This window comes from Bacillus sp. GM2, from assembly GCF_056155945.1.
Window position 1 is genome coordinate 2,297,674 of sequence record NZ_JBRKSZ010000007.1, and the last position, 389,123, is coordinate 2,686,796.

General features: G+C 45.7%; 395 protein-coding genes, 2 tRNA genes, 10 pseudogenes, 3 riboswitches and 1 other annotated feature. Of the genes and pseudogenes, 128 read left to right on the plus strand and 279 right to left on the minus strand.

Annotated elements, in window-relative coordinates:
- Positions 1-112 precede the first annotated feature (112 nt).
- A complete protein-coding gene (locus ACVC9U_RS12755) occupies positions 113-280 on the plus strand; it encodes a hypothetical protein (RefSeq protein WP_023856663.1) in 168 nt (55 codons plus the stop codon).
- 57 nt (positions 281-337) lie between these two features.
- Here the strand turns inward: ACVC9U_RS12755 and pepF are convergent, their stop codons facing one another.
- Positions 338-2,167 carry an oligoendopeptidase F gene (gene pepF / locus ACVC9U_RS12760; RefSeq protein ID WP_441391109.1) on the minus strand — a complete coding sequence of 610 codons (1,830 nt, stop codon included), beginning with the start codon at positions 2,165-2,167 and terminating at the stop codon, positions 338-340.
- A 212-nt stretch (positions 2,168-2,379) separates the two neighbouring features.
- The gene (locus tag ACVC9U_RS12765; protein ID WP_075753402.1) at positions 2,380-3,528 is read right to left on the minus strand and encodes a competence protein CoiA family protein; all 1,149 of its coding nucleotides are present in this window, start codon (positions 3,526-3,528) and stop codon (positions 2,380-2,382) included.
- A gap of 170 nt (positions 3,529-3,698) precedes the next feature.
- Between ACVC9U_RS12765 and ACVC9U_RS12770 the strand changes: the two genes are divergently transcribed.
- Together ACVC9U_RS12770 and ACVC9U_RS12775 are read left to right on the plus strand one after the other, a co-directional pair.
- Positions 3,699-5,243: an ATP-binding protein gene (locus ACVC9U_RS12770; protein WP_154495634.1), complete on the plus strand. Its 1,545-nt coding sequence runs from the start codon at positions 3,699-3,701 to the stop codon at positions 5,241-5,243.
- 22 nt (positions 5,244-5,265) lie between these two features.
- Positions 5,266-5,985: a response regulator gene (locus ACVC9U_RS12775; protein WP_075753406.1), complete on the plus strand. Its 720-nt coding sequence runs from the start codon at positions 5,266-5,268 to the stop codon at positions 5,983-5,985.
- 19 nt (positions 5,986-6,004) lie between these two features.
- On the opposite strand, the gene ACVC9U_RS12780 is transcribed toward ACVC9U_RS12775, so the two are convergent.
- The 5 genes and pseudogenes from ACVC9U_RS12780 to ACVC9U_RS12800 form a co-directional block, all read right to left on the minus strand.
- Positions 6,005-7,510 carry a tripartite tricarboxylate transporter permease gene (locus ACVC9U_RS12780; RefSeq protein ID WP_441391112.1) on the minus strand — a complete coding sequence of 502 codons (1,506 nt, stop codon included), beginning with the start codon at positions 7,508-7,510 and terminating at the stop codon, positions 6,005-6,007.
- Between the two features lie 22 nt (positions 7,511-7,532).
- Positions 7,533-7,988, minus strand: coding sequence for a tripartite tricarboxylate transporter TctB family protein (locus tag ACVC9U_RS12785; protein WP_075753410.1), 456 nt, complete (start codon positions 7,986-7,988; stop codon positions 7,533-7,535).
- A gap of 100 nt (positions 7,989-8,088) precedes the next feature.
- Complete coding sequence (locus ACVC9U_RS12790; RefSeq protein WP_075753480.1) at positions 8,089-9,105, minus strand: tripartite tricarboxylate transporter substrate binding protein; 1,017 nt, start codon at positions 9,103-9,105, stop codon at positions 8,089-8,091.
- A 157-nt stretch (positions 9,106-9,262) separates the two neighbouring features.
- Positions 9,263-9,901 (minus strand): adaptor protein MecA, encoded by a 639-nt coding sequence (mecA, locus tag ACVC9U_RS12795; protein WP_441391114.1) that lies wholly within the window; start codon positions 9,899-9,901, stop codon positions 9,263-9,265.
- A pseudogene (locus ACVC9U_RS12800) lies at positions 9,883-10,008 on the minus strand (hypothetical protein). The gene mecA and the pseudogene ACVC9U_RS12800 overlap by 19 nt, the downstream one beginning before the upstream one ends.
- Positions 10,009-10,187: 179 nt before the next feature.
- Here ACVC9U_RS12800 and ACVC9U_RS12805 point away from each other — a divergent pair.
- The gene (locus ACVC9U_RS12805) at positions 10,188-10,850 is read left to right on the plus strand and encodes a TerC family protein (protein WP_075753414.1); all 663 of its coding nucleotides are present in this window, start codon (positions 10,188-10,190) and stop codon (positions 10,848-10,850) included.
- 30 nt (positions 10,851-10,880) lie between these two features.
- Here ACVC9U_RS12805 and spxA read toward each other — a convergent pair whose 3' ends face one another.
- The 7 genes from spxA to ACVC9U_RS12840 form a co-directional block, all read right to left on the minus strand.
- Positions 10,881-11,276, minus strand: a complete 396-nt coding sequence (gene spxA, locus ACVC9U_RS12810; RefSeq protein ID WP_003180621.1) for a transcriptional regulator SpxA — start codon at positions 11,274-11,276, stop codon at positions 10,881-10,883.
- 177 nt (positions 11,277-11,453) lie between these two features.
- Entirely contained in the window at positions 11,454-12,032 is a 579-nt protein-coding gene (locus ACVC9U_RS12815; protein ID WP_075753416.1) for a GNAT family N-acetyltransferase, read from the minus strand.
- Positions 12,033-12,262: 230 nt separating this feature from the next.
- Positions 12,263-13,186 carry an ABC transporter ATP-binding protein gene (locus ACVC9U_RS12820; protein WP_075753418.1) on the minus strand — a complete coding sequence of 308 codons (924 nt, stop codon included), beginning with the start codon at positions 13,184-13,186 and terminating at the stop codon, positions 12,263-12,265.
- A gap of 1 nt (position 13,187) precedes the next feature.
- Positions 13,188-14,255 (minus strand): ABC transporter ATP-binding protein, encoded by a 1,068-nt coding sequence (locus tag ACVC9U_RS12825; protein WP_075753420.1) that lies wholly within the window; start codon positions 14,253-14,255, stop codon positions 13,188-13,190.
- A gap of 13 nt (positions 14,256-14,268) precedes the next feature.
- Positions 14,269-15,186: an ABC transporter permease gene (locus ACVC9U_RS12830; RefSeq protein WP_075753422.1), complete on the minus strand. Its 918-nt coding sequence runs from the start codon at positions 15,184-15,186 to the stop codon at positions 14,269-14,271.
- 4 nt (positions 15,187-15,190) lie between these two features.
- The gene (locus ACVC9U_RS12835) at positions 15,191-16,126 is read right to left on the minus strand and encodes an ABC transporter permease (protein ID WP_075753424.1); all 936 of its coding nucleotides are present in this window, start codon (positions 16,124-16,126) and stop codon (positions 15,191-15,193) included.
- A gap of 95 nt (positions 16,127-16,221) precedes the next feature.
- The gene (locus tag ACVC9U_RS12840; RefSeq protein WP_145653403.1) at positions 16,222-17,847 is read right to left on the minus strand and encodes a peptide ABC transporter substrate-binding protein; all 1,626 of its coding nucleotides are present in this window, start codon (positions 17,845-17,847) and stop codon (positions 16,222-16,224) included.
- A gap of 457 nt (positions 17,848-18,304) precedes the next feature.
- Positions 18,305-18,527 (plus strand) — a binding site (T-box leader).
- Between the two features lie 52 nt (positions 18,528-18,579).
- On the opposite strand from ACVC9U_RS12840, the gene trpS reads away from it, so the two are divergent.
- Positions 18,580-19,572, plus strand: a complete 993-nt coding sequence (gene trpS, locus ACVC9U_RS12845) for a tryptophan--tRNA ligase (RefSeq protein ID WP_075753428.1) — start codon at positions 18,580-18,582, stop codon at positions 19,570-19,572.
- A gap of 244 nt (positions 19,573-19,816) precedes the next feature.
- Here the strand turns inward: trpS and ACVC9U_RS12850 are convergent, their stop codons facing one another.
- The 10 genes from ACVC9U_RS12850 to ACVC9U_RS12895 all read right to left on the minus strand — a co-directional run bounded on the left by ACVC9U_RS12850 (position 19,817) and on the right by ACVC9U_RS12895 (position 31,268).
- Complete coding sequence (locus tag ACVC9U_RS12850; RefSeq protein WP_043925616.1) at positions 19,817-20,569, minus strand: YjbA family protein; 753 nt, start codon at positions 20,567-20,569, stop codon at positions 19,817-19,819.
- A 214-nt stretch (positions 20,570-20,783) separates the two neighbouring features.
- Positions 20,784-22,049 carry an MFS transporter gene (locus tag ACVC9U_RS12855; RefSeq protein WP_009328836.1) on the minus strand — a complete coding sequence of 422 codons (1,266 nt, stop codon included), beginning with the start codon at positions 22,047-22,049 and terminating at the stop codon, positions 20,784-20,786.
- 236 nt (positions 22,050-22,285) lie between these two features.
- On the minus strand, positions 22,286-23,200 hold the full coding sequence (gene opp4C / locus ACVC9U_RS12860; protein ID WP_075753432.1) for an oligopeptide ABC transporter permease: 915 nt from the start codon (positions 23,198-23,200) through the stop codon (positions 22,286-22,288).
- A gap of 19 nt (positions 23,201-23,219) precedes the next feature.
- Entirely contained in the window at positions 23,220-24,170 is a 951-nt protein-coding gene (locus ACVC9U_RS12865; RefSeq protein WP_075753434.1) for an ABC transporter permease, read from the minus strand.
- A gap of 78 nt (positions 24,171-24,248) precedes the next feature.
- On the minus strand, positions 24,249-25,892 hold the full coding sequence (locus ACVC9U_RS12870) for a peptide-binding protein (protein ID WP_075753436.1): 1,644 nt from the start codon (positions 25,890-25,892) through the stop codon (positions 24,249-24,251).
- A 111-nt stretch (positions 25,893-26,003) separates the two neighbouring features.
- Positions 26,004-26,987: an ABC transporter ATP-binding protein gene (locus ACVC9U_RS12875; protein ID WP_178388312.1), complete on the minus strand. Its 984-nt coding sequence runs from the start codon at positions 26,985-26,987 to the stop codon at positions 26,004-26,006.
- A 42-nt stretch (positions 26,988-27,029) separates the two neighbouring features.
- On the minus strand, positions 27,030-28,004 hold the full coding sequence (locus ACVC9U_RS12880) for an ABC transporter ATP-binding protein (protein ID WP_075753440.1): 975 nt from the start codon (positions 28,002-28,004) through the stop codon (positions 27,030-27,032).
- A 191-nt stretch (positions 28,005-28,195) separates the two neighbouring features.
- A complete protein-coding gene (locus ACVC9U_RS12885) occupies positions 28,196-28,984 on the minus strand; it encodes a DUF2268 domain-containing putative Zn-dependent protease (RefSeq protein WP_075754996.1) in 789 nt (262 codons plus the stop codon).
- A gap of 85 nt (positions 28,985-29,069) precedes the next feature.
- Positions 29,070-30,308 (minus strand): beta-ketoacyl-ACP synthase II, encoded by a 1,239-nt coding sequence (fabF, locus tag ACVC9U_RS12890; protein WP_065643384.1) that lies wholly within the window; start codon positions 30,306-30,308, stop codon positions 29,070-29,072.
- Positions 30,309-30,329: 21 nt separating this feature from the next.
- Positions 30,330-31,268 (minus strand): beta-ketoacyl-ACP synthase III, encoded by a 939-nt coding sequence (locus ACVC9U_RS12895; RefSeq protein WP_075754994.1) that lies wholly within the window; start codon positions 31,266-31,268, stop codon positions 30,330-30,332.
- A 168-nt stretch (positions 31,269-31,436) separates the two neighbouring features.
- On the opposite strand from ACVC9U_RS12895, the gene ACVC9U_RS12900 reads away from it, so the two are divergent.
- Positions 31,437-31,685, plus strand: coding sequence for a hypothetical protein (locus tag ACVC9U_RS12900; RefSeq protein ID WP_441391125.1), 249 nt, complete (start codon positions 31,437-31,439; stop codon positions 31,683-31,685).
- 52 nt (positions 31,686-31,737) lie between these two features.
- On the opposite strand, the gene ACVC9U_RS12905 is transcribed toward ACVC9U_RS12900, so the two are convergent.
- The 4 genes from ACVC9U_RS12905 to ACVC9U_RS12920 all read right to left on the minus strand — a co-directional run bounded on the left by ACVC9U_RS12905 (position 31,738) and on the right by ACVC9U_RS12920 (position 34,370).
- On the minus strand, positions 31,738-31,923 hold the full coding sequence (locus ACVC9U_RS12905; protein ID WP_011197761.1) for a ComZ family protein: 186 nt from the start codon (positions 31,921-31,923) through the stop codon (positions 31,738-31,740).
- 10 nt (positions 31,924-31,933) lie between these two features.
- Positions 31,934-32,887, minus strand: a complete 954-nt coding sequence (locus ACVC9U_RS12910) for a BMP family ABC transporter substrate-binding protein (protein ID WP_441391128.1) — start codon at positions 32,885-32,887, stop codon at positions 31,934-31,936.
- Positions 32,888-32,973: 86 nt separating this feature from the next.
- Positions 32,974-33,549 (minus strand): hypothetical protein, encoded by a 576-nt coding sequence (locus ACVC9U_RS12915; protein WP_441391130.1) that lies wholly within the window; start codon positions 33,547-33,549, stop codon positions 32,974-32,976.
- Positions 33,550-33,635: 86 nt separating this feature from the next.
- On the minus strand, positions 33,636-34,370 hold the full coding sequence (locus tag ACVC9U_RS12920; RefSeq protein WP_441391222.1) for a hypothetical protein: 735 nt from the start codon (positions 34,368-34,370) through the stop codon (positions 33,636-33,638).
- Between the two features lie 231 nt (positions 34,371-34,601).
- Between ACVC9U_RS12920 and ACVC9U_RS12925 the strand changes: the two genes are divergently transcribed.
- Entirely contained in the window at positions 34,602-34,796 is a 195-nt protein-coding gene (locus ACVC9U_RS12925) for a YjzD family protein (protein WP_009328851.1), read from the plus strand.
- 68 nt (positions 34,797-34,864) lie between these two features.
- On the opposite strand, the gene ACVC9U_RS12930 is transcribed toward ACVC9U_RS12925, so the two are convergent.
- Positions 34,865-35,044: a YjzC family protein gene (locus ACVC9U_RS12930; protein WP_003180573.1), complete on the minus strand. Its 180-nt coding sequence runs from the start codon at positions 35,042-35,044 to the stop codon at positions 34,865-34,867.
- Positions 35,045-35,225: 181 nt separating this feature from the next.
- Here ACVC9U_RS12930 and ACVC9U_RS12935 point away from each other — a divergent pair, with 181 nt between their 5' ends.
- Positions 35,226-36,038: an undecaprenyl-diphosphate phosphatase gene (locus tag ACVC9U_RS12935; RefSeq protein WP_075754984.1), complete on the plus strand. Its 813-nt coding sequence runs from the start codon at positions 35,226-35,228 to the stop codon at positions 36,036-36,038.
- A gap of 38 nt (positions 36,039-36,076) precedes the next feature.
- Here ACVC9U_RS12935 and argF read toward each other — a convergent pair whose 3' ends face one another.
- The 9 genes from argF to ACVC9U_RS12980 form a co-directional block, all read right to left on the minus strand.
- Complete coding sequence (argF, locus tag ACVC9U_RS12940) at positions 36,077-37,027, minus strand: ornithine carbamoyltransferase (RefSeq protein ID WP_075754982.1); 951 nt, start codon at positions 37,025-37,027, stop codon at positions 36,077-36,079.
- Positions 37,015-40,104 (minus strand): carbamoyl phosphate synthase large subunit, encoded by a 3,090-nt coding sequence (locus tag ACVC9U_RS12945; RefSeq protein ID WP_441391134.1) that lies wholly within the window; start codon positions 40,102-40,104, stop codon positions 37,015-37,017. The genes argF and ACVC9U_RS12945 overlap by 13 nt, the downstream gene beginning before the upstream one ends.
- Positions 40,097-41,161: a carbamoyl phosphate synthase small subunit gene (locus tag ACVC9U_RS12950; protein ID WP_441391136.1), complete on the minus strand. Its 1,065-nt coding sequence runs from the start codon at positions 41,159-41,161 to the stop codon at positions 40,097-40,099. Before ACVC9U_RS12950 ends, ACVC9U_RS12945 begins: the two co-directional genes overlap by 8 nt.
- 68 nt (positions 41,162-41,229) lie before the next feature.
- A complete protein-coding gene (locus tag ACVC9U_RS12955) occupies positions 41,230-42,387 on the minus strand; it encodes an acetylornithine transaminase (protein ID WP_441391138.1) in 1,158 nt (385 codons plus the stop codon).
- Positions 42,384-43,160: an acetylglutamate kinase gene (gene argB, locus ACVC9U_RS12960; RefSeq protein WP_145653429.1), complete on the minus strand. Its 777-nt coding sequence runs from the start codon at positions 43,158-43,160 to the stop codon at positions 42,384-42,386. Before argB ends, ACVC9U_RS12955 begins: the two co-directional genes overlap by 4 nt.
- 13 nt (positions 43,161-43,173) lie before the next feature.
- Positions 43,174-44,394, minus strand: coding sequence for a bifunctional ornithine acetyltransferase/N-acetylglutamate synthase (gene argJ, locus ACVC9U_RS12965; RefSeq protein WP_441391140.1), 1,221 nt, complete (start codon positions 44,392-44,394; stop codon positions 43,174-43,176).
- A 19-nt stretch (positions 44,395-44,413) separates the two neighbouring features.
- A complete protein-coding gene (gene argC, locus ACVC9U_RS12970) occupies positions 44,414-45,451 on the minus strand; it encodes an N-acetyl-gamma-glutamyl-phosphate reductase (RefSeq protein ID WP_441391142.1) in 1,038 nt (345 codons plus the stop codon).
- 356 nt (positions 45,452-45,807) lie between these two features.
- The gene (locus ACVC9U_RS12975; RefSeq protein ID WP_075754968.1) at positions 45,808-46,116 is read right to left on the minus strand and encodes a metal-sulfur cluster assembly factor; all 309 of its coding nucleotides are present in this window, start codon (positions 46,114-46,116) and stop codon (positions 45,808-45,810) included.
- 62 nt (positions 46,117-46,178) lie between these two features.
- Entirely contained in the window at positions 46,179-46,946 is a 768-nt protein-coding gene (locus tag ACVC9U_RS12980) for a prolyl oligopeptidase family serine peptidase (protein WP_441391144.1), read from the minus strand.
- 122 nt (positions 46,947-47,068) lie between these two features.
- Between ACVC9U_RS12980 and ACVC9U_RS12985 the strand changes: the two genes are divergently transcribed.
- The 4 genes from ACVC9U_RS12985 (at position 47,069) to guaC (ending at position 49,469) form a co-directional block, all read left to right on the plus strand.
- On the plus strand, positions 47,069-47,881 hold the full coding sequence (locus ACVC9U_RS12985; RefSeq protein WP_441391146.1) for a Cof-type HAD-IIB family hydrolase: 813 nt from the start codon (positions 47,069-47,071) through the stop codon (positions 47,879-47,881).
- Positions 47,882-47,979: 98 nt separating this feature from the next.
- On the plus strand, positions 47,980-48,120 hold the full coding sequence (locus tag ACVC9U_RS12990; protein ID WP_165426648.1) for a hypothetical protein: 141 nt from the start codon (positions 47,980-47,982) through the stop codon (positions 48,118-48,120).
- Between the two features lies 1 nt (position 48,121).
- Positions 48,122-48,310: a DUF3813 domain-containing protein gene (locus ACVC9U_RS12995; protein WP_075754966.1), complete on the plus strand. Its 189-nt coding sequence runs from the start codon at positions 48,122-48,124 to the stop codon at positions 48,308-48,310.
- A 178-nt stretch (positions 48,311-48,488) separates the two neighbouring features.
- Positions 48,489-49,469 carry a GMP reductase gene (guaC, locus tag ACVC9U_RS13000; RefSeq protein WP_441391149.1) on the plus strand — a complete coding sequence of 327 codons (981 nt, stop codon included), beginning with the start codon at positions 48,489-48,491 and terminating at the stop codon, positions 49,467-49,469.
- Between the two features lie 91 nt (positions 49,470-49,560).
- Here guaC and ACVC9U_RS13005 read toward each other — a convergent pair whose 3' ends face one another.
- Together ACVC9U_RS13005 and ACVC9U_RS13010 are read right to left on the minus strand one after the other, a co-directional pair.
- Positions 49,561-50,013, minus strand: a complete 453-nt coding sequence (locus tag ACVC9U_RS13005; protein ID WP_075754962.1) for a BsuPI-related putative proteinase inhibitor — start codon at positions 50,011-50,013, stop codon at positions 49,561-49,563.
- Between the two features lie 15 nt (positions 50,014-50,028).
- Complete coding sequence (locus ACVC9U_RS13010) at positions 50,029-50,871, minus strand: YitT family protein (protein ID WP_154495632.1); 843 nt, start codon at positions 50,869-50,871, stop codon at positions 50,029-50,031.
- 163 nt (positions 50,872-51,034) lie between these two features.
- Here ACVC9U_RS13010 and ACVC9U_RS13015 point away from each other — a divergent pair, with 163 nt between their 5' ends.
- Complete coding sequence (locus ACVC9U_RS13015) at positions 51,035-51,895, plus strand: DegV family protein (protein ID WP_075754958.1); 861 nt, start codon at positions 51,035-51,037, stop codon at positions 51,893-51,895.
- A 41-nt stretch (positions 51,896-51,936) separates the two neighbouring features.
- Here ACVC9U_RS13015 and ACVC9U_RS13020 read toward each other — a convergent pair whose 3' ends face one another.
- Complete coding sequence (locus ACVC9U_RS13020) at positions 51,937-52,143, minus strand: spore germination protein (RefSeq protein ID WP_075754956.1); 207 nt, start codon at positions 52,141-52,143, stop codon at positions 51,937-51,939.
- Positions 52,144-52,297: 154 nt separating this feature from the next.
- Here ACVC9U_RS13020 and ACVC9U_RS13025 point away from each other — a divergent pair, with 154 nt between their 5' ends.
- On the plus strand, positions 52,298-52,420 hold the full coding sequence (locus tag ACVC9U_RS13025) for a DUF3941 domain-containing protein (RefSeq protein ID WP_075754954.1): 123 nt from the start codon (positions 52,298-52,300) through the stop codon (positions 52,418-52,420).
- 38 nt (positions 52,421-52,458) lie between these two features.
- Here the strand turns inward: ACVC9U_RS13025 and ACVC9U_RS13030 are convergent.
- Positions 52,459-53,327: pseudogene (locus tag ACVC9U_RS13030) on the minus strand (CvfB family protein).
- A 141-nt stretch (positions 53,328-53,468) separates the two neighbouring features.
- On the opposite strand from ACVC9U_RS13030, the gene ACVC9U_RS13035 reads away from it, so the two are divergent.
- The 3 genes from ACVC9U_RS13035 (at position 53,469) to metH (ending at position 59,467) form a co-directional block, all read left to right on the plus strand.
- On the plus strand, positions 53,469-53,960 hold the full coding sequence (locus ACVC9U_RS13035; protein ID WP_003180528.1) for a YajQ family cyclic di-GMP-binding protein: 492 nt from the start codon (positions 53,469-53,471) through the stop codon (positions 53,958-53,960).
- 77 nt (positions 53,961-54,037) lie between these two features.
- Positions 54,038-54,149: riboswitch (SAM riboswitch) on the plus strand.
- Between the two features lie 79 nt (positions 54,150-54,228).
- Positions 54,229-56,058, plus strand: a complete 1,830-nt coding sequence (locus ACVC9U_RS13040) for a bifunctional homocysteine S-methyltransferase/methylenetetrahydrofolate reductase (RefSeq protein ID WP_075754950.1) — start codon at positions 54,229-54,231, stop codon at positions 56,056-56,058.
- Positions 56,051-59,467, plus strand: a complete 3,417-nt coding sequence (gene metH / locus ACVC9U_RS13045) for a methionine synthase (protein WP_441391151.1) — start codon at positions 56,051-56,053, stop codon at positions 59,465-59,467. The genes ACVC9U_RS13040 and metH overlap by 8 nt, the downstream gene beginning before the upstream one ends.
- 72 nt (positions 59,468-59,539) lie before the next feature.
- Here metH and ACVC9U_RS13050 read toward each other — a convergent pair whose 3' ends face one another.
- Entirely contained in the window at positions 59,540-60,502 is a 963-nt protein-coding gene (locus ACVC9U_RS13050) for a helix-turn-helix transcriptional regulator (RefSeq protein ID WP_075754948.1), read from the minus strand.
- Positions 60,503-60,613: 111 nt separating this feature from the next.
- Between ACVC9U_RS13050 and ACVC9U_RS13055 the strand changes: the two genes are divergently transcribed.
- Both ACVC9U_RS13055 and ACVC9U_RS13060 read left to right on the plus strand, forming a co-directional pair.
- The gene (locus tag ACVC9U_RS13055) at positions 60,614-61,447 is read left to right on the plus strand and encodes a dehydrogenase/reductase SDR family member 1 (protein ID WP_075754946.1); all 834 of its coding nucleotides are present in this window, start codon (positions 60,614-60,616) and stop codon (positions 61,445-61,447) included.
- Positions 61,448-61,606: 159 nt separating this feature from the next.
- Positions 61,607-62,047 carry a GNAT family N-acetyltransferase gene (locus ACVC9U_RS13060; protein ID WP_075754944.1) on the plus strand — a complete coding sequence of 147 codons (441 nt, stop codon included), beginning with the start codon at positions 61,607-61,609 and terminating at the stop codon, positions 62,045-62,047.
- A 41-nt stretch (positions 62,048-62,088) separates the two neighbouring features.
- On the opposite strand, the gene ACVC9U_RS13065 is transcribed toward ACVC9U_RS13060, so the two are convergent.
- From ACVC9U_RS13065 to ACVC9U_RS13095, 7 genes are all read right to left on the minus strand, one after another.
- Complete coding sequence (locus ACVC9U_RS13065) at positions 62,089-63,903, minus strand: IucA/IucC family protein (RefSeq protein ID WP_441391152.1); 1,815 nt, start codon at positions 63,901-63,903, stop codon at positions 62,089-62,091.
- A 16-nt stretch (positions 63,904-63,919) separates the two neighbouring features.
- On the minus strand, positions 63,920-65,263 hold the full coding sequence (locus tag ACVC9U_RS13070; protein WP_075754940.1) for a lysine N(6)-hydroxylase/L-ornithine N(5)-oxygenase family protein: 1,344 nt from the start codon (positions 65,261-65,263) through the stop codon (positions 63,920-63,922).
- The gene (locus tag ACVC9U_RS13075; RefSeq protein WP_441391153.1) at positions 65,238-65,792 is read right to left on the minus strand and encodes a GNAT family N-acetyltransferase; all 555 of its coding nucleotides are present in this window, start codon (positions 65,790-65,792) and stop codon (positions 65,238-65,240) included. The genes ACVC9U_RS13070 and ACVC9U_RS13075 overlap by 26 nt, the downstream gene beginning before the upstream one ends.
- Positions 65,789-67,552 carry an IucA/IucC family protein gene (locus tag ACVC9U_RS13080; protein WP_075754936.1) on the minus strand — a complete coding sequence of 588 codons (1,764 nt, stop codon included), beginning with the start codon at positions 67,550-67,552 and terminating at the stop codon, positions 65,789-65,791. Before ACVC9U_RS13080 ends, ACVC9U_RS13075 begins: the two co-directional genes overlap by 4 nt.
- Positions 67,549-69,060, minus strand: coding sequence for a pyridoxal phosphate-dependent decarboxylase family protein (locus ACVC9U_RS13085; RefSeq protein WP_075754934.1), 1,512 nt, complete (start codon positions 69,058-69,060; stop codon positions 67,549-67,551). The genes ACVC9U_RS13080 and ACVC9U_RS13085 overlap by 4 nt, the downstream gene beginning before the upstream one ends.
- Entirely contained in the window at positions 69,044-70,390 is a 1,347-nt protein-coding gene (locus ACVC9U_RS13090; RefSeq protein ID WP_441391154.1) for an aspartate aminotransferase family protein, read from the minus strand. Before ACVC9U_RS13090 ends, ACVC9U_RS13085 begins: the two co-directional genes overlap by 17 nt.
- Positions 70,391-70,673: 283 nt before the next feature.
- On the minus strand, positions 70,674-72,146 hold the full coding sequence (locus tag ACVC9U_RS13095) for an aminotransferase-like domain-containing protein (RefSeq protein ID WP_441391223.1): 1,473 nt from the start codon (positions 72,144-72,146) through the stop codon (positions 70,674-70,676).
- Positions 72,147-72,244: 98 nt separating this feature from the next.
- Here ACVC9U_RS13095 and ACVC9U_RS13100 point away from each other — a divergent pair, with 98 nt between their 5' ends.
- The 5 genes and pseudogenes from ACVC9U_RS13100 (at position 72,245) to ACVC9U_RS13120 (ending at position 76,625) form a co-directional block, all read left to right on the plus strand.
- The gene (locus ACVC9U_RS13100; protein ID WP_075754930.1) at positions 72,245-72,850 is read left to right on the plus strand and encodes a LysE/ArgO family amino acid transporter; all 606 of its coding nucleotides are present in this window, start codon (positions 72,245-72,247) and stop codon (positions 72,848-72,850) included.
- 103 nt (positions 72,851-72,953) lie between these two features.
- Positions 72,954-74,422 (plus strand): annotated as a pseudogene (locus ACVC9U_RS13105) (spore germination protein).
- A gap of 6 nt (positions 74,423-74,428) precedes the next feature.
- Positions 74,429-74,959, plus strand: a complete 531-nt coding sequence (locus ACVC9U_RS13110) for a hypothetical protein (protein ID WP_237562657.1) — start codon at positions 74,429-74,431, stop codon at positions 74,957-74,959.
- Between the two features lie 44 nt (positions 74,960-75,003).
- Entirely contained in the window at positions 75,004-75,540 is a 537-nt protein-coding gene (locus ACVC9U_RS13115) for a GerAB/ArcD/ProY family transporter (protein ID WP_237562656.1), read from the plus strand.
- Entirely contained in the window at positions 75,537-76,625 is a 1,089-nt protein-coding gene (locus tag ACVC9U_RS13120; protein WP_075754928.1) for a Ger(x)C family spore germination protein, read from the plus strand. The genes ACVC9U_RS13115 and ACVC9U_RS13120 overlap by 4 nt, the downstream gene beginning before the upstream one ends.
- Positions 76,626-76,760: 135 nt before the next feature.
- Here the strand turns inward: ACVC9U_RS13120 and iolX are convergent, their stop codons facing one another.
- The 4 genes from iolX to ACVC9U_RS13140 all read right to left on the minus strand — a co-directional run bounded on the left by iolX (position 76,761) and on the right by ACVC9U_RS13140 (position 80,505).
- Positions 76,761-77,789 carry a scyllo-inositol 2-dehydrogenase gene (iolX, locus tag ACVC9U_RS13125; RefSeq protein ID WP_075754926.1) on the minus strand — a complete coding sequence of 343 codons (1,029 nt, stop codon included), beginning with the start codon at positions 77,787-77,789 and terminating at the stop codon, positions 76,761-76,763.
- A gap of 166 nt (positions 77,790-77,955) precedes the next feature.
- Entirely contained in the window at positions 77,956-78,999 is a 1,044-nt protein-coding gene (locus ACVC9U_RS13130) for a LacI family DNA-binding transcriptional regulator (RefSeq protein WP_075754924.1), read from the minus strand.
- A 56-nt stretch (positions 79,000-79,055) separates the two neighbouring features.
- Complete coding sequence (locus tag ACVC9U_RS13135; protein WP_020450889.1) at positions 79,056-79,613, minus strand: GNAT family N-acetyltransferase; 558 nt, start codon at positions 79,611-79,613, stop codon at positions 79,056-79,058.
- A gap of 28 nt (positions 79,614-79,641) precedes the next feature.
- Positions 79,642-80,505, minus strand: coding sequence for a helix-turn-helix transcriptional regulator (locus ACVC9U_RS13140; RefSeq protein WP_075754922.1), 864 nt, complete (start codon positions 80,503-80,505; stop codon positions 79,642-79,644).
- Positions 80,506-80,626: 121 nt separating this feature from the next.
- Here ACVC9U_RS13140 and ACVC9U_RS13145 point away from each other — a divergent pair, with 121 nt between their 5' ends.
- From ACVC9U_RS13145 to ACVC9U_RS13155, 3 genes are all read left to right on the plus strand, one after another.
- The gene (locus tag ACVC9U_RS13145; RefSeq protein WP_145651407.1) at positions 80,627-81,967 is read left to right on the plus strand and encodes an MATE family efflux transporter; all 1,341 of its coding nucleotides are present in this window, start codon (positions 80,627-80,629) and stop codon (positions 81,965-81,967) included.
- Between the two features lie 202 nt (positions 81,968-82,169).
- Complete coding sequence (locus ACVC9U_RS13150; RefSeq protein WP_075754920.1) at positions 82,170-82,511, plus strand: P-II family nitrogen regulator; 342 nt, start codon at positions 82,170-82,172, stop codon at positions 82,509-82,511.
- A 56-nt stretch (positions 82,512-82,567) separates the two neighbouring features.
- Entirely contained in the window at positions 82,568-83,947 is a 1,380-nt protein-coding gene (locus tag ACVC9U_RS13155) for an ammonium transporter (protein WP_075754918.1), read from the plus strand.
- A 225-nt stretch (positions 83,948-84,172) separates the two neighbouring features.
- Here ACVC9U_RS13155 and asnB read toward each other — a convergent pair whose 3' ends face one another.
- A complete protein-coding gene (asnB, locus tag ACVC9U_RS13160; RefSeq protein ID WP_075754916.1) occupies positions 84,173-86,014 on the minus strand; it encodes an asparagine synthase (glutamine-hydrolyzing) in 1,842 nt (613 codons plus the stop codon).
- 164 nt (positions 86,015-86,178) lie between these two features.
- On the opposite strand from asnB, the gene ACVC9U_RS13165 reads away from it, so the two are divergent.
- Positions 86,179-86,745 carry a DUF2777 domain-containing protein gene (locus tag ACVC9U_RS13165; RefSeq protein WP_020450883.1) on the plus strand — a complete coding sequence of 189 codons (567 nt, stop codon included), beginning with the start codon at positions 86,179-86,181 and terminating at the stop codon, positions 86,743-86,745.
- Between the two features lie 38 nt (positions 86,746-86,783).
- On the opposite strand, the gene ACVC9U_RS13170 is transcribed toward ACVC9U_RS13165, so the two are convergent.
- From ACVC9U_RS13170 to ACVC9U_RS13190, 5 genes are all read right to left on the minus strand, one after another.
- Positions 86,784-87,140: a YisL family protein gene (locus ACVC9U_RS13170; RefSeq protein WP_011197750.1), complete on the minus strand. Its 357-nt coding sequence runs from the start codon at positions 87,138-87,140 to the stop codon at positions 86,784-86,786.
- A gap of 134 nt (positions 87,141-87,274) precedes the next feature.
- Entirely contained in the window at positions 87,275-88,327 is a 1,053-nt protein-coding gene (rsgA, locus tag ACVC9U_RS13175; RefSeq protein ID WP_075754914.1) for a ribosome small subunit-dependent GTPase A, read from the minus strand.
- Positions 88,328-88,627: 300 nt separating this feature from the next.
- A complete protein-coding gene (locus ACVC9U_RS13180; protein WP_441391155.1) occupies positions 88,628-88,837 on the minus strand; it encodes a hypothetical protein in 210 nt (69 codons plus the stop codon).
- 139 nt (positions 88,838-88,976) lie between these two features.
- Entirely contained in the window at positions 88,977-89,882 is a 906-nt protein-coding gene (locus tag ACVC9U_RS13185) for a fumarylacetoacetate hydrolase family protein (RefSeq protein ID WP_075754912.1), read from the minus strand.
- A gap of 151 nt (positions 89,883-90,033) precedes the next feature.
- Positions 90,034-90,645 carry a CotG/ExsB N-terminal domain-containing protein gene (locus ACVC9U_RS13190; protein WP_075754910.1) on the minus strand — a complete coding sequence of 204 codons (612 nt, stop codon included), beginning with the start codon at positions 90,643-90,645 and terminating at the stop codon, positions 90,034-90,036.
- Positions 90,646-90,810: 165 nt separating this feature from the next.
- Here ACVC9U_RS13190 and ACVC9U_RS13195 point away from each other — a divergent pair, with 165 nt between their 5' ends.
- Both ACVC9U_RS13195 and ACVC9U_RS13200 read left to right on the plus strand, forming a co-directional pair.
- Complete coding sequence (locus tag ACVC9U_RS13195) at positions 90,811-91,893, plus strand: CotH kinase family protein (RefSeq protein ID WP_441391156.1); 1,083 nt, start codon at positions 90,811-90,813, stop codon at positions 91,891-91,893.
- 166 nt (positions 91,894-92,059) lie between these two features.
- Positions 92,060-92,239 (plus strand): aspartyl-phosphate phosphatase Spo0E family protein, encoded by a 180-nt coding sequence (locus tag ACVC9U_RS13200; protein WP_011197747.1) that lies wholly within the window; start codon positions 92,060-92,062, stop codon positions 92,237-92,239.
- 81 nt (positions 92,240-92,320) lie between these two features.
- On the opposite strand, the gene ACVC9U_RS13205 is transcribed toward ACVC9U_RS13200, so the two are convergent.
- On the minus strand, positions 92,321-92,614 hold the full coding sequence (locus ACVC9U_RS13205) for a DUF3784 domain-containing protein (RefSeq protein ID WP_009328891.1): 294 nt from the start codon (positions 92,612-92,614) through the stop codon (positions 92,321-92,323).
- Positions 92,615-92,795: 181 nt separating this feature from the next.
- Between ACVC9U_RS13205 and ACVC9U_RS13210 the strand changes: the two genes are divergently transcribed.
- The 6 genes from ACVC9U_RS13210 to ACVC9U_RS13235 are packed head-to-tail and all read left to right on the plus strand — an operon-like array spanning position 92,796 to position 94,730.
- The gene (locus tag ACVC9U_RS13210; RefSeq protein ID WP_003180445.1) at positions 92,796-93,017 is read left to right on the plus strand and encodes a spore germination protein; all 222 of its coding nucleotides are present in this window, start codon (positions 92,796-92,798) and stop codon (positions 93,015-93,017) included.
- 11 nt (positions 93,018-93,028) lie between these two features.
- Positions 93,029-93,271: a spore germination protein GerPB gene (locus ACVC9U_RS13215; protein WP_003180443.1), complete on the plus strand. Its 243-nt coding sequence runs from the start codon at positions 93,029-93,031 to the stop codon at positions 93,269-93,271.
- A 20-nt stretch (positions 93,272-93,291) separates the two neighbouring features.
- Entirely contained in the window at positions 93,292-93,897 is a 606-nt protein-coding gene (gene gerPC, locus ACVC9U_RS13220; protein ID WP_075223530.1) for a spore germination protein GerPC, read from the plus strand.
- On the plus strand, positions 93,894-94,073 hold the full coding sequence (locus ACVC9U_RS13225) for a spore gernimation protein GerPD (protein ID WP_441391157.1): 180 nt from the start codon (positions 93,894-93,896) through the stop codon (positions 94,071-94,073). Before gerPC ends, ACVC9U_RS13225 begins: the two co-directional genes overlap by 4 nt.
- The gene (locus tag ACVC9U_RS13230; protein WP_009328894.1) at positions 94,070-94,456 is read left to right on the plus strand and encodes a spore germination protein GerPE; all 387 of its coding nucleotides are present in this window, start codon (positions 94,070-94,072) and stop codon (positions 94,454-94,456) included. The genes ACVC9U_RS13225 and ACVC9U_RS13230 overlap by 4 nt, the downstream gene beginning before the upstream one ends.
- Positions 94,457-94,511: 55 nt before the next feature.
- The gene (locus ACVC9U_RS13235) at positions 94,512-94,730 is read left to right on the plus strand and encodes a spore germination protein (protein ID WP_009328895.1); all 219 of its coding nucleotides are present in this window, start codon (positions 94,512-94,514) and stop codon (positions 94,728-94,730) included.
- 43 nt (positions 94,731-94,773) lie between these two features.
- Here the strand turns inward: ACVC9U_RS13235 and sbcC are convergent, their stop codons facing one another.
- The 6 genes from sbcC to modA form a co-directional block, all read right to left on the minus strand.
- Complete coding sequence (gene sbcC, locus ACVC9U_RS13240; protein ID WP_441391158.1) at positions 94,774-98,166, minus strand: exonuclease subunit SbcC; 3,393 nt, start codon at positions 98,164-98,166, stop codon at positions 94,774-94,776.
- Positions 98,163-99,344, minus strand: a complete 1,182-nt coding sequence (gene sbcD, locus ACVC9U_RS13245; protein WP_073426309.1) for an exonuclease subunit SbcD — start codon at positions 99,342-99,344, stop codon at positions 98,163-98,165. Before sbcD ends, sbcC begins: the two co-directional genes overlap by 4 nt.
- Positions 99,345-99,408: 64 nt before the next feature.
- Entirely contained in the window at positions 99,409-103,101 is a 3,693-nt protein-coding gene (addA, locus tag ACVC9U_RS13250; protein ID WP_011197743.1) for a helicase-exonuclease AddAB subunit AddA, read from the minus strand.
- The gene (gene addB / locus ACVC9U_RS13255) at positions 103,088-106,588 is read right to left on the minus strand and encodes a helicase-exonuclease AddAB subunit AddB (protein WP_009328899.1); all 3,501 of its coding nucleotides are present in this window, start codon (positions 106,586-106,588) and stop codon (positions 103,088-103,090) included. The genes addA and addB overlap by 14 nt, the downstream gene beginning before the upstream one ends.
- Before the next feature lie 109 nt (positions 106,589-106,697).
- Positions 106,698-107,354, minus strand: coding sequence for a molybdate ABC transporter permease subunit (modB, locus tag ACVC9U_RS13260; protein ID WP_009328900.1), 657 nt, complete (start codon positions 107,352-107,354; stop codon positions 106,698-106,700).
- An 8-nt stretch (positions 107,355-107,362) separates the two neighbouring features.
- Positions 107,363-108,121 (minus strand): molybdate ABC transporter substrate-binding protein, encoded by a 759-nt coding sequence (modA, locus tag ACVC9U_RS13265; protein ID WP_048350708.1) that lies wholly within the window; start codon positions 108,119-108,121, stop codon positions 107,363-107,365.
- 240 nt (positions 108,122-108,361) lie between these two features.
- Between modA and ACVC9U_RS13270 the strand changes: the two genes are divergently transcribed.
- The 4 genes from ACVC9U_RS13270 to ACVC9U_RS13285 all read left to right on the plus strand — a co-directional run bounded on the left by ACVC9U_RS13270 (position 108,362) and on the right by ACVC9U_RS13285 (position 112,256).
- Positions 108,362-108,802, plus strand: coding sequence for a ferritin-like domain-containing protein (locus ACVC9U_RS13270; protein WP_048350704.1), 441 nt, complete (start codon positions 108,362-108,364; stop codon positions 108,800-108,802).
- A gap of 123 nt (positions 108,803-108,925) precedes the next feature.
- Positions 108,926-109,567, plus strand: a complete 642-nt coding sequence (locus ACVC9U_RS13275) for a response regulator transcription factor (protein ID WP_048350709.1) — start codon at positions 108,926-108,928, stop codon at positions 109,565-109,567.
- Entirely contained in the window at positions 109,564-110,931 is a 1,368-nt protein-coding gene (locus ACVC9U_RS13280; RefSeq protein WP_048350705.1) for a HAMP domain-containing sensor histidine kinase, read from the plus strand. Before ACVC9U_RS13275 ends, ACVC9U_RS13280 begins: the two co-directional genes overlap by 4 nt.
- Positions 110,932-111,014: 83 nt before the next feature.
- Entirely contained in the window at positions 111,015-112,256 is a 1,242-nt protein-coding gene (locus ACVC9U_RS13285) for a cell wall-binding repeat-containing protein (RefSeq protein ID WP_057957832.1), read from the plus strand.
- 100 nt (positions 112,257-112,356) lie between these two features.
- Here the strand turns inward: ACVC9U_RS13285 and ACVC9U_RS13290 are convergent, their stop codons facing one another.
- A complete protein-coding gene (locus tag ACVC9U_RS13290; RefSeq protein ID WP_053073136.1) occupies positions 112,357-114,039 on the minus strand; it encodes an ABC transporter substrate-binding protein in 1,683 nt (560 codons plus the stop codon).
- A gap of 115 nt (positions 114,040-114,154) precedes the next feature.
- On the opposite strand from ACVC9U_RS13290, the gene ACVC9U_RS13295 reads away from it, so the two are divergent.
- Both ACVC9U_RS13295 and ACVC9U_RS13300 read left to right on the plus strand, forming a co-directional pair.
- Positions 114,155-115,357, plus strand: coding sequence for an MDR family MFS transporter (locus ACVC9U_RS13295; protein ID WP_048350706.1), 1,203 nt, complete (start codon positions 114,155-114,157; stop codon positions 115,355-115,357).
- 74 nt (positions 115,358-115,431) lie between these two features.
- Positions 115,432-117,051, plus strand: a complete 1,620-nt coding sequence (locus ACVC9U_RS13300) for an AMP-binding protein (protein WP_057957833.1) — start codon at positions 115,432-115,434, stop codon at positions 117,049-117,051.
- Between the two features lie 44 nt (positions 117,052-117,095).
- Here ACVC9U_RS13300 and ACVC9U_RS13305 read toward each other — a convergent pair whose 3' ends face one another.
- The 3 genes from ACVC9U_RS13305 to ACVC9U_RS13315 are packed head-to-tail and all read right to left on the minus strand — an operon-like array spanning position 117,096 to position 118,189.
- Complete coding sequence (locus ACVC9U_RS13305) at positions 117,096-117,665, minus strand: manganese catalase family protein (RefSeq protein ID WP_023856600.1); 570 nt, start codon at positions 117,663-117,665, stop codon at positions 117,096-117,098.
- A 21-nt stretch (positions 117,666-117,686) separates the two neighbouring features.
- Positions 117,687-117,950 carry a spore coat protein CotJB gene (locus ACVC9U_RS13310; protein WP_020450859.1) on the minus strand — a complete coding sequence of 88 codons (264 nt, stop codon included), beginning with the start codon at positions 117,948-117,950 and terminating at the stop codon, positions 117,687-117,689.
- Positions 117,951-117,955: 5 nt separating this feature from the next.
- Positions 117,956-118,189, minus strand: coding sequence for a spore coat associated protein CotJA (locus ACVC9U_RS13315; protein ID WP_020450858.1), 234 nt, complete (start codon positions 118,187-118,189; stop codon positions 117,956-117,958).
- A gap of 208 nt (positions 118,190-118,397) precedes the next feature.
- Between ACVC9U_RS13315 and ACVC9U_RS13320 the strand changes: the two genes are divergently transcribed.
- Complete coding sequence (locus ACVC9U_RS13320; protein ID WP_075754877.1) at positions 118,398-119,552, plus strand: AbrB family transcriptional regulator; 1,155 nt, start codon at positions 118,398-118,400, stop codon at positions 119,550-119,552.
- 24 nt (positions 119,553-119,576) lie between these two features.
- Here the strand turns inward: ACVC9U_RS13320 and melA are convergent, their stop codons facing one another.
- The 18 genes and pseudogenes from melA to allB all read right to left on the minus strand — a co-directional run bounded on the left by melA (position 119,577) and on the right by allB (position 139,490).
- On the minus strand, positions 119,577-120,875 hold the full coding sequence (melA, locus tag ACVC9U_RS13325) for an alpha-galactosidase MelA (RefSeq protein ID WP_048350670.1): 1,299 nt from the start codon (positions 120,873-120,875) through the stop codon (positions 119,577-119,579).
- A 30-nt stretch (positions 120,876-120,905) separates the two neighbouring features.
- Complete coding sequence (locus tag ACVC9U_RS13330; RefSeq protein WP_048350669.1) at positions 120,906-121,736, minus strand: carbohydrate ABC transporter permease; 831 nt, start codon at positions 121,734-121,736, stop codon at positions 120,906-120,908.
- Positions 121,737-122,660 (minus strand): carbohydrate ABC transporter permease, encoded by a 924-nt coding sequence (locus ACVC9U_RS13335; protein ID WP_075754875.1) that lies wholly within the window; start codon positions 122,658-122,660, stop codon positions 121,737-121,739.
- 42 nt (positions 122,661-122,702) lie between these two features.
- A complete protein-coding gene (locus ACVC9U_RS13340; protein ID WP_048350667.1) occupies positions 122,703-123,956 on the minus strand; it encodes an ABC transporter substrate-binding protein in 1,254 nt (417 codons plus the stop codon).
- Positions 123,957-124,069: 113 nt separating this feature from the next.
- Positions 124,070-125,107 carry a LacI family DNA-binding transcriptional regulator gene (locus ACVC9U_RS13345; protein ID WP_048350666.1) on the minus strand — a complete coding sequence of 346 codons (1,038 nt, stop codon included), beginning with the start codon at positions 125,105-125,107 and terminating at the stop codon, positions 124,070-124,072.
- Positions 125,108-125,281: 174 nt separating this feature from the next.
- Positions 125,282-125,398, minus strand: a complete 117-nt coding sequence (locus ACVC9U_RS13350) for a hypothetical protein (RefSeq protein ID WP_020450851.1) — start codon at positions 125,396-125,398, stop codon at positions 125,282-125,284.
- On the minus strand, positions 125,398-126,495 hold the full coding sequence (locus ACVC9U_RS13355; RefSeq protein ID WP_048350665.1) for a Rap family tetratricopeptide repeat protein: 1,098 nt from the start codon (positions 126,493-126,495) through the stop codon (positions 125,398-125,400). The genes ACVC9U_RS13350 and ACVC9U_RS13355 overlap by 1 nt, the downstream gene beginning before the upstream one ends.
- 253 nt (positions 126,496-126,748) lie before the next feature.
- Positions 126,749-127,081 carry a DUF2690 domain-containing protein gene (locus ACVC9U_RS13360; protein ID WP_338399916.1) on the minus strand — a complete coding sequence of 111 codons (333 nt, stop codon included), beginning with the start codon at positions 127,079-127,081 and terminating at the stop codon, positions 126,749-126,751.
- A gap of 30 nt (positions 127,082-127,111) precedes the next feature.
- On the minus strand, positions 127,112-128,365 hold the full coding sequence (locus tag ACVC9U_RS13365; RefSeq protein ID WP_434174061.1) for an MFS transporter: 1,254 nt from the start codon (positions 128,363-128,365) through the stop codon (positions 127,112-127,114).
- A 207-nt stretch (positions 128,366-128,572) separates the two neighbouring features.
- Positions 128,573-129,501, minus strand: a pseudogene (gene arcC, locus ACVC9U_RS13370) (carbamate kinase).
- A gap of 5 nt (positions 129,502-129,506) precedes the next feature.
- The gene (locus tag ACVC9U_RS13375; protein WP_075754870.1) at positions 129,507-130,277 is read right to left on the minus strand and encodes an oxamate carbamoyltransferase subunit AllH family protein; all 771 of its coding nucleotides are present in this window, start codon (positions 130,275-130,277) and stop codon (positions 129,507-129,509) included.
- Positions 130,274-131,539, minus strand: a complete 1,266-nt coding sequence (locus ACVC9U_RS13380) for a YlbE family protein (protein WP_075754868.1) — start codon at positions 131,537-131,539, stop codon at positions 130,274-130,276. Before ACVC9U_RS13380 ends, ACVC9U_RS13375 begins: the two co-directional genes overlap by 4 nt.
- A complete protein-coding gene (locus ACVC9U_RS13385) occupies positions 131,539-133,296 on the minus strand; it encodes an acyl-CoA synthetase FdrA (RefSeq protein ID WP_075754866.1) in 1,758 nt (585 codons plus the stop codon). Before ACVC9U_RS13385 ends, ACVC9U_RS13380 begins: the two co-directional genes overlap by 1 nt.
- Before the next feature lie 17 nt (positions 133,297-133,313).
- Complete coding sequence (gene allD, locus ACVC9U_RS13390) at positions 133,314-134,363, minus strand: ureidoglycolate dehydrogenase (protein ID WP_441391159.1); 1,050 nt, start codon at positions 134,361-134,363, stop codon at positions 133,314-133,316.
- Between the two features lie 25 nt (positions 134,364-134,388).
- Positions 134,389-135,417 (minus strand): ureidoglycolate dehydrogenase, encoded by a 1,029-nt coding sequence (allD, locus tag ACVC9U_RS13395; protein ID WP_441391160.1) that lies wholly within the window; start codon positions 135,415-135,417, stop codon positions 134,389-134,391.
- Positions 135,418-135,432: 15 nt separating this feature from the next.
- Positions 135,433-136,221 (minus strand): (S)-ureidoglycine aminohydrolase, encoded by a 789-nt coding sequence (gene allE / locus ACVC9U_RS13400; protein ID WP_145653630.1) that lies wholly within the window; start codon positions 136,219-136,221, stop codon positions 135,433-135,435.
- A 23-nt stretch (positions 136,222-136,244) separates the two neighbouring features.
- Positions 136,245-137,474, minus strand: coding sequence for an allantoate deiminase (gene allC / locus ACVC9U_RS13405; RefSeq protein WP_252606654.1), 1,230 nt, complete (start codon positions 137,472-137,474; stop codon positions 136,245-136,247).
- Positions 137,475-138,125: 651 nt separating this feature from the next.
- Complete coding sequence (gene allB, locus ACVC9U_RS13410) at positions 138,126-139,490, minus strand: allantoinase AllB (RefSeq protein ID WP_441391161.1); 1,365 nt, start codon at positions 139,488-139,490, stop codon at positions 138,126-138,128.
- Positions 139,491-140,222: 732 nt separating this feature from the next.
- Between allB and ACVC9U_RS13415 the strand changes: the two are divergent.
- A pseudogene (locus ACVC9U_RS13415) lies at positions 140,223-141,836 on the plus strand (PucR family transcriptional regulator).
- 40 nt (positions 141,837-141,876) lie between these two features.
- On the opposite strand, the gene ACVC9U_RS13420 reads toward ACVC9U_RS13415, so the two are convergent.
- Positions 141,877-143,118: an MFS transporter gene (locus tag ACVC9U_RS13420; protein ID WP_145653627.1), complete on the minus strand. Its 1,242-nt coding sequence runs from the start codon at positions 143,116-143,118 to the stop codon at positions 141,877-141,879.
- Between the two features lie 473 nt (positions 143,119-143,591).
- On the opposite strand from ACVC9U_RS13420, the gene ACVC9U_RS13425 reads away from it, so the two are divergent.
- Complete coding sequence (locus ACVC9U_RS13425; RefSeq protein ID WP_441391162.1) at positions 143,592-145,367, plus strand: S8 family peptidase; 1,776 nt, start codon at positions 143,592-143,594, stop codon at positions 145,365-145,367.
- A 143-nt stretch (positions 145,368-145,510) separates the two neighbouring features.
- Here the strand turns inward: ACVC9U_RS13425 and lepB are convergent, their stop codons facing one another.
- Entirely contained in the window at positions 145,511-146,029 is a 519-nt protein-coding gene (lepB, locus tag ACVC9U_RS13430) for a signal peptidase I (protein ID WP_075754858.1), read from the minus strand.
- A gap of 12 nt (positions 146,030-146,041) precedes the next feature.
- Entirely contained in the window at positions 146,042-146,653 is a 612-nt protein-coding gene (locus ACVC9U_RS13435; RefSeq protein ID WP_043927307.1) for a TVP38/TMEM64 family protein, read from the minus strand.
- 207 nt (positions 146,654-146,860) lie between these two features.
- Here ACVC9U_RS13435 and ACVC9U_RS13440 point away from each other — a divergent pair, with 207 nt between their 5' ends.
- The gene (locus ACVC9U_RS13440; RefSeq protein ID WP_075754856.1) at positions 146,861-147,226 is read left to right on the plus strand and encodes a YhjD family protein; all 366 of its coding nucleotides are present in this window, start codon (positions 146,861-146,863) and stop codon (positions 147,224-147,226) included.
- On the opposite strand, the gene ACVC9U_RS13445 is transcribed toward ACVC9U_RS13440, so the two are convergent.
- Positions 147,220-147,798: a competence protein ComK gene (locus tag ACVC9U_RS13445; RefSeq protein ID WP_026579946.1), complete on the minus strand. Its 579-nt coding sequence runs from the start codon at positions 147,796-147,798 to the stop codon at positions 147,220-147,222. The two genes, ACVC9U_RS13440 and ACVC9U_RS13445, sit on opposite strands and share 7 nt — an antisense overlap.
- 272 nt (positions 147,799-148,070) lie before the next feature.
- On the opposite strand from ACVC9U_RS13445, the gene ACVC9U_RS13450 reads away from it, so the two are divergent.
- Positions 148,071-148,304: an IDEAL domain-containing protein gene (locus ACVC9U_RS13450; RefSeq protein WP_020450828.1), complete on the plus strand. Its 234-nt coding sequence runs from the start codon at positions 148,071-148,073 to the stop codon at positions 148,302-148,304.
- Positions 148,305-148,371: 67 nt separating this feature from the next.
- On the opposite strand, the gene ACVC9U_RS13455 is transcribed toward ACVC9U_RS13450, so the two are convergent.
- On the minus strand, positions 148,372-149,229 hold the full coding sequence (locus ACVC9U_RS13455) for an SDR family oxidoreductase (RefSeq protein ID WP_075754854.1): 858 nt from the start codon (positions 149,227-149,229) through the stop codon (positions 148,372-148,374).
- Positions 149,230-149,349: 120 nt separating this feature from the next.
- On the opposite strand from ACVC9U_RS13455, the gene ACVC9U_RS13460 reads away from it, so the two are divergent.
- From ACVC9U_RS13460 to ACVC9U_RS13475, 4 genes and pseudogenes are all read left to right on the plus strand, one after another.
- A complete protein-coding gene (locus ACVC9U_RS13460; RefSeq protein ID WP_075754852.1) occupies positions 149,350-150,900 on the plus strand; it encodes an FAD-dependent oxidoreductase in 1,551 nt (516 codons plus the stop codon).
- A gap of 106 nt (positions 150,901-151,006) precedes the next feature.
- Positions 151,007-151,540 (plus strand): annotated as a pseudogene (locus tag ACVC9U_RS13465) (protoglobin family protein); the annotation flags it as partial.
- 264 nt (positions 151,541-151,804) lie between these two features.
- The gene (locus ACVC9U_RS13470) at positions 151,805-152,299 is read left to right on the plus strand and encodes a methyl-accepting chemotaxis protein (protein WP_237562672.1); all 495 of its coding nucleotides are present in this window, start codon (positions 151,805-151,807) and stop codon (positions 152,297-152,299) included.
- A gap of 302 nt (positions 152,300-152,601) precedes the next feature.
- Complete coding sequence (locus ACVC9U_RS13475) at positions 152,602-153,174, plus strand: histidine phosphatase family protein (protein ID WP_075754848.1); 573 nt, start codon at positions 152,602-152,604, stop codon at positions 153,172-153,174.
- Here the strand turns inward: ACVC9U_RS13475 and ACVC9U_RS13480 are convergent.
- The 4 genes and pseudogenes from ACVC9U_RS13480 to ACVC9U_RS13495 form a co-directional block, all read right to left on the minus strand.
- Positions 153,171-154,196 carry a FecCD family ABC transporter permease gene (locus ACVC9U_RS13480; RefSeq protein ID WP_075754846.1) on the minus strand — a complete coding sequence of 342 codons (1,026 nt, stop codon included), beginning with the start codon at positions 154,194-154,196 and terminating at the stop codon, positions 153,171-153,173. The two genes, ACVC9U_RS13475 and ACVC9U_RS13480, sit on opposite strands and share 4 nt — an antisense overlap.
- The gene (locus ACVC9U_RS13485) at positions 154,196-155,194 is read right to left on the minus strand and encodes a FecCD family ABC transporter permease (protein ID WP_075754844.1); all 999 of its coding nucleotides are present in this window, start codon (positions 155,192-155,194) and stop codon (positions 154,196-154,198) included. The genes ACVC9U_RS13480 and ACVC9U_RS13485 overlap by 1 nt, the downstream gene beginning before the upstream one ends.
- Positions 155,195-155,538: 344 nt before the next feature.
- Positions 155,539-156,516: pseudogene (locus ACVC9U_RS13490) on the minus strand (ABC transporter substrate-binding protein).
- A 109-nt stretch (positions 156,517-156,625) separates the two neighbouring features.
- Positions 156,626-157,555, minus strand: a complete 930-nt coding sequence (locus ACVC9U_RS13495) for a DMT family transporter (RefSeq protein ID WP_075754840.1) — start codon at positions 157,553-157,555, stop codon at positions 156,626-156,628.
- A 383-nt stretch (positions 157,556-157,938) separates the two neighbouring features.
- Between ACVC9U_RS13495 and ACVC9U_RS13500 the strand changes: the two genes are divergently transcribed.
- The gene (locus ACVC9U_RS13500) at positions 157,939-159,075 is read left to right on the plus strand and encodes a S8 family peptidase (protein WP_075755004.1); all 1,137 of its coding nucleotides are present in this window, start codon (positions 157,939-157,941) and stop codon (positions 159,073-159,075) included.
- A gap of 57 nt (positions 159,076-159,132) precedes the next feature.
- Here ACVC9U_RS13500 and ACVC9U_RS13505 read toward each other — a convergent pair whose 3' ends face one another.
- The 4 genes from ACVC9U_RS13505 to ACVC9U_RS13520 form a co-directional block, all read right to left on the minus strand.
- On the minus strand, positions 159,133-160,389 hold the full coding sequence (locus ACVC9U_RS13505; RefSeq protein WP_075754838.1) for a M48 family metallopeptidase: 1,257 nt from the start codon (positions 160,387-160,389) through the stop codon (positions 159,133-159,135).
- A 71-nt stretch (positions 160,390-160,460) separates the two neighbouring features.
- Positions 160,461-160,772 carry an AzlD domain-containing protein gene (locus ACVC9U_RS13510; protein ID WP_075754836.1) on the minus strand — a complete coding sequence of 104 codons (312 nt, stop codon included), beginning with the start codon at positions 160,770-160,772 and terminating at the stop codon, positions 160,461-160,463.
- Entirely contained in the window at positions 160,765-161,481 is a 717-nt protein-coding gene (locus tag ACVC9U_RS13515) for an AzlC family ABC transporter permease (protein ID WP_025808261.1), read from the minus strand. Before ACVC9U_RS13515 ends, ACVC9U_RS13510 begins: the two co-directional genes overlap by 8 nt.
- Before the next feature lie 12 nt (positions 161,482-161,493).
- Entirely contained in the window at positions 161,494-162,045 is a 552-nt protein-coding gene (locus ACVC9U_RS13520) for a helix-turn-helix domain-containing protein (protein WP_075754834.1), read from the minus strand.
- 96 nt (positions 162,046-162,141) lie between these two features.
- On the opposite strand from ACVC9U_RS13520, the gene ACVC9U_RS13525 reads away from it, so the two are divergent.
- Complete coding sequence (locus tag ACVC9U_RS13525) at positions 162,142-162,618, plus strand: YhfM domain-containing protein (RefSeq protein ID WP_237562654.1); 477 nt, start codon at positions 162,142-162,144, stop codon at positions 162,616-162,618.
- Here the strand turns inward: ACVC9U_RS13525 and ACVC9U_RS13530 are convergent.
- The 3 genes from ACVC9U_RS13530 to ACVC9U_RS13540 all read right to left on the minus strand — a co-directional run bounded on the left by ACVC9U_RS13530 (position 162,589) and on the right by ACVC9U_RS13540 (position 166,032).
- Positions 162,589-164,130 (minus strand): fatty acid--CoA ligase family protein, encoded by a 1,542-nt coding sequence (locus ACVC9U_RS13530; protein ID WP_075754832.1) that lies wholly within the window; start codon positions 164,128-164,130, stop codon positions 162,589-162,591. The two genes, ACVC9U_RS13525 and ACVC9U_RS13530, sit on opposite strands and share 30 nt — an antisense overlap.
- A 159-nt stretch (positions 164,131-164,289) precedes the next feature.
- Positions 164,290-165,279, minus strand: coding sequence for a lipoate--protein ligase LplJ (gene lplJ, locus ACVC9U_RS13535; RefSeq protein ID WP_075754830.1), 990 nt, complete (start codon positions 165,277-165,279; stop codon positions 164,290-164,292).
- A gap of 18 nt (positions 165,280-165,297) precedes the next feature.
- Positions 165,298-166,032, minus strand: a complete 735-nt coding sequence (locus ACVC9U_RS13540) for an MBL fold metallo-hydrolase (protein WP_075754828.1) — start codon at positions 166,030-166,032, stop codon at positions 165,298-165,300.
- A 156-nt stretch (positions 166,033-166,188) separates the two neighbouring features.
- Here ACVC9U_RS13540 and yhfH point away from each other — a divergent pair, with 156 nt between their 5' ends.
- The 4 genes from yhfH (at position 166,189) to ACVC9U_RS13560 (ending at position 169,822) form a co-directional block, all read left to right on the plus strand.
- On the plus strand, positions 166,189-166,323 hold the full coding sequence (yhfH, locus tag ACVC9U_RS13545) for a protein YhfH (protein ID WP_003180302.1): 135 nt from the start codon (positions 166,189-166,191) through the stop codon (positions 166,321-166,323).
- Between the two features lie 132 nt (positions 166,324-166,455).
- Positions 166,456-167,886 (plus strand): IS1182 family transposase, encoded by a 1,431-nt coding sequence (locus ACVC9U_RS13550; protein WP_016886315.1) that lies wholly within the window; start codon positions 166,456-166,458, stop codon positions 167,884-167,886.
- Positions 167,887-168,182: 296 nt separating this feature from the next.
- Positions 168,183-169,469, plus strand: a complete 1,287-nt coding sequence (locus tag ACVC9U_RS13555) for a cation:dicarboxylate symporter family transporter (RefSeq protein ID WP_075754826.1) — start codon at positions 168,183-168,185, stop codon at positions 169,467-169,469.
- Between the two features lie 155 nt (positions 169,470-169,624).
- Entirely contained in the window at positions 169,625-169,822 is a 198-nt protein-coding gene (locus ACVC9U_RS13560) for a hypothetical protein (RefSeq protein ID WP_003180298.1), read from the plus strand.
- Positions 169,823-169,900: 78 nt separating this feature from the next.
- On the opposite strand, the gene ACVC9U_RS13565 is transcribed toward ACVC9U_RS13560, so the two are convergent.
- Positions 169,901-170,929 (minus strand): M42 family metallopeptidase, encoded by a 1,029-nt coding sequence (locus ACVC9U_RS13565; RefSeq protein WP_441391163.1) that lies wholly within the window; start codon positions 170,927-170,929, stop codon positions 169,901-169,903.
- Positions 170,930-171,035: 106 nt separating this feature from the next.
- On the opposite strand from ACVC9U_RS13565, the gene ACVC9U_RS13570 reads away from it, so the two are divergent.
- Complete coding sequence (locus tag ACVC9U_RS13570) at positions 171,036-172,031, plus strand: ketoacyl-ACP synthase III (protein ID WP_011197721.1); 996 nt, start codon at positions 171,036-171,038, stop codon at positions 172,029-172,031.
- A gap of 55 nt (positions 172,032-172,086) precedes the next feature.
- Here ACVC9U_RS13570 and ACVC9U_RS13575 read toward each other — a convergent pair whose 3' ends face one another.
- The 6 genes from ACVC9U_RS13575 to ACVC9U_RS13600 all read right to left on the minus strand — a co-directional run bounded on the left by ACVC9U_RS13575 (position 172,087) and on the right by ACVC9U_RS13600 (position 180,857).
- Positions 172,087-174,249 carry a YhgE/Pip family protein gene (locus ACVC9U_RS13575; protein ID WP_441391164.1) on the minus strand — a complete coding sequence of 721 codons (2,163 nt, stop codon included), beginning with the start codon at positions 174,247-174,249 and terminating at the stop codon, positions 172,087-172,089.
- A 73-nt stretch (positions 174,250-174,322) separates the two neighbouring features.
- Positions 174,323-174,895: a TetR/AcrR family transcriptional regulator gene (locus tag ACVC9U_RS13580; RefSeq protein ID WP_009328938.1), complete on the minus strand. Its 573-nt coding sequence runs from the start codon at positions 174,893-174,895 to the stop codon at positions 174,323-174,325.
- A 196-nt stretch (positions 174,896-175,091) separates the two neighbouring features.
- Positions 175,092-176,504: a protoporphyrinogen oxidase gene (hemY, locus tag ACVC9U_RS13585; RefSeq protein ID WP_441391165.1), complete on the minus strand. Its 1,413-nt coding sequence runs from the start codon at positions 176,502-176,504 to the stop codon at positions 175,092-175,094.
- A 15-nt stretch (positions 176,505-176,519) separates the two neighbouring features.
- Complete coding sequence (gene hemH, locus ACVC9U_RS13590; protein WP_009328940.1) at positions 176,520-177,458, minus strand: ferrochelatase; 939 nt, start codon at positions 177,456-177,458, stop codon at positions 176,520-176,522.
- A 73-nt stretch (positions 177,459-177,531) separates the two neighbouring features.
- Positions 177,532-178,593 carry a uroporphyrinogen decarboxylase gene (gene hemE / locus ACVC9U_RS13595; RefSeq protein WP_011197719.1) on the minus strand — a complete coding sequence of 354 codons (1,062 nt, stop codon included), beginning with the start codon at positions 178,591-178,593 and terminating at the stop codon, positions 177,532-177,534.
- Positions 178,594-178,718: 125 nt separating this feature from the next.
- Positions 178,719-180,857: a transglycosylase domain-containing protein gene (locus ACVC9U_RS13600; protein ID WP_011197718.1), complete on the minus strand. Its 2,139-nt coding sequence runs from the start codon at positions 180,855-180,857 to the stop codon at positions 178,719-178,721.
- A gap of 132 nt (positions 180,858-180,989) precedes the next feature.
- On the opposite strand from ACVC9U_RS13600, the gene ACVC9U_RS13605 reads away from it, so the two are divergent.
- From ACVC9U_RS13605 to ACVC9U_RS13615, 3 genes are all read left to right on the plus strand, one after another.
- Positions 180,990-181,493, plus strand: coding sequence for an antibiotic biosynthesis monooxygenase family protein (locus tag ACVC9U_RS13605; RefSeq protein ID WP_441391166.1), 504 nt, complete (start codon positions 180,990-180,992; stop codon positions 181,491-181,493).
- Between the two features lie 108 nt (positions 181,494-181,601).
- Positions 181,602-182,975 (plus strand): hypothetical protein, encoded by a 1,374-nt coding sequence (locus ACVC9U_RS13610; protein WP_011197716.1) that lies wholly within the window; start codon positions 181,602-181,604, stop codon positions 182,973-182,975.
- A 141-nt stretch (positions 182,976-183,116) separates the two neighbouring features.
- On the plus strand, positions 183,117-184,289 hold the full coding sequence (locus ACVC9U_RS13615) for a M20 family metallopeptidase (RefSeq protein ID WP_162840067.1): 1,173 nt from the start codon (positions 183,117-183,119) through the stop codon (positions 184,287-184,289).
- Positions 184,290-184,309: 20 nt separating this feature from the next.
- Here the strand turns inward: ACVC9U_RS13615 and ACVC9U_RS13620 are convergent, their stop codons facing one another.
- The 3 genes from ACVC9U_RS13620 to ACVC9U_RS13630 are packed head-to-tail and all read right to left on the minus strand — an operon-like array spanning position 184,310 to position 187,029.
- Positions 184,310-185,020 (minus strand): EcsC family protein, encoded by a 711-nt coding sequence (locus tag ACVC9U_RS13620; RefSeq protein WP_441391167.1) that lies wholly within the window; start codon positions 185,018-185,020, stop codon positions 184,310-184,312.
- Positions 185,021-185,072: 52 nt separating this feature from the next.
- Positions 185,073-186,296 (minus strand): ABC transporter permease, encoded by a 1,224-nt coding sequence (locus tag ACVC9U_RS13625; RefSeq protein ID WP_011197713.1) that lies wholly within the window; start codon positions 186,294-186,296, stop codon positions 185,073-185,075.
- Positions 186,289-187,029: an ABC transporter ATP-binding protein gene (locus tag ACVC9U_RS13630; RefSeq protein ID WP_009328947.1), complete on the minus strand. Its 741-nt coding sequence runs from the start codon at positions 187,027-187,029 to the stop codon at positions 186,289-186,291. The genes ACVC9U_RS13625 and ACVC9U_RS13630 overlap by 8 nt, the downstream gene beginning before the upstream one ends.
- A 531-nt stretch (positions 187,030-187,560) precedes the next feature.
- Here ACVC9U_RS13630 and ACVC9U_RS13635 point away from each other — a divergent pair.
- The 3 genes from ACVC9U_RS13635 to ACVC9U_RS13645 all read left to right on the plus strand — a co-directional run bounded on the left by ACVC9U_RS13635 (position 187,561) and on the right by ACVC9U_RS13645 (position 189,922).
- Positions 187,561-187,980: an HIT family protein gene (locus ACVC9U_RS13635; protein WP_009328949.1), complete on the plus strand. Its 420-nt coding sequence runs from the start codon at positions 187,561-187,563 to the stop codon at positions 187,978-187,980.
- Positions 187,981-188,178: 198 nt separating this feature from the next.
- Entirely contained in the window at positions 188,179-189,252 is a 1,074-nt protein-coding gene (gene serC / locus ACVC9U_RS13640) for a 3-phosphoserine/phosphohydroxythreonine transaminase (protein WP_003180262.1), read from the plus strand.
- A gap of 142 nt (positions 189,253-189,394) precedes the next feature.
- On the plus strand, positions 189,395-189,922 hold the full coding sequence (locus tag ACVC9U_RS13645; protein ID WP_003180260.1) for a tryptophan transporter: 528 nt from the start codon (positions 189,395-189,397) through the stop codon (positions 189,920-189,922).
- Positions 189,923-190,012: 90 nt separating this feature from the next.
- Here ACVC9U_RS13645 and yhzF read toward each other — a convergent pair whose 3' ends face one another.
- Positions 190,013-190,204: a membrane protein YhzF gene (gene yhzF / locus ACVC9U_RS13650; RefSeq protein WP_003180258.1), complete on the minus strand. Its 192-nt coding sequence runs from the start codon at positions 190,202-190,204 to the stop codon at positions 190,013-190,015.
- Positions 190,205-190,365: 161 nt separating this feature from the next.
- Here yhzF and ACVC9U_RS13655 point away from each other — a divergent pair, with 161 nt between their 5' ends.
- Complete coding sequence (locus tag ACVC9U_RS13655) at positions 190,366-190,722, plus strand: YtxH domain-containing protein (protein WP_003180256.1); 357 nt, start codon at positions 190,366-190,368, stop codon at positions 190,720-190,722.
- 193 nt (positions 190,723-190,915) lie between these two features.
- Entirely contained in the window at positions 190,916-191,536 is a 621-nt protein-coding gene (locus ACVC9U_RS13660; RefSeq protein ID WP_003180254.1) for an HTH-type transcriptional regulator Hpr, read from the plus strand.
- Here the strand turns inward: ACVC9U_RS13660 and ACVC9U_RS13665 are convergent.
- Positions 191,533-191,880 carry a YhaI family protein gene (locus ACVC9U_RS13665; protein WP_003180252.1) on the minus strand — a complete coding sequence of 116 codons (348 nt, stop codon included), beginning with the start codon at positions 191,878-191,880 and terminating at the stop codon, positions 191,533-191,535. The two genes, ACVC9U_RS13660 and ACVC9U_RS13665, sit on opposite strands and share 4 nt — an antisense overlap.
- 213 nt (positions 191,881-192,093) lie before the next feature.
- Between ACVC9U_RS13665 and ACVC9U_RS13670 the strand changes: the two genes are divergently transcribed.
- A complete protein-coding gene (locus ACVC9U_RS13670; RefSeq protein WP_003180250.1) occupies positions 192,094-192,609 on the plus strand; it encodes a DUF3267 domain-containing protein in 516 nt (171 codons plus the stop codon).
- 78 nt (positions 192,610-192,687) lie between these two features.
- Positions 192,688-192,903, plus strand: a complete 216-nt coding sequence (locus tag ACVC9U_RS13675) for a hypothetical protein (protein ID WP_003180249.1) — start codon at positions 192,688-192,690, stop codon at positions 192,901-192,903.
- Positions 192,904-192,955: 52 nt separating this feature from the next.
- Here ACVC9U_RS13675 and ACVC9U_RS13680 read toward each other — a convergent pair whose 3' ends face one another.
- Both ACVC9U_RS13680 and ACVC9U_RS13685 read right to left on the minus strand, forming a co-directional pair.
- Positions 192,956-193,054, minus strand: a complete 99-nt coding sequence (locus ACVC9U_RS13680; protein WP_003180247.1) for a YjcZ family sporulation protein — start codon at positions 193,052-193,054, stop codon at positions 192,956-192,958.
- Between the two features lie 127 nt (positions 193,055-193,181).
- Positions 193,182-193,268, minus strand: coding sequence for a YjcZ family sporulation protein (locus ACVC9U_RS13685; protein ID WP_003180245.1), 87 nt, complete (start codon positions 193,266-193,268; stop codon positions 193,182-193,184).
- A 163-nt stretch (positions 193,269-193,431) separates the two neighbouring features.
- Between ACVC9U_RS13685 and ACVC9U_RS13690 the strand changes: the two genes are divergently transcribed.
- Positions 193,432-194,292, plus strand: coding sequence for a peptidylprolyl isomerase (locus ACVC9U_RS13690; protein ID WP_441391168.1), 861 nt, complete (start codon positions 193,432-193,434; stop codon positions 194,290-194,292).
- A 45-nt stretch (positions 194,293-194,337) separates the two neighbouring features.
- Here the strand turns inward: ACVC9U_RS13690 and ACVC9U_RS13695 are convergent, their stop codons facing one another.
- The 6 genes from ACVC9U_RS13695 to ACVC9U_RS13720 form a co-directional block, all read right to left on the minus strand.
- Positions 194,338-194,571, minus strand: a complete 234-nt coding sequence (locus ACVC9U_RS13695; RefSeq protein ID WP_003180242.1) for a sporulation YhaL family protein — start codon at positions 194,569-194,571, stop codon at positions 194,338-194,340.
- A 68-nt stretch (positions 194,572-194,639) separates the two neighbouring features.
- The gene (gene yhaM, locus ACVC9U_RS13700; protein ID WP_003180239.1) at positions 194,640-195,584 is read right to left on the minus strand and encodes a 3'-5' exoribonuclease YhaM; all 945 of its coding nucleotides are present in this window, start codon (positions 195,582-195,584) and stop codon (positions 194,640-194,642) included.
- 49 nt (positions 195,585-195,633) lie between these two features.
- Positions 195,634-198,600: an ATP-binding protein gene (locus ACVC9U_RS13705; RefSeq protein ID WP_048350507.1), complete on the minus strand. Its 2,967-nt coding sequence runs from the start codon at positions 198,598-198,600 to the stop codon at positions 195,634-195,636.
- 13 nt (positions 198,601-198,613) lie between these two features.
- Entirely contained in the window at positions 198,614-199,840 is a 1,227-nt protein-coding gene (locus tag ACVC9U_RS13710; RefSeq protein ID WP_173636675.1) for a metallophosphoesterase family protein, read from the minus strand.
- 119 nt (positions 199,841-199,959) lie between these two features.
- The gene (locus ACVC9U_RS13715; RefSeq protein WP_048350505.1) at positions 199,960-201,228 is read right to left on the minus strand and encodes an ABC transporter permease; all 1,269 of its coding nucleotides are present in this window, start codon (positions 201,226-201,228) and stop codon (positions 199,960-199,962) included.
- Positions 201,221-202,117 carry an ABC transporter ATP-binding protein gene (locus tag ACVC9U_RS13720; protein WP_048350504.1) on the minus strand — a complete coding sequence of 299 codons (897 nt, stop codon included), beginning with the start codon at positions 202,115-202,117 and terminating at the stop codon, positions 201,221-201,223. The genes ACVC9U_RS13715 and ACVC9U_RS13720 overlap by 8 nt, the downstream gene beginning before the upstream one ends.
- A 117-nt stretch (positions 202,118-202,234) precedes the next feature.
- Here ACVC9U_RS13720 and ACVC9U_RS13725 point away from each other — a divergent pair, with 117 nt between their 5' ends.
- Complete coding sequence (locus ACVC9U_RS13725) at positions 202,235-202,420, plus strand: YhzD family protein (RefSeq protein ID WP_048350503.1); 186 nt, start codon at positions 202,235-202,237, stop codon at positions 202,418-202,420.
- Positions 202,421-202,492: 72 nt separating this feature from the next.
- On the opposite strand, the gene ACVC9U_RS13730 is transcribed toward ACVC9U_RS13725, so the two are convergent.
- The 5 genes from ACVC9U_RS13730 to ACVC9U_RS13750 form a co-directional block, all read right to left on the minus strand.
- Positions 202,493-202,771: a hypothetical protein gene (locus ACVC9U_RS13730; protein WP_048350502.1), complete on the minus strand. Its 279-nt coding sequence runs from the start codon at positions 202,769-202,771 to the stop codon at positions 202,493-202,495.
- 4 nt (positions 202,772-202,775) lie between these two features.
- Positions 202,776-202,913 (minus strand): hypothetical protein, encoded by a 138-nt coding sequence (locus ACVC9U_RS13735; RefSeq protein WP_167564567.1) that lies wholly within the window; start codon positions 202,911-202,913, stop codon positions 202,776-202,778.
- Between the two features lie 105 nt (positions 202,914-203,018).
- Complete coding sequence (locus ACVC9U_RS13740) at positions 203,019-203,630, minus strand: tetratricopeptide repeat protein (protein ID WP_241494247.1); 612 nt, start codon at positions 203,628-203,630, stop codon at positions 203,019-203,021.
- Positions 203,631-203,841: 211 nt separating this feature from the next.
- Positions 203,842-203,985, minus strand: coding sequence for a response regulator aspartate phosphatase (locus ACVC9U_RS13745; protein ID WP_225315851.1), 144 nt, complete (start codon positions 203,983-203,985; stop codon positions 203,842-203,844).
- Positions 203,986-204,111: 126 nt separating this feature from the next.
- A complete protein-coding gene (locus ACVC9U_RS13750) occupies positions 204,112-204,888 on the minus strand; it encodes an enoyl-CoA hydratase (RefSeq protein WP_016886160.1) in 777 nt (258 codons plus the stop codon).
- Between the two features lie 200 nt (positions 204,889-205,088).
- Here ACVC9U_RS13750 and ACVC9U_RS13755 point away from each other — a divergent pair, with 200 nt between their 5' ends.
- The 3 genes and pseudogenes from ACVC9U_RS13755 to ACVC9U_RS13765 all read left to right on the plus strand — a co-directional run bounded on the left by ACVC9U_RS13755 (position 205,089) and on the right by ACVC9U_RS13765 (position 207,198).
- A complete protein-coding gene (locus ACVC9U_RS13755) occupies positions 205,089-205,418 on the plus strand; it encodes a hypothetical protein (RefSeq protein WP_016886161.1) in 330 nt (109 codons plus the stop codon).
- Positions 205,419-205,482: 64 nt separating this feature from the next.
- Entirely contained in the window at positions 205,483-205,980 is a 498-nt protein-coding gene (locus ACVC9U_RS13760) for a cation:proton antiporter regulatory subunit (RefSeq protein WP_003180220.1), read from the plus strand.
- Positions 205,981-205,986: 6 nt separating this feature from the next.
- Positions 205,987-207,198 (plus strand): annotated as a pseudogene (locus ACVC9U_RS13765) (cation:proton antiporter).
- 81 nt (positions 207,199-207,279) lie between these two features.
- Here the strand turns inward: ACVC9U_RS13765 and ACVC9U_RS13770 are convergent.
- From ACVC9U_RS13770 to ACVC9U_RS13785, 4 genes are all read right to left on the minus strand, one after another.
- Positions 207,280-208,785 carry a coproporphyrinogen III oxidase gene (locus tag ACVC9U_RS13770; protein WP_048350513.1) on the minus strand — a complete coding sequence of 502 codons (1,506 nt, stop codon included), beginning with the start codon at positions 208,783-208,785 and terminating at the stop codon, positions 207,280-207,282.
- 142 nt (positions 208,786-208,927) lie between these two features.
- Entirely contained in the window at positions 208,928-209,791 is an 864-nt protein-coding gene (locus tag ACVC9U_RS13775) for a Cof-type HAD-IIB family hydrolase (RefSeq protein WP_011197705.1), read from the minus strand.
- 446 nt (positions 209,792-210,237) lie between these two features.
- Positions 210,238-210,591 carry a YlbF/YmcA family competence regulator gene (locus tag ACVC9U_RS13780; RefSeq protein ID WP_003180211.1) on the minus strand — a complete coding sequence of 118 codons (354 nt, stop codon included), beginning with the start codon at positions 210,589-210,591 and terminating at the stop codon, positions 210,238-210,240.
- 122 nt (positions 210,592-210,713) lie between these two features.
- Entirely contained in the window at positions 210,714-211,844 is a 1,131-nt protein-coding gene (locus ACVC9U_RS13785) for a DUF445 domain-containing protein (protein ID WP_441391169.1), read from the minus strand.
- Between the two features lie 329 nt (positions 211,845-212,173).
- Here ACVC9U_RS13785 and ACVC9U_RS13790 point away from each other — a divergent pair, with 329 nt between their 5' ends.
- The 5 genes from ACVC9U_RS13790 (at position 212,174) to ACVC9U_RS13810 (ending at position 217,098) form a co-directional block, all read left to right on the plus strand.
- On the plus strand, positions 212,174-213,259 hold the full coding sequence (locus tag ACVC9U_RS13790; protein ID WP_071583510.1) for a YheC/YheD family endospore coat-associated protein: 1,086 nt from the start codon (positions 212,174-212,176) through the stop codon (positions 213,257-213,259).
- Positions 213,256-214,614 (plus strand): YheC/YheD family endospore coat-associated protein, encoded by a 1,359-nt coding sequence (locus ACVC9U_RS13795; RefSeq protein WP_003180205.1) that lies wholly within the window; start codon positions 213,256-213,258, stop codon positions 214,612-214,614. Before ACVC9U_RS13790 ends, ACVC9U_RS13795 begins: the two co-directional genes overlap by 4 nt.
- Before the next feature lie 143 nt (positions 214,615-214,757).
- Positions 214,758-214,976, plus strand: a complete 219-nt coding sequence (locus ACVC9U_RS13800; RefSeq protein WP_170865385.1) for a YheE family protein — start codon at positions 214,758-214,760, stop codon at positions 214,974-214,976.
- A gap of 18 nt (positions 214,977-214,994) precedes the next feature.
- A complete protein-coding gene (locus tag ACVC9U_RS13805) occupies positions 214,995-215,876 on the plus strand; it encodes a helix-turn-helix domain-containing protein (protein ID WP_003180200.1) in 882 nt (293 codons plus the stop codon).
- Between the two features lie 115 nt (positions 215,877-215,991).
- A complete protein-coding gene (locus ACVC9U_RS13810; RefSeq protein ID WP_003180198.1) occupies positions 215,992-217,098 on the plus strand; it encodes an ABC transporter ATP-binding protein in 1,107 nt (368 codons plus the stop codon).
- A 45-nt stretch (positions 217,099-217,143) separates the two neighbouring features.
- Here the strand turns inward: ACVC9U_RS13810 and ACVC9U_RS13815 are convergent, their stop codons facing one another.
- Positions 217,144-217,368, minus strand: coding sequence for a hypothetical protein (locus ACVC9U_RS13815; protein WP_003180197.1), 225 nt, complete (start codon positions 217,366-217,368; stop codon positions 217,144-217,146).
- A gap of 235 nt (positions 217,369-217,603) precedes the next feature.
- Here ACVC9U_RS13815 and ACVC9U_RS13820 point away from each other — a divergent pair, with 235 nt between their 5' ends.
- The 3 genes from ACVC9U_RS13820 to ACVC9U_RS13830 all read left to right on the plus strand — a co-directional run bounded on the left by ACVC9U_RS13820 (position 217,604) and on the right by ACVC9U_RS13830 (position 218,765).
- On the plus strand, positions 217,604-217,807 hold the full coding sequence (locus ACVC9U_RS13820) for an alpha/beta-type small acid-soluble spore protein (RefSeq protein WP_003180196.1): 204 nt from the start codon (positions 217,604-217,606) through the stop codon (positions 217,805-217,807).
- Between the two features lie 179 nt (positions 217,808-217,986).
- Entirely contained in the window at positions 217,987-218,121 is a 135-nt protein-coding gene (locus ACVC9U_RS13825) for a hypothetical protein (protein ID WP_441391170.1), read from the plus strand.
- A gap of 20 nt (positions 218,122-218,141) precedes the next feature.
- Positions 218,142-218,765, plus strand: coding sequence for an NAD(P)-dependent oxidoreductase (locus ACVC9U_RS13830; RefSeq protein WP_441391224.1), 624 nt, complete (start codon positions 218,142-218,144; stop codon positions 218,763-218,765).
- 19 nt (positions 218,766-218,784) lie between these two features.
- Here ACVC9U_RS13830 and bmrD read toward each other — a convergent pair whose 3' ends face one another.
- Positions 218,785-220,803: a multidrug resistance ABC transporter ATP-binding protein/permease BmrD gene (bmrD, locus tag ACVC9U_RS13835; protein ID WP_071583509.1), complete on the minus strand. Its 2,019-nt coding sequence runs from the start codon at positions 220,801-220,803 to the stop codon at positions 218,785-218,787.
- Complete coding sequence (gene bmrC, locus ACVC9U_RS13840) at positions 220,800-222,554, minus strand: multidrug ABC transporter ATP-binding protein BmrC (protein ID WP_144573390.1); 1,755 nt, start codon at positions 222,552-222,554, stop codon at positions 220,800-220,802. Before bmrC ends, bmrD begins: the two co-directional genes overlap by 4 nt.
- A 520-nt stretch (positions 222,555-223,074) precedes the next feature.
- Between bmrC and ACVC9U_RS13845 the strand changes: the two genes are divergently transcribed.
- The 5 genes from ACVC9U_RS13845 to ACVC9U_RS13865 all read left to right on the plus strand — a co-directional run bounded on the left by ACVC9U_RS13845 (position 223,075) and on the right by ACVC9U_RS13865 (position 229,145).
- Positions 223,075-223,575, plus strand: coding sequence for a universal stress protein (locus ACVC9U_RS13845; RefSeq protein ID WP_011197701.1), 501 nt, complete (start codon positions 223,075-223,077; stop codon positions 223,573-223,575).
- A gap of 852 nt (positions 223,576-224,427) precedes the next feature.
- Positions 224,428-224,682 carry a hypothetical protein gene (locus ACVC9U_RS13850; RefSeq protein ID WP_367304927.1) on the plus strand — a complete coding sequence of 85 codons (255 nt, stop codon included), beginning with the start codon at positions 224,428-224,430 and terminating at the stop codon, positions 224,680-224,682.
- 125 nt (positions 224,683-224,807) lie between these two features.
- Positions 224,808-226,661 (plus strand): putative thiazole-containing bacteriocin maturation protein, encoded by a 1,854-nt coding sequence (locus ACVC9U_RS13855; protein WP_441391171.1) that lies wholly within the window; start codon positions 224,808-224,810, stop codon positions 226,659-226,661.
- Positions 226,661-228,595, plus strand: coding sequence for a TOMM precursor leader peptide-binding protein (locus ACVC9U_RS13860; RefSeq protein WP_441391172.1), 1,935 nt, complete (start codon positions 226,661-226,663; stop codon positions 228,593-228,595). Before ACVC9U_RS13855 ends, ACVC9U_RS13860 begins: the two co-directional genes overlap by 1 nt.
- A gap of 73 nt (positions 228,596-228,668) precedes the next feature.
- Complete coding sequence (locus ACVC9U_RS13865) at positions 228,669-229,145, plus strand: YdhH/YoaO family protein (protein WP_003180175.1); 477 nt, start codon at positions 228,669-228,671, stop codon at positions 229,143-229,145.
- 15 nt (positions 229,146-229,160) lie between these two features.
- Here ACVC9U_RS13865 and ACVC9U_RS13870 read toward each other — a convergent pair whose 3' ends face one another.
- A complete protein-coding gene (locus tag ACVC9U_RS13870) occupies positions 229,161-230,141 on the minus strand; it encodes an aldose 1-epimerase (protein WP_441391173.1) in 981 nt (326 codons plus the stop codon).
- Between the two features lie 235 nt (positions 230,142-230,376).
- On the opposite strand from ACVC9U_RS13870, the gene nhaC reads away from it, so the two are divergent.
- Positions 230,377-231,735, plus strand: a complete 1,359-nt coding sequence (gene nhaC / locus ACVC9U_RS13875; RefSeq protein ID WP_003180170.1) for a Na+/H+ antiporter NhaC — start codon at positions 230,377-230,379, stop codon at positions 231,733-231,735.
- 38 nt (positions 231,736-231,773) lie between these two features.
- Here nhaC and dat read toward each other — a convergent pair whose 3' ends face one another.
- Positions 231,774-232,625 carry a D-amino-acid transaminase gene (gene dat, locus ACVC9U_RS13880; RefSeq protein ID WP_003180168.1) on the minus strand — a complete coding sequence of 284 codons (852 nt, stop codon included), beginning with the start codon at positions 232,623-232,625 and terminating at the stop codon, positions 231,774-231,776.
- Positions 232,626-232,922: 297 nt separating this feature from the next.
- On the opposite strand from dat, the gene ACVC9U_RS13885 reads away from it, so the two are divergent.
- Both ACVC9U_RS13885 and ACVC9U_RS13890 read left to right on the plus strand, forming a co-directional pair.
- Positions 232,923-233,834, plus strand: coding sequence for a polysaccharide deacetylase family protein (locus ACVC9U_RS13885; protein ID WP_003180166.1), 912 nt, complete (start codon positions 232,923-232,925; stop codon positions 233,832-233,834).
- A 134-nt stretch (positions 233,835-233,968) separates the two neighbouring features.
- Positions 233,969-234,463, plus strand: coding sequence for a GNAT family N-acetyltransferase (locus ACVC9U_RS13890; protein ID WP_003180165.1), 495 nt, complete (start codon positions 233,969-233,971; stop codon positions 234,461-234,463).
- A gap of 35 nt (positions 234,464-234,498) precedes the next feature.
- On the opposite strand, the gene ACVC9U_RS13895 is transcribed toward ACVC9U_RS13890, so the two are convergent.
- The 4 genes from ACVC9U_RS13895 to ACVC9U_RS13910 form a co-directional block, all read right to left on the minus strand.
- On the minus strand, positions 234,499-235,929 hold the full coding sequence (locus ACVC9U_RS13895) for an IS1182 family transposase (protein WP_016886315.1): 1,431 nt from the start codon (positions 235,927-235,929) through the stop codon (positions 234,499-234,501).
- Positions 235,930-236,049: 120 nt separating this feature from the next.
- On the minus strand, positions 236,050-236,799 hold the full coding sequence (locus tag ACVC9U_RS13900; RefSeq protein ID WP_003180163.1) for an NAD-dependent protein deacylase: 750 nt from the start codon (positions 236,797-236,799) through the stop codon (positions 236,050-236,052).
- Between the two features lie 28 nt (positions 236,800-236,827).
- Complete coding sequence (locus tag ACVC9U_RS13905; protein WP_003180161.1) at positions 236,828-237,904, minus strand: mechanosensitive ion channel family protein; 1,077 nt, start codon at positions 237,902-237,904, stop codon at positions 236,828-236,830.
- 183 nt (positions 237,905-238,087) lie between these two features.
- Positions 238,088-238,195 carry a YhdX family protein gene (locus ACVC9U_RS13910; protein WP_003180159.1) on the minus strand — a complete coding sequence of 36 codons (108 nt, stop codon included), beginning with the start codon at positions 238,193-238,195 and terminating at the stop codon, positions 238,088-238,090.
- A 191-nt stretch (positions 238,196-238,386) separates the two neighbouring features.
- Here ACVC9U_RS13910 and ACVC9U_RS13915 point away from each other — a divergent pair, with 191 nt between their 5' ends.
- Genes ACVC9U_RS13915 through crcB form a run of 3 tightly spaced genes read left to right on the plus strand, consistent with a single transcriptional unit; the run spans position 238,387 to position 239,858 of the window.
- Positions 238,387-239,091, plus strand: a complete 705-nt coding sequence (locus ACVC9U_RS13915; protein ID WP_011197699.1) for a glycerophosphodiester phosphodiesterase — start codon at positions 238,387-238,389, stop codon at positions 239,089-239,091.
- Positions 239,092-239,106: 15 nt separating this feature from the next.
- Entirely contained in the window at positions 239,107-239,505 is a 399-nt protein-coding gene (locus tag ACVC9U_RS13920) for a fluoride efflux transporter FluC (RefSeq protein ID WP_003180155.1), read from the plus strand.
- On the plus strand, positions 239,502-239,858 hold the full coding sequence (gene crcB, locus ACVC9U_RS13925; RefSeq protein ID WP_003180153.1) for a fluoride efflux transporter CrcB: 357 nt from the start codon (positions 239,502-239,504) through the stop codon (positions 239,856-239,858). Before ACVC9U_RS13920 ends, crcB begins: the two co-directional genes overlap by 4 nt.
- 168 nt (positions 239,859-240,026) lie before the next feature.
- On the opposite strand, the gene ACVC9U_RS13930 is transcribed toward crcB, so the two are convergent.
- The 4 genes from ACVC9U_RS13930 to ACVC9U_RS13945 form a co-directional block, all read right to left on the minus strand.
- Positions 240,027-240,704 (minus strand): N-acetylmuramoyl-L-alanine amidase family protein, encoded by a 678-nt coding sequence (locus ACVC9U_RS13930; RefSeq protein ID WP_009328972.1) that lies wholly within the window; start codon positions 240,702-240,704, stop codon positions 240,027-240,029.
- The gene (locus ACVC9U_RS13935; RefSeq protein WP_003180149.1) at positions 240,667-240,954 is read right to left on the minus strand and encodes a hypothetical protein; all 288 of its coding nucleotides are present in this window, start codon (positions 240,952-240,954) and stop codon (positions 240,667-240,669) included. The genes ACVC9U_RS13930 and ACVC9U_RS13935 overlap by 38 nt, the downstream gene beginning before the upstream one ends.
- Before the next feature lie 208 nt (positions 240,955-241,162).
- Positions 241,163-241,564: a hypothetical protein gene (locus tag ACVC9U_RS13940; RefSeq protein WP_003180147.1), complete on the minus strand. Its 402-nt coding sequence runs from the start codon at positions 241,562-241,564 to the stop codon at positions 241,163-241,165.
- Between the two features lie 97 nt (positions 241,565-241,661).
- Positions 241,662-243,035 (minus strand): hemolysin family protein, encoded by a 1,374-nt coding sequence (locus ACVC9U_RS13945; protein WP_003180145.1) that lies wholly within the window; start codon positions 243,033-243,035, stop codon positions 241,662-241,664.
- A gap of 314 nt (positions 243,036-243,349) precedes the next feature.
- On the opposite strand from ACVC9U_RS13945, the gene ACVC9U_RS13950 reads away from it, so the two are divergent.
- The 4 genes from ACVC9U_RS13950 (at position 243,350) to ACVC9U_RS13965 (ending at position 247,157) form a co-directional block, all read left to right on the plus strand.
- The gene (locus tag ACVC9U_RS13950; protein WP_043925061.1) at positions 243,350-243,775 is read left to right on the plus strand and encodes a MerR family transcriptional regulator; all 426 of its coding nucleotides are present in this window, start codon (positions 243,350-243,352) and stop codon (positions 243,773-243,775) included.
- Positions 243,776-243,835: 60 nt separating this feature from the next.
- The gene (locus ACVC9U_RS13955) at positions 243,836-245,155 is read left to right on the plus strand and encodes a hemolysin family protein (RefSeq protein ID WP_441391174.1); all 1,320 of its coding nucleotides are present in this window, start codon (positions 243,836-243,838) and stop codon (positions 245,153-245,155) included.
- 131 nt (positions 245,156-245,286) lie between these two features.
- Positions 245,287-245,883 carry a TetR/AcrR family transcriptional regulator gene (locus ACVC9U_RS13960; protein ID WP_441391175.1) on the plus strand — a complete coding sequence of 199 codons (597 nt, stop codon included), beginning with the start codon at positions 245,287-245,289 and terminating at the stop codon, positions 245,881-245,883.
- Positions 245,880-247,157, plus strand: a complete 1,278-nt coding sequence (locus ACVC9U_RS13965) for an acyl-CoA thioesterase/bile acid-CoA:amino acid N-acyltransferase family protein (RefSeq protein WP_095289900.1) — start codon at positions 245,880-245,882, stop codon at positions 247,155-247,157. Before ACVC9U_RS13960 ends, ACVC9U_RS13965 begins: the two co-directional genes overlap by 4 nt.
- Before the next feature lie 29 nt (positions 247,158-247,186).
- On the opposite strand, the gene ACVC9U_RS13970 is transcribed toward ACVC9U_RS13965, so the two are convergent.
- The 3 genes from ACVC9U_RS13970 to ACVC9U_RS13980 form a co-directional block, all read right to left on the minus strand.
- A complete protein-coding gene (locus ACVC9U_RS13970) occupies positions 247,187-247,552 on the minus strand; it encodes a DUF805 domain-containing protein (RefSeq protein WP_020450741.1) in 366 nt (121 codons plus the stop codon).
- Between the two features lie 146 nt (positions 247,553-247,698).
- Entirely contained in the window at positions 247,699-248,298 is a 600-nt protein-coding gene (locus tag ACVC9U_RS13975) for a lysophospholipid acyltransferase family protein (RefSeq protein ID WP_059232064.1), read from the minus strand.
- A 65-nt stretch (positions 248,299-248,363) separates the two neighbouring features.
- Positions 248,364-248,750: an aldo/keto reductase gene (locus ACVC9U_RS13980; RefSeq protein ID WP_441391176.1), complete on the minus strand. Its 387-nt coding sequence runs from the start codon at positions 248,748-248,750 to the stop codon at positions 248,364-248,366.
- Between the two features lie 154 nt (positions 248,751-248,904).
- On the opposite strand from ACVC9U_RS13980, the gene ACVC9U_RS13985 reads away from it, so the two are divergent.
- The 4 genes from ACVC9U_RS13985 (at position 248,905) to ACVC9U_RS14000 (ending at position 251,558) form a co-directional block, all read left to right on the plus strand.
- Positions 248,905-249,447 carry a cupin domain-containing protein gene (locus ACVC9U_RS13985; protein ID WP_441391177.1) on the plus strand — a complete coding sequence of 181 codons (543 nt, stop codon included), beginning with the start codon at positions 248,905-248,907 and terminating at the stop codon, positions 249,445-249,447.
- A 278-nt stretch (positions 249,448-249,725) separates the two neighbouring features.
- Complete coding sequence (sigM, locus tag ACVC9U_RS13990; RefSeq protein ID WP_011197692.1) at positions 249,726-250,217, plus strand: RNA polymerase sigma factor SigM; 492 nt, start codon at positions 249,726-249,728, stop codon at positions 250,215-250,217.
- Positions 250,210-251,280, plus strand: a complete 1,071-nt coding sequence (locus tag ACVC9U_RS13995) for an anti-sigma factor (protein WP_441391178.1) — start codon at positions 250,210-250,212, stop codon at positions 251,278-251,280. Before sigM ends, ACVC9U_RS13995 begins: the two co-directional genes overlap by 8 nt.
- Positions 251,268-251,558: a hypothetical protein gene (locus ACVC9U_RS14000; RefSeq protein WP_003180123.1), complete on the plus strand. Its 291-nt coding sequence runs from the start codon at positions 251,268-251,270 to the stop codon at positions 251,556-251,558. Before ACVC9U_RS13995 ends, ACVC9U_RS14000 begins: the two co-directional genes overlap by 13 nt.
- A gap of 28 nt (positions 251,559-251,586) precedes the next feature.
- Here the strand turns inward: ACVC9U_RS14000 and ACVC9U_RS14005 are convergent, their stop codons facing one another.
- Positions 251,587-252,021, minus strand: a complete 435-nt coding sequence (locus ACVC9U_RS14005; RefSeq protein ID WP_145651519.1) for a GNAT family N-acetyltransferase — start codon at positions 252,019-252,021, stop codon at positions 251,587-251,589.
- Positions 252,022-252,133: 112 nt separating this feature from the next.
- Here ACVC9U_RS14005 and pdxR point away from each other — a divergent pair, with 112 nt between their 5' ends.
- From pdxR to ACVC9U_RS14025, 4 genes are all read left to right on the plus strand, one after another.
- Entirely contained in the window at positions 252,134-253,546 is a 1,413-nt protein-coding gene (gene pdxR, locus ACVC9U_RS14010; RefSeq protein ID WP_441391179.1) for a MocR-like pyridoxine biosynthesis transcription factor PdxR, read from the plus strand.
- A 77-nt stretch (positions 253,547-253,623) separates the two neighbouring features.
- Positions 253,624-254,511 carry an AraC family transcriptional regulator gene (locus tag ACVC9U_RS14015; RefSeq protein ID WP_441391180.1) on the plus strand — a complete coding sequence of 296 codons (888 nt, stop codon included), beginning with the start codon at positions 253,624-253,626 and terminating at the stop codon, positions 254,509-254,511.
- 716 nt (positions 254,512-255,227) lie between these two features.
- Positions 255,228-256,817 carry a ribonuclease YeeF family protein gene (locus ACVC9U_RS14020; RefSeq protein WP_342409928.1) on the plus strand — a complete coding sequence of 530 codons (1,590 nt, stop codon included), beginning with the start codon at positions 255,228-255,230 and terminating at the stop codon, positions 256,815-256,817.
- Between the two features lie 7 nt (positions 256,818-256,824).
- A complete protein-coding gene (locus ACVC9U_RS14025; protein ID WP_075755480.1) occupies positions 256,825-257,238 on the plus strand; it encodes a hypothetical protein in 414 nt (137 codons plus the stop codon).
- 120 nt (positions 257,239-257,358) lie between these two features.
- On the opposite strand, the gene ACVC9U_RS14030 is transcribed toward ACVC9U_RS14025, so the two are convergent.
- The 6 genes from ACVC9U_RS14030 to ACVC9U_RS14055 form a co-directional block, all read right to left on the minus strand.
- Positions 257,359-257,583 (minus strand): hypothetical protein, encoded by a 225-nt coding sequence (locus tag ACVC9U_RS14030; RefSeq protein ID WP_370510589.1) that lies wholly within the window; start codon positions 257,581-257,583, stop codon positions 257,359-257,361.
- 25 nt (positions 257,584-257,608) lie between these two features.
- A complete protein-coding gene (locus ACVC9U_RS14035) occupies positions 257,609-259,237 on the minus strand; it encodes a pyridoxal phosphate-dependent decarboxylase family protein (RefSeq protein WP_081379962.1) in 1,629 nt (542 codons plus the stop codon).
- 21 nt (positions 259,238-259,258) lie between these two features.
- On the minus strand, positions 259,259-260,617 hold the full coding sequence (locus ACVC9U_RS14040; RefSeq protein ID WP_441391181.1) for a sodium-dependent transporter: 1,359 nt from the start codon (positions 260,615-260,617) through the stop codon (positions 259,259-259,261).
- 135 nt (positions 260,618-260,752) lie between these two features.
- Positions 260,753-261,634: an SDR family oxidoreductase gene (locus tag ACVC9U_RS14045; protein ID WP_145699692.1), complete on the minus strand. Its 882-nt coding sequence runs from the start codon at positions 261,632-261,634 to the stop codon at positions 260,753-260,755.
- Complete coding sequence (locus tag ACVC9U_RS14050) at positions 261,555-262,628, minus strand: PQQ-dependent sugar dehydrogenase (RefSeq protein ID WP_075755472.1); 1,074 nt, start codon at positions 262,626-262,628, stop codon at positions 261,555-261,557. The genes ACVC9U_RS14045 and ACVC9U_RS14050 overlap by 80 nt, the downstream gene beginning before the upstream one ends.
- Before the next feature lie 121 nt (positions 262,629-262,749).
- Complete coding sequence (locus ACVC9U_RS14055) at positions 262,750-263,841, minus strand: citrate synthase/methylcitrate synthase (RefSeq protein WP_075755470.1); 1,092 nt, start codon at positions 263,839-263,841, stop codon at positions 262,750-262,752.
- A gap of 110 nt (positions 263,842-263,951) precedes the next feature.
- Here ACVC9U_RS14055 and ACVC9U_RS14060 point away from each other — a divergent pair, with 110 nt between their 5' ends.
- The gene (locus tag ACVC9U_RS14060; RefSeq protein WP_075755468.1) at positions 263,952-264,830 is read left to right on the plus strand and encodes a LysR family transcriptional regulator; all 879 of its coding nucleotides are present in this window, start codon (positions 263,952-263,954) and stop codon (positions 264,828-264,830) included.
- 48 nt (positions 264,831-264,878) lie between these two features.
- Here ACVC9U_RS14060 and ACVC9U_RS14065 read toward each other — a convergent pair whose 3' ends face one another.
- From ACVC9U_RS14065 to hmpA, 3 genes are all read right to left on the minus strand, one after another.
- Entirely contained in the window at positions 264,879-265,706 is an 828-nt protein-coding gene (locus ACVC9U_RS14065; RefSeq protein ID WP_020450723.1) for a C40 family peptidase, read from the minus strand.
- A 405-nt stretch (positions 265,707-266,111) separates the two neighbouring features.
- Positions 266,112-267,521, minus strand: coding sequence for a SpoVR family protein (locus tag ACVC9U_RS14070; RefSeq protein ID WP_075755466.1), 1,410 nt, complete (start codon positions 267,519-267,521; stop codon positions 266,112-266,114).
- Between the two features lie 95 nt (positions 267,522-267,616).
- Entirely contained in the window at positions 267,617-268,831 is a 1,215-nt protein-coding gene (gene hmpA, locus ACVC9U_RS14075) for an NO-inducible flavohemoprotein (RefSeq protein ID WP_441391182.1), read from the minus strand.
- 257 nt (positions 268,832-269,088) lie between these two features.
- Between hmpA and nsrR the strand changes: the two genes are divergently transcribed.
- Positions 269,089-269,520 carry a nitric oxide-sensing transcriptional repressor NsrR gene (gene nsrR, locus ACVC9U_RS14080; protein WP_059230655.1) on the plus strand — a complete coding sequence of 144 codons (432 nt, stop codon included), beginning with the start codon at positions 269,089-269,091 and terminating at the stop codon, positions 269,518-269,520.
- A gap of 30 nt (positions 269,521-269,550) precedes the next feature.
- Here the strand turns inward: nsrR and ACVC9U_RS14085 are convergent, their stop codons facing one another.
- Entirely contained in the window at positions 269,551-269,877 is a 327-nt protein-coding gene (locus ACVC9U_RS14085; RefSeq protein ID WP_370510588.1) for a YqzG/YhdC family protein, read from the minus strand.
- 197 nt (positions 269,878-270,074) lie between these two features.
- On the opposite strand from ACVC9U_RS14085, the gene ACVC9U_RS14090 reads away from it, so the two are divergent.
- Positions 270,075-270,323 carry a YhdB family protein gene (locus ACVC9U_RS14090; protein ID WP_023856510.1) on the plus strand — a complete coding sequence of 83 codons (249 nt, stop codon included), beginning with the start codon at positions 270,075-270,077 and terminating at the stop codon, positions 270,321-270,323.
- Between the two features lie 30 nt (positions 270,324-270,353).
- Here the strand turns inward: ACVC9U_RS14090 and ACVC9U_RS14095 are convergent, their stop codons facing one another.
- From ACVC9U_RS14095 to ACVC9U_RS14140, 10 genes are all read right to left on the minus strand, one after another.
- Complete coding sequence (locus tag ACVC9U_RS14095) at positions 270,354-270,872, minus strand: NADPH-dependent FMN reductase (protein WP_075755460.1); 519 nt, start codon at positions 270,870-270,872, stop codon at positions 270,354-270,356.
- A gap of 4 nt (positions 270,873-270,876) precedes the next feature.
- Positions 270,877-271,527 carry a response regulator transcription factor gene (locus ACVC9U_RS14100; RefSeq protein WP_441391183.1) on the minus strand — a complete coding sequence of 217 codons (651 nt, stop codon included), beginning with the start codon at positions 271,525-271,527 and terminating at the stop codon, positions 270,877-270,879.
- Positions 271,515-272,663 carry a GAF domain-containing sensor histidine kinase gene (locus ACVC9U_RS14105; RefSeq protein WP_081379960.1) on the minus strand — a complete coding sequence of 383 codons (1,149 nt, stop codon included), beginning with the start codon at positions 272,661-272,663 and terminating at the stop codon, positions 271,515-271,517. Before ACVC9U_RS14105 ends, ACVC9U_RS14100 begins: the two co-directional genes overlap by 13 nt.
- 118 nt (positions 272,664-272,781) lie before the next feature.
- The gene (locus ACVC9U_RS14110) at positions 272,782-272,979 is read right to left on the minus strand and encodes a helix-turn-helix transcriptional regulator (RefSeq protein ID WP_025811818.1); all 198 of its coding nucleotides are present in this window, start codon (positions 272,977-272,979) and stop codon (positions 272,782-272,784) included.
- Between the two features lie 21 nt (positions 272,980-273,000).
- Complete coding sequence (locus ACVC9U_RS14115; protein ID WP_025811820.1) at positions 273,001-273,459, minus strand: DUF6773 family protein; 459 nt, start codon at positions 273,457-273,459, stop codon at positions 273,001-273,003.
- 130 nt (positions 273,460-273,589) lie between these two features.
- A complete protein-coding gene (locus tag ACVC9U_RS14120) occupies positions 273,590-275,335 on the minus strand; it encodes a phospho-sugar mutase (protein WP_075755454.1) in 1,746 nt (581 codons plus the stop codon).
- 184 nt (positions 275,336-275,519) lie between these two features.
- On the minus strand, positions 275,520-277,187 hold the full coding sequence (gene glpD, locus ACVC9U_RS14125) for a glycerol-3-phosphate dehydrogenase (RefSeq protein WP_023856505.1): 1,668 nt from the start codon (positions 277,185-277,187) through the stop codon (positions 275,520-275,522).
- 146 nt (positions 277,188-277,333) lie between these two features.
- Complete coding sequence (glpK, locus tag ACVC9U_RS14130) at positions 277,334-278,824, minus strand: glycerol kinase GlpK (protein WP_075755452.1); 1,491 nt, start codon at positions 278,822-278,824, stop codon at positions 277,334-277,336.
- Between the two features lie 43 nt (positions 278,825-278,867).
- Positions 278,868-279,683 (minus strand): MIP/aquaporin family protein, encoded by an 816-nt coding sequence (locus ACVC9U_RS14135; protein ID WP_075755450.1) that lies wholly within the window; start codon positions 279,681-279,683, stop codon positions 278,868-278,870.
- Positions 279,684-279,911: 228 nt separating this feature from the next.
- Entirely contained in the window at positions 279,912-280,469 is a 558-nt protein-coding gene (locus ACVC9U_RS14140; protein ID WP_075755448.1) for a glycerol-3-phosphate responsive antiterminator, read from the minus strand.
- 173 nt (positions 280,470-280,642) lie between these two features.
- Between ACVC9U_RS14140 and ACVC9U_RS14145 the strand changes: the two genes are divergently transcribed.
- The gene (locus tag ACVC9U_RS14145) at positions 280,643-281,635 is read left to right on the plus strand and encodes a quinone oxidoreductase family protein (RefSeq protein ID WP_075755446.1); all 993 of its coding nucleotides are present in this window, start codon (positions 280,643-280,645) and stop codon (positions 281,633-281,635) included.
- A 93-nt stretch (positions 281,636-281,728) separates the two neighbouring features.
- On the opposite strand, the gene ACVC9U_RS14150 is transcribed toward ACVC9U_RS14145, so the two are convergent.
- The 9 genes and pseudogenes from ACVC9U_RS14150 to ACVC9U_RS14190 form a co-directional block, all read right to left on the minus strand.
- Positions 281,729-282,640 (minus strand): AEC family transporter, encoded by a 912-nt coding sequence (locus tag ACVC9U_RS14150; protein ID WP_075755444.1) that lies wholly within the window; start codon positions 282,638-282,640, stop codon positions 281,729-281,731.
- 14 nt (positions 282,641-282,654) lie between these two features.
- Positions 282,655-282,834: a hypothetical protein gene (locus tag ACVC9U_RS14155; RefSeq protein WP_075755442.1), complete on the minus strand. Its 180-nt coding sequence runs from the start codon at positions 282,832-282,834 to the stop codon at positions 282,655-282,657.
- A complete protein-coding gene (locus ACVC9U_RS14160) occupies positions 282,827-283,021 on the minus strand; it encodes a hypothetical protein (RefSeq protein ID WP_154495915.1) in 195 nt (64 codons plus the stop codon). The genes ACVC9U_RS14155 and ACVC9U_RS14160 overlap by 8 nt, the downstream gene beginning before the upstream one ends.
- Positions 283,022-283,394: 373 nt before the next feature.
- Positions 283,395-284,195 (minus strand): formate/nitrite transporter family protein, encoded by an 801-nt coding sequence (locus ACVC9U_RS14165; protein ID WP_075755438.1) that lies wholly within the window; start codon positions 284,193-284,195, stop codon positions 283,395-283,397.
- A 245-nt stretch (positions 284,196-284,440) separates the two neighbouring features.
- Positions 284,441-286,068: pseudogene (gene abc-f, locus ACVC9U_RS14170) on the minus strand (ribosomal protection-like ABC-F family protein).
- A gap of 335 nt (positions 286,069-286,403) precedes the next feature.
- The gene (locus tag ACVC9U_RS14175) at positions 286,404-287,942 is read right to left on the minus strand and encodes a bifunctional GNAT family N-acetyltransferase/carbon-nitrogen hydrolase family protein (RefSeq protein WP_020450701.1); all 1,539 of its coding nucleotides are present in this window, start codon (positions 287,940-287,942) and stop codon (positions 286,404-286,406) included.
- A 23-nt stretch (positions 287,943-287,965) separates the two neighbouring features.
- The gene (locus tag ACVC9U_RS14180) at positions 287,966-288,628 is read right to left on the minus strand and encodes an HAD family hydrolase (protein ID WP_059230677.1); all 663 of its coding nucleotides are present in this window, start codon (positions 288,626-288,628) and stop codon (positions 287,966-287,968) included.
- 138 nt (positions 288,629-288,766) lie between these two features.
- Positions 288,767-289,171: a CBS domain-containing protein gene (locus tag ACVC9U_RS14185; protein WP_411802123.1), complete on the minus strand. Its 405-nt coding sequence runs from the start codon at positions 289,169-289,171 to the stop codon at positions 288,767-288,769.
- Between the two features lie 190 nt (positions 289,172-289,361).
- On the minus strand, positions 289,362-289,730 hold the full coding sequence (locus tag ACVC9U_RS14190) for a YhcU family protein (protein ID WP_020450698.1): 369 nt from the start codon (positions 289,728-289,730) through the stop codon (positions 289,362-289,364).
- A 112-nt stretch (positions 289,731-289,842) separates the two neighbouring features.
- Between ACVC9U_RS14190 and ACVC9U_RS14195 the strand changes: the two genes are divergently transcribed.
- Positions 289,843-290,760 carry an RluA family pseudouridine synthase gene (locus tag ACVC9U_RS14195; RefSeq protein WP_441391184.1) on the plus strand — a complete coding sequence of 306 codons (918 nt, stop codon included), beginning with the start codon at positions 289,843-289,845 and terminating at the stop codon, positions 290,758-290,760.
- A 37-nt stretch (positions 290,761-290,797) separates the two neighbouring features.
- Here ACVC9U_RS14195 and ACVC9U_RS14200 read toward each other — a convergent pair.
- The 3 genes and pseudogenes from ACVC9U_RS14200 to ACVC9U_RS14210 all read right to left on the minus strand — a co-directional run.
- Positions 290,798-291,373 (minus strand): annotated as a pseudogene (locus tag ACVC9U_RS14200) (class D sortase); the annotation flags it as partial.
- On the minus strand, positions 291,370-294,990 hold the full coding sequence (locus ACVC9U_RS14205; protein WP_441391185.1) for a DUF6359 domain-containing protein: 3,621 nt from the start codon (positions 294,988-294,990) through the stop codon (positions 291,370-291,372). The gene ACVC9U_RS14205 and the pseudogene ACVC9U_RS14200, both read right to left, overlap by 4 nt.
- A 112-nt stretch (positions 294,991-295,102) precedes the next feature.
- On the minus strand, positions 295,103-297,124 hold the full coding sequence (locus ACVC9U_RS14210) for an ATP-binding protein (protein ID WP_441391186.1): 2,022 nt from the start codon (positions 297,122-297,124) through the stop codon (positions 295,103-295,105).
- 689 nt (positions 297,125-297,813) lie between these two features.
- Between ACVC9U_RS14210 and ACVC9U_RS14215 the strand changes: the two genes are divergently transcribed.
- Positions 297,814-298,461 carry a spore coat protein gene (locus ACVC9U_RS14215; protein WP_020450692.1) on the plus strand — a complete coding sequence of 216 codons (648 nt, stop codon included), beginning with the start codon at positions 297,814-297,816 and terminating at the stop codon, positions 298,459-298,461.
- Here the strand turns inward: ACVC9U_RS14215 and ACVC9U_RS14220 are convergent.
- Positions 298,393-299,349 (minus strand): hypothetical protein, encoded by a 957-nt coding sequence (locus ACVC9U_RS14220; RefSeq protein ID WP_237562733.1) that lies wholly within the window; start codon positions 299,347-299,349, stop codon positions 298,393-298,395. The two genes, ACVC9U_RS14215 and ACVC9U_RS14220, sit on opposite strands and share 69 nt — an antisense overlap.
- 116 nt (positions 299,350-299,465) lie before the next feature.
- Entirely contained in the window at positions 299,466-300,044 is a 579-nt protein-coding gene (locus tag ACVC9U_RS14225; protein ID WP_441391187.1) for a YhcN/YlaJ family sporulation lipoprotein, read from the minus strand.
- A 145-nt stretch (positions 300,045-300,189) separates the two neighbouring features.
- On the opposite strand from ACVC9U_RS14225, the gene ACVC9U_RS14230 reads away from it, so the two are divergent.
- On the plus strand, positions 300,190-301,959 hold the full coding sequence (locus tag ACVC9U_RS14230) for a S9 family peptidase (protein WP_441391188.1): 1,770 nt from the start codon (positions 300,190-300,192) through the stop codon (positions 301,957-301,959).
- Positions 301,960-302,006: 47 nt separating this feature from the next.
- On the plus strand, positions 302,007-302,348 hold the full coding sequence (locus tag ACVC9U_RS14235) for a hypothetical protein (protein ID WP_441391189.1): 342 nt from the start codon (positions 302,007-302,009) through the stop codon (positions 302,346-302,348).
- Positions 302,349-302,393: 45 nt separating this feature from the next.
- On the opposite strand, the gene ACVC9U_RS14240 is transcribed toward ACVC9U_RS14235, so the two are convergent.
- The 4 genes from ACVC9U_RS14240 to ACVC9U_RS14255 all read right to left on the minus strand — a co-directional run bounded on the left by ACVC9U_RS14240 (position 302,394) and on the right by ACVC9U_RS14255 (position 306,400).
- A complete protein-coding gene (locus tag ACVC9U_RS14240) occupies positions 302,394-303,782 on the minus strand; it encodes an L-cystine transporter (RefSeq protein WP_145645900.1) in 1,389 nt (462 codons plus the stop codon).
- Positions 303,783-303,905: 123 nt separating this feature from the next.
- Positions 303,906-304,724, minus strand: a complete 819-nt coding sequence (locus ACVC9U_RS14245) for a MetQ/NlpA family ABC transporter substrate-binding protein (protein WP_441391190.1) — start codon at positions 304,722-304,724, stop codon at positions 303,906-303,908.
- Between the two features lie 21 nt (positions 304,725-304,745).
- Positions 304,746-305,396, minus strand: a complete 651-nt coding sequence (locus tag ACVC9U_RS14250; protein WP_145645902.1) for a methionine ABC transporter permease — start codon at positions 305,394-305,396, stop codon at positions 304,746-304,748.
- A 2-nt stretch (positions 305,397-305,398) separates the two neighbouring features.
- Positions 305,399-306,400 carry a methionine ABC transporter ATP-binding protein gene (locus ACVC9U_RS14255; protein WP_043926464.1) on the minus strand — a complete coding sequence of 334 codons (1,002 nt, stop codon included), beginning with the start codon at positions 306,398-306,400 and terminating at the stop codon, positions 305,399-305,401.
- A gap of 100 nt (positions 306,401-306,500) precedes the next feature.
- Positions 306,501-306,614: riboswitch (SAM riboswitch) on the minus strand.
- 303 nt (positions 306,615-306,917) lie between these two features.
- Between ACVC9U_RS14255 and cspB the strand changes: the two genes are divergently transcribed.
- The gene (gene cspB / locus ACVC9U_RS14260; protein ID WP_003155376.1) at positions 306,918-307,118 is read left to right on the plus strand and encodes a cold shock-like protein CspB; all 201 of its coding nucleotides are present in this window, start codon (positions 306,918-306,920) and stop codon (positions 307,116-307,118) included.
- 118 nt (positions 307,119-307,236) lie between these two features.
- Here cspB and ACVC9U_RS14265 read toward each other — a convergent pair whose 3' ends face one another.
- The 17 genes from ACVC9U_RS14265 to queG form a co-directional block, all read right to left on the minus strand.
- Positions 307,237-308,178, minus strand: coding sequence for an ABC transporter permease (locus ACVC9U_RS14265; RefSeq protein WP_441391191.1), 942 nt, complete (start codon positions 308,176-308,178; stop codon positions 307,237-307,239).
- A complete protein-coding gene (locus tag ACVC9U_RS14270; RefSeq protein ID WP_441391192.1) occupies positions 308,171-309,094 on the minus strand; it encodes an ABC transporter ATP-binding protein in 924 nt (307 codons plus the stop codon). Before ACVC9U_RS14270 ends, ACVC9U_RS14265 begins: the two co-directional genes overlap by 8 nt.
- Before the next feature lie 19 nt (positions 309,095-309,113).
- Positions 309,114-309,815, minus strand: coding sequence for an ABC transporter ATP-binding protein (locus ACVC9U_RS14275; protein WP_075755426.1), 702 nt, complete (start codon positions 309,813-309,815; stop codon positions 309,114-309,116).
- On the minus strand, positions 309,805-310,185 hold the full coding sequence (locus ACVC9U_RS14280) for a GntR family transcriptional regulator (protein WP_075755424.1): 381 nt from the start codon (positions 310,183-310,185) through the stop codon (positions 309,805-309,807). The genes ACVC9U_RS14275 and ACVC9U_RS14280 overlap by 11 nt, the downstream gene beginning before the upstream one ends.
- Positions 310,186-310,188: 3 nt before the next feature.
- On the minus strand, positions 310,189-310,956 hold the full coding sequence (locus ACVC9U_RS14285; RefSeq protein ID WP_075755422.1) for a hypothetical protein: 768 nt from the start codon (positions 310,954-310,956) through the stop codon (positions 310,189-310,191).
- Positions 310,957-311,088: 132 nt separating this feature from the next.
- Positions 311,089-311,421 carry a hypothetical protein gene (locus ACVC9U_RS14290; RefSeq protein WP_075755420.1) on the minus strand — a complete coding sequence of 111 codons (333 nt, stop codon included), beginning with the start codon at positions 311,419-311,421 and terminating at the stop codon, positions 311,089-311,091.
- A 13-nt stretch (positions 311,422-311,434) separates the two neighbouring features.
- On the minus strand, positions 311,435-311,965 hold the full coding sequence (locus ACVC9U_RS14295; protein ID WP_075755418.1) for an NAD(P)H-dependent oxidoreductase: 531 nt from the start codon (positions 311,963-311,965) through the stop codon (positions 311,435-311,437).
- Positions 311,966-311,982: 17 nt separating this feature from the next.
- Positions 311,983-313,548, minus strand: coding sequence for a DHA2 family efflux MFS transporter permease subunit (locus ACVC9U_RS14300; RefSeq protein ID WP_154495929.1), 1,566 nt, complete (start codon positions 313,546-313,548; stop codon positions 311,983-311,985).
- A gap of 63 nt (positions 313,549-313,611) precedes the next feature.
- The gene (locus ACVC9U_RS14305; protein ID WP_043927260.1) at positions 313,612-314,244 is read right to left on the minus strand and encodes an HlyD family secretion protein; all 633 of its coding nucleotides are present in this window, start codon (positions 314,242-314,244) and stop codon (positions 313,612-313,614) included.
- Between the two features lie 307 nt (positions 314,245-314,551).
- A complete protein-coding gene (yhbH, locus tag ACVC9U_RS14310) occupies positions 314,552-315,718 on the minus strand; it encodes a sporulation protein YhbH (protein WP_020450675.1) in 1,167 nt (388 codons plus the stop codon).
- 167 nt (positions 315,719-315,885) lie between these two features.
- Positions 315,886-317,781, minus strand: a complete 1,896-nt coding sequence (prkA, locus tag ACVC9U_RS14315; RefSeq protein ID WP_441391193.1) for a serine/threonine protein kinase PrkA — start codon at positions 317,779-317,781, stop codon at positions 315,886-315,888.
- A 395-nt stretch (positions 317,782-318,176) separates the two neighbouring features.
- On the minus strand, positions 318,177-318,878 hold the full coding sequence (locus tag ACVC9U_RS14320) for a hypothetical protein (RefSeq protein ID WP_075755412.1): 702 nt from the start codon (positions 318,876-318,878) through the stop codon (positions 318,177-318,179).
- A 14-nt stretch (positions 318,879-318,892) separates the two neighbouring features.
- A complete protein-coding gene (locus ACVC9U_RS14325; protein ID WP_075755410.1) occupies positions 318,893-319,603 on the minus strand; it encodes a polymer-forming cytoskeletal protein in 711 nt (236 codons plus the stop codon).
- A 14-nt stretch (positions 319,604-319,617) separates the two neighbouring features.
- On the minus strand, positions 319,618-320,232 hold the full coding sequence (locus ACVC9U_RS14330; protein WP_441391194.1) for a YhbD family protein: 615 nt from the start codon (positions 320,230-320,232) through the stop codon (positions 319,618-319,620).
- Positions 320,233-320,331: 99 nt separating this feature from the next.
- The gene (gene trmL / locus ACVC9U_RS14335) at positions 320,332-320,805 is read right to left on the minus strand and encodes a tRNA (uridine(34)/cytosine(34)/5-carboxymethylaminomethyluridine(34)-2'-O)-methyltransferase TrmL (RefSeq protein WP_059231801.1); all 474 of its coding nucleotides are present in this window, start codon (positions 320,803-320,805) and stop codon (positions 320,332-320,334) included.
- 47 nt (positions 320,806-320,852) lie between these two features.
- The gene (locus tag ACVC9U_RS14340) at positions 320,853-321,755 is read right to left on the minus strand and encodes an amidase domain-containing protein (RefSeq protein WP_075755406.1); all 903 of its coding nucleotides are present in this window, start codon (positions 321,753-321,755) and stop codon (positions 320,853-320,855) included.
- A gap of 63 nt (positions 321,756-321,818) precedes the next feature.
- Positions 321,819-322,967 (minus strand): tRNA epoxyqueuosine(34) reductase QueG, encoded by a 1,149-nt coding sequence (gene queG / locus ACVC9U_RS14345; protein ID WP_075755404.1) that lies wholly within the window; start codon positions 322,965-322,967, stop codon positions 321,819-321,821.
- An 80-nt stretch (positions 322,968-323,047) separates the two neighbouring features.
- Here queG and ACVC9U_RS14350 point away from each other — a divergent pair, with 80 nt between their 5' ends.
- A complete protein-coding gene (locus tag ACVC9U_RS14350; RefSeq protein ID WP_441391195.1) occupies positions 323,048-323,677 on the plus strand; it encodes a hypothetical protein in 630 nt (209 codons plus the stop codon).
- A gap of 109 nt (positions 323,678-323,786) precedes the next feature.
- Here the strand turns inward: ACVC9U_RS14350 and ACVC9U_RS14355 are convergent.
- The 7 genes from ACVC9U_RS14355 to ACVC9U_RS14385 form a co-directional block, all read right to left on the minus strand.
- A tRNA-Gly gene (locus ACVC9U_RS14355) sits at positions 323,787-323,860 on the minus strand.
- Positions 323,861-324,003: 143 nt separating this feature from the next.
- The gene (gene rpsN, locus ACVC9U_RS14360; RefSeq protein WP_023856470.1) at positions 324,004-324,273 is read right to left on the minus strand and encodes a 30S ribosomal protein S14; all 270 of its coding nucleotides are present in this window, start codon (positions 324,271-324,273) and stop codon (positions 324,004-324,006) included.
- A 103-nt stretch (positions 324,274-324,376) separates the two neighbouring features.
- Positions 324,377-324,661 carry a hypothetical protein gene (locus ACVC9U_RS14365; RefSeq protein ID WP_065643533.1) on the minus strand — a complete coding sequence of 95 codons (285 nt, stop codon included), beginning with the start codon at positions 324,659-324,661 and terminating at the stop codon, positions 324,377-324,379.
- Positions 324,658-325,566: a PqqD family protein gene (locus tag ACVC9U_RS14370; RefSeq protein ID WP_065643534.1), complete on the minus strand. Its 909-nt coding sequence runs from the start codon at positions 325,564-325,566 to the stop codon at positions 324,658-324,660. The genes ACVC9U_RS14365 and ACVC9U_RS14370 overlap by 4 nt, the downstream gene beginning before the upstream one ends.
- The gene (locus ACVC9U_RS14375; RefSeq protein WP_441391196.1) at positions 325,556-327,025 is read right to left on the minus strand and encodes a hypothetical protein; all 1,470 of its coding nucleotides are present in this window, start codon (positions 327,023-327,025) and stop codon (positions 325,556-325,558) included. Before ACVC9U_RS14375 ends, ACVC9U_RS14370 begins: the two co-directional genes overlap by 11 nt.
- Positions 326,991-327,737, minus strand: coding sequence for an ABC transporter ATP-binding protein (locus ACVC9U_RS14380; protein WP_165426467.1), 747 nt, complete (start codon positions 327,735-327,737; stop codon positions 326,991-326,993). The genes ACVC9U_RS14375 and ACVC9U_RS14380 overlap by 35 nt, the downstream gene beginning before the upstream one ends.
- A 107-nt stretch (positions 327,738-327,844) precedes the next feature.
- The gene (locus ACVC9U_RS14385) at positions 327,845-328,057 is read right to left on the minus strand and encodes a hypothetical protein (protein ID WP_020450662.1); all 213 of its coding nucleotides are present in this window, start codon (positions 328,055-328,057) and stop codon (positions 327,845-327,847) included.
- A gap of 549 nt (positions 328,058-328,606) precedes the next feature.
- Here ACVC9U_RS14385 and ACVC9U_RS14390 point away from each other — a divergent pair.
- Together ACVC9U_RS14390 and ACVC9U_RS14395 are read left to right on the plus strand one after the other, a co-directional pair.
- Positions 328,607-328,813, plus strand: a complete 207-nt coding sequence (locus ACVC9U_RS14390) for a helix-turn-helix transcriptional regulator (RefSeq protein ID WP_441391197.1) — start codon at positions 328,607-328,609, stop codon at positions 328,811-328,813.
- Entirely contained in the window at positions 328,810-329,268 is a 459-nt protein-coding gene (locus ACVC9U_RS14395; RefSeq protein ID WP_441391198.1) for a hypothetical protein, read from the plus strand. The genes ACVC9U_RS14390 and ACVC9U_RS14395 overlap by 4 nt, the downstream gene beginning before the upstream one ends.
- A 29-nt stretch (positions 329,269-329,297) precedes the next feature.
- Here ACVC9U_RS14395 and ssuD read toward each other — a convergent pair whose 3' ends face one another.
- From ssuD to ACVC9U_RS14430, 7 genes are all read right to left on the minus strand, one after another.
- On the minus strand, positions 329,298-330,428 hold the full coding sequence (ssuD, locus tag ACVC9U_RS14400) for an FMNH2-dependent alkanesulfonate monooxygenase (RefSeq protein WP_441391199.1): 1,131 nt from the start codon (positions 330,426-330,428) through the stop codon (positions 329,298-329,300).
- 14 nt (positions 330,429-330,442) lie between these two features.
- Positions 330,443-331,279, minus strand: a complete 837-nt coding sequence (locus tag ACVC9U_RS14405; RefSeq protein WP_165426465.1) for an ABC transporter permease — start codon at positions 331,277-331,279, stop codon at positions 330,443-330,445.
- Positions 331,276-332,265: an aliphatic sulfonate ABC transporter substrate-binding protein gene (locus ACVC9U_RS14410; protein WP_441391200.1), complete on the minus strand. Its 990-nt coding sequence runs from the start codon at positions 332,263-332,265 to the stop codon at positions 331,276-331,278. Before ACVC9U_RS14410 ends, ACVC9U_RS14405 begins: the two co-directional genes overlap by 4 nt.
- 20 nt (positions 332,266-332,285) lie before the next feature.
- Positions 332,286-333,053, minus strand: a complete 768-nt coding sequence (locus ACVC9U_RS14415) for an ABC transporter ATP-binding protein (RefSeq protein ID WP_165426463.1) — start codon at positions 333,051-333,053, stop codon at positions 332,286-332,288.
- A 402-nt stretch (positions 333,054-333,455) separates the two neighbouring features.
- A complete protein-coding gene (gene thiC / locus ACVC9U_RS14420; protein WP_441391201.1) occupies positions 333,456-335,231 on the minus strand; it encodes a phosphomethylpyrimidine synthase ThiC in 1,776 nt (591 codons plus the stop codon).
- Between the two features lie 148 nt (positions 335,232-335,379).
- Positions 335,380-335,488, minus strand: a riboswitch (TPP riboswitch).
- A gap of 106 nt (positions 335,489-335,594) precedes the next feature.
- A complete protein-coding gene (gene aroD, locus ACVC9U_RS14425) occupies positions 335,595-336,359 on the minus strand; it encodes a type I 3-dehydroquinate dehydratase (protein WP_441391202.1) in 765 nt (254 codons plus the stop codon).
- Positions 336,360-336,486: 127 nt separating this feature from the next.
- Positions 336,487-337,056 carry a TetR/AcrR family transcriptional regulator gene (locus ACVC9U_RS14430; RefSeq protein ID WP_441391203.1) on the minus strand — a complete coding sequence of 190 codons (570 nt, stop codon included), beginning with the start codon at positions 337,054-337,056 and terminating at the stop codon, positions 336,487-336,489.
- A gap of 109 nt (positions 337,057-337,165) precedes the next feature.
- Here ACVC9U_RS14430 and ACVC9U_RS14435 point away from each other — a divergent pair, with 109 nt between their 5' ends.
- Positions 337,166-337,681: an HXXEE domain-containing protein gene (locus ACVC9U_RS14435; RefSeq protein WP_075755384.1), complete on the plus strand. Its 516-nt coding sequence runs from the start codon at positions 337,166-337,168 to the stop codon at positions 337,679-337,681.
- Between the two features lie 225 nt (positions 337,682-337,906).
- Here ACVC9U_RS14435 and ACVC9U_RS14440 read toward each other — a convergent pair whose 3' ends face one another.
- Together ACVC9U_RS14440 and ACVC9U_RS14445 are read right to left on the minus strand one after the other, a co-directional pair.
- Positions 337,907-340,714, minus strand: coding sequence for a M14 family metallopeptidase (locus tag ACVC9U_RS14440; protein WP_318602253.1), 2,808 nt, complete (start codon positions 340,712-340,714; stop codon positions 337,907-337,909).
- Between the two features lie 221 nt (positions 340,715-340,935).
- Positions 340,936-342,261 (minus strand): TGS domain-containing protein, encoded by a 1,326-nt coding sequence (locus ACVC9U_RS14445; protein ID WP_025811885.1) that lies wholly within the window; start codon positions 342,259-342,261, stop codon positions 340,936-340,938.
- Between the two features lie 750 nt (positions 342,262-343,011).
- Between ACVC9U_RS14445 and ACVC9U_RS14450 the strand changes: the two genes are divergently transcribed.
- On the plus strand, positions 343,012-343,326 hold the full coding sequence (locus ACVC9U_RS14450) for a DUF1827 family protein (protein ID WP_075213783.1): 315 nt from the start codon (positions 343,012-343,014) through the stop codon (positions 343,324-343,326).
- Positions 343,327-343,350: 24 nt separating this feature from the next.
- Here ACVC9U_RS14450 and ACVC9U_RS14455 read toward each other — a convergent pair whose 3' ends face one another.
- A complete protein-coding gene (locus tag ACVC9U_RS14455) occupies positions 343,351-343,569 on the minus strand; it encodes a LexA family protein (protein ID WP_031305060.1) in 219 nt (72 codons plus the stop codon).
- A 220-nt stretch (positions 343,570-343,789) separates the two neighbouring features.
- Here ACVC9U_RS14455 and ACVC9U_RS14460 point away from each other — a divergent pair, with 220 nt between their 5' ends.
- Together ACVC9U_RS14460 and ACVC9U_RS14465 are read left to right on the plus strand one after the other, a co-directional pair.
- A complete protein-coding gene (locus ACVC9U_RS14460; RefSeq protein WP_075213440.1) occupies positions 343,790-344,602 on the plus strand; it encodes a hypothetical protein in 813 nt (270 codons plus the stop codon).
- An 89-nt stretch (positions 344,603-344,691) separates the two neighbouring features.
- Complete coding sequence (locus ACVC9U_RS14465; protein ID WP_080618531.1) at positions 344,692-345,060, plus strand: YolD-like family protein; 369 nt, start codon at positions 344,692-344,694, stop codon at positions 345,058-345,060.
- A 222-nt stretch (positions 345,061-345,282) separates the two neighbouring features.
- Here the strand turns inward: ACVC9U_RS14465 and ACVC9U_RS14470 are convergent, their stop codons facing one another.
- Positions 345,283-346,404, minus strand: a complete 1,122-nt coding sequence (locus tag ACVC9U_RS14470) for a Rap family tetratricopeptide repeat protein (RefSeq protein WP_071583847.1) — start codon at positions 346,402-346,404, stop codon at positions 345,283-345,285.
- Between the two features lie 255 nt (positions 346,405-346,659).
- Here ACVC9U_RS14470 and ACVC9U_RS14475 point away from each other — a divergent pair, with 255 nt between their 5' ends.
- Together ACVC9U_RS14475 and ACVC9U_RS14480 are read left to right on the plus strand one after the other, a co-directional pair.
- On the plus strand, positions 346,660-348,183 hold the full coding sequence (locus ACVC9U_RS14475; RefSeq protein WP_065644214.1) for a T7SS effector LXG polymorphic toxin: 1,524 nt from the start codon (positions 346,660-346,662) through the stop codon (positions 348,181-348,183).
- Positions 348,184-348,200: 17 nt separating this feature from the next.
- The gene (locus ACVC9U_RS14480; protein WP_016886588.1) at positions 348,201-348,536 is read left to right on the plus strand and encodes a hypothetical protein; all 336 of its coding nucleotides are present in this window, start codon (positions 348,201-348,203) and stop codon (positions 348,534-348,536) included.
- A gap of 100 nt (positions 348,537-348,636) precedes the next feature.
- Here ACVC9U_RS14480 and ACVC9U_RS14485 read toward each other — a convergent pair whose 3' ends face one another.
- Genes ACVC9U_RS14485 through ACVC9U_RS14495 form a run of 3 tightly spaced genes read right to left on the minus strand, consistent with a single transcriptional unit; the run spans position 348,637 to position 350,186 of the window.
- Complete coding sequence (locus ACVC9U_RS14485; protein ID WP_065644215.1) at positions 348,637-349,590, minus strand: glycoside hydrolase family 25 protein; 954 nt, start codon at positions 349,588-349,590, stop codon at positions 348,637-348,639.
- 47 nt (positions 349,591-349,637) lie between these two features.
- Positions 349,638-349,901, minus strand: coding sequence for a phage holin (locus ACVC9U_RS14490; protein WP_003185319.1), 264 nt, complete (start codon positions 349,899-349,901; stop codon positions 349,638-349,640).
- Positions 349,902-349,916: 15 nt separating this feature from the next.
- On the minus strand, positions 349,917-350,186 hold the full coding sequence (locus ACVC9U_RS14495; protein WP_075213459.1) for a hemolysin XhlA family protein: 270 nt from the start codon (positions 350,184-350,186) through the stop codon (positions 349,917-349,919).
- Positions 350,187-350,470: 284 nt separating this feature from the next.
- Here ACVC9U_RS14495 and ACVC9U_RS14500 point away from each other — a divergent pair, with 284 nt between their 5' ends.
- Positions 350,471-351,682 carry an IS110 family RNA-guided transposase gene (locus ACVC9U_RS14500; RefSeq protein WP_441390077.1) on the plus strand — a complete coding sequence of 404 codons (1,212 nt, stop codon included), beginning with the start codon at positions 350,471-350,473 and terminating at the stop codon, positions 351,680-351,682.
- Between the two features lie 147 nt (positions 351,683-351,829).
- Here the strand turns inward: ACVC9U_RS14500 and ACVC9U_RS14505 are convergent, their stop codons facing one another.
- From ACVC9U_RS14505 to ACVC9U_RS14725, 45 genes are all read right to left on the minus strand, one after another.
- Positions 351,830-352,012, minus strand: coding sequence for an XkdX family protein (locus tag ACVC9U_RS14505; protein WP_075213438.1), 183 nt, complete (start codon positions 352,010-352,012; stop codon positions 351,830-351,832).
- Positions 352,009-352,332 (minus strand): hypothetical protein, encoded by a 324-nt coding sequence (locus tag ACVC9U_RS14510; protein ID WP_075213437.1) that lies wholly within the window; start codon positions 352,330-352,332, stop codon positions 352,009-352,011. Before ACVC9U_RS14510 ends, ACVC9U_RS14505 begins: the two co-directional genes overlap by 4 nt.
- Before the next feature lie 12 nt (positions 352,333-352,344).
- On the minus strand, positions 352,345-353,661 hold the full coding sequence (locus tag ACVC9U_RS14515) for a phage baseplate upper protein (RefSeq protein WP_207185282.1): 1,317 nt from the start codon (positions 353,659-353,661) through the stop codon (positions 352,345-352,347).
- A gap of 13 nt (positions 353,662-353,674) precedes the next feature.
- Complete coding sequence (locus tag ACVC9U_RS14520; RefSeq protein WP_441391204.1) at positions 353,675-356,320, minus strand: peptidase G2 autoproteolytic cleavage domain-containing protein; 2,646 nt, start codon at positions 356,318-356,320, stop codon at positions 353,675-353,677.
- A 36-nt stretch (positions 356,321-356,356) separates the two neighbouring features.
- Positions 356,357-358,069 (minus strand): phage tail protein, encoded by a 1,713-nt coding sequence (locus ACVC9U_RS14525; protein ID WP_441391205.1) that lies wholly within the window; start codon positions 358,067-358,069, stop codon positions 356,357-356,359.
- A 12-nt stretch (positions 358,070-358,081) separates the two neighbouring features.
- Complete coding sequence (locus ACVC9U_RS14530) at positions 358,082-358,918, minus strand: phage tail family protein (RefSeq protein WP_075213433.1); 837 nt, start codon at positions 358,916-358,918, stop codon at positions 358,082-358,084.
- A complete protein-coding gene (locus ACVC9U_RS14535) occupies positions 358,918-363,387 on the minus strand; it encodes a phage tail tape measure protein (RefSeq protein WP_441391206.1) in 4,470 nt (1,489 codons plus the stop codon). The genes ACVC9U_RS14530 and ACVC9U_RS14535 overlap by 1 nt, the downstream gene beginning before the upstream one ends.
- Before the next feature lie 208 nt (positions 363,388-363,595).
- Positions 363,596-363,961 carry a phage tail assembly chaperone G gene (gene gpG / locus ACVC9U_RS14540; RefSeq protein WP_441391207.1) on the minus strand — a complete coding sequence of 122 codons (366 nt, stop codon included), beginning with the start codon at positions 363,959-363,961 and terminating at the stop codon, positions 363,596-363,598.
- Between the two features lie 53 nt (positions 363,962-364,014).
- The gene (locus ACVC9U_RS14545; RefSeq protein WP_043054228.1) at positions 364,015-364,632 is read right to left on the minus strand and encodes a major tail protein; all 618 of its coding nucleotides are present in this window, start codon (positions 364,630-364,632) and stop codon (positions 364,015-364,017) included.
- A 14-nt stretch (positions 364,633-364,646) separates the two neighbouring features.
- On the minus strand, positions 364,647-365,030 hold the full coding sequence (gene gp17 / locus ACVC9U_RS14550; protein ID WP_043054227.1) for a tail completion protein gp17: 384 nt from the start codon (positions 365,028-365,030) through the stop codon (positions 364,647-364,649).
- Positions 365,027-365,425 carry an HK97-gp10 family putative phage morphogenesis protein gene (locus ACVC9U_RS14555; RefSeq protein WP_043054226.1) on the minus strand — a complete coding sequence of 133 codons (399 nt, stop codon included), beginning with the start codon at positions 365,423-365,425 and terminating at the stop codon, positions 365,027-365,029. The genes gp17 and ACVC9U_RS14555 overlap by 4 nt, the downstream gene beginning before the upstream one ends.
- Positions 365,425-365,733, minus strand: coding sequence for a phage head closure protein (locus ACVC9U_RS14560; RefSeq protein ID WP_441391208.1), 309 nt, complete (start codon positions 365,731-365,733; stop codon positions 365,425-365,427). The genes ACVC9U_RS14555 and ACVC9U_RS14560 overlap by 1 nt, the downstream gene beginning before the upstream one ends.
- Positions 365,723-366,025 carry a head-tail connector protein gene (locus ACVC9U_RS14565; protein ID WP_043054224.1) on the minus strand — a complete coding sequence of 101 codons (303 nt, stop codon included), beginning with the start codon at positions 366,023-366,025 and terminating at the stop codon, positions 365,723-365,725. The genes ACVC9U_RS14560 and ACVC9U_RS14565 overlap by 11 nt, the downstream gene beginning before the upstream one ends.
- Positions 366,026-366,039: 14 nt before the next feature.
- Positions 366,040-366,483 (minus strand): hypothetical protein, encoded by a 444-nt coding sequence (locus ACVC9U_RS14570; protein WP_052500260.1) that lies wholly within the window; start codon positions 366,481-366,483, stop codon positions 366,040-366,042.
- A gap of 23 nt (positions 366,484-366,506) precedes the next feature.
- Complete coding sequence (locus ACVC9U_RS14575) at positions 366,507-367,787, minus strand: phage major capsid protein (RefSeq protein WP_441391209.1); 1,281 nt, start codon at positions 367,785-367,787, stop codon at positions 366,507-366,509.
- A 39-nt stretch (positions 367,788-367,826) separates the two neighbouring features.
- A complete protein-coding gene (locus ACVC9U_RS14580) occupies positions 367,827-368,558 on the minus strand; it encodes a head maturation protease, ClpP-related (RefSeq protein ID WP_035338281.1) in 732 nt (243 codons plus the stop codon).
- A complete protein-coding gene (locus ACVC9U_RS14585; RefSeq protein WP_043054222.1) occupies positions 368,503-369,813 on the minus strand; it encodes a phage portal protein in 1,311 nt (436 codons plus the stop codon). Before ACVC9U_RS14585 ends, ACVC9U_RS14580 begins: the two co-directional genes overlap by 56 nt.
- Positions 369,814-370,008, minus strand: a complete 195-nt coding sequence (locus ACVC9U_RS14590; RefSeq protein ID WP_016886545.1) for a DUF1056 family protein — start codon at positions 370,006-370,008, stop codon at positions 369,814-369,816.
- Positions 370,009-370,017: 9 nt separating this feature from the next.
- Positions 370,018-371,727 (minus strand): terminase large subunit, encoded by a 1,710-nt coding sequence (locus ACVC9U_RS14595; RefSeq protein WP_043054221.1) that lies wholly within the window; start codon positions 371,725-371,727, stop codon positions 370,018-370,020.
- Positions 371,724-372,239 (minus strand): phage terminase small subunit P27 family, encoded by a 516-nt coding sequence (locus ACVC9U_RS14600; RefSeq protein WP_043054220.1) that lies wholly within the window; start codon positions 372,237-372,239, stop codon positions 371,724-371,726. Before ACVC9U_RS14600 ends, ACVC9U_RS14595 begins: the two co-directional genes overlap by 4 nt.
- A gap of 230 nt (positions 372,240-372,469) precedes the next feature.
- On the minus strand, positions 372,470-372,844 hold the full coding sequence (locus tag ACVC9U_RS14605; RefSeq protein ID WP_043054219.1) for an HNH endonuclease: 375 nt from the start codon (positions 372,842-372,844) through the stop codon (positions 372,470-372,472).
- A gap of 26 nt (positions 372,845-372,870) precedes the next feature.
- Positions 372,871-373,179: a hypothetical protein gene (locus ACVC9U_RS14610; RefSeq protein WP_080624192.1), complete on the minus strand. Its 309-nt coding sequence runs from the start codon at positions 373,177-373,179 to the stop codon at positions 372,871-372,873.
- Between the two features lie 75 nt (positions 373,180-373,254).
- Complete coding sequence (locus tag ACVC9U_RS14615) at positions 373,255-373,923, minus strand: hypothetical protein (RefSeq protein ID WP_043054218.1); 669 nt, start codon at positions 373,921-373,923, stop codon at positions 373,255-373,257.
- 253 nt (positions 373,924-374,176) lie between these two features.
- Entirely contained in the window at positions 374,177-374,401 is a 225-nt protein-coding gene (gene cotD, locus ACVC9U_RS14620) for a spore coat protein CotD (RefSeq protein ID WP_075213432.1), read from the minus strand.
- 407 nt (positions 374,402-374,808) lie between these two features.
- Positions 374,809-375,000: a hypothetical protein gene (locus ACVC9U_RS14625; RefSeq protein WP_043054217.1), complete on the minus strand. Its 192-nt coding sequence runs from the start codon at positions 374,998-375,000 to the stop codon at positions 374,809-374,811.
- A 233-nt stretch (positions 375,001-375,233) separates the two neighbouring features.
- Positions 375,234-375,776, minus strand: a complete 543-nt coding sequence (locus ACVC9U_RS14630; protein WP_043054216.1) for a site-specific integrase — start codon at positions 375,774-375,776, stop codon at positions 375,234-375,236.
- On the minus strand, positions 375,776-376,216 hold the full coding sequence (locus ACVC9U_RS14635) for an ArpU family phage packaging/lysis transcriptional regulator (protein ID WP_043054215.1): 441 nt from the start codon (positions 376,214-376,216) through the stop codon (positions 375,776-375,778). The genes ACVC9U_RS14630 and ACVC9U_RS14635 overlap by 1 nt, the downstream gene beginning before the upstream one ends.
- A 15-nt stretch (positions 376,217-376,231) precedes the next feature.
- On the minus strand, positions 376,232-376,360 hold the full coding sequence (locus ACVC9U_RS14640) for a hypothetical protein (protein ID WP_095325395.1): 129 nt from the start codon (positions 376,358-376,360) through the stop codon (positions 376,232-376,234).
- A gap of 141 nt (positions 376,361-376,501) precedes the next feature.
- A complete protein-coding gene (locus ACVC9U_RS14645; RefSeq protein ID WP_043054214.1) occupies positions 376,502-376,768 on the minus strand; it encodes a hypothetical protein in 267 nt (88 codons plus the stop codon).
- 17 nt (positions 376,769-376,785) lie between these two features.
- Positions 376,786-376,920, minus strand: a complete 135-nt coding sequence (locus ACVC9U_RS14650) for a hypothetical protein (protein WP_256220715.1) — start codon at positions 376,918-376,920, stop codon at positions 376,786-376,788.
- A 29-nt stretch (positions 376,921-376,949) separates the two neighbouring features.
- The gene (locus tag ACVC9U_RS14655; RefSeq protein ID WP_043054213.1) at positions 376,950-377,132 is read right to left on the minus strand and encodes a hypothetical protein; all 183 of its coding nucleotides are present in this window, start codon (positions 377,130-377,132) and stop codon (positions 376,950-376,952) included.
- On the minus strand, positions 377,129-377,341 hold the full coding sequence (locus ACVC9U_RS14660) for a hypothetical protein (protein WP_043054212.1): 213 nt from the start codon (positions 377,339-377,341) through the stop codon (positions 377,129-377,131). Before ACVC9U_RS14660 ends, ACVC9U_RS14655 begins: the two co-directional genes overlap by 4 nt.
- Positions 377,342-377,372: 31 nt before the next feature.
- Positions 377,373-377,684 carry a hypothetical protein gene (locus ACVC9U_RS14665; RefSeq protein ID WP_043054211.1) on the minus strand — a complete coding sequence of 104 codons (312 nt, stop codon included), beginning with the start codon at positions 377,682-377,684 and terminating at the stop codon, positions 377,373-377,375.
- Between the two features lie 39 nt (positions 377,685-377,723).
- Positions 377,724-377,972 carry a hypothetical protein gene (locus tag ACVC9U_RS14670; protein WP_043054210.1) on the minus strand — a complete coding sequence of 83 codons (249 nt, stop codon included), beginning with the start codon at positions 377,970-377,972 and terminating at the stop codon, positions 377,724-377,726.
- Positions 377,969-378,283, minus strand: a complete 315-nt coding sequence (locus tag ACVC9U_RS14675; RefSeq protein WP_043054209.1) for a hypothetical protein — start codon at positions 378,281-378,283, stop codon at positions 377,969-377,971. The genes ACVC9U_RS14670 and ACVC9U_RS14675 overlap by 4 nt, the downstream gene beginning before the upstream one ends.
- Positions 378,284-378,323: 40 nt before the next feature.
- Positions 378,324-378,461, minus strand: coding sequence for a hypothetical protein (locus ACVC9U_RS14680; protein WP_155392280.1), 138 nt, complete (start codon positions 378,459-378,461; stop codon positions 378,324-378,326).
- Between the two features lie 211 nt (positions 378,462-378,672).
- Positions 378,673-378,906, minus strand: coding sequence for a hypothetical protein (locus tag ACVC9U_RS14685; RefSeq protein ID WP_043054207.1), 234 nt, complete (start codon positions 378,904-378,906; stop codon positions 378,673-378,675).
- Positions 378,907-378,941: 35 nt separating this feature from the next.
- A complete protein-coding gene (locus tag ACVC9U_RS14690) occupies positions 378,942-379,142 on the minus strand; it encodes an XtrA/YqaO family protein (protein WP_043054206.1) in 201 nt (66 codons plus the stop codon).
- 71 nt (positions 379,143-379,213) lie between these two features.
- On the minus strand, positions 379,214-379,363 hold the full coding sequence (locus tag ACVC9U_RS14695; protein ID WP_113742868.1) for a BH0509 family protein: 150 nt from the start codon (positions 379,361-379,363) through the stop codon (positions 379,214-379,216).
- Between the two features lie 104 nt (positions 379,364-379,467).
- Positions 379,468-380,010 (minus strand): hypothetical protein, encoded by a 543-nt coding sequence (locus ACVC9U_RS14700; RefSeq protein ID WP_043054564.1) that lies wholly within the window; start codon positions 380,008-380,010, stop codon positions 379,468-379,470.
- Between the two features lie 2 nt (positions 380,011-380,012).
- Positions 380,013-380,171, minus strand: a complete 159-nt coding sequence (locus tag ACVC9U_RS14705; protein ID WP_161513247.1) for a DUF6906 family protein — start codon at positions 380,169-380,171, stop codon at positions 380,013-380,015.
- On the minus strand, positions 380,168-380,326 hold the full coding sequence (locus tag ACVC9U_RS14710) for a hypothetical protein (protein ID WP_441391210.1): 159 nt from the start codon (positions 380,324-380,326) through the stop codon (positions 380,168-380,170). Before ACVC9U_RS14710 ends, ACVC9U_RS14705 begins: the two co-directional genes overlap by 4 nt.
- Positions 380,316-381,164: an ATP-binding protein gene (locus ACVC9U_RS14715; RefSeq protein WP_043054205.1), complete on the minus strand. Its 849-nt coding sequence runs from the start codon at positions 381,162-381,164 to the stop codon at positions 380,316-380,318. Before ACVC9U_RS14715 ends, ACVC9U_RS14710 begins: the two co-directional genes overlap by 11 nt.
- Complete coding sequence (locus ACVC9U_RS14720; RefSeq protein ID WP_043054204.1) at positions 381,124-381,966, minus strand: phage replisome organizer N-terminal domain-containing protein; 843 nt, start codon at positions 381,964-381,966, stop codon at positions 381,124-381,126. The genes ACVC9U_RS14715 and ACVC9U_RS14720 overlap by 41 nt, the downstream gene beginning before the upstream one ends.
- Positions 381,959-382,177 carry a hypothetical protein gene (locus ACVC9U_RS14725; protein WP_043054203.1) on the minus strand — a complete coding sequence of 73 codons (219 nt, stop codon included), beginning with the start codon at positions 382,175-382,177 and terminating at the stop codon, positions 381,959-381,961. The genes ACVC9U_RS14720 and ACVC9U_RS14725 overlap by 8 nt, the downstream gene beginning before the upstream one ends.
- A gap of 57 nt (positions 382,178-382,234) precedes the next feature.
- Between ACVC9U_RS14725 and ACVC9U_RS14730 the strand changes: the two genes are divergently transcribed.
- Entirely contained in the window at positions 382,235-382,786 is a 552-nt protein-coding gene (locus tag ACVC9U_RS14730; RefSeq protein ID WP_043054202.1) for a hypothetical protein, read from the plus strand.
- A gap of 195 nt (positions 382,787-382,981) precedes the next feature.
- Here ACVC9U_RS14730 and ACVC9U_RS14735 read toward each other — a convergent pair whose 3' ends face one another.
- From ACVC9U_RS14735 to ACVC9U_RS14745, 3 genes are read right to left on the minus strand one after another with little or no spacing between them, the layout of a single operon-like run.
- Positions 382,982-383,683: a Rha family transcriptional regulator gene (locus tag ACVC9U_RS14735; protein WP_043054201.1), complete on the minus strand. Its 702-nt coding sequence runs from the start codon at positions 383,681-383,683 to the stop codon at positions 382,982-382,984.
- Positions 383,684-383,701: 18 nt separating this feature from the next.
- Entirely contained in the window at positions 383,702-384,022 is a 321-nt protein-coding gene (locus ACVC9U_RS14740; RefSeq protein ID WP_043054200.1) for a DUF771 domain-containing protein, read from the minus strand.
- Between the two features lie 16 nt (positions 384,023-384,038).
- Positions 384,039-384,290 carry a helix-turn-helix domain-containing protein gene (locus ACVC9U_RS14745; protein ID WP_052500258.1) on the minus strand — a complete coding sequence of 84 codons (252 nt, stop codon included), beginning with the start codon at positions 384,288-384,290 and terminating at the stop codon, positions 384,039-384,041.
- 168 nt (positions 384,291-384,458) lie between these two features.
- Here ACVC9U_RS14745 and ACVC9U_RS14750 point away from each other — a divergent pair, with 168 nt between their 5' ends.
- The 3 genes from ACVC9U_RS14750 to ACVC9U_RS14760 are packed head-to-tail and all read left to right on the plus strand — an operon-like array spanning position 384,459 to position 386,383.
- Complete coding sequence (locus tag ACVC9U_RS14750; RefSeq protein ID WP_043054199.1) at positions 384,459-384,800, plus strand: helix-turn-helix domain-containing protein; 342 nt, start codon at positions 384,459-384,461, stop codon at positions 384,798-384,800.
- 3 nt (positions 384,801-384,803) lie between these two features.
- Complete coding sequence (locus tag ACVC9U_RS14755) at positions 384,804-385,250, plus strand: ImmA/IrrE family metallo-endopeptidase (RefSeq protein WP_043054198.1); 447 nt, start codon at positions 384,804-384,806, stop codon at positions 385,248-385,250.
- A 14-nt stretch (positions 385,251-385,264) separates the two neighbouring features.
- Positions 385,265-386,383 carry a tyrosine-type recombinase/integrase gene (locus tag ACVC9U_RS14760; RefSeq protein ID WP_043054197.1) on the plus strand — a complete coding sequence of 373 codons (1,119 nt, stop codon included), beginning with the start codon at positions 385,265-385,267 and terminating at the stop codon, positions 386,381-386,383.
- Positions 386,384-386,543: 160 nt separating this feature from the next.
- Here the strand turns inward: ACVC9U_RS14760 and ACVC9U_RS14765 are convergent.
- The 3 genes from ACVC9U_RS14765 to ACVC9U_RS14775 form a co-directional block, all read right to left on the minus strand.
- Positions 386,544-386,625 (minus strand) — tRNA-Leu (locus ACVC9U_RS14765).
- Between the two features lie 307 nt (positions 386,626-386,932).
- Entirely contained in the window at positions 386,933-387,262 is a 330-nt protein-coding gene (locus tag ACVC9U_RS14770; RefSeq protein WP_144573397.1) for a YolD-like family protein, read from the minus strand.
- 72 nt (positions 387,263-387,334) lie between these two features.
- Positions 387,335-388,117: a helix-turn-helix domain-containing protein gene (locus ACVC9U_RS14775; RefSeq protein WP_441391211.1), complete on the minus strand. Its 783-nt coding sequence runs from the start codon at positions 388,115-388,117 to the stop codon at positions 387,335-387,337.
- A gap of 130 nt (positions 388,118-388,247) precedes the next feature.
- Here ACVC9U_RS14775 and ACVC9U_RS14780 point away from each other — a divergent pair, with 130 nt between their 5' ends.
- Entirely contained in the window at positions 388,248-388,451 is a 204-nt protein-coding gene (locus tag ACVC9U_RS14780) for a helix-turn-helix domain-containing protein (RefSeq protein ID WP_011197927.1), read from the plus strand.
- A 51-nt stretch (positions 388,452-388,502) separates the two neighbouring features.
- Here ACVC9U_RS14780 and ACVC9U_RS14785 read toward each other — a convergent pair whose 3' ends face one another.
- Entirely contained in the window at positions 388,503-389,057 is a 555-nt protein-coding gene (locus ACVC9U_RS14785) for a hypothetical protein (RefSeq protein WP_011197926.1), read from the minus strand.
- Positions 389,058-389,123 lie beyond the last annotated feature (66 nt).

Consider the following 389,123-nt stretch of genomic DNA (forward strand, 5'->3'; position numbering starts at 1 on the left):
AGCCCGCCGCGCGCCGCCAAACCGCGATTTATACGGACTGGCGTCCGGTTTTGCTGCCTTTTTGCGCCTCGTCTCCCCCTGTGAAATTTTATCAGTCCTTAGGAGGGTTTTTATGCTTCAGATCATTTTAGGACTTGCATCAATATTATTTTTTTTCGTCTTGAATATTTTAGGTTTGATGAATATGTTTCCCCTTTATATTACGTCTCCCCTCTTATTTATATCAATCCTTTTTACGCTCAGCCGCCTCAACCACCGCAAAACATTTAAAGGTTTTTGACCTCATCGCGAACAAGGCTGCCGGTATGACCGGCAGCCTCTTCCATATATTCGCCTATTATGAATGATCGACTTTTTGCAAAAGTTCTTCCATTTCGTTCAGCTGCTCTTCAAACTTTTTGCACGCAGCTTCGATCGGCTCTGAAGATGTCATATCGACGCCGGCTTTTTTCAGCACTTCAATCGGATAATCCGAGCTTCCCGCTTTCAAGAACTCAATATAGCGGTCAACAGCCGATTTGCCTTCTTTTAAAATCTGCTGACTGAGCGCCTGAGCTGCACTGAAGCCTGTCGCATACTGATACACATAATAATTGTAATAGAAATGCGGAATTCTTGACCACTCAAGACCGATTTCCTTATCAATCTCAATATTGTCACCGAAATATTTTTTATTCAAATCATAGTAGATGCTCGTTAACAGCTCAGGAGTCAGCGGTTCACCTTCCTGGGCTTTGACATGGATCTCATGTTCAAATTCGGCAAACATCGTCTGTCTGAAAACCGTTCCCTTGAAGCCTTCAAGCATATGATTCAAAATATAGAGCCGCTGTTTTTCATCGTCGATTGTATTCAGCAAGTATTCTCCCAAAAGCGCTTCGTTCGTCGTAGAAGCTACTTCGGCTACGAAAATGCTGTAGTTTCCGTACGGGTAAGGCTGATATTTTCTCGTATAGTAGCTGTGCACGGAATGGCCGAATTCATGGACGAGCGTAAACAAATTATTGACGTTGTCCTGCCAGTTCATCAAAATATACGGATTTGTTCCGTAAGTTCCTGAAGAATAAGCGCCGCTTCGTTTTCCTTTGTTTTCATACACATCGACCCAGCGGTTGTTCAATCCTTCTTTCAGGATGGATGAATATTCTTCCCCTAAAGGCGTCAGACCTTTCAGCATATAGTCCTTTGCCTGCTCGTAGGTAACTTTCATTCCAGAGTCCTTTACAAGCGGAGTATACAGGTCATACATGTGCACCTCATCAAGCTCAAGCACTTTTTTTCTAAGCTCAACATAGCGGTGAAGAAGCGGGAGATGCTTGTTGATCGTGCTGACAAGATTGTCGTAGACTTCTTCAGGAATGCTGTTTCGCGATAAAGCAGCTTCCCGCGCCGATTTATAATGTTTAACCTTCGCATAAAAGTTGTCTTTTTTCACAGCTCCGCTGAGCGTGGAAGCGAGCGTGTTTTTAAAGCGGCCGTATGTTTCGTAAACCGCCTTGAATGCCGCGCGGCGGACATCACGGTTCTCGCTTTCCAAAAAGGTGACATAATTGCCGTGTGTGAGCTGCACCTTTTCTCCATTTTCATCGGTGATCTCCGGAAATTCCATATCGGCGTTATTCAGCATGCCGAACGTATTGGAAGAAGCTGAAAGAACATCAGACGCTTCGGCCAAAATCCCTTCCTCCTCCTCGCTCAGGACGTGAGGACGCTCTTTATTGATTTCTTCGAGAGCATGCGAGTAAAGCTTTAACTCCTCTTTTTCCAGCAGGAACTGCTGAAGCTTTTCTTCCTGAATCGATAGTATTTCCGGCACCATGTAGGCCGTCGCGCTCGCAGCCTGGGTATAGAGGTTGGCCGCTTTATCATTGAGACCTTGGTAAAAAGAATTTCCAGTATCCTGATCATAGCGCATGTGAGCGTACGTATACAGCTTCCCGAGACGCTCCATCACCTTATCCTGATAAGTCAGCGCTTCATATAATTCATCGGCGGAATGGCCGAGCCTGCCCTTGAATTCGGAAAGCTTGGGCAGCAGTTCTTTAACGGCTTGAAATTCCTCGTTCCAAGCGTCATCTGACGGGAAGATATCCTCAAGTCTCCACGTGTCTTCTTGCTTCACCTCTTCTCTTGAAGGCAGTTTCTTCGATTTTTTTTCTTCAACCACTGTCAATCCCCTCGCTTTCTTTACTCCAAGTCCATTGTTGTCCAATAAACTTGTATTGTGTTTATCTTCTGTTTTTTCACCGTCTTTTGTCAAATCATATGCGAAAAAAAAGACGCAAAATCCCGCCGTTAAAAAATAAAATACATATCTTTTGATCTGAAACAGCCCGGACACCACCTTCCTTTCTTTAGGTTGAACGAAAGGCTTGATAATCATTCGGAAAAATAATGTTCATCTCTTTTTAAGAGCGCCTCCAGCCGCGGCTCCGGAACAACAGAACCCGCGGAATAATAAAATTCCTCTTTCCTCTCCAAAAATCCTTTTTTATGCAAAAAACAAATGTATTCGCAAACGGCATCAGCAGCCGTTTGCTGCCCGCTCCATCTCAGCTTCAGCCTTTTGCCCTTGACGAGCCAGTCCATATAATGAACCACAGACTGCAGGCGAAACGTATCATGCTTCGTTATAAATAAGAAAAGGTACCCTTGCCACACATAAACCGGATGGGCAAAAATATAGCCTGACGACACCGGGAGAAAGACTTCTGAGGGGAAAAACGGGAGCGGGAGCCGGTACTTTTCATAAAAGAGCGCGGCAATCTGCTTCGCTTCTTTTGATAAAAAACGCACGGCTGACATCCGAAAACTGAGGACATTTCTTTTCCAATCTTTAAGCTGGAGAGGCGAACAGTTTTCCCGCGCGGTTACATCATGCCAGCTTGCTTCAGCAAGTGGGAGAAAACGCAAGGATGCGGATGTTTTGTTTGTTTGAAAGGGAATCAAGTGTTCGAGGATGATGAAAGCCTTTTGTTCGGGGCAAAAAAACAGGAGCTTAGGAGGCTTTTCCCTTTTCTGAGCGAACTGCCAGTGAAACCTTGAAAGCTGAAAAAAACTCCCCGTCAAGCGTCTTACCCGGTTACCGCCCAGAATCCACAACGGCTCGATTCCCAGTTTGAGAAAGCCTTCCGTTCTTTTTCGGTACGCTGCAGCATCGAGATTCGCACATTGAAATTCAACCGCAACCTGGCGGGTTCCGAGTTTCAGAAGCAAATCGGGCCTTTGTCTGATCTCTTGCAAATACGGTTCAAGCACCGGACTGAGTCCTTGTCTGCCGAGCCATTCGTACAACAGCCGTTTTCCTTTCAGGTGATAGGAGCTCTCCGGTTCATGGGGCACCGGACATGCTGCACCCGGCTTATGAGCGAAGTGCGGGAGCTTGACGGGACCGACTTTCAGGTCGAGTTCACACCGGCAAACCGGACAGTAAAATAAATGTCGATTTCTCAATCGCTTGAGATCTTCGGTTTTGTATCCGTCGGCAAGACAGATGATCTCTTCTTGATCGATCATTGCACTGAACATTTTGTCTCTCTCCTTCCTGTTTGATCAAGTATTCAACATGCGCAGAAGCTTTCCTTTTTTTGAAAACGCTTCAAATTCAGGCCGATTTTATATAAAGTAGTATTATAGAACTCGAAATTTTTAGAAAAGGAGTTTTTGACATCAAACGGAAGCTGACCACCAAGCTCACATTGCTGATTCTCACCCTGCTATTGATCTTGCTTTCTGTTATGAGCGGCCTCTATTTAATCATTTTAGAAAATTCGTTAAAAATACAAATTCAAGCCAGAGCGCTCGATATGGCGAAAACGCTCGCCCAGATGCCTTCCGTCCAGGAAGCCTTTGAAACGGACGATCCGTCCCGAATCCTTCAGACAATTGCAGAAAACGCGAGAAAGCAGTCCGGTGCGCAATACATCGTGATCGGCTCGGCGGATGCGATCCGCTATGCTCATCCGGACCCAGGAAAAATCGGCAAACCGATGGTCGGCGGAGACAATCAGCGCGCTCTTGAAAAAGGAGAAGCATACATTTCGGAAGCCGTCGGCACGCTTGGCCCGGCCATCAGGGGCAAAGCCCCGATCCTTAATGAAAACGGCAAAATCGTCGGAATCATCTCAGTCGGTTTTTTAAAAGAAAATATTCAGGATATCGTCTCTCAATATCAGACAAAATTCATATTTTTATTGGGATTTGTCGTGCTGATGGGGGTTTTGGGAGCCGTCTATATTTCCCGCAATGTCAAAAAGTCCATTTTCGGTCTTGAACCTTATGAAATTAATCAATTATATACTGAAAAACAGGCAATTACAGAATCTGTGCATGAGGCCTTGATCGCCATCAACAAACATGAAGAAATCACGCTCTTGAATAGAAAAGCGTGTGAGCTCCTTCGCGTCGAAAGCGAAGATCAGTGGCTCGGCAAACCGATTTCCGAGCTTCTTCCGGATACGCTGCTCCCCGAAGTGCTGAAAACGAAAACGGCGCAAAAAGATCAGGAATTAACGATCGGTAACGAAGAATTAATCGTCAACAGAGTGCCGATTTTCGAAAACGAAAAAATCCGCGGGGCCGTCGCAAGCTTCAGGAGAAAGACGGACATTGACGAACTCTCCAAAAAGCTGGCGCAAACTTCGCAATATGCGGAAGGTCTGAGAGCCCAGACCCACGAATATTCAAACAAGCTGAACACAATCGCGGGACTGATCCAGCTGGAAAGCTATTCTGAAGCGCTCGAATTAATCCAAAAAGAGAACAAAAGCCATCAGGAAATGCTGCGATTTCTCATCCATTCGATTCCTGATCCGCTTCTTTCCGGGTTGCTGCTGGGAAAGGTCAACCGTGCAAAAGAGCTGCACATCAACCTGGAAATCGATGAAAGCTCAAAATTGGACGCTTTGCCGAACGAAATGGATAAAGGCAAATTCATTACGATTTTGGGAAATTTGATTGAGAATGCCTTTGATGCCGTTTCCCACAAAAAAGACCGCAGCATCCTTGTCTTTTTGTCAGACGGGGGAGATCACATCTTAATTGAAGTCGAAGACTCGGGAGACGGTATTCCCGAAGGGGAACAGGAGCGGATCTTTCAAAAGTTTTATTCGACAAAAGCGGCGAATCACCGCGGTCTCGGCCTCTTTTTAGTCAAAGAAGCCGTCAATGCGTTAAATGGACAAATCAAAGCGGATAAAAGCGACCTTGGCGGAGCATTGTTTACTGTCGTGATACCAAAATAGAGAAACGCTGGGGGACTGACCTATGAAAGCATTACAAGTGTTTATCGTGGAGGATGACATCAGGAACGCTGACATTCATCAAAAACTGATCAGCAAAATTGAAGGATTTTCTGTCATTGGAATCGCAGAAAATTTCCAAGATGCAAGGGATTTGCTTCCGGACGTGAAGCCCGACCTTGTCCTGCTCGACATTTTTCTGCCGGACGGCTCAGGGATGGAGCTTCTCTGGCTGACCAGACAAAAGCTCAGGCATACAGACGTCATGATGATTACGGCGGCAAAAGAAGTTGAATATGTCGAGCAGGCGATTCGCGCTGGAGCCGTCGATTATTTGATCAAGCCGATTATGTTTTCCAGGCTGAAAGAAACGCTGTTAAACTATCGGTCCTACCGGCTCAAGGTAAATGAAATGTCTTCAATCGATCAGACAGACGTTGACAGCTTGATGGCAAAAAGGCGAAGCATCATGAAAGAAAAACAAACCGCTGAAGCCGATTATCCGAAAGGAATCGACGGCCTGACGCTGAAAAAAGTAGCCGGCGTTTTAAACAAAAGCGAAAACAGCGCTGGCATCACCGCCGAAAATCTCGGGCGCACCATCGGTGTCAGCCGGACGACCGCAAGGCGCTATTTAGAATTTTTAGCTGCGGAAAAGCATGTAAAAACAGAACTTTTCTATGGAACCGTCGGACGTCCCGAACGGCGCTACAAGCCTGTGAAAAATGAAAGTCCGGAAACGTAGCGTTCCGGACATCAAAAGCTCAGCCTTCCAAATCGATCGACTTTTTATTTCTGTTCTTCATTGCCCGGGAAATCGGCGGCACGATGAGCGACAAAAGCGCCGTAATCAATAAACCGATTGTGACGGGACTTTCAAAAAACACGGACAGGCTTCCTGATGACAGCGTCATCGCTTGTCTGAATGATTCTTCCATCAAACTTCCGAGAATAAAAGCTAAAATAAACGGAGCCGCCGGAAAAGACAGCACTCTCATAAAATACCCGAGGATGCCGAAGAACACCAGAATATAAAGATGTACGACATTAAATGTCACAGCATAGACGCCGATCAGGCAGAAAACAAATATGAGCGAAATCAAAAGCTGCTTCGGAATCAGAAGAATTTTTGACAAGAAAGGAATTAACGGCAAATTTAAAATTAGCAGAAATAAATTGCCGATATACATGCTTGCGATCACGCCCCAGAACACGTCGGGATGATCCGTCAGCATGAGCGGCCCCGGCTGAACGCCGACGACCAAAAGGGCGCCGAGCAGGACGGCCGTTGTCCCTGATCCGGGAATCCCGAGTGTCAGAAGGGGGACGAATGCGCCGCTCGTTGCCGCATTGTTTGAAGTCTCAGGTGCTGCGACCCCTTTAATATTTCCCTTGCCAAACGTTTCAGGATGTTTTGAGATTCTTTTCTCTGTAATATAAGAAATAAATGATGCAATCGTCGCCCCTGCACCGGGCAGGATGCCGAGCAAAAATCCGATGACCGAATGCCTTGCGATCGGTCCCGAAATCTCTTTCATTTCGCCTTTCGTCACCTTCAGGCTGCCGACCTGAGACGCTCCCTCCGTCATCGGCTTGTTCCGCGTCTTGATTAAGAACGCAACTTCAGCAAGTGCAAACAAACCGAGAGCCACGATCAGAAAATCGATGCCTTCCAGAAGGCTTGCCGCACCGAATGTAAACCGTTCGGTCCCCGTCTGCGGATCAATTCCGATGGTAGCTGTCATAAAACCAAATGTCGCAGAAATCAGCGCCTTGACTGTCGATCCTTCGGAAAGGCTCGAAATTGCTACCAGGCCGAGCATCATCAATGCAAAATATTCTGTCGGTCCAAATGTCACCGCAATGTTTGCCATTGCTGGCGCGACGAGCATCAGCGCAACTACGGTGATCGTTCCGCCTGCGAAAGAGCAGATTGCAGCGATAGCAAGGGCTTTTCCCGCTTTCCCATGCTTTGCCATCGGATAGCCGTCAAACGATGTCGCGACAGTGCCTGCTACTCCGGGGGCATTTAACAGAATCGATGACGTCGAACCGCCAAAGACCGCTCCGTAATAGACGCCCGCCATCAAAATTAACGCGGAGGCCGGGTCCATTCCATAACTTAACGGGATCATAATGGCAATCGCGGTAATCGGCCCGAGCCCGGGCAGCATCCCGATAACTGTCCCGATCAGCACCCCGATAAAAGCGAACATGATATTCTGCGGAGTCAGCGCCACCTGAAACCCGTATAATATACTATCTAACATGCACTTCCCTCCTTATGTTCGATTAAAAAGGCATAACCCCCTGCGGAAGCATGATGTTGAGCACATAATTGAATGAAAAATAAATTGTGCTGCTGAAAACCAGTGAAATGATCGCAGCCGTTTTCCAATTCCGATATCCCAACACCGCAGGCAAAACGACCAGCAGCAATACCGTAGAAAGCAAAAATCCGATGAATTCCAAAATCGAAATGTAGATCAACAGAGAAGCAACACAGAGCATCATGACCTTGACATCTTTTTTCTTCAGCTGAAACAGCTTTTTCACCGTTGTATCTTTTTGATCTTTTTCAAAAAACAGAAATATACCCAAAATGAGAAGCAATATGCCTAAACTTTTCGGCAGCACGTCCGCATCGATCACCGCGTACGGATAGCTGTCTAAATTAAAGCTGAGCGCCAGGTAAATGGCTGCCACAGCCAAAATGATGACAGAAACGGCCCGGTTTGTGATTCTCATGGTTTACACCAGCCTTTCTCGATTTCAGCTTGCCGGTCGCCGGCTGTGCCGGGCAAAGCTTTTAAGGCTTTCCCGTACCGGCAACCGCGCGGAGACCATTTTATTTGCCACCCAATCCGATATCATCAAGGAGCGCTTCCATTTCTTTATATTGAGCGTCAAGATAGTCTTTGAATTCTTGATGGCCCATAAAGTTATCCGTCCATCCATAGCTGTCCCGAATCGATTTCCAGCTGTCTTTTTCCATCATCTCTTTGATTTTTTCCTCATAGTATTTTACGGCGGACTCGCTCATTCCCGGAGGTCCCATAAATCCTCTCCAGACCGTAAATTCATCATCGATTCCCTGCTCTTTTAAGGTCGGAAAATCTTTGACGGTATCTCCTTTCATGCGCTCGGGAGCGGTGATGGCCAGCACTCTGACTTTTCCGGCGCGCGCCTGTTCGGCCGCTTCACCGACACCTGTCGAGTAGACGTCGGCTTTTTTACCGAGCAGCATGCTCATCCCGGCGCCGTCTTGCGCCGTAATGTATTTCAGCTCTTTCGCATCAACGCCAGCCTTTTGAACAGCGCTGACAAATTGCATATGGTCCATGCTTCCCGGAGAAGATGTCCCTACAATAGAGGCTTTTTTCGGATCTTTTTTCAGCGCATCCACAAGGTCTGTCATCGACTGATAAGGCGAATCTTTATGAACGACAAACGCTCCGTAATCGGCAATCACGCTTGCAATTGGCGTAAAATCGTTGTGGCCGTACTGGGATTGTCCGTTTAAAGGCACGAACAAAATCGGCGGTGATGTAACAAACAATGTATGGTTATCACCTTTTTTGCGGTGGACATACGACCATCCGGACGCTCCACCGCCGCCCGGTTTGTTGACGACAGCCATCTTTTCAATCAATTTTTCTTCACCTAAGATTTTCGAGATCGTTCTGGCCGTTGTATCCCATCCCCCGCCGGCTCCGGCAGGCGCAACGACCTCGATTGCTTTCGAAGGTTTAAAGTCTTTTTCGTTCGCGGCTTTATTTGAAGCTGTGTTTCCGCCGCATCCTCCCAAAATCAGCGCAAACACAAGTAAAATTGTAAAGCCGTAACATCTACCCCTCTTTGTCATGTTGTGCTCCCCCTTCATTGTAATCGCTTTCATCATAGCTTCCTCGACTTTTCGTGCACAGTTTAACTGCATAATATTCTTTTTGTTCATAAAGTTCACAAAAAACCTTCCCCGTAACGGAGAAGGTTAAAGCCGGCTTCAAAAGAAACCGGCTTTTTTATGCGAAGTGCTTTTTTATTGTATGAAGAGCATGATCCGCTGCAATCAGTGTTCCATACTCTTTCAGCATATGAATCGTCGTCTTTGATTCTGAGGCATACTCCAGCAGAATGCTCAGCTGGTTTTCCACCTCTTCATCAGGCAGTTCATTGAAATCCACGAATAAATAATAGCGGTTTTCATGAGAGTACAATGTCGTTTGGCAACCGCTGACAGACATTTTTGACAGTGAGATTAAATCCTCAAAATCGTCAAATTTTAAAACAAACTGCAGTTTCTGCTCTTCTGCCTGCTCTTCTTTTTGAAAGTCGTCAAGCAAAGCATCAAGGCTTTCTTCTGCTACATGCTGTTTTTTATCTTCAGGAATCGGCAGTTCCAGCTTTTGTCCGTCTTTGGACAGCTGAGCTCTTGTCACAATGATTTCCAATCCCTTATCAAGGGCCTGCACTTGAATCCAAAGGGGGCCTTCAACGGCAAACTCTTCTTCTTCGTGCACTTCGTCCATCATTTCCCAAAAAAGCTCTTCACTGCGTTCTCGATTGTACCAAATTTCTTCTCTGTCAAACCCGCGGTCTTCGATATCCCCGTAGGAAATATAAAACTTAACCGTGTGTTCGTTTATTCTTTCGATTTCCATTTGCCAACCTTCCCTTCTTTGTAAGATGTTGAAGGGATAACTAAGCTCCCAATTAATTGTACTTTACTACACTTTACCCATTACGTCCACTTCTTAACCTTATCCATGATCAATCTTTATTTTCTATTTTATGATAAAAAAGGCGGAAAAGAAATAAAAACGCCTCCAAGGTCAAGCTAACATATTTTCCGGCCTGCTTCATATATTAGTTGTACAAGCAGCAGCTGTAGATGCGGGCGCCTTTTTAGGCAAGTCCCGATGCAAAGGCAAAGCGAGGTGCCAGTTGATGGAACACGATATACTGATGTCGTTCCTTGTGATCATCGGAATCGATCTCATACTTGGCGGCGACAACGCTGTTGTGATTGCAATGGCAAGCCGTCATTTGCCTCCCCGGCAAAGGCAAAAAGCGATCATCATCGGCACATTGATCGCCATCATGATGAGAATCGCGCTAACAATGGCAGCAGTGTACCTGCTCGCGGTTCCTTATCTGCAATTTATCGGAGGAATCTTCCTGTTGTACTTAGGATATCAGCTTTTGATTGAGAAAAAAGATGCCCAGCATGTCAAAGGCGGGACATCTTTATTTAAGGCGATCCGCATCATCGTGATTGCCGATTTGTTCATGTCGCTTGATAATGTGATTGCGGTCGCTGGAGCTTCGCACGGACGCCTGATGCTAGTCGTTGTCGGCCTGATGGTCTCCGTCCCGGTCATTATTTGGGGCAGCAGGCTGATTCAAGCGGCCCTTGCAAAGTTTCCGCTCTTCATATACGCGGGAAGCGGACTGCTCGCTTATACCGGCGGCGAAATGATCGTCAGGGAGCGGGAGTTGTCTTCCTTTATGGCGCAGCACAGCACCCTCGAAATGCTGCTGCCCGTCCTGACGGTGATTTTTGTGATTTTAGCCAGTATTTATTATGAACAGACGAGTGAAAAGCATTAAAAAAAGAAGGCTGAAAAATTCAGCCTTCTTTTAGTTTGCGAGACGCTGCGCTTCACGAAGCTGGAATGTGCGCACTTTGCGCGGCAGGAAGCGGCGGATTTCGTCTTCGTTGTATCCAACCTGCAGGCGCTTTTCGTCAATGATGATCGGACGGCGCAAAAGCCCCGGATGTTCATTGATGAGCTGGTACAGCTCTTGAAGCGGCATTGTTTCAAGGTTGACGTTCAGTTTTTGGAACACTTTGGAACGGGTTGAAATAATTTCGTCTGTTCCATCCTCCGTCATTCGTAAAATCTCTTTTATTTCATCAATTGATAAAGGCTCTGAAAAAATATTTCTTTCCGTATACGGAATATCGTGTTCTTCTAACCATGCGCGCGCCTTTCTGCAAGACGTGCAGCTTGGGGATGTATATAATGTAACCATATTGCTTCACTCCTTAAAAAGTAGAATGAAATTAGCGTATTCTTAAATTGAAATAAATCTAAAAAAGTAATCTTTATTGAGTATTATACTATAAAAAAGTAAGTGTGAACAGTCTGTAACAGAAATTTTTTGACAATCCAGCGACTTTTGCTTTTTTATGCCATCTGTTATTCTCATTTAGCTCAATTCATCGAAAATGTTCTTTTGTTTATGATCGTCAACAATCTTAAGGACGTCATCCACATCTTCATAAGATTCTCCATACCACTTCTCATCTTTGTATGTATGGATTTTTTCGTACGTTTCTTTCATCGCGTCAAACACTTCTTTCTCCGTGTTTGATTTTGGAGACCAATACAAAATCTCCATTTTGTTCACTTTGCCGGTTGCGAGTGACCGGCGGCGGTAACCAATCGACTCAGCGTGTTTAAAGTTTTCTTTTTGATAAAATTTAAGACGCTTCGCCGTATCAGCATCATCTTCATCCACGGGCTCGACTTCGAGGAGGATCGGTTTGTTTTTCTTTTTCAGCTTTTCAATCAGCTTGGAACCCAGTCCCTGTCCTCGCGCGTCTTTAGAAACGAATAAATAGTCGATGAAAATAAAAGAGTCGAATTCGGCGTACATCAACACATGATGACGGCCTTCTTCTTTATGGTAAATATCGTTTTGTTCCTTTAACAATGCTTCCATGTGCTCTTTTGATTTCATTTCTTCTATTGGGAAATACTCGCTAAGCTTCTCATACCAGTTCATTGATTTGCTCCTTATGGATGTTCTAATTTCACACTTTAGATATACCCGCTTTCTTTTTAGTTTAAACAAAATCTTTTTTAGAAAGGAGCTTCAGTGAAGCTGAGCATGTTACCTACATATACTAAGACGGTTGTCTACCGCGAAGGTTTCAAATTTTTTCTCAAAAAATTGCCGGCGGTTGTTCGGCATTAAAAAAAGACAGCCTTGTGACGGCTGTCTTCCTGCTTTTTTTATTTGGATTGATAGACTTTAAATTCTTCCTCTGTGCACATGACGAAATGGCCGGGCTTTACTTCGCGGAGCTCCATCTGTTCGTCGCCTTTCAGCTGATGGACGCTTGGATCATACGTCTTCCGCACGCGCGTGCGCTCATAATCCGGATCAGGCAGCGGAATGGCGGAAAGCAATGATTGTGTATACGGATGAAGCGGATTTTCATACAGTTCATCTGCCGGCGCCAATTCAACAAGCTTCCCGAAATACATGACGCCGATCCTGTCGCTGATATATTTGACCATCGACAGATCGTGAGCGATGAAAAGGTATGTAAGCCCTCTTTCCTTTTGCAAATCCTTCATTAAATTGACGACTTGCGCTTGAATGGACACGTCCAGAGCGGAGATCGGTTCATCGGCAATGATGAATTCCGGCTCGACCGCAAGCGCCCTTGCGATTCCGATCCGCTGGCGCTGTCCGCCGGAAAATTCGTGCGGATAGCGGTTCGCGTGCTCTTTATTTAAGCCGACGAGTTTGAGGAGTTCATGAACGCGCTCAAGCCGCTCTTTTTTCGTTTTGGCCAAACCGTGGATGTCAATTCCTTCTGCGATGATGTCGGCAACCGTCATCCGCGGGTTCAAGGAAGCATACGGGTCCTGAAAAATCATCTGCATCTTCCGGTTGAATTCGAGAAGGTCCTTGGCAGATTTTTTGTCGTGGACATTCTTTCCCTTAAACAAGACTTCTCCGGAAGTCGCTTGATACAAACGAATAATCGAACGGCCGGTCGTCGACTTTCCGCAGCCGGATTCACCGACAAGACCGAGCGTTTCTCCTTTGTAAATGTCAAAAGAGATTCCGTCAACAGCTTTCACAATCCCTTTCGGTGTTGAAAAGTGCTGTTTTAAATTCTTGATTTCGAGCAGTTTTTCTGCCACATCATTCACCTTCTTTCACTTGAACCGGTTTTTCATACTGATTTTTAAACTCCTTCATCTTGCTTTTGACAGCCGCCGGCGGCTCGACTTTTGGAGCGTCCGGGTGCAAAAGCCATGACTTCACGTAATGTGTATCAGATATTTTAAACATCGGCGGTTCTTGTTCAAAATCGATTTTCATTGCGTACGGGCTTCTTAATGCAAAGGCATCGCCCTTCGGCGGATTGGTCAAATCAGGCGGAGATCCCGGTATCGCCATTAATTCTTCATCACCGTCGTTGTCAAGGCTCGGCATTGATGCCAACAGCCCCCATGTATACGGATGCTTCGGATTGTAGAAAATCTCGTCGACCGTACCGATCTCCACAATTTGTCCCGCGTACATGACGGCGACTCTGTCTGCGACATTCGCGACAACACCGAGATCGTGCGTAATAAAAATGATGGATGTCTCGATCTTTTTCTGCAGTTCTTTCATCAGCTCTAAAATCTGCGCCTGAATCGTCACATCAAGAGCCGTCGTCGGTTCGTCCGCGATTAAAAGCTTTGGATTGGCCGCAAGCGCCATCGCGATGACGACGCGCTGCCGCATCCCGCCGCTGAATTCGTGCGGATACTGGTTGACGCGGCGTTCAGGCATCGGAATTCCAACCAGGCTGAGAAGCTCTACTGCCCGCTTATTGGCCTCTTCTTTTGAGATCTTTTCATGCTTAAACAGCACTTCTGTGATTTGACGGCCGACTTTCATCGTCGGGTTCAAAGAAGTCATCGGATCCTGAAAGATCATGCCGATCTCTTTTCCCCTGATTGACTGCATTTCTTTTTCCGTTTTCGGAACCAGGTCTTGTCCGTCAAATAAAATTTGTCCGTTTTTGAAATAGCCCGGCGGCATCGGAATCAGTTTCATAATCGCCTGCGAAGTGACGCTTTTACCTGATCCTGATTCTCCGACGATCGCAAGCGTCTCTCCTTTGTCAACATGAAAGTTGACGCCGCGGATCGCCTGTACTTCTCCGGCGTATGTTTTAAAAGAAATGGCTAAATCTTTCACTTCAAGTAAGTGTTTCATCTTTCTCACTCCTTTATTTACGCAGCTTCGGATCTAAAGCGTCGCGCAGTCCGTCGCCGATAACGTTGAATGCAAACATGGTCAGACAGATAAAAGTAGCCGGGAAGAACAGGCGCCACGGATAATACTCCAATCCCTGCACACCGTCTGTAGCCATCGTTCCCCAGCTTGCAAGCGGCTGCGGAACCCCGAGGCCGAGGTAGCTTAAAAACGCTTCATAGAAAATAGCCGTAGGCACGGTTAATGTCATGGTGACCAAGATCGGGCTCATGATGTTGGGCAGCAAGTGCTTTCTGATGATGCGCGAGTTTTTCGCTCCCAAAGTTCTTGAGGCGAGCACAAACTCCTGATTTTTAAGCTGGAGTACTTGTCCACGGACGATTCTCGCCATGTTGATCCATCCCGTAATAACCATCGCCACGATCATCGTGATCAAGCCTTTTCCCATCACTACGAGCAGCAGGATCGTCATTAATAAGGAAGGAATCGCCCATAAAATATCTGCAATTCTCATCATAATTTCATCTGTACGTCCGCCTCTGATGCCGGAAACCGCACCCCATATCACACCGATCAAAACGTCGATCAGCGCGGCAGCCAGTCCGATTGTCAGCGAGATTCGTGCGCCGACCCATGTACGGACGAATACGTCCCTTCCAAGGTCATCTGTTCCAAACCAGTGCTCACCGCTCGGCGGCTGGTTCGCATTCGTTAAATCAGTTTCTTCATATTGAAAGCTTGAGAATACCGGCGCAAAGATAGCCATCAGAGCGATCAGGATCAGAACCACCAGTCCAAACAGCGCCAGCTTATTTTCTTTAAATCTCAAGAATACGTCTGTCCAAAAAGAAAGGTTTTTCTTTGAGATCTTTTCGGCTTCGCTATGGTCAACAGCTGCAGGTTCAAACATGTCTTTTGGTATTTGCTGCATCCTATTACTCCCCTTTCTTAGCGCCAAACAGTTTAATGCGCGGATCAATTAAGCCGTATAAAAGATCGACAATCAAGACGCAAAGCAAAAGAATTGCCCCGAAGAAGACGGTAACACCCATGATCACCGTATAGTCTCGGTTCGTAATGCTGGTGACAAAGTGCATGCCGAGTCCCGGTATACCGAATACTTTTTCGACGACAAACGTTCCTGTCAAAATGGACGCCGCCATTGGCCCCATATATGTAACAACCGGCATGATGGCATTTCGTATCGCATGCTTAAACGTAACGGCCGATGTGCTCAAACCTTTTGCACGCGCCGTGCGGATATAGTCGCTGCTCAGCACTTCAAGCATGCTCGAACGCGTCAAACGGGCGATAAACGCCATCGGCATCGAGGAAACAGCGATTGCAGGAAGGACAGTGTGTCCCCATGACTCCCATTGTGCGACAGGGAACACGCCCAGCTTCATTGCCAGCACGTATTGGAGAAGTGCGGCCATGATGAAGTTCGGCACAGAGATCCCGACAACCGCAATGATCATCGCTGTGTAGTCCTGCCACTTGTTTCGCTTCAGCGCGGCGATCACACCGAACAAAACTCCAAATGCCAAGGCGAGGCAGATCGCTTCCAATCCGAGTGTAAAAGAAATCGGAAAACCTGAGCTGATCAAGTCGTTCACAGTTTGTCCCTTATATTTAAATGACGGCCCGAAATCCCACTTTGCTACCGATACTAAATAATCGAGATATTGTTTAAAAAGAGGCTGGTCTAAACCATAGTAGGAATTGAGACTGGCTTCAATTGCAGGGGGAAGTTTCCTCTCGCCTGAAAAGGGTCCGCCCGGTATCGCTCTCATCAGGAAGAAAGTAGCTGTGACGATAACCCAGAGAGAAATTAACATATAAACAAGACGACGGCCTAAAAATTTAATCAATTTTACACACCTCCGAATATTCAGTCTATTAACTTCTTTTCATAAATAAAAGTATATGGGGGGAAAGTCTAAGCCCCATATACTTTCATGCAATTTTATTCAAAATGCGCGGTTTTGAAATAGATCTCACCAGTACCAGTCAGAACAAAGTCTTTTAAGCTTTCATCATGAAGATACGGCATTGTGTAGAAGTAGATCGGTGCGACCGGCAGCTCATCCATGATGATGCTTTCTGCTTCTTTCATCAGCTCGATGCGTTTCGCTGAATCAGTTTCTCTCGATGCTTTATTCAGCAGCTCTTTATACTTTGCGTTTTCCCAGTTCGTATCATTGTTTCCGCCTTCTTTGTCGCGGTATGTTTCAAGGAAGTTCATCCCGTCGTTAAAGTCTGCGGTCCAGCCTAAACGGCCGATTTGATAGTTTCCGGCATGGAGCTTATCGATGTATACATTCCATTCTTCATTGCCTAATTCGACATCTACGCCCAGTTCCTTGTTCCACATTTCCTGAACGGCTTGAGCGACTTTTTGGTGCGCTTCATCCGTGTTGAAGGAAAGCGTGATCTTTGGAAGGTCTGATGCTTTTTTCAAACCGAGCTCTTTCAAGCCTTTTTCCAAGTATTCTTTCGCCTTATCGACATCATGGTCTTTGAAATAGCCTTTATTTGACTCAAAGCCGTGGACTGCCGGCGGCACTAATCCCATCGCAGGCAGCTGTTCCGCTTGCGTGATGTTTTTGACGATCGCTTCGCGGTTGATCGCGTATGTCAGCGCCTTACGGATGTTGACATTGTTCAGCGGAGCCGCTTCAGTGTTGAATTTGTACAGGTAAACCGATGCGAACGGATCAATGTTCAGGCCTTCTTTTTTCAGGCTTGGAATCGCATCCGTTGAAATCTGGTCAAGCGGCTGTCCTACAAAGTCAAGCTCGCCTTTTTTGTACATGTTCAGACCCGTGTTCGGATCGTTGACCATCGCCATATTGATTTTCTTCAGCTTAACAGCGTCTTTATCCCAGTACTGGTCGTTTTTCTCCAGTACGATGTTTCCGCCGTGCTTCCATTTCGCCATTTTGAAAGGTCCGTTAGATACGTAGTTTTCGTCTGCGTTTGTGTACCATTTCGCATTCTTCTCTGCTACCTTTTTATTGACTGGCATATATGTGTAGAATGCTGTCAGTTCAGTAAAATACGGTGTCGGTTTTTCAAGCTCGACTTTTAAAGTCTTATCATTAACAGCTTTAACGCCGACATCTTCAATTTTCCCTTTGCCGGTGTTCGCTGCTTCCCCGCCTTTTAAGTAGTAAAGCTGATACGCATATTGCGATTCGTTTTTAGGGTCGAGCGCCCATTTCCATGCGTATTCAAAATCCTCTGCTGTCACAGGATCTCCATTTGACCATTTCGCGTCGCGGAGCGTGAATGTGTATGTTTTTTGGTCGTCGCTGACTTCGATTTTTTCGGCTGCCGCTTCAACCGGCTTTCCATCTTTACCGATTGTCGTCAATCCTTCAAAAGTCTGACGAAGCACGTTTGCAGACACCGAATCGTTTGCGAGTCCCGGATGTAGTGAAAACGGTTCTGTTTTAATGTTGACATTTAATGTGTCTTTCCCTTTGCTGTCTTTTTTACCGCCGTCACCGGAGCTTGAGCCGAAGCCGCAGGCGCTGAGGACGAGTGTGAAAATGAGCATTAAACTGATAAATGACAAACGCTTCTTCAAAGAGAAACCCCCCCAATTTCTTGTTTTTTTAGTTCCTTACTCCTGAACATTCAGATTTATCATAAAAAAGTAATAGGCCCACTTGCCATACTTTTTCCTCTGTTTCGTCTTTTCTGAATATTTGTTATGTAAGAAACCTGTAACACCGAGGTGAACAAATTCATTATAATTAATAGAATAATTTATTGCAATATTAATTTTCAATTATTTTTTTATTCAAACTATTTATGATTGTCAGGTTTTCTGCCAAATGTACAAATACACTTCTCTGTTTTAAAGCGTAACCACAAAGGAAAGTTTATGTTTTACAGGTTAAAACGTTTTACACGTATAACATTAACCATTCTTTATATCGAACCGCACGATGCCGCGCCAACTTTATTCAGCCCGGTATTCGTTTTCTTTTCCCCGACGCTGTCGACTTTCATTTAAAATTTATATATAATAAAATTATGAATAACATGCGATGAAGAAGAAGAGTACACATTTCTCCCCATTTAAAGAGAGTCCGCGGTGCTGGGAGCGGATAATGGCGAATGTGGAATGGGCTTCGGAGCAGCTGACCGAACACGGTTTAAGTAGGCTCAGCCGGAGAAGACTCCGTTACAAACGTCTAGAGCGATTTCATTTTGACCATAATGAAATAATCAGGGTGGTACCACGGTTCATTCGTCCCTTTTCTTTTAAGGGAAGAATGGGCCTTTTTATTTTGAAATGGAAAGAGGGATTCACATGAAAAAAACGATTTTTTCCGGTATCCAGCCGAGCGGCTCTGTCACCCTCGGCAACTATATCGGAGCGATGAAGCAGTTTGTCGACTTGCAGGATGACTACAACTGTTACTTCTGCATCGTCGATCAGCACGCGATCACAGTCCCGCAGGACCGGTTCGCGCTGAGAAAGAACATCCGGAACCTTGCCGCACTGTATTTGGCGATCGGCCTCGATCCGAAAAAAGCGACGCTGTTTATCCAATCGGAAGTGCCTGCACACGCCCAGGCGGGATGGATGCTTCAGTGTGTCTCCTACATCGGCGAGCTTGAGCGGATGACGCAGTACAAAGATAAATCAGCCGGAAAAGAAGCCGTCGTCTCCGGGCTTTTGACATATCCTCCATTAATGGCGGCGGACATTCTGCTTTACGGAACAGACGTCGTCCCTGTCGGAGAAGATCAGAAGCAGCATCTTGAATTAACCCGGAACTTGGCGGAGCGTTTCAATAAGAAATATAATGACATTTTCACGGTTCCGGAGGTTAAAATACCGAAGGTCGGCGCCCGCATTATGTCGCTTGCCGATCCGCTCAAAAAAATGAGCAAATCCGATCCGAACCAAAAAGCGTTCATCACCCTGCTCGACGAACCAAAACAGCTTGAGAAAAAAATCAAAAGCGCTGTCACGGATTCCGACGGAATCGTCAAATATGATAAAGAAAACAAACCCGGTGTATCCAACCTTCTAACGATCTATTCGATTCTCGGACAAGTCTCAATCGAAGAGCTTGAAGCAAAATACGAAGGCAAAGGCTACGGCATATTTAAATCAGACCTTGCTGAAGTCGTCATCGGCGCGCTGAAGCCGATTCAAGACCGTTACCACGAATTGATCGAATCTGAAGAACTGGACCGGATTTTGGACGAAGGCGCCGAACGCGCAAATCAAACAGCAAACAAGATGCTGAAAAAAATGGAAAACGCGATGGGGCTCGGCCGAAAAAGACGCTGATCCAAAAACACCTTCTGATTGTACGATAATCGGAAGGTGTTTTTCATAGAGAACAGCCGCAGCTCCGCATTCACTTGCCTCCGGATCACGATATTTCTATAATAAATGATTCAAAACACATGTCTCCAGTCCTTCATTGACCGCTTTGTCAGAAAGACAGCTCATATTTTTTATTTTTCAATATAGAATTTTTGCTTTTGCAAATAAAAAGACCGCCGCACTTCCGGCAGTCTTGATTCTTAATTTAGTTGACTTTAGACTCATTCTCAATTTCCCAAAGCTTTTCAAAAAACGGCTGTCCTTTAATCAAATTTTCACAAAAGTCCCTGTGTTTGTCTGACCATCCGTCGATTGTCTCATTGAAAAGCATGTCCCAAATTTCTTCAAATGTCATGCGCTTGATCTGTTCATACATATACGGATTCCATTCGGTGTACCAATAGGCGATCTCGGCCCGGTTTTGGAGCCCTTTGAGCTGATCGAGCGCCATGAACAGCAGCTGTTTGAGCTGGCGTTCTTTTCTCGTTAATCCTCTGACATGCTCCGGTGATAAAGATAAAATGTGGTATTCTTTGGAAGATTGCAGCTTCTCTGGTGCAAACTCGTAAGTTTCCGCTTCAACGTCCTTCACCATTTCATAAACGAGCTGCTCCTGTCTCGGGATGAGGCGGCTTTTTCTTACCGGTATTGTGTAACCGGCCGTATCGACCGCGAGAATACCGATGCCGTCCGTTACGACGAAACAATGATCAAGCTGTGTCCGCTCATGATTTTTGCGAATATATGCTTTTTGATGAACATCGTTCAATAATTCGGCCGGAAGCTCTGACAAATCATTTTCTATGTAGTGAAACAAAACAGACGACACCCTTAACAAGGGCACCTGGTCAAGCAATTCAACACTGTCTTCCTTCCGCCATTCATGAAAGTGGCAGACGTTGTAGCCATTTTCTTCTCCCTCAAACCAATTCACCCACACATCATGAAGAAACAACATTTCTAACCCCTCACTTTTAATAAAAACTGTTGTCCACAGTATAGGCAAGGGGGAAGGAATTTATTCCAAGCGGATGAGATTATGGCAATCGCCGTTAAAAAAAAGCCAAGGGCGGCAATCCCTCAGCTTTTTATTTCATATTCTTCGGATCAAGCGCATCGCGGAGTCCAGACAATGGGCAAAATCATGATGACTGAATGAAGCAATTCACACATTATTTATTCAACACGTTTGTAAAAAAGCTGTATTCTTTAGCGTTTATTTTTTCTGATGAAGGAATTGATCTTAAAGAAGACTGAAACACCCAATAAACAGATACAAACAGCATGGCAATTCCTCCTATAAAGAAAACCTTATCGCTGCCGATCAATGACGCGGTAAACCCTCCCAGCAAAGATCCAAAAGGAGCTGCTATGCTTGTCAAACTTGCGATAAAAGAAAAAACTCTCCCTATAAACTCTTCCGGCAGTATGCTTTGCAAAATGGACATGAAAATGACGTTTGTCACGCCGATGGATATTTGAGACAAACCAAATAAAATAATCGATATGTATGAAGAGGTGGCGATCGCCGAAATACTCCATAAAACCCCTGAAATGAAAAATCCGTATATCGTAAGTGATCCTATCGAGAATCGGCCAAACACTGTTGCGAATATTGAACCTAACAGTAAACCGCATGACATGGAAGCCAAATAATATCCATAGTATTCTTCTCCTCCTCTAATCGAAGAGAAGCTTGGCAAAATCACAATCGTCGCACTAAGCATGAAATTGGAAATCATCGAGCCCAAGAGGATTTTTGGAATGAGGGAATGACGAATGAGTGTAAATCCCTCTTTTATATCCGTTGTATAATTGTGTATGACTTTTTTGAAGTGGAATCGGGGCTTATGTTCTATCTCATTTTTTTGTTCTAATTTTACGCACTTAAAAAACAGCGCCGCTAACAAAAAAGTGAAAGAGTCAACTAAGTATATGCTTATAGCTCCTGCCGAAGCAATCACAATACCTGCAATACCAGTAAATATAATATCTGTACCCTGATATGAAAATGACATAATTGAGTTTGCTTTAACCAGATCTTGACTTTTGATGATTTTAGGCAGTGCGGCAGATTGCGCAGGATAAGTAAATTGCTCAATGAATACGATAAGAGGCATAATCATCATGATGATCCAAATGTTCAAATATCCACTGAAATAAAAAAACGGAATAATCAACACCAGAATAGCTTGAATGAGTTGACTCCAAACCAAAACTTTATTTAATCTGACTTTATCAACAATCGGACCTGTTAAAAATTGCAAAACAGTTGGGAACATCGTCAAAAAACCAGCTAATCCGGAATAAAATGTACTTTTTGATAAATCAAACACAAGCCACATTGCCGCAACTGTATACATACTGTCCCCAATATTGGTTACCAAACGCCCCAATATCAAGAATAAAAAGTTTTTATTTTTCAATACGCTTAACATCGTTAATACCTCTATTCATTTAACAAAGCGATTTATTTTTTTGCTACGGCGCCCATTTCCTCATCTAACAGTTCCGAGTTGGAAGACCTGCGAACAAAGTGAGAAGCCAAAGATTTACGAATGATGATTACCTTTGGTACATCACTCATCATTAACAGAAAGGGAAGATTCATTGAAAGCTAAATTTATAACCTTCCCTTTTGTTTAAATATTGCCCCTATAATACACTGCACAGATCATTTAATATTCTTCGGATCAAGCGCATCGCGGAGTCCGTCGCCTAAGAAGTTGAAGCACAGCACAGTGAGCAGAATCATCAGGCCCGGGAACAGCGGGTACCACCACGCCTGGATCATGATCGTAAAGTTCTGTGCATCCTGAAGCATATTGCCCCAGCTTGCCATCGGCGGCTGAACCCCGAATCCAAGATAGCTTAATGCCGATTCCGCAAGGATTACGGTACCGACGGAAAGCGTCGCAGCAACGATAATCGGCCCCATCGCATTCGGAAGGATGTGAGAAAAAATGATTTTGTAATTTCTTGTGCCGATCGTTTTCGCCGCCAAGACGAACTCCCTCGACCTCAAGGACAAAAATTCACTCCGCACAAGGCGCGCCGTCGTCGTCCATCTCGTCAAGGCGAATATTAAAATCAGTTTATCTATGCCCGGCTGGAAGATGGTGACCAGTGTGATTAACAGAAAGATGTCGGGTATGGATAATACAATATCCACCAGCCTCATCATAATGGCATCGATTATTCCGCCAAAGTAGCCGGCGATTGCGCCGACCACCGTACCTATCGTAATCGATCCAAGTACAGAGGCAAAGCCTACAAGTAAAGAAACCCGAGCCCCATAAAGTAAACGGCTGAAAATATCTCGGCCAAACTTGTCTGTTCCCATTAGATGTTCACCACTTGGCGGTTTTAGCTTATTCAGCAGGTTTTGCTGTTCCGGCGGGTATGGAGCGATCACCGGAGCAAAAATCGCTGATAGGATAATAATAGATAATAAAACTCCTCCAATTACCGCCAGCTTGTTTTTATAAAACTTTTCAAAAAAGATTTTTGTCATTGTCTCGGGCTTTGGTGCGACATTTTCCTGCAATGTGATCTCCGGCGAAGGTGTCGATGGATTTGGCTGTGTCATGAATCAATTCCCTCCTTCATTAATACTCAATCCGCGGATCGACCATTGCATAAAGAATATCCGCAACTAAATTCCCAATGACAACAAGCGTGGCTGAAATAACCGTCATTGCCATAATGACAGGATAGTCCCTCTGGAAAGCAGAGTCGACAAACAGCTTGCCAAGTCCTGGCCAACTGAAAATCTGTTCAGTAACGACAGCTCCGCCGATGAAAGAAGGAATCATCAGACCAAAGATCGTAATAACCGGAAGCAAACCATTTCGAAGCCCATGCTTGTACACGACACGATTTTCTTTAAAACCCTTTGCCCTCGCCGTCCGCATGTAGTCTTGTCTGAGCACATCAAGCATGCTCGATCTCGTGTAGCGGGTGAGTCCCGCCATATCTGCGGTCGCCAGAACGAATGCAGGCAAAATTAAATGATGAATGCGATCCCATAAACTAAAATCAGCATTTAGAGTCATAACGCCTCCGGTTGGAAACCATCCTAAATTGACAGCAAGAAACATGATTAGAATCAGTCCAAGCCAAAAATTTGGGACGGCAAGACCGATAAATGATGTGAATGTGATGCCATAATCCAATTTAGAATATGGCCGCCTAGCTGAAAGCACTCCAAGCGGGATCGAGATGAGGAGAGCCAAAATGGTTGAAACGAGCATTAACAATAACGTATTCGGCAGTCTCGCCATAATCAAATCGGTCACTGGCGTTCCTTTTCTGACGATTGAAGTACCGAAGTCGCCTTGAACCATATTTCCGAGCCACTTTAAATATTGAACGGGTTCAGGTTCATCCAACCCGTATTTTTCAATGAATTTTTCGCGGTCTCCCGCGCTGATGGTCGGATCCATCATCAATGCCATTGGATCTCCCGGCGCTGCTTTCATAATCGCAAATGACAAAATCGTAATGCCAAATAATATTGGAATCGACATGAGCGTCCTTCGAATGATATATGTAATCATTTTTTATCCCCTTTTTTAAAAGTCATTAAGAATGAAGGGAAGGAAGCTGCAAGCTACACTTCCCTCAAGGGATTCTCGTTATTTTTGATCCAGCCACCAGTCTTCGGCTTTATAGAAATCTTCTTTCGGATGGAATACGTAACCTTTCATATTTTTTGGCATCGCTCTATGGTAATTCGTATAATACAAGAATGTATACGGCTGATCTTCCGCCAGAATTTCGTAAATATCTTCATACGCCTTTTTATATTCTTCACGGTCCTTCAACGTTTTAGCTTCATCCAGAAGTTTATCAAGCTTTTTATTTTGATACCAAACATAGTTTAGTCCTTTTTCAGCTTCTTTCGAATGGAAAATGTTGCTCTGATCAGGGAACGTAGCAAGGCTCCAGCCCATGATCATCGCATCAAAATCCCAATTCGGCGGGTTCATTTGTTCAATTAAAGCGCTCCATTCAACAATCTGCGGTTTTGCTTGAATACCAATTTCTTTTAATTGCTGCTGAACAACAACCGCGAGGTCTTCACGTGTTTTGTTTCCTTGGTTCGTTTTAATAACGAAAGAAAACTTTTTGCCGTCCTTATCTAAAATCCCATCACCATCTGAGTCTGTCCATCCGGCTTCTTTGAGCAGTTTTTTTGCTTTCTCTGGATCGTATTCAAACGTTTTAAACTTATCTTTGTTATCCGGATAGTTCCATGAAAGCGGGCTTTCCGGGATGTTTGCGATTTCCCCATCTCCATCAAGAACTTGGTCAACGAGCGCCTGGCGGTCAAGCGCATGTGTTAATGCTTGGCGAACCTTTTTATCTTTAAACAGCTCATTTCTTTCGTTCCAGCCGATATACGTATAATTCAGACCTAAATCGGTTTCCATCTTCACATTGTTAAATTTCTCGGTCGTTTTATAGTCTGGTCCTGGCGTAACGACCAAGTAATCGACATCTCCAGCTTGAAGCTGTGACAGCGCTGCATTTGAATCCGGGATAATTTTATACGTGATCGAATCTAAATGAGGACGTCCGGCATAATAATCATCAAAAGCCTCTACCTTGACATATTGTCCTTCTTTCCATTCTTTAAATTTAAACGGTCCCGTTCCAACCGGATTCTTTCGATTAAATTCGTGTTCGCCAAGCTCGCTGATCGGTACATCTTTTAAAATGTGCTTAGGCAGAATACCGTAACTGGCAAGTGTAACATTGTAAAAATACGGATCCGGCTTCTTTAATTTAAACTGTACTTCATATTTACCTTTTTTCGTGACAGACTCTATCATTTTAAAGTTCGAGCCGCGTTCTCCGACGTAGTCATCACTCATCGGAATGCTGTAAGTAAATACGACATCATCAGCTGTCATTTCTTCACCGTCATGAAACTTGACGCCTTTCTTGAGCTTAACATCAAATGTTAAACCATCCTCCGATTCTTTTACTTCCTCAGCAAGCTGGTTCTCCACTTCAAGTTTCTCATTAACGTCTAACAAAGTGTTGTAGACCAGTCTTTCAATATCTGAACTTGCTGTATCAGTTGAATACAGTGAATTAAACAGCGTCGGTTCACCTGTGGATCCAGCAATCAGATCTCCGCCCTGCTGCGGCTTTCCGTCAGATTTGCCTTCTTTTTCGTCCCCTCCGACTTCGCCGCTGTTGCAGGCCGTTAGAAAGATCGATAAGATCAGCAACAAGCTTAAAATTGAAAATCCTGTTTTGCGTTTGCTCATTTTATGAATTCCCCCTTATTAAACTGTTGTCCTTCTTTCCACCCGATTGACCCCCGTTTTTTAAGAAGACATTCCCCCTCTCAAGGATTTAATATGTGACGCCCTTCCCCTTTATTCGTAAAGGTGGCACGCCGCGAAATGGTTTGTTTTCACTTCCTTGAAAGCGGGTTCGGCTTCCGCGCAAATCGCTTTTGCGGCCGGACACCTCGTATGAAAGACACAGCCTTTCGGAGGGTTGGCGGGGCTCGGCAGCTCGCCCTTTAAAACGATTCGCTCCCGCTTTGTCCCGCCTTTCTTCCTAGTGACGGGAACGGCGGACAGAAGCGCCTGCGTGTATGGATGTAGCGGGTTGTCGTACAGCTCATGCTTGTCTGTCAGCTCCATCATTTTGCCGAGATACATGACGCCGACCCTGTCGCTGATATGGCGGACGACGCTCAAATCATGGGAAATGAACAAATATGTCAGATTGAATTCTTCCTGAAGCTCTTCCATCAGGTTGATCACTTGAGCCTGGATCGACACGTCCAATGCGGATACCGGTTCATCGGCGATAATAAGCTCCGGATTTAAAGCCAGCGCCCGCGCGATTCCGATCCGCTGGCGCTGCCCTCCGGAAAATTCGTGGGGGTAGCGGTTCGCAAACGACGGGTGCAGCCCCACCTTAGCTAAAAGCTCTTCGGCTTTTTCGTTGCGCTCTTTGAAATTGTACATATGATGCGTGTTGAAGGGTTCTTTGATGATGGAACGTAGCGTTTTTCTCGGGTTCAGTGAGGCAAACGGATCTTGGAAAACCATCTGGATGTTTTTGCGGACGCTCTTTCTCAACGCTTCTTCCGACAAACTTGAAATGTCGCGGCCTTTGTAAAAGATCTGCCCTGCCGTCGGTTTATAAAGGCGGATCATCGTCCGTCCGGCGGTCGACTTTCCGCAGCCCGATTCACCGACAATGCCGAGCGTTTCGCCGCGTTTAAGCGAAAAGCTGATGCCGTCCACCGCTTTGACGTCGCCGATTTTTTTCTGAAATATCCCTGAGCGGATCGGAAAGTACTTTTTGACATCTTTCAGCTCCAGAAGGGATTCTTGCGGGCTCATTTCCTGTCCGGGCTGTAATCGTTCAGCTGATGAAGTCATCCCTTATTCTCCCTCCTCATATAAAAAACATCTGACAGATCGGCCGTCCGGACGCGTCTTCAAGCCCGGCTGCGCTCCCCAGCATTTGTCGACCGCGCTCGGACACCTCGGAGCAAACCGGCAGCCGGCCGGAAGATTGTCAGGCGTCGGCACATTTCCTTTAATGGCTGTTAATTTTTCAATGGAGCCTTCAATAACAGGGATGGAGTTTAACAGTCCTTTTGTATAGGGATGCAGGGGTTCGTCGAATAGTTCGTCTACTGTGGCATTTTCAACAACTTGTCCGCAATACATGACGATCACGCGGTCCGCAATTTCGGACACAACGCCGAGATCGTGGGTAATGAGAAGTATGGAGGTATCGAATTTGTCGCATAGGTCTTTCATCAGTTCCAGCACTTGGGCTTGAATGGTGACGTCAAGCGCTGTTGTCGGTTCATCCGCGATGAGCAGCTTCGGATTGCAGCTTAAGGCAATGGCGATCATCACCCTCTGCCTCATGCCGCCCGACAGGCGGTGCGGATATTCCTTCATCAGCTCGCCTGCCCTCGAAAAGCCGACAAGCTTTAATAATTCTACCGCTTTTTTGGCGGCTTCTTTTTTCGATAGCTTTTTATGATAGATCAGCACCTCTGTGATTTGTTCGCCGATCGTCAAAACCGGATTGAGCGAGGTCATCGGCTCCTGAAAAATCATCGAGATTTCATTTCCGCGGATCTTGCATAAATCTTGTTCTTTGTATGTAACGAGATCCCGTCCTTCGAGCTTGATGGAACCGTTCATGATCTTTCCGCCCGAGCCCTCGACGAGTCCCATGATTGACAGAGACGTGATGCTTTTACCGGATCCCGATTCACCGACCAGCGCCACGGTTTCTCCTTTTTTAATTGAAAAATCGACGCCGTCCACTGCGGGTATCGGCTGTTTTTTTCTGAAAAAATAAGTTTTTAAATCATTGACTTCCAGCAATGCGCTCATCCAGATTCCCCTTCCATAGACCAGAAGTTAAATATTACGAAAAACTAATATATTACTTTTTTAGTATTTTCTTAATATGACTGAATTGTCTTAAAATTTTATAGTTGTATATTATTACATAATCATTACAAAAGCAAGGAGTTTTTTGATTTTTTGTAATAATATTAATTTAATCCCATAATTTTAGTATTTTAAAGCGATAGCTTTATAAAGTCTTCTGACGGAAAGGATAAAACGTCGGCAACCTTCAAATTTCGAGCCGATAAATATTTTTTTACAATACTGTAACCGACAGCATATCCGAGCATGTCGGGGTAGTGCCCTTTTCCAAATAAAATATTGGAGAATAGTCGGCTATCATGTCGGCGCAGCTCGAAATGAGGCTTTACGAACCGGTCCTGGAAATGACGAAGCTGTTTTTCGGAGTAATATGACGTCCATGCAGCTGTTTCGGCTTCCCCCAACCGTTCGAAAACGGCATATTCCGCGATGCCTTCGAGAATGATTGTATCAAGCAGCGTCATCTTTTTTTCTTCTTTCGGCATATTTTCTAACCGGCAAACGTGATTATATTCGTGCGTCATGATCGCAGAAATCGATGACCGGGGAAGATCGGCTGATAAAAACAAAAATAATTTGTCGCTGAACGCGAGGCCTGATTTCGAGCCGAATTCGACGCGGATTTTGCGGTTTCTTTCATCGACCGGCAGGATGAAAATCGGAACATCCGGCCCGTTCCATCTTTTGCAGAGCAGCTGTTCTTCCCGTCTGACATGCTGAAATACGCCGTTTTTCTTAAGCTGCTTCATCGTACGCTCGCCGTCCGTCCACGAACGGAACATACCGTGGGTCTGCAGGTGGCTGACAATCGCCGCCGCATCCGCTTTTGAAGCGCCTTTAAAATACGGCAGGAGAAAGCTTGACAATTCCCGCACGGATGAAGCCTGTTCAAGCCATTCATACGTGCTTGCTATGCTCATTTTAGATCACACTCCTTTTTCATCTGTATGGTATGCACGCTAAAAAAAACGGCCACCATCTAAATGGCAGCCGTTTATATTGCGGTTATTCATATTTTTTGAAAATCAGCGTTGCGTTGTGTCCGCCGAAACCGAGCGAGTTGCTGAGTACAACATTTACGTCCTGGCGGCGGGCTTGATCCGGTACATAGTCCAGATCGCAATCTTCATCAGGCGTTTCGATATTGATTGTCGGAGGAATGATGCCTTCCTTAATGGCAAGGACGGAGAAAATCGCTTCGATGCCTCCGGCAGCCCCGAGCAAGTGCCCTGTCATCGATTTTGTCGAGCTGACGGCAAGCTTGTAGGCATGCTCTCCGAACACTTCTTTAATGGCGATCGTTTCAAATTTATCATTGTACGGCGTGCTTGTTCCGTGCGCATTGATATAATCAATGCTCTCAGGAGACAGACCCGCATCTTTGATCGCTTCTTTCATGGCTCTGACGCCGCCTTCCCCATTTGGCGCAGGAGCCGTGATATGATAGGCGTCTCCCGTTGATCCGTAACCGACCACTTCCGCGTAGATTGTCGCTCCGCGGTTTAACGCGTGCTCAAGCTCCTCAAGAACGACGATTCCCGCTCCTTCTCCCATGACGAAGCCGTCGCGGTTTTTGTCAAACGGACGGCTTGCCGTTTTCGGATCCGGATTAGTGGAGAGCGCTTTATTGGCGGAAAAGCCGGCAAACGACATTCTTGTAAGCGGGGCTTCCGTTCCTCCGGAGATCATGACATCTGCATCGCCGCGCTGAATAACTTTAAAGGCGTCGCCGATTGAGTTCGTACCCGTCGCGCAAGCCGTCACCGTACAAGAGTTGACCCCTTTTGCACCGAGAGAGATCGAAATCTGGCCGGTCGCCATGTCAGGAATCATCATCGGTACAAAGAACGGGCTGACGCGCCGCGGTCCTTTTGTTAAAAATGTTTCGAACTGCTGTTCAAGCGTTTCAAGGCCGCCGATCCCGGAACCGACCCAGACGCCGACCCGGTCTGCGTTGCTCTCGTTAATGTCGAGCCCCGCGTCTTCCACGGCCATTTTCGCCGACACAACGGCATATTGTGTGAAGCGGTCCATTTTTCTCGCGTCTTTTTTATCCATGTAATCTTCTATCTTAAAATCTTTCAGTTCCGCGGCTACTTTAGCTGGATACTCGTCCGCGTTCACCCTTGTGATCGGGCCGATTCCGGAAACTCCGTTGACCGCGTTGTTCCAGCTCGTTTTGACGTCATTACCAAGAGGTGATAAAGCTCCTAATCCGGTAATGACTACTCTTTTACTATTCATAAGTTGCACCTCACCTTTCTTTTAGCGGCCCCAGCGCATGGCGATGGCTCCCCATGTCAAACCTCCGCCGAAGCCGACCATCACAATGACGTCACCGTCTTTTATTTTACCAGCTTCAAGCTCTTCCACAAGAGAAATCGGAATAGAAGCAGCTGATGTGTTTCCGTATTTATGAACCGTTTTAGACATTTTTTCGACTGGAAGCTCCAAACGTTCGCGCGCCGCTTCCATGATCCGGATGTTGGCTTGATGCGGCACCAAAAAGTCGACATCCTCTTTGGATAATCCGGCTTTTTCAATGACATTCACACTGGATTCACCCATTTGGCGGACGGCAAACTTGAACACTTCTCTGCCATTCATGATTGTATGATCTTTTTCATCCAAGTACAAGTGCTTTCCGCCTCTGCCGTCTGCACCGAGCTCAAAGGACAAAATCCCTTTATCGTCGCTGACAGGCCCCACAACTGCGGCGCCCGCACCGTCTCCGAACAGAACAGCGGTATTGCGGTCATCCCAGTCCGTAATGCTTGAGAGCTTTTCAACTCCGATGACAAGCACATGCTTATACGTTCCGGCTTCGATAAACTGTTTTCCAGTGACTAAACCGTACATAAAACCGGCGCACGCTGCGCTGATATCCATCGCACAGGCATTGAATGCACCGAGCTTTTCTTGAATCATGCAGGACACTGTCGGGAATGCCTGATCAGGAGTAACGGTGGCGACGAGAATCATATCAAGATCTTCCGCCTCGATCTTTGCGTCTTCCATCGCTCTTCTAGCGGCGGCCACAGCCATGTCGGATGTTTTCTCATCTTCAGCTGCGATTCTTCTTTCTTCTATGCCTGTTCTTGTACGAATCCACTCGTCAGAAGTTTCAACCATTTTTTCCAAGTCGAAATTGGTCAGCACCTTTTCAGGGATGTACCGGCCGATTCCAATAATTCCAGCTTTCATAGGAAAGACTCCTTTATACATGATTTTTTCCAACTAATGTTATGGGTTATTATTAGTATCTGGTACTAATCCTACCCTATTTTTTTTTAGTTGGCAATATATTCGTCTAATCTAGCAGACCAAAACATTCATATAGTAGTGATATATATGAAAAAGGAGGGATGAAGAGTGGCGAACGACGATTTTTTCACAAAAATGATGTTTGGCGCAAACGCACCCGGCAGGCATGAAGAAACGGAGACGGATGCGGATGCGGAAGCGGAAACTGCCGAAGACGCTGAAGTTCCCCAGGAAGCCGATTACATGCACGTGTTGAATCAGGTTGGAGAAATCATGGATTCGATCGATGAGCTGAAGCCTGTGTTTAAAGAAATCGGCTCAATGGTCAGCGCTTTGAAAAATAAGATTTCCATATAAAAAAGCCACTTCTTCTGAAAAGTGGCTTTTTAAGCGTTTGCAGGCGTTTAAGTCAGGCGTCTGAACCGGCTTCCGCTTTACCGAGCTCGTAAGCCTCGGCCATCACTTTCGTAAACAAGTTCATGAACGGCTCAAGCATTTCCGGGGAAAGTTCGATTCCCGCTTTCTCCATCTCTGCTTTCGCTTCCGGAACGTACTTCATGGCAATTTGCAAAAATTCCATCGATTTTTCGTGCATCTTGATCACCTCAATGTTCGTTTGGCAGTTTGTTTGTTTTTTTGTATTCGTCAATCAGCCGATTCATCTTTTCTTGAAATGACTGATCGACAACAGGGCTGAATTCTCCCATTTCGATGACGCCGTCTTGAATGTCAAATGAGCGCTTGCCGCCTTTAAGCGTTCCTTTATTAAACTCATCGGCGGTGAGTTCATAAGCGTCGTCTACATGCTGTATGGTGCTTGTCAAAACGACATTCTCACCCAATTCCGACTGGTCGCTAACATAGCCGATAGCGTACAGCCCGTCCTTTTTGATTTGTTCAATGACAGGGACATTATACCCGTCCCCGGCCGGATACACAACATCCGCGCCTGCCTTCTTCATTTTTTCATACAGTTTGACGGCATTTTCGCTGTCGTCCCACTGGCCGACATATTCTGTCATTACCTCAATGTCCGGATCGAGGTATTTTGCCCCTTCGGCAAACCCTTCTACTTCAGGCTGCCATTTATACGTTGCGAGGACGCCAATTTTCTTTGTTTTTGACTGATGGGCCGCCGTCATTCCGCCGAAAAACCCCATCGCTTCACCTTCAAGCGATATGCTTGTCACATTTTGGTGGTCGGCTTTCGAGTTCATTAAAACAAAATGAATATCAGGATAATCTTTGCATATCTCATTAAAGGCTTTTTCATATTCGCTTCCGTGCCCGTAGATGAGGTTGACGCCTTTTTTATGAAAATCTTCTACAGCCATTTTAATGGCAGCGTCATTATCGATTCCCTCTTTATAATAGACGTCGACATTATAGACGGATTGTATTCTTAATAATCCTTTATATCCTTTGGTTCCCCATACTTGGTCATTTATCGTATCAGGGACAAGCAAACCGACTTTTTCAATTTTCCCTTTCAGCGGCGATTGTCCGCAGCCGCTTAGCGCCAGGAGAATGAAAAAAATCGCGACAAGCCTGTACACCATGCCATGTTCAACTCCCTTTCGAAAAAAACAGCAATTCAAATCTATCTTTATTGTATCCTTTCAAGTGTAAATTAGGAAGATCTTTCTTATTTTTTGTCGAAAAATGTAGACATTTGTCTGCTCCATTCTTCAATGATCTCATCGGCTTTATCGGCTGGCGTCTCCTGTACAAACTGCAAATCTGAAAAATCTTTTTCAACAGCACAGGCAGCGGCTTGTGCGGCCGCGTCGTTCACAAAAAGCGCTCCGTCCCTGTTTTGTTTATCCTCTGCCCTGACGTCCCACGGACCGAACAGATCCGGAAGCACGATCAGTTCAACGCCCTTTTCCTCCATGCCGGCGCGTAAATCCTCTTCGAATTGTTCTTGATAGACAAACAGAATAACAGGCTTGTTTTCAACGCCGGCAGCCAGCGCTTCTTCCGGCACTGAGCCTGTGTATTGGATGAAGACTTGTTCGTACGGGGCTTCAAGCTCTTTTTCGATGAGACGGAAATGCTGGTTTCTTCCAAGCCACATCAGCCGCTCTTCGAGGTACATCAGCTTTTTTTCGTCGCTTGTCTGTTCCAGCTTTACATCGATGTCAACACCCTCTTCAAGTAGATGTTCACAAAATGAAAGGCCGAAGAACTCATCTGCTCCATATACAAGTGCCGGCTTCATTCGATGGACCACCTTTCGTTTCAGCTTTTTTAACCAAGCAAAAAACAGCCCTTTTCACCATTTTCGGGCTGCTATTATTCTATTCTCTATAAGACTTTTTCATGCGTTTTGAAAAAGTTCGCGATTGCTGAATGAATGCGCTGAGGATGTTCAGGCAGGTGCAGGGTAAGCCCCACGCTGTGACGACCTTTAATCTGGCGCTCCTCAAACGTTTTGGCATGAATCATATACGGATACGGTGAGCCGTTCAGTCTTTGCCAAATATGAACGGGTACGAGATTGTGATAAGGGGAGATGCTTTTGAACGGATAATCGGCAGCCTCCCGCTCCGTAATTCCGTAGCTTTCGGCAATTTCTTTAATAAACTGTTTGTAGAAAAACTTGTTTTCTTTTTCTCGTTTATGATGAGCCTGAAGATCGAGGCAAGGATTAATCATCGCTGCAGAACGTATTTGGTTCGGGATCGAGCGAAGGAGCTCATCTGCAATGAGGGCGCCTGTGCCTTCCGCCAATAGATGAATTTTTTCATTTAAAATCTCTTGTTTGAACACGTAATGAATCAGCTGTTTAGCGTATGCAACCGCTTTTTCGGAGCCCCAGTGCCTGCCGAACAAATTGCTGTTTACCAGGGTGTAGCCTTTGTTGCTCAGGCTCGTTAGAAGCTGATTTCTCCCGTAATGCTGAAGCCAGAAGCTCGAATCTTCCCCGACGTAATGGTTCCGGTCGCCGAAAATGAACACCAGAAAACCGTTCGGCTTGTACGGAAGATGAACCACGTTCCATTCTGAATCCACTTGAAAAAAACGTTCGGTTATTTTCATCACTTGCCTGCCTCCTTCCTGCCGTAATCTGCTCATTATTTTATGTCGTACGTGCAGCAAACGAATAAGGAAAAGTCCCAGTCTTCATGATGAAAAATGAACTTTAATGAAATGTCCTTTCTGATATTTCTGAAAACAGAGTTGAAAGCCCTGTCTTGTTCACTAAAATGTCTTTTCCAGCTGGCTATGTATATGGTATGATAAGTTTTAGAATTGAATGAGAAGGACGAGGTGGGAAACGTGCGATTTGTGGTCGCTTTTTTCTGGACATTTCTTTTGACGCAGATGGCCTGCTATATTGTCGGCGCCATGAACGGTGCTGGGTATGACCTTCAAACCAGTGTCATTATGGGCTTTATCATCACCGCAGCCGTTATTGTTCTTGGAGAAATTATGCCTGTTAAACAGGATGCAAGTCAACATTAAAACCCCGGCTTTTGAAAGCGGGGTTTTTTGCTTTAGACAGCCAGCCGTCCGAAAAAGACGGCTGTTTTTTAAGGCTTTCTTTTATATGTCCAGAGCCGGTTATGGTTGGAGGTTTCAGGGAAGAACTCGCCGGCGCTCAATTTTATTTGCTGAGGGTTCTGAACCATGCTTCCCGTTTCGCCGATCTCCACATACACTCCATTATTGGGCGCTTTTTGGCCCGGCCGGAATTGACGCTGCTGTCCCATTTGCTTCACTCCCTTTTATGATTAGATTGCCCCACTCTCCCAAAAAACATGTCGATTTTATCTTTACATCTGTTTGCTTTGTGTAGTTTAATGAGAAAAGTATTCCGAAAATTGAAACGAACCGCCCGTTCATTCCGTCTTTTAAAAGGGCGTCACAACTTGTGGGAAACGGAGGAGTATCATGGATTTTTTAATGTTGATCAAGTATATCCTTTTAGGGTTGCTTCAGGGGTTCACAGAACCGATCCCTGTTTCTTCAAGCGGCCACTTGGTGCTGGCACAGCACTTTTTAGGCCTGAACATTGAAGGCTTCAGTTTTGAGCTTTTGATGAATGCCGGTTCTTTAATTGCCGTATTGCTCGTTTATAAAAACGATATTTTCAGGCTGGCGGTAAACGGACTGTCTTATGTCACATCAAAAAATGAAAAAGGAAAAGCGGACTTCAGGTTTATCATCTATCTGATCATCGCCACGATTCCTGCCGGTGTCATCGGCGTTTTATTTGATGATGAGATTTCGGCTTTCTTTAAAGACGGCGTCCGGATTACCGCGGTTACTTTGCTGATCACGGGTCTGGCATTGTTTCTCATTCGCAATTTGCGCGGCCGCAAAAACGACGGCGAAATCAGGCTGAGAGACGCCGTGATCATCGGCTTGTCGCAAATGGTGGCACTTGTTCCCGGCATCAGCCGTTCGGGAGCGACGATCGTGCCTGCGATGGCGCTCGGCCTCAAATCTGAAACCGCGCTCAGGTTTTCATTTTTACTGTACATACCGGTCAGTCTTGGCGGGACCATTTTAAGCATTACCGATATTTTTCATGATCCGCGTTTAGGGGTGCTTTTCCTTCCTTATTTGTTTGCGTTCATCGCATCGATTATCGCTACATACTTTTCATTGCGCTGGTTCATGAATATTATGGCGAAAGGAAACTTGGTTTATTTCTCGATTTACTGCTTTGTCATCGGCATCGCCGTTTTGATATTCGCCTAGAAAAACAGCTGATCAATTGTGATCAGCTGTTTTTTATTTTAAGATAACAGTGCTTTTAATAAAGCTTTTTGGACGTGCAGGCGGTTTTCAGCCTGCTGGAATACCGCTGAATTCGGGCCGTCGATGATCTCTGCGGTGACCTCTTCTTCCCTGTGGGCAGGAAGGCAGTGCAGAAAGACGTAATCCGGTTTGGCATGGGAGACAAGCGTTCCGTTGACCTGGTAAGGAGCAAAGATATTCATCCGTTCTTCGGCTTCCTTCTCCTGGCCCATGCTTGTAAACACATCAGAATAGATGACATCCGCATGTTGAACGGCTGACACGGGGTCATTTGTGATTGTGACGGCCGCTCCGGACTCTTCGGCGAATCCCTCGGCCAGTTTTACCACTTCCTGATTCGGCTCATACCCTTCAGGCGAAGCGACCGTAATGTCGCATCCCACTTTCGCGCAGCCGATTAACAGCGAATGCGCGACATTGTTTCCGTCTCCAACATAAACGGCTTTCAGCCCTTTTAATGTTCCTTTCATCTCTTGAATCGTCAAGAGGTCACTAAGCGCCTGACACGGATGAAAAAGATCGGTCAATCCGTTGATCACGGGAATCTCGGCATGCTTGGCAAGCTCTTCGACTTTTTCGTGCTCGAATGTGCGGATCATAATCGCGTCGACATAGCCCGAAAGCACTTTCGCGGTATCTGCGATCGTTTCCCCTCTGCCCAGCTGCATGTCTTTACTGCTTAAAAACAGGGCGTTTCCGCCGAGCTGCGCCATTCCGGCTTCAAATGATACGCGTGTTCTCGTCGACGACTTTTCAAAGATCATCGCCAATGTTTTTCCTTTAAAGATGTCTTGAATTTTATTTTGCTTCATCTCTGCTGCCTCTTTCAGCAAATAAACGATCTCTTCTTTTGAAAAGTCTTTCAGGCTTAAAAAATCGTTGCCCGACAGATTGATTTCCCGGGTCGCCCCGATGTTTACAGTAGACATGTCTCCACTTCCTTTATATATAAATCTTTAAGGGACACGGCTTTAGTCGTTCCATGCCCGCTCGTCAAAAATGCCCGCACCGTCTCTTCCTCCGTCATCACCGCCACACCGTGGGTGACGGCTTCCATTCGCTGCTTGCTCGCTTCTTTTGATTCGGCTAAATGGATGTGCAGCGCTTTGTCTTTCCGTTTGATCCAGCCCGGAAAATCGTCCGACTGTACGGTGAAGCCCGCCTGTTCTGCGAGAGAACGAAGCTCGTCGGCCCCTTCCATGTAAATGCAGCCTTTCGTTTGCCAGATTCCCGCAAAGATTTTCTTCAGGGCGCTTTCCGGATTGAAGCCGACATACATGCCTTCTCCGGTCGATTTCATTTCCGGCCCAAGCTTCAAATCGACATCCTGGATAGCGTGCGATGAAAAGACCGGAAACTTCACGGCAACGCCGCGTGAATTTTTGGCGGCGGGCTTCAATTCTTTGAGTGACGAACCGGCCAACAGCTGCGCCGCAAGCGGGATCATCGGAACACCCATCACCTTGCTGACAACCGGAACCGTCCGGCTCGCCCTCGGATTGACTTCAAGGATGAGCAATTCATCCGCATCCGCTATAAATTGAATGTTCATAATGCCCTTAAATCCGAGCTTGCGGACGATTTTTGCGGCAGCATCCCGCGCGGCGCTTTTCATCTCCGGAGTGACCGAAGGCCCCGGCAAAATCGCGTAGCTGTCACCTGAATGCACGCCCGCTTTTTCAATGTGCTCGATATAAGTCGGGATATAAAGATCGTCGCCATCGCTGACAAGGTCGATTTCAAACTCTTTTCCCGATACGTATTGATCGATCAGAATCGGGTAAGGCATTTGCGATGCTCCGCCCAGCAGCTCTCTGAGCTCCGCCTCGGAGTGAACGATCATCATGCCCATGCCGCCGATCACATATGACGGCCTGATCAGCACAGGATAGCCGATTTCGTTCGCTTTCTGCACCGCTTCCGCTTTTGATGAAGCCGTTTCTCCTTTGGCATGGGAGATGCCGAGCTCGTCAAGAAGCTGATAAAATTGATCGCGGTCTTCAAGTATGTCAAGGGTTTCCGATGATGTACCAAGCAGGGTGATGCCCGCTTTTTCAATCGCTTCAGCCACATTGATGGCGGATTGGCCGCCGAATTGAACAATCGCAAAGTCGATGTCTTCCGCTTCAGCGACATTGAGAATATGCTCGGGTGTAATCGGTTCAAAGTACAGACGGTCTGCCATTTCATAATCCGTGCTGACGGTTTCCGGGTTGTTGTTCAGCATGATCGTTTCAAACCCGAGATTTTTCAGCGTCATGACGCCGTGCACGGCGCTGTAGTCAAACTCGACTCCCTGGCCGATCCGTATCGGGCCGGAACCGATAATCAGTGCGCGCTTATTCGTTTTTTGAGAAATGTCTCCGTCGCTTTTCCCGAAATACGTCGAGTAAAAATAGTTTGTCTTCGCATCAAATTCAGCTGCGCATGTATCGACGATTTTAAAGGATGCGGCAATGCCCATTTTCTTGCGGAGCGCGCGCACTTCTTCTTCCGTCTTTCCGGTGAGGGAAGCGATCGTAAAGTCGGTAAATCCCTTTTCTTTCACCTTTTTCAAAAGGCTGACGGACAGCGCGTCTCCCTGTTCCATCAACATGTTTTCCAGCTGAATGATGTTAGAAAACACATGAAGGAAATAGTTATCGATTTTCGTTTTCTCGTGTATCTCGCTGATGGAAGCCCCCCTGCTCAGCAGCTCCATGACCGCAAAGAAACGGCGGTCATCAGGGGTCTCAAGCAGCTTCCACAACACTTCTGAAGATACGCCGCCAAGTTCGGGCAAGTGGGTTCCTGACGTTTTCAGCTCAAGGGATGCGACCGCTTTTTGCAGGGCCGCTTCAAGATTGCGGTCAATCGCCATGACTTCTCCCGTCGCTTTCATTTTCGTGCCGAGCTTACGGTCGGCTTGTTTGAATTTGTCGAACGGCCAGCGCGGAAATTTGACGACGACATAGTCAAGCGCAGGCTCGAAGCTGGCGTATGTCGAATCTGTGAGCGGATTTTTCAGCTCGGCAAGCGTGTAGCCGACAGCCAGTTTAGCCGTCATTTTTGCGATCGGATAGCCGGTCGCTTTTGAGGCGAGCGCCGATGAACGGCTTACTCTCGGATTCACCTCGATGACATAGTAATTTTTGCTTTCCGGGTCCAGGGCGAATTGAATGTTGCAGCCGCCGACAACATCGAGCGCGGAAATGATCTTTAAGCTGGCAGAACGAAGCATTTGATAATCCGCATCCGTTAATGTCTGCGACGGGGCGACAACGATCGAATCCCCCGTATGGACGCCGACCGGATCGATGTTTTCCATATTGCAGACGGTGATGCATGTATTGTTTCTGTCACGCATGACTTCGTATTCGATTTCTTTAAAACCGGCAATGCTTTTTTCGACAAGGCATTGATGAATCGGGCTTGCGAGGAGGGCGCTTTCGATTAAAGGCAGGAACTCCTCTTTCGTCGCCGCGATGCCGCCTCCTTTTCCGCCCAGTGTATAGGCCGGCCGCACGATAATCGGAAAACCGATTGAGAGCGCAAAACGAAGCGCATCATCTTGATTGTCAACGATTTCTGAATCCGGCACAGGTTCGTTCAGCTCCTTCATCAAGGCGCGGAACTTTTCCCTGTCTTCGCCCTTTTCGATCGTATCGACAGATGTTCCAAGCAGCTTTACCCCGTATGTTTTAAGAATGCCGGCCTTTTCGAGCTCGACAGCCAAATTCAGCGCTGTCTGTCCCCCCAGATTGGCGAGCAGTCCGTCCGGTTTTTCGCGCTTGATGATTTGTGTGAGGCTTTCCACTGTCAAGGGCTCAAAATAGATTTCATCTGCAAAAGATTCATCGGTCATGATGGTCGCCGGGTTGCTGTTGACGAGAATCACCCGGTAGCCTTCGCTTTTCAGCGCCATGCAGCCCTGGGTTCCGGAGTAGTCGAATTCAGCGGCCTGCCCGATGATAATCGGCCCCGATCCGATAACGAGAATGCTTTTGATGGTTTGATCTTTAGGCATGGGCGATCTCTCTCCTTGCTTCGTTCAATTTCTGCAAATATTCGCCGAATATCCACTCGCTTTCAGCCGGTCCCGGATGGGCTTCCGGATGAAACTGAACGGATATGACAGGCAGTGTTTTATGCATCAGCCCTTCTACTGAACCGTCGTTGACATGATGAAACCTGACGGAAAATTCATTTTCGCTGATGGTGTCCCGATCGACGACATAGCTGTGGTTTTGGCTTGTCATGAACACGCGTCCGGTCTCTTTGTCCATGACCGGATGATTGGCTCCCCTGTGGCCGAACGGAAGCTTATACGTATCGCTTCCGAATGCGAGCGCGATCAGCTGGTGTCCGAGGCAGATGCCGAGAGTCGGATAGGAAGAGATGATATCCCGGAGCGCATCCAGATATGGAAGGATCGCTTTCGGATCGCCCGGCCCGTTTGAAAGGACGATCCCGTCCGGATTCAGCTTTGAAATGCCGTCCATCTCTTGATAGGGAACGACCGTTACTTTGCAGTCCCGGTTTGCAAGCGATGAAGCGATCGACTTTTTATAGCCGAAATCGATCACCGCAATATGCGTATTGCCTTCCCCGAAGGCGCCGTTTTCGTTTTGTCCGGCAACCTGTGCCGCATAGTTTTCCAGCTGGCGCGGAGCCGGAATGCCGTCCTTTTGTTTCGTCAGTCTGGCATTCAGCGTCCCCTTTGCCCTGATATGCTGGACAACCGCTCTTGTGTCCACGTGCGATAAAAGCGGAACATCCCACTTCGCCAAGTATTCCCGAAGGCTTTCTGTCGCCTGATGATGGGAAAACCTGTCACACGCTTCATAGACGACAACCCCTTTTACCTGAGGCCGTTTGCTCTCCTCATCGCTTTTATTTATTCCGTAGTTGCCGATCAGCGGGTACGTAAAGACAATAATCTGGCCTTTATAAGAAGGGTCTGTCAAAACCTCCTGATAGCCGGTCATGCCCGTAAAAAAGACGACTTCACCGGTGCAGCCGTCAAGACCGTCCAGTTCACCGCTGAAGGATGTACCATCTTCAAGAACTAAATATCCTTCCATTTTATGCCCACCTTTGATGAATAAATAATGATATTCATGAATTTTTATACTGATCTATCGAAAAAAAATTACTGTTTTACAGCTGAATGATCTGCCATGACAGCTTTCAGCTTTTCCACGGCCGCTTTGATTTCGCTTTTCGCAACCGTCAATGGCGGCAGTAGTCTGATCACGTTCGGACCCGCGGGAAGAACGAGCAAGCCTTCCTTTTGAAGCGCTTCGATCAGCGGCTGCACAGGTTCTTTGCACTCGATTCCGGCGATCAGCCCTTTCCCGCGGATATCTTTTACAAACGGAAATTGAAGCTTATCTTTCAGCTGTTGATGCAAAAATGCTCCTTTGGCGCTCACTTCTTCAAGAAAGCTGCTTTCAAAAATGGTCTCCAACGTGGCGTGTGCCGCAGCCATCGCCAGCATGTTCCCTCCGAATGTCGTGCCGTGGGAACCCGGAGAGAACGCTTCTGAAAGCTCTTTTTTCCCGATGACGGCTCCGACCGGAAAACCGCTGCCCAGCCCTTTCGCGACGGTGATGATATCAGGTGACAGCCCTTCGTGTTCATATCCGAAAGCTTTACCGGTGCGGCCGATTCCGGTTTGAACTTCGTCAATGATAAGAAGAGCCTGCTTTTCGCGGCAAAAATCTTGAACGCTCTGCAGAAATTCCCTGCTCGCCGGGATGACGCCGCCTTCGCCTTGAATCGGCTCGAGCATCACCGCCGCGATATCTTCTTCATCCTGCAATTCGGCAAATGCTTTCGGCTCGTTGTAAGGTAAGTAGTGGAATCCTTCAAGCATCGGTCCGAATCCGAGCTTGATCTTTTCCTGTCCGGTTGCGGCCATTCCCGCATACGTGCGTCCGTGGAACGATTGCTGAAACGTTACGATTTTTGTTTTTTGCGTGTGTTTTCGCGCGAGCTTCACCGCCCCTTCATTCGCTTCCGCCCCGCTGTTGCAAAAGAAGACGAGATCGCCTGCACAGTTTTTGGTAAGAAGCTGTGCAACCTTTTCTTGAAGTTCATTTTGAAACAGATTGGAAACATGCCAGACATCATCAAGCTGTTTTTTGACAGCAGCTGTCACTGAATCAGGGCAATGCCCGAGATTGCAGACCGCGATTCCCTGGACGAAATCGAGATAGGCGTTCCCCTTCTCATCCTGAACGATCGTGCCTTTCGCTTTTTTAATATTGATATTCCAGCGGCTGTACGTCTGAAATAAATGACTCACAATACGGCCTCCTTTTGTTTAATGATTTTCGTGCCGATGAAATCGTCTTTCGTGAGGAAAGATCCTTTTCCGCTCACGATCATCACTTCATCCACTTCATCTGTGAGGGCTTCCTTTGCAGAATCCACTTTTGGTATCATGCCTCCCGAGATCACGCCTTCAGCAATCAGGCTTTCGATGTCTGCTGGCGTCAGCTCTTTCAGCATTTCTTCGTTTTTCATAATCCCGTTGACGTCTGTCACAAAGATTAATTTTTCAGCGCGCAAGGCTGCCGCAACAGCCGATGCTGCTAAATCGGCGTTCACATTCAAAGTCTCACAGTCATCCGTCATCGAGAGGGGGGCGATAACCGGAATAAACCCTTTTTCCATGAGCGCTTCGGCCATTCCGACGTTCACTTTTTTAATGCGCCCGACCTGACCGTATTCTTTTTCATTTAAATAGTCGGCAAGGAGCAGTCCCCCGTCTTTTCCTGATACGCCGACAGCCGGAAGGCCGTGCTTTGTCAGCTCGGCAACGAAAAATTTGTTGATCGAACCGGACAAGACCATTTCAGCGACTTCAAGAACCGCTTTTGTCGTCTTGCGCTGTCCGTTGACGAATTCGGTTCGAATATTGAGTTTCTTCAGCATCTTTGTAATATCGGGCCCGCCCCCGTGGACGAGTGCGATTTTCCAGCCGCTTTCAGTCAGCTCTTTCAGATTTTGAAAAAATTCGTCCGATAGTTCGCGGATGACGCTTCCGCCGCATTTAAAAACGATTGTTTTATCCATTGTGATCCCCTTTTTACGTACGATAGCTCGCATTGATTTTGACGTATTCATAAGTTAAATCGCAGCCCCACGCCGTACCCTTTCCTTCACCTTCCTGCAAGTGAACCTCGATTTTCACTTCGCTGTTTTCTAAATATGTTTTGGCCAGTTCTTCTGAAAAAGGCTGCGGTTCGTTGTTTTTAAAAAGGCATTGGCCGCCTAGGCGGATTTCCACCTTCTCCGGTGTCACGGCAGCCATGCTGTCCCCGATTGCGACAACGATTCTGCCCCAGTTCGCATCCGTGCCGTAAACCGCGGTTTTTACAAGGTTTGAGCCGACGATTTTTTTGGCGATGATTTGCGCTTCAAGATTGCTTTTCGCGCCGTTCACTTCAACCTCGATCAGCTTTGTCGCCCCTTCCCCGTCTCTCGCGATTTGTTTGGCGAGGTCTGTACAAACAAGCTGCAGGCCTTTTTTGAAAATCGGCCAATCTTCGTGTTCTTCATGGAGGCGCTCATTTCCGGCGCATCCGTTCGCCATAACGAGCACCATATCGTTAGTCGATGTGTCGCCGTCGACCGTTATCTGGTTGAATGAAACGTCCGTAATTTCCCTCAAAGCCCTTTGCAGCGCACTTTCTTCGATGGATGCATCTGTTGTGACAAAGCCGAGCATCGTCGCCATATTCGGGTGGATCATCCCCGACCCTTTTGCCGCTCCGCCGATCGTCACTCTTTGACCGCCGATCATCAGTTCATAGCACGTTTGTTTGATCACCGTGTCTGTCGTTAAGATCGCTTCTTCGAAATCGCCTTCGGCAGGCTCAGTCTCGGCGAGAAGGCTGATGCCTTTTGTAATGCTCTCCATATTGAGGTATTCGCCGATGACGCCGGTTGAGGACACGGCCACCAGTTCCGGCTCGATCCCAAGCATATCAGCGCTTTTACGGCGCATCTCATATGCATCTTTTAAGCCCTGCTCTCCCGTGCATGCGTTGGCATTGGCACTGTTGACGATGACGGCTTGCAAATGCGCGCTTTTTTTGAGACTTTCCTGCGTCACCTTGATCGGCGCAGCCTGAAAGTGGCTTTGCGTATAAACGGCGGCGCTCACCGCCGGTTTTGAGCTGATGATGATTCCAAGATCTTTTTTTGAATAGCGGAGGCCGCAGTGGACCCCTTTTGCCAGATAGCCTTTAGGCGAAGCGACGCTTCCGTCTGTTTTTTTTATGCTGTCTTGACTCACCTGAATCATAAGTTTGTTCTCTCCTGTCTTATGGATAAATAGGCGTAAATTCAAGCCCGGCGGTTTCGCTCCAGCCGTTCATAATGTTGAAGTTTTGAACAGCCTGACCCGCGGCTCCCTTCATCAAGTTATCGATCACTGACACAATTGTCACTCTGTTCGTCCGTTCATCAACGGTAATGCCGATATCGCAAAAATTGCTGCCGTACACCTCTTTAGTCGCAGGGAATGCACCGGGTTCTCTCACCCTGACAAAGTGCGAATCTTTATAAAATTTAGAAAAAATAAGTTGCAGCTGTTCGGCATCCTTGCTGTCTTTCAGCTCTGTGTAGATGGTCGCCATAATGCCCCTTGTCATCGGAACTAAATGCGTGCTGAATGTGATCGGTTTAAATGCGGAGTCCCACTGTTTAACAGTCTGCTCGATTTCAGGCGTATGCTGGTGTTCGTTTACCTTGTATATTTTGAAATTGTCATTGACCTCTGAAAAATGAGTGCCCATCGACGCCTTTCTGCCTGCTCCCGATACCCCTGTTTTCGCATCGATGATGACAAAAGATTCGTTGATGCTGCCGCTTTTGACGAGCGGCGCCAAGCCGAGAAGAACCGCTGTCGGGAAACATCCTGGATTGGCTATGTACTGCGCCGTTTTAATGTCTTCCAGATTCAGCTCAGACAGTCCGTATACCGCTTTTTGAAGCACGTGTTCTGGCGCGGCTTCCCTTTTGTACCACTTTTCATAGACGCTCGGGTTCTGCAGCCTGAGATCGCCGGACAGGTCAATGATCGGTATGTCATATGCATCAAACTGTGGCGTCAGCCGGCTGGATACCCCCGGAGGCGCAGCCATAAATAAAAAATCGATTTCATTCGCAATCTTCTTTACCTCGATTGGTTGCAGGTGTTGATCTGTCAGTTTCATAAGGTGCGGGTATGCGGCATCATAGCGGGCTCCCTCATCGCTCGATGAATACAATATGCATTCATCTGCATAAGGGTGAGACTTCATAATCCTCATAATCTCTGCCCCTCCATAGCCAGTAGAACCTATAATACCTATTTTCAAAACAAGTTCACCTTCTTGGTCTTTGTGAAATTATTTAACATTATAACATGAATAAAAATTAATTCAATTGTATATTTAATATTTTTTCATTCACCTTTCATATTGGTTCTTTCCTCCCGCCGGCGGTCCTTTCGGCGGCTTGGTCGTGCTTCGTTCCCATCTTCCCGGATTCTCCGTTTTTCAAACCTGAGAATGTGCCGACTGGCGTTTTTGCAATAAAAAAAGAACGCCTTATATAAGCGTTCTATTTATAACAGGAGTGGCGATCTGCCAGGATACGCCCGCGTATCTATTTCGGCGGCTCCCTTTTCGAAAAAGAAAGAGCCTGTCAACGAATGAGCAGGCTCTGAAAATGTTTATTGGATGCCAAGTGCGATTTTCGCATATCGCGACATTTTGTCCCGTGTCCAAGGTGGATTCCAGACGATTTGAACATCAACTTCCTTGACTTCTGGAATATCTGCGAGCGCTTTTTTGACTTCATCTACGATGATCGGCGCCAGCGGACAGCCCATTGAAGTTAAAGTCATGGTCACGTCTGTTTTGCCGTTCTCATCCATATCCACGTCATATACAAGGCCGAGATTGACGATATCGACACCCAGTTCAGGGTCAACGACCTGTTCAAGGGCGCCCATGATGTTCTCTTTTAATGCTTCATCCACTCTTCCTCACTCCTTTTTTCATCAGTATAACGCACTTCGTTCATTTTCTAAAACGATAGCACTTAAAGGTGCGCTTCAAACCATTCGACTGTTTTCAAAAGGCCTTCTCTCGATACTTTATGTCCGGCCCGCTCATCTTCGATAAAATGCAGCAGATCAGGCTGAGCTTCATACAGCGGAATCGTCGATTCATAGAAGCGGCGCGCCAAAGCAAACGGAACGGTGCCATCCTGTTTGCCGTGCCAAAATAAAAGCGGCCTCATTTTCAATTTGTCCGGCTGCAGACTCAAGTCAAAACGCTTCAGTTTATTGCGCTGCTGTTCGATTTGTTCTTCTGTGAAAGGAAGTTCAATTTTCTTTTCACGCATAAAAGCGAGCTGTTGATCAAAAAATTCTACATAGGCGGGACTGCCCATTAAACTGACGGCAGTTGTAATCCATTCGTATTGGGTCAAAGCGCCGAGCGTGACAATGCCGCCCATCGAAGTTCCGGCGGCGCCGATACGGCCCTTTTCAATCAGGTTTTCCTGTTCAAAGTGGTTTTTCAGCACTTCGAACTCTTTGATTTCATTCGTGACGATCTCCCAAAACCTCGGGGCGAGCTCTTCCTGAGTGAGCTGTTCATCCCTCTCCCCGTGACAAAGAGCCTCAGGCAGGATCACGCGCATTCCTTTTTCGGCAAGCAGATATGCGAAGTGAAGGTTATGCTCTTTTGCGCTTGTAAAACCATGTATGAAGAAAACAAGAGGAAGAGCTTTCTCTTTTTTCTCCTCTTTTACAATATGCAAAAGAGGAATGTTTGAAATATGTTGCTTCTCGATAATGATCACGACTGTTTCTTCCTCCTTTTAGGATGTCCATCATCATAAGTTTAACATGTAGACAATAAAGAAGGTAAAAAGATACACTATAGGTAAGCCAGAACTTTCAAATTCACAACAAAGGAGCATTTATGGAGACAAAACCATATTTAATTGCATTGGACTTAGACGGTACATTATTAAAAGACGACAAGACCATCTCGGAAAGCTCCAGCGACGTCATCCGCAAGCTGCGGGAAGATGGACATTACGTGTGCATTTCTACGGGAAGACCGTTCCGAGCAAGCTCCGTGTATTATGATCAGCTCCAGCTTGATACGCCGATCGTCAATTTCAACGGGGCGTTTGTCCATCATCCTAAAGATCAAAGCTGGGGACGCTTCCATACATCTCTTGATCTCGAGGTGGTCAAACAGATCATTGAAGTCAGCGAGACATACAACGTACATAATATCCTTGCTGAAATTGTCGATGATGTTTATTTTCATTATCATGACGAAAAACTGATTGATGTCTTTACGATGGGCAGCCCGAATATTACGGTCGGAGATTTAAGGACAAACCTCGGCCAAGATGTGACAAGCGTACTGATCCACGCAAAAGAAGAGGATGTTCCGGCGATCCGCTCCTACCTGTCAGACGTTCACGCAGAGATGGTCGACCATAGAAGATGGGCGGCTCCGTGGCATGTGATCGAACTGATTAAAAGCGGCATCAATAAAGCGGTCGGCTTAGAGAAAATCACGGACCATTACGGGATACCGCCTGAGCGGGTGATTGCCTTCGGCGATGAAGACAACGACCTTGAAATGCTCGAGTTCGCGGGCTGCGGCGTAGCGATGGGCAACGGCATCGAAGGGGTCAAAAGCGTTGCAAACAAGGTTACAAAATCGAACGAAGAAGACGGTATCGCAGTCTTTTTAAAGGATTACTTCGCTTTATAATTTTATAATTTGCCATTCATAAACGGCTTTTCAAAACGGCAATACTATGAGAAGACGGCCGTACCGGACCGTCACTCGTGTTAAGGGGGAATTTCAAGATGGGTAAACGCAGCAAATCAAAACGGTTTATTCAGCAAGGCAAGGATTCGCTTAAACAGCATGCCTCCAGGTTCCCTTATCGCTCCACATTAGAAGAGGCTGAACAAAAGAGCGGCCCGACGGAATGCGGAGGGCTGTAACATGAGAAACGAACTGTTTCAAATGGCCAAAGCAGCCGTTCATGAAGCTGAAGCTTCGACGGATTCAGGTGAAAAGGCGAAAGCTGTTGCAAGAGCCAAAAACGCACTTTCCTCAGCATTTGCCAATTCAACTGATGCCGAACGGCGCCAGCTTCACAATCTTCAGGAGCAGCTAGATCAACTATCATAAACACCCACCGGCTTTTTTCACAGCCGGAAAGGAGTCTGTGCCATCGGCACGGCTCCTTTTTTATGTTTCTAATTTCAAAACATAAAAATTTGACATCGGAAGCAAAAGGAAGTACATTATAAAAGGTGAACATTTTATATTACAAACAAATAAATATTCGTTTTTGGGGGTTTTTATATTGGAAAACGTGTTTGATTACGAGGATATTCAACTAATTCCTGCAAAGTGCATCGTCAAGAGCCGCTCTGAATGTGATCCGTCCGTGCAGTTCGGCGGAAGAACATTTAAACTGCCTGTGGTGCCCGCCAATATGCAGACCATTATAGATGAAAAGCTGGCTGTTTCATTAGCGGAAAACGGTTACTTTTATGTGATGCACCGCTTTGAGCCGGAAACACGGATCGATTTTGTGCAAGACATGAAGGCGCGCGGTTTGTTTTCTTCAATCAGCGTCGGAGTCAAAGATGACGAATACGCGTTTATCGAAGAGCTGGTAAAAGAGAATCTCACGCCTGATTACATCACGATCGATATCGCCCACGGTCACTCGAACGCCGTCATCAATATGATTCAGCACATTAAAAAACATCTTCCGAACAGCTTCGTGATCGCAGGAAATGTCGGAACGCCCGAAGCTGTGAGAGAACTTGAAAACGCCGGCGCCGACGCTACAAAAGTCGGCATCGGTCCCGGAAAAGTCTGCATTACAAAAATCAAAACCGGTTTTGGAACGGGCGGCTGGCAGCTGGCTGCGCTGCGCTGGTGTGCAAAAGCGGCGAGCAAGCCGATCATTGCAGACGGCGGCATCCGCACCCACGGGGACATTGCCAAATCGGTCAGATTCGGGGCGACGATGGTCATGATCGGTTCGCTGTTTGCCGGACACGAAGAATCGCCCGGGGCAACGATCGAAAAAGACGGCAGGCTCTACAAAGAATATTTTGGTTCCGCTTCTGAGTACCAAAAAGGTGAAAAGAAAAATGTCGAAGGCAAAAAAATGTACGTGGAGCATAAAGGCGCGATCATGGATACGCTGACAGAAATGGAACAGGATCTGCAGTCATCCATTTCTTACGCGGGAGGAAACAAGCTCGATGCGATCCGCAACGTAGATTACGTTATCGTTAAAAATTCTATTTTCAATGGGGATCAATATTAACGGTCACAGGGTGGTGTTCAGGCAGCCGCCGTCCCTTCCTGCCTGACAGCATACAAAAAAGGCATCCTTCCCGGGATGCCTTTTTTGACGGCTATTTCACTTCAAATGTTTTGCCGGCCCTCAAAGTTGCAAACTGTTCCGATCTTCCCAAAAATGTCACGTTTACTTCATACGTGCCGGGTTCAGGCACCTCTTTCCATACATCAGTAAAATCGTAAGACTCTTTCGGATTAAGCGTCATCGTCTGGAACGCCTGCGTAAACATTTTTCCTTTCGAATAGCGGTACCTTTCATTCCCTTCTTTGTCGCTGACGATCAGCTCAAATTTCTGTCCGCTGCTGAATTCAAACTCTGCCACGTCATCCGTATGGTTGACAACCGACATCCGAAATTCGATTTCTCCCTGCTTCTGGACGGGTTCAACCGTCAATGTCACACTCCCGTTATCCACTTCCCCTGATACCTCCTTATCGGGGACTTGATCCCCGTTTTGCCCGCATCCACCGACAAACAGCAACATTACAATCATGGAAATCAGCCGCATTCATTCACCCTTTCATTAATCTTTGCGGAAAAACCCTAAAACCTGCGTTGTCTGGACGACGTTTGTGAAAGCATTTGGATCCACTTCATTAATGATTTTTTCCAAGTCGTATAATTCGTACCTTGTGATGACAATGATCATCATTTCTTTCTGTTCATTCGTAAAGGCGCCTTTCGCTGGAACTGTTGTAATGCCGCGGACCATCTTTCCGTAAATCGCTTCTTTGATCTCCTCCGCTTTCTTTGTGACAATCATAACGGTGAGCTTGGCGTGGCGGGTGTGGATGGCATCAATCACCCTGGTTGTCACATATAGTGTAACGAGCGTATATAATGCTTTCTCCCACCCGTTCAATAATCCTGCTGTTAAAATGATCGCACCGTTTAAAATAAAGAAATAGGTACCGACCGGTTTGTCTTTCCACTTCGCCAGGATCATCGCGATAATATCCAAACCGCCCGTTGAAGCCCCGTATTTAAGGGTCAGGCCGATTCCGACCGCAGAGATCACTCCGCCAAAAACGGCATTCAGCAAAATATCGTTTGAAAGGCTTGTTTCCGGCAGCATGCCAAGGAACACCGTTGTCAGCGCAACACTTAAAACACTGTAAACCGTAAAAGAACGCCCGACCTTCAGCCACCCCAAAATGCCGACGGGAATGTTTAAAATAAACAATAGCGTCCCCGTTGAAAAATAAATCGGGCTGTACTGGTCAAGCGCACTCGATAAAAGCTGCGCCACCCCCGTAAAGCCGCTGGCGTAAACATCGGCGGGAATCAGAAACAGATTCAATCCGATGGCATTTAACAAGGCGCCGATGATGACAATGAACAATTTTTTTGCTTCAGCTATGACCATATTTAGTTCCTCCGCTACTTTCGTATATATTTGGTTTACCCTTAAAACAATATTTTGAAAACGTCAATGTGAAAATATATGATATAGTTGACCTAAAAAACGAAGTATACCGAAGGACAGCTTGGCGTCCTTTTCAACCATTTTTTAGAAAGAAGGGGTTCAAATGAACGTTCACCTTTTAGCAGACAGTGCGGCAGATTTGCCGAAATCTTTTTATGATGAACATCACATCTCATTTATTCCGTTAAGGGTGCTGCTTGATGAAAAAGAGTACGATGACCTTCTGACGATTCAGCCTCTGGATGTTTATGAAGCGATGCGCGAAGGCAAAGCGCCGAAAACGTCCCAGCCGTCCATGATGCGGTTCAAAAATGCATTCAGCGAGCTGGCCGGCGAAAACAAACCCGCTCTCTATATCGCCTTTTCTTCAGAGCTTTCCGGAACATACCAGACGGCTGTGATGGCGGCAAACGAAGTCAAGGAAGAGTTCCCTGATTTCGATTTGCGGATCATCGACTCAAAATGCGCTTCATTAGGCTATGGGCTCGCAGTCAAGCACGCCCTTAAACTCGCAACTAACGGCAATACAATACAAGAAATTGAATCGTCTGTAAAGGACTTTTGCGAACATCTTGAACATATTTTTACCGTTGATGACCTGACTTATTTGGCAAGAGGCGGAAGAATCAGCAAAGCATCGGCATTTGTCGGCGGTTTGCTGAATATTAAACCGCTCCTGCATGTTGAAGACGGCAAGCTTGTCCCCTTGGAAAAAATCCGGGGCAAAAAGAAGCTGCTCAAACGGATGATCGAATTGATGAAAGAAAGAAGCGTCGATTTGAGCGGACAGACGGTCGGCATCAGCCACGGAGATGACGAAGAGACGGCCGAAGAGGTCAAACGGATGATCGAAGCCGAATTTCAGCCGGGGGAAATCGTCATCAACATGGTCGGTTCAGCGGTCGGCGCCCATTCCGGACCCGGAACATTGGCGGTCTTTTTTCCGGGGAAAGACAAAAGATAAGGTAAAACAGAGGCCTGCTTGATAAAAGCAGGCCTTCTTCGTCAGCTGTCTTCGGTGACTGTTTCTCCATCAGCGGCAGGTGTAAGCGCTCCACCAAGAAAGCCGGCAGCCGCTGTCGCGACATCAGGACCTCCAGACCCTTCGACCACTTTTTCCATTGTGATCGGACAAATTTTGAACGCACCGCCGAAATTGACGACTCCTCCTGCCGAGACACGTTGAATGTTAACTGAACAGCAATGTTTCATACCAAGTCTCCTTTTTTGAGTCTTATGATATGTGTATGCTGGCGGTACAAGAAGGCATAAACTTCCCGGCAAAAAACATCGCGGCTGGGAGAGTACATAGTTTCGCCGACAGTGTGCAAGCTAAAAGCGACATTTTGACAGGAGGTGCTTCCTCATGAAAGATGATGATAAAAAGCCGGTTGACAATAACGCCGTCAACCAGCAGAAAAACCGGCTCGCCGAAAAGAACAGACAAGCCGGTAAACACCAGGAATCAAAGAAGACTGATCACCTGTAAAAAACCGGCGGCGTCCTCATCGGAACGCCGCCTTATATTTATTTTTTCTCGTATGTCCAGCCCTCTTCCTGATAGATTTTATCCTGTTTCATCAGATGGCCGAGCGCCCTTTTAAATGCTGCTTTGCTCATGTTGAAGCGCTCTTTGATATCCTCCGGGTCGCTTTTATCCCAAAACGGCATCGCGCCGTTTCTCGTTCTCATATAAGTCAAAATTTGTTCTGCATCAACCGACAAGGCATCCTGCTTTCTTGGCAGAAGCGACAGATTAACAGAACCGTCTTCTTTTACTTTGATCACCCTTGCGGTCAGCTTTTCGCCGAGCCTCGGCTCTTCCTTTCGCTCAGAAGAATGGATAAAGCCTCTGATGCCGGTTTCGGAAATCATAAAAGAGCCTGATGCGATCAAGCGGTAGATCGTCCCGGTGAGCTCTTTATTCATCAAACCGGGTGAAGCTTCAGTAAACAGCTCGCTGATCTTATCCTCCGGCGCCGGTTTGGCAAACATCCTTCCGTGCCCCGTGATTTTCAGCATACAGTACAGCCTGTCCCCTTTTTGCGGCCATACTGATTCATACGGCGGGAGATGCTCTGTCGCAACGAGGGCGTCCTTGGAGAGCCCGACATCGACGAAAACCCCCATGCCGCTGACGGCATCAACGACTTCCACCCAGCCGTACTGTTCAGCGCTGATGATCGGCTTTCTCATCGTAGCTGCCAGGCGATCTTCATGATCGACATATAAAAAGACATCGACCTCCTCTCTGTCTTCAATATCCTCGGTGATCTCGCTCTGATGCAGAAGGACCGCCGTTTCGCCGTCCGTCAAAAAGTAACCGTAATCGGCTTTATGATCTATTTTCAATGTTAGCTGCTGTCCTGGTTTCATACTGTTTCTTCCTTTCTTATCCGCCTGTTTTTCTTTTTCTTATTATTCCTCCAATGTTCAAATTATTGCCGGATCGCGGCCAGACAAACCGCTCGATATTGGAAGTTTCACCTTATTCTACTATAATTGACTCATAAGTAAAATGGATGGAGGTTTTTCACATGGCGAAAGAAAGCTCATTTGATATCGTCTCAAAGGTTGAACTGCCTGAAGTTCAAAACGCAATCCAGACCGCTCTTAAGGAAATCGGCACACGCTATGATTTCAAAGGGTCAAAAAGCAGCATCACACTCGAAGGAGACGAGCTCGTTCTTGTATCGGACGACGAATTTAAAATGAACCAGCTGAAAGACGTGCTTGTCGGCAAACTGATCAAGCGGAACGTCCCGACGAAAAACATCGAATACTCAAAGCTTGAGAACGCTTCGGGCGGTACGGTCAGACAGCGCGGAAAACTAGTTCAGGGCATCGACAAAGAAAACGCAAAAAAAATCAATAACCTGATAAAAAAATCGGGTCTGAAAGTTAAATCGCAAGTGCAGGACGATCAAGTCCGCGTAACCGGAAAAAATAAAGACGACCTTCAGCAAATCATTGCGATGGTGAGAGAAGCCGACCTGCCGATTGATGTTCAATTTATAAATTTTCGATAAATTCTTAATTTACTGTTGATTATTCCTCCGATTTTCGGTAAATTGAGTAAAAGTAATCAATAGAAACTGAATAGCTGTTCTTATCAAGAGAGGCAGAGGGACTGGCCCGATGAAGCCTCAGCAACCGGTGAATGAATATTCATGACCAAGGTGCTAAATCCAGCAAGCAGTCTGCTTGGAAGATAAGAAGACGGACAAATGTCGATGAAAAGTCTTCTGCTTCACAGAAGACTTTTTTGTTTATCAAAAATGCTTAAGGGGGAAAACGATGGGTTTTTTGGAGGATATAAAAAGCAAAACGTTAATTGCGGACGGCGCAATGGGCACACTTCTGTATTCCTACGGGATCGACAGGTGTTTTGAGGAACTGAACATCTCCAAGCCCGAAGAAGTGAGACGCGTCCACGAAGCGTATGTACAGGCCGGCGCCGATATCATTCAAACGAATACGTACGGCGCAAACTTCATCAAGCTGTCCAGATACGGACTCGAAGACGAAACAAAACAAATCAACGAAAAAGCGGTCCGTCTCGCCCGCTCCGCCGCCGGTTCTGCTTATGTTCTCGGTACGCTCGGCGGAATCCGGACGTTCAACAAAAACTCGTATTCTCTCGAGGACATTAAAAGAAGCTTCCGCGAACAGCTCTATCTTCTGTTAAATGAGCAGCCGGATGGACTTCTGCTCGAAACCTATTACGATTTAGAAGAAGCGCGCGAAGTTTTAAAGATTGCCAGAAAGGAAACCGAGCTGCCGGTCATTTTGAATGTCTCAATGCACGAAGAAGGCGTTCTTCAGGACGGGACCCCGCTTGCGAACGGCCTGAAGCAGCTGGCATCCCTCGGCGCAGACGTCGTTGGCATCAACTGCCGCCTCGGCCCTTATCATATGATCAGAGCGCTTGAAGAAGTCCCGCTTTTAGAAGACGCCTATCTTTCCGTCTATCCGAACAGCAGCCTCCCGTCCCTTGTCGAAGGCAGGCTTGTTTATGAGACGGATGATGAATATTTCAGGGAAAGCGCGGAGGAATTCCGCAATCAAGGCGCACGGATCATCGGCGGCTGCTGCGGAACGACGCCGAACCACATCAGGGCGATGGCTGAGGCGGTCAAAGGGCTTCCTCCAGTCACCGAAAAGCGCGTGAAAATTAGAAAGAAAGCGGCGCTTGCCGTTCAAAATGAAAGGACAGAGCCCGTTCTTGACGATCTGGCCAAGCAGAAACGGTCCATTATCGTCGAGCTCGATCCTCCAAAACAATTAAACTTTGATAAATTTTTGCACGCCGCTGAGGAACTTCAATCAGCCGGAATCGATGCACTGACATTGGCGGACAACTCGCTTGCCACACCGAGGATCAGCAATGTCGCCTGCGGCGCGCTCTTAAAACAGCGCCTCGATATGAGGTCGCTGATCCATATCACATGCAGAGACCGCAACCTGATCGGCCTGCAGTCCCATCTAATGGGGCTCGATACACTCGGGCTGTCAGACGTGCTGGCGATTACCGGCGATCCGTCGAAAATCGGCGACTTTCCGGGAGCGACTTCCGTCTATGACCTGACATCGTTCGATTTGATTAGCCTGATCAAACAGTTTAACGAAGGCTTGTCATATTCGGGTAAACCGCTCGGCAAGAAAACAAATTTCTCAGTGGCGGCCGCCTTCAATCCGAATGTCAGACACATTGACAAAGCGGTGAAACGGCTTGAGAAAAAAATCGCCTGCGGCGCAGACTATTTCATTTCCCAGCCTGTCTATTCAGAGGAGCAGCTCATCAAAATCCACGAGGAAACAAAGCATCTTGAAACACCGATCTATATCGGCGTCATGCCGCTGACCAGCAGCCGCAACGCGGAATTCATCCACAACGAAATCCCCGGTATCAAGCTGTCCGATTCAATCCGCGAAAAGATGGCGCTGGCTGGAAATGACAAACAAAAACAGGCCGAGGAAGGGCTCGCGATCGCCCGCTCCCTGCTTGATGCGGCGTGCGACCTGTTCAACGGCATTTATCTGATCACACCGTTTTTGCGGTCTGATTTAACCGTCGAGCTGACGGCATATATCCACCAGAAAGAAAAGGAGAAAACAAATGTCTAACATCAATGACCAGCTGAAGAAAAAAATCCTCGTCCTTGACGGTGCGATGGGAACGATGATCCAGAATGCCGGTTTGTCCGCCGCTGACTTCGGCGGCGAGGCCTATGAAGGGTGCAATGAATTTCTAAGCATCACGGCACCCCATATCATTCAGAGCATCCACGAAGCCTATCTGGCCGCTAAAGCCGATATCATCGAAACCAATACATTCGGAGCCACCCGGCTTGTTCTGGACGAGTACGACCTCGGGCAGCGCGCCTATGAAGTCAACCTCGCTTCAGTCAAACTCGCCAAAGCGGCTGCCGAAAAGTTTTCAACACCTGAATGGCCAAGGTTTGTCGCCGGCGCGATGGGTCCGACGACAAAAACCCTTTCCGTCACCGGCGGCACGACCTTTGACGAGCTGATCGATAACTATGAGGAACAGGCAAGAGCGCTGATCACAGGGGGAGCCGACCTCTTGCTGCTCGAAACGAGCCAGGATATGCTGAACGTTAAAGCGGGCTTTATCGGCATCAGACAAGCCTTTGAAAAAACCGAAAAAACCCTTCCCCTCATGGTATCAGGCACGATCGAACCGATGGGCACGACACTGGCCGGCCAGGATATCGAATCGTTCTATATCTCACTCGAGCATATGAAGCCGGTCAGCGTCGGTTTAAATTGCGCGACGGGCCCGGAATTTATGACAGATCACATCAGAACCCTTTCTTCCCTTGCGAGGACGGCCGTCAGCTGCTATCCGAATGCCGGCCTCCCCGATGAGGAGGGACAATACCATGAATCACCGCAATCGCTGGCGAAAAAAATCAAGGCGTTTGCAGAAGAAGGCTGGCTGAACATTGTCGGCGGCTGCTGCGGAACGACGCCCGCCCATATTGAAGCTTTGGCCGATGAAGTAGCCTCGCTGCCGCCGAGGACGGTCCCTTCGGAAAAAAAGCCGCACACCGTCTCAGGGATCGACGGACTAATTTATGAAGAAACGATGCGTCCCCTTTTTGTCGGGGAGCGGACAAATGTCATCGGATCGAGAAAATTCAAGCGGCTGATCGCCGAACAGAAATTTGAGGAAGCATCCGAAATCGCGAGAGCCCAAGTGAAAAACGGCGCCCATGTCATCGACATCTGCCTTGCAGACCCGGACCGCGATGAAGCGGAAGATATGGAAGGCTTCTTAAAAGAAGCGATGAAAAAAGTAAAAGCCCCGTTTGTCATCGACTCGACGGACAAAACGGTGATCGAAAAGGCGCTGAAATACTCACAGGGAAAAGCGATCATCAATTCGATCAACCTTGAAGACGGCGAAGAACGGTTCGCTGACATCCTTCCGCTCGTCAAACGGTTCGGAGGCGCACTCGTCGTCGGCACGATCGATGAAGAGGGAATGGCGGTCACCGCGGAAAAGAAGCTGGCCGTCGCCGTCAGGTCGCATCAGCTTCTCACCGAAAAGTACGGAATACCGGCCAGCGATATCATCTTCGATCCGCTCGTCTTCCCGGTCGGAACAGGTGATGAACAATACATCGGCTCAGCTAAAGAAACGATTGAAGGCATCCGCCTCATCAAAGAGCGGCTCCCTGAATGTTTAACGATTCTCGGCGTCAGCAATGTCTCATTCGGTCTTCCGCCAGTCGGCCGGGAAATCTTAAATGCTGTATTCTTGTACCACGCAACACAGGCCGGGCTCGATTACGCGATCGTCAATACGGAAAAGCTTGAGCGGTTCGCTTCTATTCCTAAAGAAGAAGTCGAAATGGCTGAAAAACTTCTGTTTCACACTGATGACAAAACGCTCGCATCCTTCACTGACTTCTACCGCGGAAAGAAAAAAGCGGACAAACAGCCGAAAACATCTCTTTCCCTGGAAGAGCGCTTGGCTGAGTACGTCATCGAGGGTACGAAAGAAGGCTTGATTCCCGATCTCGAACAAGCGTTGAAAAAATTCGCCGCCCCGCTCGACGTGATCAACGGTCCGCTCATGGACGGCATGGCGGAGGTCGGACGGCTGTTTAACAACAATGAGCTGATCGTCGCTGAAGTGCTCCAGTCGGCAGAAGTCATGAAAGCTGCCGTTTCCTTTCTCGAACAGTATATGGAAAAGAAAGACGACAGCGGCAAAGGAAAGATCATTTTGGCAACCGTTAAAGGCGATGTCCATGATATCGGCAAAAACTTAGTCGACATCATTTTAAGCAACAACGGCTACAAGGTTGTCGATCTTGGGATTAAAGTGACACCACAGGAATTAATCGAAGCGGTCCGTAAAGAGAATCCCGATATCATCGGTCTGTCCGGCCTGCTCGTCAAATCGGCGCAGCAAATGGTCGTTACAGCGCAAGATCTCGACAAAGCGGATATTTCCATCCCGATTATGGTCGGCGGAGCCGCGCTTTCAAGAAAGTTCACGAACATGAAAATTTCGCCTGAATATAAAGGGCCGGTTTTATACGCGAAGGACGCCATGGACGGCTTATCGCTCGCCAATCAGCTGCGGACGGACCCGTCGCAGTTTCTCGAGAAAAAAGAAGCCGCTGCACCCGCCGCCGTCGCGGAAAAAAAGCAGACGAAAGCCGTGATTGAAATGCTTGAAAAACGGGCGCACGTTCCGCAGGCGCCGGTCTTTCAGCCGGAAGACTTGAAGCGGCACTATTTGAAAAACATCGATCTTTCTTATATCGTGCCGTATGTCAATGAACAAATGCTGCTCGGCCATCACCTCGGCTTGAAAGGAAAAGTGAAAAAACTCCTGGCTGAACAGCATCCGAAAGCACTGGAGCTGAAAGAGCTGATTGACGAGTTGCTGAGAGACGGGAAAGAGCACGGCTGGTTCGATCCCGCGGTCGTCTATCAGTTTTTCCCTGCGTACAGCGACGGGGATTCGCTCCATATTTTAGACCCCGGGAACAAAGACAGCATCCTTGAAACGTTTGTTTTTCCTAGGCAGGGAAAGCTTCCGTACCGCTGTATTTCCGATTATGTCCGACCGAAAGGAGAGCTTGATTATGTCTCGTTCTTTGCCGTGACAGCGGGCAGACATGTAAGAGCAGCCGCCAACCGCTTTAAGGAAGAAGGCGACTACTTGAAAAGCCATGCGGTACAAGCGCTCGCTCTTGAGCTGGTCGAAGGAATCGCCGAACGGACGCACCAGGTTATCCGCGACCGCTGGGGCTTCCCTGATGCACCAGACTTCACGATGGAACAGCGTTTTCAGGCGAAATACCAAGGACAGCGCTATTCCTTCGGATACCCGGCCTGTCCGAATCTCGAAGATCAGGAAAAACTCTTCAGACTCATCCAGCCCGAAGGAATCGGCGTTCATTTAACAGACGGCTTTATGATGGAGCCCGAAGCTTCCGTATCAGCGATCGTTGTCTCCCATCCGGAAGCGAGATATTTCAATGTTCATTAACCCGAAGACCCTGCCTGCCGTTTGCGGCCTGCAGGGTCTTCTTGTATGTTCGTAACATATGCCGCGAATATTTCAGGATTTATAATGAGCAACAATGGATTCAGCCATGTTGAGTATCTTCCCGTGCAGTTCTTTAGGTTCAATGATCCTTATATGCTCTGCGAATCCGAGTATATACCTTTTCGCTTCTTCTTCCGTATCAAAAGATAATGTAACGGGTATCCATCCCTCCTGATCGACCTCATTTGTTTCGATGATCCGCACAAAATAATTGGTAAACGACAGCCTCGGCAAGATGGCCTGCGCCGCCTTCACCCGCACTTCATACGTCGGCAGCCTTTCGATAAATTCCTTTGTTGAAGACTGCCATACGTGAGCAATATCAAAGTTTTCGGGCCTTTCAAATGTTTCGCGAACAGGAATGGCAGATTGAATGCGTGAAGCCCTGTAATTTCGAATCTCCCCATTTTCTTTAGATGCAATCAGATACCAGTTTGACCCTTTAGCTACCAGTCCAAGCGGTGCTACAATTCGATCAGCCGTTTGTCCATCCGCCCGCTGATAAACGATTTTTAATTTTTGATCTTTCCATATGGCGTCTTTCAGCACTTCAAAGGATGCTGCTTTTTCTTTCTTATGGCGCCATGCACGGGTATCAATATATATTCGGTTCCATACGTCTTTCGCGTTTTGACGATATACCGAAGGCAGCGAGGCTATCAGTTTATTTCGGGCTTCTTCGGATATGCGGGTTAATCCGAGATCGTCCAGCAATTGTTCAGAAAGCGGGACAAATAATGCGCGTATTTCCGATTCTTTTAAACCGGTTAAAGTGGTTTGGTAATCATCAAGCAATGACCAGCCTCCGTTTATCCCGCGTTCAGCCACAACGGGAATCCCCGCTCCGCTTAACGCTTCCATATCCCTGTAAATCGTCCGCTCCGAGACTTCCAGCCTTTCCGCTAATTCTTTCGCCGTCATTTGTCCCTGTGCCTGAAGCATTAAAAGAATAGATATCAGTCGATCTCCTCTCATATGACCACCTTTTTTATCAATGGATGAACTTATTTAATAAAATATGACAATGGTTGTCAAGATTCAGCTTTTATAATGAGCATATCTTTTATGATGAAAGGAATGGGATGAATGAAACCGCTGAAAGGAAAAACCGCTCTCGTAACAGGCGGAAGCAGAGGCGCCGGCCGCGCCATCGCTGTCGAACTTGGAAAAGCCGGTGCAACCGTGTATATTACAGGGCGCAGCATCAGGGGGGCTTCCACGAATCAATGGCCCGGTACAATTGATGACACCGTGTCACAAATTGAAGCTTCCGGCGGAAAGGGTATTGCTGTAAGATGTGATCATACGAACGATTCAGAAACAGAGGCTGTCATCGCTAAAATTCGCGAAGAACAAGGAAAACTGGATATCTTGATCAACAATGTATGGGGTGCGCACGATCTGGGTGTCGAGGCAAAGCCTTTTTGGGAATTGTCATTAAAAAATTGGGATACGATGTTCACCGCAGGGGTGCGTGCCCAGCTGGCGACGAACCACTTCGCCGTGCCGCTCCTTCGCGAAAATAAACAAGCTCTTATCATTCATACGACCTTTTGGGATGAGAACAAATACACCGGACAGTTTTATTACGATTTAGCCAAGAACGCAATCGTCCGCATGGCGTACGGTCTCTCATTGGAATTAAAACGGGACAACATTGCCGTTCTTGCCGTTTCGCCGGGATTTATGAGAACCGAACTTGTGCTGAAGCACCATGAATCAGATGAGGCGCATTGGCAGGAGTCAGAAGATTTAAGGAAAACCGAAACGCCTTATTATGTCGGACGCGGAATCACAGCATTGGCCAAAGATCCGGATGTGATGGAGAAAAGCGGACGTGCGTTAAGAGTTGGTGATTTAGCCAAAGAATATCAGTTTACAGATGTGGATGGACGATATATTCCGCCATTTACGATATAGGGATTAGGGATCGCCTCCCGGGGGAAATGATTCTTTAAAGGCAGATCAGATGAAGGTGTTCATCCTGCTTTGATCGTTTCCGCCAGCGTTATATAATGGAATGACAGTCATGATTTCAACAGCACGCCTCATCTGAACTGCAACTGAAGGAGGAATCATATGATTGAAGTCAAACCAATAAACGCGGAAGATACGTATGAGATCAGGCACCGCATTCTCCGGCCGAATCAGCCGCTGGAAGCATGCATGTATGAAACCGATTTGCTCGGGGGCACGTTTCACCTCGGCGGATATTATCGGGACAGGCTGATCAGCATCGCCTCCTTTCATAAAGCCGAACATTCAGAGCTTGAAGGCCAAAAACAGTATCAGCTGAGAGGGATGGCGACACTTGAAGGGTACCGCGAGCAAAAAGCGGGCAGTACGCTTATCCGCCATGCCGAAGAGCTTCTTCGGAAAAAAGGCGCAGACCTTTTGTGGTGCAACGCCAGGACATCTGTGAGCGGGTACTATAAAAAGCTCGGCTTCAGCGAACAAGGCGGGGTCTACGATATACCGCCGATCGGACCTCATATTTTGATGTATAAGAAATTGACATAAAAAACCCCGCCGGAAGCGGGGCATTCTCGGCCGCATGAGCATTACAGCTTTGCGGCCTCTTTTTTAAATTGCGCAAGCGCGTTTGTCACTTTTCCGAATTCGGAGGCGTGCGGACGGTCATCGCCGTCCTTATAGCCGTAGTCGACCATCCGGTTTCTGTTGAGGCAGAGCTTCGTCAATTCCGGCTTGAATAAGTCGAACAATTCGAAGCGCTCATGCAGTTCAGGGAATCTCTGCTGATAATCCAAAATCGCATCAGCCAAAGCTTTCCACAGGCGCTTTTCAGGAAGCAGACCGTCATTTTCCAAAATGTTGGCCACATAGCGCAAATGGCAAATGAAAAGCCCTGTAAAGATAAACTGCACAAGCCCTTCCGGCGGCTCGCTTCTGAGAACGGCTTTTAAATCTTCTGTCAAACCGCTCAGTTCAGGAAGCGGCTGGTCGCTGATATTGACGTCATCTACAAAATCTTTAATCGCCAGCCTGTGCGGCTGATGATCTTTTAAGACAAGAATCGTATTTTGTCCGTGCGGCGAAAATACGGTTCCGTAGCGGTACATGAAATGCAGAAGCGGCTGCATCACGATGTTAAACAGCTTTCCGATCCACTCCTCCGCTGACAGCCCCGACTTTTCGATCAGGCGCCTGATAAACGGCACGCCGTCTTGATCAATGTATGTTAAAGAAGCGAGCGTAACAGGCTGCTCTCCATCTTCCAAATACGTATAAATGCTTTCTCTGAAAATAGCGCCGAGCATTTCCAAATATTGATACGGGGCTTTTTCAAGAGCATGATAGTATTGGTGATCAACGTTCAGACTGGCATTTTCGCCCGGCAGGATCACCCTGCATTCGTCTTTTAGAAATGTGTCTTTTTTGGCGATCCCTTTAATATGCTCAGTAATTCTCGGCGCGATCACCGTCCGCTCCGCCGGCAGTCCTCTGTATACAAGCGTATTTAAAATGCTCATCGGCAGTTTAATATGATGCTTGTGTTTGTTTGTGATGTTTGTAAAGGTCCTGATCGACTGCTGCGGCAGGTAGTCGTCTCCGCCTTCCCCTAAAGGAATGATCGCTTTTGAAGCAATTTCTTCCGGAAACTGCTGAATGATCGTATTTGTCCACTGCCATTCGTGGACGGGCAGATAATAATAGTCTTCACTGGCTGCGCCCTGCTTTTCTATCACTTTAGCGAACTGCCTTAAAGTCAGCTCATCAAGCTCCTTATGAATCAGCGTTTCATAATCGAGTCCTTCAACCGAGTGGAATGACGCGGTCTCTTTGTGTACAGCGATCCACAGCAGCCGTTCGGCCCTCTGATTTTCCGGTGCAAACCGGAGGTAGTCATCATAGCCAAAACCGATTCTTCCTTTGTTGTAGACGATCCACGGATGGCCTGTCATCTCGCCTTCAATGACGGCATAATCGGCTTCAGTCAGCTCGTCAGCCGTAAGCGCATCCTTTGCCAAAAGGTGAGCATCCGCCAGCATCGTATGGTTGAACTCCTTGATCAAATGCCCCGCTGTTTCCGGACTCATCGGGATATGCGGCTGGATATCGAGGAGAAATTCAATCGCGCTCACTTGTTTTGTCCATTGTCCGCTCTTGAAGACTTCAATCGTCTCCGGCACCGCGTCAAAACTGTCAAACATGCGGGGTTTGGCGGCAAACCGGTACACCTTATCCTCCGCCGTTCTCAGCTCATACCGGTTGATCCCGTCTTCAGTTTCAATGAAATCGGGCTTGATGATATCCTCATACATATATTCAGAAAGCATCTTCGCCAGCAATCGCCGATTGACTTCTGTCCACCTGTCCGGATTGAGGACCCTCTTTAATTCATCTTGAAACAACATGAAAATGCCTCCTTTATTAGCCGTTTGGCACCGCCGTTTTTTCCGCGATTCCTGTTCCGAATGTCTGAAAAACCGTTTTGTGGCTGACGTTGTATATTTCTCTCCCGGCTAGCTGATTGATGATCACCGAGTTCCGGTAAGCGCCGAGTCCCAGGTCAGGCGCTCCGACACCGTGCGTGTGCAGCTCTCCGTTTTGAACGAAAATATGGTTTTTTGATGTTGCAGCTGTCATCAGTCTATAGTCGCGCGTAATGACATAGCGGCCGCCCGCGTCCTTTTCAATCAGGCTGTCAACAGGTGCCAGACACTCCGGCAGCCTCTCTTTATAGCCCGTCGCCAAGACGACCGCATCTGCCTGCCGCTCAAACCGTTCTTCATTCACCCGGTTTGCGCAGTGCAGAATCAGCGTTTCCCCATGCTGTTCGATCTGCTCGACTTCTGTCATGGACTGAAGATCAAAAGCCGCTTCCCGCCCTCCGCAGGTCCGCTCATACAGAAGATGATAAATATCGCTGATCGTCTTCGCGCTGATTCCTTTATAAAGCAGACCCTGCTGTGTTAGCAATTCATCTTTTTTCCACTGCGGAAGCTGATAGAAAAAATCGATATAGTCAGGCGAAAAATATTCGAGCCCGAGGTTCGAATATTCCATCGGGAAGAAGCCTTTTGAGCGGGTGAGCCAGCTGACATGCTCCGCTTCATCTTCACCGACCAGGTCATAAAACACCTCGGCCGCGCTTTGACCGGAGCCGACGACGGCCACCCTTTTCCCTTTAAATCCGCCGGGCTTTCTCATTAAATACTCAGCTGAATGGAACACCGAGCCCCCCAAAGCGTCTGAGAGCGTTTCGGGAACGTGCGGGCCCGTCCCAATGCCAAGCGCAATATGCTTCGCGTAATATACGGCTTCCCCGCCGTTTTCCCGATTCGCGGCCCGCACTTTAAAAAGTGCCTCCGGATTCGATTCAATGAGCGATATGCTTTCAACATTCATCCCGAAGCGGCACGAGTCGAGCTGTTCTGCCACCCAGCGGCAGTAGTGGTTGTATTCCTTTCTCGGAATATGAAAGTCTTCCAGAAAATAAAATGAATACAGACGGTTATGCTGCTGGAGATAGTTTAAAAAGCTGTATTCGCTTGTCACATCGGCCATGCTCACCAAGTCGGCCAAAAACGGCACCTGCAGTGTCGTCCCTTCAATCAGCATGCCGGGATGCCAGTTAAAGCTTTCATTCCGTTCAAAAAACAGCGCATTAATTTCAGACACGGAATCGGCTAATGCGGCAAGACCGAGGTTAAACGGCCCGATGCCGACGCCGATGACATCATATACATCAGTGGGTCTCTTTGTAGAGTTCATTTTTTTTCTCCTTTTCAAAAAAACGTTCTCGTTCGCAAAACATCAATAATCCGGTTTTATCAGGGAGATTCACAGGTTTAATCGGGCGGAACCCACATTTTTCAAAAACATGAATCATTTTTTTGTTGCGGATATTCGGCTCTGCGATGACCTTTTTTGTCTTAGGCTCGGCAAATTGCATGCAGACCATCACTTTTAAAAGCGGAAGGGCTAGCCCTTTTCCCAAGTACTCTTTTTCTCCGATCAACAGGTGGATGCCCTGGTCAAAAGGTTCATTGTCATAGTGGTGTTCAATGACGTCCCCCTTGACCCAGTACGACTCCCAGTAGCTCATCGGCACACCGTCGATAGAGCCGATGTACAGCGTTTGGTGGGGGTCTGTGATGGCCTTGTGAAAATGGGCTTCAAATTTTGCAAACGGCATGTTTAAATGCCAAAACGGGATGACATGCTCCTCCTGCATCCAGCGGTAGACGAGCGATACGTCTCTTGCATAGTCCGCTTTTTGAAATGTGATCCGGTCAATCATTGGACGGCCGCCGCCTCCTTTAACAGCGGATTGCCGACAGACGTATAGCGAGACTGGGTTTCAAGCGAGCCCGTCAGCTCATCCATGTCGTAAAATCTCGTCAGCAGATTGGCCTTACACGGAAGCTCCGAAAACCGAAGCAGGCTGTCCGTCAACTCAGTGATGCCGTAAATTTGTTCCGCTTTTTCAAGCCGCTCTCTGATCATGGACAGGAGCGTTTCTTCCCGGATCAGCCCTTCGCAGCCAAAGCCGTTCACCAGCCCAAACAGATGGTTGAAGAAGAAATAATAGCGCAATCTCTCAACAGCCACGCCGTCCGAGCAGATCGTCTCGCTCCTTTCGCTTAAGCCTTCGATCAGCTTGGAAAGAATCCCGGCTTTTGATTCGCTGTAGTAATAGCCTTGGTTATCCCTGTAGTAAAACGTCTCCGGATAGCCGTTTTTTAAGCGGATAACGGCGTTTTGCTGGTGCGCTTCAATCGCCAGCCCGTATGTTTCAAACAGCCATAAAACAGGCTCAAGCGAAATGGATAAATATTTGTCAAACCAATCGATGCTCACTTCTTCCGTCGTCCGCCCTTCTTTTAATGCAAGCCCGCGGATAACAGAGGACAGCCGTGACTCTTTCCCAAAGGCGTGATCTTGACAAAGCCCGGCGACCAGACTGGCAGAACGGTCATCTTCATAAAACGGATTCTCCCTGATCACGACTTCAAAGCCGGACTCCCCGTTCTCCCCCCGAATCGAGATGTAGGCAGGATCTGTGATAACGCGAAAGCCCGGAAACTCCTGTTTTAACCTTTGACCGAGTTCTGTCTGAAGCAGCCGGGCCATTTCAACACCTCTGTCCAATTCTTTCTGCTTGTTCACACGAAGCGAATTCGTGATTTTGATCGGGACCGAGAATTTGTACATATAGCGCGAGTGCTTACTGTAAACCGTGCGGACGGAGGATGTCGCCGTGAACGTCCGGCCCTTTGCACCGAGATATGTAAGGAGGCCTTGATCGATCAATTTTTGAACATACGGCTCCTCCAGCAGGGCTCTCGCCTGGAGCGGGTGTGCGGGAAGAAGCGCAAAATCCGGATCGGCCGTTTGCTCGTCCAGCCACGCGTTATCAATCATCGAATCGTTCTTCAATTCCTCTTGGATGACTAGCGGCGCTTTTGTTCCTGTACTTGAATCGTGCAGAACGAGCGAGGCATGCGCCTTAAAGTAATGAAGCTGAAACTCCCCTTTCAATTCAGGTGAGAAAATGTTTTCCTCTTCAGGTTTCATGCCCTGCCTGCTTTTTGGCGTCGGGTGCATCAGATGGCCGAGCAAGAGCGACTGCTCCGCTTCGATAAACGTAAAATCAGCGCGGCTAAGCTCATTTTGATCACCGGCCCGTTCTTCAACATAACGGCTGATATTGCGGCAGCTCAAAATGACTCTGAGCATGAATTCATCCTCGGCACCCCCGCGGTTTTGCTGAAGAAGCAATTCTTTTGAAGCGAGGGAGACGAGCGTGACATAGTCGAGCGGAAGCGGCTTGTTTTGGGTTGTTTGATAGTAAAGCGGAAATGAGAAAAGGTGCCTTCCCGTCTTCGACCAGTACTTGATCGGAACGATCAGCTCGATTTGCTGGCGTTTTAGCGGGACAATCAGCGTTTTTTGAGAGCCGTCCGCGATCTCACGGGTTTTGATGCCGGTTTCACGCAAATAGCAATTTAAAAAACTTTGAATCGTAGCGTTTTCTGCTATTTCTTTAAATGAACTCATCTTGTTACCCTCCTGCTATTCGTATAAAGACTTGCCAGCTCTTGAATCCTGCCGAGAATGTCGTCAAGATCCGAAAGCGTCGTCCGCGGATTCAGCAGCGTGAATTTTAAATACGTTTTCCCGGCTGCTGCCGTCTTGGCGATCACCGCCTGTCCCGTTCTGAACAATTCTCTGTGGATACATTTATTCAAACGGTCGTTCTCTGCGTCCTCTTCTGAGGCGAGGCAGCGGAAGACGACAGCGTTCAGTTCAGGGTGCGGATTCAGCAGTTCGAACCGATCGCTTGCGGAGATTTTTTCCGCTGCCGCTTCGGCCAATGCGAATGTCCAGTCAATCATCTCGGCGAATGTATCTTCTCCAAGCACACGCAGCGAGACAAACAGCTTTAAAGCGTCAAAACGCCTCGTCGTCTGAATCGATTTATTGACGAGATGAACGATTCCCTCCGCTTCATCCTCTTCAGGATTTAAATAATCGGCATGATAACCAATCAAGCGGAAATGCCTTCTGTCTTTGACAAGAAAAGCGCCGCAGCTGACCGGCTGATAAAACTGCTTGTGGAAGTCGACGCTGATGGAGTCGGCCCTGTCGATCCCGGCCAATTTATAGCGGCGGGTTCTGCTCAAAATCAACGCCCCGCCATACGCGGCATCAACGTGAAGCCAAAGCCCGCCGGCATGCGCGGCATCCGCAAGATCGGAAAGCGGATCAATGCTTCCGAAGTCTGTCGTACCGCATGTGGCAACAATCGCAAATGGATGTAAGCCCGATTTCTCCAGTAGCGCTGTTTTTCGCTTTAAATCGTAAAGGCTCATCCGCTTTTCATCATCTGTATCGACGAGTACGACGGCGCGCTCTCCGAGTCCGAGCTGGGAAGCCGACTTTTTCACGGTAAAATGAGCATCCTTTGAACAGAGGATCCGCAGCCTGTTCGCTTCCGGCGGCAGTCCGTCCTTCTGTACGTTCCAGTTCCACTGCTTTTCACAGAAAGCATCGCGAGCCAACAGAAGCCCCATGTAATTAGACTGTGTGCCTCCGCTCGTAAATGTTCCGTCAGCATCCTTTCCGTACTCGAACTTTCGGCAAAGCCACTGCACCATTTCTTCCTCGATCAATGAAGCCGCTCCGCTTTGATCAAACGAATCCATCGACTGATTCAGCACACTGATCAGCATCTCTGCAGCGAGTGCCGGGATGAGCGGCGGACAGTGCAGGTGTGCGGCGCATTTTGGATCTTCAACATGAATCCGGTGCGGCAAATAGGCTTCTTTCAGATCCTTAAGAACATCCGAAAGCGGTTCCCCAGCTTCCTTAAACGAAAACAAGTTTTTAATTTCGTGCTTTAATTCATTCGGCATCTTCCCGCTGTAGGGCTTCGATTTATTCTTCCAATCGGCCCACAGCGTCTCTATAGCGGCCTCGGCCGCGTCACGGTATGCTTTGATCCCCTGTTCACCGTTGTGCATAAACAGGGAATCAAAGTTTTTCTGTTTACTTGACTGCTTCATAGACGGCCTCTCTGAAGATCGTGATGATATCGTCGATTTGCGCCTCTGTTACGATGAGCGGCGGCAAGAAGCGGATCACGCTTCCGTGGCGGCCTCCCGTTTCAACGATCAGTCCTTTTTCAAAGCATTTTCTTTGAATCACGCTTGCAAGCTCCGCATCAGCCGGATAGCTGCCGTTAGCGTTTCGTTTTTTATGCGGTGCGACAATTTCGGCGCCGATCATCAGCCCCCGTCCCCGGACATCGCCGATTTCAGGAACGTGTTCCTGAATGTCTTGCAATTCCTGCATGAGCTTCGCGCCGACTTTTTCTACATGTGATAGTACATCGTGCTCTTTTATATATTTTAACGTTGCACTTCCGGCCGCCATCGCCATCTGGTTCCCTCTGAATGTACCGATGTGCGCTCCCGGTCCCCACTGATCAAGGTCTTGATCATAGATGACGACAGACAGAGGAAGGCTTCCGCCGATCGCTTTTGAAAGGACGATGACATCCGGTATAATGCCGGCGTACTCGAACGCAAACATTTTTCCGGTTCTGCCGATGCCGGTCTGCACTTCATCAATGATCAGAGGGATTCCGCGTTCTTTTGTGATTCTTCTCATTTCTTTTATCCATTCAGCCCGAGCCGGAACTGAGCCTCCTTCTCCTTGTACGGCTTCAAAGATCATCCCTGCCGGCTGTAAAACTCCGCTTTCCGGATCATCCAGCATATTTTCGATATATGCGCTCGACAGCTTGTGGCTCGCCTCTCCTCCTCTTCCAAACGGGCAGCGGTATTCATACGGATATGGCAGGAAATGCACATCAGGCATGAGTCCCTGGACATTTTCCTTTGGTGATAAATTACCGCTCAGCGCCATCGTTCCGTGAGTTGCTCCATGATAGGCGCCGTGAAACGACAAGATGGTTCTTCTCCCCGTTGCCGTTTTGACAAGCTTGAGAGCGGCTTCGATCGCATCACCGCCGGTCGGACCGCAAAACTGGATCTTCGCCCGTTTGGCAAACTCCTCAGGAAGGCTTGCAAATACTTCGCTGACAAACTCTTCTTTGATTTCCGAAGTGATATCAAGGGTGTGCAGCGGGCGTTTTTCATCAATCATTTTTTGAATCGCTTCAATCACAACTGGATGATTATGACCAAGCGCAAGCGTCCCCGCTCCTGCCAGGCAGTCATAATATTGCTTTCCATCCGCATCAGTCACCAAGACGCCTTCCGCGGTTTGCATGGCGAGCGGAAATCTTCTCGGATATGAACGCGCATTAGACTCTCTTCTATTTTGCTGCTCCAAAAACACTTGATTTTTAGAACTCGTTTGTACAGGCATAGAAAGCATTCCTCCAATTGATAAAGATTATCATTTTCAATGACAAAAAAAGTGTATATTTTGTGACACCGGCATGTCAATAAGATTCAGAAAAATAGGACGTTTCTCACAATGAGGCAACATGAAGATTTTCTCTGCCGCAAATTCATCTGCTAATATGAATCAATAGTTTCTTGAATGATATGTTAATGGAATTTTTTGGACTGTTTTTAAATAACCCGAGGCCTGAAATAAAGCGGGGCGGCTGCTGAACGTCGGTTTCAGCAGCCGGTACAGCCGGAACTCACATGAGCTTCCCAGCGAGTTCTGCGATCGTTTGAATGCCGTAGCGAAGCTCTGGCAAAGAGGCGTACGAATAGGACAATCTGATGCTGTATTTGGCTTCTTTATCGTAGAGGGTGCCGGGATTGATGAGGATGTTTTTCTGTAATGCTTGTTCGAACAAAACGCTGAGCGAGAGCGGCTTTAGAAATGTGACCCAAATGTAAAACCCGCCTGAAGGCTTTTCCCAGCGGGCGATTCCTCTGCAATAGGTCTCAAGACACCGGAGCGCCTCATCCCGCCTTTGTCTCAGTTCGCCTTTGATCCGGCTGAGATTTTCATCATAAAGTCCGCTTGAAAGCCATTTTGCAGCCGCCCATTGCGACAATGAACTTGATCCGTAGTCAGTCTGCATTTTAATATCGGCCAGCCTCTCGATGACGGGCTCCGGGCCTGCGACCCAGCCGATGCGAAGGCCGGGGCTGACGGTTTTCGATAGTGTACTGACATAAAGAATGCTGCCTTCTCTGTCCATGGCCTTCAGCGGCGATGACGGCGGACCGTCAAGCCGCAAGTCGCCGTATGCGTCATCTTCAATAACCGGGAGCGACAGCCGCTTGCTCATTTGAATCAGCTCGCGCTTCCGGTTTTCCGACATCAGTTTGCCCGTCGGATTGTGAAATGACGGAATCGTGTACAGCAAATCGGCGCCATGCCGTTTTTTTTCCGCCGGAATGACGGACGGGTCTAATCCCCCGGCATCCATGGGAAGCCCGCAAAGCCGCATGTCCATCGATTGAAAAACGTGCAGCGAGTATAGGTATGACGGCTTTTCCGTCAACACGACGGCTCTCCGCTTCAAAAGGCTGATCGATATGAGCTGCAGCGCCTGGAGCGCTCCGGAGACAATCAGAATCGAGTCGGCCGACACACGCACACCCTTCCGGCCCAGATGCTCCGCCAGCACCTCTCTTGTATAGCGGCTTCCTTTCGGTTCTTCATACCCGAGCATCAGCCTATCAGATGCAGCGCCGTGAAGAATCTCTTCCATCTGTTGATAGGGCAGCAGTTCAGGCGCCAATTCACCTGTGCCGAGCCTGATGATCCCTTCTGTAAACTCCTGCCTGTTAATTTCCTGAACCGTCATTGAATTGGGACGGTGAATCCCCGAACGTACATAACTCGTCCAGTCAAGCGGCGGCCCCGCCGTCAATTGTGACCATGTTTGATTGGCCACCTTTGTGCCTCCGCCCCGGTTGCCTTCAAGAAATCCTTGGGCTGTCAGCTCGTCCAGAGCCGCGGTAACCGTGCTTCTATTCACTTGAAAGATGGAGGCCAGCTTGCGTTGTGAAGGGATTTTCGTCCCGGCCGGCCATTCGCCCTGTAAAATCTTCTCTTTTATGATCTGTTCGATTTGCTGGTATAACGGAACGTCTGAATGTCTGTTCAGCTGTCTGCGCACTTCATGTTCAGCTCCTTTTTTAAAAGATAGCATTTGGCTGGGCAATTAGACCAGCCAAATGGCCGGAGACATTCCCCGCTTCTTGCTCTACAATAAAACGGATGTTTTGAATGAAAGGGGTTTTTGCAGTAATGAACGCAGCTATTCACGGAATGATTCTCGCTTTTGGACTGATCTTGCCGCTCGGCGCGCAAAATGTCCTGATTTTTCAGCAAGGGGCCGCATCATCGAGCATTTGGCGTGTCATGCCGCTTGTGATCTCCGCCTCGTTGTGCGATTCTCTCCTGATTATACTGGCAGTCACAGGTATTTCCGCGGCTGTCGCCGGCCTTCCCGAAGTTAAATTTGTCCTTTTGACCGGAGGATTTCTGTTTCTCATTTATATGGGATGGATCACATGGAGGAGCAAACCGGCGGTAGGAAACGCGTCCGAAGCTATGCCGGCCAAAAAGCAAATCGCTTTTGCTGCGGCCGTATCGCTCTTAAATCCGCACGCCTTGCTCGATATCGTCGGCGTGATTGGCACGAACTCTTTAGCGTATGAAGGAGCGGATCTTTGGCTGTTCACCTGTGCATGCATGATCGTTTCGTGGCTATGGTTCCTGGGACTTGCCGCAGCGGGAAGACTTCTCAAACAGCTCGATTCGCAAGGGTTCGTAATGACCTTGTTCAATAAAGGATCGGCGGCTGTCATGTGGGGGCTTGCCGCCTACCTCGGCGCCTCGCTGTTTACCTGATCCTGTGGGAACGCGGCTTCTGTCCGCATAAACCTGAGAAGCAGCGAGCACAATAAGGACATCCGGTAACCCGGCATTGATCAATCGCTGATGAGGGATGTCCATGTTTCGAAAATATAAAAGAAAGGGAGCCGGATTGCGAAGCGCTCCCATTACGAAAGATGCCCTTCTTAACGCCACCGCCGGTATGGCTGATGCGGTGATCGAAGAGCATGAAACAAAAGGCGGACAAAAAGCAGTATTTTACTATTTACATACCATCATTGATCGGGTCATGCTGCAGCAATCGATCATCAGGCCTCTGATCATGAGCGCCGAAGAAGAGTCAATATATCGCTGTTTAAAAACCTTTGTTTTGCACGTTGAACCGATCGTATCTTTAGAAAGCGCAAAAGAGTGGCTGATGTCCGGTTCGATCATCATCCATGATCCGGACAGGCAGCAGTGGTTTGCAATCCCGCTTGAAAATCGGGTCGGCCGGCAGATCGAACCGTCTCAAACCGAAACGGTGATGTACGGTCCGAAAGACAGTTTTACCGAACAGCTCGACGTCAATCTTTCTTTGCTGCGGCGCAGGCTGCCTTTAACCAATTTAAAAGCGGAAAGGCTGACGGTCGGTTCGCTCAGCAAAACATCTGTTGTTATCGTTTATATTGCCGGATTAACCAATCCGGAATTGATTGAGGAAGCCAGAAAAAAAATCGCGGAAACCGATTTTGACATGATCTTCGATTCCGCACAGCTCACTGAATTGATTGAAGATCATCATCATTCGATTTTCCCGCAGTTCCAGCAGACCGAGCGTCCCGACATTTCCGCATACAATTTAAGCATTGGCAAAGTCGCCATTTTGGTCGATCAGACCCCGTTTGTATTACATGCGCCGATCACGTTTTTTCACCTTTTTCACTCCGCTGAAGATTATACGACGCGCTGGCCGGTTGCCAGCTTTTTTAGAATGCTGCGCTACGCCAGTTTTTTTCTGTCTATTTTGCTAATTCCTTTTTATGTGGCTTTGTCGACTCATCATTATCATATGTTTCCGCTCCAGATCCTTTATGTGCTGATCGAATCAAGGAGCAAAGTGCCGTTCACCCCGTTTTGGGAAGCGGTCCTTATGCTGCTCTCATTGAAATTATTAAGGAAGCCAGCGTGCGGATGCCGACAAAATCAAGTTCAACATTGGGGGTTATCTCGGGGATAGTGATTGGAGAAGCGGCGGTGCAGGCCGGCTTTGTCAGCAAAGTACTGATCGTTTTGGTCGGTATCTCAACGGTCGCGTCATTTTTGGTGCCCAACTACATCGTAGCTAAAGGGCACACTTTGATTCATTTTACGATGCTCGTGTTCTCCGCCTGCCTCGGTTTTTTCGGATTGATCTTCGGCATGATTGGGCTGTTTGTTCATTTGAACGGGCTCACTTCTCTCAAGCAGCCTTATTTTGCGCCGATTACTCCGTTATATTGGCGCGATTGGCTCGATCTTTTTATACGAAGTCCTTTGATCTGGCTGAAAAAGCGCCCCGAATATCTGCATCCCCTGCAAAAGTGGCGGTACGTTAAAAGGAGATGAAACGGCTTGAGTTCTTTTCAATTATTTCACAAGACACGGCCTCTCGGCGGAATTTACATCACCCTTATCGCCAATCGTATGCAAGTCCTTTTTTTCATCTTGGTTCTGCCGATGTATCTCGTTCATCCTTACATGATGTTCGTTATGCTCGCTGTCGGAATGCTGTCACAGTTCAACTTGTACCTGTTGTCCAAATGGATGTCTTCTCCAGCGGCCGCAAAAGGCTATGAAGGCTTCGCCGCTCTCTTCGGCGAACGCAAGCTGCGCTTTTTTATCCTGATCGGCTTAATTCAGCTCGCGTTAAAGATCGCGATCATGATCACAAGCTACGCCGAAACGGTGAGACACTTCATCTTTCCCGCCATCAATATCAACTGGCTTGTGATCTTGATTCTGGTGATCAGCGGATATGCGGCCTCCCGCGGCATGGAAAATACGATGCGCTTTGTCATCATTGCCTTTATGTCATCATTTTGGATCGTGTTCATTTTTATCAGGTTTTACATACCCCCGATCGCTTCCTTTTATATCCGTTGATTCCTTTTGACTGGACTGAACATTCTTGGAAGGCGCTGCTCGTCATGTGGTCTTCTTTTTCCAGTCCCGAGTATTTGATTTGTCTGGCTCCGTGGTTCAGCAAGGAAGCTAATGTGCTGAAATGTTTATCGGTCGGTAATGCGATTTCACTCTTCGAATATTTGTTTTTGTTTATCGGTGCATTATTTTTCTACGGCTCCTCTTATTTGCGGGAAACCGTTTTTCCGGTGATAAACATGCTCCGCTATTTGCAGTCGCCGATTTTGGAGCGGATCGATACGTTTCTTCTGTCTGCCCATATGTTTCATTTTGCGTTTGTGATCGCGATTTTTTTGCTCTGCTTTTATGGAGGCCTCCGCATTTTGTTTAAAAGGATGGCCAAGCCTGTGACGCGAAGAGGATTTCTGTTCAGCTTTATATTTCTCATGGGATGTTCGCTCGTGTTAAGCACCTGGTTTTGGCAATCCGGAAAGCAGCAAGATATGTGGTTTTTGATCGAAGTATCCATCGGAGCCGTCACTTACGCATTGATTCCGGCTATTCTTGTCATCGCCGGAAAACGAAAGGGGCGCATGCAATGATCAGCGGAAAACGCCTCATATTAAACTGCTGTATCGCACTTGTAATTTTCATGACGATTGAGGGCTGCTCTCCATTTGTTGAAAACAATGAGATTGAAGAAATCTCACCGGTTACCTTTTGGTACATCAAAGAAGGAAAAAAAGGAAAGATCTCAATGAGCACCACCGTCCCTCCGGTGGACCTTGAAAAAAAGCGGCTGTTCAGCACCGAAGTCGATATGATCAAACAAGTCGGCAAGCGGTTTAATTTAAATTATTACAACGAGCTGAAAAACGGGCAGCTGAGAATGGTGATGATCGAAGAAAATCTCGCCGACAAAGGCATACTTCCGATTATCAACACGCTTCTGTCAGACCCGAAAATCGGCCCCCGCCTTTATCTCATCGTCGTCAACGGCGATTTTGACAAATATATACTGAGCGAATTGAAGCAAAGCGAGAATTTTGACTTTTATCTTTATCAGACGTTAAGGCATTTTGAAAGAGCCAACCAGGGTGAAATGAGCATCGTCAACCTGCATCAATTCAAAAACCAGCTGTACACCCACTATTCAGATCCTTACGTACCTGTTTTCAGAACCGATGGTAACCAGTTCACATATGAAGGAACAGGACTTTTCCGAAACGACAAATTCGTGAAGACACTGACCGGCATAGACGATCAAATTTTTCAGCTGATCAACAATAACAGGTATCTGAAGTTCCTCACGATTCCCAGCTTGTCAATCGTAATCGGCCAAGCCCGCTCAACCGTCACATTTGACTTGAATCAAAACAATACAGCTTTATCAATGAAAGTCAGCATAAACGCGGGCCTTGAAGAATACACAGGCGACAAAAACCTGCAGGATCAAAGCGAGTTCAGCGCACTTGTCCATGATGTGGAATCCGAATTGGAAAAGAAAACAGCGGACATGATAAAGGACATGCAAAACATTCGGGTTGATCCGCTTGAAGTCGGCGGTGAAGCGCTGTTTCCGTTTACAAAGCCGATAAGCGACAAAGCGTGGCTGAATCGTTGGGAGAAGATGGATGTCGAGGTGGACTATCAGGTGAATCTGAGACCGAATGTGAATGTGCAATAAGGGCGCGCGGTTGATTGAAAACGCTGAGAGAAAGGCGGCATCGGGCGGAGAAACACTTCCTTCCGCCCTTCTTTCTGTTGATCCTATTGACCACAGGATGATCTCCGGCATACTTTGTCTTTATCACAGCCCGTTTCATACCGTAAGCTGTTTCGTCTGATACTGAATCTTGACGGTCTTGCCTGTTGACCAGGATTCTGTGGCCGCAAGCGCGATTTCCAGATTGACTGCCGCATCCACTTCAGTCACAATCGGTTTCGTTTTGTTGCGAACACACTCGGCAAAGTGCTGCAGCTCTAAGCAGTACGCTTCATGGAACCTCGCCTGGAAATCCGGAATGATATTATAGCTGCTCCCCTGTCCGGTCCGCACGGTAACCGCCGGGTTCCGCAGCGTCCCGATGAAGATGCTGCCGTCCGTCCCGATAATTTCGGCGCGTATATCGTGGCCGTAAGACGAATTGCGGCTTGCTTCCGCATCACCCGTCGCCCCCGAATCAAACTCCATATAGGTGAGCGCTTGATCGACATCATGGCATCCCGGCATGAACGCGTGCTTCAAAACCTTTCCGTGGCCGGAAACCGCAGTAATTTCAGCCCCCATTAAATAACGCGCGATATCATAATCGTGAATCGAACAATCGACGAAAATACCGCCGCTTTTTTTAATGAATTCGGCCGGAGGAGAGCCAAAATCGCGCGTGAACCCTTTATAATAGATCGGTTTGCCGATCTCTCCGGCATCGATCCTCCTTTTGGCATCCGCATAAGCAGGATCAAACCGCCTCATAAACCCTACCTGGCAAATCACGCCCGTTTCTTTGACTTTAGAAATGACTTCAATCGATTCTTCAAGATTTAATGTCAGCGGCTTCTCGACGAAAATCTGTTTGCCGCATTCGGCCGCCTGTTTGATCACTTCGGCATGGGTAGATGTCGGCGTCACGATGACGACGGCATCAATTTCTGGATCGCGGAGACATTCAAACGGATCTTCAAACCACTTTTCAACACCCAGTTCAGCGGCAATCTCCCTCGCCCTTCCCTCTGCCGGATCGGCCACAGCGGCGAGCAGGGCCCCGGGCACCTCGGTTTTGAGGTTTTTTGCGTGGTAATAGCCGAGCCTTCCGAGCCCCAATACGGCGCATCTCACTCGTTCTGTCATTTTCTTCTCCCCCTTTGCATCTCATGAAAGCGCTTTATTAATTAGAGAAAGCGCTTGCTCATTTCAATTCTGATTTTACCCTTTATTTATTTTATCTGCAATATTTTTTAGGTTTTCATCAGGTCAAGCGCTTGCTCTTTATAAACGAAAAAAGAGCGTTTTTCTATTAAAACCCGCTCTTTTCGGCATATGCTTCTTTTTTAAATGGAGGGCCCGTCGACTGTCTGACGACAAGTTCAGGCATGAGAATGATTTTGCTTTTCGAGCTTTTCTTACCGCTAATTTCTTCGGCCAGCAGCTCGGCCGCACGGCGGCCCATTTCTTCAATCGGCTGCGACACTGTCGTAAGCGGCGGATCGGTCATTTCGGCTAAAAACGTATTATCAAAGCCGATGACAGATAAATCAGTTGGAACTTGGAGCCCCCATTCCCTTGCAGTCTGAATGACTCCGCACGCGAGCACATCATTCATGGCGAAAACGGCGGTCGGAATGTTGCTTTCGAAAATCTGAGCGGCTGCTTTTTTGCCGCATTCCAAGGAAAAACCGGTTCCGGCGATGAGCGATTCATCCACTTTGATGCCGGCTTCATCCATCGCTTTTTGGAAGCCTTTCAGCCTGTCTTTTTCTCCGGTTGTCGATCCGTCGCCGGCGATGCAGGCGATTGTCTTATGGCCGAGGGAAATTAAATGCCGCGTCGCTAAGTATCCGCCCATAAAATCGTCAATGACCACGACATCCAGCGGAACAAGGGCGCGATCCTGAGAAATCATCACGAGTGGTATGCCCTCTTTTGCAATATCCTCGAGCGCATCCATGCTCTCCTGATTTTCGATGCCAGTCGCAAAAATGATGCCGTCGACGCTTTTTTGCTTGAGCACCGAGAAATACGTTGTCTCCTTTTTCGGATCGCGGTCGGTACTGCATATCATCATGCTGAAGCCAAGTTCGCCCGCCCGCTCTTCAACGCTTTTGGCAAGCTCTCCGAAAAAAGGGTTTGCAATATCGGGCGTCAACAGGCCGATAATGTTCGTGCGCTTTCCGGTAAGCGCAGAAGCGTGAACATTCGGCTGATAATCGAGTTCTTTCATGACGGCATGCACTCTTTGCCTTGTCGACCTGCTGATTCTCCCGGTATTGTTGATTACCCGGGAAACCGTGGAAATCGAAACGCCTGCCGCTTCCGCTACATCATAAATGGTTTTTTTCATTTTGGTCCCCTCTAGTCCGCTGATGAAAGATATCTAATATTACATTATAGAGCGTGTCAGCTACCGCCGCAAATCAGCTCCCACTCCTCCCGCAATATTCCGTATCTGATTGAATCATAATAGACTCCGTCATAATATCTGACTTTGCGAATCCGGCCTTCCATCTTAAACCCGGCTTTTTCGGCGCACCTCATCATCCGCCTGTTGCCGGACCACGTCGTCATTCCGATTCTCGGCACATCGACGTTTTCAAATAGGAAGCCGACCCATAATTCTACGGCTTCCGTGCCGTAACCTCCGTTCCAGAACCGCGGATCATAGATGCCGATCCCGCATTCCAGCCAGCGTGTCGGCCGGCACTCCCAATAGTAAGAAACTGTTCCTTTCAGCTCTCCTTCGATCTCAATCGCCAAATAGCGCGGCGGTTTTTCTTTTAAAGCCGGCACAAAAGAGTCGAGAAAATATTGAAACGGTTCGGGCTGAAGCGGAAAATAAGGGGCATCCCATTTTTTCCATTCAGGGTTTCGGGTTCCGTAAATCATTCTCCATAATCCGGGCAGGTCATCCATTGTGATCGTGCGCAGCTTTACTTTTTCACCATTGATGGATGCCAAACTTTTCTCCTCCTATGCTTTGAAAATATCACTCAATATTTCTCTTCATCATCTTTCTATACTCAACAGGCGAAATCCCTTCTATTTGTTTAAACAGCTTTGAGAAATAAGTCGGATCATCGATTCCGACTTGTTCGGCAATCGATGACATTTTGTCGTTTGTCGAAGAAAGGAGCCGCTTCGCTTCAAAAACCTTCGCCTTATTGGCGTATTGGCCCGGTGTGATGCCGAACGCCTTTTGCATGCAGCGGGTAATGTAGTCCTGGTGATAGTGAAGGGCAGCCGCAAGCTGCTCCATGCTGAGCTTCTCCTTATAGTGGCGGTCGATGTAATGCTGCGCTTCGGATGCCACACGCTCACTCGCCGAAGGAATGTGGAACGCCTCCTTCTGCAGGTGAATCAGCAGCTCTTCGAACAAGAGCTGCTTCCGAAGAGGCAGGTCGGAATTTTGGGCGGAATCGTCAATCAAACGCCTAAACTGCTGTTCAATAAACGCTTTTTGGTCGATCTTTCCCTTTCTCGGAATCTTTAAATGATATAATGTCGGCGTTTCAAACGTCCCCTTCTTCAGCTTGAGCTCGGTCCAGTTCTCACCTCCCTGCTGTGCGAAGCCATAAGACGGCTCCTGAAAGTGCAGCCAAAAATAGCGGGTATCGTCTTGACAGCCTTTGTGTCCATAATGCTCAAGCCCCGGTACAAGGATGATGTATTCCCCTTCCCGGATCTGATGGGGGTCGCCGTCCTCAGTCAAAAATAGTTCCCCCTGTATTACATATAAGAGATCAAACACGGAATATTCACGCCTCACATGCTTTTCCCCTTTTTTGAACAGCCCTTCTCCGCCGGTAATCAACACAGGGAGCGGCGGAATTGTAAAGATGATATGTTCCATGTTCTCTCCCCTTTTCATCAAGTCGGATTTCTCCAAGAAGTATCGGTTTCGTCTCTTCTTATTATAAGAAAATGGCGTTACACTATAAAACGGATTTTTTAAAAGAAAGGGGTCAAACGCCATGAAAAAAACAGCACCTCAAAACCTCTCTTTATTCGCATTGACCTGGCCTATATTTATCGAGGTTTCATTATATATGTTAATGGGCAACGCAGATACCCTGATGCTCAGCCAATATTCCGACGACAGCGTGGCAGCCGTCGGCGTCAGCAACCAAATGCTGAACTTGATCATTGTGATGTTCGGTTTTATCGCAACAGGAACAACCGTTATTATTTCTCAATTTTTAGGGGCGCGGCAAAAAGCCGAAGCGATGGAAGTCGGCTATGTTTCCATCAGCGCCAATTTTATCATCAGTCTATTCATCAGTGCGGTGATTTATATATTTGCCAAACCGCTTTTGTTGATGATGGGCCTGTCCGCCAACCTGCTTACCGAGGCGGGCATCTTTCTCCAGATCGTCGGCGGACTGTCCTTTATTCAAGCGCTCATTATGACGTTCAGCGCCATTTTGAAAAGCTACGGGCATACAAAGGACACAATGGTTGTAACCATCGGCATGAATATCCTGAACATCGCCGGCAACTATCTTGTCATATTCGGACCGTTCGGCTTTCCGGTTTTAGGCGTGGCCGGCGTAGCAATGTCCACTTCAATCGCGCGCATCATCGGCCTTTTGGCGATCGCTCTGCTCGTCAAAAAGCGCGTCGGCATGCCGCTGTTGTCCAAACGGCTGTTTGTCTTAAAGAAAAGTCATCTGAAAAAACTGCTGAAAATCGGGATTCCTTCAGCAGGGGAGCAGCTTTCGTATAACGCGTCACAGATGATTGTCACCTATTTTATCACGCTGATGGGCGCGCAGGCGCTGACGACAAAGGTCTATACCCAAAATTTGATGATGTTCATCATGCTTTTCGGCACAGCGATCAGCCAGGGAACGCAAATCTTAATCGGACGCCATATCGGCGCGAAACAATTTGATGAAGCATACAGCCGCTGCCTGAAGAGCCTCTGGTGGGCTCTGGCCATTACAACATTTACTTCCGTTCTCTTCGCTGTGTTTTCCAAACAGCTGATCGGCATTTTCAGCAGCAATCCCGATATTATCGCAACGGCCAGTATACTGATCCTTTTGACGATTATCCTGGAGCCGGGCCGCTCGTTTAATGTGGTCATCATTAATTCTCTCAGAGCTGCTGGAGACGCGAAATATCCGGTTTATATGGCAATTGTCTCAATGTGGGGAATCGGCCTTCCGATCGCTTATATTTTCGGTATTCAGCTCGGATTCGGCCTGGCTGGAATATGGTTTTCCTTCATCGCCGACGAGTGGGTCAGGGGAATTTTGATGTACAGAAGATGGAGATCTAAAATGTGGCTACAAAAAGGCTTTGCGGCATAACCTGCTTTCAACTGAAAGCAGGTTTTTTCATGTTAAAAAACATCACAAGAATTTCATTCTATGAACACAAGCCTTTCAAAGAATAGGTCTAATAGATTAATTTTTTTGAAAATTCGTATTGATTTTCAATTTGATATTACGTATGATAATAAACATAACAATACACGTAATAAAACCTTACACCAAAAGGAGGATATACATTGTGAAAAAAATCGAAACGATTATACGCCCTGAACAGTTTCCCCGCCTCCGCAAAAAGCTTGAAGAGGTTGGCATAAACGGATTAACGGTCTCAGAGGTTGCCGGCTGCGGGCAGCAGCGCGGGAAACAGGCTTTGTTTCGCGGCACCTCCTACGAAATCAGGCTGCTGCCTAAAGTGAAAGTCGAAATGGTGATTGAATCGGAGAGCGTTGATGAAATTATCCAAATCATCGAAAGCACATGTTCGACAAATACGGTAGGCGACGGAAAAATCTTTGTGCTCCCGATTGAAAATGCGATTCGAATCCGGACAGGGGAATCCGGAAAGGAAGCGATTGTGTAAAACGACCGGCTCCATCCCGCCTCTTTTAGCCGATACTTTAAGAAAGGGTGATTCTTATGAAAACCAAGGTATCTGCCGTCCTGCTCCTCAGTTTTTTCTTCACAGCATCAGCTCTGGCCGCCGAACCGACGGCGCAATCGGTCAATGACTCGGTCAACATGACATGGGTAGCCATCGGCACTCTGCTCGTCTTTTTTATGCACGCCGGTTTCGCGATGGTTGAATCAGGCTTTACGAGAGCTAAAAACACGTTAAACATTTTAATGAAAAACTTCCTGACGGTCTCTATCGGCTCCATCCTTTATTTCTTCGCCGGATACGCATTCATGTTCGGAGACAGCGCCGGCGGGTTCATCGGCACAAGCGGTTTTGCTTTAGCGGGTGATCAGGATGTCGGATTTTTCGTCTTTCAGGCCGTGTTTGCCGCTACGTGCGCCACCATTATTTCCGGCGCTGTCGCTGAACGGATGAAGCTTGGCAGCTACATGATCTTGACGCTGTTTATGACCGGTCTCATCTATCCGGTTGTCGGCCATTGGACTTGGGGGGAAGGCTGGCTGTACGACCTCGGATTTGTCGATTTTGCCGGATCTTCAATCGTTCACTTGACAGGCGCTGCGGGCGCAGTTGCGGCTGTCATGTTTCTCGGGCCGCGGATCGGAAAATATACAAACGGCAAGGTCAACGCCATTCCAGGGCACAGCATTCCGCTGGGCGCTCTCGGCGTCTTTATCCTGTGGTTCGGCTGGTTTGGGTTCAACGGCGGAAGCACGCTTGCAGCTGATCCCGCCGCCGTCCCGCACGTCATCACCACAACCCTTTTAGCGGCATCGGGCGGAGTCGTCAGCTCGGCGCTGTTCACTTATTTCCGCTACGGCAGGATCGACCCTTCCCTGACGCTGAACGGCGCGCTTGGCGGCCTTGTCGGAATTACCGCGGGCGCGGACGGCGTTTCATTTACAGGCTCGATTTTAATCGGATTCATCGCCGGTGTCATTTTAGTTGTCGGCGTTCAGTTTATCGATCAGGTGCTGAAGCTTGACGATCCCGTCGGCGCCATTGCCGTTCACGGTATTTGCGGTGTTTGGGGGACGCTTGCAGTCGGGCTTTTCAATACATCGAGCGGTCTCTTTTACGGAGGAGGAGCCGCACAGCTCGGCGTTCAAGCCGTCGGCATTTTGGCGATCGCAGCCTGGACCCTCGCTGCCACATCGGCTGTCACTGCGGTAATGAAAGCTATCACTCCGATCCGGGTATCAAAAGAAGAGGAAATATCCGGACTCGATTATGCCGAACACGGTTCTTCGGCGTACGAGTATAAAGAAAGCTACATCGATCAGGGCGATGTTGACGTCAGCACCGCTTTCGGAACGGATCTTGTCTCACGGCTCAACAATTTAAAGCCGGGACCGTCTTCCAAAACAGAACAGGTTTGACTCTCATCCATCCGGCTCGCCGGCCGATCATTGAAATCAGCGGCGGTGTTTAAAAAACGCAGCCGTTTCTTTTTGTTTTCAGCGTGTCGACAAACCCTCATATCCGTTGTCAGACCTGCAAGGGTTTCGGGTCACGCAGAAGGAATGACAAAATCGCAAAACAAAAAGCCGTTTTGCGATTTTGCCAACAATCTGGAACACCCGGCTTATGCCGGGTGTTTTATGTTATTCCTCGATATCAATTCGATAATTCTCAAACCAAGTATGGATTTGGGCAAGGTGCGCGATCAGCTGCGGTCCCTTCATCAATTGTCCGTACCAGGGAACTTGAAATGATGCGCCCTCCGTCTCAATCAGCCGCTTCAGTTTTTTCTTGTCTAAGAAAACATAAAGCGCCGAGTCTTTTTGTTCCAGCAATGACTCCAGCCAACGAATGACGGTTTTCGTATAGGCCGGGTGGTGCGTTTTCGGATATGGACTTTTTTTGCGGTACAGCACTTCATCAGGCAAAATGCCTTCAAGCGCCTTGCGGAAGATGCCTTTTTCACGGCTGCCATGCATTTTGACATCCCACGGAATATTCCAGACATACTCGACAAGCCTGTGATCCGCAAACGGAACCCTGACTTCGAGGCTCGCCCCCATGCTCATTCTGTCTTTTCGATCCAAGAGCGTTGTCATAAACCAGAGCATATTTAAGTAAAACAGCTCTCTCCTTCGTTTCTCCGCACCCGTTTCTCCTTCAAGCAGCGGTGTTTCTTTAACCGTTTCCTCGTATTTCGCCTTCACATATTCGCCGAGGTTCAGTTTTTTCTGCCAGCCGTCCTGCAGAAGTCCGATCCGTTCTTCCATTGATCTCATCCATGGGAAACCTTTCACATCTTCTGCCGAATGGAACCAAGGGTAGCCGCCGAAAATTTCGTCCGCGCATTCCCCGGAAAGGCTTACGACAAAATCCTTTTTAATCTCACGGCAAAACCACAGCAGAGAAGAATCGACATCAGCCATCCCCGGCAAATCCCGGACCAGTACGGCTTCTTCCAAATAAGCGGCCAGCTCCTCCTGGGAAATCACGCAGTTGTGGTGAACCGTTGCGAATGCATCGGACATTTTTTTAATCCACGGGCCGTCGGCGTTAGGCTGAAATGAGCTTGACGTAAAATATTGTTCATTGTCTTCATAATCGATCGAAAACGTATGAAGCGGCCCCTTCCCTTCTTCCTCAAAATGCTTGGCGGCCGTTGCGGTAATGGCGCTCGAATCAACCCCGCCAGATAAAAACGTGCATACCGGCACATCAGACACAAGCTGCCTTGTGACGGCGTCCTGAAACAGCGACCGCACATTTTCCACCGTTTCCTCAAAGCTGTCCGTATGCTTCTCGCTTTTCACATTCCAGTAGCGCCAAACCGTTAAACCGTCTTTTGAGAAAATCATCGCATGCCCCGGGCGGATCTCTTTTATTCCTTTAAAAACACCGCTCCCCGGAGATCGCGACGGACCGAGGCCGAAAATTTCGGCCAGCCCTGAACGGTCGACCTTTGCTTTCACTTCAGGGTGAGCGAGAATCGCTTTGATTTCAGATCCGAACAAAAATGATGAGCCCTGTTCCGTATAAAAGAACGGTTTAACGCCGAGCCTGTCGCGTGCCGCAAAAAGAAGATCGCGCTTTTCATCCCATACCGTAAATGCAAAAATTCCGTTCAGCCTGTCGATGCATTCCTCTTTCCATTCCATGTATGAATGAAGCAAAACCTCTGTATCTGAGTGGCTCTTGAATTGATGCCCCCGCTGCCTAAGCTCTTTCCGCAAATCCTCCGTATTATAGAGCTCGCCGTTATAGCAAATCGTATAATCGTATCCTTGGTGTGTGCGGGTCATCGGCTGTCTGCCGCCTTCCAGATCCACAACTGCCAAGCGTTTATGTCCGAATAAAACATGGCGCTTTCCCCAAATATTCGTATCATCAGGTCCTCTGTTCGAAAGCGTCTCAGTCATTTTCTCCATGATGGACTGCTCCCGGACAAGCGGCTTCTTAAAATCGACCCACCCCGTTATTCCACACATTGTCGATCAGCTCCAATTCTAATGTTCTTCCTCTGCTTTAGGCTTCACTTCCTTTGTCACTTTACCTATTTTATGCACCTTAAAATAATAGTTGAATTGTCCAACAGAGTCTTGTATGAGACAAGCCCGTTTTGGAAAAAACGAAATAAGAAAGGAGACCGCCTATGGACACCGAACGCCAAAAACGAATTTACGCGGAAAAGCGCAAATGGATTTACGGCAAAATTTTAATGGAAGACGGGATCTGCCTGATTGAAAACGAAGAAGGAGATTTATTTTTGGTTGAAAGCCTGAACAGTCCCGGAGTTTTCATCAGCATAGACGGAGAATGGCAAAAAGCCGAACTGTTTGATCAATTCGCCGTCACGGAAAAGCCGGAGACCGTGAAGCTGACAGGCGGAGAATCGATCCGTTATCTAAAAACGGTAAAACAGGCATTTCTCGAATTTTTGAACGATCTGGAAGACGGACAGTTCTATTCTTTTTTGGATCAGCTGAACAGTCTCGGCTTTTCCGTCTTTGACTGCGTCTTCGCCTATAACGGCTTGAGCTTTTGGCCCGGGAAAAAGGATGTGAAGGGCGTTTCGTTTTATCAGTTTTCTCATGATATGAAACAATGCGCCCTGCAGCATCATTACGAACGAAAAGAGGAATGGAAGGACAGATTCGAATGGACTGCTTCAGACGGGGAACGAATCGTGATGATTTCAACCTTCAAGCCGCCGACATAAAAAGACACCAGTTCTCATCAAGAACCGATGTCTTTTAATTAAAACACTTTAAAGCCGAGTGGAAGCCGGAGTCCAAGCACAACCGTCAAGAGCAGAACGACAATAAAGCCGATCCAGATCCCGGTGGCCGCTTTTCCGTTTTTCCTGCGAATTAAAAGCATTTCCATGAATCCGATGGTGATGAGGCCGAGCAAGGCCTTCGCTATGTATTCTCCGTTCCATGCCGTGAACTTTAAAAATAACTGCGCCCCGGTAATGATAACGATAATATAGAATAAGCGGAGAATCATATGTGTAATTTTTGCGCCTTTGCTGTTTCCAGATGAGTAAAGTCCGTAAGCAACGAACACTAAAATGAGCGCGATCACCCAAGACGTGATATGCATATGCGTCATCTTCATTTTTCCCCCTATCAAATCAGGTATCGTTCTTATCTTATCATGAACCGGTCCATTAAACAAAACAATGTGAACGCTGTCATTTTCGCAGCAAAAAAGACGCTGAAACCATTCATCAGCGCCTTTTTCATTTATTTGTGTTTGTTCTTTTTCATGCTTTTCGTTATCTGTTTCCACCGCTTTTTTTCCTGCTGTGCCGCCCGTTTATCCGTTTTTCTTTCGAGGTATTCAAGCTCTTTTTTTAATTTCAGGTAGCTTTGGAACCGGCCGGCATCGAGTCTGCCGTCAGCCAGCGCCTCCTGCACGGAGCAGCCGGGTTCTGTTTGATGCAGGCAGTCTGAAAATCGGCAGTTTTTCGCAAGCTGGTCAATATCGCTGAAGCTCTGTCTGAATCCTTCTTCCGATTCCCAAAGCTCCAAGGCCCGCATCCCCGGCGTATCGATTAAAAGTCCGCCTTCAGGCAGCAAAAACATTTCCCTGTGTGTCGTCGTATGCCGTCCTTTGTCGTCATCTTCACGAACGGACTGCACCGCCTGCCTGTCTTCGTTTAGAAAAAAGTTGATGATCGTTGATTTGCCGACGCCTGACGACCCTAAAAGGGCGACGGTTTCTCCTTGTTTCACATACGCTTTCAACTCATCCATCCCATTGCCTTCGTGAGCGCTGATGACATGAATCGGCACCCCGAATGCCACGGATTCCGCCTGGCGCACCTTTTCTTCAATCCGATCAGCGATGTCGGCTTTGCTCAAGACGATGACGGGATTGGCTCCGCTTTCCCACGCCAGCAGCAAATAGCGTTCGATTCTTCTCACATTAAAATCCAGACCGAGCGCATTGACGAGAAAGATCGTGTTGACGTTTGCTGCGGTGATCTGTTCCTCCGCAGGCTCCCCCGCCGCTTTGCGCGAAAATTTGCTGAATCGGGGAACGATCTCCGTGATCATTCCCTTCTTTTCGCCGCCGCGGGGACGCATATACACCCAATCGCCGACAGCGGGGTAGTCTCCGCGGCTTTCCGCTTCAAACCGCAGCCTGCCTGAGATTTCTGCCAGCCATTCTCCATCTTCCGTCCATACCCGGTACAACCTTTTATGCTCAAGGGCGATCCTTCCTAAAATCAGACCTTCCTCGTCCTTTAAAGCTTCCATGATATATTTGATACCTAATGCAGATAAATTCAATGTGGTTTCCTCCTAAAGATCTGATGATTTTTCAAACAAAAAAAGAGCCGCAAATACACGGCTCTCTCAACATATAAACACTCCATGAGCCGCTTCGACAGCCCATGGATATATCACCAGATCCATTTGAAGAATACCAGTCGAAATATTACATGGGCTGTGTAATGATCGTTTGTTGGGCAAAAAAGACAATATCCATTCTCATCACACATCCCTCATTTCTAAAAAGTTTGACAGCTTCATTATATGCTAAAGCCAATCTTTTGACAATCCTTTATTTAACTGGATTGGTTGATTGTTTTAATTAATGATTTTATTGAATATGAAATCACTGGTAAAAAATACGATTAAACCAACCATTAAAATCAAAAATGAAATATTAAATCCTGATTCTATAAAAAATGAATATGCGGAACTTACCGATAAAGCAATCATATAAAAAACAAATCCTACTTTAGTCGCTTTTTCAGTACTCTTCTTTTCTTCTTCCGTCATTTTTCTAAAGAACAATTTCTTTCCTCCCAAACATCAATCATTATTGATAAACAATCTGCGAGCAGCCATAACACATATCGAAAGCGGGCTGTGTACTTGCCGTTGATTCGAAAAACAACCCCCTGACAATCTCGCGTATTTTCATAAAAGTTTTTTATTTAACTGGGTTGGAAAGCGTTCCGATCGGTTCGATCGTAATGTCGACTTGATCGCCTTTTCGGAGGAACTTCGGCGGATTGAAGCCTTTGCCGACTCCTGACGGCGTACCGGTTGCGATAATATCCCCCGCTTCAAGCGTCATTCCTTTGGACAGCGTTTCGATCATTTCCGCAATCGGAAAAATCATATCCTTTGTGCTGCCCGACTGGCGGAGTTCGCCGTTCACTCTCGTCTCCACCCTCAAGTCGCCTGCGTCTTCAATCATTGATTTATGTACAAGAAACGGCCCCATCGGGCAAGTCGCATCAAGGCTTTTGCCGATAAAAAACTGCTTGTGCCTCTTTTGCAGGTCGCGCGCCGTCACATCGTTAATGATCGTATAGCCGAACACATAGTCGAGCGCTTCAGCTTTCGGGATGTTCTTTCCCGTTTTGCCGATGACAACCGCGAGCTCGCCTTCATAATCGAGCGCCTCTGTCACGCCTTCGTGGGCATCAATCCCTTCCATGTGGCCGATAACCGAAGTCGGCGCTTTTGTAAACACCATGATATGTTCGGGAATATCTGCTTCACTACCCATTTCAATCGCATGATCCCGATAATTTTTTCCGATGCAGATCACGTTTTTCCGCGGTTCGGGAATCGGCGCAAGCAAATCAACGTCTGACAGCGGATAAATATACGAACCGCTCTCTTCGCTGTTTTTCTTTTTTGACCATTCCACTAGCTGTTCGACATGGCGGACAAACTTCTCTCCCTCGCTTACGCATTCGATAAGCGTTCCAGGTATCGTTTCAAGCTCAAACAGCTTTTTTTCCGCCTTTTGCAAATCCATTATCTTCTCACCCATGACAAGCCCTACAAATGTACGGCTGTGTAGCTTTGCTGTCGCAAACTTCATAAATATTCCCCCGCAGTATGATTTAAACTATTCTACATATTCTCTAAAAAAACGAAAATTCCTTTTCGCTTTCTGCAAACAGCTTCGAAAGTCCCGGGCGTTCCTTCCCGGAAAAGAAAATGGCGGCTCACCATGCAGTAAGCCGCTTCTCTTATTTTTTCCGGTAGATGACTTCGGTCAGATTTCCGTCAGACCATTTTGTAATGGTTTCATAGCCGCCTCGTTTGTGATGGTGAGTTTTCTTGCAGCGATGATGGTCGGGGCGTTTGCTGCCGCATTTATCCCGTTTTTTGCAATCGTGAGGCTTTTTGCTTTTATCCGGTTTTTTACAGTCGTCGGGTTTCTTGCTTTTGTCAGGCTTTTTACAGTCATCGGGTTTTTTGCTTTTATCAGGCTTTTTGCAGTCATCGGGTTTTTTGCTTTTGTCGGGCTTTTTGCAGTCATCGGGTTTTTTGCTTTTGTCAGGCTTTTTGCAGTCATCGGGTTTTTTGCTTTTGTCAGGCTTTTTGCTTTTGTCAGGTTTTTTGCTTTTGTCAGGCTTGCTTTTATCCGGTTTTTCATGATCGTCATGCTTCTTGCTTTTATGATGTTTTTTGCTTCTGTCCGGCTCGATCCCCCACCAAAGATCCCAAATGTTATGCGGACGCCGCTCTTTTCCCGAGCCGGCGGATTCTTCGGGTTCCCGGTCTAAATAATGGTCTCTGCCTTCGCTCTTCAGCTGATCTACCGCCTCTTTAATGTCATGATCATGGACACCACTCATCTTGTAACCTCCTGTTCTTCCTTTTTTATGTCCTGATTTATCATACGCACCGTAAAGACGAGTGTACTGAGGCAAATGACTGTTTTTGTTCAAACTTAGGCGGTCCGCTTCCGGGACTAGCTGTTTTCACATATGATATGTCAGCTGAAAAAGGAGGAAATGATGATGAGTGCCACTGCCTTGCCGGCCTTCAGGCTGCACATTCATCCGAAGCATCTGCTTGAGTTGAAAAAAGACGTCTGGAGTGATGAAGCTGTTCCTGGCTTGCTCTTGACCGGTTCAGCAAAGACGCCTGTCGCAGTGTCATACAGAGGGGCCCATACCCGCAAACTGACAAAAAAGTCCTATTTCATTCAATATCCGGACAGAAAAGAAAAGGCTGAAGAGGCTGCGCTTCATTTGAACGCGGAATATCACGACCCGTCTTTCATCAGAAACAGGCTGTCCTTTCATTTTTTTGAACAAATCGGCGTTCTTGCGCCGGCAGCATCGCACGTTTTCCTTTATATCAATGAAAAAAAAGAAGGCATCTATTTAAAAATCGAATCTGTTGACGATCATTTCTTAAAGAGGAGAAATTTAGAAAGGGGGGCCATTTATTATGCCGTTGATGACGATGCTAATTTTTCTCTGCTGAGTTCCTTCAATAAAAAGGCTAAGCAAAATCTCATGCAGGGATACGAAAGAAAAACGGGTTCAAGCCGCCACGATGACTACCTCCAGGAGTTTATCTACTTTATCAATACCGCCAAAGACGACATATTTGAAAAAGAAATCAAACGCTATCTCGATGTCAAACAATATTTGCTGTGGCTCATCGGCGCCGTCTGCACCCAAAATTTCGACGGCTTTGTCCATAATTACGCGCTTTATTTAAACGGTCGCACAAAAACGTTTCAAATCATTCCATGGGATTATGACGCGACATGGGGACGGAATATTCACGGGGAAGAAATGGAGCACAACCGGATTCCGGCGAAAGGCTATAATACGCTGTCTGCAAGGCTGCTCGACATCCCGGCTTTTCAATCCCAATACTTTAATTTAATGAAAAATGTCTTGCACCGCCAATTTACAATCAGCCGGCTTTCGCGGTATGCGGTAAACTGGCACGAGACAATCGCGCCTTTTCTTGAACATGATCCTTATACAACCGTCACATACAGCCGGCTCGAAGATGAGCAAAAACAAATTTTTCATTTTATCGATCAGAGGAAGCGGTTCCTGCTTTTCGAGCTTTCCCGATAATAGACTGTCGCTGTCCTCCGAAAAAAATGTCACATTTTTTGTCATATTGGCGAAAAAAATCCCTTTTACACAAAATAAGGTATACTAGCAATATCAAGGACATCAATGCGCTGAATACCTGAAATTACCGACTCAAAATACAAATCGAAAGTTGGAGACTGCCATGATGAACAATAAAATTGAAGCAAAAAGACTGGCCTTATTTGAAGCTGCCGAAAAGTTCGGCATCAACTCCAAAGAGGCCATTCGATGCAGTCAGGAATTGGACAACTTGCTGAATCAAAGAATGCAAAAGGATGATAACTGCGTGCATGCGGAAGAAAGAAAAGGCCGCCACACGTCATGACCTCCGACTGCAAGCTGCGCCTGATGCCGGCCTCCTTCCTCCTCCATTTCATCATCCGTTGATTTCGGGTCGCAGCTTGGGCTATTCGGCCATTGTTTTTTGAACATAAATCATCGTGCAAATACCGTAGGCAAGAATGGCTGAAGGTGTAAAAGACTCTTGATACGGGATGTAAACAACCCCATTTAAAAATAACAAAAATCCGCTGTTCAAAAAGAAATACCCAGCGATTTTCGCCAGCTTATCCTGATCCCTTACCCTTTCCCGGCGAAACCCCCGCAATATCCAGGTTTGCTTTTTTATTCCGACTGCATATGCGGCCGCAAAGAACAGCAGGGCTGCAGCGATTGATATCGGATTCAATTGAAAATACATACGTCTCTCCCCTTATCGCACGTTTTCCTTCTTCATACGTTTTCTCATCTTATTAGTTTCACCAGTATGTGATCTGCACTCACGGAAGAACCTCATTTTTAATCACAAAAGCGCCTAATCAACATAGGATATGGTGTATAGCCCATAAAAAAATGTTTGATCAATTAAAGGGTGTGCCATCATGCCAGCTATTGTCGGAGCTTTTAAAGTAAATGCCGTCGGTACGAGCGGCGTTGTTCATGTCGGAGACTGCATCACGATTTCTCCTTATGCAGAAGTTAAAACATTTGCGGGTGCCGGCAGCTTCAATACCGGAGACGGACTCAGAGTATACAACCAGAACAGCATCACCAACACATATGACAACGATGTAATCGATCAGCCGGTCGCAGGCAACCTGTAGGGAGTGAAGGCATGAACTTTTATATCAATCAAACAATACAAATCAATTATTTAAGAGTTGAAGGAATCAGCAACTCTTCCGTATTGCAGATTGGAAGCGCCGGTTCAATCAAAACACTTGCCAACCTGTACAATACCGGAAGCTACACAGAACCCGCACCTCCGGTAACCGGCGAAGTCTTTGACGACGCTTTTGGAGATGGGACTCAACCGACTCTCGTTCCTCTTCACGCTCCTTCTGTTACAGTACCATAGATATACGGGGGTGTAATCTCATGAAACAAAGCAATCCACAGAACTGGTATGTGTATTTGCAGCAGCAGGCTGCGCAAATCCAGAGGCTCGAAAGTCAGATTGCCGTATTGCATTCGGAGTTGAACCAGCTGAAAGAAAATCCCGGCACCCGGATCGACCGGATCGAATACAAATTTGATCAACTAAAAATTGAACGCTTGGAAGGAACGCTAAATATCGGACTCAATCCTGCGGACCCGGATAATGTCGAAAACTTTGAAATCAGCCAACAGCCGCCGGGTATCGGAATGCTTCAGCAGGAGCTTGACAGCCAGCTGATGCAGCAAACGAGACAGCTTGTCGATGCCTATTTAAACGAAGAGACCCCTCGTTTGCTGGAACAGCTTGAAGACCGGTATGACAGCAAACTGGACGATACAAACCGCCACCACATTATCGAAGACATCAGAAAGCAAATCGACAGCCGTATCCGCTACTACGTCAAACATGTAAAGCCTGACGGAAACATCCAGCCCCGCGAGCATGCAGAACGGCTGGCCGACTATGTCAAACGAGATATCGCACGGGCAATCGAGCACTTTCTCAAATCAATACCTGACGAAATGAAAGGAAATGAAAACGAATGAATTTTACCGTTGTGAACCGCTGTTTTGATGTAGGCAATATTGTGATCACCGGTGTGTCCACTTCTTCTGTTTTTCTGGTCGGTGATACGGATTGCATTTCTCTGTCATCGATTTTTGATACACCGCCTGAATCTCTCAGTGTCGGGCCGTTTGTCCCGCTGGCGCCGGAATCATGATTCTCAGAACGTCCAAAGTGAAGTTTTTAAAAGTACACTCTGTCGGAATAAGCAGCACGCTGCAAATCGGAGACACGGAAGAGCAGTTTCTCAAGTCAAAAGTTCTCGCCGTTCAAAGATACCTTTCTCTTTTTTACGGAAATGAAGGGTCATTTAAACAGGATGATTTTCAGCTTTTCAGGCAGCCGATCCCGCAACTTCTCCCAGAAACCGGCGTATGCTCGGCTTTTTTCCATGAGATCCCCTTCATCCGTGTAAGGGCGATTAAAATCAACGGTGTATCATCATCCTCCGTTGCTCAGGTCGGCTCAACGCGCCGCATCAATGCCGACTCGAGAGTCAAACATATCAGAAAGCTTCCTCCCGCAAGGAACTCACAATAGCAGCCCGGCCGACATATACTGGTTCAGAGACTTCTACAAAGGATGTCGATCAATCATGCCAGCCATTGTCGGACCCATTAAAATCAATGAAATCTCAGGAGGAGTAGTGAATTTCGGCGATTCTTTTTATCTATCTCCAAAAAGCACTTCAAAGTCTGCGCTCGGTTCTGGTGCTGGTAACACTGGAGATTTCCTTATCGTCAATAATGGTATAAACGCGACAAATTATATAGACCCGGATGTAAGCGACCAGAATGTTGTCGGAAATGCATAAAGCAGCCTCTTCCTTAGAAGCAGGCTGCTTTTTGGTTATAAGATTAAATCATTTCAAGCGATACGGCTGTACCTTTGCCGCTTGGTTCAGCCGGATGCACAATCAGCTTTTTCGGCAGCCTTGCCCGAAGTTCCTGAACATGGCTGATCACACCGACCGACAGATTGTCAGACTGAAGCTTCTCCAACGCAGTCACGACCGTATCCAGCAAATCCTGATCCAGCGTGCCAAATCCTTCGTCCAAAAAGAAGAATTGGAGCGGATACTCTCCGCGAAGCTGAATCTGCGCCGAGAGTGCAAGCGCCAGCGCAAGCGAAGTCAGAAATGTCTCCCCGCCTGACAGACTCGTAACAGGGCGCTTGACTCCGCCGTTGGCATCGTCCCTCATCACAAAGCCGCCTTCTGAGTCGACTTCAATTGCATACCGCTGCCTTGTCAGTTCTCCGAGTCTTGCAGATGCGTCTCTTGTGACGCTTTCAAGCTGCTCTTCTGCCAAGTATTCAACAAAGCTGTTTCCTTTAAAGACGGCTTGGAGCTTATCAAGGCGGTCGATGTATGTCTGCCATTCAGCCAACGATGTTTCAAGCTCCTTAAACCTTTTATGGTTCTCGCGGATGACGGCGAGAGCTTTGCCGGCCGCTCCCCTTTCCTCTAGAGCTTTGCTGAATGCCTCCTCCGCCTGGTCCTTCGTGACTGCGGCTTTTTCCCAATTCTCTTCAGAAACAGATCTGCCGTCAAGCTTTTCCGTAATTCGCTTGATATTGGACTCGCACTGCTTTGTGTGATCCCAATACAGTTGAATGTCTTCTTTCAGCCGGGAAAGCTCATCGCGGTCCAAAATGCTCGCTTTCACTTCAGAGGCCTTTTCGAACGGTGTGCCTCCGGCTTTTTCCTGCCAGATGTCCGCCGCTTTCGCAAGCCTTGCTTCCGCTTCGCGCAAAGCGAGCTCACACCCTTTAGTCTGTCCTCTTAAACGGCTGACTTCGGATTCGGTCTCCTTGAGCCGTCCGTAAAGCGTCTGTTCCTGCTCATGCAGCTTGGCCAATTGCGTTTTCACGTCTTGAAGCTTTTCGTCGATCGCAGCTGTATCGGGATAGCCCGTCAGCTCTTTTTGATAATCGTTTATGTCTTTTTTGAGGCTTTCGACCGCATAATGAAGGTCAAGCTTTTCTTTATCAAGCGCAAACAAGCGCTCGGTGAGCTTCTCTTTTTGCTGTTCATGTTCCGTGAGAAATTCGACGCTCGTTTCGATTCGCTTTTCGAATTCCTCTGCGGCCAGATCTTTTTCTTCAATCGTTTTTTGCCATTTTTCAGCCTGTTCATAAGAGAGGCCGCCGAATTGTTCGCCGAAGCTTTTTTGGCGTTCATTTAACTCGTCATTCAATTCGCGGACGCGGTTTTGAAGCCTGTTTTGCTCTTTTTCTTCATGGCTGAGGCGTTCGCTGATTTGGTCGCGTTTTTTGCAGAGCTCTTTATATGTGTGAAGGAGCTTTGACATCCGGCTTTTTGTCTCGGCGAGATCCTGTCTGATTCCTTTCCATTCAAAGCTGATGCGGCTGAACCGTTCGGGAATGGTGCCTTCTTCTAGCGATGCAGCAGTTTCAGGCAGTTCGTGTTTGCTTTTGACTAAAAACGGGCATTCGCTCATCAGGTGGCCGGACTGCTGTTCGAGCGCCACTTTGGCTGAGAGAAACTCCTGAGCCAGCGCGCCGGCTTCTGCGATGATGGCTTCCGTTTTCTCCAGTTCGGATTCCGTCTCTTTAAAGGACGGGCTTTCCGTACCGACACCCGCGGGCATTTCATGATGTACAGACCCGCAGACCGGACAAGGCTCACCCTCTTTGAGCTGCTTTGCCAGTTCGATTGCCAGCTGATCACGGTTTGCCTGTTCCCGTTTTGCGACAATCTCTTCTTTCTTTTGAGTCGCGAGACGGACGGTCTCAGAGAGCGATCTGTCCGTTTCGCAAACGAGCGCATACGCTCGTTCGACAGCGGCAAACAATGCCTGGATGCGTTCGGTTTCATCCTTCACCTTCTGATCCACCGCTTGCTGTTCTTGCCGGAGCTCTTTGATCAGCGCCTCCTGCTGATCGAGCCGTTTTTTTTCTAAAGCGGCATCGCTGTTAAGCTGCTGAATGTGAAAAGCAAGCTGATTGGCCTTCCGGCAGTTTTTGCGCTCTTCGCTGGATACCTGGAAAGATTTCAGCTCCGCTTTCAGCTGATTTTGCTTGGCTGTCCCGCGTTCAAGCAGGCTTTTCACCTTGGCCAGTTCGTCTGCCGCATGCTTGATTTCCTCTTCTTTCAAGCGCTGTTCCCGCTGCTTTTTCTCAGCTTCTGCCTGTGCGGCAAGCCGCTTGTTTTCAATTTCCTTCAAAGCGGTGAGCTGTTCTTCTTGCTTGAGAAGCTCCGGTTCTTTTTCATTTTTATGACGCCTGAAATTCTCGTACTCGCACTCTGTTTTTTTATGAAGCTCTTCGTATTGTTCTAATTGTTCCCGCGCTTGTTTTTCTTCCCGAAGTGCGCGCTCGGCATCTTCCCGCGCTGCCAGAAAGGCGTCTGCATAAGGCTTGAGCGTATTTGCCGTTTCAGCGAGATGCAGGCGGCTTTCTTTTTCCCGGATCTGTTCCTTTTTCTTTAAAAGCTCCGCCTCTTTTTTTAGATAGCTTTCTTTTTCTTGCTGCAGATTCCAAATTTCCTGGTACTCCGCAAAGCGCTGCGCTTCCGCATCTCGTTCGCGCCTCTTGCTTTGCAAAAGGGTTTCGGCTTCTTCGAGATGCTGTTCCGCCAGCTTCAGCGCCTCTTCCCCCGCATCGCCCAATCCAGCCTGCTCGGCAAGCATCTTGTTTTTTCTGGACTGAGCTGTTTGCGCCTGTTTCTTTAGTTTTTTGACGAGCCTGTCCCCGTATTGTTCAAGGTTGAACAGGCGCTGAAGCATCTGCCTTCGCTCCGCTCCTTTCAAGGAAAGAAATTCGGCGAATTTTCCTTGCGGCAGGACGACTGCCCTTGTAAAATCGTCGATCGTCAAGCCCAGCAGCTCTTCGATTTTTCGGTTTACTTCATTCGCTTTATCGGCCAGGACGATTTGTTCCTCTTTCATTTCAATAAAGCGGCATATCGACGTTTTGACCTTGACGGCGTCTGTCCGCTTAAAGACCCGTTCCACTTTATAAGCCGTCTCATGGCCTGTCTGCAGCTTAAACGTAAACGATACGGCAAGCTCATCTTCGGCATGGTTCAAAATGCCGTGCGTATTATTGGCGGCCCGCTCCACTTTCCCGTACAAAGCAAGAGTCATCGCATCAAGAATCGACGACTTGCCGCTTCCGGTCGGCCCGAAGATGCCGAATACACCGGCATCGCACAGGCGCTCAAAATCGATCACCTGCTCCTGCCTGAAACTGTGCAGGCCCTTAATAGACAGAGAAATCGGCTTCATGTTTCATCCCCCTCTTCCTGTTCCGATCCTGAGGCGAGTTCCAGAAACAGCTTGACGGTTTCCTCATCGGGAACCGCTCCGCCGGTTTGTCTTTCATAAAACGCTTTAAACCGTTCTTCAATCGGAACGTTTCTGGACCGGGTCTTCTCTTCAGCCGATGCGGCTTCCTCAAAAACCGGACGTATATGGATGATGCCTTGACGCGCTTTTCTCAATCGGTGAATCTCTTCAATCGACAGCTGGTCTGTCAGATGGATTTCAAGATCGATCCACGCGTTTTTATCCCGCTCTTCCTCCAGCCAGCTGTACACTTGGGACATCCCTTTTTCCGCCTTCCATTTGACGAGCGGTTTTCCACTCGTCAAATGGACCTCTTCCCATGATGCCGTTTGACCGGGTGCGGCTTCGACAATGGTGACTGATTTTGCGTATCCCGCTTCGGAAAAGCTGTAGGCAAGCGGTGAGCCTGAATATCTGGCAAGCGTGCGGGCCCTTTTGATCGTCTGCGGGCGATGAAGATGCCCGAGCGCCACATATGCGGCGTTTTCCGGCAGGCTTTCCGCAGCGACCGTATATGCGCCTCCGACTTCGATCGGCCGCTCGGAATCCGTCTGGCTGCCGCCGGCCACATAGATATGGCTTGCCGCAATCTGCACCGCGTCCTTTCTCGCCTTGCTGCACATACGCTGAAAGGTCTGCTTGATTTTCTCATCATACTGGTCGCGCAGCAGCTTTTCATCAAATGTCTCCGACAGCACTTCATTCAGTCTGGACTCGGAAGGATAGGCGAGCGCCGCGACTGACAAGATCTCCCCACTAGAAGCGACTTCTATGTCAACCGGCGCAGTCCTCGGGTACCCGATCAAGTGGATGCCGTGGTCTGTCGTTAACGGAGAGGCCGCGGAAAGGCGGTCCGGATTGTCATGATTGCCGGCAATCACGACGACCGGACGGTTTCCTTTGTCAGACAAGGCTGAGAGGCTTTCATAAAAAAGCTGTTCAGCCAGTGCAGGCGGGTTCACTGTGTCAAAAGCGTCTCCGGCCATGATAACAGCGTCGATCTTTTCATCTTTTACGATCCTTGCGAGCTCTTCAAGAAAATCCTCCTGTTCTTTCAGTCGGCTTCTCCCTTCAAGCGTTTTTCCCAAATGCCAGTCCGCTGTATGTAAAATTCGCATGTGCGCCTCACCTCTCTTTTCATTAAAGCTCCCCCCGAAATCGTCAGGGGGAAGCTGCTTCATATTAAAATAAGAGCACGTGTCCTCCGTCAAAAAAGTACAGCGCGCGCCCTTTGAGCGGCATTTTAATCATCGTTTCAACGGCTCGTGCGTAAAGCTGAATTTGTGTTTCGTAACGTTTTCTTAAAATCGGCTCGGCCCCTTCGAAGCCGTTCCGGTACTTTCCGTGTATCCGGTCGGTTTTGTAATCTAGAAGGTAAAAACCGTCCTCCGTCTCGAATAGGCAGTCGATAATTCCCTGTATCAAAACAGGTTCATCGGCTGACTCAAGATCCGGATAAACCTCTTTAGCGGACAGCGTCATGTTAAAGGGAACCTCCCGTTCGACGCGGCGGGCGCCGAAAAGCTTTTGTCCGATTTCCGTATCAAAGAATGCAAGAATGTCGTCTTCTTCAATCGCTGCCCGCTGGTCTTCTGTTAACAGCTCTTTCTCAACAAGCCTGTCTAGAAGGCGGCTGAGCTCATTCTTTTCAGGCGTACGGGTCAGCGGAATATGCTGCATGACGGTGTGCATCGCCGTCCCCCGTTCGGCTGCGGTCAGGCCTTTTGCCATCATAAAGGACGGCCGTTTAAACAGGAGAGCCTCCTGTGATGGACGAATAAGCGAGCGGTCGCCGTATTCATCCTCGTATTCCTTCTGCCGTTTCATTTCTGAGACAGATTGTTTTGTTCTGACTTTGGCGGCGTCCTTGTATGGATATGACCATGCCAGTCGTTCTCTGACTTGCTGCTCATATTCAAAGGCGCCTTCAATCGCATGGCCCATTTGAATTTGGACGAGCCGGTCGTGTCTTTCTTCACCGGCCTGATCGACAGCCTCAGCTTGTAGATCCGCGGCGGACAGCCAGCTGACCTGAAAGCGCGCCGGATGTTCGCGGATCTCATCAATCACAGGCGGCGCCCCGGATTCATCCATATCTCTGTGCCTCATCAAAGCAGGTCCGATGAAATCCAGATATGATTTTGCCTGAAACCGTTCATAATCCGGGAGCAGCCACTCGGACCCGGCCGCTTGTGTCCGCCAGTCGGCAAGCAGCTTTTCTTTATCCTTCGCCGTCCCGACCAGGTACAGCTTTTCCTTGGCCCGGGTAAGGGCGACATACAAGACGCGCAGCTCCTCTGATAAAAGCTCGCGGCGGAGTTTTTTCTTCATCGCGATAAGCGGCAGCGTCGGATAGCTGATCCGCCACTTCGGATGGATAAACTTCGTTCCAAAACCGAGCTCTTTATCCAGCAGATAAGATTTGTTCAAGTCCATCATATTAAAATTCCGTCCGAGACCGGCGGTAAATACGACAGGAAATTCAAGCCCTTTGCTTGAGTGGATCGTCATCAGCCGAACAACGTCTTCCTGTTCGCTTAGAGCCCTTGCCGTTCCGAGGTCATCGCCCCGCTCCTGCATCCGCTCAATAAATCTTAAAAAGCGGAACAAGCCGCGGAATGATGTCGCTTCATAGGATCTCGCCCTGTCGTAAAGCGCGCGCAAATTGGCCTGCCGCTGTTTTCCGCCCGGCATTCCGCCGACATAATCCAAATACTTCGTATCCCGGTAGATTTCCCAGATCAGCTCTGCTACAGAGTGGTTTTTCGCATAAGCTCTCCACTTCTTGAGCAGACCGTCAAAGCGGCGAAGCTTTTCGCTGAGCCTCTCATCGCCGTCTGCTGCAGCAAGGTACGCTTTCATGGCTTCGTAAAACGGCGCTTTTTTATCTTTGATTCTGATCAAGGAAAGCTCATTCTCATCAAGACCCACAACAGGCGATCTGAGAACGGACGCAAGCGGGATGTCCTGATAGGCATTATCGATGATTTTTAATAAAGACAGTGTGACCGATACTTCTGTCGCCTCAAAATAACCAGTTGAGAGGTTCGCGTATACGGGTATTCCCTGCTGTTTAAACTCGTCCATAATTTGAGGCGCCCAAGGCATCGACCGCAAAAGCACCACGATATCACGGTACTGGATGTTTCGCGACGCTTTCGCTTTGGCATCATATACTTGAAATTTTTCTGTAATCAGCCTGCGGATTTGCCCGGCCATCGCTCTTGCTTCAAGCTGGACCGCCTCAAGCTCTTCAGCCTCTTCACCCGGCGCGCCGCTCGGGGTTTCGATGAGCAGAAGCTCCGTTTTTGTCGCTTCGTTCGGCGGATAAGAGGCGCCGAGCTTCAATTCGGCTTGTTCGTCATACTCGACTTCCCCGACTTTTTCTCCCATGAGCTGTTTGAATAAAAAGTTCGTGCTGTCCAAAATATCTGAACGGCTTCTGAAGTTTTTATTTAAATCGATTTTCTGGCCGGAACCCGAGCCATCGTCTGTAAAGCGTTTATATTTCGAGAGGAACAAAAGCGGCTCAGCCAGGCGGAACCGGTAAATCGACTGCTTGACATCGCCCACCATAAACAGGTTCCCCTCATGCTCCTCTTTGGCGACGAGCTTTAAAATCGCTTCCTGGACCAGGTTCGTATCCTGGTATTCATCAACAAGCACTTCGTGGAACTGATGGCGGTAAAACTTCGCCGCTTCGCTCGGCACGGCCTCGCCCGCCGGATTTTTCACGGATAAAATCGCAAGGCAGTCGTGTTCAAGGTCTGAAAAATCGACGATCGCCTTTTCCTTTTTCGCTTCCGCAAACCGCCTGCCATACTCCAGCACGAGCTGGACAAGCGTCTGAATGACAGGCTTCATTTCCCTCAGGCTCTCAAGGTGCTGCTCCGGAGTTCGCGAAAAATAATCGCTTTTCAGCTTTTCAAGCTGCTTTTTCGCACTGTTGCGGAGGTCTGCCGCCTCATCAACCAATCTGGGATCGTACTCATCACCTTTGCATGGCTTCAATCGTTGAAACGAAACGGTCGGTACAAGCTCATGCAGGGCCGAAAAATCATCCTGCTGCTGAATCAGCCTGTCGATCTGCGCTAAATCATCGAGAAAATTTTCGGCGCGCGGAGCAGGCCCCCCGGGCTGCTTCGTCAAATCAAGCGCGCGCGTCAGCTTTTGCCGCATACCTTCCAGAACGAGTGCGATGTCTTCTTTAATGTAAGAATAAAACGGCAGAGCCTCAACCTTCGTATCCGAAGCCGCGTCATACAGTTCAGCCAATGAGTGAAGCCAGCCCTCCGGATCGGGATGCGAACGGGAAAATTCGTAGACCCGCTTGACAAGATGCTGCAGGTCGAGGTCATGACGGTCTGTCGTATATCTGTCTACAAGTTCAAAAAAGGCAGGATTGCCTTTTTTGTATTCTTCTTCAAACAGTTCATCCAGCACCTCATCGCCGAGCAGCTCGCCTTCCGTCTGATCGGCGATCCGGAAAGCCGGATCGACATCGATCAAATAGTAATATTTGCGGATGACTTGAAGACAGAATGAATGCAATGTTGATATGCTCGCTTTGTTTAATAAAGCAAGCTGTCGGCGCAAATGAAGCGATCCCGGGTTTTCGGCAAGCTCTTTTTCGAGCGCTTCGCCGATCCTGTGCTTCATTTCAGCCGCAGATGCATTTGTAAAGGTGACGACGAGCAGCCTGTCGACATCTACCGGTCGTTCCTGATCCGTTATTTTCCGAATGATCCGTTCAACCAGCACGGCCGTTTTTCCGGAACCGGCCGCTGCCGCAACTAAAATGTCCCGGCCGGATGAGACAATCGCCTTCCATTGGTCATCAGTCCAGGTGCTGCCCTTCGGTTTAGAAATCTCCATCTGCCTCATCCTCCTTTTTCAGCCGCTCCAATATCACGCTGTCTTTTTCAGGTTTTAATATTCGGTATTCGTTTTCCTCAAGCGATTCGTCAAACTGGCAGAATGACCGGTATGAACAATATGTGCACGGTGTCCGGTCTTTTAGCTTGTAAGGCTCGATCGACACTTTGCCGTCTGTGATCTCCTCGCCGGCCTGCTGAAATGTCCGGCGGATATGACGCCTCAATACATGAAAATCCTCTTCTGCAACAACGTCAGAATCCGAACGGAGCGAGCCGTCTTTTTTCAAACCGGCGCTGATAATATTCGACCTGCCTTGTTCCAGGGTGGTGTCCATCAGCTTGACCGCTTCCTGGTCTCCCAGGAGCAGCCCTTTCATCTTGAACTTTTTGAAAATCTCTTTTTCTATTTCATCAAGGCCGAGCGGCACTGAAGCCTGGATCATTGGATCGTGCACATGAAAATAGAGCACGCCTGCCGGGGATGCTTTCATGCCGAGCCAATCGGTTGAATGCGTGATCGACAAATCGAGATATGTCAGCATTTGCAGGGCAAGCCCGTAATACACCTCGGCCAAATCGAGGCCTTTATCGCTTGATTTATAATCAACAATCCTAAGCAGCAGCCCTTTTGAGCTCTCCGCTTTATCCACTCTGTCGATCCGGCCGACAAGCTCCATCGTGCAGCCGTTCTTCAAGGTGAAACGCATTGGAGGAAGCGGACCTTTCCCTCCGAATCCGAGCTCTATGCCGACGGGGGCAAAGCCGCTTGCTTTTGCATGCTCACTTAAAATGCCCGATACCCTGGCAATGATTTTTTGCAGCTTCTGCTTCACATAATGATGACGGTTCGAACTGAGCAGAATCTCCTTTTGCAGTTTAGGCGCAAGCCGTTCAACTGCATCGCTTGACAAAGTCTCGCACTGGGCTTTCGTTAAGTCGCGCCAATCCAGTTTAAGCTCGTGAAGCCGGTCTGAAATCAGCTTCAGCGCAGAGTGGAACAGCTGACCGATATCCGGAGCTTCAAGCTTGAAAAATTGGCGTTCCTTCAGCTTTAAGCCGTGCGAAGCAAAATGGGAAAACGGACAGGCCTTGAACGTCTCCATCCGCGACACGCTTCCCTGAATGTGCTCCCCGTATAAATCGCGGCTCACATGCCGGTTTAGGTTTTCGACCTTGTTTCTGAAAAACAGGCTGGACAGGATGTTTTGAGAAAAGATGCGGTCAGGCTCATTCATTAAAAAGTTGTATGTACTCCACCATACATCGCTGATCGCATACTGCCTCGTCCAGATGCCGAGCTGCCCTGCCAAATGGCTCAAGGCGATGCCTTTATTCACGAGAAATTCAAGCTGGGCTTCATCGTCCAGCTGCTCGGGTTCATGAATCAGCATCTTTTCTTCGCTGTCCGGGAACAGTTCATTCAGCCGTTTCACCACTGTTGAAGGAAGCAGCGTCTTCCCTTCCGAATCAGCGATCGGATAGGAGACATAAAGCTTTTCAGACGGGCTTGAAAGCGTCATATAGATCAGAAAATTCTCGTCCAATAGCTGCTCTCGCCCTGTTGCCGCCAGCTGTGCGCCGTTTCGTTTCAGCCACTCCCTGTCCTCGTCTGAAAGCACGCCGTCATCCGCAGGCCTCGCCGGAAGTATGCCGTCGTTTACACCGATGAGAAATGTACATTTCGTGCCGTACATCCTTGAAAGGTCCATATTGCCGATAAACACTTGATCAAGTGCGGGCGGAATCAGCGCGAATTTCAAAGACTCCAATCCGGTTTCGATCATTTGCTGAAATAACGCAAACGAAATCCGCTCTGTGCCCATCATTTCAACAAACTCGTCCAACAGTTGAATAACGGCATCCCATACTTGCTCATGCTGGCGCGACTCGGCAATCCTTCCGCCTTCTTCGGCTAGCCGCCTTTCCTGTTCAAGCTTCATCGGAACATCGGCTTCTTCAAGATAAAGGTAGACGGCTTCGGCCATTTCCCTTACTGTTTCAGCTTTTTTCAAGCGCTTCTGCAGCCTGTGAATCGGCGGAACGATCCAGCCCTTTAGTTCATTGAGCATATTTTCCGTTTCAATCTCTTTGTCTGTCTTGGCAAAATCCTCATCCAGTGAAGCGTATCTTCTGTAAACAAACGGATCTTTGCTTGTCCATCTGTCTCCTTTAATGCCATAAGCAATACAGTAGTTTTCAAGCTGGTCAATCTGTTCGCGCAGCCGTTCCTTCGGCTGTCCTTCCGGGAATAAAAGCTCCGTTTTGACACAGCGGAACACGGCTTCATACCGCCAATTTCCTTTAATGATATCAAGCGTCGAACGGATCAGCTCAATAAGCGGATGATTTTGCATCGATTCCTTGCCGTCTATGAAAAAAGGAAGTTCGCAGTCTTTAAAAACTTCTTTTATCGTATCTTTATAATCTTCAACATTGCGGGCGATGACAGCAATATCCCTAAGCCGGAACCGGCCCTGGCGGATTAAAGAATGAATCTCGCGCGCAATTCCTTCAATCTCGGTTCTTCTGTTCGACGCCTGCATGATGCGGAGCGATTCCGTCTGTCCGGGATACGGTTTTGCAGGACGTTCATCAAAATAGCGTTCAAGATGCTGAAGCTCTGGATGATGCCGGTGCCGTTTCGTTTCTTCCAGCCGCACTTCAGACGGATCAAGGCCGAGTTCCTTCGCCTTTTGGTAAAGGTCATAGTACGCCTTCCCGGTCATCCTGAACAGATGGAGATCATTCGGGCTGTTTGCCGTAAACGGCTTATCCGCCGTCAGCGAAAACGTGATCTCTTCGGCATGTACCATCAGCTGTTCTAGTACGCTCATCTCCTGAGGCGTGAATTGGTGAAATCCGTCAACGTAAACGGCAGCGTTTCTAATCTCTTCCGCATACGGAATCTGTTCGGCTAAAAGGGTCAAATAATCTTCAGATTGAACATATTGATTCTCCAGATTTTCCTCAAGCTTGCTGTACAAAATATATAAGTCGTGCAATTTATCGGAAAGAATCCGTTCATCTTCGTATTCCGACTTGCCTGTCCCTTCCATCATATCCCGGATGCTTTGAGGCGGCAGACAGTGCCGTTTAAATTCGGTCAGCATCCGTTCCACCTGCTCCGTAAATCCGCTTTTATCGCTTGCGTTTTGATAGACTTTAAACTCGCCCTTATGCTCTTCAATCAGTCTCCGCAGCAGCATCTGAATGCCCGTTCCCGTCAAGAACGGCCGGTTCATGCCTCCGGTGTGTTGGAGCACTCGCCAGGCAAGCCGTGAAAAACTGTACACTTGGGCGCGGATGGTGCCGCCCAAATCTGGTGTTTTGCTAAGCTCGTATTCCATTAAAAACGTCATTTGATCCGGGACTAGAAAAATGATCGGTTTTCCGAGCGGTTCATCGCGAAGTTTTTCTCTGATTTCATTCAGGATAAAGGTCGTTTTCCCACTCCCGGATCTGCCTGATAAAAATACTGCTCCCACTAAGCCCGTCTCCTTTCTGTTTCTTACTCTTTATTCTATCGAAACATCCGCAAAATAACCATTCTCCAAAACTGTGAAAAAACCGTATGAGCACTTGCACCCCATACGGCTATTTTTGCTTGAACTGCACAAAAAACAGCATCAAAAACGAGATGATCGCGATAGAGGCGACCCACATCCATGCCAGCGTCATATTGCCCGAATCGATCGCCAAGTATATCGCCGTCGGCACCGTCTGCGTCACCCCCGGGATAATGCCCGCAAACATCAGCGTTGCGCCAAACTCGCCAAGCGCCCTCGCAAAGCTGAGCACAATCCCCGTCATGATTCCATTGGATGCAAGGGGAACGGTGACAAAGAGGAACACCCTCCATTCGTTTGCTCCGTCAACCCTCGCTGCATCCTCGATGTCGCGGTCGACAGCCAGAAATCCGGATTTTGCAGACTGATACATTAACGGGAACGCGACAACCGCCGCGGCGATCACAGCTGCCCACCAGGTAAAAATAACCGGCGCTTGAAACACGTTTTCAATCAAGCGTCCGATCACGCTCTGCCTTCCGAAGATCACAATTAAAAAAAATCCGACAACGGTCGGCGGCAGAACGAGCGGCAGCATCATCACCGTCTCGATAATGGACTTGCCTTTAAAGTTTCTGTTCGCCAGGAGCCTCGCTGCAGCAGTTCCAAGCAAAACGGCGATGATGCCCGCTGCGGCTGATACTTGGATGGAAATTTCAATTGGGGATAAGAACTCCTCAAGCATAACGGCGGTCAGCCCTTCTTAAATCCGTACTTTTCCATCGCCTTGACGGCTTGGTCGCTTTGCAGGAATTGATAAAATTCCTCAGACTGTTCCCTGTGCTTTGTATTTTTCACAATTCCGAGCGGATAGACAATCGGTGTATGCAGATCGCTTTTCGCCGTCTCTACGGTCTCGACCTGATCTGATGAAAGGGCGTCCGTCCGGTAAACGATTCCGGCATCCGCGTTGCCTGTTTCGATATAAGAAAGGACCTGCCTTACATCTTTGCTGTAGACGACTTTAGATTGCACTTTAGACCATACGTCAAGGTTCGTCAACGTTTCTTTTGCGTATTTTCCGGCTGGCACTGATTCAGGTTTGCCGATCGCAATTTTTTCGACTTTGTCATCCGCCAAATCCTTGAAGCTGTTGACATGCTGACTTTTTCCTTTCGGCACGATCAGCGCCAGACTGTTTTCGACCAGCTTGACAGAGTCTTTTTTGTCAATTAAACCTTGATCAACTACTCTATTAAATTTGTCTTCAGCAGCAGAAAAAAACAAATCAGCAGGAGCGCCCTGTTCGATCTGCTGCTGCAATGCACCCGATGAACCAAAATTAAACTTTATGGAGACATTCGGATGATCTTTCTCATATACGGAGGAAAGTTCCGCTAATACATCTTTGAGACTCGCAGCCGCGGAAACCGTAATTTGAACTTTTTCAGACTTCCCCTTGGCTGATCCCCCTTTTTCCGCCTGGCAGCCGGCGAACAACACAACCGACATCAAGACGGCCACGGCCGTCAATATTACCTTTTTCAATAGTCTCACTCCATTTTGATATGTATATCACCAATTCGGCACTAACAACCATTTTACGTCAAACTTCATTTTTTTAAAATAGATTGTACTCACCGCACATCATTTTGACACATGTTCGAGGCTCAAACTTTACCATAGGCACATGCAAGCCATCACATACATATAATGGCAGGACGTCAAATATAAAGTGTTGAGGTGAAAAACATGTGGTATGTTCAGCCGTATCTTCCCGCATATCCCGCCAGGCAAAACGACAGGCTGGTCAAAGATCTTGAAAAAGCGATAAACGGAGAGCACAGCGCGGTCGTCTGCTACCAAAAAATCGCCCAAAAGGCGCCGGATTCCGAAACAAAAAAGCAGATTTTAGAAATCAGAGAAGATGAAATCCGCCACTTTAATGTGTTCCTAACATTTTATACGTCTCTTACCGGCCGAAAGCCTGACATTTCCATTACGGAACCTTGTCCGGAACAGTATCGAAACGCGCTGGAGTCCGCATTTAAAGACGAACAAGAAACGGTTGATTTTTATTTGGACATCGCAGACTATGTGAAAGACCGGGCGATACGGGAGGCGTTCAAGCGCGCGGCAGCTGACGAACAAAACCATGCAGTCTGGTTTTTATACTTCTTGTCAAAGAGGTGATCCCGTTCCTCCCGCCTTGATCAATATACCCTTATAGGGTATATTTTTTAAGTAGCGGACTTTTATTTTGACTAAAGAGGTGCTAAAACATTGAACGTGCTGCTTGTAGATGATGAAATCCGGATGCTCGATCTGCTGGAGCTTTATTTAGAACATTATTCATGCACAAAAGCCGCCACCGGAAAAGAAGCCCTGGATTTAATAAAAATGAGCCATTTTGATCTTGTTATTCTCGATATTATGATGCCTGAGATGGACGGATGGATGATTTGCCAAGAGATCCGAAGATTGACAAGCGTTCCGATTATCATGCTCACCGCTAAAAACGGGCAGGATGACATTGTGCGCGGACTGAACTGCGGCGCAGACGATTATTTAACAAAACCGTTCAGCGAAAAAGTGCTGCTTGCCAGAATAGAAGCCGTCCTGCGCAGAACCCGCCGGTTTCATGAAATCCGGTTCCGCGGTTTAATCTGGAATAAACAGCATCATACCTTGCATGTCAATCAACGGGAAATCGGCATTACGCCAAGTGAATTCGATCTGCTCGGAACGCTCTTAAACCACACGGATCAAGCGCTTTCGAGAGACCAATTGATTGAGAACATCTGGGGGTTCAACTCTGATATCGAGGCCCGAACCATCGATTCGCACATGAGAAATTTGCGAAACCGATTGAAAAAAGCGGGCTTTCCGGTTGAAGATCATCTCCGGACCGTCTACGGCGTCGGCTACAAATGGACAAGCAAAGTAACCGGCGCATGAAAAAGATTTCATTTAAGCTCGCAGGTTCATTTTTCATTTTAATCCTTTTCATCGAAGCCATCCTTTTTGCGGCGCTGTATACAACGATTATCAACACAAGAATAAACGAAGAAATCCGCGCGCTCCAACTAAGGGGCAACAGCCACAGAGACGTCCTCGAAAAACATTTTGACAAAAGGACGATAGACCACGTCACCCTGATGGAAACCGAAGCCCGGACAAACGTGATCATAACGGACCAAAATAGACGCGTATTGGCGCAGTCTGCCCCGGGAGACATGACGGAACACCTTCATTTCGAAGAAAAAAACATCCCGAGGAAAGGGACCGCTTTATCGTCCCATTGGAATACATCAAAGTACATTTGTACGATCAGTCCGATCATGAACGGGCGGAAAACGGCCGGCTACGTCTTCATGTATTTGGAGACCTCCTCGATAAAATCCTTGGTGACAAGCATTACGAAGCGGTTTTTCCTCAGCTTCGGCTTAACCGGCGTCTTAACGGCCGCAGCTATTCTTTGGTTCAGCCGTGTATTAGCGAAGCCGATTATTAAACTGAAGGAGGCAACCGAAGGCATCAAAAACGGTCAAGCTTCGATTCCGCTTGATATCAAAAGGAACGATGAACTCGGCGAGCTCGCCGCATCGATCGAAAGCCTTTCTTCAAATCTCAGCAGGCTTCAAAAAGAACGAAACGATTTTCTGTCAAGCGTCGCTCATGAGCTGCGGACTCCGATCACATATATAAAAGGTTACACAGATGTCGCGATGAGAGATAAACTCGATCCACAAGCCAGAAATCAGTATTTGTCGATCATCAAAGAGGAAGCGGACAATTTAAACACCCTTGTTGACGATTTATTTTTGCTGACAAAACTGAAACAGCCGGGATTTCAAATCAGTAAGAAACAGGTTCACCTGCACACATTCATAAAAAAAGAAGTTCAGAAAGCGGCGGTCGCTTTTTCAGAAAAACGAATCAGCCTTTCATTCGACATCCCGACGGCTCTTTATGTCTCAGTCGATGAAGTCCGTTTTTCACAAGTGGTCTCAAATTTGCTGAACAACGCCCGCCAATACTCCGATCCTGATTCAACAGCGGTCGTCACCGCAGCAAAAGCAGAGGACCAGGTCAAGATTACGGTAGCGGACGAAGGCTGCGGCATTCCGGAAGAAGAACGGGATTATATTTTTGAGCGCTTTTACCGGGTCGATAAGTCGAGATCCAGACAAACCGGCGGTACCGGGCTGGGCCTGGCCATCGTGAAAGAAATCATCGAGCTTCACGGCGGGCAGATTGCAGTGAAAAACAGAACCCCGAAAGGAAGCGAATTTATCATCACGCTGCCTTCTAATGTGTAACAAATGTCGAGATGTCTGCACCAGTTTTGCACATTTCCCGGGTATACTACTCAGTAATCTGAACCAAAAAGGAGGAAAACACCATGAAATTGAAATCCGGTTTACTTTTTGTCATGCTTGTTTTCGCGCTTCCGCTCGCAGCATGCCAAAATTCCGGCTCGGGAAACACGGGCGGACATGAGGAGCATCATACGAAGAATCATTCGGAGATGAAAGAAAAAGACGCCGCTTCTCTTCCGAATGATTTCAATAAGCGGGCGGAAGAAGGGCTTCTGGTGAAAAACACAAAGAACACGACAAGACTTGACGCAAATACACCGGAAGAAATGAGCATCAAAACCTCTCAAACGATATGGCCGGCCACTCATAAACAAAACAGGCCGGGCGCAGTGATTTTAGTTTCGGGCGGATCATGGCAGGCAACTCTTGCATCAGCTGATCTGATCCATCACCCGAATAACGGACCTGTTTTAATCGCAGAAAAAGGGAAAATCTCCGGGCAGATTCAGAATGAAATCAAGCGCTTGAACCCGACGGGCACTTCAGACGGAACGCAAATCATGGCTGTCGGAGAGTTCGAGTCAAAAGCGCTTCAAGCTTTGAACTCTTTTAAAATAAAAGAGCTGAAAGGGAAGAACGAGGCTGATCTGGCAAAAGAGATTGACAAAGAATACGCGGATGCAGCCGATGAGTATCCGAAAAGCGTTATCATCGGATCATCTGAGGAAGATGCGGAACTTTATTCGCTCCCGGCTGTAAACTGGATCGCCCACATGCCTGAGCCGATCCTGTACGTGAACAAAAAAGGCATTCCCGAAGAGACGGCCGCAGCATTAAAGAAAAGGGACGGCAAAGCAAACATCTATATTCTCGGCCCTAAAAAAGCCGTTTCAGAAAAAACGGAGGATGCATTAAAGGAATATGGAACAGTCAAAAGAATTTCCGGAGATACGCCTGTCGCAAATTCGATTGCGTTTGCGAAATTCAGCGATAAAAACACCGGTTTTGGGTGGGGAATCACAGATCCGGGACACGGACTGTCGTTCGCATCAACGGCCGCGCCCGAGCTGGCGCTTGCCGGAGCGCCATTTTCCCATTTGGGAAAACACGCTCCTCTGCTTTTACTCAAAAATGGACAGGCAGACAGTACTATGTACAGCTATTTATCCGAGATCGAGCCTTCTTTTCGGGACAGACCGCAGGACGGCCCTTATAACCATGCATTCATTCTCGGATCAGAAAATGAGATTTCATTTCGAACGCAAGGCGTTCTTGATGACATATTGGAAATTAAGTCAGTGGATGGAGGACATTCCGGTCATTAAGAAACACAATGGAGGGGCTCTTACAGAAGAGCCTCTTTTTTGTACCAGATGCCGTAAAAATCAATCCATCCTTCTTCGTTAAGCACAATGCCTTGAATGGCTACCCCGCTTTAACGCGAATATTGTTTTGATATAGCGGAATCGTGTAAACCTCTTCTGCCAAGGCGCGGTCCGCCTCACACAGAAGGCTGATCCGCTTGGAATGCTCATCAATGAAACGAAGCTGATCCCTCATCAAGGCGGACTTCCTCTGCCATTCCCCCGGCATATGGACGTGTAAAAAGCTGTTTTCCGTTAAAAGGAGGTGAAGCCAGCTCATTTCTTCCGAACGTCCGAATGTCGCACTGTCGTGAATCAAATCGGCTTTTGCGATCACTTCTTCCTTCATGAGCTCATCCGCTTTCATATAACAAACCTCTAGTGCGATGCCGTACCGCCTGCACCTCTTTTGGATCCATGACGCATCCTCCCGGTGATCCGGTTCGGAAAACGTATAAAGCCGAAGCGGATCGCCTTTGTAATGGCCTTCCATAAGCAGCTTGCCGATGTCGTCGTCCCCGTATTCAGGCGGAAGATCCCGGTTTAGAAAGCCTCCCGCCGGAGCCGTCCGTTGTCCGGCTAATTCACTGACCATATGTGAAGGGGAAATGATTTGCCGCAAAGCCTTCCTGAACGCCTTATGCTTGAGAGGCCCCGATTTGTTTGCATTCACCGAGATGTACTGAACATTCCTTTCCTCGTGCCATTCATCGAAAACCTGACTTTGTTCTTCTTTTTCCATATAAAAACCGTAGTCGACAAGAGAAAAATTGCCATCCATATACCATAGTTCGATCCGGTCTAAAAAAGCCCGCCCTTGAAAATATCGCTCATGCGCTTCAAGCGCGAGAATCCGGTCATCCCGGCGGACAAGTCTGAAAGGACCCGTCCCGATCAACAGTCCGTCATTCTGATGGCGGTTTAAAATAGACAGCCTTTCATCGCAAAGATGATGCAAAAACAGCGAGTTTTTTGCCTTTAAACAAATATCAAAACTATATTCATCCCTGACCGCAACATTTCCGATATCCTCTGCGAGCCATTTGCATTTATTTTCATCATCCAGCATAAAACGCTCAAACGAGTATTTAACATCCTCAGCTGTCAATGTTGTGCCATCATGGAAATAGATCCCTTTCCTCAAATAGAACGTCCACGTTTTTTGGTCGGCGTCACATTCCCAGTGGTGGGCAAGATGCGGCATAAAACCTCCTTCCTTTTCATTAAAACGGATCAATGTATCACATACCTGCTTAACGACATGGCTCTCTGAACGCAGATAAATACGGCACGTATCAAGACGCTTAAAATGCTCTGGCTCCATCGCGGTCATGAGCCTCAGCACATCTTTTTGCTTGCTGCCCTCCGATTCGGTCTGAAAGCCGAAAACGCGCTCAAGCCACTCTTTATATGACGGCAATGCGTCCGGACACGAATGCTGATATGCTTCGAGAAGGTGTCTCGCCCGGTCGATTTTACCTTCTTTCGTATCATTTTTCGCCGTTTCAAGCAGCAGTTCACAAGGTTCTTTTAAAAAGCGGATTTCTGATTTGTTTCCTCTCCCCCTTCCCCTTTTCCAAGCAATCCACTGCAAACCTTCAAGTTTCGCTAAAATCAGTTTTGCGTTCCTCGGTGTGCAATACAGAATATCCGCGATTTCACTGACTGAAATCTCTTCTGCCTCCCCTTCGCTTTCGCATTTAATTCCCGCGGTAAGTTCCATGTAATGTTCGATCGATTTCATCTCCGTTATCCCCCTCTTTATAAAAGGGGAAATTTCTCCCCTGGTTTTCTGTCCTTTTTACTGATGATTTTCCATTTTACACTAATTGCACTGCTATGTTGAAGGAGGATATGAAATGAACCGTTTAAAACAAAGGTACGGTTCTCCCGTGCTGATTTGCTTCTTCGGAGAGTTCCTGACCGGAATAACGGGAGCCATGCTGGCCCCTTTCCTCCTTTTTTATCTGTATGATGTGCTTGGAACCGGCATATTGCCGGTGATGCTCGTCATCGGAGCAAGACCGCTGACCGAGGTCGCGGTGACGCTTGCCGCAGGTGGACTGACGGATCGGATCGGAAGACGGAAGGTGATCCTGGCGGCGCTCGCCTTTCAGACCGTCTCTGCCGCCGGTTTTATGATGGCAGATCACATTTGGCTGTTCGCTCTTTTTTATGTGCTGAACGGCATTGGTGGAGCTTTGTACATCCCTGCGCAGCGGGCCCAAATAACGGACAGCACCGAAAGCGGGCGTCGCTCTGAAGCGTTCGCTGTCCTTCATGCCATTGAAGGGTTGGGCGCAGCGGTCGGTCCGGCCGCCGGACTTGCAGTCTATTCCTATCAGCCAAGCCTGATGTTCGGCTTTCAGGCATGTGCGTTTTTTCTGTATTGGCTTGCTGTTTATTTTAAAATGCCCGAGGTATGGCGGTCAAAAAGGCAAAAGGAGATTTTGGAGAGGGAAAAACTTCTTTCCGCAAAAAAGGTATTTTTTCAGCACCGTCCGGTTCTGTCCTTGATGTTCTTGTCGGTCCCCGTCAGCCTGTTCTATGCTCAACTGGAGTCAAACTACCGCCTTTATCTCGAAACTCTTTTTGAAGATTTCCTATTCACCTTGACTGTTTATACAGTGTGCCGCGCCCTTCTTAGCATTACGATGCAAATTCCGCTTGTCAAATGGACGGAAGGACTGAACATCCAAACGGTCGTTTCCATATCATATGTATGCTACGCTGTGGCAGCGATTGGTTTCGCTTTTTCATCATCGATCTTTTGGCTGCTCTCGACTGCCGTTTTATTTACGGCGGCAGAAAGCATGCTGCTGAATCACATGCAAACCTTTGTCTCGCGCCTTGCTCCCGATCATATGCGGGGCAGATATTTTGCATTTTTCGGCCTGCATTGGGATATTTCCCGGACAATCGGTCCTTTTTTAGGCGGGATGATGTTCATCAAGTTCGGCGGGGCAGCGCTATTTCTTGCTATTGCAGGAATCGTGGCTGCCGGCGGACTTGCACAATACCGAACAGTATTAACATTATCTTCCTGGCTAAGAAAAAACTAATTCTTTATAGTACCTGGTACTAGAACAAAGTGCTATAATAGAAACAGTTTTTATTCGGGAGGCAAGGAGGCATTATGATTACATTAAAAAAACAAACGATCGGCGGGCTTTTAAAATCAACCGCCGGCCGGTTTCCGAATCATGAAGCGGTTGTATATTCTGAGCTCGATTTAAGATATTCGTATCAGGAGCTTGTTGAAGAAACCTCTAAAATTGCAAAAGGGCTGCTCGCGCTCGGCATTCAAAAAGGAGAGCATGTCGCCATCTGGGCATCCAATATACCGGAATGGATTCTGCTCCAGTTTGCGACGGCAAGAATCGGCGCTGTGCTCGTCACCGTCAATACAAGCTATCAGGCGAGAGAACTTGAGTACTTATTGGAACATTCCGATTCCACCACCCTCTTTCTAATGGACGGCTACAAAGGGACATCCTATATCGATATGGTCGACGAGATCATAAAAAATCCGGAAAAGCTGCCGAAGCTGAAAAATCTCGTCTACCTTGGCAAGAATAAAGTCCCTGAACATATGACGGCTTTTGCCGACATCGCCAAACTGGGCGAAACGGTCTCTGATGCCGACCTTTTCGAAAGAGAGCAATCACTCACACACGATGATGTGATCAATATGCAGTATACGTCGGGAACAACAGGCTTTCCAAAAGGTGTTATGCTGACTCACTACAATATCGTCAATAATGCGGCGATCGTTGCCGACAGAATGGGGCTGACGAGCGAAGACAGGCTGTGCATTCCGGTTCCTCTGTTTCACTGCTTCGGCTGTGTGCTAAGCACGCTTGCCTGTGTCGCGTCAGGCGCGGCCATGCTGCCGATCATCGAATTCAAACCGGACATCGTCCTGCAAACGGTCGAAAAAGAGCGATGTACAGGACTGCAGGGTGTGCCGACAATGTTTATCGCCGAGCTCACCCACCCCGATTTTGCAAACTATGACCTATCTTCATTGCGGACCGGGATCATGGCAGGCTCCCCGTGTCCTAAAGAAGTGATGAAAAAAGTGATGAAGCAAATGAATATGACGGATATCACAATCGCATACGGACAAACGGAGTCTTCACCCGTGATTACGCAGACAACGGTCACCGACACGATCGAACGCCGCGTTGAAACCGTCGGTAAAGTGCATCCGCATGTAGAAATGAAAATTGTGGATCCTGACACGGGGGAAACGCTCGGCCCGGACGAGCAAGGTGAACTGTGCACAAGAGGATACCTCGTCATGAAGGGATACTATAAAATGGACGAAGCCACCAAAAAGGTCATTGATGAAGACGGCTGGCTCCATACCGGCGATTTGGCCGAAATGGACCGGGACGGATACGTGAGGATTACCGGCCGCTTAAAAGATATGATCGTCCGCGGCGGTGAAAACATATACCCGCGTGAAATAGAGGAATTCCTTTATGAACATGAGGATATTGTCGATGTACAGGTTGTCGGCGTTCCTGATGAAAAATACGGGGAAAAAACGGCGGCCTTTATTAAATGCAAACCGGGCAAAAAGCTGACGCTTGAAGATGTCAGAGATTTTTGCAAAGGACAGCTTTCATATTACAAAATTCCGGAGTACGTATTTCTGATCGACGAATACCCGCTGACCGCTTCCGGAAAAGTCCAAAAGTATGTGCTTCGCGACCGCGCAGAAGAGCTGCTTGCGAGCCCTGTGCAGTAAACAAAAAGCCGAAAATACCAATCGTATTTTCGGCTTTTTGCTGTTTAAAATACTTTTTTACTGTCGCGCTCTTCCTTCAAAATTTCGACAGCTTCGCGGAAGCGCTGTGAATGAACGATTTCCCTTTCCCGTAAAAATGCCAGCCCGTCATTTAAATCCGGATCATCCGACATGTCAATCAGCCATTGATACGTAGCCCTCGCTTTTTCTTCAGCCGCTATATCTTCATATAAATCGGCAATCGGATCGCCTTTTGCCTGGATGTATGTAGCGGTGAACGGAACGCCGGCAGCGTTATGGTAAAACAGGGCTTTGTCATGGTCTGCGTAATGATCGCCGAGCCCGGCTTCCTTCATCTGTTCGGGTGTCGCGTCTTTTGTTAATTTATATACCATCGTCGCAATCATTTCAAGGTGAGCAAACTCTTCCGTACCGATGTCCGTCAGCAGTCCGACGACTTTGTCAGGAATGCTGTAGCGCTGGTTCAAATAGCGAAGCGCCGCAGCCAATTCGCCGTCCGCTCCGCCGTATTGCTCAATCAAAAATTTGGCAAGTCTCGGATTGCATTCTCTCACCCTAACAGGATACTGCAGTTTTTTCTCATAAAGCCACATGAACCTGACTCCCTTCCCCTATTAAACTTGCCACGGCCAGGGACTTTTTTTCCAGCTCCAATAGGATTCCGTCTGATCCGGGCTCCCTTGCGTCAAAGGGCCGTATTTTGATTCAAACTTCGCTTTCAGTTTTCTTGAATATCCGGCATACTGGTTGTATTGTCTGATGGCGTCGGTATCATCGGGATGTGTATCAAGGTAAAGCATCAGCTCAACGATGACAAAATCGACGGCCTGAATTTCATGGAGCCTTTGATAATAGTCTTGCGGTAAAGAGTTCGTCACCCCCCTTACCTCCCATCTTCATACGGATTTTCATAATGATCGTAAAATACGGGCCAAAGCGTCCCTTTTTGCAGCGCCTCCATCGGGGAAAACTGCGGAAGGCCGCGGGGCTGAAAACCTAGATATAGATTTGGAGGGGTTCTGTAATATCTTTTACCGATCGGAGGACACGGATCAAAAGCGCTGTGAAACGGACGATACGATTTGACTTTGGTGAATGATTCCTTGGAATGTTTCATATCGGTTCACCTCTATTTGTGATCGAATCTAATTTAATGTATTCATATGTTCCATCTGTTATGTTCAAAATGAACGATCAGTTTTTCTTATTAATCTTTTAAATAAATTCGTATTTTACCAATCACTAAAATTATTATATAGTGATATATAGAAATACTTTACTTAGTGAACAAAATGATTGCAGTAATCAGGAAGAAGGTTTTTCATTTGAGGGAAAAAAGAGATTTCCTTCGGGATATATTATTGATATTAATCAGCAGTTTTGGGGGATTTCTTCTCTCTTTGACCGGCATGACGATCGGCTGGATGGTCGGCACAATGACAGCAGCCGCTTGTCTGTCGCTGTTTCGCCCGTCACCGTTAAAGGCTGCTGTCAGACAAAACGGCATCCATCATGGCTGGCTTCAGTTCGGCCAAATGCTATTGGGAATTGAGCTCGGCCAGAAAATCAACATGTCCGTGATTTCGATCTTTAAGGAAAATTGGCTGATTGTCGGCGTCATGCTCCTCCTTTCCGTCGTGTTCGCCATGCTGTCAGGCTTTGTCTTGTGGCGGTTCAGCAAGACCGATATGCTGACGAGTTTTGTGGGAACGGCCCCCGGCGGGCTTTCCGCGATGCCGGGCATCGCTCAGGAAGTGGGAGCGAACACGGCAATCGTCAGTCTCGTGCAGATGATACGTGTGCTTCTGGTCGTCATGACCGTTCCCTTTTTCGTTTTTTTCATAAATGCGAAGCAGCCTGACGCCCATGCTGCCGGCAGTCAAGTGATCGCCGCGGGAACATCGGCATTTGAAGCGCCTCATCTCGCTTGGACTGCGCTGATCGTGCTGGGCGGATTCGGGGTATGCAAAGCGATGAAAGCACTGCGGTTTCCGGCGCCATGGCTGCTCGGAAGCATGACCGGTGCGGCCGTTCTGCAAATCGCAGGCGCTTCAATGACCGGGCTCAGCGCAACAGCCTGGTGGCCCCACGGCTTTTCAGTGCTGTCGCAAATTTGTCTCGGCGCGACGATCGGTTCAAAAATCAGCAAAGAAATGTTTATCGGCGTCAGAAAAACGCTGATCGTCGCACTTGCCAGCTCCGTCGGACTGATCATTGCGATGATTTTAAGCGCCGCCGTCACCGCTAAAGCGGCAGGCATTTCGCTGACAACGGCCATATTGGCATTTGCTCCGGGGGGAATCGCGGAAATGGCGACAACATCTGTCACGCTTCACGCCGACTCTACGTTCGTCGTCGCCGTCCAAGTGTTGAGGGTGGTGCTCGTGATCGCAATGCTTCCTCCATTCTTCCGATTGCTTCATCAAAAGTCGGAAAAATATTCACACCCCCGCCTGAAAAAAGCCCGAGCTGAAGGCTGATCCCTTCGCTCGGGCTTTATTTTTTTATTCAAATTCCGGCAGCCAGTCGCCGTGTGCTTCGATCAATTCATCGCACATGCTTACGATATCATCCATCGATAATTCCGCAGCGGTATGCGGATCAAGCAATGCAGCATGGTAAATGTGCTCTTTTCTTTTTGTTATTGCCGCTTCAATCGTTAACAGCTGTGTATTGATATTGGTGCGGTTTAAAGCCGCCAGCTGTTCAGGCAGCTCGCCCGCGGCGCACGGAGTGATCCGGTTCCGCTCAGCGACGCACGTCACTTCAACGACGGCTTTTTCCGGAAGGTTTGTAATCAATCCTTTATTCAAGACATTTCCGCCGAATGTAAACGGCTGTCCGGTTTCCATCGCTTCGATGATTCTTGAGCCGTATTCGTTTGACCGCTCGTGGGTTAAATGCCGGTTGCCGACGATTTCGCCGCGCATCTTTTCCCAGTTTTGAATCTGCTTCTCGCACCTTCTCAAATATTCGTCAATCGGAATATTCAGCTCTTCAATCAGTTCGGGATAACGGCTTTTGATAAAATAAGGGTGGTACTCCGCGTTATGTTCGGACGATTCGGTCACATAGTAGCCGAATTTATCCATCAGTTCAAACCTGACCATGTCACCATGTTTCGTTTTCTGTTTTTCTTTTGCCCGTTTTTTAATTTCTGGATACAAGTCTTTTCCGTCTTGCTTTACTTCAAGAAGCCAAGCCATATGATTGATGCCGGCGATTCTTTCTTCGATTCGTTCATGCTTCATGCCGAGGGATTTGAAAAGGTCTTTTGTGCATACTTGTACGCTGTGGCAAAGACCGACCGTTTTCACGTCCGTGTATCGAAGCAGCGCACCGGTTAAAGAAGCCATCGGGTTTGTGTAATTTAAGAGCCAGGCGTCGGGCGCCGCGCATTCGATGTCTTTTGCCATATCCAACAAAACGGGAATCGTCCGCAGCGCCCTGAATATCCCGCCGATTCCGACCGTATCGGCAATCGTCTGCTTGAGGCCGTACTTTTTCGGGATCTCAAAATCGATGACTGTGCCCGGTTTATAGCCGCCGACCTGAATGGCATTGATCACATATTTCGCCCCCGCCAAAGCTTCTTTTCTATCGTCATAAGCACGGATCGATACCGTGTTATTATAGCGGTTTTTTAAATGCTCGAGCATTTCTTTAGATTCTTTGAGACGCTGCGGATCGATATCATACAAAGCAAATTCAAATCCGTTGACCGCCGGAACCATCAGGCAGTCCCCCAGCACATTTTTCGCAAAAATCGTGCTTCCAGCTCCGATAAAAGCAATTTTAGTCATTCATATCTTCCTTTCCCCGAGAAATTTCCGCTAACCTTTTAGCGCTCCTGCTGATAATCCTTTTATAAAGTACTTTTGCAGGAATAAAAATAGAATCGTCATCGGCAGCATCGCCATCAGCGAAGCCGCAGCCACCAAGTGCAGGTTGTTCGCATTTTGCCCAAAGAAGCCGGCAATCGCCACAGTCAAAGTCTGCACACTTTTGTCTTGAAGGAAAAAGATCGAAAACTGATAGTCGTTCCAAATGAATACACAGGCAATAATGCATATCGTCGCAGTCACCGGTTTTAATAAAGGAAAGACGATTCTGAAGAAAATGCCCGCCGTGCTCGCCCCGTCGATTCTTGCCGCCTCTTCAAGCTCTTTCGGAATCGTCGAGCGGATAAATCCAGCATACAAAAAAATCGTCAAGGGCATATAAGCCGCCGTATTATTCAATATCGCGATTTCGAGCGTATTCAGCATGCCGAGCTCCACCACCATTTTGTATAAAGGAACCATGGATGTCAGCGGCGGAATGATCATAATGCCGATAAACAGGAAGTAAACGGCTTGATTGAGCTTTGTTCTGCGCCTGGCGAGCGGATAGGCCGCCAGAGAGCCGATCACAATCAACAGAGCCGCCGAAGCAAAAGTGATCACAGCGGTATTGAAAAACGAGCCGGCCAGACCTGCTTTATCCCATGCTTCTGCGAAATTACCGAGGCTGATTTCGTCAGGAAACTTCCATTTCGAGCTGAAATCCCCCTTTGCTTTCAGCGCGGTCGTCAGCAAAATATAAAATGGAATCAGGTGAAAAACGGTAATACATACGGCCAGCGCCGTCCACAGCGCCCGCTTCTTTTTCTCTTGGCGATTCATCTAGGCTTCGACCTCCTTGCGCTTAAAATAAATAAGAGCCGTAAAGCTGATCAGCAGTATCAACGCCGCCATGAAAACCCCCTGAGCGGCTGCATAACCTGCATCCTGCCTTTTAAAATACAAATCGTACATAAAAGTCGACATCGATTGCGAAGCATTTCCCGGACCGCCGCCTGTCAGCGCTAAAATGACATCAAACAGCTTCAGTCCGCCGATGATATTGATGACCATATTGATTGTGACAGAAGGCATCAACAGCGGCAGCGTAATCTTCCAAAACTGCTGAAAACCGCTTGCCCCGTCGATTTGCGCCGCTTCATAAAAATCTTTCGGAATGCTTCCGAGACCAGCTAAATAAATGACCATCGCAATACCGACAAACTGGTATGAATTGACAAATACGATGATCCACGGATTGATTTCCGGGCTGCTCAAGGCGTTTACAGGACCTGCCCCGAATAATTTCAGCACATCGTTCAAGGCGCCTCCTTCATAGGTGAAGAAAAAATACCAGATATACCCCATGATCAGCGGGCTGATGATGACGGGCAAATAGACAACCGTACGTGTCAGCGCTTTCATTCTGATGCTTTTAAACAGCAGGAGGGCATAGAGAAGACCGATGACATTTTGCAAAATCGTACTGCCCAGTCCATACAGCAGGGTGTTTCTGACGACAAGCCATGTGGCCGGGTCGGCCAGCATCCGTTTATATTGGACAAAGCCGATCCAGTCATACGACTGTGAAAAACCGTTCCAGTTCGTAAACGTGATTTTTATGCCGCTCGCAAACGGATAAATCATAAAGATGGATACAAGCGCCAAGGCGGGAAGATACATCCACCAGAGCGATCCGTTTTTCTTCACAAATCCCCTTTTACTTTCCGCAATAGTCAGACTTTTTCCTTTAGCTAATTCGCTCATCATTTCACCCTTCTTTTTTCATCATGATGATAACGACCCTTTCTATTGTTCTTGTAATCTGCTGTATTCCTGTTTCATTTTTTCCGATACCTGCTTCGGCGTTAACGTGCCGGCCAAAAGTTCCTGTCCCGTCGTCCCCATGACGTCCCACATTCCGCTCGGGAGGTAAACACGGTCAAAGTACGGTTCGATTTCGATTTCTTTATATTGATCATAAAACTTAGAATAGTAGTTTTCTGCTTCTGTGTTGGTTAACGCTTGAGGAAATGAGGTGGCTTTGGCGATCTTTTTCGCATATTTGGGCTGTGCGGCGAATTCAATAAACCGCTTTGCTTCTTCGAGGTGTTCTGAGTCTTTCCAGACAGCAACGGTATGGCGCTCTCCTCCAATCCAGCTCGGTTTGTCGCCTTCAAAAACGGCTGGCGTCGGCATCACGCCTAACTGGATATCGGGGTTGACTTCTCTCGTATCAGGGCCGATCGATGTGACCGAGAGGGTAAAGCCGATTTTTCCTTGTGCCATTAATTCGACCAATTGCGACGGTTTTGCCGTTAGGACATCTTTATTGATCAATTGCTTTTCCTGCATTTCTTTAAAGGTTTCTGCGAGAAGTGTGTAGGCGGACCAGTCGAATGTGCCGTTTTCCAAAGCTTTTTTTTCATTGCGGCGATCATCTGTGATGAGAAGCGGGGTGGCAAACTGATCATAAAACTGAGCTAAAGCGCCTTTATCTGAACCGGCGAACCAAAAAGGAATGACATTCCCATTGCTTTTTTCTTTGATCGTTTCCAGCGCGTGCATCAGTTTGTCCAACGTGTGCGGAGGCTTGAGACCGTATTTCTTCAACAAACCGGCATTGTAGACGATCCCGTCTTTTGCCTGATTGAAAGGGTAGGCATATACTTTGCCTTTTTCATCCTTCAAAATCGGATCGAGGTTTGGATCGAGATGCTTCACCCAATCCATGTCTTTTAAATCTGCGGTGTATTCCCCGTAGCGGATTTTTGCCCAGCCGTGCGTATCGAACAAGTCAGGCATGTCATTTGCCGCCATTTTGACGCGCAGCATATTTTCATAGTCCGGGCCGGGGAAGCTGATATCGATTTTGATGCCTTCATTTTCTTTTTCAAAATCATCTGCGATGCTTCTGAGCGTGTTTTTTTCACTGTCGTTTGTCATTGTCGAAAACATTGTAAGTGTGACCTCTCCGTTCTTTCCGGCATTCTTTCCCGAGCAGCCCGCTGCTAGTGCAGGCAAAATGATCAGGAGAATAAAAGAGAAAATGATTTTTTTCATCAATTTCACTCCAATTATGAAATTTTGGGCGGTGGATAATGCGCTTTCATCATTTACTATAATTTAGTAAACCTGTTTGCCTCACCTCCTTGAAAAGCGCCTGATCCTTACCATTAGCTCCGCTTGCTGAATCCGCAGCTTTCCCGAATAATCAGCTCTGAAGGTACGGTCACTTTCAGCGGGAGTTCCCGTCCTTTCATTCTGTCGAGCAGCAGTTTCACACCCGTCCGGCCCATCTCTTCTGTATGAACCTTTACGGTAGTCAATGGCGGATTAGCAAATTCGGATGCTTCAATGCCGTTGAAGCTGACGATGGCAACATCTTCGGGAACCTTGAGTCCCGATTCTCGAAGAGCCCGGAGCGCGCCGATGGCCATTGAATCGCTGGCGATAAAAAAAGCTTCGGGAACGTTTTTCTCAAGAAGCGCTTTTTTCATCAGCTCATAGCCTTGCTGCATCGAATACTCGCCGACATAAATGTGCTTCGCGTTTTCCGAACCGGCCATCTCCAGAAACGCAGTCAGCCGTTTGTCTTCGATTTCAATGGCGCTTGTCTCCTGATCGCTGATTCGAAAGTGCTCTTTTTCTCTTCCGCCGATATAACCGAGCCTTGTATAGCCGAGCGATTTCAAATGGTTCAGCGCCCTCCCCGTCGCCTTCTCAAAATCGACGACAACCGAGTCGCGCAGTTCTTCATTGTCTGTATGGTTGATGTACACGACGTTGTTGAGCGCCCCCATGCACTGCTGCAAGCCGGCAAAATCGATCCTTCCGATGACGATTAAGCCGTCGACATCGCCTGCAGGCTGATTTGAGCGGATGCTGCTCAGCTGAAAAAACTTCGTAATAAACGCTCCTCTATCAAAACACTCGCTTTCAATTCCTTGCCTGATGGAATAAAAGTATGGATCGTTCAGCTCTTCTTCCTGTGATTGGCAGACAACAATGCCGATTCGCGGGCTTTCCCCGCTTTCTGTGGCATATACGTCGCGGCGCCTGCGCGTGCTTTTATAGCCGAGCCGGTCTGCTATATCCAAAATCCGCTGCCTTGTTTCAGGAGCCACTGCTAATGACTGGTCATGGTTCAAAACCCTTGAAACCGTTGTGCTTGATACTTTAGCCTGAAGCGCAATTTCTTTAATCGTCGCCATTTTCATCCCGTCCTGTCTTTAGAATCCATATTCACTAAACTTTACTAAAGACATCATAACAAACAAAGAAAAAGTTTTCAATATTTTAAAAAAATCAGAAATTAGATTTCTCTACAAAAAAACCCGCCCCTTAGCTCAGGAGCGGATGTTCAAAATTCATTCCGGGTATCCGATTTAACCGACCATCTTTTCAGCAATCTGCATGTCGCCGGATGGCGAATGAGTTTCTGCCGCAAACCATCCCGAACATACGACGGCAGCAATCGCAGCAACAATGAACAGTTTTTTCATCACATTCCCTCCACTTTTTTCATTTTTTCTTCCGCTTTAATCGCTTCCAAAAAGAAATGTGCGGCCTCTTTATAAAGAGACTTTGATCTGTAAACATTGGCCGTTAAGAGTGAAAGTTCTCTGGCACTGTCGTAATGCTTTGCTTGAAAGAGGATTTCTATGTTGTCTTTGCAGTCTTTAACCGCCTGTTCACCACCTCCAGCATAAGCCGCATATAAAATATCGATTTTAGCGTCAAATATTTCATTCGCCGCAGATTGCGACCTTTCCTTCCCTTCTTTGTAAAAGGCTGCGGCGCGTTCATAGTCTCCGGTTTTAAACAGCTCTTTGATCATTAAAAACACGGCATTGAAATAATAATCCGATGCAGCATATGCATGATCATTCAAAACGATGTCTAAAAATTGAATGCTCTTGTCCGATTTGTCCATCGCCGCATAAAGCAAGGCAAAATTATGAAGGAGCTGCATTTCTTTAAAATGGTCGCCGGCTTTTCTGACAGTATGGATTGCTTCTGTTAAATATTCTTCCGCCTCTGTATATTTCCCCATCTCGGTATAATTTCCGGCCATTGTAATATAAGTTGAGACAAGGTTCATGTCATGGTCGCCATGTCCTTTGAAAATTTCCATCGCCTGCCGGGTATGGTTTAAAGAGACGATATTCTGGCCCAAGTAATAGTAGAGCTTTCCGACTTTATCGTGAAATTGGGCAACTTCAATTTCATCATGTACATGAGCAAGCTTCTTCTCGGCAATTTTATAGAAGCTGATTGCCTGCTCATAATTTTTTTTATACACTTCATAAGCTCCTGAAAACAGGTAGTAGTAATAGGATGTCATATGTGATGCAGCACTGTCGCCGGCCGTTACGTCGTGCTGCTCTATCTTTTTGCCTCTCGCATCGTAGAGCATAATTTTATGCCGCAGTTCCAGCAAGGAATAGTAGATCAAAACTTCCTGATCTTCCTCCATGTCTGCCAGCAGCGGTTTGATTTGTTCAAACAGCCTGATCGACTGTTCAGCATCGCTTCTTCTAATTGCGCGGTACCATGTATTGAGCATGTTGGCGACTTCTTCCGCGGCGATTTTGTTCATATGGAGCTCCTTTCTGCCGATATTCAATTTTTTTGTATTTTATTCATTTCTTATCATACTATATTTTTCCCCTTATATAAATTAATAGTAATAGTTCATTTTGCACAGTTTTTTTGAATCCCCCACTGTTCCCGCTCCTTTATTAGGTCAAATGACTCTTCAAGAGATGAGAAACCGGGACTGATAAGACAGCAAAAAGCACCCTTGCTGAAAGGGTGCTTTCATACACTACTGCTTCAATATGAATACGAACTTATATAGGCATAAGCGAGGGTTCCGCTTGATGGATGATAATATTTCCACATCGCATATGAAGAACGCTGATCGAGAACATAAACCATCGATTTGTCTGACCAGGGAGCACTTTTCCGTTTCCTCCAGCTGAGCTGCAGCTCAGTTCTTTTCCGTCTGTGTTTCTTTTCACATATGCATTTGCCTCCAAGCCTGAGGGCGCTGCTTTTCCCAGCGTCATTTTAGCCCATGCTGTTTTGCAGACGTTGCTGAATTTTAAAACCGCGCTCCCGAATTGTTTATTATTTGCATCTATCAGTCTGGCTGTCGCCTTTGTTATGCCGCTTAGCGCAATTACAGTGAAGAAGTCATAAGCTTTTACTGACTAATGATCTTTAGCTGCTTTATCTACAGAGGGCAAATTACTTTCATCTATTAAATATGTTGCAATCAATGCGATGACTAACAGAGCTGCCGCAAAATAAAATCCTATATTCATACTTCCTGTATTGTCTGTAAGCCAGCCCGTAATATATGGAGCTAAAATGGAACCTAACATTCCAACAAAGTTGTAGAATCCAAATGCTGTACTTAATGACTGCTTTGGTGCATTATTTGCTACAACAGCAATTAAAACGGGATTAACGCTAATTTTCCCTACAATTCCATACACAATTAGTGTTATATACAGAATTGGTAAGCTATCAAAGTAAACAATTGCAGCTGTTGATAAAATACCAAACGGTAACATCATGAGCAATACAGGTTTACGCCGGCCTAACTTATCTGACAGCCAACTAAAAAATAATGAACCTGGAATCGCTGCCCATGGAACAAGTGATGCAACAAAGGCGATATTTCCTCCGGTTAAACCGCGTGCTGTTTCTAAATAGTATGGTAACCAAGTAATAATCATAAAGAATCCGTAAATAGAGCAGAAAATAATAATATATGCCAAAATTAAGTTTCTATTAAATAAAGATGAAAACTTAAACGGTTCAGCGGTACTTTTAACCACTTTATCAGTTTTGGGCTTGTCTTTAATGACAATTGCCATTGCAATACCGATAAGTACAACCGGCACTCCGATGATAAAAAATGGAATTCTCCATCCGAATCCCCATTCTCCTACCACATAACTGGAGATATAATAGCCAATTGAAGTACCAAAAGCCATCCCTGCATTAATTACAGCACTACCTAATGTTAAACGGTTCTTCGGGATCATTTCGGATGATATTCCATATTGCGGCCCATAATATACTCCCTGAGCCATACCAACCATAAGCCATGCAGCGATAAATAGAAAAAATGTAGGCATCATTCCTGTAACTGCTGCGAGCGACCCAAATAGAATAACACCCGGAACCAACACGCGTTTTTTTCCAATTTTATCTCCTAATATTCCTGCAGGAACGTTCATACTTGCATAACCGATGAAAAATATACTCATAATTAAGCCAAGTTGTGCCTTGCTTAATGAAAACGCTGATTCAATATCCCCCATAATCGGGTTTAATATTGTTCGCGTTGCATAAAGAGCTACCCAACCGAAGAAAAATACGATAACAACTTTAACCCAATAGGGAATCAGTGGTTGTTTTCCTTTATCACCAACTGATCCCGTCTCTTTTGTCATCAAACTTCCTCCTTCAACTTTTAAATGATCCATTATTCCCCACTCATCCTTGACTTTCGATTTAGACTTCATAGATTGTTTCTTTTCGAAATCTGTCTGCGCAGCATTAAGAGAAAGTTTTAAAGTAAATGACACATCAAATGCGGTCGCATCTGGAAAAAGGAGGAATTTTGTCTTTTATCCTCCTTATGAACAACACGGATTGTCTTATTTTGTTATGCGCGTCCCCGCTTTTCCATCTAGCGCAGCTACCGCTTGATCCAATGAACAGATCATTGCCTCTTTACCTGACTTTGCAAATTCTATAGCCGCTTGGATCTTTGGCAGCATACTGCCAGCAGGAAATTGCCCTTCTGCCACATATTGTTCTGCTTCTTCTACTGTTATTCGGCTTAGTTTTTGCTCATTTTCTTTGCCAAAATTGATAAATACATTTGGTACGTCAGTCAACATCATGAAAACATCGGCATTTACTTGTTGTGCAAGCTTTAATCCTGAACGATCTTTGTCTATTACTGCTTCAAGTCCGTGTAATAGACCGCTGTCGTCACGATATACAGGTATACCGCCGCCAGAGGAGATAACAATCGTTTCATCAATTAAACGCCGAATCTCTTCTATCCCATGATCACTTTCGGTTCCGGGGAAGGCACAACTCGTCTGTAGCCTCGCCCTGCATCTTCTGACATCGTAAACCCTTTCTCTTCTAATTGCTTCGCCTCTTCCTCTGAATAAAATACTCCTATTGGTTTCGTTGGTTTTTCAAATGCTATGTCATCCTTGTCAACTTCAACCATTGTTAGAAATGTAGCTACATTCGCAGCAATGCCCCGTTCTTTAATATGGTTTTTTAAAGATTTCTCCAGCATATAACCAATGAATCCCTGTGATTCTGCGTTACAGGCATAGATTGGCAGTGGTTCAACAACATTTTTGGCAGCTTCGTTTTGAGCAATAATATTCCCCACTTGCGGACCATTGCCATGTGTAATCACAATTTTATGTCCTGCTTCTTTTATTTCAATCATATGACGTGTTGCAGAGATTACATTTTTGAGTTGATTGGCATAAGTTGCTTCTTGTTTTGGCTGTAAAATTGCATTACCTCCTAGTGCCAGTACTACTCTTTTCCCCATTTCTTTCACTCCTCTGTTAAAGCCATATAAATTCCGTATAAAGTATCCATCCCAGAAGAAGAACCTACTTTTATAAGGCTTTTCATACTTTTTAAAGATGGATCATGTTGTAATCTTGTAATTTTCGAACTAAATAAACCTTCTATAGCACAAGTTAAAAAGCGCGTGCTAACAAGTGTTGTTAAGGGTTTTTTGATTAAATTCCCTAATGTTTCAAGGTGTTTTTGTGCGATAAAAGAGTTGATAAAATGTCCATATAATATACCGACCAGTATATCGTCACCTGTTGGCGTTAAACCTTGGCCTCGTCCGATAAAGTAACGAAACTCCTCTTCCAAATTTTCTGTTGGATCGTGTAATTTTTTTATCAAGTCCGACACATGAGCTGTTTCAAAATCAGTAGATTCATACGATTTAAATGAAATTTGTTTCACGTTTTCTTTTAATTTATTGATGTTTGCATGTTTAAAATCCGTATATAACGGAAGTATTTTCGCATTAAAATTGAGTTTAAAACAGTTGTGGGAAAGATGGTTATTGCGAACGTGTAATGAATCTCCCACCTCAAGACCTGCTTTTAAAGTTTGCTTCGTTTGTGAGCCAAGCAAAATTCCAAATGGAAAGGTCCCATTTTCATTTGTGCCGATAAATATCAATTCATCATTCTGATCAACAATATTTAAACCTTTTTCAAAAATGCTGTGCACAGTAAACGTTTTTCCCTCAATTAATAGCTGAAGTGCGATTGAACCAATCGCACTTGCCTGTAAAATCATCCTTGAAAACCTAGTTTTTCAGCATATGCTGTGATTGCTTTCTCAAAACATTCAATTGGAGGATGAACTGTACCAGCACCAATTTGCCCATAGCCCGCAATTTTATGTGCAATACCTGTGTTGATTACCGGCGTGATGCCTGTTTCAACAACTTTACGTGCATCAATACCTAAACACGCACCTTTGAAGTTCCACGTCGGAATAACAAAGTTCGGATTTTCTCCAACACAGATTTCAGTCATTTGATTGCTTGTTTCAAGCGCATCATTAAATCCGCCTGTTCCAACAAAACGTGTTACTGCAGGGGCAGCAATCATTGCTATGCCGCCAACACCAATTGTTTCTGTAATCGCTGAATCTCCGATATCTGTGTTTGCATCTTCCGCTGAGTAGCCGGTAAAATATAACCCTTGCGGTGTATGAACAGGTGCTGTAAACCACTCATCTCCCATACCTGCAATACGGATGCCAAAGTTTTCACCGTTTCGGCACATTGCGGTAACGACTGTACCATGTTTGATTGTACGCGCTGCATCCATCATTGCTTTTCCTGTCGCCATGGCAATGTTTAAGAAAAATTGGTCTGTATCAGCTAAAAATTGGATCACTTCTGTACTTTGTTCGTTTTCAACATCATCTAATGCTGCAATTACTGGAGCAACTTCTTTTAAAAACACCAATGACGCTGCAATATTGCGCTGGTGAAATTCATCCCCCATTGCAATAGCTTTAGCAATCAATACATTAACGTTTAAGCCTCCATCAATTTTTCTTAATGCCTTACTTAACACCGGACCCAACACATCTTTCATCCAGTGCAGGCGATTGATTACCTGCTCATGATAAGCACCGAAGCGTAATACTGCACCGATGCCTTCGTTCATTTGACAGTACGCCTCGTTGCCGCTCTCTTTGTTAATCACAACAAGAACCGGCATATTAGGTGATGTAATGCCTCCCATTGGTCCAACTGCATTCACATGATGACATGGAATAAATGTAATCTTATTGTTTTCAAGCAGTTCACGCGCTCCCTCTTCATCTTCTGCCCATCCTTCAAAAAGAATCGCTCCAACACAAGAGCCTTGCATAGGATCTGTCATATTTTCATATTTAATTGGAGGCCCGGCATGTAATAACACATAATCTTCTAATTCAGGAATCACAGACTTGGCAGGTACAACATCCGTTAAGAATGGTTCAGCTGCTATGATCTTCTGGATAACAGCTTCGTTCGCTTCATTTATTGTTTTGTACCCCATTAGATTGTCTCTCCTTCATAGTAGTTTAGAAATTGAAGTACTTTCATTAACTTTTCATCACCGCCAGCAATTGGACGCCAGTTAAATTGAACACACTCTGATCCGCTGTTCTGAACAGCTGCTGTAAAACTTTTCAGCCCAATATTGATGACACTTGGTTTCGTATTGATTAAGGACACAATTTTTTCGTCTACTGTTAAGTCTTCTTGGGTATGATCAAATTTTTGTATATCAAGGACTGGCTGTTCCACTTTTCCTCCTGCCAGTTTAATCGCTGTACGAACCATTTGGTCGTTCGTCTCACAAATGATTGCACCACTTTCTTTTAAGGTTTCAATTTGCTTTTCATAACCTTGAGGGTCTTTATCTGTACCTACAACTGTTACAAGTACTGCAAGTTCGCGGCCTCCCTGATGTGCATTGGCTAAAATACGTTTAATAGCCGGTGCTAATTCACTTGCCATATCATCATGACTGCCATAGCCAATGACGTTATCAATCATGATGACTGCTGTTTCAGGATCGTTTCCAGATGTTTCAAGCATTTCGATGCGCTTTTCAGGATCAATCATCGGGTGCGGCTTCCCTTGGGTATACATATCATCGCCTAAGTCAATAATTTCATGATGTTTTGTTTTTAGGATATAGGCTTCTTTCTTCTCTTCAAGTACTTCCTCTTTGAATGCCTCTTTCAATAACATAGCTGCTTCAGATGCCAAAGTACCGCCTGAGTAATAACCTTTAATACCAACTTGTGAATCTTTTAACGACACGTTTACATCTTCAGCCACTGTCGGTTTAAAATTCGGTTTGTCACCATTGGATAATTGAACAGATACAACCGCTGCTTCTTCAAGTGTATACGCATGATAAATACTTTCTTCCTGATAAGTTGGTTTATCTCCTAAAAATAATGTAACAACCGGTTTTTCAATATTTCTTAATACGTTTAATACTTTTTGCTGCACTTCCTCTGCAGGTGGTTTGGAAATTACTGTAATCACTTTTACTTTTGGATCTTGATTCAATGCTTTGATACTATCTAAAACCGTGATAGCACCAACCTCTGTTGATAAATCCCGACCACCTGTACCAATTGCGTTTGTTACACCTTTACCATAACGGTCAATGATGCTTGTCACTTCCTGAATCCCTGTACCTGATGCACCCACAACGCCAATATCTCCTTCATTCACGATATTTGTAAATGCAAGTGGCACACCATGAATAATTCCGGTACCGCAGTCTGGTCCCATTACTAATAATCCTTTTTCATGCGCCTTTTGTTTCAACTTAACCTCATCTTCTTTAGATACATTGTCGCTGAATACAAATACATGTAACCCTTCATTCAATGCATTTTCCGCTTCCATTGCTGCATACTGACCAGGAATTGAGATCAATGCCAAATTAGGGTTGTTCGCAAGCTCCATTGCACGCTTCCAATTATGTGCTTCTTGGTCTTTAGATGTGTCTTGTGAAGCGGAATCACCTTTTAAAGCTGCTTCTACTTCTTCTTTCACTTCCGACACTTTTTCTTCTTGATTTGTATCTATAACGATAACGATGTCATTTGGGTTTGCTTTTTCCAATTCATCTGTGCCCAAACCCGAAGATTTAAAAATATCTTTGTTAGCTGGTGTTCCCATCATGATCGATACTTTGTTTACACCATCTATTGCAGATAACTTGTTTGATAAAAGCATTAACACGATAGAATCTTGATAGGTGTTTTCTTTTATAATTGTGTATAACATAATGATCCTCCATTTTGTTATTCTGCAAATCTATTCTTTCCATGATAGCGATTGTAATGAACATCGCCTGAAACGAGGTAGTTATAAATATCGTCTACAATTTCAATTCCTTCTTTATCATATTTGGCACTTCTTAATTTACCGCGCTCACCCGGATAATAAATTTCTCCATAGCCTTCTGCTGCCGGTTGTGCTTTTAATTCATCGAGCATCGTCGAAATCTGTTGTTTAAAAGCAGTTAAATCTGTGAAGTATGCTGGATTGATAACAATATGAATTTGCCCTAAATCGCGGCCTTTTGTCAGGTCTTGATACATGGAGGATACATGTACGCCATGAGGTAATCCCAGAAGACTGCCCGATAAAATATCCACCATCATCATCAATCCATAACCTTTTGGACCAGCAATTGGCACAAGTACATGAACATCTCTTGCATTCGTTGTTGGTGCACCGGCTGCATCTACTGCCCATGTTTCCGGGATCGATTCATTTTTACTTCTGGCATCCAGTACTTTTCCCCATGCCTGAACAGTTGTCGCCATATCAAATGTGATCATGCGTTCATCAGCCGATGGTACACTATAAGCAATCGGATTGGTGCCAAAGTATGGTTCTGTTCCTCCAAACGGTACGACCATTGGATCTGATTGGCACATACTTAAAGCAACCATGTCCTGTTCTGCTGCCATTTCAACAAAGTAACCCAATGCACCACTATGCGAAATATTCTTCATGCCTACAACAGCAACACCTGAATTTTTTGCCATTTCGATCGCTTTTTCCATCGCTTGTTTTGCTGCTTGGTGACCTGGACCATTATCTCCGCTAAAGACAGCGGATGCAGGTCCTGTTTGTTCAAATGTGTAGTTTGGATTTGCTGTAATACCGCCTTTTGCGATTCGTTCGGCATAGTATTCCACACGTACTGCACCATGGGAATGGATTCCTCTATGATCGGCGAATGTCAATACATCTGAAACATCGTGTGCGGCTCCTTCATTTAATCCAGCTTTGATTAGCTTCTGTTTGATTAAATGAAACAGCTCCTGCTTAGATACACGCATCTGCTTCCCCCCTTCCATTACAAGATTAGTAAATTTTGTCTGACTCTAAATAATCTAAAATTTCCTTTGTAACTGGGATACCTGTTTTTTTATACTGTTTCATCACATCTATTTGAATTTCACCGGGATAATACACTTTGTCAAACCCTTCAGCAGGCGGGTTGTCGTGTAATTCTTCAACCATTTGAGATATTTTTTCCAAGAATTGCTCCTTCCCGCCAAAGTATTCAGGATTGATTACGAGATGAAGCTGCCCTAAGCGACGGTACTCTGATAAATCTTTATACATGGAAGTGACATGCTTGCCAAATGGCAAGCCGAGTAAACTCCCCGATAAAATATCAACCATCATCATTAACCCGTATCCTTTAGGACCAGCCATTGGTAATAATGCATTTACCTTAAACGGGTCTGTTGTTGGTGCTCCATTTTTATCCACTGCCCATGAGTCTGGGATCGATTTGTTTTTACTTCTTGCATCTAAGATTTTCCCCCAGGCTTGTACCGTTGTTGCCATATCAAACAGTATTGGACTACCATCTTTTCTAGGCGCACTAAAAGCAATTGGGTTGGTGCCAAAGTACGGTTCGGTACCGCCAAATGGCACAACCATGGGATCAGATTGACATACTGTTAATGCCACCATACCTTCTAATGCTGCTTGACGTGCATAATAACCAATCGCACCACTGTGTCCCATTTCTTTTACACCGACAACACCGATACCTGATGTTTTTGCTAATTCGATTGCCTTTTTCATTGCTTGATAACTCACATAATGCCCTAACGCATTATCTCCATGGTAAATCCCTGATGCTGGACCCGTTTTTTCGAAGCTGAAGTCGGGTTTCAGGTTATATCCACCCTTCAATGTACGTTCGGAATAGTATTGCATTCTTACTGCACCATGTGAGTGAACACCTCGTTCATCTGCAAAAATGAGTAAGTCAGCTGTTTTATCCGCTTGTTCTTCAGGTAAGCCTGCTTTCACTAATTTATCTTTCATTAGCTGCCGGAGACGATTACGTTCTACATACACTAATGGTTGACTCATTAACATTGCCCCTCTTTATAGATTAATATCTCTATTCGCATCCTTTGAATAAATATACGAGAATGGTTCATCCAAACCAATTGCATAGGTTGCTTGCGGCGTATAAGCTCCCATAAAAATATAGTCACCTTTGTCAACTGGCATCCACTCGTTGTCTAAGTTGTAAACACCTCGTCCACTTAATATATAAGCACCATGTTCTTGAACGTGCGTTTCAATGTAACCATGCGAAGCACCCGGCTCAAACGATAGAATATGAATGTTCATGTCATATGCGATTTCTTTTGGCAGTAAATCTTGAATTAATACTTCTTTCATCCCTTCATAGGCTTCTTGTTTGATGTTATTCACATTACCTGTAACAATTTCTGGTTTATATCCTTTAAGCGGCTGATAACGCTTTTTGTATAAAAACAAACGGCTGTCCTCACCATTATTATTATTATCAAACGTCAATTGTAAGTGTGGAGGTACATATAAGAATCCGCCTTTTGCCAATTCGTATTTTTTACCGTCCGCAAAAGCGTTGATTTTACCATATTCAACGTACACAAATGATTGGATACCATCACCGGCAAAACCGGATTTGTTTCCGCCCTTGTTTTTAACAGTTACCAAATAATCTACAAACCTTGCACCTAAACGCGGGGATCCTAAAATGGTTACATCACAATCTTCAAAGCCAGGTACAACATTATTAACCAAGCCATCAGGTGTAATTACCGCATAATTATCCTTTTTTATTACTGAACGTGTTTCTAATAAACCTTCTCTGTATCCTTGATTATGATTTAAGTAACTCATGAGTATCTGGCTCCTTTTCATTATTATTCCTTATAAGCTAGTTCAAACAATACATCTTTCAATACTTCAATCCCCTTCACAAGGTCTTCTATCTTCGTTTCTTCATTGGTATTGTGGCTGATTCCGCCAATAGAAGGTACAAACAACATTGCTGTAGGGACAAAATCCGCAAAAATTTGTGCATCATGACCTGCACCAGATGGCATCAATTTATAGCTGTCCCCCACATTATCCTTAGCTGCTTGTTCAATTATTTGAATGATTTCTTTATCCATCAATGACGGTGCTTCATCCATCCATAAATTAATGTCATAAGCCATGCTGTTTGCTTCTGCCACCGCTTTAACTTTATCTTCAATTTCTCTCGCAAAATCATTTAATAGTTGTTGATCAATATGACGACAGTCTATCGAAAAAGTAATTTCTCCAGGGACGACATTTACCGTGTTTGGAACAGGAGTGACATGTCCAAACGTTAATACAAGAGGCTCCCCAATTTCTCTAGCTCGTTTCGTTAAGTCTGTTACAATCTCACTATATGCAACAACTGTATCTCTTCGTAATGACATCGGTGTTGTGCCAGCGTGATTTGCTTCACCTTTCAAGTTAACTGAGTAACGTTTTTGACCAACAATCCCAGTTACAACACCAATCGCTTTATTTTCCGTCTCTAATACTTTCCCTTGTTCAATATGTACTTCAACAAATGCTTTAATATCGTCACGGACATCATCTGTTTTACGGTAATCAAAACCGGATTCGTGCATAGCATCTTCGAATTTAATTCCTTCAGCATCTTCTATTGTGTCAACATCCTCTTTTTTGGCTAGGTTAAAGAAGTTTTTACTTCCCCAAAATGTATATGGAAATCGGCTTCCTTCTTCTTCTGCGAGCGATAATACTTCTATTGTTCGTAATGGTTGACCATGTTTTTCTTTTAAATATTTCACAGCAACCAGTGCAGATAAGATACCGAATTGTCCATCTAGATGACCACCTTCAACAACTGTGTCGATATGTGATCCTGTTAAAATAGTTTCTTCAGAATATTTACTTCCAACAAGACGACCAGATAAGTTCCCAACATCATCAAAGCTTACTTCTAAACCTTCTTCCTTGAATGTTGCTTCCAGTTCGCGAACTGCATCAATCCATTCAGGCGAGTATAACAGACGCGTAATACCCCCTTTTTCTAAACCGCCAAAACTTGTGAATTTCTTATCCAACGTTTCAAAGGTTGATCGAATATCCATTCTTTTTCTCCCCCTTTCTTTTATTTACTTTCATCATAGAACCCTGTTTACAACCATTCATTGACATAACCAACAATAATGGAAAAACATTTTATGCACTTTTAACAAAGACACCTTTTAATCAATTTACGGTATGTAAATAATGGGCTAATGCCAGAGATAAAAAGAAACTGTTAGCTTTCGATTACATAAAAACTTAAAAAAATACGCTTTATAACAAATTAAAATTTGCATCGAATTTCTCCTAAAGAAAATCGCAGATCGCTCGCTAAATATATAGATGGGAGCGACACATCTCTCTTACCCATCAACTAAATAAGGTGCAAATAAAAAAAACTACCCTATAAATCAATAAAAACCATTGATTTATAGGGTAGTTTATCTGTTTCATTACATCATAAATGATATGCCAAGAGTAGGATACATACGACGAGCAGCAGCAATTCTAGGTGTACCTGATCAATTTGATGAACAGCTGCTGCTGTAATAGCGAGAGATTGTGGTGAAGTCAACTTTTCCATGCTCACTTCAGCTGTATTAGCTGCCATAAGAAATCCTGATGACAAACTGATTTGCGAGTGTAACACATTCTCAGGGCGCCTTCACATCTTTCTATGCCTCAAATTCCTGACGGGATATCTATTCCGTCACTCAAGGAATAAATCTTCCTACTTTTTCATTTGAAATCCCTTTTTCTTTATCATAGATTTCGACACCGCGAAGGATTGTTTTCACTACCTGAGCACCAATTTTGCGGCCAATATACGGACTAATTTTGTGTCGATATGCTAAGTCCTCAGCTTTTAATTCATAAGGTGCATCTTTCTTAATAAATACGAAATCCGCATCTTTCCCTACTGCAATACTGCCTTTTGATGTTAGATTAAAACGTTTCGCAGGGTTTGTAGCAATAATGTCTGCAAATTTGGATAATGGCATATTACGTTTTTGCACGCCCTCATCAAATAATACGTCAACATTATTTTGTATACCTGCGATACCCCCCCAAGCTTCAAATGCATTATCCGTAGCTTTTAAGTCTGGGGTACATGGTGAATGGTCTGATGTAACGAATGAAATATCTCCGTTTAATACCCGATTCCACATGCCTTCTAAGCGTGATTGCTCACGGATTGGCGGAGAACATTTTACAACTGGTCCGATATTATCCAGTTCTTCTTTATAGAAATATAAATAGTGTGTACATGTTTCGCATGTAATATCGACCCCTTCCTGTTGTGCTTTGACAATTTCATCAACGCCCTCTTCACAAGCGATATGAACGATGTGGACACGACATCCCGTTTCTTTCGCAAATAGAATTATTTTTCTAATCGGTTCTACTTCAGTAAATACGGGTCGAGAATCTACATAAGCACGTAATGAGGTTTCACCATTTTTAGATGCTATTTCCCCTAACTTGTCCGTAATTGCGGCATTTTCAGCGTGTATAGATAATATTTTGCCTGTCTTCGCAATTTGTTTCATACCTTCGTAAAGGGAATAGTCGTCCACATTCATGAAATCTCCTTCTATAGAACGGTCGCCACATGTGGCTAAAAAACATTTATATGCAACAACACCATTGTTATCTAACTCTTGAATACCCCCATCCAAGTTAAATGGAACTAAACCGCCGTAACTCGCAACGTCTACAGATAATTTTCCTTTCCCAGCTTTAAATTTTTCTTGAATAGATTCCTCATCTACCGTTGCTGGCACTTGATTTAATGGCATTTCAATGATCGTCGTGACACCGCCTTTTGCAGAGGCACGTGTTCCTGTATCATAGCCTTCCCATTCATCACGATAGCCGCCGCCCGGCTCTGTGATATGAACATGTGCATCAACCATACCTGGAGATACAATCGATCCTTTTGCATCGATAATTTTTGCACTTGTACCTAAATCTTGACCGATTGCTGCGATTTTGCCATCTTTAATCCCTATTTCGACTTCTTGTTCACCATTTTCCAGAATGACTAATCCATTTTTGATAATTGAATCAAAATTCATTAAAATCATCCTCCTCTTTTTAATGGTTGGATAAAAAATACTGCCTTTCGCAACCGCCGGCATTAATCCCGCAGATAGCTACACTACCAAAAAAATGTAAATCATTAGCTTTAAGATCGCACTTATTTAATGTTTCTCGATAGCAAATAAGCTATTAACGCCGGAATAGCCAATCCCTAAAATGGCAGCCCTGCCCCACTATCAATGAAAACGGGAAAATCTTATTCATTAATAAAGCGTGTGAACCAGGAAATCCAAGCCGCAACTCCACGTCATACACCTGGCAGTTAACACCTGTATCACTATAGGTATGGTTTTAAATGCATAAAAACGGGATGTCATATTTTGAACCTGTGTATCCGTTCGCAACAGGTCATAAGGCTATCCGACAAGGGATACCATTACTTGAAACGGTGATGTAAAACATCACCAACAGCTATATAATTCGGAATATTATGCACTGCTCCCATCCACAACGTTAAAAAAATCGAGGATGAATTTCTTTGTTCAAGTGATCTTCGGCATGATATCTTTGTTATAACCACGCTTTTCAAAAAACGAAGAATCATGTTGAAGCATAATGATTCTCCTTTAATATTTTTAACTAAAGGATTATACGTATAATAACCTTTAAAAACAGTGTACGATCAGATTGAAAAGTTATCCTTGTAACATCTGACATATTTCATTTTTATTTTATCTTTTTCTAACAAAGATAAGGAGGCAGCCTTTATGACAACATTAAAAGAAATATTATCTGTACTGCAGTTTTCAGATTTAACATTGCTGAATGAGCAGGGCGATTTGGAACGAGTGGTAGAAATGGTTGATATTACAGAAACGCCTGATATTAAAAATTTTACAACCCCACACTCACTTATCGTAACAACAGGAATGAATTATCAGTATGATCAATCCGGCCTTATCAGTCTTATTAGTGAGTTAAATGATATACAAGTTGCTGGTCTAGGTATCAAGCTATCCCGATTTTAAAAAAAATTAGATGATGAGGTTATTGCCTTTGCAAACAAATTAAAATTCCCAATTATTGAAATTCCAGAAAGTTGGAATTTGGGTTCCATTACTCATCATATATCGTCATTTATCTTGGATGAAGAAACAGAAAAATTACACTTCGCATTAGATATCCAACAAGAGTTAAATGCTATGGTTATGCAAGGGTTAAGCCTGAACATGATGATTGAACGTTTAAGTAGACTTATAAAGGTTCCTGTCATGCTGCTAAATTCTTTTCATCAAGTTGAGTCAGCGAGTCATCACTTTCATCAACACTCAGAACATGTTCAAAAAAACCTTAATTATTTCCGAAGATATTTAAATTCAGAGCAAATCGAGCCAAATCACAATGGTGTTTTCCAGGAAGAATATGCTATATTTAAGGTTCCTGCATTTAAATATTTTCCGTATTATCTAATGATTTCAAATGTTAATTTGCTCAACTATCCGTTTAGTTTATTAACAATAGAACAAGCAGTTAACACACTTAGTCTCGCAATTTATAAAAATAGTAAAATCAAAGAAGCAGAGCAGCAGGATACGAACCATTTTTTTACATCACTGATGTCCGAACATCCTGATAACCTTGTTTCACTAACACAACACACCGACCTTTTAAAAAAATATCATATCCAACCATCCAAATTCTACCAAGTGATGATTTGCGGGATTGACAAAGAAAAGAATGTAGAAAATAGCGCCTACTTAAATGAGCGATATCAGATGACTTTTGAGTGGTTAACACATAAGTTTACTGGGATTGACCCTTCCATCAGTATATATATGTCTCAGGGTGAACGCAGATTTACGATACTTTTACAAAGAAGGCATCATTATTATTTGGAATACTGCAGATATATCCAAAAAGAGTATCAGCTATTTTTTAATAGCTCCCTTTCATTTGGCATTGGTAATGAGGTCTCCGAGCTTTCACAATTACCACTGTCTTTTTTCGAAGCGAATGAGGCTTATGATAATAAATATGAACAAGGCGAAATAGAATTTGTAGAGCCCTATAAATCTAAAAGCGTAGAAGAATTATTACAACTCATTCCAACGAATAAATTAAAACCATTTATCATTTATACACTCGGTCCATTAGCTTACCCCCAAACAATGAAGGAAAAAGAACTAAGGTTTACGTTAAATGTCTATATGGCAAACCAATGTGATCTTACAAAGACCTCAGAGGATATTTTTATTCACCGTAATACTGTGAAATATCGTATTAAAAAATGCGAAGAAATATTAGGTCAATCTGTAGAATCTCCTGATACATCCCTGAGCATTCGATTGGCATTATTTGCTTCAGAGAAAATATCGTTGTAAATCAAAAGGAGAACCACCGGAAGTTTTCTTTTCTATTTATTTAGTTAGCTGCTGTTTTATTCTGTCTTAACATAACCACAAGGAAAAATAGCAACGCTGCTGCTGCAAGAAGGATGGTTGCAATATAGAATGCTAATACTTGCGAGCCAGTTACATCACCAATATAACCAGTAAGTGTTGGTGCAATAACAGATGAACTCATTCCAAAGAAGTTAAAGAGAGTTAATGCCCTGGCGACTCTATCTCCTGATACGGAATCAGATACATAGGTTATTAAAACTGGATCAATCGCAAGTTTACCTAATAAGCCATATAAAATTAATGCAATATACAGTACTGCAGGATTTGGTGCAAATACTGTCAAACTAATTGTTATTGCCGCAGCAATTAATAGAAATAAAATTAAACGCAGACGCAAATGTGCATGTTTGTCTATGTATTTAGTAAATATCAAAGCACCAGGCACTGCAGTGACCGCAACTAGTGCAGCTACATATCCTACTGAACCTTGAGCAAATCCTTTTTCTGCTACAAGGAAGGATGGCAGCCAAGTAACAATCATATAATAGCCATAGCATGTTGCAAAATATACAAAATATACAACTAATTGTCTTGGAGAAAATAAGCTTTCATTTTGAATATCTGTGCTTTGTACGGTATCTTTCTTCTCTTCAGCCGCTTCCTTATCTGATGTTTTATCTTGTTTAATAAACAACACAAACACGAATGTTACAGCTACGATAACGATAGCCGTTATAAAAAGCATATAATTCCATTGAATTTCAAAACCGCCTACTAAAACCGATGATCCGATTAGTCCAATGACCATTCCTAATGCTGAACCGCTATTTATAATCGCATTGGAAAAGCTTTTTTTATCTTTTGGCGTATATTTCGCTGATAAGGAAAAGGCTGCACCGTAATATGAACCAGTCGAAATACCAGCCAATAATGAACCAATGTATACTTGCATGATAGTTGAACTTGTGCCAATTACAAATGCAGCCAGCGCAAAAACGATAAATGCAGGAATTAACACCTTTTTCTGTCCAAATTTATCGACAAGTGCTCCTGACGGAATTTGCATACCCGTATAGGCAAAGAAATAAATAGAAGCAACCAACCCCATTTGTGTGTCACTAATATTTCCTAATGATTCTTGAATCTGTGGATATATTGGCGTAAGGATTGTACGATAAATCCAAATAGCTACCCACCCTAAACACAATGCAATAATGATCTTTTTGTAATAATCGGGGTCATGTTTCATTGTTTTTTCCACGGTATGACACGCTCCCTTTTTATTATTTAATTAAATTGTAGGTTATAAGCCAGTCAATAACATTGTTCACTTTCAACAAAAACAAAAGTAACATTATACATTTTAGACAAAAGGTGTATGCTTAAAAATACATCAAGAGAAGCTAGTCTTATTTTTTCCAGTTCTCTCATTTCTATAAAAGTAATAATGATTAACATATTATTTTACAAGCAAAACACTTAAGAGCTGTTCAATAAATGACAGGTAAAAAGATGGCTCTTTTTTAAAACAAACCTGGGAGTGCCCAATTTATTAAAAAAAGCACTTCCCAAATAAATAGAAAGGCTCCACAAACGTTGATATAGCAGTGTTCTTAACATTTCAAGAACTGAGGTGCACGACGAGCGCCCTTAAGACCGGCTTTCTTTCTCTTTGAAAATTCAAAAACTCTCCGATATATATAGCGAATGCCGCTAAATAAGGAGGAGAGCCGGATGAAAAAGTTATGGAAAATCGCGGTGTCCGCTGCAATGTTCGTCGGTTTTTTCGCAAATTCACCCCGCATTCAAGCGGAAAGCAATAAGCAGGAAAACGAAGTCATTGTCATATATAAAAATGCCAGCGGAAAAGAAAACGTCATCGAACAAGCAGACACAATAGAACACGTTTACCGGCACATTCCCGCAGCCGCTGTCACTGCGGACGACAAAACTGTGCGGGAACTTGAACAAGATCCCGATGTCCTGTATGTCGAAGACAACCTCCCGGTAGCTGCTGCCGACAGCACCGCTCTAAAAGCTGTCTCCAGCAGTACAGCGCAAACCGCCTCCGCGTTTTCACAGTGGAACATCAAGCCGATTCAAGCCGCACTGGCTTGGAATAAAGGTTTGACCGGAAAACAGGTGAAAATTGCGGTTATTGACAGCGGGATTTCCCCCCATGAGGAGCTGTCGATCGCAGGCGGTGCATCGATGGTCGGCTATACCGCTTCATACCGTGATGATAACGGCCACGGAACACATGTTGCCGGAATCATCGGAGCAAAGCATAACGGACGGGGGATCGACGGCATCGCGCCCGGCGCGCAGCTGTATGCCGTAAAAGCGCTGGACCGGAATGGTACGGGGGATCTGAAAGGCATCTTACAAGGCATCGATTGGTCGATCCAGCACGGAATCGATATCATCAATATGAGCCTCGTCGTTTCAGGCGACAGTCAAGTGCTCCACGATGCAGTAGATAGAGCGTACAAAAGGGGAATGATTTTAGTCGGCGCGAGCGGAAATGCCGGAAACGGAAAATCCGTTTATTACCCGGCCGCCTACAGCAGCGTCATTGCCGTCTCGGCCACCAATGAAAAAAATAAGATCGCCTCATTTTCCAACACCGGCAGCGCCGTCGAGTTTGCCGCTCCCGGCACATCGATTATCAGTACATCTTCCGACCGCGGCTATGCAATCGGAAGCGGCACTTCACAGGCAACGCCGCACGTCGCCGGAATGTTTGCTCTTTTGAAACAGCTGTACCCAACCGCTTCAAATGCTGAGCTGCGCAAGAAAATGCAGATTTATACAAGCGACTTGGGCGCTCCCGGCCGTGATCATTTGTTCGGCTACGGATTAATCCGCTTCAAAGAGATCACACAGCCGTTGGAGAAAGCGCAAAAAGCAGTCGGACAAGCGGAAAAGACAAAGAAAAAAGCGGACATTCAAACCGCGCAAAAAGCGATCGAACCGCTGCCTGCAAACGCCGATAAAACCGCTTTGAAAAAGAGGCTTGATGCTGTTAAAGAGCAGCTTAAAAAGACAGCCGAAAGCAAAGTGAAACTCGCAGAGAAGCAAAAAAAGAAAACCAATGCCGACGCAGCCCAAAAAGCGGTCAATGAACTCGACAGCGGCACTTTCAAAACGAATTTGCAAAAACGGATCAACGCGGTCCGCTCAAGCCTCTTGAACACCGCAAAGCAGGCCGTTGCCAAAGCTGAAAAAGCGGCCACAGACTCAAACCTCGGCAAAGCGCAAAAAGCGATCAATGAGCTGCCTGCCGGAAAAGACAAATCAAATCTGCAAAAAAAGCTGAACACCGCGAAAAAGCAAGCCGCAGCAGCCTATAACAAAAAAGTGGCAGCGGCGAAAGCCAAAGTTAAAACGGCCGAACAAAAGAGAACAAAAAAAACAAAATCGGCAGCGCAATCAGCGGTCAGCAAGCTGAAAGCATCCGCCGAAAAAATGAAGCTGCAAAAACGAATCAATGCGATCAAACTGAAATAGCAAGAAAAAAAGCCCGGAATCCCGGGCTTTTCTTGCGAATACGTCTTTTTTGATCCTGTTCTGCAAATTGACATTTTCGGACACGACATCTGCGAAATCGTATTCCTTTCGGCCGGCCGCTTGCTTTCCGCCGCATTCTCCAATCACTTTTTATTAATTCTTTCTGTCACAATCCCGACGATGTCCCGGTCTGAAACAAAGCCGAAATGGCGGCTGTCAAAGCTGTGGATCCGGTTGTCCCCGAGGACGAAGTACTCGTTTTCAGGCACCTTTTCCTCTCCGGTCACTTCCTTCAGCGTAAAATCCCCTGTCAAGTCCCCTCCGGCAGTGACGGCCTTTAAATCGTCCAGATAAGGCTCTTTGATCTTTTCTTCGTTGATATACAGCTGATCATCTTCATACCGGAGGGTTTCGCCCGGAAGCCCGATCACCCTTTTAATGAATATATCTTTGTCAGGTCCTTTAAACAGCACGATGTCAAATCGGCTGATCGTTTTAAAGTGGTGGGCGAACCTGTTGATCAAAAGTTCGTTGCCCTCCTGAAAGGTCGGATTCATGCTGACGCCTTCTACTTTATATTCAATGAAAACGGCATTTTTGACCTGAATCCCGACGACGATGACAAGCAGCACCCCGGCTATGACCAAAAAACGCTTTTTCAATTCTGTGTCCCCCTAGTCTTTCTCTCTCTGGCTGAATCTCACGTTCAGACGATGTTCAACCCGTTTTCCGGCGTACCATAAGATCAGCATGACGATGATCACGGCAGCTGTCCGCAAAGGCTGGGTAAAAAGCGCCTTCAGATCATGGCCGACAAAGCTCACCATAAATATCATCACGAACTTGCCGCAAAGCACCGCCAGTGAAAAAGGCAGCAGGCTGACTCTCGAAAGTCCTGCCACAACATTTACCGCCGCCGAAGGCGTGAATGGAAAGCAAAGCAGGAGAAACAGCGGACCGAAGCCCCGTTTTTCCACCCAGATCATCAGTTTTTTTACGGATGGATGCCTGCGGATAAAACCGAGTGCTTTTTGCTGGCCGAAATGGCGGATAAAAAGAAAAACCGCTATAGAGCCTAAAGATGCCCCGATCCACGTCAACAAGAACCCCTGCCATAAACCGAACGAATTTACATTGGCGACAACAAACACGAGCAGGGGTAAAAACGGGAGCAGCGCTTCAATAAACGGCAGCAGTACGGCTACAAAAGGACCAAAAGCCCTGTAGCTCTGAAAAAACTCTGTTAAATTCTCTTCTGTAAAATAGCTGAATAATTGCTCCAACATTGATTCTCCTCAGGGCGGTTGTCTACTTCTATTCTACACTTTAAATCAAAAACTTTAAATCATCCGTCTCGGTGTTTTCTGTATTAGTCTGAAACAACTTGATCATTTTAGTCATTTTTTCCCGTTCTTGATTAAAAGACCGTCTTTCGTGTAAAATAAAAACAGAACAAACGTTCCTAATCAACAAAAGAAATGAGGAGAAAAGCCATGACAAGAATTCCCGCCGAAGCCAGGGATATGATTGAAAAGGCAATTTACCTCCCGATGACCATCAGCATATTAAACCGGGACATGAAAATCATCCAGCAGGGGCCGTTCAAGCTGAAAGACCCCTATCAGCGTCTGATCGAACAGGCGTTAAAGCTTGCCCAGCGCGATCTGTACGACGTAAAAAATGAACTGCGCCGGCGGAAAATCAAGGTGCATGAAGTGTCACGGGACGAAGCCTTTACGATGTATTCCTTTATATATGAGGGATACGAAGAAGAGCATAACTATTTTAATCCCCGCATCCGCAACCAGGTATCCAGGCTTCTTGAGCACTATTTATTCAAAGCCGCTCCCGATCAATAGCGCTTTTTCAGCTCCCTGAGGATGAATTCGTATATCAGCTGATTCCGGTCTTCCTTCGGATAGAGCATAAATTCCTGTTTCTTCTGCATGGCGTTTCCTTCAATCCGGTCGATAAATTTTGTTCTCAGCCATGCCGTTCGGTAAACCTGGTTTTCAAAAGATGTGATGGATACGGGCAGCTCCAGCGTTTCACCGTTGACAAACGTGACAAACGTGTTGTCATACTTTGCCGCGCAAAACTCGTGAACATGCGCATGGGAAAGCCACCCGCACTGAGGACGAGTTGAGGAAAATGTGGGAAAAAGAAAAATATTGTTTGAGTGATCCACCATGATCGGCGGTTTATGGGAAACTTTAATGACTTCATATGTGCCCGCTTTTCTCCCCGCATAGCTCGATCCGAAATAGCGGCAGCTTCTTTCGATGATCTGAAACGGCTTCATATTGACGCGGAAAGTCCTGTCGGTCTCGAGTATTTTTGAGGCGGGTTTCTCCCCCTCTCCCAGAGGCAGGACAGCCATTGTCGAACTGTTTACTTCATACGTATCTTTTGTCATATCCTCTGTGCTCATCATGATCCTCCTAATCGTTAGTAAATTTATACTATTAATCTAACATTATCCTTTACAAAACGACAGGATTTTTTCCAATTAATTTGAAAATATGTTTTTGAAATTCCATTTTTATGTTTTGTTCGATTAAATCCGTGTTTCTTTGTCCAAATATACAAACTTTTATTCTCATAAACACGCATCTCCGAATAATTATCTAAAAATTATAAATACTTATTGATTTTTTGTTACGTAATCCATATACTATAAAAAAGGCATCAGGGGGAATCTTTATGAAAGAGAAAAAGTCGTACGCTGAGCTCATGAAGTCCCGCAATACCCAAAAGGTGAAAGAACTTGATGTAACCATCACGGATATCTACATTCAAATGGTCCTTGATGAATCGCTTTTTAAACGGCGTTTGCACACGCTGAACAAGAAGATTAATGAAGCGTTAGACAAAGGAGATAAGCAATCTTTCCTTGAACTTTCAAGAGAATATACAGCGCTGAAAAAGCACGCATAACGGCCAATCCCTCCCGGATTGGCTTTTTTACGCGAAAAGAGCCGGCTTATGAATAGTCCCGGCCCTTTTATCCGTTAATAATCGTTCCACCGTTGACATGGAGCACTTGGCCCGTCATGTAAGAAGAATCGTCGCTGGCTAGAAACAAATAGCTCGGCGCCACTTCAGCAGGCTGTCCGGGCCGTTCCATCGGCGTTGTTGAACCGAATATTTCGACCTCTCTCTCCGTAAACGTCGACGGAATCAGCGGCGTCCAAATCGGACCCGGCGCCACCCCATTCACACGGATACCCTGATCGACAAGCGACAAAGCAAGCGAACGCGTAAATGATGTAATCGCTCCTTTCGTCGAAGAATAATCGATCAGCCTTTCATTGCCGGCATAAGCCGTAATCGAAGTGGTATTGATGATTGAGCTGCCTTTTTTCAAATGCGGCAGCACAGCTTTTGTCAAATAAAACATGGAAAAAATATTCGTCTGAAACGTACGGATCAGCTGATGGCTTGTAATTTTTTCGATTCCCTTTTGCGGATGCTGTTCAGCCGCATTATTGACGAGTATATCGATCGTTGGGAATGCTTCCTTTGCCTGGCGCACCACATCGTTGCAAAAAGCCTCGTCTCCGATGTCTCCTGCGATCAGCTTGCATCCGCCCCCTTCTTTTTCCACATATCCCTTTGTTTCTTCTGCATCGCGGTGTTCATTTAAGTAAACGATGACAATGTTCGCGCCTTCCTTCGCAAACAAAACGGACACGGCACGGCCGATTCCGCTGTCTCCCCCCGTAATAATCGCGGTTTTCCCGGCCAGTTTCCGCTCTCGTTTCGGCCGGTCAAAAACGGGCCGGGGATCCATCAAATACTCCAATCCCGGACGCTGCGTTTGGTGCTGGGGAGGCAGTACTTTCTTCGGCTGCTTGCTCAAAACGATTCCCTCCTTCACATCGATTCAACCTTACTATTTTATGAAAACGCCCCTTTTTTATGACAAGCCGTTTCACATGCATGATTATTTCTCAATTGGGAAAATTTAAGAACAAAACAGATGCATGATGGAGGGAATTTTGTGAGCAATCAAGAACGAAAATTGCCGGACTCGCCTGAATCGTATTGGAGAAACAGTACAGACCTTCCTTCGTTCGAGGAACTGTCTGAAGATGTCAAAACAGATGTTGCCGTCATCGGGGGCGGCATGACCGGACTGACGACTGCTTATTTACTGACGAAAAAAGGCTACAGTGTCGTCTTGATCGAATCCGGCCGGATACTCGACGGAACAACCGGCTATACGACAGCGAAAATCACCGCGCAGCATGATCTGATCTATGATGAGCTGATCGGGCATATCGGAATGCCGAATGCGAGACTGTATTATGAAGCAAACGTCAAGGCGCTGTCCTTTATCAAAAACCTCGTGCTTGAGCAAAAGATCCCGTGCGATTTTGAAGAACAGGACGCGTGCATTTACACAACTGAAGAACAATCAGTCCAAAAAATCAGAAAGGAATATGAAGCATACCAAAAGCTCGGGATTGACAGGGAATTCATCAAAGATCTCCCCGTACCCATCGATATAAAAGCAGGACTTGTCATGAAAAACCAGGCCCAGTTCCATCCGCTTCACTATTTGAAACACCTTGCAGAGACCGTCCGGGAAGCCGGCGGAAAAATTTACGAAAACACGGCGGCTAAGGAAATCAAAGAAGGCGACCGGCCGAAAGTGCTGACAAGAAACGGGCATCAAATCTTCAGCGATTATGTCGCGTGCTGCACGCACTTTCCGTTTCATGATAAAAAAGGCTTCTATTTTGCAAGGCTTGAGCCGAGCCGGTCATACGTGCTCGCGGTCAAGCCAAAAACGCCGTATCCAGGCGGCATGTATTTAAGTATAGATCAGCCTTCACGCTCGCTCCGTTCGGTGACGATCGACGGAGAAAAAATGGTTCTTGTCGGAGGTGAAAGCCACAAAACCGGCCAGGGAGAAGATACAATCAAGCATTATCAGGCGCTTGAATCATTTGCGGAAGGCGTGCTCGGCATTGAATCGATCCCTTACCGCTGGTCAGCGCAAGATTTAATCACGCTTGACAAAATTCCGTATATCGGGCCGATCTATCCGAAAGAAAAGCGCATTCTCGTTGCCACCGGTTTTCGGAAATGGGGCATGACAACGAGCACCCTCGCCGCGCAGCTGATGACAGATCATATCGCAGGCGAAGACAATCCTTATCAAGCCGTCTTTCAACCGGCCCGTTTCCACCCGGATCCAAGCATCAAAAAAGTGATTTCCTATAACGCGGATGTTGCAAAACACTTTGCCGAAGGAAAACTTGAACAGCCGATCAGGAAGCCGGAAGACCTTATCAACGGAGAAGGCGCGGTCGTGTCGCATGCCGGGAAGCGTGCGGGTGCTTATCGCGATGAAAAAGGCGAGCTTCATCTGGTTGACACAACATGCACCCATATGGGCTGCGAAGTCGAGTGGAATGACGGAGAAAAGACATGGGACTGTCCGTGCCACGGCTCAAGGTTTTCGATCGACGGCGATGTCATCGAGGGTCCTGCCGTAGAACCTCTGAAAGATCCGGAAAGCTGAGGTGTACAAGTTAAAAAGTAATGAAAAATTGCCGATAAAAAGATAAATGCTGGAAATTTCATAAAAACGGCAGTTTTATCATTAACGATTACAGGGGGATACAATCGTGTTATTCAAAAAGGATAGAAAGACAGAACGATCATTCTTTGCTGAAGAAGGCCCTGACCAAACAAAAAGAATCAGGCTCAATCAGCACGCAGAATTTAAAAAACAGCTGGCAATGGTCGATTTGACGGATGAGGATCTTTGGGTGCTGAGCAGGCTGAAGCCTTTAGTCACTGAACATATCGAAACCATCGTCACCCGGTTTTACCAAAACCTTGAGCATGAAAACTCTTTGATGGAGATCATCCATGACCACAGCTCAGTCGACCGTCTCAAAAAGACATTGACGATCCACATCCAGGAAATGTTTTCGGGGGTCATCGACGAAGCCTTTTTAGAAAAAAGAATCCGGATCGCCCACGTTCATCTTCGCATTGGGCTCTTGCCAAAGTGGTATTTGGGGGCATTTCAAGATCTCCTTCTTTCCATGCTGACAATCTTTGAAAACGCATTATCCGGTGAGGAATACAGGCGGTCAGTCAAAGCCGTCACCAAAATTCTCAACATTGAACAGCAGATCGTCCTCGAAGCCTTTGAAGACGAGCATGCAAGGCTCCGCAGACTTGATGAAGAGAGCAAAAATGAACTTCACAGGCAAATCAAAGATACTTCCGGTTCTTTGGCCGCTTTATTTGCCGAAACAACGGGCGCTGTACAGGAATTGGTCGACAAATCGTCCGAAATCGCCGAAACGTCAAGAGCCGGAACGAAGACAGCCGTTTCTGTCGAACAAAAATCGATCGGCGGAAAAAAGGAGCTTGAAGAGCAGGAACAGCAGCTGAATCAAATGGGAAGCAGCATGACGCAAATCGAGCAGGAAATTAAAAAGCTGGAAGAAATCGCGCTGCAGATCGAAAAGATTTTCGGAATCGTAACAGGCATTGCCGAGCAGACGAATTTGCTTTCGCTCAACGCCTCGATCGAATCGGCAAGAGCGGGAGAGCACGGCAAAGGGTTCGCAGTCGTCGCAAACGAAGTCAGAAAGCTGTCCGATGATACGAAAAAAACCGTCTCCACCGTATCTGAGCTCGTCAATAACACAAACGCGCAAATCTCGATCGTCACGAAGCATATTACAGATGTAAACCAGCTCGTGAACGAAAGCAAAGACAAGATGTCGGAGATCAATCATCTATTCGATGATATCGTCTCCAATATGAAAACGAGCAAAGAGCAAAGCGGCCGGATCGAAGGCGACCTGCAGGCGTTTTTAAGCGGCCTTCAAGATGTCAATGCCGCCGTCTCACAAGTCGCGGTTTCAGTCGATTCTCTCGTAGAGCTGACAAAAAAATAAGCCGTTACCGTACACAGGTCAATTCATGACCTGTGTATTTTTCTTTCATCCTTTTGCAACCTGATTCTATTGCGTTATCTGAAAGTCTTCTATGCAAGTCAAAGATATGACATTCACAGCCATCATGGCCACGCTCAGCGATGTTTGCAGATCCGCATAATCGGCGCTGCGCTCCTGTTTGAAAAAATCGTGTAAATGTTGTTCTGTGCCAGTCATATTTCGTGGTTCTGTTTTTTAAATTTAGTATAATAGCCATATCACCGAAAAACGCGAAAGCCGACATCGAAAGGAGATTTTTCAGAATGACTGCGATTTGTTTGATCCGGCACGGCGAGACGGACTGGAATGCTTTAGGAAAACTGCAGGGAAGAACCGATATCCCTTTAAATGAAACCGGTCAAAAACAAGCAAAAGAAACCGGAGCGTTTTTGAAAGGGTCTGACTGGGACGTCATCATTACAAGCCCTTTAAGAAGAGCGAAAGAAACCGCTGAAATCATCAATCAATACCTGGGACTTGAAATCATCGAAATGGAAGATTTCATCGAAAGGAATTACGGAGATGCAGAAGGGATGCCATTCGAAGAAAGAACGAGGCTCTATCCCGATAAAGAATATCCGAATCAGGAATCAAAAGAAGCGCTTGCCAAACGGCTGATGGCCGGCGTTCAAAAGGTCAGCGAGCGGTATCCGAACAAAAAAGTGCTGATCGTCGCACACGGAGCCGCGATACACGCTCTTCTGTCAAAAATCTCAAACGGCGACATCAATCTGGAAAATACGAAGCTCGTCAATGCCTGCCTAAGCAACATCAAATTCCATGAAAATAAATGGCATGTGAAGGATTACAATCTTTCACAACATTTGTCAGATTAAAAAAAGACGGCATGCCTCGCTTCGCGGCGCAGCAAATAGATAAAATACGGACCGCCGATAATGGCTGCGATCAATCCAGCCGGTATTTCAAGCGGCGGAACAAGGCCTCTTCCGGCAGCATCGGCTATCAAAAGAACGATGCCGCCGACGAGAGCTGAAACGGGAATCAATATCCTCGATTCAGCCCCTGCCAGTTTTCTTGCGATATGGGGCGCCATCAGCCCGATAAAACCGATTGTTCCCACGGCGGTCACAGCCGCAGCTGTCAGCAGGACCGCACCGGCAAGCAGCAGAAACCGCGTTCTTTCAAGCCGGAGGCCGAGGCCGACGGCAATCCCGTCCCCTGATTTGATGATATCGAGCGGTTTTGCCGCAAACCATATCGGAGGAATCACCAGACAGCACCATATGAAAAGAGACAGTACATCATCCCAGCCTCTCCCCCACAGACTTCCGTTCAGCCAAATTAATGCGTTGTTGACATTCGGGCTCCCCGTTGAGATGAATAGCTGAATGCCTGAATGGCAGAAAGCATTGACCGCGATCCCGACAAGCGCCAGCCGCACAGGAGAAATCCCGTTTCGATAAGCTAATAAATAGACGAGGGCCGCAGCCAAAACGCTTCCGGAAAAGGCGGCGCCTGTCAGCAGAAGCGGACTTTGCTGTGAAAACAAGACCGTAACGATCACAGCGCCCAAACCCGCTCCTCCTGTAATTCCAAGCGTGTCAGGGGCGGCCAGCGGATTTTTCATCAGCGATTGTGCGACTACACCTGCGATTGAAAGCGCCCCTCCGGCAAGCACAGCGAGAAGGATGCGCGGCATTTGAAATTCCATCACCAAGAAGCGGACTCCCGCATCCCCTTGCCCTGCCAGTGATTTCATTACCTCCCACAGTCCGATGTTTTCATCGCCGATCGCCAAATTGAGCACAATGAGCATCAACAAACAGGCGCATAACGCAGAGAGGACAAGCGCCGATTGCCCGCGCCGTCTTTTCGTTTTTCTTGCCGTATTGTTCATCATGCCGCCCCCTTTTTCCGTCTTCTCGCCAAATAGATAAAAAACGGCGTCCCGATCATTGCTGTGACAACTCCGACCGGTGTTTGGTACGGAAAATAGACAAAGCGGGACAGAATATCGGCAAACAGCAAAAGAACGGCTCCAAGCAATGCCGAATACGGAATCACTACCCGATAGTCAGCCCCCATCAGATACCGGATCATATGAGGAACCATCAAACCGATGAAACCAATCGGTCCGGCAGCGGAAACGGATGCTCCCGCCAGCGCGACAACAGTGATGGCGATGAACAATCTGCTGAGCCATACGTTTTGCCCCAGCCCATGTGAAACATCATCTCCGAGACTCATGACGGAAGCCGCCCTCCCTAAGGCCAAAGCTGTCAACAAACCTGCAATGCTTACCGGAATCAACAAATGAAGCTTATCCCACGAGCTCCCCGCTAAAGAACCGGAAAGCCAAAACAATAGCGTTTCCGTCGACTCTTCATGAAAAATGAGCAGCATTTGCGTCATCGAAGCAATGATCGCCTGAATGACGACACCGATCAAGGCAAAGCTGATATCCCTGTCGTGTTCGCTGAATACTGAGGCAACCGTGTACATGACCAGCGCGGCCGCGGCACCGCCGGCAAAAGCGGCTCCCATCGCTGTCTGGGGAGCGACAAGCGCAGGAAACATCACCGTCAAGCATACGACAGCAAGAGAGGCCCCTGCATTGATTCCGAAGATGCTCGGAGATGCGAGCGCATTTCTTGTCACCGCCTGCATCAGTGCGCCCGCGGCCCCTAGATTCGCGCCGATGAATGCGGCAGCCAAGGCGCGCGGAATTCGGATGGACTGAATAATCGCGTGCAATTTTGAACCGTCGTACATAAACACAGCTGCCCAAATGTCGGGCAGCGCAATCGTTGACGAACCGATTGAAACAGAAAGTGCAAAACCCGCGAGCAAAAGAAAAACAAAAATGAGCGGTGCAAAACGTTTCATATATGTCAAAACAGGTCACTCCTTTAGAAAAAAACAAGCGCATGCTTTGTAAAAAGCATGCGTCAGATTGTTGACAAAATCCCAAAACGGCTCCTAGTTTTGGGATTTTGTCATCCTTTCAGCGTGACCCGCAACCCTTGCAGTCTAGGAAGGCCGAGCATCGGAAGCTGACTTTCACAGGATGTGATGACGGCGGCGTTCAGGCAGGACGCCTGGGCGGTTAGCCGCTGATCCTTCTCCTATTCGTGAGCACCGACGCGCAGGCCTGACAACGAATGCGAGGGTTTGTCGACACGCTGGCGCATGCTTTTGTAAAAAGCATGCGTCATCCCGTCCAGCAAGCCGGCAGGCTCTTAAGATTTCTTTTGATCCTCAGACAGAAGATGCTGACCGATTTCATCTATCAGCGCATCTGCTCCGTCAATACTGCGGCGGAGCGACCAGGCGAATCTGTCGGCTTCATAAACCTTGCCGTTTTTGACGGCGCTGAGCTTTTTCCAAAGAGGGTCTTTTTCGATCGGTCTTTTCCCGTCTTCATCGACTTTATCTTTTTCTCCCGTCATCAGGACAATGGTGTCGGGGTCTTTCTCAAGCAGCTGCTCAAGCGTCATTTTAATATTGACGGATTCACCGTTTTCGGCATCGTCTTTGCTGCTGTCTCCGACACCGTATGTATAGCCGATTTTCGTCAGAAGCTGAGACGTGAAAAAGTTTTCGTCGCGCACAGTGATTGCTTCATTTGTGTTTCCGAGCAGAAGAATGCTCTGTTTCCGGCTGCCGAATTTCTGTTTCAATTGATTCAGCTTTTGTTTATGTTCAGCCAACTTTTTCTCCATTGCGCTTTCTTTGCCGACGGCTTTTGCAATCGTAAGAGACGCTTCAAGCGTGTCCTGATAATCGGCATTCAAGTTTTTCAGCGCGATTGTCGGCGCAATTTTCGCCAGCTTATCATAGACGCCGCTGTGCCTGCTCGAATCGGCAATTATTAAATCGGGCTATAAAGCAGCAATTTTTTCAAAACTTGGCTGAGCGCGCGAACCGACTGAAGTATACCCTTTGATTTTCTCTCCGACCTTCTCGTTAATAAACTTAGGTTTGCCGTCATCAGCAATCCCGACAGGCTTAATGCCCGCATCAAGGAGCGCGTCAATAAAACCCAATTCAAGAACCACAACTTTTTTCGGATTGTTCTTTACTTTCGTTTCTCCTAGGTCGTGCTTAACTGTCACGGAATTCTGACTGGAGGTTTTCGTACTTTCGATTCCCCCCGTGCAGGCTGTCAACACTGATATCATCAATAGGAATAAAATAGCAAAATACTTGGGCTTCATATGTATCTCCTTTTCTGGTAGTAGACGAAATTATTATAGCAACACTTCATATCAATGACAACGATAATCATTATCATTATAAAAAAAGAAAGGAGCCTCCTTCTCCTTTCTACACCCGTTCATTCACGGAATCCCCCGCTTTGCTTTCTCTGCTGAGGGAAAGGATGGTAACCGTGATGATCACCATTACCGTACCGGCACCTTGAAAGGCATTGAACGGCACACCCAGCCAGACCGCCGATGACAGAACAGCCGCAAGCGGTTCGGCGCAGCTCAGGCAGCTCGTTTCTTTTGCGGAAAGATAAGAGAGGCTGCCGATGTATAGAGCAAACGCCAAAGCTGTGCCGCACAATACAACAAACAGAATCGCTGCCGCCTCCCCTGCCCCAATGTGCGAAAGGTCAAACCGGAACGGCGGAAACAAAAAAGAAATTCCGGCCCCTCCGACGAGCATACCCCATCCCGTAACCGTCAAAGCACCGAACGATTGAATTAATCCTCCTGCAAAAACCGTATAGAAAGCAAGCGCACCGCCGGACAAAATGCCCCAAACGGCGGCCTCGGCCGGAATATACAAACTGTCCGGCCTTCCGCCTGTCAATAGAAGAAACACGCCGGAAAGCGCCAATAAAGTAAGTACGGCATCTTTCCACTTAGGCGGAAGTTCTTTTCTAACATATAGGTAAAACAATACGAAAAAAGGCGCCAAGTATTGAAGAATTGCAGCAGCCGCGGCATTGCCCTTTTCGATTGAAGCAAAAAACGTATATTGAACAGCAAGCATTCCAAAAATGGAAAATACTAAAATCGAACAAATATCTGTTTTTTTCTTCCATATCCGACACACATGCTGAAAACCGTTTTTCATTGAAACATATAACAAGAGAATGACTCCCGATGCCAGAAGCCTGACAGAGACAAGCGAGCCGGCTTCAACCGCTCCCCTTTCAAATATGTACTGTGCAGCGCTTCCCGATAATCCCCACAATGAAGCCCCTGCAAGCACCATCAATACGCCTTTCACATAAGCTGATTTCATATCTTTCACCCGTTTCTGTATGCGATATATTGCATATTCTAATAGATGGTCGACAAGGCCGCAACCCCCTTCGGCAAAAAATTATCTCATAAAATAAATGAATAGTATTTTCATAAAATGAATCAGATGAGTCAATCTCCTGTCATTCGCGGCCTCCGGGACCTCTTTCCCTTTCAGGCTGAAGCGGTCTATTCATACTTTCGAACTGAACTTTTTTCTAAAACAGTTATTAATAACCAAAAAAATTTAAATTGGTCTTTCAAAAAAATAGGTCTTCCATATAATTCATTTTTTTTCTATAATAAATTAACAGAATAATTCGAATATAGTATATTATTCTTATATTCCAATTATTCTGAATAAACGGAGGAGAGTGAGTAATGATGAGGAAAAAGAGTTTTTGGCTTGGGATGCTGACGGCCTTCATGCTCGTGTTCACGATGGCATTCAGCGATTCCGCTTCTGCTGCTCAGCCGGCGAAAAATGTTGAAAAGGATTATATTGTCGGATTTAAGTCAGGGGTAAAAACCACATCCGTCAAAAAGGACATCATCAAAGAGAGCGGCGGAAAAGTGGACAAGCAGTTTAGAATCATCAACGCGGCAAAAGCGAAGCTAGACAAAGAAGCGCTTGAGGAAGTCAAAAATGATCCGGATGTCGCTTATGTGGAAGAGGATCACGTTGCCCATGCTTTGGCGCAAACCGTTCCTTACGGCATTCCTCTCATTAAAGCGGACAAAGTGCAGGCTCAAGGCTTTAAGGGAGCGAATGTAAAAGTAGCCGTCTTGGATACAGGAATCCAAGCTTCTCATCCGGAATTGAACGTAGTCGGCGGAGCAAGCTTTGTGGCTGGCGAAGCTTATAACACCGACGGCAACGGACACGGCACCCATGTTGCCGGTACAGTAGCTGCGCTTGACAATACAACGGGTGTATTAGGCGTTGCGCCGAGCGTATCCTTGTACGCGGTTAAAGTGCTGAATTCAAGCGGAAGCGGATCATACAGCGGCATTGTAAGCGGAATCGAGTGGGCGACAACAAACGGCATGGATGTTATCAACATGAGCCTTGGGGGACCATCAGGCTCGACAGCGATGAAACAGGCGGTCGACAATGCATATGCAAGAGGGGTTGTCGTTGTGGCTGCAGCGGGGAACAGCGGATCTTCAGGAAACACGAATACAATCGGCTATCCTGCGAAATACGATTCTGTCATCGCAGTTGGTGCGGTAGACTCTAACAGCAGCAGAGCTTCATTTTCCAGCGTGGGAGCAGAGCTTGAAGTCATGGCTCCTGGCGCAGGCGTATACAGCACTTACCCAACGAACACTTATGCAACATTGAACGGAACGTCAATGGCTTCTCCTCATGTAGCGGGAGCAGTAGCTTTGATCTTGTCAAAACATCCGAACCTTTCAGCTTCACAAGTCCGCAACCGTCTCTCCAGCACGGCGACTTATTTGGGAAGCTCCTTCTACTATGGGAAAGGTCTGATCAATGTCGAAGCTGCCGCTCAATAACATATTCTAACAAATAGCATATAGAAAAAGCTAGTGTTTTTAGCACTAGCTTTTTCTTCATTCAGTTGAAGGTTGTTCAATATTTTGAATCCGTTCCATGATCGTCGGATGGCCGTATTTAAAAATCTTGACGAGAAACGGCGGGTTTGCCTCGCTCAGCCCGGCTTTTGAGAGCTCCTGAAACGTCGAAACCGCTGCATCGCTGTTGTTCGTCAGTTCAATCGCATACTGGTCAGCGGCTTTTTCCTGATGCCTCGAAACCGCGTTCGTAAATGGAGAAGACGCGAAAGAGATGACCCCCATCAGCATCAGAAGAAGCGGAAGTGCGGCTAGATCGGATTTTCCCGCAATATGAAGACTTCCTCCATAGCGGGAAATGATCCGCTTGTACAACTTGTCGATCACATAAAAGACGGCAAGGGATAAAAGCAAGTACCCGCCGAGTCCTATGTAAACATGCTTCATCACATAATGTCCCATTTCGTGCGCCATGATGAATAAAATTTCCGGCTCATTCAGCTTGTTCAGGGTGGTATCCCAGAGCACTATCCTTTTATTGGCGCCGATTCCTGTCACATAAGCATTTAACGCATTCGTTTTTTCAGACATGTTCACTTCATAGACGTGATTCGCAGGAATATCCGCCTGGTCGGCCAGCTTCAGAATGCTTTGTTCGAGATCTTTATTTTTAAGCGGATAAAAGTCATTGTATAAAGGATCGATGACAACCGGCTGGAGAAAAAATAAAAACAGCGTAACCGGAACCGTCAGGCACCAGGCATAAAACCACCAGCGTTTTTCATGCTTTTTGATCAAATAGTAAAAGACGATCACCGCCGCAGCCGTGATCGGAAAACTGATCCAGAAGTCGATCACCTGGTCTTTGATCCAGCTTGCGGTTGTCTGGGTTGATATACCGTAGTCAAGCGAATATTGATAACTGATCCAGTCAAGCGGCAAAGAAACGATCGTGATGATCAGAAACAAAGCAAAAACATATGCTGTGATTTGAATCGTTCTCCTCTTCGACGTCTGCTCCGCCCAATTCTTCATTTTCCTGGATAAACCGGCAATCAACAATATAAAAAATAAAAACCACTCAAACGGAATCCGGATAAAAAACAGAAAGTCCTTTATTTTCGAGTACTCTTCCGTCAGCATAAGTTCCCTTTCGTTCATAAATGCCGCCGGGTCTGCGCTTGTCCCTTTCAGCGCCTCGGGAACGGAGGGTTCACCGGCCATAAAGAGATACCAATAGAAAAAAAGGCCGTACAGCACATACAGGAGACCGGCTCCCGCGATCCATTTCCGCATGGCGAATCACTTCCTCTCACATAGCAGTTACTTCTATTGTAAGCTTTTCATGCGAAAGTTAGAACCAAGCCTTACAATGAGAGCAAGAGGCCGGCGCCTGCGAGCGTCAAAATCGTCCCCATCACGACGACTATGACGCTCGCTCCAAAATAGGAAAATAAAAATGCGATAAGAGCGCCAGCAAGTCCGTAGAGCATACCGCTTTGCACCAAAAAAATTCCCGGAAAAATGAGAGCCCCTAAAACGGCGTACGGCACATTTTTCAGCACTCGCTCCAAAAATCCGGGAAGCTTCAGGCTTTCAAAAGCAATGAGCGGCACCATCCGCGGCACATATGTAACGGCTGCCATGCCGATAATCATCCAGATGATCGGGCTAAACATAGTTTCTCTTCCCCTCTGTTCTAAATTGGTACAGCCATTCGATCAGGACGGCGGATAAAAGCGTAGCGCAGACGATCGACCATCCTGCCGACAATATTCCGTTCATTTGGAAAACCGTATTGAATAGCGCAGCCGCCCCCGCCAGCAGCAGGACTTTTCGCTGTTTTTTCAAAGGCGGCACCAACAATCCGATAAACATGGCATAAAGGGCGATGCTCATGCTTTCCTGGAGAACAGCCGGCATGGCGGCCCCTGCAAAATGCCCGGCCGCACTCCAAAAAACCCAGCTTACATAGCCGATCGAACCGAGGCCGATCATATACCCGGTCGTCAGCTTTTCCTTTCTTAGAGCAGCGACGGCAAACGATTCATCTGTCACCGCGAAAAATGAGTAAAACGCTTTTTTCCAAGGCGAATCTTTTTCTACCAATTGATTCAAAGTCGCTGAAAATAAAAAATGTCTGATATTCACAATGAACGTCGTCATCACGATTTCGATGATTCCCGTCTGAACGGCGAGCATGCTTAAAGACATATACTGGGACGCTCCTCCGAAAACAAGGGCGCTCATCAAAAACGTTTCAAAAAGCGACAGTCCCGTTGTTTTCGCCAAAAGCCCGAATGTCAAAGCGACCGGAATGTAGCCGACGGCAAGGGAAACCCCTGAACGAAGCCCGTCTAGAAAGTTGAGTGAATCCTGCTTTTCCATCTTGACACCTCTTTACGGATAATAAATGAGTGTATAACATGATGCCGTTTGTTCCGTGTTGTTTTCGTACGTATGCACGGTGTTTGCGGTGAAATGCATCGCATCGCCTTCGTTTAGACTACAGGTGTAATCACCCGCCGTCACCGCGATCGCCCCTTTAGAGACGAGAACATACTCTTCAATCCCTCCGTGGTGAGGCTCTGATTCGTGCACACAGCCGGGCGCAAGTTCAATATAAAAGATTTCAAACTTCTTTTTCTGATCGAACGGAAAATGCGGAAATGCCGCGTATTTTTCTTCTCCGGCCAAAACGGGCGTTTTCTCATGCTTTCTGACAACCGTCGGCTCCCCCGCGGGCTTTTCTGCCAAGGAAGTAAATGATACTTGCAGCCCGTTTGCGATCTTCCACAAAGTTGTGATTGTCGGACTTGAAGAGCCTTTTTCAATTTGCGCGAGCATGCCCTTGCTGACACCGGTCATCGATGACAATTGATCAAGGCTGTAATTGCGGACTTTTCGCAGCCTCTTTATGTTTTCTGCGACTTGTTTTTCAATCGAATTCATCTTCTGCCTCCTCACAATAAATTGAACATTTGTATAATTTATTGAACATTATAGCATAATTTTTTAGGATGAAAAGCCATTAAACGGAGAAAATAAATGCCTGGGGTGATCATTCTGAAAAAAATAATGGGGATCATACTTTTTTTCGGTATTTTATTCATCACTGTCTTTTATGTATTCCACTTGATGGCGGAGCCTTTCGACTCAAGAAATGCCGAAGAAATCATCTTGAAACAGGCGGATGACAGCGAAAAAACGGTCAGCATCAAAGACAGACACAACATAGACGTTCTGCTTGATACATTTAACAAAGGGAAAAGAATGAAGGAAAAGACGGCGCATAGCCTGCCTTCTCCGGCGTATCACGGATACATCAGCATGACCGACACACATCGCGTTCACTTCACCGTCTGGCTGAAGAAAGATGAAGCCGTCATCCTGAAAGAAGAGGAGGGTACATATTTTGTTCTCCGACAAAGGGAAAAAGACGCTCTACTCAGAGAACTGCAGAAAAGGGACGCGGCAGGCGTCCCTTTTAACGTGTCAAGATTGATTTGTCAAAATGTCTTTTAAAGCGCGCCTTAAAATTTTGCCGGTCGAATTTTTCGGTATTTCATCCATGAAGACGATCGCCGCCGGGCGCTTGTATTTGGCAAGATGCTTTTTGCAGTGCGACAAGACATCATCCTCTGTCAGCGTTTTATTCTTCGGAACGACATAGCAGTGGACGGCTTCTCCCGTATTCGGGTCGGGCACTCCGATCACCACCGCTTCTGCGATTTCCGGATGAAGGTAGAGCACTTCTTCGATCTCCCTCGGATAGACATTATAGCCGCCGACGATAATCATGTCTTTTTTTCTGTCGACGATATAAAAATAACCGTCTTCATCCCGTTTTGCCAAATCACCTGTATACAGCCATCCGTCTTTAATCGTATGGGCCGTTTCTTCCGGCATGTTGTAGTACCCTTTCATAACATTCGGCCCTTTAACGATCAGCTCCCCGACTTGACCGGCAGGCAGCTCTTCCCCGAGTTCATTGACGACTTTGTTTTTCACATTGAGAATGTTCGTGCCGATCGATCCTGGCTTGCGGCCGGTGCTGAACGGGTTAAAGCATGTAACAGGAGAAGCCTCCGACAAACCGTAGCCTTCTAAAACGAGAACGCCGAATCTTTCTTCAAAGCTTTTCAGGAGAGCGACAGGCATGGCCGCTCCGCCTGAGATGCAAAGCCTGATGGATCGAAAACCGGTTTCATCCGCCCCTTCATACTGGTACAGGTAATTGTACATTGTCGGAACGCCTGAGAAGATCGTCGCCTGATGTTTTTTAATCAGCTTGAAAACTTCGGCGGGACTGAATTTCGGCACGATCAAAATCGCTGCGCCGTTCATGAGCGGCGCATTCATGCAGACCGTTAAACAAAAAACGTGGAACATCGGCAGGGCGGCGACGACAAGGTCAGATTCATTCATTGTCAGATAGCGGGCTGTATCATTTGCATTTGAAAATAGATTTTGATGTGTGAGCATCGCCCCTTTTGGTCTTCCCGTGGTTCCTGACGTATAGAGGATGGCGGCTGTATCTTCGGCGTCGATTTCAGGAAACGGCCGGCTAGGAGGTTTCATGATGCTTGTAAACGATTTCAATTTCATCTGAACCTCGGTGCTTTCCGGTTCGCGAAGCGGCTCTCCCGTTTCGCAAAGCACGACGCAGCTGACTTTCGGAAGGGATTCATGCACCTTTTCGTAAAGCGGAAGCAGCTGTCCCAGAGCCACGATCACTTTTGCATCGCCATTTGTCAGCATATAGCCGATCTCAGTCGGCGTATAGGCCGGATTGATCGGTATGACAACGGCTCCGGCCTTCAGCGCACCGTAAAACGCAATCACAAAATGCGGTGTATTGCCGAGAAGCAAAGCAATATGATCTCCCTTTTCCACGCCGATTTCGCGCAGACCTTCTGCAAAGCAATCAATTTTCTGCTGCAATCCCCCGTATGTTTCCGTCTGTTCCCCAAAAATATAAGCGGTTCTGTCAGGCTTTGATTGAGCTGTTTCCCCTAATTTTGAAACTAAATTCATTCTCCCACCCCTTAAAAATGAATGAATGACCATTCATTTTGTGATAATCAAAATCTATTCCCATTATAGTAAATGAACAGAAAACACTCAAGGGCTGCCGGGAAATATCTTCCATTCCTCTCATGTCTAAAAGGGGCCGCGGAAACCGCAGCCTCTCTTTTAGTAGACAAGATCCAAAAATTCTTCTTTTTGAATATTGCCGAAGTAATGCTTGATGTCGACGCCTTGAAGGGCTTCTTCAATCGCTTTTCTTTCATACTGTACGCCTGTCAGCTTCTCTTCAATGTCGCTGACATCGCCGACTCCGAAAAAGTCACCGAATATTTTGCACTCGCGGATCACGCCTTTTTGCACTTCCAGGCGGATGTCGACCGATCCCGCTTGAAATCGTTTTGAATGCTGAAGATTGAATTTCGGAGACTTCCCATAGTTCCAATCCCAGTTTTGATAGCGTTCCTTTGAAATTTGATTGATGATTTTCCAGTCTTTTTCAGTCAGCTTATACTCCGGTATTTCCCCTTCGGTATCAAAAATATAGCGGAGAAGCATGCTTCGGAATTCCACTGTCGTCATCTTCTGATCGAGAAACTCGCTGATATTGGCTACACGGCTCCTGATCGATTTAATGCCTTTTGATTCGATTTTATCTTTTTTCACTTTTAAAGCCGATACGACATGTTCAATCTCAGAATCGAACAACAGCGTGCCGTGGCTGAACATTCTCCCTTTCGTTGAAAACTGGGCATTTCCCGAAATTTTCCGGCCGTTTGCCATCAAGTCGTTTCGGCCGCTCAGCTCCGCATCGACGCCAAGCCGCTGTAAAGCGGCCACAACGGGCTCCGTAAACTTCTTAAAGTTGTGGAAGCTGTTGCCGTCGTCTTTCGTAATAAAGCTGAAGTTCAAGTTCCCGAGGTCATGGTAGACAGCTCCGCCGCCTGACAGCCTGCGAACGACAATGATCCCGTTTTCATCCACATACTTTGTGTTGATTTCCTCGATCGTATTTTGGTTTTTGCCGATGATGATCGACGGCTGGTTGATATAAAACAGCAGATACGTCTCTTCAGGATCGAGGTGCTTTAAGCAGTACTCCTCAATCGCCAAGTTGATCCTCGGATCTGTAATATTTTGATTATCGATAAACAGCATGTTTGTCAGTTCCTCCTTCTATTCTCCCCACACATAACCGGTGCGCGCCAGATCAACCGCGCCTTTATAAACGGTTTTGGCCTCTTCTGCTAGTTTTTGATGTTCCCCGAAATGCGGGAGGTGTGTCAAGAGCAGATGTCCCGTACCCGCTTCCGCAGCGATGCGTCCGGCTTCGAGGCTGTTCATATGACCGGCGCTTCTCCCATCCTGATCCGCATAAAAATTGCACTCTGAGATCAATAGATCGGCTCCTTTGCTGAACGGGATGAAAGCTTCCTGAAAGCTCGAATCGGCCGTATAAACGACAGAATGAACACCGTCCGTCACCCTCATGGCAAAGCAGTCAACGGGATGAACCGTTTTTAAAAACGTGAACGTAAACGGTCCGATTGCTAAAGACTGTTTCGGATCATAGGCCAATCCAACGGTATGCGTTTTATATGTAAGCTTTGAAAACTGCTCTTCATCAAAAGGATGTCCATATATCGGAAGTACACTCGCTCCCTTGCCGAGGAATGAGCCGACCAGTTTGGCAAATTGCAAAGGGCCGACATCCGCAATATGGTCGTGATGATAATGGGATAATATAACGGCATCAAGCTCCTCAACGGGCAAAAACAGCTGAAGCTTCGATAAAACGGCACTGCCGCAGTCGATTAAAACGGAATAATCCCCGGATTGAAAGAGATAGCCTGAAGTCGCTTCATTTGCAGCCGGAAATCCTCCGCAGCAGCCGATGACTGTCATCTTCATATATACACACCTCTTTTTCGTGTCTATCGTCCCCCTATTCAATATACCCATTTTTCTTAAAAATTGCATGTTTTATATTTTGTCATAAAACAGACATTGATTTTCTAGCTTCTGTTATAATACAATGATGACAACAAATGAATTGGGGGAATCAACATGCTCGCTAAAATCACCGAGTTCTTCAGAAATTTGCCTTCCAAAAAATGTTCAAAATGCGGCCACGATATTGATGAGCAACACGAATGCTACGGAAACACTTGCTCTAAATGCTTAAATGTAAAAGATATATAGACGTCATTAAAAAACGCCCCGGGTGATTCCCCGGGGCGTTTCAGCTTGTCGACAAAGTCACAAAAAAGTGGCTTGATCGACAAGCTTTTTTTGTTAAAATGTGTGTGGAATCTAATTTTTGGAGGTTTTACCATGTTGACCAAACACTCTAAAGATCAGCGTGAACAGCTTGAAGTCGTTGCCTTAAGTGAGCTTGTACCTGAAGACCATTTGGTCAGGAAGATGGAAGAAGCCATTGATTTTTCATTTATTTATCAAAAAGTTGCCCCTCTTTATTCTTCAAAAGGGCGTCCAAGTATTGATCCTGTTGTACTGATTAAAATGGTGCTCATTCAATACGTGTTTGGTCATCGCTCCATGCGCGAAACCATTAAGCGAATCGAAACTGATGTAGCCTATCGCTGGTTTATTGGATATGGATTCTCTGAAAAAATCCCTCACTTTTCAACCTTCAGTAAAAACTATGAACGTCGCTTTCATGACACAGACCTATTTGAAACAATCTTCTATAGGATTTTACGTCAGGCCATGGATCTCGGCCTCGTCGATCCTTCGGTTGCCTTCATCGACAGCACACATGTCAAAGCGAATGCCAATAAGAAAAAGTTTGTGAAAAAGATCGTAAGAAAAGAAACAAGAGCTTATCAGGAACAGTTAGATCAAGAAATTAATGCCGATCGCGAAGCCAACGGCAAAAAGCCCTTAAAGCCCAGGCAATGCTCAGAAGAACGAGAAATAAAAGAAAGTACAACAGATCCTGAGAGCGGCTATTTTGTAAAGGGTGAACGGGAACGCCTTTTTGCTTATGGTTTTCATACAGCTTGTGACCGGAACGGATTTGTGCTGGGGACGGTTGTTGAGCCTGCCAATATTCATGACAGCCAAGTGTTCACGACCCTGTTTCAACAAGTGAAAGAGCGCGTCGCCAAGCCTCATACGGTCGCAGTTGATGCCGGATACAAAACACCGGTTATCGCAAAATTTCTTCATGAAGAAAACGTTCGCCCTGTTATGCCTTACACGCGTCCGCAAACCAAAAAAGGATTCATGAGAAAACACGAGTATGTTTACGATGAATTTTATGATGTCTATATCTGCCCGCAAGACCATATTCTCTCCTATCGCACAACCAATCGGCAAGGTTATCGAGAGTATGCTTCAGATCCAAATCGATGTAAACAATGTCCATTACTACATACGTGTACAGAAAGTAGAGATCATCGAAAGATGATTCACAGACATATCTGGCAGGATCATTTAGACGAAGCTGATCATCTTCGGCATACGGAAGAGAATAAACAAATCTATGCCAAACGTAAAGAGACGATCGAACGAGTTTTTGCCGATTTAAAACATAAGCATGGCTTGCGCTGGACAACCTTACGGGGAAAGAAAAAATTGTCCATGCAGGCGATGCTTGTTTTCGCTGCCATGAATCTGAAAAAGCTGGCGAATTGGACCTGGAAAGGTCCTAACCGCCAGCCTTCTGATCGAAATAATAGAATAAAATGGACAAAAACAGGTCGGATTTTTAAAATCCGACCTGTTTTGTCAACGGTCTGAAACGCCCCGGGTGATTCCCCGGGGCGTTTTTTTGTCATAAAGTTAGTTATAAAGAGAGAGATTCTTGTCAAAATTCATTATTTTAATAACTTTTTACTATTTCACTTAGGGAAATATACACCGATGAACGTCCCGATTTGAATTTAAGCTGGGATAATCATCTCATATTTGAATTTTCAATATATTCAGACGTTATTTTTTTAATGGACGAGTTGCATTTTCTTTCGCTATACTTAATTTACGATCTCAAGTTTAATATTCTAGTATAAAATTAAGCATGCGTTGGGAGGGCATCTATGAAAAGACTTAAATTCGGATTAGCCACACAAATTTTCCTGGGGCTGATTTTAGGTGTTGCAGCAGGAGCGATTTGGTTCGGAAACCCTGCAGTCGCAACGTATCTGCAGCCCGTCGGTGATTTGTTCTTAAGATTAATCAAAATGATTGTGATTCCTATTGTCGTTTCAAGCTTGATTGTCGGGGTTGCAGGGGCCGGCAGCGGCAAAAAGGTCGGCAGGCTCGGTTTTCGGACGATTCTGTACTTTGAAATCATTACGACTTTTGCGATCGTGCTCGGACTTCTCCTTGGAAACATCGTTCAACCTGGACACGGCGTAAACTTTTCTGGTGCTGAAAAACAGGATATCAGCCAATATGTAGAAACAGAAAAAGAGGCAAGCACCAAATCTGTCGCAGACACGTTCCTGCACATTGTGCCGACAAACTTTTTCCAATCGCTCGCTGAAGGCGATCTGCTTGCGATCATTTGCTTCACTGTTCTGTTCGCACTCGGAGTGTCAGCCATAGGCGAAAAAGGCAAGCCTGTGCTCTCCTTTTTTGAGGCAACGTCTCAAGCCATGTTCCACGTCGTGAACATCGTCATGAAATTCGCGCCGTTCGGCGTTTTTGCTTTAATTGGTGTAACGGTTTCAAAATTTGGTTTTTCTTCGCTTTTATCATTAGGAAAGCTCGTTTTGCTTGTCTATCTTGCTCTTGCTTTCTTCCTGATTGTCATTTTTGGGATCGTCGGCAAGCTGTGCGGTATCAATATATTTAAATTTTTGGCCTATATGAAAGATGAGCTTCTTCTTGCATACAGTACATCAAGCTCTGAAACTGTGCTTCCGCGCGTCATGGAAAAAATGGAGAAAATCGGATGTCCGAAAGGCATTGTGTCGTTTGTCATTCCGATCGGCTACACATTTAACCTTGACGGCTCTGTCCTGTATCAGGCGATCGCGGCGCTGTTTCTGGCGCAGGTCTACGGCATCGATCTGTCCATTGGACAGCAGCTCACGCTCATCCTTGTTCTGATGGTCACTTCTAAAGGAATGGCTGCCGTTCCCGGCACATCATTCGTCGTTCTTCTTGCGACCCTGGGCACGATCGGCGTTCCTGCTGAAGGGCTGGCCTTCATTGCCGGAGTCGATCGGATTATGGACATGGCGAGAACGGTCGTCAACCTGACCGGAAACGCTCTTGCCGCTGTGGTCATGTCAAAATGGGAAGGTGAATATGACGCCGTTAAAGGACAGGCCGTCTTAAATCAAAGGGAGCCGGCAGATATAGAAGTATCCGGCTGACAGCCCGCAAAAAAACGTATGTTTCCCGCTTTTGGAGAAACATACGTTTTTTCAAAAATATGCAAATTACTCAAGAAACCTGTCCAAACAACTTCCTTTCCTTTACATACGATGTACTGTAGTTAAATTAGAAAAGAAAACTGGAGGGAAGTTTAATGTATTTTTACCATGACCATTGCAAGAAAGATTATGACTTTGACTACCACAAGAAAGACCACGACTGCAAGAAATACTACTACTACTATTATTACTACTATTATCCATGCTATAAGAAGTACGATTATGACTATGACTACAAGAAGTTTGACCACTTTGATCACTGCAAAAAGAAAAAACACTATGATTACTGGTAAGTAAACGCCATCCTTTACGGATGGATGACTTCCACTCTTTTTTTACTCCCAAGGGACCGGGGTCCTTTGGGAGCTTTTTTATGCCATGTCAGACTGAACATAGTGATACAGCAGCTTTGCCGTCTGCTCCAAGGACGATTGATGCGTCCTTTCAAACGCGTGGGATGCGTCAATTCCCGGGCCGATCAGCCCGTGGACGATATCATGGCCCGCTTTGACGGCTGCTGAAGCATCTGATCCGTAGTACGGGTAAATATCAAGCTTATAACCGATTCCGTGTGTTTCACAAAGGGCTGTCAGACGCTTTCGAAGCCCGTAGTGATAAGGCCCGCTGGCATCCTTCACACAAATGGATACCGTATATTCGTCGGTTGACTGTCCATCGCCGATCGCTCCCATATCAACAGCCAAATATTCCACCGTTTCAGGCGGGATGTTGGAGTTGCCGCCATAACCGATTTCTTCATTGTTGGAAATTAAAAAGTGCGTCGTATAAGGCAGTGTCATCCCTTCTGTGTTGATGGTTCTGATCAGCTCGATGAGGAGGGCGACGCTTGCTTTATCGTCGAGATGACGCGATTTGATAAACCCGCTCGGCGTGATTTCAACGCGCGGATCGAAGGAGATAAAATCGCCGACATTGATGCCGAGCGCCCGGGCACTATTGACCGGTTCGTCAATGCGGACCTCCATATTTTTCTGGTTCCGCTCGGCTTTTCCGGCGTCTTTGTATACATGCACTGATGTCTGATGCATTAAGATGGTGCCGGTGTAAGTTTTCCCAGATGCTGTTTCAATGTTGCAATACTCGCCTTCAATCGAGTTGTAATTGAAGCCCCCGATTAAATCAATTTTCAGCCTTCCGTTCGGTTTAATCTCTTTCACCATAGCTCCGAGGGTATCGACATGAGCGGTCAGCATCCTGTGCCGGGATTTGTCAGATCCCGGTATCGTCGCGATCAGGCCGCCTTTACGGTTATGCCTTGTTTCAACTCCTTCTTTCTCTAAAAGGCGGTTGATATAGTCTATAATGTCATACGTATTTCCGGTAGGGCTCGGGATGGAGACGAGCTCCTTGATGAGCTCCATCGTTTTCTGTCCTGACATGGTTCATTCCTCCCAACTTGTAATGGTTATAGTATACCTCATATCAACATTTTAGTACCAGATACTAATACTAGGTGATATAACAAGAAAAAGGAGAGTGAATTTCATGAAAACTTTATCAAAAGCGCGAATTTCCGCCATCGGCACCTATGTTCCCGAAAAGCGCATGACAAACAAAGAGTTTGAAAAGATCGTTGATACTTCTGATGAATGGATCATTCAGCGGACAGGAATGAAAGAAAGGCGAATCGCCGGGAGTCACGAATTCACATCAGATCTTTGCATAAAGGCGGTTGAAGATCTAAAAAACAGATACAGCGGCACGCTTGACGATATTGACATGATCATCGTCTCTACCACAACGGCGGATTACGCTTTTCCAAGCACGGCATGCCAGGTTCAGGAACACTTCGGATGGAACGAAGTGGGCGCGGTCGATGTAAATGCGACCTGCGCAGGATTAGCGTACGGATTGCATATGGCCAACGGCCTCATCACTTCCGGACTGCATAGAAAAATTCTTGTGATCAGCGGGGAAACCTTATCAAAAACAACCGACTATACAGACCGCACGTCTTGCATTTTGTTCGGAGACGGCGCAGGCGCCCTGCTTGTCGAACGGGACGACAAAGACCCAAGCTTTATTACTTTTGCCCAGGACACGAAAGGTGACGGAGCCCGCCATTTATACAGAACCGGCTTGCGAAGCGACCTTAAAGGAGAGCCGCTTTCAGGTGAAGGGAAAATGGTTCAAAACGGCCGCGAAGTGTATAAGTGGGCGGTCAGGTCCGTTCCTGAAGGCGTCAAAAAACTGCTTGCCCAAGCTGAAATGGAGCTGAAAGATATCGATTGGTTCGTCCCGCACAGCGCGAATCTGCGAATGATCGAATCGATTTGCGAAAAAACCGAAATTCCAGCCGAAAAAGCGCTGACAAGCGTCGAATGGTTTGGCAACACCTCATCCGCATCAATCGTTCTCGCCCTTGATGAAGCCGTCAAAAACGGAAAGCTGAAAAAAGGCGACACCTTGATTCTGTTCGGTTTTGGCGGGGGTCTTACATATACGGGCCTGATTGTAAAATGGGGCGCGCCAGCTTCCTAATATCAAAAAAAACATCTTTTCTTGCCCTTGCCGGGCTTGAAAAGATGTTTTTCTTTTATGCATGCTGCTCTTCAATTTTTCCTTTTTTCAGCAGCACTTTAAAATAAATCAGCGTCAGAGCCATCATGACGATCGCAACACCGCCGAGCACGGCAGCCTGTTCCCACATATACGCGTAGTCTCCGCTTGAAATCACCGCTCTGTATCCGGCAATGCTGTAGGTCATCGGCAGTGCAGAATGGATGACCTGGAAGAACTTAGGGACAAGTGCAAGAGGAAATGTTCCTCCGCTTCCTCCAAGCTGAAGCACGAGCAGAATGACGGCAATGAATCGTCCCGGATTTCCCATTGTCGCAGCCAAAAACTGAATGATCGCAAGACATGTAATGCTCATGATTATACTGAACAGATAGAATCTCCAGACGCTTTGCACTTCAAGCCCGATGCCCCAGAGAATGATCGTGCAGGCGATCGCCGCTTGAAGAATTCCCACTGCAAAAAGCACGCTGAATTTGCTCATAAACCAGCCAAAGGCTGATTCGGGCCGGACAGCCGGCTCTTTCACATCGAAGACAACGGTAATCATCAATGCGCCGACGAATAAGCCGAGCGACAAGATATACGGGGTTAATCCTGTTCCGTAGTTGGAAACCGGATCGATTTTATCGCCTTTCACATCAACGGGGTCTGAGAACATATTGTAGTTTTCGTCTCCCGCTTGAATATCGCCGGTTTGATCGGCAGCGTCAGACAGCTTATCAAACAGCTCCCCGCTTCCGTCAGACAGCTTGCCAAGACCTTCATCAAGGGATTTAGCCCCTTCTGCAAGTTTGGAAGAACCGTCTTTCAGTTTATCGGCCGCGCTTTGCAGATCGCCGAACTTTCCGACTAACGTCTGGCTGCCTTCGGCGATTTTGGATGATCCGCTTTTCGCTTCTGCGAATTTTTCGTTGTAAGCACCCAAACCGTTTGTCAGCGCATCAAGCCCTTGCTGAATCTTCTGCGATCCTTTATAAAGTTTATTCACATCCGAAGGGACTCGCTTCAATTCCTCAAGCTTCTGTTTCAGCCCGGATAAATCGGGAAGTTCGCTGACATCGGGAATTTGCGCTTTCAACTTGTCAAACTCAGGGAGTTTCACCGTTCCCATTTTTTCATCGACTTGTTTCATAAGCGCGGCTTTCTGTTCTTGTTTCAGCATGTTGCTGGATTCAATAATTTGTTTGACTTCGCTGTGCTGGTTTTTCAATGCCGCTTCAAGCTCATCAATATTTTTCGAAATCTGGCTGATTTCTTTTTTCGCTTTTTCGGCATTTGAAAGCGCCGTTTCGAGCTGCTGAATTTTTTCATTTGAAATCGCTTCTTCGAGTTTGCTTATCTTCTGCGCTTTTTCATTCATCTGCTCCAATCCCGCCACAATCTGAGGCATGCCTTGTTGGAGCTGTTGAGCACCGCTGTGCAGCTGGCCGCTTTTTTCCAAAAATTGTGCAAGCCCGGAATCAAGCTCATGAATTTTGTCGTTCAGCGTATTGAATGCCGCGCCGAACTTCTCCATTCCGTCTTTGTTGAACTGAATTTGGCTTTTCGCGAGCTTTTCAAGGTTCTTTTTCAGCTTTTCGCTTCCTTCTTTCGCATCTTTCAGTCCTTTATCCAGCTTTCCGGCTCCTTCGCTTGCTTCACCGAGACCTTTTGCAATTTTGCCGAAATTGTCAAAGATGACTTCAGCATATTGCTCCGTGATTTCAGAGCCGACTGAATGCTGAAGCTGTTCAATCGCTTTATCGCTGATCTGGGCGCCGACATAGTTTCGTCCGGCGTTTGTATGATAAATCAGATTCAGCTTTTTCGGATGTTTATCCATAACCGTGCTGGCATCCTTCGAAAAGTTTTCAGGGATTTCTACAACCATGTAGTATTCCTCATTTTGCAAGCCTCTCATTGCTTTTTCCTTCGTCGTAAAATGCCAGTCGAATTTATCGTTTTCTTTCAGTTCTTTGACAAGGTCGTCGCCGATATGAAGGTCTTTTCCTTCATATGTCGTCCCCTTGTCGGAATTCACAACCGCCACAGGGAGCTGATCGACGTTTCCGTATGGGTCCCAGTAAGCCGCCAAAAATATGCTGCTGTAAATCAGCGGTATAAAGAGAACCCCGATCACGGATATCAGTAGTTTTTTATTGGTTATCAGTTCTCTCCACTGGTTTTTGAAAACATTCATGTTGATACGCCTCCTAGTTAGTAGCCGCTCTCCTTACGCGACTAAGCACCCCTTTAAACAAAGAAAGGATAATCTAACGAGATAATCCTTTTAAAATATACATTTTCAGCATCTCTGCCAACTCTTCATCTTTCAGCGGTTCATGGTTTTTTTCCCAGTCAAAGATGAGCGCGATGTAAAGCTTGAAGATGACAAACGCGTTCAGCTCTGGGTCACACGGTCTAATATCGTCATTTTTAATTGCTTCTTTAATTTTTCTCTTAATATAGCCGATGACCATGCGTTCCAGCTTTTCAATCACCTCGCGGGCCGCCGGTGTGCCGAGCTCCGCGCCTTCCTGAAAGATCTTAATGGTCAGCTGGTGCCTCTTTCTGTACTCCAATATCGCCATCATCGCGCGATGGGCATTTTCGTGAAAAGGCAGATCAGGGTCAATCGCTTGATCAGCCGTTTGCTTCATTTCAATCAGAAGCGAAGAAAAAATGTCATCGAACAGTTCCTCTTTATTCTTGAAAAAGGTATAGATCGTACCCTTGCCGACATTGGCAAGCTTCGCCACCAGATCCATCGTCGTCGCTTTGTAGCCGAATTGTGTAAACGATTTTGTCGCCGCTTCTAAAATCAGTGCTTTTCGATCTTTGCTCACGGTTTCTCACCCCGGAATTGACTATTTGAACATTTTGGTCAGTAAGTACAAAAAGTAATGTAACACATATAAATGTAAAATGCAAAGATTAAATGTTATCTTTTCCATAAACAAACTTTAAAATGATGAAAGCTGTAAAAAGAGTGAAAATAAAAAAAGCCGCCGAATGGTTTCGGTCAGCTTTTTTTGCTCTTCTTTATTCGAAAAGGTGCGAGAGTACATCGGCGACGGCCTGCTTGCCTTGGTCGATGCAATCAGGGATGCCGACCCCTTCAAATGAGGCCCCCGTAATGAAAATACCCGGATAGGACGCTTCCAAGCCTTCCCTGATTTCTTTAATTCTTTTCTTATGGCCGACATGGTATTGCGGCATCGCTTCATGCCATCTTGTGATGCAGGTCATTTCCGGTTCGCCGTCGATCTTCATAATCCGTTTTAAATCGTCGAGGACGATTTTCACCATTTCGTTATCAGACTGTTCGACAACGGACTCATCGCCGGCTTTCCCTACATAAGCCCTTAGCAGGACTTTTCCTTCAGGCGTTGTGCTCGGCCATTTTTTGTTTGTCCAGGTACACGCCGTAATGGAAAAATCGCTGTTTCTTGAAATGACAAAGCCCGTGCCTTGATGCTCCATTTGGACGGCTTCTTCCGGAAATCCGAGCGCCACATTGGCGACAGATGTTGACAACATATCCTCTAAACCCTTCAGCCAATCCTCTTTTTGAAACATCGCGGCAGCTGCTTTATGAGGAGCGGTGACCACGGCCGAATCGGCGTGAAGCACCTTGCCGTTGTCAAGCTTCATGCTGTAAGCCGAGCCCGCACGCTCAATGCTGACGACCTTTGTGCCTTTATAAACCTTTGTGATGCCGAGCTGCTTTTCCAATTCTTCAACTATCGTCTGCAGGCCGGTTTTCACCGTCTGGAACTGGCCTTTCTTTTTGTTTGCAGGCTTTCCGGCGCTCTGGGCGCCGCGCGATTTTTTCATCCCGATGATCAAGCTTCTGTACTTCTGCTCTGTCTGATAGAACTGCGGGAAAGTCGACATCAGACTGAGACGGTCGATGTCCCCGGCATAAATGCCTGACAAAAGCGGTTCGATCAGGTTCTCCACCACTTCACCGCCGACGCGCCTTCTGAAAAATTCTCCGAGCGATTGGTCTTCCTGCGGCTTGCTTGCTGGAAGCACCAAATCCATTCCGGCTCTCAACTTCCCCGGCAAGGAAAACAAGCCGGTTGTCAGAAAAGGACCGATTTTTGTCGGCACCCCCATCACGGCTCCTTCCGGAATCGGATAGAGCGTTTCGCTGACAAGCACATAAGACTGGCCAGTCGCATTGTTCACAAGCAAATGCTCCAGTCCGAGATCCTTCACGAGCTGAGGTGCGCTTTGTTTCCGTTCCAAAAATGAATCCGGACCCCGTTCAATCACATAGCCGTCTTTGTGTACCGTCTGCATCTTTCCGCCCAGTCTCGGGCTTGCTTCAACAAGCGTGACTTCGGCCGGGAGATCATTCTTTTTGATTTCCTTCTCCAAGTAGAAGGCGGCGGCCAACCCGGTAATACCGCCGCCGATGATGACAATCTGCCTGCGTTCTCCACTCATTTACAATCGCCTTCTTTACTGTTCTTTCTCCAATTGTTTTAATACAACATCCGCTAAAGCATCGATAAACTCATGTTTAGCGTTAGGCATTTCAGGTCTGTAATAGCTTGCTCCGATATCGTCCGTGACGACTTTGCACTCATAGTCATTGTCATAAAGGACTTCCAAATGGTCGGCTACAAAGCCGACGGGAGCATAAACAAAAGCGCTGTACCCTTTTTGCTCTGACAAGTCGCGCGTCAAATCCTGAACATCCGGTCCCAGCCACGGATCAGGGGTGTTTCCTTCGCTTTGCCAGCCGACGGCGTAATCTTTTACTCCCGCCGCTTCGGCAATCAGCTTCGCTGATTCTTTAAGCTGTTCAGGATACGGATCACCCATTTCGACGATTTTTTCGGGAAGGCTGTGCGCCGATACAATCAAGACGGCGTTTTCCCTCTCTTCCGAAGGCATTTCGTCATAGATTTTTCTCACCTGATCCGCCCAATAAGCGATAAATTTCGGCTCATCATACCAGCTGTTGATCGATGTGATCGACAATTCGCCGAGCTTTTCAGCCTCGTCTTTCGCCCGCTTGTTGTACGACTGTACGCTAAAGGTGGAGAAATGGGGCGCGAGCACGATGCTGACGGCTTCTGTAATCCCGTCTTTATGCATCTCCCGAACGGCATCCTCAATGAAAGGTTCGATATGTTTGAGACCGATATATGCCTTGAACACCACATCATCCTGAAGCTCGTTTAAGCGTTTTTCCAGCTGCTTCGTCTGCTCCTGCGTGATCTTTGCAAGCGGAGAAATTCCTCCGATCGCCTTATAGCGGTCTTTTAAGTCCTGAAGCATGTCAGGCTCAGGCTTTCTGCCTCTTCTGATATGTGTATAATAACGTTCAATGTCTTCCTCTTTGTACGGCGTCCCATATGCCATGACAAGAAGCCCCATTTTCTTTTTACCCAACGTGAACACCTCTTTAAAGATCATGATCTATACGTATTTTGACAGTTTATATTGAAAAGACCAACTGAAATGCTCATGTGATCAGGCTCGATTTTTTTGAGGCGGAATACTCATGAACAAATGCCGTCAATTTTTTCAGTGTGTCGGGACTCACTTCTGGAAAGATCCCGTGTCCGAGGTTGAAAATAAACCGGTCCGTCTGCATGCCCTGATCGAGAATGGCTTTCGTCCTTTCTTCGATGACTTCCCACGGGGCAAGCAGGATCGAAGGATCCAAATTTCCCTGGAGCGTTTTTGTCAGCCCTTTATCCCTGGCTTCCTGTACGCTCATCCGCCAATCCAGCCCGACGACGTCGAGGTCAAGATCGTGCCATTCAGTCGCGAGGTGGCTTGCGCCGACCCCGAACATAATCAGCGGCACGTCTTCTTTTTTCAACTCTTTGAAAAGAACGTCCATCGTCGGTTTGATGTAGCGGCAGTAATCACCGGCGTTCAGCGCGCCGACCCAGGAATCGAACACCTGGATGGCTTTGGCGCCGGCGCGGATTTGAGCTTTAACGTATACAGCCGCCATCTTCCCGAGCTTTTTCATCAAAAGATCCCATGCAGCAGGCTGGCTGTACATAAACGCTTTTGTTTTATTGTAGTTTTTGGACGGGCCGCCTTCGATCATATAGCTGGCCAATGTAAAGGGCGCCCCTGTAAAACCGATCAGCGGAACGTTCAGCTGTTCTTCCGTCAACAGCCTGATCGTCTCCAGCACATATGGAATATGCTCTTGCGGATCGAGTTCGCCGAGTTTTTCAACATCTGCGAGAGATGTAATCGGCTGATCGATGACAGGGCCGATCCCGTTTTTAATTTCGACGTCAACGCCAATACCTGGAAGCGGTGTCATTATGTCTTTATAAAGTATCGCCGCATCGACATCGTACTGTTCGACGGGCAGCCTTGTCACATAAGCGCACAATTCGGGCTGATGCGTAATTTCAAACAGACCGTACTTTTCCTTGAGCGCTCTGTACTCAGGCTGTGATCTTCCGGCCTGCCTCATGTACCATACCGGTACATGGGCGGCCTTTTCTCCTCGGCATGCTTTTAAGAATGTGTCATTAAAAGCCTTGTCGTTTTTCATCATGATATCCACCTTTCAAGCTGCAACCATACGTTCGCAAAATTACTCCTTCCAATATACCGTTTTTTTATTGAACGGTATACTCATGAGACTTATTGTTCAAGAAATTGATGAATTTCGGGTATCTAATGACCCGAAGGAAACACTTTCGGTTCAACATAATCAGTCCCTTTTCCCTCTGTTTTCGTCTGCGGATTGTATGGAACAATTTTGTAGGAAGCATCGGAAAAGATGTTTGCATAAGGGATTGAAAAGCTTCCTTTTCCCTTAACCGTATCAATCAGCGTTTCTTTTCCGTTTTTCCTTTCATATATTCGGTATTCAACCCTTTTATCCTCTTGTTCATGCCATTTTAATGACACCGTAATCAGCCCCATCGGCGTAAAGGAATAGTCTGCTTTAACGCTTTCCAGGTCTTCGAGGCGTATCGGCCTGTCCAGATCTTTTACCCCTTCAGGCGCCTTAAACCGTTCAGGCTTATGGTTGGTGCGTTTTAAAATGTCTTTAAACAGCCTTGTCGGATAAGCGCTGCCGCCTTTTAAATAATGGGACTCATCCGTTTTATCGTATCCCATCCAGACAGCTCCCGTCACTTCGGGCGTATACCCCGCAAACCAGGCGTCTTTAGTTCCGCCCTCTTTTCCGGTATACGTGGTCGAACCCGTTTTTCCTGCAATCTCCCCGGAAAAATCACCGGCCTTTCCCGTTCCGCTTTTCACGACCTCCTCCAGCATCCGCGTCATGTTCCACGCTGTTTGTTTGCTGAAAACCTTTTCCGATTTTTCCTCGTGGCGGAACATGACATCCCCGTTTTCATCGGTGATTTTTTTAATAAAAAACGGCTCGGTGTATTGTCCTGAATTTGCGAATGTCCGGTATGCCCCGGCAAGCTCGAGCGGCGACACCCCTTTTTCCAGACCGCCTAGCCCCAATGCCAGCCCTTCATCCGGCACGTTCATGCCCATACGGCTGAGATAAGGCTTCACCGTTTCGATTCCGATCTCATTTAACGTCCATACAGCAGGCGCGTTTTTGCTGTATGTCAGCGCATCCACCATCGAGACCTTGCCCGCGTATTGGCCGTCATAGTTTTTAGGCGAGTAGCCGCCGTATGACAGCTGTTTATCCTCGAGCATCGAATACGGCTTGAACAGCTTTTCTTCAAGAGCGGGGCCGTATACGGCAAGCGGTTTAAACGTCGAACCCGGCTGGCGCTGGGCGGTGGCCCTGTTATAGCCTTTTGGAGCATATTCCCGTCCCCCGAGAGCGGCTACTACGCCGCCTGTCCTGTTATCGATAAAAACGGCGCTCCCTTCAGCTTTGTTGTCTGTGCCGGGAAAATAGCCGTCCTGCTTCATCAGCGTGTAGGCCGCTTTTTGAATCGAAACATCGAGCGGAACACTGATCGTGTATCCGCCTTGGAGAAGCTGTTCGCTCGATATCGAATATTTGTCTTCCGCTTCTTTCATGACAAGATCAATATAGCTGTCAAGCCACGGATTTTTTGATTTTTCTTTCACATGGAGCCCCAATGTGCTGCCTTGGGCCCTGACGGTTTCCTTTGAGCTGATATATCCCTGCTCGTTCATCATGCCGAGAATGACATTGCGCCGCTCCCGGCTTTTTTCCGGATTGAGAATGGGCGAATACGTTGAAGGCGCTTTAGGAATGGAAGCCAGCACCGCTCCCTCACTGACCGTCAAGTCTTTCACATCTTTGTTAAAAAAGTAGTTTGCCGCCGCCTGGATTCCATAGACGCCGTGCCCGAAATATAGCTGGTTCAAATACATTTCCAAAAGCTTGTCTTTGCTGTAATCCCGCTCCAAATTGATAGCGATAATGACTTCTTTCGTTTTTCTTAAAAACGTTTTGTCATTTGTCAAAAAAGTGTTTTTTGCGAGCTGCTGGGTGATCGTGCTTCCCCCTTCCACTTTTCCTCCTGCTAATATATCTTTATAGACCGCACGGCTAACCGATTTAAAATCGATGCCGTGGTGCTCATAAAAGCGCTTGTCTTCAACCGCGATAAAGGCATTTTTTACATTGTCCGGCACCTCGGCAATTGAAACAGGCCTTCTGTTTTCGGTATAGAGGCTTGCGACTTCTTCTCCATTATGGTCGACGATTTTAGAAGAAGCATGGAAAATCAGTTTCTTTTCATCAATCACATAATCCCCCAGGAACAAAATCGTAATATATCCGATTAACGATAAAAGGAATATCGCCGCTGTAATGATGATTGGAATGAAAAATCTCTTTCTCATATGGTCACCTCATTCCTTTCTATAGCTAGTATGGGAATTTTTTCTTCAAATTATGTTGCAGCATTTATAGCGGGTAATGGATAGAATTTTAAATCGTCCTTTTGTTATACTATCAAAAAAGGGGTGATAAAATTGAATTTTTACATTACATACGGAACTGTCGATTTTTTAAAAAAGCTCGCCAAACAGCACGGTCTTGAAAACATGTTATTTATGAAAAGCCACGATTCCGCCATTCTCTTTCACGAAACCGACGGAGAAAGCGTCTTTCATTCTCCTCACCGCTACGAAATCATCGATCAGTCGGGATCTTTGGAACATTCCGGATTCACCGTCCTCAACAACATCCCTGTCACACCGGAAGGAAGGCCGCTTTTCGAAGCCCGTTTTAAAAACAGAGCCGGAAAAATCGAAAATCAGCCCGGCTTTAAAGCCCTCAGGGTGCTGAGGCCGAAAGACAGCGATACGTATATCGTATTGACACTGTGGGACAGAGAACAGTCATTTCAAGACTGGAAAAACTCCAAGTCGTTCAGCGAAGCCCACCAAAAGAAGGAATCTTCCGCAGGAATCAACCAAGGCGGAACGATTTTTTCCCACCCATCCTATATTTCTTCGTATCATTCTGTCGAATAACTGCCTTTTAGGCAGTTTTTTTATTTCCGAGGAAATGAGCCCTTCCTTCACACTCTGACAGCCCAGGAATACGCTGTATGAGGTTATGTTTAAAGGGGGGATCGGAAAATGGAAATTGAATTAACGTCCGTTCACTTTTTATATTTGGGCTTTATTGCAGCTATTCTCGCATTTATGCTACTTCGTCTTGATACCACCTTTATATCGCTTGTCGGGATTTTTTTCATCTCATTAGCCGCGACCCATTCAGTCATGGCGTCTGTGATGGGCATGTTTAACAGCTTAATCTACGCCGCCGGGGAACTTCTTCCGACTATTTTCATCATCTGCTTTACCGTTTCGATGAGTGAGCTGCTGGTAAAGACCGGCGTCAATGAAGCAATGGTCACTCCGATCGCCAAATGGATGAAAGGCCCTGTCTTGGCCTACTGGATCACCGGAGCTTTAATGTTTATCATTTCTTCATTTTTTTGGCCCTCCCCGGCTGTCGCATTGGTCGGCGCCGTCCTCCTGCCCGCCGCGCTGAAAGCCGGCCTCTCCCCGATGGCGGTAGCGTGCGCCATGAATTTATTCGGCCACGGTTTCGCTTTATCAGGCGATTACATCATCCAGGCAGCGCCTAAATTGACCGGAGATGCAGCCGGGCTGCCCGTTGCGGAAGTGATGTCTGCAAGCGTTCCGCTCGTCTTGATCATGGGCTTTTCGACAACGGGGGCAGCCTTTTTGATGCTCCGGAAAGAGAAAGGCAATAGAGCAGCGGCCAGTAAGCAGCTGCAAAGCGAGCCTGAGTGGCTTCTTCCCCAGACCTCCAGAAAATGGCTCGCGCTGTTGATTCCGGTCATTTTTTTAGGAGATATCGCCGCGATGCTGATATTGGAACTGCAGGGGGACGAAGCGACGGCGCTTGTCGGAGGAACGGCAGTCTTCGTCATGATTCTCATTCATTTTATCGTCCACAAACACCGGCGTCTTGAGAAAATCACCGGCTATTTCATTAGCGGATTTCAGTTTGGCTTTAAAGTGTTTGCCCCCGTCATTCCAATCGCCGCCTTTTTTTACTTGGGCGATGCGGGTTTTGAAAAAGTACTGACAGCAGAGATTCCCGGTTTTTCTAATAGGATCGTGCAGGACCTCGGCTCGGCCTTTGCCCACAGCGTTCCGCTCTCTCCGGAAATCGCCGCTGTTGCGCTCACTGTCACAGGAGCGGTGACCGGTCTTGACGGATCCGGATTTTCGGGGATTTCTCTCGCAGGATCAGCCGCTTCGATGTTTGCTGCGGCGGTTGACAGCAATCCAGCCGTTCTGACTGCGCTCGGCCAAATCTCAGCCATTTGGGTCGGCGGCGGTACGCTTGTGCCATGGGCGCTCATTCCAGTTGCAGCGATTTGCAAAGTTGACCCGTTCGATCTTGCCAGAAAAAACTTTATTCCTGTAGCTGCCGGATTAACCGTCACAACGATTGCCGCCATTTTTCTTCTATAAATACGGGACAGCAAGGTTGAACAGCGGCTCCAATTGTCATAAAATTATAAAAACTTACCATTCCTAAAAGGAGGAATTTTTTTGAGCGCATCCGGATTTGTCCGACAAATCAATAACCAGCTTGATGCCCACTACGATGAAATGGTCAAATTGAGGCGCCATTTTCATCAGCACCCGGAGCTTTCTTTTCAAGAAAAGAAAACAGCCGCATTTATCGCCTCTTACTATGAAGCGCTCGGTATTCCTATCCGCACCAACGTAGGCGGAGGCGGAGTTCTCGCCTACATCGAAGGCGGATCTCCCGGCCCCGTCATTGCGCTTCGAGCCGATTTTGACGCGCTGCCCATTCATGATGAAAAAGACGCGCCTTACCGATCGACTGTGCCGGGAGTCATGCATGCCTGCGGACACGACGGGCACACGGCAACCCTGCTTGTCCTCGCTAAAGTTTTGAATGAGCACGCGGACCGTTTAAAAGGAAAGATCGTCTTCATTCATCAGCATGCCGAGGAGTATTCGCCGGGCGGAGCCAGGCCGATGATTGAAGACGGCTGCCTTGACGGGGTTGACGTGATTTTCGGGACCCATTTGTGGGCTACAGAGCCGACGGGAACAGTTCAATACCGGACAGGACCGATCATGGCCGCTGCAGACCGTTTTACGATTACGATTAAAGGCAAAGGGGGGCATGGCGCACAGCCTCATAAAACAAAAGACGCCGTGCTGATCGGATCGCAGATCGTCACTTCCCTCCAGCAGATTGTCAGCCGCAGGCTTGATCCGACTCAGCCGGCTGTCATTTCGACAGGTTCATTTGTTGCCGACAACTCCTTTAATGTAATCGCTGATAAAGCCGTTTTAATCGGAACGGCGCGTTCCTTCAATGAAGAAATCCGCACCTTGATTGAAAACGAAATTGAACAGGTTGCAAAAGGTATATGCGGCATGCATGGCGCTGACTGCGACTATTCCTTCGAAAGGGGCTATCCGCCTGTCTGCAACCACCCGGAAGAAACGTCTTTTCTCGCAAAAATCGCCAAACAGACGGAAGGCGTTGAAAAAGTTGAAGAAAGCGGCATGCAAATGGGCGGGGAAGATTTCGCTTACTACTTGCAGCACGTCAAAGGGACATTTTTCTTCACAGGCGCCCGTCCTGAAGATCCGGAGGCGGTGTTTCCCCATCACCATCCGAAGTTTGATATCGATGAAAAAGCGATGCTGATCGCAGCCAAAGTGCTGGCAAATGCCGCGGTCTCCTATCAGGAGAAAGAGCAGGCGGTCCGCGAAACGCCTGCAATGGAACAACCGAAATAGCATAAAAAACAGCCGGATCATCAATATCCGGCTGTCTCATGAATCAATCTCAGATGGAAAACGTGCCTCGCTGTTTCCCCAAGGTGCCCAAGCAGCTTATAGTTAGCCGTTCCGCCTATGACTGCGCCGAAGCCGGGCACAAGCTGAAGCAGCTTTACAAGATCGAGATAGTCCCGGTACTCCTGCTGAAAAGCCTGCCAATCGATTTCGCGCTTTTCGGTATCCCAATGTTCGATCATGCGGAAAATTTCTTTTCGGTGCGCTTCTCCGGAAAAGGCGAGCTGAAAAATATACAGAAGAAACATCCGTTCTTCTTTCTCCTTAATATCGTATCCGTAAATCGACGCCAATTCAAACAGGCATTTCATTTTAATGCCGAGCAAGAGCGGAAAGTCCGCCAGTCCGAGAAAAATCCCGCCCGCGCCTGTTCCGATCCCTTCAACAGCAGCCGCCTTTTGATATTGAGCGATTGTCTTCTGAGCCAGCTCATCTTTTTCCCTTAGCGAAAGCGTGCCTGTTTTCTTGTCAAAAGTCGTTAAATTTGAGCCGAGCAAAGTAGCCTCGACCATCTTTTTAATGCTTTCTGTTATCGCCTTGTGAACTTTGGCGGGAATGCGGGCGTTAATTTTCGACTGTACCCCTTTCGACATCCGCTCAGCCATCGACGGCTTTCTGAGAAACTTCATTTTCCAGCGGGTCGCTTCCTCCAAATATAGCTGGTTTTCATTCATGCGCCACTCACCTCTTCTTTCATCATACTTGCGGAAAAAGAAAAGGATTCATCTATCTCTTGGCACTTTTCTTCAATCTGCTGCTGAAATAAGGCTTCAAAATCACAAATATAAGCAGCGCGGATCCGGCCAGTCCGGCGAGCATCCCGGTCCACTGCATCATGGCTCCGGCAGCGGCAGACAAAACAAGCGCCTGGACGCTCAGAACGATGTGAAGCAGGCCGAAAAAGCTCTTCCGTTTTTCTTCTGCTTTGACGGGATAAAGCTCCTGCAGTGGCAGGTGTGAAAAATGATCAAACAGCGGCGTCAGCTGAATTCCTGTAATGAATACGGTGAAGACGATGAGCGCGGCCGATACCCACTCATATGCCGAAAAATAAGCGATGATGATGCCAAAAATCACGGTCAGCCTGACGACGATGCCGAAATAGTCGTTTGATCTGATAAATGCCCTTCCGTACATATATGTAAATGTCCGGCTCTGTTCATACGGAATAAACCGGAGCATCCAATCGAGATATGCTCTTCTTTTCGCCTGTTTTCTAAGGTGGGGAACGTCCGTGAATAAGTTCGCAATTCTGTAGAACCGCTGCTTTCTTCTGATTTCGTCTTCAATATGCAGTTCCCATTTAAACGATTTTTTCTTATCGATCACCTTAAAATACACATACAGTGCGGCCATGATCAGGTAGACAGCTGCGGCAAATGCGTATGAAGACTCTAAAGCGAAATAGATCCCGATCGTGTTGAGAAGCAGTCTGACAAACCGGTCGGTAACCCTCATGTTTTTTTCGCCGAAAAACGTCATCCGCCATTGCATAGCCGTGTTCCATCCTTTTAAGACGAGCAGTTGAATCAGCAAGACGAGGTACGCGGAAAACCCCTTGCCGCTTGCTTCAAAATACAGCGGCGCCAAAGCGAGGGCCGCGGCGGCCAGAGGAAACAGCTGCGTCAAAAAACTAAACCGGAAAGCCTGCTGAAAATACGGCCCCATCTTTGCTTCAAGCGGCAGCAAAAAGACAAGGTCAGCTTCTTTAATCAGCGTGCGGACGTACGAGCCTGTCAAAATGAGCGAAAAGATGACGGCCATCACCCAATAGGCTGGAAAACCTTCGGGCATCTCTTTCAGCCATTTGCTGTACCAGCTCGCAGCTCCAGCGAGGAAAAAAATCATGACGATGACAAGGTGGTCATTCAGCATGTATTTCAAATATGATCTTGTTTCTTTGACATACTCCTCAATTCTTGTCTTCCAAATCCCCAGAATGCTATTCATAGCTCTCTTCCTTCGTCAGTTCAAGATACAGGTCATCGAGGCTCGCTTCTTCCATCGAAAACTGTTCTCTGAGCTCTTCAAGCGTTCCTTTCGCCCGCACTTCGCCGTTATGGAGAATGATGAAGGAGTCGCAATATCGCTCTGCCGTTGCCAAAATATGCGTCGACATCAAAACGGCCGAGCCGTTTTTCTTCGCTTCATTCATCCGCTCGAGAAGGGCATTGATCGCCAGCGGATCAAGACCGAGAAACGGTTCGTCTATAATGTACAGGTCAGGTTCGACAAGGAAAGCGCACATGATCATAACCTTCTGCTTCATTCCTTTTGAAAAATGGGCCGGGAACCATTTCAGACGCTTCTCCATTCTGAATTCCTTCAAAAGCGGCGGCAGCCTTTTCTCGAACGTTTCCTTCGAAAGCCCGTACGCCATCGCAGTCAGCTCCAAATGCTCCTTCAATGTCAGCTCTTCATATAAAATCGGCGTTTCCGGAATAAACGTAAATTGGGAACGGTAGCTTTCCGGATCGTCCATGAACGTTTTGCCGTTCAATTCAACAGATCCTTTGTGCGGTTCCATTAAGCCGATGATATGCCGGATCGTCGTGCTTTTCCCCGCTCCGTTCAAACCGATCAGCCCGACGATCTGCTCCCGTTCAATCGCAAATGAAACATCGCGCAGCACCGGGTTTCTTGTATACCCTCCAGTTAACTCTTTAACAGTCAGTAGTGACATACGTTCGTTCCTTCCTTTCCTGCATTTTTCTTAATAGTACCAAAAACAAGAATGTATTTGAAACGTTTTCCCTCCCGCTTTTCGGCCGTAAAAATAAAACGAATAATCGAAAGCGCCTTAGGACATTCTAATTCTTGAAGAAGGGAAAGCTTATCAACTCTGGCGAATGAGGTGTTTGTCAAAGACAAAATCCGGCAAGAGTCCTGAGTATGAAACATGTCAAGCTTAGAAATTTCTTTCATCCACTGAATTGAGAAAGCACCTGCTTTATTTGACGTCTTCGTCATATAAAAAAGGTGTGACGATCAAATGAGGTGTTTGTCGCAGGAAATGTATAGGCGTTACAAGTCTTCATTTTGACGAAAAATGGGGTGCTTGCAAAAGGCAGTTAACGTTTCTTCATTAAAGCGTAACCTTCTTCAGGCAGGGTGAACGTTGGAGCCGTTCATCCTGTTTTTCGTGTTTCTGCGCAAATTGTGGTAATATGTTGCTTATACATAACCTTTCCCTAATGGAAAAAGGAGGAAAAGTATGAGCGACTGTATTTTCTGCAAAATCATAAACGGGGAAATCCCTTGTGCAAAGGTATTTGAAAATGAACATGTGCTGGCTTTTCTCGACATCAGCCAAGTCACAAAAGGACACACGCTTGTGATTCCAAAAGTTCATAAAACCAATATTTACGAAATGACACCTGAAGTTTCACGAGAGTTTTTTGAAGCGGTTCCGAAAATCGCGCAAGCCATCAAAGACGAATACGAGCCGATCGGCTTGAACCTTCTGAATAACAATGGCGAAAAAGCGGGACAGTCCGTCTTCCATTATCACATGCACATTATTCCCCGCTACGGCAAAGGAGACGGATTCGGAGCCGTCTGGAAAACCCATGCGGATGACTATTCACCGGAAGACTTGCAGAACATTGCAGCTTCCATCAACAAACACCTGTAATCGAGACGTTGTCCAAGGGCGTCGGCAGCTGCCGGCGCCCTTTTTTCGTTCAAAAAAACTCCACATTTATCAGATCGCCCGGCACGGCTAAATAGCCATTGCTCTATATTTCACACAATTCAAATTTTTTATGTATAACCGGAACCTTTTATGATAGGATTGTTTTATATTTTTATACACGAACAGGGAGCGATTGTGATGATACGTACAACGAACTTTAACGCAGGACCAGCAGCACTGCCTTTAGAAGTGCTTCAGAAGGCAAAAGACGAATTTCTTGATTTCAATGGTGCGGGGATGTCCGTGATGGAGCTGTCCCATCGCAGCAAAGAGTATGACGCCGTTCATCAAAAAGCGAAAGCTCTGTTAAAAGAACTGATGGACATACCTGATGATTATGAAGTCATGTTTCTGCAAGGCGGAGCAAGCCTTCAGTTTTCAATGATTCCGATGAACTTTCTCTCCAAAGACAAAACGGCCCACTTCATTATGACAGGCGCTTGGTCTGAAAAAGCGCTGGCCGAAGCAAAGCTCTTCGGAAACACATCGATCATCGCGTCCAGCAAAGAAGATACGTACAGCTATATTCCTGAAGTACCGGAGATTCCGGCAGACGGGGCCTACCTTCACCTGACTTCCAACAATACGATCTTTGGAACGCAGTGGCAAAAGTTCCCCGACGCTCCGATTCCGGTTGTCGCGGACATGTCCAGCGATATTTTAAGCAGAAAAATCGATGTTTCCCAATTTGACATCATCTATGCCGGCGCTCAGAAAAACCTCGGACCGTCAGGGGTGACCGTTGTCATCATGAAAAAAGACTGGCTCGGCAAGGAAAATGAGCAAGTTGCCAAAATTCTGAAGTACTCAACACATGCCAAAGCGGATTCGCTCTACAATACCCCTCCGACATTTGCGATTTATATGCTGTCTCTCGTGCTGGAGTGGCTCAAGGAAAAAGGAGGCCTCGATGCCATTGAGAAACGCAACCGCGAAAAGGCCGGAATTTTATACAATGCGATCGACGAAAGCGGCGGATTCTACCGCGGCCATGCGAGAGAAGACAGCCGCTCAAACATGAACGTCACCTTTACGCTCAAAAATGATGAGCTGACAGCATCATTCATCGCAAAGGCAAAGGAAGAAAAAATGTCAGGGCTTGGCGGACACCGTTCGGTCGGTGGCTGCCGCGCTTCGATTTACAATGCCGTATCAGTTGAAGACTGCGAAAAGCTGGCTGCCTTTATGAAGAAATTCCGCGAAGAAAACTGATGTTTATCCTGATGATGGAAGATGGCGAAAAAGGCTTCCCCATTCCTTCGAAAGTTTGATATACTACTAGAAAGCTTTCGCAATAAATGACGAGCATATTATTGGAAAGCGTAAAAAGAGCCTAGATGAGGAGAGAATAGACATGAAAACAAAAGAATTAGTGGCTATGGCCCTGTTTGTCGCCATTGGAGCGGCGCTGCACGCTGTGATTCCGCCTTTTTTCTACGGAATGAAGCCGGATATGATGCTGATCATGATGTTTATGGGAATCCTTTTGTTCCCTAGACTGCAAAATGTTCTCGTCATCGGAGCCGTGACAGGCGTCATTTCCGCGTTGACGACGGCTTTTCCCGGGGGACAGCTGCCCAACATCATCGACAAACCGCTAACAGCCTTGATGTTCTTCGGCGTATTTCTGCTTGTGAAAAAGCTGAACAGCAAAACGCTTGCTGCCGCCGGATTAACTGCTGCAGGAACCGTTCTTTCCGGAACGATTTTCCTCACGGCTGCACTGTTCATTGTCGGCCTGCCTGGAAATCAGGGATTCATCACCCTGTTCTCTGTTGTCGTTTTACCAGCTGCCGTGATCAACACGATCGCCATGGCGGTCATCTTTCCGATCGTGCAGTCGATCATGAAGCGTTCAAGGCTGATTGAACAAGTCAAATAAAACAAGAACCTCTTCTAGAAAAGGAATATCTTTTTTGGAAGAGGTTTTTTTCGTTTTGATGGTCAAAAAAAGGGGAATCCGCCCGATATTTTATATAAGAAGCTGAATAAAAAAAAGGAGCAGGAGCGCCAACCCTGCGCTTCCCGTGCAAAAAAGCGCTTTTTGTTTAAGAATGCGTTTCGGCGGATAAGATGCAGAATATCCGAGAAGCCTTAAATAATAAAAGGAGCCGGCGGTAAACACAGCGCTTATAATTGTCAAAACAATGATTATGACAGACAACCCTCTCCCTCCTTTTTAAAAAAGTATGCTAAAATAAAGCAAGCTATGCAGAAGTTTCTAAGAAGAGGAACGGTTTGCCCGGCTCGGACGCCAATATCTAATCATGAGAAGGCCGGCGCCTGCCAAGCCTGATCTTTAAAAATATAACCGGGGTGATTTACATGTCAAAAGGCCGATCTTTAGCAGCTGGACTGATTGTAGGCGGTGTTATCGGCGGTGTTGCAGCATTGCTGACCGCGCCGACTTCAGGAAAAAACTTGAGAGGACAGCTTAAAGCCAACTGCGGTAAATGGGAAGACACCGTCAAAAGGCTGAAAAACGACGGAATCGCATTAAAAGAGCAATTCGTCAAAACCGCCATAGAAGGCGCGGAAATCATTAAAGACGTCGGCAGCGAACTGCAAACGTCCATCCAGGAATGGCGCGAGGAAATCAAACCTCATCAGCAGGACTTAAAAAAGGAAATCGCTGAGATCGAAGAAAAGATAAAACAGCTGGAGAAAACCTTACAAAACTAATATACTCAGCGAAAAAAATAAACCTTAAAAAAGGGGTGTGAATGGAAAATTTTCACGCTCCTTTTTTAGGTAAAATCCTGATTTCACACCGTAAAACTGGATTTTTTAAAAAATTCGTAAATTTACATCTTTATTAATCTTTATTTTATTGGCATAATAGAAATTATAAGATAAAGAGAAGCAGGTGAAGTGAATGAATCGAGCGGAAGAGCCCTATACGGTGAAAGAAGCCCTTTTATTCAGTCAAAGAATGGCACAGCTTAGCAAGGCGCTTTGGAAGTCGATAGAAAAGGATTGGCAGCAGTGGATTAAACCTTATGATCTGAACATTAACGAGCACCATATTTTGTGGATCGCCTACCAGCTGAACGGAGCATCCATTTCAGAAATCGCCAAGTTCGGGGTCATGCACGTATCCACAGCGTTTAATTTTTCAAAAAAGCTTGAGGAAAGAGGTTACCTGGAGTTTTCCAAAAAATTGAATGACAAACGCAACACTTACATTCAGCTGACTCCGAAAGGTGAAGAAGTTTTCCTTAAAATCCTCGAGTCTTACGATCCGACCCGGAACGCCGTCTTAAAAGGCGCTCAGCCCCTTCATCAGCTGTACGGGAAGTTTCCAGAAATCGTCGAGATGATGTCGATCATCCGCCATATTTACGGCGATGATTTCATGGAAATTTTCGAAAAATCGTTTTCAAACATCGAAAATGAATTTACGAGCGAAGAGGGCAAAATGAAGAAAAAACAAGAAGCAAAAGAAGCCGGGGAATCGATAGAGGTGGACAAACCGCTTGAGCCTCTTAAAAACTAAGCCAGATCGTACTGCCTGATAATGCTGATGAATTCGCTCATCAGCGGTTTGTAAAGACCTTGTCTGTGAAGGGCGAAAATCGTTTCGTGCACTTCAAGTTTTTCATTTAACTGTCCGGCAAAAAGCGTGAGGAGATGATCGAACATCACAAATCCTTGCGCTTTTTGTGCTTCAAGCTCCTTTGAGAGCTCTTCGCACAGCTTTTCCGTTTCCTTTGCTTCTTCCTCTGATAAGCCCTTTTCGATCAATATTTTATAGTACGGATACTCTTCCATATCCGCATTGTTCAATAACAGTTTGATGTAATATTCCAGCCGCTCGAGGCGTTGCTCCATTGAGTTCATATTTGTCTCTTCTCTCCCTTTCTCTTATTTTAGCCGATATTCCCTTCTGATGAAAGTTCAACACTGGAGATTTCTGATCCTTTTACACCCTTCTAAATTCTTTGGAAAATGACGAAATTTTTTTCGAAAAAGGGATTGATTTTTCTCATCCAGAGGAGTAAATTATTCTGAGGATTTCATATAACAGTTTGTTGAAACGGAAGGATGTCATTTATGAGTTGCTGGAAAACCATCAATCTCGTTAAAGATTATGGAGGCATGCGCATCGTGCTCACTGCCGTCAGTTTAATGATTTTATTTTTTATTCCCGAATATTTAGCGATGCAGCTTATTCATCCGCAAACTGTTCAGAGAGGCGATCATGCCCTTTTGTTTGCAGGACTTTTGGTTGCAGCTATAATCGCCCATAAAATTCTTCATATCTTGCCGATGATCAGCAAGAAAAAGTTAGAAAAAAAGATTTATTGGTTGAAAATGAGAACATGGAGAGAAATTCCGAAAAACATGATGCTTGTCTCTCTTCTCTGCCCTTTTTTGGTCATCACGCCTGTTTTGTTTTACGCGGGGGCGGCGATGCCGAGCTTTGCTCACTATTTCTGCATCATCTCAAGCATTCATTTCGGCTATTGTCTGCCTGATTTTCTGTTTGCCTGGAAACTGATCAAAGCGCCTAAAAACTGCTTTGTCGATCAGGAAGCCGACGATTTTGATATTTTAATACAAAAATAATCCAGCTGCTAGGCAGTTGGAAATTCCTTTTTTTCAGTCTATTTTCTATCTTTTTTAATAAATATTTGGTAATGTAGTATGGAGCAGAAACAGAGAGGGGGATCTCCTATCATCCTTTTTTATTTCATCTTGTTTGCGGTTTTTACTGTCTTCAACATAAACAAGCTTACAAACTCTTTATGCCTTGTCAGAGAGATTCCTGAAGAGCGGCAGGATAAGGTATTTAGAATGATTAATGTGCTGATCTTAATTTTATTGATCTCATCATTCATTGAGATTTCCTTTACGGTGTAAAGAAAAAGGATAGCTGCCGATCGTATTGATCCGGCAGCTATCCTTTTGTTTATTAGCATATCCAAGAAGCACCAATAATAATTAATAAGATGAACAGCACCACAAGCAGCGCAAAGCCGCCAGCGAAACCTCCTGCATAACCGTCGCCCATATTGACACCTCCTCTGCCCCAGTCGTTACATTAGTGTATGCACGAATGTCATGAAACGATTAGGCTATCGTCCAAAAGAAAAGAACCGCCTGAAAAAATGACGGTTCTTTTCTCATTTTCTAAGGTTTTAGTACAGATAAGCTGCACCAACGATGATTAATAAAATGAACAACACGACCAATAAAGCAAAACCGCTTGAGTATCCTCCGCTCATGTTATTGACCTCCTTTTCTTGATCAATATATTTGTATGAGCGGAAAGAAAATTTGACTAGACGGATGCCCCTCTGTTGAAAATCTTTTTACAGCATGTCAGAATATGATATGATACAATTCAAAGGAAAGTTTAAACTGTTATGATTAGGAGTGTTTGCATTTATGAAGAAGATTGCAATTGCGGCGATTACAGCGACAAGCGTGCTGGCTCTCAGCGCATGCAGCGGGGGAGATTCTGAGGTTGTTGCGGAAACAAAAGCTGGAAATATTACAAAAGAAGACCTTTATCAAACATTAAAAGACAATGCCGGAGCGGACGCACTGAACATGCTTGTTCAGCAAAAAGTACTCGATGATAAATACGATGTCTCCGACAAAGAAATCGACAAAAAGCTGAACGAGTACAAAAAATCAATGGGTGACCAGCTCAACCAGCTCATTGACCAAAAAGGCGAAGACTTCGTCAAAGAACAGATCAAATACGAACTTCTGATGCAAAAAGCCGCAAAGGATAACATAAAAGTAACCGATGATGACGTAAAAGAATATTATGACGGCCTGAAAGGCAAAATCCACTTAAGCCACATTCTTGTGAAAGAAAAGAAAACGGCTGAAGAAGTTGAGAAAAAGCTGAAAAAAGGCGAAAAATTCGAAGACCTTGCAAAAGAGTATTCAACTGACGGTACAGCCGAAAAAGGCGGCGACCTCGGCTGGGTCGGCAAAGACGATAACATGGACAAGGATTTCGTCAAAGCGGCATTTGCTTTGAAAACCGGCGAAATCAGCGGACCTGTGAAATCCCAATTCGGCTATCACATCATTAAAAAAGACGAAGAACGCGGCAAATATGAAGACATGAAAAAAGAGCTTAAAAAAGAAGTCCAAGAACAAAAGCAAAATGATCAAACTGAACTGCAATCCGTCATTGACAAACTTGTCAAAGATGCTGATTTAAAAGTAAAAGACAAAGAGTTGAAAAAACAAGTCGACCAGCGTCAAGCTCAGGCAAGCAGCAGTAGCTGACGCCAAAAAAGCTGTCCTCCCCTCGTTGGGGTCGGACAGCTTTTTTTATGCGATGGAATGGCTGTCAGCCGATTTTTCATGCTGTTCTTGATCTTCATCCAGTGTACGCTTCATGCGCTTTGCTTTTTCTTTTTCCATCCGTTCGATATAAATGCGGCCTTCTTTTTCGATAAAAGCCTGGTCAATCTTTTCCTCTTCCTTTGCCGTCGTCATCAGCTTATAGGCGCTGAAAATAATGCCGACGATGCAAAGGTACACCCACCACGGAAACAGCAGCACGGCTTTTCCCCCTTTTTTGAATAAACTGTATACCAGACATTATGCAAAAGGGAGACAAGTTATGACGCTTATTTGTGAAAAACGGGCTTATAAAAGGAACGGTTATCCAATGCGAAGACCCGTTCGGTATATTCTCCCGGCTTAACCCGTTCGAGCGCTCTGTCCATCATATTGATCTTCGCGTCAAGGTTGTCGATATAGTGAAGAATTTCCGCTTCCTTGACCATCGGCGGCTTCGGACTGCCCCATTCGGGTTTGCCGTGATGGCTTAAAATCAAATGCTGAAGAATCAGCACTTCTTCTGAATCAATTTGAAGCTCTTCGGCGGCTTTTGCAATTTCTGTCACCATAATCGATATGTGCCCCAGCAGGTTCCCTTCGACAGTATATGTCGTGGACACCGGGCCGGATAGTTCTTTTACTTTTCCAAGGTCATGCAGAATGACGCCTGCGTATAAAAGGTCGCGATCGAGCGACGGATACAGGTCTGCGACCGATTTGGCCAGGTTCAGCATGGAAACAACATGGTACGCGAGACCTGACACGAACTCGTGGTGATTTTTCGTCGCAGCCGGATAATCAATGAATTCCTTGCCGTATTTTTTGACAAGATGCCTTGTGATTCGCTGTATATTCGGGTTTTTCATTTCAAAAATATATTGAGTGACCGCATCCATCATTTCGTTTTTGGGAATCGGTGCAGTTTCAAGAAAGTCATCGATTTTGACGTTTTCGTTCTCGCCTGCAGGTCTGATGTTTCTCAGCTTCAGCTGGTTCCGCCCGCGGTAATGATGAATGTCGCCGACCACTTTCACGATCGTCTGCGGGCCGTAGGTCACTTCGTCCTGCTGCTTGGCGTCCCACAGCTTTGCTTCTATATCTCCGGACTGATCCTGCAGCATCAGCGTTAAAAACGGTTTCCCGTTGCTTGCGATTCCTTTCGTTGACGATTTAATGAGCAAGTACAAATCCACCTGCTCGCCAACTTCGTGCAGCATGATACCTTTTGCCATGATAAAGCTCCCTCCGTTTTCCTACATAAAATCATTATAGCACACACTTTTATTTGTTAGTCATCTCCTTTCCTTCCACCTTTTTCATTCCGGAAGGCAGCAGAATCACATCTTCATCGCGGAAAGCTTCTCTTACATGTTCATGACACGTAAAATACAAGATTTGCTGATCTTCGCCTGAAAGCTTTTTTAAAATGTTCAGCACTTGTTTAAACCTCTCTTGGTCGAAGTGGACAAAGCTGTCATCCAGCTGGAACGGCAATTTGACATTCTTTTGATGGGAGAGGGCCAGAGCGAATCGGATCGCTAAATAGAGCTGTTCACAAGTCGCCTGAGACAGTTCGTGTGCGCAAAAAAGAGCTCCGTCTTTCCGCATGACCATCATGGAATCATCTGTTTCAGAAAAATAAATTTTTTCGTATTGTCCGGCAGTCAATGGGTTCAGTAATGTTTCAGCCGTCTGTAACAGCTTCGGAAGCCGAACCTTCTTATGTTCATCTATCTTGTTTTGGACCGCCTGCCGGATCAGCTTGACGGCTGCCCACTTTTTGGCCAATTCGGCGACCCGCTCTTTTTGCATCCCGGTCTGATAGGCAAGCTCCGATACCGCTCCTGATTCCTCAAGTCTGGCGAGCTCTGCATGGAAATTAGCCGCCGTCTGCCTTTCTTCTGTCAGCTGCTTTTCTATGCGCGCTCTTTTTTCCTGAGTCTCGGCCAGCTTTCCTTTCAGTTCTGCCAGAGAGTGGCCTGAGGCGAGCATAACGGCCTTCTCGTCCTGTCTGCCGAGCTCTCTTTTGAGCTGCCCGAGCCTAGCCGTTAGTTCTTTTCTGGCTTGATCGCGCTTCGCCAGTCCGACGAACATCTCACGGCCGTCCGCCCCTGCTTTTTGAAAGAGTTCGGCAATTTGAGATTGGAAGTATTCCACCTCTTTCGCCAGCTCTTTGATTTGTTCGGCCGCATGCTTTAAAGACACGTCTGCTTCCTGTTTTTGACGAAGTTTCTCTTTTTGGGACTCAAGCTCGCTTTTCAGCTGAAACACCTGCTCTTGGACGCTTCCGCCCGCAAGGCTGAGGGATGTGACAAGCTTTCTCAATCCCGCTTCAAAGGATGCTTTTTTAGCATGAAGGCGGCTCAGTTCCTTCTCGATATCCCGCTTTTTCAAAATTTCCTCTCTGAGTTCCTTAATCAAAGCGTACGCATCAGCTAAAAATGACGGGTCAATTGAAAGATTCAGCTCTTTTAAATAGCGCTCGGTCTTCTCCTGATACGGACGGATATCCTTTTCCCACTCTTCGAATTTTTGAATCGCTCTTTCATATTCCGCTTCTTTCTGTCTGAGCTCAGCTTGTTTGGCGATAAGGAGCTGCCGGGTTTGGTCGTCCTTCCACAGCTCCTCCCTTAAAGCGCTGTCGCTTACTCCGCCTTTTGAACCGCTGTGGTCAATATCATCCAGCTGTTTTTGAATAAAAGCCGCCGCCGCGGAAGGCTCAGGCTTTTTTAAAATAAAAGCGGCAAATATCAGCAAAATCGGCGCGAGCAAAGCGCCCGGGAACCACTCCTTGAAAAAGAGCGCCGCAAAAGCTGCCGCAAAAGCAGCGCAAAGCGCTCCCGCAAAAGCGGTCCTTCTTCTTTTCATCCGAACTTTTTGTTCTTGCTTCAGATAGGACAGCTGAAGGATCAGCTCTTCCCGCCTTCCGGCATGACCGCCGGCGGACGCAAGGCGGCCAAGGGTTTCTTCCTTTTGTTTTCGGACATCATCGGGCATCACTTCATTGCTGAGAGCGGCATGGGCCTGTTCCGCTTCCTCCAGATCAGCCCTCGCCTGCTCAAACCGCTCGTCGAGCGACCGCTTCAGTTCGCGCAGCTCTATGTATGCCTGAACGGTTTCCTGCAGTTTCCACTCGTATTCATACGCGGTGTCCGCATTGAGGATATCGCATTCCTCGATTTGCAGGCGGTCAAGCCCCGCTTGAACCCGTCCGTTTATCTGGTGAAGCTGTTCAGTCAAAGACGCGATTTTTTCGGTATACGACTGGTAAAACGGATACGCCGTTAAAAGCTCTTCCGCTTCGGCTTCGTGCTCGAGGAAGTCTTCAGCCGGTGCAAAAGCGGCGGCGCGCTGTTCCAAACCGCGCTTTTTTTCTTCCAGCGCCTTCAGCTGAGCCGCTTTTGGATGCAGGTGGGATTCGAGCTTTTCGAGCTCGAAAAGTCCGCCTTCGGGGAAACGGCTTTCTTCTGAGCCGCCGAGGGATGCGAGCTGCTCTTTTAGCTGGCGCATTTCCGCGGCCGCCGGCAGAATCTCAATGGCCTGCTCGATTTGTAAGACGAGATGCTCAAGATCTTTGAGCAGTTGTCCGCTTTCCTTTATCGACGCCTCAGCGCCTTTTTTTTCGTTTAAGAGACGGTAATAGCCGCCTTCCCGCGCTTTCGCCTTTTTCAAATCTTCAGAAAGCCTTTTTAACCGATCAAGCTCCTGGTTCAGCTCCGGCTTCCTTCCGTTCGGTTTAAACAGCTCTTCCTGCTTTTTCACGAGGCCGGCATCCAGCTTGGAAATCGCATCAGAGCCGAACAGACTTGAAAACAGCAGAAAACGGCCGATTTTGTCGCGGTTGAATTTATGGATTTCCTGAAGGCCGAACACGTCAAATGAGTAGATCGCTTTATACAGCTGCCTGTCGACGCCTGACAGCAGCTCATTTAAAAAACCTTCCGGCTTCGTGCTACCGTCTTCCAAGTAAACGGTGACCCGCTCGGGCTTTCCGGCCGTCCGTTCGATTCGGATCCGCCCGAAATCAGGGTGTCCGACCTCAAGCATCCCCCCGTAAATGACGCCCGTTTTCGGCTCGTACCGTTTCGTCTTCGGAAAACCGAACAGCACGCTTTCAATAAACGACATGAGCGTCGTTTTCCCGGCTTCATTGAGTCCGTAGATCAAATGCAGATTTGAAGGAGACAGGCGGAATGTCTGATTGGCGAATTTACCGTATCCGTATATATGTATCGCATGTATATTCACCCTGCATCCCCCCTTATCTTTTCAATGTCTTCAGTTCATGAAGCAGCAGTTTTTCAGCCTGCGTGCGAATGTCCCGGAAGTCTTCCTCATTAAACAGCTCTCCGTGTCTTCTAAAGACCGGATGCCGCTCCAAATCGTCAAGAATCAGGCTGAAATCTTGAAACTCATGGATTTCTTGCAAAAGCTCCTGGAAAAAAGCGTCCCGTTCGATTCCCGACAAGGCGGCATCGGTTTGATCTTCGATCGCGGTAAGCCAGATGAACGCGTCTTCCTCCCGTTCTTCTTCATGGAAGATGTCAAGGATCTCGTCCGCGATGCCGGCCTGTCCTTCCGCCAAATAAGAGGGTGTTTCTCCTGTCCATACCATCTTGACGCATGCGGGCTTGCCTCTTTTTCTGAAAGATTGAAAGGCATCGTGCATGAGGCTGATCAGCTCTGTCATCTGCTTTGTCCCGGAGATATCGATGCTGGCCGTTTCCCACAGGACATCCGATACGGCTTTAAATTCGAAGGACAGTTCTCCGCCGCAAACATTGACGAGATAGCAGCCTTTCTCCCCCGTTTCCTTCATATGGCGGGATTGCGTGTTTCCCGGATAAATCACCGCCGGATCGGCGGCTGAAATGACCTGTCTTTTATGTATATGTCCAAGCGCCCAATAATCCATCTGTCCGTTTTTTAAATCTTGAAGGGAGAAAGGACAGTACGGGTCATGGCCGCTCTCCCCGGAAAGCGTTCCATGAATCATGCCGATATGCAAGGGCGCGTCGGTCGTTTTTTTGATTTCAGCGGCCTTATTGGCATAAACTGAGCGCTCGGGATAGCTGTAGCCGTAGATGCTTGCGGCGAGCCGGCCGTCTTTGTAAAACGATTTTTCTTCAATGTCTTCCGCTGAAAAGATGTGGACGTTGTCCGGCCATTCAATCGGCGTCCAATCGCCGCCCAGATGATCGTGATTGCCAAAAATCACATAGACTTGGATATTGTTCTCTTTAAGCTTTAAAAATTGTTTTCTCAAAAACATCTGTGCTTTTAAACTGCGGTTTGCTTCGTCGAACAGGTCCCCGGCAAGCAAAATGAAGTCGGCCTGTTCATCAATGGCAAGCTTAAACACATTTTCAGCGCTTTTAAATGTGCTGTTTTTGATCCGCCGGTAAATCTCCTCGGGAAGCCGGCTGATGCCGTGAAACGGACTGTCCAGATGCAGATCTGCCGCATGAATGAAAGTGATGTTTGTCAATCTTCTGCTCCTTTTCATAAAACATTCTGCTCCCATTCTACCACGGGTTGAAAGCGAATGCACGTTCTACTATTTGCATGAAAAAAGCAGCTTATCTTTCAAGCTGCTTTTCTTTTTCATTATCGATCTTTTGACAGACGAAGCGCCTGTTTAATATTTTTCAATCCGCCGCCGCTTGTGTACATGAGCACGCCGCCTTTATACACCCTCGCCCCGATGACGGCGAGAATCACAATCGTGAGAGCGGTGATGCCGATGCCGAGAGCCGCTTCCCAAAACGGAATATCAAGCACGCCGACTCTGAGGAACATGATCATCGGCGCAAAAAACGGAATGAATGAAGTGACGGTAATAAACGTCGAATCCGGAGCATTCAGTCCGAACATGGCAATCATGAATCCGGCAACGACCAACAGGATCATCGGCGAAATCATCTGCTGAACATCTTCAATCCGGCTGACGACGCTTCCGAGAAATGCCGCAAGAGTTGCGTATAAGAAGTAGCCGAGCATCAAGAAAATGACCGCGTACACAAGCGTTGCAGTAGGTACGCCGGAAACATCAAAAAATCCTTTAACCAGCTCAGCCGCATCCCCTCCGCTTTCCTGGCTGGACTGAAGCGACAGATAGCCGGCAAGAAGGAGCGCGGCAAGCTGTGTCAGGCCCAACAGGGCGACGCCGAACAGTTTGGCGAACATTTGCTGGACAGGCGGCACGCTGGAAATTAAAATTTCCATTACGCGGGAAGACTTCTCCGTCGCTACTTCTGTCGCAATCATTGAAGCGTACATCAAAACGGAAAAATAGATGACAAACAGCACAACATACACAAGCCCTGTCGCCTTTTGAAGCTCTTCCTCGGTTTTCGCGCCTTCTTTCAAGGCAACACTGTTGACTTTTACCGGTGTAAACAGTTCACTCAGCTTTTCCTGAGGTACGTTCAATTCAGCCGTTCCAACGGCGATCTTTGCTTGCGAGAGCGCCTGTTCAATCGTGGAGACAGCTGTGGAATCAGCGATATCGAGCGCTTTATACGTTCCTTTCAGCACCCCTTTTTTATCTCTCTCCAGGATTAAAATGCCCTCGAGCTTTTCGTCTCTGACGTCTTTTTCAAGCTCTTTTTCCGGCTTATCCGCTTTTTGGACCTCCAGCGCTTCATCAGTATCGAGTGCTTTCACCTGCTGGGCAAACGTGTCGTACAGCTGATTTGAGCGATCAATGACAGCGATCTTGTCACCCTCTCCGCCGTCGTCAAACATGGAAATAATCGATCCCAAATTTGTGACGAGCACGACAAGCGCAAGCGTGATGGCTGTTGAAATGATGAACGACTTCGTTTTCAGCTTGCTGATATATGTATGAAAAAGAACAATCCAAAACTTATTCATAACGGGCACCTACCTTTTCGACGAAAATATCATGCAAAGAAGGCTCTTCAAGTTCAAACTTTCTGATAAACCCGCGTCCTTGCAGCATTGTAAACAGCTCTTGAGAGACTTCTTCATTCTCGACCTGCAGGCGGACTCCTTCGGAATGATCACGCCATTTGACGATGCCGTCCGCCTCTTTCAAGAAGCTCAAGTCGCCGTCCGCGTGAATCGTGACATTCTTTCTGCCGAAAGAACGTTTGATTTCTTTTAATTTCCCTTGAACGACAGGCGTCCCGCGCTGCAAAATACAGACGTGTTCGCACAGCTCTTCGACATGCTCCATTCTGTGGCTTGAAAATACAATCGAAGTGCCGTCGTCTTTCAAAGAAATGACCGCGTCTTTTAAAAGCTCGACATTCACCGGATCGAGACCGCTGAACGGCTCGTCGAGAATCAAAAGCTCCGGCTTGTGCAGCACGGCCGTGATGAATTGAATTTTTTGCTGGTTCCCTTTGGATAGCTCCTCAACCTTTTTGTCGGCGTATTCCGTAATATGGAACCGTTCGAGCCACTTCTCAATTTCCTTGAGCGCATTTTGCTTTGTCATGCCTTTCAGGCGGCCGAGGTATACGAGCTGATCTTTCACATTCAGCTTCGGATACAGTCCGCGCTCTTCGGGCAAATAGCCGATGCTGTTTGTGATACCGTAGTTAATCGGCTGTCCTTTCCATGTGACAGTACCCTCTGTCGCATTCAAAAGGCCTAATATCATTCGGAATGTCGTCGTTTTCCCTGCTCCGTTGGCGCCGAGCAGACCGAACATTTGCTTGTCTGGAATCTCCAGCGTCAGATCGTTTACAGCTGTAAATGAACCGAATCTTTTCGTGACGTGATCGATTTTGAGCATAATAACTCCTCCTTCCAATTTACAATCATACGTTAGTCATACCATTTTAAAAAGGATTTTTTTGATTTTTATATAATTTTAAACAAATAGATTATATTTTGAGAAAGGGGAAGAGAAATGGAAAATTATTATGTAACCGTTTTCGATACTAGTGGAGAAACGCTTTTGAATGAGCGATTTGAAGCGGCTGATGATGAAGAAGCGAAAGAGAAAGGAAGAGGAATGCTGAAGGAAAAGCAATTTTTGGAGCATACACACCGGATAGTACATTCGTCCGGTAAAATCATTGTTTTCCGCAGCTGACTAAAATACGGGGTAAGGCGGCGCTGTTAGGGAAAGTCTCCCGCTGCCGCCTGCCCTTTAATCCGCCAAACACTAGTGGATCATCATAACAATGAGCAGACCCATGTTGATGAAACAGAGTAAAAACGATAAGCAAGCGACGCCTTTATTTTTCCGCAGAAAATAAAGGCCATTGACCGCCAGCACACAGATGATGACGGCATCAAACAGTCGAAACAGCAGATCCTGCAAGCTGTAGGCCGGAGCAAAAAAACCAATCACAGAGACGATCAGGATGAAAAGGCAAGAAACTGTAATATACATCGTCCATTCTTTCGCTGCGTCAGCCCGCTTATTCTCAGATGAAATCATGTCCTTAAACTCGAGCCTCCTTGTCAGTCGTAATCATTTTGTCCGCGTACAAGGAAGGGGCTTTTCCCGCATCTGCCAAAAAGCCTGAAGACGTTAACACAACAGCCAGCGACACCGCGACGAACAACAGTTTAGCTTTCATACAACGCATCTCCCCTTTTGATTTTTCGTCTTGCCTGAGCGCACTTCTCATGGTAAAAAATGGCATCTTAAAGCCGCTACATTTGATTATAGTACTGGGCTGCGTCTAAAGCCAGCTCTTCAACAGCGTCATATAAATGGTTTGACTCCAAATAATCAAATCCGATTTCCACGGCTTTCGATCCCCGCTGTCCAAATACAGTCCGCACAGAATGTTAAGCTTTGCCGCGTGTTCCCCGAGCGATGCCGCGCTTCGGATGCCTTTTTCATAACAGTCGGCCGCTCCGACATGGTTTCCCTGTTTTAGACGGACGTACATCAAGTTGTACAGCACTTTTGGAATATATGATGAACTTTCCTGTTCAAAAATGGAAAGGGCGCTCTCCATATGATCTGAGGCTTCTCGGTACGATCCTTGGAAATAGCAATTTCCCAAATTAAAATGAGCGGCTGCCGTCAAATGGCTGTTTTTGATTTTCGTGGCGTCTTCAAGCGCGTTGGCCAGGCTTTTAAGCGCGGGTCCGTATGTCATCGATTCAACCCAATTGCCGGCAATGATAAAATCGCAGAAAATCTTTTTTTCTTTTAGCGTCTCATCCCGGTTGAAAATGTCGGAAGCGAGCGTCGCATAGTTGATCGATAAGTATCTCTGGCTGATATAGTAGTAGATTTCCGCCAGCTTATCATAAAATTCCGCTTTTTCAACCTCGTCTTCCAATGCGCTGACTTTTAGTTCAGCCGTTTTATAGCAGCCGATTGCTTTGACAAACCGCTTTTATTTGAACTCATACATCCCTTTAAAAAACCAGCAATAATAGTTTAGTAAACCTGTCATTTGGTCCTTTTTTTCTTCTAAGACGCGGAGGTTTTTTTCAATATTTTCAGTCTTTTGCGGTTTCAAATAGCTGAGCATCAGCTTATGCCTGAATTCAAGCAGCTAATAGTAGAGCAGGACGTCCTGATTTTCCTTCCGCTTTCAATGATTCACTGGCGGCGATCTGATGTTTCCGAATGGCGTTGTACCAATCATTCAGCTTACTAGCAACGTATTCAGATGGAATCTTCTGTTTCAATTTCGCCGCCTCCCAAGACTTCGTACAGATCTGTATCTTATGAATCATTTTATGGAAACTTAAATTTTTTTACAATTGCTTCTGCACATCATTTCCCAAGGTCAATTTCCTGCCGGACCGCTCTTGTTATACTTGCTGACGGTTAAATTGCGGCTGGCGCTTTTCTAAAAATGCGCGGATCCCTTCCTGATGGTCGCTTGTCAGCCTCATTTTCATCTGGGCCGTTTTCTCGAGTTCAAGCGTTTTCTGCAGCCTACCGCCATTCAGCGCCTGATAGATCTTTTTCGTTTCAATCATCGCTGCCAGCGGAGCGTGCAGAAGCTTTTCAAGATAGATGCGCGCAAAACGGCCGGAGTCCCCGCTGAATACGGCGTCTGCGATCCGAAGCTCGAGCGCTTCGGCCCCCGTCAATTTTTTCCCGCTCCAAATCAATTCTTTGGCCGCAGTTTCACCGATTCTCCGCTCTAAAAAGAAGTGTCCGCCTCCGTCGGGAACAAGCCCGATGCCGATAAAATTCATCGCCAGCTTCGCCTCTTTTTCGACCAGTACATGGTCGCAGCTGAGCGCGAGGCTCAATCCCAGACCCGCAGCCGCACCGTGGACAGCCGCTGTCGTCATCTTCGGCATGCTGTAAAGCTTCACCGCAATTTCAGAAATTGTGTCAATGACGCGGGCGGAGCTGTCTTGATCTCCGGAAGACAGCATCATCTTAATGTCTCCGCCTGCCGAAAATCCTTTGCCGCTGCCTCTCACAAGGAGAAGCAGCGATTCGCTTTCCTCTGCAACACGCAAAGCTTCATTCAGTTCTTCAAGCATTTTTTCATTCAAGGCATTGTACGCCTCAGAGCGATTCAGTACAATTTCAAAAATCCCGTCTTCGTCTTTCCATTTGATATATTCCATCTTGCACCTCCGTGAATACGATTTTGTAAGATATTAGCTTAATTAATTCCACCTTTTATTTTCAATACCTTTTTTCATGTGAAAATCAGCTGAATGATTTTCCATTTCAAGATCAATTGATACTGAAATAAGCCTTTTTAGTTGAATGATTTTCTTTGTTTAGATATAGTTATTTATAGAAAGCATGTGAGGAAAGGGGGATGGGCGTAATTAAATCATTTTTGACGTTGATGCTTAGTTTATGCATGTTAACAGTACCATTCGCCGATCAGGAGCAAAACCCTGTTTTTGATCCCGAAGCGGAATACCATATGTCTCTAAACACCTCAAAGTTTGAGACACATGCAGTGAACCCCTCCCCTTTTACAAAAAGCTTTCTTAATCATCCAGGAAGAGCCGCAAATATTTCTGTCTTTGACGCACGTTTCTACACTCATTTCATTCCTCGATTCGAGGTTCAATCAAATGAATTAATTCTAAAAAAAACTTGCGCTATTCCTGTGAAATACCAATCTAATTACCTCTCCTGATTTTCCCTTTTTCACCTGCATAACTTTTCAGCCGAATGGGGAAATTTATTTTGGAGGGATATGATTGAATATTAAAGAAAGTGATCTGCCGGGTATCGGCAAAAAATTTGAAATAGAAATGAGAAACCATGAAAAAATGACGATTGTCGTTCATGACGACGGAAGAAGAGAAATCTATCGGTTTGACGACGAAGATCCCGATGAAATCGTGACCAACATCTCGCTTGATGACAGCGAAGCAAGGCAGATCGCCGCCATCCTCGGCGGAATGGTCTATAAGCCGCAGGCGCTTGAATCGATTGAAATGGCGTTTAACGACCTGATCATCGAGTGGTTCAAAATCGAAAAAGGAGCAAATGCCGTCGGCAAAACTCTCGGTGAAATCGACGTCAGGCAAAACTACGGCGTCACTGTCATCGCGATCATTAAAAAGAATCAGGAAAAATTCTTGAATCCCGGGGCAGATTCCGTTCTTGATGAAAATGATACACTCGTCCTGTCCGGTGAAAGAAAAAACCTCAAGGAAATGAAGCAGGCTTTTCTTTCCCGAAAGGAAGGGTGATGCTCTTTGGATCATCTAGTATTTGAAGTCGGCACTGCACTCTTGCTTGTCGCGATTGCTGCCTTAATTGCGAATCGGATTAAATTCTCGATCATTCCCTTTTTAATTGTTCTCGGGATGATCGTAGGCCCGCACGCTCCGACGATCGGTATCATCAACTTGAAGTTTATCGAGAGCTCGGAGATCATCGCCTTTTTCGGCAGAATGGGCGTCTTGTTTTTACTCTTTTATCTCGGACTGGAATTTTCGATCGGAAAGCTTATTAAATCAGGACGGTCCATCGCCGTCGGAGGAAGCATTTATATTCTGATCAACTTCAGTTTAGGCCTCATGTTCGGGTTCATCGCGGGCTTCGAGTTTCTCGAAGTACTGATCATCGCCGGGGTTATTACGATTTCTTCGAGTGCGATTGTCGCCAAAGTACTTGTCGACCTAAAGAGGACAGCGAATCCGGAAACCGAACTGATTCTCGGAATCATTATGTTCGAAGATATTTTTCTCGCCGTTTATTTATCCGTCGTCTCGGGGCTCGTCCTTGGTGACTCAACTTCAGTCGGATCGGCGCTGCTTTCGATTTTGATCGCTTTTGGCTACATGATATTGTTCTTTATCGTTGCCAGGAAGCTGCCAAAATTGTTAAATCGGCTGTTTAATATCCGTTCAAACGAAGTCTTTATTATCGTGATTTTTGCGCTGCTGTTCTTTGTCGCCGGCTTTTCGGAAACGATTCACGTTGCCGAAGCAATCGGCGCCCTGCTTCTCGGACTCGTGTTTTCCGAGACAGAACATGCAAGCCAGATCGAGCATTTGGTTGTACCGTTTCGCGATTTCTTCGGTGCAATGTTTTTCTTCAGCTTCGGATTGAGCATCGACCCGTTTACACTGGGAGATGCGGTATGACTTTCAATCGGCGCCGTCATCCTCACCTTGGCCGGGAACTTTATCGCCGGCATGATCGCAGGCAGAAGGGCCGGACTTTCTCATAAAGCTTCATCCAATATCGGCTTAACGATTGTCTCACGCGGCGAGTTTTCGATCATTGTCGCCAACCTCGGAATCGCCGGCGGACTTTCGGCCACATTAAAGCCGTTTGCCGCTTTGTACGTACTGATCCTGGCAATTTTGGGGCCGCTTTTGACAAAAGAATCAAAACGGATTTTTCATATACTGAACAAAATATTTAAGTGGAAAAAATCCGAAACAAAACAAAGAGGATGACAGAAAAGGAGACTTCGCCAGGATATTGGCGAAGTCTCCTTTCGTTTTGCCCAGGGACTGTCCCGTTTTAAACCGAACCTTTTAACTGCCTTTAGCATTCTTGTCAAAAAGCCCGGACAGGTAGCGAAGCTTTTCTTCTGTATAGTGTTCAAATCTGTCATTGTACGTTTTCGGGTCTTTCGGGTTAGAGAAATGTGTGATCTTTCCCGTTCCCGGATCGACGAATTTGCTCGCAGCTCCGCAGCCGATCCCGATAATCGTCTGTTTTTCCTCCATGATCATAATGTTATAGATGCTCTCCTGGCCGGGAAGGGAATAGCCTATATTCTCCAGGTTGCCGAGAATGTTTTTCTGCCTGTACAAATAGTAGGGATGGTAACCGTGCTGTTTCGTCCACGAGACAGCGTCATCCATCATCGCGACAATTTCCTCGCGGCCAGCCACCTTATACTTATGTTTGTTTTTCGTCATTTCAGACGCGCGCTTAAATGACAGCGTATGGACGGTCAATGATTCAGGCATTAATTTTTCGGTTTCGGAAAGAGAGTTTCTGAATTCTTTTACCCCTTCGCCCGGAAGGCCGATGATCAAATCCATATTGATGTTAGACATGCCGGCATTTCGCGACAGATGATACTTTTCGATCGTTTCTTCGACGGTATGGTGGCGTCCGATCGCTTTCAGCGTTTCATTCTCGTAAGACTGCGGATTAATGCTGATTCGGTCGATGTTCCATTTTTTTAAGACCGCGAGCTTTTCCTCTGTGATCGTATCGGGCCGTCCAGCCTCAACAGTGACCTCGCGGATGTTTTTCACATCGGGAAATGAACGGTACATTTCTTCATACAATAGATCCATTTCTTCAGCGGTAATGCTTGTGGGCGTTCCGCCGCCGAAATACACGGTCGTGATGCTGACATCGTTCTCCTTGAGCCATTCACCGATTTTTTGCATTTCATAGTGAAGCCCCCACAAAAATGAGCCGACCCGTCCGGCTTGTCCTCTGATCGCATACGCCGGGAACGTGCAGTAGGCGCACTTCGTGGGGCAGAACGGGATGCCGATGTAAATGCTGACCTCTTGGCCCAGCTCATACAAATCAGGTACAGCTTTCAGCTGACGGTCAATAATGTTTTGCATCAGTTCGATCTTTTCGTCGTGAATTAAATAATCCCGCTTCAGCTCGGCATGGGCCTCTTCCTTTGGCATGCCGCTCTCCAGCTTTTTGTGAAGCAGCTTTGTCGGACGGACACCGGTGAGAATCCCCCATTTCTGAATGATCCCGGTATGCTCCTGAAGCATGCTCAAAAAAACGTAGGAAACGGTATTCTTCACCTGCTTAAACGCTTCCTTTTCCGTCAGCTTGGGGTCAATGTTTTTCGCATATTCTGCTGTAATGTCCGTATCCTTTATCGCACCGGAAGCCTTGACGCCGTTTTCTTCCCGTTCATAGCCGAGAACGATCGCAAGGTCTGCCGGCGCTTCTTCGCCAAGAGCGACTTCGCTTTCCTCAAAGAATAAGTTCGCTATATGCTCAAGCGGTCTCTGGAACCTTTCGTCTTGGAGCCCTTCTATATAAATGCGCAATGTCATCACCTTTTTCGTTTCAAAACTTTCTTTAGTGTACAAAAATAAATGGGCAAAATCAATCCGGGAAACATACATTCCTTTAGGAGACCGATAAATGAATAATCCCCGCATTCCAGTTGAAGCGGGGATCTTATAAGAATCAGATTTTTTTAATATGGAATTTTTTAAGAAACCCTTTGCTTTGCTGCATTCTGAAGTATTCTTTAATCATATAGGCGACGCCCTGTTCATCATTGGAGCGCGTCACCCAATCCGCTTTTTGCTTAACCTCCTGAGGAGCATTGCCCATTGCGACTCCGAGCCCGGCAAGCTCGATCATCGGAAGGTCGTCGATATCATGGCCGATCGCAACGACATCTTCCATTTTTAATCCGAGGTCGGCGGCGAGCATCGTCAATCCCGCTTCTTTCGAAACTCCTTTATGGACAATCAGCATTTTTTCTCCCGCTTCAATGATGTCGACGAGAGGAAACGCATTTGTGATCGTCTGCCTGATTTCTTCGGACTGACCTGTTGAGCAATAAACCTCGATCACCGGCGCGCTGACCGGTTCATCCATCAGCATGTCGCTCAGCGAATCGACAAACTGGACGGGATAAAAAATCGGGTCAGACGGGTGAATCATCGTTTTCCCCAGCAGGTTTGAATTCGTTTTTTTCCGATTTCCAATCGAATATTTTTCATGGAGGATTCTGATATTGCAATCATAGCTTTCCAGTATTTGAACAAGGTTAAATGTCTGTTCTTCGGAAATCCTTTTTTCTAATAAAGGTTCGGCGATTTTGTCCGCTATAATCGCTCCGCTGTGCGTAATCAGCTTCGCATCCAGCTTTAAAGATTTGGCGATTTTTTGAGCGGAGCGGAAATGTCTGTTCGTCACAAGCGTAACATATACACCTTTCTTCTTTGCATATTCGATCGCTTCCTTCGTTGCGGGATGAAGCCGTCCGTTTGTCCGAAGCAGCGTTCCGTCTATATTCAGCGCAAGCATTTGTTTTGACACCAGGAGGTCCCCCTTCTTTGATGACTGAATCTGTTATAGAGGATATGTCCCGGTCCCTTTTTTTAGAACAGCCCTCTTGATGTACATACTAAAAAAAGCCTGTTTTCACAGACTTTTGACTTCGCATCTTGTGGATACGATCATGATTCTCCCTCATATTCAAAACAGTGAATTCAACGCCCCTTTCGTTCAATTCACCGTATATTGACAACCCCTTTATTTGACCAGCAGACGGTGCTTTCAATCTGTCAAATTCCTCTGTACCCCTTATCATTTTGCCGCCAGTCCGTTTTTCATGATCGTATCCCGGCAAAAATGAAAGCACTTACATTTAGTATTATCGCAACTATTTCACAAATTGACAAGTCTTTTTTAAATCTTTATGAACATTATTTGTTCACTTAGTGAAAAAATCCCCTCTTGTCAAGACAAGAGGGGATTTTTTATCAGCTCTCCGGATTTCCGTAAAGCTCTTCCAAAGGCTTCATAATGATTTTGTTTAAATCAGCAATCAGCATGCTCATCCGCTGTTCTGCTTCCATCAGCTGCGAGATTTTCTCATGCTGCTGGACGAGCGCCACGGATTTTTGCGCTTGTTCGACCTCTTCCTGGGTGATGTCTTCGCCGTTCATCTGTTTTTGCTGAAGGTTCAATTGAATATCGCGAAAGTTATCAAACATCTTTTTAGCAGATGGGTCGCCATTCACCTCATCATAAAGATTTTTCAATCGGGAATATTCTTCGCTTTGACGCAATGCTTGTTCCAAGTCATAAGCCGAGTCATGTAAATTGACCGTCATATTGATCCGCTCCTTTCCTGCCCGTATTCTTCTTATGGAATCGGCACCACTCCACTATAACAAACTATGGAGTGTTTTTCACAGTTATACGATAATTCCGTATGAGCAGGCCGTCTTCAGCCTCAGATCAAAATCACAAAGATGGCTTGCACCGCTCCGATGATTCCGCCAAGCAGGCCGCCTAAATACGTGATCATCTTAAACTCCCGCTTGGAAATGGACAGCACCATTTCTTCAAGACGTTCAACGGGGAAGTTGTCCACCTGTTCCTTGACGATTTGCTCGAGTTCCAGCTGTTTGAGCGCTTGATCAAGGCGGCGGCCCGCTTCTTCCAGAAGGCGGTCGGCCATCTGCGGAAGGCGCAAAGCGATATCCTGCTCAAAACTGGAAATAGAGGAGCCGATCGTCTTTTCGAAAAACGGCTGAAGCGAGAATCGTTTCAAAAGCTTTTCCTTCAAATCGAAAATGAGAGGTTTGAGGTTCCATTTGTCATCTGCTTCCTTGAACGTATATTCTTTCAGCTTGTCCCATTCGTTTTCAAGCAGATCCTGTAAAAGCCCCGCGGTCTCGCCGTTCTTTAAAAACTTCACAATCTCCGGCTGAACCCGGTCAACCAGACTGCTGTTGCCTAAAAACATCTGCACCATGCTGCCGAGCATGCCCCGTTCTTTCAAAAAATCGTCAATCATATGTCCGAGGCGGTCCTTGCCTTCATCGCTTTCAAAGTAGCTGACAGCCTGGCTTAAAATATAGCTGGACACCATCGGAATTTTTTCTTTCAGCTTTTCTTGAGCCTCAAGAGGGAAAAGCTTTTTCAGCGGTTCATTCTCATACGCCTCTAAAAATGCGGTCAGCTTCTCATCCGCCAATCTGGATACCGCTCGATCCGCTTTTTGGGCGGGGTTTGAAATCCCGATGCTTTCCAATGCTTCTTCAACGGTGGCCGTTGATTGCGAGAGGCGGGCCAAAAGCCTCTCTCCAACCTGCACCGCCTGGCTTTTGACCGCATCGGATGCAAGCCTTTTTTTGAGCCCTTCTGTTGTCAGCAGATGGCCTGTGACCATCTGTCCCATCTGTCTCGCCAATTCATCGCGCCTTTTCGGAATTAATCCGGGCGTAAAAGGTACCCGCTTTCCAAATATGTAGATCGCTTTATAGGGGCGAAAAAGCATTTTAATCGCAAAATGATTCGTTACAGCGCCGATAAGTGCACCGACTGCAATCATAACGGCAAAAATCCCAAATACATACATGTTCTTTTCAACTGCCTTCCTTTTTACCTGACATCATAGCTGTACAGCGTAGGTCTTGGCGATGGTCCTCACCGTCTTGCCTAACGTTATTATAGTAGCTGAATAAAAGACGGGCAAATAACAGAATGGAGCAAGCCGCTTCAAAATACAATGGGTCAGATGGCAATTGTATAAAGGGCGCTCTAAAATTTTTAATCATTTCCAATTTACAAAAGCCTATTTCTGCAATCTCAAGCGTATCATGAAACAGAAGTCTATATATTAAAGTTTGCCCGAAGTTTGACAGTCTCAGCCTGTTAAGCCTTGTTTTTCATGAAGGAGGTATAATCATGATCACGCTTGGATTTATGTCGCTGTCGCACGGACATGAAAAAGCCTATGCCGAAGAACTGGCCAAAGTGGCTTCGGACTACGGAATCCGATTTATCCGGTTCACCCCCCTGGATATTTCCCCCGGTTCCCTGCTTGTGAAAGGGCTCTCCTTTCACCCGAAGTCAGGACAGTGGAATGAAATTGAAAGAGAAATCCCGGAATTGATCTATGACCGCTGCTTTTACGGCAGAGATCAGCAATCGAAAAAAGCAAAACCGATTGTCGAATGGCTCAAAAAGTATCCTAAAACGACATTTTTAGGACTTGGACTTCCTGACAAATGGACGGTTTACAAAGCATTGAAAGCCGATCCCGTCATCAAGTCCTACCTTCCTGCAACAACGATTGCAGAAAATGCCCAGGATATCCTGCGCAAGCTTGCAAAAGAAAAATCATGCATCTTGAAGCCTGCATCCGGATCAGGAGGCCGCGGCATCATTCATCTTGAGCTTACGGGAAAAACGGTAAAGGCCGCCTACCAAACCGGAAAACACAAACAGCTGAAATCATTTTCGAAACAGGCCTCATTTGAAACGTGGTGCCAAAAAGTTCTTCAGCACCGCTATCTGCTGCAATCGTTCCTCGATATTCAAGACAAGGACGGTTTTCCTTGTGATATCAGATTGCTGCTACAGAAAAACGGCTATGGCGAATGGGAAACAGCCGGTAAAACGGTAAGGCGGAGCTATCAGCATGGACTGCTTGCAAACCTGGCCGGTGGCTCTGAGGCGGTGAGCTTTGACAGCTGGCTTTTATCCGTGCCGAAAAAGCGCCAGGCCGTCCTTCTCGATGATTTAGAGACAATGGCGCAGGCCGTTCCCCTGGCGCTTGAATCAAATCACGGGCCATTATTCGAGCTCGGCCTTGATATCTGCCTGACAAAAGACGGAAAAGTCTGGCTGCTGGATGTCAACTCAAAGCCCGGAAAACACGCTTTTATCAAGCACTCTCCTGAAAAAAGGGAGCTTTTGTATAAAGGTCCTTTGGAGTACTGCTCATTCTTAACGGCTTCAGCCGGCGAGAAAGGGGCTGAGAAAAGATGACCGGTCAACCGCTGACGGTCGGCATCCACCAGACGAGTGAAAACACGATGCTCCTGCCCGCTTCTTTCAAACAGGACGGTCTGTTATTCGCCGCTTTCGGTACGAGTGTTGAACGGTGCCATGTCTCATTTGACAGCCATTTGAAGCGCACCGTTTTATTATCCGAAAATCTGTACAAAAACCTGCGGATTCCGTACCGCGGCAAAGCCTCCCTGCTTTTTCGCGACAATACCGTCTATATCGGGCCTTTAATCGGGATTTTCACCGCCGGTTTCACAAAATCGCAGCTGGATCCTGTCAGAGGAAGGTCTTTATTTTTTTCGAAGCTTTTGACTATGGATCTCCCGGCAGGAGGCTACAGCTATCTGTTCGGGGCGCACCAGATTAATTGGGAAGAAGGCACGGTGCAGGCTCTCATTTTCAGGGAAAACGGCTGGGAGGAGGCCATAGTCCCGCTGCCTAATGTTGTATACGACAGACTGCCGAACCGCAAAGCCGAAGAATCCTCCGCCTTGCGGGAAACAAAAAAACGGCTTATGGATGAATACCGCATTCCGTGGTTCAATCCGGGCTTCTTTAATAAATGGGAGATCTATGAATGTCTGCAGCAAGACGAGAGGACAGCGGAATTGCTTCCATTTTCGGCATTGGAGCCCGATGCCGATAAAATCGAAGACATGATCGACCAATACGGCTTCATTTATGTAAAGCCCGCCGGCGGCAGTTTCGGCAAAGGCATATTCCAGCTTTCAAAACGGGAAGAAAACGGTATTCTTGCCAGACATGCCGAAGGCGTCACATCTTTTTCGTCCGCTGCTGAATGTTTAAAAGAATGGCAGATGCTTCACAAACATACTTCTTATCTTGCCCAGCAAGGCATCGAACGGATCGAAGTGGATCATCACCCGGCAGATTTCAGGGTTCATACAAACAAAAACGGAAAAGGTCAATGGACCGTCACAGCCATCGCGGCCAAAATCGCTGGAAAGGACGGAATTACAACCCATATGTCGAGCGGCGGCGCCGTGAAAACACTTGCAGAGATTTATGATGATCCTCAGGAAAGGCTTCACACTCTGCAAAAGCTGACAAAAGCAGCGGTCCTTCTCAGCCGGGTCCTTGACGAAAAGCTTGACGGTTTCATCGGAGAAATCGGCTTTGACCTGGGATTGGACCGTTCGGGAAAGGTGTGGCTGTTTGAAGCCAACTCCCGGCCCGGCCGAGGAATCTTCTCCCATCCCCGTCTGGCATCTGTCAGCCGCTTAACGAAGAAAAGAAGCTTTGAATATGCTTCTTATTTAACCGAACAGTCAATCCTTAATCCGGAGGACATGTGGCATGACCTCAAGCCGTGAAGAATCTGCTTCTTCACGGTATTTTTTTGAAAATCTCCATTTGAAAAGAATCTATGATCTTTTCTGTGAATGAGATACAATGATAACAAATCAACGTTTAGTCTGCTCGCTGGATTTTGCCCACCTGAAATCAATGAAGGAGCGTGGCGTTAATGATTTCTCACTTTCAATGGAAGCCGCTGTTTAAAAAAGAAAGGCTTCCCGGCTGGAAAATATCGTTTTATCATAAAGGGATTCATTATGAAGGAATTTATCATAAATCGGGGGAAATCGAGTGGGGCAGCACCTATCCCCCGCATGATGACGAGCCTTCCCTGAAAAGCGAAATTCATGAATTAATGCTCTTCCATATTTACGAGTAAAGAAAAGGACGTTGACGTATGCTGGAGAAATTAAAGACGCTTTACGGTGAACGGATGGTTGGATCTAAGGCTGTTTCAAAGCACGATGCATTATGGTTTCAAACCGACGAAGGCGAAACTTTCGGCGTTTTGAAAAGCGCGGTCACCGACCGGGAAAAAGAGCTGCTCTATTGCCTATTCCGGCCTTTTTCAGAACCGCATCGTCCGCAGCAGCTGACAAAGCGGGAGAAAGAATGGCACGAATATTTCTTTTGCGATGCCCCCCTCCAAAACCCGGGAAACATTCAGCTGATTCAAGGCCATTTTTTTAAAATGGAGCATGCCCCTGAAGAAAGACAGGCGATTAAAGAAGCGGTCAGCGGCTTTTTTAAAGACCCGCTTGTTGTATGGTACGACCGGCATGAAGCCGTTATCGTCCACGAAAATCCTTCACCGTTTCTCGCAAAAAAAGAGCTGTCCGAGCTTGCGGATGCACTGACAAGCGATTTCATGGCAACTCCTGTGTTTTTCAGCGGCCAGCTTCATCCAGTCAACGGATCGCTTCAAGGCAAAATCCGCTTTGAAAAACAAATGTTTCATTACATGCTGGAAGCGGGTGACATCGGAAACGTCGCCACGTTTTGCCAGTGCCTCCCGTCTTTTTTGACGGCAAAACCGGAGCGGGTTCATGCTTCTTCATTTTCGGACGCCGTAAGAGAAGCGCTGTCTGATCCCGAGACATCCCTGACCATCAAAACGTATATGAGATGCAACCTGAATGCCTCTCTTACAGCCAAACGTTTGTTTATCCACCGAAACAGCCTGCAGTACAGAATTGATAAATTTATCGAACGGACTGCAATTGACATCAGACAGTTTGAAGAAGCAGCCGCTGTTTATTTGATGATGCATCTCCTTTAGCGGCTTCAGCAATATGCACGAAAAGAAATTGTGCACCATGTCCATTTACACCGCCCTGCCGTTTTTTATAAACTTAAATCAGTTAAAGCGCTTACATAAAAGAGGGGGAGAAAAAATGGCGGAACTCGTGCTCGATCGGATATACAAAGTGTATGACAACAAAGTTACGGCTGTGGATAATTTTAATCTTCATATCGAGGATAAGGAATTTATCGTCTTTGTCGGACCGTCAGGCTGCGGCAAGTCGACAACGCTCAGAATGATCGCAGGCCTTGAGGAAATTACGGATGGCGAATTCACAATCGACGGCAAACGGATGAATGATGTCGCTCCTAAAGACCGCGACATTGCGATGGTATTCCAAAACTATGCCCTGTATCCGCACATGAACGTCTATGACAATATGGCTTTCGGCTTGAAGCTGCGGAAGTTTCCGAAGGATGAAATCAAACGGCGTGTCCATGAAGCGGCCAAAATTCTGGGCCTTGAACAATATTTGGATAGAAAGCCAAAAGCGCTTTCCGGCGGACAGCGCCAGCGCGTCGCCTTAGGCCGGGCAATTGTTCGGGATGCAAAGGTGTTCTTGATGGATGAGCCGCTATCAAACCTTGATGCCAAATTGCGCGTACAAATGCGCGCGGAAATCACAAAGCTTCATCAGCGTCTGCAGACGACGACCATCTATGTCACCCACGACCAGACGGAAGCGATGACGATGGCTACGCGGCTCGTCGTCATGAAAGACGGAATCATCCAGCAGGTCGGGGCGCCGAAGGAAGTCTACGAAAATCCGGAAAACGTGTTTGTCGGCGGCTTTATCGGGTCTCCTGCAATGAACTTCTTTACCGGCACTCTGAAAGAAGACATGTTTACATTCGACGGCGTTTCGGTTCGCGTGCCGGAAGGAAAAATGAAAGTTCTGCGCGGCCAGGGTTATGTCGGCAAGGAAATCATCATGGGAATCAGGCCTGAAGATATCCATGATGAACCTGTTTTCATTGAAGCGTCAAAAGACTCGAAAGTCGATGCGAAAATTGAGGTAGCCGAGCTGATGGGCGCGGAAACGATGCTTTATTCGCAGGCCGGCACTCAGCCGTTTATCGCCAGAGTCGATTCAAGGACCGACGTTCAGGCCGGCGATACGATTCCACTGGCGCTTGACATGAATAAAGCTCACTTTTTTGATAAAGAAACGGAGCTCCGCATCCGCTCTGAAGGATAACACAGTTTCAAACATGACCGAAGCATGCTGCGGCTCTCTATGCAGCTATGCTTCGGTCGTTTCAATTTCAACGGTTTCTTCATAAGTGCAGTCTTGGCACGTATATAAATGAACGCACGCGGTTTGCGTTTGTTTAAATGAATCGAACTCCATGTACGGACTGTAAGGACCGAAAAAATCGGTTGCTCTCCCGGCGTCCGCCATTTCCCCGCCGCACTTCGGACAATGCCTCGTCTGGACGAGAATCCCGTTGCACACTGGACACATCATCTTCTTCATCCTCCTGGCTTTTTTCCTTAGCTTGCCCCAATCATAACCTTTTCGTCTTTCAACATTTACCAGATTGAAACGCGCATTTATTTTATTGAATCCACCATAATACGTAGTACAAACCAACATTGGGCTTTAGCCGAGAAGGCAGCGGTTTTCTATCGGTGGAAGCCGTCAGCTGGTGCAACTCCAGTCAGCCCAACCATACCATTTTTATAAAGGAGTTTGATGACAAATGGCTAATCAAAATTCTTCAAATCAACTGCTTGTCCCAGGAGCAGCGCAAGCGATCGAACAAATGAAATTCGAAATCGCTTCTGAGTTCGGCGTAAACCTTGGCGCTGACACGACTTCCCGTGCAAACGGTTCTGTCGGCGGAGAAATTACAAAACGTTTAGTTTCCCAAGCTCAAGCATCTATGGGCGGTCAACAATTTTAAACAACTTCATATTCATGGATAACAGAAGGTGCATATACTGCACCTTCTTTAGCTTTTCGGCAAACCTTCTCATTCATTGCCATCACGGGGGCCCGCCCCTCTGGCATATCTTGTGAAAGCCCGCACCCGCTTCTCCTTTTTTCATATGCTGGTATAAAGGAGGGGTCGGCATGTAGCTGATGTTGAGCATCAATTGGGAATTGATTCAATTTGTCGGGATTTCTCTATTGAATGAGTATGTCTCAAATGTCCGTCCTTATCATGGAACCTTTTGTTTACGCGGGGCTTTTTCTTCCGGACGATCTGACGTATGATAGATCCGATGGGAGTGATCATGTTGAAGATTGCGCTTTTTGGAGGTACAGGCCGTGTCGGACAGGCCTTTCTCAATTTTGTTGAAGAGGATGGGCACCATTCCGTTAACGCACTTGTCCGGAGGACGGAAGGCGCCCGCATTCCGGATTTATGCCAAGCACATATAGGAAACGCCAAGAACCGGCATGACGTCGAGTCTTTAATAAAAGATTGCGATATCGTTGTCAGCTGTTTAAACACAGATGGAGACGATACATTGACCGTCTCCATCGAACACATCATAAACGCCATGAACGTACATCGGATCAAACGGCTGATTACCATCGGAACCGCCGGCATTTTAAACGCAAGGCAGAACCCGGCCCTTTACCGCTTTGAAACAAACGAATCAAAACGGCGCTCTACGCGCGCAGCTCAAGAACATGCCCGTGTGTACGAACGGCTCCGCGAATCTGATTTGGATTGGACGATCGTCTGCCCGACGTATCTCCCCGATGGGCCGGCATTGAAGACATACCGTTTTGAACAGGATGTTCTGCCGCCCGGCGGAAGAGAAATATCCACCGGCGACACCGCCCATTTTCTTTTTACACAGCTAGAGTCTGACCAGTTTGTCAAGGCGAGGGTGGGGCTCGCTTATTAAGGCCGGGTGAAGATCCGGCTTACCCTATCAGGGTTCCTTTCCCCTTTTGCAGTTCATACATTTGATAGTATTGGCCTTTTTGCTTCATCAGCTCTTCATGATTTCCCCTTTCGATAATCCGGCCTTTTTCAAGCACCAGAATCTGGTCGGCGTTTTTGATCGTTGACAGCCTGTGGGCGATGATAAAGGTTGTGCGCCCTTGTTTGACGACGTCAAGCGCTTTTTGAATGACCGCTTCTGTTTCGGTATCGATATGGGCCGTCGCCTCGTCTAAAATAAGAATAGCCGGATCGTATGCCAGCGCACGGGCAAACGAGATCAGCTGCCTTTCTCCTGAAGAAAGGGTGCTTCCTTTTTCGATGACCGGCTCGTCAAGGCCTTTCGGCAGACGGGCGAGCACCTCAAGAGCCCCGACCTGTTTCAAGGCGTCTTCTATTTGCTCTCTAGTAATATCAGCATTGTCAAGGCTGACATTTGAAGCAATCGTGCCGGAAAATAAGTAAGGATCCTGGAGAACGATGCCCATATGCTTTCTGATTTCCTGCCTTGACATATCATATATGCTTCTGCCGTCGATTTTGACATCGCCCTTTTCAATATCGTAAAAGCGGAAAAGAACATTCATGATTGAGCTTTTGCCTGAGCCCGTATGACCGACCAATGCAACGGTCTCCCCTTGCTTCGCTTCAAATGAGATGTTTTTCAGCACATCTTCACCGTCATGATAGCGAAATGATACATCCTCAAACACGACTCGCCCCCGCGCTCTTTCGCTGCTCGGCTCTTTGACATCGACGCCCGGCTCATCCAGCAGGCGGAAAACCCGCTCCGATGATACACGCGCCAATTCAAGCTTGGCAAACTGGTTGACGATGCCCGTAATCGGCTGAAATAAACGATTCAAGTAATCGACGAATGCATAGAGTACGCCGATTGAAATCATTCCTTCCGCGTTCAGGGCAGCTCCCCCGAAATACCATATTAGAGCGGTGAACATCACATTTCTCAGAATGTTGACCAAGTTGTGGGACATAAGCGAGTTTAATTTCAGCATTTTATTTTGGTAATGAAAGTGGCTGTCATTCAGCTGTTCAAATTCTTCTTTTGTGTCCTGTCCGCGCCGGAATGCCTGAATAATCGTCATGCCTTGAATCGATTCATTCATTTTGGCGTTGATCTCGCTGTTGATTGACCTAAGTTTATGATTGTAGCATGAAGCGAATTTTCGATAAACAGCCGCCCAAATGACAATCAGGGGCACAATCAACAGACAGACGCCGGCCAGCCTGACATCAAGGAAAAACAGTGCGGCGAATATTCCGGCCATATAAATGATATTTGTAACAAACGTCGAAAGAACGGTCACATACAGATCGCGGATCGCTTCGGTATCATTCGTCACCCTTGCAACGATTTTTCCTGCCGGCAAATTATCAAAATAGCGGATAGGAAGCCTTTGAATGTTGGCGAATACATCCTGTCTCATCTTTTGAATGATGCGGTTTGCGCTCATCTGCAAGAGGTAGAATTGGCCGTAATGGAAAAAGATCGAGAAAATGAGAAGGCCGAAATAAATAGAAACGAGCGAGATCAGCCCTCCTATTTCAGGCTCGTAAAAAGCATACACTTCAGACAAAGACAGGCGATCGGCCTTGTAGGTTTCCGTCCGGTCTCCGCTCGTCATTCTCAGCTCTCCCCCGGAAACCGTCCGCTCCCCGTCAAAGGAAACCGGTTTCCCCACAAAGTAGTAGTTCATACCGACTTGAAAGATGTGAACTTCCTGCAGCTTTTCAGCTGAAGGGTCTGTCCTGTCTTCCCTGATATATTCCTTTCCTTTGTAGGAAACAGTATATTTCGAGTTCTCTGTCGTTTCATACCACGTTTTTTCAATTCCGAGAATATGATCGTCGATCATCTTTTTGGCGATCATCGGCCCAGTCAGCTCGGCTGTGACGGCGATCGTCAGCATGACGAGCGCCCAGATGAGAATTTTTTTATAAAGAAGCGCATATTGGAAAAGCCTTTTTCCTGTTGTCATGCTACAGTGCCCCCTTCTTCTCCCGAAGGAAGCTGCTGTGCTTCATATTGTTCAAAATACCAGCCTTTCCGGCCGATCAGTTCTTGATGCGTCCCTCTCTCAACGATCCTTCCATCCTCCATGACGAGAATGAAATCGGCGTGTTCGACAGCCGACATCCGGTGTGATGTAATAAACGTCGTTTTGCCTTTCCGTCTGCTGCGGATGTTTTCAATAATCGCCGCTTCCGTTTTCGCGTCGACAGCGGACAGCGAATCATCCAAAATTAAAATTTGGGGCTCCGCAATCATCGCTCTCGCAATTGAAATCCGCTGTTTCTGCCCCCCGGATAAAGCGACTCCCTTCTCTCCGACCATTGTCTCCAAGCCGTCTGAAAGCATCTCAATATCCTTTTTCAGATGTGCTGCAGAGATGACGGCGTGCAAATCGCGTTCTTCAGCGAGGTGTCCGCCGAACAAAATATTGTCTTTCACTGATTTTGAAAACAGCACGTGGTCCTGTGGCACATACCCGATCCAGCTGCGGAGCTGATCAAGCGGCAGACGTTCAATGGGCACGCCCGAAATGGTGATCGTTCCTTTTCCTTGCGGATACTGCCTCAGCAGCTGCTTGACTAATGTCGTTTTGCCGCTCCCCGTCTTTCCGACGATTCCGACCGTCTGTCCTTCTAATACGGTAAATGAAATATCGGCCAGGTTTTCCGACGCAGAGCTCGGATACGTAAAAGTGACCCCGTCAAACACAATATCGCCCGGCTCCGCTGCTTCGGGTTCAGCGGGCTCTCTCACATCAGGCTCATATGCCAATGTTTCATTTACCCTGTCAAGCGAAGCATTTCCCCTCTGCATGACATTGATCAGCTCTCCGATCGCAAACATCGGCCAGATCAGCATGCCGAGGTACACGTTGAAAGAGACGAGTTCACCCAATGTCAGCTGGCTGCGGAAAACAAGATAGGCGCCGTAGCCAAGACCGATTAAATAGCTGATCCCGACCAAAAGCTTCACCGTCGGTTCAAACAGCGAATCGATCAAAGCGACTTTCATATTTTTCTTGTACACATCAGCCGTCATGCTGTTGAACCGGCTGACATCATTTTTCTCCTGTACATAGGCCCGGATCACCCTTACCCCTGACACGGACTCGAGCACTTGATCATTTAAAGCGCCAAACGCATCCTGCGCTTCCGTGAAACGCTCATGAATTTTTTTCCCGTAGATGCTGATGGCGGCGGCCATCAGCGGAAGCGGAATGATCGAAGCAAGCGTCAGTTTCCAGCTGATCAAAAAACCCATCGTTAAAAGGATCGTCAGCATATACATCGTCGAATCGACCAGTGTCAAAATGCCGAAGCCCGCCGTCATGGAAATTGCTTTTAAATCATTTGTCGCCCTCGCCATCAAATCCCCTGTGCGGTTCTTCTCGTAAAAAGACGGCGTCATTTTCAGCAAATGGCCCATCAGCTTGGATCTGAGAATTTTTTCGACCAGGTTCGCTCCCCCAAACAGCTGATACATCCAATAATAGGACAGGGTATAAACAACTGCGCCAAGCGCAAGAAATAAACCGATATAGCCGAGCATGCCGGCCTTGGAAAAAGTGCCCGCCTGCATATCGTCAATCGCGTTGCCAAGCAGCTTCGGCGGAAACATTTCCAATACGTTTACAATAATCAATAGGACGACCGCTATCGTGTAGCGCCGCCATGAGGCTTTAAAAAACCAGCCCAGCTTCCATAAAACAGAAAACATCGATATCCTCTCCTTTTTTAGCCGCCTTCAAGTTTTTCCTTACAATCTTTGATTTCGTTTTTTCTGATACTCGGCATAAAAAATTCCTCCTTATGTGCGGTTGATTTATTGGAAAAACATGCTGCTCCGCATCGGAAACAGGATGTTTTTTCTCCGAAAAAAAAGGCACACTGTGTACCAGCATGCCTTTTTTAATATAAAAAGGCGCATGTACGCTTGTTCACGCGACATGCGCCTTCCTTCTGAAAATTGTTAGAGTGAAACGGATTCCTGAGCATAAGGAAGGTATGGAAATGTCACGTTTAGGTGCTTTTGTTGTTGAACTGATGCATTGATATTTCTAATCATGACGATACCCTCCAATCTTATTAATATTTTCCATCTTATAGTACGGCCCTTTAATTGTCAATTTGTTTTTTTGGCGAATAGCAGGCTTTTGATTCATATTCTTATATTTCGTTAGATTTGTTGGGAAAACGGGTAATATGACAGTAAATCCATTCTGAAAGGAATGATCAATTTGTTTAAAGCTGACCGGATCATAGTCGCGTTTGACGGAAAAGAGGAAAGCAAAAAAGCGCTGAGAAAAGCGATCGACCTGTCGAAAAGGCTCGGCTCACAATTGACCGTCGCCCATGTCCATGAACCGAGGCAAGTGAGAACAGAGGCTGCGGCCGAAAGACCAGCTGCCGGAGCGCCATACCTTTACAGCGGCTTCCCGGCCGCACCCCGGATCCCCCGCGATTCAGACTTGGCCGGTGAACCCATGATCTACGAGGACAGCGCGGAAGAAGCGATTGCGGCAGCGAAAATCATATTGAGCGAAAACCAGTACGACGCGGAAATCGAGGTGCTGGAAGGAGACACGGCCAACGCAGTTCTGCAGCATGCTGAAAACATCGGCGCTGACCTCGTCATCACAGGTACGCGCGACCAGAACCGCCTGAAAAAGCTCCTGTTCGGCAGCGTCAGCGACAAGATATCGACAAAATCGGAGATCCCCGTGCTGATTGTGAAATAACGATTTAAAAGAGGCCGGTCTGTTGTCCGGCCTTTCATCATGTTATGATCCTCTTGAATTTCTAATAAAGGAGACAATCCCCCAAACAATTAATAGTAAGACTCCTAATACAATAACCGCATTTATTATTGAAAAATTGGCCAAGGCAATCTCTCCTTCTCTATCAAATTATTAGAAAGCATACTTGTTGAAAGAGTTTTTGTAGCAACTGATACATAAGCATTCGCATCAGCATAAAACTGCAAGAGCACTGTGTCCTTAGAAGATGCTTCACTGCTATATACAACGCCAATTGATTTTTTCCTGCTAATCCGTAAGCCGAATAGCTACCTTTACCCTCTATGCTTTCTTTACTTTAGATGTTTGTTTCCAGAAGTTATTTTTGCATTAATTTACGACTTTCCCTTGAGAATTCGACTTTCACTACATTGAAATTCATTACCAATCGAATCCGTTTTTTTAGAGTCAAATTTTTATTAATACCTTATTTTCATAGATTGCATTCTTTGATGCTACATCTCTACTTAGCCTAGGATTTCATCCTCTCCCAGCCTCCAACGATCTTTATATCAATAAACTGCCGCAAGTATGGCCGCAAAATAAAAACCTCCCTCCAACAAAATCCAATAACAGGAAAAATAGGCGTTCAAATTAGTAACAACCACCTAACAGACCTCATAATTTGATCTTGTGAGTACCCGGGGTATTTGACTTAATCTGACTTTGCTTATGTTTCATTCTTCTTTTACTGTGTTTTGGTCAAAAATTTTAACGATGAAGGGGGATATTAAAATGCAACCATTCCATGATGAACTGCAGTCGTTGGAGATGGATCACTTCCAGGCAGACGATATGACGCATTGGGATCCGGACCGCCATCACGCCAATGTTAAACACTGCGCAAGCTGCTGGAGCTGCGGAAGCTGTGCCAGCTGTTGGAGCTGCGCGGGACACAGCTGTTGGAGCTGCATGGGACACAGCTGCTGGAGCTGTGCGGGACACAGCTGCTGGAGCTGTGCGGGACACAGCTGCTGGAGCTGTGCGGGACACAGCTGCTGGAGCTGTGCGGGACATTGCTGCTGGAGCTGCTGGCACGGAGGCATGTAGTTTTTTTATAAAAAAGAAGACTTCCCCTGCCTCTTTTGCCGCAGGGGGTCTTTTATAGCATAAAGGACAAACAAAATTACATATAATGGTATGTCTTGTTTTTAAAACATTAAAGGAGGAGGAGCATGACACACCTGACTGCTTCCGCTCGCCTGAAAGTAAACCGGGATACATGGTTTCTTCCTGATCCGAACGGCGGCGCGTATTTTAGAAATAATTCCGGGTCGTTTCGCATAAAAGGATCTTCGATTGCTCAATGGTTCGAAAAACTTCTGCCAATGTTCAACGGGGAACATTCGCTTGAAGATTTGACAAAAGGACTGCAAGCTCCGTACCGAAAGAGAGTATATGAAATCGGAGAAATGCTTTATAAAAACGGATTCGTTCGCGACGTCAGCCGCGATCACCCGCACAAACTGGAAAGCTCAGTGCTTAAAACGTATGAAGCCCAAATCGAATTTATTGAAAGCTTTGCCGATTCCGGCGCTTACCGCTTTCAGCTGTCGCGCCAAACCAAAATATTGGCTGCAGGGACTGGCTCCTTTCTCACGAAATTGGTCCGGTCGCTGATCGATTCCGGTTTTTCAAGAATCCGTGCGATCGTGACGGATGCATCCGGGCATGCTTTAGACGAACTGGCAGAAATATCAGAGCAAACAGAAAGCGGACTGGAGATTGGCTTCGCCGAAACGCAACATTGGCGGGAAGCGGTGCGATCTGCCGATTGGGTTTTGTATGTCTCTGACCGCGGCTTCACAGATGATCTCCACGATCTTCAAACGTTTTGCCTTGAAGAGAACAAAGGATTCATACCCGGCATCTGTCTGAAACAAGTCGGACTGGCAGGCCCTGTCTTCCAACAACACGGAGACAGCCGCTTCGAGGCTGCCTGGAGGCGCCTCCATCGGTCTGCGCTCCATGAAGAACGAACGCTTGGAACCTTTCCTTTGGCAGGAAAAGACATGCTGGCAAATGTTATTGTGTTCGAATTGATGAAAGCAGCTGCGGAGCTTGAGCCATTATCTAAGAAGAATCAAGTGTACCTGCTTGATTTGGCAACGCTCGAAGGCGGCTGGCATGCGTTTCTTCCCCATCCGGACTTCAGTTGCGGCAAGGATTCGGCTGAACTCATCTGCGACCTTGAAGCGAAACTTTCGGAACACCCCGGAAAAGAAACAGAAAGCCGGCTATTCCAATGTTTCACCGAACTGACCTCACCCGTAACGGGCATTTTTCATCTGTGGGAAGAAAAACATTTGCCGCAGCTTCCATTAGCACAATGCTTTGTTCAGACAGCAGATCCGCTCTCTTCCGGACCTGCGGAGCTTTTGCCTGAGACGGTTTCGGTCGGTTTGACCCATCAAGAGGCGCGGCGGGAAGCCGGGCTGACGGGGATTGAAATGTATGCATCAAGGTTGACCCGTTCTTATCCGAATAACGGAGATTTCGCGATCGCCACCGGAGAAACGCTGGCTGAAGGCGTATTAAGGGGATTGGAGAAATGCCTGGAACACCGGTTGTGCGAACGGATAAAAAGCGGAAAAGAAATGATTTCCCTCGTTCAGCTGGACGGAATCGAAGACCGGCATTCTGCATTTTATTTAAAAGCGCTGACAGTCTTGTACGGCCAACCGGAAATCGGTTTAGGGAAAAACATAGAAGGCTTCCCTGTCGCATGGGCGGGAATTCGCGGGCGCTGGTACAGAAGTTCTGGACTCAACATCACATCCGCTCTCAGAAAAGTGCTCGAACGGGCACTGACAGACAAAGATCCTTTGAAAGGTGCGGATGTTCTGCTGGAGCCTGGTGAACTGAAGCTTGCTATCCCCGTTTCAGCTGCTTTGCAAAAAACACTGCTTTCCGCCTTGAAAAACAACCGGGGCTTGCAGCTGTATGTCTATGAGCTGCCTGTTGAACCATTTTTAAAAGAAAAACTAGCAGGAATCTATTGCGTGCAGTTGCGAAAGGAGGAACCTTGATGAAGCGCTGTATTTTGGTCGTTGGCGAAGGATTGATGGCTGAAGGCGCATCACAACAATTATCTGCTGAATATAACGTTATCCGCAGGTCTGATTTTGAGAACAGAATACCGGCGGAGACTTCGTTCGTTCTTGTGCTGCACGACGCTTGGCGGCCTTTGTTATATCGCGAGGCCGAAAAAGTGCTAAGGGCGGCAGGGATTCCCTGGCTTCGCGGGTTTGCATCTTTTGGGGAAGGGGTAATCGGGCCGCTCGTTTATCCGTCAGAGTCAGGATGTTCAAAATGCGCCGATATGAGGTGGTATGTCTCCGGCCCCGACAGCATGGAGACGCTTGAACTGGAACAAAAAAGCAATGACATAAACCGCGATCCGTGGGCTTCAAAGACCGGCTGCCGCCAGATGGTCAGCCTGATCTGCACAGAAGTCGACACCATCATGAACGGCGGGCGCGGCCGATTGGAAAAAAAGCTGTACATCGTCAATTTGAAAACGCTAGAAAGTTCGCTGCACGCTTTCATACCGGAACCGACATGCCCTATATGCGGAAATCTGCCCGAAGACGGACAGGAATCCGCGCGGATATCGCTCCGGCCCAGCCTGAAAACGAACCCGGACAGCTTTCGCGTGCGGAACACGGACGACTTAAAACAAACGCTCTCCAAAGACTATTTGGACCAGAGAACGGGGATATTCAACGCCAAAATTTATGACGCGATTCTGCCGTTTGCCGATATGATCGTCAATATCCCTTTATGGATGGGAAATGAAGGGGTAGGTGGGCGGAGCCATTCGTATGAAGACAGCGAATTAACCGCCATTTTAGAAGGTTTGGAACGCTATTCCGGGATTGAACCGCGCGGCAAACGGACGGTCGTACATGACACCTATGAAAATGTAAAAGATCGTGCGCTCGACCCGGCAAAAGTCGGGCTTCATCAAGCCGAACAATACACGCATCCCGATTTTCCTTTTCAGCCGTTTCATCCGGCCCGCCCGCTCCGCTGGGTATGGGGCTATTCATTTCTGCAGAAACGGCCGATTCTCGTTCCTGAATCGCTCGCGTATTACAGCCTGGGGCGGGAAGACAGCTTTGTCTATGAAACATCGAACGGCTGTGCACTCGGAGGGAGTTTGGAGGAAGCGATTTTCCACGGCATATTAGAAGCGGCTGAGCGCGATTCATTTTTGCTTGCCTGGTATGCCAGGCTTCCACTTCGGCAGCTGGATCTCGACTCTTCAGGAGATCCGGAATTGCGCCTCATGACAGAGAGGGTGCGAAGTGTGGCGGGATATGATCTGCATGTCTTTAATTCAACGATGGAATACGGCATTCCAAGCATTTGGGCGATCGCCAAAAACAGAAAACGGGAAGGATTGAATCTGATTTGTTCCGCAGGCGCCCACCCCGATCCCGTAAAAGCGGTGAAAAGCGCCCTTCATGAGCTGGCAGGCATGATGTTGAAGCACGACCGCAAATTTGAATCTGAAAGGAGCAAATATCACCAGATGCTCCGCAGTCCTGCTTTAGTGCGGGAAATGGAGGATCACAGCTTAATGTACGGACTGCCCGAAGCGGAAGAGCGGCTCAGTTTTTTGCTGAATCAAAGCCGGCCTCTGCAAACATTCGACGATGCCTTTAAAAAAAGAAAGAAACACCTTGATTTAACCGAAGACCTCTGCGACCTGCTTGAAGCTTTCCGGAGTCTCAACCTTGAAGTGATCGTCGTTGATCAGACTTCCCCTGTTATCAAACGGAATGGACTTTATTGTGTGAAAGTTCTCATCCCGGGCCTGATTCCGATGACATTCGGACAGCGCTTCATCCGCCTGGAAGGGCTTGAGAGAATTTTCACCGTGCCGAAGAAGCTCGGCTTTGCGGAAGAGCCGTTAAGACCAGAACAGCTGAACCTGCACCCGCACCCGTTCCCTTAAAATTTAAGAGAATATATTTTTTCCGATTGTTCTGCTTTATGATTAAAGCAGAACTTTTTAGGCGGTGGTTAATATGAAACAGGAATACAAGCGGCCGGTGCTTTTCATCGCCTCCCTTTTCATGGCCTTTTGCGCCGTTTATTTCGGCGGGAGGCTGATCGGTTTTTATATGGCGGAATACCCAAAATGGAACGGGCAAAGCGCCGACGGAAATTGGGAGGCCGTGATCAAAAAGATAGATGGCCGCGCGCTGTTCGGCGGAGAGCTCTACTGGACAGGCGACCGCGGCAAGCTGGACGATACATATTTGGAAAAATTGGTCGTAAAGTTTGGTGATGAAATCGTTTTGAACGCCCAAATCGAAACGCCGGTGAAAGATTACGCGGGAGGCAAATTCCCCGGCGGAGGGTCAAAAGAACAATCCGTTTCTTTTTTGGAAGGGCTTGAAGAAGCTGAAATCGCCGGCCGCGAGGTGACGGTTCAATTGGATTGGAGAGAGGGCAAACAAGCGTCCCATACAGGATTTACGCTTGATAAAAGCTCATGGTAAAAGGCGGAATATCGATTATATTCCGCCCACCTCAATTTTGCTTCGCATCGTCAGTTCTTCCTGCGGCCCCAAATCCCGAAATCCGGTCACATTCTTCGGCAGGTTGAGGTTCGGTGCATTCGTCATCCAAGTATATGGCTCTATACAAAGCAGGTCATCCTGATCAGATGTACCGTTAAACACGACCCAGTGCTTAAAATGACCGTCGCATTGGTAGCGGACGCGAATGCCGGCGAGGCTGTCCGCAATGACGGCGGTGCTGTTTCCTTCTTGGTCTTGCTCAGCCGCCAATATATCATCAAGCCTTTCACCCGCTGCCATTTTTCCCGCTTTGAACTCCTCTGTCACCCGATACTCGCCAGTCGGCAGCATGCGGTCTGTCAGCGTCCAATGCTTTGAGGCAGGAAGAGTAAACAGGCACTTTTCTTTATCCCCTGATTCGTTTAAAGGATAGCGGAAAGATGTGTGATACCCCAATCCGATCGGCATCGGATCTTGACCGCGGTTGACAGCCGACGCATCAATTTTCAGATGCTGTCCTTCTAATGTGTAGGTGATGGTGATGGAAAAAGAGTGAGGGAAGATCGATTTGATGCCCGGATGATCATCAGAGTCCAGCATCGTCTGCACGATGATCCGCTCTTCTGTTGCCTCCATTTTTTTTACCGTCCACTTTTTATCGTAAAGAAATCCGTGCAGGTGGTTTTCGAGCGGCTTTTCATTGATCGGCAGCTCGTATGTTCTTCCCGCATATGTAAATCTCCCGTGATCGATCCGGTTGGGAGGAAAAAGAACAGGGATTCCGAATAAAAACGGATTCGCGTCATATTCTTCCTTTGTTTCAGGCGTTTTCAACAAATTCAAACCGCCCGCCTTCCACCTCAATGAAATCAAATTGCTTCCCCACCCGGGCACAAGTACTGCCTCTAAATCATCATTTTCAAACCGTATCGCTTCCTCATGTAAAAACCGGCTTTTCTGAACAGTGCAAGACATCGCATTTCCCCCTATTTTGGCTTAAGGATATTGAAACGTGTATCAAATACATGCCTTTCTCCAATCTATTATATCTTAAAAAAGTCAGCGCTTTCAAAATAGAATGGGCGAACCTTTGAAAAATGTTTGAAATATTTTAATTTAAGTATATGATCTATTTTTCTGTTATAATACGTTTACGCACAAAAGCATAAAAGTATTAAAGAAAGAGATTTCTTCTAATGAGGTGTATGATTTGTCAAACGAAAAACGACTATCGTTTTCCATATCGGCTCTATTGTTTATGGCCATATTGTTTATTATTTTCACCTGCTTATTCATATTTAAAGCAGAACCGCACATACCGCTTTTGATTTGCGTCGGTTTTTTGGCCGCTGTCGGCGCGGTGAAAGGGCATTCTTGGAAAGATCTTGAGAGCGGCATTGTCTCAGGCATCCGAAATGGCGTTCAGCCGATCATCATCCTTTGCCTAATCGGCATCTTAATCGGAGTCTGGGAGTACAGCGGCGCGATTCCGACGGTAACGGTTTACGCGTTGAATCTGATTGAACCGCAGCACCTGCTGCTCACCGCACTTTTCAGCTGTCTTGTGATCAGTTCATTGGTCGGCTCCAGCTTTACGACGGTCAGCACGATCGGCGTCGCCCTCATCGGTGTGGCCGCGGCGGCAGGCGTTCCACTGACATGGGCGGCGGGAGCCGTGATTTGCGGCGCCTGCTTCGGCGACAAAATGTCTCCAATGTCAGACACGACCAACTTTGCCGCAGGAGTCGGGGAGCTTCCGATTTTCAAGCATATCAGACATATGGCGGGAACGACGATCCCCGCTCTTTTGATCACGATTTTGCTTTTCTTTTTCATGGGCCGTTCTTTAACGGCGGCACCGGCTTCAACCGAAAACATTCAAGCGATCATAAACGGAATAGAAGGCATGGTCAACATCAGCGTCTTCACGCTTCTGTCGCCTCTGCTTGTGATTGTACTTGCTGTCAGACGGACGCCCGTCATTCCGTCGCTTGCAGCAGGGATCGTTTCCGCCGGAATTTTTGCCGCGCTGATTCAGCCTGACGCCGGCATTTCATCGTTTTTGTCAGCGATGCAGAATGGCCCGGTTTTCTCAGCCGATACTGAAGCCGTTGAAAAGATTTTAAATCGCGGCGGCCTTCAATCGATGATGGGCTCTGTTTCTCTCATCATCATCGCATTCGCGCTCGGCGGTCTCATGGAAAAGATCGGCATGATTACAAGCCTGCTTGAAGGCGTAATCAAGGGCATTCATACGAAAGGCCGGCTTGTGTTCTCAACCGTTTCATCAAGCATCGGCATGAACCTGGCGACAGGAGAACAGTATTTATCGATCTTGATTCCCGGTCAGTCCTTTAAAAAGCTGTATGACAAGCTTGGAATCGACCGGAAGCATTTGTCGAGATCACTTGAAGACGGAGGGACATTAATTAATCCGATGATCCCATGGGGAGTCAGCGGCGCGTTCATGTCCACAGCGCTCGGCGTTCCCGTCATTGAATATTTGCCGTTTGTGTTTTTCCTTTATTTATCGCCGCTCTTTTCGATTTTGTTCGGTTTCCGCAAATAAAAAAACGCCGTTTCCCCAGGAGACGGCGTTTTTCTTTGTTAAACCGTTTTGGCTGTTTCCGACAAAATGCTGTTTTGCAAAGCGGTCTGCACATTTTTTGTGAGCGGTCCGGGCGCTCCGGAGCCGATTGTTTGCCCGTCAATCGAGGTGACCGGAATGACTTCGGCTGTCGTTGACGTGATGAATACTTCATCCGCATTCAGCAATTCATCCTTTGTCACCGCTTTTTCTACATAATTCAAGCCGTTCTCTTCACACAGCTGAAGAACTTTCATCCGCGTGATGCCGTTTAAGATGAGCGTTGTCGCAGGATGGGTGTAGATAGCGTTTTGTTTGACGACATAAACATTTGAAGACGTCCCTTCCGTCACCAAACCGTCGCGAATTAAGATCGCTTCGAATGAAGAAGCTTCATGCGCTTTTTGCTTGATCATGACGTTGTACAACAGATTTAAGCTTTTAATGTCGCACCTCAGCCAGCGCATGTCGTCCGCAGTAATAGCCGAAACGCCGTTTTGCTGTTCTTTTTCAGGCTTCTGAATAGGAAATGTATAAGCCGTCACCTGAGGCGTAAGCCCTGCTCCGTATTGATGCTTCCTCGGAGCTTTTCCCCTTGTCACTTGAAGATACAGCCCGCCTTCCCGCATCTGATTGATGTCGACGAGCTCTTTCAGCTGGCTTTTCAGCTCGGCTTCTGAAAAAGACAGGTCGATTCCGATTTCGGCTGCGCTTTTATATAAGCGGGCAATGTGTTCATCAAGCGTGAACAAAATTCCATTGTAAATGCGGATGACTTCATAGACGCCGTCTCCAAATTGGTAGCCTCTGTCCTCAATATCAACCGCACACTCGCTCCGTTCAATCAGCCGGCCGTTAAAAAGAACTTTCATTTCTCCATCCCCTTATTTTTGTTGACTTCTGAATTTTCTCCATTCCATTCTAACACGACCCTGCCGATCAAAATAGTGCAATATTTCCAAAAACTTTTTTCCGCCTTCAGGATCAAAAAAGCAGCATTCCTTATCGTTCAACATTTTCTCTTAAAATTTGATATATTTTTCCCTTCATCCTGTATTCATCTTCTTTCCAATCCTGTATACTTAGACATTGTGATCCATTATTTTATGAGACTAGCATTCTATCTCATAATGGAATCGGAACGAGAAAAATGATACGGAGAGAGTGACATGCGCCAAGTATCAAAAAAAACTGCCCCATCTGTAGCTTATTTGTTGACGAAAGCAGCGTGCTTTTTCGTGTTGTGTCTGATTCTCCTGTACGTGTGGGACCTTTCACAGTCCTCTGCCGCTACTGAGAAAAGAGAGCTTACGGTGTCGGAAAACAGCCAAATGAGGCATGAAGGAGACAGCGTTCCGCTCAAAAAAGCAACGCAAGGCGAACTTCTCGATCACTTGAGCACAAAACAGCAGATCGAAAAGCGCAAGCAGGAAAAAGAGAAGCAAAAAGCTGCTGCGGAAAAAAAGAAAGAAAAATCGAAGGAAAAAACGGTTTATTTGACGTTTGACGATGGGCCTTCAGCCGTAAGCCAAAGGCTGCTGCAAATTTTATCCGAACATGATGCTAAAGCGACATTCTTCATGCTCGAACCGAACATGAAGCTTCACAAAGAAGCCGTTCTCAATATGAAGCAGCAGGGCCATGCACTTGGACTTCACGGGGTGACCCATGACCAAAAGCAATTTTATAAAGGCGCCAATTCTCCTAATCTGGAAATGAAGCAGGCTCAAAAAACGCTGAAGTCTATCACCGGGGTTGAAACCCATTTGATCAGAACGCCGTACGGAAGCAAACCGTCGCTGACCGAAGCGCAGAAAAAAGTGCTGAAAAAGAACGGATTTATTTATTGGGACTGGAATATTGACAGCCTGGACTGGAAATACAGAAGCCAAAAATTCGTTCCGGAAGTCATGAACCAGCTGAATATCCTGGAAAAGCGGCAGACAAAACAGCCGATCGTGATCTTGATGCACGATATTCCTTCAACGGTTCAATCATTGCCGTTATTGCTGACAAATTTAAAAAACATGGGGTATTCATTTGCAACACTTGATGAATCCATGACACCCGTTCATGAATAACATCCATTGTCTGATCCCCTGATGAAGGGGATTTTTTTATTTCCTCCCTCGAGTGTGATTATCTGACACACTTGTTGCCAAAAAAACAGTTTTCTGATTATGATGCAGTTATCTTTATACCATGGGGTGGGTAAATGAAAATCGAAGAGTTGCATTCAACCGCGGAATATGCCAATCAATTGGCCGAGCTTCTCATCCGCGTCGTCGATGACGGGGCATCAGTCGGCTTTCTGCCTCCGCTCGAAAAGCGGCTGGCGGAGGCTTACTGGAAAACAGCCGTCGCACCGGATTCGGTTTTATGGATTGCCAAACAAAATGGCCGGATCGCAGGAAGTGTTCAATTGCACTTATGCACAAAACAAAACGGCCGCCACAGAGCGGAAATCTGCAAGTTAATGACAGATCCCGCCTTCAGGCGGCAGGGCGTCGCCAAATCGTTAATGCAAAAAGCGATCGACAGGGCGAAACAGGAAGGCAGATCTCTTCTCGTGCTGGATACAAGGGAAAAAGACCCCTCCAACCTCCTTTACGCTTCGCTCGGCTTTGCCGAAGCCGGACGCATTCCTGAATACGCGGAATCTGCAGACGGCCGGCTCGATGCATCCGTTTTTTATTATAAAAAACTGTGATGAAGATCAAAAAAGACGCTCCGGTCTGGAGCGTCTCAGACCGTTGACAAAACAGGTCGGATTTTAAAAATCCGACCTGTTTTTGTCCATTTTATTCTATTATTTCGATCAGAAGGCTGGCGGTTAGGACCTTTCCAGGTCCAATTCGCCAGCTTTTTCAGATTCATGGCAGCGAAAACAAGCATCGCCTGCATGGACAATTTTTTCTTTCCCCGTAAGGTTGTCCAGCGCAAGCCATGCTTATGTTTTAAATCGGCAAAAACTCGTTCGATCGTCTCTTTACGTTTGGCATAGATTTGTTTATTCTCTTCCGTATGCCGAAGATGATCAGCTTCGTCTAAATGATCCTGCCAGATATGTCTGTGAATCATCTTTCGATGATCTCTACTTTCTGTACACGTATGTAGTAATGGACATTGTTTACATCGATTTGGATCTGAAGCATACTCTCGATAACCTTGCCGATTGGTTGTGCGATAGGAGAGAATATGGTCTTGCGGGCAGATATAGACATCATAAAATTCATCGTAAACATACTCGTGTTTTCTCATGAATCCTTTTTTGGTTTGCGGACGCGTGTAAGGCATAACAGGGCGAACGTTTTCTTCATGAAGAAATTTTGCGATAACCGGTGTTTTGTATCCGGCATCAACTGCGACCGTATGAGGCTTGGCGACGCGCTCTTTCACTTGTTGAAACAGGGTCGTGAACACTTGGCTGTCATGAATATTGGCAGGCTCAACAACCGTCCCCAGCACAAATCCGTTCCGGTCACAAGCTGTATGAAAACCATAAGCAAAAAGGCGTTCCCGTTCACCCTTTACAAAATAGCCGCTCTCAGGATCTGTTGTACTTTCTTTTATTTCTCGTTCTTCTGAGCATTGCCTGGGCTTTAAGGGCTTTTTGCCGTTGGCTTCGCGATCGGCATTAATTTCTTGATCTAACTGTTCCTGATAAGCTCTTGTTTCTTTTCTTACGATCTTTTTCACAAACTTTTTCTTATTGGCATTCGCTTTGACATGTGTGCTGTCGATGAAGGCAACCGAAGGATCGACGAGGCCGAGATCCATGGCCTGACGTAAAATCCTATAGAAGATTGTTTCAAATAGGTCTGTGTCATGAAAGCGACGTTCATAGTTTTTACTGAAGGTTGAAAAGTGAGGGATTTTTTCAGAGAATCCATATCCAATAAACCAGCGATAGGCTACATCAGTTTCGATTCGCTTAATGGTTTCGCGCATGGAGCGATGACCAAACACGTATTGAATGAGCACCATTTTAATCAGTACAACAGGATCAATACTTGGACGCCCTTTTGAAGAATAAAGAGGGGCAACTTTTTGATAAATAAATGAAAAATCAATGGCTTCTTCCATCTTCCTGACCAAATGGTCTTCAGGTACAAGCTCACTTAAGGCAACGACTTCAAGCTGTTCACGCTGATCTTTAGAGTGTTTGGTCAACATGGTAAAACCTCCAAAAATTAGATTCCACACACATTTTAACAAAAAAAGCTTGTCGATCAAGCCACTTTTTTGTGACTTTGTCGACAAGCTGAGACGCTCCGGTCTGGAGCGTCTTCCTTTTTAATGATTGAGTTTCCGAACAAACTCGGCGATTTTTTGATTGATGACAATGTCGAATAAATGATCGTAAGGCGTTTCATCGAGATTGATCATGGCTTTCTTCAAACCGGGGATCAGGTGCGCTTCTTCAGGAACAAACCTGACAGGCGCCACTTCGAGTGAAGTGCCGATCACCAGAAGCAGGTCGGATTCGTTGAGGACTTCAAAAAGCGTGTCGAAATGCTGAACGGCGTCGCCGAACAGCACGACATCCGTTTTTAATATAAATCCGCATGCTCTCCCCTTGCCATTGACGCGATTGCACCTTGGCACTTCTTCTTGAAGAATGTGGTCAAGACCGTAGCGCGCCCCGCATTTTGGGCATGCGGCTGTTTGAATCGAACCGTGCAGTTCATATACATGGCGGCTTCCCGCCTTAAGATGCAGCCCGTCGATATTCTGCGTGAACACCCTGACATCCTTACCGCTTTTCTCGAGTTCGGCTAAATAAAGGTGCCCGTCATTCGGCCGATAAGTTCCCGTCATTTTCATTTGAAAAAGCTCTTTAAACTTCGGCCAAAACAATTTTGGATATCGTTCGTAATAATCACGGCTCATCGCTTCCATTCTCGACAGATCTTCCGTCCATATGCCGCCGGCTGAACGAAAATCAGGAATGCCTGATTCCGTGCTCATACCGGCGCCTGTCAAAACGGTAATGCGCTCGGCATTTTCGATCATATCCGCAAATCTCAGGGCTTCTTCCTCCATTTGGCTTGTCTCCCTTCAAAAACTGTTTCTAAGCATTTCCTTGCTGATCTTTCATTTTCTTCAACTCAAAGAGGCTGTGCCCCGGAGAAACAAAATCAACCTGCTCCTCTTTCATAATGTCAAGAATGCGGTAGTTCACATCCTGTCTGACGTCCAAGTTTTCGGCCCAGACCGTCGTATTTGTATAGTAGTTGAAGAAGATGCTTAAATGCGTATCCTTCAGGACATCGAAATTGACCATAATGACATCCGGGTTGACCCCTTCGTGCGATTCGAGCATTTCTTTAAAACGCTCCACACACCGCTCGACTTTCTCCCGCGGGGTTGACGGATCGATTTCGAGCGTAAAGGTGACCTGACGCTTTCGCATTTTCGTCCAGTTCATGATCGCTTCGTTGGCCAGCACAGAGTTGGGAACGGTAACGAGAGCCTCTCCGGCCGTGCGGACTTTCGTGCTTCTGAACGATATATCTTCAACAGTTCCTGTGACAATTTTCGTTTCAATCCAATCGCCGATTGTAAAAGGCTTCTCCATAATAATGACAACTCCGCCGAAAAAGTTTCCGACTGTGTCTTTTGCCGCAAGGGCAAAAGCGAATCCGCCGAGCCCGAGTCCGGCAACAAATCCGTTGACATCATAATTGAACTCTCCGGCGATGACGCTGATTCCAAGCGCTACAATGATAAATCGGAGAATCTTGGACAAAAACGGCGCAAGAATATCATCCATATCAAGCTCAAGCCGCTTATTGATTTTATCGAATAAAACAGACGAAGCCGCCGTTAAGTTATACAGGCCGCTTACAATGACCAAAATCACGGACACTCTGTACAGTTTATGAACGATCCCCATATGCCCCTCAAAAAACGGGGAATAAATAATCGCCAGATAAATACCGAGTATCGCAAAAAACCACCTGGCCGGCTTTTCAAACGCCAGCACCACCTGATTGAAAAAGTCCGTTTTCGTCTTATTCGTCAATTTCAGTATCAGGTTGAATAAGTACTTCGTAAATATTTTTCTAAACGCGAAAAATAAAAGAAGGATACCGATGCTGATCCCGATATCGGCAGCGAAATCCATTGTCATATACTTTTCGAACATTGCTTTCTCTCCCTTATTTCACTCTTCAAGCTTTTATTATACTAAAACGAGCAAAAAATTTCTCACTTTATTGTACGCCAAAAATACCGATGCCACGCATAAAAGGCCGCCGAACACCTTCGGCAGCCTGATGATCATTCTATTTTATTGTTCCCAGAGACAACGTGATACGGGCCAACACCGCTATTTCTTCTTCTGAGACTGTGTTTGATCAAGGAGAGTCGCTTTAAACATTTCAGCATCGGTTTCGATCTTAATCCGTTCTTCCACTTTAATTCTCCCTTTACCCATCATCTCGCCTCCTTTTGTCCATTATAAAATATCAGAATTTTTAGTAAATGATACTTTTGTACCATTTTGCCGAAATTTGTCGCACATCTCTTCCCCCTGCATTTTGTCCGCTTTAGTCAAAGGATTTACTTGCATCGCCAAAATCGGGTATCCTTGTGATGGAAAGATTTTATCAAGAGGAGCTGACATGTTTGCATATTATCGCACATCGCGGAGCCTCGGCTTACGCCCCAGAAAATACGTTTGCCGCTTTTGAAAAAGCGGTGGAGCTCGGGGCTGATTTTATCGAACTCGACATACAGATTACAAAGGATGGAAAACTTGCCGTCATCCACGATGACAAGGTTGACAGAACGACGAACGGTACCGGTTTCGTTCGCGAGTATACGATGAATGAGCTCGAACAGCTGGATGCAGGAAGCTGGTTCGGCCCTGAATATCAAGGCGAAAAAATCCCTTCACTTGAAGCTGTTCTGAGGAAGTATCACAATAAGACGGGCCTTCTCATCGAAATCAAGTCGTCCAAAACCCAGCCCGGAATCGAAAAAGCGGCCGGACAACTGATCAGCCGGTATGGCCGTTCAATGAACACAATTGTCCAGTCGTTTGACGCCGGCGCCATGAGGGCGTTTCATCACATGTATCCTTCGATTCAGACTGCCGTTTTGATCAGGCCGAGATTTGGATTGCTGCCGCGCGGCCGGCTGCGGCAAATCGCTTCGTTTGCCCAATACGTCAGCCTGAAAGCTACGATGATCAGCCCTTTTCTGATCAAATCGATTCACAGCTGTGATTTGAAGGCGCTGGCTTGGACGGTCAACGGGCAGAAAACGGGAAGCCGCCTCAAAAGCTGGAAAATCGATGGGATCATTACCGACTACCCGGATTATTTTTGAGAAAGAAGGAAGAGTATGAAATCATATGTTGCCGTTTTTATCGGGGGAGCCATCGGATCGCTGCTGCGCTACGCAGTCAATCTGCTCGGCGGCACCGCCGTTTTTCCTTGGCCGACTTTTATTGAAAACACGTCCGGAAGCCTTCTGCTCGGCCTTTTGACAGGCTTTTTTGCGGCTCGGGCAAAAAAGCCGCTCGTCCAATTATGCTTAGGGACGGGGTTTTGCGGCGGGTATACGACAATGTCCGCTTTTTCTAAAGAAACCGTACTTCTGCTGCAATCGGCCGCTCACATCGGAGTTCTGTACTTGATGGCATCGCTTGCCTGCGGGGTATGCTTCGCATTTTTGGGGATCGTGATCGGCAAAAAGGTCAGCGGAGCTGCGGGGAAAGAAAAGGAGCGGTATCAATCATGATGGCAGCTGCTTTTATGATCGCGGGAGGAATCGGGTCCGTTTTGAGATTTTGGCTGGGCAATGTGCTCATGGCGATGATTCCGCGCCCCCGCATTCCGGTCAGCGTGATGGTGATCAATATTCTCGGCTCATTCGCTCTCGGCATATTCATAAGCCTCGGCATTGACAATCAAACGGTCTCTATCGTGGTCGGAACTGGATTTTTCGGAGGCTTCACAACATTTTCGACGTTCAGCGTTGAAGCTGTTCAGCTTTTGGCTGCAAAGCGGGTAAAGGCTTCAGCGGTTTACATCCTGCTTACAATGGCAGGCTCAATCGGCGGATTCTGGGCCGGCAGCATGCTGATTCCGTGAAAATGATGGTGTTATGATGAACCAATTATTCTGGTTTATTGATTTGTATAGCAGCTCAAATTCTGATGGGAGCGTTCAGAAAGGAACATTACGCCCAAATGAAAAAAGATGCGGACTCATTAATGTCAAGAATCCATTTTGAATGCTTCAAAATGGATTCTTCCCTTTTTATCCTTTTTCAATGGCCGCTGTTTGAAAGCTGTCCCAATTCGCAGAAATAACGTTCAAAACATCGTCTTTTTCTTGGTAAGCTCCAATTTGTCCCCCGTCCATCGTCACTTTATACAGGGGAAACTCATTGTGTGTCAGACCGAGGCAGAGTGCGATGCCGGCTGCATGTCCCCGCGCCGTCTGTTCGATCCAGGCGGCGCTTTTCATTTTTGCCGAATCTTCGGGATGATCGATAAAGCCGTTCTCCGTCAATATGGCGTGCATCGCTGTTTCCCGAAGAACATGAAAGTTCGCCTTCTTCATTCCCCTGTCCCTGAGTCCGTTCTGCTTGATCACTTCGCCGTGAATGATCCGTTGATAAAGAGCAGTAACCGACTCATCGGTCAAGCCGCTGTAGATATAATCTTCATACCCGTACGCCGTACCGTCAAAAGCGTTTGTATGAATGGAGACAAATAAATCGGCCCCCCACGAATTGGCATCATCTGTGCGCTCCTGAAGCGTGACCGTTTTGTCTGTTGTTCTGCTCAGCCTCGTCTCTGCGTTATCATACTCTTTTAATAAAATATCATTCATTTTGAGAGCAATCGCAAGCGTCACGTCCTTTTCCTGCAAACCGTTTCCCGATGCTCCCGGATCACTTCCGCCGTGTCCCGGATCCAAATAAATCTTCATGTTCAATCTCCTCCTTTGATAATGGTTTCAAGACGTTTTTTGAGCCGGAGTAAAATCCAACTGATGACAAGCCAAGCCAAGTTCCGATCATCATATCTTCCTTCCAGTCCCCTGCGGTAAACAAGAGAGAAATCGAGATGCCGAAGACAATTGCACAGATGGGGAGAAATCGTTTCTGAATGCCGACAAGCTTTACCGTATGCACCAATCCCGTAATCAGCGGAACGAGCGCAATTTCAGAAAAATCCATGTTCTTCCTCTCCTTTCCTGAAGCGTTTGTCTCAAAAAATGACCGGCATTTGTTTCATTACATGTGTCAAACCTCCCCGCTGTTTAAAGCTTGTCTTTATCATAAAAGAAAAGCTGCCCTCTCCCGTGTCATCATCGCGTCAAGAACCTGAAAAAAAACTGAAGCGGCCAGAAAAGAAGGGCTTGTTTGAGACAAGCCCTCGCATCCGTTAAATATTCGTGATCGCCGCCAAGCTGACAAGCAGCTTGTCCAGCAGCGATTTCTTCATTAAAAACAGCGTTTTTTCGCTGTAGCCGATTTCCATCGCGCATTTTCCCATGCTCCAATTATGAATATACCGGCATTCCACCAACTTCCGCTCGAGCTCATCCAATTCTGAGACAGCCGTTTCCATCGAATCAAGCAAAAATTGATAGAGCCTTTTTTCCGCGTCGATCTGATATTCAGCGTTTCTTTCTTTGACGGTGAGCCCGTTCTTTTGCTCCTTCTCCATCCTCCTTTCTAAATTGAGCACGGCGGCTTTGTAATTTTTCCAATTCCGCAAATGAAATTCGATCCGCTTAATATACGTTTTCCTCTCTTCCTCCGAAATGATTTCGTACCACAGCAAATCAATCACCTCTCAAACAGAACGTTTGTTCCCATTATATACGAACAAAAGTTCCTGTTCAAATGACTTTTTTCTTAAAATCAAAAATCACCTTGAGCTATTTTTCGCTCAAGGTGACTTCGTTAACGACGACCGGATTTGCCGGTGCCAGCTCTACATGTTCTGTTGTTTGTTCCCGCTTAACTTCGACGTGCTTAATCAGACGCCCTTCCATTTCGAGAACCGTTATCGTGTAAGAGCCGATATGCACCGCCTGGCCTTCCGCGATATCTATGTTTTCTTTCAGCACAAGTCCGCCGACTGTTTCGACTTCCTCTTCCTCGAGATCGTCTTCAAACAGCTCATTGACCTGATCGATTCTCACTTTGCCGTCCATGATGTATTCATGATCGGAGACTTTTTCGATAAGCGGTTTTTCGTCTTCATCGAATTCGTCCCTGATTTCCCCGACGATTTCTTCAAGAATATCCTCGGCCGTCACAAGACCAGATGTCCCGCCGTACTCATCCGTTAAGATCGCCATGTGAATCCGCTCCCGCTGCATTTTGATCAGCAGCTTTTGAACAGGCACGGTTTCAATGACTTCAATAACCGGACGGACATAGGCTTCAAGGGACAATCGCTTTTTCTCAGCCTCTGACATCATGAGCATATCCGTAAACAGCTGTTTCGTATTGATCATGCCGATGACATGATCCTTATCGCCTTTATAGACAGGCCAGCGCGTATACTTTTCCTGCAGCATGACCGAAATGGCCTCATCGATCGGCATATCCACCGGGACGGAGGCGATTTCAGTGCGCGGCACCATAATTTCTTTGGCGATCCGATTGTCGAATTCAAAGATTTTATTAACGTATCTATATTCAGACGGATTGATTTCTCCGCTTTTGTAGCTTTCTGATAACAGGATTCGCAGCTCTTCCTCCGAATGGGATTCATCCTTTTCCGAAGCAGGCTTCAAACCGAATAACCCGGTCAGCACTCTGGCTGAGGCATTCAGCGTCCAAATGAACGGGAACATGACAACATTGAAAAAGTGCAGAGGTCCCGCCAGCCACAGTGTCATCTGTTCGGCTTTTTGAATCGCGATGGTTTTTGGGGCAAGTTCTCCAACCACGACGTTCAGGAATGTAATCACTAAAAATGCAATGGCAACTGAAAGAGCGTGCGATACAGCGCCAGAAACATGCAAGCTTTCAAAGACCGGATGCAGCACCTTTTTAACCGTAGGCTCCCCCATCCAGCCGAGTCCGAGTGCTGTAATCGTAATGCCGAGCTGGCAAGCTGAAAGGTATTCATCCAAATCCGACACCACTTGTTTTGCGCGAACCGCCTTTTTGTTTCCTTCAGCAATCAGCTGATCAATGCGGGAGCTTCTGACTCTGACAATCGCAAATTCCGATGCCACGAAAAAAGCGGTTAATGCAATCAGAATCCCGATGATTATCAGACTAACAATATCGTCCATTTAACCTTATCCTTCACAAAGGACAAGGAGTCACCTCCTGATGAATTCAAATTCCCTTAATAAGGCTGATGTGCGTTCTGTAAAAATGACTATGCAGAGGGCCCCATCTAACCACCTCCAAGCCAAATATATACTATTATCTTACTTTATTAAAAAAGAGTCAGTCAAATGTCTAAACTTTAAATCTAACAATATTTTCTCGAATATTTAGATAAATAAAGGTTTTCGCATCAATTTTACGCCTTTTTTTGATCAATTAACTTGTATAAACAGCTTCTAATATATTAAAATGTTTTATAACTATAACGTGATGGTTGAGGAGGGATGCAGATGGGGCAGAGAAATATCGCATTGGCGAATTAGCAGCTGCTGCAGGCGTAACAAAACGTACTGTCGATTATTATACGAATCTCGGGCTGTTAACGCCTGACAGATCATGTTCAAACTACCGTTATTACGATGAAGCCGCTCTCAAACGGCTGAAGTTTATTATGGACTGCAAGCAGCAGAGATTGGCCCTGTCCGACATTAAAGTAAGGCTGGAAAACCAGTTTCCCTCTTCAACTGTGAATGATGATGAAATTGGAAGCCTGACAACGGAAATTGATCATGTCAATGACAATATTTCCGTGATCATAAACAGATTGAAACGGCTGAATCCCGATGAACGGAAGATTCTGAAAAGCCGGCTTTCTCCTGAAAAAATGACGGTCATCCAGTCCTTTTTACTGCTGCTTTAGTTAATCTTTTACTAAACAGGAGGTGTTACCTTCATTCTCACGCTAGAGTGAAGGTCCTAATTGGAAATAGTTAATTTGGTTTTTGTTGCTGTATTAATTGCTTTAACAGCATTTTTCGTAGCGTCTGAGTTTGCGATTATCAGAATCAGAAGCTCGCGGGTTGATCAGTTGATTGCTGAAGGAAACAAAACAGCGGTTTCGGTGAAAAAAGTCATTACACATTTAGACGAATATTTATCGGCCTGCCAGCTCGGCATCACTTTGACGGCCCTCGGTCTCGGTTGGCTCGGGGAGCCGACTGTCGCCCGGCTGCTTGAACCGCTATTTGTGAAGTGGAACATTCCGAGCTCTGTATCACACATCGTTTCAGTCGTGATCGCCTTCAGCTTGATTACGTTTTTGCATGTGGTTGTCGGCGAGCTTGCTCCAAAGACGCTTGCGATCCAAAAAGCGGAAGCCGTTTCCTTCCTTTTTGCAAAACCGTTGATCTGGTTCTACCGCATCATGTTCCCATTCATCTGGGCGCTGAACGGATCGGCAAGGCTGCTGACGAAAGCGTTTGGCCTTGAAGCGGTTTCTGAAAATGAAATGGCGCACTCAGAGGAAGAGCTGCGAATTATTCTGTCAGAAAGCTACAAAAGCGGCGAAATCAATCAATCTGAGTTCAAATATGTCAACAAAATTTTTGAATTCGATGACCGTCTTGCCAAGGAAATCATGATCCCGAGAACAGAAGTCGTCAGCTTTCCAAATGATATGAAAATCGCCGAGATGATCGACATCACGAAGGTCGAAGGCTATACCCGCTATCCCGTCGAAGACGGAGATAAGGACAACATCGTCGGCGTCATCAATGTCAAGGAAATACTGACGGCCTGCATCAGCGGAGAATGCTCCAAAGAAGACACAATTGAACAGTTTATCAATCCGATCATTCATGTGATCGAGACCGTTCCGATCCACGATCTGCTTCTGAAAATGCAGAGAGAACGCGTTCATATGGCGATCCTTTCTGATGAATACGGCGGAACGGCCGGACTCGTGACGGTCGAAGACATCATTGAAGAAATCGTCGGCGAAATCCGTGACGAATTCGATATTGATGAAATTAATGAAATCCGCAAGATTGGCGAAAACCACTACATTCTCGACGGTAAAGTGCTCGTCAACCAAGTCAACGATTTGCTCGGCACTCAGCTCGACAATGAGGAAATTGACACGATCGGCGGATGGTTCCTGACGCAAAAATATGACGTCCAAAAAGGCGACATGATCACCGAGCAGGGATTTGAATTCACGATCAACGAAATCGACGGCCACCACGTTTCATACGTAGAGGTGAAGAAAGCTGCGGAAACGCTCCTTGAGGAAGCGGAATAACACTGTGAATAAACCGGAGGATACAATGCATTTGTATCCTCTTTTTTTTGCGTTCAAAATATGTAACCACTTGATTACACAGCAAAGTTCAATTATGATGTAATCAAGTGGTTACATTTCAGGAGGGACTTATGTCAACACAATCTACTAGAGATCGATTAATCCAAGCGGCGCTTGCCCTTTTTAAAGAAAAAGGATATCAAGCCGCATCCACCAGAGAAATTGCCCAAAAAGCAGGAGTCAATCATTTAACTCTTTTTAGACACTTCGGAAATAAACAGAATTTATTTCGGGAAAGTGTTATTCAACATGTTGCATCAGGAGATTTTATTGGAGAACTTGAAGCAATATTAACCGGCGATTTACGCCAAGACCTCTCATTCATTGCAAAAGCGTATCTAAAAGAAAACCTGGAAAAAGGTACTGTTTTTTTACTTTACTTTAATGATGCAGTACAGGATAAGGAAGTTTGCGAATTAATCATGGATATTCCCCGCCGTCTCAATCGCTTTTTAGAGACTTATTTTGCGAACCTCTATGCCGAAAAAAAAATTTCAGGCGGCAATTTTCAAATTTTAAGCCAAATGTTTTTCGGTTTGCTGAATCAATACATTATGTTTCAACATTTGCCCACATTCAAGGAGTCGTTCGATGATCGTATTGATGACTATGTTGAGGAGTGCGTCGATTTATTTTATACAAAACTTGAAAAGGAAGTGCCGTCTTGATTACTCTGCAACCGGTTTTGCACATACCTGCAGTTTCCAAATGGGATGAAAAAATAAACCTGAAGATAAGCGGACTCCGACCGTTTGACATCATTGAAATCATCTTGACTGTGAAAGATGAAGCTGACGCAGAGTGGAGATCACATGCTGTTTTTCAAGCGAATCGATTGGGAGAAGTCGACCCTGCAGCAGCAGCCCCAATAAAAGGAACCTACCAGTCTAAAGATCAAATGGGGCTTTTTTGGTCAATGCAGGCGGTTGAATCCTCCTGCTCGTTCCATAAAAAATCGGTTAATTCCTCCGTTTACAGGATTGAGGTGAAGCAAAAAGAACGCACGATCCTGAGTAAAGAAATAAAACGAGTGCTGCTTTCTGAAACAGTAGAGAGACAGGAAGTAAGCGAAAATGGGTTGTCCGGCACATTTTTTCGTCCGCTTGCTGTCAACCGGCCTCCCGCAGTCATCGTATTAGGGGGATCTGACGGCGGTCTTGATGAAACAATGGCAGGCATGTTAGCAAATTACGGATATGCAACATTTGCAATCCCTTATTTTCAATACAAACAGCTTCCTAAAAAACTGGTTGAAATCCCGCTTGAATATTTCCGGAAAGCGATCGATTGGCTCGGACGCCAAGAAGGACTTCATCATCGTCAGATCGGAATATGCGGAAGGTCAAAAGGCGGCGAACTGGCGCTGCTGATAGGTTCCCATTTTCCTGAAATCCGTTTTGCGGTTTCTCATGTAGGCGGCGGGGTCGTCTTTCAAGGCGTTGGATTAAAAAAATTTCGGCAGACATCTTCCTGGAGTCTGGACGGCGCACCGCTCGCCTTTGCCCCGCTGCCATTGTTTTCGCTTTCTCAGCTGTGGAATATGGTGACACATAAGCTCACAAGACAGCCTCATGCTTTTACTGATCTTTACAAAAAAGCTTTACGGAAAGTGAAAGAGGATCATCCAGCAATTATAAAAGCGGAACATATTAATGGGCCTATTCTGTTAACTTCAGGTACGGATGATTTGGTATGGCCCTCCGCCTCTATGAACGAGAAAATCGTTGAACGGCTGAAAAAGAAGAGATTTCCCTATTCTGTTAAACATCTATATTTCGAAGATGCCGGCCATAATATCAGGCCTCCATACTTTCCGACATCCGGGCGGAAAAGCCGAAAAATAGCCTATGGGGGAAAAACTGAAGCCGATGCCATTGCAGCTCAAACATTTTGGCGGGAACTGCTTTTGTTTTTAGAAAAATCAACTGCCACAAACAACTAAAAAACCGCCTGGGGACAGGCGGTTTTCGCTTAGATAGCTCCCTTCGGGTTCGGCCCGTATTGATTTTCCTCTTTTACACTGTTTTGACAAAGCATGATCAGCAAAATAAATTGCCCAATGAGAGGGATCAGACCGATGCAGATCCAGCAGCCGCTTTTACCCGTATCATGCAATCTGCGGATCGTGACAGCCAAGCCCGGCACAAGAATGGCAAGCAAATAAACCATCCCTAAAAATGTCTCTATTTCATATTCCGGAAGATGCAGAATGGCTTTAAAAAAACCGTAGAGGACCAAAATCATGTATGAGAAAAAGCAAAACAGCCAAAATTCCTTTCGTCTCGCCCTTCCTGTAAATCCTGCATAGTTTTTTATTGCTTTCAAATACCATTTCATAATATAAGCTCTCCCACCAATAAACATTGTTTTAAAATACTGCACAAAAAAATAAACCATAAAAAATGGAGTGCAAGGTGAATTTTAGAAAAATAAAAAAACAGCTTCTGTGCGTGAGAAGCTGTTTTTCCTTGCGTATGTTTGAATTATAGCTGCTCCAGCTTTTTCTCTAAAGCTTTAATACTGTCATTCAAAGCTTCCGTCATTTTGACCAGCTTTTCTTTTGACGAATATTGAGCGAAATCTTCCTGTTTGAGCGGTTCGCCGATGACCAGTTTCATTTTGCCTCTTTTGAAAAGCTCTTTTTCGTTGGAAGGACCGCTGTATGCGGCCGGCACAAGCGGCGCTTTTCCCATCTGGGCGATCGTGACAGCCCCTCTTTTCAATGGAACGTCTTCAGATGACCGCGTTCCGCTTGGAAAAATGCCGACGATTTTTCCTTCTTTCAACAGCTTAATCGGGGTTTTGATGCTGCTTGGCCCGGGATTTTCCCTGTCGACGGGAAATGCGTTGATGCTTGAAAGAAAAGAACCGCTTAATTTATTTTCAAAAAGCTCTTTTTTCGCCATGTAATGAATTTCCATAGGCAAAATGCCGACACCCAGAGCGACGACATCCACCCATCCTGCATGTGTGCACGCAATAACGAAACCTGTGTCTTTAGGAAGATTTTCTTTATTGTATACTTTAATTCCGCCGCGCAAAGAAAGAATCGCTTTTGCAGCATAACCAGTAAATTTATACATATGGCACTTCCTTTATTGATGTAGTCGTATGAGGTTTCCCTTTATTATTATAACAATTTTTTTTATTACCTGGTACTAAAAAATGATTTTTCACAAAAAAACCAGGGAATTTCCTCCCCGGTACTTTCAGACTTTTTCTTTTGTCGGCGGAGCCATGAATTCAGGCCCGATCCGTTCTGAAATCTAATATGGCGTCCCGATTTTGTCGCGAGAATGACTCGGTCGCGCTCTCCGTATTGCTGTACGGCCTTGCCGACGATTTCTTCCGACTGTCCGAAACCGTATGCCGGAGCGGTATCAATCAGGTTGATTCCTTGATCAAGCGCAGCATGAATCGTTTGAATCGCTTCTTTTTCATCGCTTCCGCCCCACATGAAACCTCCGATGGCCCATGTTCCGAGACCGATGCGCGACGATTCGATCGATGTACCGGATATGTTGGTGTATTCCATGCTCCTCTCCCTCCTGTTGTGAGTCTGATATCATGTTTTCCCGGAAGCTTTTTTTAAAAAACTGTTTTGACTAAAAACCATCTTTAAGCGGGACACTTCATATGCCTATTGCATACGATGATCCCAATAAAGCTAATGAAGGGACCTAGAACAAATGCATCCAAATCAATACCCATATTATATTCCTTTTTCTTACAAACCGGTTCGGTTTCACGAATCAGATTATGCAGGCGCTTTTCGAACACCCGGCAGCGAAGAACGCATCGTATTAAGAGATTATGGACAAAAGCCGTTTGCCGCTAACATCAACGAAGCGGCAAAACAGAACAAAACGTTTCGGACCGCTTTATGGACAGGAAGGCATTTGCAAGTTACCCTGATGAGCCTCAACCCCGGCGAAGACATCGGATTGGAAATGCACCCTCACGTTGATCAGTTTCTTCGTATTGAACAAGGCAGGGGAATTGTACAGATGGGGCCGAGCAAACATCATTTGCAATTTAAAAGAAATGTTTATGATGACACCGCTATCGTCATCCCTGCCGGAACATGGCACAATCTCACCAATACAGGCAATACTCCGCTGAAACTCTATTCAATCTACGCTCCGCCCAACCACCCATTCGGCACCGTCCATCGAACGAAAGCCGATGCGCTGGCAGCAGAAGGGCACCGCGGTCACTGCCAATATTTTTGACAGACAATAAAAACAGCTGATAATGAAGGATATCCTCTAATCAAATAGCCTTTTAGCATATAATAAAGATCTCATATGCTAAAAGGCTTATTTTGCTGCTGTGTTTTATATTTCGGCCGCTTTACACCATGAAGATTAGTTTTTTTGAACGTGTTCAGTTATTATATAGGATAGATGATTTTAAAGGTAAGAAATTGGAGGAAAAATGAGCCGTGGGCATATTTAGTGCAACTTCAAACCTTTCTTATGCGTTTATAACATAGAGGGGAGAAAAGGCAGTGACTATCGACGAAATTTACCAAATGTATATGAATGATGTTTACAGGTTCCTGCTCTCCATGACGAAAGATAAACATCTAGCAGAGGATTTGCTTCAGGAAACCTTTATGAGAGCTTACATACACATCCATTCTTACGACCACAGCAAGGTGAAGCCATGGCTTTTTCAAGTGGCACGCAATGCGTTTATCGACTATGTCAGAAAGCATAAAAAGGAAGTGACGATTTCTGACGACATGATCGGAAACCTGTTTCAAAACGCGGTGCAAAGCCCTGCTCACCAGGTCGAAATCAAGGAAGTGTTAACCTTATATATGAACCAGCTCCCCGATAACTACCGGGAAGCGCTTACGCTGTACTATTTAAAAGAATTGAACTACAAGGAAGCGTCAAGCTTGATGAATATCTCAGAGGCTAATTTTAAAAGTGTTTTATTTCGTGCCAGACAGCGGCTGAAAGCACTTTACAACAGAGGTGTTAACGATGAATGAAGATTTAAAAAAACGTTGGGAAAAATATAAAAACGGCGAACTTTCCGAATCGGAAATGCTCCGGGTCGAAGAAGAGCTTGAACAGCTTGAAGAATACCAGGACATGCTGGAACAAGAAATGAAAGACGAAGACTGGGATTTGGCGATCAGTCCTGAAAAGCAAAAAGCGATTTTAAGATACGGAAAAAATAAATCATATATGCGGATTTCCACCCTTGCTGTTATTTCTACGCTTATTATTCTGCCGATCTGCACACTCGGCAGCTATCTATACTACGGGTTGGGCGGGCATGAAAGCAAAGGGAACGAACTGGTGCAAACCGCTTCAATGACAGTTGCCGTCACAAATCCGAATATTCAAGTCGATACTGAAGCCCTTGTCAACAAAGTAAAACTCTTTGGAATCGAAACACAGTTCCCGTTAAAGAAGCAAATCGGAAACGTCACAAAAGTAGTTGGAAATGAAGAAGTGGAAATGTTCTTCGATCAGCTGAAGTCTCCGCAGATTCATCAATACAATCAGGAGCTTTCAAAAGAAGAACGTCATTTTGTCTACCCTGACGGCATCAAAGAAAAATCAGTGTCCAAAGCCGAGTCGATTTTAAAACAGCTGCCTGACGGAACCGTAACCGAAGCATTCCTTTCCTTTGAAAGAGCATACCCGACAAAGGAGCTGTATGAAAAATTAAAAGGCTATGATATTCGCGTTCTGTGGAATGCGATTGAAACAGAGGGCGATTTAAAAGATCATCCATACGCAGAGCCGATCGGATTTCCCGGAAAAGATTCAAACCGGATTTTTGAAATTCAGCATCCTGCCGAAAACGATGACGAGCAGTTTAAAGCGGCGCTTTCCTACATGATCAAGAACAATAAATGGGCTGAAACCATTTCAGGCAGGAAAGACCTGAAGCTTTCCAAACGGCTTGACTATGTGGAACAGAATGGTGTGAACGTGTATGGAGCCGTCATTACCGGACCGTCAAAAGAGGTTGAACGGCTGATCAAAAAAGGGCCTGTCAAAGCAGCTAAAGTAGGTGAGGTGGAATTATGGAACTGGTAAGAATCTTTAAGGAGCACAACGTATTTGGATGGGTGTCTGTAGGCACGGCCATTCTGTCCCTGTTCGTCTTAAACTTGGCCATTTTAAGCGACACGATCGCATATTCGTATAAGATGCTTCCTTTTGCGATGGCCGCCGTTCCGCTCGGAATTATCGAGCTGTTCATAAAAAAAGGACGGACCGGTCTCGGATTTCTCGGCGTCGTCCTGAACATTTTCATTCTCGTTTGCGTATGGACCATCGTCTCCATCGATACGAATCTGCAGCTCGGCTTTTAATAACTCCCCGGTTTTACCGGGGAGTTTTTCATTTCAGAGCCTTGCGAAATAGGTAGCTCGCTTTTTCATACCCCATTTTCTCTTCGTAAAAACGGTGAGCGTCTGCGCGCTGCAAGCCTGATGATAAAGCGATTGAAGCCAATCCGTTCCGTTTGGCCCACTCTTCAACAGCGCCTAAAAGCTTCTTTCCAAAGCCTTTTGAACGGTGTTTTTCACACGTCACCAGGTCTGCTACCCAAACATGACGGCCTTGATTCAAAGAAACCCTCGGCAAAAAGCCGGCCAAAGCCACCGGAATATCGCCGTCGTACAGCGCAAATAACATGTAGTTTTCAGCCTCCCGCGCTTCTTTGACGAGCTCCAAAAAAGACGTTTCATCCAAATGGGGGCGGAGCTGTCTCATGATCGGATAGACTTCCTTGAGCTCTGTTTCACAGTGCAATTCCCTATAATCAAGCAACATCGTCATTCCCTTCTGTTGGTTATGAAACTACTTTAACCCGACAACTGGCCTTTTTAAAATGGCCAGTTTTGATAAAATAAAACATACCAGATGAATTGAAAGGGCTGATCGAATGGATATAACCCCCTTTTTAAACCGCAGCGGCAGCGAGCCGCTTTATCAGCAGCTGTACACGTTTTTCAAACGCAGCATTCATTCGGGACACATAAAGCCTGGAACAAAGCTTCCCTCCAAACGAATGCTTTCCAAACACTTAAATGTCAGCCTGACAACTGTAGAACACGCGTATGAACAGCTGGCTGCAGAAGGATATTTGCTCAGCAAGCCTAGAAAGGGCTGGTTTGCGGCTGAAGCGGAAGGAGACTTTGCACAGACTGCGCCTCCTCCTCCTGCCGAAAAAGAACTGGAAGAACATGAGACGGCGGCGGACATGATCGATTTTCACCACGGCCATGTAGACCTCGCGTCATTTCCTGTTTCCCAATGGAAAAAAACGCTCGCCAAAACCGTTGGTGAATCAGGGCATGACCTTTTTCAAAGCGGCCCCCCGACCGGAGACCTTCCGCTGCGGAAAATGATTGCGGTTTATCTCAGAGAGTCGCGCGGCGTGGTCTGTTCACCCGAGCAAATCATCATCGGAGCCGGCACACCGGTTTTGCTGCAGTTGCTGTGCCATCTGTTTCCTAAAGGCACAACTGTCGGATTTGAAGATCCCGGATTTCATCGCTCGAAAACGGTCCTGAAAACCGGCGGCTTCAATGTGGTGCCTATAGCAGTCGACGAGAGCGGGATTTCCGTGCAAGATCTTGAACAATATCAGCCGCAACTCGTATACACCACCCCGTCCCATCAGTTTCCGCTCGGAATGATCATGCCGGTCGGCCGCAGGCTGCAGTTGCTTGACTGGGCAGCATCGACCGGAGCTTATATCATCGAAGACGATTATGACGGGGAATTCCGCTATGCGGGACAGCCGATTCCTTCCCTTCAGGGACTTGACCGGAACCACCGGGTCATCTATTTAGGGACTTTTTCAAAATCGCTGATTCCCTCCCTCAGGATCAGCTATATGGTTCTCCCCTTCCCGCTCGTCAAAGAAGGGCTCAATATGGCATCCTTATTTAAACAAACGGTTTCCCGCCATGTGCAGCATGCCATTGCTCTTTTTATGAAAAACGGGGATTATCAAAGACACTTGAACCGAATGAGAACACTCTACCGAAAAAAACGAAAAACGCTCCTTGACGCCATCAAACGTGAATTTGGCGCTCATGCCGCAGTTCGAGGAGAGAACGCCGGTCTTCACATCATCCTTGAGGTGAAAAGCGCTCCGAGTGAAGAGTGGCTGACCCAAAAAGCACTGGAGAAAGGCGTCAAAGTATATCCAGCCTCTGTCTCGTATGTGACTCCTCCTGAAACACACGCGGTGCTCCTCGGGTTTGGCGGACTTTCTGAAAAAAGCATCGCAGACGGCATCAAAAAGCTGAAGACAGCATGGTTGAACGGCGGACAGTCTCGGGAATGACCCTGCATAATCGGGCACGGAAAGTCGGATGCCGGGATTCTGTTTCTGCTATTTTTGTAAACAGAGGAGGTCATCAAATGGATTTGCTGAAGAACATGAATCAAGCTATGGCGTATATTGAAGAACACCTGACAGACAGTATTGACTTTCAAACGCTTGCGCAGCTTTCTTACTGCTCTGAATATCATTTTAAAAGGATGTTTTCTTTTCTTGCAGGGATTTCGCTGTCCGAATACATTCGCCGCAGGCGGCTTACCCTTGCAGCGTTTGAATTGAAAAACACAAATCAAAAAGTGATTGATATCGCGGTGAAATACGGTTATCACTCGCCGGATGCTTTTACGCGCGCATTTCAAAAGCTGCACGGCATCACGCCGACAGAGGCAAGGCACGATATCAGCACACTGAAAGCATATCCTCCGATGACCTTCCAGTTAACAATTAGAGGAGGAAACGAAATGAACTACCGAATTGTAGAAAAGAAGGCATTTCGGATCGTCGGAATCAAAAAAAGGGTCTCTGTCATCTTTCACGGAATCAATCCGGAAATCGCCTCGATGTGGAAAGCTTTAAGCAGTGAAAACATCGCTGAATTAAAAGAGCTGTCAAATGTCGAGCCGCTTGGACTGATTCAAGCATCGGCGAACTTTTCCGAAGGCCGGATGGAAGAGCAGGGAGAGCTTGACCATTATATCGGTGCAGCGACAACGAAGGAATGCCCGGACCGATATGAACAGCTTGAAGTTCCCGCCTCGACATGGGCTGTCTTTGAAGCGGCCGGTCCGTTTCCGGACACCCTTCAAAATGTCTGGGGACGCATTTATGCTGAATGGTTCCCGTCTTCACATTACGAGCAAACAAAAGGGCCGGAAATCCTCTGGAATCAGGATCAAGATATCAGCTCCCCAACGTTTAAAAGCGAAATATGGATACCGGTTCAAAAAAGAACGGCATGTAAGGATTAAAGAAAAAAACAAAAGCTCAAGATATCAGTTCTTTTTACTTCACAATATCGCTTCAGAAGAAAAAGAGACAATGACGCTGAGAGTGACGATATAACATTGAAGAAAATGTCGTAGAATACCCAGATAGCATTTAATTTCAGCCTTGAAGAATTTGCACAGGCGTACAATAAAGTAGCGCAAGACTTTGAAAAACGATGAAGAGATGAAAGCTCCTATTCTTAATCGGATTCATCAGGGTGGGAATTACTCTGTTCATTTGGCTAATGTTCCAAAAACGACAATAATAATAAAAAATCGAACCGTTAATATGAGAAACAACCAAGCGCATTCATATTGACGGTTCGCTTCCTCAACAATTTTACACCCGTTTGTATAATCTCCTGGGATTTTTTGAATCCCTATCTAAGAGGAGTCAAGAACAGAGTGATAAAAAATATGAGTTTATATGGTAGGTTGCAACACTCCTCATGCTTCTAGTGATGACTCTTAGTACTATCTTTTTAAAAATTGAACCTTTGTATAATATCATCATTGTATTAATTTACATTTTGTTCATGGGGGTTATAAGGAGCAAATCGAAAAAAGCTGAGATCTAGTCCGAATGTTCTATGCAGATTGATTCATTTTCATGGATAAACAGGATTTATTCTCCAATTCCCTTCTATAAAGTGGTAAACTCTAAAATGATTGTAACTTTAGTATTAGAGGAGAGTGCCATGAAGACTCTGGATGTTCAGGCGTTGCACAATGCACTAGATCAAACGCTGGAACAATTAAAACACCAATCAGCCGAAATCGCCAAAGTCAAAAAGGCCGTTGACGGCATCACATCACTTGATGATGCTTTAAAAGGAAAAGGCGGCGACGCGATCCGCGCCTTTTACGAGGAGTGCCACACCCCTTTTTTGCGGTTCTATGATACTTTCATAGAGGAATACAGTTCCACGCTGAAGAAAATAAAAAGCGCGCTGAATTCCCTGGAACCAAACCATAACGGATTTATTTCACAGTCCTTTCTCGAACACGAACTTGAGAATGGCTTAAATGCGGCCGATCGCACAACGAAACATTTGGTTTCTAAGACCAACGCGACGATCGCAAAAGTCAGCCATATCGTAGATTTACCGGATTTGAATGACAGCGGTTTTCATGAACAGAATCAGAAAGCGTTAAAGGAAATCAGCACGACTCTTGAAAAGCTGCATGCGTTTGACCGCGAGCAAACAAACGCCCTCAAAACGGCTGAAAACGACCTAGAAACGATGCAGAAATACATTTCAAGGCTCGAAAAGATGTATACCGGACCAAAAATTGAAATCACCGGCTACCAAAAAGGTTCGATTTTAAAGCCGGATGATATGGATAACCTGAGCGGAAATCAAGAAACAGCGATGGGTGCCATGTTGAAAAAAGTCGGAGACAAAGAAGATGCTGACGTAAACACTCTCGCCGATCCAGATCGATTAAAAAAATTGGCGACACAAAAGGTTTCCAAAAAAGAGTACACTCAAGAGGAATTGAATGAACTAAAAAAAGATTATAGAGTATTTAACGATACGCTTTACCGGGCATACATAGATGGGGATACAATCGTTAAGATAGAACCCGCCTACACCCTTCCAGAGAATGTGGAAAAAAGCGACTTTGCTAAATATTTCGATACGGCGATGGAATTTACAGGTGTGTATGATGCAGTAAGAGCAGCGTTTGGATACGACCTTGCGACAGGTGAAATCGTTAAAGGTAATGGTGACCGTTTGATGGCCGCATTGAATGTCACCCCTTTCGGAAAGGCATTTAAGTACGGAAAGCGCGGCTTCAAGTTATTTAAAGGTGAAGAAGCGGGAAAGAAAGTTGCGAAGGTAGATAAAGGATCGAAAGCAGCTAAGGATGTTGGAAAAGTTGAGCAAAACCCTTCTAAATCAGCAAAGGAAACGCCCAAAAAATCTTCTGAGGGAAAAGACAAAGTTAAAGATTTTGATCTGAGTTTTGCGACTAGCAAGCTCAAGAATGGAAAGATTTCCGTTAATGATTTAGAATCCATGATACCAAAGGGTACACCAAACAATTTTAAAGCAAGTGAAACTATAAAAAAAGGATACAAATACAACTTTGAAATTGATGGAAAAAAAGTAGAAGTCAAGTGGCATTCACCGGATTTAAACGCAAAAGAGAAATTTCCGGACAGTAATTCCGGAAATATGTGGACTGCCCAAATAAAAATACAAAAAAAACTTCTAGGACAAGATGGTAAACTCCATAAAAAACCGAGTAACATAACCCACATTCCAGTTGTAGGAGAGTGAAACGAACATGGATTTTTCTAAGTTTGATGAATTACCCGATTCTTTACCTGAAGATACATTAGAGAAGTATTTCAATCAGATTGTTGATATTTATGAAAGTGCAAAAGATAGTGTCAGTTATATTGAATTATCAGAAGCAATTTACCAACTTTCAGAAAGACAATGGCATACTTATAAAATTCTGGACGACAAAATTAAACATAAAATAGATATTTTAATAAAAAATATCTTGGATGCAAATTCTTATGATCTAATAGACAATGCTACATCAATAATAGCTTATTTGGGACTTCCAGAAAGCTTTAAAGCATTACAGGAAATGATTAAAGAAAACCCTAGTGAAGAAGTTAGAGAGCTTATAGAGGAAACTATTGAGGAATTGGAAGGAAACGTTGAAAATCCATATTCAGGATTAGAATAAATATAAATGTTTTTTAGAGGGCGCCACAACTGGCGCCTTCTTTTTTAATTCAACGCAGAAATGGTGCTCTTAATGAAGCGAAAAAAATGTGGCCCTTTACACAAGAAAGGGCCTTTTTGATTACTTCAATAAAGCTTCAATTTTCGCCTTTGTTTTTGGCCCGTAAATACCGTCCGCAAACAGTTCTTGCATCAGCTTGCACCGTTTCAACGACCAATTCAGCGGCATTCTGTCACCGTGAATCTTGCCATCTTTTTCGACACACGTTTCCACGCTGATCGACTTTACATTGGCATTCGATTTAAGGAAACTCACATAACAACTGAACTTTTTTATGATATGCATGATATGCGACTTCATTTTCAAATTTTTATCCGGCTGCTACATCGGACGGTTCAACATGCGCTTTTAAAAAGGCGATATAATGGTCAATTGTATCAACTGTCGTGTAAGGTGAGACACTGTAGAATTTCTGGACATAAAGCGGCACCGGCAAACGGCTGTCAGCAGGATAAACGTATGTTTGCTTTTTCGTGCTGCCAAAATAGGTGTAACTGCGGTACCTTCCCAATGTTTCGGCGATTTTTTCATTGAATTTGTTAATATTCCGCACTTCTTCCTCCGTGATGGCGCCGCTGATTTCTTCATGGTAGCGGACATTTCCCGGATAGAAGCGGAATGTCGTTACAGGTGATACATCATTGGTGACGGCTGCATTCGGAAAAGCCTGCAGAAGTTTTTTTCGAAACGCCAGGTTAACTCTGATGTAATTGGCCAAGATCTCCTGGTAGCCTTCGATTCCGAATGCGAGCAGAGAAGCATAAATCGGTATGCTGCTTCCCATTCGCGAACACTCTAGCGTATAGCTCGTATGATAGCTGCCAAACCCCCTGTTACCGACATAAGGCGTCTCATCCGGATCCAAATCAACGGCTTTCAGTGCCTCACGGTTTTTCACCAAGAAAAGGCTTGTGATATACGGCGTTTGTCCAAGTTTATGAAAATCAAAGACCAAGCTGTCCGCCAGGTGCAAATGCTGAAAATGTTTTTTGTAGCGGGCAAGCGTCTCAAGCACCTCATCTTCAAGATGAAGCGGGTTTCCGGTGAAATCGTATCCGTTAAAAAAACCGTACATCCCGCCCATCGCCGTATCGGCATGAATATAGACAGGAGGCAAACCGTAGGCGGCCTCTATTTCCTCAGTCACTTTTTTGATTCCGGCCAAATCATCGATGCCAAATGAGTCAGTTGTGCCAAGCGTTGCCAAAACATATATCGGATGTCCGCCTTTTTCAATCACGGCTTGCATTTTTTCCCGCAAATCGGTCAGATCCATCGAATGATCGCGATTCGTCTTGACCTTGATCAAATGGTCCGTCCCGATTCCGGAAGCTTCCAGCGATTTGTAAAGACTGAAATGCGAAAGCTCTGAACAGAATGCGTACAGGTGATGCGGTGTTCCTTGCTGATTCGCTTCAGGATACGCGCTTGCGATCGCCAGCCTGAGCGACTGAAAAACAGCTCCCTGCCCGCCCCATGTGGTAAAACCGCCGCTCTTGTGCCTGTCATAACCGACAATGTCTGAAAGCATCGCCGTGATCTGCACTTCCGTCCTTGCTGCAGCCGTGCCGTCTACATCCCATAAATTGTTTCCGTTTAAAAGAACCATTAAAAGATTCCCGGCGATGCTGGCGTTGTTCGGCAAAGGCGTCGCGTTGGCCACATAATGCCTGTTTAAAAAACGGTGGCCGTCAAGCAATTTCAATAGCTCTTCGACGCTTTTTTCCGCCCCGAAGCCTTTTTCCGGCAAGGCGGCCTCTTCAATGACGCTTTGATAGTAGTCAGAGGAAACTTCAGACTCGCGGCCAAGCGTCATCCGGGCGGGATCCTTCAGCCTGTCCATTCCGGCCAATACCGCTTCAAGCAATGCCAGCAGCTGATACCGCGCCTCATGATTGCCATCCTCGCTCGGAAACATCTGTTGAAAGTCTAACACCATATTCACCCATCTCCTGATCTTTTAAAATGAAAACACTCCGATTAAATTTAAAAAGACAAGTACAATTGCAAGCGGAACAAGGAAACGGAGAAGATAAAACCACACGATAAAAAAGCCTTTCCCCGCTTTTGATCCGCTTTTCATTTCTTCATATAGATCGTGTTTGGACAATTTCAGCGGAATAAAAATCGAAATAAAAAGCGCTCCAAGCGGCATCAAAATATTGCTGACGACATAATCCGCCGCATCAAAAAACGTCTTCTTAAAAATGAACGGCTCATCGAGCACTCCGTAAGACAAGCAGGAAGGAATGCCGACGGCAAAAATCAAAAGGCCGATCGCCCACGTCCATTTCCCCCTTTTCGTTTGATCGCCTTTTGTGATTGCGGCAACAATGATCTCGATCATCGAAAAAGCCGAAGTCAGCGCGGCAAATAAAAAGGCCGTCAAAAACCCGATAAAAAACAGCATCCCGAATGGAAGCCGGTCAAAAACTGCCGGCAGAACCGCAAATAATAAAGTCGGCCCCTGATCGGGCTGAAGCCCGAATGAAAAGACGGCCGGAAAAATCGCCAGGCCGGCAAGCAGCGTGACGGTAAGGTTCATGATCACGATCGAGACCGCCGACTTCGGAAGGTTTTGTGACTTTGACAAATAGGAGCTGTACGTTACCATCACAGATACGCCAAGCGTCAGCGTAAAGAAAGCTTGTCCGAGCGCAAAAAGAATCGCCTGCGGCGTCAGGCTGCCAAAATCGGGCACAAACAGAAAACGCACGCCGTCGATCGCATGCTCAAGCGTCAGAGCCCTTAAAACGAGCGCAATAAATAAAATAAATAATAGCGGCATCATAATCGAACTGACGCGCTCGATTCCTTTTTGCACACCCTTCGCCACGACGAGGATCGTCATGATGATAAACACAAGCTGCGCTGCCAGTGTCTGCAGCGGATCTTGGATGATCGACCCGAATAGCTCCCCGTATCCGGCCTGTGTGAGACCCGACAATGAACCGGTTACTGCTTTGATGATATAAAGCAAAATCCAGCCGCCGATCACACTGTAAAACGACAGGACAAGGAAGCAGGCGGCGATTCCGATCCAGCCTGTGATCACCCAAGGCGTCCCCGGCGCTATTTTTTGATAGGTGCCGATAGCATCCGATTGGCTTTTTCGGCCTAATATAAATTCCCCCAAAAGCAGGGGGTATCCCAGCAGTATCGTAAATAGGACAAAGACAAGGAAAAATGCGCCTCCTCCGCTCGTTCCCGCCACATAGGGAAACTTCCAAATCGCCCCCAGGCCGATGGCGGATCCCGCTGCCGCGAGAACAAATCCAAGTTTGGATGCCCATTTTGCTGTCATTCTGCGATCGCTCATTCATACACATCCTTTCTCTTTCTGCTTCTATTATCTCTTACAGGGCAGCTTTTTTGAAAGTGATCTTTCAAATTTTTTTTTTCCGAAAAAACAAACAGAAAAAACCGGCTGCCTTACAATAGCAGCCGGTTGAAATTATGTCGTCACATATCTTCCGCCGTTGATGTGGATCGTCTGTCCTGTCATATAAGAGGAATCGTCTGAAGCGAGCAGAACATACACCGCAGCGTGTTCAGAAGGCTGTCCGGGCCTTCCCATCGGCGTATTTGTACCGTGTTTTTCCGTTTTTTCCGGCGAAAAAGTAGCCGGAATGAGCGGCGTCCAAATGGGCCCCGGCGCTACCGCGTTGACGCGTATTCCTTTTTTGACAAGGGATGCAGCCATCGAACGGGTAAACGCGACAATCGCACCCTTTGTGCTCGAATAGTCAATCAGCGCCGGACTGCCCTCATAAGCTGTGATCGATGCGGTATTGATAATCGCGCTGCCTTCCCCTAAATGCGGGAGCGCGGCTTTTGTCATGTGAAACATGGAGAAAATATTCGTTCTGAACGTTTGTTCAAGCTGTTCGGTCGAAATATCTTCGATCCCTTTTTGCGGATGCTGTTCGGCAGCATTGTTCACGAGAATGTCGAGCCCGCCAAAGTGATTCACCGCTTTTTCGACAGATGTTTTGCAATGTGCTTCATCCCCGACATCTCCGGGAATCAAGAGGCATTTTGCGCCTTCTTGTTCGATTCGTTCTTTCGTTTCCTCGGCATCCTTGTGTTCGTCCAAGTACATGACGGCAATGTCGGCACCTTCTTTGGCGTATGCAATGGCGGCCGCTCTGCCGATTCCGCTGTCTCCTCCGGTGATAATGGCGGTTTTTCCTTTTAATTTGCCGCTTCCTTTGTAGTCGCGGTCTTCCGAGAGCGGAAGGGGCACCATCTTGTGCTCAGCCCCGGGTTGTTTTTCTTGTTTTTGCGCTTTCTGTCCATCCGTCTGTCTGTTTTTTTTCGCCTCTTCCGTCGCCATTGTTCGTAATGAAATACAGATCATCTCCGATTACTTTTACATCCCTGATTCTGCCGTATCCGCCAAGCCATTTGACCGCTTTGGCTTCCGCCGGATCGATCCGGAAAACGCCCTCACTCCGCAGCCCGGCCATATAGAGGATATCCCCTTTCTGCGCTAAACCGGATGGGGCCCACGTTTCTTCTCCCGAATGGATGAGCGGCGCTTTCATTCCCCGCTTCTTATCGCTTCCTTCAATCACCGGCCAGCCATAATTGGCTCCGGGTTCTATTTTGTTCACTTCATCATGTCCAGACTGCCCGTGTTCGGAGCTGTAAAACTGCCGGCCGATCCATGCGAGGCCTTGCGGATTCCGGTGTCCAAAGCTGTATACATAAGACGAGCGAAAAGGCTGATCAGCAGGGATCGCACCATCAAGGTCCATCCTTAAAATCACCCCCGCCAGCTTTTCAGGCTGCTGGGCCCATTCCCTTTCCCCCGCATCACCTGTCGTGATGTACAACTTTTGATCGGGCCCGATCGCCATCCGGCCGCCGTTATGAATCACGCCTCCGGGCAAATCGGCAAGCAGCTCCTCCGTTTCCGTCCAAGTGAGACGGTCAAGCGTCAATTTTACGATCCGGTTTTTCAGATGGCCCCCGTCTTTGTATGTATGGTAAACGTATGCCTCCTGATTGTTTTTGAAATCAGGATGAAGTACAAATCCGAGCAGCCCGCCTTCCCCTTCTTGATGAACGGGCTTTTTCAGCTGAAGCTGCATGCGCTCCTTTTTGCCGTCAGCAATGGACACGATTCCCCCGTTTCTTTCGGTCACGTAAAAAATCTCGCCAGTGTGAGCGATCGTCCAAGGCACATCCAAGCGCTCTGCGATAACTTCGGCGCCGCTTCCGCCTTCTTTTGCGGCCGCCGCTTCATGTTCAGCATCAAAATCCCGGCCTTCCGAGCATGCACCTAGAAAAAACAGCATGATCAACATCAGGAATCCTTTTTTCATCGTCTCCCCCTTAAAGGATTTTCTTGATGAATACATTCAAGAACACCGGCATAATTCCCTACTTAAACATTCAAAAATCTATTAAAAAACACGCGCTTCGCTGAGAAGGCGTGTGTCCGCATTACTGAGAAACCAATTCTCCGATATATTTAGCCGACGGCCTGAAAATCATGTTGTTATCAGCCTGCTCCAGCACATGGGCGCACCAGCCGACCATTCTCGCTGCCGAAAAAGTAGGGGTAAACAATGCGGCATCAAAATCGATCGCCTTCATGACAGCCGCTGCGTAAAATTCGACATTCGTATAAAGCTTGCGCCCCGGTTTGTATTCTTCCAAAAGGCGGATCGCCGTATTTTCAACATGAAGAGCAAGGTCGATATCCCGGTCGCCCCCGGCAATTTCCTCAGCTTTCACCCTTAAAGCCTTCGCTCTCGGATCATGCGTTTTATAGACGCGGTGTCCAAATCCCATCAGTCTCTCGCCTTTTTCAAGCTTTTCTCTTATATAGCTTTCTGCGTGCTGTTTTTCCCCGATGCCTTCCAGCATATCAGTCACCGCAGACGGCGCTCCGCCGTGCAAAGGTCCTTTCATCGTGCCAAGTGCAGATGTGACGGCAGAAACAAGATCGGATTCCGTAGACACCGTAACTCTTGCCGAAAAAGTTGAAGCGTTCATGCCGTGTTCCATCGCAAGAATCATGTACGTTTCGAGCGCTTTTTTCTGAGCTTCTGTCGGGCGCTTTCCTTTCAGCATGTAAAAATAATGTTCCACAAAGCCAAGCTCATCCAGCGGCTGAACAGGCTCTTTTCCATCAGTCAGCCTTTTTCTGAACGCGATAATCGACGGGGCGGCTGCAATCAGTCTGAGAGCCTGCTCCATTGTCGGCTTGAACGCAAACGATTTGTCCCCGAATGAAGAGACGGCCGTGCGAAGAACCGCCATATCGTCTAATTCGGCAGGAAGGCTGCGGATCAATCGCTCGCATGCTTCTGGCAGCACACGGAATGAAGCGAGCATCTCATTGAATTGACTGAGTTCCGCCTCCGTCGGAAATGCCCCGTTGAGTATGAGATAAGCGACTTCTTCAAATGTGGATGTAAGCGCCAGTTCATCAGCATTGTACCCTCTGTAGATCAGCTTTCCCTCTTCACCGTCAATGCGGCTGATGGCTGTTTCAACACAAGTAATCCCTTTTAATCCATGATAAACCATATCAATTCCTCCTTTTTCCTTTGTAAATATCATTATAGTTGATATAATATTTAAAAAATATTGAATTATATTGATGTCTTTGATTAACAAAATTAATCAGGAGGACTGCAATGGATTTTAAATGGCTTCATACCTTTGTTACTGCCGCAAAATACGAAAATTTCAGAAAGACGGCGGAAACCTTATTTATTTCTCAGCCGACCGTCACCGTCCAAATTAAACTGCTTGAGGAAGAACTCGGGTGCCAGCTGTTCACCCGCAAAGGAAGAAGCATTCATTTAACGAAAGAAGGGCGCGCTTACCTTCCTTTCGCCCTTCGCCTGCTGGAAGACTATGAATCGAGCATGGCAGAGCTTCACAGAATCAGACAAGGCTATTCGCAGACATTGAATCTAGCGGTTTCACCGCTTATCGCCGATACGATTCTCCCATTTGTATTAAAAAAATACACAGCGCTGCATCCGAATTCGGAGATCAAAGTAAAGATCGCCGAATCAGCTGAAATCGCTCCCCTGATTTCAGCCGGCCATGCAGATATCGGATTAAGCTGCTTAAACGTGCAATCGTCAAACCTGAACTGCTATTCCATGTACAGCGATCCCGTGATTTTGGTTGCCCCTCATGAGGGCCGCAATTCAGAACAAGCGCCGCCGCTCGATGTCGAAGATTTGCTTGAAGAATATTTGCTGTTGACCCATAATCACCCCGAATACTGGGACGACCTCGTCAGGCAGCTGAGGATCAAATTTCCGTTTGTCAGAACAATGCTCGTAAGCCAGACGCATATTACGAAACGATTTATTTCAGAAGGACTCGGTATATCATTTTTGCCGCTGTCGACTGTGCGCCGCGAGCTGATGGAAGGAAGATTAATAGAGGTGCCGTGCGATTTCATGAAGCTTCCTGTTGCAGGGGGATATGCGATTAGTCTGAAAGATAATGAGAAGGTCGAACACTTTTTGGCGTTTTTAGCCGAGTTCCGTTTCTAAACGGGAAAAAACCCGTTCACCATGATGAACGGGCTTGTCCCTGCAACATTAGAAGCGTTTTGCTCCAAGATAGCGGGGCTTCCAATAGCTGTTTGTCATATCGCTGATCGTTACGCCGTCAGAACCGGCATGAACGAATTGATTGTTTCCGATGTAAACCCCCATATGCGAAGGTCCCGGCTGATATGTCGTGAAGAATACGAAATCACCTACTGCGGGGCTTGATACGCTCTTCATCGAATTCCAGTATCCGGCTGTGTTCGTTCTCGCCACATTTGTCTGTTTGTTGAGGATGTACCAGACAAACCCGCTGCAGTCAAATCCTGATGCAGATGTTCCGCCCCATTTATAAGGCGTTCCGATAAGGGCTTTTGCATCTGAAACAAGTTTTGACGTATTCAGCGCTGAAGAGGTTTGCGCAGGCGCCTTGCTTGTCCCGCTTGATGCAGAAGGCTTTGTCGTTGATGCAGCTTTTACGCTTTTCGTCCCTTTAACTTTTAATACTTGTCCGATCCGGATTAAATCTGTTTTTAAACCATTCAGAGATTTCAGTTCATTGACGGTCATGCCGTATGTCCGAGAAATTTTCCAAAGGCTGTCTCCTTTGACCACTTTATGCGTAGCTGATGAAGCTTGCGACGCTTTTGCAGACGAAGAGCTGCTTCCATTGATCGACAGCCTCTGACCTATGTAAATGATATCGGATTTCAGCTTGTTTTCCTGTTTAATCTTGCTGACACTTGTGCCGTACTTCTTCGAAAATCCCCATAACGTATCCCCTTTTTTCACAGTTATAGTTTGCGCGGAAGCCGCTCCCGCAAATAAAGTCGATCCTAAAACAACCGCTGATGCTGCTGTTATTACTTGTTTTTTCATGTTGTCCTCCCAATAGCAGAATATTTTATATTTTCAAAGGCGAAAATTAGCAGTTTCATTTTTTTGAGAACGGCTGCTTCAGCCCTTCCTCTGTTTCTATTATAAGGAGGGAATTCCATCAGGTATAGTCTTGACTTACTATGTCAAATTCCTTAATTATTCGTTTTTAAAAAAAGTTTTTAAGGGTAGATAATATTTCATTTACATTTCAAAGGTAACTTAAATACTACATTTTCGCACTTTCCAGCAGCCAAAATTACAATTTTAGAAAGAGTATTAAATACTTTATTTTACATTTTTATGATTAACTTATAAAACTGGACAAACGTTCTTTTATTTGGCATAGTGACGGTCGTCGTTGCGCTTTAAAATAAAAAAGGCTGCCCGAATGCAGCCTGAAACTTTTTATAAATATCTGCGATGGACAGCCTTTCCATCATAGGAAAACATGACGGGCTTATCTTCGAGCACGGTTTCGACATGCACGCTTCTTCCCCATAGCTGGTGAAGGTAAGGCAGAACTTTTTCAAGATACTTTAAATCGAGTTCGATCCCTTCATACCAATGCTTAATGTATAATTCATTGTTCTTTAAGTAATCTCCGTCCTCAACTGTCAAATAAGGAAATCCTCCGTTGACTCTCATGCTGACAAGCTGATCGCGCACAGCCTCCCAATCCTTGTCAACGATTTTATAATCCCTTCCCTGTTTTTGAAACAAGTAGAGATCTTCCCTCATCACGAGATCTTTCGTTAAATAGTTTCTGATAAATGAAATGTCTGATTCGATCTCCCTGACTTCAAATATTTTTTCTCTCCCCGAGTTCGGCTTTACACCCATCTTCTTCATATCTTCTGTCGGGTTGTTGTAGCGCTCCTCTATGTCCTCAAATATTTTCAATCCGAGATAATATGGATTGATGCCCGTTTTGGACGGCTGAACCACTCCCGCGTTGAGCTTGGCGAATTCGATCGCTTCACTTGATGTCAGCTCAAGCTCGCGGATGATCCGCTGATGCCAGTAGGACGCCCATCCTTCATTCATGATTTTCGTTTCAAGCTGCGGCCAGAAATACAGCATTTCCTCTCTCATCATCGTTAAGATGTCGCGCTGCCAAGGCTCCAGCTCCCGCGAATGTTCTTCAATGAACAGCAGAATATCTTTTTCCGGCTTCGGCGGAAACTTTTTTTTCGTCCTTTTCTTCTTCTCTTTCGATCCTTTGTGATCCAGTTCCCAGAGGTCGTCATAAGGAGTGGGCGGCGCGTCTGTTTCTTCTTCTTCTTCATCATCTATGCTCCACGACAGCTTCGGCCTCACGAGCGAAGGGTCAATGTGTTCTTCAATCGCCAGCACCGCATCGAGAAATGCTTCGACTTCTTTTGAACCGTGAACCGTCTCATAATGTTTAATCCGCTCTGCTGTCGCCGACATGCTTTCAACCATATCGCGCTTCGTATTTTGGAAACGGCAGTTATTTTTAAAGAAATCACAATGAGCCAGGACGTGTGCGACAATCAGCTTATTTTGAATCAATGAATTGCTGTCCAGCAAAAACGCGTAACACGGATTTGAATTAATGACAAGCTCATATATTTTGCTCAAGCCAAAGTCATAGTGAAGCTTCATTTTGTGAAATTGCTTGCCGAAACTCCAATGGCTGTATCTTGTCGGCATCCCGTATGCGCCGAATGTATAAATGATTTCAGCCGGACAAATTTCATATCTCATCGGATAAAAATCCAGGCCGAATCCTTCCGCGATCTCCGTAATTTCTGCTATCGCCCGCTGCAGCTCTTTTTGTTCCCGTATGCTCAATACTCAAATCCCCCCCGGTTGGACTTCTCTTTATTGTATGAGCCGGGTTTTGAAAAGATGAAAGGCAGCTGTCGGTTTGACAGCTGCCTCTTTGGCTAGTTCGCTATTTGCATGTCAAGGGATGAAGCAAAGCTCTCATAGCGGATGTTTTCCATCGAAACGCCAAGATTTTGCAATCCTTCAATCACGCTTTTCATAAATGAAAGCGGACCGCATACATAAAATTCGCTATTTGGATCTTTCACGATCGATTCCAAAAGCTCTTCATTCACCCGGCCTTTTACAATATGATCTTCCGTCGCTCCAGCATCCCTGCTGTAGACAAACAGGAGACGGTTCGCCGGATTGTCGCCGAGCAGCTTCTCCGTTTCTTCCTTGAAAGCGTGATGCTGTTCAGATTTCGCAGCGTGCACGAATGTGATCTCGCGGCTGCTTTCTTTTTGAGCCAATGTTTGCACCATGCTCATGACAGGCGTGATGCCTGATCCGGCGCTGATGAAGTAAACCGGATGATCCGTTCCTTCGGAAAGGGTGAAATCTCCGGCCGGAGCGCTCACTTCCAAGCTGCCCCCGATTTCCATGTTCTCATGCAGATAGCTTGATACCCTTCCGATCGGCTGCCCTTCCTCCGCTTCCAATTTGACTGAAATGCGGTAGTAGTCTTTATTCCAGGCATCTGACAAGCTGTACTGCCTTGTTAAGAAATACGGTTCACCGGGAATTTTAATGCGGACAGATACGTACTGTCCGGGACTGAAAGCGGGCAAATCCGTTCCATCGGCAGGCTTCAAATAAAAGGAAGCAATCGTAGCGGATTCGACCCGCTTATCCATGATGACAAACGGTTTAAATCCTTCCCAGTTTCCATCCTGCTTTTTGTCTTCTTCATACATTTGTTTTTCGACTTCAATAAATACGCGGGCGATCTCTTCATAGGCTTCTGCCCATGCCTGGAGAATGTCCTCTGTCGCAGCTTCGCCGAGCACAATTTCAATTGCTTCCAAAAGGTGCTGACCGACAATAGGATAGTGCTCTGGTTTCACATGCAAACTTTTGTGTTTATGCCCGATTTGTTTGACAACCGGCAGCAGGTCTCCGAGCCGGTCGATGTTCTCAGCCGCCTGCAAAACAGTGAAAGCCAAAGCTTTCGGCTGTCCGCCGGTTTGCTGGCGGGACATGTTGAAGATATTTTTCAGTTCAGGGTGCGCATTAAACATCCGCTTGTAAAAACAAGTGGTGATCTCTGTTCCCTTTTCTTTTAAAACAGGGGCGGTCGATTTGACAATTTGCATGTTTTTTTCAGATAGCATAACGCTTTCTCCTCTCCAGTCACTTTAAAAATGTATTTGAAATACATCTTTAAAGGTGCAATAAGATCTTTTTTAAATGGGACTGTTACTTTTGATTAAAGATGTATTTTAGATACATCTTTATACTAGACTTTTAATGGAATTAAAGCAATATTTTCAAGGAATGTTTTATATTTTTGTAACAATTTCCGCTCCACCCTCATAACCGAAGGCAAATGTGATAAGATAATGGAAACTTGTTTGATTGAGGTCATGCGATGAAATTAACAAATTATACGGATTACTCATTGAGGGTACTGATTTTTCTAGCAACCAAAAACTCAAACGAGCTTGTCAATATTAAAGACATCGCCGATTCTTATTCCATTTCAAAAAACCACCTTATGAAGGTGATTTACGAGCTTGGCAAGCTTGGCTACGTTGAAACGATTCGGGGCCGCAACGGCGGGATTCGTCTCGGAAAAGCGCCTGAACTGATTAATATCGGTGAAGTCATAAGACATACAGAAGATGATTTTAACCTTGTCGAGTGTTTTAACGGAGAAAAAAACCATTGTATACTTTCTCCGATCTGCGGATTAAAGCATGTTTTAAACAAAGCCCTTTCCGCCTATTTGGACGTATTGGATCAATACACTCTGCAGGATATTATCGTTAATCAGGACCATATACGTAAATTATTGAGTTAACGAAGGAAGCGGCTTCCTTCGTTTTTTTTGCTATAAGGTAAAAATATTCACATTGATGATCGCATTGGTCACCGGGTGAAAATACACCTCGGCGTGCGCCGAAAATGATTTGCCTTTCTGATTGACGGTTACCCTGAAGACATCCTTTGTCTCGTCATCATTGACTTGAGTGCGCCCTAAATATTCATAATCCTCGAACTTTGCGCCTTCGTATTTTTCTTCAAGCGCACTCCAGGCGATTCTCTCCCACCGTTCAGGCGTATCGGAAACACCTGCTTGAAAGTGGCTTTTCGCCGGGAATGATAAAAGCGTTAGTATGCAAAAAAAGTACGTGCAATATCGTTTTTTCATTTCCATTCGCTCCGCATGTATTGTACATACGTTAGCTTGACCGGAAACGGCGAATGTCATGCAGACATTTTTCGCGGTCTAGCGTATACCATCCTCATATTTCTAGGCCGCCAAACAAGGGAGACCAAGTTTTGCCCGGAGAAAAAAACATCCCGCCACATAAAATAATCATGACTCCTCAGAAAGAAGGGAGAGTGGCGAAATTGAATTACGCTGATTATGACAAAGCTTTGTACTATACGCACCGCTCGCAGTGGGACAATCTGCTGATCCTGATGGTGCGGACAGAAGACGATTTATTATCAAAGCGGATCGAACATTTTTTGCACGCCTACAATTTTGAAAGAGATGACGCCATTGTCGAAAAAAGGCTTTATGATCTGCTGCAGTACATTGATCACGCCTCATTTTCGGGACAAGAACATGAAAACGGCGTGCTTGTTTTTACGTAAAATAAAATAAGCCTGGCGCTCTAATCGGCGTCAGGCTTTTTGAAATTCGGCAAAGAGCAGAAGCTCTTCCATTACATTTTTGATATTGGCTTTTGCTGCTTCAGTAACCGTTTGGTGTTCCTCATCAATATGAATCGGATCGAGCACAAGCTGCTTTGTGATGACGTTCGCATAAACTCCGCGCGCGACAATGCGCATATTGGCGAGCGCGTTCATCCCGCCTTTTCCGCCTCCTGCACAAGCAAAAAGCGCAACCGGTTTGCCCGAGAACTGTTCATTGCTTAAAAAATCGAGCGCATTTTTCAAAGCGCCGCTCATACCGCTGTGGTATTCGGGAGATAATAAAACGACAGCGTCTGCTTCTTTGACAGAAGTTTTCAGTTTTTGAACATTCTCCAGCGAGCTCTGCTCTTCATCCCCGTTGAAAATCGGTAGGATGAACTCGCTTAAATCGATAAGCTCCGCCTGATACGTGCGGGCGATATAGGAAGCGGCAATCCGCGTTCTGCCCTGTTTTCTAGCGGTTCCGCTGACTACGGTTATTTTCATTTGATCATCTCCCATCATTTTGTTGTAGTCCGTGTTTAACTGCAAAGAGCGCGGCTTGCGTGCGATCGGATAAGCCAAGCTTTGACAGCAGATTGGATACATGAGTTTTCACTGTTTTTTCGCTGATAAATAAAGATGCGGCAATTTCCTTGTTGCTTTTCCCTTTTGTAATTTCCAATAAAACATCTTTTTCTCTATTTGTAAATTGATGTATTTTTTCTTTCTCATCAGCCTGTGACACATGGTGAAAGACGTGGGACATGATGCTTGGATCCAAGGAATATCTCCCTCCATAAACAGCGCGTATCGTCTCGACAAGTTCATCAGGCTCGGCGTCTTTGAGCTGATAGGCAGAGGCTCCCGCCTGGATGGCGGGAATCACATAGCTTTCATCCGCATAGCTTGTCAGCGCTATGATTTTGACTGACGGATATTCCTTTTTTATTCGCTTTGTCGCCTCAATTCCGTCCATTTCAGGCATTGATAAATCCATTAATACGATGTCTGCCTCACGTCTTCGCAAGACATCGAGCGCCTCAATTCCTGTTGAAGCCTCTCCGACAACGTCAAAATCGCTTTTTGTTTTGAAAAAAAACAAGAGGCCTTTTCTGACAATATGATGATCATCGGCAATGATGATTTTCACCTTTTCCATCCTGCCTCCCCCTTCTCCTTCAAAGGCAAAACCGCCCGGATTTTCGTCCCCTTACCGATTGCGGAGTTGATCAAAAACGTGCCGCCCGCTTTTTTCGTCCGCTCCTTCATTCCTTTCAGCCCAAGCGTCGGAAGCCCCGCGTCAGGATCGTACTGAAACCCTTTGCCGTCATCTTCGATTTCCAAGACGGCAGAGGACTGGAATACATCGATTTTCACTTGTATGCGGCTTGCACCGGCATGCTTTTTGCAATTGTTGAGAGCTTCCTGGCTCAGCCGCCACATCAATTCCTCAGCAGGAGGCGGCAGCCGGAGCACACCGCTGAGCTTGAAGATCACCTGAAGGCCGAGCACTTCCGCATATTTTTCAAGAGCAGCCGCCAACCCTTCTTCAAGGCCCTGGGGCCTGAGCTGCCAAATTAACGCCCGCATCTCAAGCAGCGCTTCATGAGAAAGATGTTGCATAAACTCGAGCATTTCCCTGACCTCAGGCTGGTCTGTCATTTCACCCGCCGCTTTAGCGGTCAAGCTAAGCGAAAAAAGCATTTGATTGACGGAATCATGCAAGTCCTGAGCCAATCTGTTTCTTTCGGTCAGCAGCATGTGTTTTTGCTGTTGTTCAGCAAGCCGCATCCGTTTGATCGCCATTCCGATTTGCAGAGCTACAGCTTCGAGAAGCGCCAGTTCTCCGCGGCTGAAATGAATTTTGCCCGGAGCCGCAACGTTCAGTAAACCGAACCGTTTCTTCTGGTCGCTGAGTGGGACAGTTGCATGATGTGTGATGCCTTCCGGATCTCCGGTCTTCTGTCTCATGGCCGTCGTAATTCGCCGGCAGTGAATGATATTTTTCGCCCTGTCCAGCTTTCCGTCCCTATATTGTTCAAGACAGTAGCAGCTTCCTTCGCATAATAAACGGTTGTGCCGGTAAGAAAGCGCCTGAGGCAGGCAGACCGAAGCGGCCAGTTCAAAGCGCCCCTTTTCATCGATCAGAAAAAGCCACGCCGTTTTGAGTCCTGTTAAGCGGAGCAGCTTTTTTAAAACAGCATGAAGCGTTTCTTTTAGATGGTTCCCTTCGTTTAAAGCTTCCGCTATTTCTTTGAGCGTTTTCAATTTTTCAAACTGCGTGTCTTCCCGCAAAAGATTCATCCCCTTAACCCGGAGTTTCTTTTATTATATCGATATTTGCTAAAAAAAAGGCCACCTCATGAGATGAACTTTTCTAAGACTTTTGACCGAGAAGGGACAAAGCGAATCGTTAAGCTTCTTCCTCCCAAAACAAATCGTCAAGCGTTTTGTCCAGCGCCTTTGCGATCGCGATGCATAGGTGCAATGTCGGATTGTATTTATTTTTTTCGATCAGCCCGATCGTCTGTCTTGTCACATTGACCCGCTCGGCAAGCTGGGCTTGTGTCAAAGACTTTTCGACCCGGGCGAGTTTGACCCGGTTAACCATATGCTCACCCGCCGTTTTCAATTAATCATCTAATAGATCTTGATTTTTCCGAAAGGATTTGCGCAACGAGATAAAGTTGATCAGAAAATGAAAAAATACAAACAACATCACCATCATAATAAAGTCAAACCAACTGCCGGGGTGTTTTGGTATGCCGGTAAAAATAAGCACTAAAATGGCAAATATGATGCCGGAAGCGAGGCTGAGAGCCGTGATCTCTTTTCTTTTTTTCCTGTACGCCGCTTGACCTGCAATCTCCGGATATTCAAACCCCGACAAAAGATAGCGGAACAATATCCAGCCTGCATAGACTGCAAAACCGATGGCACTGACGATGTATTCGGATGCCGGTCTCCCTAAAATGAGGCCCCGGATGATCATATCCAAAAATAAGATAGCAGCGACAATCGTACCGGCTTCGCTAAAAAATTGCGTCATTTTCTTTTCTACGTATTCATCCCCGGTTTTGATCCATTTCATGTCAGCCATTTTCCCCTTTCATATGCAATTTATATCTAACTTATTGTTAAATATATATTACATTATTTATGGCCGCTTATCAATAAAAATTGAAAACCCGCCATGTAGCAAGGCGGGTTTTCAGCGATTATCAATTTGAAGTCGCTTTTACAATATCATCGATTTTTTTCATCACTTCATCTGTCAATTGATGGAGAAGCGCTTCACTGTCTTCATTGGTTCGGCCTTTGACCGCGAAATAAAATTTCACTTTGGGCTCTGTTCCTGATGGACGGAGGCAGAACCATGAGCCGTCTTCAAGGAAATATTTCAAAACATTGGATGTCGGAAGATCGATCGTTTCTGTTTTGTTTTCCTTCAGCAGCGTCCGCTTCCCTGTCAAATAGTCTTCTGCGGATACAACGTCTTTTCCAGCGATGGAAAGAGGCGGCTGTTCTCTGAATGTGCTGAGGATGGCCGCGATTTGCTCCGCTCCCTCTTTTCCTTTTAAGGTCAGGGACTTCAAGCCTTCTCTATAGAAGCCGAACGTTTGATACAATTCGAGGAGCCCATCATACAGCGATTTTCCCTGCTTTTTATAGAAGGCGCATACCTCAACCGCAAGCAGTGCGGCCTGGACGGCATCCTTGTCTCTTGCGAAATCGCCGATCAAGTAACCGTAGCTCTCCTCATAACCGAATTGGAAAGCATATTCGCCCGATGCTTCAAATTGTTTGATTTTTTCTCCGATGAATTTAAAGCCGGTCAGCGTGTCGATCGTGTCAAGTCCGAAAGAAGCGGCAATGTCGCGCCCCATTTCGCTCGTCACAATCGTTTTTAGAACGACTCCGTTATCAGGCAGCGTGCCTTTCTGCTGTTTTTGCGATAGCAGATAATGCAAAAGCAGCGCGCCGGTTTGATTTCCTGTCAGCACCGCGTAACGGCCTTCTTGATCCTTTACAGCGACGCCGAGGCGGTCCGCGTCGGGATCGGTTCCGATCAGAATATCGGCTCCTTTTTCTTCTCCGAGCCTGATCGCATATTCAAAAGCGGCGTGCTCTTCCGGATTAGGAGAAGACACGGTCGAAAAGTCAGGATCAGGCAGTTCCTGTTCCGGAACGACTGTGACATGTTCATACCCGAGAGCTTTCAAGCCGCGTCTCACGGATTTGTTTGCCGTGCCGTGCAGCGGGGTGAAAATGACTTTGACTTCAGTTTCCTTTGCCAGATCAGGGTTGACAGAAATCGATGTCAGTTTATCGAGATACGCTTGATCGATTTCCTCGCCGATTATTTTGATCAAGCCTTTTTCGGTTAATGCAGCTTCATCACCGGCTTCAATCTCAAGTTCGTTTTCAATCGCATTGACATAGCCGATGAGTTTGTCGGCATCAGCAGGCGGAAGCTGCGCGCCGTCCTCTCCGTAGACTTTATAGCCGTTGTATTCAGGCGGGTTATGGCTCGCCGTGATAACAATACCTGCAAACGCATTCAGTTCTCTTACCGCAAAGGAAAGTTCAGGTGTCGGGCGCAGTTCGTCAAACACGTACGTTTGAACGCCGTTTTCCGCGAGCGTTTTAGCAGCTTCCATTGCAAATTCAGGCGATTTGTGGCGGGAATCGTACGCAATCACAACGCCGCGCTTTTTTGCTTCTTCGCCGTTCGCTCCTATGTATGCGGCAAGGCCCGCCGATGCTTTGCGAACCGTATAAACGTTCATGCGGTTCGGACCGGGTCCGATCTCTCCGCGCATGCCGGCTGTACCAAACTCAAGTTTTTTATAAAAGCAATCCTCTAATTCTTTTTCATTTCCTTCAGCTTCCAGAAGAAGCGATTTTAATTCGGAATCTAAGTTTTCTTTGTTTTTCCAGCGTTCATAGCTCGTTCTCCAGCTCATGATTACCTCCAATATTCCAGCTAAGTAATTGCAGCTTTTCTTTTATCATATCGACAAACAGCCGCTTTGTCCAAATTTAGCATGCCGAACGACAAAAATGAGGCTGCCTGATCAAGACAGCCTCACGTTAGGCCATTCGGTTGATTTTTAACGAAATTTCATCAAGGTCATTTAACCCGATCAATCATCTGCTTTCCAGCGGGACAACAGCGTCGTGAAGAAGTCCTTCCAAGACCTGGACATGCCGGGCCTTCGTTTCGCCATCCCAGTTCAGCTTCTCGCTCATGTAGTCCGTAAGGCTGTCTTTGTAAGTGCGGACCCAATTGATGTCAAAGAACAGCGCACCCGTTCTGCGCACGAAGAAGTCTGCCGGGACGGCAGCCATTTCTTCCTCGATCCCGTAATCCATTTCTGCCAGTACATGGACAGGAATGCGGCGTTCTGCTGCTTCATCTTTTAGAGATGGAACACGATCAAACAGGCGGTCTGCGTTCGAACCGTATCGTGCGGCGATCTGTCTGGCCGTCTCTTCGGACAGTCCAGCCTTGATCCCTTCGGCTGCTTTCGCTCGAATAAAATCCTCGAGATTTTTGGAGCCGCCGATATGGCCGCCTGAGATCGGCATCGTTTTTGTTCTGCAAGGACCGAAGTCTCTGCCGCCCTCTTCTTTTAATCGGTCTCTGACAAGATCAACGATATGCTCAGCCATTTTTCTGTAGCCGGTCAGCTTTCCGCCGGCAATTGTGATCAGTCCGGATTCAGAAGTCCAGATCTCATCTTTCCGGGAAATCTCGGACGGGTCTTTTCCTTCTTCATGAATCAGCGGTCTGAGCCCAGCCCAGCTTGATTCGACATCTTCGGCCTTGATTCCCAGTTCAGGGAACATATAGTTGATGGCATTAATGACATAATCCCTGTCTGCAGTCGTCATTCGAGGGTGTTCCAGATCCTCGTTGTAGACGGTGTCCGTTGTGCCGACATATGCCTTTCCGTCTCTCGGAATCGCGAACACCATACGGCCGTCGGGCGTGTCAAAATAAACGGCTTGTTTTAAAGGAAAGACCGATTGATCAAAAACAAGATGCACGCCTTTTGTATGCTGAAGGTGTTTGCCTTCTTTTGAATGGTCTTTTTCCCGCAGACGGTCAACCCACGGACCTGCGGCATTGACGATTTTTTTCGCGTGGACGCGGTATGTTTTTTTCGTGAAGACGTCTTCAATGACCACGCCGGTGACCTTGCCGTTTTCATAAATAAAATCGCTTACTTTCGCATAATTGACAGCCTCGGCTCCGAATTTAACCGCTTCTTTCATGACTTCGATCGTCAGCCTGGCGTCATCCGTCCGGTATTCGACATAATAGCCGCCGCCTTTCAGGCCGTTCTTTTTCACGAGCGGCTCTTTTTGAAGAGTTTCTTCGGCATTCAGCATGCTCCTCCGCTCAGCTTTTTTGACGCCTGCTAAAAAGTCGTACACTCTCAGTCCGATTGACGTGCTGAATTTGCCGAAAGTGCCTCCCTTATGCATCGGAAGCAGCATCCATTCGGGCGTTGTCACATGCGGCCCGTTTTCATAGACGATCGCCCGCTCTTTGCCGACCTCAGCTACCATTTTCACTTCAAATTGCTTTAAATAGCGAAGTCCGCCGTGGACGAGTTTCGTGGAGCGGCTTGACGTTCCGGCCGCAAAGTCCTGCATTTCGCAAAGCGCCGTTTTCATTCCGCGCGAAGCGGCGTCCAATGCCGTCCCTGCACCTGTAATACCTCCGCCGATAATAAACACGTCATACTTCTGCTTCGTCATATTCTGTAAAATATCGTCCCGTTTACGGCTTGAAAATAATGATTCCATGTTCATGTCCTCCCTTGTTGTCACGGTAAAAAAATAGAAAAAGAGACCACAAACATCCAAAGCGCTGATACTGCTTTGGTGCCTGCGGTCTCTCCTCTTCTCCAACCGTTTCTATTAACTTAATTAGATTGTAACATACATGCGGCTTATTTAAAAGCCCTAGCTGCATTTACAGCTTTCTTCCACCCGCTGTACAGACTCTCGCGCTCTTTTTCTTCCATTTTCGGTTCAAAACGTTTGTCAAGCTGCCACTGGTCTTTGATCTCGGAACGATCACTCCAGAAGCCGACAGCAAGACCCGCTAAATAGGCTGAACCGAGCGCGGTTGTTTCGTTGATTTCAGGACGTTCTACAGGGACATCCAAAATGTCGCCCTGAAAATCCATCAGGAAGTTGTTTTTGACAGCTCCGCCGTCGACTCTCAGCGTTTTCACCGAGATCCCGGAGTCTTCCATCATTGCGTCAAGCACGTCTTTCGTTTGATAGGCAAGCGCTTCAAGCGTTGCTCTAACAAAATGCTCTTTCGTCGTACCCCGGGTCAGTCCGAATACAGCGCCGCGGACATCGCTGTCCCAATAAGGCGTGCCTAAACCTACAAATGCAGGAACCACATAAACACCATCGGCAGATTCTGCTCTTACAGCGTATTTTTCACTTTCCTTGGCGTCTTTAAACATTCTCAGCCCATCTCGCAGCCATTGAATAGCGGAACCTGCGACGAAGACGCTGCCTTCCAGCGCATATTCCACCTTTCCATCGATGCCCCAGGCGATTGTCGTCAGCAGGCCGTGCTCTGATTTGATCGCTTTCTCGCCGGTGTTCATCAGCATAAAGCAGCCTGTTCCATACGTGTTCTTAACCATTCCCTCTTCAAAGCAAGCCTGCCCGAACAATGCTGCCTGCTGGTCGCCGGCTGCACCTGCAATCGGAATGTTTTTGCCGAAGAAATGATAATCGACCGTTTCAGCGTATACATGCGATGAAGGCTTGACTTCTGGAAGCATCGATTTCGGCACGCCGAGAATATCGAGAAGTTCATCATCCCATTTGAGGTCATAGATGTTGAACATCAGTGTTCTTGAGGCATTTGAATAATCTGTCACATGCGCTTTTCCGCCGGACATTTTCCAGATCAGCCAAGAATCGATCGTACCGAAGAGAAGGTCGCCGTTTTCAGCTTTCTCCCTTGCCCCTTCCACATGATCCAAAATCCATTTCACCTTCGTGCCTGAGAAATAAGGATCGATTAAAAGGCCTGTTTTTTCTCTGATTGTCTCTTCATAGCCTTGTTCTCTCAATTCCTGACATATTTCCGCCGATTGGCGGGACTGCCACACAATCGCATTGTAGACCGGTTTGCCGGTATGTTTATCCCAAACAACGGTTGTTTCCCGCTGGTTTGTGATCCCGATTCCGGCAATTTGTCCGGCTTCGATCCCCGATTCTGAAAGCGCAGAAGCGATCACCGACAGAACGGAGCCCCAGATTTCATTTGCATTATGTTCAACCCAGCCGGGGTTTGGAAAATATTGCTGAAATTCTTTTTGCGCAATATGGACGATTTCGCCTGCTTTGTTGAAAACAATCGCCCTTGTGCTTGTGGTGCCTTGATCAAGAGACAAAATGTATTTTTCCATTTTTTGAAACTCCCCCTTATATGTCTGTTTAGATTGCGTTTTTTTAAATGTTGACCGATTGATCAACCGATTGTTTTTTCATATGAATATAGAAACCTAACAATATCACAACTAGTATAACGCTTACAATCCAAAATGTGTTGGTGATGTGCCCTTTGAATGCGGCATTGTAAAAAACGCCTGCAAATGAACCGCCGAGCGCCGGTCCTAAAACAGGAATCCACGCGTACTTCCAATTTGAACTTCCTTTGCCTGCAATCGGAAGGACAAAGTGGGCGATTCTCGGCCCCAAATCGCGGGCAGGGTTAATCGCATAGCCTGTTGTTCCGCCGAGCGAGATCCCGATCGCCACGATCAGAAATCCGACAACAAGCGGATTCAGTCCGTCAGTAAACTTGTTTGCACCGATCGTTAAAAGTCCGAGAACGAGAACAAAAGTCCCCAATGTTTCACTGAACAGGTTTGCAAATGTATTTGGAATCGCCGGACCTGTCGAAAATACTCCCAGCTTCGCGCCTTGATCTTCGGTTTCTTTCCAGTGCGGCAAGTAGTGAATAAAAACGAGCACCGCCCCTAAAAATGCGCCGATCATCTGCCCCAAAATATAGGAAGGCACTTCTTCCCAAGGAAAATCTCCGACAAATGCCAGCCCCAATGTCACGGCGGGATTTAAATGCGCTCCGCTGATGCCGCCGACGGCATATACCGCCATGGCCACGCCGAGCCCCCAGCCGAAGACGATCACAATCCATCCGGATTGATGGGACAGCGATTTTTTCAAATTAACTCCTGCACAAACTCCAGCTCCAAAGACGATGAGCAGCATCGTTCCGATAACTTCCCCCCAAAATGCTGTCAAGGCTATCCCTCCTAAAATCTATTATGAAGTGTTATTTTAAAGATGAACACCATGGGCTCACCTTTTCCACTGTGTCTATAAGACCATAAAAAAACACAGCAAACTTTCTTTACATCATACTGAGTAAAGAACTGCTGTGGTCTCCGAGTCTCCGTCACAATGTATTAACTTAGTAAGATCGTATCGTATAGTGAAAGCGTTGTCAATAATTTTTCACATTTTAAATTTTTACTTCCAGTATTTTTTCCATAGATCAGTGTCTGAGGTGGTGACTGCGGATGCCCCTGCTGCAAGCGCCTGCTCGACGTCTATTTCAGTACGGATAAACCCGCCCGCAAAGATCGGAATGCCGGTTATTTCTTTGACTTCCTTGATCAGTTCCGGCACCACTCCGGGAAGCACTTCTATATAGTCGGGTCTGTGCTTTTTCACCAGTTCAATACTCTTCTTCATGGCGCTTGTGTCTATTAAAAACATGCGCTGGATCGCATACACTTTCTTCTGCTTTGCTTTTGCGATAACGCTTGATCTTGTAGAAAGAATGCCCGCCGGTTTCATTTCCTGGCAAATGAATTCCGCACCGTATTCATCATGCTTAATTCCTTGGATCAGATCGACGTGCACAAACATTTTTTTCCCATGGGATCTGGCCGCACTGATGACGCCTCCCAGCTGTCCAAGGTGGATGTCAAGCAGGACCCCGTATGAAAATGGGCTGTCCAAGAATGTATCAAACTGCTTCATATTACGTACCGCAGGCAAAATTTTTTGATCGTGAAAACTCATGTTCCATCTCCTTCACTTGCTATCTTGCTTCTGTATTACACTAATGGAATTTCCGCCTCATTGCAATCCTTTATAAACAGAAGCCTCTCACGGTCCCCGGGCAAATCATTTTACATTTACCTTCATTCATGTCCATAATTTAACACAACCAACTCGAATGGGGGGAATTTTTTATGAAAGCGATCATCCATGAAGGAATCAAGGGCCTTTCAGGGCTGAAATATACAGACGTTTCCGACAAAACGCCCGGTCCGGGCGAAGTCAAAATCAGACTGAAAGCGGCCGGGCTGAACCACCGTGACTTGTTCCTCTTTCAATCCAGGGAGGCGGGTGATGCCCCGTTTATACCCGGCTCCGACGGAGCAGGCACGATCGAAGAGACAGGCGAAGGCATTCAGGGCCTCGCCGTTCATACAGAGGTGATCATCAATCCGAGCATCGGCTGGGAATATACGGATTCTGTTCCGCAAGTACCCGACATTCTCGGCGGCCCATCTGACGGAACCTTCGCAGAGCATGTCATCGTCCCGGCGAAGCACGTGTTGAAAAAGCCGGCGCACCTTTCCTGGGAGGAAGCAGGCGTCCTGCCTTTATCCGCTCTGACCGCTTACAGGGCTTTATTTACAAAAGGACATTTAAAAAAAGGCGAACATATCTTAATACCGGGAGTCGGCGGAGGCGTCGCCACAAATGCGGTACTCATGGCAAAGGCAGCGGGCGCGCGGGTGACTGTAACCTCCCGAAGCGAAGAAAAAAGAAAAGAAGCGCTCCGCTATGGGGCGGACCTCGCAATTGAAAGCCGCGGCCTGTGGAAAGAAAGCTTGGGCGGGGAACGGGTTGATTTGATCCTCGACAGCATCGGCCCGGCAACTTTTGCGAATTATTTCGATGTCATCAAGCCGAACGGAAGGATCATCAATTTCGGCGCCAGCTCGGGAGACAGCATCCAGCTTCCGCTGCGCTCGCTCTTTTTCCCGCAAATCAGCATCATCGGCACTTCGATGGGCAGCCTCGAAGAATTTCGGCAAATGATTGATTTTATCGAACGCCATTCGCTTAAGCCGGTACTTGATCAAGTGTTTCCTTTATCAGAAGCGGCTGCGGCCTTTAAACGGATGAAAGACGGGGAGCAGTTTGGAAATATCGCTTTGCAAATAGGCGGGTAAACTCTGGGGAACGGCGGCTTGCCATGTCATCAGCCGCCGTTTCAAGCTGCCTTTTTGTTTTCGCCGGAAAAAAGGCCGCCTGAAAGATTCAGGTCAGCCCCATAATGAAAGCAGCCACAGCACGACCGGAAGGGTGACGATGCTGAGCATTGTACTGATAAAAGTCGCGCTTGAAACGATTTCCGGCTTTGTTTCAAACTGAACCGCCATCAAAGTCGTATTCGCCGCCGTCGGCATGGCCGCCGCCAACACCATGATCTCTTTGACCAGTCCGTCGACGGGAAGAATCAGCGCAAACCCCAAGGCAATGAGCGGAGACACGAATAATTTCAGCAAGAGCGAGTAAGAAATTTTCCGGTATTCGATATGTTGAAAGGAGATCACCGCAAGCTGCATGCCGAGAATAATCATAATCGTCGGAATCGCAGCATCCCCCACCAATTTAATTCCCGTCATTAACTGTTCGGGAATCGAAATATGCCCCAGCTGAAAGCATATGCCGAGCAGCGCACCGTATGCGACCGGCATCCGGATAACCCTTGTCATCACGATTTTAAATCCGCCCGCTTGAGGGCTTCCTTTCGCTGCATAATATATGCCGATCGTGCTCATGACAAGCTGCTGAAGCACCATCAGCACAACGGCGATATCAAGCCCGGCCGTGCCGTAGACTAGCAGGACGACGGGAGTGCCGTAGTTTCCGTTATTCATGAAAGCGGATGATAAAACGAGAGCGCACCGCTCCTGATTGGAATACCCGTAAACATATGAAATGAGGTAGACAAATAGAATCAAAGTGAAACAGAGGCCGAGACAATAGACAGACATATAGATATAATCCATCGTCAGCTTGTTCTCATAAAACGTATCAAATGCTAAAAACGGAGACATTAAATACAGGGACATTTTAGATAGGTTCTGAATATCAAAATGAAGCAGCTTTTGTCCGATAAACCCGATCGCAAATATCCCGAAAACCGGCAGTAAAACAAGCACAAACTCCATGATGCACCTTCTTTTTATGTATAACCGTTCTCATTAATACTATCAATCATATAGAAAATTCCGTTTGTTTTCAACGGTGTTTCCAGCCCGTTTGCAGAAAAAGAGCTCCCGTATACCCGGCCCTGCTTGGCTAGGTGTGCGGCAATCTTCTTCATGTTCTGGGATGCGGCTGTAAGGAGAACTTGTTCACTCACATTCCGTTTTCCCTGAAACAGACAAACGATTTTGCGGGCCTCCCATATATGCCGGGTGATGACTTTCTGGCGGTTCTTTGATCTTGGCAGTGCTCAAGCAATAGGCATGTTTCAGGATTTTTATATGACCGGCAGCCTTTTCAGTCTTGCTGGTTTGGGCAAATGCAACTGCCTTTTTCACTGTCATCATGAAACTTCCATATATCACTCTCCCCCCTTTCAAGTGGCATCATTTTTTCTGCCGCGGGCAAATAAAAACCGCAGACAAAAGAAGACAACCAATGCCTCTACTGTCTGCGGGGAGTTGCGGATGTCCGTCTATTCCGATTTTAATGGGTGCGATAAGCATTGGTTAAGGAAGGACACGAATTCTTCCGCAGGCTGAATGAGCCATGAGCTTTTCCTTGTGTATCACATTCAGCTGTCTCATTGTCATGTTGTTCAGCCTCCGTTACTTTTTTCTTACTCTATAAGCACACCCGCCTAATCCCATTTCATCATCATCTTTTTCCAAAAACGGTCGGCATTTGTATGTTTCATCGAGTGGATTTGCCCTTTGTTTATGATACCCGCTTTATTTCTTGTCTAGAGCGGTCTTTCTTGTGGTATCCAATAAAATAAATGAGACCGACAAACACGGCTCCGCCAATGACATTGCCGATAAAAGCCGGAATGATGTTTCCGATAAACTGCCCCCATGTGAACGAGCCTGCAAAAATGGCTGCGGGAATCACAAACATGTTGGCGACAACGTGCTGAAATCCGATTGCGACAAAAGCCATAATTGGGAACCAGATGCCAAGGATTTTTCCTGCTCCGTCTTGTGCGCCGAAAGAAAGCCATACCGCAAGACATACAAGCCAGTTACAGCCGATGCCGGAAATGAGAACCTTGCCGAAGCTCATATCCAGTTTTCCTTGTGCAACGGCGATCGTTTTTTCTAAATAAGGGCCTGTTTCAGTCAATCCAACCAAATGTCCGAAAAAGTAAGCAACAAACAGTGCGCCGATTAAGTTCATCATCGTAACGATTCCCCAGTTAACCGCCAATTGTTTCAGTGATATTTTTCTTGAAAATAAAGCCATCGCAACGGACATCATATTCCCTGTGATCAATTCAGCGCCAGCGAGCACCACAAGTATCAGACCGACAGGAAATACCGCAGCTCCGATTAGGCTGGACAGGCTTCCCCATTCTTTCGGCAGATCGCCGATTACCCTGATATCAAGCAAGTACCCAAGCGCGATAAATGCGCCGCCTAAAAACCCCAATACAAGCAGAGACGGCAGCGGGAGCTGTATTTTTTTCATTCCTGCTTCAATTGCCGCATCCGCTATTTCATCCGGTTTTCGAAAAGCCATACTAAACCCCTCCATGATTTCTTCTATTCTCACAGTTATGGCAGAAAGACAATAAAAAAAGGCAGCACTCAAATAACCTGTGTCAACCAGGCGTTTGAATGCTGCCTAACTTGTATGCATACCCATACAACAAAATCAAGCAGAATTAAGATATCGAAAGAGAATATATACAGTCCGTGCATACATTCCATTGCTTTTGCCTTCTATAACTGTAGCAATATCCTATCAAATGTGATAAAAATGTGTCAATCCTGCCGCCGTTTCTCTCTTGCGAATGTATAGTTCCCTTCGTACTTGATGAGTTTCCTGCCGTCAAGCCACCAGGTAACATTGAAAAGCCGGTCAAGAAAGTATCTGTCGTGCGAAACCGCAATAATCGTCCCTTGAAATTGACTTAATGCTTCTTCAAGCATCTCCTTCGATTCGATGTCCAAATGGTTTGTCGGCTCATCGAGGATCAGCACATTATGGTTTTGGTGAACGAGCTGGGCCAAGCGGAGCCGCATCCGTTCGCCTCCGCTTAAATCTTTCACTTTTTGAAAGACGGATTGGCCAAAAAACAAAAACTTTGCAAGCAACATTCTGGCTTCGCCTTCTGATGCAGAAACATGTTCACGGAATTCGGCTAAAACCGTGCGCTCTTCCTCCATTTCGCCGACATGCTGCGTCAGATATGCGGCCGATAAATTGCTGCCAAGCTGCACGTCACCGCTGTCCGGCGTTTCCTTTCCGCTAATGATGTTGAGCAGCGTCGTTTTGCCGCTGCCGTTCTCCCCGACGATGGCGGCGCGCTCCTGAAAACGGACATGCATACTGAGATTGTCAAAAAGCGCCCGCTCACCGAAGCTTTTGCAGACATCCTCAAGCTTGACGACATCTTTTCCGCTTCGTTCATCCATGCTGAAAGCTAAATCGATCTTTTTGCGTTCCAGTACGGGTTTTTTCACCTTCTCCATGCGTTCCAAAGCTTTTTCCATGCTTTTCGCTCGCCGGTGCAGGCCGTCATTCGGAGGATTGGCGCGATTCGCCCATTCCTTCAGCCGCTTGATCGTTTCCTTCATTTTTTTGATTTTCTTCTGCTGATCCTGATAGTCATGAAATTCTCTCATGAGGCGCTCTTCCCGTTCATCGGCATAATGTGTATAGCCGCCTTTGGAAAAGTGAAGCTCTCCCTGGTCGATTTCAAGAATTGAGGTGACCGCTTCATCCAGGAAATAGCGATCATGCGATACGATGACTGCTGTGCCTTTGTACTGCTTTAAAAAAGATGTCAGCCATTCGATCGCTGTCAAATCCAAATGGTTTGTCGGTTCATCCAGCAAAAGCAGATCCGGAGCTGCCAAGAGAAGCCTGGCAAGACCCGCTTTCGTCCGTTCTCCTCCGCTTAACTCCCGCCACTCGGCATCGAGTAGCCGCTCAATATTCAAACCGTGCGCCACCCGTTCGATTTGCGCACTGATGCTGTAGCCGCCTTTTCGCTGAAATTCATCTTGCAAAGCCCCGTACTTTTCCAAAAGAAGACTGAGTTTTTCCGCGTCCTTTTCAACCGCCAATTGCCGTTCAATCCGGGAAAGCTTCTGCTGTGTGTCCCATAATGATGAAAAACGTCATAGAGCAGCTCTTTTACCGTTTTCCTGCCGTCCCATGCGGGATTTTGCTCCAAGAGCCCCGTTGATAATCCTTTTTTCCAAGTCACAAGGCCTTCATCAGGTTTCATTTGGCCGCCGATCAGCTTTAACAACGTCGTTTTCCCTTCCCCGTTTCGTCCGATCAGACCGATTCGCTCCCCTTGGTGCAGGTCCCATGACAGCCCGCTGAAAATCGTATGTCCTCCGTATGTTTGCCCGACACGTTGCAAACTGCATATTATCATCTATCTTTCCTCCGCATCCCGTGAAGAGACACTGAGCATAAAAAAGACGGCAGAGCTTACACCCCGCCGTCAGCATCAGAAAATCCGATTGTGGGCAGATGTCTCTCACTGGTATTTTTTCCAATTGAATGTGTAAAAAAGGGCAGACTGATCCCGTAATACGCATTCCCCGGAAAAAATCGCGCGACAAATATACAGATGAGCTTGCATATCCGTCATGCGCTTACCAGTTTGATTCATCTTTTCCACCTCCTTTTAATAGTTACAATATATGAAAAATAAAGATAAAAGTCAACATGAAAAAGCCGGCCTCAAGCGGCCGGCACACGAATCTGCTATTTTTGATAATGAATCCGGTAGATGTCATGGCGTCTGTCCTTGAGCTGCCGGACCGTTCCGTCCTGCCGCTGTCTTCTGAGAATTTCCAGGTCGACATCGCCGATGACCACCATTTCAATGTTCGGATTGCATTCGCCGACGATTCCGTCCCTTGCGAATTCAAAATCTGAAGGAGCGAAAATCGCGGATTGCGCATATTGGATATCCATATTTTCGGTTTGCGGCAGATTGCCGACCGTACCGGAAATAACCGTGTACACCTGATTTTCAACCGCTCTTGCTTGAGCGCAGTATCTGACTCGCAAGTAGCCTTGGCGGTCTTCCGTGCAGAAAGGGGTAAAAATAATCTTGGCCCCTTTTTCGGTTGCGATTCTGCCGAGTTCCGGGAACTCGATGTCATAGCAGATCTGGATCGCGATTTTGCCGCAGTCTGTGTCAAAGACGCGCACTTCGTCCCCCCTGCTGATGCCCCACCATTTTCGTTCATTCGGGGTAATATGAAGCTTATATTGCTTTTCGATCGTTCCGTCTCTTCTGAACAAGTAAGCGATATTGTAGATCTTCCCTTCTTCTTCAACGAAGTGGGAACCGCCGATAATGTTGACATTGTATTTAACGGCAAGATCTGTGAACAGGCTGATATAGTCTTCTGTATATTCGGTAATCCGCTGAACGGCCAGGCTTGGTGAGCGCTCTTCAAGAAACGACATCAGCTGCGTCGTAAAGATTTCGGGATAGACGGCAAAATCCGCTCCCGCGTCTGAAGCTACATCTGCATAGTATTCGACTTGGTTGGCAAACTCCTCGAAGGAATGAATCTGCTTCATCTCATATTGAATCACACAGATTCTCACCGGAAAAGCTGATTTGTAATAGCGCTTCGTCTGCGGCAAATAGTCGACATTATTCCACTCCATCAATGTCGCATATTTGCTTGATGCTCTGTCATCCGGGAGATAGTTCGGGTTGATCCTCATCATCGTAAAACCGTTCAACAGTTGAAACGAAAGGACCGGATCATAGATCTGGTGGTGGATGACTTGTTCGACATACTCCCTCGGCGTCATCTCGGAAGCGTACTTATGATAGTTCGGAATCCTGCCGCCGATGATAATGCTCTTTAAATTTAAGCGCCTTGCCAGATCTTTTCGCGCTTCATAGAGACGGTGGCCGATCTTCATCCGTCTGTATTCAGGATGAACCATAACCTCGATCCCGTACATGTTTAAGCCGTCGGGATTATGATTCGTAATATACCCGTCGTCTGTAATATCCTGCCATGTATGTCTGTCATCATATTCATCAAAGTTGATCAACAGGCTTGAACAGGAACCGATCACTTCTCCGTCAAGCTCTGCGCAAAACTGGCCTTCCGGGAAGTGTTCCAAATGGCTTTCCAGATGTTCCCGTTTCCATGGGATCATTCCCGGAAAACATAGCTCTTGAAGCCCGATGATACTGTCGATATCTTTTTCTTCAATATTGCGGATGACAATCTTTTTTTCAAAGCGGGAAAGATCCAGTTTTTCAGACACGTCCCATTCCTCCTCTGCCTTCTTTATGATGGGTCGGAAATTTTTTCAATCAGCTGCTCCAGCTCCATTTCCGCCATTGATTCCAAACGGTGGTCATAATGCTCGAACAGCAGGCTTTTCGTTACTTTATTCGGTACAATCACACATTTCATTCCGGCTCTTTTCGCGGCGATTGATCCGTTGACAGAATCTTCGAAAGCAATGCACTCCTCAGGCTTTACACCGAGACATTCCGCCGCTTTTAAATAGAGTTCCGGGTTCGGTTTGACTTCCTCAACATCATCGGCCGTTCTGATGCACTCGAAATCATCGTACAGGCCGATTTGTTTCAAATGCTGGGACACCCATTTATAATCCGAGCTTGACGCCAGGCCGATTTTTAAACCGAGCTCTTTCGCCGCGGACAAATAAGCTTCCACACCGGGACGCGCTTTTTCGCTTTCCATTCTTTTCGTAAAACGCTCTTGCCTCAATTTCGTCAATTGCTCATGGTCCAGCTTTTTTTGCAGCTGCTCCTCCAGATAAGAGAACGGCTGGAACCCGGCGGCCGTGCCGATGACATTTCCCCAAACCGACATTGGCAGCTCTGAGCCGTGCTCTTCAAAAATTTCCTGGAGCACTTCATATTCATGCGTTTCTGTATCTAAAATAAGACCGTCAAAATCAAATATCACTGCTTTAATCATCGCGCTTTAGCCCAACTCCTTTTGACTGTTTGCACCATTCATTGTATCCTTCTTGCCGCCCCTTGAAAAGAGAAGACACTAAAAACCGGTATGTATAAATGAAGAAGAGCCTGCTGTAAGAGGCAAGCTCTTCCGTTCTTACTGAGTCCGTGCCGGAGTGGAAATGTTCGTAAGCGCCTGTCCGGCAGATTCATTGGACATTTCGTTTACCGCCAGATCCCCGAGCGCCAAAATCCCGACTAAATGGTTGTTATCGACGATCGGCAGACGGCGGATTTGGCTCTGAGCCATCAGCTGTGATGCTTCTTCAAGGCTCATGTTCGGATTCCCTGAAACAACATTTGTTGTCATAACGTTTGAAACAGGTGTCTGCCCATCCTGGCCTTCCGCTGTCGTTCTGAGCGTGATATCACGGTCTGTGATCATTCCTTTTAACACGCCTTGATCCACGACCGGGATCGCCCCTATATTATGGCGGCTCATCAACTCAGCCGCTTCTTGAACCGTTTGATTGGAAGAAATTGTTGCCACTTGTCTAGACATCGCATTGCTGATTGTCGTCAATAGACTGCACCCCTTTCGATTGTTAGTATGCACAGGTCATGTACATGCTAAAAAGGAAGTTGGCACCATTTCATTGTGTTTTCCGCTTTTTTCTTATATCATCTTTTCATAAAAAGAAGAGCTTTTCCGAAAACGGAACAAGCTCTTTCAATTCAGGCAAAAGCCGGTTTTACATCAGCATTTTATTGTCGGTATTCACGATATGAAAGTCGGCAGATGTCAGAGGGAAGTACAGACCGCAGTCATTCAGCTTGCGGCAGTTTTTATCGAACAAATCACGGTCTTTCAGCACCCACCGGCGCTTCGCCTTAGTTAATAAGGCATGGATCAATTGCAGGCTTGTCATAATCTGAAACGCTTCATCGAGCGTTCCTTTGTATTCATCCTCTTTCAATTCAAGCACGCCCTGCTTTTTAAGTTCTTTTATTTTTTGTTTATTCAAGTACAATGGAAATATTTGATACAGCTCTGATACAAGCTCTTCTATATAAATTTCTTGTTCTTCAGTTGCTGCCTTTACAATTCGCAAATTGATCACCCTTCATCCCTTGTTCAAATCTCTTCAAACAGAATAGCATACATAAACAATGGGCTGTGAAGGTAAGTGTTTCCTAATGGCTCAACGCTTTTTACAGAAAGGAGCAGTAAAAATGAACCAAAAAAATCACGGCTTAATCTTTAATGCAGGCAGCCGGCATCACGGCGAACATTTATTTGCATATTTAAAAAGAGAAGCGAAAGCATCGAAGCCTGTCATTCAATACTGGATCGCAAATGAGAAAATTAAAGTGAATCATAAACCCGTGGATCATAACGTTCAGCTTGAGAGCGGAGACAGCGTGATGATCGATCTCAGAGAGGAAGAAGAAAGCGGAATCGTCCCTGAATACGGGGAACTTCCCGTTCTGTTTGAAGATGATCATATGCTCATTGTCAATAAGCCGGCGGGAATGGCGACACATCCGAATGAAGCTGGCCAGACCGGCACGCTGAGCAACCTTGTGGCGTTTTATTTTCAAATGAACGGGGAGGAGCGAAAAGTCCGGCACGTCCACCGTCTTGACAAGGATACGAGCGGCGCTGTCGTTTTTGCAAAGCACCGCCTCGCCCACGCCCTTTTAGACGAACAGCTGCAAAGAAAAGAACTGGCGCGGACATATCTAGCTGTAGCGGAAGGGAAATTCAGAAAAAAAACGGGAACCATTTCGGCGCCGATCGGCAGAGACAGGTACCATCCCGTTAGAAGAAGGGTGTCCAATTCCGGACAGCCCGCCGTGACCCATTTTGAATCGATAGGGTATGACAGCCGGCACGATGTTACACTATGCAGGCTGCAGCTGGAGACAGGCCGGACCCACCAAATACGTGTTCACCTTGCAAGCATCGGTCATCTCTTGTCAGGCGACACTTTATACGGCGGTTCAGAAGGGCTTTTTCCGAGGCAGGCTCTTCACGCGATCGAAATCAATGTCACCCATCCGATCACAAAAGAACGCGTCACTGTCACAGCACCGCTGCCGGATGACTTGAAAGACGAAATCGGACGACTGTTCGGCACGATTGATTAACCATAAAAAGGCTGTCCATTAAGGACAGCCCAAGCGGTTTTGCATACATAATATAGCGCTCAGGCGCATTTCCGACATAAGAAAACGGATAGCATGTCGTTAACAGCAATTCTTCTTTTTCGTGCTGCAGCGTGATGATGGATGTATCATCTTGATCAACAATTTTCGTGTGTGTGATTTCATATTCGAAGCTTCCGTATGGAAGCTCGATTTTCAGCTTATCACCGATTTCCAGCTCCCCTGTTCTGCGAAAAACCGTATCCCTGTGCCCTGAAAGAACAATTTGCCCGTTTTGTTTTGGATAATAGCTGTCTTTATAATGACCGACGCCTTTTTCCAAATCATCGGGACTTGTTCCTTCAACGATGGGAAGCTCAGCGCCCAGTCTGGGTATATAGAGGATGCCTGCCGCTTCGCCGTTGGCGGGCTTAAACGATGCGGGCGCTGAGGGGTGCTTTGCTGAACGGACGGATTGACTCGATGCAATGGCTTCTTTTGCTTCAGTTAAAGAAATATCGGTCTGTCTGTTCATATCGAATATTTTCCAGCCGCCATATGCAAAAATGGCAAGCCCCGCCGTCATCAGCAGAAACGATAACATCTTGACTTTCATAGTTTTGCAATACCCCTTTTCCGCATATAAAGAATCGCTCCGAACATAAACGTCAGGAAGCCGTACAAAAGAAAACCGCCGTAAGAAGCCGCCGTATCGGGCAGCTTGTGCTCTTCACGCGAATCTGACAAAAATGCATCATTTGACAGACCGTTCATCTTCTCCTCCGGCGCATCCGCCCCTTCACCGATCGTCACGCCTGCAACAGGAACAGCACCGCTCTTTGACGTATCACCGGTATCGCCATGCACCGGCTTTTCTCCGCTGTCATTGCCGGGCTTTTCTCCATCGCCCTTATCTCCAGCCGGTTTTTCTTCGTCATTCGGATCAGCGCCTCCGCTTCCCGGTTTTTCTTCGTCATCAGGATCAGCTCCGCGTCCGGGTTCTTCTCCCGGACGTGAATCATCTTCTGCTAATTTTTTGATTCGTCCTTCGGGAGCATAAGCGATCGGTTCTTTAAAGCTTTTGACAAATTCTACTGTAGCTTCGATATCTTCCGGCCCTGTGACCGGATTTTTTCCAAGCCGGGAAATCGGCAAATACTTGCTGCCTGAAGCAGATGCCATAAAGTTGTTTACGGTCAGCGTATATGTCCGGTCTACATCAATCGGCGTTCCGTCCTCAAGAAAAATATCCGCGGTTTTGTTTGTTTTCGGGTCCCACGTGTAGGTAAAGCCGCTGATCGAGTAATCCGGGCCGTATGATGGGGATATTTGCGCGTCTATAATATCGTATAAATCCCTGCCTTTTATTTCAAGCCGGACGAGTACATTGCCGAAAGGCTGGATATTGAACAAGTCTCCCCATGTAATCGTTCCTTTTTTTAAATCTTGACGGATGCCGCCCCCGTTCATTAATGCGAAATCTGAATTCATCGCGCTCCGCATCCCGTCAGCAATCAGATTCCCGAGAGGGGTGTCTCCGTCGTTTGAATAGCCTCCTGCCATATCGTGTGCTGCTTCACCAACTTTCTCGCCGATGATCGGCGCAACCATCCGCTCATATTTATCCAGTATCTGACCGACTGCCGGATCAGGCTTGAGCTTTTCCTGATTCACATATTCGATTTCCGCTTTCTTTTGTACGATGTCTTTCGATTCCCGGTCGATTTCAAGATCGACGATACCGATTGCCTTCCCGTATTCGTATGCTTGGACGATTAAAATATCATTGACTTGGCCGTTGACCACTTCATGATTGTGGCCGGCAAAGATGACATCGATCTCAGGATCTGCTTTTTTAGCAAGTTCGGCTGATTCACCGGTCACAACTCCGCCGTCCTGGGAAGCTGTCATATGGGCGAGTACCGCTATCGCCCGGACTCCTTTCGCTTTCAGTTCTTTTGCAGCCTGGTTGACGGCCTTTGTTTCATCTGTAAATTCAATTGAGCGAATTCCTTCGGGCATAACCATATTGGCGGCCGCTTGTGTCACAACACCGATAAAAGCGACAGGCACCCCTTCAACTTCAATGATTTCATATGGAGGAAGAAAGCTTTCCCCGTTTGTTTTCAACTTGCAATTGGCGCAGACAAGCGGGAAATCCTGTCCGTCATAGCCTTTTGTCCCTTTCCCTTCAGGGTGTTCGCCGCCGTTCAACATGCGCAGCAGCTCTTCGGTTCCTTCATCAAACTCGTGGTTCCCGACGGTTCCCACATCAAATCCGATTTCCTCCATGACTTCAACTGTCGGTTCGTCCTGAAGCAGGGAAGAAACCGGCGAGCTTCCGCCGATCATATCACCTGCGTGGACGATCAGCGTATTTTCCCGCTCGGCTTTTTTCTCTTTGATCAATGCTGCTGCATAATCCATCCTGCCGAATGTTCCATCCGTCCGGCCATCGCCGTTTAGATCGAGCTCATATTGTTGATCGATCTTTCCGTGCAGATCATTCATGCTTAACAGGCGCAGCGGAATATTGCCGCTTTGCTCTTTTTTCGAATAGCCTGCAGCTTCCGCTTCTTCAGCCGACGCAAAGAAAATTCGTCTTTCCACCGGAATCTCTCGCCACTTTTCAGGCGCGACATACATTTTTTCTGCAGAGTCACCGACATGCCGCGTCAGTCCTTTGCCCTGCTCCCTGGCACGAAATTCAAACGGCATTTCGAGGAGCGGATCAGCGGGATTCCAAATACCGATTTTCTCATCTTTCGCCTTTTTGACGGCGCTTTGAAACAATTGATAGTCTTCATCACTTCCAACCGGCCAAATGAAATAGGTGACGGCCATCCCCTTTTGGACAAGCTGTAAATTCGTATTGACGCCGTCTTTAGTGATGACTTGGGCAAGCAGGCGGCCGTAGCTGTCTTTTGCTTCCTTGCCCACCTTCACAGTGACTTTGTCTCCCGGAGCCAATATAGACTGCAAATATTCCTTCGCCTTGTTGCCGTGCTTCAGCTGGTTTTCATCTAATTCATTTTTCGGCGTATGATAAGTTTCGGCTGTATCTATGTTGACATAGCGGACTTTTGCAGATCCGAGAACCGGCTCTTTTAAGTGAATCGTATCCCCGTCAACAACTCGTTCCACAACGCTTTCGTATTCCCCTTCAGCAGCGGGGGGAGGATGCGCGATGCCGTCTAATTTTCGAAGATCTTCCTGTTTTCTCGGCAGAAGCTGCACCGTATCATAACGGCTTAATATGCCGGTAATTTCGTACCATTGTCCTTGTTCTATCGAATCGGCGGCATTCGTTTGTTCCATCACCCTTAGTGTGAGCGGATGATAGTTTTCATCGATCATCGTGATATTATAGCCGCCGCCTGCCGGCGCATCCGGCTTTGTTTCAATAAAGCCTTTCATCTTCACAAGCCGGCCTTCGTATTCAGCTGCCGTTCCCTGATCGAGCACATCTTTAATGGTCAGCGGAACAGGGTCGGGCAGTACCGCTCCTTCTCCGGTTACTTCAATGCCTGACGGTACGGGAACGATTTCTGTCAATCCTTTGTATGTCGTAATCTTCCCCGTGACCGAAACGGACATTCCCTCTTTCAGCTCCGGAAAATCGTCTTGTGCAGCGGAATAGATATTGATGCCCGCCGTTTCGTCCTGAATAAATGTGGACAGCTTTCCTCCTCCGACAGCCGCCTGATCCGCAGTGACGATTCCTGTGATTTTGACCGTTTCATTTAAAAGCTTGCGCGCTTCAGCTATCGTTTTGATCTCAGGCTTGGCAGGCGGTGCATCGCCTCCGGAAAATGTGATGGATTGAACGGATTTCAAACCGGGGGAATTAAAATATGTAGAGCGTTCGCCTTCGATGATGAGTTTTTTTCCGATGAGATGAGGGTTTGTCTTTAAACCGAACTGGTCTCTGAAAGATGCGGGTATCTGCACGGGGAGTATGTTCTCAGGTGATGTTTCCTCTTTTTCATCAGCGATTGCGATGTTATAATCGTTGGCGAAATTTCCGCTGAAACGATAATGGCCGCTCGAGACAGTGTGTCCGACGACATACCCTTCAACGGCTGCATGCCCTTCGTTGTGCTTAATCGCTTCTTCTACGGTAATCGTTTCTGAAGCGCGCGATATGTCCGCAAACGGCGTCAAAAAAGACGCAATCATCATAAGCGTGATCGTTAAACCAGCTAAAAAACGACACTTTAGAACATTGACCATATATTCGCCTCCCGTTTTTTGCTTCCTGTCAAGTTTATCTGATGATGATAAAGAACATATGATTTTTTTGTAAAATTTTCAAAAAAGAATGAGAACAGGGATGACCGCATTCTCATTCTTTAATCGGAAGCTTCAATTTTACGGTCGTTCCTTTTCCTTCCTCGCTTTCAAAATGAATGCTTCCGCCGTGATTTTCAATAATTTTAAATGTAACCATTAATCCGAGCCCGGTTCCTTTTTCCTTCGTTGTATAAAATGGCTCCCCAAGCTTATCAAGCACATCTTTTGAGATGCCCTTTCCCTGATCTACAAAGGTGATGAATACGCTGTCTTTTTCATAGAAGGAACGTATTGTAATAAAGCCTTCAGCATCCTCCATCGCCTCGATCGCATTTTTTAATATGTTGAGGAAAACCTGTTTCAGTTCATTTGAAACAGCGAGAATCTCAGGGAGATCTCCGCTCAGCTGTTTCTCGATCCGCACATTGTTCATCACGGCCTGCGACTCCAATACCATGCAGACATCTTCAACAATCGAGTTGACCTGAACCGGATCAAATGTAGTCGATTTTGTTTTGGCCAATACGAGAAATTCGTTGATAATCGCTTCAAGTCTGATGAATTCGGACATCATCACTTCCGCATAATCTTTTTGATATTTTTTAGACTGGATCATCAGCTGGAGGAACCCTTTCAGAGATGTGAGGGGATTCCGTATTTCATGAGCGATCCCGGCAGCAAGCTGCCCGACCGCTGACAGCATTTCCGATTTCATGAGCATTTTTTCAGATCGCTTTTGGTTTGTAATGTCCTCGGATATCAGCATAACCTGATGCACGTTCCCCGCGCTGTCCTCCATAGGAATAAGGGAGATTTGCTCCCACCTGTCCTGCTGCTCCCTATCCTGGTAATTAAGCTCCCCTGACCATGGTTTCTTATCAAGGACATGCTTCCAGAAGCGATTGAGATCATCACAGTGAAAATGCTTGCGGTAAATGTTAAATACATCGCCGCCGATGAGGTCATCCGGATGTTTTTCGAGCATCCGGCAAAAGCGTTTGTTTGCATAAGTGACTGAACCGTCGACCGAAGTGAGCAATATGTTGGCCGGACTTTGATCAATAGCCTGTGAGCTGATATGCAGCGCCTCGTTCGTCATTTTCAATTCAGTGACATTCGTGAACGTGACAACAATGCCTTCAACCTTTTTCCCCGAAGCATAATAAGGGATCATTTTCACGGTATACCAGCCGCCGTTTGGCATTTCGAACTCTTTTACGACCGTTTTGTTTTCATAAAGCGTGCGCTTTATGTCATCGGCATACTCCTTATAGTTGAACCTCTCTGTCAGCTTATCGGCAGGCCTTGAAAGGTCCTCCTTTTTCAGGTCGAACATGTTGGCGGCTTCCGGCGTAAATAATTTCAATTTCAATTCCTGATCCAAAAAAACGGCGGCGATGTTCGTGCTGGTCAGCAGATTGTTCAGATCATTTTTAAGGGTGTTCAGCTCATTCACTTTCTTTTCAAACGCCCTGTTTAGCGCCGTTAATTTTTTGTTCTCCTCCTGAAGCTTTTGGTTGGCAGACACCAAAGCGTCATTGGACGCTTCGAGCTCTTTTACCGTCCGGTACAGATGCTGAAGATGAAGCTGGCCGTCTTCTCCGCCGGATACCGGAACGCGGGCTGCCTCTTCTTTTGCTTTTTCGATAAACAGCACATAAAGCTTGTGATACAGGCGGAAGAAACTTTTTAATGTTAAATGAACAAAGGATAGTTCTCCGCTTAAATAAATCGGAACGTTTTTAAACGACACTTTTTTCTCTTTCTTTGCCCGCTGTAAAGCGGCATTGACCTGCACGGATAAGCTCGCGGGAAAAGCTTGATGAATGTTGCCTTTTGAACTTTTCAAATATTGATCGGCACTTTCTGAGGACGCGACAATTTCTCCCCGGTCATTCAGGATCAGACAAGGAAACATATACTGGTCGATCAAGGAAAGATAAATATCATCCAGCCTATAAAAACCACTCAGTTCACTGATTTTTTTATATACTTCTGTTTGCACCTTCGGATACACAGAATCATTACCAAATAAACCTGACATTTTTCCAACCGTCTCACTTGAGCCCAGCATTACAAAACTCCTCCTTTTCTAAGTGCAAAATCAAAAAGGAAAACACCTTTTTTGCATTTTCATGATGATTGGCAGCTGAAATCATTTACGGAGGGAGAATCCTTTACAGATCGCGCAGGGGCAATAAAAAGTTTGCAGGCACCTTCTTAAAATGACAAAGTTCTTCATGCCGATATCCACCCGGGCATTGCAAATCGATTGTTTTTCAGTCCATATTTAAACAAAGTGCGTGAACACAAGACCGACATCGTCTTTTATTCTTTCTTCCGGCAGCTTTTATTTGAATCCGACCTGTTTCGGCTCATTTGTTTTTTCGGATATCAGACATCCGTCCACTCACCGAATTCCTTAACTGCCGGAAGCATGCATGAACATTTCTCATCACCGCCCGGCAGATATGTGCTCCGTTTACAAAGGTACGAGGGATCTCTAAACCGGCTTAATTTCCTCTCCTGATCCTCAGTTTTTTTCAGTTTGACGCCAAAATGACCTCACTTCCACTTTCGACCAATGAGATGATATATTGTCTTGAACACAAGACCCCCATAATATTTTCTCTGAACTAAACTATTCGACGGTTAGAATAAAATCCCTTTAAATCCAGTTTATCGATTATTCCTTTTTTGAATAAATATGACGGCAAAAACGAAATATAATAGTTGAATTACATTTAAGGAGGATACGTTAGAGTGGAACAGCAAAACCAGCCGCAAATGCAAATCAATCAAGGCAATGAAGGAATGCAGCATATGAATCACGGGGGCCACGAAGTGTTTGACATGCATGAAGTGTTGTCCGGTATGATCGGCGTTCTTGAGCAATATATGATGTTCAGAGAGCATGTCAAAGATCCGGAGCTGCTCGATATTTTGGACAGGCAGCACCGGTTTATTTCGTCTCAGTACAACATCACAACAGAATGCTTCAGAACAGGGCAAAAGCCGAGCCAGGAAACGGCAACATATATGATGAAAGAGGATCGTCAATTTGTCTACGGGTTAAAAGACGCTCAGCCGAAACAGCCGAAGCAATCCGTGCAGGCGATTGATGACGCCTGTATCAGCAGCTTTATGCTCGGCTTGATGAAAACCAATTGTTCAGCATTGGCCATGGCGGCTCCCGAGGTGACAAACCCTGTTTGCAGAAGGGTTCTGGCAGACCAGATTCCTCACTATATCGAAATGGCTTATGAAATTTTCCTTTATCAGAACAAGCACGGATACTATCAAGTTCCTCAGCTTGCACCGCAAGACATGCAGAAGATGACTTCAGCATTCGCTCCGGTGCAAGGTCAGCCGCAAATGCCACCAAACGGGCAGCAGAGACCCATTCATTGATGATGAAAACGGCACGGAAGAACGAAACTTCCGTGCCGTTTTTTTCGCTTCATATTTCCGCTTGAATTCTTTTTCAAAGGCGGATAACGACTGACCGACGGCGGCCTTAAATCCGTCTTCAAAACTTCCCCGCTCAGCCGTTTCCTCGATGATGTCGAGGATGACACCCCTTCCTTTTTTCTCCGCGAGCTCTTCGATCAAATAATAACTTTGCAAATAAATATCGGTTTCATATCCAGTGCGGGCTTTTTGCCATTGCCTGTCGGTCTTCAGCTTACTCAAAGGAACGGCTGACGGCAAAGTCCGGATCTCAATAGCGTCATGAGCAGAAGCCCATTCCGCCACTCCTTCGTGAAACCAGAGCGGGTAAGCTGCCGGGTCGGCTTTCAGTTCTCTCAGCTTGACGTGAAAAGCATAGTGTGTATACTCATGTATCAGCACGCGTTTGTACAGGAAGACGGCGAATCCCTCGCCGCTATTCAGATGCTTTCTCTCCTCGGGCAAAAGTCCGATCATCTGCATATCATTTGAGTAAAATCCGGTGATATCCTTTAATTTTGAAAATGACTCCATATCATCGCGGTTTGAAAAAAAGATCAAATCAACGCTGTCTTGAAGAGGGCTGGCAAACAGTTCCCGATTCATGTCAGCGGCATCCCGAAGCGTCTCCTTTGTCAGCTCCAGAATCGTCCTATCTTCTTCAGCGTAATAAATGCTGACACTTTCATATTTAACCATTTCCAGCGATTCTTTCAGTTTTTCTATTTTCCCCGAAAGAACAGATGCCTCTGGGCTCTCTTGGCTGAACACGACAAAAACGGCCAATAACAAAGCGGATAGAGTGCCCGCCATAATTAAAATAAAGGCTGCTTTCATCTCTCCTGTCACATGTCTTCCCTCCATCCGCGATGTGCTTCTCTGTACTACACACTATGCGGAAAGGGTCAGGAAGTGGCCTGTATGAAAAGCAGCCAACAAAAAAAGCCGCTCATTGCGGCTTTTCATTATCTTTGATTCGGGAAAATTCTGTTGATCGTTTCACCAAATTCTTCAAAAATCCCTTCGATCGGTTCACCATTTTGGATTCTGCCGCCATAGTTTCTCATCCGGTCAACAAAGTCCGGGTTTGCCGAAACGAACACATTGTTGATGTTATTGTCTGCTTCTTTAACCTTTTTCGAGATTTTCCCTTTCAGCTCATTCGTCACGTTGCCCTTCGGATTGCCTTTCAAAACGACCGCTACATAAGCGTTGCGGTTTGTCGTAATGACGTTTGCACTTCTGACTTCTTTCAGTTCCGTCACTTTGTCTGCGGCTTTATCCGCCACTTCCATATTATTATTATCCCGGTTGGCATCGCGGTTGTCTGTCACATTCATTTGGTCGTTGACGTTTCTGCCGTCGTTGACGTTTCTGCCGTCATTGACATTCGTGCGGTCGTTATCTCTGTTTGTTACATTTTGAAGCGCATTGTCCTGGTTGCGCCGGTTGTTATCCGCTCCCTGGTTTGCCATGCCGCATCCGGCTGTGAACAGCAGCGGAAGGAGCAAAGCAGCAATCGCGCTTTTTTTCATATTGAACATTAAAATTACCTCCTATAATGATTTACGTATAGTTTTTTTCTTTTTCGTGTTATTTATTTGTCTAAAGGATATTTTTTATACGCGACTTTTGTTATGATCTTGTTGAATGTAAAAATACCCAAATAAATCCGGAGGTGTATATGAAATGGAAAAAGCAAAAAGCATTTTGCATGTGCTGCGAATTAAAGACTTTGCGGTCCATCCCGATGAGACACAGCTTGTTTTTGATACAAATCTCAACGGAACATCAAACCTGTGGGCGATGGATCTTCCCGATGCATACCCGTACCAGCTGTCCTTCTTGAATCAGGATGCAAAAGGAATCGCCTACAATCCCGACGGCTCTATTCTCTATGCCGGTTTTGACCATGACGGAAACGAACAAAGCGGACTGTACAAGCTTTCTTCAAAAAACGGGTCGTTCCATTCATTAAACGGAAACCAAACAGACCGCCACTTCGAGCCCATCCCTGTCCAAAATGCCGTTTACTACTCCTCTACAAAGGACAATCCGACATTTTTAAATACATACAGATACGATTGTCTCACTGAAAAAGAAGAGCTTATTTTTGAAGGAAAAGACGGAACTTCAATACTGGCTGATGTAAGCCCGGGCGAGAAAGCCGTCAGCATCCATGTCTACTATGTCAACAGCCACAATGTCTGCATGATCCATACCGCTGAAGGTGTGACGACAGGAATCGTCCCCGATGAGACGCTGCCTCATATGGTTTATTCTTCCCACTTTGCATCTGATGATCGGTTATTCGTCACGACAAACTACGAAGCCGAGTTCTCATACCTTGCCTTGTACACCGTTTCATCCGGTATTTTTGCGCCGGTGCTTTCGATTGACAAAACTGATTTAACAGCCATCCACGCTGATCCGAGTGGAACTTTCCTTTATCTGATTGGAAAAAAAGGCGTCAAAGAGGTAATGTATGAGTACAACACAGCAACAGGAGAAAGCCGTCAAGTGAACTGCCCTTGTACATCCATTTCGAAAATACACTGCGCCTCTTCGGGCACGCTGTACATTCTCGGCTCAACGCCGACCAGGCCGGCTAATCTCTATGTATTAATGAAAGGACAGGCAAAATGGCGGCAATTAACGAAACATTCGGTTCCGGGTTTCTCCGAACAGGAGCTGTCATATCCGGAGGTTGTGACATATCCTTCTTTTGACGGTCTCGCAATAGAAGGGCTGCTGTTTAAGCCGGCCCCGGAAGAAGCGAACGGCTGGACGATTATTTGGCCGCACGGCGGACCGCAAGATGCAGAAACCTTTATGTTCTATGATCTCTTTCAACTCGCTGCGAAAATGGGCTACCAGTTATTCGCCCCTAATTTCAGGGGATCAGCGAATTACGGCTATTCCTTCTTTAAAATGGTCGAACAAGATTGGGGAGACGGACCGCGCCTCGATATGACCGCAGGCATCGACTGGCTTATCGATCAAAAGCTTGCGGACCGCGAAAAACTTTTTTTAATGGGGGGCAGCTACGGAGGATATATGTCGTTATTGCTTCACGGAAGGCATCCAGAGTATTTCCGCGCCGTCGTCGATATATGCGGAGTCAGCAATCTGTTTTCGTTTGTCAAATCCGTACCGGATTTCTGGCAGCCGATGATGGAAAAATGGGTCGGCAATCCGGAGCGGGATTATGAAAAAATGAAAGCCGATTCTCCTGTTACATATCTGGAGAATATGACTCAGCCGATGCTGATTATCCAAGGCGCAAACGATCCGCGCGTCGTAAAGGAAGAGTCCGATCAGATCGTCGATCGGTTGAAAGGCATGGGGCGGAATATTGAGTATCTTGTTTTGGAAAATGAAGGGCACGGTTTTTCGAAAAAAGAATTTAAATTTTTTGAAAAGCACCGCTTATCTCTCGCGGCACAGCTTGAAGAATAAAACCGATCAGGACTGGGGATGGTATACGTAAAAAGGAGGTAGACCCTTTGTTTAGAAGAAGATCAGGCATCCATCCCGCTGTATTGGTTTTAGGATCAGCTACATTAACCGCGGCTTTTTCTCCCGAAATCCGCAAAAGATTGACAGGCATGTTCGCGAAGGGCATGGGAGCGCGGCAGCAAGGTAACGGCCGCAACCAGACGATGATGAATCCGGCTGACATGATCAAACAAGCTTTCAATCCCGGAGGACAATCAAATGAACATGGCCAGTCAGGCTATACGGCAAACGACCAGCATCAATCAAGCCATATGACTGCCCCGGTTAATGTCATGAACGATCAGACTGCAAACCAGACGATGTTCGATAACGATCAAAGCTATTCATAAAAAACGGCCCGCACGAGCGATCAAGCTGTGCGGGCCGTTCTTCTTTTACACTTCTGCTTCAATGATATTTGTACGGTCTTCGTACGTGTTTTTTTCAAGTTCATTTGTTACTTTGCTCGTGACAAGTCCTGACGTCATGCTGCCGCTGACATTAAGAGCCGTACGCCCCATGTCGATGAGCGGCTCAACCGAAATCAGCAGTCCGGCAAGCGCTACGGGCATATTTAACGCCGAAAGGACGAGAAGCGCTGCAAATGTCGCACCTCCGCCGACGCCTGCCACTCCAAAAGAGCTGATCGCAACAACAGCGATAACCGTGAACAAAAATGACGGCTCAAGCGGATTTTGTCCGACAGTCGGCGCAATCATGATCGCGAGCATTGCAGGGTAAATTCCGGCACATCCGTTTTGTCCGATGGACAGTCCGAAGGATCCGGCAAAGTTAGCAATGCCTTCAGGAACACCAAGGCTTCGCTGCGTTTTAATGTTCAGCGGCAAAGCGCCTGCGCTTGATCTTGATGTGAACGCGAATACAAGGACCGGAAACGCCTTTTTCAAGTATGTGACAGGATTTAAACCGCTGAATGTAATGAGCAGCAGGTGAATGATGAACATGACGATCAGCGCCGCATATGAAGCGATGACAAATTTGCCGAGCTTGGCAATGCTGTCGAGGTCGCTCGTTGCAATCGTTTTTGTCATGATCGCCAATACACCGTAAGGCGTCAGCCTTAGAATCAATGTCACTACACGCATAATGATCGCATACACGGCATCAACCATCTTTTTGAAAAGCTCAGCTTGTTCAGGCTGTTTTCGATTGACCCCGAGATAAGCGATCCCAAGGAAAGCCGCAAAAATAACAACGGCGATCGTTGATGTCGGTCTTGCTCCCGTAAAATCTAAAAACGGATTCCCCGGAAGAAGCTCGACAATTTGCTGCGGAAGCGTTTTGGCTTCCATGTCCTGCGATTTCTGTTCGAGTTCCGCCCCTCTCATTGACTCCGCCTGGCCTTGATCCACATGGACAGCCTGCAGGTCGAAAGCAAGCGCGGACGCGATTCCCACCGCAGCAGCGACAGCTGTCGTCGCGATCAAGAGCCCGATGATCAGTCCGCTGATTTTTCCGATATTGTGCGTCAGTTTAAGCTTTGTAAAAGCGCCCAAAATCGAGATGAATACAAGCGGCATAACGATCATCTGCAAAAGCTTCACATAGCCGCCGCCTGCAATATTAAACCAATCAGATGTCTGCGTAATCGTTTCTGAAGACGAACCATATATAAAATGCAAAGCGAATCCAAAAACAATGCCGATTCCCAGAGCGGTAAATACCCGCTTAGAAAAAGAAACATGCTTTTTTTGCATCATATAAAGGAGCGCCATCAGGCCGAGCATGACGATAATATTAATAACAACAAATAATGTCATGATAACAAAAGCACCCCCAGAATTTTTTACATTTAAAAACTATAGTACAACAAACCTGATTGGTCAAGTAGGAATTATCGACGCATTTCAATATATGACCCGGGAATCAATTGCGCGACTGATATTTTATTCGCCGATGTCTTTCAGTGGAACAAAAGTCGGCAGCTGTGCACCGTCAAACTCTTTTTTGATCAATTCAGCGGTATCGTCTGCTTGGTACAGCTCGACGATCTTTTTCAAATCTTCGCGGTCCCGGTCTTCTGTTCTGGCCGCAATAATGTTGATGTACGGTGTCGCTGTTTCGTCTTCCAGTTTAATCGAATCTTTGACAGGGTGGAAGCCGGCGTCAACCGCTATGCCGTTGTTGATAACAGATGCAGCGACATCGGGAAGTACGCGCGGTGTTTGCTCTGCGGCCACCGTTGTGATTTTGAGTTTTTTCGGATTTTCTTTAATCGCATCAAGCGTTCCGTTTCCGTCAAATCCGTCCTTTAATTGAAGAAGGCCGGCGGACTCCAGCAGAAGCAAGGCTCTGCCCATGTTCGTCGCTTCGCTCGGAACAGCGATTTCCGCGCCGTTTGGTATATCGTCAGGCGAATCATACTTCTCGGAATAAATGCCCATCGGAGCGATGATCGTTGTGCCGATCGGCGATAGTTTAAGATTGCGTTCCTTTTTGAATGCATTAAAGTAAGATATCGTCTGAAAAGCGTTGGCGTCTATGTCACCGCCCGCCAAAGCCTGGTTCGGCTGAACATAATCGGAGTATTTGACGATTTCAAGCTTTAAGCCTTCTTTCTCGGCTTTTTTCTTCACAAAGTCCCAGATTCTTGTATCCGTTCCGCTGATGCCGATATTAATCGTTTTCGCATCAGAGTCTGCCGCACACCCCGCGATCACTCCCGCAAGCAGCAATAAGATCACAACAAATGCAAATTTTTTCATCATAGCCGTCTCCCTCTTTGTTTATCTTCTTCTCAATTTTTTTGACAGAACGTTTCCGGATGTCTGCAATCCCTGCACAACGATGACGAGAATTGCAACCGTGATGATCATCGTCATCGTGTCAAATCTTTGATAGCCGTATGTGATCGCCAAATCCCCCAGACCGCCGGCGCCTATCGCACCAGCCATCGCCGACGCTCCGACCAATCCGACCGTTGCCACCGTAAAACTCAGCACAAGTGAGCCGAGCGCTTCCGGAATCAGAAACCTGAAGATGATCTGCCGCGGAGTCGCTCCCATTGCTTCAGCGGCTTCAATAACTCCCGGGTCGACTTCAAGCAGAGAGTTCTCGACGAGCCTTGCGATGTAAGGCCCGGCATAAAAAGTCAGGGGAACAATCGCTGCCGATGTGCCGATGGACGTCCCCACAATCAGCCTTGTCACCGGAATTAAAGCAACCATCAAAATGATAAACGGAACGGACCGGAAAATGTTAATGATCATATTGACAACCGTAAAAACTGCCGGATTTTCAAGCAGATGCCCCTTTCTTGTGACAACCAGCAAAATGCCGAGCGGAATGCCGATCACGCTTGAAAATAAAAGAGAAAAAACCGTCATTTGAATCGTCTGAACCAGTGCGTCAATGATTTGGTCATATGTAACAAGCATGCTTATACCTCCCTGATGCGAATGTTTTCTCTGCGTATATATTCGAGCGCCCGCCCGATTTCACCGTCTTCCCCCTGCAGTTCAACCGTCATGCTGCCAAACGGAATTCCCTGAAGCTCTGTAATCGTTCCGTGCAGAATGTTGACTTCTACGTCAAACCGCTTTGCCACTTGCGAAAGAAATGGCTTCCCGGAAGATTCGCCGACAAATTGAAGCTGGTAGAGGTGCTTCACATTTAATTTTTGAATCGATTCAGGTATCTCGTGGTCGATGGCTGATTTGACAAAGCTTTTCGCCGTTTCGGTTTCCGGCGCGGAAAATACGTCAAACACACTGCCTGATTCAATGATCCTTCCTTTTTCAATGACCGCGACTTTGTCGCAGATTTCTTTTGCCACATTCATTTCATGGGTGATTAACAGTATCGTGATGTTATATTGTTCGTTGACGCGCTTCAGCAGCTTCAAAATATCGCCGGTCGTCTGCGGATCAAGCGCGGATGTCGCTTCATCGCAGAGCAGAACCTCCGGATTTGTCGCCAGCGCCCGGGCAATCCCGACGCGCTGCTTTTGGCCGCCCGAAAGCTGATCCGGATAATCGCGGGCTTTATCCTCAAGTCCGACAAAACGGAGCAGCTCCGTCACTTTTTGCTTGATTTCGGCTTTCGGCGTTTTGACAAGTGCGAGCGGCTCTGCGACATTAGCGAAAATCGTTTTTGAATTTAACAGGTTAAAATGCTGAAACACCATGCCGATCTTCCTTTTCACAGTGCGAATCTCAGCTTTCGACAAGGACATTAAGTCTCTTCCGCCGACGAAAACCTTTCCGGCCGTCGGTTTTTCAAGGAAGTTCACACAGCGGATCAGCGTGCTTTTCCCTGCACCGCTGAATCCGATGACGCCGTATATTTCCCCTTTATCCACATGAAGGTCGATTCCATTGAGCGCATGAACCTTCTGTCCGCCGCTTTCATAGACCTTTTCAACGCCTTCAAATGTAATCATGATGATCTTCCTCCTCTTTTTGGCTAACAAAAAAGGCTTCCTCTTAAAAAATAAGAAGAAGCCTTAGACGACACGAAGTAAATGGAGTGGGTCCGCTCTCTTCTTATCTTCCAAGCCCATACGGCTTGTTGGATGTGGCACAGTATTCTGCTGTTTGCAGAACCCGCTGCCGAGGCTTCATAGGGCCAATTCCCTCCGCCTCTCTGAATAAGAAGTGTTGTTGCATGAAGTTTTACCTAACTTTACAGCTTCTTTGAAATGTTGTCAATCAGATTCGTGAAAATTTCAAAAACTCTCTTTTCAATGCTTTATTTTTCACCCTGATCATTAAATTTCACTTTTTTTAAAAAAATTGTGTTTAGCAGTTGTAATTTCGCTTAAACACTGGTAAAGTAAAGGTAATTATTTTTGTTCGAACTATCTTTAAGAAGAAAGTTTTGTAAGAGTTTTCGTCTTGGAAGTTTGTTTTAGAGCAAGAATAGTGAATTTAAGCGTTATCGCTTTAGGAGGAAATTTCATGCTAGAAGGTAAAGTAAAATGGTTTAACTCTGAAAAAGGTTTCGGATTCATCGAAGTTGAAGGACAAGACGATGTATTCGTTCATTTCTCTGCTATTCAAGGCGAAGGCTTCAAAACTTTGGAAGAAGGCCAATCTGTATCTTTCGAAATCGTTGAAGGAAACCGCGGACCACAAGCTGCTAACGTAACAAAAGCGTAAGCTGTGAACCGCTGATCTTCATACAGGACTGCTGACCGAATGTCAGCAGTCTTTTTATATTTTATTTAAAAAAGCCTCACGCCCGGAAACCGGCGTGAGGCTTTTTCGTGAATACCGCTTATGAAGCGATGTCTCTTTTTGTGAATGCACCAAAAGCGAGCACATGAAAAACGATAAAATAGACAGCGAGCACCGCAATCGAGAATCCCAGCGTCATATCTGAAACAAGCGGAGATCCGTCAAAGTATTGAGTGAGATCAGTGTTGGCAAATAAGATATATTTCACCCAATCAAATTTCGTCGCGAGCAGGTTTGTCACCGTTCCGCCCATAGCCAATAGGAAAATCGAAATACCTACGGCGAGCGAGCTGTTTCTGAAAACAGCTGAAATCATAAAGGCCATTGTCGCCATCATCAAAAGCGAAATTGAATTCAGCAAATAGCTGCCGGCCAAGTGCAACAGCAGGCTTTTTTCTTCAACTGTTCCACCGGCATACACCAAGTGAACCTGGCTGCCGTCGCCTGCCCCGAATAAAGCTAGGCCTGTTATTCCTGCGCTTGCAAACAGAATGAAGAGCAAAGCCAATGCAAAAAGCAGAACTGTCAAATATTTTGCCAGCAAAATTTTAAAGCGGCTGATCGGCCTGATGACAAGCAGCTTCACCGTTCCCCAGCTGAATTCATTCGCAACGATTCCCGCAGCCACTGTGATCACAAACAGACCGGCGAGGGAGATGATCCCGCTCGCATCGCTGATGAACGACAGGGCCGTATAATCCCCGTCTTCCGGCAAATCGTGCTTGATTCGATACTCATTAATGGCGATCGACCGTTCATAACTTTTTTCAAGTGCCGGATTATTGACCCCTTTAAGTAGTTCTTTCATATCTTTATTTTCCTGCATCAATTCTTTTTTCCAGCCCGGGTTTTGGTCTGTCTCCCCGATCGTCTTTGTGAGAACGCCCAGCCCGATGGCAGATAACAGCAAAATCGCGATCATGACGTATGTGCCTTTTCGATTAAAAATTTTGATCCATTCATTTACGATGAGATTAAACATGCTGAGCTTCCTCCTTATCTGCGGTGATTTCCAGGAACCGGTCTTCCAGCGATTTGTTCACAGCCTTCACTTCATATAGGCGGACACCGCTGTCTGACAAGTGTTTGATCAAATCAGGCACTTCATCCTTTTGAAGGCTGAGCTCTATCCCGCCTTCCGCTTCGTCAACCTTCATCTTTTTGAAGGCAGCCGCTTCCCGCATCAGAGCCTGATTGTCATCCGCCTGAATATAATAGCGCTTCTTTTCATCCCGAGCGGGTCCGTGCACATGTTGAATATCCCGGAGCTTTCCGTTCTGGATAATGGCGATCCTGTCGCACATCAGCTCCATTTCTGAAAGCAGGTGGCTTGAAACGATGACCGCCATACCTCTTTCTCTCGTCAGCTTTCTTAAATGATCGCGTATTTCCCGGATACCGGCCGGATCAAGCCCGTTCGTCGGCTCATCGAGAATCAAGAGCTTCGGATCGTGCAAAAGGCTTTGGGCTAGGCCAAGCCTTTGTCTCATTCCTAAAGAATACGTTTTGACCTTATCGTTGATCCTGTTTTTCAATCCGACAAGCTCGACGATTTCGTCAATTTTCTGTTTCGTCACGCCTTTCGTCATGCGCGCGTATTGCTGAAGGTTTTGATAGCCCGTTAAAAATTTATACAGTTCCGGATTTTCAACGATCGCTCCGATATGCCGTGCAGCCTTTTCAAAATTTTCTTTTACGCTGACGCCGCACACGGCGATTTCACCGGCGGTGATGTTCATATGCCCGACAATCATCCGGATCGTCGTCGTTTTTCCGGCGCCGTTCGGACCCAGGAAGCCGAATATTTCGCCTGCCCGCACGTCAAAGCTCAAGCCGTCGATGATCTTTTTCCCCCTGATCGTTTTTGATACATTTTTTAATTCCAAAAGTGTTTCCACTGTTTCTCCTCCAGCCTTTTCAATTTTTTTCTTCAATAAACCGTTTCAGCCATTCCAAAAGCGACATTCCTGATTCCTCGCGCAGCTGTTCGACATCTTTTTTTTCTTCAATTCGGCCATTTAAGACGACGACGACCTCATCCAAAATTTGTTCAATTTCATGAATCTCATGGGTGGCGATGACGATTGTCTGCTTATCAAGCTCCAAATATGTAAGAAGGCTTTTGACGATCGATTCTCTCACCATCGGATCAAGACCGGAAAACGGCTCATCAAGCAGCACGACCGCTGCATCGCGCGCCAATGTGAGCGCGAGCTTCAGCCTGCCCCGGTTGCCTTTGGAAAGCTTGCCGATTTTTTTATCCCCGTCGATTTTCATGTCCTTTAACAGGTCCCACGCTTTATTTATACGGAAATCGAAAAACTGGGTTTCATAAAAGTGAATCATATCCTTGACCCGAAATGGATCGTAGAACATATCAAGCTCTGTTAAATAGGCGATGTTCTTCGTCTCCTTTCTGGCTGCCGGCCGTCCTCCGATCAGCACCGAGCCCGAATCCGGAAACGAGAGCCCTGTGATCAGCTTCAAGATCGTAGATTTGCCGCTGCCGTTCGGTCCTGTCAACCCGTAAATTTTCCCGGGAGAAAGAGACAGATCGGCCTCTTTGAGCGCATACTCTTTGCCATACTTCTTCGTGACATTTTTCAGCTCAATCTTCATTTGGATCTCCTTTCTGAAGAAAACGGTCAAGTTCTGACAACATGTCTTGTTTAGACAAGCCAAGCTCTTCCATGCTCTGGACAAATTGCCCGATAACTTCCGATCTCATCTCCCGCTTTAAATCATCGATGACTTCCGTATGTTCAACAACAAAGGTGCCCTGTCCCCTTCTGGTCTCCACCACGCCCATCCTTTCCATTTCATTGTAGGTTCTTTGAATCGTATTCGGATTTACTTGCGTCTGAACAGCCAGCTCACGGACCGAAGGTAATTTTTCTCCCGGCTTGATCTCTCCGCGGATCATTTTTTTAAAGAGCTGTTCGGCTATTTGCCTATAGATCGGCTTTGAAGCAGAAAATTCATTTGCCATCTTTTACACCTCAACTCTTCTGTTCAGTAATTTGCAGGAGAGATAGAAGAGACAGACGCCTAAGACTGTGTAATACACCAGGAGAATACCCGGCAAATCAACTTGAGAAAATGTAACAGTCCATCCTGAATGTTCGTAATGGAATTTGAATTCAGCTGTTAAAGAAATGCTCCACAATTTCTGCAATTCCTGGAATAAGCCGCTCTCGATGAACAGCGCCTCGATTAATCCGTAAGCACTGTAGATCAGCAAGGGAATGATCCAGCGGATTTTTTTGATAGCCGGATATTTTCTGAGCGCTTCATATATCGTCCACAGAAACATCACCCATGTGGAAAAAATTACGGAGCCTAAAAAGACAGCGATATTGACGAGAAGCAAATCTGACACGGAAAACAGGCCGGCGCTGCTGGAGAGCAGAACGCTTCTGACAATCAGCCCGAAAATGAATAAAACAGCGTGGGAAATCAATTGGTATACGGCAGCTGAAGCAAGCTTTGACAGCAGCAATAACGCACTGTTGTTCGGGTTATATAACCAAAGCTGCGTCTTCCCTTCCAGACGGAGCTGAGCAAGGATCATTAAAGGACAAAACAGGCTATGAAATAATAAAATGGTCACTAGCGCCCCAAAAAGAGCCATTGATTCGCCTGTATAATGAGCAAACCAAAAGCTTGCAATAATCGCACAAATCATGCACAGCATCCAAACCAAAAACCAAAACCTTGCCATGAGAAAATCTTTTTTAAATAAACCGCTGAAAGACTGCAAAACATATCCTCCTCTAGTCACTGTATCAGTGTACTATATCAATAGTACACTGATACAGTGAAAATCGCAATCAAATATTACAAAAAAATGCAAAAAAAAGAGCAAATCCGCTGTTTCCCAGCGAATTTGCCTTTAATCCTGTTCCCGCTTTTTCATGGATTTTAATGCTTTTCGGTAATCCATATCGTCCATTTCCGTTTTCTCGGAATGGTTTTTTTCCTCTTTTGGATGTTGAAGTTTTTGCAGAATCGCCCGATAGGTTTGATCATTCATTTCGAACGGATCTTGCTGAGCGGCTTCAACTTGCTGAGGCGCTTCTTCTTCCTGAACATGAGGAATGTCAGCTTCAGCTGCCGCGTTATCCTCATGTTCGGGTTTATGCTGCGAAGACGCCGACCGCACATTAAATACCACCAGACCGATAATGACGAGGACAGCAGCGATGATGGTCAATATAATGGTCATGTCAAATCGCTCCTTACTGTCCTGCTGTAAAGCGGTCTGTCACTTGGGCGACGCGTCTGCCTAAAGCCCGGCCCAGCTCCAGGCCTTCTTCGCCGATCAGTTCGTCACTGTCGACAGGACACGTGATGCCTGCACCGTAATAAGACCCGTATAAAGCATTTTCAGGTACATTTCCAGGCAAGCCGACGACCATCATGCCTTGATGAAGCATCGGTGTTATTAAGTTGAGCATTGTCGCCTCAAGACCGCCGTGAGTCGTCGCTGTTGTGCAGAAGACTGCGCCGACCTTATTGATCAGCTTGCCTTCCGCCCAAAGGTAGCCCAGCCTGTCGATCCAAGTTTTTAAGCCGGAGCTGATTGTACCGAAATGGCCAGGGCAGCCCCAGATGATAGCGTCCATTTCTTCGAGCTTTCTGATATCCGCCTGGCTGACATGATCGATCAGCACGTCTGCAGCCTCATGTTCCCCTGCGCCTTCTGCAATGGCTTCAGCCAGCTTTTTCGTATGCTCGCCTTCACTGTCGTACACAACATAAATTTTCATGTCAGAACCTCCTCATTTTAAGATTCTTTCGCTTCTTTAGGAGCCGGAAGCAATGTCAGCTCCTCCGCCTTGTTCTTCCTGCGCAGCTTGTCTTTTCTGACATCCCTCAAAAACAGGCTGAGAACGAGACCGATGACACAGAACCCGGCCGCCCACATAAATGCGTCATTGATGCCCATGACATTCGAGTTGAGCTGGGCCTGTCCGGTCAAATATTTCACGACATATTGTTGTGCTTGTTCAAGAGATATATGCATCGATTGCGCCGTTGACTGAATGGTTGACTGCAATGTGCTCATAAATGACGGATCAGCCGTATTTGTCTGATCGGCCATTGATGCATAGTGGAATGTCGTGCGATTTGTATAAATCGTCGTGATCAAGCTCGTTCCGATCGAACCGCTGATTTGGCGAAGCGTATTCGACATCGCCGTTCCGTGGCTGTTTAAATGCTGCGGAAGCTGGTTCATGCCGGCAGTCATGATCGGCATCATCAGCATGGACATCCCAAACGCCCGAATCGCATAGATTAACACGATGTGCATATACGGTGTATCGATCGTAAGCGTCGTAAATTCGTAGGTCGTCACAACAGTGATCAATAATCCGACAATCGCCAGCGGTCTTGGGCCGACTTTATCAAATAAAATTCCTGAGATCGGCGACATCACAAGCATGACGAGTGCGCCCGGCAGCATCAGAAGCCCCGACTGAAGCGCTGTAAAGCCGACCAGGTTTTGCAAATAAATCGGAATCAGGAACATTCCTGCATACAAAGCAACTGTAATGATGGCGTTGATCACGCTTGACAGTGAAAACATATCGTATTTGAACACTCTGAAGTCAAGCATCGGCTCTTTCGATTTCAACTGCTGGATGATAAAAGCGGCAATGCCGATCACACCGATCACAACTGTGGAAAGTACGAGCGGATCATCCCAGCCGTCTGAGCCGGCTTCGCTCACACCATACAGCAACGCCGCAAATCCGACAATTGAAAGAATCGCGCCTGCTGTGTCCAATTTGATTTTTTTAGGTTCCGTCATATTTTTAAATAGGAAAAAACCGAAAATGATGACGATCACACCAACCGGCACAAGGCCGTAAAACATGATCCGCCAGCTGTAGTTTTCAATGACCCAGCCGGATAGCGTCGGACCGACAGCAGGAGCAAACATCATCGCAAGCCCGAAGATTCCCATTCCTTTCCCGCGGCTTTCCGGAGGAAAGATAAAGAGAATCGTCGTCATGACCAAAGGCTGTAGTATGCCTCCGCCGACTGCCTGAATGAGGCGTCCGGTTAACATCGTCGAGAAGTTAGGCGCAATTCCGCATATCAGCGTTCCGGCCGTAAACAGTAGCATCGCCGTTAAAAACAGGCTCCGTCCGCCGAACCGCATAATCAGGAAGGCTGATAAAGGAATCAAAACGCCGTTGACAAGCATATATCCGGTTGTCAGCCATTGAATCGTTGTGGCGCTCACATTGAACTCTGTCATGAGATGAGGCATCGCCACATTCAGCAGCGTTTGGTTTAAAATGGCCAGAAACAAGCCGCCCATTAAAATGATGAGCAGTGACATATTTCCTTTTTTCTGAGAAGCCACTTATGACATCCTCCTTTCGCTCGTTTTTATTTCCCCCGGTTATTTTGAAATTTTCACGGATGCGTTCATTCCCGGCAGCACTTTGTCAGACGGGTTTTTGATTGAAATTTTCACAGGTACTTTCTGCGTCACTTTCGTGTAGTTTCCGCTTGAATTGCTTTGAGAAAGCAAGTCAAATGTTGAGTTTGTCGCATAGCCGATTTCTTCGACATTTCCTTCAAATGTAGTGCCTGAATCACCGTCAACGACGATATCGACTTTGTCCCCTTTTTCGATGTCTTTCAGGTCGTTTTCTTCAATGTTAGCTGTAATGTACAGATGATCCATGTCGATTGTTTTCGCAAGCGTTTGACCGGCTTGTACGATCTGGCCTTCTTTCGCCTCGTTTTTGACAATCGTTCCGTCCATGATCGACTTCACGTCAACCGTTTGTTCCCCTTTGATTTTCGCTGCTTTTTCGTCCTTTGAAACTTTTGATCCTTCTTTCAAATCCCAATCTGCGAGCTTCCCTGATGCAGGCGCCGTAATGTCGGCCATCTCGCCTGCCACGTGTGCTTCGTCGGTTTTCACATAGCTGATGCTGTCATAATAGAAATACGCACCTCCTGCTAAGATGGCAAGCACGATGATGAGTCCGATAATGTTCGTCGCAATTAAACGTCCTTTGCTCATGTTTATTTCTCCTTTCATATCCTTATATTTTGGATGAAGCCGGTTTGATCGGCTTCCGCGGTTTTGTGTTTTCCTATTTCCTGCCCAGCAACTTGCGGGACGTGTACTGAAAAAGTTGTTCAAAACTGAGCAAGAAAGATCGGAAGCGGTAAATTTGTTTTTACCTCTGCACAACAAAATAAATAGTTAACAAGATTAAATATTAGTTAAAGTAATAAAGAATGTCAATAACCTTGCACTTAAAATTTTGATTTAAATATTTTCCAAACAAAAAACCTCCGGCAGTGGAGGTTTCGTTCGCGTTTTTTCATGTATATTGATGCCGTTCTTCATTGCTGAAAAAGCTCTTCAGAGCCTGAAAAACATCGGCTTTCTGTTTCAGCACATAATACTTGAATTTTTCGTTTTTAATATTTTTGTAGGCTGACATTAACGTTGAATGTCTGTTGTACTGGTTGACTTCGCCATAGCAAAATATATTCGCTTTTTCCATAATCTCTCCGACAAGCTTGACGCACCGCGCATTGTCGGATGTCAGATTATCGCCGTCCGAAAAATGAAACGGATAAATGTTATAGCGTGTCGGATGGTATTTGTCTTCAATCAGTTCTAGGGATTTGCGGTATACAGATGAACAAATCGTGCCCCCGCTTTCCCCTTTCGAAAAGAAATCTTCTTCTGATACCACTTTGGCTTCAGTATGATGGGCGATAAACTCAATATCGACCGTTTCATACTTTGTCCGTAAAAAACGTGTCATCCAAAAGAAAAAGCTTCGCGCCATATATTTTTCCCAAACACCCATCGATCCGCTCGTATCCATCATTGCGAGCACAACGGCTTTTGATTCCGGCTTTACGGAGTCATTCCACGTTTTAAATTTTAAGTCTTCGGGGTAGATCGGATAAAATGAAGGTTTTCCCGTCATTGCATTTCGCTTAAAAGCGCTGAGCATCGTTCTTTTCTTATCGATATTGCCGGTCAAACCCGTTTTGCGGATATCGTTGAACTCAATATCTTCGACAACGATATCATCCCGTTCTTTCTGTTCTAAATTCGGCAGTTCCATTTCGCTGAAGAGCGCCTCTTCCAAATCGATGAGCGAAACTTCCGCTTCATAATAATCTTCGCCGGCCTGATCGCCCGCTCCCTGGCCTTTGCCGGCGCCCCGTTTATCAGAACCGTCCCTTGCGACGATATCTCCGACCTCGCTGTCGCCGTCTCCCTGGCCGGCATGTTTATTTTTATCATAGTTATAGCGGATTTTATACTCATCTAACGATCGAATCGGAATTTTGACAACATCTTTGCCGTTGGACATAATAATGCTTTCTTCTGTAATCAGGTCAGGCAGATTGTTTTTGATCGCGTCCTGCACCTTTTTCTGGTGACGCTGTTGGTCATCATACCCTTTTCGGTGGAGGGACCAGTCTTCCTGAGAAATAATAAAATGGCCATTGTCTTTATGGGACATGAGTTCCCCTCCTTATTTATAATCCCCTTAAATGGCTTCGGTTTATAGCCCTGCGGATGCAAGTCTAAAAATGGTTATTGTTATCTTATGCAGGTATAAATAACTTTTGACAAATAATTTTGAAAATGGGACAAAACGACCCGCCCTTCTCCGGACGGGTCTTCAAGTTACCGGTTTAATAAGCTTCCTACATATTTTAAGAGTTCGTTTGCACTTGTCGAGTTGTAGCCGTGCTCATCAATGAGACGGGCGACGACCTCGTTGATTTTCTTGAGCTGCTGTTCGTCCGGCGTTTTTGTCGATGTCGTGATTTTGACGACATCTTTCAAGTCTGCGAACAGCTTTTTCTGAATGGCTTCTCTGAGCCGCTCATGCGAATTATAGTCAAACCGTTTCCCTTTTCTTGCATAGGCAGAAATACGAATAAGAATTTCTTCGCGGAATGCTTTTTTCGCATTTTCGGAAATGCCGATTTGTTCTTCGATTGACCTCATCAGCTTTTCATCCGGGTTCATCTCTTCTCCCGTCAGCGGATCGCGAAGCTTAATTTTATTGCAGTACGCTTCGACATTATCAAGATAATTGTCCATCAGCGTTTTCGCAGATTCCTCATAAGAGTATACAAACGCTTTTTGGACTTCTTTCTTCGCCATTTCGTCGTATTCTTTTCTGGCGGCGGAAATAAAGTTCAAATAACGCTCGCGGTCTTCTGCCGAAATCGACGGATGCTGGCTAAGCCCTTCTTTTAAAGAACGGAGGACATCGAGCGCATTGATCGATTCCATGTTTTTGCGGATGATCGTCGACGAGATCCGGTTGATGACATAGCGCGGATCGATTCCGCTCATTCCTTCGTCAGTGTATTCTTTTTTCAAATCCTCGACATCGACTGAATTGTAGCCTTCAACACTCTCTCCGTCATACAGCCTCATTTTTTTGACGAGATCAATGTCTGACCGCTTCGGCTCTTTCAGCCTCGTCAAAATCGAAAACATCGCGGCTACTTTTAGCGTGTGCGGCGCAATATGAACATCAGACACATCGCTTTCAGCGATCATTTTTTCATAAATTCTTTCTTCTTCTGATACTTTTAAATTATATGGAATCGGCATGACGATAATCCGCGAATGGAGCGCTTCGTTTTTCTTATTGGATATAAATGAACGGTATTCGGTTTCATTCGTGTGGGCTACGACCAATTCATCCGCTGAGATGAGCGCGAACCGGCCCGCTTTGAAATTCCCTTCCTGTGTAAGCGATAAAAGATGCCAGAGGAATTTTTCATCGCATTTCAGCATCTCCTGAAATTCCATCATTCCTCTGTTCGCTTTGTTTAATTCTCCGTCGAACCGGTATGCGCGCGGATCGGATTCCGATCCGTATTCGGCAATCGTCGAAAAATCAATGCTTCCCGTCAGATCGGCGATATCCTGCGATTTAGGGTCCGACGGACTGAACGTGCCGATCCCCGTCCGTTTATCCTCTGAAAAAAAGATTCTTTCAACCTTCACGTCTTCTATTCTTCCTCCGTATTCCTGTTCCAGCCTCATCATGTTCAACGGGGACAGGTTGCCTTGAATGCGGATGCCGTATTCATTGTAAAAATCGTCCCGCAGATGCTGGGGAATTAGATGAAGCGGATCTTCGTGCATTGGGCAGCCCTGAATCGCGTAGACAGCCCCTTCATCTGTAAGAGAGTATGCTTCAAGCCCCCTTTTCAGCATGGTGACCAAAGTCGACTTTCCCCCGCTGACAGGCCCCATCAAAAGCAGGATTCGTTTTCTGACATCAAGGCGCTTCGCGGCCGGATGAAAGTATTCTTCAACAAGGCGTTCCAATGGCTCTTCAAGACCAAACAGCTCTTTGTCAAAGAAGCTGTATACTTTTTTGCCGTCTTTCTCTTCAATGCCGCTGTCTTTAATCATATTGTAAACGCGGGAATGAGCAGATTGCGCGACAGTCGGATTTTCTTTTACGATTTCCAAATATTCAGCGAAGGTTCCTTCCCATTTCAGACGCTGCTCTCCCTCTCTATACTGTTCAATCTTTTTCAATATATCCATAAGAACCTCCTATTTGATGATAAATGCAAGGTGCCAAGTGAATCACTGTTACATTCACTCTATGCGGAGATGTCCCTTTAGATGCTTTTCTAAGAAAAATGAAATGCACTTTCCCCGAATTGACAAGGACGGAGCAAACCATTCATAATAAAAGCAGAAAAGTTCCGTCCGCAAGTGCTCCTGCGGTACGGCTGACCGCATCGGTGCAGATGACAACAAGGGAATAAGGATGAGGAGGGATTTTAATGAGAACGTTGATCATGATGGGGGTCATCCTCGCGTTCCTCGTATCCATTTTTACTGCCGGATACGAAAGCAAACCCGGCAAATAACATTCAAAAGAAAAAGGATGGCTCACTTTTGAAGCCATCCTTTTTTCGTAACATAACACTGTTTTATTCCTGTTGATCTTCATTCACTTCAGACTTAGGAGATACCCGGTAGCTGCTTTTGTATTCAACTTTCTCAATCTTGCATCCGGGCCCTATATGCACGCGGTTTCCCCTGACCATGCGGGCCTCCGTGTTTTCCAGGTAAATATCGTCTCCTTCAATTGTCCCTGCCGAGAGAAAACCTCCGTTTCTATTAAACAAGAGCCCGCGTTTTTTGACGACCTTAATATGCGTGCCGCCGATATCGCCAATCGAACTGTTTCCGAACTTTAAGCCGATGTCAATCGCGCCGGCGTTCAGCAGACCCTTTACATCCAGGCTGCCCGTCAGTGTAAAATCCTCTGCCTCACAATCGCCTCTTACGTTCAGCGCGCCTTTGACATCGCACGTTTCAGCCGCCATATTACCCCCGATATTGATAATGCCTTTTACGGCTGCATCGCTGATGTTGGCGTCCTCAGAAACATCCGCCGTCCCGTACACTCTGGCTTTGTCAGCTTTCAGCCTCCCCCGGATCTCTGTTTCCCCGTGTACACTAAAGCTTTTGATTGTCGCATCGCCTGACAATTCGCTTGTGCCGTGTGTACTGAATTTTTCACATTCAATGTTTCCTGTGATCGTTCCTTCACCTCTGATAAGAACATGATGGAATGATCCGCCTCCGGCATTTCCGGAGCCGTGTATTTTCAAGTCGTGTTTCTTCATGTCCTATCCCTCCGCTATATTTTCCTTTTCTCTCCGACTTTTGCCGTTTCCGCCACCTGGATATCTTCTTTATACTCAATCAGGCCGATATCGCAATTTTCGCCGATGATAACCGAATTGCCCCGGACAACTTTCGCGACCGTATTGGCGAGTTCAATTTGATCCCCTTCAATCAGCTCGGCAGACAGTCTCGGAGGAGAAATAAGCGGCGTTAAAAACGAGAACAGCTTCGATTGATGTGCAGTGCAGACGATCCGCCGGCAGCCGATTTCTTTCACTTTACTTTCACCGCCGTGAACCTTAATGTCGATTTGTTCCGCGTTTAAAAGCCCGTCGATTGTAAAATATCCTTCCGCAGAAAAATGTTCCACTTCGCAGTCTTTGCCGATTGACGTTTTTCCGCGAACGATTGCTTCGTCGCCTTTCACATGTCCGCTAATGCCGGCATAGCCTAAGACTTTAAGCTGTTCTGCTTCGACATCGCCATCCACCTTTGCAGAACCGTCGATTCTAACCTTGGAAGCTGCAATTGCGCCGTTTAGTTTGGCGTGGCCGCTGATTCTCAGCTCATCCGCTTTCACGTCTCCGTTTACAGTCCCGGTGCCGCTGCAGCTGAACCTTTCGCAGTCAATATCGCCGTTAATCGTTCCTTTGCCGTTTAATTCAACCGTTTGATACGTGCCTCCGCCTGAACTGCCAAATCCGTTTATCAATAAATTCTCCATCTTTGATCCTCCATTTACATGAATTTTGTTTTCAATTCTTCGCTGCTCGCCGCGAGATTAATGTCAGCGGCGACCTTGACTCCTTTTTCCAACACGATGCTGCCCTCGGTAATCAGACATGTTGCAACGCCGAGTTTCCGTAGCACAATCAGCCTCCCTTTGTTTTCCGCCTCGTGCGACATGATGACATCCAGCACCATTTTTCCTTCATCCAGGCTGATGTCGCCGGATTGGAGCAGGCCTTCCAGCACGTAAGCCGCAAGCGCTTCTGTCAGATTAAATGGATCATCGCGCTTTCCGGTGCATTCTTCAAAAAACGTCATAACCGCTTGTGAAACGATTTCTTTTTCAAGCAGCTCTCCGCGGCTCGCGCTAAGTTCGGTCAGACCGGGCGTAAACATTTCCGCCATTTCATCAAGGGAAAGATTTTCTTTCATGCTTTGAATGGTTTCGATTCTTTTTAAAATGTCTTCCTTCGGAAAAAACGTTTCTTGTCCGGTGAACGTCGATTTCCGGATAAACCACTCTTCCGGTATTAAATTTTTCCGTTTCCATCTGTAGAGCTGCCCATACGAGATCGAAGTCAAATCCAGCAGCTCTTTTTTTGAAATTAAATCATCCTGAACCATCTGTTTCAGCTCCTTTACACACATTGTAACATAACACTGTTACATTATAAAGCAAAAAAAGAAATCCCCTGTTAAAAGGGGCTCTTTCCCTGATGAAGCTTAAGTCAAATCTCTGTAATTCTGCTGGCGAAGCGCCTCATACACGAGAATTGCTGCAGTATTTGATAAGTTCAGTGATCTGACATGCTCTGTCATCGGCAGGCGCAGACAGCGATCCATGTTTTGTTCGATCAGCTCTTTCGGCAAGCCGTTCGTCTCTCTGCCGAAGACAAAGAAGTAATCTTCGTTTTGATCTGAATAATCAAATGAAGTGTGCGGTTTTTGACCGAATTTTGTAATGAAGAAAAAACGGCCGTCAGGATGAGCATTAAACAATTCATCCAATGAGTCGTGGTAGACGACATTGACAAATTCCCAATAATCAAGACCTGCCCGCTTGAGCATTTTATCGTCGGTTGAAAAGCCGAGCGGTCTGATTAAATGAAGCGTTGTATCTGTTGCTGCACAAGTCCGTGCGATATTTCCTGTGTTTGCAGGAATTTCTGGTTGATATAGTACGACATGCAATGCCAAAAGTATTCACCTCTGTTTTTCTGATCCGCTGTTTATTATACCACTCATTACGATTTTGTCGTATCATCTGATATATGAAAAAACGCATATCGAATCGATGAAGTATAAGCAGGCGAATCCTCGTAAGACCAGTACCTCATCCGACAGTCGTGCGTTTGCGCGTTCACCAGCGGCATATTGCTTTTATCCTTTGCCGTCACAAGAGCCACGTGGTCAAATCTTCCGTCTCCGTTAAAATCATAGCAGATGACATCGCCTTCGATCAGCTCTTTCGCGGCCCGCTTTTGAACCGCTCGAAGGCCGGCTTTTGACTGCTTCAAAAAGGTTCTGAGCGAATGAGCGACAGTCCAGCTGTAACTCCAGGAATGGTTTTGCATCCACCAGCCTTTGCCTCTGTTCGGATAGCCGCGCATCGGCGCATCTCCGGCCCTTATGCACTGGGAAATAAAGTTTGTGCAATTGTCTTCAAAGTTTTTGTAAGCGGGATTTCGTTTATTCCAATACGTTTCCGCATAGCGCACCGCGGCCAGCCGGTCATAGCGGAACGCCCTTCCCAGCAATTCGCGCATATCATCATTGCCGCTTTCAGGCTCTGGATAAGACTGTGCGGCCGGACGCGGGGTCTCGGAGTCTGTGATGACCATCTGATCGTACAAAAGGGCGTTTCTGTCTTCCATATGTTCTTCCATATACATATCATCCCCGTCTTTGCATAAGTATGCGGTATGGGTTTGATAGTTCACATGTGACGCGCCGTCTTCATCAAGCCAAAGCTCTTTTACAGCTGCTTTCATATTGGCCTTCACGATCTGCACGCCGCGTTTTTGAAAAAGCCTCCGCTTCCGTTCAATGACTTCAAAACCCCCGGCATCCCGCCAGTTTGTTTCATCATTGCCGTTGATTAAGTAATGAAGTCTGGCTTTCAGGAGCTGCTCGATGATCTGTTTCAAGGGCTACACCACCATATGTTTGTTAATTCATTTCTCATCATTAAACATATGTCAGGACAGCCCTCAATTAGTCGCACTCGTTTCTTTTAAAAGACCGATGCCTTTTTGGATTTCAGCTATTGCTTCTTCATCCTGCTCGTGCGCGAGCGCGCGCTCCAATTCACCCATCACATCCGCTCCGCCGATCTTTCCGACCGCCCATGCGGCGGTTCCCCTGATGACCGGCCGCGGATCTTTGTGCATCAGCTCAATCAGTTCAGGGAGAGCGTCCGTTTCTTTAAAATGGGCAAGTGCGATAATCGCATTTCTCTGAATCGGCTTTTTGCCTCTCCATGAGCCGGCCACGTGGCCGAATTTTTCTTTAAATTCGCGATTCGACATCGTCAGAAGCGGTTTTAACAGCGGCTTGGCAATCTCAGGGTCCGGCTCCATTTCAGGATGCAGATGAAAATCGACCCCTTTATTTTTCGGGCATACCATCTGGCACGTATCACAGCCGTAGATCCTGTTTCCGATTTTCGTACGGAACTCGTCGGGCAGAAAACCTTTTGTCTGCGTCTGAAAAGCGATGCAGCGCTGGGAGTTGAGCTGCCCGGGGTTGACGAGCGCACCGGTCGGGCATGCCTCGATACATTTGTTGCATGAGCCGCATTGATCTTCGATTCTCTCATCAGGCTCGAACGGAATATTCGTAATCATTTCCGCCAAGTAAACGTAAGACCCGAATTCAGGCGTAATGATCATGCAGTTCTTTCCGCTCCAGCCGATGCCCGCGCGCTCTGCAACAGCTCTGTCCGACAGCTCACCGGTGTCAACCATCGATTTCGTTCTGACATCGCTGCGCTGCGCTTTCAAAAATTCTTCCAGCTGATCAAGCTTTTCCCGCAGGACATGATGATAATCCTTTCCCCAGGAAGCTCTGCAAAAGATGCCCCTCCGTTCGCCTTTCTTGCTTCTCGGCGCATCTTTCATTTTTGAAGGGTAAGCAAGGGCGATGGCGATGATCGATTTCGCCTTCGGCAAAAGCAGATCCGGGTTCGTTCGCTTTTCAAGATCGGGTTCTTCAAAGCCTGATTCATAGCCAAGGGCCCGGTTCTCAATCAATCGTTCTTTTAAGGTTTCAAATGTATCTGCACTGGCGAACCGGATTTTATCGATGCCGATTTCCTGTGCGAATTCGATGACATCCTGTTTCAGTTTTTTCACATCCATCGTGCAGAGCCTCCTTTCTTTGTTTTCGTTTTCGCTCTCTGTATAATAGAGTGTACCATGACACGGGAGATGAATTTAAATTGGAACTTCGTTTGCAAATCGCGCCTGCTATTTTAAACCGCATTCCTTCATTTAAGGTTGGCGCTGTGTTATATCAAGGAATTGAGATCACCGGCTCCCCGCAAATGCTCAAAGGCCGGCTCCGCCTTTTTCAGGAATCCCTGTTTTTCGACTATGCCGATCGAAGTCCCGAAGATGAATCGGCCGTAAAAGAATGGCATGATGCCTTCCGGGAGCTGAACCCGTCTTTTTCAGGCCGGGAAAGCGGACTCGAACGGATGCTGGAAGACATCAAAGAACAGCGCTTTGCCGAGCCGGAAAATTCAGCGGTTGATCTGAGCCGTTTTTTCTCTCTCAAATATTTGATACCGGTTCATATATATGATGCCCGGAAATTAAACGGTCCGATCAAAATCGAACCCGGAAGTCCGGGCGAGATCATCACATTCTCCGATGATGCTGGAACATTCGGTACGATCACCGAAAACATCAGCCTTCATCATGCAGAAACGGAAACAAAAGATGCCTTGCAGCTCGTCTTTTTCAGGCCTTCATTATCTATAGAAGAATCCCGCCGCCTGCTCGAGTCTTTGACAAAAATGTTCGAACAAATTCACTGCGGCAAACACATCTCAGCCGTCTTTCCTTAAAAACCTGTTCTTTAAAGAGAGCAGGTTTTTTACGATGATTTCATACATGAAAAAACGCAATGCTTCGTTTAATCTGAGAAACGAAACACTGCGTTATAAACAGTATGTATGGAGCGGGTGATGGGAATCGAACCCACGACATCAGCTTGGAAGGCTGAGGTTTTACCACTAAACTACACCCGCATATGATCTCTAAAAACAACATCATCGTTTTGACTTTTATTATGTTACACGTTTATTAAAATTTCGTCAAGGGTATATTAAAAATTTGTCGAAAAAAAGCCGCCGATATGAACATCGGCAACTTTTTTCCGGACATTGACAGATTACCAGCTGGATTTCTTCACACCTGGAACCTGGCCTTTATATGCTAACTCTCTGAACGCGATCCGCGACATTTTAAACTTTCTCATATACCCTCTCGGCCTTCCGGTCACTTCGCAGCGGTTATGCAGCCTTGATGGAGCCGAGTCGCGCGGAAGCTTGCTCAAAGCTCTGTAATCGCCTTTTTCTTTTAGTTCTTTTCTGAGTTCCGCATATTGTTCAACAAGCTTTTGACGCTTTTTTTCTTTAGCAATTTTTGATTTCTTGGCCACTCTGAGTATCCTCCTCTTTATAAAACGTAATAATTACGATTTAAATTTATCACAACCCGTCTGCCGATGCAAATAAAAAAAGCCTGCCTCAACAAGCAAGCTTTTAAGATTCACCCTTTTTTTTCTGATAAATTGATGAAATCGCGGCCGTTATCATAAAAATGCCGATAAACAGCCCGATCATAATGAAGAAAAAGTTTGGCTTCACCTGGAATGAAAAAGCCGATTCGCTCTCCATGACAAACGACAAACTGTTAAACAGGATATCGTTGCTCGTTTGATTTGAAAAAAGATGATAAAACAAAAGCGCAGCCGCAAGCATCGGAAATGCGAGAAAGCTTGAGAAACTGGCAAAGATCAGCCCCTGCTTTAAAGAGTTTGTATTCATGATGATTTACCTCCAATTCCTCTGATCATCAACTGTTTCATAATCGACTTTCCGTCACCCATAAACGGAAGCAGATACATCATATGCAGAGCATAAGTGGAAAAGAACAGAAGCATGCCGACCGAGACCGCGTTTTCCTGAAGAAAAAAGATCGTAAACAGCACGCCGGCTATTCCGAGCACCCCTGGTATAAGCGGCCCCAACGCCGTAATCCAAATCGACTTTTTATCATACGGCGATATGACAGGCCTGATAAATTTGACGGACATCATATCAGCCGCTAAAAACCCTTGAGGCCCGTTTTTCCCGACAAATTTCCGGTGCGCGATGCCGTGCACCACTTCATGAAGCGCTGTGCCGGTGATCAACCCGAAATAGATGACGGAAAAATATGCGGCGATGCTGATGATTGAACCGTCCGGAACGAAAATGTAAGCCGAAAGCGACAACAGCAAAAAGACGAGCCAGAAAACAATGATTTTTTTAGAAATCACATGAAGAAATTTCATGTACAAAAACAGAAATGAATCAGAATCGCTTGAGAACCTTTCCTTGTAGCGAATATGGTACTGGCCGAAAAACTGATAGAGAAAACCGAGGAAAGACGGGCGTTCGCCATACTTCCAATTGATTAAATAATTGCGGTTGAGCCCTGTCAGCAATTGGTGCAAATCCTTTAGCAACACCTCTTCACTGACGCGAAAGACGCCGGCAAGATCCCCGGCTATCTCCAGTTCGTCTTTTTTTCCGTCAACTTCTTTCAGCATTTGATAGGCTGTCGGATTGATGGGAAAATCCGCATCGAGATCGCGATCTGAAATATGCTTCCGATCCAGCTTCACATGCTCTGGAAAATAGGGGATTTTTTTGATTCCGACCAGTGCTTTCAACATCCTAATGATCATAATGGTACCTCCATTTAAACCCTCCGTATAACAGCAGGCTCAGCAGTAATTCGAGACACGGTATGAAAAACAGCAGCGCTTCGCCCGTGACTTTATCGACCGCATAATTCACGATGAAAAACAGCGGGATCATAAAGATGAGGAGCATTCCGAAAGAGAAGATCCCCATATAAGGGTTGTTGCGGTCAAGCGGAAAAATAATGCCTGCTAAATAGAACATCGCAATCGCGTTTAACAGCACGGCAATCGTCTTGACAAAGACCGCAAAGCTCTCCGGAAAAGTCCACGTCAACACGGAAAACAAGCAGAGTTGAATGAGACCAAGCGCACACAGCCCGAGATACTTTGACCACAAAACCGTTGTGATTTTCAAGTGCATCGCCTTGTACACCTGCATCATCCGCAGATCATTCCCATATGAATTGAAGGCGATGATGCCTGTCAAGCCTCCAAGCACCAAATAGCTCTCCCCGGTAAATCCGAACTGAAATTTGTATTTTAAAAAGCATAGAGCCAAAAGTAAAAAAATGAAGTTTAAAATATTTTCTTCATTTCTGGCCTGTGATTTTATTTCTTTCACCGCCAAAGACAGCGGTTTTGACGACGGGATTTTAATAAATGAAAACAGTTTGGATGATTTTTTTTCAGTGAGGATCGGCACAACATTCAGCGACATAAACGAAGCAGTTACTGCGGCTGCCAAGATCAGCACCACCAGTATGATTCCGGCGCCTGCCGACTGACCGTTCAGCACGAGAAACAGCGGCGCTGCAAAATACGTCAGATTATAATCAAAGGTTGAATAAGCGTTCTGAATCTTCCCCATATCAAAAGAGGTGAATCCGTAAATAACAGCTAATACGACAAGAACAAACATTGAAAAAAATTTTTGCAGCGGAAAACCGAATTTCAAGATCACCATATACACCAGGTTATAAACAAGGTTGAGAAGCGAAAAGAAAAAAATGATCTGCACAAAAAGCAGGGCAAAAAACGTAAAAGCAAACCAAAAGCCTACACCGCTGGCGACAAAATTCGGAATCAGCAGAATAGACATGATAAACAGGACAAGGAATGAAACCGCACCGGCAAACGGAATAAAATATCCGAGACTCCTCTCGAAAGCCGTCAGCGGGAACCAGCTCAGCTGCATGGAGAAGCTGTTCTGTTCAGGCGTCCTTACTTTAAATAAAATGAAGAAAACAAACGTAAAAATCGAGACGTTCATGAACATTGAAATCACGAACAACCCGAGTGAGCGAATGTCTCCATTCAGAAAAGCGCTTAAAAACATTCCCGTAAAGCTGTAGCCAATGATGCTCCCCATCGCAACCGCCAAAATTAAAAAAAGAGCGGCGATCATTTTTTTGGTGCCGGTATTTAAGAGCTTGCCCATTTCCTTCTGCCACATTTTCAGCATCATTTTAGAAATTTCGAATGATTTGATCAAAATGCGCACCCCTATCACTCAGCATCGAAGCTTTCAAGAACACTTCTTCAAGCGAATTACTGTTGTATTTAGCCTTTAATTCTTTGACTTTTCCTTCATCCATCTTGACGCCTTTGGAAATAATCGCAATTTTATCGCACAATTCTTCCGCAGAAAGCATGTCATGAGTCGCAAGCAGTATCGACCCTTGTGTGGCCGCATAGCGCTTCATCAGCTTTTTCGTATTGATGACCGCTTCTATATCGAGCCCGCGAAACGGCTCATCCATAATGACAAATTCGCTCTCCAGCATAAAAGCAGCGATCAGCTGCGTCTTTTTTTTCATTCCGTGTGAGTACGTTTCAATCGGCTCCTGCAAAGCCTCTTTCATATCGAAAAGCTCAATTAATTGTCTCCGCTTTTCATTTGATGTACAATTATACATAGAAGAAACAAAATCCAAATATTCGGCAGCTGAAAGGGCATCAGGCAAAAGCAGTTCATCGGGAACATACGCCAGCTTTTGCTTGAATTCCGCCGTCGTGTTCGGCAGGTCATCCAAAAGAATGGTTCCTTCGCCAGGCGTAATGATTCCTAAAATGGAATTAATGATCGACGTCTTTCCTGAACCGTTCGGACCCGCTATCGCGACAATCTGATTTTTTTCAATCTTTATTTGAAACCCGCTAACGGCAGTCACATTGTTTTTATATGTTTTAGATAGGTTATCTATAATAAACATAATGCCTCCAGGGTATGATTAATGTCAGGAAGAGCTTAACCGTCCCCCACAGACGGTTAAGCCTCATCAAATATGTCTCTTGTTGTGAACAGATACTTTAAGTATGGCTATTTCCTACATTCAATGTTGACTTTCAAACCGCTGACCCATTGGACGGATCCTGTGAAGCTGCCGTTTCCGTTAACTACACACCATACAGCGGCGCCAAGAACAACAGTTGCGCCAAGTGCCAAAAGCACTGCAACAAACACCAAGAACCAAGCCTGATCTTCGATCGACGGATTGACAGAATAGTCAACCTGAGGTGCTGCGTATGTCATTTTTCCCCCTCCTTTCTATCAAGTAACCAAAGAGTAACATATCCAAAATCATACTGAAATCTATGAATTTTCCTATTTCATAAACACTACGTTCCAACTATTTATTTAAGGATCTCTCGGTTTTTCAACCTAATGGCCCACGCTTTTCGGCTTGGCAGAAAAGATGAAAGCCCCATTTCCCCTTTATGATGTCTTTATAATCTTTTTGTCTTATTTCCCCTCCTTCTTTCTCTCTCATTTTTTCTTTTTATAAATCTGGTGTCTTTCAAGGATGTTAAGAAAAAAGAACCGGTTAATGAGACCCTCTTTATCCTGAAATCCAAATCCTAAAATACTCTCAAAGTCCCCTTTTTCAAAAAGCGAGATGATTCTATTTTACCTATTCCATTTCTGTTAATTTTATGTATAAATTTAAATGTTACAGTTAATAACCTGCCGATCCTAGATCAAAAGATGTTGATTGTATTGTAAAATCAAGTTAACATTATGTCAAACCCATTTAACAATATGTCAAATATACTATATAAACGAAGAATTGCAGGTGGTAGGATGAACAACAGGGTTAGAGAATTGAGAGCAAGGTACGGGTATTCACAGGAAGCCCTTGCAAATGCGATCGGGGTTACAAGGCAGACAGTTGCAGCCATTGAAAAAGGCAATTACATCCCGTCGCTTCTTTTGGCTTTGAAAATTTGCAAGGAATTTCAATTAAAAATGGAAGACGTATTTTGGTTAGAGGGAGGCAAACACGAATGAATATGATAACACGAACTTTCTTTCACATCCTTCTGTTCGGACTCGCATGCTGGACGTTTATAACCTTTTTTCACACATCGGAACAAATCGCCAAAAGCCTGAAAACAAATGCTTCAGAGCTCCATTTTGTTTTTAATCTGATTCCCATCCTTCTCTTTGGGCTCGTGCTTTCGATTTACACATACTTGGAGAAAAAAAGCGGTTCACGCAAGCAGCGCTTTATGCTCGTCCCTGACGAATTTAAAGAACAGGATGAAAGAGAACAGATGATTACCGCAAAAGCATGCAGAACATCTTATATCGTGCTGTATATGGCGATGCCAGTCGCAGCGCTTCTATTGATCTTTTATCCGTTTTTCCAAGTCAGGATCCCGTATTTTCCGATCATCGTCATCTTTGTGCTGATCATTATTCAGCATCTTTCGTATATGTTTTCATTTTATAAAAACAGATAAAAAACTCCAGAATGTCTGGAGTTTTTTATTTAAATCGTTCTTTCCTTTTGCCTCGTCGGAAAATGGTCATTTCCGATGACTTCGCCTGACGCCTTTCTTTGAAGTTTCGGGCGAAACGGAAGGAGCGGAAAGACCTTTTCGGCAAAATGGTACGCTTCTTCAAGATGAGGATAACCTGAGAAGATAAAGGATTCGATGCCGAGGTCAGCATATTCTTTTATCCGGCTGGCCACCGTTTCCGGATCACCGACGAGTGCTGTCCCCGCTCCGCCTCTGACCAGTCCGATGCCCGCCCAGAGATTCGGGCTGATCTCAAGATCGGTTCTGTTTCCCTGATGAAGCTGAACCATCCTCTTTTGCCCTGATGAATCCGTCCGTTTCATCGCGTTTTGGGCTGCGGCAATCGTTTCATCATCCAAGTGGCTGATCAGTCTATTTGCCGCCTGCCACGCCTCTTGTTCCGTCTCTCTGACGATGACGTGCAGTCTGATTCCAAAACGGACGGTTCTCCCTTCTTTTTCAGCCTGTCTTTTGACAGATTGGATTTTTTCTTTAACGAGATGGGGCGGCTCTCCCCATGTCAAATAGACATCCGCGTGTTTGGCGGCAGTCTCCTGCCCGGCCTTTGACGAGCCGCCAAAATAAATCGGCGGATGAGGGTGTTGGGCGGGCGGAAAGAGCAAGCGGCCGTTTTCGGTCTTCAAGTGTTTCCCCGAATAGCTGACAGTCTCGCCTTTTAAAAGCGACCGCCAGATGTCGAGAAACTCATTTGTCGCTTCATACCGTTCATCATGGCTGATAAACAGGCCGTCGCCGGCTAATTCATACGGATCCCCGCCGGCGACCACATTGATAAGGAGTCTACCCTCCGCAAGCCGGTCGAATGTGGAAGCCATCCGCGCCGCAACCGACGGCTGCATCAAACCGGGTCTTACAGCGACTAAAAACTTCAGATTTTTCGTGACTGGCGCCAGAGCGGCGGCGGTAATCCACGGATCTTCGCACGATCTTCCCGTCGGCAGAAGAACCCCTGTATACCCAAGCCTGTCAGCCGCTTGCGCTACCTGCTGAAAATAGGTGTGATCTGCGGCTCTTCCTCCCGTGTCTGTGCCAAGATAACGTCCGTCGCCATGAGTAGGAATAAACCATAAAATGTCCAAAAAGATCCTCCCCTTTACTTTTGATTACCTTGATAGCTGTTTCTCCAGCCAAGGCACTTTTTCTCCAGAATTCTGACGAATGAATCCGTCAGCTTGCCGACGGCTGCGAAAATCAAAATTCCGACAAACACCTTATCGGTTTGTGAAAACTGTCTGGCATCCATAATCATATAGCCGACTCCCGCGCTTGATCCCATCAGCTCGGCAACAACAAGGCCCAGCCACGAAACACCGAGCGACAGGCGGATGCCTAAGAGGATGTTCGGGAGCGATGCGGGAAGAATCAGCTTTGTCACCTGCTTCAGCCAATGGAACTCCAATACTCTCGCCACATCGAACAGTTTCGAATCAACGCCCCTGATCCCTGAAAATGTGTTGATATATACCGGGAAGAATGCGCCGAGCGCGATCAAGAGCACTTTTGACAGTTCGTCGAAACCGAACCATAAAATAAACAGCGGCGTGACGGCGAGATGCGGAACGGTTCTCAGCATTTGCAGAGAGGGATCGAGATAATCCTCGGCGATTTTTGAAAACCCGATCACAAGACCCAGCAGGAGCCCGAGTCCGGCCCCCAGGCAAAAGCCGAGCGCGGCGCGCTGAATGCTGATGCCTAAATGAGTGAAAAGCTCTCCTGATACGATAAGATCCCGACATGTAAGCAGTATATCTAAAGGGGCCGGAAGCACGGTTTTTGATATGAGCTCAAATGACCCGACAAGCTGCCATAATAAAATCAATATCACAGGTAATACAATTCCCTTCCCCCAAGCCAGCCGAAAAGCGGCCGGTCTCAGTTTTGCGCCTGCTTTCGGCTGGATCGAGGGGGTGCTTGATGAAACAGCCCTCATTTGTCATCTCCCCCTTTCAGCGCTTTTTTAATAAATGAATTGTCAACCACTTCTTTTACATCAATCTCTTTGTTAATCGCTTTTAATTTGTATTGAAAATCGGCAGACTGCTGCTGCGTTTCAATAATGCGGTCTGTGATCGGTTCATTTAACGGTTCGGTGTTATTCAGCACGTTTTCAACGACCTTTTTGTCAAGATTTTTAATTTTCGCGTACGCTTCAACCGCTTCTTTCTTATGTTTTTTATGCCATTTCACAGCCTTGTCATACACCTTCAGAAAACGGATCACCTCATCCGGATACTTCTCAGCAAATTCGCTTCGTACAAGCGTAAAACCCGGGGAATACTTGTCGATTTGTTCCCCGTCAACCAATATTTCCGCGTCACTTTTGATCGTCTTAAGGGACAAAAACGGCTCCCAAATCGACCATGCATCAATCGCGCCGCTGTCAAATGCCGGCATGGCTTCGTCAGGCTGAAGCTGAATGATGTTGACGTCTGTTGGCTCTAAACCTGCTTTATCAATCACTTTATACAGAAAATCGAACCCGCTGCTGCCTTTTGCCACCGCCACCTTCTTTCCTTTCAAATCTTTTACCTCATCGATGCCGCTCCCTTTTTTCACAAGAATGCCGTTCGCCTTTAAACCGTCTTGCGAAAGACCGATTTCTTTAAAATCAATGCCGGCCGCCTGCCCTGCGATCACCGGTGAATTTCCGACTTGGGAAAAATCAAGTTTACCTGCGGCAAGACCTTCAAACTGCGGCGGACCGCTTTGAAACTCTGTCCATTTCACTTGAATCCCTTCTTTTGCGAACTCTTTTTCAAACCAGCCTTTTTCTTTCGCAAGGAGCAACGGGCTTAAGCTTTGCTGCACTCCGATGTTGATCTCTTTTAAATCTCCGCCCCCTCCGCTTGATTGGGCTGCTGAACAGCCCGCAAGAAGCATCAGGCAGCCCAGCATATACAACGGCCATTTTTTCACGTTTTTCCGCTCCTTTCTGCTCAAATCCCTGAACCTTCCTGAAAGCTGAATGTTTCCGTTGTCTCGAATTCTTTTAGCACTTTTTGTCTGATTGATTGAAAAACGGGCGATGTTCTGCTGCGCGGAAATGGCAGATCGACCGGAATCAGCTTATGGATTCTCCCCGGCTTTGCGGTAAGAATCGCGACCCGGTTGGCTAAATACACTGATTCGTCAATATCGTGCGTCACGAGGATCATCGTCATCTTCTTTTCTCGCCAAATGTCTGTCAGTACATCCTGCAGATGCTTTCTCGTAAAGGCGTCCAAGGCGCCGAAGGGTTCATCAAGCAGCAAAATTTCTGGCTCCCTGAGCAAAGCTCTGGCAATCGCGACCCGCTGCGACATACCGCCGGACAGCTCGCGCGGATACTGTTTCTCCGCGCCTTTCAGCCGCACCGTTTCAATCAATTCATCGACTTTTTTTCGCACCGCCGGTTCTTTCAGGCTTAAATCTGCGGCGATATTTTGCTCAACCGTCAGCCATGGAAAAAGCCGATGCTCTTGAAAGATGAAGCCTTGCTGAATCCCCGGGCCCTTAATTTCTCTTCCGTTCATGCTGATTCGCCCTTCATAATCCCCGTCAAGACCGGCAGCGATTTTTAAGAGCGTGCTTTTCCCGCACCCGCTTGGACCGATGACAGTCAGAAATTCGCCGTTTTCGACCGTCAGTTTCACGTCTTGAAGCACGCTTGTTTTAAGGCTGCCGTTTCCAAATGCTTTTTCATTCACACGAATTGATAAAGACATCTTGTTCCCCTTTCTTTTCTAAACTGAAAATAAAAAACTCTTATCCCAATTGAGATAAGAGCCTTCGGTTGACCGATCAGCGCTGATGGAATTTTCCGAAATATTAAACAACATACTAATTCATATTATTCCGACCTGTCAACCCCATATTATAAAAAAACAGATGAAAGGTTCCCCTTTCATCTCAGATTGTTGACAAAATCCCAAAACGACTTTTAGTTTTGGGATTTTGTCATCCTTTCAGCGTGATTGAAAACCCTTGCAGTCTAGGAAGGCCGAGCATCGGAGCGGAGCGAATGTTGGAATTCGTGAGCACCGACGCGCAGGCCTGACAACGAATGCGAGGGTTTGCCGACACGCTGAGATGAAAGGTTCCCCTTTCATCTGCTGTATTGCCCGTCTTTAACTGTAAATGCTGCCGCCTGCTTTTTTAAATTCCTTCGCCTTCTCTTCCAATCCTTTTTGAATTGCCTTTTCTTCATCAAGGTCGTTTTCCTTGGCGTAGTCGCGAATATCCTGGGAAATCCTCATACTGCAAAATTTAGGCCCGCACATTGAACAAAAGTGTGCTGTTTTGGCGCCTTCCGCAGGAAGGGTTTCGTCATGGTATTCAAGCGCTCTTTCCGGATCGAGCGACAAATTGAACTGGTCCCGCCAGCGGAATTCAAAGCGCGCCTTGGAAAGCGCGTCATCGCGGATTTGCGCGCCGGGGTGCCCTTTTGCAAGGTCAGCCGCATGGGCCGCGATTTTGTATGTTATGACGCCTTCGCGGACATCGTCTTTGTTCGGCAGTCCCAAATGCTCCTTCGGCGTCACATAGCAAAGCATGGCCGTACCGTACCAGCCGATCATCGCCGCTCCGATCGCCGATGTAATATGGTCGTAGCCCGGTGCAATATCGGTCGTCAGCGGGCCGAGCGTGTAAAACGGCGCCTCTTTGCAAATCTCCATCTGCTTGTCGACATTCTCTTTGATTTTATGCATCGGCACGTGTCCCGGGCCTTCGATCATCACTTGAACATCATGCTTCCAGGCAATTTTCGTCAGCTCGCCGAGCGTCTCCAATTCGGCAAATTGGGCTTCATCATTCGCATCGGCAATCGAGCCGGGCCGGAGGCCGTCACCGAGCGAAAATGCGATATCGTATGTTTTCATAATCTCGCAAATCTCTTCAAAATGGGTGTACAGAAAGCTTTCCTCATGATGAGCCAAACACCATTGCGCCATAATTGCCCCGCCGCGGGATACGATTCCGGTGACGCGCTTTGCCGTCAGCGGCACATACCGAAGAAGGACGCCGGCATGAATCGTAAAATAATCAACGCCTTGTTCAGCCTGTTCGATTAATGTATCGCGGTAAATCTCCCAAGTGAGATCTTCCGCGACGCCGTTTACTTTTTCAAGCGCCTGATAAATCGGCACGGTTCCTACAGGAACTGGACAATTGCGGATGATCCACTCCCTCGTTGTATGAATATCTTTACCTGTGGACAAGTCCATCATCGTATCGGCGCCCCAGCGGATGGCCCATGTCATTTTTTCCACTTCTTCTTCAATCGAAGAGGTGACAGCGGAATTGCCGATGTTGGCATTGATTTTGACGTGGAAGTTGCGGCCGATAATCATCGGTTCGCTTTCCGGATGGTTGATGTTTGACGGAATAATCGCCCGTCCGCTTGCCACTTCATCACGAACAAATTCGGGAGATACGTGCTCTCGGATCGCGATAAATTCCATCTCGGGCGTAATGATCCCCTTTCTTGCGTAATGCAGCTGGGTGACATTTTGACCTTTTTTCGCGCGCAGCGGTTTTCGTTTCAACCCTGGATAGCTGTGGCTCGCTTTCTCTTTGCTTTTATAGCCGTTATCCTCCGGTCTGATTTCTCTGCCTTCATATTCTTCGGTATCGCCGCGCTCCCTGATCCAGGTCGCCCGCAAAGGTTTCAGCCCCTTCAGAATATCAACCTCCGCATTCGCGTCCGTATAAGGACCGCTTGTGTCGTAAACGCGGACAGGCTGATTTTCTTCGGCGCCAAACGAACCCGTCGTCGGACTTAGCGAAATTTCTCTCATCGGCACTTGAATGTCAGGCCGCGCCCCTTCGACATACACTTTGCGGCTCCCTGAAAAACTTGACATGATCGAGATGTTTTTTTGCTGTACTGACTCCTGTTTCATGTAAAAATCCTTCCCCTCTAAAAAATTGATCAGGACGAAACTCCGGAACAGCACCAGCACAAAAAAACCAGGCTCATATGATGAACCTGGTTTTACAGTCAGTAAAATCACTGGAAGACAGACGGACCATACCCATTCCCCATCTTCTCCCGAATCCTTTTTACTTCCCCACGCTGGTACGAACCAGATCAGGTCCAAAGGGTTAAGAAACACGTGTTTCTCTCTCAGCCCGCAATCGGGCACCCCTAGTAAAGCTATTCAATTCATTTTTTATCGTAACACACCGATTTGGCAAGTGAAAAGGAAGGAAAAATATATGAATCTTTTTCACTATAAAAGGGATCAGAGCGGCGCACCCAATGATTATAAATTGCGATGAAGCACATCGAGTATATGTTTCAAATCCGCCGCCTCAATTTGGCCAGGCGCGGATGCTTTTTTAGCTGCGCCAAACGTCACGGCCGAGCCAAATACCTCTCCGGCGAGCCGGCTGATCAAGCCTTTTCCGGCCATCGACATCGTGATAATCGGCCGCTTCGCATACCGCTCATGCATCATATGAGTCGCCTCAAGCAACACCAGCACATCTGCCGGTGTTTCAGGCATCACCGCGATCTTAGGGAAATCGGCGCCAAGATCCTGGGCTTTTCGGAGACGGGAAACGATCTCTTCCGCTCTCGGCGTCTTCCCGAAATCGTGGTTGGATATAATGACAAAGACATGCTGCATATGAGCCGCTTGAACCAGCTTTTCCACTTTATGCTCTTCATTGAACAGCTCGACATCAATCACATCTGCCAGCCCTGTTTTGACTACGGCATGATTCAAGGCAAAGTAAAATTCCTTACCGACTTCTTTTTCGCCGCCTTCCTCCGCGCTGCGAAATGTAAATATCAACGGGATATCCTTTAAGATCTCCCGGATGTCAGCCAATACCTCTTTCACTTTGTCAACGTCTTCGACATCTTCAAAAAAATCCGCCCGCCATTCGGCAAGATCCGGATTAATGGATAGAAGAAAAGCAGCTTCTTCTTTCAACTGTTCATGCGTTTTTCCGATGAGCGGCACGCAAATTTTCGGGGCTCCTTCTCCGATGGCCACCCCTCGTATCTTCACCGTATTCACCAACGGCCTCACTCCTGTTCTCTATATTACAAGGGTCTTTGCATTAACGGTACCGAAGATTGACCGTAAGCACAAGCAGAAATTAAGAAAGAACGCTAAACGCTTAAACCACTCATATACCAAGATGAGATCACCTTTCGAAAGCTTGCTTATTTAAAAATGAATCTACTATTCCTTGCAGAATACGACTCATTTCTTCAGGAGTTTCCTTCCGGCCTCTCTCAAACCATTTTGAAAGGATGTTCCAAAAGCCCCCTGCGCTGAATGAAAGCCCATACTCCAAATCGATTTTGCTTTTGAAATGAAAGGTTTCTTCTTTAAACTTTTGATGAAGATCCGGAAGTAGTTCATTATATTTCTCAACAACCAAATAAAACAATTGATTCTGATGAAGGGCTTGTAAAAAATCGGCATGTCGGCTCCAAAAGTTGAAGTATGCATGTCCAAGACTGGATAAGTCAATATGTTTTTCCTGAACAATGTAATTGGAATACTCACTGCAAAGCTGCTCAAAATAGCGGTCTAATATATCTTTTTTTGAATGGAAATGCCGATAAAATGTTCTTCTGTCAAGCTGCGCTTTTTCCGCTATCTCTGTAATGGTAATGTCTGAAAAGCTTTTTTCCTTCATAAGCTCCAACAATGATAGCGTCAGCCAGCTTTTAGATTGCTGAGCTGTTTTTGAGGGCATTTGCTTCATATTCTCGCTCCTGTCGCACTTTTTATGGCAATGTAGCACTTTTCGTTGGCTTATTGACTTTGTTCTCTATGAAATGTCACAATTGTGGCACATAAGAGGGGGAAAGTAAATGGAAAACATGCAATTTATCGCTTGGATGCTGCCGATCTTATTTATACTGCATGATTTTGAAGAGATGGTGATGGTCGAGGCATGGGGCAAAAGATATCGAAGCAAACTGAAACAACTGAAAAAAGCTTCATTCGGACATGCCAAAACCGCTTCTTTTGTTTGCGCTGTGCTCGAAGAATTTATTCTAGCTGTTGGTGTAACTGTCATCAGTATTTATTTTAATCAATATATCTTATGGTTTGGTTTCTTTTTTGCTTTTACTGTTCATTTCCTTGTTCACATCGTCCTATGGTTCACATTTAAACATTATGTACCCGGCATATTAACATCGATCTTTATGCTGCCACTTTGTTGCTATCTGCTGACCGTTGCCGCAGAGATAGAAAAATTCAGTTTTCCTGCAATGATCTTATCAGCCATATCCGGAACACTTATCGTCTTTTTTAACCTTAAGTTTCTGCATAATAAAATAGGAAGGATTCAAGAAAGGCTGGAAGCATATGGCCGCCCATGAAAAGCAGGCACTTACGGAAACCTCCGGCTCTTTGACTAGAAGCAAAGCAAACGACGAAGACCCGTCAGCCACGAAAAAACTGCCCTTCAAAAGAAAGGCAGTATGTTCTATAAATCATGGCACTGCTAACGATGATTCAATGTTCGTTTCAAAGCTTGTCTATCCGGCTGTTTAGACGAGACGCCTCAACTGCAGCAGCCGCTTGCACTTCAGCTTTCCAGCCTCTCATCGTTTTGATGATGGAGCATTTTCGGTTTTTCCGGGACCGGCATTGAAAATCGAATTCGCCAGCAACCGATATTGATGCTGCGGATGATCGTCATTGGTTAGATCGTTAGCGAAAACAGTTAAGTTCTTGTTGTTATCTTTATACGTGAAAGCCATAATCTTTCCTTTGGCAGCATCATGTCCAGGCCACCAGCCTGCCTTGAAGAAGTGATCTTCATCAGCAATCACCGCAAGCACTTTTGCCGTTTTAGGAACAGCGGTAATATAAGAACCAGTGACTGTGTAGAAGTATTCCTGTTTATTGTAAGGAGCTGTAATAGCATGATCTTGCATGACATTTGCCAAGAAGACGCCTTCGTATCTCTCCCATTCAGGTCCTTTAAAAGAAAATCCGGGTATCCACTTCTGAACATTCGTCATCCCCATGTTTCCAAATGCAATGTAAGGCTTTCCTTTATTAACATATTTAGAAGAGTCGAACGTATTGACAAGCACATCTGCGCCCGCCTGTTCTGAGGTGACGTTAAAGCCCAGATTTTTCAGTACATATGCCGCTTCACCCAGTGCTCCTACAGTAGAAGCCTTGAGGACTTTGCCGCTTGGTTTCTTATGGCCGGATGCGCTCACGTCGAGATAGTACTTGGAAGCCAATGGGGCCAGGTCCTTGTAGGCAACCGCGAAGTCGCCCGCTTGATAGCCTGATCCGCTCTTGGTGAGCATTGTAACGGTCTTGCCGGCTGCCAGTAACTCGTTGACTGCCTTTATCGCATCATTGCTTGTGTTCTGGATCAGCACATAAGCTGAGCGTTTTGGCATTTTAGTCCCCGGAAACGACACGGAGGTGATGGCAGAAGTCTTGCCTTTGAACACCCCGGCATCTCGAATTACATAACGGTCAAAACCTCGCATATCATGGAAATTTTGAATCATCTCACCGGCTATCATTTCATAATCAGATACATCTATTCCATCATACAAGACCAAGTTCGCGAGGCCGCGGTTTGCCTGGTGCATGTTTACAATAAATGATCCTGCCGGATATGTTTTTCCGTCAACGGTTACCGCTTTTGTTGATCGTTCAATCTTTACGCCGTTGCGAAGGAAGTACTCAACCATCTTATAGGTTTCCAACACATTCTTTTGAATATTTTTATCGACCGGCAGTACGTAATATTCCGGGAAGAAGTTTTGATTGCCCTGCCGCGGTCGGCCGATCTCTTCGTTTTTGGCGTTGACCAAGTAATGATCGACAGCGCGATCATCGATATTGTCCACGCCGCGCTCGAATATTTTTAATTGGTTCAGAAACAGTTCTTCTTTTTTTTCCGCTACATATTTTGCAGCTGCCGCAGAACTGTAATACAGAGCTTTGGTAGACTCTTCATTCGACTCGGGCGTTTCCAGCGTGTGACCCATCGCACCGTGATACATGGCGAATGCAGCGGTATATGCTGCAGATGCATCATCCCATCCCGAAGCCGTGCCTTTTGACACATAATTTGGATCTTTCGCAGTTTTCCGATGTTCTTCATAAGGAATATGATAGTAGTCATACTTCGTATTAGCAATCCCGGCCTCACCCATAGCCTTTGCCTGTTCCACCATGTGGTCAATCAAAAGGTCATACTCAACATTCGGGTTATGAGGCGGAGTAGAAGGCTCAATCAGGAAATTGGCATCGAACCCGTGCATATCCAGAAAAGACAGCGGCGACCACTTCGCGATTTGTTCCGTTACGCTGCGCGTTTCAGGCTGGGTTTGATAAGAATTATCCCGGTTCAAATCGAAATCCTCAGCATTGGAACGTGTTGTATGAACCCGGCCATCCGGGTTGTCCGTATAAACGAACAGGAAAAAAACATGTTCCAATGCATCGTCTATATTCAACGTTGTCTTGCTTTTCTTGCCATTCGGCAGGACTGTATCATACGTCATGCTCTTATCCAATGCCATTGACTTAAAGTAATTCATGATCGCATCGACGCCAGGCGCTTCATTCGGATGAATATTGTTCAACCAGATCGGCACCTGATAGTCGCCAAATGCGCCGGATTTAATGTCGGCCTGCAATTTCTTCGGGTCATTGAGCATGGCAGGGTGAGTCACCTTCTGATACTTATCGACAGCGGCTTTATCTTTGGCAAGCACTGTCAAATAGATATCACGGCCTTCGACCGATTTTCCAATAGAAGTCGTTTTGATATATCTGTTGTTTTTTTGCGCAGCTTTTGCTGTAACGGCATCGATCTCCGGTTTCAGCTCATCGTAAGTGCGGAAGCTGTCATATGGCGTCAATTTTACTGGAGCATGGGCAACCACTCGTCCGTTCACTGTTGCCGCCAAATCATATGTGCCCATCAGCGATGCGTATAGCGGACGTTGCAATCGCGGCTCTGACAGGTTGTCTGTATCGTATGGAAGATCGAAATTGATGTTAGCATGAACCTTGCCGTTGGTCACTTTTACATGGCTAACAGTAATGAAAGGTGCACCGCTGTAATCACGGACCTTATATTTTTTCCATTGAGACAGCGGTTTGCCGTCATACGTCCAGCTTAAGCTCTTCACATCAACACCTTGCGGAAGCTTAAACGCAGCATGAAGCGTTCGTTTCTCTGTCATCGAAGCAACATTGTTGTCCAGTTTTAGCTTCTGAGATTTTTTAGTCTTTACTTTTGTCTGCTGACCGGACGCCGTCCCCTTGCCAGTCTGCGCCATAGCAACACCGGGGGTTATCGCTCCAAGCAGCATCATAAGCGACAAAACCAAGATCAGATAACACTTTGTGAACGATTTCTTAAACATAGAAAAATGCCATCCCCATTTCGTGATATTTTCAAATTGCAAACTTGATAAGAGAAAACCATTACAAGAGTGAGGAGTTCTGACTGCATTTCATTTGCCTGCCTCACACTCTGATTCAGCATGCCCTCCTCCTCCAATATCTTCCGGAGCTCCCGACAGGCTAACAGCCTGAAGGAACTGCCTCCTTAGACGGTTTCTTCTGGTAAAATGTTAAAGACCGCCTACCTGGATGTCGTCGTTCCCGTGACGGGTCCCAAGGTGCTGAAGGCCCGGTCAAAGCGGCGCATCGCTGTCTCAAGCGGACCGGCAGGAAGCCGTGCAATCAGCCACCCTGTCACCGTCACCATGGCCGCGACGAACAGATCACTGAATGGAATGGCCCCGATATCATACTTGGCCCCCGAGATTTCAAGAGTCCATATAACAACAAACTGAGCTGCATACATCGTCAACGCCACACGTCCGACTCCCGCGAACGGCTTTAACACGGCAGAGTTTTTCTGCGGCACGAGACATACCAATCCAAGCACCAGAAAGGCAACCCCAAGCCCCAGCATCGTCTGGAAAGTTGACGCACTGTGCGGAGCGATCGAAAGAAGATTGTGCCACAACGGCGGTGCCACGTTGTGCGGCCAGATTGCATACTGATCCGGCTCAGCGCCGGCGGTGCCTTGAACACTTACGAGCCACTCTTCGAATGAACGGCTCAGCCCCGGAAGAACGAAAGTGCCCAAAACTTTAGAGACGATAACCATGATTGTGCCGCTGCCCACTAGCGAGAGTGCGGTCCGCATCCTGGTCAAATCGAAGCGCCCGATTGCCATACCGGCGACAAAAGCGGGTGCAAGTGCGAGCGCCGACATCGGGCCGCCTGCCATATCACCAAGTAAGTATGCTTTCGACAGGACGCTGCCTCCGAGAATCATCAGCGGCGGGCTCACTGCAAGCAAAACAGCTGCTGTTGTAACTAACACACGTGTCGAACGACGAATCAGCACCAACGCCAGCACAAACAGTGCCGCATAAGCTGGCAAAATCACCCCGAACGGAGTATTCAGCATGATGAGAAGGTATCCTATAATATCGATAAATACCGCGCGGGCAAGCATCCGCGTCCGAAATGCGGCCGGCTCCATTCCTCGATCCAACATGCGCCCGGCCATGATCGAATAGGAGATGCCGCCGCAAAGCACAAATAGAAGCGTCGTATTCCCGGAAACGATTGAACCGTTCGTTTCGTTCAAGGCGAAGTGCTGCAAATACATCCCGATGACCGCCAGCCCCCGAGCTGCATCAAGTGCCACAATACGCCCTGTCCCCCGCGCTTTTTCACGCTTGAACTTCTGACCTTCAGCCGAGTCCCGGGTGACAATTTCAACGAGCGCACCGTCCTGAAGCGGAGTTGATAAATCTACAAGCTTTCCGTTTAATTTACCTGCAACCGCATTTTCCAGACCGCAGCTAATAGAAGCAGCGACATCTTCAATGCTTGCTTCCTCCTCAAATTCTCTGACGGACCCGTCAGGCAATTTAATGCGAATTGACAACTGTATTCCTCCTCAAAAAATTAATCCTTTACGTGTTCCATTGTTCCTTTGTCTATATCTAGATGAGATCTGGCTGTATTCAATATAGCGGGCAGATGTCGCTAAAGTTTGATCAACTTGTAAACAAAACGTAAAAAGGCGATCGGAGGATCGGGACATATCATTGCATAGAGAAAAGCACCTTGCTGATGATAAGGTGCTTCATTTCACGGTGCGATGAATGAAGAGTGCGGACAACAGTTGGTCATTGCGAATATGTTGGCGGCTCTCCTTTTTGATGAGGAATAAACAAAAAGAGCGTTCCTTACAAAGGGAACGCTTTTTCATCGTTTGGCAATACGGTGTTTAGTGATACCGGTGGTCGGGGTCGAACATACCCTTTAAACTATTGATTTATCAAGGTTTTTGTTTACCTTTGTGCAAAATTTGTGCAAAAAAATTTTCGGAGGTTTTTTCTGTATTACGGACAGCCGTATATCAAATTTTTTTATAATAAAATCACCAACACAAAAGGGAAGAAGAAAATGAGTAAAATCAGATCAACTTTATACAAACCGGAAAAGATTTTTAGGGATGTTAACGCGGTGAAAAACGGAACTATCGGAAAGTGTATAGCCCGACGTGCTGCCGGGAAAACGACTGGAAAATTATTAGGTAAACTATTCAAGTAGCCCGCCATTTGGTGGGTCTTTTTAGAATTGACAAGAGAACACACGTTCCTTATGATTGGTTTACAGAGGAGGCGATAACTTGAAATTTATAGACGTTACTCTTGACCATCCAGAAGTTGTAGCAAAAATGAAAATGACACAAAACACAAATGATGAAAGCGACATAAAAGTGTATATGATTCAGGGAACAGATACTATGTTTATTCTTCAGACTCATTCAAAAGGACAACACGGAAGTGTATCAAATCGTGAAAGACCTGTGAGAAAAGCAGAAATCAAGAAATTTATCACACGTAAGATGAAAACAAATTTCGAAAAAACTACAATTTATACAAGCTCATCCGGTGTGATACATATTTACGAAGAATTTAAAGAGAAAAGCCCTTCTCATTAGAGTTGGGCTTTACACATTGCATATCTAAATGGTGGCTTTTTCTTTATATAATAAATGTAACGTTCTTGTCTTACCTTCTTCCCAATCAACAAGCCCCTTTTTTCGCAACCGGTCAAGGTGACCTTTTGTTGTGCTTGAAGATTTTAAACCAACCCTTTCGCCTATTTCCCTAACAGAGGGCGGAAATCCTTTTTCTTTAGTTAATTCGTCTATAGCTTCTAATATTTGTTCGGATTTTTTCATAGTATCCCCCTTCATTGGTTTGTTTTACCTATGACAATTATACCAAACACTTATCAAAATAAGAACATACTTTCGTATAATTAGAAGAAAGCGTAGTGAGAGTGAGAAGAGCTCCTGAAAAACAACCATTAATCAAGCAGTTCGAACGAGTCTATATAGAAAATCCCCCTCACTTGTTTTAAAATGTAAATGGTCGTTTTAAAACAAGTGGGGGGTTATTATGGCTTTATTTATTTCATTATTTGCTGCTTTTATGATTATAGGAACACTTATAGGTGTATTAATGCTAATCCTAGGTAAAACAAGAAAAGCTGGACTTCGACTGGCTCTTTTTTGTATTATTACTTTACTTTCAATAGCACTAATTAATAAACTTTTTCTAAAGTACGAAAACGAACCAGTTGCCACCATTACTCCAGAAGAATATAAAAAAATAAAAGAAGGCATGACTTATGATGAAGTCAAAAAAATTGTTGGGGGCAAAGCAAAATCTGAAGAAAAAATTGGTGACTACTCATCAACAGATTATGATTTCGACGGAGAGGATGGCTTAGAAAGTCATGCAGCTGTATCCCTTCATTTTGTTGCTGATAAATTAAGTGTCAAAAGTGAATATGGGTTAATTACTAAAAGTGATCAATCAGAATTAAATGACGCATCTTCTGAGAATGAGACAAGCCATATTAGAAATAAAATCGAAGGTTTGGTCGATGAACATTTAAAGAACGTTTCTGTTGAAGACATTGAAGTCAATCAAGATTTTGGAAATGATAAAAAAGATCAATACATTGCGTTAGTTCACTTATCATTTGATCTTAAAAACTCATCAGCAACAACAAAAAAGATGATTGAACTGTATAGTGAAGATTTGGCTGCTCGCCTTGCTGAGGAAGACAGAAGTATTAGTGAACTTTCTGTATTTTGGAAAGCACCCTATATAGATGAAGACGAAACTTTAGCCAAATTCTCTTATAAAAGATCTGGTGAAAAAATGGTGACCAGTGAAAAAAATTATTCTCAACTCTTAAATTAAATTATGACCCCATTCGAAAGGATGGGTTTTATTTCTTGTTGAAAGCAGAACAAACGTTCCCTTATAATCATCTCAAGGAGATGAACACCATGAGAGATGACAACTTGAAAGATCGGGGATCAATCAAATGGACGGCCATGATGCTACCAGAGCATGTCGGCCTGCTTCGCGAGTTAGAAAGCAGCCAGGACAAAGTAAAAAGGCCGGTTCTTGACATGTCTCAGATCGAGGATATGGAAATGGTCATAAGTGAAGCAATGGAGTTTAATTATCCAGTTCAGTTTTCTGTATTTAAGCCGCTGCCAATGCTTAACGGACCGGAAACCGGGGAGATTGTTCAAATAGAGGGCCATATCCATTACATAAACCAGCTGCACAACACTTTCCATGTTGTGGATTCTAAAGGAGACACCAACCTTATTAAATTTAAGGATATTGTTGGCGTAGAAATGAAATAAGCCCTTCTGAAAAATGTGAAGGGCTTTTCTTCTGTATCATTGATGTGATGAAACGTGCACTGAATGTATATCAAATTAATTATTCCTTCAATAGCTACTTAATATTTATGTTATTAGGATGCTAACCTCTCCGCAACTTTATAAGAAGCATAGTCAGCTTGGACGTATGAGGAACCAATCGCGCCAACTGCACTTAATAAAAGAACGGCACAAATCAATAACTTAGATTTCATCTACAATCCCACTCCTTTGAATTTGTCTTCTTCCGTCGTATGCAATTCGGTAGAACTCACAGGCATCGCGAACTTTTTCTTTACCCTCTAAAACTTCTGCAGCGATGATACCATAGTCTTCCATATCAGCATACAGACCATTGTCTTTGAAGAACTTAAAGGACTCCCTGATTAAGTCTACATCATGAATCAAATAAAGCCCCTTTAGCATTTCAAGTTTTGCAAGATCGTATGTGTTGCGATTTTTTTCAGCCAATTCTTTCCCCTCAAAATAAAGGTCATCGACTGCTCTCCATTCAGCCTGCTTTGCTTTAACATGGGCAAGGTTAAACAAAGTTTTCGGTATAAAGCTGTGATTTCCCTCTTTATACACTTCCAGGGCTTTTTTGAGATGATTGGATGACTTTTCAAGTTCTTCAAGCTGATTATAACATATTCCAAGATTCAAATGCGATGAGCCAATTAAATGATCAGCACCGATATCATTTGATTCCTCAAGCGCTTTATGTAAATTGATTAATGCTTTTTCTGGATACATTTTGTCAATTAAATTCCCCGTTAAAATGAACTGACATTGGACTCTACGTTCTCCGTATGTGTCATATTTTTTGTATATATTATATGCACGGGTGGCATAATTCATCGAAAAAAACGTTTGTTTCATATGATAATACACTTCTGATGCTTTGAAATAAAATTCGGCTTTCTCCAATTCGTCGCACTCAAAAGAATCAAGTTGTTTCTCAGCATTTCTATAAAAATTCAGTGCTAGTATCAATTCCTTTTGTCTGAAATGGTACATCCCTGCAAAGAATTGATAATAATACTCCAACATTCCTTCTAGATTATTCTGATCCCTAATTTTCTTAAATTCATCAAAGCGTGCATCTAAATTCGCACCTGGATCAGAGTACATGTAATCAAACTGAAGATCATGCCGAAACTTCAATAAGTTATAATAGACAAGCACGTCTTGGTTCTCTTCCATTTGAGCTATTTCTTTTTCAACTTCTTTTCTAGTATCTTCTGCCTGACCAGGCCAATTGTTTTTTAAAGCGGTGTACCAAAAATTCATTTTTGTCGCAACCAAATCATAAGGTATGACGCTCACATATCCTCTTCCTTTCTCTCAAGATTGTAATTTTTCAGAAAAATCAATCAAGGTTATTTCCTTTTTCTTCATGGTAATCATTTTACAGAAAACATCAATTCTTGACAACAACAATCTAACGACACTATCTTTTGGTTTTTTTGACCTAATCATTATGATTCATTTTCAGAGATCCACAGGATTTTTTTCCCAATTGGTTTCCGTATAGTGGTAAACTTTATACTGATTTAACGAAAAGGATTAGAGGAGAATGCCATGAAGACGCTGGATGTTCAAGCGCTGCACCATGCAATTGATCAAACGCTCGAACAATTAAAACAACAATCAGACGAATTCGCCAAGGTCAAAAAGGCCGTTGAAGGGATCACATCACTTGATGATGCTTTAAAAGGAAAAGGCGGCGACGCGATCCGCGCCTTTTACGAGGAATGTCACACCCCTTTTCTACAGTTCTATGATGCTTTCATAGAGGAATACAGTTCCACGCTGAAGAAAATGAAAAGCGCGCTAAATTCTCTGGAACCCAACCATAACGGATTTATTTCACAGGCCTTTCTCGAACACGAGTTGGAGAACGGCTTAAATGCCGCTGATCGCACAACGAAACATTTGGTTTCTAAAACCAACGCCACGATCGCAAAAGTCAGTCATATCGTTGATTTACCGGATTTGAATGACAGCGGTTTTCATGAACAAAATCAGAAAGCGTTAAAGGAAATCAGCACGACTCTTGAAAAGCTGCATGCGTTTGACCGTGAGCAAACCAACGCCCTCAAAACGGCTGAAAACGATCTTGAGACGATGCAAAAATACATCGCGCGGCTCGAAAAGATGTATACCGGGCCCAAAATTGAAATCACCAGTTATCAAAAAGGCGCGATTTTAAAGCCGGATGAGATGGATACCTTGAGTGGAAATCAAGAAACAGCCATGGGTGCCATGCTGAAAAAAGTCGGAGACAAAGAAGATGCTGACGTAAACACTCTCGCCGATCCAGATCGTTTTAAAAAATTGGCGACACAAAAGGTTTCCAAAAAAGAGTACACTCAAGAGGAATTGAATGAACTGAAAAAAGATTATAGGGTATTTAACGATACGCTTTACCGGGCATACATAGATGGTGATACAATCGTCAAGATAGAACCCGCCTACACCCTTCCAGAGAATGTGGAAAAAAGCGACTTTGCTAAATATTTCGATACGGCGATGGAATTTACAGGTGTGTATGATGCAGTAAGAGCAGCGTTTGGATACGACCTTGCGACAGGCGAAATCGTTAAAGATAATGGTGATCGTTTGATGGCCGGATTGAGTGTCACCCCTTTCGGAAAGGCATTTAAGTACGGAAAGCGCGGCTTCAAGTTATTTAAAGGTGAAGAAGCTGGAAAGAAAGTTGCGAAGGTAGATAAAACACCTTCCTACGGCAAACAATCCGTACCAAAAGGTCCGTACCGTGAAGTAAATGGTTTCCCTGCAAAAGTTAAACCAGGAGCTCAAGAAAAACATATTCCTGGAACACCAAATTATAAACAAGAAATTGCAAATGGCAGAACCAAGAGTATCTTCTATGGGGATAATAAAAAAGCTCAAGAGTTGCTTGATAAATATGCTGGCACGGGAGAATTCCCAAGGAAGGGAAGGGAAGTTGTTGACTTCGGCCAAAAAATAGGTAAAGCATATGACATGAAAACTGGTAAATATATTGAAACTACCAGAGGAACAATACATTATTCAAAAGACGGTGCTCATATAGTTCCTGCAAAACCATTAGAACCATAAGAAAAGGATTGATACTCATGGAATATAACTCTTTAATAAAAACATTAGATGAATATGGTGGTAAAGAACTGCGATTAGAATGGAAAAATGGATTAAAAATTATCGGAAATCCAGACACACTTTACGAAACAGATAATGGATTAGAAGATGACGATATCAATTACACAGAATATTATGCAGTTGCGTTTAGAGTGAATAACATTATATCCCACCCTACTAATAACGAAGGCAGTGTATATGATTGGTTAAGGCAAGGGGAAAGCTCCTTGGTTGAAATCTCCCTTTATGATGATCCTCCAAATAAAATTTTAGTAGATGGTCAGACAGTATGGGAATTGGACAGTAACGAATAACAGTTAGCCCTCTTTTTATAGAGGGCCTTTTTATATTACTTCAACAACGCTTCAAGTTTCGCCTTTGTCTTCGGCCCGTAAATACCGTCGGCAAACAGTCTTATTTAACACGGATCTTTTGTCCAGCATAAATCTTGTTTGCATTCTTGATGCCATTCCAATTCTGCAGCGTCTTTATTGATGTGTTGAATCTTTTGGAGATTCCGGATAAAGTATCGCCGGATTTGATTGTGTAATACTGTTTTTTATTCGATGCTGTTGAAGCACTGCTGCTAATCTTTAATTTTTGGCCAACATAAATTTTATTAGGATCTTTAATATTATTCAAACTCTGAAGAGCTTTGACAGTCGTGTTGTATTTCTTCGCGATAACTGAAAGTGCATCCCCTTTTTTAACAGTGTAAACTGTCTCCGTTTTAACTGGCTTTTTGTTTGAAACAGGTTTTACAGTAGCAGCTTTTTCTGTTGTCACGGCCACCTGTGCCCGTAACCCGTCACGATAACAAATATTCATATCAACATTCCCAGAAATACCGGCGACCCTTCCACGATCAGAATACTGCCAGATATCTGCATCCCGGCCAAGTTTGCTGCTGTAACGAGCAACCCATAATGCAAAAGGCTTCAGTTTAGATTCATAAAGACAGTTCTCAAGGAAGGATTTGCCGCTGTAAATCATAGTGAAATAGCCGGCCTTTTCAATCTCTCGTAAGAAGGCAATTGCTGCATCTGTCAAAACTGATTTACTGACATTCCGCTGATTGACTTCAAGATCAAGCACAAGCGGATATGTGAGACGGACCTTATTAACAACTGACAGAAAAAACTTGGCTTCTGCCAATGCTTCTGACTTGGAACCGAATCTTGCAAAGTGGTAGGCTCCCGTTTTAATCCCCACAGCGTTAGCACCTGAAACATTCGTTTCAAATTTATTGTCCTTTAATGTTGTCCCTTCTGTTGCTTTGATAAAAGCGAATTTAATACCGTCCCCCGCAACTTTCTTCCAATTGATATTACCTTGCCAGTGTGATACGTCGATTCCTTTGATTCCCATTATTAAAATCCTCCTTTAAATTATTAAAAGGCTGCCAGCCGGCAACCTCATTTTGTTAATCCTTTTTGTTTCAGAACTTCTTTTTGCTGCTTACCTTTACCGGTGACATAGTTGTTTTTATACCAAGCGACCAAAGACGTAATGATGGTGAATGCCGCAGAGCCGGCCAAATACAAGGCGTCGGCCAGCGTATTGACCTGGTCCTCGCTGATCGGCAAAGCTGCCTTTCCAAACATAATCAAAGTCTGGTTTACCAATGCAATAAAAAGAAGCACCGTCCGGACGACCGTGCCTTTGTCTAAGTTTTTCATTTCGTGTTTTCCTCCTTATTTCTGCAATAGATTATAAAAGATAGCGATTGCGCCGCCGATGATGCCGGTGCTAACCGCTGTAATGATCGCGCCGGTGATGCTGCGCTTGATCCAAGTTGTGTTTTCCTCGATCTTGTTCAGTTTTTCATTAATTGAAATGATCTGCTGATCATGTCGGTCAGTCGTTCTTTCGAGGGTAGTGATCCGCTGATCTTGTGTTTTTTGATCTGCTTTAATTTCTGCGATTTCTTTTTGTAAAACATCATAATCATTCGGTTGTGGCATGTCCTGAAATCCTCCTGTTCTCACATCGTTTTCACCTCCTCGTAGGTTAATATCATCTATAGACAAGGCTATAAGCCTTATCTAACATTAGAACTGGGTATGTTTTGGGGAGATTCATCACCTCCTTGCAGGGTTTTAAAATCATTGCTTCTCAAAGACTAATCCCCCAAAGCTAAGAATCTATCGGCAGACGATCATTAGGGCGTAGTATTGCTGTATACCGAGTCTACGAGGCAATCGCAACGATAGATATACCCAATCTGATATACGAGGATGGTGGTTAAATGAACTATTATGTTGGTGTAGACCTTGCTGATCGTAAACATGACATCTGCATTCTTGATTCTACAGGTGAAAAATTGAAAGAGTTTACTGTTCCTCATTCACCAGAGGGATTAGACCAACTGATAACGGGAATACAAGAATTTTCAACAGATATACATAATGTTTTCATCTCTGCTGAAACGTATAAGCACTTATTTATGGAATCCTTACATGCAATAGGGTATACGGTGTATTCGATCAATCCAAAAAGTGTAGATCGTGCTAGGGATCGCTTTTCACCAGCAGGAGCAAAGGATGATTCTCGTGATGCTCAAGTCCTTGCGGACTTGATCCGCACAGATCAACACCAATATAGGCCCCTCCGCAAAGATAGTAGCGAATTGAAGGAACTTCAATTACTTGTAAGAGATAGAGAGTCTCTTGTAGCACTTAAGGTTCGTATAGAAAACCAAATTATGGCTTGCTTGAAAAGCTACTATCCTCAAGCATTGGAATGTTTTTGTAAGCTGGATCAACAATCTACTATTACTTTTCTCAAGGCGTTTCCTACACCTACAGAGTTTGCAAGTGCTGACCTGGATCATTTAGAGCACATTCTAAAGGAATGCTACAATTTCGGTTGGAAAAGTAAAGCTAAAGAACTTTTCTTACTTGGTCAACAAAAACAGTTCCTAGTCAACGCCATGACTGTCCAAGCAAAAAGTAGATTACTATTGTCTTTACTAAACCAATTGGAACTGCTCATCCAAGATATTAAGGCATACGACAAAGCCATTGAATGTTTGGTAAAGTCTCATCCTGACAGCGAAATTTTCCTCTCACTTAAAGGTGTTGGGACAAATCTTGCTGCCAGGCTTATGGTCGAATTTGGTGATGATCACTCCTATTACCCACATGCCAACGCTTTACAATGCGAAGCAGGAACAGCTCCAGTAACCAGAAAAAGTGGGAAACGCCGTCTGGTACATTTTCGAAGAGCTTGTAAAAAGACTTTTCGGAATACTATGCAACAATTTGCTTTGCAAATGGTGAAACATGAACCCTGGAGCAAAGAAATGTTTAAAAAGCATCGAAAGCTAGGCCGTGGTACCAGCGAAAGCATGAGAATTGTAGCAAATACCTGGTTACGTATACTTTTTGCCATGTGGAAAAACCACCAACATTATGATCGATCTGTCTATCTGGAAACGAAAGCTCGAAATGCCGCTTAAAAGCGCTTAAGCTAGAGATGACCTTAGCGGGTGCGTTTGTAAAAAAATCACTAAACGTCACCCTTGGTTTACTATTGCCTTTTTTCCCAATGTACCGATAGATTTTTTATTGACTTAGGGCGTCTTTGAGGCAAAATAAAAACACCCTTATTGGGCGCTTGGCATTCCTAAATCCACACAGACGGCGGGCTTATCATAGCTCCTCCCCGTTATCTGTTCATACTCTGCCGGGGTGATCCAGTCGATTTTTACATACTCTCTCATCTCATCATCCGTGTAACACCCCCAATCATAGAATTGTTTTATATCCGCAAGCGTGGGATACTTCATGATGCCCCGCCCCCTTTTAATGCTTCAACATCGGCCTGAAGGCGTGCAATTTGCAATGAGAGCAAGGCATTTTGTTTTTTCAATAGATCAGTTATGTCTGGCTCAGGCTCCGGAGGCTGCAAGCTTTCAATGTAATCTTTTGTAGCCGTCTCCTTCCACACCTTTTCGTCCGGAAAAAACTTCGGAAGATATAAACCCGGGTCAAATGGAATATCTGTCCATCCATCCGGAATTTCATAGTTCCCTTGATCATCAGGCTGAATGATATCATTATCAATCAACAAGAACGTCTCTTTGTCATATTTAAAAATGTTTTTCATGACTTATCTCTCCTACAGGGGAATAATTTCGTCCAAACCATAAGAAGTTATGTTCTCGGATTTATCAGCGATTTGCCCCTCCAACCTCATATTTCCGTTTGTTTCGATATACAATTTAGTCATCCCTGTTGTACCGAATATAGGAACAAGTCTACTGCGGAGCTGGTCAGGTCTATATGAAGCTGGTAGCGTCCCAAAAATCACGCCTCTATTGGTGATAATCTCGCCTTTTAAACACAGAAAACCGCCAACCACCGCACACATAACTTTTCTAGCCCCATGTTTCGCGCCGTTTTTCAAAGGAACCTCAGTCCAGGCAGGCTTTAGATCATTTGAAGTTGGAATCATGCTAAAGTCTGTCCAACCTAGACTATGATACCAATGACGAATGTAGATTCTCGGGTCCTTCGAATTTCCTGCTGGAAAGAAAACTTGGGCAAACCGATATTGAGTTGATTTCACATTTAAAATACCGCCATATGAACTCGGGTATCCTGTGGCTTCATTAGCTAAAAGCGGAAAAGTTGAGATTCCATCAGGATAATTATCTCCCTCATAAGAAGCATCTTGAAATGCTGAATCATTAATGAGTGTAACCTGCTTTGTCGTTACTTGATGAGGGTTCGACTGATTATTGATATGAGACTTTGCCCGGGACTCCGCCTCATTCCATTTATCCCGCTCCGCTGCCGTGATATGAATATCCGTATTTTTAGCATGAATGTCTGTGTATTCCTTTGCGCTTACTGCCGCTTTGTCAGTGTATTCTTTCGCGCTCGCTTCAGCCTTATTCGCCTTTTCCGTTGCCCCGTCTTTTGTTTCAATATTTTCAAACTCCGCAAATTTTGCTTTGATCTCATCAAGAGTTTGGCTGATCTCCGCCACCGTTTTGTTAATGCCAGCCCGGAGCGTTTCAAAATCGTCAATATAATACTCCGCAACAGGCACGATGTTTTGATCTTCGAGAGTTTTCTCGATGTGGAAGGTGAAAAAGACCGTCGCAAGCGCCTGACCATTCGTATAATAAAGCTTGATTTCGGCCTTAACTTCGCCGTAATGCTTGAGTTCTTCGTCAGACAAAACATATTCGGCTTTCCCGTTTACCTTGTCCGTCAGCGTCAAGCTGCGTTTATAAAACGAGTCATCCGCATACAGAAGGACAATTTTGGCGTCTACGGCCGAAAGGGGCAATGGAACGCCGTCTTTTGTAAAAGAAAAGGACAGCTTTGCGCTGCCCGTATCTTGGGTGAAAAATTGGATATTGGTTGATTGCGCGCTTGATTTCCGCGCGTTTATATCGAGTGATATACCACCTTGTTTATAAATCATCAATGTGCCTCCTTTACAGCTGCGGATACATAAAGACCAGGGCAACACCATATCCTTTTTGATGAGAGTAAGGATGCTTAATACGCATCACATAAAGGCCTGTTCCGTCTTCTGATTTAGTGCCAATGCCGCCTGAAGGAACGATGCTGTCCCCTGCCTGGACCGTATCATCAATCCTGACATAGACCTGGCCGACCAGCCCTACAACATGCCACTCGTCCCGCTCTTCCCGCGGAATATATTCTACATCCGGATCGTAATGTGGGTTTTCTTTTGGAACGAGTTCTTTTTGAATTACCACATTACCGTCTTTGTCTTCTGATTCAATGTAGATTTCTTCATAGATGATCCCGCCGAACTCATTTCTTAAATAGCGATCATTCCAATAAAAAGCTGCGCCGCCCATAATGACGCCGGCCGTCTCTGAAATAACGCCTAAAACCTTTTCACCTTTTTCTGCTTTCCTAATTTTATCGCCGTCCAACGTTACCAGGTAACCGGAATCAATCTTGCTGCCATCTTTGGATTCAAAGTATTCAGCCAGGTCCTTTAAGTCAGAAACACTTTCAATACGACCGGTGCCTAAAACATTCCCAGCCTTTGCGTTTAGCTCTACCTTTTTATTTGAAGCCGATGGACTCCCGGAGCCGTATCCAAGCACCACCGTATAGCTCTTATTGTTTATGACAGCTTGTGAGGATAAAATTGTCCTGGATACTCCATCCCCCTCAATCCTGACATTATTTGATGATCCGATGACAGACCGGCTTCCGTCTTTTGTTGCGGTCGATCTATCAGAAGAACCGAGCACCACATTCCGCGTACCTTGTGCTTTACATCCGCCGGTTGATCCAATGACAGATGAAGCCTCTCCGGAAGCGACAGGATCACCGGAAGAAGCCGCAATAAAACCGGTCTCTGAGGTCGCATATCCTGAAGTTGTGGCAACTCTCGTCCCGCCTTTTAAGTTGTTTGGCACATATTTATACTTTTGGCCTTTAATCATCGCCGAGTAATCATAACCCTCTGCATAAACACCCACAATATTAGCTTGGCTGTTTGGTGAGGTGATGCCATAAGCGCCTTTGTCCCCTGTCATGATCCCATTGTTGATATTCACGTTATATACTCCCCCGCCAATCACAATGCCGCTTTTAGCAGATTTATAGAACGTGAAGTTTGAAATGTTGATATTATCAGTCCGCTGGTTGCCGCCAAAAAGACGGATATCCGCTTCAGCTTTTTTAAACCCACGCACTTGAATTCCAGTGAGTGAAATGTTTCGGCTGCGATATTGAAGTGCGATAGCGGGATAGTTTTTATAATCGTATGAAGGATCACCGATAGCTGTAAAGCCGCTGACCACAACATTTTTATAGGCAGAAATGACAAGCGCACGCGGTGAAAGGTCCTTATACAAGGAGTTAAATACCGGTTCAATCGCCGTACAATCTGTTAATGTGACACCGTAAGCTGTCGTGCTTTCAGGATCAGATGCTAAATGATGGCCGATATGACGGATATCGTATGAACGCACATCACGATAAGACACATGACCGATGACATGGACATTTTGAGCAGCCGGCCATTTGGCATGAGCTTTAACCTCCACGCCCCTGACATTTCCCTCAGAATAGCAATTCAGTATCCAGGCGTGCTTTGAACCGTCATCAATTTCAATACCGTTGGAATTGGACTCCCCCTGTTTATGAGCTTTGCCGCTTGGATAAACACAATGTGAATTGGATATGAAAATATATTCGCTGTAATGTGTGGTAATCCCATCGTCGCCATATCCGTATGCAACGCAATTGTCCAGCCATATATAACGACTCCCGTTCTTCGTATAATCGGTTGTTGGCAAATGATCATAAGTAGGGGCTGTAATATCAAAACCGTGCAGCCCTGGGTTTATCGCCTCAACATCTTTCACCCAGCCATATTTAACATTGGCAAGTGTTAAGCAGCTGGAATGTTGCCCGCCAGTCGCCCGAACTCCGCCTTGTCTATTCGGGTTCCAGTCAAGCGACATCCCCTGTACAAAAATATTTCTGTTTCCCTTCTCATAGTCTGCATTTGTAATCACCCATTCACTTGCAGGCGTATCCTCATGAAGCTTGATGGTGGTGATACCTTTTCCCTTTCCATTCAAGTACGTCCAAGATGGGAGCTTGATGCCTTTCACAACATAAGTACCGGCACTTAACTCAATTCGCACCCGGCCATTCCCTAAAGCCTTTTTGAAAGCCTCAGTGCTGTCGGTTTTTCCGTCCGGAACGGCCCCAAAGTCATCAACATACACAGTGCGCTTTATTTTTTGAGCAAGCCTATTAAACTCTAAGTCCAGCCGATCTTTCAATGTTTGAGCAATTTCTCCGTCAGTTGTCACCCGCGCGTCCACTACTTCTTTGACATCTGAACCGTCGTGATTTGTGACTAGGTTGGCAAAGCGCGCTGATAAATTTTTCAGACGGTTTCCAACAGTAAAGCCGCCGTGGTCAATTTGTTCCGACGTGTGGGCGGCTCTGGAAGATTCATGTCTTTTTAAATTATAGTCATGATCATTCAAGGCATTTTCTATGGTTTGCATATCTTCACTTAGCTGGGATTCATAAAGTGAATTACGGGTTTTATTGTAGTGCTTAATCAGCCGCAACATGTCCATCACTCCCTTTTTGGCAAAATAAAAAAACGCCTACCTGAGCGTTTTAAAAAGCTGGTCAATATATCGTTTTTGATCTCTAAGCCTTTTCGCTTGATCCACATTTATGCTTTGGATATCTTTGCGGAAGTTCGCAAACGTCAATTTTGGGCTACTGTATGGGTTCAGAGGGTTGTACTGGATGGACACAAGTCTCACATTATCTTCAAATGTGATACCATCAGCCGTATCAGCCAAGACATGGATGGTGTCGCCTTTCCAGAAATCTTGCTCGATCTCTAAAAGCTTCGGCTCATAGATTTTTTGGAAATCAGCTTCTACCGTCATTTCCGGATATGGATTCACATGCCTTTTTAATGCAGAAATCATACTGCTGGCTTTTTTATAGCGCTCATCCCTGATCGGTTCAGCCCAGCGTGGCTTCCCTTCAATCAAGAATTTCTTTTCGTCTGGATGAATGTATAAAATAGGCTCAAACTCGTACTGAGGGTTTTTGTCATCAGTACTGCTCCCCTTTTTTAAGGCCCCGTATCCCCAGGCACGTGTTGTACTGTTTTGCGAGTTTGTTGTAATTGAAATGCCGGGCATATTATAGCGCGAATCTAGGGTGAAATTAATCCGTTTCCCCATCTTTTTGTAGATATAAATTTTGTAATTATCCACGTCTATTTCAATCCCATAATCCTCAATGATTTCATCCATTAGCTCTGTCGAGTTTTTATCACCGAAATTTTCTTGATCTGCTGATTCAAATTCACTCTCCGGCGTCTTAAAAATATATTTGAAGTCTGTATTCTTCAGAGCAAAATCAAGCGCATCTCTCAATCTTAATTTCTTTGATACAGTTTCATGAATCCTGTTGTTAATAAGCAGCACAGTGAATATGTGGCTTGCTGTAACGGTTTTCCTTATGACATTTTTCTCTTGATGAAGTTGGACACCCGTAATGTAATATTTTTGGTGATTGAATTTTTTCTCGTCCAAATAAAGAATATTGTCATCCACCAATAAATCAAATTCTGTACCGTTTTCCTGCGTTTTTGTGATCGTAAAGGTAAAACTCTTTTTGCCAGTCGTATCGTCCATCAGATCGACGGAAACGCCCGTTATTTCCACAACGCTCTTTCCGTCTTTCGTTGAGACATGCAACTGTGGAAAATCAACATCTGTCGGCAGATTCTGATTGAGTGTTATATCTTTCCCGTCATATTCCTTGCTTGGATACCCCGGGGTAGGATTCGGGTTTGTAGGCTCGTCAGGTCCATCTGGCACCCCATCCACAGTGTCATATTGTGTTAGATTGTAGGTTTGGATGAGGTTATTCAACTTTGTTGCATAGTTGGGATCGGAAGCATAACCAGCTTTAATAAGTGCTGCTGTTGCTTTTTTGTAGTCTTTTTCCCCGACCACAGCTTTATACTGATTCGGGTTCCAGCTCGTTCCGTTCACATACAAATTAGCTAGGTCTTGAATTGATTCAGTCCAAGATGGATATTTCCGAAACTTGGCTTGTACACGAGTTGGATTCTCGTTCTTATCATATTCAGTCGTCCACATAAGAACATATTGACCGTTATAAGTCCCCTTGATGCCGAATAAGTTTTTTCCTTTCTGCGCCAGCTCACTTGTACCCCATCCGCTCTCTAAACAGGCTTGAGCAATAATGAGAGACGCGAGAATATCATACTTTTTATAGACCCTTTGGGCGTCCGGTGCAATTTCCTTTATAAAATCTGTATTTGCCATATTGCATGCTCCTTACGCGTAGTAGAAACGGGTATCGAATATGATTTCAAAATCATTGGTATTCTGGATTTCAAAATCATTCATTCCTATATCGAGTCCCGGGAGCCTGCCGGATGTTTTGATAGGTGTTTTATTGATCACCGTGTATTGCTTGATAAAAGAAACGCGCTGTGATTTTTTTAATTCCTGTTCAATTTTCAGTTTCTCACCATTTGTATGGTTGATGATCGTCACATTTTTTCCGGCCGCCCATAAGGTCACATTATAGGCATGTTCCAGAGGATTGATATAGGCATCACCGGTGTTATAAACCTGAAACCTCTTTCGATTTTTGAACCTGTATTCCAGATCGTCACGCATGTGAATATTCATTCCCGGACTCCAATGTTCTCCATCAAAATTCTGCTTTGTCAAAGAAGTGAATTTGGATTCTGCCAGTCCAGTGATGTTGTTAAATTCAACTGTGAACGTTACAAAGTTTTTCTCCTTTTCTTTTGGAATACTAAATTTCCCATCACAAGTTACACGAAAACGGAGATTCGGCAATAAATCGGTCGAGATATAATAGGGAAACGGCTTGACTAAAAGCGCGTAAAGTTCCCGCCTAAATTGATAAAAGTTTTCAGCGATGACTGAATTCAAATAAAATTCAACGGTTATTTTTCGTTCTGTATATGTGACATCCCGAGGATGCTGCGGAAGGATAACTCCGTTTATTCTGGGTATGCTAACCGTTTCACGATCAATCCCAGGTGCTTCAGGTGTGAAGCTTAAAGGTTCAAAAAAAGGAAGCAGGCTTTTTAAACTCTGCTCCCCAAGTCCATTATCGTAATCTAGGAATAATTTCACTATCTCACCCCGTTTATGAATGAAGTTCGATTAAACCGATCACCGGCTGATTGGTCAATTTTCCTGCCATCAAGATATGTGTTGCTGTCTTTTAGTAAAAGCTGCTGCAAGAGCTGCACATTTTTATTTAGAAAATCAATCTGCTTTGCCATCATACTGATTTGTTTTTCTTGATTCTTTACAACACGGCTGATGTCTACAGAAAGATCATTAGGGGGTGGCAGCTCCTGTTCAGGCTTTGCCGAAACTTTTTGAAGCAGGAGAAGTGCTTTTGAAATCATCCCATCCTGCAAATCCGGAAGTACGCCAAGCTTGCTACCGATACGAGCCCATAGTCCAATATTACGCTCCCTGTATGAAGGGTCTTCCGTGATCGTTGTTTCATCATACCCTCGTTCATTTAAAATGGCCCATTTTGAACCGCCTTGACCAGGTGAGATACCGCCTTTTGCATAACCAACATAGCCGCCACCCCGGGCCATTGATTTTAAACCTGGATGATTGCTAATGTCGCCATATCTGCGCTTGATATAGTTAATTGCAGCCAACGTATTATCTATTGGATTCAAAATGTTATTATGTCCAGGAAACTTGTTGGCGTTAAAAGTACCCGGGATCGTCTGCATTAACCCCTGTGAGGGATGGCCTGCTTTCGCATTGGAATCCCATAAGTTGATAGCATTTGGATTTCCGCCGCTTTCCTTCATGGCGATGGTCACAAGCCCTGGAATCCATGAAAGAGGCACCCCCGCTATACCAACAGCCTCTGTAACCCATTGGTTTACGGCTTTCGTTCCGCCAGTCCCTTTAAATGTGGACGGCTCTGGCATGACTCCTTTCAAAAATTGAGCTGCACCATTTTTTAAAGTCTTGAGTATGCCGGTACCAAACGAATCAATGCCTTTTCCCGATTTATACGGGATCAGCCCACTAAACAGTTTTTTAATTAATTTTCCTGGGCCGTTGATTATCAAATCCATAGCGCTTGAACTAACATCCCCGACTTTATCAACGACACCTTTTCCGAACGAAATAGCTCCGTTGACCATTTTCTTAGAGCCTTCAGCGGCTTTTTTAAAAAAGTCTCCGACACCGCCGGCATATCCAGGAAGACCTGAAGCCGCTAACTCTTTTGATTGATCATGGGGGAGCACAGATGTGCCACGCGGCAGATCCCAAACTTGCGGGCCGCCCATCCCGACAACATACGTTCCGATGCCTGGTGTATGGGCCAGTTCCCATCCTTCTTCACCAACAAGCGCTTTTCCTCCAGGGTGAAAGTCTGTACCTTTCGCATATGCAGCTCCTGGCGCCATTTGCATTTTTTCAGACCGGCCATTGTAACCTTTAGGCTTCCACTCTGGAATGGTTGGGATATGCATAAATTCAAGAACCGTGTTAATTCCACCGGTAATCTTATTAACAACACCAGCTAAATCGAGAACAAAAATATCCCATTTTCCAAGGACTTCGCCTGTCTCAAAATCAACTTGATCAAGATGTCCATAAGCTTGAAGCTTTGCCTCCTTGACTACACCTTGATGCGTCTTTTCTGCTTGTTTGATTGTTTTTTTGGCTTGGCTTTTTGCTTTTCCAACAGTGTCATCGTGCTCTTCCTTTGAAATTGTGCCTTTTACATAATACTGATCATCAGCAGCAGCAATAACGGAATCGCGTTGCTTTTCGGCTGCTTTTATTGTTTTTTCTTTTGCTTTATTACTATTTTTCACAACAGCAGCAGCCTGTTTAGCAGATAAGTTAGAGGATTCTTCCTTCAGCTTCCTTGAAATTTTAATTTGTTCGTCCTTGCTTCGAGTAAGAGCCGTCTCCATTTGAGCCAACATTTTCCCCTGTATCTCTGCTATTTCTCTGTTTTCCTTCGCTGTTGTTTTTCGATTTTCTTCAGCCGCGGTTCTGTAAATTTCATTTACCCGATCCACATAACCTTGTATTTCCTTCTGTTTCTTATCATTTCCACTTTTGATTTTATTGAGGATTTTAGCTGCTTCTTTATCTGAGGTTTTATCATTTGAAGCATAAAAATCCTGTAACACTTTGGTGGCTGAATCGGCACTTGTTTGAAATCCCTTTTTCAACGAGTCTCCCATTTCAGTGAACTGTTTTGTCACATCATTAGCAATATCCTTGGTGATCTTTGTATTTGTCGCTCGAAGGGTATTGAGCTTTGCCGTAACTTTGATATTCATATCTTCATAAGCATTCACAGCTTTTGCCGTTGACTTCGATACGCCCTCACCAAAGTCAATAGTCGATGGAAGAACCCTTTTCTTCAGATTGTCATAATACTTTGTACCGGCTTCCGTTAAAAGTGTCACTCCTGTCACGGCAAGACCAACAGGACCACCTAACAAGCTCAATCCGCCACGTAAAAGGCCGACGACTCCTGCTCCTTTTTTGAGAATGTTGAATAGACCAAAACCGCTTTTTGCTAATTTCATAAAGCCGCCAGCGCCTTTAATTGCATTGGCTCCAACCTTTAAAATATTCCCACCGAATTTTAAGAGCTCAGGAGCAAATGAAAGAATTAGCCCGGCAATTGAACCAACTGGCCCACCAAACAATCCAAGACCAACGCCGGCAACACGTGAAGCACCGCCTAGACCTCGCATGGCTTTAGCACTTCTGCTGGATGATTGTTCAAGCCTCCCGACTCTGGTTGTTGCCAGATTGGCTGACTGATGAAAACGCCCCATTCGTGTGGATGCTGCTGCCGCTGCCGCAGATGTTGTTGTCATTCCTGCAGCCGCTGTCCTGGAAGCTGCGCCCGCTGCAATGGCTTCCGTAGAATAAACGCCAAGACTGACCGATGCTTGATTTACATTCCGCGTTAAATAGCCGCCCGCGGTCCGAAGCATATTCCAGCCTGCTGCTACTTTTGGCAAAGAGCCCAACAACAGTAAGAACGCGCCGCCTAAGAGGGAAAATACAGTGACTGCACCGCCAGTAATCGCAATGGTACTCGCCACAGAAGGGGGCAATGAATCAAACCAGGTTACAAGCTTTGTTAGTCCGTCAGCTGTAGCCCGGATAACAGGCAAGAACTGATTTCCAAAAGTGATAACAGCATTGTTTGTAGCAGATTTTAGATACTCAATAGATCCAGCCAGGTTGTCCATTTGCTTTTTGGTTACTCTTTCAGCTGTACCGCCGCTTCCTTCAACTTCTTTTGTGAATTCTTGAAGCTTATCTTTCCCGGCGTGCATTAAGGTAATAAACCCGGAAAGCGCATGTTGCCCCGCCAGCTGTTTGGCAATACGAATTTGCTCAGTTTCGGTATAATCTTTTGTTTTCTCATTGATTTGTCCGATAATATCAGCAAGCGGACGCATTCTACCGGTTGAATCTGTAACTTTTAGACCCAACTCTTCAATCGCTGATGCAGCTGGTTTTGGTGGTGCAGAGAGTCGCGTCAAGGTAGACCTTAAAGCCGTTCCTGCCATATCGGCTTTAATCCCGCTGTTTGCCATGATACCGGTTGCCGCCGCCAATTCCTCCATACTGACTCCCGCTGTTTTTGCGGCCGGCGCTGCATATTTCATTGTTTGCCCGATTTCTTGCAGGGTGGCGTTTGAATTCGTAAAAGTATATGTCATTGCATCCGCAACACGGTTTGTATCTTCAGCCTTGATATGAAATTCAGTCAAAATGTCAGAAACGATATCGGCCGTAACTCCAAGGTCTGTTTGACCAGCTGCGGCAGTCGCGAGAAGGCCAGGCATAGCCCCGATAATTTGATTTGTTTTATATCCGGCCATCGCAAGGTACTGCATACCTTCTGCTACTTGCCCATCTGTATATTGAGTTGTTGCACCCAAATGACGGGCTGTTTTTGTAAGCTCACCCATTTGATCATTTGTCGCATTTGCCAAAGCACCGACACGGCTCATCGCTTTCTCAAAATCAGCGGCAGCTTTAACAGTCATTCCAATCCCAAACGATCCCGCTGCACCGATTGCAGAAAGAGCCTTTCCGGCGGTTGTGGCTGATTGATACACCGCGTTTAGCTCTTTAGATACTTCTCCTGAATTGCGCTTAAACACAGAAAAAACACCCGCTGCTCGCCGGGTGCTGTTTGTGGTATTTTCAAATAGTTTTGTTACTCGTTGCAGTTCATTTCCAAGGCTTTGATGAACGGCAATGGCATCATTCAGCCGGCGACCTTGTATCTGCGTTTCTCGGTTGTCCAGCCCTTTTTCTCTGACTAACTTATTGTATTTTGTTCGATGCTCATCTACTAAACGGCCTTGTATGCGGTATTTGTTATTGAGTCCTTCTACTTGCGATTGAAGAAACTTTGACTGATTTCCCGCAGCTTTATAAACTGCACCGGATGCTTTCATTTCCGAATTCGCTAAACGCATTTGCCGCTTTAAACCTTCGATTCCACGATTAAAGCCGGTATCATCAAGGCCTACTTTAACAATCATATTTCCGATAGGTTGCGCCATATGTATCCACCCCGCTTCCCTGGCATAAACTCAACGAAAAAAGACCGGCGATAAAGCCAGTCTTAGAAAAACACTTGATCAATTGGAACAACTTTTGGTTTATTTTCATGAGCCAAAACTTCTAAGTAATGGTAAATATCCATCTCGTCAATTTCTGTCATGGTCCATCCCTGTTTTAAAAGGGCCGCATATATATCATTGAGCTGTTCTATTCCTTTTTCTGCTGAAAGGCTTCCGCTTCCGCTGCCGAAAAAAAATCTTCTTCCTCCTTAACTTCCTCATAACCCATAATTTCGCCCATGATTCGCCTTACTTCGTCTGAAACTTCAAAGGACTGTAGGCCTTCTTGAAATTCCTCTAAAGTAAATTGATTATGGAATACACGCACAATGAATTTCATACGATCTTCAAGGCTTTTAAGCACTGCCTTAATACTGTTGGTATTTTTAGCGGCTGCCTCATCTAGCTCCAGAGCTTCATACAAAGTTTTTGTATTTGTACGAGGTGCAATAAACGTTTTATATTTTTCTTCTTTTTCAAACCACAATTTTACCGATATATGTTTTTGAGCCATGTTGACTCCTCCTTTATTTTTCTAGATTTAAAAAGGAAGCACGGAGCTTCCCTTTATACCGTCTTTCCAATGTCTACGCTGGATTTATTATCAGAGCCTGAGTCCGGATTTTTATAAGCATTGCCAAACACTTTTTCATAAAACTTGTCCAAATTGAAATTCGGTGCGTCCTCATCAGCCAATACTTTATAGGCGTTGTCTTGTTCGCGCTCCATAAATTCAGCAGAAAGTTTGACCGTCTGAAAATCTGTCTTTTCTTCTTTTGTTTTCCATTCATCATCCGGCAAAGAAAAACGCCCTTTTACAAGTCCCACATGACGATTCTTACCGTTTGCCTTTGGCCCAAAGAAGGACATAGCAACCCACGGCGGAATTATATTTTTCTTAAATAAATAGAGGCCGTCTGTTTCCTCAATTCCTAACAGTTCGGCCAAGATTTCCATAGGTAAATCTCGCATTTCAAGCTCCAACTTTGTGGAACCTGTTGTGACGGCCATATCAACTAATTTGTTGTCTGCATATTGTTTTTCGGTTGATGTTTCCGTATTAACCTTCGCGTTGATTGCATAGGGATATTCAATAATTTTTGAAGCTACATAAAGACCATTCACCTTTTTTAAAGGCGCAAATCTAACGCCTTCCAACCCGGTAACGGAACTAAATTCAGGCATTCTAAAACCTCCAATTATAGTAAAATATTGGACTCAAACCGGTAGCCTTTCCGGATAAGGCCCTCATCTTTTAAAAAGTCATTGATTAAAATTCCTGTTTGAAAATCTAATCGATTCATGACCCCAACTACTGCAGCCAAAATCTGATCGCAGGAAGAAGCGTTGTATACATCGATTTGATATACAGCACTGTCCTTGATCGGCTTTCCATCAGCCCATTTGGTTGTTCTGTAGTCCAATTCCTGTACGACAATATAAGGCGGTTTGCTTTTGATACCAATCGGTACCGCAAGTTCAAAAATGTTTGCAGGATCAGCCAATAATAAAAGCGCCGGATCAGTTTCCAGCGCTTCAAATACTCTGTTTTTTAGTTGTAATGCTCTCTCTGCCACATTCATAGCTTGTACCCTTTCCTGATAACGGCTACCATCGCTTCAAGCATTCGATCATTTGCACTTTTCATACTCTGCTGAATAAACGGGTTAGCCGGTTGATGGATCGTACCGAACTCCGGTAAGTGGACACGGTATTTTGTATCTTTTGTGGGGCCGACCACTGCATATATCTCACCATCGGGGTCCTTTCTCGTACGATTACCGACTATGATATCTTCATCAATGTGAGGATGGCTCCCCCCAATATTGGAACGGGGAGCATTCTTGTTAATTTCCTTCGCAAGAATCGCGCCGCCGGCTTTCACAGTGGCTTTATTTATTTTTTCGTCCTTTCTTGCAAGTGAAGATAAATATGAATCTAATTCTTTAAAGCCCTGCATTTCCATTTCGATTTTCATTATTCCACCGCCTTTGCCCTGATTGTGGTGAAATTTCTTCGGGAATAGTTCGGAAGAATTGATTCGATCTCATATGATTGGTTCTGAAACAGAATCCGCATATGTTTGTCGATATCCTCTCGGTGTCGGATCGTAAATTTTACTGTATGTTCTTTTTGTACAGCCGCCGCTGCATAGTATTCCCGTCCTTTTAATCCTTCAGCTTTTGCCCAGCATTCAACGATAGTTTCATATTCACCTTCCACAGGGAGACGGCCGACTTCTTTTTTCTTTTGAAACTTGATTCGATATCGCATGTCATTCAGCATCGGCATCAGTCTCCGGAACTGTGTATTTTAATTGATTGATCAACGTTGTCAAAACTCCATCAAGGTTTGAAGTTGTGCCAGCTATTTCACGGTTTTCATACCAGTGAGTTACAAAAGCCTTTACACACAGGTCCGCGCGAGCTGAATTATTAGGGAATTTCAGGCCAGTTGCGGTCGTAATGTATTCTTTTGCAGATGCAATAAAGCTAAGAATTAAATCATCCTCCAGATCGCCATCGATCCGGAGGAATTTTTTTGCTTCTTCAAGCTCTTTTTGTTCGGTTTCAGTCATTTGACAGCACCATCTTATGAAAAATGCGTGATAACGAGGCTCTTAATGCTCACATCAGCATCTCCGCTGTTTGTGAGCATGATACGCGGTGATGAAGAGAGAACATCTACCTTTTTAAGACCCCGATCATTGTTTTCAAGTGTCAAAACGTCTTCATATTCTTTAATTGTGAAATTGCTTGTTCCAGGAATAATATAAGTGAGCTTGACTGTAAGGTTGCCCTTTTCATTAGTATAAATGCCGATCCCTAGGCCGCTCCCTTTGGCGTCTAAATTCAAATAAACCGATTCTCCAGCTTTTACAGTTGTATTTTCAAGGTAGGTTTCTGAAATAACCCGGGGAGGAATGAGGCCTCCAGCCATGCCTGCAAGAAAAACATCTGTAATAGGTTCACCTTGTCCATTGTCTCTTGAGGAAGTAAATATTCCGTCATCTTCGTTCAGATATTGTTTTGTCATTTTTCATCATCCTTTACTATTTTTTATTTTCCTACGTCAACTGATTTATCTTCTGTGTCGCCAGTACTTGGAGTTTCATTGTCGGGAACAGCGTCTTTAATAGATGTAAATTCCGCGTAAACCACCGCATCCGTGTCCCAAAGTACAACGTCCTCACGTTCAATGATTCGCACATCTGTAGAGTTACGGTAGAATGCTTTACCACCGACATTTGTCGTTAAAATGGAATACTGCTGGCGGTCAAACAGTTGAACGGCTTCTTTAAGGTCTCCGATGATCAACGGATGTTTTGGAGTTTTTGTGCCGCTGCTCGGCAAATATTTATCAGAAATCACAGAAACCGGCTTTCCAAACAACAACTTTTTCGTCGGGTCTGTATGATTCGGCTGAAGTAGGTAGCGGCCGAACGCGTCTTTCAGTTTATCCAACATATTAAAGCCGGATTGGTTTGTGACAACTTTAGTTGTCGCATTAATAGCTGGATCGAGTTTGACATTAAGAATGTCTTTAATGTCGTCCTGTTTTGAAACCGTTGTTTTTGCAAGGGTTCCTAATTGATTAAGAATCAACGTATTGCGGGTTACGGCTGATTTTTTCGCCAACCAAGTCGTTAGATACTGCAAGAGCGCTTCCTTTGTATCTGCAAGCAAATCGTTTGAAAGAACCAAAATCCCGGCATAGTCTTTGATGTTATATTTAATGTTTTCAAATTTAGGGTTCTCTAACTCTTCAATATTTTCTAATTCCTCAAGATTTGCCAACGGGGTGATATCTGATAATTTTTCAAGAACCCGTGAACCTTTGTTTGTTGATACCGGAATGACATCGACGAGATTTGCCAGGGTATCAAATTGGCGACGTTTTTCATTAATTTTCGTGGAGATATCCTGCGGTACAATAAGCCCACCATCCTCATCCACACCTTCTTTCATCGCGGCAAGAGGCTGCGGTACTTTGCCTGTTCTAAGAGCGTGAGCAAAAAGTTGAACATGATTCTTCACTTCTGTTTCAGCGATATCATCCGTTGCCTGTTGCGGTGTCTTTGTCTCTGGATCATGCTGCGGCTCTTCTTGTGCATATGAAACCTGCATGTTTCGTAAATCCTCATATGTTTGAATTTGATCTTTAATTTGTTGAGCCTCAGCAAGCAGTTTTTTGGCTTCGTCCATTTTCCCTTCATCGGTCAGCGCTTCAATTTTTGTACGTTTTTCCGCCAAGGTCTGGCGCAATTCTCGTTCTTTTTTGGACATCCCGCCCCCGGCAAAAAATTGAATATCAAGTCTCAATAACTTTTTCTGTTTCAAATGCTTGTCCTCCTTAAAAATGGCATAAAAAAAGAACCCTTAAAGATTTAAGAGTTCAAGTTTCATATTGATCTTTTGTTTTAATAATTCATCCGGTTTAGTTTCTTCAGCCGGACTTCCAGCAGCGGATTGAGCAACAATTTTGCCTGGAACATGTTTAAAATGTGCCAGTACCTGATGATCAATGCAGGCTGCTACATCCTTTGATTCTGAAACCATATCGATCAAGCCATAATTTAAAGCTTCATCGGCGGTGAGCCAGGTTTCCTCATCCAGAAGCTGGCGTAAAGTCCCGTCGTCCAGTTTGTCTCCTGCTTTCGCAAGATATGTGGAAACGATACTTTCAGTAATTTTGTCCAGATCATCGGCAGCCTTCCGGAATTCCGCGGCATTCCCGACCATCCCCATGTATGGGTTGTGAATCATCATCATGGCGTTACTTGGCATGGTAATTTTATCGCCGGCCATTGCAATGACAGAAGCAATACTTCCAGCCAGTGCATCCACATAGACATTGATTTTTGCCTTGTGACGCTGAAGCATCGAATGAATAGCCTGCCCCTCAAAAACATCCCCACCAGGCGAATTGATGTACAAATCAATAAAGCTCACATCACCTAAACTTTTCAATTCAGACTGAAAGGCTTTAGATGAACTTTCACTGAACCAGCCTTCGCCAGTTATCGAACCGTAAAGCGTGATTTCAGCGGACGAATCATCCAGAACCTTCATGTTCCAATACTTGTTTTTCTTCTTCTGTTCCGTTGCCATCACCCCCTTTCAGGCGATTTGAAGACCGTTTGACCTTGCTAAGTTGATACTCTTTCATAATTGAAAGGGGAACAAGGTTTAAGTTTCCATAATGCTCATCGCCGATCTCCCCGATACCTGTCATGTCCTCTTTTTGAAGAATAGTATTGACGCTAAAGGCGCCTACGCTTTGCATCGTTTTATAAAATTCAGCACGTGATTTACTATCCCCACGCAGCTCTGATTCCAGGTTAAATTTAAAGTAATAGCCAGCTCCCCGCTGCTTCTCTGTCAAAACCTTATCGTTTAACTCTTGTTCAATATTTGTGACGATTGGCTGTAAAGTGGTTTTGACATAATCTAAGGATTGTTGCTCTATATTTGAAAATGTCGCCCGATCAAGTTCCCCTATTTTATGAGGTGGCACCTTGTAAATCGATGCAATCTGTTGGCGGTTCCATTTCATTGACTCAATAAACTGTGCATCTTTCATGGGCATTGTTACTTGTGAATAATCAAGTCCGGCGTCTAAAACTGCAATAGACTGCCCCGCATTCACCCGCTCCCAATCTTCCCTAAGAATTTGTTTACTTTTTCGGTCTAAAAGGGTCGGCGCTTTTACAACGCCAAACGGTGCGCCGCCATTCTTGTAAAATTTCGCGTTAAACTTTGTGGCAGCTCTATTTGACCCTATATTGTCCCGAATAACTGAAATCGGGGTTTGACCTACAAATCCGTCAAGAGACAGGTTTTTAAAATGCAGTACCTCTTCGTAAAAAAATTCACGGTACTTGCCGTCAAGTGTGGTTGAATACCATACCCGGCCGTTATTTGGATCAATATTCGTATTTGTCGCTTCAGGATCTAATGGTCTGATCCCAGCCACATTCCCGTCTTTATCAAAAAGCAAAAGATTATAGCTGTTTCCCCATGTGCAAAGTCTCGTAACCAACAACCGTTTCCACACAAAGCTTGTCATGTAGTCATTGACTTTGTTCAGAATAATGTCGCTTACTTCATTTTGAATCTGTTGTATGTTTCCGTTTTGATTCTGAAAAAGTTTAATCGGTAGTTTCGCAATATCATCAGCCAAAACAATCACGCAAGCATATACATCCGGATGCAAAACGGCCGTTTTTGTTGATACTCTTTCACCAGATGAACTCTCTGTCCCAGCAAAAATATTTCTAAACCAATTGGCCGGATGGAGAAGGGATCCGCTATCCTCTTCAGCAATTTCATTTTTTATTCCGCTCTTTAAACTGCTTAATAGCATCTATTTCCCTCCCTCATCCTTATTTTTTTGACGAACAAATCCTGCCAAGCTGGCAAGAGAAAATAAAAAAACACCGGTTGCAATTAAACCCGCGTTTACGTTCATCCGATATATGGCTATTGAAATGAATACCATGCCTGCGATGAGCAAGATATCCTCTAAAATCAACTGCAAGAATCTTAAAAACTTCAGCATTCCCACCCCCTACAGGCTGAACGATCCGGATTGTATATAAGCGTTTAAGTCAACGGCCGTATCAATTTGAGATGCCCGCACGTGTGCATTGATAAGCGCAGCCGCCGGGTCAATCCGTTGTGTTGACTTTGACTTGTCCAGCATTATGTTTTCTTGGGCATCTACTTTTGTAACGGCATTCCCCATGGCCCATGTCAGCAGATCATTTTTATTGTGAATGATCTTTTTCGCTTTTACTTTTTCACGGAAGTCTTTCGTTGGTTCAGATAATGTGGCAACACCCTGCCGAATTTCAATCATGACATATCCGTCCGCCTCCATCTGTTGGGCAAATTGAGTAGCATTATACGGATCGTAACCAATTTCTTTGATTCGCCACCCTTTCTCTTTCTCCATTTTTTTAATGTAGGTTCTGATATAGTCATAATCGACAACAGCGCCATCGGTGACGGTTAACCAATTCTTTTTCCTCCACAAATCATAAGGTACATTATCTGTCTTCATGCGCTCATAAAATGTATCTTCTGGCATAAAACCGTGACTCTCTACAGCAAAGCTCCCGTTATCCAACGGAAAAATAAAGGATACAGCTGTCAGGTCAATTCGTTTTGATAAGTCAATCCCAACATAACACTCGCGGCCGGTTAGATTAGGGAATTGATCAGATCCGCAATCTTTCCAGGCCTGCATATCCATATAGCCGTTTTCGCGCATATTGACCCAGATATTCATATTTTTAGTGAGGAAATTACGCATTTTTTCAGGAACCGCGAGAGCTACTTCAAGCTCGCCGCGCAAATACTCTAACCCGTGTTCATTAGCAGCCACAATAGGGTTTGCTTTTATCCAGTTACGCTCATCCTTGATGTCATCGCCCTTATCCAGTTCATTGATCATCACAAAATACTGTTCATTGGTTTCTACTTTGTTTGGGTCTAAAATCCGAGAGACGTAATCATATTCCACCCGGTAAGCTGGATTGTTTAACTCAAAGCCAGCAGTCGTGATAATAATCATCAATGGCTGGTTTCTTGCTCCCATTCCAGAAGCAAGGACGTCATAAATTTCGGATGTTTTATGCGCGTGATATTCGTCAATAATGCCACATTGAGGGTTGAAACCGTCCCCTGTTTTACCAGCATCCTTAGATAAAGCTTTGATAATTGAATTTGTTTTTGGGTGCTCAATGGTACTGTATGCAATCCTGTATTTTTGCTCCGGTTTGTTTAAAAGTTCGCACCCTTCTATCTGGGCTTTTATCTCCTTCCAACATATTTGAGCCTGTTCAGTTTTTGTGGCTCCAATGTATACCTCTGACATGTTTTCACCGCTTGCCATAGCCTCATATGAAGCGACACAGGCCAAACTCTGAGTTTTTGCATTTTTACGGCCAACCTGCCAATACACTTTCCTGAAACGGCGGAATCCCGTATCTTTGTGAACCCATCCGTAAACATTACCGAAAATAAAAATCTGTATTGGTTCAGGTACAATATTTTGTCCTTGTAACGGCCCCTTGGTATGTTTAAATTGAGTCATCCAAAAGAGAAAACGTCGAGCCTTCTCGTCATCGAATACGTAGGGAAATTCTCTTGTCCCTTCCCTTTTGATGTCTTTTAAGAATCGCTCACAAGCCCAAATATGCTTTTGACACGCAACAATCTCGCCCGATACCACATCGCGCGAGTAGTCAATCATAAACTGTTTAATTGTATTCATACATTATTGAACTCCTTTTCCGCTGCTGTTTTTTCGCGTTCTTCTTGGGTCTTGGTAATCGCGAGCTTGGCACGTGCAGACGGTGTGAGTCCGAAATCATTAGCAGCCGATTTCATTTGATCATAGAAGTTTTTCTGCCGTTTCAGGAGGGGATGTTCTTCTCCAATCAACTTGACCGGCTCCCCGTTTTCACCTTGACCCTCTGTATGAATCATGATGCCGTCTTCTTCAATAATTTTGGTAATAGAGATGTACTGAGAATAGGCGTTACAATAGGCGGCTAACATGCTGATATCCGCCTCCGTCATAATTTCCACCTCAGATAATAAAGCAGCAATCCGCTTAAATTCTTTTTTAGCCACCTTATCCAGCCAGGTAGGCGGTTTGATATTTTCAGAGCGCATTTTCAACTTTTTTTCATGTTTGGCCCTGGCTGCAAGCTCTTTCGTATTCTTTTTATTTGGATTGCCCTGTATTAATTGAAGGGCTGCGGATTTTGCAGGTCTCGGCATGTTTTCTCACCTCATTTCTTTAAAAGAATTGCAATTTTGTGCTTGTTTTTTCTCAGTCTCATGCTATGATGAAAGCAACAACAAAACCAGTCATATCAAGCCCTCTCGGCGAATTTGCCGGGAGGGTTCTTTTTGTTTTCGGGAACTTTGAAAAGCGGTGTTTGTTTGCAGAAGAGGGGGCGCCGTTCCCGCGGCGGTTGCTTTCCAAAGATTTTCATAGGGGGGTATCCCTACTTGATCGGCTCACTCCGGTTGCCGTGAACCTTGTTATGGCAAGCATTGCAAAGACTTTCGAGATTAGAAAGGTCTAAACGCTTGGACCAGTCCTGTTTTACTTCCACAATATGATGGACCATGTCGGCCGGCGTGAATCGATGTTCTCTCAAGCATCGCTGGCAAAGACGATTGTCTCGAAGCAAAACAAGTTCTCTTGTTCGTTTCCATTCAGTTGATTTATAAAAACTTGTTATTGTTTTGTTTCTTGAATGTTTGTTGTAATGTTTCGTTTCCTCCTGCTTGACGTGCTTATGGTCAGGGCAGTAGCCCTCTCGGGTAAGAGCCTTACACCCGTGGGCCTTACACTCCCTTAATGGCTTAGGCGGCATTATAATCCTCCTTCAGTGCCAAACACTTATTGGTTCAGCTCTTCATTTGCTTGCTCTACTAAAGGCTGCATAAGTAGACCTATACGCTCTTTTAAATTGAAATACTCTGTCAAAAGGCGCTCGGATTTCTTTAGCCTCTTGGCTTTCGCATATTGGTTCTTTACACCTCTAATACGCTTTTGTAGGACTCTAATTTGTGGGGTAGTCACAGAAAACACGGCCCTATGCTGGCAGGCGGGGCATTGAACATACCCAATTTCAACGCCATTCTCCCTTTTCTCCTCCCGCAATAAAACCCCGTGAACCTCGCCGCAATGCTCGCATTTTGATTCCATCTGATTCATCTCCTGAAAATAAAAAAGTCCCACTGATAATTACGGGGGACTTTTAAATAGTTTATTTTTAACATTTCATGTATTTTGGCTTTTCTTTTCCAATTGTTCTAATTGCTCTAAAATTTTTTCATCATTTAATGCTTCAAGCAATTGACGATGTTTTTTTCCTTTCGAATCTATATAAGTATTTCCTTGTTTAACAGCTCGTCTAATCGAATATTTCATTTTAATAAATTTAAAAGGATTTAAAAAAGGGTTAATAGGTCGAACAGGTTTATCAAATTCTATGAGATGTTGATTGTTAATTTTTTTATTCGATTTCAGCTTTACATAGTAATATCCACCAGAAAAATCTTGTGAAATTATAAAACCAGATAATTCTCTCAAATTTACCTTCGCTGTATTAAAGATAATACGTATTACTCTCTCTTCATCAGTTGCAATTGTAACCTCAGGTTTTGATAAAAAACTAGTTGTTTTAAACAAACCTTCTTTAAATTCAAGAACCAAAAAAGTCTTCACAGCTATACCTTTTCCGTAATTCTTAATATTGCATTCAAAAATTGGGTCTTTACCTCTTGACCAGATATGTTTTATTTTTTTCACTACAATTCTTGGTGTGTTAGTAGCAAGATATGTTTTTCTTGCATATAACACCGTACAAAGTGAAAGTAAAACCAAAGCAAAGTTTTTAGATTCACTAAGAATGAAGTTTTTTACCTCACCTAGAATAGATTCAAACAAAACACCAATAAACCTCCCTTCTTTTTTGCAACACGTTATTATCAAGGAAAATGATAGAACACATTACGAATTTTGTCGAACAATTAAAAATATATTCTTTCTAAACCGGACCCACACTCAGAGGCTCTCATTAGCCGCCAATCGTTTATTCTGAGATTTACTGGACCCGGTTTACAGAGAACATAAAAAAGCACCCTTCATTTGGGTGCTATATATGATGCACTGTAAACTATACAGACATTGTTTAATCCCACTAGTTACAACATGGTTTACCACAATGAGTATGAGAGTGTGTAACAGGATCGTAACTAGAATAAGTGTGTGGATATTGATGCACATGCTGGAAATGCTTATGATGCACATTTGTTATATGCTGCGGATGAATATGCGGCACAATTGTTTTTGAAAAAGTATGAGTTTGACAACAATTAGTCGGGTGTACAATTGGCGACATCACATTTGGTTTGCAATGAAACATGACTAAGCTCCCCTTTCATTCATTTATCATATTCATTATCAAACTATGATAAACAGTGTATACATGTACCATTACAATCACCCATATTTGTCCGATCACGTACTATCCACAGCCTAAAACCAAAAAAAGTATCCTCAAAATTTTTTTAAGGATACTTAAACTGAAAGGAGAGAAGTAAATATATTTATTATTATGATTTCGATCCATATTTGCAGCTTGTCTATTCGAATTCATTCAAAAAAACAAGAAGCATCCTTCAGGATACCTCTTGAAAAAAGGGGTAATTCTCGATGTATTTTATTTTATGCAATAAATCACAAAAAATAAACTTGTCTACTCGCTTAATACCATAATACTCGATCTAAACAAAAACAGAGTGCCAACGTTGCGCCAAAATTGTGCCAAAATCATTTTGCTGTCATGCCTCTGCTTTGTCTCCTCTGCAAATTCTCTTTTAATTCGCCCCATGTCAAATTCATGACCTGATGATCAGCAAGTTTCAATTCCTTTTTTAAACCTGAATAAAGCTTGTACTGGCTGCCTGAAAGCTGAATTTTTCTAATAGAATCCATTTCTTTTTCAGTTAAGAAGTCAGACATATTTGATTGGCTCCTTTGTTTTTTTCTACATTATACCATGCAAAAGTTTTTATTTATCCACATTATCCACGAATTAACCATATCTTATATTGTGTCCAATTCACATAATCGCTGAACCCTTTGTCCTGCATAGTTTTAAGCCATTTTGTCAAAATGAGTTGGACACTTTCTCGTTATGGTTAGTTCGTTAAAATAGGTAGAAAAAGACTCATCCGTTTTGAAGACAGATGAGCTTATAAGCTGAATGCGTCCATTGTTTGATCCATTGTGTCTTGAGTGATCCCGATATATCGAAGCGTGACGTCAGGGCTGGAATGGTTGAATATCTCTTGCAGCAGAGCCACATCTTTAAATTTTTTATAATGCCAGTAACCAAACGTTTTCCTCATGGTGTGGGTACCGATACCATCAAGCCCGACGTATTCCGCCGCCTCTTTCAATATGTTGTATGCCGTGCTTCTGCTGATTGGTTTGTTAAGCCCTTCACGGCTCTTAAACAAAAATTCCTGGTCATCCTTGTCTTTAATGTAATCAGCCAGGGCTTTTTTTAGGGCCTTATTTATTTTGATCCGTTTCTGCTTGCCGGTTTTCTTCTCGCGTAAATCGATGTACATTCGTTTGGCGTCGCGGACTCTTAAACGAAGTAAATCGGATATACGCAAGCCTGAGTTTATACCGGTGACGAAAAGCAGATAGTTTCTTTCACTCCGTTCTCTCAGGAATTTCTTTATATAATAAATCTGGTCCATATCCCGGATAGGCTGCACAAAATTCATTATGAAGCACTTCCCTTCACATACACTTCTTCTTTCAATGCAAAAGCCAGATTGTAAAAAGCGCGCGATTTTATCCGGAAGTATGTGCGCGGGCTTAACCCGATTTCGTTGTAAACCTCATAATCAAAACGGTGATCCTGTGACATATACCTCATGATGATGATCTGCCGTTCATTGGCCGGCAATCGATTCACAGCCTTTTGAATTTTTAAAAGAAAGGCATGTCGTTCCTGTTCCATTTCAATTCTTTTGATGGCCGTATCCTCGGTAGATGAATGAAACGCGTTTGTATTTGACGGCGGGACGAGATTAAATCCTGCCGTAACCTTTGGCAGCAGATCATCCGGGACTTGCAAGAGAACCACCCTGTAATTGTCCAGTATGGCTTCAATTTTCTTTTTCGTCGCTTCTCTATCGATTTCGGGTAATTGAAACAGCATAGTTTATTCCTCCTTTTATTTTCGCTTATAAGCGCCGCCTTTGCCTCGTTTAAGAATCTGCTTGTTTTGCCCCATAATCTCTCGCCAAAAACGCTCAGAGTACTCCTGCGCTTTTTCACGGAGTTTTCTTTTAGTAGGTTTCATGTCTATTTCTCCTTTCGCTAGACTGCAGCCGGGACAAATAAAAAACGGACACCAAACCAACAGCGTAAAAGCTGTAAGTTCAGTGTCCGCAGGTATTCCATCTAGGACATATTCAGTTATTTTTCTTCCCAACTGCTATAATCATGCCAAAGCCCCGTCAATTATTAGCCAATCATTTTCTCTTTTGTTAAAGTCTCTCACAAGCTTGTCGACACTTAGTTCAGGCTTATTTTTTAAAGCTAAATCCCCAACGCATCCAAGCGCATATTGTCGACTGACTTCTTTGATGCTATCTTTTAATGTTCCATCATCATCGGCGACCACTTCAACATATACCTCCAACGCCTTCTTCTCCTCCTCTGCCGCAAGCAACGCGTAATATGGTTCATGGATTTCATAGTATTTCATCGTTTATTCCCCTTTCTTTATTTCCGTCCGCCGACGGTTTTCATCAAATTGTCTTGCAGCCAGAACATGAGGTATAATCTGCCGTTCTCCCCATACTTTCGATCAAAAATATCAATGGCTTGCTGCAAAACAGCCTTGTAATCCTGTTTCATAGCGTTTCCCCCTTCCTGGCGCCGACCAATCATATTTTTTCGGTTGCAAAATAAAACACACTATAAAAATCAACTTTAAAAGGCTTTTTGCAACTTTCGCATTTCATTTCAAACTCTCCGGCCTCATCGCCAACCTCTAAATAATCGTGAATGTTTAATATTTTCCATTTGCAGTGAGGGCATTCTATTACATCTGCCATGTGGTTAATCATTCCGCCGTCTCCCCCCTCTGCTCTTCCCTTATGTGGTAAACAACTTCCCCTGCTTCTTGTTTAACGACTTCTTCCGCATGGCGGAAAGTCCAGGTATCCCTAAGAGACTTCGCATAATCAGAATCACTAAAGTTGATCAGATCAAGTAACTTGATAAGAGCATTTCTTGATTTATTTTGAAGTCCGTCTTCTGTGAATTTTTTAAGCATGTATATCTCCTTCCCGGCTCCGGCCGCTGTTTTAATTAGTGATTGGCTCATACACCATATTCAGTATTTCGTTATACCAATATTCGTTATCAAAATCTGTTGATAAATGAGTTGCTACTGGTTCTTCTGATAACGGTTCATATACAAAGAAGTGCCCGTTTGTTGTGTTATAAGCAATTTGTCTAGGCATGCCGTCATTACTTTCGACTTGACCATACATATCTCTTAAATAAATCCAATCGCTTCCCGTTTTATCAAACTTTTCTGTATCGACTACCCATCCTTGCATTTTTGCCTTTAATACAACATCATCTAGTTTTTTATTACCACCGAATTTTTTCATCCTTCATTCTCCTTGCGGCGCCCGTCGCGCCTATAAATTTTAATTTATCAACTGCGGCAGGATAACAATTGCAAAGAACAGCCCGACAACCCCAAGCATCGGCAGCAGGAAGGGCTGTTTCGGTACATAGGCAACGTTGCCCTTAATCGCCAGCCCTTCAGTGCGCTCTATAATTGATCTCACGTAATCCGGGTGAAGTTCGTACTTCTCTGCCAGCTCTTCAATGGTCATCATATTGTCCCGCTGTGCCTTGATTGTGTGAAGAAAAGTAGATTGCAAAAGTGTCATTCCGCCGCCTCCCATTTATTCCGCTCTTTCATGACGTTGTATTGCGCTTCGGTCAGGTCGATATGAACAGACTCATAATGTTCTTTGATGTCCATAGCATCTACCCAATCTAAAAACTGCAGCATATGAAAAAAGCTATCTACGTCATCATCTGTCGGCCTTTCTTTGTCTTTTCTCACCAAACATAAGGCGTCCTCTATGTTTGTAACGTCCAAGTTTTCATCTGACCAGTCGCCGCAATCTGGCCCATCACACAAATACCTTTTTTCTTTGCCTTTCGCTTTAAATGCTATCACTGGAATTGTTTTCATTATTTGATTTCCTCCTTTTTGACAATCTCAAGTAGATAAATTATCTCGGGTTCGCCCGTATTACGTTCTGAACGGCCTTTTTACCTCTCTCGTAGTCTCGTTTTGCTGCTTCTTCATCTTTGTAAAACTCCATTTCGTTCCAGACTGTGTCGAATACTGCATATTTAAAGCCGCTCATCCCTATACCTCCTGAATGGATTTTTTGATAGATCGCAACGCTTGATCTGCGATTTTTTTGACGTCCACTTTCCGGTAACAATCCCTTTCGTCGGTATCGCACAACGGAATTTTTATATTCATGTTTGCTTGCTCATAGGTTTTATAAGTCCCTGTTTTTCGGTTACACATAGCACATGGCTTTCTGTCCGTTGAAGAAGTATGCCATACTTTCATTTCGCATCACCGCTCGTCTGTTCCCAATGGATGACAACATCGTTTGAATAAATCCGTAAGAAATCCCCTGAATCAAAGCGGACCTCAAAACCGCCCTCGTTATGTGAAAAAGTATTCCGATTATCTACAATATTTGTGACAGTCGCCATCCTTGTGAAGCCTGGCGGCTTATATTTTTGACCAAGCATATAAGTTTCAGAATTAAAGGTTATTGACTTTGCTTTAAACATTCCGTTCCTCCTCCGCAGGGGAAAGCCCCTGCAAATTAATTGAATTTGTGTGATGATTCAAGATTAATCCGTGAAAATTCACCTTTAAATGTTTCGATGATCGTTCTGCCGTGTTCCGGGGCCTGTGCTTCATAAGCCTTTCCATTTAGGCCATCTAAAACAATGACAGTGACCTTCCCGTCTTGAATTTTGCTTAATAAATCTTGTTTGTCTTTGATTTCTTTAGGACTGTTCACCAGCCGCACCCCCGTGTTAAAATAAAAATGTCGAGTTTTTATTTCCGGGGCTTTTAATAGCTCTGGTTTTTTTATGCAAAGATTTCATCCGTCTGCCTGAGCATGGCCAGGTTATAAAGCTTTTCAATTTCTTCATCACTTTTGCTTTTAAGCGACTCCTTCCCGTATCTTTCAATCAAATTGATCCATTCGATTTTTTCCATTCGCTCTTGTTCTGTCATAAAGATTTCACCTCTTTAAAAGATTTTTCAAAGCGGCATTTTTGTAACGCTTTGGACAATGTTCAAACCTGATAATCACTAAAAGCTGCTGTAAGGATGCTTTTTCAAACGATAATCTTGAACCGCCTTTTTTCTTGTTCAGATGCTTCCTCACCTAAAAGTCCCCCATTTCGTGGCTGAATCATTCCCTTGTTTCCCTGATCAATGACGAGAAATAATAATTCTTCTATTTCTCTTTTGAAGGATTTTGCGATTTTGATAATGGACTGACCCCGATTCCACAAATCTTTAAACTTATAAAGCTCCTGCTCATACCAAATAAAATTATTTTCAAGGAACGGGATATAAACAGGGCTTTCACAGAATAGCTGTCTTACTCCGTTCTTTTTAGTAGTCATCCTTTGGGGACCGATCCATATTCTCGGATTCGCGGCTATACCGTAAGGCCTGTGAGGCAGAATCCTTCTTTTTGCAAGGTCCACAATCAGAATCAAAAGCTCGTCCGGTTTTCTTCTCAGAAGATCGGCAGCGTCATATAACGATTTGCCGTCATACCAGTAATCTATCAATTTACAAAGCTGGACATATGACCATTCATAATTCAAGTTATCCAGGGCAATTTCTAAACGATCAGTGCGGACAGCCATTTTCACGCCCAACACTCCCGCACGGTCCCGGTATGACGGTGAACAACTACTAATCTTTTTTCATGCTGTAGATTCTTTGATATAAGCCAGTTCTCAGGGTTTAAACCGTTCTTTTTGATGATTTTCTTTTGCGCGCGTGTTGGCCGCTTTCCGTGTTTCATGCTTTATCCCTCCGTACATTTGACCAATAGGCCAGTAGATTTTCGAACTTTGTTTCAAGCTCCTTCAATCCTTGTTTAAGTTCCTCTGGTGTTTTGTTGGTTTCAAGATGCCCCCACACCCCAGGCATGATCGGTTTTAATTCCTTACCATCCACTTGTCGCCACCTCCAAACGATTATCTGGTCCTTGAATTTTAATGACTTTGGCGCCGGTTAAAGAGCGTGAAACAATTCGCCCGCCGTGCTGCCCATACTTATTTTTTAAATCCTGGCTGTTGTAGTTGGTTGTGATGATCGTCGGCGCGTGTTCCCGTGATTCCACAATAGACAGCATCAGATCAGCACCCCAGGATTCCTCGCCGCCTTTGTCCTTTTTGACATACTCCGCGCCCAAATCATCAATGACGAGAAAATCCGCTTTTTCAATGTTTTGCAAAATGCCTTCCTCTGTTTCTTTTGATCGTTCGCCGTAAGCGTTTCGTATCCGGCGCAGCAGCATTTTCGTATTGATGAATGCCACCTTTTTACCGAGAGATTTTATATGCATGGCAGCGCTGTGGGCTAAATGGCTTTTGCCGACTCCGTAAGACCCCTGTAGCATGAGAGAATCAAAGCCCTCCCATTGTCCAAAATTCTCCGCATACCATTTGATTTTAGAAAAGGCGGCAATTTGTGATTCCGTAGCAGTTTTTAAAGGGTAATTTTCGAATGTTTTATCTCTTGTGTCCGGCGGGATTAGACTGTTATTCCAGAAGAAAGCTTCCGCCTCGGATTGCCGCTTGAACTCATTCATTTCTTTTTCAAGCCCTTTGTTATCACAGGTCAAACAATGGCTGATTTCTTTTTCTCCCTTGCGGTAAATAGGAACTTCAGTCCCGCAATCAGGGCATATGCGCGTGCCGATCTTCTCGGGAATAAAATGAGCCAGGCTTTTAAACTTAGGGCTAATCGTTTTAAAAGAGGCCCGAGTATTGGTCTTCTGTTCTTGGATCAATGCGGCTTCCCCCTTTTGGCTTTTGATTACGATAGTTCTCAAACTTAGTACCGAACAGCGTTTCAGGTCTTAAATACTTGTCCAGATCAGTACCGCGCCATTCTTCGCATTTGACTAGAATGACATGTTTGAAATCATCAAATCTAAAACCTTCGTTCCATCGCGCCTTTATTAAGGTCTTGGTTTTTGGTGTAGTATGACGGTACTTTGTTCCAGCGACTTTGTTTAAAAGGTCAATGATTAGTTTGTAAGGAATTTCATCGGTATCTTTTTTAGAAGCTGCATCGTCGGGCTTGCCGGACAATATATTATTTTCTTTATCTATATCTTTATCTAATTCTTTATCTATATCTGTACCGTCACGTGACGTCACGCTAACGTCACTTTCGTTTTGTGGAGAAGAAAGCTGCAATTGCTTTTTTCTTTCTCTGTATCTCTTGTTTCGTTCGGCGTTGAGTTTTCGCACCCGGTCCATGCCTTCGACATTTTGATGCTTTTCCCAGTTCAAAATACTAATGAAATTGTGTTCATCTATCTCAATCATGCCGAACCGCTGAAATGTCTGTAAGGCCATTCTTACGATCGGTAACGGCCGATTGAAAATCGTCGCCAGCATTTCATCCGTATACGGGATATTTTGACTCAGGTAGATATAGCCTGAGGCATTCGTTTTACCGGCCTGTGCCAGCAACTTGACCCATATAATTAAAATGGTGTCGGCCTCCGGCATCTGCTCGATCAGTTTAATTTTCTCGTCTTCAAACATCTGGGTACTTAGCTTAATCCACTTAACCTCAGCCATTTGCTTTCAGCCCTTCCGACTTAGTCAAAGGCCAAACTGATTTTTTTCCGTTCACGATCACAGAGCCGAAAACATTGTTTTTGCATTCACCTTTAATGATTGCTCCGCCCTGCTGTTTTAGTTTGTTCAAAGCCTGATTGTGTGTCTTGACAGATTCACTGATTACAGCATGAATTTGGTTATGTAGCCATACATAGCTGACAAAAAACATGCTTGTCCCTCCTTTTTGGTATAATGTTCCTATCATCTAAGATAGGAGTGTATTCATTTGGAGATCTCAACAATTCTTTCAATATTTGCAGTAGTCATTTCCTTATTTACATTGGCTGTTCACTTACTAAAATACTTCTCTACTTTTCCGAAACTAGAAATAAATGTGTTAGATGCTTTTTTATTTAAAGTCATCAAAGGTAACGACCGCTATGGGAAACCTTACAGATTAATACTTGAACTTAGTCTCGTGAATAAAAGTGAACAACCTATATCCATTTACGAATACCAATTTACCTCTTCAGAATTTGAGAACCCTGTCTTTTACAAAGGACATCATAGACCGGGAGAAAAATATATTATTTCTCAAATTGGTGATGAAGAAGCATCAATTGAAATAGCTGAGTTTAAAAATTTAAAACCACCTGTAAATTTGAGCCCTTACTCTTCTGAATATGGACTAATAATCTTTTTAACCATTCCTTACTTGAGTAATACAACGAACGAAATTGATGGAGAATTAACAATTAAAACATCAAGAAAAGACTATACAATTCCTGTAAAAGCGAGAAGAAGCGATTTTATAAAAGCGACAGAATTAATGCTGTAACAGACAGAATGACACAAATGATGCTAAGGATTATTCCAATTAAATGAAATTTTCTATCGTTCATAGGATCACCTCCGAACTTTTTCAACCTCTGTTGCAGCAGAGGTTGAGTTATTTTGTTTTCCATTTTATTACCTCCCATGAGTGTCCAGTTTTATCGACTTCCTTTCCCCGCCTTTGGGGAATCCGCGGCACTTATGCCGATTGACTTCCGTTAAAAATCGGTCTCCATCCTTCAATGAAGCTCATCGCTTCTTCAAAGTCTTTTTGCAGAATGTTCGGATAGGCATTGACTCTGTACGCATCTTTTAGGTTCTTCCATAATGCTGCATAAACTCTTCTGGTCGTTTCATAGAATGTTTTGTCGACCTTATTTTCATTCCAGAGCTTATGCACACGTTTGTTCACTGCGTTCCTCATAGCTTGCTGCTGAGAGTAATCGAGCGTTAATTTTTTATCAAGATCATGCCGAAGTTGCTTTATGTCTTCTTTCATTTCGCCAACATCTTCGTTGAGCTGGATGGTTAGTTTCATATTAGCGATAATGCTTTCTTTTGCGTTCATCGCTTTTGGTTGCTGCTGTTTCTGGATGTATTCTTTCATCCTCTTAAATTCTTGAATGAATTTAATTTTGGTTTGAACAGCTTCTTTCGTGTTGTAACCGAACACAACCAATGTGAATGCCTCTTCGGTTAGGTCATATTTTGGATATTGTTTACCACGTACTTCATAATTTGACGGCGCAAAATTGCGCTGTGAAAACTCTTCACCTGCATAGTCCATTTGAATACGGATATCTCTCAAAACGTCTTTATGCTGTTTATCAAACGTTTCAGCGATTATCAAACTGTCTGTGACAGCAATATTTTCTTTATTGAAAACTAATTGGTTTTCCATTGGTAAGACCTCCAATTTTCACTTGTTAAAAATATCAGCAAAGTGCTTATCTAAGAAGTCAGCCATCTTCGTTGCTTGAAAGCTCCATGTTTGCCCTTTGCATTTTGGATAAAATACAAACCCGCCATTTTCAGTATCAAGCAGCCTACGGAAACGGCTTGGATACAAGATATTTTCTTTTATCCACTCGCTCTTTTTTGCTATCTTCTCTTCCAAGTCTTTCATGCTCCAGTAAACGCCCTTTAGTTCATTCGCTTTTAATTCCTCCAATTCCACTTTATGAACAAGAACCATATTTTCCGGAACTGGAATACTCAAGCTAACATTGAGTTGTTGCACTTTGATTCCTCCCTTATCAAAGTTTATAAGGTTTCTTTTTAGAAACCCCAGGATATAAAAAATAATCATCTGCACTAATATTGAAATTTCTACACAATACTCTTAATTCGTCTAAAGAGAAATCTCCACCCGTTCCATTTAAATTCTGATTTAATGCAGATACTGATTTACCTAGCATTTCAGCCACTTCTCTTTGATGGATATTGTTTTCAACAAGGAAAGCTTTGAACTTAGAATACGGCGTGTGTCTACGTTTGATGTCTTTCACAGCTTTTCACCTTCTTTTTGTGGTTTCGTTTTTGAAACTTAACTTCAGTATAGCACCTTAGGTTTCAAAGTCAATAACATTTTGTTAGAAATTCATAAAAAAGTTGCGAAATAGAAACCAATAGGTTAGAATTTAGTCATATCTAAAATATAATCGGAGGAAAAAAAGATGGGTAAAGGAATAGGAAAAAAAATAAGAGAGCTGAGAGATAAGGAAAAACTTTCGCAATCCGAACTAGCCGAAAGAATGAACAAAAAATTTAAAACTAATTTAAATAAAGGGATGATTTCAAAATGGGAAAACGAGTTAGGTGACCCTAGCCTTGAATCTGCTCGTTACCTTGCTTTATTTTTTAATGTTTCTCTTGATTATTTAATTGGTCATGAAGTTAAACAAGAACCTATCACAATTGCAGCACACCATGATGATGAAGATTGGACAGAGGAAGAACTTAAGGACATAGAAAAATTTAAAGCCTATGTAAGATCAATTAGAAATAAGGAGAAGTGATTAATGTACGAGGCTCTTCTTAATGAATGCAACAGAGAGAGAATCATTGTAGAAGAAAAATTTATAAAAGGGTCAATAAAGGGCCTCTATTCAAATAATGTGATATGGATTAACAAAAGGCTAAGAAATCAGGCTGAAAAAAGCTGTATTTTAGCTGAAGAACTAGGACACCACCATACTACCTTCGGAGACATATTGGATCAATCTGATCTTCCCAAGAAAAAACAAGAATTAAGGGCACGCTGGTGGGCTTATGAACGGCTTGTTCCCCTAAATAAAATAGTACAAGCACAAAGAGAAGGAATAACAAACCGGTTTGAACTTGCTGAATATCTTGGGGTTACAGAGGATTTTCTTCAAAATGCTCTTGAGCGTTATAAAGAGAAGTATGGAATTTACACTTTCGTTAATGGATACCGCTTATTTTTTGACCCCCTTCGTGTTGGATAAGGAGAGAAAGTTTTATGGCAAGTTTCCAAAAGAGAGGAAAGACATGGCAGTATTGTGTAAGTGCAAAACCGAAACCAATCCGTAAAGGCGGATTTGCAACAAAAAAAGAAGCTATGATAGCTGCTGCTGAGGTTGAGGCTAAATTAAGCAAAGGCGACAATTCCACTGTTAAAAAAGCAATTCCATTTGATGAATACTTTGAAAAATGGGTAAATCTCTATAGATCACACTTAAAAGGTCCTACGCTATCACATTACGGCTACACCCTACAAGAAATTAGAGACTATTTCGGGAGTAAGCCGATACAGGAAATAAAGCGGCATGATTATCAGGAATTTTTGAATAATTATGGATCGACAAAAGGACAAGAAAGCGTTGAAAAACTACATTCGCACATTAAAGCCTGTGTTGAGGATGCCATTGAAGAAGGCATTATAAAAATAAACTTTACACGAAAAGCTGTAAAGACATGGACTGTCCCAGCCAAAAAAGATGAAGAAAAATATTTGAATTATTCAGATTCAATAAGACTAACCAGGGAATTATATAAAAGATTAGACAGCGGCCTGGGCTATTACCTTTTATTATTAGGATTAACCTCAGGCCTTCGCTTCGGGGAGTTGGTCGGCCTCACAAGAAAAGATTTTAATTTTTTTAATAACACAATTACTGTCAATAAGACATGGGGCTATGCGAAAAGGCATCAATCAGGATTCGGACCAACTAAGAATGAACAATCAAACCGAGTAATAAAAATGGACAAGCATACAATGATGGCTTTTCGCAATTTATTCGAAAAAACGCCAAACAATATCCATGGACTCGTTTTTTACAGTCCCTCATCAAAATATAAAATCATCAGCAATACAAATGTAAATAAGCTACTTAAAAAAGTTTTAACTGAATTGAATATTCAACCGATTACAGTTCATGGATTAAGGCACACTCATGCAAGCGTGCTGCTTTATCGAAAGGTGTCAATTTATTATGTAAGTGCAAGGTTAGGACACGCTGATATAGAAACCACCTCAAGCACATATGCTCACTTAATTAAAGAGCTTCGGGAAAGAGATGAAAATGAGACTGTAAACATTTTTGAGGAAATGGCTATCGAGGAAGCTGAAATTGCATAGGAAATTGAGGAGGTGCTTGTGCAAAATTTGTGCAAAAAAGTTTCAAAACGTACCGTTTTCTATCCAGTTCTTATAAAACACAAAACGCCCATAAATGTTGATATATCAACGTTTATGAGCGTTTCGAAAAATCTTATCGGCTCTTAAAAAGAGCTAAGGATACCGGTGGTCGGGGTCGAACCGACACTCCCGAAGGAACACGATTTTGAGTCGTGCGCGTCTGCCAATTCCGCCACACCGGCATGTGTGTTGGGCGATCTGACCCTATACCGTTTCGTAAGATTCGGTGTATGTGCGTATGATTCGTTTGATATACGATTATCGCGCGCTATATTAAGCGCTATGTCAATCGTACGCACCCGGATCGTCACCGACGAATACTAATATATCACGGTATTTCGTAGGTGTCAATACGCACGACCAAATTTTTTGCGAAATATTAAATCCGCGCAATATCAACGTTCTGTCTCCGTTATAGGTGCGTTTTTAAGTTTCGCAAAATAAAAATCGTGCGTACTGATGCGCTTGTCGTCACAATTTGTGACGAGATCACACGTCCTCCAACGTCACCCAAACGATCTCCTTAAACGGAATGTCAACGCCATCAACCCGCAAGGCTCCGCCGATTGGGTCAACGGTTTCGATTACTCCGCACACCATTTCCGTCGTCCAATTCCGCCAGTAACGGATTTCGCAAGCCTGGCCGGTCCGGTATGCGTATTGTATTTTCGATTCAAAGTCCGACCACTGTTCCGGATCAATCGACGGCTTCCTCTCGTATGCGTGATCGATCTCGGATTTAAGCTTCCGGAGACTTGCGATATGTTCCGGCAAGAATATCGACGTCCACTTCATCGTTCCTCTATCGCGTAATGTCATTCGTGCTTCCTCCTTCGGTCCTATTCGTTATCTATGACGAAAGTATAACACGAACAAATGTTCTTACGCAATCTATTCCGCTTGGAGGAACGTTTCGAACTCCGCCAATAGCCCAACGTTTTTCACACGATTTTCACGGGCTTTTACCGTCCATGCGGCTTGTCGGAAGCTAGCGTATAGGTAGTCGTCAAAGCGTCTAATTTTCTGCTGTTTTCGTTTCAGAATCGCTGCATGCCACGCTTCAACGAATGGTTGCGGATGTTCTTCGAGTACTAGCGTTGGATCTACGCTTGCTTTAGCCCGCAATAAGATTCCGTAGTATTTATAAATTTCGTCTGCTTCGAAGTAGCGCGCCATTGCGGAGTAGATTTCGCTTGGTAACGCGTTTTTAAGACCGCAGGCCGGCACCGTATCTATTACGTGATTTTTTGAAAGATTAATAGAATGCGATGGTTCATTCGTAATTTTAGGCGATTCATCCGTTGGCTCCGTTGGCTTTTCGGCATCCCCACGCGTGGTCATTGTCGACTGGTCAACCGGAAGAATGACGATGATATTGGCGCCGTGGCCTCCGTTTATTTTCCGGGTTGTTGCGACCTTCTGGATGATCGAAAGTGATGCGAGTTTGTTGACGGCACGACGCGCTGTCTTGACGGACTTTCCGATCAGGTCCGCGAGTGTCTCCGCTTTGAGATGCGCTGCGCCGGCAAATTTGACTGCGTAACGAGCAATCGTCTTCAGCGTCAGCCGGTCCGTGTCATTTAATTCGTATGTATTGCGCTTGATGTGTTCGTAGACTGCCGCGTTGAGTTCGGCCGTCGAAGCGAACGTTTGGTGTTCCGCTAAATAATGCATAACGATTCCGCCTTCCGTAATTTACGTTTAACGTAATTATAATTACACTAAACGGAATTGTCAATTACGGTTTGCGTAATTTTTAACTTTATCGTATACTACGGATATAGAATGCGAAAGGGTGATGCCGATGCGTCTTCGTCTGAAAGAACTGCTCGAGGAGCACGGATATGAACAAAAAGAAATCGCAGAGGAATTGGAGTTATCAACTCGCGCTGTGAGTGAATTATGTTCGGGGAAAACCAAAAGGTACCCAAAAGAAACGCTTGAAAAAATAATTGATAAGTTTAATATCACAGATATGAATGAATTGTTTGAGGTTCACGAGGATTAAGAGTGTAGGAGGAAATAAAAAGCCCCACCCATTAAGGATGAGGTGATTTTGTTATTTTTTAAAAGCTTGATGCTCAAAGTAGCTGTCAGCTACGGTAGGAAAGTTTTTGTACTTGAATTTCTTCCAGTTAATTTCGTCGGCAGTTTCTCGCTCAAGTTGAATAGACAATACTTTTTGGAAAGTACTATTTCCTTTATCGTCTTCTAATGGAAACTTCCACGTTATTAGAACCCTTCCGACCGATTGATCTTCAAATATCCGAGGGAACAGTTTTTCTCCCTCTTTAAGCATGCTTTTCTTTATCATGTTTTTTGTAAGGTTATCATTTCCGTTTAATGTGATAAGTACGGTTTTAATCGGCTTATTATCTTTATTGACATCATCAAAAATTTCGAATGAGTCCAACTTATCGGTGTCTTCAATGCCTTTTTCTTTCAGCTCGTCTGCAACAAGAAGCTTTATATTCTTCTCTGTCGCTTCGAAAGTTTCTTCTTTTTTAGTATCAGCTATTTTCTCGTCTTCTGTGTTTTTAGAAGAATCGACTGAATTACAAGCTGTTAAAGCTAACAACGGGATTAACAGGAGCGATAACAGTATCTTCTTCATTTACTTTACCTCCAAAATAATTTACTAAAATTATACTCTATCGCCAAACCTAACCGCAAACCAGTT

Excerpts from the sequence above, each read along its gene's own strand:
- ACVC9U_RS14320 (WP_075755412.1), bottom strand. The coding sequence starts at position 318,878 with ATGAAGAAACACGACTTGAAAATACACGGCTCCGGAAATGCCGGAGGC.
- queG (WP_075755404.1), bottom strand. The coding sequence starts at position 322,967 with ATGGATGTGAAAAAACTGAAACAGGATGTCATCGAATTCGCACAGGAA.
- ACVC9U_RS13815 (WP_003180197.1), bottom strand. The coding sequence starts at position 217,368 with ATGATGTGTCCAGTGTGCAACGGGATTCTCGTCCAGACGAGGCATTGT.
- ACVC9U_RS14750 (WP_043054199.1), top strand. The coding sequence starts at position 384,459 with ATGGGTAAAGGAATAGGAAAAAAAATAAGAGAGCTGAGAGATAAGGAA.
- opp4C (WP_075753432.1), bottom strand. The coding sequence starts at position 23,200 with ATGACACAGCCAAATCCATCGACACCTTCGCCGGAGATCACATTGCAG.
- ACVC9U_RS13290 (WP_053073136.1), bottom strand. The coding sequence starts at position 114,039 with ATGAAATCGATCGAACATTACATGGAACTTACCGCGGGAATTAAATGC.
- ACVC9U_RS13440 (WP_075754856.1), top strand. The coding sequence starts at position 146,861 with ATGACAAGAATTCCCGCCGAAGCCAGGGATATGATTGAAAAGGCAATT.
- ACVC9U_RS13355 (WP_048350665.1), bottom strand. The coding sequence starts at position 126,495 with ATGAACAAAATCGCCGCGGAAGAAGTCGCCAACATGCTCAATACATGG.
- ACVC9U_RS14230 (WP_441391188.1), top strand. The coding sequence starts at position 300,190 with ATGGAAAAAGCAAAAAGCATTTTGCATGTGCTGCGAATTAAAGACTTT.
- ACVC9U_RS14655 (WP_043054213.1), bottom strand. The coding sequence starts at position 377,132 with ATGATTAACCACATGGCAGATGTAATAGAATGCCCTCACTGCAAATGG.
- ACVC9U_RS14180 (WP_059230677.1), bottom strand. The coding sequence starts at position 288,628 with ATGATTAAAGCAGTGATATTTGATTTTGACGGTCTTATTTTAGATACA.
- ACVC9U_RS14385 (WP_020450662.1), bottom strand. The coding sequence starts at position 328,057 with ATGACATACGCAGCACCTCAGGTTGACTATTCTGTCAATCCGTCGATC.
- ACVC9U_RS14435 (WP_075755384.1), top strand. The coding sequence starts at position 337,166 with ATGGAAAACATGCAATTTATCGCTTGGATGCTGCCGATCTTATTTATA.
- ACVC9U_RS14555 (WP_043054226.1), bottom strand. The coding sequence starts at position 365,425 with ATGAAAATCGAAATGGAAATGCAGGGCTTTAAAGAATTAGATTCATAT.
- ACVC9U_RS14165 (WP_075755438.1), bottom strand. The coding sequence starts at position 284,195 with ATGGCTTTTCGAAAACCGGATGAAATAGCGGATGCGGCAATTGAAGCA.
- hemY (WP_441391165.1), bottom strand. The coding sequence starts at position 176,504 with ATGAGTGGAGAACGCAGGCAGATTGTCATCATCGGCGGCGGTATTACC.
- ACVC9U_RS12880 (WP_075753440.1), bottom strand. The coding sequence starts at position 28,004 with ATGAGCGCATTGCTGGAAGTCAATGATTTAAAAACTTATTTTTTCAGA.
- ACVC9U_RS14660 (WP_043054212.1), bottom strand. The coding sequence starts at position 377,341 with ATGCTTAAAAAATTCACAGAAGACGGACTTCAAAATAAATCAAGAAAT.
- ACVC9U_RS13145 (WP_145651407.1), top strand. The coding sequence starts at position 80,627 with ATGAAAAAAACAGCACCTCAAAACCTCTCTTTATTCGCATTGACCTGG.
- allC (WP_252606654.1), bottom strand. The coding sequence starts at position 137,474 with ATGGATATTCGATCAACCTTTGAAACGTTGGATAAGAAATTCACAAGT.
- ACVC9U_RS13020 (WP_075754956.1), bottom strand. The coding sequence starts at position 52,143 with ATGAAACATTGCTGTTCAGTTAACATTCAACGTGTCTCGGCAGGAGGA.
- ACVC9U_RS13025 (WP_075754954.1), top strand. The coding sequence starts at position 52,298 with ATGAAAGATGATGATAAAAAGCCGGTTGACAATAACGCCGTCAACCAG.
- ACVC9U_RS12915 (WP_441391130.1), bottom strand. The coding sequence starts at position 33,549 with ATGAAGCCGGCACTTGTATATGGAGCAGATGAGTTCTTCGGCCTTTCA.
- ACVC9U_RS14590 (WP_016886545.1), bottom strand. The coding sequence starts at position 370,008 with ATGCTGAAGTTTTTAAGATTCTTGCAGTTGATTTTAGAGGATATCTTG.
- ACVC9U_RS13270 (WP_048350704.1), top strand. The coding sequence starts at position 108,362 with ATGTGGTATGTTCAGCCGTATCTTCCCGCATATCCCGCCAGGCAAAAC.
- ACVC9U_RS14580 (WP_035338281.1), bottom strand. The coding sequence starts at position 368,558 with ATGGCAACGGAACAGAAGAAGAAAAACAAGTATTGGAACATGAAGGTT.
- ACVC9U_RS14095 (WP_075755460.1), bottom strand. The coding sequence starts at position 270,872 with ATGAAAATAACCGTAGTCAGCGGAACCGCTAGAAAACAGGGCAGAACG.
- ACVC9U_RS14500 (WP_441390077.1), top strand. The coding sequence starts at position 350,471 with ATGAACTATTATGTTGGTGTAGACCTTGCTGATCGTAAACATGACATC.
- ACVC9U_RS13930 (WP_009328972.1), bottom strand. The coding sequence starts at position 240,704 with ATGAAGATTTATTTGGATCCGGGACACGGCGGAAGTGATCCGGGAGCA.
- ACVC9U_RS13035 (WP_003180528.1), top strand. The coding sequence starts at position 53,469 with ATGGCGAAAGAAAGCTCATTTGATATCGTCTCAAAGGTTGAACTGCCT.
- cspB (WP_003155376.1), top strand. The coding sequence starts at position 306,918 with ATGCTAGAAGGTAAAGTAAAATGGTTTAACTCTGAAAAAGGTTTCGGA.
- ACVC9U_RS14325 (WP_075755410.1), bottom strand. The coding sequence starts at position 319,603 with ATGGAGAATTTATTGATAAACGGATTTGGCAGTTCAGGCGGAGGCACG.
- ACVC9U_RS14595 (WP_043054221.1), bottom strand. The coding sequence starts at position 371,727 with ATGAATACAATTAAACAGTTTATGATTGACTACTCGCGCGATGTGGTA.
- ACVC9U_RS14120 (WP_075755454.1), bottom strand. The coding sequence starts at position 275,335 with ATGAGCTGGAGAACGAGCTATGAACGCTGGAAAAACAAAGAAAACTTA.
- ACVC9U_RS14210 (WP_441391186.1), bottom strand. The coding sequence starts at position 297,124 with ATGCTGGGCTCAAGTGAGACGGTTGGAAAAATGTCAGGTTTATTTGGT.
- ACVC9U_RS13645 (WP_003180260.1), top strand. The coding sequence starts at position 189,395 with ATGAAAACAAAAGAATTAGTGGCTATGGCCCTGTTTGTCGCCATTGGA.
- mecA (WP_441391114.1), bottom strand. The coding sequence starts at position 9,901 with ATGGAAATCGAAAGAATAAACGAACACACGGTTAAGTTTTATATTTCC.
- ACVC9U_RS12935 (WP_075754984.1), top strand. The coding sequence starts at position 35,226 with ATGGATTTTTTAATGTTGATCAAGTATATCCTTTTAGGGTTGCTTCAG.
- ACVC9U_RS12945 (WP_441391134.1), bottom strand. The coding sequence starts at position 40,104 with ATGCCTAAAGATCAAACCATCAAAAGCATTCTCGTTATCGGATCGGGG.
- ACVC9U_RS14670 (WP_043054210.1), bottom strand. The coding sequence starts at position 377,972 with ATGACACTTTTGCAATCTACTTTTCTTCACACAATCAAGGCACAGCGG.
- ACVC9U_RS12855 (WP_009328836.1), bottom strand. The coding sequence starts at position 22,049 with ATGTTAAGCGTATTGAAAAATAAAAACTTTTTATTCTTGATATTGGGG.
- ACVC9U_RS14610 (WP_080624192.1), bottom strand. The coding sequence starts at position 373,179 with ATGGAATCAAAATGCGAGCATTGCGGCGAGGTTCACGGGGTTTTATTG.
- ACVC9U_RS13900 (WP_003180163.1), bottom strand. The coding sequence starts at position 236,799 with ATGGAGGAAGAAGCCCTGAGATTTGCGGATATGATCGAAAATGCCGAG.
- ACVC9U_RS14705 (WP_161513247.1), bottom strand. The coding sequence starts at position 380,171 with ATGAAACACGGAAAGCGGCCAACACGCGCGCAAAAGAAAATCATCAAA.
- ACVC9U_RS13450 (WP_020450828.1), top strand. The coding sequence starts at position 148,071 with ATGAAAGAGAAAAAGTCGTACGCTGAGCTCATGAAGTCCCGCAATACC.
- melA (WP_048350670.1), bottom strand. The coding sequence starts at position 120,875 with ATGACTAAAATTGCTTTTATCGGAGCTGGAAGCACGATTTTTGCGAAA.
- ACVC9U_RS14185 (WP_411802123.1), bottom strand. The coding sequence starts at position 289,171 with ATGTCTAGACAAGTGGCAACAATTTCTTCCAATCAAACGGTTCAAGAA.
- ACVC9U_RS13425 (WP_441391162.1), top strand. The coding sequence starts at position 143,592 with ATGAAAAAGTTATGGAAAATCGCGGTGTCCGCTGCAATGTTCGTCGGT.
- ACVC9U_RS13165 (WP_020450883.1), top strand. The coding sequence starts at position 86,179 with ATGGACACCGAACGCCAAAAACGAATTTACGCGGAAAAGCGCAAATGG.
- ACVC9U_RS13385 (WP_075754866.1), bottom strand. The coding sequence starts at position 133,296 with ATGTTATACACAATTATAAAAGAAAACACCTATCAAGATTCTATCGTG.
- ACVC9U_RS13970 (WP_020450741.1), bottom strand. The coding sequence starts at position 247,552 with ATGAAATGGTATTTGAAAGCAATAAAAAACTATGCAGGATTTACAGGA.
- ACVC9U_RS14295 (WP_075755418.1), bottom strand. The coding sequence starts at position 311,965 with ATGAAAATTTATGTTGTGTACGACAGTGAAGGCGAGCATACGAAAAAG.
- ACVC9U_RS14055 (WP_075755470.1), bottom strand. The coding sequence starts at position 263,841 with ATGGTTTATCATGGATTAAAAGGGATTACTTGTGTTGAAACAGCCATC.
- ACVC9U_RS13790 (WP_071583510.1), top strand. The coding sequence starts at position 212,174 with ATGATCACGCTTGGATTTATGTCGCTGTCGCACGGACATGAAAAAGCC.
- ACVC9U_RS14415 (WP_165426463.1), bottom strand. The coding sequence starts at position 333,053 with ATGTCTTTATCAATTCGTGTGAATGAAAAAGCATTTGGAAACGGCAGC.
- ACVC9U_RS14675 (WP_043054209.1), bottom strand. The coding sequence starts at position 378,283 with ATGAAAACAATTCCAGTGATAGCATTTAAAGCGAAAGGCAAAGAAAAA.
- ACVC9U_RS13855 (WP_441391171.1), top strand. The coding sequence starts at position 224,808 with ATGACACACCTGACTGCTTCCGCTCGCCTGAAAGTAAACCGGGATACA.
- ACVC9U_RS12885 (WP_075754996.1), bottom strand. The coding sequence starts at position 28,984 with ATGAGCATAGCAAGCACGTATGAATGGCTTGAACAGGCTTCATCCGTG.
- ACVC9U_RS13280 (WP_048350705.1), top strand. The coding sequence starts at position 109,564 with ATGAAAAAGATTTCATTTAAGCTCGCAGGTTCATTTTTCATTTTAATC.
- ACVC9U_RS14625 (WP_043054217.1), bottom strand. The coding sequence starts at position 375,000 with ATGTCTGACTTCTTAACTGAAAAAGAAATGGATTCTATTAGAAAAATT.
- ACVC9U_RS13560 (WP_003180298.1), top strand. The coding sequence starts at position 169,625 with ATGTATTTTTACCATGACCATTGCAAGAAAGATTATGACTTTGACTAC.
- ACVC9U_RS14380 (WP_165426467.1), bottom strand. The coding sequence starts at position 327,737 with ATGTTTATTATAGATAACCTATCTAAAACATATAAAAACAATGTGACT.
- ACVC9U_RS12830 (WP_075753422.1), bottom strand. The coding sequence starts at position 15,186 with ATGCAGCAAATACCAAAAGACATGTTTGAACCTGCAGCTGTTGACCAT.
- ACVC9U_RS13170 (WP_011197750.1), bottom strand. The coding sequence starts at position 87,140 with ATGACGCATATGCATATCACGTCTTGGGTGATCGCGCTCATTTTAGTG.
- ACVC9U_RS13460 (WP_075754852.1), top strand. The coding sequence starts at position 149,350 with ATGCATGATGGAGGGAATTTTGTGAGCAATCAAGAACGAAAATTGCCG.
- ACVC9U_RS13675 (WP_003180249.1), top strand. The coding sequence starts at position 192,688 with ATGGAGCAGAAACAGAGAGGGGGATCTCCTATCATCCTTTTTTATTTC.
- ACVC9U_RS14770 (WP_144573397.1), bottom strand. The coding sequence starts at position 387,262 with ATGACATTACGCGATAGAGGAACGATGAAGTGGACGTCGATATTCTTG.
- ACVC9U_RS14640 (WP_095325395.1), bottom strand. The coding sequence starts at position 376,360 with ATGAAACCTACTAAAAGAAAACTCCGTGAAAAAGCGCAGGAGTACTCT.
- ACVC9U_RS13380 (WP_075754868.1), bottom strand. The coding sequence starts at position 131,539 with ATGGGGTACAAAACAATAAATGAAGCGAACGAAGCTGTTATCCAGAAG.
- ACVC9U_RS13935 (WP_003180149.1), bottom strand. The coding sequence starts at position 240,954 with ATGGATTTTTCTGAAATTGCGCTCGTTCCGCTGATTACGGGATTGGTG.
- ACVC9U_RS12920 (WP_441391222.1), bottom strand. The coding sequence starts at position 34,370 with ATGAAAATAACCGAACGTTTTTTTCAAGTGGATTCAGAATGGAACGTG.
- ACVC9U_RS14650 (WP_256220715.1), bottom strand. The coding sequence starts at position 376,920 with ATGAAACAGGATTACAAGGCTGTTTTGCAGCAAGCCATTGATATTTTT.
- ACVC9U_RS13895 (WP_016886315.1), bottom strand. The coding sequence starts at position 235,929 with ATGTTGACCAAACACTCTAAAGATCAGCGTGAACAGCTTGAAGTCGTT.
- ACVC9U_RS14290 (WP_075755420.1), bottom strand. The coding sequence starts at position 311,421 with ATGACCATTATATTGACCATCATCGCTGCTGTCCTCGTCATTATCGGT.
- ACVC9U_RS13805 (WP_003180200.1), top strand. The coding sequence starts at position 214,995 with ATGCTGGAGAAATTAAAGACGCTTTACGGTGAACGGATGGTTGGATCT.
- nsrR (WP_059230655.1), top strand. The coding sequence starts at position 269,089 with ATGAAATTAACAAATTATACGGATTACTCATTGAGGGTACTGATTTTT.
- ACVC9U_RS13345 (WP_048350666.1), bottom strand. The coding sequence starts at position 125,107 with ATGGCGACGATTAAAGAAATTGCGCTTCAGGCTAAAGTATCAAGCACA.
- gpG (WP_441391207.1), bottom strand. The coding sequence starts at position 363,961 with ATGGCTCAAAAACATATATCGGTAAAATTGTGGTTTGAAAAAGAAGAA.
- ACVC9U_RS14465 (WP_080618531.1), top strand. The coding sequence starts at position 344,692 with ATGAGAGATGACAACTTGAAAGATCGGGGATCAATCAAATGGACGGCC.
- ACVC9U_RS14515 (WP_207185282.1), bottom strand. The coding sequence starts at position 353,661 with ATGATTTATAAACAAGGTGGTATATCACTCGATATAAACGCGCGGAAA.
- ACVC9U_RS14020 (WP_342409928.1), top strand. The coding sequence starts at position 255,228 with ATGAAGACTCTGGATGTTCAGGCGTTGCACAATGCACTAGATCAAACG.
- ACVC9U_RS13690 (WP_441391168.1), top strand. The coding sequence starts at position 193,432 with ATGAAGAAGATTGCAATTGCGGCGATTACAGCGACAAGCGTGCTGGCT.
- ACVC9U_RS13985 (WP_441391177.1), top strand. The coding sequence starts at position 248,905 with ATGCATCCAAATCAATACCCATATTATATTCCTTTTTCTTACAAACCG.
- ACVC9U_RS13185 (WP_075754912.1), bottom strand. The coding sequence starts at position 89,882 with ATGAAGTTTGCGACAGCAAAGCTACACAGCCGTACATTTGTAGGGCTT.
- ACVC9U_RS14255 (WP_043926464.1), bottom strand. The coding sequence starts at position 306,400 with ATGATTACATTTGAAGGCGTTGAAAAGGTCTATGAAAGCGGCGGACAG.
- ACVC9U_RS13505 (WP_075754838.1), bottom strand. The coding sequence starts at position 160,389 with ATGCGGAAATGGATCGCGGGAGCCGGTCTCCTGTATGTGCTGTACGGC.
- ACVC9U_RS13070 (WP_075754940.1), bottom strand. The coding sequence starts at position 65,263 with ATGAACTCTACAAAGAGACCCACTGATGTATATGATGTCATCGGCGTC.
- ACVC9U_RS14495 (WP_075213459.1), bottom strand. The coding sequence starts at position 350,186 with ATGCCACAACCGAATGATTATGATGTTTTACAAAAAGAAATCGCAGAA.
- ACVC9U_RS12985 (WP_441391146.1), top strand. The coding sequence starts at position 47,069 with ATGGAGACAAAACCATATTTAATTGCATTGGACTTAGACGGTACATTA.
- ACVC9U_RS14195 (WP_441391184.1), top strand. The coding sequence starts at position 289,843 with ATGAACCAAAAAAATCACGGCTTAATCTTTAATGCAGGCAGCCGGCAT.
- ACVC9U_RS14275 (WP_075755426.1), bottom strand. The coding sequence starts at position 309,815 with ATGAAGATTGAGCTGAAAAATGTCACGAAGAAGTATGGCAAAGAGTAT.
- cotD (WP_075213432.1), bottom strand. The coding sequence starts at position 374,401 with ATGTTTCATTGCAAACCAAATGTGATGTCGCCAATTGTACACCCGACT.
- ACVC9U_RS13890 (WP_003180165.1), top strand. The coding sequence starts at position 233,969 with ATGAAAATCGAAGAGTTGCATTCAACCGCGGAATATGCCAATCAATTG.
- bmrC (WP_144573390.1), bottom strand. The coding sequence starts at position 222,554 with ATGTTTTCTGTTTTATGGAAGCTGGGCTGGTTTTTTAAAGCCTCATGG.
- ACVC9U_RS13655 (WP_003180256.1), top strand. The coding sequence starts at position 190,366 with ATGTCAAAAGGCCGATCTTTAGCAGCTGGACTGATTGTAGGCGGTGTT.
- ACVC9U_RS13860 (WP_441391172.1), top strand. The coding sequence starts at position 226,661 with ATGAAGCGCTGTATTTTGGTCGTTGGCGAAGGATTGATGGCTGAAGGC.
- ACVC9U_RS14160 (WP_154495915.1), bottom strand. The coding sequence starts at position 283,021 with ATGACAGTGAAAAAGGCAGTTGCATTTGCCCAAACCAGCAAGACTGAA.
- ACVC9U_RS12990 (WP_165426648.1), top strand. The coding sequence starts at position 47,980 with ATGGGTAAACGCAGCAAATCAAAACGGTTTATTCAGCAAGGCAAGGAT.
- metH (WP_441391151.1), top strand. The coding sequence starts at position 56,051 with ATGTCTAACATCAATGACCAGCTGAAGAAAAAAATCCTCGTCCTTGAC.
- ACVC9U_RS13130 (WP_075754924.1), bottom strand. The coding sequence starts at position 78,999 with ATGAAAAAAACCATTTATGATGTAGCGGAAGCGGCAGGCGTTTCGATT.
- ACVC9U_RS14780 (WP_011197927.1), top strand. The coding sequence starts at position 388,248 with ATGCGTCTTCGTCTGAAAGAACTGCTCGAGGAGCACGGATATGAACAA.
- ACVC9U_RS14085 (WP_370510588.1), bottom strand. The coding sequence starts at position 269,877 with ATGGAAATGAAAAAACGATATTGCACGTACTTTTTTTGCATACTAACG.
- sbcC (WP_441391158.1), bottom strand. The coding sequence starts at position 98,166 with ATGAAGCCGATTTCTCTGTCTATTAAGGGCCTGCACAGTTTCAGGCAG.
- ACVC9U_RS13525 (WP_237562654.1), top strand. The coding sequence starts at position 162,142 with ATGCCTGGGGTGATCATTCTGAAAAAAATAATGGGGATCATACTTTTT.
- ACVC9U_RS13810 (WP_003180198.1), top strand. The coding sequence starts at position 215,992 with ATGGCGGAACTCGTGCTCGATCGGATATACAAAGTGTATGACAACAAA.
- ACVC9U_RS13085 (WP_075754934.1), bottom strand. The coding sequence starts at position 69,060 with ATGAAGCAGTCAAGTAAACAGAAAAACTTTGATTCCCTGTTTATGCAC.
- ACVC9U_RS14045 (WP_145699692.1), bottom strand. The coding sequence starts at position 261,634 with ATGGCGACGGAAGAGGCGAAAAAAAACAGACAGACGGATGGACAGAAA.
- ACVC9U_RS14570 (WP_052500260.1), bottom strand. The coding sequence starts at position 366,483 with ATGACAAAACAATATCTGAACGAAGATGACGGAATATTTACTTCCTCA.
- ACVC9U_RS14440 (WP_318602253.1), bottom strand. The coding sequence starts at position 340,714 with ATGTTTAAGAAATCGTTCACAAAGTGTTATCTGATCTTGGTTTTGTCG.
- ACVC9U_RS13540 (WP_075754828.1), bottom strand. The coding sequence starts at position 166,032 with ATGAAGATGACAGTCATCGGCTGCTGCGGAGGATTTCCGGCTGCAAAT.
- gp17 (WP_043054227.1), bottom strand. The coding sequence starts at position 365,030 with ATGAATGTGGCAGAGAGAGCATTACAACTAAAAAACAGAGTATTTGAA.
- modB (WP_009328900.1), bottom strand. The coding sequence starts at position 107,354 with ATGCTTGAGGAGTTCTTATCCCCAATTGAAATTTCCATCCAAGTATCA.
- ACVC9U_RS14635 (WP_043054215.1), bottom strand. The coding sequence starts at position 376,216 with ATGCTGTTTCAATTACCCGAAATCGATAGAGAAGCGACGAAAAAGAAA.
- dat (WP_003180168.1), bottom strand. The coding sequence starts at position 232,625 with ATGAAAGTTCTTTTTAACGGCCGGCTGATTGAACGGAGCGAGTGTGCG.
- ACVC9U_RS13050 (WP_075754948.1), bottom strand. The coding sequence starts at position 60,502 with ATGAGAGGAGATCGACTGATATCTATTCTTTTAATGCTTCAGGCACAG.
- glpD (WP_023856505.1), bottom strand. The coding sequence starts at position 277,187 with ATGGAATCATTATTTTCAAGCCGTAAACGGGACGATATTTTACAGAAT.
- ACVC9U_RS13065 (WP_441391152.1), bottom strand. The coding sequence starts at position 63,903 with ATGTTGTTTCAAGATGAATTAAAGAGGGTCCTCAATCCGGACAGGTGG.
- ACVC9U_RS13480 (WP_075754846.1), bottom strand. The coding sequence starts at position 154,196 with ATGAACAATACGGCAAGAAAAACGAAAAGACGGCGCGGGCAATCGGCG.
- ACVC9U_RS13060 (WP_075754944.1), top strand. The coding sequence starts at position 61,607 with ATGATTGAAGTCAAACCAATAAACGCGGAAGATACGTATGAGATCAGG.
- ACVC9U_RS14645 (WP_043054214.1), bottom strand. The coding sequence starts at position 376,768 with ATGAAATACTATGAAATCCATGAACCATATTACGCGTTGCTTGCGGCA.
- ACVC9U_RS13870 (WP_441391173.1), bottom strand. The coding sequence starts at position 230,141 with ATGTCTTGCACTGTTCAGAAAAGCCGGTTTTTACATGAGGAAGCGATA.
- ACVC9U_RS14390 (WP_441391197.1), top strand. The coding sequence starts at position 328,607 with ATGAACAACAGGGTTAGAGAATTGAGAGCAAGGTACGGGTATTCACAG.
- ACVC9U_RS14330 (WP_441391194.1), bottom strand. The coding sequence starts at position 320,232 with ATGGTTCAGGATGATTTAATTTCAAAAAAAGAGCTGCTGGATTTGACT.
- ACVC9U_RS14600 (WP_043054220.1), bottom strand. The coding sequence starts at position 372,239 with ATGCCGAGACCTGCAAAATCCGCAGCCCTTCAATTAATACAGGGCAAT.
- ACVC9U_RS13010 (WP_154495632.1), bottom strand. The coding sequence starts at position 50,871 with ATGGTCATAGCTGAAGCAAAAAAATTGTTCATTGTCATCATCGGCGCC.
- modA (WP_048350708.1), bottom strand. The coding sequence starts at position 108,121 with ATGTCGGTTGTGTTGTTCGCCGGCTGCCAGGCGGAAAAAGGGGGATCA.
- ACVC9U_RS14030 (WP_370510589.1), bottom strand. The coding sequence starts at position 257,583 with ATGCATATCATAAAAAAGTTCAGTTGTTATGTGAGTTTCCTTAAATCG.
- ACVC9U_RS13140 (WP_075754922.1), bottom strand. The coding sequence starts at position 80,505 with ATGGAACATATCATCTTTACAATTCCGCCGCTCCCTGTGTTGATTACC.
- ACVC9U_RS12865 (WP_075753434.1), bottom strand. The coding sequence starts at position 24,170 with ATGATTACATATATCATTCGAAGGACGCTCATGTCGATTCCAATATTA.
- ACVC9U_RS13215 (WP_003180443.1), top strand. The coding sequence starts at position 93,029 with ATGAACTTTTATATCAATCAAACAATACAAATCAATTATTTAAGAGTT.
- ACVC9U_RS13945 (WP_003180145.1), bottom strand. The coding sequence starts at position 243,035 with ATGGACGATATTGTTAGTCTGATAATCATCGGGATTCTGATTGCATTA.
- ACVC9U_RS13750 (WP_016886160.1), bottom strand. The coding sequence starts at position 204,888 with ATGGAATATATCAAATGGAAAGACGAAGACGGGATTTTTGAAATTGTA.
- ACVC9U_RS13575 (WP_441391164.1), bottom strand. The coding sequence starts at position 174,249 with ATGAATGTTTTCAAAAACCAGTGGAGAGAACTGATAACCAATAAAAAA.
- ACVC9U_RS13660 (WP_003180254.1), top strand. The coding sequence starts at position 190,916 with ATGAATCGAGCGGAAGAGCCCTATACGGTGAAAGAAGCCCTTTTATTC.
- ACVC9U_RS14305 (WP_043927260.1), bottom strand. The coding sequence starts at position 314,244 with ATGAGCAAAGGACGTTTAATTGCGACGAACATTATCGGACTCATCATC.
- ACVC9U_RS14775 (WP_441391211.1), bottom strand. The coding sequence starts at position 388,117 with ATGCATTATTTAGCGGAACACCAAACGTTCGCTTCGACGGCCGAACTC.
- ACVC9U_RS14685 (WP_043054207.1), bottom strand. The coding sequence starts at position 378,906 with ATGTTTAAAGCAAAGTCAATAACCTTTAATTCTGAAACTTATATGCTT.
- ACVC9U_RS14680 (WP_155392280.1), bottom strand. The coding sequence starts at position 378,461 with ATGAGCGGCTTTAAATATGCAGTATTCGACACAGTCTGGAACGAAATG.
- crcB (WP_003180153.1), top strand. The coding sequence starts at position 239,502 with ATGATGGCAGCTGCTTTTATGATCGCGGGAGGAATCGGGTCCGTTTTG.
- ACVC9U_RS13670 (WP_003180250.1), top strand. The coding sequence starts at position 192,094 with ATGAGTTGCTGGAAAACCATCAATCTCGTTAAAGATTATGGAGGCATG.
- ACVC9U_RS14520 (WP_441391204.1), bottom strand. The coding sequence starts at position 356,320 with ATGTTGCGGCTGATTAAGCACTACAATAAAACCCGTAATTCACTTTAT.
- ACVC9U_RS14300 (WP_154495929.1), bottom strand. The coding sequence starts at position 313,548 with ATGTCACTGCTCATCATTTTAATGGGCGGCTTGTTTCTGGCCATTTTA.
- ACVC9U_RS14035 (WP_081379962.1), bottom strand. The coding sequence starts at position 259,237 with ATGGTGTTAGACTTTCAACAGATGTTTCCGAGCGAGGATGGCAATCAT.
- ACVC9U_RS13755 (WP_016886161.1), top strand. The coding sequence starts at position 205,089 with ATGGGCGTAATTAAATCATTTTTGACGTTGATGCTTAGTTTATGCATG.
- iolX (WP_075754926.1), bottom strand. The coding sequence starts at position 77,789 with ATGACAGAACGAGTGAGATGCGCCGTATTGGGGCTCGGAAGGCTCGGC.
- ACVC9U_RS14695 (WP_113742868.1), bottom strand. The coding sequence starts at position 379,363 with ATGACAGAACAAGAGCGAATGGAAAAAATCGAATGGATCAATTTGATT.
- ACVC9U_RS13785 (WP_441391169.1), bottom strand. The coding sequence starts at position 211,844 with ATGTATGTATTTGGGATTTTTGCCGTTATGATTGCAGTCGGTGCACTT.
- ACVC9U_RS14720 (WP_043054204.1), bottom strand. The coding sequence starts at position 381,966 with ATGGCTGAGGTTAAGTGGATTAAGCTAAGTACCCAGATGTTTGAAGAC.
- ACVC9U_RS14525 (WP_441391205.1), bottom strand. The coding sequence starts at position 358,069 with ATGGCAAATACAGATTTTATAAAGGAAATTGCACCGGACGCCCAAAGG.
- ACVC9U_RS12930 (WP_003180573.1), bottom strand. The coding sequence starts at position 35,044 with ATGGGACAGCAGCGTCAATTCCGGCCGGGCCAAAAAGCGCCCAATAAT.
- ACVC9U_RS14050 (WP_075755472.1), bottom strand. The coding sequence starts at position 262,628 with ATGAAAAAAGGATTCCTGATGTTGATCATGCTGTTTTTTCTAGGTGCA.
- ACVC9U_RS14280 (WP_075755424.1), bottom strand. The coding sequence starts at position 310,185 with ATGGCAAATGAATTTTCTGCTTCAAAGCCGATCTATAGGCAAATAGCC.
- ACVC9U_RS14015 (WP_441391180.1), top strand. The coding sequence starts at position 253,624 with ATGGATTTGCTGAAGAACATGAATCAAGCTATGGCGTATATTGAAGAA.
- ACVC9U_RS12815 (WP_075753416.1), bottom strand. The coding sequence starts at position 12,032 with ATGAACTGGTATGAGAAGCTTAGCGAGTATTTCCCAATAGAAGAAATG.
- argJ (WP_441391140.1), bottom strand. The coding sequence starts at position 44,394 with ATGATTCAGGTGAGTCAAGACAGCATAAAAAAAACAGACGGAAGCGTC.
- yhfH (WP_003180302.1), top strand. The coding sequence starts at position 166,189 with ATGCTCGCTAAAATCACCGAGTTCTTCAGAAATTTGCCTTCCAAAAAA.
- ACVC9U_RS12910 (WP_441391128.1), bottom strand. The coding sequence starts at position 32,887 with ATGGTGTACAGGCTTGTCGCGATTTTTTTCATTCTCCTGGCGCTAAGC.
- ACVC9U_RS13610 (WP_011197716.1), top strand. The coding sequence starts at position 181,602 with ATGGAAATTGAATTAACGTCCGTTCACTTTTTATATTTGGGCTTTATT.
- ACVC9U_RS13340 (WP_048350667.1), bottom strand. The coding sequence starts at position 123,956 with ATGAAAAAAATCATTTTCTCTTTTATTCTCCTGATCATTTTGCCTGCA.
- thiC (WP_441391201.1), bottom strand. The coding sequence starts at position 335,231 with ATGAAACAGGAGTCAGTACAGCAAAAAAACATCTCGATCATGTCAAGT.
- ACVC9U_RS13530 (WP_075754832.1), bottom strand. The coding sequence starts at position 164,130 with ATGAATTTAGTTTCAAAATTAGGGGAAACAGCTCAATCAAAGCCTGAC.
- ACVC9U_RS13120 (WP_075754928.1), top strand. The coding sequence starts at position 75,537 with ATGATCAGCGGAAAACGCCTCATATTAAACTGCTGTATCGCACTTGTA.
- allD (WP_441391159.1), bottom strand. The coding sequence starts at position 134,363 with ATGCGTGTATCTAAGCAGGAGCTGTTTCATTTAATCAAACAGAAGCTA.
- ACVC9U_RS13080 (WP_075754936.1), bottom strand. The coding sequence starts at position 67,552 with ATGAGTTCATTTAAAGAAATAGCAGAAAACGCTACGATTCAAAGTTTT.
- ACVC9U_RS14665 (WP_043054211.1), bottom strand. The coding sequence starts at position 377,684 with ATGAAAAAATTCGGTGGTAATAAAAAACTAGATGATGTTGTATTAAAG.
- ACVC9U_RS13685 (WP_003180245.1), bottom strand. The coding sequence starts at position 193,268 with ATGAGCGGAGGATACTCAAGCGGTTTTGCTTTATTGGTCGTGTTGTTC.
- ACVC9U_RS14565 (WP_043054224.1), bottom strand. The coding sequence starts at position 366,025 with ATGACTGAAACCGAACAAAAAGAGCTTGAAGAAGCAAAAAAATTCCTC.
- ACVC9U_RS14145 (WP_075755446.1), top strand. The coding sequence starts at position 280,643 with ATGAAAGCGATCATCCATGAAGGAATCAAGGGCCTTTCAGGGCTGAAA.
- ACVC9U_RS13565 (WP_441391163.1), bottom strand. The coding sequence starts at position 170,929 with ATGTCAGGACAGAAAACGATGGAGCTCATCAAGGAGCTCGTCTCCATC.
- hemE (WP_011197719.1), bottom strand. The coding sequence starts at position 178,593 with ATGAAAAACGACAAGGCTTTTAATGACACATTCTTAAAAGCATGCCGA.
- ACVC9U_RS12805 (WP_075753414.1), top strand. The coding sequence starts at position 10,188 with ATGGAACACGATATACTGATGTCGTTCCTTGTGATCATCGGAATCGAT.
- ACVC9U_RS13570 (WP_011197721.1), top strand. The coding sequence starts at position 171,036 with ATGAAAACTTTATCAAAAGCGCGAATTTCCGCCATCGGCACCTATGTT.
- ACVC9U_RS13600 (WP_011197718.1), bottom strand. The coding sequence starts at position 180,857 with ATGAGAAAGAGATTTTTCATTCCAATCATCATTACAGCGGCGATATTC.
- ACVC9U_RS13995 (WP_441391178.1), top strand. The coding sequence starts at position 250,210 with ATGAATGAAGATTTAAAAAAACGTTGGGAAAAATATAAAAACGGCGAA.
- ACVC9U_RS13980 (WP_441391176.1), bottom strand. The coding sequence starts at position 248,750 with ATGGAATACACCAACATATCCGGTACATCGATCGAATCGTCGCGCATC.
- ACVC9U_RS14700 (WP_043054564.1), bottom strand. The coding sequence starts at position 380,010 with ATGGCTGTCCGCACTGATCGTTTAGAAATTGCCCTGGATAACTTGAAT.
- ACVC9U_RS13055 (WP_075754946.1), top strand. The coding sequence starts at position 60,614 with ATGAAACCGCTGAAAGGAAAAACCGCTCTCGTAACAGGCGGAAGCAGA.
- pdxR (WP_441391179.1), top strand. The coding sequence starts at position 252,134 with ATGGATATAACCCCCTTTTTAAACCGCAGCGGCAGCGAGCCGCTTTAT.
- ACVC9U_RS14475 (WP_065644214.1), top strand. The coding sequence starts at position 346,660 with ATGAAGACGCTGGATGTTCAAGCGCTGCACCATGCAATTGATCAAACG.
- ACVC9U_RS12850 (WP_043925616.1), bottom strand. The coding sequence starts at position 20,569 with ATGTTGTTTCTTCATGATGTGTGGGTGAATTGGTTTGAGGGAGAAGAA.
- ACVC9U_RS13725 (WP_048350503.1), top strand. The coding sequence starts at position 202,235 with ATGGAAAATTATTATGTAACCGTTTTCGATACTAGTGGAGAAACGCTT.
- ACVC9U_RS14060 (WP_075755468.1), top strand. The coding sequence starts at position 263,952 with ATGGATTTTAAATGGCTTCATACCTTTGTTACTGCCGCAAAATACGAA.
- ACVC9U_RS14630 (WP_043054216.1), bottom strand. The coding sequence starts at position 375,776 with ATGAATTTTGTGCAGCCTATCCGGGATATGGACCAGATTTATTATATA.
- ACVC9U_RS14225 (WP_441391187.1), bottom strand. The coding sequence starts at position 300,044 with ATGTTCAATATGAAAAAAAGCGCGATTGCTGCTTTGCTCCTTCCGCTG.
- ACVC9U_RS13205 (WP_009328891.1), bottom strand. The coding sequence starts at position 92,614 with ATGTATTTTCAATTGAATCCGATATCAATCGCTGCAGCCCTGCTGTTC.
- ACVC9U_RS14100 (WP_441391183.1), bottom strand. The coding sequence starts at position 271,527 with ATGGAAAAGGTGAAAATCATCATTGCCGATGATCATCATATTGTCAGA.
- ACVC9U_RS13850 (WP_367304927.1), top strand. The coding sequence starts at position 224,428 with ATGACGCATTGGGATCCGGACCGCCATCACGCCAATGTTAAACACTGC.
- ACVC9U_RS13095 (WP_441391223.1), bottom strand. The coding sequence starts at position 72,146 with ATGCTATCTTTTAAAAAAGGAGCTGAACATGAAGTGCGCAGACAGCTG.
- prkA (WP_441391193.1), bottom strand. The coding sequence starts at position 317,781 with ATGGATATATTGAAAAAGATTGAACAGTATAGAGAGGGAGAGCAGCGT.
- ACVC9U_RS14605 (WP_043054219.1), bottom strand. The coding sequence starts at position 372,844 with ATGCCGCCTAAGCCATTAAGGGAGTGTAAGGCCCACGGGTGTAAGGCT.
- ACVC9U_RS14205 (WP_441391185.1), bottom strand. The coding sequence starts at position 294,990 with ATGGTCAATGTTCTAAAGTGTCGTTTTTTAGCTGGTTTAACGATCACG.
- ACVC9U_RS13975 (WP_059232064.1), bottom strand. The coding sequence starts at position 248,298 with ATGTATAAATTTACTGGTTATGCTGCAAAAGCGATTCTTTCTTTGCGC.
- ACVC9U_RS14110 (WP_025811818.1), bottom strand. The coding sequence starts at position 272,979 with ATGGTTAACCGGGTCAAACTCGCCCGGGTCGAAAAGTCTTTGACACAA.
- ACVC9U_RS14150 (WP_075755444.1), bottom strand. The coding sequence starts at position 282,640 with ATGGAGTTTGTGCTTGTTTTACTGCCGGTTTTCGGGATATTTGCGATC.
- ACVC9U_RS13620 (WP_441391167.1), bottom strand. The coding sequence starts at position 185,020 with ATGAATGAAAACCAGCTATATTTGGAGGAAGCGACCCGCTGGAAAATG.
- ACVC9U_RS13905 (WP_003180161.1), bottom strand. The coding sequence starts at position 237,904 with ATGTTCGAAAAGTATATGACAATGGATTTCGCTGCCGATATCGGGATC.
- yhaM (WP_003180239.1), bottom strand. The coding sequence starts at position 195,584 with ATGGCAAAAGGTATCATGCTGCACGAAGTTGGCGAGCAGGTGGATTTG.
- ACVC9U_RS14245 (WP_441391190.1), bottom strand. The coding sequence starts at position 304,724 with ATGAAAAAATTTGCATTTGTTGTGATCTTATTGCTGCTTGCGGGAGTG.
- ACVC9U_RS13350 (WP_020450851.1), bottom strand. The coding sequence starts at position 125,398 with ATGAAAAAACTGTTCATTGTTGCTGCGATTGCTGCCGTCGTATGTTCG.
- ACVC9U_RS14405 (WP_165426465.1), bottom strand. The coding sequence starts at position 331,279 with ATGAGGGCTGTTTCATCAAGCACCCCCTCGATCCAGCCGAAAGCAGGC.
- ACVC9U_RS12995 (WP_075754966.1), top strand. The coding sequence starts at position 48,122 with ATGAGAAACGAACTGTTTCAAATGGCCAAAGCAGCCGTTCATGAAGCT.
- argF (WP_075754982.1), bottom strand. The coding sequence starts at position 37,027 with ATGTCTACTGTAAACATCGGGGCGACCCGGGAAATCAATCTGTCGGGC.
- ACVC9U_RS13115 (WP_237562656.1), top strand. The coding sequence starts at position 75,004 with ATGTGGTCTTCTTTTTCCAGTCCCGAGTATTTGATTTGTCTGGCTCCG.
- ACVC9U_RS13015 (WP_075754958.1), top strand. The coding sequence starts at position 51,035 with ATGAACGTTCACCTTTTAGCAGACAGTGCGGCAGATTTGCCGAAATCT.
- ACVC9U_RS14480 (WP_016886588.1), top strand. The coding sequence starts at position 348,201 with ATGGAATATAACTCTTTAATAAAAACATTAGATGAATATGGTGGTAAA.
- asnB (WP_075754916.1), bottom strand. The coding sequence starts at position 86,014 with ATGTGTGGAATAACGGGGTGGGTCGATTTTAAGAAGCCGCTTGTCCGG.
- ACVC9U_RS13475 (WP_075754848.1), top strand. The coding sequence starts at position 152,602 with ATGACTGCGATTTGTTTGATCCGGCACGGCGAGACGGACTGGAATGCT.
- ACVC9U_RS14735 (WP_043054201.1), bottom strand. The coding sequence starts at position 383,683 with ATGGAAAACCAATTAGTTTTCAATAAAGAAAATATTGCTGTCACAGAC.
- ACVC9U_RS13090 (WP_441391154.1), bottom strand. The coding sequence starts at position 70,390 with ATGCCTGTACAAACGAGTTCTAAAAATCAAGTGTTTTTGGAGCAGCAA.
- ACVC9U_RS14365 (WP_065643533.1), bottom strand. The coding sequence starts at position 324,661 with ATGAATACAAACTCTTTAAAGCAGGGGCTGATCTTTGCCAGTTTCTCA.
- ACVC9U_RS13680 (WP_003180247.1), bottom strand. The coding sequence starts at position 193,054 with ATGGGCGACGGTTATGCAGGAGGTTTCGCTGGCGGCTTTGCGCTGCTT.
- ACVC9U_RS13155 (WP_075754918.1), top strand. The coding sequence starts at position 82,568 with ATGAAAACCAAGGTATCTGCCGTCCTGCTCCTCAGTTTTTTCTTCACA.
- ACVC9U_RS13715 (WP_048350505.1), bottom strand. The coding sequence starts at position 201,228 with ATGAATAAGTTTTGGATTGTTCTTTTTCATACATATATCAGCAAGCTG.
- ACVC9U_RS13795 (WP_003180205.1), top strand. The coding sequence starts at position 213,256 with ATGACCGGTCAACCGCTGACGGTCGGCATCCACCAGACGAGTGAAAAC.
- ACVC9U_RS13330 (WP_048350669.1), bottom strand. The coding sequence starts at position 121,736 with ATGAATCGCCAAGAGAAAAAGAAGCGGGCGCTGTGGACGGCGCTGGCC.
- ACVC9U_RS12780 (WP_441391112.1), bottom strand. The coding sequence starts at position 7,510 with ATGTTAGATAGTATATTATACGGGTTTCAGGTGGCGCTGACTCCGCAG.
- ACVC9U_RS12755 (WP_023856663.1), top strand. The coding sequence starts at position 113 with ATGCTTCAGATCATTTTAGGACTTGCATCAATATTATTTTTTTTCGTC.
- ACVC9U_RS14115 (WP_025811820.1), bottom strand. The coding sequence starts at position 273,459 with ATGAAATGGATCAAAACCGGGGATGAATACGTAGAAAAGAAAATGACG.
- ACVC9U_RS12905 (WP_011197761.1), bottom strand. The coding sequence starts at position 31,923 with ATGCACGAAAAATCGATGGAATTTTTGCAAATTGCCATGAAGTACGTT.
- addA (WP_011197743.1), bottom strand. The coding sequence starts at position 103,101 with ATGGAGATTTCTAAACCGAAGGGCAGCACCTGGACTGATGACCAATGG.
- ACVC9U_RS14510 (WP_075213437.1), bottom strand. The coding sequence starts at position 352,332 with ATGAAAAACATTTTTAAATATGACAAAGAGACGTTCTTGTTGATTGAT.
- ACVC9U_RS13210 (WP_003180445.1), top strand. The coding sequence starts at position 92,796 with ATGCCAGCTATTGTCGGAGCTTTTAAAGTAAATGCCGTCGGTACGAGC.
- yhbH (WP_020450675.1), bottom strand. The coding sequence starts at position 315,718 with ATGTCCCATAAAGACAATGGCCATTTTATTATTTCTCAGGAAGACTGG.
- ACVC9U_RS12785 (WP_075753410.1), bottom strand. The coding sequence starts at position 7,988 with ATGAGAATCACAAACCGGGCCGTTTCTGTCATCATTTTGGCTGTGGCA.
- ACVC9U_RS14490 (WP_003185319.1), bottom strand. The coding sequence starts at position 349,901 with ATGAAAAACTTAGACAAAGGCACGGTCGTCCGGACGGTGCTTCTTTTT.
- ACVC9U_RS14430 (WP_441391203.1), bottom strand. The coding sequence starts at position 337,056 with ATGAAGCAAATGCCCTCAAAAACAGCTCAGCAATCTAAAAGCTGGCTG.
- ACVC9U_RS13295 (WP_048350706.1), top strand. The coding sequence starts at position 114,155 with ATGAACCGTTTAAAACAAAGGTACGGTTCTCCCGTGCTGATTTGCTTC.
- hmpA (WP_441391182.1), bottom strand. The coding sequence starts at position 268,831 with ATGCTATCTGAAAAAAACATGCAAATTGTCAAATCGACCGCCCCTGTT.
- ACVC9U_RS13910 (WP_003180159.1), bottom strand. The coding sequence starts at position 238,195 with ATGGGTAAAGGGAGAATTAAAGTGGAAGAACGGATTAAGATCGAAACC.
- ACVC9U_RS13195 (WP_441391156.1), top strand. The coding sequence starts at position 90,811 with ATGAGTGCCACTGCCTTGCCGGCCTTCAGGCTGCACATTCATCCGAAG.
- ACVC9U_RS13865 (WP_003180175.1), top strand. The coding sequence starts at position 228,669 with ATGAAACAGGAATACAAGCGGCCGGTGCTTTTCATCGCCTCCCTTTTC.
- gerPC (WP_075223530.1), top strand. The coding sequence starts at position 93,292 with ATGAAACAAAGCAATCCACAGAACTGGTATGTGTATTTGCAGCAGCAG.
- ACVC9U_RS13635 (WP_009328949.1), top strand. The coding sequence starts at position 187,561 with ATGAGCGACTGTATTTTCTGCAAAATCATAAACGGGGAAATCCCTTGT.
- sbcD (WP_073426309.1), bottom strand. The coding sequence starts at position 99,344 with ATGCGAATTTTACATACAGCGGACTGGCATTTGGGAAAAACGCTTGAA.
- ACVC9U_RS13960 (WP_441391175.1), top strand. The coding sequence starts at position 245,287 with ATGTCAACACAATCTACTAGAGATCGATTAATCCAAGCGGCGCTTGCC.
- bmrD (WP_071583509.1), bottom strand. The coding sequence starts at position 220,803 with ATGACAACAGGAAAAAGGCTTTTCCAATATGCGCTTCTTTATAAAAAA.
- serC (WP_003180262.1), top strand. The coding sequence starts at position 188,179 with ATGATACGTACAACGAACTTTAACGCAGGACCAGCAGCACTGCCTTTA.
- ACVC9U_RS13830 (WP_441391224.1), top strand. The coding sequence starts at position 218,142 with ATGTTGAAGATTGCGCTTTTTGGAGGTACAGGCCGTGTCGGACAGGCC.
- ACVC9U_RS13190 (WP_075754910.1), bottom strand. The coding sequence starts at position 90,645 with ATGAGTGGTGTCCATGATCATGACATTAAAGAGGCGGTAGATCAGCTG.
- ACVC9U_RS13735 (WP_167564567.1), bottom strand. The coding sequence starts at position 202,913 with ATGAAAGCTAAACTGTTGTTCGTCGCGGTGTCGCTGGCTGTTGTGTTA.
- ACVC9U_RS13200 (WP_011197747.1), top strand. The coding sequence starts at position 92,060 with ATGAACAATAAAATTGAAGCAAAAAGACTGGCCTTATTTGAAGCTGCC.
- ACVC9U_RS14065 (WP_020450723.1), bottom strand. The coding sequence starts at position 265,706 with ATGAAAAAACAAGTAATAACAGCAGCATCAGCGGTTGTTTTAGGATCG.
- allB (WP_441391161.1), bottom strand. The coding sequence starts at position 139,490 with ATGAATTTTGATTCAATTATCAAAAATGGATTAGTCATTCTGGAAAAT.
- ACVC9U_RS14485 (WP_065644215.1), bottom strand. The coding sequence starts at position 349,590 with ATGGGAATCAAAGGAATCGACGTATCACACTGGCAAGGTAATATCAAT.
- ACVC9U_RS13825 (WP_441391170.1), top strand. The coding sequence starts at position 217,987 with ATGTTGAGCATCAATTGGGAATTGATTCAATTTGTCGGGATTTCTCTA.
- allD (WP_441391160.1), bottom strand. The coding sequence starts at position 135,417 with ATGAGTCAACCATTAGTGTATGTAGAACGTAATCGTCTCCGGCAGCTA.
- ACVC9U_RS13550 (WP_016886315.1), top strand. The coding sequence starts at position 166,456 with ATGTTGACCAAACACTCTAAAGATCAGCGTGAACAGCTTGAAGTCGTT.
- spxA (WP_003180621.1), bottom strand. The coding sequence starts at position 11,276 with ATGGTTACATTATATACATCCCCAAGCTGCACGTCTTGCAGAAAGGCG.
- ACVC9U_RS13230 (WP_009328894.1), top strand. The coding sequence starts at position 94,070 with ATGATTCTCAGAACGTCCAAAGTGAAGTTTTTAAAAGTACACTCTGTC.
- ACVC9U_RS13335 (WP_075754875.1), bottom strand. The coding sequence starts at position 122,660 with ATGAGCGAATTAGCTAAAGGAAAAAGTCTGACTATTGCGGAAAGTAAA.
- ACVC9U_RS13615 (WP_162840067.1), top strand. The coding sequence starts at position 183,117 with ATGGTCAAATTGAGGCGCCATTTTCATCAGCACCCGGAGCTTTCTTTT.
- lplJ (WP_075754830.1), bottom strand. The coding sequence starts at position 165,279 with ATGCTGTTTATCGATAATCAAAATATTACAGATCCGAGGATCAACTTG.
- ACVC9U_RS14025 (WP_075755480.1), top strand. The coding sequence starts at position 256,825 with ATGGATTTTTCTAAGTTTGATGAATTACCCGATTCTTTACCTGAAGAT.
- ACVC9U_RS14395 (WP_441391198.1), top strand. The coding sequence starts at position 328,810 with ATGAATATGATAACACGAACTTTCTTTCACATCCTTCTGTTCGGACTC.
- ACVC9U_RS14760 (WP_043054197.1), top strand. The coding sequence starts at position 385,265 with ATGGCAAGTTTCCAAAAGAGAGGAAAGACATGGCAGTATTGTGTAAGT.
- ACVC9U_RS14460 (WP_075213440.1), top strand. The coding sequence starts at position 343,790 with ATGGCTTTATTTATTTCATTATTTGCTGCTTTTATGATTATAGGAACA.
- ACVC9U_RS13040 (WP_075754950.1), top strand. The coding sequence starts at position 54,229 with ATGGGTTTTTTGGAGGATATAAAAAGCAAAACGTTAATTGCGGACGGC.
- glpK (WP_075755452.1), bottom strand. The coding sequence starts at position 278,824 with ATGGAAAAATACATTTTGTCTCTTGATCAAGGCACCACAAGCACAAGG.
- ACVC9U_RS12870 (WP_075753436.1), bottom strand. The coding sequence starts at position 25,892 with ATGAGCAAACGCAAAACAGGATTTTCAATTTTAAGCTTGTTGCTGATC.
- ACVC9U_RS13235 (WP_009328895.1), top strand. The coding sequence starts at position 94,512 with ATGCCAGCCATTGTCGGACCCATTAAAATCAATGAAATCTCAGGAGGA.
- ACVC9U_RS13510 (WP_075754836.1), bottom strand. The coding sequence starts at position 160,772 with ATGTTTAGCCCGATCATCTGGATGATTATCGGCATGGCAGCCGTTACA.
- ACVC9U_RS13445 (WP_026579946.1), bottom strand. The coding sequence starts at position 147,798 with ATGAGCACAGAGGATATGACAAAAGATACGTATGAAGTAAACAGTTCG.
- ACVC9U_RS12775 (WP_075753406.1), top strand. The coding sequence starts at position 5,266 with ATGAAAGCATTACAAGTGTTTATCGTGGAGGATGACATCAGGAACGCT.
- trpS (WP_075753428.1), top strand. The coding sequence starts at position 18,580 with ATGAAAAAAACGATTTTTTCCGGTATCCAGCCGAGCGGCTCTGTCACC.
- ACVC9U_RS13730 (WP_048350502.1), bottom strand. The coding sequence starts at position 202,771 with ATGATTTCATCTGAGAATAAGCGGGCTGACGCAGCGAAAGAATGGACG.
- ACVC9U_RS13780 (WP_003180211.1), bottom strand. The coding sequence starts at position 210,591 with ATGACGGTCAATTTACATGACTCGGCTTATGACTTGGAACAAGCATTG.
- ACVC9U_RS14560 (WP_441391208.1), bottom strand. The coding sequence starts at position 365,733 with ATGCTGAATGACATGCGATATCGAATCAAGTTTCAAAAGAAAAAAGAA.
- ACVC9U_RS12895 (WP_075754994.1), bottom strand. The coding sequence starts at position 31,268 with ATGAAAGCTGGAATTATTGGAATCGGCCGGTACATCCCTGAAAAGGTG.
- ACVC9U_RS12875 (WP_178388312.1), bottom strand. The coding sequence starts at position 26,987 with ATGAGCCCGCAAGAATCCCTTCTGGAGCTGAAAGATGTCAAAAAGTAC.
- ACVC9U_RS13365 (WP_434174061.1), bottom strand. The coding sequence starts at position 128,365 with ATGACAAAAGAGACGGGATCAGTTGGTGATAAAGGAAAACAACCACTG.
- ACVC9U_RS14000 (WP_003180123.1), top strand. The coding sequence starts at position 251,268 with ATGGAACTGGTAAGAATCTTTAAGGAGCACAACGTATTTGGATGGGTG.
- ACVC9U_RS13720 (WP_048350504.1), bottom strand. The coding sequence starts at position 202,117 with ATGCTCAAAATCGATCACGTCACGAAAAGATTCGGTTCATTTACAGCT.
- ACVC9U_RS13520 (WP_075754834.1), bottom strand. The coding sequence starts at position 162,045 with ATGAATTCGATTGAAAAACAAGTCGCAGAAAACATAAAGAGGCTGCGA.
- ACVC9U_RS13275 (WP_048350709.1), top strand. The coding sequence starts at position 108,926 with ATGCTCGATCTGCTGGAGCTTTATTTAGAACATTATTCATGCACAAAA.
- ACVC9U_RS13665 (WP_003180252.1), bottom strand. The coding sequence starts at position 191,880 with ATGAACTCAATGGAGCAACGCCTCGAGCGGCTGGAATATTACATCAAA.
- ACVC9U_RS14755 (WP_043054198.1), top strand. The coding sequence starts at position 384,804 with ATGTACGAGGCTCTTCTTAATGAATGCAACAGAGAGAGAATCATTGTA.
- ACVC9U_RS13305 (WP_023856600.1), bottom strand. The coding sequence starts at position 117,665 with ATGTGGCTTTATGAGAAAAAACTGCAGTATCCTGTTAGGGTGAGAGAA.
- ACVC9U_RS13225 (WP_441391157.1), top strand. The coding sequence starts at position 93,894 with ATGAATTTTACCGTTGTGAACCGCTGTTTTGATGTAGGCAATATTGTG.
- ACVC9U_RS12765 (WP_075753402.1), bottom strand. The coding sequence starts at position 3,528 with ATGTTCAGTGCAATGATCGATCAAGAAGAGATCATCTGTCTTGCCGAC.
- ACVC9U_RS14545 (WP_043054228.1), bottom strand. The coding sequence starts at position 364,632 with ATGCCTGAATTTAGTTCCGTTACCGGGTTGGAAGGCGTTAGATTTGCG.
- ACVC9U_RS14040 (WP_441391181.1), bottom strand. The coding sequence starts at position 260,617 with ATGAGCGATCGCAGAATGACAGCAAAATGGGCATCCAAACTTGGATTT.
- ACVC9U_RS13315 (WP_020450858.1), bottom strand. The coding sequence starts at position 118,189 with ATGAAACATTCCAAGGAATCATTCACCAAAGTCAAATCGTATCGTCCG.
- ACVC9U_RS14505 (WP_075213438.1), bottom strand. The coding sequence starts at position 352,012 with ATGAAGTATCCCACGCTTGCGGATATAAAACAATTCTATGATTGGGGG.
- ACVC9U_RS13625 (WP_011197713.1), bottom strand. The coding sequence starts at position 186,296 with ATGAATAGCATTCTGGGGATTTGGAAGACAAGAATTGAGGAGTATGTC.
- ACVC9U_RS13495 (WP_075754840.1), bottom strand. The coding sequence starts at position 157,555 with ATGAAATCAGCTTATGTGAAAGGCGTATTGATGGTGCTTGCAGGGGCT.
- ACVC9U_RS13470 (WP_237562672.1), top strand. The coding sequence starts at position 151,805 with ATGACGCAAATCGAGCAGGAAATTAAAAAGCTGGAAGAAATCGCGCTG.
- ACVC9U_RS13920 (WP_003180155.1), top strand. The coding sequence starts at position 239,107 with ATGAAATCATATGTTGCCGTTTTTATCGGGGGAGCCATCGGATCGCTG.
- ACVC9U_RS12825 (WP_075753420.1), bottom strand. The coding sequence starts at position 14,255 with ATGAAACACTTACTTGAAGTGAAAGATTTAGCCATTTCTTTTAAAACA.
- ACVC9U_RS12950 (WP_441391136.1), bottom strand. The coding sequence starts at position 41,161 with ATGGAAGGATATTTAGTTCTTGAAGATGGTACATCCTTCAGCGGTGAA.
- ACVC9U_RS14535 (WP_441391206.1), bottom strand. The coding sequence starts at position 363,387 with ATGGCGCAACCTATCGGAAATATGATTGTTAAAGTAGGCCTTGATGAT.
- ACVC9U_RS14140 (WP_075755448.1), bottom strand. The coding sequence starts at position 280,469 with ATGAGTTTTCACGATCAAAAAATTTTGCCTGCGGTACGTAATATGAAG.
- ACVC9U_RS14265 (WP_441391191.1), bottom strand. The coding sequence starts at position 308,178 with ATGTTTAATCTCATCGTAAATGAATGGATCAAAATTTTTAATCGAAAA.
- ACVC9U_RS14725 (WP_043054203.1), bottom strand. The coding sequence starts at position 382,177 with ATGTTTTTTGTCAGCTATGTATGGCTACATAACCAAATTCATGCTGTA.
- ACVC9U_RS13005 (WP_075754962.1), bottom strand. The coding sequence starts at position 50,013 with ATGCGGCTGATTTCCATGATTGTAATGTTGCTGTTTGTCGGTGGATGC.
- ACVC9U_RS14370 (WP_065643534.1), bottom strand. The coding sequence starts at position 325,566 with ATGATCATTAGGATGTTGAAAGCACTGGTCGGAATCAAAAAAATCCCC.
- ACVC9U_RS13885 (WP_003180166.1), top strand. The coding sequence starts at position 232,923 with ATGCGCCAAGTATCAAAAAAAACTGCCCCATCTGTAGCTTATTTGTTG.
- ACVC9U_RS14585 (WP_043054222.1), bottom strand. The coding sequence starts at position 369,813 with ATGCTATTAAGCAGTTTAAAGAGCGGAATAAAAAATGAAATTGCTGAA.
- ACVC9U_RS12790 (WP_075753480.1), bottom strand. The coding sequence starts at position 9,105 with ATGACAAAGAGGGGTAGATGTTACGGCTTTACAATTTTACTTGTGTTT.
- ACVC9U_RS14005 (WP_145651519.1), bottom strand. The coding sequence starts at position 252,021 with ATGTTGCTTGATTATAGGGAATTGCACTGTGAAACAGAGCTCAAGGAA.
- ACVC9U_RS13630 (WP_009328947.1), bottom strand. The coding sequence starts at position 187,029 with ATGTCACTACTGACTGTTAAAGAGTTAACTGGAGGGTATACAAGAAAC.
- allE (WP_145653630.1), bottom strand. The coding sequence starts at position 136,221 with ATGAGTTACTTAAATCATAATCAAGGATACAGAGAAGGTTTATTAGAA.
- ACVC9U_RS13285 (WP_057957832.1), top strand. The coding sequence starts at position 111,015 with ATGAAATTGAAATCCGGTTTACTTTTTGTCATGCTTGTTTTCGCGCTT.
- fabF (WP_065643384.1), bottom strand. The coding sequence starts at position 30,308 with ATGAATAGTAAAAGAGTAGTCATTACCGGATTAGGAGCTTTATCACCT.
- ACVC9U_RS13375 (WP_075754870.1), bottom strand. The coding sequence starts at position 130,277 with ATGATTTTACAGGCAAGTGCGATTGGTTCAATCGCACTTCAGCTATTA.
- ACVC9U_RS13555 (WP_075754826.1), top strand. The coding sequence starts at position 168,183 with ATGAAAAGACTTAAATTCGGATTAGCCACACAAATTTTCCTGGGGCTG.
- ACVC9U_RS13300 (WP_057957833.1), top strand. The coding sequence starts at position 115,432 with ATGATTACATTAAAAAAACAAACGATCGGCGGGCTTTTAAAATCAACC.
- argB (WP_145653429.1), bottom strand. The coding sequence starts at position 43,160 with ATGGATAAAACAATCGTTTTTAAATGCGGCGGAAGCGTCATCCGCGAA.
- ACVC9U_RS14455 (WP_031305060.1), bottom strand. The coding sequence starts at position 343,569 with ATGAAAAAATCCGAACAAATATTAGAAGCTATAGACGAATTAACTAAA.
- ACVC9U_RS13515 (WP_025808261.1), bottom strand. The coding sequence starts at position 161,481 with ATGGAAAAGCAGGATTCACTCAACTTTCTAGACGGGCTTCGTTCAGGG.
- ACVC9U_RS13820 (WP_003180196.1), top strand. The coding sequence starts at position 217,604 with ATGGCTAATCAAAATTCTTCAAATCAACTGCTTGTCCCAGGAGCAGCG.
- ACVC9U_RS13100 (WP_075754930.1), top strand. The coding sequence starts at position 72,245 with ATGAACGCAGCTATTCACGGAATGATTCTCGCTTTTGGACTGATCTTG.
- ACVC9U_RS13500 (WP_075755004.1), top strand. The coding sequence starts at position 157,939 with ATGAGGAAAAAGAGTTTTTGGCTTGGGATGCTGACGGCCTTCATGCTC.
- ACVC9U_RS14785 (WP_011197926.1), bottom strand. The coding sequence starts at position 389,057 with ATGAAGAAGATACTGTTATCGCTCCTGTTAATCCCGTTGTTAGCTTTA.
- ACVC9U_RS13435 (WP_043927307.1), bottom strand. The coding sequence starts at position 146,653 with ATGTTGGAGCAATTATTCAGCTATTTTACAGAAGAGAATTTAACAGAG.
- ACVC9U_RS13075 (WP_441391153.1), bottom strand. The coding sequence starts at position 65,792 with ATGATTGACCGGATCACATTTCAAAAAGCGGACTATGCAAGAGACGTA.
- ACVC9U_RS14250 (WP_145645902.1), bottom strand. The coding sequence starts at position 305,396 with ATGCTTGTTACATATGACCAAATCATTGACGCACTGGTTCAGACGATT.